401 protein-coding genes, 8 tRNA genes, 3 rRNA genes, 6 pseudogenes and 1 riboswitch (1 of these 419 cut by a window edge) are annotated in these 390,651 nt (G+C 52.1%); of the genes and pseudogenes, 253 read left to right on the forward strand and 165 right to left on the reverse strand.

Annotated elements, in window-relative coordinates; translation table 11 throughout:
* From ACZ41M_RS10200 to ACZ41M_RS10245, 10 genes are all read left to right on the forward strand, one after another.
* Positions 1 to 880 carry the 3' portion of a TPM domain-containing protein gene (locus tag ACZ41M_RS10200; RefSeq protein ID WP_464731271.1) on the forward strand. 98 nt of this gene lie to the left of the window's left edge, so the window shows 880 of its 978 coding nt (coding positions 99-978); its start codon lies beyond the left edge, outside the window; the stop codon is at positions 878 to 880.
* Positions 880 to 1,419 (forward strand): TPM domain-containing protein, encoded by a 540-nt coding sequence (locus ACZ41M_RS10205; RefSeq protein WP_464731270.1) that lies wholly within the window; start codon positions 880 to 882, stop codon positions 1,417 to 1,419. Before ACZ41M_RS10200 ends, ACZ41M_RS10205 begins: the two co-directional genes overlap by 1 nt.
* An 83-nt stretch (positions 1,420 to 1,502) precedes the next feature.
* Positions 1,503 to 1,579: transfer RNA gene (locus tag ACZ41M_RS10210), tRNA-Pro, on the forward strand.
* A 22-nt stretch (positions 1,580 to 1,601) separates the two neighbouring features.
* Positions 1,602 to 1,678, forward strand: a tRNA-Arg gene (locus ACZ41M_RS10215).
* Between the two features lie 25 nt (positions 1,679 to 1,703).
* A tRNA-His gene (locus ACZ41M_RS10220) sits at positions 1,704 to 1,779 on the forward strand.
* Positions 1,780 to 1,996: 217 nt separating this feature from the next.
* Positions 1,997 to 3,007 (forward strand): tRNA dihydrouridine synthase DusB, encoded by a 1,011-nt coding sequence (dusB, locus tag ACZ41M_RS10225; protein ID WP_464731269.1) that lies wholly within the window; start codon positions 1,997 to 1,999, stop codon positions 3,005 to 3,007.
* A gap of 19 nt (positions 3,008 to 3,026) precedes the next feature.
* The gene (locus ACZ41M_RS10230; RefSeq protein WP_464731268.1) at positions 3,027 to 3,371 is read left to right on the forward strand and encodes a helix-turn-helix domain-containing protein; all 345 of its coding nucleotides are present in this window, start codon (positions 3,027 to 3,029) and stop codon (positions 3,369 to 3,371) included.
* A gap of 74 nt (positions 3,372 to 3,445) precedes the next feature.
* Entirely contained in the window at positions 3,446 to 5,041 is a 1,596-nt protein-coding gene (purH, locus tag ACZ41M_RS10235; RefSeq protein WP_464731267.1) for a bifunctional phosphoribosylaminoimidazolecarboxamide formyltransferase/IMP cyclohydrolase, read from the forward strand.
* A gap of 78 nt (positions 5,042 to 5,119) precedes the next feature.
* A complete protein-coding gene (locus tag ACZ41M_RS10240) occupies positions 5,120 to 7,156 on the forward strand; it encodes an HsdM family class I SAM-dependent methyltransferase (RefSeq protein ID WP_464731266.1) in 2,037 nt (678 codons plus the stop codon).
* Between the two features lie 5 nt (positions 7,157 to 7,161).
* Positions 7,162 to 8,277: a restriction endonuclease subunit S gene (locus ACZ41M_RS10245; RefSeq protein WP_464732154.1), complete on the forward strand. Its 1,116-nt coding sequence runs from the start codon at positions 7,162 to 7,164 to the stop codon at positions 8,275 to 8,277.
* Positions 8,278 to 8,328: 51 nt separating this feature from the next.
* Here ACZ41M_RS10245 and ACZ41M_RS10250 read toward each other — a convergent pair.
* A pseudogene (locus tag ACZ41M_RS10250) lies at positions 8,329 to 9,440 on the reverse strand (IS3 family transposase).
* Between the two features lie 215 nt (positions 9,441 to 9,655).
* Here ACZ41M_RS10250 and ACZ41M_RS10255 point away from each other — a divergent pair.
* The 10 genes from ACZ41M_RS10255 to ACZ41M_RS10300 all read left to right on the forward strand — a co-directional run bounded on the left by ACZ41M_RS10255 (position 9,656) and on the right by ACZ41M_RS10300 (position 19,883).
* Positions 9,656 to 10,300 carry an ion channel gene (locus tag ACZ41M_RS10255; protein ID WP_464731265.1) on the forward strand — a complete coding sequence of 215 codons (645 nt, stop codon included), beginning with the start codon at positions 9,656 to 9,658 and terminating at the stop codon, positions 10,298 to 10,300.
* A 17-nt stretch (positions 10,301 to 10,317) separates the two neighbouring features.
* Positions 10,318 to 10,884 (forward strand): crossover junction endodeoxyribonuclease RuvC, encoded by a 567-nt coding sequence (gene ruvC, locus ACZ41M_RS10260; protein WP_464732153.1) that lies wholly within the window; start codon positions 10,318 to 10,320, stop codon positions 10,882 to 10,884.
* Positions 10,881 to 11,405 (forward strand): PIN domain-containing protein, encoded by a 525-nt coding sequence (locus ACZ41M_RS10265; RefSeq protein WP_464731264.1) that lies wholly within the window; start codon positions 10,881 to 10,883, stop codon positions 11,403 to 11,405. The genes ruvC and ACZ41M_RS10265 overlap by 4 nt, the downstream gene beginning before the upstream one ends.
* 52 nt (positions 11,406 to 11,457) lie before the next feature.
* Positions 11,458 to 13,251 (forward strand): phospholipase D-like domain-containing protein, encoded by a 1,794-nt coding sequence (locus tag ACZ41M_RS10270; protein WP_464731263.1) that lies wholly within the window; start codon positions 11,458 to 11,460, stop codon positions 13,249 to 13,251.
* Between the two features lie 466 nt (positions 13,252 to 13,717).
* On the forward strand, positions 13,718 to 14,758 hold the full coding sequence (locus tag ACZ41M_RS10275; RefSeq protein WP_464731262.1) for a rod shape-determining protein: 1,041 nt from the start codon (positions 13,718 to 13,720) through the stop codon (positions 14,756 to 14,758).
* 25 nt (positions 14,759 to 14,783) lie between these two features.
* The gene (mreC, locus tag ACZ41M_RS10280) at positions 14,784 to 15,713 is read left to right on the forward strand and encodes a rod shape-determining protein MreC (protein WP_464731261.1); all 930 of its coding nucleotides are present in this window, start codon (positions 14,784 to 14,786) and stop codon (positions 15,711 to 15,713) included.
* Between the two features lie 11 nt (positions 15,714 to 15,724).
* Positions 15,725 to 16,228 carry a rod shape-determining protein MreD gene (gene mreD, locus ACZ41M_RS10285; RefSeq protein WP_464731260.1) on the forward strand — a complete coding sequence of 168 codons (504 nt, stop codon included), beginning with the start codon at positions 15,725 to 15,727 and terminating at the stop codon, positions 16,226 to 16,228.
* 16 nt (positions 16,229 to 16,244) lie between these two features.
* On the forward strand, positions 16,245 to 18,188 hold the full coding sequence (mrdA, locus tag ACZ41M_RS10290) for a penicillin-binding protein 2 (protein ID WP_464731259.1): 1,944 nt from the start codon (positions 16,245 to 16,247) through the stop codon (positions 18,186 to 18,188).
* Positions 18,189 to 18,190: 2 nt separating this feature from the next.
* Positions 18,191 to 19,291: a rod shape-determining protein RodA gene (gene rodA, locus ACZ41M_RS10295; protein ID WP_464731258.1), complete on the forward strand. Its 1,101-nt coding sequence runs from the start codon at positions 18,191 to 18,193 to the stop codon at positions 19,289 to 19,291.
* Between the two features lie 79 nt (positions 19,292 to 19,370).
* Positions 19,371 to 19,883 (forward strand): septal ring lytic transglycosylase RlpA family protein, encoded by a 513-nt coding sequence (locus ACZ41M_RS10300; RefSeq protein ID WP_464731257.1) that lies wholly within the window; start codon positions 19,371 to 19,373, stop codon positions 19,881 to 19,883.
* A gap of 76 nt (positions 19,884 to 19,959) precedes the next feature.
* Here the strand turns inward: ACZ41M_RS10300 and rsmI are convergent, their stop codons facing one another.
* Positions 19,960 to 20,844: a 16S rRNA (cytidine(1402)-2'-O)-methyltransferase gene (gene rsmI, locus ACZ41M_RS10305; RefSeq protein WP_464731256.1), complete on the reverse strand. Its 885-nt coding sequence runs from the start codon at positions 20,842 to 20,844 to the stop codon at positions 19,960 to 19,962.
* 86 nt (positions 20,845 to 20,930) lie between these two features.
* Here rsmI and ACZ41M_RS10310 point away from each other — a divergent pair, with 86 nt between their 5' ends.
* Both ACZ41M_RS10310 and ACZ41M_RS10315 read left to right on the forward strand, forming a co-directional pair.
* Positions 20,931 to 21,404 (forward strand): YraN family protein, encoded by a 474-nt coding sequence (locus ACZ41M_RS10310; RefSeq protein ID WP_464731255.1) that lies wholly within the window; start codon positions 20,931 to 20,933, stop codon positions 21,402 to 21,404.
* Positions 21,405 to 21,481: 77 nt separating this feature from the next.
* A complete protein-coding gene (locus tag ACZ41M_RS10315) occupies positions 21,482 to 21,997 on the forward strand; it encodes a TlpA disulfide reductase family protein (protein WP_464731254.1) in 516 nt (171 codons plus the stop codon).
* A gap of 82 nt (positions 21,998 to 22,079) precedes the next feature.
* On the opposite strand, the gene ACZ41M_RS10320 is transcribed toward ACZ41M_RS10315, so the two are convergent.
* The 6 genes from ACZ41M_RS10320 to hppD all read right to left on the reverse strand — a co-directional run bounded on the left by ACZ41M_RS10320 (position 22,080) and on the right by hppD (position 27,783).
* Positions 22,080 to 22,388, reverse strand: a complete 309-nt coding sequence (locus ACZ41M_RS10320) for a 4a-hydroxytetrahydrobiopterin dehydratase (protein WP_464731253.1) — start codon at positions 22,386 to 22,388, stop codon at positions 22,080 to 22,082.
* A complete protein-coding gene (phhA, locus tag ACZ41M_RS10325) occupies positions 22,385 to 23,245 on the reverse strand; it encodes a phenylalanine 4-monooxygenase (RefSeq protein ID WP_464731252.1) in 861 nt (286 codons plus the stop codon). The genes ACZ41M_RS10320 and phhA overlap by 4 nt, the downstream gene beginning before the upstream one ends.
* A 34-nt stretch (positions 23,246 to 23,279) precedes the next feature.
* Positions 23,280 to 23,915: a maleylacetoacetate isomerase gene (maiA, locus tag ACZ41M_RS10330; protein WP_464731251.1), complete on the reverse strand. Its 636-nt coding sequence runs from the start codon at positions 23,913 to 23,915 to the stop codon at positions 23,280 to 23,282.
* A 23-nt stretch (positions 23,916 to 23,938) separates the two neighbouring features.
* Positions 23,939 to 25,276, reverse strand: coding sequence for a fumarylacetoacetase (gene fahA, locus ACZ41M_RS10335; protein WP_464732152.1), 1,338 nt, complete (start codon positions 25,274 to 25,276; stop codon positions 23,939 to 23,941).
* Between the two features lie 20 nt (positions 25,277 to 25,296).
* Positions 25,297 to 26,598 carry a homogentisate 1,2-dioxygenase gene (gene hmgA, locus ACZ41M_RS10340; protein WP_464731250.1) on the reverse strand — a complete coding sequence of 434 codons (1,302 nt, stop codon included), beginning with the start codon at positions 26,596 to 26,598 and terminating at the stop codon, positions 25,297 to 25,299.
* A 102-nt stretch (positions 26,599 to 26,700) separates the two neighbouring features.
* Entirely contained in the window at positions 26,701 to 27,783 is a 1,083-nt protein-coding gene (gene hppD, locus ACZ41M_RS10345; protein WP_464731249.1) for a 4-hydroxyphenylpyruvate dioxygenase, read from the reverse strand.
* 154 nt (positions 27,784 to 27,937) lie between these two features.
* On the opposite strand from hppD, the gene ACZ41M_RS10350 reads away from it, so the two are divergent.
* The gene (locus ACZ41M_RS10350) at positions 27,938 to 28,420 is read left to right on the forward strand and encodes an Lrp/AsnC family transcriptional regulator (protein ID WP_464731248.1); all 483 of its coding nucleotides are present in this window, start codon (positions 27,938 to 27,940) and stop codon (positions 28,418 to 28,420) included.
* A gap of 114 nt (positions 28,421 to 28,534) precedes the next feature.
* Here ACZ41M_RS10350 and ACZ41M_RS10355 read toward each other — a convergent pair whose 3' ends face one another.
* From ACZ41M_RS10355 to hemB, 5 genes are all read right to left on the reverse strand, one after another.
* Positions 28,535 to 29,179 carry a CoA transferase subunit B gene (locus tag ACZ41M_RS10355; protein WP_464731247.1) on the reverse strand — a complete coding sequence of 215 codons (645 nt, stop codon included), beginning with the start codon at positions 29,177 to 29,179 and terminating at the stop codon, positions 28,535 to 28,537.
* Positions 29,180 to 29,190: 11 nt separating this feature from the next.
* The gene (locus ACZ41M_RS10360) at positions 29,191 to 29,892 is read right to left on the reverse strand and encodes a CoA transferase subunit A (RefSeq protein ID WP_464731246.1); all 702 of its coding nucleotides are present in this window, start codon (positions 29,890 to 29,892) and stop codon (positions 29,191 to 29,193) included.
* A gap of 124 nt (positions 29,893 to 30,016) precedes the next feature.
* Positions 30,017 to 31,219 carry a magnesium transporter CorA family protein gene (locus ACZ41M_RS10365; protein WP_464731245.1) on the reverse strand — a complete coding sequence of 401 codons (1,203 nt, stop codon included), beginning with the start codon at positions 31,217 to 31,219 and terminating at the stop codon, positions 30,017 to 30,019.
* A gap of 309 nt (positions 31,220 to 31,528) precedes the next feature.
* The gene (locus ACZ41M_RS10370; protein ID WP_464731244.1) at positions 31,529 to 32,935 is read right to left on the reverse strand and encodes an aspartate ammonia-lyase; all 1,407 of its coding nucleotides are present in this window, start codon (positions 32,933 to 32,935) and stop codon (positions 31,529 to 31,531) included.
* 27 nt (positions 32,936 to 32,962) lie between these two features.
* Positions 32,963 to 33,973 (reverse strand): porphobilinogen synthase, encoded by a 1,011-nt coding sequence (gene hemB / locus ACZ41M_RS10375; protein WP_464731243.1) that lies wholly within the window; start codon positions 33,971 to 33,973, stop codon positions 32,963 to 32,965.
* 220 nt (positions 33,974 to 34,193) lie between these two features.
* Here hemB and ACZ41M_RS10380 point away from each other — a divergent pair, with 220 nt between their 5' ends.
* The 4 genes from ACZ41M_RS10380 to ACZ41M_RS10395 all read left to right on the forward strand — a co-directional run bounded on the left by ACZ41M_RS10380 (position 34,194) and on the right by ACZ41M_RS10395 (position 36,560).
* The gene (locus ACZ41M_RS10380; protein ID WP_464731242.1) at positions 34,194 to 34,502 is read left to right on the forward strand and encodes a YkgJ family cysteine cluster protein; all 309 of its coding nucleotides are present in this window, start codon (positions 34,194 to 34,196) and stop codon (positions 34,500 to 34,502) included.
* A gap of 74 nt (positions 34,503 to 34,576) precedes the next feature.
* The gene (locus tag ACZ41M_RS10385; RefSeq protein ID WP_464731241.1) at positions 34,577 to 34,984 is read left to right on the forward strand and encodes a GFA family protein; all 408 of its coding nucleotides are present in this window, start codon (positions 34,577 to 34,579) and stop codon (positions 34,982 to 34,984) included.
* Between the two features lie 50 nt (positions 34,985 to 35,034).
* Positions 35,035 to 36,084: a hypothetical protein gene (locus ACZ41M_RS10390; protein ID WP_464731240.1), complete on the forward strand. Its 1,050-nt coding sequence runs from the start codon at positions 35,035 to 35,037 to the stop codon at positions 36,082 to 36,084.
* 47 nt (positions 36,085 to 36,131) lie between these two features.
* A complete protein-coding gene (locus tag ACZ41M_RS10395) occupies positions 36,132 to 36,560 on the forward strand; it encodes a DUF4019 domain-containing protein (protein ID WP_464731239.1) in 429 nt (142 codons plus the stop codon).
* A gap of 52 nt (positions 36,561 to 36,612) precedes the next feature.
* On the opposite strand, the gene ispE is transcribed toward ACZ41M_RS10395, so the two are convergent.
* Genes ispE through ACZ41M_RS10410 form a run of 3 tightly spaced genes read right to left on the reverse strand, consistent with a single transcriptional unit; the run spans position 36,613 to position 39,266 of the window.
* Positions 36,613 to 37,506: a 4-(cytidine 5'-diphospho)-2-C-methyl-D-erythritol kinase gene (gene ispE, locus ACZ41M_RS10400; protein ID WP_464731238.1), complete on the reverse strand. Its 894-nt coding sequence runs from the start codon at positions 37,504 to 37,506 to the stop codon at positions 36,613 to 36,615.
* A gap of 18 nt (positions 37,507 to 37,524) precedes the next feature.
* The gene (locus ACZ41M_RS10405) at positions 37,525 to 38,223 is read right to left on the reverse strand and encodes a lipoprotein insertase outer membrane protein LolB (protein ID WP_464731237.1); all 699 of its coding nucleotides are present in this window, start codon (positions 38,221 to 38,223) and stop codon (positions 37,525 to 37,527) included.
* A 23-nt stretch (positions 38,224 to 38,246) separates the two neighbouring features.
* Complete coding sequence (locus ACZ41M_RS10410; RefSeq protein ID WP_464731236.1) at positions 38,247 to 39,266, reverse strand: tetratricopeptide repeat protein; 1,020 nt, start codon at positions 39,264 to 39,266, stop codon at positions 38,247 to 38,249.
* 102 nt (positions 39,267 to 39,368) lie between these two features.
* Between ACZ41M_RS10410 and mutM the strand changes: the two genes are divergently transcribed.
* The 4 genes from mutM (at position 39,369) to ACZ41M_RS10430 (ending at position 42,787) form a co-directional block, all read left to right on the forward strand.
* Positions 39,369 to 40,226: a bifunctional DNA-formamidopyrimidine glycosylase/DNA-(apurinic or apyrimidinic site) lyase gene (gene mutM / locus ACZ41M_RS10415; protein WP_464731235.1), complete on the forward strand. Its 858-nt coding sequence runs from the start codon at positions 39,369 to 39,371 to the stop codon at positions 40,224 to 40,226.
* Positions 40,223 to 41,293 (forward strand): A/G-specific adenine glycosylase, encoded by a 1,071-nt coding sequence (gene mutY / locus ACZ41M_RS10420; RefSeq protein WP_464731234.1) that lies wholly within the window; start codon positions 40,223 to 40,225, stop codon positions 41,291 to 41,293. The genes mutM and mutY overlap by 4 nt, the downstream gene beginning before the upstream one ends.
* Positions 41,294 to 41,486: 193 nt before the next feature.
* Positions 41,487 to 42,287, forward strand: a complete 801-nt coding sequence (locus tag ACZ41M_RS10425; protein WP_000846390.1) for an oxacillin-hydrolyzing class D beta-lactamase OXA-10 — start codon at positions 41,487 to 41,489, stop codon at positions 42,285 to 42,287.
* A gap of 122 nt (positions 42,288 to 42,409) precedes the next feature.
* Positions 42,410 to 42,787 (forward strand): hypothetical protein, encoded by a 378-nt coding sequence (locus ACZ41M_RS10430; RefSeq protein WP_464731233.1) that lies wholly within the window; start codon positions 42,410 to 42,412, stop codon positions 42,785 to 42,787.
* Positions 42,788 to 42,980: 193 nt separating this feature from the next.
* Here ACZ41M_RS10430 and ACZ41M_RS10435 read toward each other — a convergent pair whose 3' ends face one another.
* Together ACZ41M_RS10435 and ACZ41M_RS10440 are read right to left on the reverse strand one after the other, a co-directional pair.
* Positions 42,981 to 43,544, reverse strand: a complete 564-nt coding sequence (locus tag ACZ41M_RS10435) for an IMPACT family protein (RefSeq protein WP_464731232.1) — start codon at positions 43,542 to 43,544, stop codon at positions 42,981 to 42,983.
* 9 nt (positions 43,545 to 43,553) lie between these two features.
* On the reverse strand, positions 43,554 to 44,300 hold the full coding sequence (locus ACZ41M_RS10440; protein WP_464731231.1) for a Nif3-like dinuclear metal center hexameric protein: 747 nt from the start codon (positions 44,298 to 44,300) through the stop codon (positions 43,554 to 43,556).
* Between ACZ41M_RS10440 and ACZ41M_RS10445 the strand changes: the two genes are divergently transcribed.
* Complete coding sequence (locus tag ACZ41M_RS10445) at positions 44,299 to 45,423, forward strand: S1C family serine protease (protein ID WP_464731230.1); 1,125 nt, start codon at positions 44,299 to 44,301, stop codon at positions 45,421 to 45,423. The two genes, ACZ41M_RS10440 and ACZ41M_RS10445, sit on opposite strands and share 2 nt — an antisense overlap.
* 248 nt (positions 45,424 to 45,671) lie before the next feature.
* On the opposite strand, the gene ACZ41M_RS10450 is transcribed toward ACZ41M_RS10445, so the two are convergent.
* The 5 genes from ACZ41M_RS10450 to murJ form a co-directional block, all read right to left on the reverse strand.
* Positions 45,672 to 47,108 (reverse strand): TolC family outer membrane protein, encoded by a 1,437-nt coding sequence (locus ACZ41M_RS10450; protein WP_464731229.1) that lies wholly within the window; start codon positions 47,106 to 47,108, stop codon positions 45,672 to 45,674.
* 11 nt (positions 47,109 to 47,119) lie between these two features.
* Entirely contained in the window at positions 47,120 to 47,818 is a 699-nt protein-coding gene (locus ACZ41M_RS10455; RefSeq protein ID WP_464731228.1) for a protein-L-isoaspartate O-methyltransferase family protein, read from the reverse strand.
* Positions 47,819 to 47,895: 77 nt separating this feature from the next.
* A complete protein-coding gene (locus ACZ41M_RS10460) occupies positions 47,896 to 51,021 on the reverse strand; it encodes an efflux RND transporter permease subunit (RefSeq protein WP_464731227.1) in 3,126 nt (1,041 codons plus the stop codon).
* A gap of 15 nt (positions 51,022 to 51,036) precedes the next feature.
* Complete coding sequence (locus ACZ41M_RS10465) at positions 51,037 to 52,311, reverse strand: efflux RND transporter periplasmic adaptor subunit (protein ID WP_464731226.1); 1,275 nt, start codon at positions 52,309 to 52,311, stop codon at positions 51,037 to 51,039.
* A gap of 184 nt (positions 52,312 to 52,495) precedes the next feature.
* Positions 52,496 to 54,055 carry a murein biosynthesis integral membrane protein MurJ gene (gene murJ / locus ACZ41M_RS10470; RefSeq protein ID WP_464731225.1) on the reverse strand — a complete coding sequence of 520 codons (1,560 nt, stop codon included), beginning with the start codon at positions 54,053 to 54,055 and terminating at the stop codon, positions 52,496 to 52,498.
* Positions 54,056 to 54,072: 17 nt separating this feature from the next.
* Between murJ and ACZ41M_RS10475 the strand changes: the two genes are divergently transcribed.
* The 5 genes from ACZ41M_RS10475 to ACZ41M_RS10495 all read left to right on the forward strand — a co-directional run bounded on the left by ACZ41M_RS10475 (position 54,073) and on the right by ACZ41M_RS10495 (position 57,855).
* Complete coding sequence (locus ACZ41M_RS10475) at positions 54,073 to 54,261, forward strand: hypothetical protein (RefSeq protein WP_464731224.1); 189 nt, start codon at positions 54,073 to 54,075, stop codon at positions 54,259 to 54,261.
* Between the two features lie 259 nt (positions 54,262 to 54,520).
* Positions 54,521 to 54,790, forward strand: a complete 270-nt coding sequence (gene rpsT / locus ACZ41M_RS10480) for a 30S ribosomal protein S20 (RefSeq protein WP_464731223.1) — start codon at positions 54,521 to 54,523, stop codon at positions 54,788 to 54,790.
* Positions 54,791 to 55,006: 216 nt separating this feature from the next.
* On the forward strand, positions 55,007 to 55,669 hold the full coding sequence (locus ACZ41M_RS10485) for a hypothetical protein (protein WP_464731222.1): 663 nt from the start codon (positions 55,007 to 55,009) through the stop codon (positions 55,667 to 55,669).
* Positions 55,670 to 55,813: 144 nt separating this feature from the next.
* Positions 55,814 to 56,539 carry a response regulator gene (locus ACZ41M_RS10490; RefSeq protein ID WP_464731221.1) on the forward strand — a complete coding sequence of 242 codons (726 nt, stop codon included), beginning with the start codon at positions 55,814 to 55,816 and terminating at the stop codon, positions 56,537 to 56,539.
* 11 nt (positions 56,540 to 56,550) lie between these two features.
* On the forward strand, positions 56,551 to 57,855 hold the full coding sequence (locus tag ACZ41M_RS10495; RefSeq protein ID WP_464731220.1) for a sensor histidine kinase: 1,305 nt from the start codon (positions 56,551 to 56,553) through the stop codon (positions 57,853 to 57,855).
* Positions 57,856 to 57,951: 96 nt separating this feature from the next.
* Here the strand turns inward: ACZ41M_RS10495 and ACZ41M_RS10500 are convergent, their stop codons facing one another.
* The 3 genes from ACZ41M_RS10500 to ACZ41M_RS10510 all read right to left on the reverse strand — a co-directional run bounded on the left by ACZ41M_RS10500 (position 57,952) and on the right by ACZ41M_RS10510 (position 59,545).
* Positions 57,952 to 58,527, reverse strand: a complete 576-nt coding sequence (locus tag ACZ41M_RS10500; RefSeq protein ID WP_464731219.1) for a copper chaperone PCu(A)C — start codon at positions 58,525 to 58,527, stop codon at positions 57,952 to 57,954.
* Between the two features lie 32 nt (positions 58,528 to 58,559).
* Complete coding sequence (locus ACZ41M_RS10505) at positions 58,560 to 59,018, reverse strand: copper chaperone PCu(A)C (RefSeq protein ID WP_464731218.1); 459 nt, start codon at positions 59,016 to 59,018, stop codon at positions 58,560 to 58,562.
* Positions 59,019 to 59,104: 86 nt separating this feature from the next.
* Complete coding sequence (locus ACZ41M_RS10510) at positions 59,105 to 59,545, reverse strand: DUF2946 family protein (protein WP_464731217.1); 441 nt, start codon at positions 59,543 to 59,545, stop codon at positions 59,105 to 59,107.
* Between the two features lie 174 nt (positions 59,546 to 59,719).
* Between ACZ41M_RS10510 and ACZ41M_RS10515 the strand changes: the two genes are divergently transcribed.
* The gene (locus tag ACZ41M_RS10515; RefSeq protein ID WP_464731216.1) at positions 59,720 to 60,055 is read left to right on the forward strand and encodes a YegP family protein; all 336 of its coding nucleotides are present in this window, start codon (positions 59,720 to 59,722) and stop codon (positions 60,053 to 60,055) included.
* A gap of 86 nt (positions 60,056 to 60,141) precedes the next feature.
* On the opposite strand, the gene metH is transcribed toward ACZ41M_RS10515, so the two are convergent.
* Together metH and msrA are read right to left on the reverse strand one after the other, a co-directional pair.
* Complete coding sequence (gene metH, locus ACZ41M_RS10520; RefSeq protein WP_464731215.1) at positions 60,142 to 62,778, reverse strand: methionine synthase; 2,637 nt, start codon at positions 62,776 to 62,778, stop codon at positions 60,142 to 60,144.
* A gap of 125 nt (positions 62,779 to 62,903) precedes the next feature.
* Positions 62,904 to 63,473 (reverse strand): peptide-methionine (S)-S-oxide reductase MsrA, encoded by a 570-nt coding sequence (gene msrA / locus ACZ41M_RS10525; RefSeq protein ID WP_464731214.1) that lies wholly within the window; start codon positions 63,471 to 63,473, stop codon positions 62,904 to 62,906.
* A 295-nt stretch (positions 63,474 to 63,768) separates the two neighbouring features.
* Here msrA and ACZ41M_RS10530 point away from each other — a divergent pair, with 295 nt between their 5' ends.
* The gene (locus ACZ41M_RS10530; RefSeq protein ID WP_464731213.1) at positions 63,769 to 65,616 is read left to right on the forward strand and encodes a phosphoenolpyruvate carboxykinase (GTP); all 1,848 of its coding nucleotides are present in this window, start codon (positions 63,769 to 63,771) and stop codon (positions 65,614 to 65,616) included.
* Positions 65,617 to 65,692: 76 nt separating this feature from the next.
* Here the strand turns inward: ACZ41M_RS10530 and ACZ41M_RS10535 are convergent, their stop codons facing one another.
* The 4 genes from ACZ41M_RS10535 to ACZ41M_RS10550 all read right to left on the reverse strand — a co-directional run bounded on the left by ACZ41M_RS10535 (position 65,693) and on the right by ACZ41M_RS10550 (position 68,574).
* Positions 65,693 to 66,304 carry a histidine phosphatase family protein gene (locus ACZ41M_RS10535; RefSeq protein WP_464731212.1) on the reverse strand — a complete coding sequence of 204 codons (612 nt, stop codon included), beginning with the start codon at positions 66,302 to 66,304 and terminating at the stop codon, positions 65,693 to 65,695.
* 23 nt (positions 66,305 to 66,327) lie between these two features.
* Positions 66,328 to 66,813 (reverse strand): GyrI-like domain-containing protein, encoded by a 486-nt coding sequence (locus ACZ41M_RS10540; protein WP_464731211.1) that lies wholly within the window; start codon positions 66,811 to 66,813, stop codon positions 66,328 to 66,330.
* A 23-nt stretch (positions 66,814 to 66,836) separates the two neighbouring features.
* Positions 66,837 to 67,850 carry a homocysteine S-methyltransferase family protein gene (locus ACZ41M_RS10545; protein WP_464731210.1) on the reverse strand — a complete coding sequence of 338 codons (1,014 nt, stop codon included), beginning with the start codon at positions 67,848 to 67,850 and terminating at the stop codon, positions 66,837 to 66,839.
* A gap of 97 nt (positions 67,851 to 67,947) precedes the next feature.
* Positions 67,948 to 68,574: a helix-turn-helix transcriptional regulator gene (locus ACZ41M_RS10550; protein ID WP_464731209.1), complete on the reverse strand. Its 627-nt coding sequence runs from the start codon at positions 68,572 to 68,574 to the stop codon at positions 67,948 to 67,950.
* A 166-nt stretch (positions 68,575 to 68,740) separates the two neighbouring features.
* On the opposite strand from ACZ41M_RS10550, the gene ACZ41M_RS10555 reads away from it, so the two are divergent.
* Both ACZ41M_RS10555 and ACZ41M_RS10560 read left to right on the forward strand, forming a co-directional pair.
* The gene (locus ACZ41M_RS10555) at positions 68,741 to 69,358 is read left to right on the forward strand and encodes an alternative oxidase (protein ID WP_464731208.1); all 618 of its coding nucleotides are present in this window, start codon (positions 68,741 to 68,743) and stop codon (positions 69,356 to 69,358) included.
* Positions 69,359 to 69,413: 55 nt separating this feature from the next.
* Complete coding sequence (locus tag ACZ41M_RS10560; protein WP_464731207.1) at positions 69,414 to 69,641, forward strand: hexameric tyrosine-coordinated heme protein; 228 nt, start codon at positions 69,414 to 69,416, stop codon at positions 69,639 to 69,641.
* Between the two features lie 23 nt (positions 69,642 to 69,664).
* Here the strand turns inward: ACZ41M_RS10560 and queG are convergent, their stop codons facing one another.
* Positions 69,665 to 70,750: a tRNA epoxyqueuosine(34) reductase QueG gene (queG, locus tag ACZ41M_RS10565; protein WP_464731206.1), complete on the reverse strand. Its 1,086-nt coding sequence runs from the start codon at positions 70,748 to 70,750 to the stop codon at positions 69,665 to 69,667.
* Positions 70,751 to 70,863: 113 nt separating this feature from the next.
* Here queG and ACZ41M_RS10570 point away from each other — a divergent pair, with 113 nt between their 5' ends.
* The 3 genes from ACZ41M_RS10570 to ACZ41M_RS10580 all read left to right on the forward strand — a co-directional run bounded on the left by ACZ41M_RS10570 (position 70,864) and on the right by ACZ41M_RS10580 (position 72,379).
* Complete coding sequence (locus tag ACZ41M_RS10570) at positions 70,864 to 71,292, forward strand: GNAT family N-acetyltransferase (RefSeq protein WP_464731205.1); 429 nt, start codon at positions 70,864 to 70,866, stop codon at positions 71,290 to 71,292.
* A 273-nt stretch (positions 71,293 to 71,565) separates the two neighbouring features.
* Positions 71,566 to 71,928 (forward strand): cupin domain-containing protein, encoded by a 363-nt coding sequence (locus ACZ41M_RS10575; RefSeq protein ID WP_013722854.1) that lies wholly within the window; start codon positions 71,566 to 71,568, stop codon positions 71,926 to 71,928.
* Positions 71,929 to 72,058: 130 nt separating this feature from the next.
* Positions 72,059 to 72,379 (forward strand): DUF6678 family protein, encoded by a 321-nt coding sequence (locus ACZ41M_RS10580; RefSeq protein ID WP_464731204.1) that lies wholly within the window; start codon positions 72,059 to 72,061, stop codon positions 72,377 to 72,379.
* Between the two features lie 163 nt (positions 72,380 to 72,542).
* On the opposite strand, the gene mutS is transcribed toward ACZ41M_RS10580, so the two are convergent.
* Both mutS and ACZ41M_RS10590 read right to left on the reverse strand, forming a co-directional pair.
* Complete coding sequence (mutS, locus tag ACZ41M_RS10585) at positions 72,543 to 75,221, reverse strand: DNA mismatch repair protein MutS (protein ID WP_464731203.1); 2,679 nt, start codon at positions 75,219 to 75,221, stop codon at positions 72,543 to 72,545.
* A gap of 57 nt (positions 75,222 to 75,278) precedes the next feature.
* Positions 75,279 to 76,073: an inositol monophosphatase family protein gene (locus ACZ41M_RS10590; RefSeq protein ID WP_464731202.1), complete on the reverse strand. Its 795-nt coding sequence runs from the start codon at positions 76,071 to 76,073 to the stop codon at positions 75,279 to 75,281.
* Between the two features lie 164 nt (positions 76,074 to 76,237).
* Between ACZ41M_RS10590 and ACZ41M_RS10595 the strand changes: the two genes are divergently transcribed.
* From ACZ41M_RS10595 to rfbC, 13 genes are all read left to right on the forward strand, one after another.
* Positions 76,238 to 77,116, forward strand: a complete 879-nt coding sequence (locus ACZ41M_RS10595; protein ID WP_464731201.1) for an RNA methyltransferase — start codon at positions 76,238 to 76,240, stop codon at positions 77,114 to 77,116.
* Between the two features lie 72 nt (positions 77,117 to 77,188).
* Entirely contained in the window at positions 77,189 to 77,932 is a 744-nt protein-coding gene (gene cysE / locus ACZ41M_RS10600) for a serine O-acetyltransferase (RefSeq protein ID WP_464731200.1), read from the forward strand.
* Between the two features lie 228 nt (positions 77,933 to 78,160).
* The gene (locus ACZ41M_RS10605; RefSeq protein ID WP_464731199.1) at positions 78,161 to 79,540 is read left to right on the forward strand and encodes a 3-deoxy-D-manno-octulosonic acid transferase; all 1,380 of its coding nucleotides are present in this window, start codon (positions 78,161 to 78,163) and stop codon (positions 79,538 to 79,540) included.
* A 26-nt stretch (positions 79,541 to 79,566) separates the two neighbouring features.
* Positions 79,567 to 80,439 (forward strand): glycosyltransferase family 2 protein, encoded by an 873-nt coding sequence (locus tag ACZ41M_RS10610; protein WP_464731198.1) that lies wholly within the window; start codon positions 79,567 to 79,569, stop codon positions 80,437 to 80,439.
* Positions 80,440 to 81,186: a glycosyltransferase family 25 protein gene (locus tag ACZ41M_RS10615; protein WP_464731197.1), complete on the forward strand. Its 747-nt coding sequence runs from the start codon at positions 80,440 to 80,442 to the stop codon at positions 81,184 to 81,186.
* 34 nt (positions 81,187 to 81,220) lie between these two features.
* Positions 81,221 to 83,071, forward strand: a complete 1,851-nt coding sequence (gene msbA / locus ACZ41M_RS10620; protein WP_464731196.1) for a lipid A export permease/ATP-binding protein MsbA — start codon at positions 81,221 to 81,223, stop codon at positions 83,069 to 83,071.
* 20 nt (positions 83,072 to 83,091) lie between these two features.
* Positions 83,092 to 84,219: a UDP-galactopyranose mutase gene (glf, locus tag ACZ41M_RS10625; RefSeq protein WP_464731195.1), complete on the forward strand. Its 1,128-nt coding sequence runs from the start codon at positions 83,092 to 83,094 to the stop codon at positions 84,217 to 84,219.
* Between the two features lie 106 nt (positions 84,220 to 84,325).
* Positions 84,326 to 87,193, forward strand: a complete 2,868-nt coding sequence (locus ACZ41M_RS10630; protein ID WP_464731194.1) for a glycosyltransferase family 2 protein — start codon at positions 84,326 to 84,328, stop codon at positions 87,191 to 87,193.
* 20 nt (positions 87,194 to 87,213) lie between these two features.
* Complete coding sequence (locus tag ACZ41M_RS10635; RefSeq protein ID WP_464731193.1) at positions 87,214 to 88,170, forward strand: glycosyltransferase; 957 nt, start codon at positions 87,214 to 87,216, stop codon at positions 88,168 to 88,170.
* A gap of 56 nt (positions 88,171 to 88,226) precedes the next feature.
* Positions 88,227 to 89,306 (forward strand): dTDP-glucose 4,6-dehydratase, encoded by a 1,080-nt coding sequence (rfbB, locus tag ACZ41M_RS10640; protein WP_464731192.1) that lies wholly within the window; start codon positions 88,227 to 88,229, stop codon positions 89,304 to 89,306.
* Positions 89,303 to 90,223 carry a dTDP-4-dehydrorhamnose reductase gene (gene rfbD / locus ACZ41M_RS10645; protein WP_464731191.1) on the forward strand — a complete coding sequence of 307 codons (921 nt, stop codon included), beginning with the start codon at positions 89,303 to 89,305 and terminating at the stop codon, positions 90,221 to 90,223. The genes rfbB and rfbD overlap by 4 nt, the downstream gene beginning before the upstream one ends.
* A gap of 1 nt (position 90,224) precedes the next feature.
* Positions 90,225 to 91,130: a glucose-1-phosphate thymidylyltransferase RfbA gene (gene rfbA, locus ACZ41M_RS10650; RefSeq protein WP_464731190.1), complete on the forward strand. Its 906-nt coding sequence runs from the start codon at positions 90,225 to 90,227 to the stop codon at positions 91,128 to 91,130.
* A complete protein-coding gene (gene rfbC, locus ACZ41M_RS10655) occupies positions 91,127 to 91,681 on the forward strand; it encodes a dTDP-4-dehydrorhamnose 3,5-epimerase (RefSeq protein WP_464731189.1) in 555 nt (184 codons plus the stop codon). Before rfbA ends, rfbC begins: the two co-directional genes overlap by 4 nt.
* A 51-nt stretch (positions 91,682 to 91,732) precedes the next feature.
* Here the strand turns inward: rfbC and ACZ41M_RS10660 are convergent, their stop codons facing one another.
* On the reverse strand, positions 91,733 to 92,431 hold the full coding sequence (locus ACZ41M_RS10660) for a glycosyltransferase (RefSeq protein WP_464731188.1): 699 nt from the start codon (positions 92,429 to 92,431) through the stop codon (positions 91,733 to 91,735).
* Positions 92,432 to 92,835: 404 nt separating this feature from the next.
* On the opposite strand from ACZ41M_RS10660, the gene rpsL reads away from it, so the two are divergent.
* The 5 genes from rpsL to rpsJ all read left to right on the forward strand — a co-directional run bounded on the left by rpsL (position 92,836) and on the right by rpsJ (position 97,828).
* Positions 92,836 to 93,213 (forward strand): 30S ribosomal protein S12, encoded by a 378-nt coding sequence (rpsL, locus tag ACZ41M_RS10665; protein WP_464732151.1) that lies wholly within the window; start codon positions 92,836 to 92,838, stop codon positions 93,211 to 93,213.
* A gap of 148 nt (positions 93,214 to 93,361) precedes the next feature.
* Positions 93,362 to 93,832: a 30S ribosomal protein S7 gene (rpsG, locus tag ACZ41M_RS10670; protein WP_464731187.1), complete on the forward strand. Its 471-nt coding sequence runs from the start codon at positions 93,362 to 93,364 to the stop codon at positions 93,830 to 93,832.
* A gap of 219 nt (positions 93,833 to 94,051) precedes the next feature.
* Positions 94,052 to 96,154 (forward strand): elongation factor G, encoded by a 2,103-nt coding sequence (gene fusA / locus ACZ41M_RS10675; protein ID WP_464731186.1) that lies wholly within the window; start codon positions 94,052 to 94,054, stop codon positions 96,152 to 96,154.
* Positions 96,155 to 96,232: 78 nt separating this feature from the next.
* Complete coding sequence (gene tuf, locus ACZ41M_RS10680) at positions 96,233 to 97,423, forward strand: elongation factor Tu (protein WP_464731185.1); 1,191 nt, start codon at positions 96,233 to 96,235, stop codon at positions 97,421 to 97,423.
* Between the two features lie 96 nt (positions 97,424 to 97,519).
* On the forward strand, positions 97,520 to 97,828 hold the full coding sequence (gene rpsJ, locus ACZ41M_RS10685) for a 30S ribosomal protein S10 (RefSeq protein ID WP_464731184.1): 309 nt from the start codon (positions 97,520 to 97,522) through the stop codon (positions 97,826 to 97,828).
* 210 nt (positions 97,829 to 98,038) lie between these two features.
* Here rpsJ and ACZ41M_RS10690 read toward each other — a convergent pair whose 3' ends face one another.
* Positions 98,039 to 98,653 (reverse strand): hypothetical protein, encoded by a 615-nt coding sequence (locus ACZ41M_RS10690; protein WP_464731183.1) that lies wholly within the window; start codon positions 98,651 to 98,653, stop codon positions 98,039 to 98,041.
* A 96-nt stretch (positions 98,654 to 98,749) separates the two neighbouring features.
* Positions 98,750 to 99,130 (reverse strand): hypothetical protein, encoded by a 381-nt coding sequence (locus ACZ41M_RS10695; protein WP_464731182.1) that lies wholly within the window; start codon positions 99,128 to 99,130, stop codon positions 98,750 to 98,752.
* Between the two features lie 495 nt (positions 99,131 to 99,625).
* On the opposite strand from ACZ41M_RS10695, the gene ACZ41M_RS10700 reads away from it, so the two are divergent.
* Together ACZ41M_RS10700 and ACZ41M_RS10705 are read left to right on the forward strand one after the other, a co-directional pair.
* On the forward strand, positions 99,626 to 100,558 hold the full coding sequence (locus ACZ41M_RS10700; RefSeq protein WP_464731181.1) for a DMT family transporter: 933 nt from the start codon (positions 99,626 to 99,628) through the stop codon (positions 100,556 to 100,558).
* Complete coding sequence (locus ACZ41M_RS10705; protein ID WP_464731180.1) at positions 100,555 to 102,438, forward strand: sensor histidine kinase; 1,884 nt, start codon at positions 100,555 to 100,557, stop codon at positions 102,436 to 102,438. Before ACZ41M_RS10700 ends, ACZ41M_RS10705 begins: the two co-directional genes overlap by 4 nt.
* Here ACZ41M_RS10705 and ACZ41M_RS10710 read toward each other — a convergent pair.
* From ACZ41M_RS10710 to ACZ41M_RS10720, 3 genes are all read right to left on the reverse strand, one after another.
* Complete coding sequence (locus tag ACZ41M_RS10710) at positions 102,395 to 102,532, reverse strand: LuxR C-terminal-related transcriptional regulator (protein ID WP_464731179.1); 138 nt, start codon at positions 102,530 to 102,532, stop codon at positions 102,395 to 102,397. The genes ACZ41M_RS10705 and ACZ41M_RS10710 overlap by 44 nt on opposite strands.
* Before the next feature lie 68 nt (positions 102,533 to 102,600).
* A complete protein-coding gene (locus ACZ41M_RS10715; RefSeq protein ID WP_464729930.1) occupies positions 102,601 to 103,677 on the reverse strand; it encodes an IS481 family transposase in 1,077 nt (358 codons plus the stop codon).
* A 49-nt stretch (positions 103,678 to 103,726) separates the two neighbouring features.
* Positions 103,727 to 104,251: a response regulator gene (locus ACZ41M_RS10720; RefSeq protein WP_464731178.1), complete on the reverse strand. Its 525-nt coding sequence runs from the start codon at positions 104,249 to 104,251 to the stop codon at positions 103,727 to 103,729.
* A gap of 396 nt (positions 104,252 to 104,647) precedes the next feature.
* On the opposite strand from ACZ41M_RS10720, the gene rplC reads away from it, so the two are divergent.
* From rplC to ACZ41M_RS10890, 34 genes are all read left to right on the forward strand, one after another.
* Positions 104,648 to 105,307, forward strand: a complete 660-nt coding sequence (rplC, locus tag ACZ41M_RS10725; RefSeq protein ID WP_464731177.1) for a 50S ribosomal protein L3 — start codon at positions 104,648 to 104,650, stop codon at positions 105,305 to 105,307.
* The gene (rplD, locus tag ACZ41M_RS10730) at positions 105,307 to 105,915 is read left to right on the forward strand and encodes a 50S ribosomal protein L4 (protein ID WP_464731176.1); all 609 of its coding nucleotides are present in this window, start codon (positions 105,307 to 105,309) and stop codon (positions 105,913 to 105,915) included. The genes rplC and rplD overlap by 1 nt, the downstream gene beginning before the upstream one ends.
* A complete protein-coding gene (rplW, locus tag ACZ41M_RS10735) occupies positions 105,912 to 106,211 on the forward strand; it encodes a 50S ribosomal protein L23 (RefSeq protein WP_464731175.1) in 300 nt (99 codons plus the stop codon). The genes rplD and rplW overlap by 4 nt, the downstream gene beginning before the upstream one ends.
* 1 nt (position 106,212) lies before the next feature.
* Positions 106,213 to 107,040, forward strand: a complete 828-nt coding sequence (gene rplB / locus ACZ41M_RS10740; RefSeq protein ID WP_464731174.1) for a 50S ribosomal protein L2 — start codon at positions 106,213 to 106,215, stop codon at positions 107,038 to 107,040.
* A 10-nt stretch (positions 107,041 to 107,050) separates the two neighbouring features.
* A complete protein-coding gene (gene rpsS, locus ACZ41M_RS10745; protein WP_464731173.1) occupies positions 107,051 to 107,326 on the forward strand; it encodes a 30S ribosomal protein S19 in 276 nt (91 codons plus the stop codon).
* A gap of 9 nt (positions 107,327 to 107,335) precedes the next feature.
* On the forward strand, positions 107,336 to 107,665 hold the full coding sequence (gene rplV, locus ACZ41M_RS10750; RefSeq protein ID WP_464731172.1) for a 50S ribosomal protein L22: 330 nt from the start codon (positions 107,336 to 107,338) through the stop codon (positions 107,663 to 107,665).
* Between the two features lie 10 nt (positions 107,666 to 107,675).
* On the forward strand, positions 107,676 to 108,470 hold the full coding sequence (gene rpsC / locus ACZ41M_RS10755) for a 30S ribosomal protein S3 (RefSeq protein WP_464731171.1): 795 nt from the start codon (positions 107,676 to 107,678) through the stop codon (positions 108,468 to 108,470).
* 2 nt (positions 108,471 to 108,472) lie between these two features.
* A complete protein-coding gene (rplP, locus tag ACZ41M_RS10760; RefSeq protein WP_464731170.1) occupies positions 108,473 to 108,889 on the forward strand; it encodes a 50S ribosomal protein L16 in 417 nt (138 codons plus the stop codon).
* Positions 108,890 to 108,898: 9 nt separating this feature from the next.
* Positions 108,899 to 109,099, forward strand: coding sequence for a 50S ribosomal protein L29 (gene rpmC, locus ACZ41M_RS10765; protein WP_464731169.1), 201 nt, complete (start codon positions 108,899 to 108,901; stop codon positions 109,097 to 109,099).
* On the forward strand, positions 109,099 to 109,362 hold the full coding sequence (gene rpsQ / locus ACZ41M_RS10770; RefSeq protein WP_464731168.1) for a 30S ribosomal protein S17: 264 nt from the start codon (positions 109,099 to 109,101) through the stop codon (positions 109,360 to 109,362). The genes rpmC and rpsQ overlap by 1 nt, the downstream gene beginning before the upstream one ends.
* Positions 109,363 to 109,716: 354 nt before the next feature.
* Entirely contained in the window at positions 109,717 to 110,085 is a 369-nt protein-coding gene (rplN, locus tag ACZ41M_RS10775; protein ID WP_464731167.1) for a 50S ribosomal protein L14, read from the forward strand.
* 9 nt (positions 110,086 to 110,094) lie between these two features.
* A complete protein-coding gene (rplX, locus tag ACZ41M_RS10780) occupies positions 110,095 to 110,406 on the forward strand; it encodes a 50S ribosomal protein L24 (protein WP_464731166.1) in 312 nt (103 codons plus the stop codon).
* Between the two features lie 10 nt (positions 110,407 to 110,416).
* A complete protein-coding gene (gene rplE, locus ACZ41M_RS10785; RefSeq protein ID WP_464731165.1) occupies positions 110,417 to 110,956 on the forward strand; it encodes a 50S ribosomal protein L5 in 540 nt (179 codons plus the stop codon).
* Between the two features lie 10 nt (positions 110,957 to 110,966).
* Positions 110,967 to 111,272, forward strand: coding sequence for a 30S ribosomal protein S14 (gene rpsN, locus ACZ41M_RS10790; protein WP_464731164.1), 306 nt, complete (start codon positions 110,967 to 110,969; stop codon positions 111,270 to 111,272).
* A gap of 20 nt (positions 111,273 to 111,292) precedes the next feature.
* On the forward strand, positions 111,293 to 111,688 hold the full coding sequence (gene rpsH, locus ACZ41M_RS10795; RefSeq protein WP_464731163.1) for a 30S ribosomal protein S8: 396 nt from the start codon (positions 111,293 to 111,295) through the stop codon (positions 111,686 to 111,688).
* 18 nt (positions 111,689 to 111,706) lie between these two features.
* Complete coding sequence (gene rplF, locus ACZ41M_RS10800; RefSeq protein ID WP_464731162.1) at positions 111,707 to 112,237, forward strand: 50S ribosomal protein L6; 531 nt, start codon at positions 111,707 to 111,709, stop codon at positions 112,235 to 112,237.
* Between the two features lie 78 nt (positions 112,238 to 112,315).
* Positions 112,316 to 112,675 carry a 50S ribosomal protein L18 gene (gene rplR, locus ACZ41M_RS10805; RefSeq protein ID WP_464732150.1) on the forward strand — a complete coding sequence of 120 codons (360 nt, stop codon included), beginning with the start codon at positions 112,316 to 112,318 and terminating at the stop codon, positions 112,673 to 112,675.
* Between the two features lie 34 nt (positions 112,676 to 112,709).
* Positions 112,710 to 113,225 (forward strand): 30S ribosomal protein S5, encoded by a 516-nt coding sequence (gene rpsE / locus ACZ41M_RS10810; RefSeq protein ID WP_464731161.1) that lies wholly within the window; start codon positions 112,710 to 112,712, stop codon positions 113,223 to 113,225.
* Positions 113,226 to 113,235: 10 nt separating this feature from the next.
* Complete coding sequence (gene rpmD / locus ACZ41M_RS10815; protein WP_464731160.1) at positions 113,236 to 113,418, forward strand: 50S ribosomal protein L30; 183 nt, start codon at positions 113,236 to 113,238, stop codon at positions 113,416 to 113,418.
* A 20-nt stretch (positions 113,419 to 113,438) separates the two neighbouring features.
* On the forward strand, positions 113,439 to 113,876 hold the full coding sequence (gene rplO, locus ACZ41M_RS10820) for a 50S ribosomal protein L15 (RefSeq protein WP_464731159.1): 438 nt from the start codon (positions 113,439 to 113,441) through the stop codon (positions 113,874 to 113,876).
* Positions 113,877 to 113,889: 13 nt separating this feature from the next.
* A complete protein-coding gene (gene secY / locus ACZ41M_RS10825; RefSeq protein ID WP_464731158.1) occupies positions 113,890 to 115,239 on the forward strand; it encodes a preprotein translocase subunit SecY in 1,350 nt (449 codons plus the stop codon).
* 9 nt (positions 115,240 to 115,248) lie between these two features.
* Entirely contained in the window at positions 115,249 to 115,467 is a 219-nt protein-coding gene (gene infA, locus ACZ41M_RS10830) for a translation initiation factor IF-1 (RefSeq protein WP_464731157.1), read from the forward strand.
* Between the two features lie 31 nt (positions 115,468 to 115,498).
* On the forward strand, positions 115,499 to 115,615 hold the full coding sequence (gene rpmJ / locus ACZ41M_RS10835; RefSeq protein WP_464731156.1) for a 50S ribosomal protein L36: 117 nt from the start codon (positions 115,499 to 115,501) through the stop codon (positions 115,613 to 115,615).
* A gap of 20 nt (positions 115,616 to 115,635) precedes the next feature.
* Positions 115,636 to 116,001, forward strand: coding sequence for a 30S ribosomal protein S13 (rpsM, locus tag ACZ41M_RS10840; protein WP_464731155.1), 366 nt, complete (start codon positions 115,636 to 115,638; stop codon positions 115,999 to 116,001).
* Positions 116,002 to 116,035: 34 nt separating this feature from the next.
* Entirely contained in the window at positions 116,036 to 116,437 is a 402-nt protein-coding gene (rpsK, locus tag ACZ41M_RS10845) for a 30S ribosomal protein S11 (protein ID WP_464731154.1), read from the forward strand.
* A 285-nt stretch (positions 116,438 to 116,722) separates the two neighbouring features.
* Positions 116,723 to 117,346: a 30S ribosomal protein S4 gene (gene rpsD / locus ACZ41M_RS10850; protein ID WP_464731153.1), complete on the forward strand. Its 624-nt coding sequence runs from the start codon at positions 116,723 to 116,725 to the stop codon at positions 117,344 to 117,346.
* 103 nt (positions 117,347 to 117,449) lie between these two features.
* The gene (locus ACZ41M_RS10855) at positions 117,450 to 118,436 is read left to right on the forward strand and encodes a DNA-directed RNA polymerase subunit alpha (RefSeq protein ID WP_464731152.1); all 987 of its coding nucleotides are present in this window, start codon (positions 117,450 to 117,452) and stop codon (positions 118,434 to 118,436) included.
* Positions 118,437 to 118,650: 214 nt separating this feature from the next.
* Positions 118,651 to 119,019 carry a 50S ribosomal protein L17 gene (gene rplQ / locus ACZ41M_RS10860; protein ID WP_464731151.1) on the forward strand — a complete coding sequence of 123 codons (369 nt, stop codon included), beginning with the start codon at positions 118,651 to 118,653 and terminating at the stop codon, positions 119,017 to 119,019.
* A 140-nt stretch (positions 119,020 to 119,159) separates the two neighbouring features.
* Positions 119,160 to 120,986 carry a protein-disulfide reductase DsbD gene (gene dsbD, locus ACZ41M_RS10865; RefSeq protein WP_464731150.1) on the forward strand — a complete coding sequence of 609 codons (1,827 nt, stop codon included), beginning with the start codon at positions 119,160 to 119,162 and terminating at the stop codon, positions 120,984 to 120,986.
* A 370-nt stretch (positions 120,987 to 121,356) separates the two neighbouring features.
* Positions 121,357 to 123,510, forward strand: a complete 2,154-nt coding sequence (locus tag ACZ41M_RS10870) for a malate synthase G (RefSeq protein ID WP_464731149.1) — start codon at positions 121,357 to 121,359, stop codon at positions 123,508 to 123,510.
* Positions 123,511 to 123,706: 196 nt separating this feature from the next.
* Entirely contained in the window at positions 123,707 to 125,044 is a 1,338-nt protein-coding gene (gene argG / locus ACZ41M_RS10875; RefSeq protein ID WP_464731148.1) for an argininosuccinate synthase, read from the forward strand.
* 61 nt (positions 125,045 to 125,105) lie between these two features.
* Positions 125,106 to 125,660: a GIY-YIG nuclease family protein gene (locus tag ACZ41M_RS10880; protein ID WP_464731147.1), complete on the forward strand. Its 555-nt coding sequence runs from the start codon at positions 125,106 to 125,108 to the stop codon at positions 125,658 to 125,660.
* 49 nt (positions 125,661 to 125,709) lie between these two features.
* Positions 125,710 to 126,786, forward strand: coding sequence for an IS481 family transposase (locus ACZ41M_RS10885; protein WP_464729930.1), 1,077 nt, complete (start codon positions 125,710 to 125,712; stop codon positions 126,784 to 126,786).
* A 173-nt stretch (positions 126,787 to 126,959) separates the two neighbouring features.
* Positions 126,960 to 127,130, forward strand: a complete 171-nt coding sequence (locus ACZ41M_RS10890; protein WP_464731146.1) for a DUF4357 domain-containing protein — start codon at positions 126,960 to 126,962, stop codon at positions 127,128 to 127,130.
* Positions 127,131 to 127,198: 68 nt separating this feature from the next.
* Here ACZ41M_RS10890 and ACZ41M_RS10895 read toward each other — a convergent pair whose 3' ends face one another.
* Positions 127,199 to 127,339 (reverse strand): hypothetical protein, encoded by a 141-nt coding sequence (locus tag ACZ41M_RS10895; RefSeq protein WP_464731145.1) that lies wholly within the window; start codon positions 127,337 to 127,339, stop codon positions 127,199 to 127,201.
* A gap of 30 nt (positions 127,340 to 127,369) precedes the next feature.
* Complete coding sequence (ffh, locus tag ACZ41M_RS10900; RefSeq protein ID WP_464731144.1) at positions 127,370 to 128,770, reverse strand: signal recognition particle protein; 1,401 nt, start codon at positions 128,768 to 128,770, stop codon at positions 127,370 to 127,372.
* Between the two features lie 199 nt (positions 128,771 to 128,969).
* Here ffh and ACZ41M_RS10905 point away from each other — a divergent pair, with 199 nt between their 5' ends.
* From ACZ41M_RS10905 to ACZ41M_RS10955, 11 genes are all read left to right on the forward strand, one after another.
* A complete protein-coding gene (locus tag ACZ41M_RS10905) occupies positions 128,970 to 129,602 on the forward strand; it encodes a cytochrome C assembly family protein (protein WP_464731143.1) in 633 nt (210 codons plus the stop codon).
* 9 nt (positions 129,603 to 129,611) lie between these two features.
* Positions 129,612 to 129,983 carry a hypothetical protein gene (locus tag ACZ41M_RS10910; RefSeq protein WP_464731142.1) on the forward strand — a complete coding sequence of 124 codons (372 nt, stop codon included), beginning with the start codon at positions 129,612 to 129,614 and terminating at the stop codon, positions 129,981 to 129,983.
* Entirely contained in the window at positions 129,980 to 130,567 is a 588-nt protein-coding gene (ampD, locus tag ACZ41M_RS10915) for a 1,6-anhydro-N-acetylmuramyl-L-alanine amidase AmpD (protein ID WP_464731141.1), read from the forward strand. The genes ACZ41M_RS10910 and ampD overlap by 4 nt, the downstream gene beginning before the upstream one ends.
* A 498-nt stretch (positions 130,568 to 131,065) precedes the next feature.
* Positions 131,066 to 132,607 (forward strand): 16S ribosomal RNA (locus ACZ41M_RS10920).
* Between the two features lie 91 nt (positions 132,608 to 132,698).
* A tRNA-Ala gene (locus tag ACZ41M_RS10925) sits at positions 132,699 to 132,774 on the forward strand.
* Positions 132,775 to 132,809: 35 nt separating this feature from the next.
* A tRNA-Ile gene (locus ACZ41M_RS10930) sits at positions 132,810 to 132,886 on the forward strand.
* A 453-nt stretch (positions 132,887 to 133,339) separates the two neighbouring features.
* Positions 133,340 to 136,212, forward strand: a 23S ribosomal RNA gene (locus tag ACZ41M_RS10935).
* Between the two features lie 146 nt (positions 136,213 to 136,358).
* A 5S ribosomal RNA gene (rrf, locus tag ACZ41M_RS10940) occupies positions 136,359 to 136,472 on the forward strand.
* Together the 16S, 23S and 5S rRNA genes with 2 tRNA genes alongside form the textbook arrangement of a ribosomal RNA operon.
* A 235-nt stretch (positions 136,473 to 136,707) precedes the next feature.
* Entirely contained in the window at positions 136,708 to 137,133 is a 426-nt protein-coding gene (locus ACZ41M_RS10945) for an EF-hand domain-containing protein (RefSeq protein ID WP_464731140.1), read from the forward strand.
* A gap of 298 nt (positions 137,134 to 137,431) precedes the next feature.
* Positions 137,432 to 138,937: a glycerol kinase GlpK gene (gene glpK / locus ACZ41M_RS10950; protein WP_464731139.1), complete on the forward strand. Its 1,506-nt coding sequence runs from the start codon at positions 137,432 to 137,434 to the stop codon at positions 138,935 to 138,937.
* Between the two features lie 68 nt (positions 138,938 to 139,005).
* Positions 139,006 to 140,547: a glycerol-3-phosphate dehydrogenase/oxidase gene (locus tag ACZ41M_RS10955; RefSeq protein WP_464731138.1), complete on the forward strand. Its 1,542-nt coding sequence runs from the start codon at positions 139,006 to 139,008 to the stop codon at positions 140,545 to 140,547.
* Positions 140,548 to 140,613: 66 nt separating this feature from the next.
* Here the strand turns inward: ACZ41M_RS10955 and ACZ41M_RS10960 are convergent, their stop codons facing one another.
* The 3 genes from ACZ41M_RS10960 to ACZ41M_RS10970 form a co-directional block, all read right to left on the reverse strand.
* Complete coding sequence (locus ACZ41M_RS10960; RefSeq protein ID WP_464731137.1) at positions 140,614 to 140,964, reverse strand: VOC family protein; 351 nt, start codon at positions 140,962 to 140,964, stop codon at positions 140,614 to 140,616.
* Positions 140,965 to 140,988: 24 nt separating this feature from the next.
* The gene (locus ACZ41M_RS10965) at positions 140,989 to 141,978 is read right to left on the reverse strand and encodes a sugar-binding transcriptional regulator (RefSeq protein WP_464731136.1); all 990 of its coding nucleotides are present in this window, start codon (positions 141,976 to 141,978) and stop codon (positions 140,989 to 140,991) included.
* Positions 141,979 to 142,183: 205 nt separating this feature from the next.
* Positions 142,184 to 142,259 (reverse strand) — tRNA-Lys (locus ACZ41M_RS10970).
* 255 nt (positions 142,260 to 142,514) lie between these two features.
* Here ACZ41M_RS10970 and dnaB point away from each other — a divergent pair.
* Both dnaB and ACZ41M_RS10980 read left to right on the forward strand, forming a co-directional pair.
* Positions 142,515 to 143,927: a replicative DNA helicase gene (gene dnaB / locus ACZ41M_RS10975; protein WP_464731135.1), complete on the forward strand. Its 1,413-nt coding sequence runs from the start codon at positions 142,515 to 142,517 to the stop codon at positions 143,925 to 143,927.
* Positions 143,928 to 143,947: 20 nt separating this feature from the next.
* Positions 143,948 to 145,159, forward strand: coding sequence for a metallophosphoesterase (locus ACZ41M_RS10980; RefSeq protein ID WP_464731134.1), 1,212 nt, complete (start codon positions 143,948 to 143,950; stop codon positions 145,157 to 145,159).
* An 87-nt stretch (positions 145,160 to 145,246) separates the two neighbouring features.
* On the opposite strand, the gene priA is transcribed toward ACZ41M_RS10980, so the two are convergent.
* Both priA and hemE read right to left on the reverse strand, forming a co-directional pair.
* Entirely contained in the window at positions 145,247 to 147,403 is a 2,157-nt protein-coding gene (priA, locus tag ACZ41M_RS10985) for a replication restart helicase PriA (protein ID WP_464731133.1), read from the reverse strand.
* An 823-nt stretch (positions 147,404 to 148,226) separates the two neighbouring features.
* Entirely contained in the window at positions 148,227 to 149,321 is a 1,095-nt protein-coding gene (hemE, locus tag ACZ41M_RS10990) for a uroporphyrinogen decarboxylase (RefSeq protein WP_464731132.1), read from the reverse strand.
* Positions 149,322 to 149,487: 166 nt separating this feature from the next.
* On the opposite strand from hemE, the gene ACZ41M_RS10995 reads away from it, so the two are divergent.
* Positions 149,488 to 150,432, forward strand: coding sequence for an IS30 family transposase (locus tag ACZ41M_RS10995; protein ID WP_464730024.1), 945 nt, complete (start codon positions 149,488 to 149,490; stop codon positions 150,430 to 150,432).
* A 183-nt stretch (positions 150,433 to 150,615) separates the two neighbouring features.
* A complete protein-coding gene (locus ACZ41M_RS11000) occupies positions 150,616 to 150,822 on the forward strand; it encodes a heavy-metal-associated domain-containing protein (RefSeq protein ID WP_464731131.1) in 207 nt (68 codons plus the stop codon).
* 72 nt (positions 150,823 to 150,894) lie between these two features.
* Here ACZ41M_RS11000 and ACZ41M_RS11005 read toward each other — a convergent pair whose 3' ends face one another.
* From ACZ41M_RS11005 to ACZ41M_RS11020, 4 genes are all read right to left on the reverse strand, one after another.
* Entirely contained in the window at positions 150,895 to 152,655 is a 1,761-nt protein-coding gene (locus ACZ41M_RS11005) for a glutamine--tRNA ligase/YqeY domain fusion protein (protein ID WP_464731130.1), read from the reverse strand.
* 55 nt (positions 152,656 to 152,710) lie between these two features.
* Positions 152,711 to 154,504: a phosphoenolpyruvate--protein phosphotransferase gene (gene ptsP, locus ACZ41M_RS11010; protein ID WP_464731129.1), complete on the reverse strand. Its 1,794-nt coding sequence runs from the start codon at positions 154,502 to 154,504 to the stop codon at positions 152,711 to 152,713.
* Between the two features lie 37 nt (positions 154,505 to 154,541).
* Positions 154,542 to 154,811 carry an HPr family phosphocarrier protein gene (locus tag ACZ41M_RS11015; RefSeq protein WP_464731128.1) on the reverse strand — a complete coding sequence of 90 codons (270 nt, stop codon included), beginning with the start codon at positions 154,809 to 154,811 and terminating at the stop codon, positions 154,542 to 154,544.
* Between the two features lie 76 nt (positions 154,812 to 154,887).
* The gene (locus ACZ41M_RS11020) at positions 154,888 to 155,310 is read right to left on the reverse strand and encodes a PTS sugar transporter subunit IIA (RefSeq protein WP_464731127.1); all 423 of its coding nucleotides are present in this window, start codon (positions 155,308 to 155,310) and stop codon (positions 154,888 to 154,890) included.
* Between the two features lie 324 nt (positions 155,311 to 155,634).
* On the opposite strand from ACZ41M_RS11020, the gene trmB reads away from it, so the two are divergent.
* From trmB to ACZ41M_RS11035, 3 genes are all read left to right on the forward strand, one after another.
* The gene (trmB, locus tag ACZ41M_RS11025) at positions 155,635 to 156,372 is read left to right on the forward strand and encodes a tRNA (guanine(46)-N(7))-methyltransferase TrmB (RefSeq protein ID WP_464731126.1); all 738 of its coding nucleotides are present in this window, start codon (positions 155,635 to 155,637) and stop codon (positions 156,370 to 156,372) included.
* Between the two features lie 169 nt (positions 156,373 to 156,541).
* The gene (ubiM, locus tag ACZ41M_RS11030; protein ID WP_464731125.1) at positions 156,542 to 157,732 is read left to right on the forward strand and encodes a 5-demethoxyubiquinol-8 5-hydroxylase UbiM; all 1,191 of its coding nucleotides are present in this window, start codon (positions 156,542 to 156,544) and stop codon (positions 157,730 to 157,732) included.
* A 38-nt stretch (positions 157,733 to 157,770) separates the two neighbouring features.
* The gene (locus ACZ41M_RS11035) at positions 157,771 to 158,838 is read left to right on the forward strand and encodes a hypothetical protein (RefSeq protein ID WP_464731124.1); all 1,068 of its coding nucleotides are present in this window, start codon (positions 157,771 to 157,773) and stop codon (positions 158,836 to 158,838) included.
* 74 nt (positions 158,839 to 158,912) lie between these two features.
* Here ACZ41M_RS11035 and ACZ41M_RS11040 read toward each other — a convergent pair whose 3' ends face one another.
* Both ACZ41M_RS11040 and ACZ41M_RS11045 read right to left on the reverse strand, forming a co-directional pair.
* Entirely contained in the window at positions 158,913 to 159,260 is a 348-nt protein-coding gene (locus tag ACZ41M_RS11040) for a zinc ribbon domain-containing protein YjdM (protein WP_464731123.1), read from the reverse strand.
* Positions 159,261 to 159,285: 25 nt separating this feature from the next.
* Positions 159,286 to 159,942 (reverse strand): FABP family protein, encoded by a 657-nt coding sequence (locus ACZ41M_RS11045; protein ID WP_464731122.1) that lies wholly within the window; start codon positions 159,940 to 159,942, stop codon positions 159,286 to 159,288.
* A 182-nt stretch (positions 159,943 to 160,124) separates the two neighbouring features.
* Here ACZ41M_RS11045 and dnaJ point away from each other — a divergent pair, with 182 nt between their 5' ends.
* The 8 genes from dnaJ to ACZ41M_RS11085 all read left to right on the forward strand — a co-directional run bounded on the left by dnaJ (position 160,125) and on the right by ACZ41M_RS11085 (position 167,899).
* A complete protein-coding gene (gene dnaJ, locus ACZ41M_RS11050) occupies positions 160,125 to 161,258 on the forward strand; it encodes a molecular chaperone DnaJ (RefSeq protein WP_464731121.1) in 1,134 nt (377 codons plus the stop codon).
* A 291-nt stretch (positions 161,259 to 161,549) separates the two neighbouring features.
* Complete coding sequence (istA, locus tag ACZ41M_RS11055; RefSeq protein ID WP_464730362.1) at positions 161,550 to 163,061, forward strand: IS21 family transposase; 1,512 nt, start codon at positions 161,550 to 161,552, stop codon at positions 163,059 to 163,061.
* Entirely contained in the window at positions 163,051 to 163,857 is an 807-nt protein-coding gene (gene istB, locus ACZ41M_RS11060; protein WP_464730363.1) for an IS21-like element helper ATPase IstB, read from the forward strand. Before istA ends, istB (ACZ41M_RS11060) begins: the two co-directional genes overlap by 11 nt.
* 252 nt (positions 163,858 to 164,109) lie before the next feature.
* Positions 164,110 to 165,221, forward strand: a protein-coding gene (locus tag ACZ41M_RS11065; RefSeq protein ID WP_464731120.1) for an IS3 family transposase whose coding sequence is annotated in 2 segments (ribosomal slippage) — positions 164,110 to 164,359 and positions 164,359 to 165,221 — 1,113 coding nt in all. Because the reading frame shifts where the segments join, the coding sequence is not laid out codon by codon here.
* A gap of 2 nt (positions 165,222 to 165,223) precedes the next feature.
* Complete coding sequence (locus ACZ41M_RS11070) at positions 165,224 to 165,772, forward strand: Mu transposase domain-containing protein (protein ID WP_464731119.1); 549 nt, start codon at positions 165,224 to 165,226, stop codon at positions 165,770 to 165,772.
* Positions 165,762 to 166,568: an IS21-like element helper ATPase IstB gene (istB, locus tag ACZ41M_RS11075; protein ID WP_464730363.1), complete on the forward strand. Its 807-nt coding sequence runs from the start codon at positions 165,762 to 165,764 to the stop codon at positions 166,566 to 166,568. The genes ACZ41M_RS11070 and istB (ACZ41M_RS11075) overlap by 11 nt, the downstream gene beginning before the upstream one ends.
* Before the next feature lie 122 nt (positions 166,569 to 166,690).
* The gene (locus ACZ41M_RS11080) at positions 166,691 to 167,509 is read left to right on the forward strand and encodes an integrase core domain-containing protein (RefSeq protein WP_464730411.1); all 819 of its coding nucleotides are present in this window, start codon (positions 166,691 to 166,693) and stop codon (positions 167,507 to 167,509) included.
* A gap of 57 nt (positions 167,510 to 167,566) precedes the next feature.
* The gene (locus tag ACZ41M_RS11085; protein WP_464737506.1) at positions 167,567 to 167,899 is read left to right on the forward strand and encodes a capsular polysaccharide export protein, LipB/KpsS family; all 333 of its coding nucleotides are present in this window, start codon (positions 167,567 to 167,569) and stop codon (positions 167,897 to 167,899) included.
* Positions 167,900 to 167,942: 43 nt separating this feature from the next.
* Here ACZ41M_RS11085 and ACZ41M_RS11090 read toward each other — a convergent pair whose 3' ends face one another.
* The 3 genes from ACZ41M_RS11090 to tsaD form a co-directional block, all read right to left on the reverse strand.
* On the reverse strand, positions 167,943 to 170,639 hold the full coding sequence (locus tag ACZ41M_RS11090; protein ID WP_464731118.1) for a 4-alpha-glucanotransferase: 2,697 nt from the start codon (positions 170,637 to 170,639) through the stop codon (positions 167,943 to 167,945).
* A gap of 84 nt (positions 170,640 to 170,723) precedes the next feature.
* A tRNA-Asn gene (locus ACZ41M_RS11095) sits at positions 170,724 to 170,799 on the reverse strand.
* A 74-nt stretch (positions 170,800 to 170,873) separates the two neighbouring features.
* Complete coding sequence (gene tsaD, locus ACZ41M_RS11100) at positions 170,874 to 171,908, reverse strand: tRNA (adenosine(37)-N6)-threonylcarbamoyltransferase complex transferase subunit TsaD (protein ID WP_464731117.1); 1,035 nt, start codon at positions 171,906 to 171,908, stop codon at positions 170,874 to 170,876.
* A gap of 163 nt (positions 171,909 to 172,071) precedes the next feature.
* Between tsaD and ACZ41M_RS11105 the strand changes: the two genes are divergently transcribed.
* The 6 genes and pseudogenes from ACZ41M_RS11105 (at position 172,072) to ribD (ending at position 178,615) form a co-directional block, all read left to right on the forward strand.
* The gene (locus ACZ41M_RS11105; protein ID WP_464731116.1) at positions 172,072 to 172,965 is read left to right on the forward strand and encodes an NAD(P)-dependent oxidoreductase; all 894 of its coding nucleotides are present in this window, start codon (positions 172,072 to 172,074) and stop codon (positions 172,963 to 172,965) included.
* Positions 172,966 to 173,056: 91 nt separating this feature from the next.
* Positions 173,057 to 174,304, forward strand: a complete 1,248-nt coding sequence (gene glyA / locus ACZ41M_RS11110) for a serine hydroxymethyltransferase (protein ID WP_464731115.1) — start codon at positions 173,057 to 173,059, stop codon at positions 174,302 to 174,304.
* 76 nt (positions 174,305 to 174,380) lie between these two features.
* Positions 174,381 to 174,728, forward strand: coding sequence for a hypothetical protein (locus tag ACZ41M_RS11115; RefSeq protein WP_464731114.1), 348 nt, complete (start codon positions 174,381 to 174,383; stop codon positions 174,726 to 174,728).
* 63 nt (positions 174,729 to 174,791) lie between these two features.
* A pseudogene (locus tag ACZ41M_RS11120) lies at positions 174,792 to 175,903 on the forward strand (IS3 family transposase).
* Between the two features lie 11 nt (positions 175,904 to 175,914).
* Entirely contained in the window at positions 175,915 to 177,444 is a 1,530-nt protein-coding gene (locus ACZ41M_RS11125) for an AIPR family protein (protein ID WP_464731113.1), read from the forward strand.
* 13 nt (positions 177,445 to 177,457) lie between these two features.
* Entirely contained in the window at positions 177,458 to 178,615 is a 1,158-nt protein-coding gene (gene ribD / locus ACZ41M_RS11130) for a bifunctional diaminohydroxyphosphoribosylaminopyrimidine deaminase/5-amino-6-(5-phosphoribosylamino)uracil reductase RibD (protein WP_464731112.1), read from the forward strand.
* 107 nt (positions 178,616 to 178,722) lie between these two features.
* Here the strand turns inward: ribD and ACZ41M_RS11135 are convergent, their stop codons facing one another.
* Together ACZ41M_RS11135 and ACZ41M_RS11140 are read right to left on the reverse strand one after the other, a co-directional pair.
* On the reverse strand, positions 178,723 to 179,157 hold the full coding sequence (locus ACZ41M_RS11135; protein ID WP_464731111.1) for a hypothetical protein: 435 nt from the start codon (positions 179,155 to 179,157) through the stop codon (positions 178,723 to 178,725).
* A 104-nt stretch (positions 179,158 to 179,261) separates the two neighbouring features.
* Positions 179,262 to 180,335: an aldo/keto reductase gene (locus ACZ41M_RS11140; RefSeq protein ID WP_464731110.1), complete on the reverse strand. Its 1,074-nt coding sequence runs from the start codon at positions 180,333 to 180,335 to the stop codon at positions 179,262 to 179,264.
* An 84-nt stretch (positions 180,336 to 180,419) separates the two neighbouring features.
* Here ACZ41M_RS11140 and ACZ41M_RS11145 point away from each other — a divergent pair, with 84 nt between their 5' ends.
* The 12 genes from ACZ41M_RS11145 (at position 180,420) to ACZ41M_RS11200 (ending at position 189,294) form a co-directional block, all read left to right on the forward strand.
* Positions 180,420 to 181,082: a riboflavin synthase gene (locus ACZ41M_RS11145; protein ID WP_464731109.1), complete on the forward strand. Its 663-nt coding sequence runs from the start codon at positions 180,420 to 180,422 to the stop codon at positions 181,080 to 181,082.
* 117 nt (positions 181,083 to 181,199) lie between these two features.
* A complete protein-coding gene (gene ribBA / locus ACZ41M_RS11150; RefSeq protein ID WP_464732148.1) occupies positions 181,200 to 182,300 on the forward strand; it encodes a bifunctional 3,4-dihydroxy-2-butanone-4-phosphate synthase/GTP cyclohydrolase II in 1,101 nt (366 codons plus the stop codon).
* Positions 182,301 to 182,315: 15 nt separating this feature from the next.
* The gene (gene ribH / locus ACZ41M_RS11155) at positions 182,316 to 182,816 is read left to right on the forward strand and encodes a 6,7-dimethyl-8-ribityllumazine synthase (protein ID WP_464731108.1); all 501 of its coding nucleotides are present in this window, start codon (positions 182,316 to 182,318) and stop codon (positions 182,814 to 182,816) included.
* The gene (gene nusB / locus ACZ41M_RS11160) at positions 182,817 to 183,245 is read left to right on the forward strand and encodes a transcription antitermination factor NusB (RefSeq protein WP_464731107.1); all 429 of its coding nucleotides are present in this window, start codon (positions 182,817 to 182,819) and stop codon (positions 183,243 to 183,245) included.
* Between the two features lie 11 nt (positions 183,246 to 183,256).
* Positions 183,257 to 184,273: a thiamine-phosphate kinase gene (gene thiL / locus ACZ41M_RS11165; RefSeq protein ID WP_464731106.1), complete on the forward strand. Its 1,017-nt coding sequence runs from the start codon at positions 183,257 to 183,259 to the stop codon at positions 184,271 to 184,273.
* Positions 184,274 to 184,293: 20 nt separating this feature from the next.
* A complete protein-coding gene (locus tag ACZ41M_RS11170; protein ID WP_464731105.1) occupies positions 184,294 to 184,803 on the forward strand; it encodes a phosphatidylglycerophosphatase A family protein in 510 nt (169 codons plus the stop codon).
* Positions 184,804 to 184,815: 12 nt separating this feature from the next.
* The gene (locus ACZ41M_RS11175) at positions 184,816 to 185,376 is read left to right on the forward strand and encodes a CinA family protein (protein WP_464731104.1); all 561 of its coding nucleotides are present in this window, start codon (positions 184,816 to 184,818) and stop codon (positions 185,374 to 185,376) included.
* Between the two features lie 3 nt (positions 185,377 to 185,379).
* Positions 185,380 to 185,661, forward strand: a complete 282-nt coding sequence (locus ACZ41M_RS11180) for a YkgJ family cysteine cluster protein (RefSeq protein WP_464731103.1) — start codon at positions 185,380 to 185,382, stop codon at positions 185,659 to 185,661.
* An 11-nt stretch (positions 185,662 to 185,672) separates the two neighbouring features.
* The gene (locus ACZ41M_RS11185; RefSeq protein WP_464731102.1) at positions 185,673 to 186,272 is read left to right on the forward strand and encodes a DUF1439 domain-containing protein; all 600 of its coding nucleotides are present in this window, start codon (positions 185,673 to 185,675) and stop codon (positions 186,270 to 186,272) included.
* Positions 186,273 to 186,369: 97 nt separating this feature from the next.
* Positions 186,370 to 187,248, forward strand: coding sequence for a DMT family transporter (locus ACZ41M_RS11190; protein ID WP_464731101.1), 879 nt, complete (start codon positions 186,370 to 186,372; stop codon positions 187,246 to 187,248).
* 47 nt (positions 187,249 to 187,295) lie between these two features.
* Positions 187,296 to 187,489, forward strand: a riboswitch (yybP-ykoY riboswitch).
* Between the two features lie 2 nt (positions 187,490 to 187,491).
* On the forward strand, positions 187,492 to 188,067 hold the full coding sequence (locus ACZ41M_RS11195) for a TMEM165/GDT1 family protein (RefSeq protein ID WP_464731100.1): 576 nt from the start codon (positions 187,492 to 187,494) through the stop codon (positions 188,065 to 188,067).
* Between the two features lie 135 nt (positions 188,068 to 188,202).
* Positions 188,203 to 189,294: a fatty acid desaturase gene (locus ACZ41M_RS11200; RefSeq protein WP_464731099.1), complete on the forward strand. Its 1,092-nt coding sequence runs from the start codon at positions 188,203 to 188,205 to the stop codon at positions 189,292 to 189,294.
* Positions 189,295 to 189,351: 57 nt separating this feature from the next.
* Here ACZ41M_RS11200 and ACZ41M_RS11205 read toward each other — a convergent pair whose 3' ends face one another.
* Together ACZ41M_RS11205 and ACZ41M_RS11210 are read right to left on the reverse strand one after the other, a co-directional pair.
* Complete coding sequence (locus tag ACZ41M_RS11205) at positions 189,352 to 189,729, reverse strand: DUF4870 domain-containing protein (RefSeq protein ID WP_464731098.1); 378 nt, start codon at positions 189,727 to 189,729, stop codon at positions 189,352 to 189,354.
* A 148-nt stretch (positions 189,730 to 189,877) separates the two neighbouring features.
* Positions 189,878 to 190,438 carry an RNA pyrophosphohydrolase gene (locus ACZ41M_RS11210; RefSeq protein WP_464731097.1) on the reverse strand — a complete coding sequence of 187 codons (561 nt, stop codon included), beginning with the start codon at positions 190,436 to 190,438 and terminating at the stop codon, positions 189,878 to 189,880.
* A gap of 166 nt (positions 190,439 to 190,604) precedes the next feature.
* Here ACZ41M_RS11210 and ACZ41M_RS11215 point away from each other — a divergent pair, with 166 nt between their 5' ends.
* From ACZ41M_RS11215 to ACZ41M_RS11225, 3 genes are read left to right on the forward strand one after another with little or no spacing between them, the layout of a single operon-like run.
* Complete coding sequence (locus tag ACZ41M_RS11215; protein WP_464731096.1) at positions 190,605 to 192,368, forward strand: proline--tRNA ligase; 1,764 nt, start codon at positions 190,605 to 190,607, stop codon at positions 192,366 to 192,368.
* Between the two features lie 10 nt (positions 192,369 to 192,378).
* Complete coding sequence (locus tag ACZ41M_RS11220) at positions 192,379 to 193,020, forward strand: transglycosylase SLT domain-containing protein (RefSeq protein ID WP_464731095.1); 642 nt, start codon at positions 192,379 to 192,381, stop codon at positions 193,018 to 193,020.
* A 36-nt stretch (positions 193,021 to 193,056) separates the two neighbouring features.
* A complete protein-coding gene (locus ACZ41M_RS11225) occupies positions 193,057 to 193,659 on the forward strand; it encodes a MarC family protein (RefSeq protein ID WP_464731094.1) in 603 nt (200 codons plus the stop codon).
* Positions 193,660 to 193,743: 84 nt separating this feature from the next.
* Here ACZ41M_RS11225 and betT read toward each other — a convergent pair whose 3' ends face one another.
* The 3 genes and pseudogenes from betT to betB form a co-directional block, all read right to left on the reverse strand.
* Complete coding sequence (betT, locus tag ACZ41M_RS11230; RefSeq protein ID WP_464731093.1) at positions 193,744 to 195,768, reverse strand: choline BCCT transporter BetT; 2,025 nt, start codon at positions 195,766 to 195,768, stop codon at positions 193,744 to 193,746.
* A 22-nt stretch (positions 195,769 to 195,790) separates the two neighbouring features.
* Positions 195,791 to 197,494 (reverse strand): choline dehydrogenase, encoded by a 1,704-nt coding sequence (gene betA, locus ACZ41M_RS11235; RefSeq protein ID WP_464731092.1) that lies wholly within the window; start codon positions 197,492 to 197,494, stop codon positions 195,791 to 195,793.
* Positions 197,495 to 197,533: 39 nt separating this feature from the next.
* Positions 197,534 to 198,993: pseudogene (gene betB / locus ACZ41M_RS11240) on the reverse strand (betaine-aldehyde dehydrogenase).
* Positions 198,994 to 199,300: 307 nt separating this feature from the next.
* Between betB and ACZ41M_RS11245 the strand changes: the two are divergent.
* Both ACZ41M_RS11245 and ACZ41M_RS11250 read left to right on the forward strand, forming a co-directional pair.
* Complete coding sequence (locus ACZ41M_RS11245) at positions 199,301 to 200,281, forward strand: UDP-2,3-diacylglucosamine diphosphatase (protein WP_464732147.1); 981 nt, start codon at positions 199,301 to 199,303, stop codon at positions 200,279 to 200,281.
* A gap of 66 nt (positions 200,282 to 200,347) precedes the next feature.
* Positions 200,348 to 201,388, forward strand: coding sequence for a glycosyltransferase family 4 protein (locus ACZ41M_RS11250; protein WP_464731091.1), 1,041 nt, complete (start codon positions 200,348 to 200,350; stop codon positions 201,386 to 201,388).
* Between the two features lie 78 nt (positions 201,389 to 201,466).
* On the opposite strand, the gene arsC is transcribed toward ACZ41M_RS11250, so the two are convergent.
* Together arsC and ACZ41M_RS11260 are read right to left on the reverse strand one after the other, a co-directional pair.
* Positions 201,467 to 201,877: an arsenate reductase (glutaredoxin) gene (arsC, locus tag ACZ41M_RS11255; protein ID WP_464731090.1), complete on the reverse strand. Its 411-nt coding sequence runs from the start codon at positions 201,875 to 201,877 to the stop codon at positions 201,467 to 201,469.
* Positions 201,878 to 202,067: 190 nt separating this feature from the next.
* On the reverse strand, positions 202,068 to 204,290 hold the full coding sequence (locus ACZ41M_RS11260; protein ID WP_464731089.1) for a PhoX family protein: 2,223 nt from the start codon (positions 204,288 to 204,290) through the stop codon (positions 202,068 to 202,070).
* A 361-nt stretch (positions 204,291 to 204,651) separates the two neighbouring features.
* Here ACZ41M_RS11260 and ACZ41M_RS11265 point away from each other — a divergent pair, with 361 nt between their 5' ends.
* Positions 204,652 to 206,655, forward strand: a complete 2,004-nt coding sequence (locus ACZ41M_RS11265) for a M3 family metallopeptidase (protein WP_464737496.1) — start codon at positions 204,652 to 204,654, stop codon at positions 206,653 to 206,655.
* Between the two features lie 90 nt (positions 206,656 to 206,745).
* On the opposite strand, the gene ACZ41M_RS11270 is transcribed toward ACZ41M_RS11265, so the two are convergent.
* Complete coding sequence (locus ACZ41M_RS11270) at positions 206,746 to 206,994, reverse strand: hypothetical protein (protein WP_464731088.1); 249 nt, start codon at positions 206,992 to 206,994, stop codon at positions 206,746 to 206,748.
* Between the two features lie 241 nt (positions 206,995 to 207,235).
* On the opposite strand from ACZ41M_RS11270, the gene ACZ41M_RS11275 reads away from it, so the two are divergent.
* From ACZ41M_RS11275 to ACZ41M_RS11290, 4 genes are all read left to right on the forward strand, one after another.
* Positions 207,236 to 207,457: a hypothetical protein gene (locus tag ACZ41M_RS11275; RefSeq protein ID WP_464731087.1), complete on the forward strand. Its 222-nt coding sequence runs from the start codon at positions 207,236 to 207,238 to the stop codon at positions 207,455 to 207,457.
* A 170-nt stretch (positions 207,458 to 207,627) separates the two neighbouring features.
* Positions 207,628 to 208,908 carry a hexokinase family protein gene (locus tag ACZ41M_RS11280; protein WP_464731086.1) on the forward strand — a complete coding sequence of 427 codons (1,281 nt, stop codon included), beginning with the start codon at positions 207,628 to 207,630 and terminating at the stop codon, positions 208,906 to 208,908.
* Positions 208,909 to 209,096: 188 nt separating this feature from the next.
* Positions 209,097 to 210,068, forward strand: a complete 972-nt coding sequence (locus tag ACZ41M_RS11285) for an ABC transporter permease (protein ID WP_464731085.1) — start codon at positions 209,097 to 209,099, stop codon at positions 210,066 to 210,068.
* Between the two features lie 41 nt (positions 210,069 to 210,109).
* A complete protein-coding gene (locus ACZ41M_RS11290) occupies positions 210,110 to 211,255 on the forward strand; it encodes a BMP family ABC transporter substrate-binding protein (protein WP_464731084.1) in 1,146 nt (381 codons plus the stop codon).
* A gap of 101 nt (positions 211,256 to 211,356) precedes the next feature.
* Here the strand turns inward: ACZ41M_RS11290 and ACZ41M_RS11295 are convergent, their stop codons facing one another.
* Together ACZ41M_RS11295 and ACZ41M_RS11300 are read right to left on the reverse strand one after the other, a co-directional pair.
* Positions 211,357 to 211,839 (reverse strand): FKBP-type peptidyl-prolyl cis-trans isomerase, encoded by a 483-nt coding sequence (locus ACZ41M_RS11295; RefSeq protein WP_464731083.1) that lies wholly within the window; start codon positions 211,837 to 211,839, stop codon positions 211,357 to 211,359.
* 53 nt (positions 211,840 to 211,892) lie between these two features.
* Entirely contained in the window at positions 211,893 to 212,381 is a 489-nt protein-coding gene (locus ACZ41M_RS11300) for a DMT family transporter (protein WP_464731082.1), read from the reverse strand.
* A gap of 304 nt (positions 212,382 to 212,685) precedes the next feature.
* Here ACZ41M_RS11300 and ACZ41M_RS11305 point away from each other — a divergent pair, with 304 nt between their 5' ends.
* Positions 212,686 to 212,937, forward strand: a complete 252-nt coding sequence (locus tag ACZ41M_RS11305; RefSeq protein ID WP_464731081.1) for a helix-turn-helix domain-containing protein — start codon at positions 212,686 to 212,688, stop codon at positions 212,935 to 212,937.
* Between the two features lie 29 nt (positions 212,938 to 212,966).
* Here ACZ41M_RS11305 and ACZ41M_RS11310 read toward each other — a convergent pair whose 3' ends face one another.
* Positions 212,967 to 214,043, reverse strand: a complete 1,077-nt coding sequence (locus ACZ41M_RS11310; protein ID WP_464729930.1) for an IS481 family transposase — start codon at positions 214,041 to 214,043, stop codon at positions 212,967 to 212,969.
* A gap of 76 nt (positions 214,044 to 214,119) precedes the next feature.
* On the opposite strand from ACZ41M_RS11310, the gene ACZ41M_RS11315 reads away from it, so the two are divergent.
* Complete coding sequence (locus tag ACZ41M_RS11315; protein WP_464731080.1) at positions 214,120 to 214,284, forward strand: hypothetical protein; 165 nt, start codon at positions 214,120 to 214,122, stop codon at positions 214,282 to 214,284.
* Between the two features lie 276 nt (positions 214,285 to 214,560).
* Here ACZ41M_RS11315 and ybgF read toward each other — a convergent pair whose 3' ends face one another.
* From ybgF to ACZ41M_RS11360, 9 genes are all read right to left on the reverse strand, one after another.
* The gene (gene ybgF / locus ACZ41M_RS11320; RefSeq protein ID WP_464731079.1) at positions 214,561 to 215,250 is read right to left on the reverse strand and encodes a tol-pal system protein YbgF; all 690 of its coding nucleotides are present in this window, start codon (positions 215,248 to 215,250) and stop codon (positions 214,561 to 214,563) included.
* 30 nt (positions 215,251 to 215,280) lie between these two features.
* Complete coding sequence (gene pal, locus ACZ41M_RS11325) at positions 215,281 to 215,754, reverse strand: peptidoglycan-associated lipoprotein Pal (protein WP_464732145.1); 474 nt, start codon at positions 215,752 to 215,754, stop codon at positions 215,281 to 215,283.
* A 75-nt stretch (positions 215,755 to 215,829) separates the two neighbouring features.
* Positions 215,830 to 217,155: a Tol-Pal system beta propeller repeat protein TolB gene (gene tolB / locus ACZ41M_RS11330; protein WP_464731078.1), complete on the reverse strand. Its 1,326-nt coding sequence runs from the start codon at positions 217,153 to 217,155 to the stop codon at positions 215,830 to 215,832.
* 18 nt (positions 217,156 to 217,173) lie between these two features.
* On the reverse strand, positions 217,174 to 217,977 hold the full coding sequence (locus ACZ41M_RS11335; protein WP_464731077.1) for a RodZ family helix-turn-helix domain-containing protein: 804 nt from the start codon (positions 217,975 to 217,977) through the stop codon (positions 217,174 to 217,176).
* A gap of 48 nt (positions 217,978 to 218,025) precedes the next feature.
* On the reverse strand, positions 218,026 to 218,463 hold the full coding sequence (gene tolR / locus ACZ41M_RS11340; RefSeq protein WP_464731076.1) for a protein TolR: 438 nt from the start codon (positions 218,461 to 218,463) through the stop codon (positions 218,026 to 218,028).
* Positions 218,464 to 218,481: 18 nt separating this feature from the next.
* The gene (gene tolQ / locus ACZ41M_RS11345) at positions 218,482 to 219,141 is read right to left on the reverse strand and encodes a protein TolQ (protein WP_464731075.1); all 660 of its coding nucleotides are present in this window, start codon (positions 219,139 to 219,141) and stop codon (positions 218,482 to 218,484) included.
* Positions 219,142 to 219,477: 336 nt separating this feature from the next.
* On the reverse strand, positions 219,478 to 219,690 hold the full coding sequence (locus ACZ41M_RS11350) for a DUF2061 domain-containing protein (RefSeq protein WP_464731074.1): 213 nt from the start codon (positions 219,688 to 219,690) through the stop codon (positions 219,478 to 219,480).
* Between the two features lie 205 nt (positions 219,691 to 219,895).
* The gene (locus ACZ41M_RS11355) at positions 219,896 to 220,180 is read right to left on the reverse strand and encodes a DUF2061 domain-containing protein (protein WP_464731073.1); all 285 of its coding nucleotides are present in this window, start codon (positions 220,178 to 220,180) and stop codon (positions 219,896 to 219,898) included.
* A 186-nt stretch (positions 220,181 to 220,366) separates the two neighbouring features.
* Positions 220,367 to 223,333 (reverse strand): valine--tRNA ligase, encoded by a 2,967-nt coding sequence (locus tag ACZ41M_RS11360; protein ID WP_464731072.1) that lies wholly within the window; start codon positions 223,331 to 223,333, stop codon positions 220,367 to 220,369.
* Positions 223,334 to 223,582: 249 nt separating this feature from the next.
* On the opposite strand from ACZ41M_RS11360, the gene ACZ41M_RS11365 reads away from it, so the two are divergent.
* The gene (locus ACZ41M_RS11365) at positions 223,583 to 223,861 is read left to right on the forward strand and encodes a hypothetical protein (protein ID WP_464731071.1); all 279 of its coding nucleotides are present in this window, start codon (positions 223,583 to 223,585) and stop codon (positions 223,859 to 223,861) included.
* Positions 223,862 to 223,954: 93 nt separating this feature from the next.
* On the opposite strand, the gene alr is transcribed toward ACZ41M_RS11365, so the two are convergent.
* Positions 223,955 to 225,202, reverse strand: coding sequence for an alanine racemase (gene alr, locus ACZ41M_RS11370; RefSeq protein ID WP_464731070.1), 1,248 nt, complete (start codon positions 225,200 to 225,202; stop codon positions 223,955 to 223,957).
* Positions 225,203 to 225,526: 324 nt separating this feature from the next.
* On the opposite strand from alr, the gene ACZ41M_RS11375 reads away from it, so the two are divergent.
* Positions 225,527 to 226,468: a SulP family inorganic anion transporter gene (locus tag ACZ41M_RS11375; RefSeq protein ID WP_464731069.1), complete on the forward strand. Its 942-nt coding sequence runs from the start codon at positions 225,527 to 225,529 to the stop codon at positions 226,466 to 226,468.
* Positions 226,469 to 226,564: 96 nt separating this feature from the next.
* Here ACZ41M_RS11375 and ACZ41M_RS11380 read toward each other — a convergent pair whose 3' ends face one another.
* The 14 genes from ACZ41M_RS11380 to ACZ41M_RS11445 all read right to left on the reverse strand — a co-directional run bounded on the left by ACZ41M_RS11380 (position 226,565) and on the right by ACZ41M_RS11445 (position 238,493).
* Positions 226,565 to 227,398 carry a DNA adenine methylase gene (locus ACZ41M_RS11380; protein ID WP_464731068.1) on the reverse strand — a complete coding sequence of 278 codons (834 nt, stop codon included), beginning with the start codon at positions 227,396 to 227,398 and terminating at the stop codon, positions 226,565 to 226,567.
* A gap of 149 nt (positions 227,399 to 227,547) precedes the next feature.
* On the reverse strand, positions 227,548 to 228,375 hold the full coding sequence (locus ACZ41M_RS11385; protein ID WP_464731067.1) for a hypothetical protein: 828 nt from the start codon (positions 228,373 to 228,375) through the stop codon (positions 227,548 to 227,550).
* Positions 228,376 to 228,395: 20 nt separating this feature from the next.
* Positions 228,396 to 230,066 carry a hypothetical protein gene (locus tag ACZ41M_RS11390; protein WP_464731066.1) on the reverse strand — a complete coding sequence of 557 codons (1,671 nt, stop codon included), beginning with the start codon at positions 230,064 to 230,066 and terminating at the stop codon, positions 228,396 to 228,398.
* 9 nt (positions 230,067 to 230,075) lie between these two features.
* Positions 230,076 to 230,687, reverse strand: coding sequence for a phage tail protein (locus tag ACZ41M_RS11395; RefSeq protein ID WP_464731065.1), 612 nt, complete (start codon positions 230,685 to 230,687; stop codon positions 230,076 to 230,078).
* A complete protein-coding gene (locus tag ACZ41M_RS11400) occupies positions 230,680 to 231,768 on the reverse strand; it encodes a baseplate assembly protein (RefSeq protein WP_464731064.1) in 1,089 nt (362 codons plus the stop codon). Before ACZ41M_RS11400 ends, ACZ41M_RS11395 begins: the two co-directional genes overlap by 8 nt.
* Before the next feature lie 95 nt (positions 231,769 to 231,863).
* The gene (locus ACZ41M_RS11405; protein ID WP_464731063.1) at positions 231,864 to 232,301 is read right to left on the reverse strand and encodes a GPW/gp25 family protein; all 438 of its coding nucleotides are present in this window, start codon (positions 232,299 to 232,301) and stop codon (positions 231,864 to 231,866) included.
* Between the two features lie 49 nt (positions 232,302 to 232,350).
* Positions 232,351 to 232,680 carry a hypothetical protein gene (locus ACZ41M_RS11410; RefSeq protein ID WP_464731062.1) on the reverse strand — a complete coding sequence of 110 codons (330 nt, stop codon included), beginning with the start codon at positions 232,678 to 232,680 and terminating at the stop codon, positions 232,351 to 232,353.
* Entirely contained in the window at positions 232,677 to 232,862 is a 186-nt protein-coding gene (locus ACZ41M_RS11415) for a hypothetical protein (RefSeq protein ID WP_464731061.1), read from the reverse strand. The genes ACZ41M_RS11410 and ACZ41M_RS11415 overlap by 4 nt, the downstream gene beginning before the upstream one ends.
* A gap of 12 nt (positions 232,863 to 232,874) precedes the next feature.
* Complete coding sequence (locus tag ACZ41M_RS11420) at positions 232,875 to 233,033, reverse strand: hypothetical protein (protein WP_464731060.1); 159 nt, start codon at positions 233,031 to 233,033, stop codon at positions 232,875 to 232,877.
* A gap of 168 nt (positions 233,034 to 233,201) precedes the next feature.
* On the reverse strand, positions 233,202 to 233,729 hold the full coding sequence (locus tag ACZ41M_RS11425) for a phage baseplate assembly protein V (RefSeq protein ID WP_464731059.1): 528 nt from the start codon (positions 233,727 to 233,729) through the stop codon (positions 233,202 to 233,204).
* 52 nt (positions 233,730 to 233,781) lie between these two features.
* Positions 233,782 to 234,858, reverse strand: a complete 1,077-nt coding sequence (locus ACZ41M_RS11430) for a phage late control D family protein (protein WP_464731058.1) — start codon at positions 234,856 to 234,858, stop codon at positions 233,782 to 233,784.
* On the reverse strand, positions 234,851 to 235,090 hold the full coding sequence (locus ACZ41M_RS11435; RefSeq protein WP_464731057.1) for a tail protein X: 240 nt from the start codon (positions 235,088 to 235,090) through the stop codon (positions 234,851 to 234,853). Before ACZ41M_RS11435 ends, ACZ41M_RS11430 begins: the two co-directional genes overlap by 8 nt.
* Positions 235,087 to 235,755: a phage tail protein gene (locus ACZ41M_RS11440; protein ID WP_464731056.1), complete on the reverse strand. Its 669-nt coding sequence runs from the start codon at positions 235,753 to 235,755 to the stop codon at positions 235,087 to 235,089. The genes ACZ41M_RS11435 and ACZ41M_RS11440 overlap by 4 nt, the downstream gene beginning before the upstream one ends.
* Positions 235,755 to 238,493, reverse strand: a complete 2,739-nt coding sequence (locus tag ACZ41M_RS11445) for a phage tail tape measure protein (protein ID WP_464731055.1) — start codon at positions 238,491 to 238,493, stop codon at positions 235,755 to 235,757. The genes ACZ41M_RS11440 and ACZ41M_RS11445 overlap by 1 nt, the downstream gene beginning before the upstream one ends.
* Before the next feature lie 12 nt (positions 238,494 to 238,505).
* Here ACZ41M_RS11445 and ACZ41M_RS11450 point away from each other — a divergent pair, with 12 nt between their 5' ends.
* Positions 238,506 to 238,751, forward strand: coding sequence for a hypothetical protein (locus tag ACZ41M_RS11450; RefSeq protein ID WP_464731054.1), 246 nt, complete (start codon positions 238,506 to 238,508; stop codon positions 238,749 to 238,751).
* Positions 238,752 to 238,851: 100 nt separating this feature from the next.
* Here the strand turns inward: ACZ41M_RS11450 and ACZ41M_RS11455 are convergent, their stop codons facing one another.
* The 13 genes from ACZ41M_RS11455 to ACZ41M_RS11515 form a co-directional block, all read right to left on the reverse strand.
* A complete protein-coding gene (locus ACZ41M_RS11455; RefSeq protein ID WP_464731053.1) occupies positions 238,852 to 239,160 on the reverse strand; it encodes a phage tail assembly protein in 309 nt (102 codons plus the stop codon).
* 62 nt (positions 239,161 to 239,222) lie between these two features.
* Positions 239,223 to 239,747 carry a phage major tail tube protein gene (locus ACZ41M_RS11460; RefSeq protein ID WP_464731052.1) on the reverse strand — a complete coding sequence of 175 codons (525 nt, stop codon included), beginning with the start codon at positions 239,745 to 239,747 and terminating at the stop codon, positions 239,223 to 239,225.
* 63 nt (positions 239,748 to 239,810) lie between these two features.
* Entirely contained in the window at positions 239,811 to 241,250 is a 1,440-nt protein-coding gene (locus tag ACZ41M_RS11465; protein WP_464731051.1) for a phage tail sheath subtilisin-like domain-containing protein, read from the reverse strand.
* Between the two features lie 46 nt (positions 241,251 to 241,296).
* Positions 241,297 to 241,578 (reverse strand): hypothetical protein, encoded by a 282-nt coding sequence (locus tag ACZ41M_RS11470; RefSeq protein WP_464731050.1) that lies wholly within the window; start codon positions 241,576 to 241,578, stop codon positions 241,297 to 241,299.
* A gap of 8 nt (positions 241,579 to 241,586) precedes the next feature.
* Entirely contained in the window at positions 241,587 to 242,135 is a 549-nt protein-coding gene (locus ACZ41M_RS11475; protein ID WP_464731049.1) for a Gp37 family protein, read from the reverse strand.
* Positions 242,132 to 242,608, reverse strand: coding sequence for a gp436 family protein (locus ACZ41M_RS11480; RefSeq protein WP_464731048.1), 477 nt, complete (start codon positions 242,606 to 242,608; stop codon positions 242,132 to 242,134). The genes ACZ41M_RS11475 and ACZ41M_RS11480 overlap by 4 nt, the downstream gene beginning before the upstream one ends.
* Before the next feature lie 167 nt (positions 242,609 to 242,775).
* Positions 242,776 to 243,048, reverse strand: coding sequence for a hypothetical protein (locus ACZ41M_RS11485; protein ID WP_464731047.1), 273 nt, complete (start codon positions 243,046 to 243,048; stop codon positions 242,776 to 242,778).
* A 66-nt stretch (positions 243,049 to 243,114) separates the two neighbouring features.
* A complete protein-coding gene (locus ACZ41M_RS11490; protein WP_464731046.1) occupies positions 243,115 to 244,020 on the reverse strand; it encodes a Mu-like prophage major head subunit gpT family protein in 906 nt (301 codons plus the stop codon).
* A gap of 93 nt (positions 244,021 to 244,113) precedes the next feature.
* Positions 244,114 to 244,527, reverse strand: a complete 414-nt coding sequence (locus ACZ41M_RS11495; RefSeq protein WP_464731045.1) for a hypothetical protein — start codon at positions 244,525 to 244,527, stop codon at positions 244,114 to 244,116.
* A gap of 25 nt (positions 244,528 to 244,552) precedes the next feature.
* A complete protein-coding gene (locus tag ACZ41M_RS11500) occupies positions 244,553 to 245,656 on the reverse strand; it encodes a phage protease (RefSeq protein ID WP_464731044.1) in 1,104 nt (367 codons plus the stop codon).
* Between the two features lie 194 nt (positions 245,657 to 245,850).
* Positions 245,851 to 246,408: a hypothetical protein gene (locus ACZ41M_RS11505; RefSeq protein ID WP_464731043.1), complete on the reverse strand. Its 558-nt coding sequence runs from the start codon at positions 246,406 to 246,408 to the stop codon at positions 245,851 to 245,853.
* Positions 246,409 to 246,699: 291 nt separating this feature from the next.
* A complete protein-coding gene (locus ACZ41M_RS11510) occupies positions 246,700 to 247,104 on the reverse strand; it encodes a surface-adhesin E family protein (RefSeq protein ID WP_464731042.1) in 405 nt (134 codons plus the stop codon).
* A complete protein-coding gene (locus tag ACZ41M_RS11515; RefSeq protein WP_464731041.1) occupies positions 247,101 to 247,481 on the reverse strand; it encodes a helix-turn-helix domain-containing protein in 381 nt (126 codons plus the stop codon). Before ACZ41M_RS11515 ends, ACZ41M_RS11510 begins: the two co-directional genes overlap by 4 nt.
* Positions 247,482 to 247,551: 70 nt before the next feature.
* Here ACZ41M_RS11515 and ACZ41M_RS11520 point away from each other — a divergent pair, with 70 nt between their 5' ends.
* From ACZ41M_RS11520 to ACZ41M_RS11670, 31 genes are all read left to right on the forward strand, one after another.
* Positions 247,552 to 247,722: a DNA-binding protein gene (locus ACZ41M_RS11520; protein ID WP_464731040.1), complete on the forward strand. Its 171-nt coding sequence runs from the start codon at positions 247,552 to 247,554 to the stop codon at positions 247,720 to 247,722.
* Positions 247,723 to 247,785: 63 nt separating this feature from the next.
* A complete protein-coding gene (locus ACZ41M_RS11525; protein ID WP_464731039.1) occupies positions 247,786 to 248,133 on the forward strand; it encodes a helix-turn-helix domain-containing protein in 348 nt (115 codons plus the stop codon).
* Positions 248,130 to 248,432 carry a helix-turn-helix domain-containing protein gene (locus ACZ41M_RS11530; RefSeq protein WP_464731038.1) on the forward strand — a complete coding sequence of 101 codons (303 nt, stop codon included), beginning with the start codon at positions 248,130 to 248,132 and terminating at the stop codon, positions 248,430 to 248,432. The genes ACZ41M_RS11525 and ACZ41M_RS11530 overlap by 4 nt, the downstream gene beginning before the upstream one ends.
* A gap of 22 nt (positions 248,433 to 248,454) precedes the next feature.
* A complete protein-coding gene (locus ACZ41M_RS11535) occupies positions 248,455 to 249,378 on the forward strand; it encodes a hypothetical protein (protein WP_464731037.1) in 924 nt (307 codons plus the stop codon).
* 17 nt (positions 249,379 to 249,395) lie between these two features.
* Positions 249,396 to 251,243, forward strand: coding sequence for a transposase (locus ACZ41M_RS11540; protein ID WP_464731036.1), 1,848 nt, complete (start codon positions 249,396 to 249,398; stop codon positions 251,241 to 251,243).
* Positions 251,240 to 252,460 (forward strand): ExeA family protein, encoded by a 1,221-nt coding sequence (locus tag ACZ41M_RS11545; RefSeq protein ID WP_464731035.1) that lies wholly within the window; start codon positions 251,240 to 251,242, stop codon positions 252,458 to 252,460. The genes ACZ41M_RS11540 and ACZ41M_RS11545 overlap by 4 nt, the downstream gene beginning before the upstream one ends.
* A 1-nt stretch (position 252,461) precedes the next feature.
* Positions 252,462 to 252,650 (forward strand): hypothetical protein, encoded by a 189-nt coding sequence (locus ACZ41M_RS11550; RefSeq protein ID WP_464731034.1) that lies wholly within the window; start codon positions 252,462 to 252,464, stop codon positions 252,648 to 252,650.
* 1 nt (position 252,651) lies between these two features.
* A complete protein-coding gene (locus ACZ41M_RS11555) occupies positions 252,652 to 252,855 on the forward strand; it encodes a hypothetical protein (protein ID WP_464731033.1) in 204 nt (67 codons plus the stop codon).
* Positions 252,852 to 253,373, forward strand: a complete 522-nt coding sequence (locus tag ACZ41M_RS11560) for a hypothetical protein (RefSeq protein ID WP_464731032.1) — start codon at positions 252,852 to 252,854, stop codon at positions 253,371 to 253,373. Before ACZ41M_RS11555 ends, ACZ41M_RS11560 begins: the two co-directional genes overlap by 4 nt.
* The gene (locus ACZ41M_RS11565; RefSeq protein WP_464731031.1) at positions 253,370 to 253,738 is read left to right on the forward strand and encodes a hypothetical protein; all 369 of its coding nucleotides are present in this window, start codon (positions 253,370 to 253,372) and stop codon (positions 253,736 to 253,738) included. The genes ACZ41M_RS11560 and ACZ41M_RS11565 overlap by 4 nt, the downstream gene beginning before the upstream one ends.
* Positions 253,739 to 253,741: 3 nt before the next feature.
* Positions 253,742 to 253,960: a hypothetical protein gene (locus ACZ41M_RS11570; protein ID WP_464731030.1), complete on the forward strand. Its 219-nt coding sequence runs from the start codon at positions 253,742 to 253,744 to the stop codon at positions 253,958 to 253,960.
* A gap of 9 nt (positions 253,961 to 253,969) precedes the next feature.
* Entirely contained in the window at positions 253,970 to 254,491 is a 522-nt protein-coding gene (locus ACZ41M_RS11575; RefSeq protein ID WP_464731029.1) for a host-nuclease inhibitor Gam family protein, read from the forward strand.
* Positions 254,492 to 254,921: 430 nt separating this feature from the next.
* Positions 254,922 to 255,191 carry an HU family DNA-binding protein gene (locus ACZ41M_RS11580; RefSeq protein WP_464731028.1) on the forward strand — a complete coding sequence of 90 codons (270 nt, stop codon included), beginning with the start codon at positions 254,922 to 254,924 and terminating at the stop codon, positions 255,189 to 255,191.
* Between the two features lie 190 nt (positions 255,192 to 255,381).
* Positions 255,382 to 256,080 carry a DUF2786 domain-containing protein gene (locus ACZ41M_RS11585; RefSeq protein ID WP_464731027.1) on the forward strand — a complete coding sequence of 233 codons (699 nt, stop codon included), beginning with the start codon at positions 255,382 to 255,384 and terminating at the stop codon, positions 256,078 to 256,080.
* On the forward strand, positions 256,077 to 256,730 hold the full coding sequence (locus ACZ41M_RS11590; protein ID WP_464731026.1) for a phage protein GemA/Gp16 family protein: 654 nt from the start codon (positions 256,077 to 256,079) through the stop codon (positions 256,728 to 256,730). The genes ACZ41M_RS11585 and ACZ41M_RS11590 overlap by 4 nt, the downstream gene beginning before the upstream one ends.
* 11 nt (positions 256,731 to 256,741) lie before the next feature.
* A complete protein-coding gene (locus ACZ41M_RS11595) occupies positions 256,742 to 257,092 on the forward strand; it encodes a Mor transcription activator family protein (protein ID WP_464731025.1) in 351 nt (116 codons plus the stop codon).
* Between the two features lie 86 nt (positions 257,093 to 257,178).
* Complete coding sequence (locus ACZ41M_RS11600) at positions 257,179 to 257,631, forward strand: lysozyme (RefSeq protein ID WP_464731024.1); 453 nt, start codon at positions 257,179 to 257,181, stop codon at positions 257,629 to 257,631.
* 7 nt (positions 257,632 to 257,638) lie between these two features.
* Positions 257,639 to 257,902, forward strand: coding sequence for a hypothetical protein (locus ACZ41M_RS11605; RefSeq protein ID WP_464731023.1), 264 nt, complete (start codon positions 257,639 to 257,641; stop codon positions 257,900 to 257,902).
* Positions 257,899 to 258,465, forward strand: coding sequence for a hypothetical protein (locus ACZ41M_RS11610; RefSeq protein WP_464731022.1), 567 nt, complete (start codon positions 257,899 to 257,901; stop codon positions 258,463 to 258,465). Before ACZ41M_RS11605 ends, ACZ41M_RS11610 begins: the two co-directional genes overlap by 4 nt.
* Positions 258,462 to 258,863 carry a DUF1353 domain-containing protein gene (locus ACZ41M_RS11615; RefSeq protein ID WP_464731021.1) on the forward strand — a complete coding sequence of 134 codons (402 nt, stop codon included), beginning with the start codon at positions 258,462 to 258,464 and terminating at the stop codon, positions 258,861 to 258,863. Before ACZ41M_RS11610 ends, ACZ41M_RS11615 begins: the two co-directional genes overlap by 4 nt.
* Entirely contained in the window at positions 258,860 to 259,081 is a 222-nt protein-coding gene (locus ACZ41M_RS11620) for a TraR/DksA C4-type zinc finger protein (RefSeq protein WP_464731020.1), read from the forward strand. Before ACZ41M_RS11615 ends, ACZ41M_RS11620 begins: the two co-directional genes overlap by 4 nt.
* Positions 259,078 to 259,359: a hypothetical protein gene (locus ACZ41M_RS11625; RefSeq protein WP_464731019.1), complete on the forward strand. Its 282-nt coding sequence runs from the start codon at positions 259,078 to 259,080 to the stop codon at positions 259,357 to 259,359. The genes ACZ41M_RS11620 and ACZ41M_RS11625 overlap by 4 nt, the downstream gene beginning before the upstream one ends.
* Positions 259,356 to 259,664, forward strand: a complete 309-nt coding sequence (locus ACZ41M_RS11630) for a hypothetical protein (protein WP_464731018.1) — start codon at positions 259,356 to 259,358, stop codon at positions 259,662 to 259,664. The genes ACZ41M_RS11625 and ACZ41M_RS11630 overlap by 4 nt, the downstream gene beginning before the upstream one ends.
* Before the next feature lie 5 nt (positions 259,665 to 259,669).
* Positions 259,670 to 260,191 (forward strand): DUF3486 family protein, encoded by a 522-nt coding sequence (locus ACZ41M_RS11635; protein ID WP_464731017.1) that lies wholly within the window; start codon positions 259,670 to 259,672, stop codon positions 260,189 to 260,191.
* A complete protein-coding gene (locus ACZ41M_RS11640; RefSeq protein WP_464731016.1) occupies positions 260,188 to 260,352 on the forward strand; it encodes a hypothetical protein in 165 nt (54 codons plus the stop codon). Before ACZ41M_RS11635 ends, ACZ41M_RS11640 begins: the two co-directional genes overlap by 4 nt.
* Positions 260,353 to 260,364: 12 nt before the next feature.
* Entirely contained in the window at positions 260,365 to 260,529 is a 165-nt protein-coding gene (locus tag ACZ41M_RS11645) for a hypothetical protein (protein WP_464731015.1), read from the forward strand.
* Between the two features lie 2 nt (positions 260,530 to 260,531).
* Positions 260,532 to 262,055, forward strand: coding sequence for a terminase large subunit domain-containing protein (locus ACZ41M_RS11650; protein ID WP_464731014.1), 1,524 nt, complete (start codon positions 260,532 to 260,534; stop codon positions 262,053 to 262,055).
* A gap of 3 nt (positions 262,056 to 262,058) precedes the next feature.
* Positions 262,059 to 263,645 (forward strand): DUF935 domain-containing protein, encoded by a 1,587-nt coding sequence (locus tag ACZ41M_RS11655; protein ID WP_464731013.1) that lies wholly within the window; start codon positions 262,059 to 262,061, stop codon positions 263,643 to 263,645.
* On the forward strand, positions 263,642 to 264,430 hold the full coding sequence (locus tag ACZ41M_RS11660) for a phage head morphogenesis protein (RefSeq protein WP_464731012.1): 789 nt from the start codon (positions 263,642 to 263,644) through the stop codon (positions 264,428 to 264,430). The genes ACZ41M_RS11655 and ACZ41M_RS11660 overlap by 4 nt, the downstream gene beginning before the upstream one ends.
* Entirely contained in the window at positions 264,417 to 264,890 is a 474-nt protein-coding gene (locus tag ACZ41M_RS11665; protein WP_464731011.1) for a phage virion morphogenesis protein, read from the forward strand. Before ACZ41M_RS11660 ends, ACZ41M_RS11665 begins: the two co-directional genes overlap by 14 nt.
* Before the next feature lie 109 nt (positions 264,891 to 264,999).
* Positions 265,000 to 265,842, forward strand: coding sequence for a SulP family inorganic anion transporter (locus ACZ41M_RS11670; protein WP_464737507.1), 843 nt, complete (start codon positions 265,000 to 265,002; stop codon positions 265,840 to 265,842).
* 110 nt (positions 265,843 to 265,952) lie between these two features.
* On the opposite strand, the gene ACZ41M_RS11675 is transcribed toward ACZ41M_RS11670, so the two are convergent.
* Positions 265,953 to 266,738: a DsbC family protein gene (locus tag ACZ41M_RS11675; protein ID WP_464731010.1), complete on the reverse strand. Its 786-nt coding sequence runs from the start codon at positions 266,736 to 266,738 to the stop codon at positions 265,953 to 265,955.
* Positions 266,739 to 266,987: 249 nt separating this feature from the next.
* Between ACZ41M_RS11675 and ACZ41M_RS11680 the strand changes: the two genes are divergently transcribed.
* A tRNA-Arg gene (locus ACZ41M_RS11680) sits at positions 266,988 to 267,063 on the forward strand.
* 212 nt (positions 267,064 to 267,275) lie between these two features.
* Here the strand turns inward: ACZ41M_RS11680 and ACZ41M_RS11685 are convergent.
* The gene (locus ACZ41M_RS11685; RefSeq protein WP_464731009.1) at positions 267,276 to 267,881 is read right to left on the reverse strand and encodes a hypothetical protein; all 606 of its coding nucleotides are present in this window, start codon (positions 267,879 to 267,881) and stop codon (positions 267,276 to 267,278) included.
* Positions 267,869 to 268,117 carry a hypothetical protein gene (locus ACZ41M_RS11690; protein WP_464731008.1) on the reverse strand — a complete coding sequence of 83 codons (249 nt, stop codon included), beginning with the start codon at positions 268,115 to 268,117 and terminating at the stop codon, positions 267,869 to 267,871. Before ACZ41M_RS11690 ends, ACZ41M_RS11685 begins: the two co-directional genes overlap by 13 nt.
* Before the next feature lie 18 nt (positions 268,118 to 268,135).
* Between ACZ41M_RS11690 and ACZ41M_RS11695 the strand changes: the two genes are divergently transcribed.
* On the forward strand, positions 268,136 to 268,462 hold the full coding sequence (locus tag ACZ41M_RS11695; RefSeq protein ID WP_464731007.1) for a DUF167 domain-containing protein: 327 nt from the start codon (positions 268,136 to 268,138) through the stop codon (positions 268,460 to 268,462).
* Positions 268,463 to 268,484: 22 nt separating this feature from the next.
* On the opposite strand, the gene ACZ41M_RS11700 is transcribed toward ACZ41M_RS11695, so the two are convergent.
* Entirely contained in the window at positions 268,485 to 268,925 is a 441-nt protein-coding gene (locus tag ACZ41M_RS11700; protein WP_464731006.1) for an OsmC family protein, read from the reverse strand.
* 644 nt (positions 268,926 to 269,569) lie between these two features.
* Between ACZ41M_RS11700 and rplM the strand changes: the two genes are divergently transcribed.
* The 10 genes from rplM (at position 269,570) to ACZ41M_RS11750 (ending at position 278,101) form a co-directional block, all read left to right on the forward strand.
* The gene (gene rplM, locus ACZ41M_RS11705; protein ID WP_464731005.1) at positions 269,570 to 269,998 is read left to right on the forward strand and encodes a 50S ribosomal protein L13; all 429 of its coding nucleotides are present in this window, start codon (positions 269,570 to 269,572) and stop codon (positions 269,996 to 269,998) included.
* Between the two features lie 15 nt (positions 269,999 to 270,013).
* The gene (gene rpsI / locus ACZ41M_RS11710) at positions 270,014 to 270,406 is read left to right on the forward strand and encodes a 30S ribosomal protein S9 (RefSeq protein ID WP_464731004.1); all 393 of its coding nucleotides are present in this window, start codon (positions 270,014 to 270,016) and stop codon (positions 270,404 to 270,406) included.
* Positions 270,407 to 270,545: 139 nt separating this feature from the next.
* Positions 270,546 to 271,592 carry an N-acetyl-gamma-glutamyl-phosphate reductase gene (gene argC / locus ACZ41M_RS11715; RefSeq protein ID WP_464731003.1) on the forward strand — a complete coding sequence of 349 codons (1,047 nt, stop codon included), beginning with the start codon at positions 270,546 to 270,548 and terminating at the stop codon, positions 271,590 to 271,592.
* A 90-nt stretch (positions 271,593 to 271,682) separates the two neighbouring features.
* Positions 271,683 to 272,039, forward strand: a complete 357-nt coding sequence (gene erpA / locus ACZ41M_RS11720) for an iron-sulfur cluster insertion protein ErpA (RefSeq protein ID WP_464732143.1) — start codon at positions 271,683 to 271,685, stop codon at positions 272,037 to 272,039.
* A 279-nt stretch (positions 272,040 to 272,318) separates the two neighbouring features.
* The gene (gene ccoN / locus ACZ41M_RS11725; protein ID WP_464731002.1) at positions 272,319 to 273,755 is read left to right on the forward strand and encodes a cytochrome-c oxidase, cbb3-type subunit I; all 1,437 of its coding nucleotides are present in this window, start codon (positions 272,319 to 272,321) and stop codon (positions 273,753 to 273,755) included.
* Between the two features lie 26 nt (positions 273,756 to 273,781).
* Positions 273,782 to 274,396, forward strand: a complete 615-nt coding sequence (ccoO, locus tag ACZ41M_RS11730) for a cytochrome-c oxidase, cbb3-type subunit II (RefSeq protein WP_464731001.1) — start codon at positions 273,782 to 273,784, stop codon at positions 274,394 to 274,396.
* A gap of 14 nt (positions 274,397 to 274,410) precedes the next feature.
* Positions 274,411 to 274,614 (forward strand): cbb3-type cytochrome oxidase subunit 3, encoded by a 204-nt coding sequence (locus ACZ41M_RS11735; RefSeq protein WP_464731000.1) that lies wholly within the window; start codon positions 274,411 to 274,413, stop codon positions 274,612 to 274,614.
* Between the two features lie 61 nt (positions 274,615 to 274,675).
* On the forward strand, positions 274,676 to 275,872 hold the full coding sequence (ccoP, locus tag ACZ41M_RS11740) for a cytochrome-c oxidase, cbb3-type subunit III (RefSeq protein ID WP_464730999.1): 1,197 nt from the start codon (positions 274,676 to 274,678) through the stop codon (positions 275,870 to 275,872).
* Positions 275,873 to 276,060: 188 nt separating this feature from the next.
* The gene (gene ccoG, locus ACZ41M_RS11745; protein WP_464730998.1) at positions 276,061 to 277,578 is read left to right on the forward strand and encodes a cytochrome c oxidase accessory protein CcoG; all 1,518 of its coding nucleotides are present in this window, start codon (positions 276,061 to 276,063) and stop codon (positions 277,576 to 277,578) included.
* Positions 277,579 to 277,612: 34 nt separating this feature from the next.
* On the forward strand, positions 277,613 to 278,101 hold the full coding sequence (locus ACZ41M_RS11750; protein ID WP_464730997.1) for a FixH family protein: 489 nt from the start codon (positions 277,613 to 277,615) through the stop codon (positions 278,099 to 278,101).
* A gap of 68 nt (positions 278,102 to 278,169) precedes the next feature.
* Here the strand turns inward: ACZ41M_RS11750 and pdxR are convergent, their stop codons facing one another.
* Entirely contained in the window at positions 278,170 to 279,690 is a 1,521-nt protein-coding gene (pdxR, locus tag ACZ41M_RS11755) for a MocR-like pyridoxine biosynthesis transcription factor PdxR (protein WP_464730996.1), read from the reverse strand.
* A gap of 381 nt (positions 279,691 to 280,071) precedes the next feature.
* On the opposite strand from pdxR, the gene ACZ41M_RS11760 reads away from it, so the two are divergent.
* The 11 genes from ACZ41M_RS11760 to fghA all read left to right on the forward strand — a co-directional run bounded on the left by ACZ41M_RS11760 (position 280,072) and on the right by fghA (position 292,719).
* Positions 280,072 to 280,941, forward strand: a complete 870-nt coding sequence (locus tag ACZ41M_RS11760; RefSeq protein WP_464730995.1) for a gamma-glutamyl-gamma-aminobutyrate hydrolase family protein — start codon at positions 280,072 to 280,074, stop codon at positions 280,939 to 280,941.
* A 135-nt stretch (positions 280,942 to 281,076) separates the two neighbouring features.
* Positions 281,077 to 282,444, forward strand: a complete 1,368-nt coding sequence (locus ACZ41M_RS11765) for a glutamine synthetase family protein (protein WP_464730994.1) — start codon at positions 281,077 to 281,079, stop codon at positions 282,442 to 282,444.
* A gap of 107 nt (positions 282,445 to 282,551) precedes the next feature.
* Positions 282,552 to 283,934, forward strand: a complete 1,383-nt coding sequence (locus ACZ41M_RS11770; RefSeq protein WP_464730993.1) for an aspartate aminotransferase family protein — start codon at positions 282,552 to 282,554, stop codon at positions 283,932 to 283,934.
* 199 nt (positions 283,935 to 284,133) lie between these two features.
* Positions 284,134 to 285,312, forward strand: a complete 1,179-nt coding sequence (locus ACZ41M_RS11775) for an extracellular solute-binding protein (RefSeq protein WP_464730992.1) — start codon at positions 284,134 to 284,136, stop codon at positions 285,310 to 285,312.
* 198 nt (positions 285,313 to 285,510) lie between these two features.
* Positions 285,511 to 286,626 (forward strand): ABC transporter ATP-binding protein, encoded by a 1,116-nt coding sequence (locus tag ACZ41M_RS11780; RefSeq protein WP_464730991.1) that lies wholly within the window; start codon positions 285,511 to 285,513, stop codon positions 286,624 to 286,626.
* A 15-nt stretch (positions 286,627 to 286,641) separates the two neighbouring features.
* Positions 286,642 to 287,547 carry an ABC transporter permease gene (locus ACZ41M_RS11785; RefSeq protein WP_464730990.1) on the forward strand — a complete coding sequence of 302 codons (906 nt, stop codon included), beginning with the start codon at positions 286,642 to 286,644 and terminating at the stop codon, positions 287,545 to 287,547.
* Positions 287,544 to 288,368, forward strand: a complete 825-nt coding sequence (locus ACZ41M_RS11790) for an ABC transporter permease (protein WP_464730989.1) — start codon at positions 287,544 to 287,546, stop codon at positions 288,366 to 288,368. The genes ACZ41M_RS11785 and ACZ41M_RS11790 overlap by 4 nt, the downstream gene beginning before the upstream one ends.
* Positions 288,369 to 288,591: 223 nt before the next feature.
* Positions 288,592 to 289,806, forward strand: a complete 1,215-nt coding sequence (gene sstT / locus ACZ41M_RS11795) for a serine/threonine transporter SstT (RefSeq protein WP_464730988.1) — start codon at positions 288,592 to 288,594, stop codon at positions 289,804 to 289,806.
* A 205-nt stretch (positions 289,807 to 290,011) separates the two neighbouring features.
* Positions 290,012 to 291,121 (forward strand): S-(hydroxymethyl)glutathione dehydrogenase/class III alcohol dehydrogenase, encoded by a 1,110-nt coding sequence (locus ACZ41M_RS11800; RefSeq protein WP_464732142.1) that lies wholly within the window; start codon positions 290,012 to 290,014, stop codon positions 291,119 to 291,121.
* 115 nt (positions 291,122 to 291,236) lie between these two features.
* Positions 291,237 to 291,815, forward strand: coding sequence for an S-(hydroxymethyl)glutathione synthase (gene gfa, locus ACZ41M_RS11805; RefSeq protein ID WP_464730987.1), 579 nt, complete (start codon positions 291,237 to 291,239; stop codon positions 291,813 to 291,815).
* Positions 291,816 to 291,882: 67 nt separating this feature from the next.
* Positions 291,883 to 292,719 carry an S-formylglutathione hydrolase gene (gene fghA / locus ACZ41M_RS11810; protein WP_464730986.1) on the forward strand — a complete coding sequence of 279 codons (837 nt, stop codon included), beginning with the start codon at positions 291,883 to 291,885 and terminating at the stop codon, positions 292,717 to 292,719.
* Between the two features lie 64 nt (positions 292,720 to 292,783).
* Here the strand turns inward: fghA and ACZ41M_RS11815 are convergent, their stop codons facing one another.
* From ACZ41M_RS11815 to cstA, 4 genes are all read right to left on the reverse strand, one after another.
* A complete protein-coding gene (locus tag ACZ41M_RS11815; RefSeq protein WP_464730985.1) occupies positions 292,784 to 294,085 on the reverse strand; it encodes an anaerobic C4-dicarboxylate transporter in 1,302 nt (433 codons plus the stop codon).
* A 361-nt stretch (positions 294,086 to 294,446) separates the two neighbouring features.
* Positions 294,447 to 295,523, reverse strand: a complete 1,077-nt coding sequence (locus tag ACZ41M_RS11820; RefSeq protein ID WP_464730984.1) for a CobW family GTP-binding protein — start codon at positions 295,521 to 295,523, stop codon at positions 294,447 to 294,449.
* Positions 295,507 to 295,704 (reverse strand): YbdD/YjiX family protein, encoded by a 198-nt coding sequence (locus ACZ41M_RS11825; protein WP_464730983.1) that lies wholly within the window; start codon positions 295,702 to 295,704, stop codon positions 295,507 to 295,509. The genes ACZ41M_RS11820 and ACZ41M_RS11825 overlap by 17 nt, the downstream gene beginning before the upstream one ends.
* Before the next feature lie 89 nt (positions 295,705 to 295,793).
* Entirely contained in the window at positions 295,794 to 297,917 is a 2,124-nt protein-coding gene (gene cstA, locus ACZ41M_RS11830) for a pyruvate/proton symporter CstA (protein WP_464730982.1), read from the reverse strand.
* 367 nt (positions 297,918 to 298,284) lie between these two features.
* Between cstA and ACZ41M_RS11835 the strand changes: the two genes are divergently transcribed.
* The 3 genes from ACZ41M_RS11835 (at position 298,285) to ACZ41M_RS11845 (ending at position 302,074) form a co-directional block, all read left to right on the forward strand.
* Positions 298,285 to 299,772 carry an aldehyde dehydrogenase gene (locus ACZ41M_RS11835; RefSeq protein WP_464730981.1) on the forward strand — a complete coding sequence of 496 codons (1,488 nt, stop codon included), beginning with the start codon at positions 298,285 to 298,287 and terminating at the stop codon, positions 299,770 to 299,772.
* Between the two features lie 106 nt (positions 299,773 to 299,878).
* The gene (locus tag ACZ41M_RS11840; RefSeq protein ID WP_464730980.1) at positions 299,879 to 301,174 is read left to right on the forward strand and encodes an NAD(P)/FAD-dependent oxidoreductase; all 1,296 of its coding nucleotides are present in this window, start codon (positions 299,879 to 299,881) and stop codon (positions 301,172 to 301,174) included.
* Positions 301,175 to 301,324: 150 nt separating this feature from the next.
* Positions 301,325 to 302,074, forward strand: a complete 750-nt coding sequence (locus tag ACZ41M_RS11845; protein WP_464730979.1) for an SGNH/GDSL hydrolase family protein — start codon at positions 301,325 to 301,327, stop codon at positions 302,072 to 302,074.
* Positions 302,075 to 302,077: 3 nt separating this feature from the next.
* On the opposite strand, the gene ACZ41M_RS11850 is transcribed toward ACZ41M_RS11845, so the two are convergent.
* Positions 302,078 to 302,896 carry an integrase core domain-containing protein gene (locus tag ACZ41M_RS11850; protein ID WP_464730411.1) on the reverse strand — a complete coding sequence of 273 codons (819 nt, stop codon included), beginning with the start codon at positions 302,894 to 302,896 and terminating at the stop codon, positions 302,078 to 302,080.
* Positions 302,897 to 302,972: 76 nt separating this feature from the next.
* On the opposite strand from ACZ41M_RS11850, the gene ACZ41M_RS11855 reads away from it, so the two are divergent.
* The gene (locus ACZ41M_RS11855) at positions 302,973 to 304,028 is read left to right on the forward strand and encodes an autotransporter outer membrane beta-barrel domain-containing protein (RefSeq protein ID WP_464730978.1); all 1,056 of its coding nucleotides are present in this window, start codon (positions 302,973 to 302,975) and stop codon (positions 304,026 to 304,028) included.
* Between the two features lie 56 nt (positions 304,029 to 304,084).
* On the opposite strand, the gene ACZ41M_RS11860 is transcribed toward ACZ41M_RS11855, so the two are convergent.
* From ACZ41M_RS11860 to ACZ41M_RS11870, 3 genes are read right to left on the reverse strand one after another with little or no spacing between them, the layout of a single operon-like run.
* Positions 304,085 to 305,446: an MFS transporter gene (locus ACZ41M_RS11860; RefSeq protein ID WP_464730977.1), complete on the reverse strand. Its 1,362-nt coding sequence runs from the start codon at positions 305,444 to 305,446 to the stop codon at positions 304,085 to 304,087.
* The gene (locus ACZ41M_RS11865; RefSeq protein ID WP_464730976.1) at positions 305,385 to 306,470 is read right to left on the reverse strand and encodes a DUF2804 domain-containing protein; all 1,086 of its coding nucleotides are present in this window, start codon (positions 306,468 to 306,470) and stop codon (positions 305,385 to 305,387) included. Before ACZ41M_RS11865 ends, ACZ41M_RS11860 begins: the two co-directional genes overlap by 62 nt.
* A gap of 12 nt (positions 306,471 to 306,482) precedes the next feature.
* Positions 306,483 to 306,785: a Dabb family protein gene (locus ACZ41M_RS11870; protein WP_464730975.1), complete on the reverse strand. Its 303-nt coding sequence runs from the start codon at positions 306,783 to 306,785 to the stop codon at positions 306,483 to 306,485.
* A 116-nt stretch (positions 306,786 to 306,901) separates the two neighbouring features.
* Here ACZ41M_RS11870 and ACZ41M_RS11875 point away from each other — a divergent pair, with 116 nt between their 5' ends.
* Entirely contained in the window at positions 306,902 to 307,831 is a 930-nt protein-coding gene (locus tag ACZ41M_RS11875; RefSeq protein ID WP_464730974.1) for a pseudouridine synthase, read from the forward strand.
* A gap of 224 nt (positions 307,832 to 308,055) precedes the next feature.
* Here the strand turns inward: ACZ41M_RS11875 and ACZ41M_RS11880 are convergent, their stop codons facing one another.
* The 15 genes from ACZ41M_RS11880 to ACZ41M_RS11950 form a co-directional block, all read right to left on the reverse strand.
* A complete protein-coding gene (locus ACZ41M_RS11880; protein WP_464730973.1) occupies positions 308,056 to 308,856 on the reverse strand; it encodes a hypothetical protein in 801 nt (266 codons plus the stop codon).
* A 4-nt stretch (positions 308,857 to 308,860) separates the two neighbouring features.
* Positions 308,861 to 309,334, reverse strand: a complete 474-nt coding sequence (locus ACZ41M_RS11885) for a hypothetical protein (protein WP_464730972.1) — start codon at positions 309,332 to 309,334, stop codon at positions 308,861 to 308,863.
* Positions 309,335 to 309,459: 125 nt separating this feature from the next.
* Positions 309,460 to 310,005: an REP-associated tyrosine transposase gene (locus ACZ41M_RS11890; protein ID WP_464730971.1), complete on the reverse strand. Its 546-nt coding sequence runs from the start codon at positions 310,003 to 310,005 to the stop codon at positions 309,460 to 309,462.
* 208 nt (positions 310,006 to 310,213) lie between these two features.
* The gene (locus ACZ41M_RS11895) at positions 310,214 to 310,579 is read right to left on the reverse strand and encodes an MmcQ/YjbR family DNA-binding protein (RefSeq protein WP_464730970.1); all 366 of its coding nucleotides are present in this window, start codon (positions 310,577 to 310,579) and stop codon (positions 310,214 to 310,216) included.
* On the reverse strand, positions 310,576 to 310,749 hold the full coding sequence (gene ccoS / locus ACZ41M_RS11900) for a cbb3-type cytochrome oxidase assembly protein CcoS (protein ID WP_464730969.1): 174 nt from the start codon (positions 310,747 to 310,749) through the stop codon (positions 310,576 to 310,578). Before ccoS ends, ACZ41M_RS11895 begins: the two co-directional genes overlap by 4 nt.
* 6 nt (positions 310,750 to 310,755) lie before the next feature.
* A complete protein-coding gene (locus tag ACZ41M_RS11905) occupies positions 310,756 to 313,074 on the reverse strand; it encodes a heavy metal translocating P-type ATPase (RefSeq protein WP_464730968.1) in 2,319 nt (772 codons plus the stop codon).
* Positions 313,075 to 313,190: 116 nt separating this feature from the next.
* Positions 313,191 to 314,777, reverse strand: a complete 1,587-nt coding sequence (locus ACZ41M_RS11910; RefSeq protein ID WP_464730967.1) for a multicopper oxidase family protein — start codon at positions 314,775 to 314,777, stop codon at positions 313,191 to 313,193.
* Between the two features lie 526 nt (positions 314,778 to 315,303).
* On the reverse strand, positions 315,304 to 316,101 hold the full coding sequence (gene rsmA / locus ACZ41M_RS11915; protein WP_464730966.1) for a 16S rRNA (adenine(1518)-N(6)/adenine(1519)-N(6))-dimethyltransferase RsmA: 798 nt from the start codon (positions 316,099 to 316,101) through the stop codon (positions 315,304 to 315,306).
* A complete protein-coding gene (pdxA, locus tag ACZ41M_RS11920) occupies positions 316,098 to 317,192 on the reverse strand; it encodes a 4-hydroxythreonine-4-phosphate dehydrogenase PdxA (protein WP_464730965.1) in 1,095 nt (364 codons plus the stop codon). The genes rsmA and pdxA overlap by 4 nt, the downstream gene beginning before the upstream one ends.
* Positions 317,193 to 317,324: 132 nt before the next feature.
* Positions 317,325 to 318,302 (reverse strand): peptidylprolyl isomerase, encoded by a 978-nt coding sequence (locus tag ACZ41M_RS11925; protein ID WP_464730964.1) that lies wholly within the window; start codon positions 318,300 to 318,302, stop codon positions 317,325 to 317,327.
* Positions 318,303 to 318,470: 168 nt separating this feature from the next.
* On the reverse strand, positions 318,471 to 319,700 hold the full coding sequence (locus tag ACZ41M_RS11930) for a benzoate/H(+) symporter BenE family transporter (protein WP_464730963.1): 1,230 nt from the start codon (positions 319,698 to 319,700) through the stop codon (positions 318,471 to 318,473).
* A gap of 18 nt (positions 319,701 to 319,718) precedes the next feature.
* Positions 319,719 to 320,570, reverse strand: a complete 852-nt coding sequence (locus ACZ41M_RS11935) for a PhzF family phenazine biosynthesis protein (RefSeq protein ID WP_464730962.1) — start codon at positions 320,568 to 320,570, stop codon at positions 319,719 to 319,721.
* A 21-nt stretch (positions 320,571 to 320,591) separates the two neighbouring features.
* On the reverse strand, positions 320,592 to 321,020 hold the full coding sequence (locus ACZ41M_RS11940) for a hypothetical protein (RefSeq protein ID WP_464730961.1): 429 nt from the start codon (positions 321,018 to 321,020) through the stop codon (positions 320,592 to 320,594).
* A 38-nt stretch (positions 321,021 to 321,058) separates the two neighbouring features.
* Positions 321,059 to 322,093 carry a threonine aldolase family protein gene (locus ACZ41M_RS11945; protein ID WP_464730960.1) on the reverse strand — a complete coding sequence of 345 codons (1,035 nt, stop codon included), beginning with the start codon at positions 322,091 to 322,093 and terminating at the stop codon, positions 321,059 to 321,061.
* Positions 322,094 to 322,128: 35 nt separating this feature from the next.
* Positions 322,129 to 323,070 carry a DMT family transporter gene (locus ACZ41M_RS11950; RefSeq protein WP_464737497.1) on the reverse strand — a complete coding sequence of 314 codons (942 nt, stop codon included), beginning with the start codon at positions 323,068 to 323,070 and terminating at the stop codon, positions 322,129 to 322,131.
* Between the two features lie 96 nt (positions 323,071 to 323,166).
* Here ACZ41M_RS11950 and ACZ41M_RS11955 point away from each other — a divergent pair, with 96 nt between their 5' ends.
* The 6 genes from ACZ41M_RS11955 (at position 323,167) to iscX (ending at position 331,012) form a co-directional block, all read left to right on the forward strand.
* The gene (locus ACZ41M_RS11955; protein WP_464730958.1) at positions 323,167 to 324,708 is read left to right on the forward strand and encodes an aminotransferase-like domain-containing protein; all 1,542 of its coding nucleotides are present in this window, start codon (positions 323,167 to 323,169) and stop codon (positions 324,706 to 324,708) included.
* Between the two features lie 46 nt (positions 324,709 to 324,754).
* A complete protein-coding gene (locus ACZ41M_RS11960; RefSeq protein WP_464730957.1) occupies positions 324,755 to 326,146 on the forward strand; it encodes an L-serine ammonia-lyase in 1,392 nt (463 codons plus the stop codon).
* A 175-nt stretch (positions 326,147 to 326,321) separates the two neighbouring features.
* Entirely contained in the window at positions 326,322 to 328,940 is a 2,619-nt protein-coding gene (gene alaS / locus ACZ41M_RS11965; protein WP_464730956.1) for an alanine--tRNA ligase, read from the forward strand.
* Between the two features lie 16 nt (positions 328,941 to 328,956).
* Positions 328,957 to 329,853: a type II restriction endonuclease gene (locus tag ACZ41M_RS11970; RefSeq protein ID WP_464730955.1), complete on the forward strand. Its 897-nt coding sequence runs from the start codon at positions 328,957 to 328,959 to the stop codon at positions 329,851 to 329,853.
* A 5-nt stretch (positions 329,854 to 329,858) separates the two neighbouring features.
* Positions 329,859 to 330,815, forward strand: a complete 957-nt coding sequence (gene dcm, locus ACZ41M_RS11975) for a DNA (cytosine-5-)-methyltransferase (protein WP_464730954.1) — start codon at positions 329,859 to 329,861, stop codon at positions 330,813 to 330,815.
* A 2-nt stretch (positions 330,816 to 330,817) separates the two neighbouring features.
* On the forward strand, positions 330,818 to 331,012 hold the full coding sequence (gene iscX / locus ACZ41M_RS11980) for a Fe-S cluster assembly protein IscX (protein WP_464730953.1): 195 nt from the start codon (positions 330,818 to 330,820) through the stop codon (positions 331,010 to 331,012).
* 131 nt (positions 331,013 to 331,143) lie between these two features.
* On the opposite strand, the pseudogene ACZ41M_RS11985 reads toward iscX, so the two are convergent.
* From ACZ41M_RS11985 to tnpA, 4 genes and pseudogenes are all read right to left on the reverse strand, one after another.
* Positions 331,144 to 331,491 (reverse strand): annotated as a pseudogene (locus ACZ41M_RS11985) (integrase core domain-containing protein); the annotation flags it as partial.
* A gap of 57 nt (positions 331,492 to 331,548) precedes the next feature.
* Positions 331,549 to 332,660, reverse strand: a pseudogene (locus ACZ41M_RS11990) (IS3 family transposase).
* A gap of 53 nt (positions 332,661 to 332,713) precedes the next feature.
* Positions 332,714 to 333,211, reverse strand: a complete 498-nt coding sequence (locus ACZ41M_RS11995; RefSeq protein WP_464730952.1) for a transposase family protein — start codon at positions 333,209 to 333,211, stop codon at positions 332,714 to 332,716.
* A 20-nt stretch (positions 333,212 to 333,231) separates the two neighbouring features.
* A complete protein-coding gene (tnpA, locus tag ACZ41M_RS12000; RefSeq protein ID WP_464730951.1) occupies positions 333,232 to 333,495 on the reverse strand; it encodes an IS66 family insertion sequence element accessory protein TnpA in 264 nt (87 codons plus the stop codon).
* A 41-nt stretch (positions 333,496 to 333,536) separates the two neighbouring features.
* On the opposite strand from tnpA, the gene ACZ41M_RS12005 reads away from it, so the two are divergent.
* Positions 333,537 to 334,181 (forward strand): LysE family translocator, encoded by a 645-nt coding sequence (locus ACZ41M_RS12005; protein ID WP_464730950.1) that lies wholly within the window; start codon positions 333,537 to 333,539, stop codon positions 334,179 to 334,181.
* 28 nt (positions 334,182 to 334,209) lie between these two features.
* Complete coding sequence (locus tag ACZ41M_RS12010) at positions 334,210 to 335,127, forward strand: sterol desaturase family protein (RefSeq protein WP_464730949.1); 918 nt, start codon at positions 334,210 to 334,212, stop codon at positions 335,125 to 335,127.
* A gap of 46 nt (positions 335,128 to 335,173) precedes the next feature.
* On the opposite strand, the gene ACZ41M_RS12015 is transcribed toward ACZ41M_RS12010, so the two are convergent.
* From ACZ41M_RS12015 to glpT, 4 genes are all read right to left on the reverse strand, one after another.
* On the reverse strand, positions 335,174 to 335,719 hold the full coding sequence (locus ACZ41M_RS12015) for a cytochrome b (RefSeq protein ID WP_464730948.1): 546 nt from the start codon (positions 335,717 to 335,719) through the stop codon (positions 335,174 to 335,176).
* 82 nt (positions 335,720 to 335,801) lie between these two features.
* On the reverse strand, positions 335,802 to 338,051 hold the full coding sequence (locus tag ACZ41M_RS12020; protein WP_464730947.1) for a YgiQ family radical SAM protein: 2,250 nt from the start codon (positions 338,049 to 338,051) through the stop codon (positions 335,802 to 335,804).
* An 85-nt stretch (positions 338,052 to 338,136) separates the two neighbouring features.
* Positions 338,137 to 339,516, reverse strand: coding sequence for an MFS transporter (locus ACZ41M_RS12025; RefSeq protein ID WP_464730946.1), 1,380 nt, complete (start codon positions 339,514 to 339,516; stop codon positions 338,137 to 338,139).
* A gap of 150 nt (positions 339,517 to 339,666) precedes the next feature.
* Positions 339,667 to 341,124: a glycerol-3-phosphate transporter gene (gene glpT, locus ACZ41M_RS12030; protein WP_464730945.1), complete on the reverse strand. Its 1,458-nt coding sequence runs from the start codon at positions 341,122 to 341,124 to the stop codon at positions 339,667 to 339,669.
* Between the two features lie 316 nt (positions 341,125 to 341,440).
* On the opposite strand from glpT, the gene ACZ41M_RS12035 reads away from it, so the two are divergent.
* The 4 genes from ACZ41M_RS12035 to yccS all read left to right on the forward strand — a co-directional run bounded on the left by ACZ41M_RS12035 (position 341,441) and on the right by yccS (position 346,152).
* A complete protein-coding gene (locus ACZ41M_RS12035) occupies positions 341,441 to 342,514 on the forward strand; it encodes a serine endopeptidase (RefSeq protein WP_464730944.1) in 1,074 nt (357 codons plus the stop codon).
* A gap of 236 nt (positions 342,515 to 342,750) precedes the next feature.
* A complete protein-coding gene (greA, locus tag ACZ41M_RS12040) occupies positions 342,751 to 343,224 on the forward strand; it encodes a transcription elongation factor GreA (protein WP_464730943.1) in 474 nt (157 codons plus the stop codon).
* Positions 343,225 to 343,239: 15 nt separating this feature from the next.
* Entirely contained in the window at positions 343,240 to 343,710 is a 471-nt protein-coding gene (locus ACZ41M_RS12045; RefSeq protein ID WP_464730942.1) for a DUF4149 domain-containing protein, read from the forward strand.
* A gap of 291 nt (positions 343,711 to 344,001) precedes the next feature.
* Positions 344,002 to 346,152 carry a YccS family putative transporter gene (gene yccS / locus ACZ41M_RS12050; protein WP_464730941.1) on the forward strand — a complete coding sequence of 717 codons (2,151 nt, stop codon included), beginning with the start codon at positions 344,002 to 344,004 and terminating at the stop codon, positions 346,150 to 346,152.
* A gap of 210 nt (positions 346,153 to 346,362) precedes the next feature.
* Here yccS and ACZ41M_RS12055 read toward each other — a convergent pair whose 3' ends face one another.
* The 3 genes from ACZ41M_RS12055 to ruvA form a co-directional block, all read right to left on the reverse strand.
* Positions 346,363 to 347,541, reverse strand: coding sequence for an acyl-CoA desaturase (locus ACZ41M_RS12055; protein WP_464730940.1), 1,179 nt, complete (start codon positions 347,539 to 347,541; stop codon positions 346,363 to 346,365).
* Between the two features lie 190 nt (positions 347,542 to 347,731).
* Entirely contained in the window at positions 347,732 to 348,802 is a 1,071-nt protein-coding gene (ruvB, locus tag ACZ41M_RS12060) for a Holliday junction branch migration DNA helicase RuvB (protein WP_464730939.1), read from the reverse strand.
* Positions 348,803 to 348,834: 32 nt separating this feature from the next.
* On the reverse strand, positions 348,835 to 349,422 hold the full coding sequence (gene ruvA, locus ACZ41M_RS12065; RefSeq protein ID WP_464730938.1) for a Holliday junction branch migration protein RuvA: 588 nt from the start codon (positions 349,420 to 349,422) through the stop codon (positions 348,835 to 348,837).
* 109 nt (positions 349,423 to 349,531) lie between these two features.
* Between ruvA and ACZ41M_RS12070 the strand changes: the two genes are divergently transcribed.
* From ACZ41M_RS12070 to ACZ41M_RS12100, 7 genes are all read left to right on the forward strand, one after another.
* Positions 349,532 to 349,987, forward strand: a complete 456-nt coding sequence (locus tag ACZ41M_RS12070; protein WP_464730937.1) for a signal peptide prediction — start codon at positions 349,532 to 349,534, stop codon at positions 349,985 to 349,987.
* Positions 349,988 to 350,370: 383 nt separating this feature from the next.
* Positions 350,371 to 352,128, forward strand: coding sequence for an acetolactate synthase 3 catalytic subunit (locus ACZ41M_RS12075; protein WP_464730936.1), 1,758 nt, complete (start codon positions 350,371 to 350,373; stop codon positions 352,126 to 352,128).
* A gap of 1 nt (position 352,129) precedes the next feature.
* Entirely contained in the window at positions 352,130 to 352,621 is a 492-nt protein-coding gene (gene ilvN / locus ACZ41M_RS12080; protein WP_464730935.1) for an acetolactate synthase small subunit, read from the forward strand.
* Positions 352,622 to 352,625: 4 nt separating this feature from the next.
* The gene (locus ACZ41M_RS12085) at positions 352,626 to 352,823 is read left to right on the forward strand and encodes a hypothetical protein (protein ID WP_464730934.1); all 198 of its coding nucleotides are present in this window, start codon (positions 352,626 to 352,628) and stop codon (positions 352,821 to 352,823) included.
* A 65-nt stretch (positions 352,824 to 352,888) separates the two neighbouring features.
* Positions 352,889 to 353,905, forward strand: coding sequence for a ketol-acid reductoisomerase (ilvC, locus tag ACZ41M_RS12090; protein WP_464730933.1), 1,017 nt, complete (start codon positions 352,889 to 352,891; stop codon positions 353,903 to 353,905).
* Positions 353,906 to 354,023: 118 nt separating this feature from the next.
* Positions 354,024 to 354,761, forward strand: coding sequence for an SIMPL domain-containing protein (locus tag ACZ41M_RS12095; RefSeq protein ID WP_464730932.1), 738 nt, complete (start codon positions 354,024 to 354,026; stop codon positions 354,759 to 354,761).
* A gap of 107 nt (positions 354,762 to 354,868) precedes the next feature.
* Positions 354,869 to 355,111: a DUF6868 family protein gene (locus ACZ41M_RS12100; RefSeq protein WP_464730931.1), complete on the forward strand. Its 243-nt coding sequence runs from the start codon at positions 354,869 to 354,871 to the stop codon at positions 355,109 to 355,111.
* Positions 355,112 to 355,412: 301 nt separating this feature from the next.
* On the opposite strand, the gene ACZ41M_RS12105 is transcribed toward ACZ41M_RS12100, so the two are convergent.
* Positions 355,413 to 356,513 (reverse strand): NAD(P)-dependent alcohol dehydrogenase, encoded by a 1,101-nt coding sequence (locus tag ACZ41M_RS12105; protein WP_464730930.1) that lies wholly within the window; start codon positions 356,511 to 356,513, stop codon positions 355,413 to 355,415.
* A gap of 179 nt (positions 356,514 to 356,692) precedes the next feature.
* Entirely contained in the window at positions 356,693 to 358,063 is a 1,371-nt protein-coding gene (locus ACZ41M_RS12110; RefSeq protein WP_464730929.1) for a sodium-dependent transporter, read from the reverse strand.
* A gap of 361 nt (positions 358,064 to 358,424) precedes the next feature.
* On the opposite strand from ACZ41M_RS12110, the gene ACZ41M_RS12115 reads away from it, so the two are divergent.
* From ACZ41M_RS12115 to ACZ41M_RS12125, 3 genes are all read left to right on the forward strand, one after another.
* Complete coding sequence (locus ACZ41M_RS12115; protein WP_464730928.1) at positions 358,425 to 359,132, forward strand: phosphatidylserine decarboxylase; 708 nt, start codon at positions 358,425 to 358,427, stop codon at positions 359,130 to 359,132.
* A complete protein-coding gene (gene pssA, locus ACZ41M_RS12120; protein ID WP_464730927.1) occupies positions 359,125 to 359,931 on the forward strand; it encodes a CDP-diacylglycerol--serine O-phosphatidyltransferase in 807 nt (268 codons plus the stop codon). Before ACZ41M_RS12115 ends, pssA begins: the two co-directional genes overlap by 8 nt.
* 79 nt (positions 359,932 to 360,010) lie before the next feature.
* Positions 360,011 to 360,433 carry an HD domain-containing protein gene (locus ACZ41M_RS12125; RefSeq protein WP_464730926.1) on the forward strand — a complete coding sequence of 141 codons (423 nt, stop codon included), beginning with the start codon at positions 360,011 to 360,013 and terminating at the stop codon, positions 360,431 to 360,433.
* 87 nt (positions 360,434 to 360,520) lie between these two features.
* Here ACZ41M_RS12125 and rsxB read toward each other — a convergent pair whose 3' ends face one another.
* The 5 genes from rsxB to ACZ41M_RS12150 form a co-directional block, all read right to left on the reverse strand.
* Positions 360,521 to 361,204 carry an electron transport complex subunit RsxB gene (rsxB, locus tag ACZ41M_RS12130; RefSeq protein WP_464730925.1) on the reverse strand — a complete coding sequence of 228 codons (684 nt, stop codon included), beginning with the start codon at positions 361,202 to 361,204 and terminating at the stop codon, positions 360,521 to 360,523.
* Positions 361,205 to 363,490 (reverse strand): RelA/SpoT family protein, encoded by a 2,286-nt coding sequence (locus tag ACZ41M_RS12135; RefSeq protein ID WP_464730924.1) that lies wholly within the window; start codon positions 363,488 to 363,490, stop codon positions 361,205 to 361,207. It abuts the gene before it with no gap.
* Between the two features lie 105 nt (positions 363,491 to 363,595).
* Positions 363,596 to 363,799, reverse strand: a complete 204-nt coding sequence (gene rpoZ / locus ACZ41M_RS12140; protein WP_464730923.1) for a DNA-directed RNA polymerase subunit omega — start codon at positions 363,797 to 363,799, stop codon at positions 363,596 to 363,598.
* A gap of 66 nt (positions 363,800 to 363,865) precedes the next feature.
* Positions 363,866 to 364,525, reverse strand: coding sequence for a guanylate kinase (gmk, locus tag ACZ41M_RS12145; RefSeq protein ID WP_464730922.1), 660 nt, complete (start codon positions 364,523 to 364,525; stop codon positions 363,866 to 363,868).
* Between the two features lie 33 nt (positions 364,526 to 364,558).
* Entirely contained in the window at positions 364,559 to 365,527 is a 969-nt protein-coding gene (locus tag ACZ41M_RS12150) for a YicC/YloC family endoribonuclease (protein ID WP_464730921.1), read from the reverse strand.
* Between the two features lie 33 nt (positions 365,528 to 365,560).
* On the opposite strand from ACZ41M_RS12150, the gene rph reads away from it, so the two are divergent.
* Entirely contained in the window at positions 365,561 to 366,274 is a 714-nt protein-coding gene (gene rph, locus ACZ41M_RS12155; RefSeq protein ID WP_464730920.1) for a ribonuclease PH, read from the forward strand.
* A gap of 68 nt (positions 366,275 to 366,342) precedes the next feature.
* On the opposite strand, the pseudogene ACZ41M_RS12160 reads toward rph, so the two are convergent.
* Positions 366,343 to 367,248 (reverse strand): annotated as a pseudogene (locus ACZ41M_RS12160) (cation:dicarboxylate symporter family transporter); the annotation flags it as partial.
* Between the two features lie 52 nt (positions 367,249 to 367,300).
* On the opposite strand from ACZ41M_RS12160, the gene ACZ41M_RS12165 reads away from it, so the two are divergent.
* Entirely contained in the window at positions 367,301 to 368,119 is an 819-nt protein-coding gene (locus ACZ41M_RS12165; protein ID WP_464730919.1) for a DDE-type integrase/transposase/recombinase, read from the forward strand.
* 3 nt (positions 368,120 to 368,122) lie between these two features.
* Here ACZ41M_RS12165 and ACZ41M_RS12170 read toward each other — a convergent pair whose 3' ends face one another.
* A complete protein-coding gene (locus ACZ41M_RS12170) occupies positions 368,123 to 368,521 on the reverse strand; it encodes a cation:dicarboxylate symporter family transporter (protein WP_464730918.1) in 399 nt (132 codons plus the stop codon).
* A gap of 155 nt (positions 368,522 to 368,676) precedes the next feature.
* On the opposite strand from ACZ41M_RS12170, the gene ACZ41M_RS12175 reads away from it, so the two are divergent.
* Complete coding sequence (locus ACZ41M_RS12175; RefSeq protein WP_464730917.1) at positions 368,677 to 369,168, forward strand: YbaK/EbsC family protein; 492 nt, start codon at positions 368,677 to 368,679, stop codon at positions 369,166 to 369,168.
* Positions 369,165 to 369,860, forward strand: a complete 696-nt coding sequence (locus ACZ41M_RS12180) for an aspartate/glutamate racemase family protein (RefSeq protein ID WP_464730916.1) — start codon at positions 369,165 to 369,167, stop codon at positions 369,858 to 369,860. Before ACZ41M_RS12175 ends, ACZ41M_RS12180 begins: the two co-directional genes overlap by 4 nt.
* A gap of 59 nt (positions 369,861 to 369,919) precedes the next feature.
* Here ACZ41M_RS12180 and ACZ41M_RS12185 read toward each other — a convergent pair whose 3' ends face one another.
* Positions 369,920 to 371,191: a bifunctional O-acetylhomoserine aminocarboxypropyltransferase/cysteine synthase gene (locus ACZ41M_RS12185; RefSeq protein WP_464730915.1), complete on the reverse strand. Its 1,272-nt coding sequence runs from the start codon at positions 371,189 to 371,191 to the stop codon at positions 369,920 to 369,922.
* A 215-nt stretch (positions 371,192 to 371,406) separates the two neighbouring features.
* Here ACZ41M_RS12185 and ACZ41M_RS12190 point away from each other — a divergent pair, with 215 nt between their 5' ends.
* From ACZ41M_RS12190 to ACZ41M_RS12215, 6 genes are all read left to right on the forward strand, one after another.
* Positions 371,407 to 371,871 carry a hypothetical protein gene (locus ACZ41M_RS12190; protein ID WP_464730914.1) on the forward strand — a complete coding sequence of 155 codons (465 nt, stop codon included), beginning with the start codon at positions 371,407 to 371,409 and terminating at the stop codon, positions 371,869 to 371,871.
* 198 nt (positions 371,872 to 372,069) lie between these two features.
* The gene (locus ACZ41M_RS12195) at positions 372,070 to 372,339 is read left to right on the forward strand and encodes a cupin domain-containing protein (protein WP_464730913.1); all 270 of its coding nucleotides are present in this window, start codon (positions 372,070 to 372,072) and stop codon (positions 372,337 to 372,339) included.
* Positions 372,340 to 372,505: 166 nt separating this feature from the next.
* On the forward strand, positions 372,506 to 373,099 hold the full coding sequence (locus tag ACZ41M_RS12200) for an isochorismatase family protein (protein ID WP_464730912.1): 594 nt from the start codon (positions 372,506 to 372,508) through the stop codon (positions 373,097 to 373,099).
* The gene (locus tag ACZ41M_RS12205) at positions 373,096 to 373,743 is read left to right on the forward strand and encodes a DJ-1/PfpI family protein (RefSeq protein WP_464730911.1); all 648 of its coding nucleotides are present in this window, start codon (positions 373,096 to 373,098) and stop codon (positions 373,741 to 373,743) included. Before ACZ41M_RS12200 ends, ACZ41M_RS12205 begins: the two co-directional genes overlap by 4 nt.
* On the forward strand, positions 373,740 to 374,651 hold the full coding sequence (locus ACZ41M_RS12210) for an EamA family transporter (RefSeq protein ID WP_464730910.1): 912 nt from the start codon (positions 373,740 to 373,742) through the stop codon (positions 374,649 to 374,651). Before ACZ41M_RS12205 ends, ACZ41M_RS12210 begins: the two co-directional genes overlap by 4 nt.
* A 193-nt stretch (positions 374,652 to 374,844) precedes the next feature.
* On the forward strand, positions 374,845 to 375,774 hold the full coding sequence (locus tag ACZ41M_RS12215; protein ID WP_464730909.1) for a GlxA family transcriptional regulator: 930 nt from the start codon (positions 374,845 to 374,847) through the stop codon (positions 375,772 to 375,774).
* 105 nt (positions 375,775 to 375,879) lie between these two features.
* On the opposite strand, the gene ACZ41M_RS12220 is transcribed toward ACZ41M_RS12215, so the two are convergent.
* From ACZ41M_RS12220 to ACZ41M_RS12230, 3 genes are read right to left on the reverse strand one after another with little or no spacing between them, the layout of a single operon-like run.
* Positions 375,880 to 376,281 (reverse strand): GFA family protein, encoded by a 402-nt coding sequence (locus tag ACZ41M_RS12220; RefSeq protein ID WP_464730908.1) that lies wholly within the window; start codon positions 376,279 to 376,281, stop codon positions 375,880 to 375,882.
* 15 nt (positions 376,282 to 376,296) lie between these two features.
* Positions 376,297 to 377,160 carry an alpha/beta fold hydrolase gene (locus ACZ41M_RS12225; protein WP_464730907.1) on the reverse strand — a complete coding sequence of 288 codons (864 nt, stop codon included), beginning with the start codon at positions 377,158 to 377,160 and terminating at the stop codon, positions 376,297 to 376,299.
* An 11-nt stretch (positions 377,161 to 377,171) separates the two neighbouring features.
* Positions 377,172 to 378,068 carry an outer membrane protein assembly factor BamD gene (locus ACZ41M_RS12230; RefSeq protein WP_464730906.1) on the reverse strand — a complete coding sequence of 299 codons (897 nt, stop codon included), beginning with the start codon at positions 378,066 to 378,068 and terminating at the stop codon, positions 377,172 to 377,174.
* On the opposite strand from ACZ41M_RS12230, the gene rluD reads away from it, so the two are divergent.
* The 5 genes from rluD to ACZ41M_RS12255 all read left to right on the forward strand — a co-directional run bounded on the left by rluD (position 378,067) and on the right by ACZ41M_RS12255 (position 383,526).
* Complete coding sequence (gene rluD, locus ACZ41M_RS12235; protein ID WP_464730905.1) at positions 378,067 to 379,197, forward strand: 23S rRNA pseudouridine(1911/1915/1917) synthase RluD; 1,131 nt, start codon at positions 378,067 to 378,069, stop codon at positions 379,195 to 379,197. The genes ACZ41M_RS12230 and rluD overlap by 2 nt on opposite strands.
* Entirely contained in the window at positions 379,190 to 380,023 is an 834-nt protein-coding gene (pgeF, locus tag ACZ41M_RS12240) for a peptidoglycan editing factor PgeF (protein WP_464730904.1), read from the forward strand. The genes rluD and pgeF overlap by 8 nt, the downstream gene beginning before the upstream one ends.
* 100 nt (positions 380,024 to 380,123) lie before the next feature.
* Positions 380,124 to 381,710 carry an apolipoprotein N-acyltransferase gene (gene lnt, locus ACZ41M_RS12245; RefSeq protein ID WP_464730903.1) on the forward strand — a complete coding sequence of 529 codons (1,587 nt, stop codon included), beginning with the start codon at positions 380,124 to 380,126 and terminating at the stop codon, positions 381,708 to 381,710.
* A 1-nt stretch (position 381,711) separates the two neighbouring features.
* Positions 381,712 to 383,040: a DUF445 domain-containing protein gene (locus ACZ41M_RS12250; protein ID WP_464730902.1), complete on the forward strand. Its 1,329-nt coding sequence runs from the start codon at positions 381,712 to 381,714 to the stop codon at positions 383,038 to 383,040.
* A gap of 48 nt (positions 383,041 to 383,088) precedes the next feature.
* A complete protein-coding gene (locus tag ACZ41M_RS12255; RefSeq protein WP_464730901.1) occupies positions 383,089 to 383,526 on the forward strand; it encodes a hypothetical protein in 438 nt (145 codons plus the stop codon).
* A gap of 38 nt (positions 383,527 to 383,564) precedes the next feature.
* On the opposite strand, the gene ACZ41M_RS12260 is transcribed toward ACZ41M_RS12255, so the two are convergent.
* The 6 genes from ACZ41M_RS12260 to mutL form a co-directional block, all read right to left on the reverse strand.
* Complete coding sequence (locus ACZ41M_RS12260) at positions 383,565 to 383,711, reverse strand: DUF2062 domain-containing protein (RefSeq protein ID WP_464730900.1); 147 nt, start codon at positions 383,709 to 383,711, stop codon at positions 383,565 to 383,567.
* Positions 383,693 to 385,060: a glycosyltransferase family 39 protein gene (locus tag ACZ41M_RS12265; protein WP_464730899.1), complete on the reverse strand. Its 1,368-nt coding sequence runs from the start codon at positions 385,058 to 385,060 to the stop codon at positions 383,693 to 383,695. The genes ACZ41M_RS12260 and ACZ41M_RS12265 overlap by 19 nt, the downstream gene beginning before the upstream one ends.
* 224 nt (positions 385,061 to 385,284) lie before the next feature.
* Entirely contained in the window at positions 385,285 to 385,797 is a 513-nt protein-coding gene (locus tag ACZ41M_RS12270) for a DUF2062 domain-containing protein (protein ID WP_464730898.1), read from the reverse strand.
* A 109-nt stretch (positions 385,798 to 385,906) separates the two neighbouring features.
* Positions 385,907 to 387,256 (reverse strand): phosphoglucosamine mutase, encoded by a 1,350-nt coding sequence (gene glmM / locus ACZ41M_RS12275; RefSeq protein WP_464730897.1) that lies wholly within the window; start codon positions 387,254 to 387,256, stop codon positions 385,907 to 385,909.
* Positions 387,257 to 387,399: 143 nt separating this feature from the next.
* A complete protein-coding gene (gene folP / locus ACZ41M_RS12280) occupies positions 387,400 to 388,239 on the reverse strand; it encodes a dihydropteroate synthase (RefSeq protein ID WP_464730896.1) in 840 nt (279 codons plus the stop codon).
* A gap of 153 nt (positions 388,240 to 388,392) precedes the next feature.
* Entirely contained in the window at positions 388,393 to 390,375 is a 1,983-nt protein-coding gene (gene mutL / locus ACZ41M_RS12285) for a DNA mismatch repair endonuclease MutL (protein ID WP_464730895.1), read from the reverse strand.
* Positions 390,376 to 390,651 lie beyond the last annotated feature (276 nt).

The following is a 390,651-nucleotide window of genomic DNA, read 5'->3' on the forward strand; positions in this document are numbered from 1 at the left end:
TGCGCAACAAGGCTTGCAGCCGGTTCCGCCTTTGACCAAGCTGGTGGTCGATCAGGCGAATATCCTCTCACCGACCGAGGAAGAAGCGCTGTGGCAAAAACTGCTCGCGTTTGAAAAGGCCAAAGGCAGTCAAATCGCGGTCATCACCGTGCCCACCACTGCGCCTGAAGATATTTTCAGCTATTCGCAACGTGCCGCCGAGACCTACAAACTCGGTCGAAAAGGCGTGGGTGACGGTGTTTTGATCGTGGTGGCTGCGAATGATCGCAAGGTTTGGATTTACGTCATGCGTCATCTCGAAGGTGCGATTCCCGATGTCCTTGCCAAACGGGTGACCAATGAATACATCACGCCGGCGTTCAAGCAGGGTCAATACGCTGCTGGTTTGGAGGCTGCTACGACTCAGCTGATGAAGCTGATTGAGGGTGAGCAATTGCCTGCGCCCGGGGTTAATGCTGCCAATCAGCAGGTAGAACAAGTAGGGCTGTTGGATATACTGATTCTCATTGGTGCTTTGGCGATCATCGGTTCAGGCATTGCCGGTGCGACCAGCCGTTGGCTCGTTGCGCCACCAGCGGGTGGCGTGGCTGGTTTGATCGCTTATAGCATGACCAGCGTGCTCGGTTTGGGCTTGATGGCGGGGATTGCGGTGTTTATCTTCATCCTGATTTTTGGCGGTCGTTCGTATCAAATGGCGACTCAGCGCTCATCAAATAATCATCGCAACAACGATATTTTCTGGGGCGGTGGCTTTGGTGGTGGTTGGGGTGGCGGCTCCGGCGGCTGGGGCGGTGGCTCCGGTGGTGGTTTTGGCGGCGGCTGGGGTGGTTCTGGCGGCGGCGGTGATGCCGGTGGTGGCGGTGCAGGAGGGAGTTGGTAATGAAGGCATTTACACCGCTGGATCTATCATTGTGGGAGCAAATCAAACGCGTGTTGCGCCATTGGCTGACCTTCTCGTGGCAGGTCAAATCCATGCTCAGCGAAGAGGAGCGCGAGGCGATTGCGCAACGCATTGAAGAGTCTGAAAAACAACACACGGCGGAAATCGCCGTGGCCATTGAATCGCGTTTGCCTTGGTCATACCTGATGCGTCGCGCACGGGCGCGTGAGCGCGCTTGGGGTGTGTTTGGCAAAATGCAGGTCTGGGACACGCCGCAGAACAATGGTGTACTGATTTATTTGCTGTACGCCGACAAGCGCATTGAAATCGTCGCGGATCGTGCGCTGGCTCAGGTCATCGAACAGGCGCAATGGGATGCATGGGTGCACACCTTGTACGAACACGCGCACAATAAAACGTGGGGCGATGGTTTGCTGCATGTGATTGGTGAAATGGACGTTCTGTTGCGCGAGCACTTCCCGCAAACCGATGCGTATAGTGACGATAATCGCGCGAGCAACCGACCTGCGATTTTATAAAAGTGCACAAATGTGTTTGTTTTTGTCCAGAATGAGCAGAAAAACTTGCAAAGCAAAAACAGAACACATATAATCTCACTTCTCGGAGCGTAGCGCAGCCTGGTAGCGCATCTGGTTTGGGACCAGAGGGTCGCGAGTTCGAATCCCGCCGCTCCGACCATATTGACATTGCCTGCAGAAATCTGCCCGTAGCTCAGTTGGATAGAGCAACAGCCTTCTAAGCTGTGGGTCACAGGTTCGATTCCTGTCGGGCAGGCCAAATTTATTTGGTCAACCGTTCGATGGTGGCTGTAGCTCAGTTGGTAGAGTCCAGGATTGTGATTCCTGTTGTCGTGGGTTCGAGCCCCATCAGCCACCCCAAAAATAAAAAACGCCTTGCTTATTGCAGGGCGTTTTTTTATGGTTGTTGCTCCGCTAAAGCATAAATTTTGCTTAATTTTTAAGCAAATTGTTTCGGGTGCACCGCTGGGGTTTGCTACAATAGTGACTGTGGAAAAATTGTGGTGCACGATTTTTGATCAACAGTTTTTTGGATGAAAAGGGAGCGGTTTTTGCAGCCGCTCGTGACGCGTTGGATATGAAAATCGGCCCTTATGAATTACCCAATAATGTGTTTGTCGCACCGATGGCGGGCGTGACGGATCGTCCGTTTCGTCAGTTGTGTAAGCGCATGGGCGCTGGCTATGCGGTCTCTGAAATGGCCGCCTCCAATCCGCAGCTGTGGCATACGGATAAAAGCACGCGACGCTTGAATCACGCGGGTGAGTCGGCGCCAATTGCGGTGCAGATCGCGGGTGCGGATCCGCAGATGTTGGCGCATGCGGCGGCGTTTAATGTCGATAAAGGCGCACAAATCATCGACATCAATATGGGCTGTCCGGCGAAAAAGGTGTGCAGTACGGCGGCGGGTTCTGCGCTGTTGCGCGATGAGCCGTTGGTACAGAAAATCTTGGAGTCGGTTGTGCGTTCGGTCGATGTGCCGGTGACCTTGAAGTTTCGAACCGGTTGGAGCCGTGAGCAAAAAAATGCCTTGACCATTGCTAAAATGGCGCAGGATTGCGGCATTCAAATGCTCACTTTACACGGGCGTACGCGCGCCGACGGTTATAAAGGCGAGGCCGAATACGACACCATTCGCGCGGTCAAGCAGGCGGTGCAAATTCCGGTGGTGGCCAATGGTGATGTGATCAGTCCACAGAAAGCGAAGTTTGTGCTGGAGGCAACGGGTGCGGATGCGGTGATGGTTGGGCGTGCAGCGCAGGGACGGCCATGGATTTTTCGTGAAATTGTGGCGTATCTGCGCGATGGTCGGCTGATCAATCCGCCGACAGTGGCGGAGGCGAAGTCGGTGCTGCTGGCGCATTTGCAACACCATTATGATTTTTATGGCGAGTTCATGGGTGTGCGCACCGCGCGCAAACACATTGGCTGGTATGTGACGCCGTTGCGGGGTGGGGAAGCGTTTCGCCAGCGCATGAATGCATTGGATGAGACGACGATGCAATTGCAGGCAGTGGCGGATTTTTTTGACGAATTGGCCGAGCGGTACGAGTATTTACCGTACGACGCGAGCGGTGATTCAGTATAAGTAAAAAACAGAGTGAACGATGAAAGCAGTCAATATGTTGGCAGAAAAAAAAGAATTGATATCAAATGTGGCGCATGGCGCGGTGGCGCTGGATGTGACGGCGCAATCTCTAAAAACCGAAGGAACAGAAGGCGGCATGGTGGACATCGCTGCGTGCCTGAGTCACCATTTCGAGGTGTATTTTCAGGATCTGGACGGCGCGACGCCGAGCCATCTGCATCAAATGATGCTGTCGGCGTGCGAAAAACCACTGCTCGAATGGGTGATGGCGAAAACCCGCAACAATCAAAGTTTAGCCAGCGAATGGCTGGGCGTGAATCGCGCCACGCTGCGCAAAAAATTACAGCAATACGATTTGCTCTGAAAGCAAACTAAAGCCGGATCAGGCTAACGCAATCACACGAACGATTTTTATCTTTTTAAATTAACGAGGAAATCATGATCAAAACAGCATTGTTGTCCGTCTCGGACAAAACCGGCGTGCTTGAGCTCGCGCAGGCTCTGCACGCGCACGGCGTGAAACTGCTCTCGACTGGCGGCACGGCCAAACTGCTCGCCGACGCGGGTCTGCCGGTAGTAGAAGTCGCCACGCACACCGGATTTCCGGAGATGCTCGACGGCCGCGTCAAAACCCTGCATCCGAAAATCCACGGCGGCTTGCTCGCGCGTCGTGATTTACCCGAGCACATGGCGGCATTGACCGAGCACGGTATTGACACCATCGACATGCTGGTTGTGAACCTCTACCCGTTTGAAGCCACCGTTGCCAAAGCCAACTGCACGCTGGAGGACGCGATTGAAAACATCGACATCGGCGGTCCGGCGATGGTACGCAGCGCAGCGAAAAACTGGCGCGACGTGGTCGTATTGACCGACGCGAATCAATACGCCGAAGTACTGAACGAACTCAAAACCAACAACGCTGTTTCCGACGCGACCAAGTTCAAATGCTCCGTCGCTGCGTTCAACCGCATTGCCCAGTACGATGCAGCGATCAGCAATTACCTTTCCAGCATCGACCCGCAAACCCGTGATGTCGCTGCACGTGCGGAGTATCCGGAGCAACACAACGCCAATATGGTCAAAGTACAAGACCTGCGCTACGGTGAAAACAGCCACCAAACCGCCGCACTCTACCGCGACCTCTACCCCGCGCCTGGCTCGCTCGTCACCGCCCAACAACTGCAAGGCAAAGAACTCTCGTACAACAACATCGCCGACGCCGATGCCGCGTGGGAATGCGTCAAATCATTTGACGTACCCGCCTGCGTCATCATCAAACACGCCAACCCATGCGGTGTAGCGGTTGGTGCGAACAGCTTGGAAGCCTACAGCAAAGCCTTCCAAACCGACCCGACCTCCGCGTTCGGCGGCATTATTGCGTTTAACACCGTGTGCGATGGCAAAACTGCCGAAGCCGTATCCAAACAGTTCGTTGAAGTATTGATTGCACCCGAGTACACGCCTGAAGCCTTGGCCATTTTTGAAGCCAAGAAAAACGTGCGCGTACTGCACATCGACCTGTCGCAAGTCAAAAAAGCCGGCTCGATGTGGGAGCAAGGGCGTAATGCGCAAGACGTCAAACGCATTGGTTCCGGCCTGCTGGTGCAAACGGCCGACAACCACTTCCTCAAACGCGAAGACCTCAAGGTCGTCACCCAACTCGCCCCGACCGAACAACAAATCAATGACCTGCTGTTCGCATGGCAAGTGGCGCAGTACGTTAAATCCAACGCGATTGTCTACTGTGGCAATGGTATGACCCTCGGTGTGGGCGCAGGACAAATGAGCCGTTTGGACTCCGCCAAAATCGCTTCGATCAAAGCCGAAGCCGCAGGGCTGTCACTCAAAGGCTCAGCCGTTGCGTCCGATGCCTTCTTCCCATTTCGCGACGGTTTGGATGTGGTGATTGACTACGGCGCAACCTGTGTCATCCAGCCGGGCGGCTCGATGCGGGATGATGAAGTCATCGCCGCGGCGGATGAGCGTGGCATTGCGATGGTGTTTACCGGCGTGCGGCATTTCCGTCATTAAATAGATGGGTGGACAAGTTTTCACCCTTAAAAAATTTAGTTATATTATTTTTTTACTTTATTCCCCTCTGATAATTTTATGGCTCAATCTATAGAACCCAATATCGCCGACTTAGTGAATGGCTGGTTAAAGTCCTACAAACTAGACTACAAGTTAGAGCAAGAGTCTTTAAATAGTGAAATTGATAAAGCGCTCTCCGACTATTTCACTAAGAACGGTGGGGTAGGAGCCAATCGTCCCGATGCAAAGTTACTGTTGCAGGATAAAAGTCTAAATTTTTATCCCGTACTCATTGAGTACAAGGGGTATAAAGACAAACTGGTTAAACTCGATGCTGATGGTAAGGTCGAGAACCGAACAGCAAAAAACGAGCCGAACTTTAAAAACATTAACTCATTTGCTGTTAATGGAGCAGTGCATTATGCGAATGCAATACTGCATCACACCAGCTATACCGACATCATTGCTATTGGGGTAACTGGCCATAAAGATGAAGCGGGAAAAATTCACCATCAAATTGGGGTGTACTATGTATCCAAATCTAATTTTGGTGTTGGGCAAAAAGTAGGTGAGTTCTCGGACCTATCCTTTTTAGCAGATAAAAACTTTGACGCTTTTATTGAGCGTGTCAATCAGTTGAGTCTGTCGCAAGAGGAGCTTGATAAGATCAAGCATCAGCGAGAGAAAGAAATAGACTCTAGTCTGACTAAGTTAAATAATGATATTTATCAGAATGAAAAAGGCTTGGGCGAAAACGATCGAGTATATCTTGTCGCGGCATCTATCATTGCAACATTAGGTATTCCAGGCAAAGTGTCTCCACTTGAAAAGAATGATTTGAAATCGTCTACAGAAAAGGGTAATACGGACGGTGAGATAGTCGTACGAAAAATCGAAGCTTTTTTAGGTGAAAAAGACCTGCCCAAAGAAAAGAAAGACCTAATTGTCAGAACGCTCACCAATACCTTAACTACCGACAATATTAATAAAGTACACAACGGCGAGTCTCAACTCAAGAGAGTGTTTGTGAAGATTGTCGATGATTTGGGTATTTATTATAAAATTGGTCTGACAACGGACTTCACGGGCAAGCTTTTCAATGAAATGTACTCGTGGCTCGGGTTTACGCAGGATAAGCTCAATGATGTTGTGCTGACGCCTTCGTATGTGGCCACTCTTTTGGTCAAACTTGCGCGCGTTAACAAAGACTCATATGTATGGGACTTTGCTACGGGTTCGGCGGGTCTGCTGGTGGCGGCAATGAACGAAATGCTCAATGATGCGAAAAACACCGTCAACTCGCCACAAGAGTTGGCTCAAAAAGAACTCAAAATTAAAGCCGAACAATTGCTGGGTTTAGAATTACTTTCCAGCGTCTATATGCTGGCGATCTTAAATATGATTTTGATGGGTGATGGCAGCTCAAACATCCTGAATAAAGACTCACTGACTGATTTTGATGGTTACTATGGCTTTGGGGAGACTCAAAACAAATTTCCAGCGGATGCATTCGTACTGAATCCGCCTTACTCAGCCAAAGGTAACGGCATGAGTTTTGTCGAAAAAGCCCTTGGAATGATGAATAAGGGATATGCGGCCATTATTATCCAAAACTCAGCAGGTACGGGCAAAGCAGTTGAATACAATCGCCGTATCTTGCAGAAGCACACATTGTTAGCCAGTATCAAAATGCCAATTGATTTATTTATTGGTAAATCCAGTGTACAAACCCAGATTTACGTCTTTAAGGTCAATGAAAAGCACGAAAAAGACGAAATGGTGAAATTTATTGACTTCTCTAATGATGGCTATACACGAACCAATCGTAAAAAGGCGAGTAATAACCTCAAAGACACAGATCGTGCACGTGAACGCTACGAAGAGCTGGTTAACCTTGTGCGTTTTGGTAAAAGCAAGCTGAATATTTTTACAGCCAAAGAATATTACGAAGCCACCATTGATCCGTCCAATGGCGCGGATTGGAATCAAACAGCCCCTATTAATACCAAGCCGACATTGCAGGATTTTAAAAAAACAGTAAGTGATTACCTCGCCTGGGAAGTATCCAATCTATTAAAACAGCAAAGCAATGGAGATAATGGGCTGGGAAAGTAGATGCCCTGCTCAATGATAAGTTAAAGGCGGTTGAGTGGGGTGAGTATAAACTGGGTGAGTTGTTTGAAATAAAAGGAAATCCGCAACTAAATAAGGATAGTTTTACGTTTAGTGAAAATGGTAAATACCCATATTTCACAAGAACTGTATTTAATAATGGTATTGCAGGTTATGTTGATTATCTAAATGAAGAAAATAAAATTGCAGGTAATTGTTTGGCTGTTGGTATGATAGGAATGCAGTTTTTTTATATGGAAAATGACTTTTATGCTGGTCAATTTACCAAAAGGGCGATACCGAAATCATTTTTACTAACACAGCGAATTGCCCATTATTTCATTACTCTGTTGAATAAAAACCAGCTTGTTTATCAAAATGTCCTAGTTAGGGATTTTGAACAAGTGTTTAATAATACAAAAATTCAGCTTCCTATTAAACATGGTGAAATAGATTTCACCATTATGGAGGAGTTTATAGCAGAGCTAGAAGCTCAGCGTATAGCAGAGCTAGAAGCTTATTTGTCTGCTGCTGGTCTTAAGAACTTTGAGCTGACTTTGGAAGAAGAGCAAGTATTGAGCAATTTTGCAATGATGGAGTTTGAGTCATTCAAAGTAGTAGATGTGTTTCAGGTTAAAAATTCGGGCAACATCTTATCGAGAGATATTGTGGAAAACAGTGGTCAAACGCCGTATTTGTGCGCAAGCAGTGAAAACAATGCGGTTAGTTCGTATATTTCATTTAATGAAGCTCTGATTGATAAAGGTAATTGTGTGTTTATTGGTGGAAAAACTTTTGTTGTCAGTTATCAGGAAAAAGACTTTTATTCCAATGATAGTCATAATCTTATTTTGTATTTGAGAAACGAAAACCAAAGGAACAAACTCAATCATTTGTTTTTGGCGACTTGTGTCGATAAAGGACTGGGGCATAAATATTCTTGGGGAAACAGTATTAGTAATAAAAAGATTCAGACAGATGTTTTCATGCTCCCGACTCAAAATCATGAGCCGAATTTTGCTTTCATGCAGACCTTTATTTCTGCCGTACAAAAATTGGTGATTAAAGATGTAGTGCATTACGCGGATAAAAAAATAGCGGCTACTAATCAAGTGGTTCGGTAATACCCCCTAAAAGGGCGGCATCTAAAAGTAGAATCAACACAAGTCCTGCGTTTAGTGCAGGACGCGTGAGTTTGTTAAAGCCATCATACGCGTTTGCGCTGGAGTGAATCCACCGAGCGACATATGAGGACGGTTGTTATTGTAACACCACAGCCACTGTGTCGCCTCGATTTGAGCGTGTTCGAGTGACTCAAATAATGTCTGATTGAGCAATTCATAGCGCATGGTTCGGTTAAAGCGTTCAATGTAGGCGTTCTGCTGTGGGTTTCCAGGTTGGATGTAGAGCAGTTTAATGTCGTGCTTTTGCGCCCATTGTTGGTAGTGGTGGCTGATGAATTCAGGGCCGTTGTCCGAGCGTATCGCTTGAGGTTTACCACGCCATTCAATGAGTTGGTCGAGATAGCGCGTCAGCGTGGTTGCGGGGATTGAGAAGTTGATTTCTGCCAACAACCCTTCTCGGTTGTGGTCGTCAATGACGTTGCATGAGCGGATGCTGCGCCCATCCTCGAGGTTGTCGTGGGTGAAGTCGATTGACCACGTCACATCCATTGCGTCGGGCACTTCGAGTGGTTGCGGTGTTTCTCGGTCAAGGCGTTTGTTGGGAATCAGGCGCAAGTTGAGCCCGAGTTTGCAGTAAATGCGGTAGATGCGTTTGTGGTTGTATTTCCAGCCCAAGACGTTGCGGATGTGCAGGTAGCATAATCGAAAGCCCCATGTGTTTTGTCCTTTGGTGGTGGTCAACTCGATCAGTTTAGCGGCTATCATGGCGTTGGCTTGCGCGCGCGTTGGGATGTGGCGAAAGCGTTTTTCTGAGATACTCATGAGTTCGCAGGACGCACGGATGCTGATGTTTTTATCGTTGTGCAGTTGTTGCGCCATCTCTTTACGAGATGACGCGCTTACTTTTTTGCAAGGCACTCCTTGAGGATGTCGGTGTGCAGCTGGGATTCGGCATAGAGTTTTTTCAGGCGCGTGTTCTCGGCTTCTAAGGCTTTGAGGCGGCTCATGAGGTTTGCGTCCATGCCTGCGTATTTGCTGCGCCATTTGTAGAAGGTGGCACTGCTGATGCCATGCTCACGACACAGTGCGGGTACGGGTACGCCTGACTCGGCTTGTTTTAGAATGCTGGCGATTTGGCTGTCGCTGAATTTGGATACTTTCATGTAAAACTCCTTTGGGTTAGTTTAAAGGGTTCTACTTTTAGGTGCTGGCTTTTTTAGGGGGTATTACCGTTCAACGGCATTAGCTAGGTTAGGAATGAATGATCCAATACGTTTGATATTGCGTTTTTGTATCTCTTTTTTCTCCGCCGCCCTTTGTGACGCACATCGGGCGGCGTTTGTTTTATACTGCGGCTGTTAATCAATCTGAGGTGTTTATGTTTGCGACTTTGAAGCGTTTGCCGTCGGCGTGGTTGTTGTTGGTGCAGTTGGTGATGTTGATTTCTGCGCCGATTTTGAGCAGTAATACAGGCACGCACGCTTTTTCGTGGGTTTTGAGTGCATTGGCTTTGCTGTTGGTGGGCGTGGTGATTCGCAACAGTCCTATTTTCAATAGCATTGGGTTTGTCTTGGTCGGTGCGGCTTTGGTGCTCTCGGCTCTGGTGGCGCTGGGGCATACCGAGTGGACGTTGTGGGCCAATATTGTTGAAGGTTTGGCGTATTTTTATGCAGCCTTTGGGATGATTTGGTATATGTTGGATGACCATGTGGTGACGCGCGATGAGCTATTTGCCGCAGCAGCGGTGTTTACTTTGTTGGTGTGGGGGTTTGCGTTTTTGTATTCGGCGTGTCAGTTGGTGTATCCGAATAGTTTTACGGCGGCGGTGAATAGTGAGCAACCACGCACGTGGCTGGAACTGTTGTTTTTGAGCTTTACCAGTATGAGCAGCACGGGTTTGGGTGATGTAATTCCGATTTCACCGCCAGCGCGTGTGATTGCCTCGATTCAGATGTTTTCGGGGGTGATGTATGTGGCGTTGATTGTGTCGCGTTTGGTCGGTCTGGTGGGTATGAAGAGATGACGAAGCAGGCGCAAACCATCCGTTTGCTGGGCATTGACCCGGGGCTGCGCTTTACGGGCTTCGGGGTGATTGATGTGTGCGGTCATGAGATGGTGTATGTGGCGAGCGGGGTGATTAAGGTGGCGGGTGAGGCGCTGCCGGAGCGTTTGCGCTCCTTGATCGACGGCGTGCATCAGGTGATTGATGCGTATCATCCGCATGAGTCGGTGTTGGAGAAGGTGTTTGTGAATATCAATCCGCAGTCGACGCTGCTGCTTGGGCAGGCGCGTGGCGCGGCGATGAGTGCGCTGGTGATGAAGGATTTGTCGGTGCATGAGTACACGGCTTTGCAGTTGAAAAAGGCGGTGGTGGGGCATGGCAAGGCGAAAAAGGAGCAGGTGCAGGAGATGGTGGCGCGTTTGCTCGGTTTGCCGGCGAAACCGCAGGCGGATGCGGCGGATGCATTGGCGGCGGCTATTTGTCATGCGCAGAATCGGGCGCAGTTGTTGTTGCTGGCTGAAAATGAGGCTTTGTCGGGTTTGGGTAAGCATGGTTTGGGTAAAAAGGGTGTTCGTATCAAGAATGGTCGGCTGGTGTCGTTATGAATGCGAGTGAGTCTGAGGCGGGGAAGAGTGTGGGTTTGACGGTGCAGCAGTGGATTTTGGATACGAATATTTGGTTGGATTGGTTTGTGTTTGCGCAGGCGGATGATGCGCCGGTGGTGCAATTGAAACGATTGATTGAACAAGGGCTTGATTCGCAGCAGCGCATTGTGATGACGCAGGCGATGTGGGATGAATGGGTGGATGTGTTGGCGCGGCCGCAATTTGCGATTGAGCCTGAGCGACAGGCGCAGATTTTGGCGCAGACGCGTGCGCTGGTGACGTTGCTGGCGGATGTACCGCCGCCGTTTGAGCGGATTCGCTGCACGGATCGGGATGATCAGGTGTTTATTGATGCGGCTTTGGTGCACCGCGTGGATTGGCTGATTTCGAAGGATCGGCATTTATTGCGTCTGCGCAATCGGGCGCGTCAGTGGGGTGTGCGCGTGGTATCGCCGCAGGATTGGCTAAAATCGGTCACCGCAGGCGCCGCCGCGCCGCGTGCGTCTCGTTCGGCGGCCTGAGTGATGGTGGAATGTTATGGCGATGGATGAGTGCCTAAGGCTAATGGGGCGAATGGGGTTGCGCCAGTGGATGCGGTGGCTGATGCTGTTGTTGATGCTCGGTTTGACGGGTTGCGCAAATCAGTTTCCCGCAGGCATGACGCCGAAACCGTTGGCATACGGTGAGAGTTTGCCGCTTCAGCCGTCTGCGCCTTTGGTTCGATTGGTTTACGATGCGCAAAAAAAACATGAGCAATCGTCAGTGTCGCTGGCAAAACCCTCTAAAATAGCACTGAATAGGACGAATTCATCGCTTGAGCCAACCCCGATTTCTGAACAGACACACAATATGGATGCACACACACTCACGCTGCAACAGCCCTCGCCGGAGGATTCGGCGGTGTATCCGTTGTCGAATGGTGTGGAGGCGTTTGCTGCGCGCAGTGCGCTGATCAAGAACGCGCAATACAGCTTGGATTTGCAGTATTACAATATGGAGCGTGGTTTGAGCACGCGGCTGTTGTTGCGCGAGATCGTTTCGGCGGCGGAGCGTGGCGTGCGCGTGCGGGTGCTGCTGGATGATCGTGAACAGTTGGGGCGCGACAAGGATATGTTGATGTTGAACGCGCATCCGAACATCGAGGTGCGGGTGTTCAATCCGATCAAAAAATTTCGCGCGAATCTGCTCACCCGCTGGACGGTATTTTTGTCCAATCTGAGTACCTTGCGTCGGCGCATGCACATCAAAATGTGGCTGGCCGATGGCGTGCTCGGCATCACCGGCGGGCGCAATTTGAGCGATCGATATTTCAATGCGGGCGAAGAGGATAATTTCTCGGATATGGATGTGCTGCTCGCAGGGCACGTGGTGGCCGATATGCAAAAGGGTTTTGATGCGTATTGGAACTCGAAACAGGTCATGGGCGTGGATGATTTCGATGCGAAATACCTCGAACTGCGGCGTGAACAAATCGCCAAAATGTTGTTGAGTACGAATCGTTTGACCCGCAAAGAGCGGGTGCAGCGCCACCCGTATTTGCAGGTGCTCAAGCAAACCGAGGACAGCATGTTGGACGAAGTGGTGAACCGCATGGTGTGGGGCAAAGTTCGCTTTCTGATGGATCCGCCCGATAAAATTACCCGACCACCCGAGCCGCCGATGATTCATTTGCCGAATAAAGATGAAATTCGGCGCGACACGCAAGTGTTTGACGCCTTGATTCAGGCCATGGATCGTGCGCAAAACGAGGTGCTGGTGGTGAGCCCTTACTTTTTGCCCGGTGACGAATTGACCGATTTTTTGATCCAATTGCAGCAGCGCGGCGTGGCGGTGACGGTGTTGACCAATTCGCTGCAATCAAACGATGTGCCAGTGATTCATGGGCATTACGATTATTACCGTGATCGATTGTTGGCGGCGGGTGTTGGTCTGTATGAATTGCGCGGCTATCCCGACGTTGCGCCGGAGCCGGAGTGGCGTCATCCGATTTTCTCGATTCGCGGTTCGCGCACGGCTTTGCATTCCAAGGTGGTGGTGATTGACGGCAAGGAGAGCTTTGTCGGCTCGATGAACCTGGATCACTGCTCGGTCACGGGCAATACCGAGGTCGGGGTTTTGGTTGAGCAGCCGCAGTTGGCTGAAAAATTGCGTCAATTGATTATCACTCAGTTGAACCCGAGGTTCAGTTTCCAGATGCGACAGGACGCGCAAGGCAAGACGTATTGGTATTTGGGTGCGGATCCGGCGACCGATGAGGCCGCAGGCACTGCCGAGCCGAGCGGGACAAAAATAAACCGTGAGCCGGGTAGTTTTTGGCGTCATCTGCAAAAATACGTCGGTTCAATGCTGCCTGAGCACTATATGTAAACGTTGAAATTGGGGACAGGTTGGTCGGTGGGTTTCGGATTGGATGAGTAGAGTATCGGTTTGTGCTGTGTGTGTGGTGTGTGCGGATTGAATGGTGCCGCGCAGGCGATAACCACACATAAGTCAATGTTTTTAAGCAGAAATTATCACAAAATTACCACGAATTTGCGGGTTTTCCTGTATCATTACGCGCTTGCACACTTTGGCGTAGATCGGTGTTTTCTGTGGTTGGGGCAAAGCTCCGTAAAAGTCACACAAAAAGCTGGTTTAATGACGCCGCGCAAAATCCGCCGATTCGATTCTCCAAACAAACCGCCGCTGCGGTCAACAGAAGTTTTACACAAGGCATTGGAATCAATGCGCGAGCAATCGGTGCGGTCAACAGAATTTGAGTGGTCAACGCCTCATTTTAAGGAGGATGTTGACCCGTCACGATTAAAAATGATTGGGTGAACAAAGGGATAACATGTTTAATTTTATACGCAAATATTTTTCAAATGACTTGGCGATTGACTTGGGTACGGCCAATACGCTGATTTATGCCAACGGCAAAGGCATTGTGCTGGATCAGCCATCGGTGGTGGCGATTCAACACGACACCAAAACCGGTCGCCCGATGGTCAAAGCCGTCGGCTCGGAAGCGAAACTGATGCTCGGTAAAGTGCCGGGCAATATCGACGCGATTCGCCCGATGAAAGACGGTGTGATTGCCAATTTCAGCATCACTGAAAAAATGCTCGAATACTTCATCCGCCAAGTACACGAATCCAATTTGTTCAAGCCCAGCCCGCGCATCGTGATTTGCGTGCCGTGCGGCTCGACCCAAGTGGAGCGTCGCGCGATTCGTGAATCCGCCGAAAATGCCGGCGCATCCGAAGCGCACTTGATCGAGGAGCCGATGGCGGCGGCACTGGGCGCGGGTTTGCCGGTATTTGAAGCGCGCGGCTCGATGGTCGTTGATATTGGTGGCGGTACGACCGAAGTCGGTGTGATTTCATTGGGCGGCATGGTGTATAAAAACAGCACGCGCGTCGGTGGCGATAAATTCGACGAATCCATTGTCAACTACATCCGTCGCAACTACGGCATGTTGATCGGTGAGCCGACCGCAGAATTGATCAAAAAAGAAATCGGTATGGCTTTCCCAGGCGCGCAAGTGGCCGAGATGGAAGTCAAAGGCCGCAATTTGGCCGAAGGCGTGCCGCGCAGTTTCACGGTCAACTCCAATGAAATTTTGGAAGCCATTTCCGAGCCGCTCAACGCGATTGTCTCCACGGTGAAAATCGCGCTGGAGCAAACTCCGCCGGAATTGAGTGCGGATATTGCCGAAGCCGGTATCGTATTGACCGGTGGCGGTGCATTGCTCAAAGATTTGGATCGCTTGTTGCAAGAAGAAACCGGCCTGCCGGTATACGTGGCTGATGACCCGCTGTTGTGCGTGGTGCGCGGCTCGGGTATGTCTTTGGAGCACTTGAACCGCTTTAGCTCGCTGTTCGTATACGAATAATCTTTGACGCAGGATCAGGAGCGTCATGGACTCCAGCTACAATTTATTTCGTCGCACGACTCCCGACTGGATGCGCGTGCTCATCGCCAGTGCCATTGCGATTGCCATGCTCGTACTTAACGGGCCACCGATCGTGCGAGATGCGCTGGCGTGGGCGTTCGTGACGCCGGTTCAGCGTGTCGTGCATACTGCGCGGGTTTGGGTCGCCGACTATCTGGTACACGGCTATCAGGTACAAAGTTTGGCTTTGCAAAACCGCGACCTCGTGGCGCAAAACGAGGGCTACGCCATGCGTTTGCACACCTTGGCCAGCGTTGAGGGCGACAATCAAGCCTTGCGCGCGCAGCTCGGGCTCAAGTCCAGCGCTCCCTATCCGCTTATTTCCGCAGAGGCGCTGTATCAAGTGGTTGATCCGTATATGCGCAAATTGGTGCTCAATATGGGTAGCCAAAACGGCGTGCAACTGGGGCAGCCGGTGATGACGCATGAGGGACTGCTCGGACAAATTACCGATGTGCAAATCAACACCGCCGAGGTTACGCTGATCACTGACACCAAAGTGAATGTTCCGGTGATGGTGCAACGCAATCCGTCGGTACGCGGTTTTATCAGCGGCGATAAAAGCGAAGGCTTTCTGGAGCTGCGGATTTTTAACCAAGAGTCCGCTGATTTGCAAAAAGACGATCTGTTGGTCACCTCGGGTTTGGATGGCTTGTATCCGGCCAATATTCCGGTGGCGAAAGTAGCGAATATCGCGCAGGCCGGCCCCGATGGCCGTTCGGAGTTGACCGTTGTGCCGCTGGTGCATGCGCTCAGCGTGCGTTATGTCGGCGTGATTCAGGTACCGAATTTGGCGGAAATGAAAGCCCGAAGCGACGCGCAAATCGAATTGGCACGCGAAAATCCGGTTCCATCCACCTTGGGCGCACGCACGCGTGAGCAGTTTAAAAAGTAACGGGGTAAGTCATGCGCTTTGAACAATGGTTGGCTTTGGTTCGCACGCGGGTCGTCATTTTGACGATGGCGGTGGCGTGGGCCTTGTCGTTCCTAACCTTTAGGCAAGCCATTTGGCTTGACTGTATGGCATTGATCTTGCTGTTTTGGAAGGTTTATCAGCCCGGTCGTATTTCTCTGTTGGTCGCGTTTGTGGTCGGCGTTCTGGTCGATGTACAGCAGTCTTCGCGCATGGGTGAGCACGCGCTGATGTATGTTTGGCTCGTCTATACCATGGGTTTGCTGGCGCCGCGCTTGCAATTTGCCTCCGTGTTCATCCATGCCTTGTATGCCACGGGCATGGTGTTTGCCGTTGAATTTCTGCGCGCGTTGTTTTACATCGTGATTTTGGGCACACATCCGCAGTTGTCCACCATGGTTTGGTTGCTTTTGGCCATCCCGATGTGGTTGCTTTTGGCCATCGTTTTGACCCGTGGCGCCAAGTCACGCAAGGTCGGCGAATGGATGATGCAGTGACGGGGCGATTGACAGTATGAAATTGTCCACACGCGCCAGTCTCGCTCAAGGTCAAGTATTTCGCCAACGCATTTTGGTGGCGTATATTTTGGTTTTGTTGTGCTTTGGTTTGCTGGTTGCGCGTTTTGTCTATTTGCAGGTATTCAAGCACGACGAATTGAGCCAATTGGCACAATCCAATCGCACCGCCCAAGTGCCGATTGAACCGGCACGCGGCTGGATCATGGATCGCCACGAATTTGTTTTGGCGCGCGACAATCCGGGCTTTGCGTTGGAAATCGTACCCAAAGAGCAAGAAGATTTAGAACAAACCATCGCCAAAATTCAGCAAATCGTGCCGGTCTCCGAGGCGGATATCAAGCGCTTTAATCGTCTGCGCGCCGAGAGCGACCCGTATGACAGCATTCCGATTCGCGCCAAATTGAGCGAAGAGGAAGTCGCGCGTTTTTCCGTACAGCAATTTCAATTCAAAGGAGTTTCGGTTGCCAAACGCAGCTTCCGCGAGTATCCGAACGGCGATCTGGCCGTACATGTGATCGGCTACGTGGGTCGCGTCAATCAGCGCGATAAAGAACGCATCAAGAAAAATGGTCTGGAGCAAGATTACCTTGGCACCACGCACATCGGCAAGCTCGGAATTGAACAAAGCTACGAGTCGTTGCTGCACGGTAAAAATGGTTACGAGCGGTTGGAGGTCATGGCTTCGGGGCGTCAAGTCGGCGTTTTGGGCGCGAAAGATCCGGTTCAGGGCAATAATTTGCAGTTGACCATTGATGCGTATTTGCAAGACCAAGTGGAAAAAGCCTTTGCCGGACGGCGCGGCTCCTTGGTCGCGATTGAGCCGAGTACGGGGCAAGTCTTAGCCTTCGTCAGCGCGCCGACGTATGACCCCAATCTATTTGTTGAAGGCATTTCGCAAGAAAAATGGGACGAGCTTAACGGCTCGATTCAAAAACCCTTGTTCAACCGCGCCCTGCGCGGCGCGTATCCGCCCGGCTCCACCTACAAACCGTTTATGGCACTGGCTGCGTTGCACTCAGGTGCGCGTGATCGCAATGCCATTATTCAAGATGGCGGGATTTACACCCTCGGCACGCATCGCTATCGTGACAGTACCGGCGGGCGCGGACATGGCGCGGTCAATATGTTCACCTCGATCGCGGTCTCATCCGACGTGTATTACTACAGTTTGGCGCACCAAATGGGCGTGGATTTGATGCATCAGGAAATCTCACGCTTTGGTTTTGGTGAGAAAACCGGCATCGATCTGGTGGGCGAAGAACCCGGGATTTTGCCGTCGAAAGAGTGGTTTTTCAAACGCACCGGCCGCGAGTGGTCGGAGGGGCAAACCATCAGCTTGGGCATCGGGCAGGGTGAAAATACTTTTACGATTTTGCAACTGGCCAATGCCACCGCGACGATTGCCAATAACGGCGTGCGCATGAAACCGTATTTGCTCAAGGCGAAAATCGACCCGTTGACTGGCCAGCGTACCGAGACGCAGCCGCAAGTGGCCGCTGACTTACAGATTCCGGCGGCGGACATTGATTTGATCAAACGCGCCATGGTGCAGGTGAATATTTCCGGTACGGGGCGTGGGATTTTCAACGGTCTGCCGGGCGGTTTGCCTGCGGGAAAAACCGGTACGGCACAGGTGTTTACGGTGAGTCAAACCTCTACTTACGCGCAAAGTATGCGCGGGGAGTTTATGCGCGATCACTCGCTCTACATCGCTTTTTATCCGGCGGATAAACCGCAAATCGCCATCGCTGCGATTGTTGAGAACGCCGGTTTTGGTGCAACTGCCGCCGCGCCATTGGTGCGACGCACGCTGGATGCCTTTGTCGCCTCACAAAATGGTCAGCGCATGCAACTGCGTGGCCGTAACCCAACATCGGCGCAGACCGGCTCTGCCAACGCCAGCACAGGTAATGCTGCTCATCAGGGACAAGGACAATAATCATGGTGCGTTTGCATAATTCCCGCCGATTTTTGCGCAAATTATTCTCGCCTCTGGATCCCGTGATGGTTGCGATTCTGATTTTGATCAGCATGATCAGCTTGGTCACCATGTACAGCGCATCTACCGATCGTCCCGATCGCTTTGCGCAACACATCCGTAACTTGGTGTTGTGCTGGGGTGTGATTGTCGCATTGGCCTATACGCCGCCGAAAGTATTCATGCGCGCCGCTGTTCCGGTGTATGTCAGCGGTGTGGTTTTATTGGTGGCGGTGGCGCTGTTTGGCGAAGTGCGTTTGGGTGCGCGCCGTTGGATTTTTGGTTTTCAGCCGTCAGAGTTACTCAAAATCGGCGTACCGATGATGATTGCCTTTTATTTTCACAATCTGGGTAATGTTCAGGGTAGACAGCTATGGAAGGCGTTTGGCGTAGCAACGATGCTGTTTGTCATACCTTTTTTGTTGATTGCCCGACAGCCGGACTTGGGTACGGGACTTTTGGTCGCGGCGGCGGGAACGTATGTGGTGTACTATGCTGGGCTGAGTTGGCGGGTGATTGGCGCTTTGATTGGCGTGGCTGTTGTATCTTTACCACTGGTGTATAACTTTTTATTGCACGATTATCAGCGTAGAAGGGTTGATGTTTTGCTCAATCCGATGGAGGATCCGCGCGGTACGGGATTTCATATCCTTCAGGCGCGAACCGCCATCGGCTCTGGCGGTTGGCTCGGTAAGGGATGGATGGATGGCACGCAGGCGCAGTTACAATTCATCCCCGAAAAGTCCACCGATTTTCTGCTCGCGGTCTATGCCGAAGAATTCGGCCTGATCGGTGTTTTACTGCTTCTTGTGCTATACTTAGCGCTTATATCGCGTGCTTTATCGATTGCTCATCAAGGGCAAACGCGATTTGATCGTCTGCTGGCAGGCTCCTTGGCCATGATTATATTCACCTATGTGTTTGTGAATATGGGTATGGTCGGTGGGATTTTGCCGGTGGTAGGTGTGCCACTGCCATTTATGAGTTATGGCGGCACTGCGCTTATTACCTTGGGCGTGGCCTGTGGCATGTTAATGAGTATTCGCCATCATCGAATCAGATAGGCGAGCTCAGTGGGTAAAGACCGCTCCGATACTAATAACTAACTTTGGTCAGAAGCCCGTCTAAATGGAGTAAGACGGAATGATTCGTTTTTTTCAAATTCGCAAGCAAATGCTTGCTACCGGCTTAGGCTTGGTGATGGGGTTATCCTTCATGAGCACGTCGGTTGTAGCAAAAGAGACCACTTCTAAAAAAGTGACTCAGGTTAAAAAAGCAGTACCCGCCACCAATAACGTGGCCAAAAATTCAACGTCGCGCCAAGTGATTAAAACCAGTTACTCACCGAATAACGCGGCAACGAAAATGGCTCAATCGGGAGTGGCGTCGTACTACGGTCCGGGTTTCCACGGCCGACGCACGGCAAATGGTGAGACATTCAATATGCATGCCATGACCGCCGCGCATCGTACCTTGCCGTTTGGGACGCAGGTGAAGGTCACCAATTTGGCCAATGGTAAAAGCACCATTGTCCGAGTGAATGATCGCGGACCTTATGCACATGGTCGTATTATTGATTTATCAGTAGCGGCTGCGAAACAAATCGGTTCAACCAGCTCGGGTACCGCCCGAGTGACTTTGGAAGTATTGAACTAAGGTCAGTTGTTTGAATCTAAAAACGCCATTGGAATCCCAATGGCGTTTTTTTATGCGAATGAGTTTGTGTGTGGGGTTATGACTGATTTTTCAGCGCCAGCGCGTGTGCATACACCTCATTTTTCGCCGCTTGCGTGAGCGTCACCGTGAGCGCGACCGCTTGCTTGAGTGGCAATTCTTTGAGCAAAACCGCCAATGTATTGTGCCACGCCGGATGCGTTTCTGCGCTCTGCGTGGCCGCTTCGTGCAGCACCAGCACATACTCGCCGCGGGGCTCAGACGCGGTTTTTAGCCACGCATCGGCTTCGCTCAAAGCGATTGTTTCGAAGCTTTCGTACAGTTTGGTCAGTTCCCGTGCGATGGTGAGTGTGCGCATCGGGAAGGCTTGCGCCAATGCCGCGACGGTGTCATGCAAGCGGTGTGGCGCTTCGTAGAACACCAAGGATTCGTGGCGCTGTTGCCATTGACTCAGTGTGTGCGCCCGCGCCGCCGATTTGGCCGGTAAAAAGCCGACGAAGCTAAAGCCGTGCTCCACGCCGGTGGCCGACAGTGCCGTCACCACGGCGCTGGCGCCCGGAATCGGCACCACGCGCAAGCCCGCAGCACGTGCGTGTGCCACCACACGCGCACCCGGGTCGGAAATCGCTGGTGTGCCCGCATCGGTGATCAAGGCGATGCGCTCGCCACGCTGCAGGCGCTCGATGATTTGCTGCGCGGCGGCATTTTCGTTGTGCTCATGCGCGGCGATCAACGGCTTTTGAATGCCGTATTGGTTCAGCAAGGTTTTGCTGTGGCGCGTGTCCTCACAGGCGATCGCATCCACTTTGGACAATACCGCCAGCGCGCGGATGCTGATGTCCGCCTGATTGCCAATCGGGGTGGCGACCAGATACAATGCGTGGGTCGGGAACTGTTGTTGCGCGGCGGATTGCCACAGCGCACTTAAAATTTCAGAAGACATAATGAGTAGGGATGAAAACAGATGCGTTACTCTAACATGAAAACCCGAGTCAACCGAAGCCTCCCGTCCATCCACGCCACGAACGCATGAAAAAAGCCATTACCCAACTGCTGAAAATCGTTCAAAAGTCATCGGCCGATCAGTCGCCAACCGCTGCTGAATCGGTCGCCAACGGTACGCAACGTCACTACGCGGCGCGTTCGCCGACGCAATTGATGGGTGAGCGCGGGGAGCTGATTGCGCGTCTATATTTGGAGCAGGCCGGTTTGCGCTATGTGGATGGCAACGTTGCTTCGCCGTTCGGTGAAATTGATCTCATCATGCGGGATGGTGCGGTTTGGGTGTTTGTCGAGGTAAAAATGCGTCGCTCCGAGGCATTCGGAGGCGCAATTGCGGCGATCACGCCGCATAAATTGGCGCGCCTGCGCAAAGCGATTGCGCTGTATATTCAAACGCATCCCGAGTGCGCACGGGCGGATTGCCGCATTGACGCCGTGCTGGTACAAGTGGCCGGTACTGCGCGTCATATCGAGTGGCTGCGCAACATCGATTCGGGTTGAGGTGGGCATTGGCGGATGCTGTTATAATCACGCCCAGACGCCATCAATTTGAGTGAATTTTTTGTTTAGGAATGCCAATGAAACACCACGCCAAATTACGGCTTGCAGCCGCGTTGACCGCCGTATCCATTGCCGCTGTCGGCTTGAGCGCTTGCGGCGGTAGCCAAGGCCAAAGTCCGTATGCTCAGGTGAAAACCGCAACCCTCGATCAAAAACCGGTGGATTTCGGCGCGATGCAACAAGCGGGCAAAGTCGTCATCGTCAATTTCTGGGCAACGACCTGCACCACCTGTAAAAAAGAAATGCCGAAAATGGTGGAAATGTACCAACAATACCACCCGAAAGGCGTGGAATACGTGGCCGTTGCGATGCAGTACGACAATCCAGAGATTGTGAAAAACTACACCGCCGAAAAACAATTACCTTTCCTAAATGTGTGGGACAGCGATGGCAAAATCGCCACAGCCTTCGGCGAGATCATTGGCACACCGACCACCTACATCATTGATAAAAACGGCAAGAGCAAAAAATACATCGGTGAGCCGGATTGGAAACAGTTCTACGCTGATTTAGACAAAGCCTTGGCCAGCTAACTGGTGCAGTTCGGTGCAATAAGAAACGGCAATGATGACAGATCATTGCCGTTTGTTTTGGTGTTTGGTGCGCGTTAGCGTGTTATTCGCTGGAACTAAATACCGCATCCATCCAGCGCGCCATCGCTACATCGCGTTGTGACAGGCCGCCCACATCGTGCGTGGTCAAGGTCACTTCCACGCGGTTCCAGACGTTGAACCATTCGGGATGATGGTTGTGCGCTTCGGCGTACAGTGCAACGCGACTCATGAAACCGAAAGCGGCATTAAAATCTGCAAAGACAAAGGTACGCGAAATCGCAGAACGCTTTTCATCGTACGTCCATGCGCCGATGCTCGGTAGCGCATCGTTGATTTCATTATGGCTCAGTGCGGTGGTGGATGGCTTCATGTGCGGCTCACAATTTGGTCGCCGACCTGAATCTGATCGGCAGAAAAACTCGGTAAAGCTTTGAGCTCATCGTAAATCAGGGTGAAATCGGCGCGGGTTTGGTCAAATAGCTGGGCAAAATCACGAATCACAAAATACGTTTTTTGCACATCGTCAATTTTATACTCGGTACGCAAAATTCGGCGCAAATCAAAACCGACGCGATGCGGTGCATCGGAATCCAGACTATACAGACTTTCGGCCTTGCTCGAAACAATGCCTGCGCCATAAATTCGCAAACCGTCTGCGGTTTGGATCAGGCCAAACTCCACCGTATACCAATACAGCCGCGCCAGCATCGGCAATACCTGCAAACGTTCGGCCTTCAGGCCACCTTCGCCGTATGCCTGCATATAATCCGCGAAGACCGGATTGATGAGCAGCGGCACATGACCGAACACATCGTGAAAGCAGTCCGGCTCCTGCAAGTAATCCATTTGCTCAGGACGACGCATCCACCAAGTACAGGGGAAACGGCGGTTGGCCAGATGATCGAAAAACACCTCGTCGGGGACCAAGCCATTCACCGCGACGATTTGCCAGCCGGTGTGTGCGCGCAAAATATCGTTCAGCTCATTAAAATCCGGTACGCGTTCGTGACTCATGCGCAGTTGTTGCAAGCCGCGTAAATACTCATCGCATGCACGACCGTTGAGCAATTGCGCTTGCCGCGCGTACAGCGTGCGCCAAGTTTGGTGATCCTGCTCGGTGTATAAATGCAGTGGCTGCTGAACGGTGTAATCCGCCGCCTGCGGCAGATCATCGGGGTGACTGGCGGTGTAGTGATCGGTTTTGCGATCGGGTGTGTTCGGTGCCATGCGTTTCTCCTCTGCGTGGCGAAGCGGTTGATCGTTACGATTGGGCTTGAACCGCCTCCGGCGTCGCGCGTGCAAAGGCGTCCAAAGCCAAACAGCGTTGTTCAATGGCCAGCATCGTTGGATAGGCGCTCAAATCGCAGTTAAAGCGTCGCGCGTTGTACACCTGCGGTACCAGCGCCAAATCCGCCAAAGTGACGGTATCGCCGAAGCAATATTGTCCGTGGGTGCTTTGAATCTGTTGCTCAAATGCCTCAAATCCGCTTTGAATCCAATGTTGATACCATGCGTCTTTGCCTGCCTGATCGGCGGCAAATTGCGCTTCCAAGCGGCGCAAGACGCGCAAATTATTCAGCGGGTGAATGTCACAGGCAATGCTCAGCGCCAACGCACGCACGCGGGCGCGACCGATGGCATCGTTGGGCAATAGCGCAGGCTGCGGGTAAGTCTCTTCCAAATATTCGCAAATGGCCAAAGATTGGGTTAAGAGTTGCTCGCCATCGAGCAGCGCCGGAACCAAACCCTGCGGGTTTTTGCTCAGATATTCAGGCGCGCGCTGGGCGTTGTCCAATAAGGACACAGGCACGCTGTCGTAGGCTAAACCTTTGAGGTTGAGCGCAATGCGCACGCGATAGCTGGCGGAAGAGCGAAAATAATCGTATAACACGCGCATGAATATTGCTCCGTTAACAGTGCTTACAGGGAATCAGCGGGCAATACGCGCCCGACGACTTCGCCAAAACCGATGCGCGGGTAGCCATCGCGCGCGCAGAACGCCGTCATTTTGACCGCATCGCCGTCTTGTAAAAACGTGCGTTGTTCGCCATTGCTCAGCGTGATCGGCTCTTTGCCGTTGGTAGTAATTTCAATTAACGCACCCGCTTGAGCCAAGCTCGGGCCGGACAACGTGCCGGTGCCGAGCAGATCGCCTGCGTTCAAATTACAGCCGTTGACCGTGTGATGCGCCACCATGTGCATGAAGCTCCAGTACGCATCGCGGTAATTGCCACGGGTCAAGTGATGCCATTGTGCCTGTGCTTGCATGGCGGCGGTTTGCACATGCACGTCCAGCGTGATGTCAATGCTGCCGTGTGCGCGAACGGTAGGTGAGTCCAAATACGGCAGTGGCTGAGGGTGGTCGCTCGGGCGATCCCATGCGCCCAAAAATGGCGCGAGGGCTTCGAGCGTCACAATCCACGGCGATACGCTGGTGGCAAAGTTTTTCGCCAAAAACGGGCCGAGCGGTTGGTATTCCCATGCTTGGATATCGCGCGCGGACCAATCGTTGAGCAAGCACAGGCCGAAAACGTGCGACGGTGTGTCGTCGAGCGCGATGGTCGCGCCCAAATCATTGCCCACACCGATGTATACGCCCAATTCCAATTCGTAATCCATGCGCTGGCTGGGCGATAGGCGCGGCGCCGGATCATTCGGCGCTTTCACCTGTGATACCGGCCGTTTAAAATCCGTACCCGAAATCACCACCGACGAGGCGCGGCCATGATAGCCGATCGGAATCCATTGATAGTTCGGCATCAAGGGTTGGTCGGGGCGGAACAGTTTGCCCACATTGGTGGCGTGGTAGATCGAGGTGTAAAAATCGGTGTAGTCGCCAATCTGCGCGGGTACGCTGTACACCACATCGGTTTGTGCGATCAGACATTGCGCCCACGCGCTTTGGATGTGTGCTTCGGCGGTGCTGCGCAAGCCACGCGAGAGCGCCAGACGCAAGGCCGACCATGCGTCTCGTCCCATTGCCATGAATTCGTTCAATGTGGGTGCGCTGGCGGCGCAGAGCGCTTGCAAAGCCAAGTCGCTGAATAATTCCGACTGCAATGCGGGGGTGGTTTGTACCAACTGCGCCAAGTCCAACACTTGGTCGCCAATGGCCACGCCGCCGCGAAAGGCCTCATCGCTGTCGCGTCGTTTAAAAACCGCGAACGGTAAATTTTGAATCGGAAAGTCGCTCGTGGCCTCATTGGCGCTGGCGAGCCAGCTGCGCAAATCGGGGTGATGGGTTTCGTTCAGTGTCATCATGGGCTGATTCCGTTCTCTTACATCGATTTAAAATTCGAGGTCAAACCTTGCCACACGTTCATGTAGTCGGGCTGAAAATGGGGTGCGTTCAATGCCGCTGGCGTCGGGTGCATAACCCAGCAGCTCTCGAGCATAAACGCCATGGTATTGCCTTGGTATTCGGGTTTTAGCTCGCTGGTAGACGCTTTGGCAAAGGTCGCGGCGTCAGGGCCGTGCGGCGACATGCAATTGTGCAGGCTCGCGCCGCCGGGAACAAAGCCGTCTGCTTTCGCATCATACACGCCTTCGATCAATCCCATGAATTCGCTCATGATGTTGCGATGGAACCACGGCGGGCGGAAGGTTTTTTCTGCCACCATCCAGCGCGGTGGAAAAATCACGAAATCACAGTTCGCCGTGCCCGCCACGGCGGACGGCGAGGTCAACACCGTGAAAATGGACGGATCGCAGTGGTCGAAACTGACGCTATTGACGGTATTGAAGTGCGCCAGATTGTAGCGATACGGTGCATAATTGCCGTGCCAAGCAACGACGTCCAGCGGTGAATGATCCATCGGTGCAGACCAAAACGCCCCATCGAATTTGGCGACCAATTCAAAGTCGCCTTCGCGCACTTCAAATGCTGCCACGGGGCTTTCAAAATCGCGCGGATTGGCCAAGCCATTGGCGCCGATCGGCCCCAAACCGGGTAACTCAAACGGTGCGCCGTGGTTTTCGCACAGATAGCCGCGTGATTCGGCGGTATCGCCTGTGGTGCGCACTTGAAATTTAACCCCGCGCGGAATGACCGCGATGTACAACGGCGGTACTTCGAGCACACCCATTTCCGTGTGCAAACGCAGCGTGCCTTGCTGCGGAATGAAGAGCATTTCCGCATCGGCGTTGTAGAAAAAACGCTCGCTCATATCGCGGTTGAAGGCGTATTGGTCAATCGTGATGCCCGCTTGTTGGCGAATCGCGCCATTGCCACAGACGGTGAACAGCCCTTCGAGGAAATCGCGCTCGCCATGCACGGTGGGCAAAGCACCCCAGCGCATCGGCGTGGGGTTGGTCGGCGCGGTAGAGGTCGGGTTGGCTGCGGCGACATCCAAATTCAGCGGGCGAAACGCGCCTTGCGCCACCGATGGGCGTGTGCGGTACAGCCATGAGCGCAGATTGTGCGAGCGCGGTGCGGTGAAGGCGCTACCGGTCAACTGCTCGGCGTAGAGGTCGTATGCGCAGCGCTGGGGCGAGTTTTGCCCGATGGGTAGGGTGTTTGGGCGAGCTTCGGTTGAAAAATGGTTGCGAAAACCGCTGAGGTAATGCAGTTGCAGACTCATGAGTGTCTCCGAAAATTCAGTGAACAGGGCTGGTGTGATTTGGGTTTTGCTTTTTATGAGTGTCCCATGCACCACACCCTGCGGTGTGACGCATGTCGGATTTTAGGCATTGAGTACGCCGCGATTGATTTGGTCTTGCTCAATCGAATCAAACAGCGCTTGGAAATTGCCTTCGCCAAAGCCGTCATTGCCTTTGCGTTGGATGATTTCAAAGAAGATCGGACCGATCACCGTTTGCGTGAAAATTTGCAACAATTTGTCCTCTTTGCCCACTTTGTCCATCGGTTCACCGTCGATCAAAATACGCAGGGCGCGCAGACGCTCAAGGTCTTCGCCGTGTCCGGGCAAGCGTTTGTCGATGTTGTCATAGTAGGTGTCGGGCGTAGGCATAAAATCCATACCATTCGCGCGCAATTCGCTCACGGTGCGGTAGATGTCGTTCGAGCCGAGCGCAATGTGCTGAATCCCTTCGCCGTTGTGTTCGCGCAGATATTCCGCGATTTGGCTTTTGTCATCCGCCGATTCATTGATCGGGATGCGAATTTTGCCGCACGGACTGGTCATGGCGCGTGAAAACAGGCCGGTGTGTTTGCCCGCGATGTCAAAGTAGCGGATTTCACGGAAATTGAATAATTTTTCGTAAAAGCCTGCCCATTTGTCCATGTCGCCGCGCTCAACGTTGTGCGTCAAATGATCGATATAGGTCAAACCTGTGCCGACAGGGTGCTGATCCACACCTGGAATGGGTACAAAGTCAATGTCGTAGATGCTGATGCCTTGGCCGTTTTCATCCAAATAGCGATCCACCAAATATACCAAAGAGCCGCCAATGCCTTCAATCGCCGGAATCTGCAATTCCATTGGGCCTGTGCCTGAGGCCACAGGCTTGGCGCCCATCGCCACGAGTTTGGCAAACGCATCGGCTGCGTTTTTGACGCGAAACGCCATCGCATTGGCGCTGGCGCCATGTTGATCGGTAAAGGCTTTGGGTTGGCCGCGGGATTCAGCGTTCAAAATAAAATTGATCTGTCCTTGACGGTACAACGTCACGTTTTTACTGCGGTGACGTGCAATGGCGGTAAAACCGAGCGATTCAAACAACGCGCCCAGTTTTTCCGGCTCGTCGGAGGCGTATTCAACGAATTCAAAACCATCTGTACCGATGGGGTTGTCCCAAGTATGCATGTGTGTCTCCAAAAATAGGTTTAATAAAATGGTTTTAATCAACCTTTGTGCGTGAATTGTACTGATAACATCGTGCAATTTTTGCGCATATATCGCTCAATAAAAATCATTTGTGCGATAAAATATACATAAAATTGAAAAATAGGAGATATTCATGCATTCCGTCGCTTTGGATGAATTTGATGTGCGTTTGCTGCATGCTTTGCAACAGGACAGCCGCCTGACCCACAGTGAGTTGGCCGATCGCGTATTTTTATCGGCATCACAGTGCCAGCGCCGCATCAAACGGCTGGAGGAATTGGGCGTGATTGCGCAATACGCGGTGCGTTTATCGCGCACGCATACCGGCTTTGGTGTGCTGGCGATCATTCATGTATCGATCGAAAAGCATGGCAAATTCCCTGCGCAGGAGTTCCAGCAATGGGCGCAAAACGCGCCACAGGTGCTGGAATGTTACGCAACCATGGGGGATTTTGATTATTTCTTAAAAGTGGTGGCCAGCGACTTGACCGCGCTCAATGAATTTATGATGCAACAATTGCTCAACTCTTCCATCATCCGGCAGATTCGATCGAATATTTTGTTGCAGGAGGTCAAGCTCACGCACGCTTTGCCGGTGCAGAAAAGTTTGGGGTGAGTGGGGCTGCTTGTAAAAAACAAACCCAGCCAACGGCTGGGTTTTGTGCATGTGACTGTTTAATGGACTTAGGAAAACGCGGAAAAAGTAGGGTTTTACTTTTTCCGTATTTCCTTAGCTAATCAATGGCACACCGGTTTTGCTTTGCGCGTATTCGAGGCTGACCTCAGGAGCAAGCTCGACGACGGTGATGCCGCGTTCGGTCACATCAAACACGCCTAAATCGGTGATGATGCGATCAACCACACGCACACCGGTCAGTGGCAGGGTGCATTCGGGCAGAATTTTGAATTCTTCACCGGAGCCGTCTTTTTTCTTGGCGGTGTGCTCCATCAGAATAATCACGCGTTTGACGCCAGCGACCAGATCCATTGCGCCGCCCATGCCCTTGACCCGCGCCCCGGGAATCATCCAGTTGGCCAAATCGCCGTTCGCCGAGACTTGCATCGCGCCCAAAATCGATAGGTCAACGTGACCGCCGCGAATCATGCCGAACGAATCCGCAGACGAAAAAATCGATGAGCCCGGGAGTGTGGTGATGGTTTGTTTGCCGGCGTTGATGAGGTCGGCATCGATTTGCTCTTCTGTGGGAAACGGGCCAATACCGAGCAATCCGTTTTCGGACTGGAGCCACACCTCTTTGTCGCTACCGACATAATTCGCCACCAATGTGGGCAGGCCGATGCCAAGGTTGACGTAAAAGCCGTCTTGCAACTCTTGCGCGGCGCGTTCGGCCATTTGATCTTTGTTCCAAGCCATGCGATTTCCCCTTATGATTCTGTACGTAATGTGCGCTGCTCGATCCGCTTTTCGGGATGCGCGTTGAGTACGATGCGGTCAATGAATATCCCCGGCGTGTGAACTTGGTCGGGATCAAACGTACCATTTTCAACGATTTCTTCGACTTCTACCACGGTGATTTTGCCTGCGGTTGCCGCCATTGGATTGAAATTGCGGGCGGTGCGGCGGTAAATCAGATTGCCCGATTTGTCGGCTTTCCATGCCTTAATTAACGCCACATCCGCAGTGAGCGCGCGTTCCATCAGGTAGGTTTCACCGTCAAAATCACGGGTTTCTTTGCCTTCGGCGACCAGCGTGCCGACACCGGTTTTGGTGAAAAAAGCGGGGATGCCCGCGCCGCCTGCACGCAGTTTCTCGGCCAGCGTGCCTTGTGGCACGAACTCCAATTCCAATTCACCGGCGAGGTACTGGCGTTCGAATTCTTTGTTTTCCCCGACATAAGAGGAAATCATTTTCTTGATCTGGCGCGATTCGAGCAACAGTCCCAGCCCAAAACCATCCACGCCCGCGTTGTTGGAAATGCAGGTCAACTGTTGCACGCCGGTATCGCGCAAAGCCGCGATCAGCGCCTCAGGAATCCCGCACAGACCAAAGCCGCCGACGGCGAGGGTCTGGCCGTCGCGCACGATGTCCGCGAGGGCGGCACTGGCGCTGGGGTAGATTTTGTTCATGCTGTCTCCTTGGTTATTTGCTTGTCGTGCATACGAATCGGCGGCGATTGTAGTCAGCAGCGCCGAATCGGTCAAGCGTTATGCTGCTGATATGGTGATAGTTTGATTGGATTCGGTTTGGGTTCTAAGTCAAGTAATCCGAATCATTTTGTTGTGACAGCAGTTGCGCGATGCTTTTTTTTCCGCGTCCGACGAGGCTTCTGCGGCGGAAATAGTACAGCAGCCCTACCGTGGTCAATACCATTACGCCGAGCATCAGCCAAAAGCCGTTTTTATTGTGCAGTCCGGGCATGATGTCAAAATTCATGCCATAAATCCCGGCCAATAGGGTCAGCGGTGCAAAAACTGCGGTGACGATCGCCAAAAAACGCATGGTTTCGTTGGTTTGGTTGGACGAGGCGGAGAAGTGCAGATCAATCGCCGATTGTAATGAGGCTTGCAGGCGCACGGTGTGGCGCTGCACGCGTTCGGCGTGCTCAAGTAAATCTTTGATGCGCACCAGCATGATGTCACGTCGTTGCCCCTGCGGTTGAATCAGTGGGCGCACGCTTTCGTTCGCATTCTCATCATCCACCTGATCCTCGATGAAGTTGTCGCGCAGCTCTTGCAGTGCGTCGATTTGCTCTTCGCACAGATTTTCCAATTGTTGCAGAGCGACGCTTTCGTTGAGCAATTGCGCCCATTGTGAGAAACGGTGGTTGCCTTGCAACAGTTCGGTTTGCCAGCTTTGGATCTGCTCGGTCAGCGGGGCGCGCATGTCGAGGTATTGGTCAATCAGCGCGTTCAGTAGTTTCAAACACAGGTCGAGCGGCGAAGTGGGTACTCGCTTGGCTTTGGGTATGCTTTCTTTGCTCATGCCTTCGGTGTGGCTTTGCATGAAGGCGTTGAGCCGCTGATGCATCTGCGCAAACACGGGGCTGTGCTCGGTGCGTATGGTGACAATCGCGTGGTCGGTGAGAATGAAGCTGACCGGTGAGGTGTTGATTTTATCGGGCGAAAAGATGTTCTTTTGCTCGGTGTCTTGATGGGCGGTTTGACGCAGTTGTTCCGGCAAAACCAGCTTGCGAAAAATCAGAAAGTCGTAGTCATCCGTTAAATCGAACGAGGACGGATGCTGTAAATTCAAGACGTCGGAGACGTGGTAGTCGTCAATCGGGATGCCGGTGAGTGATTGAACGGCGGCCTGCCAATGCTCCTCATCCAGCGCCACTTCGGAATGGTGGTAGTCCAACCAAACAAAGCCACCGGCTGCGAGCCATTGCTCAGAACGGGTCGTGCTGATTGTGTGTGCGCCATTGGCTTGCGTGTGAAAATAGTAGGCATTCATGTTGGGTCGGGTCGCTGTTTGGCCGCCGTTTGTTCAGCTTGTAGGAGAAGAGGGCGGCGGACAAGGGATGGAATGAAAATGGGCAAAAGGTCTAAAAAGTATACCGTCATAACCGCAAAAAGCGAAGCGCCGTTTCGGTATGGCGGGCATTCAGACTTGTTCATCTCGGGCTAAAAACCCGACTCCCGCTGGCGCGGGAGTCGGGGAAGCTTGATGTCCTATTCCCGCTGATCCGAACACTGTGGGATTGGCGGGAATAAGGTGCGCTGTCGGCATTTTACCGTTTTTTGATGAGTTGTTTACCGTTCATCAATCTTTTTGAAAATTCGGGTGGATGAGATTTTCAAAGCAGAACAGTTCATCCCAGCGCTCTTGCGTGATCAGTTTTTGTTCCTGCACCACGATTTGGTGGATGGATTTGTTTTGCTGATAACCCTCGCGTGCGATTTCCGAGCATTTTTTGTAGCCCAAAATCGGGTTGAGCAAGGTCACGATGCCCAAGCTGGACAAGACCATGTCGCGCGTGCGGTTTGTGTTTGCGGTGATGCCGAGTACACATTTTTCGCGCAGAGCGATCATCGCATTGCCCATCGCTTTGATTGAGCTGAACAGTGCGTAGCCCAGTACCGGCTCCATCACGTTCAGTTGTAATTGACCCGCGGAGGCGGCGAGCGTGACGGTCACGTCGTTACCAATGACGTAGAAAGCCGCTTGGTTCACCACTTCTGGGATCACCGGATTGACCTTGCCCGGCATGATGGACGAGCCCGGTTGCAACTGCGGTAAGTTGATTTCGTTCAGACCAGTGCGTGGACCGCTGGCGAGCAGACGCAAATCGTTACAAATTTTGGATAATTTGACAGCGGTGCGTTTGATGGTCGCGGACAATTGTACATATGCGCCGGTATCCGAGGTCGCTTCGACCAAGTCAGGCGAGAGGTGCAAATCAATGCCAGTCAGCTCAGACAAATGACGCACGACCAATTGCGGATAGCCGGTCGGTGCGTTGACCGATGTGCCGATCGCGGTTGCGCCCATGTTTACTTCGGTGAGCAGGCGCGTAGAGGCGTCAATGCGGTCGATTTCTTCGAGTAGGTTGTTACCAAAGCCTTTAAATTCAGCGCCCATGCTCATGGGCACGGCGTCTTGCAAATGGGTGCGCCCCATTTTCAGCACGTCAGAGAATTCATCGCCTTTGCTGTGGAAGGCATCCACGAGGTTCAGCACGATTTGGCGGTAGTCTTTCATGCGGTGAATCAGTGCCACGCGGAATGCAGTTGGATAGGCGTCGTTGGTGGACTGAGAGCAGTTGATGTGGTCGTTCGGGCTGATGATGTGGTACGCGCCTTTCGGATGCCCCATGATTTCGAGCGCGACGTTCGCCAACACTTCGTTCACATTCATATTGGTCGATGTGCCCGCGCCACCCTGAATCATGTCTGTCGGGAATTGATCGATGTATTGTCCTTCGATCAAGCGGTCACACGCCTTTAAAATCGCCGGATAAATATCGCTCGGCAAAACGCCCAATTCGTGGTTCGCCATTGCCGCGGCTTTTTTCACATAGCCAAAAGCGGCGATGAGGTACGGCTCGTTCGAGACCGGTACGCCGGTGATGTGGAAGTTTTCAATACCGCGCAAGGTTTGCACGCCGTAATACTGCGTGTCGTCCAACTCGCGTTCGCCTAAAAAATCTGTTTCTTTCCGTGTGACCATGATTAACTCCTTTATATTATAAAAATATCAACGGAGCAGTTCAGCGGCCTCCAGCGCAAAATACGTCAAAATGCCATCTGCACCGGCGCGTTTGAACGCCACCAATGATTCCAACATACAACTATCCAAATCCAACCAGCCGTTTTGTGCCGCAGCGCACAGCATTGCGTACTCGCCGCTGACCTGATAAGCCAAGGTTGGCGCTTGAAACGTCTCCTTCACCGCGCGAATCACATCCAAATACGGCATGCCCGGCTTCACCATCACCATGTCGGCGCCCTCGGCCAAATCCATGCCGACTTCGTGCAAGGCCTCGTTCACATTCGCCGGGTCCATTTGATAGGTCTTTTTATCCGCCTTGCCCAAATTGCCGGCCGAGCCAACCGCGTCGCGGAACGGCCCATAGAAATGCGACGCATACTTTGCCGCATACGACATGATTTTGGTCAATTGAAAATCGTGCGCTTCCAATGCTCGGCGAATCTCGCCAATGCGCCCATCCATCATGTCTGATGGCGCGATCACATCCGCACCCGCCTGCGCATTGCACAAAGACTGCTGTACCAGTACTTCGGTGGTCGCATCGTTCAGCACATAACCCTGTTCATCAATCAAGCCATCCTGACCGTGCGAGGTATACGGATCCAGCGCGCCATCGGTGATGATGCCCAGCTCGGGAAAACGTGTTTTCAACTCGCGCACCACGCGCGGGATCAGCCCATCGGGATTGAACGCTTCGCGTCCATCCAAGGTCTTTTTGTGCGCTTCAATCACCGGAAACAGCGCCAGCGCTGGAATGCCCAAAGTCGCCGCACGCTCCGCCACGGGCAGCAACTCATCCAAAGATAAGCGAAACTGATTCGGCATACTCGGAATCGGCGCGCGCAGTTTTTCCCCTTCCGTCACAAACACCGGATAAATCAAATCATGCGCGCTGAGCGTGTTTTCACGCATCAAATGACGCGAAAAAGCATCGCGGCGCATACGGCGCAGACGGGTTTGAGGAAACGAACGATTGGGAAAATTAAATGAACTCATGGGCAAATAACAGTAAAAATAAGGGTGATTACAGAAAAACCGTAGCAGAAATCACCATCTAAATTGTACTCCCTATTTTGGTGCAATGGCAAAAAAAGCGTTGGGAGGAGTCCACGTTCAGCAAGATTGAATCAAGTGAGACAAAACAATGAATGGCGACGCACGTATTGTATAATTTTGCCCGCAAAAAACCCATGAAATTCATGTGACGAGTCAAAAAATGAGCAACCCATGCCAGAACTGCGGCGCGTGCTGCGCCTATTTTCGCGTGTCATTCTATTGGGGGCAAACCACCGCGCATCCGAACGGAACCGTTCCCGAAGCCTTGACCGAACCGCTCAACCACCACTACGTTGCCATGCGTGGCACGAACCAAGCCAATCGCCGCTGCATAGCGCTCAGAGGAGAGATCGGACAGACGGTTGGCTGCACGATTTATGAACAACGCGCCACAACCTGTCGCGAGTTTGAGGCGGGTGACGAGCGCTGCAATCAGGCGCGCAGACATTGGGGTTTGGAAGCCTTATGAACCTGGGCGGATGCGTTGTGTTTGCAAGGTGTCGGGGGTAGAATCACCCCACCACTTAAATGATAAGAGTTCAAATGAATCATCCTCAGTCTATTTCAGGTTGTTGTCACTGCGGTGCTGTTTCATGGACGCATCAAGGCATCCCCGAGTCCGCCACTGCGTGTAATTGCACAGTCTGTCGCCGTTACGGCGTGCTTTGGGCGTATGGTTACGAAGGTGAAAACATCGTCGTGTCGGGGCCGAGCAAAGCGTATGTGTGCGGTGATCAAACTATCGGATTTCATTTTTGCCCCGATTGTGGCGGTGTTTCATTTTGGCGATCCATAGAAGCAGGGCAGGATGGGCGACGACGCATTGCCGTTAATTTACGGCAAACCGAGCCGGAGTGGGTCGCGCACATACCGATCGACCATTTTGACGGGTTGGATTCGTTTGAGGATTTGCCGCGCGATGGGCGCTGTGTCGCGGATTATTGGTTTTAATCGAGGGTGTTTGGGATGGTCTTTTTACAAAGCCCTTTTTAGGAGCGGGTATGCGCATTTATTTGCGTCAAATTCTATGGGTTTTCAGCGTGCTGATGGCTCTGACGCACACGTCGATGGCTTTTGCCGATGAAGCGGGGAGGTTTAAAAAGGCGCAACAGCCGGATATTTCCGGCGTTTATCACAGCCAATCCCATTCGCCGGAAGGCTCGCCCAAACTGGTTGTTTTTAACGACGGTTTTTATGCCATTCCATACTTTGGTGGGATTCAAATCGGTACTTGGCAGATCGACAATGCCACGGTCAGGTTTCAGCCCGATTATGTCAAGGAGCGATTCGCGGTGTATGGTCGGTATGATCCGAAGCTGCGCGGCTCGACGCGGGTCTTTTTCTCGGGGTTTGAGCAAGCCGAAACCTACATCGGCTTGGTTACTGCAGGGCAGAGTAAGCCAAGCTTGTCCCGCGTGTTTAATGCGGATGCCAATTGCACGTCGTGGCCTTTTGTCTCTATGTTTCCCAACACATCCGCACAAACGATGATTGTACAGACGCACTCCAATTGGGATCACGAAGACCAAACGCCGCATACATTTGAATTTGCCATCGATCAAAATCTCAACGACTTTATCGTGCAGCACTATCCTGTTGATCGCGAGAACCAGCCTTTCGAGGCGAAAATACAGGGCGGAACGTTGTTGTTTGATCGGGGTGGTTTTTTATCGCAGGCTGATAAAGAGGCGCTCGATAAACTATCCGATGAGGATCAGCAGTTTTTACGCGCCTTAAAAGCGCGGGTTGGTATAGGCTTACCGAATAAGTTATGGTTCAATTCCAAGTATGCTGAATTTGTCGATGACAAAGAGCCGATGCTTTACGGTGAAGCGGAGCGTATTGATTTGACTCAGTACGATCATGACACAGAAATGAATGCCTACGTTTTAAAATCAGCGGCACGCGCGTCTTTACCGAGCTCGTCGAGTGATGATTTTCGCGACGCAGGGACGATTTATGAGTACACACGAATCACGCAAGAGCGCCCAGTTGACTCCGTGTACAAGCTACAGCAGGAGAGGTCGCTGTTTCATTTTGAATGCGATTGATGGTGGTTTGAGGCTTGTGTTTTCTGAATGCTTTTTTCCGAGGTTTTATGCGTCATTTACTGTTTTTAACCACTTTTTCTTTACTGACTCACACGTCGATGGCTTTTGCCGATGAAGCGGCGGAATTTCAAAAGGCGCAAAATGCCGCGCATACATGGCTGCTTGGTGTGGATCAGGGTGATTATCCGAAGTCTTGGCTAGAGGCGGCGCAGCCGTTTAAAAAAGCCGTGACATCCGCACAATGGCAAACCGCCCTGACCGAAGCACGCGCGCCACTGGGCGCCGTCATTTCACGTCAGCCCGTGTTGGTGCAATACAAACCCCCTGTGCCCAATGCGCCGACGGATGAATATGTGATGATTCAATACCAAACCCGCTTTGCCAATCGCGTGACTGCGATTGAAACGGTGACGCCAATACGTGAGACGGATGGTCTTTGGCGGGTCAGTGGGTATTTTGTTCAACCATCTGAATAATATTGTTGAATGGGCGGCGATGATTGGGGCGCTTTACTGCGCCCCGTTTGCTTTAACCCAAGGTTTTGCACCAGCGGCTGAGCCAATGACTCGGGCAGTCGGTGGTTTGCCACTGCGCCAAAGCAGCGCGCTCGTCCGCTGTGTTCGGGCAGGCGAATACCGTGGCGCCGGAGCCGCTCATGCACACATAGGCCTGTGGTGCGACGGCCTGTAGAGTTTTGTAGACCGCTTCGATTTCGGGTGCGATGATGAATGCAGCCGACTGCATGTCGTTGGAAAACGGTGCGTGTGCGTCCAGTCGCTGCAATTGCCGTTCTAAATCGTGAATCCCTGTTTCCAGCGGCGCATGGTCGCGCACCAGCAGCGGGTGCTGGTACACCAAGCGCGTATCGGCATGAACATTGGGTTTGACCAACAGCAATTCGCGTGGCGCTAACGCCATCGGGGTCAGTTCTTCGCCCACGCCGCGCGCGAATGCAGCCGAATGCGGGCTGATGAAAAACGGTACGTCTGCGCCCAGTGTCAGACAGATGCCTTGTAAGGTGGCATTGTCCAAATGGGCCTGCCACAAATCATTGAGCGCGATCAAGGTGGTCGCAGCATCGCTGCTGCCGCCGCCCAAACCCGCGCCCATCGGGATATTTTTTTTCAGCTCAATGTCGGCACCCAGTTGCGCCACGCGTTCGGCCTGCTCGCTGTTTGGCGCGCGCTGCTGCAAATGGGCTTTCAATGCCAATGCGGCGCGGTAAATCAAGTTATCGCTCACACTGATACTGGCGCTGTCCGACAGGTAAATTCGCCCGTCACGATTCGGTGTGATGTGAATTTCGTCGCACCAGTCGATGCGCTGAAAAACGGTTTCCAAACTGTGGTAGCCGTCCGCACGACGTCCGGTGATGTGCAGGAACCAGTTGATTTTCGCGGGGCTTTGGTAGGTGTGGCGCATAGGAAAAGGGCTGGTTAATTACGGCTTTTTGATGGGTTTTTTCACAGCGGGCTGAGCCGGTGTAATGGTTTTTTCTTGTGCGCCGGGTGGCAGGAGTTTGTCCAAATCAACCTCTTCCTCGATTGGTGCGCTGTCGGTGTCTTTGATGTCCGAGCGGTTGTCGATGCCCAAGGTCAGGGTCATCGGCTCGGGCTGGTTGCGCGATACCTCGATGCGTTTGGCCAGATTGGGGTTGGCAAAGGTGTCGGTCACGACGACATGCCAGCCGTTTTCATCGCGCACTTTGACCAAAGGACGATTCGGCGTGCCGATCCAGTCGCGCAAATTGGCAATCGGCATATCCATGCCAAACAGGCGGTAAAACAGTTCATCTGCGGAGTCCTCGGTTACCACGCTGCCGTCGGAGCCTTTGTAGGTCGCCTGCGTCGGGGTCAAATGCACCAGCGCAATCGCATTGCCAAACGGTGTGGACAGGGTGATGTCGGTCGCGCTGGGGTATTCGTCCCAGCGGATTTTGCCCGAGGAGCCTTTTTCCGGTGAGCGCGGCATGTCAACGGCCATGCGGCCTTCCATATTGAAATAGGGTTTTTCAGTGCGCTCAACGGGTTTGAGCGTGCTGCACGCGGTCAATGTGGTCAATGCGATCACACTCAGCCCGACGCACAGGCGGCGTAGGTAGCGTAGATGATGTGAAAGGATGTGTCGGTTTGAGGTCATAGGATTCATGATGTGTTGGTGGGCTATGGTGCGGTGGCATCCACACCCAGACGTCGCGTGGTTTCATTGAATTGTTTGATCAGCATGGTGTCGTTTGCGTCGATTTCGGTTTTGAGTTGAGTAAACAGGGTTCGCGCTTCGTCACGCTCGCCCGACCCGTTGGACACCCAAAGAATTTCTGCCAGATGCAGTCGCACATCCGGGCTGGGCTGCGCGGCTACGGCGGCACGGCTTAATTGAACCGCTTGCGTGAGTTTGCCTTGGCGATACGCCAGCCATGCGGCAGAGTCAATGATGTGTGGCGCGGTCGGTGATATTTTCAACGCGCGTTTGATCAATTTTTCCGCCTCGTTCAGACGAATATTGTGGTCAGCCAAGTAGTAACCGAGGTTGTTCATCGCTTCGGCATCGTTTGGCGTGAGCGCGTACAGCTGCTCAAAGGCATGCAATTGATCGTCGGTATAGCCCAGTTTTCCGGCCAAATCGCCCAACAGAGTCAGGCCGACTTCGTGCTTGGGATGCTTTTTGAGAAAGGCTTGGGTGTCTTGGTAGGCCGATTGCAGTTGACCGGCTTCGCTTTTCTTCAAAATATTGGCCAAGGCCATTTGTTCGATCAACGAGTCGCCCAGCGTGGCGCTCGGCGCGAGGCTTTTGAGCAACTGCGCGGCGATCAATGCCGACGCGGGGTCGTCTGCCAATGCCGCCACCACATACGCACGCTCGGCGTAGCGCGGATCACGGGTTTTTTGTGCGAGGCGCAGATAGCCTTGGTAGGCCGTTCTCAGCTCGCCACGCGTGAGCGCCATATCGCTGAGAATTTGATAGGCGGTGATTTCGTAGGTGAGCTTTTGTTTGGGTAAAACGTATTCGGTTTTGCTCTCTTGCGACTCGATTTTGTCCGGCAAAACGTCACGGGTTTGCGCCAGTGCGTGCGTCGAAAAAGCGCTCGCCGCCAAACCGAGCATACCCGCTGCAATGGCTGATACAATACGGCGCATGGCAAAGGGTGAGCGGCTGACGGTGGAATGCGAAGTGTGTTTCATTGGGCTGCGATCTGTGTCGAAAATAAAAGGCATTGTAACCAATTTTATGCTGCAAGTTCTGTTTCTAACCCGATCATCGTATCGTTCAATGGTGTATTAAATATGCCCGAATTACCCGAAGTGGAAGTCACCCGCATGGGCGTGGCGCCACACATCGAAGGACAAACCGTCTCGCGCATGGTGGTGCGCCAAAGCGCGCTGCGCTGGCCGATCGACGCGCAGCTGCCCAAGTGGCTGAAAAACGCCCGCATCGAGCGCACCGAGCGGCGCAGTAAATATCTGGCGATCCACATCAGCTGCGCGGACGGACGCTGTGGCACGCTGCTGATTCACCTCGGCATGTCCGGCAGTCTGCGCATCGTGGCGAAAAACACTCCGCCACAGAAACACGATCACGTCGATTGGGAGCTTGGGGAGCAGATTCTGCGCTTTCACGACCCGCGTCGTTTCGGCTCGGTGTTGTGGCACGACGCAGCCGATGGCGACTGGCGTACGCATCCACGTTTGCAGAGTTTGGGCATGGAACCGTTTGATCCGGCCTTTGATGGCGAACACATCTATCGCGCCACCCGCAGCCTCACTCAGGACATTAAAGTCGCGCTGATGAGCGGTAAATGGGTGGTCGGCGTGGGCAATATTTACGCCAGCGAAGTACTGTTTTTGTGCGGCATCCATCCACAAACCCCCGCCAATCAACTCACCCGCACGCAGTGCGACGCACTCGCCGAGCACATTCCGCTGCTATTGGCGCGAGCCATCGCGCAGGGCGGCAGCACGCTCAAAGACTTTGTGAATAGCGACGGAACCAGCGGCTATTTTCAAATGGATTTCAAAATCTATGACCGCTTCGATCAGCCCTGCGTGCGCTGCAAGACACCGGTTGAGCGCATCGTACAGGCGCAGCGCGCCACCTACTTTTGCCCGAAATGCCAAAAACCCAAACGCGGACGCAAATCATGAGTAAAAACGACTCATTGGCGCAGCGACTGGTCGCGTGGCAGTTGCAACACGGAAGGCACGACCTGCCGTGGCAAAACACGCACGATGCCTACCGCATTTGGCTGTCCGAAATCATGCTGCAGCAAACCCAAGTCGTCACCGTGATTGACTACTACGCGCGGTTTTTGGACAAATTCCCAACCGTGCAGGATTTAGCGCGCGCCTCGCAGGACGAAGTGCTCGCGCTGTGGGCGGGATTGGGCTACTACAGCCGCGCGCGCAACTTGCACGCCTGCGCGCAGCGTGTGGTGGACGAGTTCGGTGGCGAGTTTCCGCGCACCCCCGAGCAGTTGCAAACCCTACCCGGCATTGGCGTATCGACCGCAGCGGCGATTGCCGTATTCGCCTATGCCTACCCCGCGCCGATACTCGATGGTAACGTCAAACGAATTTTGAGCCGCGTGTATGGCATACGCGCCGCGCCCAGTGCGGCGACGGATAAAATCCTGTGGGCAAACGCGCATGAAACCCTGTTCACACCACAAGATGCCCAACGCCTCAAAATCCCGTTTGAACGCGGAATACGCGCCTACACGCAAGGCGTGATGGACTTGGGTGCGACCCTCTGTACACGCACCCTGCCGAATTGCCAAGCCTGCCCGTGGTCAACGCAGTGCGTCGCCCTCGCAGAAAACGCCACCGAGCAAATCCCCGCACCCAAAGTCGCCACGGCGGTTAAAGAACTGCATTTTGACTGGTACATCTACCGCTGTGGACAAGGCGTGTGGCTGGAGCAACAACCCGAACGCGGCATTTGGGCCAAACTCTGGACCTTCCCCACGCAAGCGCGATTGGAACACGCCGCCGCACAAAAACTCACCCCACTCAAACACCGCCTGACCCATCGACAGCTACACATCCAGCCGTATTTGATCGAGCTGAACGACACGCAAGCGCAACACATCAGCAACACCGCATCGGGACGTTGGCTGGATTTGAACGAACCAAAATTCAGCCTCGCGCTGCCCAAGCCAGCGGAGCAATTGTTGCGAAGGTTGAGTGAGCGGGATTTATTGGAAAACGGGTAAAAAGAGACTACAATGGAGCGAAATAGGGTTTGATGTTTTATGTGATTGATTAGGTCGCATAACATCCATGTGTGAAAAATTTTATTTGATAAACAATAGGTTGGAGGAGGTTAAAGAATGTTATTGATCAATATGAAAGAATCTTATGCGTCGGTGTTGACGTATAAGTATAGTTAGCCACCAAGAAGGTGCCATGAAAACATTTGCCGCATATGTAATTATCGCGTGTCTTTCGAGTACGGCATTAGCTGGTTCAATTACAGAAAATACGTCTTGGAACAAAGAGTTCTCTGCCGAAGCCGTCAATGGTGTCTTCGTGCTTTGTAAAAGTAGCAGTAAATCCTGCGCTACCAATGACTTAGCTCGTGCATCAAAGGAATATCTTCCAGCATCAACATTTAAGATCCCCAACGCAATTATCGGCCTAGAAACTGGTGTCATAAAGAATGAGCATCAGGTTTTCAAATGGGACGGAAAGCCAAGAGCCATGAAGCAATGGGAAAGAGACTTGACCTTAAGAGGGGCAATACAAGTTTCAGCTGTTCCCGTATTTCAACAAATCGCCAGAGAAGTTGGCGAAGTAAGAATGCAGAAATACCTTAAAAAATTTTCCTATGGCAACCAGAATATCAGTGGTGGCATTGACAAATTCTGGTTGGAAGGCCAGCTTAGAATTTCCGCAGTTAATCAAGTGGAGTTTCTAGAGTCTCTATATTTAAATAAATTGTCAGCATCTAAAGAAAACCAGCTAATAGTAAAAGAGGCTTTGGTAACGGAGGCGGCACCTGAATATCTAGTGCATTCAAAAACTGGTTTTTCTGGTGTGGGAACTGAGTCAAATCCTGGTGTCGCATGGTGGGTTGGGTGGGTTGAGAAGGAGACAGAGGTTTACTTTTTCGCCTTTAACATGGATATAGACAACGAAAGTAAGTTGCCGCTAAGAAAATCCATTCCCACCAAAATCATGGAAAGTGAGGGCATCATTGGTGGCTAACAAGTCGCTCAAGGTCGCTCCCTGCGGTCGCTGGACAGTCCCAGTCGGCGCATGCTTCGCATTTTATGCGCCGCCTGTGCCTGCCCCTTAGCTCCAACGTTAGCCGTCACTCAGAAATCACTATGAAGCATTCCTTTCTCATCTTTGTAGTCGCCACCTTATGTTGGCAATCCGCAATGGCACTCCCATCAGAAAAGTCCATTGCCAATTACCCGTTCGTAGCCTCATCTGAGCGCTCTGCTCAAATTCGTAATGGCTATCTTCAGGTTATTCCCGGCATGTCCTCTAAAGAGGTCGCAGCCATTCTTGGAGAGCCAGATGAAGTTCGTCCCCTCTATGAACCAATCATAAAGCAGCGAAAAGTTATCGGTTACACCCAGTGGTATGTTCTAAAGCGTCGTGTTGCCTCAGGAGGCGTCAATGAAATGCAAGAATCATTAGTCCGAGTTAGCTTTGGCCTCAATCATCGCGTTACCAAAGTAGATGCGTGGGGCCTATGAGGGCGCGCCGGCTGACAGACCGCTTAACTCCAACGTTAGGCAACAATATGAGCATGACGACACTAGCAATTAGGGTGGGCAAATTTTAATTTGCCCACCTTCTTGTTTGTATCGGCTGTTTTTGGTGTGTAAATCGAAAATGATTTGCACACCCTACAAGCTGCTGCTGAATCAATGGGCGAAACGCTAATAATTAAACAGCGTATTTATCGCGCAACGCATCCCACGCACTGACCGGCACGCGCACCCACGCGTGTACCACATCGGCAAATTCGGCATGAATCAATTCACCGCCGAGCTGCGCTAAATCCCGCTTGAATCCGTCGATTTGTTTGTAGTTGAGTGTGAGTTGGTATTCGGCTTGCTCGATGAATTCGCCGATTGAGGCGTTATCCAGTGCCATTTTCGCCGTACCCGCGTAGGCGCGCACCAGTCCGCCCGTGCCCAGATTGATACCACCGTAGTAGCGAATCACGCCAACGCAGATATTGATGAGTTCGCGTCCTTCGAGATGCGGGATGATGGGTTTGCCTGCGGTGCCGGAAGGTTCGCCGTCGTCGGAAAAGCGTAGGATGATGCCGTCGGGCGTTTGGATGCGATAGGCATAGGCGAGGTGGCTGGCGTTGGGGTAGTCGCTAGCGAGTTGGCGTAGCATGGCCGCGACGGACTGTTCACTGTCGGCGTAGGTGGCGCGGGCGATGAAGCGTGATTTTTGGATGGTTTGTTCGGCGAAACCACTGCTGAGGATTTGCTGCATAGATGTTGATTAAACCGGATTGTCTTCGTCGATGAAGCGGTATTCCAGCCCAAACTGCGCCGATAGGTGTTTGCCCAGCGCTTGTATGCCGTAACGTTCGGTGGCGTGGTGGCCGCAGGCGAGGTAGTTGATGCCCAGTTCGCGCGCTTCGTGGTAGGTACGCTCGGAGATTTCGCCGGAGATGTAGGTGTTTGCGCCGAGAAGTGCGGCCTCGTGGATGTAGTCTTGCGCACCGCCGGTGCACCATGCGACACGTCCGAGGTGGGCGTGTGTGTCGCCAATCAATAGTGGTTTGCGTCCGAGTGCGGTCTCGGTCATTTGGCAAAAATGCGCCAGCGTTGGGTTGTCATCGTGCGTGCCGTACCAGACCAGCGGTTCGGTCGGTGATTGCCCACTGACGCTCAAGCCGAGCTTGTGCGCGAGTTGGGCGTTATTACCCAGTGTTGGGTGCGCGTCCAGCGGCAAATGGTAGGCGATGAGGTTGATGTTGGCTTCGATCAGGCGACGCACGCGTTGGTATTTCATGCCGACGATGCTGGCATCTTCGCCGCGCCAAAAATAACCGTGGTGTACAAGCAACGCATCGGCGCCCCAATCGGCGGCGGCATCGATCACGGCCTGACTTGCTGTGACAGCGCAGGCAATTTTCGTTATACTGTCCCTGCCTTGGACTTGCAGTCCATTCGGGGCATAATCTTTGAACTGTGAGGGATTCAGCAACAGTTCGATTTCACTGAGTAATTGGGTACGGTTCATGTTCAAAAAAGTTTGGTTAGGGTTAACACAAATCGTGACGGTATTGGTCTTGCTGGCGTTCATCGTCATCACGCTCAAACCGCAGTGGTTGCCGAACTTGTCTACGTTGGGGCGGGACAGTGTCTCGGTCAAGCGAGCGGATCCGAATGCGAATCTGACCTTCAAGCAAGCGCCAGCCAATCTGGCCGGCCTATCCTACCATGAAGCGGTGGCCAAAGCCATTCCTTCCGTCGTGCGCATCTACACCACCAATAGCGCGACCGCGGGCATTGAAAAGGGCAGCGGCTCGGGCGTGATTATCGACAAGCAAGGTTACATCGTCACCAACCAGCACGTGATTTCCGGCGCGTCGCAGATTCAAGTGGTGCTGGATGACAACCGCGATGCAGCGGCAAAGCTGGTCGGCGTTGATCCGGACAATGATTTGGCCGTGTTAAAAATCGATTTGCCTGATCTCACATCCATCACCATGGGGCGCGAAGATGAGTTGCGCGTAGGCGACGTGGTTTTGGCCATTGGCAATCCGTTCGACGTCGGGCAAAGCGTCTCCATGGGTATCGTCTCGGCGCTGCACCGCACGAAAATGGGTGTGAATACCTTTGAAAACTTCATTCAGACCGACGCGGCGATCAACGAGGGTAACTCGGGCGGCGCGTTGATCGACTCCAATGGCAATCTGGTTGGCATTAATAATTTCATCGTCAATTCCGGTACGGGCAACAACACCGGTAATGCAGGTGTTGGCTTCGCGATTCCGGTCTCAACCCTGCAACAAGTGGCCGAAGAACTCATCAAAACCGGTAAAGTCTCGCGCGGCTACATCGGTGCAAGCAGTCAAAACATCACTCCGCAAATGGCCAAAGCATTCAATCTGCCCAACGCCAACGGTGTGATCATCGCCAGTGTCGCGACCAACGGGCCGGCGGCGCAAGCGGGCGTGCAAGTGGGTGATATTTTGACCAAGATCAATGATACGGAAATCATTGATGTCAACAGCATGGTCAATGTCGTGGCGCAGCTCAAACCGGGTGAAGCGGTGAAATTGGGCATTCAGCGCAACGGCCAAGGTCTGGAATTGAAAACCACGGCCGGAGAGCGACCCGCGGTGGCAACGGCGCCGTGAGATTGAAGTGAATCTATATAGAAACAAAAAGCCGACTGATTTATCAGTCGGCTCAGATTTCTGACAAACCCTCTGTCTCGCAATTTGTCGCAAAATCTAAGAAAAATGCCGTCATTCCCGCGAAAGCGGGTATCCAGAATTCAATAAAAACAACAAGTTAGATTTGTGACTAGATTCCCGCTTTCGCGGGAATGACGGAGCTTTAGTTTATAATAGGGCTTTGTCAACAGCCTCAGCCGACTGATAAATCAGTCGGCTTTTTGTTGCTTTTTAGGTAAGGTTTGCTGTGCGTTGCTGTTGTTGATATCGCTGGTATTCGCGTTGCCCAACAAGGCATTGATGTATTGAACATCATCGTCACCCAATTGCCCGATCGCGGCTTTTAAATTCACATTGCCCAAAATCGTGTTGTACTGCGCTTGCGCGAGGTTGTATTGCGCTTGTGCATAGGCGTTTTGTGCGTTCAATACGTCGATGTTGATGCGCATACCGAGTTGGTAGCCGAGGATGTTTGAGTCGGCGGACTTTCGCGCCGCGCCGCGCGCGCTTTCCAGCGCATTGATGGTGGCCAAACCGCTCACCGCTTGGTTATACGCTGCGCGCGTGCTTTGTGCAACGTTTTGCTGCGTGGCGCGCAGGGTTTGGAAGCTGATGTTTTCCTGCGCTTGCGCTTCGCGCACTTGGCCGCCGATCAGACCGCCATCAAAAATCGGCATGGATAGTTCGAGACCAACGGTGGTCACGGCGGATTGCTCGTCCGGCTCGCGTTGCAAGTTGGTGTTGCCCCAAGTGCGTTTGGCCACGACGTTGATTTGCGGCAGGCGCTTTTGTCCGATGCGCGTGGTGTCCAAGGTATTGAATCGGTAGTTGAGCTGGGCAATTTGTACGTTGTAATTGCTTTGTTTGGCATGTTCTACCCATGAATCGGCGCTGCCCGGTACGGGCATTTTGAGCTTGAGTGGCGCGCGGATGTTGGATAACGGCTCGTTAATCGCACGTCCGGTCAGTAGTTCGAGCGCGGATTTGGCGTTGTCCCACGCGGTGTGCGCGTTGATCAGCGAGGCTTGCGCATTGTGCCAGACGGTTTCAGCTTCCTGCGTGTCGATCACGGTGGTGTTGCCGATCTCGAAGTTTTTCTTGGCCATTTCCAACTGCCGCTCAGCGGCTTTGGCCACATTGTCGGCGACGCGTGCATTGTGTTCGGCCAGCCATGCGCTGAAGTAGGCTTGTACCACGCGGGTGATCAGCTCTTGTTTGGCTTGCGCGATTTTCAGATCAACGATGGCGCTTTGCACGTCCACTTGTTTGAGCGCGGTCAGTTTGTCGAGTGCGAATATCGGCTGGTTCAGACCGACGGTCAGGCTGGCCGGATGCGTGCGGCTATTCACGGCTTTGGTTTCACCCCAAAATTGTTTGCGGGTGTTGTACACGCCGCCCGAGAGGGTGACGGTCGGCAGTACGGCGGCGCGCACTTGGGCTTTTTGGGCGTTCAATACGTCATTCTGCGCCGCACTGGCGAGATACGTCGGGTCGTTTTTCTGTGCGTCCTGATACGCCTGCCATAGGTCGTAGGCGTGTGCGGGCTGGGCGAGCCAGACACTGCTGAAGGCGCACAGCAGCGCCGCGAACCGCAATGAGGTGCGGGTGCGGCGCGTTGATCGAGGGGTCGAACGTGAATGACGCATGCGGGCTTTCATCAGAATGTGAACTGAGAGACTTTGCCCGCTATTGGGGTTGCGCTTTTTTTGCGCTCTTCGTCGGAAAGCGGCGACAGGATGGTTTCAAACAGGGGTTTTTGTGCCCATGATTGCTCATCGGTGCGCGTGACCAGTACGGCGCTCATCGTTGGCGCCGAAGCTTCGCCGATCACAGCGAGCATTTGTCCGCCGACCGCGATTTTATTGAGCAATGCTGGGGTCAGGCGCGCGATGCTGCCTGCCAATACGAGTACGTCGAATTTGTCGGAGCTGGCTTTCAGGCCGTTGCCCAACTCATAATTGACGTTGTGTACATTCGCTTGGTTCAGGTTGTTTTGCGCAAAACGCAGGATTTTTTCGTTGATTTCATAGGCGGTCACGGTGCGCGCGAATTTAGCCAGCAAAGCGGCCAAGTAGCCGTCGCCCAAGCCGACGAGCGCGACGTTTTCCGTGCCTTGCAAGTCCAATTCCTGCACCATGCGTGCGAGCAGGCGCGGTGGCATCAGCTTGGTACCGGTGTTATCGCCATCATTGAGCACCAACGGTAATTCAATGTCCATGTAGGCGAATGGACGCAGTTCGGTCGGCAAGAAATCTTCGCGTGGCAAGCTGCGCAATAAGCGTAATAATTCGCGATTGTGCACGTCCCACGGACGGATTTGCTGGTGCACCATATTGTATAAAGCGGTTCGTTTCATCGTATGCTCCTCTCTAAGACGCATCAATCAACTCAATTTCATCGGGATGAGAAGTCGCCCTGTCCAAATCATATCCGTCATGCGCCATTATGGGTTGCATGACGATTCGCCCACCAGTGTCGCACTTTGCTTGCACCATCGTCAAGGAAGGTGTACACCACCGGCACGACCACCAGTGTTAATAAGGTTGATGTGATCGTACCACCGATCACTGCCTGACCCATCGGCGCGCGCTGTTCGGCGCCTTCGCCCAGCGCCAATGCCAGCGGTAACATGCCGAAAATCATTGCCAAAGTCGTCATCAGAATCGGGCGTAAACGGATATGTGCTGCTTCCAAAATCGCTTCGGTGCGGGTGGCGCCGTGCGCACGCGCTTGGTTAATGAAGTCGATCAACAAAATCGCGTTTTTCGTGACCAAACCCATGAGCAAAATAAAGCCGACGATGGAGAAAATATTTAACGTTGAGTTAAACATCAGCAAGGCCAAAAACACACCGATCAAGGACAAAGGCAGGGTGCTCATGATCGCTATCGGCTGAATGAAACTGTTAAATTGCGACGCCAACACCATGTAAATGAAAATCACCGCCAGGCCCAATGCGGCGGCGGCATGCCCGGCGGACTCCGCCGAGTCCTGTGCATCGCCAGCGACCGAGTAACCATAGCCCGGCTCCCATTTGATGGTTTGCAATACCTGTTCAATGTCGCTCGATACATCGCCGACGCTGCGGTTCATCGGATTGCCGTCGATGCGGATTTGCCGCACCAGATTCTCGCGCACGATTTCGGTGGCCGTTTCGCCATAGCGAATATCGGCCACGTCACCCACGCGAATTTGAATCGGTTCGCCCGTACTGGTGTTGATGCCTGTGGTGATTTTCATATTCACCACATCCTCCGGACGGGTACGCTGATCGGCGGGCAGACGCAGTTCAATGTCGTAGTCGCGGTCATTCGGCGCGCGCCAGCTGCCGGCTTTATAGCCCGTAATCATACCGGCCAAAATCGAAGACACTGCGCTGCTGTTCACACCCAGATCGGCAGCCTTTTGATGATCCATCACGATATCCAACGCGGGTTTTTTCTCTGCAACCGAGGATTCCAAATCCATCAGTCCGGGAACGGATTTGAGCGCGGTCAAAACCTCGGTGCTGTAGGCCTCAAGGCGTTTCAAATCCGGCCCTTGGATGTTGTAAATCAAGCGTTTGTTCGAGCCTGCGGGGCCGCCTTCTTGTCCCGTGACTTTGGACAGGCGAATACCGGCGATTTTGGATAATTCTTCGCGCATCGGGCCTTGCAAGGCGTTGACTTTACGCGAGCGCTCCGAGACGGGCTTGAGTTTGACATACAGGCTGACCACATTGTTGTCATTCGTGCCGCCGCCGATGCGCGCGAAGCTGTAATCCACCTCGGGGAATTTCTCTTTGAGCACGGCTTGCACCTGACGGGTTTTTTCCGTGCTTTGATCCAGCGATGTGCCGACTGGCGTTTTGAATTTCACATTCATTTCCGAATAGTCGCCTTGTGGCACGAACTCGGAGCCGATGATCGGTACGATCATCAGGCTGATGACAAAGGTCGCGGCGGCAATCAGCAGCGTCATGATGCGGTGTTTGAGCGCCAACTTGAGCATTTTTTGATAAGTGTCACTAAAGGCCTCCACTTGTCGTTCAAACCAAACCAATACGCGCGCGCCGGTACGCTGCTCCAGCGGTCGCTCCGAATCGGGATCGTGCCATTTGGACGAGAGCATCGGATCAAGTGTGAAGGATACGAACATCGACAGCAGCACGGCGATTGCCACGGTGATGCCGAATTGGTGGAAAAACTGGCCGATGGTGCCATTCATGTAACCGATCGGGACAAATACCGCGACGATACTGAGTGTCGTGGCCAGTACCGCCAGGCCGATTTCCTGCGTGCCCTCAAGCGCCGCGTTGTAATGGTCTTTTCCCATCTGCATGTGGCGCACGATGTTTTCGCGCACGACGATGGCATCGTCAATCAGCAGCCCGACCGAGAGCGAGAGCGCCATCAAGGTCAGGTTGTTGATGCTGTAACCGAGCACATACATGAAACCAAACGTGCCGATGATCGAAACCGGCAGCGTGATCGCGGTGATGACCGTGCTGCGCCATGAGTGCAGGAATAAGAATACGATCAAAATCGCCAAAAACGCGCCTTCGAAAATCGTATTGCGCACCTCGTTCACGCTGGAACGAATGCTGACGGTTTGGTCTTGGCGGGTGGAAATCTTGATGTCTGCGGGCAGGCTTTTTTGCAATTGTGCCATTTGCGTGCGCACGTTGTCCGCGACTTCCAAGGTATTCGTGCCGCTGGATTTGATGATGGTGATCGAGAGTGTCGGCTGTCCGTCGGTCATGGCGGCGCTTTTCTTCTCGGCAATGCCGTCTTCCACCTGCGCTACTTGCTCCAAATACACCGGCTGACCGCCGCGAGTGCCGATGATCAGGCGGCGAAAATCCTGCTCGTCTTTTAAGCGGCCTTTGACTTGGACGGTGAGTTCTTTTTCCTGATTTTTGACGACGCCTGCGGGAAGCTCTTGGTTCGCATTTTTAATCGCGGTGGCGATTTCGTTGATGCCGATGCCCAAGGCATTCATTTTGTTCGGATCCAGCACGATGTTCATTTGCGGATTTACGCCGCCCAAAACATTGATTTCACCCACACCGCGCGCGGTTTGCAAGCGCGGTTTAATCACGTTTTCGGCAATATCGGTCAATTCGCGCAGCGAGCGATTGTCACTGCCCGAGACCACGAGCGATAAAATCGGTTGGCTGTTCGGGTCGTTTTGCGTCACGATCGGGTCGTCGGCATTGCTCGGCAGCTCGCGCCGCACGCGGTCAATTTTCGCCCGCACGTCTTGCAGCGCGTTGTCCATATTGGTGTTCATCTCGAACTGCGCGATGACTATGGAGATGCCTTGATACGAGCGTGAGGTCAGGGTTTTGATGCCGCCGACCGTATTGATCGCCTCCTCAATTGGCCGCGAGATATCATTCTCCACCGAAGCGGGCGACGCGCCCGAGTAAGTGGTTTGCACCACGATGACCGGAATTTCCACATCGGGAAATTGGTCAACCGCCATTTTTTTGTACCCCATAATGCCCAGTACCACGAGGCCGAACACGACCATCACGGCGAAAACGGGGTTTTTAATACTGACGCGAGTGAACCACATGGCTGATCTGTCGCCTTATTTTTGATTGGGTTTATTGCTCAACCACGCTTTGATTTTGCCCCAAAAGGTTTTGGGCGCTTCGGTCTGTGCAGCGTTGTTTGAGGCGGCCGTGTTGGTCGTGCTGTCGCTCGCTTGGCCGGAATTCTCGACCAATTCTACTTTTTGTTCGGGTTTGATGTCGCCCAGATCCAAACGCACCACCGATTCGCCTTGTTGCAAACCGGAGGTGATTTCGGTCGGCGCATCGGCGGCTTCACTGGCGCGCTCGCCCAGCGTGACTTCGCGTTGCTCGATGCGGTCGTTGTTCAGGACATAGACATAGCGCCGCTCGTTTTTGGTGTGAATGGCGCTGGCAGGCACGCTCAGGACATTCGGTTTGCTGGAGAGCAAAATATCGCCTTGCGCATACATGCCTGCGCGCAGGGCGCCGGTGTTGTTCACGCGTACATAGACGGTGAAACTGCGCGAGCCGGCTTGAGCCGCCGGATTGATGCGTTCGACCGTGCCGGTGAAGGCGTCAATCACGCCGGGCGTGCGCAATTGCACGGTTTGGCCGATGGCGATTTGCCCGACTTGCTCGGCGGAGATCGGCGCGGAGACTTCAAAACTGTCCTCATTTACGATGGAAAACAACACCGAGCCGGTGCCGACGGTTTCGCCCGGATTGATTTTGCGGGCGGCAATCACGCCACTGATGGGCGCATTGATACGGGTTTCGGCTAAGTTGCGTTGTGCGATGACGAGGGTTTGCTGCGCATTGGTCAAGGTGCTGCGTGCGTTTTGCAGGGCGACTTCGAGTCGCTGCAAGGCCATTTTGGCGATAAAGCCGGAACGGTATAGCTCTTCGTTATTTTGGTAGTCTTTTTGTGCCAAATTTAGGCTTTGTTCGGCGGAGGCTACATTGGCGCGGGCTTGGTCGTATTGCGCCTGATAGGTGGTGGCGACCAGTTCGGCCAGAGTTTGCCCTTTGCTGACGGCTTGGCCTTCGCGCACCGCGACGCTTTGCACTTCACCACTGGCGCGTGCGCTGACCAAGGTTTGTTCCAAAGGATTGAGCGAGCCGGAAATCGGTAGGGTTTTGTCCAAAGACACTGCTTGCAATTGGGTGATTTCAGAACGTTTGATTTGAACCACGGTGGTTTCAGCGGTTTTGCTGCGACTGGTTTTGGTCAAGGCTTGGTAAACGCGAACACCGATGAACAGCGTCAATGCGAGGACAATCAAAACGACCAGTTGTTTGCGTCGACTTAATGCAAAAAAACGGGCAAAAAAATTGAGGTTGGATGCCATAAAAATCAGCCGAAAAATGGGTTTAGCGGTGTTGGGTCATCATTTTGTGATGAAACGGTCGCATTATGATCGGTTGAGCAAAACGCAATGTCCGCCGAATACCGCATTCTAAAGGATTTTCATGGACAAAATACGCCTTCCGAGCCGAGTTTACAAAACTTTACACGCATGTTTTTACCCAAAATCATGCGTGGCTCACCAGGCGGAAATCGCGCATGCGAAATCCCATCACAAACAAGGCCGCGAAATAACACACTGCGCTGGCGACAATGATTGCGGTCAACCAAGCGGCGCGTTTGAGCAAAGCAGTGCCGCCGGAAATGGACAGCCAATCGATTTGACGGCTGGCGAAATACGCGACCACACCCATGGCCAACACCGCCAAGATGACCTTGGCAATGAATTGCAACCACGGTTTCCACGTGCCCAGCACACCGCGCCGCCCGAGTAAAAATACCAAAATCGCTGCATTTAAGCACGCGCCCAAACCAATCGACAGCGACAAACCCGCATGTTGCAAATAAGGTACAAACAAAAGGTTCATGAGCTGGGTGGAGACCAGAACCCCGATCCCGATCAGCACAGGCGTTACGATATCCTGTTTCGCGTAATACGCACTGGCCAAAATTTTCACTGAAATCAGTCCGACCAAGCCGAATGAATACATCGACAAGGCTTGTGCGGTTTTTTGGACGTCCACGGCGGTGAAACGGCCATGCTGAAACAGCGTACTGGTCAAAGGAATCGACAAAACGCCCAAACCAACCGCCGCAGGCAAAGCCAATAATAAGGTCAAACGCAAACCCCAGTTCAGCAAGCGTTCATACTCCGCATGGTCATTCGCGCTGTGCGCACGGGTCAAACTCGGTAGCAAAATCGTGCCCAACGCCACGCCGAGCATGCCCGTTGGAAACTCCATCAAGCGGTCGGCGTAGGAAATCCACGATACCGCGCCGTTGCCTAAACTCGCCGCCCAGTTGGTATTGATGATCAGGCTGATTTGCGCCACCGACACCGCCAGCGTTGCGGGCAACATCAGCTTCAAAATTCGGCGCACGTTCGGATCGCGCGCGGCTTCGACGATATTGAACGAAATTTTCGGCAGCATCCCGATGCGCTTGAGCGCGGGAATTTGCCACGCCAATTGCAAAATACCACCGGCAATCACACCCGCAGTCAGCGCGTAAATGGGTGGATTGAAATGCGGCGCGAGGAAAATCGACGCGCTGATCATCGCGATATTGAGCAGTACGGGCGTGAACGCCGGCGTGGAAAAGTTTTTCCATGTATTCAAAATCCCAGAGGAGAGCGCGATCAGCGACATGAAAATGATGTACGGGAACATGATCTGCGTCATGATGCGCGTGTACTCGTAGCGCTCCGAGCCGACCTCCATCGTGCCGGCCATGACCCACATCACGCCCGATACGCCCACAATGCCCAAAATGGTGATCAGCGTCACCACCCAAAACAGCAAAGTCGCGGTGCGATCCACCAATACCTTGGTCTGCGCCTCGCCGTGCGTCGCTTTGCTTTGGCCGAGTACAGGAATGAACGCCTGTGAAAACGCACCCTCAGCGAATAAACGGCGCAATAAATTCGGAATCCGAAACGCCACGAAAAACGCATCCGTGGTCGCGCCCGCACCGAAAATCGAGGCCACCAGCATTTCACGAACCAAGCCGGTGATGCGGGACAACAAGGTAAAACCACTGACCGAGGCCAAAACCCGTAAAAAATTCATGTTATTGGACAAAAGAAATGATTGATGAACTGATGGTCATAATGGATCGCCCCATGGTGGATCGTTTTATGGGTGGATTGTTATGCAGGGTGGTCATCCCGGGTTTCACACAAGCTGATGTGCAAATACGACGCATAAACCCAGTTTGCGCGCAGCGACGCAACACAAACGGCCCGAAACATCAGCAAAATGACGAAAAGCATTGAGCCATCAGTAAAAAAGTGATATATTGTACAGCTATTTTCTTAAATGACCTGTGTTTTTTGTAACAAACGCTGTGTGTCTCACGGCGATTTGAGGTGAAAAACCGATGGTACGACAGTATACGGGTCGCGTGTAAAAATCGCTTTGCGCAAAGTGATTTTTATGACTCAGGAACGCATTAAGAACAGATGAGGCCGCTCGGCAACGGGCAGTACATCGCAATAGAAAATCGATTTTCAATTTGAATTTAAAGGATTAGTCATGGCAAACTCAGCACAAGCGCGCAAACGCGCTCGTCAGGCGGTCAAGCAAAACGCACACAACGCATCATTGCGTTCAGAATACCGCACAGCGGTAAAAAATGTTCGTAAAGCAGTTTTAGCAGGCGACAAAGCGGCGGCTCAAGCAGCTTTCGTTAAAGCAATGCCTGTGATCGACTCGATCGCGGACAAAAAAGTGGTTCACAAGAATAAAGCGGCACGTCATAAGAGCCGTTTGTCTGCCAGCATCAAAGCAATGGCAGCGGCTTAATCAGCCTCTTTCCTGCGAAGGACAAAAAGCGAAACCGACGGGTTTCGCTTTTTTTTGCGCGTTTTCCTGCAAAACAGTCTTTACAAATCTTTACCTGCGCGTAAAACAGCATTTACACCCCTTGGATAAAGTATCACCGTCAAATATGTTCATCGGCAATTAAACGCTTTGCCAACGTATTTGTAAGCGAACACAACCCATTCTAAGGAGTCATTTATGCAAAACCCAAACACCAAGCAATCGGCCATTGACGAAGTCACCGACGCGGTTAAAAATGAAACGGTCGATGAAGTTGTAACCGAAACGGCCAACGAAGCGCAAAAAGCGGCACAAAACGTCGCTGAAGAAGCGGGCAAAACCGCAGAAAAAGCGACAGCCCCAATTATGGAGAAAGCAACGGATCAAGCGACGGAAAAAACCGCAGATGCAGCGACAACAACCGAGCGTGACAACCGCTCGGATGAACGCAAAGATCGCGACGGATATCATGGCGGTCGCGGCAATCGCAATGACTGTGGGGACGGATGCCACCCGCGTCGTTGCCGCTGGGGTAAATGGCTGGCGATGGCCGGTCTGATGCTGGCCTCGGGCATTATCGGCGGTATGATTGGTGGCAAAATTGGTGGTCATGGTCATCACGATCGCTTTGATCGTTTTGAGCGCATGCCGCATGGTGGCATGATGCAGCGTGACGGTATGCGCGGTGGCGGTATGCAGGGCGGCGGCCCGATGGGGCAAGGGATGGGTATGGGGCAAGGTCAGGGAGTTCAAGGCCAAGGCATGATGCAAGCTGATCCAGCGGTTCAGCCGAACCCACCTGCGCCAGCGGCTCAAAATCCTCAAGCCACTCCGCCTGCCGCACCGACACAAAATCGTTGATACTGATCTTAGAGGCTGATCGTCGGGCGGCGCGGATGCGGTATAACACTGTAATCGCACGCCCGACGTGTTGTATGATGTGATGTGTGACCTAAATATACGAATACGCAACGCATAAACAACAGATACGCAACGGATAAAAGCATGAAACAGCATTTGTTACTGATCGAGGATGATGAACGTCTGGGCGCGCTGGTGTCCGAATACTTGACCGACGCGGGCTTTGACATTACCCATGTGCTGAATGCGGGCGATGGTTTGGCCTTGGTACAGGCGCAGACGAGCTCAGAAAAGCCGATTGACGGTATCGTACTGGATTTGATGTTGCCCGATATGGATGGCTTGACCGTGTGTCAAAAGGTGCGTGCGCAGTCGAATGTACCGATTTTGATGCTCACCGCGCGTGGTGACGCGATGGATCGCATTGTCGGTTTGGAAATGGGGGCGGATGATTATTTGCCCAAACCGTTTGAGCCGCGCGAATTGCTGGCGCGACTGCGCGCGATTTTGCGCCGTGGTGCGGGGCAAATGGTAGCGGATGCGGATTCCGATGTGTTGCAATTTGGTAGTTTGACCATCGATCGTGGTGCGCGCGAGGTACGCATCCAGACGCACAGTGGCGAACGGGTGTGCGACATCACCAGTTATCAATACGATTTGCTGTTGGTTTTGGCCGAGCGTGCAGGGCGCGTGCTGTCGCGTGACTTTCTGATTGAGCATTTGAAAAATCAAGCGCTCGAAGCATTCGATCGCTCGATTGACGTACACATCTCACGTGTACGTGCCGAGATTGAGGACGATCCGAAGCAGCCCAAACGCATTGTGACCGTGCGCGGCGCGGGCTATGTCTTTGCCAAGCACCAAGATTAACGGGGACGGATATGGTAAAGCGGCAAAAACTGTATGTCAAAATCTATCTGGCGGTGCTGGCGAGCATCGCCATTTTTGCGGTGGCTACCGCGCTGCTGTGGCACACGCTGGATGATCGCGAGGAGCGCACTGGCGGTCGCTTTGATGCCATGATGCAATTGGTGCAAAACGCCATTCCGGACGCGTCGTTGTCACCCGAGCAGCAACAAATGGCTTTGGAAAAGCTCAATCGCAATTTGCGGCTCAATATCGTTTTGATCGATCCGTCGGGGGCGGTCTTGGCGCAAGTCGGCGATCCAATGTATGTGCAGAGTGGGCGTGGGCATAAAGGCGTTCCGCCGACGATGGAGCTGCGATTGGCCGATGGTCGCGTGGCCTATGTTCGTCCGCCGCGTATTTTGGGGGGCGGGCGTCCGCCCAAACGCGACGGCGATTGGCCGATGGGCGTCGCGTTTATTTCCGGTTTGGGGTTGTTGCTCGGCGCGGTCGCGTTGACCGCGCTGCCGCTGACGCGTCGCTTGACGCGGCGCTTGGAGGTGCTCAATACGGGCGTTGCGCGTTGGGGGCAGGGCGATTTGTCGGTGCGCGTACCGGTGCAGGGTAAGGATGAGGTGGCGAAATTGGCGAGCAGTTTCAACAGCGCAGCCGAAAAAATCGAGGAGCTGGTGCAGACCAACAAGCTGCTGTTGGCCAACGCCTCGCACGAATTACGCACGCCGCTCACACGCATTCGCATGAATGTGGAAATGCTCAAAATCCAAGACGACGCGCGGCAAACGCAGCGCAAAGCCGAGATTGAGCGTGATATCAATGAACTGGATGAAATGATCGAAGGGATTTTGCTTTCCAGCCGTTTGGACGCCTACGCGCAAAACACGCAGGAAATGCCGCTCGAATCGGTGGATGTGTTGGCTTTGGTGGCGGAGGAGAGCGCGCATTATGCCGGCGTACAGGTGGCGGGCGAATCCGTGACGATCAACGCCAACCCGAAACTACTGCAACGTCTGGTGCGCAATGTGGTGGAAAACGCTTTGAAATATGGCGCGGCGCCGATTGATGTATCGGTCGTCAAAACCCTACCCAAAATCGCCACTTCAATGGCGCAAGGCGTGGATATTCATTTCAAAGACCATGGCGCTGGCGTGAGTTTGGATGATCCGAACCAATTGTTCGAGCCGTTTGTGCGCGCACATCCGTCACAAAAGGGTGCGGGTTTGGGGCTGGCGCTGGTGAAAAAAATCGCCGAGCGTCACGGCGGTGGTGTGGAAATCGTATCGAAAAAAGGCGAAGGCTTGCATTTGGTGGTGCATTTGTAAATCGTGAGATGAGCTTGGTGTGCCAATATAAAATGCCGCTAAAAAATGAGCGGCATTTTATTATGTCGACTTAATCGAGCCTGATCGAATCAAATATCAGTGCGACATTTTCATCGGCATGGCCTCACCCAAAGCTTTGACCGGCGCTTGCAGATCGAGGAACTCGGATTTGCCCGCCTTGTTTTTGATCTCCAATTTCAGCGTCACGGTGTCGCCTTCTTTGAGCGGTGCTTTCAGGCTCATGAACATGATGTGCAGGCTGCCCGGCTTTAATTCAACTTTGGTGTTGGCGGGCAATGGAATGCTCGGTACCTGCGCCATCACCATTTTTTCGCCTTCCATTTTCATGGTGTGCAACTCAACTTTTTCCGAAACCGATGAGGTCGCGCCGATCAGCGTCGCGTCTTGATCCGAAGTCAGGTTGACGAATGCGCCGCCCATGTTTTGCCCCGCGACCGTTGCGCGCGCCCATGCGCCTTGTACCTCAATTTTCAGATCGCCCACGGCACGAACTTCGCTCGGCATGTCGCTCATGGCCGGTGGGGTGGCATTTTGGGCTTGGCCTTGCGTCTGTGATGGCATGTGGCTGTCGTGGGTCTTTTTGCCGCAGGCGTTTAAGCCCAGCACGGCGATGGTGCTGATCAAACTGAGCGTCAGGAGTGATTTTTTCATGGTGTTTTCTTTCTTATAATGCGGATCATCGATTAGTGGTGCATGACCGAGTGTGCCAAAGATTTCACTGGCGCTTGGATGGTCAGGGTTTCGACATAGCCGGAGGATAATTGAATTTTCAAGGTGATGGGCACGGTCTGTCCTTCGGCGAGCGGTTGTTTTAACCCCATGAACATGAGGTGCAGGCTGCCCGGTTTCAATTGAACTTGGGTGTTGGCGGGTAATGGGATGCTGGATACCTGCGCCATCAGCATTTTTTCGCCCTCCATTTTCATGGTGTGCAATTCCATTTTTTCCGCAACCGGCGACGTCGCGCCGATTAATTGCGCGTCGCGATCCGAGGTCAGTGTGACGAAGGCGCCGCCCATGTTTTGCCCCGGAACGGTGGCACGCGCCCATGCGCCGTCAGCGGTGGTTTTGGCCAGTACGCTGGCGCTCAGTGTCAGGCCGATACACAGGCCGATGATGTTTTTCAGTGGTAAATGCTTCATGATGTCCTCAATAAACGTTTTTAAATGTCAGAACACGCACCTGCGATGGCAGGTGATTGACAGGGTGGTTTAACAATTGGGGAACATCAAACGGGCGGCGCACGCGGGCTGGCCCAACGCCATTGCGGCGTGGCGATGTCAACGACGCTCGGTTCAAGCGCAGCATGGTGCTGCGTTGGCACGAAAGACAAGGCAGATGCGTGCGCTGGTGGCGCAATATTGGGCAGGTGAATCAGGCAACTGAGGCATTGCTGACTGGCTTTGAGCTTTAAATCAGTGAAGTCGTGGCCTGTCTGAGTATCCGCCTCATTCATCCAGACCGTCATCATGCCCTGCGCGGTGCACAGGGTCACCGCCCGCGCCTGCTGCATACTCATCAAGCCATGCGCCGGCGTGCTGAGCATGGTCAGCGCGGCCAGCACGCTCAGATAAAAACCGAGCGTCTTACGGAGTACAATGGCTGGGCGATAAAACAGGCGCAATGGCCAGGCAGGACGCATAAGATAAGTAAATAAATGAACTGTCATAACCATAGCAGAATTCAGCGGCTGAATAAAGCGCAGATGCAGAAATTACACAATCCGATCATTATTCTACGAAAAAAACCGTGCTACAATCAAATCGCGATAATGAGCGCAAGTCGTCGCGATGCGGATAAAACATGAAGTATTTTTGACAGATTATTTTCTAAGGAGATCAACATGGCCGGTCGTTTTGAATTAAAGCAAGCCAAGGACAGTCAATATATGTTCAACCTCAAAGCAGGCAATGGACAAATTATTTTGACCAGTGAGTTGTATAAAACCAAGGTGGCCGCAGAAAACGGCATCGAATCGGTGCGTAAAAATGCGCCGGATGACGGACGCTACGAGCGCACGGAAAATAAAAACGGCGAACCGTATTTCAAACTCAAAGCCGCCAATGGCCAAGAGATCGGACGCAGTGAGTATTACAGCAGCAAAGCGGCGATGGAAAACGGCATCGAGTCGGTGAAGAAAAATGCACCGGATGCGGAAGTGGTTGAAAAGCAAGCTTAAGCCATCACTCAACCATCATTGGCTCGGTACGAAAAAAGCACATCGATTGATGTGCTTTTTTGCTGTGCATGCAGTCCATATTCAAATTAAACCGTCTGCGTTCCCACGTTGAAATAACGCGACTCGGGGTGTGCGAAATAAAATCCGCTGACCGAGGAGGCCGGCCACATCGCGAGGCTTTCGGTCAGATACATACCGATCGCGTTCGCATTCAACACGCGGAATAAATCGGTTTTGACCTCATGCGCCGGACACGCCGGATAGCCGGGTGCTGGGCGGATGCCACGGTATTCTTCTTTGATCAATTGCAGGTTGGACAATTGTTCATCGGGCGCATAACCCCAATCCTGCTGACGGATTTTTTCGTGCAAATATTCGGCAAAGGCCTCGACCAGACGATCGGCCAGCGCCTTGAACATAATGCTGTTGTAATCATCATGCGCCGCTTCAAATGCAGCGATGCGCGCCTCCATATCCAGACCGGCGGTGACGGCGAACATGCCGACGTAGTCCTTTTTACCCGAGTCACTGCCCGCGACAAAATCTGCCAGCGACAGATTCGGGCGTTTCACGCCGTCAATCACTTGTTTTTCGTTGCGCTGACGTCCCGGATTCCAGCGCAGCAATTCCTGCGTTTTTGCCTCGTCCGCGTACAGCACGATTTCGTCATCATTCACCGTTTGCGCGGGATACAGGCCGTAGACGCCTTTGGCGGTGAGCCATTTTTCCGCGACGATTTGTTGCAACATGGCTTGCGCATCGGCAAACACCTGACGCGCCTGCTGACCGACCACTTCGTCATCAAAAATCTTCGGATACGAGCCGATCAAATCCCACACTTGGAAAAACGGTGACCAGTCGATGTACGGCACCAGCGTGGCCAAATCCATATCCTCGATGATTTGCCGTCCCAATTGCTTCGGCGCAGGCGGCGTGTAGCTCGCCCAGTCAAGGGCGAGTTTATTGGCGCGCGCGTCGGCCTCGCTGATCAGTGTTTGTCCTTTTTTATTAGCGTGTCGCGCACGAATGCGCTCGTACTCGGCGTTGTGTTCGGCAAGGAAGGTTTCTGGGTTGGACAGCAGTTGTTGCAGCACGGTGACGGTGCGCGATGCATCGGGAACCCACACCACCGGGCCGCTGTAATTCGGTGCGATTTTCACCGCCGTGTGCACGCGCGAGGTGGTCGCGCCACCGATGAACAGTGGCGTTTGGCGCTCTTTGAAATACGGATCGCGCTCCATTTCGGCGGCGACGTAGGCCATTTCTTCGAGCGACGGCGTGATCAAACCGGACAGGCCGATCAGGTCGGCATCGACTTCTTTGGCTTTGGCGAGGATTTGCGCGCATGGGATCATCACACCCATGTTTTCCACGTCAAAATTATTACATTGCAGCACCACGGTGACGATGTTTTTACCGATGTCGTGGACGTCGCCTTTGACCGTGGCGATCACGACTTTGGCCTGCGAGCGCGAGGCAGTCGCGTCGCCGCGCGCGATGGCGGCGGCTTTTTCGGCTTCGATGAATGGAATCAAATGCGCTACGGCCTGCTTCATCACGCGGGCGGATTTGACCACCTGCGGCAGGAACATTTTGCCCTCGCCGAACAAATCACCCACCACATTCATGCCGTCCATCAGCGGGCCTTCGATGACTTGGATCGGCTTATCCGCGGCGAGGCGGCATTCTTCGGTGTCTTCGTCGATAAACTGCGTGATGCCGTGTACCAATGAGTGCGTCAGGCGCTGGCGCACAGGCAGCTCGCGCCATGCCAGATTGACCTCGGTTTTTTTGCCGTCGCCTTTGAATTGCTCGGCGATTTCGAGCAGGCGCTCGGTCGCATCCGCACGGCGATTGAGTACCACGTCCTCGACGCGTTCTTTGAGCTCGGGGTCAAGGTCGGCGTATACGCCCAGTTGCCCCGCGTTGACAATCCCCATGTCCATGCCCGCCGCAATCGCGTGGTACAGGAACACGGTGTGAATCGCTTCGCGCACCGGCTCGTTGCCACGGAAGGAGAAGGAGACGTTGGACACGCCGCCGCTGACCATGGCGAAGGGCAGGTTTTCTTTGATCCAGCGCGTCGCGTTGATGAAATCCACCGCGTAGTTGTCGTGTTCGGGGATGCCCGTGGCAATCGCGAAAATATTGGGGTCAAAAATGATGTCGCTGGCAGAAAAGCCAATCTGCTGCGTGAGGATGTCGTAGGAGCGTTTGCAAATTTCGATTTTGCGCTCGAAGGTGTCGGCCTGACCTTGCTCGTCAAACGCCATGACAATCGCCGCCGCGCCATAGCGCATGATTTTGCGCGCGTGTTCGATGAATTGCGCTTCGCCTTCCTTGAGTGAAACCGAGTTCACCACGGGCTTGCCCTGCACGCATTGCAGACCGGCTTCGATCACCTCCCATTTGGATGAATCGAGCATGATCGGTACGCGGGAGATGTCTGGCTCGGATGCGATCAGGTTCAAAAAGCGCACCATCGCGGCTTTTGAGTCCAGCATCGCCTCGTCCATATTGATGTCGATGATTTGCGCGCCGTTCTCAACCTGCTGACGCGCGACGGACAGCGCTTCGTCGAATTGATTGTTCAAAATCATGCGCGCAAAAGCACGCGAGCCGGTGACGTTGGTGCGTTCGCCGACGTTGACAAACAGTGACTGGTCGTCGATGACAAAGGGTTCGAGGCCGGAGAGGCGGAGGTTGCGTTTGAGGGTGGTCATTACTGTGCTGATTCGATTCTAAGGATGGTTCTGTTATAAGGTTTTGTGTCTAAGCGTTTTTGTGCAGGCTTTGCCTATCGAAATACGACTTTGTTTAAAGAGCCTTTAATTTTACCCGCTTTGCTTTATTTGAGTAGTTGGACAAAATTCGCCCGCAGTTTGCTCAACTTGTTGGGGATCATCATTTGGCAATAGCCATTATCGGGGTTGCGCTCAAAATATTCTTGGTGGTATTCCTCGGCGCGGGTGTATTGCGCGGGGTTGAATGCTTCGATCTGCGTGGTGACGGGCTGCTCGATGGCTTGCTCAACCCAGTTTTTCATCGATTGTGCGGTGAGGTTCTGCGCCGCGTGGTGGGTGAAAATGGCGCTGCGGTATTGTGTGCCGATGTCGTTGCCTTGGCGGTTGAGCGTGGTTGGGTCGTGCAGGACGAAGAATATTTGCAGCAGGGTTTCGTAGCTGATGATCTGCGGGTCAAATAGGATGTGGATGACTTCGGCCAATCCGGTGTTGCCGGTGCATACTGCTTCGTAGTTGGCGTTCGCATAGTCGGAGCCGGCGTAGCCGCATTCGACATCGAGTACGCCTTTTAGCTCGGCAAAGGCGGGTTCGAGACACCAGAAGCAGCCGCCGGCCAGCGTGGCCAGTTCGAGTCCTTCGGGTGCGGTTTTTGCGATCGGTTGGGTACGCGACATGATGTGGTTTTTCTGTTGAAATTTTTTGTCCGCATAGACAAAAAGATGGGGTTTTTAAATTCCTCGTATTTTACGTGAATTATAGGTATTTGTATTGTTTTACTCTGGAGGGGGCGGTGTTTTCATGAGGATTTTTGGTTTTTGACAAAATGGTAAAAAGTATGTGCATTCGGATAGGGGAATGTGGTGCGTTTGCGCGTGGCGCAAATTGGACAAAGCGCGCGATTAGGTTTAATATTTCAGTGTTTACTGAAAATTCAATGTTTATTTGTTCTCACCATAAGGAGTCGTCGTAATGAGCTTTACTTTCAATCCTCCCTCATACATCCAAAATCAAAAACTGCTCGACTGGGTCAAAAGCATCGCTGAATTGACGCAACCGGACGCGATTCACTGGTGTGACGGTTCGCAAGAAGAATTCGATACCTTGTGCGAACAGTTGGTTCAAGCCGGCACATTCAAACGCCTGAATCCTGAAAAACGCCCGAATTCCTACTTGGCATGGAGCGACCCATCGGACGTGGCACGTGTGGAAGACCGTACTTATATTTGCTCCAAAAATAAAATCGACGCTGGCCCGACCAATAACTGGATGGAGCCGGAAGAAATGCGTGCGACGCTGAAACCACTGTTCAGCGGTTGTATGCGTGGTCGCACCATGTATGTGATCCCATTCTCAATGGGCCCTTTGGGTTCCGACATCGCGCACATCGGCGTGGAAGTGTCTGACAGCGCGTATGTGGCAGTGAACATGAAACACATGACCCGCATGGGCAAAGCCGTTTACGACGTATTGGGCAAGGACGGCGAATTCGTACCATGCGTACACACCGTGGGCGCGCCTTTGCAAGCGGGCGAAAAAGACAAAACCACTTGGCCGTGCAATCCAGAGGTCAAATACATCGTTCACTACCCTGAAACTCGCGAAATCTGGTCGTATGGTTCAGGCTACGGTGGTAACGCATTGTTGGGTAAAAAATGTTTCGCACTGCGTATCGCATCGAACATGGGTCGTGACCAAGGCTGGTTGGCAGAACACATGCTGATCCTTGGCGTAACCGATCCAAATGGCGTGAAAAAACACGTGGCCGCTGCGTTCCCATCGGCTTGCGGTAAAACCAACTTTGCGATGTTGCAACCACCTGAGTCCGCATACGCCGGCTGGAAAGTAACTACCGTGGGTGACGACATCGCTTGGCTCAAACCGGGCAAAGACGGTCGTCTGTACGCGATCAACCCTGAGTTCGGCTACTTCGGTGTTGCGCCGGGCACGAATAACAAATCCAACAAAAACTGTATGGACTCATTGTTCAAAGACGTGATTTTCACCAACGTTGCATTGACCGATGACGGCGACGTGTGGTGGGAAGGTATGGATGGCGAAGCGCCAGCCCATGCAATCGACTGGAAAGGCAATGATTGGACGCCTGAAATCGGTAAAACCGGCGTGAAAGCCGCACATCCGAACTCACGTTTCACCGTGCCTGCGGCGAATAATCCGGCCTTGGATCCAGAGTACGACAATCCGGCTGGCGTGGCGATTGACGCATTCCTGTTCGGTGGTCGTCGCTCGAATACCATTCCGTTGGTGACCGAAGCGCGCAACTGGAAAGAAGGCGTGTACATGGCCGCGACCATGGGTTCTGAAACCACTGCGGCGGCGTTCGGTGCGCAAGGCGTGGTGCGTCGTGACCCATTCGCGATGTTGCCATTCTGCGGCTACAATATGTCCGACTACTTCGGTCACTGGCTGAATATGGGTGAAAAACTTAAAGCACAGGGCGCGAAATTGCCGAAAATTTACTACGTGAACTGGTTCCGTAAAAATGCGGAAGGCAAATTCTCATGGCCGGGCTTTGGTGACAACATGCGCGTGTTGCAATGGATTTTGGAACGTGTCGAAGGCAAAACCGCGCACGAAACCGAACACTTCTTCGGTATTTCGCCAGCGTACGAAGACCTGAACTGGACTGGCCTGAACTTTACCAAAGAGCAATACGCAGACGTAATGACTATGGGCAAAGCAGAATGGCAAGCCGAAATGAAGCTGCACGAAGAAGAGTTCACCAAACTCAAAGATCGTATGCCGGCTGAACTCGAAGCCTACCGTCAAAAATTGGGACAAGCGGTTGAAGCACTGTAATCCCACGGTAAATCAAATCATTGTTTGATGAAAAATCCCCGATGTGAGTCGGGGATTTTTTATTAATCAATTTTAATTAAGAGCGATGGTTATGGGTATAACCAAAATCCAGCGTTTCAATCGGATTCGGGCGATCCAAGCTATCGAGTTCCACCTTCCAAATTTCACCATTCGCCGCCGTGATCGACGGATACTGCGGTAGCGTGTGCTCGATATTCGCACGCAGCAGACGCATGGCGACTGAATGCGTGACCACCAAAATCTCACCCTGCACGCCCAATAAATCAGTCAAAAATGCTCGCGTGCGTGCCGCCATCATCTCGTATGACTCGCCGCCTCCCGCCGGAGTCCAGTGCCAGCGTGCTGAGCGGTCGGATTGGTAGCTCGGGTCAGCTTCGGCCTCGGCATACGTCATGCCGGAGAATCGCCCCATATTCTGCTCCATGATGCGCGGGTCGAATTCAATTTCTTTTTTCAGAAGATCAGCAAAAGGCTGCGCTGTTTGTCGTGTGCGTAGCAGTGGCGAGCAAATGATGCGCTCAGGTCGATATTGTGCACAAAAGCGCTCGGCGATATGCCGCGCATCAGCAAGTCCTTGTTCGGTGAGCGGATAGTCCTTTTGTCCGGCCAATATTTGGAGCGCATTGGCTTCGCTTTGTGCGTGACGAACGATGTATAAAGTCGGCATATGGTATAGGTGTATTGTAAAAATTAAGAATGGTTTTGGATACCGATGTAAATGCTCAGTTGTCCCGCGCCCAAGTACGCTTCAAAGTCGGTTTGATATGCGCGGCAAATTTCGGGGTGTTGTTCAAAGTACGTCCAAATCGTTTGCCACGTCTGGATGATGTGCTCTACCGCATCACTTTGGGAAGTGAAAATCAAATAGGTTCCACCTACAATTGCAATGGTTTCGACACCTTCATCCTCCACTGTCAGTGCAGCACTGGCCACACTCACGCCAGCGGTCAGGCTGTAGTCGCCATTCGCATCAGAGGCGTAGCGGTGATAGACGCCGTAGATCGGTGAATTAGGGGTTTGGTTGAGGATGTCGTTGGCAACGCCATCGGCGAAAAATACGCTCCAGAGCAGCGGGATTTTTGCGGTTTTTGCATCCATCTCCGCCGCATTATTGGTGCGGGCTGTGATCCCTGCGACGAGAAAAGGCTCGAGTAAAACGCGTTCGGGGTGATTCATCGCATCTCCCTGATGGATTGAATTTATGCGGTTGTGCGCGGTGCAAAATCTTTGACCGCTTGAGCAATCGCAGCGATGTGCTCGGGCGTGGTACCGCAGCAGCCGCCCACCAGATTGACCAGTCCGTCGTGCGCGAAGCCCTGCAAAATATGCGAGGTGATCTCGGGCGTTTCGTCAAAGCCGGTGTCGGACATGGGGTTCGGCAGCCCCGCATTCGGGTAGCACGACACGCCGCAGTCGCACAGTTTGGACAATTCGGCGATGTAGGGGCGCATCAATTCGCCGCCGAGCGCGCAGTTCAGGCCAAAGGTCAGTGGCTTCGCATGGCGCAAACTGTACCAGAAGGCTTCCACCGTTTGTCCCGACAAAATGCGTCCCGATGCGTCGGTCACAGTGCCGGAAATCAATACGGGCAAACGTTCGCCGGTGTCCTCGAATAGCTGTTCAATCGCAAACAGCGCCGCTTTCGCATTCAGCGTATCAAAAATCGTCTCGACGAGGAACACATCCGCGCCACCATCGAGCAAACCTTTGCCCTGCTCGTAGTAGGCCGCGCGCAGTTGTTCGTAGTCAATATTGCGCGCGCCCGGATCGTTCACGTCCGGCGAAATGCTGGCGGTGCGCGGCGTCGGACCGAATGCGCCGGCGACAAAGCGCGGTTTGTCCGGTGTGCTGTATTGGTCGCAGGCTGCGCGTGCGATTTGTGCGGCGACGACGTTCATTTCATACGCCAATTCGGCCATATCGTAGTCTTCTTGCGCCACGCTGGTCGCGCCAAAGGTATTGGTCTCGATCAGATCCGCGCCGGCGGCGAGGTATTGCTCGTGGATTTCGCGAATCACTTCGGGGCGAGTGAGCAGCAGCAATTCATTGTTGCCCTTTACATCCACATGATGCTCGGTAAAACGCGTGCCGCGATAGTCCGCTTCGGTCAGTTTGTAGCGTTGAATCATCGTGCCCATCGCGCCGTCCAGAATGACGATGCGTTGTTTCAAAATCTCGGGTAATTGTTGCGCGCGGGTGTAAGCTTGAGTCATGATGATCCAAAAATTGATAGATAGAGGCTGTATTGTAGCAAACTCGTCAAGTGCATCGATAACGTTTCGATAGCGTTGATTGAGCGAGGTGTGCGGGTTAGTCTTTGTTTGTCGGCATGTCGGGTGGAATCACGCGATATTGGCAAAACATACGTTCTGCGCATTGACATTCTTCATTGACTGTACATCCGCTCGCCTCGGCAAAAAAGGCAGCTATCAGCTGACATAGGTTCGGCTCTCCACGCACGGCGGTGGCTGCCAGACAGGTGCGGTTGGTGATGAGGTAGCTGCCATCCGCTTCGCGCTGCAATTGCGTGGTTGCACCGAGTTCGTTGGCCGCCTGCATGGCGATTTGGATTTTGGTTTGATAATCGTCACTGCTCAGATCAAGCGATGCTTGCGCCATGCGTCGTCCGGCGTTCTCCAGCAGTGATTGGAATGCGTCCGCGTTTAAATCGTTTAGCAATTGTGCCAGCAGTGCGCTCAAGATTGGTTGATACGCTTGTGAGCCCAAATCTTCCGTGCCGATCGCGGCTTCGTACACCACCGATGGTTTGCCGACGCGACCGCTTTGCTCAATGCGCCCTTGAATCAGTCCTTCGGCCAATAGCTGTTTGATCGGTAAGTTGACCGCTGTTCGGGTTAAGTTCAGTCGCTCGCACAATTGCGCGATGGAGAGGGCTTCTTGACGCAATGCGAGCAATATCTGGGTTTTCGTATTCATAATGTGGGTTGAGCTGGAGAAGGGAGGATTATAGGAAAATTACCGCTGAAGCGCAATTACAACAATATCAACAATTAAAACAACAAATATTGACATAATTGGTTTACACCGATACACTGTCATCATCTTTCATCATGTTTGAATGATTAACGGAAAGGGAGTCATCATGGATGCATCTAATACGAGAACACACTACGCCCCGCAGGGGTTTTCTGATCGGTTTGCTTTGGGTTTTACCAAATTTTTACGCTTCTTTGCCGATACTTTTTTTGCCAAACGCTACGGTCACCGCGCGATTATTTTAGAAACCGTGGCAGCGATACCCGGTATGGTCGGTGGGACGTTGCAGCACCTCAAGGCGTTGCGACGGATTCAGTCCGATCAAGGTTGGATTCATCGTTTGCTGGATGAGGCGGAAAACGAGCGTATGCATTTGATGACGTTCATCGAAATTGCGCAGCCTTCGCGCTTTGAGCGCTGGGTGATCTTGATCGCGCAAGGGGTGTTTTACAACCTGTTTTTCCTCATTTACCTGATCTCGCCTCGTACGGCGCATCGCATGGTCGGCTACTTTGAAGAGGAAGCGGTGCTCAGCTACACCTTGTATCTGGCTGAAATCGACAAAGGCGCGGTGGAAAATGTGCCTGCGCCACGAATTGCCATTGATTACTGGCACTTGCCTGAGGATGCGCGTTTGCGCGATGTGGTGCTGGCCGTGCGCAGAGACGAGGAAGAGCATCGTGACGTGAATCATGATTTTGCCAATCAATTACAGACGCAATAAAAATGTCATAAGTATTTGACTGTTTTAAATTAACTAAGTTTTATAGGGGCATACCATGCTGGTGCCGAACAACTCACTGATCACCGCCACGCCAGAAGAAGGGCGCGAATTGGCCATCAAAATGGCGCGATTGATCATTAAAACCACGCAGCCGGACGAGCAGGTGCGGGTGCAATTGCGCGATGTGTATGCCAACGACGCCATGATGTTGATCCAGATCGGGCATGTGGTTGCGGTCGAGTTCGCCACCATCGCCGCCGCGAATCAGTATTGGCGAGGGTGATTCAAGTCGATTCAAATGAATGATTAAAGCGCGATGTCGGGCTGATGTTGGCTCAACGACCACTGCGCTTGCTCGGCCAAAATCGGGTTGTCATGCGTGGCGAACGGCTGCAACGCCGCAACGATGGCGGCGGAGGCTGCGCCATGCGGCACGTTCGGCACATTACCCAGCGCGAGCAAAATATTGCGCTGCCACTGCGCGTGACCGATGCGGCGAATCGCCGAGCCAGCGGTTTTATCGTTAAACGTCGCCTCATCCCACGCGAGTAATTCGAGCAACGACACCTCATCCAGCGAATGCCGCACCGCGAAATCATCCAGCGTTGTGCCCTGTGCAAAACGATTCCACGGGCAGACGAGTTGGCAATCGTCGCAACCGTAAATCCGATTGCCAATCGCACGACGCAACGCGTGCGGAATGCTGCCCGCGTACTCGATGGTCAGGTACGAAATACAGCGGCGCGCATCCAATTGATACGGCGCGATGATCGCCTGCGTCGGGCAAATGTCGATGCAGGCACGGCATGAGCCGCAGTGGTTTTGTTCAGCGGGCGTGGTTGGCAAATCCAGATTGACGAACAACTCGCCGAGAAAAAACATCGAGCCGAACTGTCGATTGATCAGCAAAGTGTGTTTGCCGCGCCAGCCGAGCCGTGTTTGCGCCGCGATCGCCACCTCGGGTACGGGCGCAGAATCCGAAAAAGCGCGGTAAATCAACGGCTGCGGCGCGATTTTCGCCGCCAGTGCATCGGCCAATTTTTGCAGGCGCGCGCGCACCACCTTGTGATAATCGCGCCCATGCGCGTAGCGCGAAATGTAGGCCTGTGTGGGCGTATCCAGCCTACGCCACGACACGGTTTGCCAATCCTCCGCCAACGGCGCAGGCAAATAGGGCATGATCACCGTAATCACCGACACCGTCTCCGGCACCAGCGCGGACGGCTCAAAACGCAGTTCGCCATGCCGCGCCATATAGCCCATCTCGCCGTGGAAGCCTGCTGAAATCCACTGCAGATAGTGCTTGCGCGCCTCGGATAGCTCCGGCTGACTGATAACCAAATCAGCAAAGCCGAGTTCGCGCGCGGTGGTGTGGAGCCAGTTGAGGAGCATGGTGGAGTGGAAAGGGTGGAAAGAGTTGAAATTATAACGGCCTTGGCTCATCATGGCAGGCAGATTGCAGAGAACAATGTCATATCCCCTCTAACATTCACTGTGAGTACCAAATGAATGACCTATACATCAGCACCGACCGATCCGAGCTGGACATCCCGCTCATTCACCAGTTTTTATCTGTCCAATCCACTTGGGCAAAAGGCATTTCGCTCGCGCTGGTTGAGCAGTCCATCGCACATTCACTGTGTTTTGGCGGATTTTTGGATGGCAAACAAGTGGCGTTTGCCCGCGTGATTTCCGACTACACCACGTTTGCCAACTTGGTTGATGTGTTCGTCTTGCCCGAACATCGCGCTAAAGGTTACAGCAAAGCAATGATGGACGCGATCATGGTGCATCCTCATTTGCAAGGGCTGCGACGCTTTACACTCGCCACCGGCGATGCGCACGGTCTGTACGCACAGTATGGGTTCACCGCGCCGCTGTATCCCGCAACGCTGATGGAGCGGTATATGCCCAATCTGTATGCTGCGCCATAATTAACCCGAACAAACCCAATACTATGGATTTTTCAACTGAAATTGCGATAGAATCAGGTAAAGCATTAGGGTGATTGATTTCATTCTGATTTAGGCCGTATAACACACCAAACTTAAATATAAGTTAAATGGAATCAATTGGTTATCATTTTCTTGGTTCGTTATGCGTTTATTTATTTTTCATGTTATGTGTCATGCTGACGCATAAGTATAGTTAGACTTTTGGGCGGCGCGAATCTTGCTGCCCAAAGGCTTGCATTTACGGAGCAAAAAATGAGCACTCACCGCGTGTATAAGTCCCATGAATTCATGCAGCCAGCCGAGAAAGAACCAATACGGTCTGTTGTTGTTGAATCTTCGCATTCAGTTATCGTGGCTTGGCATGTGGAGCCCGGCCAAACTATTGCGCCACATATTCACCCCGACGGACAAGATACATGGACCATCCTTTCAGGGGAAGGTCAATATCAAATTGACGAGCAAGGCAACACCGTTGCAATTGTTCCGGGGGATATCGTAGTTGCAAACAAAGGGCAGGTGCACGGTGTTCTTTGCACCAGCGTTGGCCCACTTCGGTTCATTTCAGTGGTTGCGCCTTTGGATGCTGGTTATGAACCGCTATCAGCAAAAACATAGGGGATATCAAGTGCAACAAGCTGCCTCCGCTCCCCAGCCTAACTGTTTGGTCAAGCTGACGCCAACAGGCTCCGCCTGTTGGTACCCTCCGCTTCGCTCCGGCGCAGCTTACCGCGGGCGTTAGGCCAATATGTCGCAACTCGTCGGTCTCGCAAATAACACAAAGTGGAGGGAACTCCAGCGGTATATGTCTGAGCTAGGCTCACTTGCGCCCTACTGGCGAACACAAGCAACAAATGGCTTCGTCTACCCGACCTCCGGCTGGGACGGCGACTGGATATACCACTTCCGCTTAGGCGAATACAAGAACATCGAGTGGTGCGAACTCACGCCCAGAGAAGGGGTCGAGTGCATAGATTGCGCACAGATTGTGGAAGCATGCAAACGCATTGGGCTCGAACATCAGGCCTTGGGCAACGTCATTCGTGTTATTGGCTACCGGCGCATCTAGCGCGTAGCCTCGATGTCGTAGGTCGCCATGAGCGCAGCGAATCGCGACGCATGAAAGATAAAACCGAGTAGGTTTTGAGGGAGAGCAAGACGAGTTCCAATATCTTTAATCCATGTGATTGCCTGTGTTGGGATTCGCTATGTTCACCGGTAATTTGCTATTTTTACAACTTATCTTTCAACTGATACAAAAAATCCAGTGCCTGCCGTGGGGTGAGCTGATCGGGGTTGAGTTCGGTCAACTCGGTCAGTACGGGGTGCGGCATATATTCCGGCTCGGCGGGCGCGTCGAAAAACACATCGGCCTCGGCGGTCGAGCCTAAGTTGAATAAATCCATTTGCGGTGAGTTGGCTTGCGCGTGCTGGGTTTCCAGTTCGTGCAGGACTTTGCGCGCGGCGTTGACCACGCTGCGTGGCACGCCTGCGAGCTGGGCGACTTGCAGGCCGTAGCTTTTGCTGGCGGCGCCCGCTTGGACTTGGTGCAGAAACACGATGGATTCGCGCTCTTCGATGGCGGATAGATGGACGTTTTTGACCTGCGGCATTTGGCTGGCCAAATCGGTCAATTCGAAATAATGCGTGGCAAATAGGGTCAGGCTTTGCTGCTGGCGGATGAGCGATTGCGCAATGGCGAGCGCCAAGGCAAGGCCGTCAAACGTGGAGGTGCCGCGACCGATTTCGTCCATCAAAACCAAACTGTTCGGTGTGGCGTGCTGCAAAATCTGTGCGGCTTCGGTCATCTCGACCATAAACGTTGATCGTCCGCCTGCCAAATCGTCCGAGGCGCCGATGCGCGTGAAAATCCGATCCATCGGGCCGAGCGTGGCTGCCTGCGCGGGGACGAAGCTGCCGACGTAGGCGAGCAGGGCGATCAGCGCGACTTGACGCATGAAGGTGGATTTACCGCCCATATTCGGGCCGGTGATGATCCACAGTCGTTCGTCGTGCGAGAGATGACAGTCGTTGGCGATGAACGGATTGACCTGTTGCTCGACCACAGGGTGGCGGCCTTGCTGAATGTGGATGCATGGCGTGGCGACGAAGCGCGGCGCTTGCCAATTCAGGCTGCGTGCGCGTTCGGCCAGTGTGCCGAGTACGTCAATCTGTGCGACGGCGGCGGCGATGCGTTGCAGGGTTTGAATGTGGTTTTGCAATTGCTCAAGCAGTTGCTCGTACAGGTATTTTTCGCGCGCCAGCGCCCGCTCTTTGGCGGACAGCGCTTTGTCCTCAAAAGCTTTGAGTTCGGGCGTGATGTAGCGTTCGGCGCCTTTGAGCGTTTGGCGGCGTTGGTATTCGGCGGGTAGCTCGCCCAGTTGCGCCGCTTGCGCGTGGGTCAGCTCGATGTAGTAGCCGTGTACGCGGTTGTATTCGACTTTGAGGCCGGATACGCCGGTGCGCGTGCGTTCGCGCGCTTCGAGCTCGAGCAAAAATTGCCCGCTGTTGCTCTGAATCGCGCGTAATTCGTCCAATTCGGCGTCAAAACCGCTGGCGAATACGCCGCCTTCGCGCACAAAGGTCGCGGGTTCGTCCAAAATGGCCTCATGCAACAGCGCAATCAATGCTTCGGGTATATTCAACGCTTCGCGCAGAATTTGAATCAAACTGTCGTTAACGGTCGCTAAAATCTGCGAAATGGCGCTTAATTGACTCAAGCTGTCGCGTAACGCAGCCAGCTCTTTCGGGCGAACGGTCAGCAGCGCAATGCGCGATGCGATGCGCTCAATATCGTTCACCGCCGATAAATACGGTCGCAGCGCGCTGAAGGTCTGCGTGTGCAGCAATGCGGCGATTGCATTTTGTCGCGTCAGCACGCTCGCCTGATCACGCAGTGGGTGGTGCAGCCAGCGTTTGAGCAGGCGCGAACCCATGCTACTGGCGCAGTGATCAAGCAGGGCGAACAGCGTTGGCGCATCCATGCCCGCGTGTCCGCGCAGATTTTCGGTGATTTCAAGGTTGCGCCGCGTGGCCGCATCGAGCGTAAGGTACTGCTCACTGCGCACGACATTCAGTGTTTTGACGTGGCGCAGGGCTTGGCCTTGCGTGTGCTGCGCGTAGTGCAACAGTCCGCCGAGCGCGGCCAGCGCGCTGTGTAAATGTTCGGCATCCAGATTGGCCAAATGCGGCGCGGATAATTGTTTGAGCAAGGCCGCCGTGCCGTAGGCTACGTCGCAGTATTTGTTTGGAATCGGGCTGAATACGGGTTTGAACGTGCTGTCCGTCGCCTGTATCTGTGTTTGCAACAGTGGTAAAAATTTGTCCGAGGCGATGATTTCCGACGGGCGGATTTGCTCGATCCATGTACTCAAATCACGGCGGCTGATTTCGCTGGCGGACAATTCGCCGTTCGCCATATTCAGCCACGCCAGCCCCAGCGTACCTTGGCTGCCATGATGGTCATGGCTTTTGCTGTTGGCGGGTTGGATACACAGCAGATACGCGTCGGACTTCTCGGCCAGCAGCGCCGCGTCGGTCACGGTGCCGGGCGTGAGGATGCGCGTGACTTTGCGCTCAACCGGGCCTTTGCTCGTGGCGGGATCGCCGATTTGTTCGCAAATCGCGACCGATTCGCCCAGTTGCAACAGTTTGGCCAAATACTGCTCGGCGGCGTGGTAGGGCACGCCCGCCATTTTGATCGGCTCGCCATTGGCCGAGCCGCGCGCAGTCAGTGTGATGCCGAGCAGACGCGCCGCTTTGACCGCATCGTCGAAGAATAATTCGTAAAAATCGCCCATGCGGTAAAACAGCAAAGTCTGCGGGAACTCGGCCTTGATCGCCAGATACTGCGCCATCATCGGCGTGACTTTGGGCGCAGGTTTTGATGTGTGGTTCTCCGGCTGGTTCATGCGCTCGCACCCTGTTTCCTTCCCTGTTTTTATTGTGTGCCGCTGTTTTGAGCGGGCTTAGAGTGCGGTATTGATCGCCGGATCGATTTCGCGCAACAAGGCGGGTAATAATTTCGGCGTCGCCGCGACGATGTCGCCGTTCATGTAGTCGCCTTCACCACGCAAGTCGGTGATCAGGCCGCCTGCTTCTTTAATCAGCAATGCCCCGGCTGCCAAGTCCCATTCTTTCAGACCCGCACCAATGAAGCCGTCCAGATAGCCCGCTGCGACGTAGGCCAAATCCAACGCCGCCGAGCCGGTGTGGCGAAAACCCGCGCTCTCAAAGCGCAGTTTGGTTTGCAACGCGAGCAACTCAGGGCGTGCGCGCAATACGCGCGACGGCATCGCGCTGGCCATCAAGGCTTCGGGAATGCGCACGCGCGAGGACACGCGAATGCGGCGGTTGTTCAAAAACGCGCCGGAGCCGCGCGAGGCGGTGAAAATGTCGTTGGTGGCGGGGTTGTAGATCACGGCGTGTTCGAGTTTACCCTCCAACTCCAGCGCGATACAGATGCAGTAATGCGGCAGACCGTGGATGAAGTTGGTCGTGCCGTCGATTGGATCCACAATCCAGCGTGCCGTGGCTTTTTCCGGGCCAAAAAAACCGCTTTCTTCGCCGACAAATGCGTGCTTCGGATAGGCTTCGAGCAGGCGTTCGCGCAGGATTTGCTCCACGTCTTGGTCGATTTCCGTCACCAAGTCTTGCAGACCTTTTTGGCTGACTTTGATCTGATCCAAATTCAGCGCGGCGCGGTTGATCACCAGTCCGGCGGTGCGTGCGGCGTCTACCGCGGTTTTGAGCATCGGTTGCATTGTTTTTCCAATCTGTATTATTTTCAAGGAGCAAGCCATGCAGGGCGCAAAATCCGTGTTTGCATCCCTGTCGTTCATTTAACCGCTATGCGTGAGCGGTTAAAGATGGCAACGGCGCTATTTTACTGTATATTTGAGGTTTCTTGAAGTTTAGCGTTCGTTCTATGAATTTAAGCAGTGATTTCCCCCAAAAAATACAACAGCGCGTCCATGCATTGGCGAATATTCGCATTGTTTTGGTGCGCACCTCGCATCCGGGCAACGTTGGTCAAGTCGCGCGCGCGATGGCAAATATGGGTTTGCGTGAGTTAGTGATTACTTCGCCGCGATTCCCCGATATGTGCGAACAGCCCGAGGCGATTGCCTTGGCCAGTGGTGCGACCGATGTGTTGGCGCAGGCGCAGATTGTGCCGGACTTGGCGACCGCTTTGCAGGGGGTGAACTGCGCGTATGCGTTCTCGGCGCGACCGCGCGACCTATCCCCGCCGTTGCGTACGGCGGGCGAGGCAGCGGCTGAGGTGATGGCGTCGTTGGACGCGGCTTTTGCGCAAGGTGAGGCGGCACCGAAAATCGCCTTTGTGTTTGGCGCGGAACGCAGCGGTCTGGTCAACGATGAGGTGATGATGTGCCAGCGGCTGTGTCAGATTGAGGCCAATCCGGCATACAACTCGCTCAATTTGGCGCAGGCGGTGCAGGTGATGAGCTATAGCCTGCGGCAGGCGGCGTTACACGAACAGAATGCCGGCGCTGAGTGGTGTGGGGTACAGGGTGGGGCGTATGTGCTCAGTACGCCAAAAATGAGTGCCGAAGTGCCAGCACAGCAGCAGCCTGCGGATGTGGATAAGGTAGAAGGGATGTTGGCGCACTGGGAGCAGATGTTGGTGGCGCTCGAATTGCTCAATCCGCAGATTCCGTCGGAAACCTTGACGCGTCTGCGCGCGATGTTTGCCCGCACGCAGTTGACGAATAATGAGGTCAATTTTCTGCGTGGCATTGCGCGTGCGGTTTTGGCGCGTGCCGATGCTTCGGTATCTGATTCATAGACGTCTGACAATAGCAGTAAATTCAGTTATGATGTTTTATCTATTTGTTTTGTTGTAACCAAGAGGCTGATTATGTTCACACATTTGAAAGAAGACATCCAAACCATCCGTCACAAAGACCCTGCGGCGCGCTCGAATTGGGAGGTGTTGACGTGTTACCCGGGTTTGCATGCGCTGGCGATTCACCGTGTGGCGCATAGCCTGTGGATCAATGGTTTTCGTTGGCTGGCGCGGTTTTTATCGCATATATCGCGCTGGTTGACCGGAATTGAGATTCATCCGGGTGCGAAAATGGGACGGCGCGTGTTCATTGATCACGGCATGGGCATCGTGATTGGTGAAACGGCAGAAGTCGGTGACGATTGCACGATTTATCAAGGCGTGACGCTCGGCGGCACATCGCTTGAGCGCGGCGCGAAACGCCACCCGACGTTGGAAAATGGCGTAATCGTGGGTGGCGGAGCGAAGGTCTTGGGCAGTTTCACGGTCGGCGCGGGCGCGAAAATCGGCTCGAATGCGGTGGTGATTAAACCTGTCCCCGCTGGCGCAACGGCCGTCGGTAATCCGGCGCATATCGTTGGTTCGAAACCTGAGAAAAAATTACCGGAGTTTGCCGCTTATGGCGTGAATGCCAATGACGAAGATCCCGTTGCGCAGACGCTTAAATCCGTTTTGGTGCGTTTGGAACAGTCTGAACAGGCGCAAAAAGCCTTGGCAGAGCGCCTGCAGGCGGCGGGCATCGACTGTACCGATATTGCCGCGCAAGCAACCGCAGCGCAGACGCGTACTGACGAAAACAAGACCGATTTGTCCTAATTTCCACAGCAATGCCTGCATATTCTATCCAGATTTAGCGCGTATGCTTGACCCATGTTGAGACCACCGCAATGCGTTCAGCGATGAACGAATCCCGTCGGTTTCATTGTTTACTGCTGTGGGGAGGTCACTCCCCTTTCTGCCCCTCGCCCTCGTGGCGTGGGGTTTTTTTATGCGCGCAGCACTGCTCAAATTGGATGCGTGCTGCGTGCATGATACAATGCCGCCATGAATTCAGACGTTTTTCAATCCGAACAGCAGCCTCCTTCTCAGCCCTACCATCCGCACCAACCTTATCCGTGGGCGCGGCGTGTGTACGCGGCGTTGTTGTATGTGCTGATTCCGCTGCTGCCAATTTATCTGTTGCTGCGCTCACGCAAACAGCCCGAATACCGCGATCACTGGGCGGAGCGTTTTGCTTGCTATGGTGCGGCACGCATTGCTCCGAAAGGGCGGCGGATTTGGCTGCATGCTGTTTCCTTGGGCGAAACCCGTGCGACAAAGCCTTTGGTGGATGCTTTGTTCGAGCAGCACCATGATGTGCACATCATCCTCACGTGCCACACACCAACCGGACGCGCAGCGGGGCAGGAGTTGTTTCAGCAATATTTATCCGATGGTCGCATGACTCAGGTGTATGTGCCATATGACCTCAATCCGCTGCTGAACCGTTTTTTTACCACCTTCGCCCCGACTGATGTGTGGGTGATGGAGACCGAAGTTTGGCCGAATATGATTGCCCAATGCGTGCGACGAAACATCCCAATCAGCTTGATCAATGGCCGCCTGTCGGATAAAACCCTGCGGCAGACGCAAAAATGGCCCCAACTCATGGGCAATGCGTATGCGGGCTTCACGCGCGTGTGTGCGCAGACCGAAGCCGATGCGCAACGCTATCGGCAGATCGGCGTGGTTAACGAGCAACTGCATGTCACTGGCAATCTCAAATTCGATATGACCATCCCATCCGAGCAAGTGGCGAAAGGCGAGCGCATCAAAGCCCTGCTGGCCGATAAACGTATCGTCATGCTCGCTTCCAGTCGCGAAGGCGAAGAGGCGCTGTGGCTGGAAGCCATTCGCCGCTATGAACAAACGCATCCGCAACAGGCGGCGACGATCCAATGGTGGGTCGTGCCACGCCACCCGCAGCGATTCAATGAAGTGGCACAATTGCTACAAAACAGCGGTAAAAGCGTGCTGCGTACAAGCGAATGGTCGGCGCAACTTTCGGACGAATCGCTCAAACAGGCCGATATCGTGCTCGGCGACACCATGGGCGAAATGTTCACCTACTACGCCATCGCCGATGTGGTACTGATGGGCGGAACGTGGCTGCCCTACGGCGGACAAAATTTCCTCGAACCGATGGCGCTGGGCAAACCCGTGATCGTAGGCGAGAGCATCTATAATTTTGAGCAAATCGGTTTGGATGCGCTGGAAAAAGGGGTATTATGGCAAGCACCCAATATACCAGCAGGATTGGCATTGATGGACGAGAAGATAGTATCCATTGCTAAAGAGAGTGGTGATCTGCGCATCCAAAAAATTAGTTGCTTTGTACAAAGCGAATGCGGTGCGGTTGAGTATTTAAACCGCGTGCTTTTATAAACCTTCATGTGTGTAGGACTTATTTTATGAGTGCGGGATTAAATTCGGATGTAACCGTTATTATAGTGACTTATAACAGTGCACATTGTATCGCGCGCTTGGGTGAGGGTTTGAAACAGCATGAAGCGATTATTTTTGTCGATAATGCCAGTTCTGATGATACGGTGGCGCAGATAAAGCAGTGCTTACCGCAAGCTATGATTATTGAGCAAGAGACAAATAAGGGTTTTGGTGCTGCGAATAATATAGGTTTAGATAGGGTTCAAACTCCTTATGCTTTATTGTTGAACCCTGATTGTGAGATCAATGCAAAGCAGATTGCTCAATTAAGAATGTGTGCGCAGAAATATACAGATGCAGCGATGGTTGTGCCGCAATTATTAGATAGTAAGGGACGAAAGTCGGTTAATTATAGTTGGGTCAAACATTTATGGAAATCCAAAGGTGATGCGGCTGAAGGCGAGTGTTGTGTTGGTTTTGCGACTGGCGCAGCGATGTTTTTATTGATGGAAAATACTCGATTCTTGGGTTATTTTGACGAGATTTTTTTTCTCTATTACGAAGATGATGATCTGTGTAATAAGTATTTTTATGCCAAAAAGAGCATTATCCTTGCACCCCAAGTACACATTCAACATAGTTCTCGCGGATCTGTAAAAACCCAAAATGTTGTGAAGCAGGAGTTTTGGCGCGGTTATCACCATGCGCAGTCGAAGGTGATTGTCGCTCGTAAATATCAAGGGGAGCAGGTTGCACGAAGTGTTCGATATAAAACCTTGGTTTCAGGTATGGTGATGTGTGTGGTGCGTATTTTATCGTTGAATTTTAGATTGGCGGGGCGTATGGCTGGACGAGTGATGGGTATGTTGAATATATCTCCAATGGCCGGAGAGGGATAAATGAATGCGTCGAAGTTACAAAGTGATTTATTGGTTCTGGTTATCAATTTGGATCGATCACCCGAGCGTTTGGCGAGAATGACCGAACGATTGAGTCAACTGCCGTTGACATGGGAGCGCCTACCTGCGATTGATGGTGCATTGATTCCGGTAATTCGTGCAGAGGAGGTTGATGAGGAAAAGTACAAACGGCAGCATGGAAAACCATTGGCACGTGCTGAAATTGGTTGTTATTTGTCGCATGTTCAGGCTATGCGACAATTTTTACGAACAGATAAAAAATATTTATTGCTCTTTGAGGATGACGCAAGTCCTGAGCCTGATTTTATGCGGGTGATTGAGCAGTTGCTAGAAGTTCCTGAACAGTGGGACGTGGTTAAGTTGTCTGGTTTTCATAATCCCTATGTAATTCATTCAAATCACTTGATCAACGGGTATGTGTATGGGGTTCCGACTACTCGACATTGTAATACGGCCGCAGTGTTATATAACCGTAAAGCCGCACAGCAGTTCATCGAATGTATGCTGCCCATGAGCTTGCCGTTTGATCATGCGTTGGAGCAGCCTTGGCTGTACGATGTGAAGCTTCGGGTGGTTAAGCCGAGTCCTGTACAAGCGGGAGATGGAGCTGAATCGACGATTGTAGGAACAAAGACACAAAAATTTAAGTGGTATCGGAGGTTGGGTACTTATGGCTTTCGTATTAAAAATGAATTACAACGTCTCGTCTGGAGTGTTTGGCAATAATCCGGATAATTATGGATAAAAAGGTATTTGTGCAATGATTGAAAAATTAACATTTGGGTTGTTTTCCAAAGAAGATTCGCATAATTTTATGCGATTGATGGAGTATGTGCGCCCTTATAAGTCGCGCATTATCTTCGCACTCATTGCCATTGTGGGTGTTGCCGCGACAGAAAGTTATTTGGCTGCTTTTATCGCGCCATTGGTGAATTTCGGTTTTGCGCCGCCACGGTCTGTACCATTGAATGAAGGTGTACAAGGAGTATTAAATACGGTATTACATCTTAAAGATAGGCTCAATTATATGATTTGGGGGACAGCCAATAAAATTTGGGCTGTTCCCTTATTTTTTATATTGTTGGTGGTGATTAGAGGTACTTGTCGTTATATCAGTTCCTATTTATTGTCATGGGTTGGGGCGGTGGCTTTGAGTCGCTTAAGAAGTGATATGTTTAATAAAATGTTATTTCTACCCTCAAAATATCAGCAGGAAGTTCCTTCGGCCATTATTTCCAGTCGGTTTTTGCTGCAAGCAGATATGGTTATGAACAGTGCCAGCAATGTATTTATCACACTGACGCGAGATACCATGATTGTTATTGGTTTGGTGTTTGTGTTGTTGTATTTAAATTGGCAACTAAGCTTGGTGGTTTTACTGATTTTCCCCGTATTGTCGTGGCTGTCTCGGTATTATCGAGATCGGTTGAAAAAAATACAGGCAGGTGCTCAGGCTGGTGTGGCTGATATGACCAATGTAATCAATGAGGTTCATCAAGGGCATCGTGTAGTAAAGCTGTTTGGCGGCTATGCCAATGCATTAGAACGATTTACTTTTGTTAACAACCGTATTGTTCGTTTTACCAAAAAAATGAACCAAGCATCGTCTGCGCGCTCACCATTCAGTGAGCTCATTGCTTCATTGGCATTGGCGATCGTAATTTTCATTGCTTTGTGGCAAAGCCAGGCGGGGCAAACGACCATTGGTGAATTTATGGCTTTTATCGTGGCCATGCTGCAAATGGTTAGTCCGATTAAAAATTTGTCCAATATCAGTATTCCGATGCAAGCCATGTTTATCGCCTCCGACTCGGTATGCGAATTTTTGGATACACCGAATGAGGACGATCAAGGCACTATCGAAATCGATTCAGTAAAAGGCGCCCTGAAGTTTGATCGTGTGACGGTGCAATATCAAGGTCAAGCCAAAAAAGCATTGGATCAATTCAGTCTCGATATTCGTCCAGGTGAAAAAATTGCGTTGGTGGGGCGTTCGGGTAGTGGGAAAACAACAGCAGTCAACTTACTTCCGCGCTTCGTTTCCCCTACTTCTGGGTACATATTGATCGATGGGATTAATATCCAAGAAGTTAAATTGGACAACTTGCGACGACAGTTTGCATTGGTGTCGCAGGATGTTTTCTTATTTGATGATACCTTGTATCAAAATGTGATTTATAGTCGGCCAAACGCAACGGATGCAGATGTCGAAAATGCCCTAAAAGCTGCTAATTTATGGGAGTTTGTGATGCAAGCTCCGGAAGGTTGGCATCAACGCATTGGTGCGAATGGTAATCAACTATCAGGTGGACAACGTCAGCGCGTATCGATTGCTCGCGCCATTTTGAAAGATGCGCCGATTTTATTGCTGGATGAAGCCACTAGCGCGCTGGACAATGAGTCAGAACGTTTGGTGCAGCAAGCTTTAGAGCGTCTCATGCATGGTAGAACCAGCATTATCGTTGCGCATCGACTGACGACGATTGAACAGGCGGATCGGATTGTCGTGATGGATGAAGGTCATATCATTGAACAAGGAACGCACCAGCAATTGATGCAAGCGGAAGGTTATTACGCCAAACTGAGAACCATGCCGCAATTGAATGCTTAATCAGTGCACACAGGATATTCATGAAAAAAATATTGGTGATTGGTGCGGGGCTTTCTGGAGCAGTGATTGCGCGAGAGCTGGCCGAAGCGGGGCTATTTGTCGAGGTGGTCGATGCGCGCACGCATGTGGCGGGCAATTGCCATACCGAGCGCGATGCGTCAACCGGCGTGATGGTGCATGTATACGGTCCGCATATTTTTCATACGGATAATGAGCGCGTGTGGGAATATGTGCAGCGCTTTGATCGCTTTATGCCGTATGTGAATCGCGTGAAAACGGTGGCTAAAGGCAAGGTGTATTCTTTGCCGGTGAACTTGCACACCATCAATCAATTTTTCGATGTGGCTTTGCGCCCCGATGAGGCGCGCGCGCTGATTCAGGAAAAAGCGGACAACAGCATTGAGGAGCCAAAATCCTTTGAAGAGCAGGCTTTGAAATTCGTGGGTAAAGAGTTATACGAAGCATTTTTCAAAGGATATACGCTGAAACAATGGGGTACGGATCCGAAAAATTTACCCGCCAGTATTTTGCAACGACTGCCTTTGCGTTTTAACTACGATGATAACTATTTCAATCACCGTTTCCAGGGGATGCCGGAGCATGGTTACACCCACATTGTGCAGGCGATGCTGGATCATCCGAATATTTCTGTGACGTTGGGTCAAAAGTTGTCGCGTGACGAGGTATGCGCACGCACGGATGTGGCGCATGTGTTCTACAGTGGCCCGATTGATGCGTGGTTTGATTTTGCTAAGGGGCGTTTGGGCTATCGCACGCTGGATTTTGAACGCCATGAGGCCGAAGGTGATTATCAAGGTGGCGCGGTGGTGAACTATGGCGATCAGGATGTGCCGTTTACGCGTATTTCCGAGCACAAGCATTTTGCACCGTGGGAATCACATGAGCGCACGGTGTATTTCAAAGAGTTCTCGCGCTCCTGCGGTGAGCAGGATATTCCGTACTATCCGATTCGATTGGTGGAGGAAAAAGCCATGCTGAATGAGTACGTCGAGTTGGCTAAAGCTGAACCGAATATGACATTTGTGGGGCGTTTGGGTACCTACCGCTACCTTGATATGGATGTGAGTATAGTAGAAGCGTTGAGTGTTGCGCATCACTTTATCTGCACGGGTGACTTTAAGTGCTAAGTGCAAATTGATTGAATAGAGACGTGGGAAACAAATCCATACCATTTGTAAGGCCTTGCTCTCATTCCGCACTTTAATTTTAAGAGTATATTAAAGAGAGATTCAAATGAAGTTTACAGTTTTATCCATGGTGAAAAATGAAGCAGATATTATTGAATCGTTTGTACGTCATAATCTCCAATTTGCAGATGAGCTATTTGTTTTGGATAATGGTAGCGATGACAATACTTTTTTAATTCTACAAAAATTGCAAGAAGAAGGGTTGCCTCTTCATTTATCACAAGACTCAACTCTTGGTTATCAGCAGCAACAACTTTCTGCTCGTTTATTGACAAGTGCACAAATGCAATCTGATGCAGATGTTTTTATGCTGCTTGATGCAGATGAGTTCATTTGTATTCATCCGGATGCTGCCGTCTATGGACAAATGGAAAAATATAGGGAGTTTTTCCATACTCATTTAAAACAGCTCAAACAACAAGGTGTTGTAGCTCTTCGATGGTTGAATTTCTTACCAATCGATAAAGGCCAATCGTGTGATTACATTAATCATTTCCAAGAGTTTTCAGAGTGTACTCAACCCCCGCTGATCCACCAAAAAGCCATTTACTCAAGGGATATATTGAAAAATGCACACACGGTTGCAGGTAATCATTTTTTAATCAAGAAGCAAACTGGGGAGATGATTGAGCAAACTTTTTTGCAACATATTGCCATCGCTCATTTTCCTATTCGCTCAAAGGAGCAGGCAATTGCTAAAATATTGACTGGTGCGATTGCGCTAAGTAGTAGATCATTAGGAGATGGAGAGTCTTTTCATGTTTTTCAAATGCGGCGGGAAATCGTGTCAAAAAATTACCAGATTAGCATGGAGAAATGCAGAGAAATTGCCAAATCTTATGGTGTTCCTTCTTTTTATACTGGAGGAGTGAGTTTACGCAAAGGACAATTAAATCCTAATACTATCGAGCATAAATATCTGCATTTAAATAATGCCAATTTGGTACGCAGTTTGGATAGAGTAGCGATGCTGTTTGCTCAAAACAGCCAAGTGTTACGAGTGCAATTTGAAACAATACAGCAGGAATTATCGTCCACGCAGCAGGAATTATCGTCCATGCAGCAGGAATTGTGGTCTGTACGGCAGCACATCGAAAAGTTACAGGGAAGCCACCATAAATATAAAAAATTATGGATATTGCGTCTGTTTAAACCGTTGATTAAGACAGAGCAAGCGATTAGCTCAGCAAATCGTTATCGAAAAGGATTTCAAAGGCTAGTTAAAGAACAAGGAAGTGTCGGTAAGGCCTATCAGGCTTGTCGACGCCTGTTTAAAGAGACATCCAGTTTTAAAGTTGTTAAGCGGTTTTTAATTGAAAGCAAGCATAGAGAATTAACATTATCTGAGCGCGGTGATATAGAGAATCCGAAAAATGGTGTTGTTATATTGGCGACGCGACATACATCTTACATCGCACAACTGATCTCGTACAGTCTAAAGAAAATCAACATTGACACCGAAATCATTTTTGATAAGCCGGTTTCTGGGTATGCGAATAAGTGGCATTTTGTAGTTTGTCCTCAAATGTTTGAATCTTTGCCTTCCGCTTATTTTGCTTTTCAAATGGAGCAAAGTGTCTCAAGTCGATGGTTTACACAAGAATACTTTGATCGTTTGAGGAAAGCGGCGTTTGTTTTTGATTATTCATTGACAAATATTGCTTTTTTACAAGACCATGGTATGCCATTCAAAAAGCTATATTATTTACCTGTTGATGTGTTGCCAACGCTAGAAAATACTGAAATCATGGGTTGTGGTGATTTTGAGTATGATGTGGCATTTTATGGGGATGTCAAGAGTGAGAGTCGTCAAATATTTTTAAGCAAACTGCGTGAAAAATTCTCGGTGTTAGTGATTTCGGAGGTGTTTGGCGAAGATCTGTATACTCAGCTCAAAAAAGCAAAAGTGATTGTTAATGTGCATTATTATGAAAACGCCTTGTTAGAAATAACAAGGATCTATGAGTGTTTATCCTTAAATAAAGCTATTGTATCTGAGGTTGGTAGCGATCAATTTGAGCATGGTGACATAGAACACGTAGTGGATTTTGTCGGGATTGATGATGTTGATGCCATGGTCGCGAAGGTTGAGCGTTTGCTTAATGATCAATCATACTTCCAATCGAGAGTTGATGCGATACGACAGCTAAAAGACAGACCCAACAAGTTTGAGTTTTATTTTAACCGTTTCTTACTGTCTCAGGACTTACTGGATTTTGATGAGTTCTACAAGTTATGTTCTGATTATATTAAGCCGCAGAATGACTTCTGGTGTTTGAGCCTTGCTGAAACAACCGATAGAAGAAAGGACTTTGATAAGGATAATGTGCATGATATTTGGGTTTTTCCAGGTTTGCGGCACAATATTGGCTGGGTTGGCTGTGGCTTGAGTTATAAATTGATGATGCGAATGGCAAAAGATTTAGATCTGCCTCAAGTAACGATATGTGAAGATGATGTCTTGCTTGATGAGCGCTTCGAGCGTAGATATTCGCATGTAAAACAAGCTTTGACGAAAGCAGATGAACCTTGGGATGTTTTTTCAGGTTTAATTGCTGATTTGTCTAAAGAAACAGAGATTTTTAACTCGGCAATCCAATCAGATAATGAGGCATTTTATGCGATCAATCGTTTGGTTAGTATGGTGTTTAATATTTATAATAAAACATCGTATCAAAAAATCATTGACTGGGATGACAAAATTCATATGCCAAGCAACACCATAGACCGCTATATTGAGCAGCATGACGGCATTAAGGGGTTGATTGTGAGTCCTTTTTTGGTTGGGCATAAAGAGGATGCGACGTCAACATTGTGGGGATTTCAAAATACTCAATACAAAGATATGATTGAAAAAAGCCAGGCCTTGTTGAATGAAATGATTCGTGACCTTTCTCAAGAAGTATCGAACTAAGAACTTATTAAAAGGATTTTATGAGCTCAAGAAAACATAAGCCCTATAATGTAAGTTTAATTTTAATTGCATACAATCAAGAGCAATTTGTGAGGCAAGCATGCGAGTCGGTCTTGCATCAGCATGGAGGCTCGATTGAAATTATATTGTCAGATGATTGTTCTATCGATGGTACTTACAAGGTGATGCAGGATGTGGTGAGCAGTTATCGCGGGCATCATCGGGTCATTTTGCGTAGGAATGAGCATAACTTGGGGTTGGTTGGGCATATTAATAAGGTTATTGGACTCTGCTCTGGAGAGTTTATTGTTTATGCAGCAGGAGATGATATTAGCGCTCCGGAGCGTGTCGTGCGCACGATGGATTTGTTTGCGAATGGTGATGGTAAGGTTTTAATCGTACATTCAAGTGTGATCGAAATCAACAGTTATGGTAAAGAGATGGGCTATGTTGATCCACCAATAGTCAAAAAAAATTTAGCGGGTAATGCTTTGTTAAGTAAATACTCAATTATTATCGGCGCAACATGTGCTTGGCATCGCTCTTTATGGGACACATTTGGTTTTTTGCGTTATCCTGCGCTGTATGAAGATTTAGTAATGGCGTCTCGTGCACAAATGATGGGCGGAGCGTCTGCCTTCGCTTTCAGTGCTGAACCGTTGGTTCTGTATCGAATTGGATCTGGAATATCGCAGGGCGGTAGGAATAAGCCGACCAATCCGATTGAGCGGCAAGCTTTTGAGTTAAAACGTTTGAGAACTCATGATGATGTTTGTAGTCAGCGATTGGATGATGCAAAGAAACTTGGTCTAGTAAAAGAAATTGAAGTTGTCCAAAAAAGCCAGTTGAAGAATAAAACACTTAGACAGGTGTATGAAAAAAAAGAGAGTTGGTTTACGATAGTTCAATTCTCCATTCGGAATGGAACCCTAATTACATTGCTGCAAGCAACTATTAAGCGATTCCGATTGTTTTAGCGTGGCTTTATAAACAATAAATTGGTTATTTAATTGATAAGAAGTTGAGGATTTAAATGATTTTAGTGACTGGCGGAGCTGGTTTTATCGGTGGTAATTTTGTGTTGGATTGGTTGGGCGGCTCTGATGAGGGTGTGGTGAATGTAGATAAATTAACCTATGCAGGGAATTTACAGACTTTGGCGTCGCTCAAGGACAATCCAAACCATGTGTTTGTGCAGGCGGATATCGGCGACACCACGGTGATTTCGGAGCTGTTGGCAAAATACCAGCCACGTGCGGTGGTGAATTTTGCGGCGGAGTCGCATGTGGATCGTTCGATTCATGGGCCGTCGGATTTCATTCAAACCAATGTGGTGGGGACGTTTAATTTGCTTGAATCTGTACGTGCCTATTGGAATAACTTGTCGGAGCCACAAAAATCCGCGTTCCGTTTTTTGCATGTGTCGACCGATGAGGTGTATGGCACGTTGGCGGCGGATGATCCGCCGTTTGCCGAAACCAATCGTTATGAGCCGAACAGCCCGTACTCGGCGAGTAAAGCAGCCTCCGATCACCTCGTGCGCGCGTGGCATCACACTTATGGTTTGCCGGTGTTGACTACGAATTGCAGCAACAATTATGGCCCGTACCATTTCCCTGAAAAATTGATTCCGTTGGTCATTTTGAACGCACGCGCGGGTAAATCTTTGCCAATTTACGGCGATGGTCAGCAGATTCGCGATTGGCTGTATGTCAAAGATCATTGCAGCGCGATTCGCCGCGTGTTGGAGGCGGGGCAATTGGGCGAAACTTATAACGTCGGCGGTTGGAATGAAAAAGCCAATTTGGATGTGGTTCATACCATTTGTGCCTTGCTTGATGAGTTGTCGCCGCGCGCGGATGGCCAATCGTATGCCGAGCAAATTACCTTTGTGACCGATCGTCCGGGGCATGATCGTCGCTACGCGATTGATGCGCGTAAATTGGAGCGCGAATTGGGCTGGAAGCCGGCAGAGACCTTTGAAACCGGCATTCGCAAAACTGTTCAATGGTATTTGGATAACAACGAATGGACTAATAATGTCACCAGCGGCGCGTATCGCGAGTGGACGGATAAACAATACGGTCACGATCACAGTGGGGCGCAATCATGAGCGCACCTCGTTTACCCAAAATATTAATTACCGGTACGGATGGGCAAGTCGGCTTTGAGTTAACGCGCACGCTCGCACCCTTGGGGGTAATCAAAGCGCTGGTGCGTGCCGATTTGGATTTAGGTGATGCAGACGCGCTACGCGCTTTGTTGGATGCAGAGTGCCCCGACATCATTGTCAATCCGGCCGCCTATACCGCCGTGGACAAGGCGGAGTCTGATGTCGATGCAGCCTATGCGGTGAACGAGCATGCCCCTGCTGTGATGGCGCAATGGGCGGCAGCGCATGGCGCGTTCATGGTGCATTACTCCACCGACTATGTGTTTGAAGGTTCGGGCGAAACGCCGTACGTCGAAGATGATGCCGTTGCGCCGCAATCGGTTTATGGTGCGAGTAAGGAAAAAGGTGAACAAGCGGTACGTTCTGCCTTGCCGGAGCATTTTATATTTCGCACCAGCTGGGTGTTTGGTGCGTATGGTGCGAACTTCCTTAAAACCATGCTGCGTCTGATGCAAGAGCGTGAGACGTTGAACGTGGTGGCCGATCAAATTGGCGCACCGACCTCGGCGGCGCTGCTGGCTGACGTGACGTCACATGTGGTGCGTGATACTTGGCAAAAACGCCAGCTCAATGACTCGGTTGATTACGGCACTTATCATTTGGTCGCTGGTGGAGAGACGTCGTGGCATGGTTATGCTCAATATATCGGACGGCTCGCGCAAGTAGCGGGCTTGTCGTTGAAGGTTGCACCTGAGGCGATTGGTGCGATTCCGAGCAGCGCGTATCCGACGCCGACCAAGCGTCCGCTGAATTCGCGTTTGAATACCGAAAAACTACAGAATACTTTTGGCCTTCGTTTGCCCGATTGGCAAGAGGGTGTTCGTCGCGTTTTTCAATTAATCACTCAGGATTTATAACATGGCTCATACCGAAAAGCTGAATCCACATCAGCGCAAAGGGATCATTTTGGCGGGCGGTTCGGGGACGCGTTTGTACCCGATCACCATGGCGGTCAGTAAACAACTGCTGCCGGTGTACGATAAACCGATGATTTATTATCCGTTGTCGGTGTTGATGCTGGCGGGGATTCAAGAGATTCTCATCATTAGCACACCGCATGATATTGGTCGGTTTGAAGAATTGCTCGGCGATGGTTCGCAATGGGGCTTGTCTTTCTCCTATGAGGTTCAGCCGTCGCCCGATGGCTTGGCGCAGGCATTTTTGCTGGGCGAAGCATTTCTCGATGGGCATCCGGCAGCGCTGGTTTTGGGTGATAACATCTTTTTCGGACATGATCTGTATCAATTGTTGCGAGATGCCAATCATCAGGAGGATGGCGCGACCGTGTTTTCCTATCACGTCCAAGACCCCGAACGCTATGGCGTGGTGGCGTTTGATGAAGATAAAAAAGCCGTCAGCATCGAAGAAAAACCAACTCAACCCCAATCCAATTTTGCAGTGACGGGCTTGTATTTTTATGATGCCGATGTGGTCCAGCATGCCAAAACCATTCAGCCATCGGTGCGTGGCGAGTTGGAAATCACTGATTTGAATAGAATTTATTTGGAAAATGGTACATTACGTGTTCAAACGATGGATCGTGGCTATGCGTGGCTGGATACAGGTACACATGATTCCTTGCGTGATGCGGGCACTTTTGTGGCGATGATTCAAAAGCGCCAAGGGCAACAAATCGCCTGTGTTGAAGAAATCGCCTATCGCATGGGCTATATTGATCGGGATGTGTTGGTGCGTTTGGCACAACCGTTCCTCAAGAGCGATTACGGCCAATATCTCATCAAAATTTCCAAGGAGCATGTATGAAAATCGTCGATACCGCGATTACTGACGTCAAAATCATCGAACCTGCGGTGTTTGGTGATGAGCGAGGCTTCTTTTTTGAAAGCTTCAATCAAGCCAAATTCAATCAAGCTGCGGGTTATGACGTAGCGTTTGTTCAGGACAATCACTCACGTTCGGCCAAAGGTGTTTTACGCGGTCTGCACTATCAACTGCCGCCGCATCCGCAGGGCAAATTGGTGCGTTGTGTGGTGGGCGAAGTCTTTGACGTGGCGGTGGATATCCGCAAAAGCTCGCCAACCTTCGGGCAGTGGGTGGGCGTGTATTTGTCGGCTGAAAATAAGCGACAACTTTGGATTCCGCCCGGATTTGCGCATGGGTTTTTAACGTTGTCCGAGTATGCGGAGTTTTTGTATAAAACCACGGACTATTGGGCGAAAGACTGCGAACAAGCCATCATCTGGAATGATCCGAGCATTGCCATTGACTGGCCGGCGTTTGATGGCCAGCCATTGTTGTCTGAAAAAGATCGACTGGCACCGAAATTGTCGGAGCAGCAGTATTTGTTTGATTGAGTTGGGGATTCAAAAATGGGCAGGTTTTTCTGCCCATTTTTGATTGCTTACTTATTTCCAATAATCCTTAATCCACGCGGCAGGCCGGGCAAACCGATACCATTTGCCGGTTTTACCGATAATCGCTTCATCGGGGTTGGGTCTGCCGTGGAAGATCAATACGCGGGTATTATTGGGCAATTGAGGCGGGACGAATAAAGATTTGGGAAAATAGTGCATACAGTGGCGTTTGAAGCTGCGCACCCAGCCTTCCGGCCAAAATCCCAACGCGCCTTTTTTGCTCAAATAGTCACACAAAAACGCCTGCTCGTGGCGGAAATCCTGCTTGATTTGCTCAAAGTTGTGTGTGAAATAGTCCAATACATCCGGATGAGCGCCGATTTTGAAGCGATATACTGAGGAGTTGCCCAAGCCGTGACGGGGTTTCCACTCGCGAATGATCAATACGTCTCCCTTTTGCGTGAAAAATTCATCCAAACTGCCGGTGACGATGATGTCAATGTCGAGAAACAGGGTGTCGCCGTGCAGGTCGTATAAAGTCGGCGCAAATGTTAACAATTTTTTCCAGCCGCGCTCAGGCCCGTTCAATTCAATTGGCATGGGCGGAATGGGGAAGGTTTCAATGCCTGCGTTCAGCCCTTCGGTGCTGTCGGTCAGACAGACAAAACGATGCGGCAGGGTCAAATGGCGCTGGACCATATTGTGTAGGGTGTTGACGTATTCGGGGCCGTACTTAGTGCCCCATTTCATGCAGATGACATTAACCATGTGTTGTTTCGCGAGGTGGATCGTTGGGCTATTGTGTCCGAATTTGTCGGTAATTGCAAACGCGCACACGGCTTTTTGAGGGCTTCGCTACGACGTTAATCGAATGACGGTCTTCGGACGGCTTGTTGTAATTTCGATAAAACCGGTTGAATTGCGTCTTTTCGAAGATTAAGCCATTGATTTTATTGGCTTGTTGGCGTATGATGGCAAGTTCGTTGAAATAGGCGAGGTGTATTAGTTTGTCAATTTCGATTGAAATACGTGTTTAATCAGTAACTTGGCTGCGATGTATGGTGAACGGTTGGGTGAAAAGTGTGTTGCGTTGTGTTTGGCAGCGTATACGCCGTGATTAAATGAGTGAAATGTTTATTATTGGATTAAAAACAATGCCAACTATTAACCAGTTAGTGCGCAAACCGCGTACTCAAGTGCGTGAAGTGAGCAAAAGTCCTGCTTTGGAAAATTGCCCGCAAAAACGCGGTGTGTGTACCCGTGTGTATACCACAACTCCTAAGAAACCTAACTCTGCGATGCGTAAAGTTGCCAAAGTGCGTTTGACCAACGGCTTTGAGGTGATTTCATACATCGGTGGTGAAGGCCATAACTTGCAAGAGCATAGCGTTGTGTTGATTCGCGGTGGTCGTGTGAAAGACTTGCCGGGTGTTCGTTACCACATCGTACGCGGTTCTTTGGACTTGCAAGGTGTTAAAGATCGTAAGCAATCACGCTCTAAATACGGCGCGAAACGTCCTAAAAAAGCGTAATCTGCGATTGAATTAAGTTTGAAATTTTTGTTTAACAACTACGGTGGGTTTGTAATGTTCAAACTACCGAGTAAGTGACGGCTCGAAGTTGAAGTTTTGATTATGGGTTGTCAAGGTCGTTGTGACCAACTGAAGAAAGGAAGATGAGATGCCTCGTCGTCGTGAAGTCCCTAAACGTGACATTTTGCCAGATCCAAAGTTTGGCAGCGTAGAACTGGCCAAGTTCATGAACGTGATCATGTTATCGGGTAAAAAATCTGTAGCAGAAGGCATTGCTTATGGTGCCTTGGATCAAATTGCCAACAAAACCGGCAAGGATCCGTTGGAAGTGTTTATGACTGCGTTGAACAACGCAAAACCATTGGTTGAAGTGAAAAGCCGCCGTGTCGGTGGTGCGAACTATCAAGTGCCGGTTGAAGTGCGTCCGTCACGCCGTATGGCCTTGTCTATGCGTTGGTTGCGTGAGGCAGCCAAAAAACGCGGTGAAAAAACCATGGCGTTGCGTTTGGCAGGCGAATTGTTGGATGCCTCCGAAGGTCGTGGCGGTGCGATGAAAAAGCGTGATGAAGTGCACCGTATGGCTGAAGCGAATAAAGCGTTCTCGCATTTCCGCTTCTAATTTTTTGCTGTGTTTAAGGAGCGCATGGCTTTGTTATCGCTCCTTGCTGTACTGATTGTACAGCGTGCGTCGCGATGCCGCGGCCTGCGCCCTTAAACGTGCAAAAATTACAATAAAGAATTTAGATTGCTGTTTGAGTTTTATACTGAAAAGGCAGTCGCTGATTAATAACAAACGAAGAGAGTAAACCATTTTTTACTTTTTTCAAAAAGGATAATTATGGCTCGCAAGACCCCTATTGAGCGCTATCGTAATATTGGTATTTCTGCACACATTGATGCGGGTAAAACCACCACGACTGAGCGCGTATTGTTTTACACGGGCGTGAATCACAAGATCGGTGAGGTTCACGACGGCGCGGCAACTATGGACTGGATGGAACAAGAGCAAGAGCGTGGTATTACCATTACCTCTGCGGCGACCACCACGTTTTGGAAAGGTATGGCAGGTAACTACCCAGAGCACCGCATCAACATCATTGACACCCCGGGTCACGTGGACTTTACCATTGAGGTGGAGCGTTCTATGCGTGTATTGGACGGCGCGTGCATGGTGTACTGTGCGGTCGGTGGTGTTCAGCCGCAATCCGAAACCGTTTGGCGTCAGGCCAATAAATACGCGGTGCCCCGTTTGGCATTCGTCAATAAAATGGACCGTACCGGCGCGAACTTCTTCAAAGTGTACGACGGTATGAAAACCCGCTTGCGCGGCAATCCAGTACCGATTCAAATTCCAATCGGCGCGGAAGAAAATTTCCAAGGTGTGGTGGATTTGGTCAAAATGAAAGCCATTTTCTGGGATGAGGCGTCTCAAGGGACGAAATTTGAGTACCGCGATATTCCGGCTGATTTGGAAGCAACTGCGCAAGAATGGCGTGAAAAAATGGTTGAGTCTGCAGCGGAAGCGTCAGAAGACTTGATGAACAAATACCTCGAAGAAGGCGATTTGTCCGAAGAAGACATCAAAGTTGGTTTGCGCACCCGCACATTGGCGTGCGAAATTCAGCCGATGATGTGTGGCACTGCGTTCAAAAACAAAGGCGTACAAGCTATGCTGGACGCGGTTTTGGACTACATGCCATCGCCGGTGGACGTGAAAGCGATCGAGGGTGAAGACGACCGTGGTAACCACGTGACCCGTAAAGCCAGCGACAACGAAAAATTCTCCGCTTTGGCGTTCAAATTGATGACCGACCCATTCGTAGGCCAATTGACCTTCGTGCGCGTGTACTCAGGTATTTTGAAATCTGGCGAAACCGTGTTGAACTCGGTGAAAGACAAAAAAGAACGCGTGGGTCGTATCGTACAGATGCATGCGAACAGTCGCGAACCGATCGAGGAAGTATTGGCGGGTGACATTGCCGCGTGTATCGGCCTGAAAGAAGTCACGACGGGTGAAACCCTGTGTGCGTTGGACGCGCCCATCATCTTGGAACGCATGGTCTTCCCTGAGCCGGTGATTTCGCAAGCGGTTGAGCCGAAAACTAAAGCTGACCAAGAAAAAATGGGTTTGGCCTTGAACCGTTTGGCAGCAGAAGATCCGTCTTTCCGTGTATCAACCGACGAAGAATCCGGTCAAACGATCATCGGCGGTATGGGCGAATTGCACTTGGAAATTATCGTTGACCGTATGAAGCGTGAATTCAACGTAGAAGCCAATGTGGGTAAACCACAAGTGGCCTATCGTGAAACCATCCGCAACGTGGTCGAAAATGCCGAAGCGAAATTTGTCAAGCAGTCGGGCGGTCGTGGTCAATACGGTCACGCGGTATTGAAACTCGAACCGCAAGAGCCGGGTGCAGGCTTCCAATTCGTAGACGAAATCAAAGGTGGTGTGATTCCTCGTGAGTTCATCCCTGCGGTTGCCAAAGGTGTGGAAGAAACATTGAAAGCCGGTGTGGTTGCAGGCTATCCTGTGGTTGACGTGAAAGTAACGGTTCACTTCGGTTCATACCATGACGTTGACTCGAACGAAAATGCGTTCCGCATGGCCGGCTCGATGGCGTTTAAAGAAGGTATGAAAAAAGCCAACCCAGTATTGCTCGAACCTATGATGGCGGTCGAAGTTGAAACCCCTGAAGAATACACCGGTACCGTAATGGGTGATTTGTCTTCACGTCGTGGTATCGTTCAAGGTATGGACGATATGATTGGCGGCGGCAAAATCATCAAAGCGGAAGTGCCGTTGTCTGAAATGTTCGGTTACTCAACTGACCTGCGTTCAGCAACACAAGGTCGCGCAACCTACTCAATGGAATTCAAACATTACTCAGAAGCACCGCGTAATGTCGCTGAAGCCGTAATGAGCGCGCGCGCTAAATAATAGATAAAATGCTCGGGTGCGGAATGAATCTAAGCCCGACAAAAACAACTCAATTCTTTGATATTAAAGGAAACTAAAATGGCAAAAGGCAAGTTTGAACGTACCAAACCGCACGTGAACGTAGGTACGATTGGTCACGTGGATCACGGTAAAACGACATTGACCGCGGCGATCACGACGGTATTGACCAAAAAATTCGGTGGTGAAGCCAAAGGCTACGCGGATATTGACGCGGCACCAGAAGAAAAAGCACGTGGTATTACCATCAACACTGCGCACGTCGAGTACGAAACCGCAGGTCGCCACTACGCCCACGTAGACTGCCCGGGTCACGCCGACTATGTGAAAAACATGATTACCGGTGCGGCGCAAATGGACGGCGCGATTCTGGTGTGCTCGGCCGCTGACGGCCCAATGCCACAAACCCGCGAACACATCCTGTTGGCGCGCCAAGTAGGTGTACCGTACATCATCGTCTACCTGAACAAATGCGACATGGTTGACGACGAAGAATTGTTGGAATTGGTCGAAATGGAAGTTCGCGAACTGCTGTCCAAATACGACTTCCCAGGCGACGACTTGCCTATCGTCAAAGGTTCTGCCAAATTGGCATTGGAAGGTGACCAATCAGACATCGGCGAGCCATCCATCTTGGCTTTGGGCGAAGCATTAGACAGCTACATCCCAACTCCGGAACGCGCGGTTGACGGCACATTCCTGATGCCAATCGAAGACGTATTCTCTATTTCTGGTCGTGGTACCGTCGTAACCGGTCGTATCGAACGTGGTATCGTTAAAGTCGGCGAAGAGATCGAAATCGTTGGTATCAAACCAACCCAAAAAACCACCTGTACCGGTGTAGAAATGTTCCGCAAATTGCTGGATCAAGGTCAGGCCGGTGACAACGTGGGTGTACTGTTGCGTGGTACCAAGCGTGAAGACGTAGAGCGCGGTCAAGTATTGGCCAAACCAGGTTCCATCAACCCACACACCAAATTCGACGCGGAAGTATACGTATTGTCCAAAGAAGAAGGTGGTCGTCACACCCCATTCTTTAACAACTACCGTCCGCAATTCTACTTCCGTACTACTGACGTGACCGGTGCCGTGACTTTGCCAGCAGACAAAGAAATGGTGATGCCGGGTGACAACGTATCTATGTCCGTAGAATTGATCGCGCCAATCGCGATGGAAGAAGGCTTGCGTTTCGCGATTCGCGAAGGCGGCCGTACCGTCGGCGCCGGTGTCGTAGCTAAGATCACGGCGTAATGTGTTGTAGCAGCATGGGATGGTGCGCCATCTCATGCAAGTTATTGTTCTTTATTTAATCGGTGAGCAATCACCTCGTTCTTTGGAAAGCAAAAAATGGCTAAGCAAAAAATTCGTATTCGTTTGAAAGCATTCGACTATCGTTTGATTGATCAATCAGCAGCTGAAATCGTGGAAACAGCAAAGCGCACGGGCGCGATCGTAAAAGGTCCGGTTCCTTTGCCAACACGTATCCAACGCTTTGATATTTTGCGCTCACCGCACGTGAATAAAACCTCGCGTGATCAGTTCGAAATTCGTACGCATCAACGTTTGATGGACATCGTTGATCCGACCGAAAAAACAGTGGATGCTTTGATGAAGCTGGACTTGCCTGCAGGCGTGGATGTTGAAATCAAGGTTTAATTCATTAAACCGACTGATTCAGACGAATCACGTATGAGTTGTAAAAAACGCACCTTTGGGTGCGTTTTTTATTGGGCATTGCGCTGGATTTTGGGCGGTTTTGTTTTTGTACGAATAGAGATTCACGCGCTCAATGTTTGTTTCAAGCAGGGGGCTGGGCGTGGCGCTGGTCGGCGGTATCGGCTGCTCGTTCGGATTAAATATGAAGGATTAGCGTTTACTCTCGCGCTCTGGTCGAGGTGCGCTGGCTGCGGTTGAAGAAGCGCTGTCATGGGGCGTCGCAGCTATTGGCGTGGTATCAACCGCTTTGAGGTCGCGGATCTCGGTCTGAGCATTGGCTTTTGCGTTTGGGCACGCGCGTCCTGTGGCCTCAACGGCGAGTTGATTTTCCGGGTTTTGACACAGCAAAGCAATCGCGACATCGTTCATGCCCATGGCGCGAAATTCCCGCGCATCGAGGCGACGAACGCAGTTTTTATCCGTCCAAGTACTGCCGCCGTTGAATCCGAACCCTGAGAAGGAGGCACCCATGCTGGTGGAACCCATGCAGGTGTCGGTCATGGTGGTGACCAACGGTGGGGCATACAGCGCGGGTGCGCTTTTCATGGTGTAGCTGCCTTTGTATTCCACGGTTTCTTGGTGGGCGCTGTTGGCGGGGCCGCTCGGAAAATTGATGATATTGGTGTTGGTGCCATTGGCATTACCGGTCGCCGTTGAGTTGGCGTTGGAATCCGAGTTGGCGGTGGTCGTGCTGGATTGTGCGTGCGTCCATGGTGCGGAGATTAACAGGCTGCTCAGTACGATGATTTTTAAAACGGTTTTCATTTGATGCTCCTAAAAAAGGGGATACTGGGCTGTTAGGCCGTTCTCCCCTGTCGAACTCGTGTTAAGCACACGATCTTTTAAGTGAATCCTCGCGGATTATGGGAATACCCACAGCAGCGTGTTCATATGGCCGGTCGCGCCTGCACCTGTGGTTGAGCCGGAGGTGCCGACTGCTCCTGCTGCGCCAAAGCCCAAGCCACCTGAGACGCCAGTGTTTTGAGATGTTGAAGCAGTTGTCGACTGTGTGACGATGCTGGAGGGTGTCACGACGGCGCCAGAGACCGCGTTGCCTGCGCTGGTGTTGGTGGTGGTTGCGCCGTGAATGCCTGTGCCGATGGTGAAGGCGCCGGCGATGCCGCTGGAGGTAGAGGCTGAGCTGGAACCAGCGCTACCTGTACCTGCGGTGATGGAGCCTGCATGAGCAACTGCTGTGCACAGGATGGCGGCGGTGATGAGAGCGATTTTGGTGCGTAACATAGTGAATCTCCTATGAGGCAAATGAAAGGGAGGTCGCTTGTCTATGGTTGCCTCTTCAATGGATAAGCGTTTTGCTCGGCAGGGTTTTGGTGACGGTGCTGAGCCAACACGGGGTGATTTTTTGGATGCTGAATCAGTCGTGTTGTTGAGTTCAGATTACGCGTGTAAGCCTGTGTTTTCAAGGATTTCGGAGGAGTACAACACTTGGTGTAATGGGCTCTAACTGGGCTGGGTGATGCGTGCCGCATGGTGTGCGGCGTCGTTTTGACTGATGCTTGGCGGCACTGCGTGTTTGGTTGGTAATGCAAGCATAAAAAGGTTGTGTCGGGGGAGTGTGGCGGTCATGTGTTGCGTTTGAGATGATTTGTCGAGGGTAGTTGGTTGGGCGGGGTGGTTGATGCGGTTTGGAGGTGATTTTTCCTTTACTTTCAAGGGCTTTTGTTTCATATTGGGTATATCAGGTAGGTTTTTTTGACCCATCGTTTTTGGAGGTGTATGAACGGTTCTTTCCGCTTGGCTCATTTGGCATTGTGGTTGTGCGCGATGATTTGGGGTGTGGGGTTCTGGCCTCAAAAATTGGCGATGGTGTATATGGGGCCTTTGTTGTTCAATGCCTTGCGCAGCGCTTTGCCGGCGCTTGTTTTGGCGCTGTTGCTGGGGTTTCAGCGCGAGGCTGGGCAGGGAAAGCGCTGGCGATTGAGTTCGGGTGAATGGCGTGCGGGGGTGATTCTGGGGTTCTGGCTTTGGTTGGCCTTGGGTGCGCAGCAAATCGGCTTGGTGGAGGCTTGGGTGTATCGAGCCAGTTTTATCACGGGTTTGTATATTGTTTTTGTGCCATTTGTTGCTTTTTTGCTGTTTTCGACGCCGATTGCTTCTTGGCAGTTGAGTATGGCGGGTTTGGGGTGTTTGGGCTTGTTTTTGTTGACCACCAGTACGCATGCGTTTGAGATTGGTCGCAGTGATTGGTGGATTTTGCTCGGTTCGTTGCTGTGGGCGGTGCATGTGGGGGCGATGGGGCGTAGTCAAGAGCGGGGGCGGGTTTTGCCTTTGGCTTTTGTTCAGATGGCGACGTGTGCGGTTTTGAGTGGTGTGAGTTCGTGGCTGTTGCGCGAGCCGTGGCGTTGGGCGGCGTTGATTGAGGTGCGCTGGTATTTGCTTTATGCGGGACTGCTCTCTGGGGTGGTGGCGTATACCTTGCAAATTTATGGACAGCGTTGGGTGAGTCCGCCGGTGGCTGCGATTATTTTGAGTCTTGAGGCGTTGTTCGGCGCGGCGGTTGGGTGGTTTGTTTTGAATGAGCCGTTTAGTCTGCGTAATCTGATGGGGGCTGGGTTAATTATGCTGGCCATCATTTTGGTGCAGGTGACGGCGTATGTGCAGCTGCGAGTGGCTAAACGCGCGAAATCGTCGAAAGAGGTGGTGTCATGAGCAGTGTGGCGTTTGAGGGTTTGCAATATGCGCACCGATTGGTTGCTGATCGAGTTCGCTTTTCTTCGGGCTTGCATCTGAATTTTTCGTTGATCAGTATCATCACCGCGGGGTTTATTTTTGGTATTTATGATGGTTATCTTTCCACGCCGTTGTTGTTGGGTTGGTCAATTGGTTTGATCGTGGTGGTTTTGCTGGAAATGGGTTTGTATACCGCTTATCTGTTTTATGAGGATTCTGTGTCTGTAACGACATGGGAGCGTATGGTTTTATTGCTTAATTTGTTGAGTTGTTTGGGCATTGGTTGCGGTATTTGGCTGGTGGCTTGGGGTGGTAGCGATTTGTTTCTGCCCATTAATATTTTGATTTTGGTGTACGCGGTGTTGTTGTATGGCATGCATTTGTTCAATGTGCGGATTTTTGTGGTGTGTTTGTTGGGATTGTTGCTGCCGGCTATTTTGTTTTATGCCTTGAACTCTGGCGCGGAGGGCATTTTTTATATGATGGCGTTTATCTTGGTGGGCTTGATGCTCAGCTCGTGCGCGGTCATTAGTTCGCAGTACTTTCGCTCGTCCGCGCTGAATCATTATCGGGTGGAGGAGTTGTCTAAAAAAATTGCGGCGGAAAAGGAAATCAGTGAAATTGCGCTGGCCTTGGCTGAGGCGGCGAATCGCGATCGAGCGATGTTTTTTGCGGCGGCCAATCATGATTTGCGTCAGCCGCTGCATGCGATTGGTTTGTTGTTAGAGACTTTGCGGCTGGAGCGTAAATTGCCAAGCTCGGCAAAAAGTGTGGTTGAGCAGATGATGGGCAGCGTGAATACGCTGGCGCAAATGTTTAATCACTTTTTGGACATCAATCGCATGGAGACCGGTGGTTTGAGCGTGAGTTTGCAAACGTTTCCGCTGCAGTCGGTGTTCAATGATTTGATGCGCGAATATGGTCTGCAAGCCGCAGAGAAGGGGTTGCAGCTGCGGATGTCTATGACCGATGTGCAGGTGCATACGGATCGCCTGCTGTTGGCGCGGATTTTGGGGAATTTGATTGGTAATGCCATCACTTATACGGATCAAGGGGTGGTGTGGCTGGGTTATCGCAAAGCGCTTCAGTCGATTGAGGTGCGTGACTCTGGGCGAGGGATTGCGGTAGAACATCAGGATGATATTTTTAAGGATTTCTTTCAGGTTCAGCAGGCGACACAGGTGGGGCGACAAGGATACGGGTTGGGGCTGCCGATTGTGCGTCGCTTGGCGAATATATTGCATTTGAGTATTGGGGTGAGCTCTGCGCTGGGGCGAGGTAGTGTGTTTCGCCTTTCGATGCCGGCTGTTGTGGGTGGGGTTGCGGCGGAGCGATTGCCACTTGATCCCCAATCGCATCAGGAGGATATGTTGAACGACGTCCTTCGAGGGAAGCGAATCTTATTGATTGATGGGGACAATGAGTTGTTGCAGCGCATGGCCTATACGCTGAGCGCATGGGGTGTCGAGGTTCGAGCTGCGCTCAATAGTCATGGTGCATTGAGCGCGGTCTCCAGCTTGTTCGCGCCGGAATGGGGTGCGCCCAATGTTTGGCGGCCGGATTTGATCATTACGGATTATCAAGTGGGGCGGCAAATTTGGGTGGAGCTGGTGCTTAATATGCGCAGTCAGCATGGGCGAAGTGTCAGTTCGATGAATATGCTGGAGGCTTGGTATTGTCCGGTGATTTTCTTGGCGGAGGATCCGGCGGTTGTGCCAAGTATTTATATTCGCAAAGGCAGTGTGATTGTGCAAAAACCGGTGAAAGAGCAGGATTTGCGGGAAGCGGCGGTAAAATTGCTGTGCGCCCCTGAGGTTAAAGTGGTGCCTGACACTTTTGTCGTAAAAACAAAGCCGTAGCCTCAGCGCGATTTTTCACGCTCATTTGCTTAAAGAGCAAATTGACATGGGTTTTCACGGTCAAATCGCTGATGCCCAGTTGGCGCGCAATCATTTTGTTTGATAAGCCCTGAGCCAGTAAAATCAATTGTAGTAGCCACGACTTGACCTGACAGACAGTTATTAGGCTGTCGCTAAAACTGACTCGGTTGTCTGAAATGTCCGATTCAGTTGTTTCTCGATAGCGATATGTTTGCTATCTAAAAAAGTTTGCATGGGTGTTTTACCAAAGCAATGCTTCCCTGAGTGGGTTCGTTGCTCGTTGTAATCCAGCACCCATGCGTCCAAGTCGACTTGTAACTCTTCCAAACTGTTGTATATTTTACGCCGAAATGCGGTGGCGTAGAATTCGTTTTGTATGGTTTTGTGGAAACGTTCACAAATGCCATTGGTTTGCGGATGCTTGACCTTGGTACGCGTGTGCTCAATGTCCTCTAAGTCCAAATATAACTGATACTCATGCGTTTCTCGGTTGCCACAGTATTCACTGCCTCGGTCTGTAAGGATGCGTAACAGCGGTATGTCGTGCGCCTCATAGAACGGTATCACACGGTCATTAAGCAAATCAGCCGAAGTAATGGCGTGTTTTTGTTGATACAGTTTGACAATCGCCAGCTTGCAGTAAGTGTCGATGTAGGTTTGTTGATAAATCCGCCCCACGCCTTTAATCGTGCCGACGTAATAGGTGTCTTGCGAACCCAAATAGCCTGGATGTTCGGTTTCGATTTCACCATGCGCTTGTTTCTCTTCGCGAGCACGTTCGAGTGCAAACAGTTGGTCTTCTGTGAGTATGATGCCGTCTTGTGCGATTTTGGCTGATAATGCTTTGAGTCGCTTCTGGAAGGTTTCTAAGTCATGGCGTAACCAAATGGAACGAACGCCACCACCTGAAACAAATACGCCAACTTTGCGTAATTCATTGCTCACTCGGTGCTGTCCATACGCGGGTTTGTCTATGGCGAAGTTGACCACCGCTTCTTCTATTGACGGGTCGATACGGTTCTTGAGTATCGGTTTACGGCGACTGATTTCTTGTAACGCCGCCTCACCTCCGCGCTCATACAAATCTCTAAACCGATAGTAACTGTCTCGACTAAATCCCATCGTCTTGCAGGCTTTTGAGACACTGCCCAAAGTTTGGGCTAAATTGAGCAAACCTAATTTATTTTTGATAATCTTGTGACTTGATTGAGTGTTCATTTCTGACTCCTTTGTTTCCTATATGATAAACAAAACGTCAGATTAAGTCTTAACTAATACAAATCAATACATCTTGCAGTCGGCTGGACAGGCCCCATGGATTCGCGTGGGTGCAGTTTGGGTTGCTTACGCAAGCTTGGGTATGGTCGGGTGCGTCGTCGTTGGATAAGATCAATGCAGGGACGTATTTACCGCCCGTTAAAACCAATTTTAGCGCTTGTAACAGCACAGCGGCTTGGTCGGTTTTGGGTACGAAGCCTCGGATGCTTGCTTGTCTGAACAAAGCATGTACGGTTTCCGGAGAAGTATCGGCAGACACCACGACTACGGGCAACTGCGGATATTTGACGGATAGATCTACAAATCCCGCCAAGCTCGAACCGGGCATATGATAATCCACAATCGCCAGATCCATCGGCGGCCCCGTCTCAAGCGCTGCTGCTAATTGCGGCCAATCCGAGACCAAGTGGCTGGTCAAGTGAGGATGCAGGTGAGCAACCAGCTTTTGCATGGCTTGCAAGATTAACTCATGGTCGTCGGCAATCAACACATTAAATGCGGCTGTACTCTTCATGCGCTGCCTCCTGATGTCGTTATATGGATACATTCATTTTACGCCGCGTCAGTGATTTCGTACACCTGATTGGTTGTGGGGCAAGCACTGTTTTGGAGTGCATCAAATGGAGGGTGGGGTGGCACCGCCGGTCAGGCATGAGAGATTGAGTGTGTGCGAAGCGCGAGTCGGATTTAAGATTGGTTACAGCGCAGCAAACGTCTCTAAAATGCACAAAAGTATTAAAAATTAAGCATTTACTTAATTTTTAGTCTTGCGTATTGAATTAAACTGTACTATCATACAACGCTAACCTTTTTGCTTTGATTAGAGAAGGTTTTTAGAGGCGTTGTTAATCACAATAACGCAAAATGGTAATCTACCTCGGCCAATCGTAGTCGAGAATGGAGTTTAAAAATGATTCACAATGGACTGGGTCTATTGGGACGCAAGGTCGGTATGACCCGCATTTTTACAGAGGATGGCGAGTCTATTCCTGTAACTGTGCTGGATGTATCGAACAATCGCGTTACCCAAATCAAGACGCCTGAAGCAGATGGTTACGCTGCTGTTCAGGTGACCTACGGTACCCGCCGTGCGTCTCGTGTGGCAAAGGCTCAAGCTGGGCATTTGGCTAAAGCGGGCGTGGAAGCAGGTTCTTTCACAAAAGAGTTTCGTATGGATGCTGAGGCATTGTCTCAGTTGTCTGCCGGCTCAAATGTATCGGTTGAAATCTTCGAAGTTGGCCAAAAAGTGGATGTCTCTGGCGTTACCATCGGTAAAGGCTACGCAGGCACGATCAAACGCTACAACTTCTCGTCAGGTCGCGCATCGCACGGTAACTCGCGTTCACATAACGTGCCGGGCTCTATCGGTATGGCGCAAGATCCGGGTCGTGTATTCCCGGGTAAGCGCATGACGGGTCACATGGGTGACGTTAACCGTACAGTACAAAATTTAGAAATCGCTCGTGTGGATGCAGAGCGCGGTTTGTTGTTGGTTAAGGGTGCGGTTCCCGGCTCTAAAAACGGCAACATCATCGTGCGCACGGCGGTGAAAGCGAAAGGGGCGAAATAATGGATATCAAGCTCCTGGGTCAAGCAGGAACCGTTGCGGTTTCTGATGAAATCTTCGGTCGCGAATACAATGAAGCATTGATTCACCAAATCGTCGTGGCGTATCAAGCCAACGCGCGTTCGGGTAATCGTGCTCAGAAAAGCCGCGAAACCGTTAAGCACTCAACCAAAAAACCTTGGCGTCAAAAAGGTACTGGTCGTGCGCGTGCGGGTATGACATCTTCGCCGATCTGGCGTGGAGGTGGACGTGCATTCCCGAATTCACCGGAAGAGAATTTCTCTCAAAAAGTGAATCGTAAAATGCACCGTGCCGCATTGTGCAGCATCTACTCACAATTGGTGCGCGATGACCGTTTGGTAGTGGTAGAGGACTTCGTAGTTGAAGCGCCAAAAACCAAATTGGTTGCTGATAAATTGAAAGCCATGGGTGTGGAATCAGTCATGATCATCACTGACGACTATTCTGAAAACCTGTTCTTGGCATCTCGCAATTTGCCGCACGTATATGTGTGCGAAGCCAAATATGCGGATCCACTGTCATTGTTGTTCTACAAAAAAGTAGTGGTGACTAAGGGTGCTGTGGCGCAAATCGAGGAGATCTTGTCATGAATCAAGAACGTTTAATGCAAGTACTCTTGGCGCCGATCGTTTCAGAAAAAAGCACCATGATCGCGGAAAAAAATGAGCAAGTTGCTTTCCGTGTAATGCCATGTGCGACCAAGCCTGAAATCAAAGCGGCGGTTGAATTGTTGTTTAAAGTTGAAGTGGACGCGGTTCGTGTGATCAATCGCAAAGGCAAATCAAAACGCACGCGCTACGGCATGGGTCGTCGCAACAATGTGCGTATTGCTTACGTTGGTCTGAAAAAAGGTCAAGAAATTCACTTTGACGAGGAGGTGAAGTAATATGGCACTCGTAAAAGTAAAACCAACGACTCCGGGTCGTCGCGGTCTGATCAAGGTTGTTAACCGCGATCTGCACAAAGGTGCGCCGTACGCACCGTTGTTGGAAGCGCAAAAGCAAAACGCCGGTCGTAACAATAATGGTCACATCACCACCCGTCATCGTGGCGGTGGTCATAAGCACCACTATCGTGTAATTGACTTCAAGCGCAATGACAAAGACGGTATTTTGGCCAAAGTAGAGCGTTTGGAATATGATCCGAACCGTTCAGCCAACATCGCCTTGTTGTTGTACGCAGATGGCGAGCGTCGTTACATCATCGCTCCGCGTGGTGTTAAAGCCGGTCACGAATTGGTTAGCGGTTCTGAAGCGCCAATCAAACCGGGTAATACCTTGCCTATTCGCAATATTCCAGTGGGTTCAACCATTCACTGTATCGAAATGAAGCCGGGCAAAGGCGCGCAATTGGCTCGCTCAGCAGGTACTTCGGTTCAATTGTTGGCGCGTGAAGGCGTTTACGCACAGTTGCGTTTGCGCTCAGGCGAAATTCGCAAGGTACACGTGGATTGCCGCGCAACCATCGGTGAAGTGGGTAACGAAGAGCACGGTCTGCGTCAAATCGGTAAAGCCGGTGCGACTCGCTGGCGTGGTGTTCGTCCGACCGTTCGTGGTGTCGTGATGAATCCGGTGGATCACCCGCATGGTGGTGGTGAAGGTCGTACATCAGGTGGTCGTCATCCAGTATCGCCTTGGGGTCAGCCGACTAAGGGTTATCGTACACGCAGTACCAAGCGTACAGATAACATGATTGTTAAACGTCGTTACAAATAAGGAGTAATAAATGGCTCGTTCAGTTAAAAAAGGTCCATTTTGCGACGCTCACTTATTGAAAAAAGTGGAAGCGGCGGTTGCAAATCGTGATAAGAAACCAATTAAAACTTGGTCTCGTCGTTCGACTGTTTTGCCTGATTTCATCGGCTTAACAATCGCTGTACACAATGGTCGCCAACACGTACCCGTCTATATTTCTGAAAATATGGTGGGTCACAAGTTGGGTGAATTTGCGTTGACCCGTACGTTTAAAGGTCACGTCGCTGACAAAAAAGCGAAGAAATAAGGAAGCGTCATGGAAACTACAGCTATTTTACGTGGCGTGCGCTTGTCTGCTCAAAAAGGCCGCTTGGTGGCCGATTTGATTCGCGGTAAACAAGTTGAGCAAGCTTTGAATACGCTCACATTTACACAAAAGAAAGCGGCTGTCATTATCAAGAAAGTATTGGAATCAGCAATTGCCAATGCCGAGCACAACGATGGTGCGGATATTGATGAGTTGCGTGTGACTCGTATCTTTGTTGACAAAGGTACATCACTCAAGCGTATGTCTGCCCGTGCCAAAGGCCGCGGCAATCGTATCGAAAAACAAACCTGTCACATCACAGTGACCGTTGGTCAATAAGGAGCAAGGAATGGGACAAAAGATTAACCCTACAGGCTTCCGTCTACCGGTTACCCGTGATTGGGACTCGCGTTGGTATGCGAGCAACAAAGACTTCGCGCAAACATTGAACGAAGACTTGAAAGTTCGCGAATACCTCAAGAAAAAACTGAAAAACGCATCGGTTGCGCGTATCTTGATCGAGCGCCCAGCCAAAACTGCGCGTATCACGATTTTCTCTGCGCGTCCAGGTGTGGTTATTGGTAAAAAAGGCGAAGACATCGAAGTGTTGCGCAAAGAACTGCAAGCATTGATGAATGTGCCGGTACACGTGAACATCGAAGAAGTGCGCAAGCCTGAAATCGATGCGCAATTGATTGGTGACTCGATCGCTCAACAATTGGAAAAACGCGTGATGTTCCGTCGCGCAATGCGTCGTTCAATGCAAAATGCCATGCGCTTGGGCGTTCAAGGTATCAAAATCATGAGCTCAGGCCGTTTGAATGGTATCGAGATTGCTCGTTCAGAATGGTATCGTGAAGGCCGCGTGCCTCTGCATACCCTGCGTGCAAACATCGACTACGCAACCAGCACCGCGTTGACCGCTTATGGCATCATCGGTATCAAAGTTTGGGTCTACAAAGGCGATACGCTCAGCCGTAAAGCTTTGCCGGGCACAGGCTATGAGCACGATGGTAAAGATGATAAAAAACCAGCACGCCGTGAAGGTCGCCCAGGTGGTGATCGTCGCCGTGATGGTGATGCTCCAGCGCGTCGCCGTACCGCACGCAAAACTGAAGCTAAAACTGAAAGTGCAGGAGAATAATTATGTTGCAACCCGCACGTAGAAAATATCGTAAAGAGCAAAAAGGCCGTAACACCGGCGTGGCGACACGCGGTGCAGAGGTATCGTTTGGTGATTTCGGCTTGAAAGCCGTTGGTCGTGGTCGCATCACTGCGCGTCAGATCGAATCTGCGCGTCGTGCGATGACCCGTCACATCAAACGTGGTGGCCGTATTTGGATTCGTATTTACCCTGACAAGCCGATTTCCAACAAGCCTGCAGAGGTTCGTATGGGTAACGGTAAGGGTAATCCCGAATACTATGTTGCTGAAATTCAACCCGGCAAAATGTTATACGAAATGGACGGCGTACCAGAGGAATTGGCGCGTGAAGCATTTCGTTTGGCACAAGCCAAACTGCCGATCAAGTGCGTGTTTGTGACGCGTACCATTGGTGGTTAAGGAGTGAACATGAGTGCTAAAGAATTGATGACCAAAGACGCCGCGGCGTTACAAGAAGAGTTAAATGCATTGTTGAAAACGCAATTCAATTTGCGTATGCAAAAAGCCATGCAGCAACTCAATGACGTAAATCAGCTGCGCAAAGTGCGTCGTGACATCGCTCGTGTACGCACAGTGATGCACCAAAAGCAACAAAAGGCAGGTGAATAATGAGTGAAACTAAATTAACCCGTACCTTGGTGGGTCGCGTTTCGTCTAATAAAATGGACAAAACCGTTACCGTTTTGGTTGAGCATCGTTTGAAACATCCGCTGTATGGTAAATTCATCGTTAAATCGAAAAAATACCATGCGCATGACGAAGCCAATCAATACAACGAAGGCGATCTGGTCGAAATCGAAGAAACCCGTCCATTGTCAAAAACCAAATCTTGGCAAGTGACGAAGCTCCTCGAAGCGGCTCGCGTTATTTAATCGATATTGATCGAATCTGTGGCAAACAATCTCAACTTTGGGATTGTTTGCTCAGTTTTTTGGTTGGTGGTGTATTAAATAAGCACAATAGCAGTAAAAATAGGCGAAAATTCTCAAGATTTGCTCTGATTGTGAGTGATTACTCAGAAAAGACTTGAGAGAATTCAGAAGATCGAATATAATCTTCGTCTCGTTTGAGAAAATCGAAGTTTGATGGACTCAGATTCAAAATCTCGCAAGAGATTCAACTCCAGTGCTACTTCCGAAGCAAGCAGCAAGTTTGTGGCGGGATGTAGAGAGACCAAAACTGACCGTTACAGCTGATGGCTTGGCGATTAAGTTGGGAAAGATATCATGATTCAGATGCAAAGTAGGTTGGATGTGGCCGACAACACCGGCGCACGTTCCGTAATGTGTATCAAAGTGTTGGGCGGCTCAAAGCGCCGCTATGCTGGCGTTGGTGACATCATCAAGGTTAGTATTAAAGAAGCCGCTCCTCGTGGTCGTGTGAAAAAAGGCGAAGTGTATAACGCTGTGGTGGTTCGTACCGCCAGTGGTGTTCGTCGCGCCGATGGTTCACGCATTAAATTTGACGACAACGCGGCTGTATTGTTGAACAACAAGTTAGAGCCGATTGGCACACGTATTTTTGGACCGGTTACGCGTGAGTTGCGTGGCGAGAAGTTCATGAAGATCGTGTCTTTGGCGCCAGAAGTGCTGTAAGGGGGCGACATGGAAAAAATTCGTAAAGGCGATGTTGTTGTGGTTTTGACAGGCAAAGACAAAGGCAAAACCGGCGTGGTAACGCGTCGCGTGGATGCTGATTATGTAACTGTTGAAGGCGTCAATGTGGCTAAGAAGCATCAACGTCCAAACCCAATGGCAGGTGTCGAGGGTGGCGTTGTGAGCAAAACCATGCCGATTCACGTGTCTAACGTGGCATTGTTTAATGCTAAAACCCAAAAAGCGGATCGCGTTGGGATTAAAGAAGTGGATGGCAAAAAAATCCGCGTATTTAAATCCAACGGCGAAGTCGTAGCGTAAGGGGAAACACATGGCTCGTTTGCAAAATATTTATAAAGAGAAAATCGTTCCACAATTGATGGGTCAATTTGGCTACAAATCAATTATGGAAGTGCCGCGCATCACTAAAATCACCTTGAATATGGGTGTGGGTGAGGCTGTTGCTGATAAAAAAGTGATGGAACACGCGGTTTCTGATTTGACGAAGATCGCAGGTCAAAAACCTGTGGTGACTGTGGCGCGTAAAGCGATTGCAGGGTTCAAGATTCGTGAGGATTATCCAATCGGTTGTATGGTGACCTTGCGTGGTGAAAAAATGTATGAGTTCTTGGATCGCTTGGTAACCGTTGCATTCCCTCGCGTACGTGACTTCCGTGGTGTGAATGGTCGTTCGTTTGATGGTCGTGGTAACTACAACATCGGCGTAAAAGAACAAATTATTTTCCCCGAAATTGAGTACGACAAAATCGACGCGTTGCGTGGTTTGAACATCAGTGTGACCACGACTGCGAAAACCGATGAGGAAGCCAAAGCGTTGTTAGCGGCTTTCAAATTCCCATTCCGTAATTGAGGATAGATCAATGGCTAAATTATCCCTGATCAATCGTGAGAAAAAGCGCGAAGCTTTGGTGGCAAAATTTGCTGGTAAGCGCGCTGAATTGGTGAAGATCATTCAAGATCAATCCAAATCCGAAGACGAACGCTACGAAGCGCGTTTGAAGTTACAACAATTGCCGCGCAATGCAAACCCAACCCGTTTGCGCAACCGCTGCCAATTGACCGGTCGCCCTCGTGGTACATTCCGTCAATTCGGTTTGGGTCGTACAAAATTGCGTGATGCGGCCATGTCTGGTGAAATCCCAGGCTTGGTTAAAGCAAGCTGGTAATTGGCAAAGGAGAAACGAAAATGAGTATGAGTGATCCAATCGCCGATATGTTGACGCGTATTCGCAATGCGCAAATGGTGGAGAAAGCCACTGTTTCCATGCCCTCTTCTAAATTGAAAGTGGCTATTGCGAATGTGCTGAAAGAAGAAGGCTATATTGAAGAGTTTAAAGTGGGTGGCGAAGCTGCCAAACCTGTTTTGGATATCGTGTTGAAATACCATGCTGGTCGTCCAGTGATTGAGCGTATTGAGCGCGTGTCTAAACCTGGTTTGCGTATTTATCGTCACTGCACAGGCATTCCGCGCGTCATGGACGGCTTGGGTGTTGCAATCGTATCGACGTCAAAAGGCGTGATTACTGATCGCAAAGCGCGCTCGCTGGGTGTTGGCGGCGAAGTGTTGTGTGTTGTTGCGTAACGGATAAGGAGAAAAGATATGTCTCGAGTAGGTAAGAATCCAGTTGCGTTAAACGGCGCTGAAGTTAGCATGGCAAATGGTGTTGTGACCGTTAAAGGTGCTTTGGGTGTTTTGGAAGCCGCATTTAGCGACAAGGTAGCGATCGAAAACAAAGATGGTCAACTGATCATTGAGCGTAAAGACGAAAGCCGTGAATCCAATGCGTTGCAAGGCACGACCCGTGCGTTGTTGGCCAATATGGTTCAAGGCGTTACCAAAGGTTTTGAAAAGAAACTGAACTTGATCGGCGTCGGCTACCGTGCGAAAGCGGAAGGCAACATCCTCAAGTTGGAATTGGGTTTTTCGCATGACGTGAACTACGCTTTGCCAGACGGCATCAAAGCGGAAACACCAAGCCAAACTGAAATCATCATCAAAGGCATTGACAAGCAAAAAGTCGGTCAAGTTGCGGCAGAAGTGCGCGGCTACCGTCCGCCAGAGCCATACAAAGGCAAAGGTGTTCGCTATGCAGGCGAAGTGGTGATTATGAAAGAAACCAAGAAAAAATAATCGTTAAGGTTTGCATCTTAGCAAGGTTAATTCCGAGGGGGATGCAAACATGGATTATCGTTCTTAAAAGGAATTATGATGCAAGACAAAAAGCAAGCGCGTTTGCGCCGAGCACGCAAAACCCGTGCCAAAATTGCTGAGTTGAAAGTCAACCGTTTGGTCGTCAATCGTACCAATTTGCATATTTACGCCAGCGTGATTTCTGCCGAAGGCAATAAAGTGTTGGCTACAGCATCTTCTGCTGAAGCTGCTTTGCGTACGCAAATCGGCGGCAACGGTGGTAATGTGGCAGCAGCCAAAGCAGTAGGCGCGGCCATCGCAGAAAAAGCAAAAGCCGCTGGTGTGACTCAAGTCGCTTTTGATCGCTCGGGTTTCCAATTTCATGGTCGTGTGAAAGCTTTGGCTGAAGCGGCTCGTGAAGCTGGTTTGCAGTTTTAAGCCGAATTGATACCACGACAAACAAGGAATATTTATGTCTAAAGTTCAATCTAAAGACCAAAGCCAGGCAGATGACGGTTTACGCGAAAAGATGATCGCAGTGAATCGCGTCACCAAGGTGGTAAAAGGTGGTCGTATTATGGGTTTTGCCGCGTTGACCGTAGTAGGTGATGGCGATGGCCGTATCGGCATGGGCAAAGGTAAAGCACGTGAAGTGCCTGTGGCTGTTCAAAAAGCCATGGAGCAAGCGCGTCGCTCAATGTTCAAAGTGCCTTTGAAAGACGGTACGTTGCAACACTCGGTGACTGGTAAGCACGGCGCAGCCAGCGTATTGATGTCGCCAGCCAAAGACGGTACTGGTGTTAACGCAGGTGGTCCAATGCGTGCGGTATTCGACGTTATGGGTGTGCACAACGTAGTTGCCAAGTCTTTGGGTTCTTCTAACCCATACAACTTGGTTCGTGCAACCTTGGACGGTTTGCGCAAACAATCAACTCCAGCTGATATCGCCGCAAAACGTGGCAAGTCAGTTGAAGACATCACAGGCTAAGGAGCAGATCATGGCAGAATCTACTGTTAAAGTCACCTTGGTAAAAAGCGTGATTGGCACAAAACAATCCCACCGCGATACCGTGTTGGGTTTGGGTTTGAAAAAAATTGGTCAGGTTCGTGAGTTGGAGGATACTCCTGCTGTTCGCGGCATGATTAACAAAGTGGCTTACTTAGTCCGCATCGTTGACTAATTGAGCACGGAGGAAATACTATGTTTTTAAATACCATTGCCCCTGCTGACGGCGCAACACACGCAAAGCGCCGTGTTGGTCGCGGTATCGGTTCAGGTTTGGGTAAAACAGCGGGTCGTGGCCACAAAGGTCAAAAATCGCGCGCAGGTGGTTTTCACCGCGTCGGTTTTGAAGGCGGTCAAATGCCGATGCATCGTCGTATGCCTAAGCGTGGCTTTACTTCATTGACTCGTCGTTTTGTTGGCGAAGTGAATTTGAATGATTTGAACAAATTGCCAGTGGATGAAATCGACTTGTTGGCTTTGAAACAAGCCGGTTTGTTGGGCGAATTGACTTCCAGCGCAAAAGTAGTTGCGACGGGCGAAATTACTCGTAAAGTGACTTTGAAAGGTCTCTTGACGACTAAAGGCGCGCGTGCGGCGATCGAAGCGGCTGGCGGCTCTGTTGCAGACGAGTAATTGAGAGGTATTTGTGGCTACAGCCAAATTATCCAATCAAGTAAAATCGCAAGCGGCTAAAGCGCAAACTTCGCCGGAATTAAAACAGCGTTTGATGTTTTTGATTCTCGCTTTGCTGGTGTATCGCGTGTTGGCGCATGTGCCGGTTCCAGGTGTAAACGCGGCGGCGCTGGCGCAGTCTTTGCAAAACAGTGCCGGTAGTGGTTTGTTCGCGATGATGAACCTGTTCTCGGGTGGGGCGATGTCTCGCGCGTCGATCATTGCCTTGGGGATTACGCCGTACATTTCTGCTTCGATTGTGATGCAGTTGGCCGGCGTGGTGGTTCCGTCTTTGCATGCGTTGCAGAAGGAAGGTGGCGCGGGACGTCGCAAAATGACGCAATACACCCGTTATCTGACTTTGGCTTTGGCGATTGTGCAATCCTATTTCATTGCCTCGCAAATTCAGGGCATGCAAGGGATGGGCGACACGATCGTGCCGAATCCGGGTTGGGGGTTTGTCGGTGTAGCGATGGTTAGCTTGGTGACTGGTACGATGTTCCTAATGTGGTTGGGTGAGCAGATCACCGAACGCGGTTTGGGTAACGGGATCTCGATCATCATTTTTGCGGGTATTGTCGCGAGCTTGCCAACGGGTGTGTACAGTTTGTTCTCAGGTATGGGTTCTGGTCAAATATCGCCACTGCTGGGCTTGGGTATTATTCTTGCGGCAATTGGCGTGGTGTTCTTTGTCGTGTTTGTGGAGCGTGGTCAACGTAAGATTCCGATCAACTACGCAAAACGCCAAGTGGGCAATCGCATGATGGGTGGTCAAAGTTCGTTCTTGCCGCTGAAAGTGAATATGTCCGGCGTGATTCCTGCGATTTTTGGTTCATCAATCTTGCTGCTGCCTGCGACCATTATGAACTTCTTTAGCTCCAGCAATTTGTTGTGGGTGAAAGATTTGACCGCACAGTTGGTTCCGGGACGTCCGTTGTATATGACCTTGTATGCGGCATCCATCATTTTCTTCGCGTTTTTCTACACGGCTTTGGTCTTTAATAGTCGAGAAACTGCGGATAATTTGAAAAAGCAAGGCGCTGTGGTGCCAGGGATTCGTCCAGGCGAACAAACCACGCGTTATATGGACAAAATTCTGACGCGTTTGACCCTGACCGGTGCGTTGTACTTGACTTTGGTGTGTTTGCTGCCTGAGTTTTTCATGATGGCTTTGGGTAGCTCGTCCGGCATGATTTTCGGTGGTACGTCCATCTTGATTATCGTGGTCGTTGCGATGGACTTTATGGCGCAAGTACAAGCATTTATGATGAGTCAGCAGTACGAATCTTTGATGCGCAAAGCGAATTTCAAAGGTTTGAAATAAAGGCGAATCATGGCTAAAGATGATGTAATTCAAATGCAAGGCGAGGTGGTGGAAAATTTACCAAATGCCACCTTCCGAGTAAAGTTAGAAAACGGCCACATGGTCTTGGGGCACATTTCCGGTAAAATGCGAATGCACTATATTCGCATTCTGCCAGGAGACAAAGTGACGGTTGAATTAACGCCGTATGATTTGTCAAAAGCCCGTATCGTATTCCGTTCAAAGTAACGGATAGAAAATTTAGTTGAGGAGTGTTTTAATGAAAGTTCTCGCATCTGTGAAGCGCATTTGCCGCAATTGCAAGATTATTCGTCGCAATGGCGTTGTGCGCGTGATTTGCTCAAGTGACCCACGTCATAAGCAACGTCAAGGTTAATTAAGTAAAAGGAAATATAAATGGCTCGTATTGCTGGTGTTAATATCCCGCCGCACAAACATACCTGTATTGGTTTGACTGCGATTTATGGTATCGGTCGTCCTCGCGCACTGAAAATTTGTGAGGCAACTGGCGTTCCTGCGACAAAAAAAGTCAAAGACTTGGACGATGCTGATTTGGAAAAACTGCGTGACGCGGTTGGTTCCTTCACCATCGAAGGTGACTTGCGTCGTGAAGTGACCATGTCAATCAAACGCTTGATGGACTTGGGCTGCTACCGTGGTTTACGTCATCGTAAAGGCTTGCCTGTGCGCGGCCAACGTACCAAAACCAACGCGCGTACTCGTAAGGGTCCACGTAAAGCAGGTATTGCATTGAAAAAATAATGCATTGAAAAAATAATTGTAAGGAATTATTGATATGGCAAAAGCTGCAAATAGCGCCGCGGCACGCGCGCGCAAGAAAGTGAAAAAGAACGTTGCCGACGGCATTTTGCACGTCCACGCGTCTTTTAACAACACCATCATCACCATCACCGATCGCCAAGGCAATGCTTTGTCATGGGCGACTGCTGGTGGCGCTGGTTTTAAAGGTTCACGTAAATCGACTCCTTTCGCGGCTCAGGTTGCGGCAGAAGCGGCTGGTAAAGTGGCTCAAGAGTACGGTATCAAAAATCTGGAAGTGCGCATCAAAGGCCCAGGTCCAGGTCGTGAATCATCAGTTCGCGCGATGAATGCGTTGGGCATCAAAGTGACATCGATTCAAGATGTGACTCCGGTACCACACAATGGCTGCCGCCCGCCGAAACGCCGTCGTATCTAATTGATTTCATTTGACATTTGCGTAATCGCCGTGTAAAATCTGCGATTACGCTTTTGTTTTGCTTGCGTGTGCAATTATTTCAATCGCGCATGTCGGTAAAATATCTCGCCAAAAGATGTGGTTTGACAATTGTTTGTCGGTATGAATCCGATACTCAATCAGCTCAGATACGCGTTCATTGGCTTCATTGAAGTTCATTTTTTAAGACCACTGTTTTATCAGGTTTTCTGATGAAACGTGCGCATGACCGTGAATGGTTGTGCGTATTAACTTAAGGGAAATATCGTGGCACGTTATATCGGTCCAAAGGCCAAGTTGGCCCGCCGTGAAGGCACAGATTTATTCTTGAAAAGTGCACGTCGCACTTTAGACTCAAAATGCAAAATTGAAACCAAACCGGGTCAGCACGGCGCCAAATCAGGTGCACGTACGTCGGACTATGGTCTCCAGTTGCGTGAAAAGCAAAAACTCAAACGTATGTACGGCGTGTTGGAACGCCAATTCCGCCGCTATTTCGCGGAAGCAGAACGTCTGCGTGGCAACACCGGTGAATTGTTGGTGCGTTTGTTGGAACAACGCTTGGACAACGTGGTTTATCGCATGGGCTTCGGCTCAACTCGCGCGGAAGCACGTCAATTGGTGAGCCACAAAGCCATCACTGTGAATGGTCAAGTTGCGAATATTCCTTCTATCCAAGTGCGTCCGGGCGACGTCATTGGTGTGACTGAAAAGGCGAAAAAGCAAGTGCGTATCGCTGAAGCATTGCAATTGGCTGAGCAAGTGGGTATGCCTTCTTGGGTTTCAGTAGACACTAAGAAAATGGAAGGCGTATTCAAAGCAACGCCGGATCGTTCTGATGTGGCACATGATGTGAACGAACACTTGATCGTTGAGTTGTACTCACGTTAATCAATGCTGTACCTCTGCATGCTGATCACATGCAGAGTTGTTCATATCGCCACCAGCCGCGGGTGTTCAGGACGACACTTGCGGTTTTGTTGAAAGGAATTCCATGTCTAACAATGCATTTTTAAAGCCACGCAACATTCAAGTTGAAGCAACGGGTGAGTACAGCGCAAAAGTCGTGTTAGAGCCTTTTGAACGTGGATATGGTCACACTCTGGGCAATGCGTTGCGCCGAGTGTTGCTCTCGTCTATGACGGGATATGCCGCGACAGAAGTGCAAATTGCGGGTGCCTTGCACGAGTATTCAACTTTGGATGGCGTTCAAGAAGATGTGGTTGATATCTTATTGAATGTTAAAGGCATCGTATTCAAACTGCATGATCGTGACGAAATTACCCTGACTTTGAAAAAATCAGGTGAAGGCGTTGTGACTGCGGCTGATATCCAAGGTTCGCACGAAGTCGAAATCATCAATCCGGATCATGTGATCGCTCACTTGGCCGGCGGTGATTTGGATATGCAAATTAAGATTGAAAAAGGCCGTGGTTACGTTTCGGGTAACGTGCGTGCGTTTGCTGATGACCACAGCAAAAAAATCGGTCACATTTTGTTGGACGCATCATTCTCTCCAATTCGTAAAGTGAGTTACAGCGTGGAATCTGCACGTGTGGAGCAACGCACCGACTTGGATAAAGTGGTGATGCACATCGAAACCAACGGCGTGATTACGCCTGAGGAAGCGGTGCGCCAATCGGCAGCCATCTTGATCGAACAATTGTCTGTGTTTGCCGCTTTGCAAAACACCGTTGATCCAACGGCCTTGGCTGCGTCAAATAATGCGGTACCGCAATTTGATCCGATCTTGTTGCGTCCAGTAGATGAGTTGGAATTGACCGTGCGTTCAGCGAACTGCTTGAAAGCCGAAGCGATTCAATACATTGGCGACTTGGTGCGTCGTACCGAGCAAGATTTGCTCAAAACGCCGAACTTGGGTCGTAAATCCTTGTCCGAAATCAAAGAAGTTTTGGCTGCTCGCGGCTTGACTTTGGGTATGAAATTGGACAATTGGCCACCGGCTAATTTGGAAATGTAAGCAATATTCGGCAAAAGTAGAATTCTACTTTTGCCGTTTTTCAGTTTAAGATTTTGTTGGGCAACCCCTGACAAATTTTTGAAAAAAGCAACAAAGGGAAAATCTCCCTGGTTGTTATTTAATTAACCACATCAACGAACCCGCCCCATTGGCAAGCATTAGTACACTGGGGATAGAAGAGTTACGTTTTAGATTTTGTTTAAAGGAAATTATCATGCGTCATCGTTCAGGTTTGCGTAAATTAAACCGTACTTCCAGCCACCGTTTGGCTATGTTCCGTAATATGTCTGTGTCTTTGATTCAGCACGAAGTGATTAAAACCACTTTGCCTAAATCAAAAGAATTGCGTCGCGTGGTTGAGCCATTGATCACCTTGGCGAAAAACCCAACCGTTGCGAATCGTCGTTTGGCGTTTGCTCGTTTGCGTGACGCTGATGCAGTGAAAAAATTGTTTGATGAAATCGCGCCACGTTATGCAACACGTGCCGGCGGCTACACCCGCATTTTGAAATGTGGCTTCCGCGTGGGTGACAATGCACCTATGGCATTCATTGAATTGGTTGATCGTCCGGAAGCGGAATAAACCTCAGATGATTTCGATGGCATCCATATTTCCATCGAAACTCTCGGTTAAAATGGCGAACCCTTAGTGGTTCGCTTTTTTATTGGATGAAAAACTGAGCGTGTGTTGCGCCAAGCGACGGCGTTTTTGAAAGTAAGTTTATGACGGTTTTGAGATTGATTGGGTTTAAATGGCTGCTGCTGATACTGTTTATGGTGTCCGGCAAGGTATTGGCGGCGGAGTATCTGCCGCCTGAGCAGGCATTTCCTTTTCAAGCGACGATCGTCAATCAGAGCGGTGCGAAGGCGACGATACAAGTCGAGTTCAAAATCGCACCGGGTTACTACATGTACCGCGATGAGTTTGCCTTCACAGTGGTCAGCCCCGACGGACGCGTAACGCAAAATGGCGGCGTAAAAATGCCGCCCGCGCAAGTGAAGTTCGATGAAAATTTCGGTAAAGACGTGGCGTATTATCACAACACACTGCGCTTGAACGTGCCGATCCAATCGACGGGCGAGGGTGAAGCGGCGTTCAAAATCGTGGTGGCCTCGCGTGGCTGCGCCGATCAGGGATTGTGCTATCCGCCACGCAAAAATCAGATGGTTTTGCGCATCACGCCGATGACCGGTTCCGGCGTGGGTGCAGCGCTGCCAAATGCGACGGCTGCCCATACAGCCCCAGCGTCTGCCGAGACGACACACCAGCAGTCAACGGCTGGTGCAAACAGCGCATCTTCTGCTGGCTCATCGACGCAGGGTGCTGCGCACCCATCCGAGCAGCTCAGTCCCGTGGTTGAAATCAAGCCAAGCAACAGCACCGCAGGACTGAATGATGTGACGGCGGATACAGGAGTTCGTATAGAGCCAAGTGTTTCCACCACGGCGGTATCCAAAACCTTGGACAACAGCAGTTTTGCCGGCAATTTGTTTGCGCAGAATCATATTGTTTGGGCGCTGCTGGTGGTGTTTGGCTTGGGTCTACTGCTCTCGCTCACGCCGTGCATGTTTCCGATGTTCCCGATTTTGACGGTGTTGCTCGCAGGGCAACAGCGCGAGCAGTCGCGTTGGCGCGGCTTTGCTTTGGCGCTGGCTTATGTCAGCGGTATGGCGGCGGTGTATGCGCTGATCGGCGTGATCGCGGCGCGCACCGGTTTGGCTTTGCAAAGTTATTTGCAAAATCCGTGGGTGCTGCTCGGTTTTGCGGCGTTGTTGGTGTTGCTCGCGTTGTCTATGTTCGACGTGTTTCAAATCCAAATGTCGGCGCGCTGGCAGTCGTGGTTGCAGGCCAAAACCCAAGGCAAAAATGGATACTGGGGCGCGTACATCATGGGCGCAGCTTCAGCCTTGATCGCATCGCCGTGTGTGACTGCGCCGCTGGTGGGCTTGATCAGCTACATCGCGCAAACGGGGCAGGTAGCGCTTGGTGGGTTGGCGTTGTTGGTTTTGGCCTATGGCATGGGTGTGCCGTTGCTGTTGCTGGGCGCAGGCTTGGGACAATGGTTGCCGAAGTCGGGCGCGTGGATGACGCGCGTGAAAAACCTCATCGGCGTGATGATGCTGGGCGTCGCGGTGTGGGTGGCGCAGCCGGTTTGGGGTAAATATTGGAATGCGCTCACCACTCAGGGCGCGACGCAAACCAGTGCGTTTGAGCGCGTGTACAGTCTGTCGGAGATTCAGGCGCGCGTGGCGAACAGTGACAAGCCGGTGCTGATTGATCTGTATGCCGACTGGTGTCGCTCGTGCATTGAGATGGAGCACAAAACCTTCAGCGATCCGCAGATCGCGCGCAGTATGCAAGATTTTCAACTGTTGCGCGTGGACATGACGCAAAACACCGCGCAGGATACAGAGATTCTCAAGCATTTTGGCCTGTACGGACCGCCGGGCATCATCGTGTTGGAAGCCAAAACGGGTCGTGAAAAAGGGCGCGTGGTTGGCTTTGAATCGCCGACGCAATTTGGCCAAAGTTTGCAACAAATGAAATAAACTGAATCCATGCTATAGCCGCCAATGGCTTTGTGCTTTGCATCTGTATTGAGTTGTGCATGGCGGTACGGAGTAGCGCGCCAACACAAACGGGCGGAACCTTATTCATATGATGATTTTTTAATATTTTTATTAAATACCTCTGTTAAAATTTAAAAATCAGAAAAATATTCGAAAAATTACTTCCCTCTGCTATAATTGACGCATCGCAACACAATGTCGTGCCCAAAAAGTACCGGCATGCGTGAGCCGAACTGGCAAATCCCCTATTTTGGTTGTTACTGCTGATCTTGGCATCGGCCTTTTATGCTTGTATTTTGGTCTTATATAAGACATAATACATAACAAACATTCACTCTCAGGAGCCATCATGACCGTACGCATCAATCGTGGCAGTCTTGCCATTGACAAAATCCTCTTTGACTTCATCGAATCCGCTTTGCCGGGCGTTGGCTTAGACAGCGAGACCTATTGGAAAAATTTCGAGCAAGTGGTACTCGATTTGACTCCGAAAAACAAAGCATTGCTGGCCAAACGCGATGAGTTGCAAGCGAAAATTGATGCGTGGCACAAAGCGAATAAAGGCGCGGATTTCGCCGCCTATAAAGCCTTTTTGATCGAAATTGGCTACATCGTGCCGGATTGCCCGGATTTTCAAGTCACCACCGAAAACGTCGATGCAGAGATCGCCACCATCGCCGGTCCGCAGCTCGTGGTTCCGGTACGGAACGCGCGCTATGCGTTGAACGCGGCCAATGCGCGCTGGGGCAGCCTGTACGATGCCTTGTACGGCACGGACGTGATTTCCTCCGAAGATGGCGCACAAGCGGGCATGGGTTACAACCCGATTCGTGGTGACAAAGTGATTGCCTACGGTCGCGAATTTTTGGACACGCACTTCCCGTTGGCGCAAGGCTCGCATGTGAATGCGCAAAGCTACGCGATTGAAAACGGTGCGGTGGTGGTGACCATTGATGGCGCGAAAGTCGGCCTGAAAAATCCGGCGCAAGGCGTGGGTTTCTTGGGTGATGCTGCCAATCCGACCTCGGTATTGTTGAAAAACAACGACCTGCACGTCGAAATCCAAATTGATCGCAACAGCACCATCGGCAAAGATGACGCGGCCGGTGTGAAAGACATCGTGCTCGAATCGGCTGTGACCGCGATTCAAGACTGCGAAGACTCCGTAGCGGCAGTTGATGCAGAAGAAAAAGTAGAATGCTACCAAAACTGGATGGGTTTGATGAACGGCACGCTGGTTGAGTCGTTTGAAAAAGGCGGCAAAACCCTGACCCGCAAACTGAATGCAGACCGCACCTACAACGCCATCGGTGGCGGTACATTGACCTTGCACGGTCGCGCATTGCTGTTGATCCGTAACGTCGGTCACCTGATGACCAATCCGGCCATCTTGGTCAATGGCGAAGAAATTTTCGAAGGCATCATGGACGCGCTCGTGACCGGTATGCTGTTCAAATACGATGGCAAAGGCGCCTTGCGCAACTCACGCACCGGCAGCATGTACATCGTGAAACCGAAAATGCACGGTCCTGAAGAAGTGGCATTTGCGGTTGAACTGTTTAGCCGCACTGAGCAAGCGGTTGACCTGCCCGCGCGCAGCATGAAAGTCGGCATCATGGACGAAGAGCGCCGTACCACCGTGAATTTGAAACAATGTATCAACGAAGCCAAAGACCGCGTGATCTTCATCAACACCGGCTTCATGGATCGCACCGGCGACGAAATTCACACCAGCATGCACGCGGGCGCGATGGTGCGTAAAGAACTCATGCGTGCAGAGCCGTGGCTCGGCGCGTATGAAAATGCCAACGTGGACATTGGCCTCAAATGCGGCCTGCAAGGCAAAGCACAAATCGGTAAAGGCATGTGGCCGGAACCAGACTCTATGCACGCCATGATGGAGAAAAAAATCAGCCATCCGAATGCCGGCGCGAACTGCGCGTGGGTACCGTCACCGACGGGCGCGACTTTGCACGCCATGCACTACCACATGGTCAACGTGAAATCACGTCAAGACGAACTCAAATCGCGTCCGATGACCAATGTCGATGACATCCTCACCATCCCGTTGTCCACGCACACCGACTGGACGGACGAAGAGAAACAACGCGAATTGAACAACAACGCACAAGGCATTTTGGGCTACGTTGTACGCTGGGTTGACCTCGGCGTGGGTTGCTCGAAAGTACCGGACATTCACGACACCGCGTTGATGGAAGACCGCGCCACATTGCGCATCAGCTCGCAGCACATGGCGAACTGGTTGATGCACGGCGTGGTGACTGAAGCGCAAGTGATGGAAACCTTCAAACGCATGGCCGTGATCGTAGACGGACAAAACGCACACGATCCGCTGTACACGCCGATGGCGCCAAGCTACGACGGCATCGCGTTCAAAGCCGCCTGCGACTTGGTATTCAAAGGCGCGGAGCAACCATCGGGCTACACCGAGCCGCTGTTGCACAAAGCGCGTTTACAGTTGAAAGGCTATAAAGGCGACTGATCGGCGATTGATGATTCAAGCGCTAAAAACAAAGGCCATCGAGGTTTACTCGATGGCTTTTTTATGAGAAAACTTTCGCGGCGCTCAGCGCTTTTCGCCGCGTATTCTATGGACATCCTGAATGAATTTGCCCATAATGTTACGGTTTTGGGTCATTCGCTGACTGTAATAAAGAATTCATGATTAAGGAAATCGTATGTCAAACACCATCTTACAAAACCTGCCCAAAGGGCAAAAAGTCGGTATCGCATTCTCAGGCGGCTTGGATACCAGCGCTGCTTTGCTGTGGATGCGTCAAAAAGGCGCCGTACCGTATGCCTACACCGCCAATTTGGGTCAGCCGGATGAAGATGACTACGATGCGATTCCGCGCAAAGCGATGGAATACGGCGCCGAGCAAGCGCGTCTGATCGATTGTCGCAAGCAACTCGCCGCCGAAGGCATCGCCGCGATCCAGTGCAACGCCTTTCACATCTCCACCGGTGGTGTAACCTATTTCAACACCACGCCGCTTGGCCGTGCCGTGACCGGCACCATGCTCGTAGCCGCGATGAAAGAAGACGACGTCAACATCTGGGGCGACGGCTCGACCTTCAAAGGCAACGACATCGAGCGATTCTACCGCTACGGCCTGTTGACCAACCCGAATTTGCGTATTTACAAGCCGTGGTTGGATAACCAATTCATCGAAGAGCTGGGCGGTCGCGCCGAAATGTCCGCGTTCATGAACGCCAACGGCTTTGACTACAAAATGTCCGCGGAAAAAGCCTATTCGACCGACTCGAATATGCTCGGTGCGACGCACGAAGCCAAAGATCTAGAGTTTCTCAACAGCGGCATTCGCATCGTCAAACCGATTATGGGTGTGGCGTTCTGGCAAGACGGCGTGGACGTCAAAGCCGAAGAAGTCACCGTGCGCTTTGAAGAAGGCATGCCCGTCGCACTCAATGGCAAAACCTACGACGATCCGGTCGCGCTGATCGAAGAGGCCAACCGCATCGGCGGTCGTCACGGTCTCGGCATGTCCGACCAAATCGAAAACCGCATCATCGAAGCCAAATCACGCGGTATTTACGAAGCCCCGGGTATGGCGCTGCTGCACATCGCCTACGAGCGTCTGGTCACCGGCATTCACAACGAAGACACCATCGAACAATACCGCATCAACGGTCTGCGCTTGGGTCGTCTGCTGTATCAAGGCCGCTGGTTTGATCCACAATCACTCATGCTGCGCGAAACCGCACAACGCTGGGTCGCACGCGCCATCACCGGCGAAGTCACGCTCGAATTACGCCGTGGCAACGACTACTCGATCATCAACACCGAATCACCGAACCTGACCTACCATCCGGAACGTCTGTCGATGGAAAAAGTTGAGAACGCACCATTTGATCCGGTCGATCGCATTGGTCAGCTCACCATGCGTAACCTCGATATCGTCGATACGCGCAATAAGTTGGGCATTTATACGCAGACTGGACTGTTGATTGGTGGCAAAGATACTGTGCTGCCGCAGTTGGGGAAATCTGAATAAAGCTTAAGAGGCGATCCGTGAGGATTGCCTTTTTTATTGATGCAGTCAAAAGGATGTGGTCGTGAGGTTTGCAAAAACAATCAAATTATTTCTAATGGATGGCAATCCGAATAGTCGTATTTCATGCGAGCTGTCGAATTGGTCCGGCAAGGCTTATAAAATTCCGCGTATCGAGATTAAAAACTGTTCGGATCGATCAGATTTAATGGGAACGGGCGTTTATCTGCTTTTTGGTAAAAATGAATTAGAAAGGGATCAGGTTTATATCGGAGAAGCCGAGTGTATTCTCAAGCGTCTTAATCAACAATTAGGACAAAAAGAGTTTTGGAGTGAAGCAATTGTATTTATCAGTAAGGATGATAATTTAAACAAGGCGCATATCAAATATTTAGAGAATCGATTACATGAAATTGCGGTTTCTGTTAATCGATATAAAGTTGAAAACTCTGTCATACCAACTCAGTCTTCAATTTCTGAGTCGGATAAAGCGGGGATGGAAGAGTTTATAGAGTACATCAGATTGCTGGTTAACACTTTGGGGCATAAGGTTTTTGATGAGAAGCGGGAAAAACAGTCAAAGAAAAAGCAAGATACTTTTTTAATCTGTATTAGTTAAGACTTAATCTGACGTTTTGTTTATCATATAGGAAACAAAGGAGTCAGAAATGAACACTCAATCAAGTCACAAGATTATCAAAAATAAATTAGGTTTGCTCAATTTAGCCCAAACTTTGGGCAGTGTCTCAAAAGCCTGCAAGACGATGGGATTTAGTCGAGACAGTTACTATCGGTTTAGAGATTTGTATGAGCGCGGAGGTGAGGCGGCGTTACAAGAAATCAGTCGCCGTAAACCGATACTCAAGAACCGTATCGACCCGTCAATAGAAGAAGCGGTGGTCAACTTCGCCATAGACAAACCCGCGTATGGACAGCACCGAGTGAGCAATGAATTACGCAAAGTTGGCGTATTTGTTTCAGGTGGTGGCGTTCGTTCCATTTGGTTACGCCATGACTTAGAAACCTTCCAGAAGCGACTCAAAGCATTATCAGCCAAAATCGCACAAGACGGCATCATACTCACAGAAGACCAACTGTTTGCACTCGAACGTGCTCGCGAAGAGAAACAAGCGCATGGTGAAATCGAAACCGAACATCCAGGCTATTTGGGTTCGCAAGACACCTATTACGTCGGCACGATTAAAGGCGTGGGGCGGATTTATCAACAAACCTACATCGACACTTACTGCAAGCTGGCGATTGTCAAACTGTATCAACAAAAACACGCCATTACTTCGGCTGATTTGCTTAATGACCGTGTGATACCGTTCTATGAGGCGCACGACATACCGCTGTTACGCATCCTTACAGACCGAGGCAGTGAATACTGTGGCAACCGAGAAACGCATGAGTATCAGTTATATTTGGACTTAGAGGACATTGAGCACACGCGTACCAAGGTCAAGCATCCGCAAACCAATGGCATTTGTGAACGTTTCCACAAAACCATACAAAACGAATTCTACGCCACCGCATTTCGGCGTAAAATATACAACAGTTTGGAAGAGTTACAAGTCGACTTGGACGCATGGGTGCTGGATTACAACGAGCAACGAACCCACTCAGGGAAGCATTGCTTTGGTAAAACACCCATGCAAACTTTTTTAGATAGCAAACATATCGCTATCGAGAAACAACTGAATCGGACATTTCAGACAACCGAGTCAGTTTTAGCGACAGCCTAATAACTGTCTGTCAGGTCAAGTCGTGGCTACTACATTTAATCCATGCTGCACGTGGTGCTGAAGCACGAGGAGAGCCAGCGTCAGAAGGGTTTGTTGTTTTCAAAGGTTCTAAAGCAACCTCGTCCGTGGTCAGTTCTATTAGCCCAAACATTGTTTCATTAAGGCGAAAATTGATGGGTGAAGGAGTATTACTTGATCGAAGTGAGTTTTTAGAATTTGCTGACGATTGTGTTTTTAGTAGCCCTTCCACTGCAGCCGCAGTAGTTATGGGGCGAAATGCTAATGGGCTGATTGAGTGGAAAAATCAATTAGGTAAAACGCTTAAGGACTATGAAGTAGAGTAAATTAACCTGTTTCTGTATATAGCTTAAAAACAAAGGCTCTAAATTGAGAGCCTTTGTTTTTAATGAGCTTAATGCCACGTCGCAATAAAATAAAACCATCCGATAGCAATAATCAACCACAAAATAAATAAAATGGTTTTCACGATGCTACGCTTTTTCGGCGTAGCGTCGTTGTTTGGATTCGGTACATTGGGTGGCGTGGTGTTCATGGTGTCTCCTGTTGTTGGTTTTCTACGATTTTAGAACGGCATTCCGCCGCCGCCTTTGCCGCCCATCATGTTTTTCAGGCCGCGCATGCCGCCCATCATTTTCATCATTTTGCCCATGCCGCCGCCGTGGAATTTTTTCATCACGTCGCGCATTTGTTCGTATTGTTTGAGGACTTTGTTGACTTCTTGCACCGGCAGACCGGCACCTTGAGCGATGCGGCGTTTGCGGCTGGCTTTGATGAGGTCGGGCTTGGCGCGTTCCATCGGGGTCATGCTGTTGATGATGCCTTCGGTGCGGCGCAGTTGTTTTTCGGCGGCATCGGTGTCGATGTTGCCTTTGCCTTGGGTTAACTGTGCGGGCAGTTTGTCGATGAGCGAGGATACGCCGCCCATGCTGCGCATTTGGCCGAGTTGTTCTTTGAAATCGTTAAGATCAAAGGCTTTGCCGGATTTGATTTTCTTGGCGAATTTTTCCGCCTTTTCCATATCAACGTTTTTGTGCGCTTCTTCGACCAGTGAGACGATGTCGCCCATGCCGAGGATGCGTTGCGCCATGCGGTCGGGGTGGAAGGGTTCGAGGCCGTGGAGTTTTTCGGACACGCCGACGAATTTGATGGGCTTGCCGGTGACGTGACGCACGGAGAGCGCCGCGCCGCCGCGCGAGTCGCCGTCGAGTTTGGTCAGTACGACGCCGGTGAGCGGCAGGGCGTCGTTGAAGGCTTTGGCGGTGTTGACCGCATCTTGACCGGCCATCGCGTCGATCACGAATAGGGTTTCAATCGGTTTGAGCTGCGTGTGCAGCGCGGAGATTTCGTTCATCATGGCTTCGTCAATACCGAGGCGACCTGCGGTATCGACGAGCAGGACGTCGATGAAGTGCTTTTTGGCGTAGTCAACGGCGGCAAATGCGATGTCGACCGGTTTTTGATCCGGTGATGAGGGGAAAAACTCGGCGCCGGCTTGTGCGGTGACGTTTTGCAGCTGTAAAATTGCTGCCGGACGGTAGACGTCACAGGATACGGTGAGGACTTTTTTCTTCTGCGCAACGAGGTATTTGGCCAGTTTGCCGACGGTGGTGGTTTTGCCCGCACCTTGCAGGCCGGCCATGAGTACGACCGCTGGTGGCTGAATGGCGAGGTTGAGTTCAACGGCTTTGGCGTTGTATTCGCCGCCAATCAGCGCGACCATTTCGTTATGCACGATGCCGACGAGGGCTTGACCGGGGGTCAGGCTGCTGATGACTTCTTCGCCGAGTGCTTTTTCTTTGATTTTAGCGATGAATTCGCGCACGACGGGTAGGGCGACGTCGGCCTCGAGCAGCGCCATGCGCACTTCGCGTAGCATTTCGGCGGTGTTTTCTTCGGTCAGACGCGCTTGGCCGCGCATGGTTTTGAGAATTTGACTAAAACGTGAGCTGAGGTTGTCGAGCATGATGTTCTACCTGTATGGGTTGCGGGCTGAGAATGCGCGCTCAATGCGGCGCGCGTGGTGATTGTGCCAACATAAACTGTTACAATACAAAGTACCTATTTCTATATCGGCTCGCAGTGGCAGTTTTCAATGGCCTTGCGTGCGGGTATGTTCGCTGTCGGCGGTTGTTTGTCGGTCGGCAGAGCCCCTTGAGGATGCCATGAGTCTTTTGCACAACACTTTTTTCTCGAAACAGTCGCTATTGTACCCAATGTCGCTGCGTCAGTCTGCGTTTCTCGCGCGGGCGTGGATCAGTGTCGTTGCGCTTGTGTTGTTATGTAGTACTCCGCTCAGTGCGTTGGCACAAACCGTGCATGGGCAGGGTATGTTGTTTGATATTCATTTGGTCGCTGCCACTTTGACGACGGGGGTGTTTCTCGTGGCGTTGTTGCTGGCGGTGGTGGTTTATGTGCAAGCCAAGCATTTGCACAGCGCGTCGGATTTGATTCATGAGGAAAAGGACAGTTGGATGAGGCGGCTGCCGCCGATGTTGGCTATGGAGCGACTGCTGGTGCGCGTGTTGGTATTGGGTTTTGTATTGCTCAGCGGATTGATTTTGACCGGTATGTTTTTTGGCGAGTCGGTGTGGGGCGCACCATTGAAGTGGAATCACAAGACACTGTTCACGCTGCTGGCGTGGGTGGTGATCGCGGTGCTGCTGCTCGGGCGTAAAGCGTGGGGTTGGCGTGGGTTGATGCTGGTGCGCTCGACAATAATTGGCTTTGTCCTCTTGTTTTTGGCGTATGCGGGCACACATTTTGTTATGGATGTAGTGTTGCATCGCACTTATTGAGATAACCATATGAAACTTATCATTACGCTGCTCGTTTTGAGCTTAATTGCCTTCGCCTTGTATCAAAAATGGCGCAGCATCTCGCCGCAGACCAAACAAATGTGGGCGATGCTGTTCGGCGCGGCTAAAGTTATGAAGCAAGCCAAAAAACAAATGAACGAGCAGGCAAAAGCTGGCGCTACGCAAGCGCAGCGCGCTGGGGGCAATAGTGGTAACGGCGCAACACCGTTCGAGTTCCCCTATGCGCGCAACACCTCGACGGCCTCATCGGGTGCGGTGTATGCTATGCGCGCTTGCGAGAAATGCGGTTTGCATGTCCCTGAAAACGAGGGGGTCGTGGTCAGCGGTCAATTCTACTGTTGTAAAGAACACGCACAATGAGCGTGCGCAGCGAACTCATCATTGACTCAAACGGCTGGTGCGCACAAGCAAAACCGCAGCCGTCGCCAAATTACGACGTCCGCCCAGAAGGTGCCGATGTTACCTTAATCGTCGTGCACAATATCAGCCTGCCGCCCAATGAATTTGGTGGCGAATGGATCACCGATCTGTTTCTCAATCGGCTCAACCCCGAGGCGCATCCCTATTTCGCGACGATACACACCTTTGAAGTATCTGCGCATTTCCTGATTCGCCGTGACGGGCAACTCATACAATACGTCTCCACGCAAGATCGCGCATGGCACGCCGGTGCATCCAATTGGCGTGGGCAAACGCGCTGCAATGATTTTTCTGTGGGCATAGAGTTGGAAGGTTGTGACAGTAAACCCTATACGGCAGCGCAATACGAACAATTAGCGGCGTTGACTCAAGCTTTGCGAGAGCGCTATCCGCGTATCAACAGTGTTGCAGGTCACCACGAAATCGCTCCCGCGCGCAAAACCGACCCCGGGGCGTGCTTTGAATGGGCGCGTTTCGAGTATCAAGCCAAGATCCCCGCTGAGGCGCGGAAAAGTGCTTCGTAAAAACAACACACTTTGTACGCGTGTTTATCTCGTTGATTACAAACAGGAAACCAAAGTTTATGGCTGCGAGTGAAAAATAAAGCAGAAAACACTGTTGACAAAGCGATTCGAAACCATCATAATTTCACTTCTTCGCCGGATGGGTTTGGCGGGGGAGGTTGGGAAGGGTTGGTTGAGTCAAGATTTGTTTTTAAAAAATATTAAAAATAAATTAAAAAAGACTTGACGGAATAGAAAAACTTCTTCATAATCTCGCTTCTCTGATGTTGCGACGGACGAGAAAAAACGAAGCGGCGCCAAGGTGCTGCTGGATAAAAAAGATCTTTAACAAATAACAGCCGATAAGTGTGGGCATATGTAGCGAGTCTGATTGAAGAATTGGACTTAAAAAACAAATGCTCATACTTGACGAAACAAAGCGAATTTAGAAATAAATTCAAATGTCAGTCAATACTTGAGTGCTACTGTAAAAGGTAGCGAATGCGAAAGCAATGAATTAAACTGAAGAGTTTGATCATGGCTCAGATTGAACGCTGGCGGCATGCTTTACACATGCAAGTCGAACGGCAGCGAGAGAGAAGCTTGCTTCTCTTGTCGGCGAGTGGCGAACGGGTGAGTAATACATCGGAACGTACCCTGTAGTGGGGGATAACTACTCGAAAGAGTGGCTAATACCGCATACAACCTGAGGGTAAAAGTGGGGGACCGCAAGGCCTCACGCTATAGGAGCGGCCGATGGAAGATTAGCTAGTTGGTAGGGTAAAGGCCTACCAAGGCGACGATCTTTAGCGGGTCTGAGAGGACGATCCGCCACACTGGGACTGAGACACGGCCCAGACTCCTACGGGAGGCAGCAGTGGGGAATTTTGGACAATGGGCGAAAGCCTGATCCAGCAATGCCGCGTGAGTGAAGAAGGCCTTCGGGTTGTAAAGCTCTTTTGTTTGGGAAGAAATCCTAAAGGCTAATATCCTTTGGGGATGACGGTACCAAAAGAATAAGCACCGGCTAACTACGTGCCAGCAGCCGCGGTAATACGTAGGGTGCAAGCGTTAATCGGAATTACTGGGCGTAAAGCGTGCGCAGGCGGTTTTGTAAGACAGGTGTGAAATCCCCGAGCTCAACTTGGGAACTGCACTTGTGACTGCAAGACTAGAGTGTGTCAGAGGGAGGTAGAATTCCACGTGTAGCAGTGAAATGCGTAGAGATGTGGAGGAATACCGGTGGCGAAGGCGGCCTCCTGGGATAACACTGACGCTCATGTACGAAAGCGTGGGGAGCAAACAGGATTAGATACCCTGGTAGTCCACGCCCTAAACGATGTCAACTGGTTGTTGGGTCTTCATTGACTTAGTAACGAAGCTAACGCGTGAAGTTGACCGCCTGGGGAGTACGGTCGCAAGATTAAAACTCAAATGAATTGACGGGGACCCGCACAAGCGGTGGATGATGTGGATTAATTCGATGCAACGCGAAAAACCTTACCTACCCTTGACATGTAGCGAACTTTCCAGAGATGGATTGGTGCCTTCGGGAACGCTAACACAGGTGCTGCATGGCTGTCGTCAGCTCGTGTCGTGAGATGTTGGGTTAAGTCCCGCAACGAGCGCAACCCTTGTCATTAGTTGCCATCATTAAGTTGGGCACTCTAATGAGACTGCCGGTGACAAACCGGAGGAAGGTGGGGATGACGTCAAGTCCTCATGGCCCTTATGGGTAGGGCTTCACACGTCATACAATGGTCGGTACAGAGGGTTGCCAAGCCGCGAGGTGGAGCCAATCCCAGAAAACCGATCGTAGTCCGGATTGCACTCTGCAACTCGAGTGCATGAAGTCGGAATCGCTAGTAATCGCGGATCAGAATGTCGCGGTGAATACGTTCCCGGGTCTTGTACACACCGCCCGTCAAACCATGGGAGTGGGTCTCACCAGAAGTAGTTAGCCTAACCGCAAGGAGGGCGATTACCACGGTGGGATTCATGACTGGGGTTAAGTCGTAACAAGGTAGCCGTATCGGAAGGTGCGGCTGGATCACCTCCTTTCTAGAGAACGTACTTATCTACGGATAACGTACCAACAATAGAAGCTGCATGTGCTCACGCTTATCGGAATGTTTACAGAAGTAACCCTCACGGGGGATTAGCTCAGCTGGGAGAGCACCTGCTTTGCAAGCAGGGGGTCGTCGGTTCGATCCCGTCATCCTCCACCACTGAATGCAAAAGGCGAATGCTTTGAGCAAAGAATGGGTCTTTAGCTCAGTTGGTTAGAGCACTGTGTTGATAACGCAGGGGTCGATGGTTCGAGTCCATCAAGACCCACCATCAAAGTGGGTCAAACTCAACAAGTGAGATATTAAAACTACACAATGAATTGTGTAATTTTAATCTTTTACGAAAGATTGCGTCAGCAATGACGTCGGCTGTTTCTTTAACAATTAGAAACCTGAGATTATTATTTATTAAAGAGCTTCAGCAATAAAGCAGACTTAATAAATGATATGAAGCAAATTTAACAGTGAGAATTGTTATCGAGAGTTTATATAATGTGTCGATAGAATAATCACGGGTTAGATTGCATCAAAAAGTAGTTCTCAAGAAAAGTAACTTATCTTGAGTGCGGATTTCGGCGAAGCCAAAATCCAAACGAAAGAACAAGTAGTATTTAAGAATACGACTAAACTTGAAATTACGGCAAACAAACCGAGTACTGTTCTCATGTAAAAACAGTACTCACATTAGTAAATTGTCTTATAACCGGAGTCAATAGTGTTATAAGGTCAAGTGACTAAGTGCATGTGGTGGATGCCTTGGCGATTACAGGCGATGAAAGACGTGAAAGCCTGCGAAAAGCTGCGGGGAGGTGGCAAATGACCTTTGATCCGCAGATATCTGAATGGGGAAACCCGGCCCGCAAGGGTCACTGCTGACTGAATACATAGGTCAGTGGAGCGAACCTGGAGAACTGAAACATCTAAGTACCCAGAGGAAAAGAAATCAACCGAGATTCCCAAAGTAGTGGCGAGCGAAATGGGAACAGCCGTGATGTGATAATAATTGCGTTAGTAGAATGGAATGGAAAGTCCAGCTATAGAGGGTGATAGCCCCGTATACGAAAACCCAATTATGGTACTAAGCATCAGACAAGTAGGGCGGGACACGTGAAATCCTGTCTGAAGATGGGGGGACCATCCTCCAAGGCTAAATACTCGTAATCGACCGATAGTGAACCAGTACCGTGAGGGAAAGGCGAAAAGAACCCCGGGAGGGGAGTGAAATAGATCCTGAAACCGCATGCATACAAACAGTAGGAGCAGGCTTGTCCTGTGACTGCGTACCTTTTGTATAATGGGTCAGCGACTTACGTTGTGTTGCGAGCTTAACCGAATAGGGGAGGCGTAGCGAAAGCGAGTCTGATAAGGGCGATAGTAGCACGGCGTAGACCCGAAACCAAGTGATCTATCCATGGCCAGGATGAAGGTTGGGTAACACCAACTGGAGGTCCGAACCCACTAACGTTGAAAAGTTAGGGGATGAGCTGTGGATAGGGGTGAAAGGCTAAACAAACTTGGAGATAGCTGGTTCTCTCCGAAAACTATTTAGGTAGTGCCTCAAGTATTGCCTGCGGGGGTAGAGCACTGTTTTGGCTAGGGGGTCATCGCGACTTACCAAACCAAGGCAAACTCCGAATACCGCAGAGTATGAGCTTGGGAGACAGACATCGGGTGCTAACGTCCGGTGTCAAGAGGGAAACAACCCAGACCGCCAGCTAAGGTCCCCAATATAGACTAAGTGGGAAACGAAGTGGGAAGGCTAAGACAGTCAGGAGGTTGGCTTAGAAGCAGCCACCCTTTAAAGAAAGCGTAATAGCTCACTGATCGAGTCGTCCTGCGCGGAAGATGTAACGGGGCTAAGTCTATAACCGAAGCTGCGGATACGTGCTTGCACGTATGGTAGGAGAGCGTTCTGTAAGCCTGTGAAGGTGCGTTGTAAAGCGTGCTGGAGGTATCAGAAGTGCGAATGCTGACATGAGTAGCGATAAAGGGGGTGAAAAGCCCCCTCGCCGTAAGCCCAAGGTTTCCTACGCAACGTTCATCGGCGTAGGGTTAGTCGGCCCCTAAGGCGAGGCTGAGAAGCGTAGCTGATGGGAAACAGGTTAATATTCCTGTACCGTTGTTAAGTGCGATGTGGGGACGGATGGTTGCAGGTGATCCAGTTATTGGATTCTGGTTTCTGCGATGTAGGCGACTGTTAGGCAAATCCGGCAGTCACACACCGAGGTCGTGGATCGAGTGCTCTAGGGCGCGAAGTCACTGAATGTCATCCCAAGAAAAGCCACTAAGCTCCAGCTTAACAAGACCGTACCGCAAACCGACACAGGTGGGCGAGATGAGTATTCTAAGGCGCTTGAGAGAACTGCGGAGAAGGAACTCGGCAAATTGATACCGTAACTTCGGGAGAAGGTATGCCCTTGTAGCGTGAAGAGAACATCGGAGCGTGAAAGGGTCTCAGAGAATCGGTGGCTGCGACTGTTTAATAAAAACACAGCACTCTGCAAACACGAAAGTGGACGTATAGGGTGTGACGCCTGCCCGGTGCTGGAAGATTAAATGATGGGGTGCAAGCTCTTGATTGAAGTCCCAGTAAACGGCGGCCGTAACTATAACGGTCCTAAGGTAGCGAAATTCCTTGTCGGGTAAGTTCCGACCTGCACGAATGGCGTAACGATGGCCACACTGTCTCCTCCGCAGACTCAGCGAAGTTGAAATGTTTGTGATGATGCAATCTCCCCGCGGCTAGACGGAAAGACCCCATGAACCTTTACTGTAGCTTTGCATGGTATGTTGAATCGTTTTGTGTAGGATAGGTGGGAGACTTTGAAGCCGGTACGCCAGTATCGGTGGAGTCGTCCTTGAAATACCACCCTGAATTATTTGACGTTCTAACCACGGCCCATGAATCTGGGTCTGGGACAGTGCATGGTAGGCAGTTTGACTGGGGCGGTCTCCTCCCAAAGTGTAACGGAGGAGTTCGAAGGTACGCTTAACACGGTCGGACATCGTGTGTAAAGTGCAATGGCAAAAGCGTGCTTAACTGCGAGAGCGACAACTCGAGCAGGTGCGAAAGCAGGACATAGTGATCCGGTGGTTCTGAATGGAAGGGCCATCGCTCAACGGATAAAAGGTACTCTGGGGATAACAGGCTGATACCGCCCAAGAGTTCATATCGACGGCGGTGTTTGGCACCTCGATGTCGGCTCATCTCATCCTGGGGCTGTAGTCGGTCCCAAGGGTATGGCTGTTCGCCATTTAAAGAGGTACGCGAGCTGGGTTTAAAACGTCGTGAGACAGTTTGGTCCCTATCTGCCGTGGGCGCTGGAAATTTGACGGGGGCTGCTCCTAGTACGAGAGGACCGGAGTGGACGTACCGCTGGTGTACCTGTTGTTTCGCCAGAAGCATCGCAGGGTAGCTAAGTACGGAAGAGATAAACGCTGAAAGCATCTAAGCGTGAAACTTGCCTGAAGATTAGATTTCCCGGGAACTTGATTCCCTTGAAGGGTCGTTCGAGACCAGGACGTTGATAGGTTGGGTGTGGAAGCACAGCAATGTGTTAAGCTAACCAATACTAATTGCCCGTAAGGCTTGACCTTATAACTGTATTGATTCAGTTGGTCAATTAACTAATATGTTTGTTAGTGCAATCTAATATGATTTGCGACGCTGACGAGTGTAAAGCTCTTCAGCCTCAGGTTTCTAATTCTGTTTGTTGGCTTTGCCGGCAAACGTACAAGCTTTGCTTGATGACCATAGCAAGTTGGTCCCACTCCTTCCCATCCCGAACAGGACAGTGAAACGACTTAGCGCCGATGATAGTGCAGATTACCTGTGTGAAAGTAGGACATCATCAAGCTTTAATACCAAAACCCCGTCTCCATGAGACGGGGTTTTTTATTATGGGTTTGGCGTTGTCTTGTCCGGTATCGGACTCATTGTTTGATGCGCCAAAGTGTTGCTTGGGTGAAACGCTCAAGACAGGCTGATATGCAAGTTGCTTTGAGTGCGCTTTGATTCGGGTTATACTCGCGAGCACCATGGGCAATGGTGCTGTGGTGTATATCAACCGATTCGATTAAAGGATGTGAGAGATGCGACGTTTGGGTTATGGTTTGGTGGTGTTGGGTTTGTTCGCTGCGCAAGGTGCTTGGGCCAAGGGCACGGATTTGAATGGTGACGGGGTGTTCAGCAAGGATGAGCTGTTGCAGGCGCGCCAGAAGCAATTGGATAAGAAGTTCACGAAAACCGATGCGAATCAGGATGGCCAGATCAGTATGGATGAGCTGCAGGGTAAGCGCGGTGGTATTGCGAAGAAGGCAGACGCGAATAAGGATGGGGTGATCACGCAGGCGGAAGCTCGCGCGCACATGAATCAGAGCTTGGACAAGTATATGCAGAAGAAGGATGTCAATGCCGATGGGGTGCTCGATCAGAATGAGCGTAAACGTAAGCCGAAATCAGCAACACAATCAAACAGTAAGTCCCAAAAGAAGCTCAATAGCACCAACACCAATTGAGCGAGCACGATCAATAAGTACCACCCCTTCTACTTAAACCACGCCCACACAGCGTGGTTTTTTTGTGAACAGGGTGGGAAATGGACCAAAATTTTACACTTCTTCTTGATTTTTCTATAAAATACTATGAACAAATGTTCTTTTATTTATAACGAATGTTCAGGTTTTTGAGTAATGATAGGCTAGATGGAACGGAGTTGCACTGCTTGGTAAAGGTGATTGCGTTGAAGTGTGCTAAATTGACTTAAATTGTGTTTTGTGACGGTTTGACTGAATAATGAATTTAAGGAGTTAGAGAATGAATAGCAATGAGCAATTTGTTTTGGCCTTGGATCAAGGCACTACCAGCAGCCGTGCGATTGTGTTTGACCATTCGGGCAATATCCGTGCGGTCGCGCAAAAGGAATTTACCCAAATTTTTCCGAATTCGGGTTGGGTGGAACACGATGCGAATGAAATTTGGAGTACGCAAAGCGGTGTGATGTTGGAGGCGCTGAGCATTGCGGATATCCGCGCGAGCGATATCGCGGCGATTGGCATCACGAATCAGCGCGAAACGGTGGTGGTGTGGGATCGTAAAACCGGCCAACCGATTCACAATGCGATTGTGTGGCAGGATCGTCGTACGGCGCCGCTGTGCGATCAACTGCGTGAGCAGGGCTTGGCCGACACATTCCAGCAGAAAACCGGTTTGGTGTTGGATGCGTACTTCAGCGGTACCAAAGTGAAATGGATTTTGGACCATATTGTAGGTGCGCGCCAGCGTGCAGAAGCGGGTGAATTGGCCTTCGGCACGATTGATTCGTGGCTGGTGTATAAATTATCCGGCGGCGCGTTGCACATCACCGACGTGAGTAATGCGAGCCGCACGCTGCTGTTCAATATTCATACGGGGCAATGGGACGATGAGCTGCTGGGCATTTTGGATGTGCCGCGCAGTATGCTGCCCGAAGTGCGCGCCAGCAGCGAGGTGTATGGCGAAACGATGGAGGGTTTGCTCGGTAGCCGCGTGAAAATCGCGGGCATTGCCGGTGATCAGCAGGCTGCAACGTTTGGTCAGGCGTGTCATCAACGTGGCATGGCGAAAAATACGTATGGCACGGGCTGCTTCATGTTGCTCAATACGGGCACGGAGGCCGTTCCAAGCAATAATAAATTGCTGACCACAGTGGCGTGGAAAGTGGGCGATCGTATGGAATACGCGCTCGAAGGCAGTGTGTTCATCGGTGGTGCGGTGGTGCAATGGCTGCGTGATGGCTTGGGCATCATCCGCCATAGCGCGGAGGTCGAAACCTTGGCGGCAACGGTGAAAAGCAGCGAAGGCGTATTCCTCGTGCCGGCGTTTGTCGGTCTGGGCGCGCCGTATTGGGACAGCTACGCACGCGGCACGATGGTCGGCATCACACGCGGCACGACTGCGGCGCACATTGCGCGCGCGGCCATGGACAGCATTGCGTTCCAAAGCGCGCAGTTGCTCGAATGTATGCAGCAGGATTCGCACACGCCGTTGCATGAGCTGCGTGTGGACGGCGGAGCGAGTAATAACAATGCGATGATGCAATTCCAAGCGGATATCCTCGGTGTGCCGGTCGTTCGTCCGCGCGTGACTGAAACCACGGCTCTGGGCGCGGCGTATTTGGCCGGATTGGCCGTGGGTTTTTGGCAAGATCAGGCGGAAATCGCCAGCCAGTGGCAAGTGGATCGCCGCTTCGAGCCGAGCATGAGTGCGGACGAGCGGCAGGCGTTGATGGCGACGTGGAAACGTGCCGTGCAGCGCAGTATGGATTGGGAACAGCCGTTATAAGGGCAATGCCGCCGTAGCGAATACTGCGGCGGTGGAAATTTTGTTAATCAATAAAAAAGGAAAGCAATATGAAACGCGCACAAATCATTCAATCGATTAGAGAAACCCCGTCATGGGACATGATTGTGATTGGCGGTGGCGCATCGGGATTGGGCACTGCGTTGGAGGCCGCCAGCCGTGGTTACCGCACCTTGCTGGTTGAAGCGCACGATTACGCCAAAGGCACCAGCAGCCGCAGTACCAAACTGGTGCACGGCGGCGTGCGCTATTTGGCACAGGGCAATGTCCACTTGGTGCGCGAAGCGTTGCACGAGCGCGGTCTATTGAAAAAAAATGCGCCGCATTTGGTGCATGATATGGGTTTTGTGATTGCGGCATACCAATGGTGGGCGGCGCCGTTCTACGGCATCGGCTTGAAAATGTACGACATGCTGGCGGGTAAATTAAACTTGAAATCCAGCCGCTACGTGAGCAAAGACGAGGCCTTGCGCCATGCGCCGACCTTGAAGCAAGAAGGCTTGAAAGGCGGTATTTTGTACTACGACGGACAGTTTGATGACAGCCGATTGGCGATCACCTTGCTGCGCACCTTTGAGCAACACGGCGGCGTAGCCGTGAACTATGCACCGGTAGTTGGCTTGCTCAAAGACGGCGCTAAAATCGCCGGTGTCACGTTGCGCGATAGCGAAACCGGCGAAACCATCGAGGCGCGCGCCTCTGTCGTGGTCAATGCGACCGGCGTGTTTGTCGATGACATTCGCCGTATGGAAAATCCGCAGGCCAAAGCCATGCTCTCGCCGAGCCAAGGCGTCCACGTCATTGTCGATAAAAAATTCCTGCCGGGTGATGCTGCGATCATGATTCCGAAAACCGAAGACGGTCGTGTGCTGTTCGCCGTGCCGTGGCATGAACATGTGGTGATCGGCACGACCGACACCGCAGTGCCGAACGTTGATCTGGAGCCGCGCGCCTTGGGAGAAGAGATTGACTTCATTCTGCGCACCGCTGCGCAATACCTCAATCCGGCGCCGAAACGCCAAGATGTACAAAGCATTTTTGCCGGATTGCGTCCGCTCGTGAAAGCGGCCGAAGGTGGTGAAACCAAAGCCCTGTCACGCGATCACGTCATTCGCATCAGCGAAGGCGGCTTGATCACCCTGACCGGCGGCAAATGGACGACCTACCGCCGCATGGGTGCGGACACCGTGAATCAGGCCGAAGGTCTGGTTAAATGGTCGGGTAAACCGAGCATTACCGAAGGCTTGAAACTGCACGGCTGGACTATGGATAATTTAGAAGAACACTGGAAAGTCTATGGCACGGATGCGCCGCTGATTCAAAAGCTCGATGGCGCGACGCAGATTCTCAATCCAGAATTGCCGTACACCGAGGCTGAAGTTCGCTGGGCGGTGCGCATGGAACAAGCGCGCACGGTCGAAGACGTATTGGCGCGCCGCCTGCGTGCGCTGCTGCTCAATGCCCGCGCCAGTGCGCACATGGCGCCGCGTGTGGCCGCCATCATTGCTGAAGAACTGGGCTACGATGAGTCATGGCAACAGGCGCAGGTGCGTGAATACAGCGAATTGGTTAGCGGCTATATCTTGCAATGATTATTTTGGCCATAAAAAAAGCCCTTGTATTGCCAAGGGCTTTTTGCTTTTGATCTGATCATTCGTCTATTTATCCGACCAAACGGCAAGCTCATTTCCCGCTGGATCTTTGAAATGAAAGCGCCGACCACCCGGAAATGACAAAATCTCACGGGTGATGATACCGCCTAAATCCTTAATAATCGCATACGAGTTTTCCAGATTGTCGGAATAAATTACCGCGAGCGGAGCGCGAATGCTCGTGGCATCAAAACCGCAGGCAATGCCGCTGGAATCGGTGTCTATATAACTGGCTCCCCATTCGTTGAATTTCCACCCAAAAGCATCTGAATAAAAATTCTTGATTTGGGTAATGCTGTTCGAATCTTTACCGGAGAACTCGACATAATCAATGCTGTTATGTTTGTGATCAGACATGAGACACTCCTTTATCAAGATACATTAATCATCAGCGTATAACAACGCATGTGCCGTGATCTCATCCAGCACCAACGTATTCATCAACCGCCCTTCCAGTGCGCCGCGCAGTGCGGATACTTTACCCAAACCGCTGACCACACAGATCGCCGATTTTACCTTGCGCGTGATCGCCAAACTCGGACCGCTGGCGCGTTTATTGAACGGAATATCGGCAAAGCTGCCATCGGCACGGTAAAACACCGTGGCGATATCGCCGATTGCACCGGCGTCGCCCAATTCCTGTAAATCGGGTTCGTCCAAATACGCGGCGACATACACATGGCTCGGAATTTTTGCCGTGACGCTACCGACCGAGTAAATCAGCACATCTGCTTTCTCTTGGATGTCCAAAATATGTCGGATGGTGCGCTCACGCCACATCGCCTTTTTCGTGCGTGGGTCGTCGAAAAAAGTGGGCACAGGAAACAGGTGTGCTTGCGCGCCATAATTCTGTGCAAAACGTGCAATGGTATCGGTCACAAAGCCACTGACCAGATCGAGCGAGTTGGCGCTGCCGTTGAGCTGTACGAACGTTAAGTCGGGGATATTTTTCGGCGTCAATGCCCGCGATACCGCATCCAGCGTGGTTCCCCACGCCAAGCCGACCACTTGTCGCGGGCGCAGATTCGCATTTAATAAATTGGCCGTCGCCACCGCTACGCGCTCCAGCCAGATATCCTCATTGCTACCCATCGGAACGCTGACCACATGCGGCGTGATGAAGGGATAACGTTGTTTGAGCTGAGCCTCCAGACTTTTCGGATGCGCTTGTGGATCATGAATGTGAATTTCCACCAGACCGGTTTGCTTAGCAAAGGTCAAAAGACGACTGACTTTCGGGCGCGACAAACTCAACTCGCGCGCCACTTCGTCGGAAGTCAAACCTTGATGATAATACAAGCGCGCCACTTGGACGGCGAGGGTGTTTTGCTCTTCCAAATGAGCAGCGGAGGACGATTTACGACGTGACATAAAGGGGTTGTGGGCAGGATTAAAATGATGAGCCATTATGCCATATTGTCTGAGAAGACAAAGGATTTCATACGCGTTCGTTGTGCCGGTGCGGGAATATTGATGAATTGGGGTACTTACTAAATAGATCAATAAAAAACGAGCGTATTTACTTTGTGAGCATAAAAAATGGCTTATCGCAAGGATAAGCCATTTTTAGATTTTTTGGTAGGTCGTACAAGATTCGAACTTGTGACCAACGGATTAAAAGTCCGCTGCTCTACCAGCTGAGCTAACGACCCAAAAGAGAATGAAATTATATGGACATTGCCGGATTCTGTCAATGCTATTTGTGTGAATTTCTAAGGTTTTTTTGCTGAGGTGTTGGATGTTGTCAAATAAATTTACGTGAAAACGCTGAATTTTAGGTTTTTTGATTTAACACGTGTTCGGCGAAGCAAGTACAATTCAGTCTGTTGGTTGGCTATGGCATCGTTGATTTTTGGGGAGTCTAATTCCAAAAATGGATGTGCTGACAGTATTGAATGGATTGGGATATGAATAATTTTTCGGGCGATGATTTGTCGTTGTTGCGTACGCCGCCGCATTCGATTGAGGCGGAGCAGTCGGTATTGGGTGGCTTGATGCTGGACAATATGGCGTGGGACAAAATCAGCGATGTGGTGCATGAGGATGATTTTTATCGCTATGATCACCGGCTGATATTTAAAACGATCATGGGTTTGATTGAGAAAACGCATCCGGCGGATGTGTTGACGGTATTTGAGTCTTTGCAAAATCAGGGGCGGCTGGATGATGTCGGCGGTATGGCGTATTTGAACGCATTGGCGACTGGCGTATCGTCGGCGGTGAATATTCGCCGCTATGCGGAGATCATTCGTGATCGCAGTTTGTTGCGCAAATTGATTTCGGCGTCGGACAATATTGCCGAGTCGGCGCTCAGTCCGCAGGGACGCGACACGAATGAGATCATTGATTCGGCGGAGAAGGCGATTTTGCAGGTGTCGCAGGATGGTCAACGCGGTAACAATGAGTTTATCGAATTACCGGTGGTGCTCAAAGATGTGTTGGAAATGATCAATGAGCTGCACGAGCGCGAGCATATGGATGATGTGACCGGCGTGGCGACGGGCTTTGCGACGCTGGATAAAATGACGTCGGGGCTGCAAAAGGGTGATTTGGTAATTATTGCAGGCCGTCCATCGATGGGTAAAACTTCGTTTGCGATGAATATTGCCGAGCACATTGCGATTGAGGAGGGTTTGCCGGTCGCGGTGTTTTCGATGGAGATGGGCGCGGAGCAGTTGGGTTTGCGTGTGCTGGGCTCGGTCGGCCGGATCAATCAAAATCATTTGCGCACGGGTAAGTTGACCGATCAGGATTGGGAACATTTGACCGTGGCGATTGAAAAAACCCGCGACACGCAGTTGTTCATCGATGAAACGCCGGGCTTGAGCGCGCTGGAATTGCGTTCGCGCGCGCGTCGTTTGCACCGCACTTGCGGCGGGTTGGGCATGATTATGGTGGATTATATTCAGTTGATGAGCTCGCCCAATAATACGGAAAATCGTCAGGCGCAGATTTCGGAAATTTCACGCGGTTTGAAATCTTTGGCGCGTGAATTGGATTGCCCGGTAGTTGCTCTGTCGCAGCTCAGTCGTGCGGTGGAGAACCGGCCGGATAAACGTCCGATGATGTCGGATATTCGTGAGTCGGGTGCGATTGAGCAGGATGCGGACATCATTATGTTTGTGTACCGTGAGGAATATTATTTGCAAAAAGATGGCGAAAGTGTCAATCAGCAAAAATTGGACGAGGCGCGCGGCAAAGCGGACATCATCATTGGCAAACACCGTAATGGTCCGACCGGCGTGGTGAAATTGGCCTTCCACGGCGAGTTCACGCGCTTTGATAATCTGGCGTATGCCGATGATTATGCGGACTATTGATCCGTGGCTGTGGTGATGTGATGAATATGACGTATGTGGTTCCGTTAATCCTCAATCTGATTTTATTCGCCTCGGCGTATTATGTCGGGCGACGTTTGATTAACCCGAGTTGGTCGGGCGCAGTGCGTTTTGCGCTGTGGTGCGCGGTGTTTGTCATGGCCTTTAGCTTGCCGGTGTCGTTCGTGTTTCGCCGATTTTGGCTCCCGCTCGGGCATGTAGGTGTGATTCAGGTGCTGCAATACGCGATGGGTTTGTACTCGATTGTGTTGTTTATGACGCTGGCGCGGGATATTTTTTTATTTCTGAGCGGTATGGTGGAGCGCTCAATGGCGCGTCGGCAAAAACGCGCGACACAATTTCAAAGCTATGCGTCGTATGAGTTGCAGAACAAGCGCCGTGATTTTTTACGTGAATCAAGCCGATGGGGTGCATTGGTGCTGACCACCGGCGTGTTTGGTCGAGCGGCGGTGGATGCGAATGATATGCAGCCGACTGTGGTGAATGTCTCGGTGCCGATTCGCAATTTACCCCCCGCGTTGGAAGGCGTGCGCATCGTACAAATTTCGGACGTGCATATCGGGCAGATTCGCCACGAGCGGCGCTTGGTCGATGCGGTGGTGGCGACGGTAAATCAATTAAACGCCGACATCATTGCTCTGACGGGGGATTTGACCGATGGCTCGGTGGCGCAGTTGCGTGATCAGGTGGCACCGCTGGCGCAGATGCGGGCGAATCATGGCCGGTTTTTTGTGACCGGCAATCATGAGTATTACACCGAAAAGGCGGAAAATTGGTTGGCGGAGTGGGCGCGTTTGGGCTTTACCACTTTGCAAAATCAACATGCTGTATTGAATATCAACGGCGCACCGTTGGTAGTCGCCGGTGTGCATGATTTGCGTGCCAGTCAGCGCCATGCTACGCATGTGTGCAGTCCGCAATTGGCTTTGCAGGGCGCGCCCAGTGCGCCAACTATTTTGCTGGCGCATCATCCCGATACCGCTCAATTGACCGAAGGCTTGCCGATTGATTTGCAATTGTCCGGCCACACGCACGCAGGGCAATATTTCCCTGGGACGTGGATTGTGCGCTGGGTGCATGATTTTGCTCAGGGCTTGAGTGCGAATGGGCGGGGTTGGGTGTATGTGAACTCGGGTACGGGCTATTGGGGGCCGGCGCTGCGCTCAACCGATATTGTGAGTGAGGTGACGCTATTGACGCTCACGCGTGCATGAGCGGTCGCTCTGCTTCATGGTTGTTTTCACACAAGCCCGCGCAGATGCGGGCTTTTTGTATTGAGGCCACGCGGGTTTGGCGGCGCATCAAATCTCAGCGGGATCCACTTCGATCAGCCAAGTCAGGCGGGATTTTTGTGCGATCAGTTGCGCTTGCCAGAGTGGTAGAAATGCCTGCAATCGCGCACGCGAGGTGCATTCGACCAGTACTTGGGCGCGTTCGCTGTGCTTGACGCGCATCATGTGCATCGGCACGGCGGCGTTGACCACGATGCTGGCGAATTCGGGCTGTTCGCTGATGAGGGACAGTGCCAACTCGCGCGCGGCCTGTGCGAAGGCGTGTGCTTGCTCGTACGCATCCGCGCCCACCTGCAACAAGGCATGCGCGCCAAACGGCGGTAAATGCAATTGCCGACGCACATCCAGTTCCTCGGCGGCAAATTCGCTGAAGCGATGCGCGAGTAAATGCTGCCAAATCGAATGCTCAACGAAGCGGCTTTGAATCAGCACCTCGCCCGCGTATTGTCCGCGTCCGGCACGGCCAATGACCTGTTGCAACTGTGCGAAGAGCTTTTCGGGCGCGCGGTAATCCTGCGCAAACAGCCCGCTGTCTGCGTCCAATACGCCGACGACGGTCAAATTCGGCCAGTCGTGGCCTTTGGCCAAAATCTGCGTGCCAATCACGATGTCCACTTCACCGGCGGCGATTTGTTGCAATTGCCGCTCCAGTGCGCCTTTGAGACGGGTTGAATCGGCATCCAGACGCATCACGCGCGCGTTGGGCCAACGCAGTTGGATGGTTTCCTCCAAACGTTGCGTGCCTTGGCCAATCGGTACAATTTCGCTGTTGTCGCAGCTTGGGCATTGTTTCGGTACGGCGTGGTGCGCGCCGCAGTGGTGGCAATGCAGTTGACGCGAGCTTTTGTGGTACACCATGTGCGCCGAACACGCGGTGCAGTCGGCGATCCAACCGCAGTGCGTGCAATACACCACCGGCGCATAGCCGCGACGGTTTTGGAACAGCAAGCTCATCTGCCCGCGTGCCAACGCCGCATCCACCGCCTGAATCATCGGCTGGCTCAGGCCATCGTGCGCGTGGCGCTGTTGCGTGTTGATCAAATGCACTTTGGGCAATTGCGCACCGGCGCTGGCGCGTTGATGCAAAACATGCAGGCCATAACGCCCCGATTGCGCGCTTTGCCAGGTTTCAAAAGACGGTGTGGCCGAACCCAAAATAATCGGTATGCCCAATTGATGTGCGCGGTAAATCGCCACGTCGCGCGCCGAATAGCGAATGCCGTCCTGCTGACGATAGGACGGATCGTGCTCCTCATCAACCACGATGGCGCGCAGATTCGGAATCATTGCGAGTATCGATAGGCGCGTGCCCAAAATCACCCGTGCGTGGCCATAGGCGGCACGCCACCATGCGAGTAGGCGCTCGCCATCGTTCAAACCGCTGTGCAAAGACACCACCGCTTGCTCGCCAAAACGCTCGGTCAGTCGCTGCGCGAATTGCGGGGTCAGATTGATTTCGGGAACCAAGATCAACACCTGCGCGCACTCGTCATGCTGCAAAATCTGCGCCAAATAATGCAAATACACCTCGGTTTTGCCGCTGCCGGTGATGCCGAACAGCAATTGCGGTGCGGGCGGCTCGTTCGTGCTCTGCGTTGTGCTTAAAAGCGCATCCAGCACGGACTGCTGCTCCGAATTGAGTTGTAATGGTGCGTGAAATTCGACGGGCGCAGGCAAATCTGCATCCAGTGCGGCGCGTTTGCGCCACTGCTGCCAGGTGCGTTTGCCCTGTTGCAACTGCCAAACGCCTTCGTCATCCTGCACAAAATTCGCGGGCACGCGCAGCTTTTTCGGCAATGCGGGCAAACTCACTTCGCCCAAGCCGCGCTGATAGTAGCGCGCCATGAAATGCATTAATTGCAACCAGGCCGCATCCGCGCGCGGAACGCTCGGTACCGCGCCAATGACCGATTTGAGCTTGTCTGCGGGTACATCTGTCGTATCGGCGGTGTCAAACACCCAACCGACCACGGTGTTGGCTTCACCGCGCTTGTTCGGGCGGCCAAACGGCACAATCACCGCGCGCCCGAGCCATGCGTCGCGGTTGTGCTCATCCAAGCATTCACCGTCCGGTAAAGCGATCGAACGGGGCGCGTAGTCAAACAGCCCGTCCGCCGAAACGGCTACGGGCACATCACACGCCACACGCAAAACCCAAGTTGTCATTTATCGCGATAAACTCAAAAAATTATTAACATTAGACAGCATTTCTTTGATTTTATTAGAGAATTTTAATTGCCCACAAAATCTGTGGATAACTCTGTGGGTAAACCGTGTAAAACCGAGCCAAACCCTGTCAAAATCAGGCTTTCCAACAGACTGAGCAATTTTTACACATTTATGAAAAATCATAAAAAACAATGACTTACGTGAAAATATAAGCTCAATAAATCTCAAAATCAAGCAATGCCGCGTCTGTTCTGAGGCTTAACAATTTTGTGCGTAAGTCAAGCCAAAACAACAGAAAAAACTCAAAAAAAAGACAAAAAATCCCGACGAACTATGTTAGTACCATGACGCCAATATCAGTTGTGCCATGATTGCACCGATTCAGGCATGAAAACGGTGGATAAATTCAGTGAACATTGCCAATAATCACTTGGTTCGGCTCAAAATTTACTGTGAACAAACCCTGCGTCGCATCCGCTTAGCACACTTGGATGGCGCTCACATATTGATAAATTTTGGCGTAGACGAAGCGTCTGAAACAATATCCGGGTCAATCGAATGGTTTAAAAATATTGAATAAAAACAGTATATTAGATCTTAATTTGCATCGCCCGCAAAGCGCCGTACTGTGCGACGGGTTATCCACCCATGTAAGCCGTTACTTTTTGGGTAACTCCTCGACGAACCTCCAAAACGCCTGTCATATCAAGTGTCTACATCCGTGATTCGGCTGTGGATAACTTTGTGTACAACTCGGCTCAAAGCGGCATCCATCTGTTTCACCCTTATTCAATATAGATAGCCGCTTTGATTGCTTTGCTCAGTCTTTTTTGGCTTCGCGCTGACTGCGGCTATAACGATGCACCTCATCGACCAAGACAGTCACTGCGTCTGGGTTGACGAATTGCGAAATGCCGTGTCCCAGATTGAATACATGGCCGACATCCGCGCCGTATTCGTCCAATATTTGGCGTACCGTTTGGCGAATCACCGCTTCGCTGCCGAACAAGATCGACGGGTCAATGTTGCCTTGCAAAGCCACGCGGTCACCCACGCGTGCCTTGGCTTGTGCCAAATTGGTCGTCCAATCCAGGCCGAGCGCATTCGCACCGATGTCGCACATGGCTTCGAGCCATTGGCCGCCGCCCTTGGTGAATACGATCACGGGGATTTTCGCGCCGTCCTCTTTGCCGTCCACTGCGAGGTTCAATTGCGCCACGACCTGACGCATATACGCCAGTGAAAACTCTTGATAACAGCGGTGCGAGAGTGAGCCGCCCCATGTGTCAAACAGCATGACCGCCTGCGCGCCGGCGGCGATTTGTGCGTTCAAATACGACGCAGTGGCGTGCGCATTCACCGACAAAATGTGGTGCAACAGGTCTGGGCGCGAATACATCATGGTTTTGATCGTGCGAAAATCGCTAGAGCTGCCGCCCTCCACCATATAGCAGGCGATGGTATACGGACTGCCGGCAAAACCGATCAGCGGTACGCGGCCATTGAGCGATTTGCGAATTTGCGTCACTGCGTCAAAGACATATTGCAATTTCGCCATGTCAGGTACTTCGAGGCGCTGTACGGCGACTTCATCTTGCAATGGACGGTCGAATTTCGGCCCCTCATTTTCCACGAAGCGCAAACCCAGCCCCATCGCGTCCGGTACGGTCAAAATGTCGGAGAACAAAATCGCCGCGTCCAAGTTGTAGCGGTCAATGGGTTGAAGCGTGACCTCGGTGGCCAGCTCAGGATTCTGCGCCAGTTGCATGAAGCTGCCGGCCTGCGCGCGCGTGGCGCGGTATTCCGGCAAATAGCGTCCCGCTTGACGCATCAGCCAAATCGGCGTGTATTCGGTGGGCTCGCGGCGCAATGCGCGCAAAAACGTATCGTTTTGAAGGGGAGCAAATGTGGTCATGAGGCCAACTTTCTCAAAATAGGATGTCAAACTTGCGCGCATGGATACAACACCCATGGCAATCAGGTAAAGGTACTTAAATTAAAGTACGAAGTGCAACAAAAAAATCGGTAAGAGAAGTCAAGGTGAGTACACTTGACCCTCTCTACGCCAATAGAAAGTTGCCATGACACAGTACACCCACCTCAACCAAACAGAGCGTAACATCATAGCGAACATGAGCGCAAGCGGACACAGACTAAAAGCCATCGCCGAAGCGATAGGGCGAAACAAATCGAGCATTTCGCGAGAATTGCAACGCAATCGCAGCAAGCGTGGCTACCGTCCAAAACGCGCTCAAACCCTGTCCGAACTTCGTGCTCTGAATAGCCGAAATGCGAAGCGCATCAGCTCAGATATATTCAACGTTGCCACCCAATACCTAAACGACGAATGGTCACCAGAGCAAATTGCTGCGGCGTTACCGATTAGTCACACCACCATTTATAGTCGCGTCAGAGCAGACAAGAACCAAGGCGGACAACTTTACAAACAACTGCGCTGTGCCAAAAAGCGGCGTAAAGCCTATGGCAAATCCTACTCAACCCGAGGGCAAATACCCAACCGACGCGACATCAGCGAACGACCTGCCAGCGTTGAGACCCGTGAAGAGCTGGGACACTGGGAAGGTGATACAGTCATTGGCGCACATCACAAACAAGCCATCGTCACATTGGTGGAGCGCATGACTGGCTTGACCCTCATCGCCAAGGTTGAACGCAAAACCGCCGAGTTGGTGCGAAAAGCCTGCATAGAATTGCTCACACCATTCAAGGAACATGTCCATACCATCACATTCGATAATGGCAAAGAGTTTGCAGACCATGCCTTGATTGACCAAGCGATTGGATGCACGACTTACTTTGCTAAACCATACTGTTCTTGGCAACGCGGTTCAAATGAGAATACAAACGGTTTGATTCGGCAATACATTCCCAAAAAGGCTTCGATGGCGCACATCGATGCCGATTTCTTGGATACAATCATGCAGAAATTAAACAACCGACCGCGTAAACGGCATGGGTTTATTTCTCCTGCAAGTCTTTTTAACAGCGTTGCACTTCGTGCTTGAATTCACCGTAACATTGTACCAATGTATCGACATGAAATTCAAAATCTATGGGCTGGACGTACGGCGATCTCGTTTAACGCATGGTTGGGCTTGGCATGGCGCACGCAAGTGCCCTAATTTTGAGTACAATGCGAGGTGAAAAAACCAAAGGGCAACAATTGATTTTCATGAAAGGATGCACAAATGAGCGAACAAACTTATGTGGTCAGCGGGATGACCTGCCAGCACTGCGTGACGCGCGTACAAACCACTTTATCCGCCGTAGCGGGCGTTGACAGTGTTCGGGTTCAACTCATGCCGCCGCGCGCCGTGGTCAGCGGCTCGGCGCAATTGCCTGAGCTTCAAAATGCCTTGGCAGGGACAAATTTTAAAATTGAGGCCATGAATTAAGAGGGCGCTCAATAACGTCGAAAAGAAAGGGTGCTTGTATGAGCACCCTTTTGTTTGGATTGGCGATACGAATTATTTCTTCGCTGTCCAGCCGTCTTTCAAGCTGACAATGCGATTGAATACCAACGCGCCGGGTTGACTGTCTTTTTGGTCGGTGACGAAGTAGCCATGACGCTCGAATTGGAAATGCGTTTCGGGCGCGGTGTTGGCCAGACCGCTTTCCACGAAGCCTTGGCTGGTGTGTTTGGAGTCGGGGTTGAGCGCGGCGAGGAAATCTTTGCCGCCCGCATCGGGGTGCGGATCGTTGAACAGGCGATCGTACACGCGGATTTCGCACGGGATGGACGATGCGTCGGACAGCCAGTGGATGTTGCCTTTGACTTTGTAGTTGTTCGAGCCTTCGGTGCCGCTTTTTGAGTCGGGGAAGTAGTTGGCGTGTACCGCAATCACTTCGCCCGCGTCGTTGGTATCAAAGCCCGTGCATTCGATCACGAAACCGTGACGCAGACGCACTTTGTTGCCGACGAACAGGCGGAAAAAGCCTTTGATCGGTTCGACCATGAAGTCGTCTTGCTCAATCCACAGCTCGCGTGCGAACAGGAACTCGCGTTGTCCCATTTCAGGGTGGTGCGGATGTACGGGCGCGTGGCACAACTCGGTTTGGCCTTCGGCGTAGTTGTCGATGATGAGTTTGAGTGGTTTTAACACAGCCACGGCGCGCGGCGCTTTGGCATCCAGGTCGTCGCGCACGGCTTGCTCCAATACGCCCATTTCAATCCATGAGTCGGCTTTGGATACGCCGATGCGCTCGGCAAACAGGCGCAGGCTTTCGGGTGTGAAGCCACGACGACGCACGCCGACCAACGTCATCATGCGCGGGTCGTCCCAGCCGTCAACGTGGTGGTTTTCAACCAGTTGCAGCAGTTTGCGTTTGCTGGTGATGGCGTAGGTCAGGTTCATTCGGGCAAATTCGGTTTGCTCGGGCAGCGGTTGTTCAAACACGCCGACCTCGACCAGACGCTCCAGCACCCAGTTGTACAGCGGACGGTTGTTTTCAAATTCGAGCGTGCACAGTGAGTGGGTGATTTTTTCCAGCGCATCGGAAATGCAGTGGGTGAAGTCGTACATCGGATAGATGCACCATGTGTCGCCGGTGCGGTGGTGGTGCGCGTAGCGAATGCGGTAAATCACCGGATCGCGCATGACGATGAAGGAGGCGGCCATGTCGATTTTCGCACGCAGCACATGCGCGCCTTCGGGGAATTCGCCCGCGCGCATGCGGCGGAAAATATCGAGGCTCTCGCTTGCCGGACGGTCGCGGTAGGGCGAGTTTTGGCCGGCTTCGTGCAGTTGGCCGCGTTGCGCGCGGATGGTGTCGGCGTCCTGCGAGTCAATGTAGGCGTGACCGGCTTCGATCAGTTTTTCGGCGAATTGATAGAGTTGTTCAAAGTAGTCCGAGGCGTAGTACAGATGTTCTTCACCATATTCGTCGGTCCAGTCAAAGCCGAGCCAGTGCACCATGTCTTTGATCGAATTCACGTATTCGATGGATTCTTTTTCGGGGTTGGTGTCGTCAAAACGCAGGTGGCAGCGCCCGCCGTAGCTTTGCGCCAGACCGAAATTCAGACAAATGCTTTTTGCGTGACCGATGTGCAGATAGCCGTTCGGCTCGGGCGGAAAGCGGGTGATGACGATTGGCAGGGGACGACCGTTGGCATCCGTGCGATTCGCATATTTGCCTGCGGCGGTTTCCGTGTCGATTTTTTGGCGAATGAAGTTGGATGTGACTTCGGTTTCAATCGGATTCATGGCTTTGTTTGCTACGGTGGACATAATGACTTTCTGCTTCGGTGTTATGCGCTGATCGATGGGATGAGCGCGAATGAGATTAGTGTAGGGTGGCTTGTGCGGGTGTCTGCGCTACGCTTTCAGGCTGTTCGGCCTGCATGGGTACTTCATTGAGCGTGCGGATGTGCTGTTTGATCTGCGCGATTTCGTAGCTACTCAGCACCTGATCCAAATACGGCTGCGCTTGTTCGGTGCAGGCGTTGAGGATTTTCGCTTTGACCGGCAGCAGTTGCGCCTGCTGCATGGAAAATTCGTCCAAGCCCATTGCTAACAACAGACGTGTGAGCTTGGCATTGCCCGCCATTTCGCCGCAGATCGAGACTGGTTTGCTGGCCGTTTGTGCGGCGCGAATGGTGAAAATAATCAGTTGCAACACCGCCGGATGCAGTTCTTCGTACAGGTGCGCGACATCCGCGTCACCGCGATCCACGGCGAGGGTGTACTGTGTCAGATCGTTCGTACCGATGGAGACGAAATCGAGCATCGGCAGCAGCGCGTGCAAAATCAAGGCTGCTGATGGAATCTCGATCATGACGCCGATCGGTAGCTGCTCGTCAAACGGGATATCCGCCTCGCGCAGTTGCTGGCGTGCTTTTTCGATCAGGTGCAAGGTTTGTTGCAGTTGCTCCACGCCGCTGACCATCGGAATCAAGAGTTTGATCGAGCCGTAATGCGACGCGCGCAAAATCGCACGGATTTGCGTGAGAAACATTTTCGGGTTGGCCAGACAGTAGCGCACGGCGCGCAGACCGAGCGCCGGATTCATCGGTGTTTCGTAATCGTCGGTGGACAGGGCTTTGTCCGCGCCGATGTCCAGCGTGCGGATGGTGAGCGGTTTGCCCTCCATCGCCACCGCCGCGTTTTTGTAAAACTCGAATTGCTCGGTTTCGTCGGGCAAGTCTTTGCGGTTCATGAACAGGTATTCGGTGCGGAATAATCCCACGCCGTCTGCGCCGACGGCCTTCAGACGCGGGATGTCGGACGGTGATTCGATATTGGCCAGCAGCTTGATGGCTTTGCCATCGAGGGTTACGGCTTCGCGTCCGATCAATTGCGCCAGCAGTTGCTCCTGCGCGATCTGCGCCTGCTGTACCTGTCGGTAGTGTGAGAGAATCAGTTCGTCGGGGTTGACCAGTACCACGCCATTCACGCCATCGACAATCACCCATTCGTTTTGGCGGATGATGGCGCGCGCCTGTCCGGTGGAGACGACGGCGGGTAAACCCAAGCCACGCGCGACAATCGCGGTGTGGCTGTTCGGCCCGCCGGTGTCGGTGATGAAGCCGCCCAGCGAGCGGTCTTTGAATTGCAGCATATCCGCCGGCGCGATGTCGTGCGCGACCAAAATCATTTCGGCGTCAAATGCCTGCGGAATCTCGCACACCAGACGGTTGCGTTCGCGCAGCGCGCGCATGATGCGCGTGCCGACTTGCATCACGTCCTGCTTGCGTTCGCGCAGGTATTCGTCTTCAAACGCGTCAAACTGTGCCATCAGCTCATGCACCTGTTCGGACAGCGCCCACTCGGCGTTGTAGCGTTTTTGTGTGATTAACGCTTGTGTCGCTTGGACGATCAATTCGTCTTGCGCAATCATGCTGTGTACGCTGAGCATCGCGCTCATTTCGACCGGTGCGTCGTCGTCCAGTTGATTGTGTAGGTCGGTAAATTCGTCCTGCACGGTTTTGATCGCGGCTAAAAAGCGTTGCAACTCGTCATCCACTTGATCGGCTGCAATCAGGAAGTGTTGCGCCTCCAAGCTGACGTGCGAGAGCAGATGCGCTCGTCCAATCGCAACTTTTTCGCTGACGCCGATGCCGTGGATGCTGAAGGTCACTGTTGGCTTTCTGAGGTTGATGGGTGTTAACCGGCGCTTATTCGTCTTCGCCGAACTTGTTGGCGATGATGGCCAACACGGCGTCCAGCGCTTCTTGCTCGTCTTCGCCGTCGGCCTCAATCGTCACGGTGGAGCCGATACCGGCGGCGAGCATCATCACGCCCATGATCGATTTGGCATTGACGCGGCGACCGTTGCGCGTGATCCAAACCTCGCTTTTGAACGGTGTGACGGTTTGGGTCAACACGCCCGACGCGCGCGCGTGCAGGCCGAGTTTATTGATAATGGTGGTTTCTGCTTGGACCATGGGTGGTTCCTTATTCAAATAGACTCAAATCAGTTAATGCTTCAGCGCACGAATGACCGCGTTGCGCTGTTGGGTTTTATGGTTTTGCCGGATCGTTTGCCTGCTCATGGCTGCGTTCATAGGCAAACAAGCCGCGCTGACCGCCTTCAATTGCTTTTTGAGCCAATTCGGTCAGCGGCAGATGGCGGTAATTGAGCGCGCGCAACAAGGTCGGCAAACTCACGCCGTAGACCAGCTCGGTGTGCGGCTGCTGTTCGATCAGGCGCACCGCGCAGTTCGCCGGTGTTGCCCCGCACACATCGGTCACCACCAGCACGCCGTCGCCGTCGTTCAATTGATCAACTGCCTGCATGGCGCGCTGTGCCACCGCGTGCACATCCTCATCCGCCACCACGTCCAGCGCGATCACCGCTTCCGGTTCGTGCTTGTGCACGTGCGCCAAGGTCTCTAAAAACGCCTGTCCGAGCGGTGCGTGGGTGATGATTAATATCCCGATCATATCGATAAATCCATTGCGATGATGGCTGTGCCAACCGACTGTTAAGCAAATGGATGGCGTGCCTATGTCTCGCCATCAACAAACACTGCATTTTAGCCTGAATCCGCGCGCGCGTGAACCTTTGCGGATGATATTAGGTTTAGATATAGATAATATGCGGCATCTGTATGAAAAGTTCAAGTGCGGCGCGTGTTGGCAGCCCATATATGTGGCTGATAGGTGCTTGATGAGCCTAATGTCGGTTTGATTCGGACTTTGTTTGTCAGCCTCGGCGCGGATGTGGAATAATTCGGCTCTTATGATGACTCAAATTCCACGGCTTTTATGAATAACTCCTCTTCCAATATGGGCGATTGGTCGGATAACCCGAACATCCGCAGTGCGCAAAGCGATATCCACAGCGATTTGCCGCGTGTGCTGGCGCGTCATCAGGGCACGGCGTTTCAAAAGCCGTATACCGAGTATAACCGTGCGGCATTTGCGCAGTTCATGCAGGCGTGGGCGGAGCGTCAATTTGCGCCGTTGATTGTGGACGCTGGTTGTGGCGTAGGTGAGTCCACACTGCACATTGCGCGCGCGCATCCGCAGGCCTTTGTGGTGGGCGTGGATCAGTCTGAGGATCGTTTGACGACGCATAAAAGTTGGTGGCGCGATCAAATGCCGGATAATTTCATCTGGATACGCGCCGATTTGGTTGATTTTTGGCGACTGTTGCACGATGAGCTGGCGCGGCGTGGCGAGCGGCTGTACAAACATTTCATTCTTTATCCCAATCCGTGGCCGAAAATCGGCCATTTGCAACGACGTTGGCACGGCCATGCGGTGTTTCCCACGATGGTCGCGCTGGGCGGTACGTTGGAATGTCGCAGCAATTGGCCGGTGTATGTGCGTGAGTTTGCATTTGCTGTGCGCCATGTGACGGGTGTTGAGCCGGAAAGCATCGGGCAGTTACCGATTATCGAGCCAATCACGCCGTTTGAGCGCAAGTATCATGCGCGTGGCGAGCCGCTGTTTGTGTGTCGGTTTGAGCTACCGTCAAGGTTGCCCTTGTGTTGCCCTTGAATCAGTCGTCCGTCAGCCTCGTCCGTAGTCTTTAATCAGGCATCGAATCCCGCCCCCGTCTTTAGGATTATTTGCGAAATGGGCATATTCGGCCTACAATGGCGCTGTTTCTTTTTTTACAAAATCAACTGAATAGTGATTATCTGATTATCCATTGGGGGTGTGAGTCATGGCTCATTCAAACGCATACGACGTGATTATCATTGGCGCAGGGCCTGCTGGGTTAAGCTTGGCGCGCTCATTGGCGGGTACGACGCTCAAAGTGGCGATCATCGATCCCGCGAGCGAGCAAACATTGAAAAATCCACCGCCCGATGGCCGTGAAATCGCGTTGACGCATTACTCCAAGGAATTGTTGCAGGAAATGGGGGCGTGGGATGCGGTGCCGGAAGGCGAGATTTTCTTCCTGCGCTCGGCCAAGGTAGTGGATGGTACGTCGCCATTTGAACTGCATTTTGAAACGCCGGATAAAGCGCGCGGCAAACCGGCCGACACGCTGGGCTATTTGATTTCCAATCACCACATCCGCCAATCCGTTTATTCACAGGTTGAGCATCAAGCGAATTTGACTTGGTTCACCGAGCAAAAGGTACAAACCGTCGGTGCGACGCCTGAGCAAGCGCACGTCGTTTTGACCTCCGGTGAAAAATTGACTGCCGCGCTGGTCGTGGCGGCGGATTCGCGTTTCTCCACCACGCGCCAGCAGATGGGCATTCCGGTCGATATGCACGATTTTGGCCGCACCGTGATTGCGCTGCGTTTTGAACACACGGCGAGCAATGAAAACACCGCGTTTGAATGCTTCCACTACGGTCGTACTTTGGCGATTTTGCCCTTGACCGAGAACCTGTCCAGCGCGGTGATTACGATTGACACGCAATTGGCGCATCAGGTTTTGGATTTGGACGATGAGGCGCTGGCGCAAGACATTGCCGAGCGCGTCAACCACAGCTTGGGCGACGTGAAAGTGGTGAGTCCACGCCATCGCTATCCGCTGGTTGGTACGCATGCACGCCGTTTTTACAGCACCCGCTTTGCGCTGATCGGTGACGCGGCAGTCGGTATGCATCCCGTAACCGCACACGGGTTTAACCTCGGCCTGTCAAGCCAAGCCATTTTGAGTGATTTGATCAAATCGGCGCACCGTCAACGGCGCGACATCGGCACACCTACGCTGCTGCAACAATACGATCGCAAACATCAGCTCAAAACCCGCCCGATTTACCACGGCACGAATTTTGTGGTGAAACTGTTCACCAACGAAACGCCACCGGCGAAATTGCTGCGCACGGCGGTTTTGCGCGTCTCGGATGTGCTCATGCCGGTGAAAAAACTCATCAGCCATCAGTTGACGGGTTGATGAACAGCGGTTTGAATAGATTGAATTGGCGTCAATCGGTGAAATCAACACGGATTGGCGCATTTTTATTGGGCGCTTGGGGCGCTTGCAGCATTTGGGGTATTTCGAGTGCTCACGCACAGGCGGCGCCGATGTGCGAGCCGACGCAAGTCGAGCAGATTCGCCACAATACCGACACCACGGATTTGAATTTGAAGTGTTCACTCACTTTATCTGCCGACGCCATCATCGCGCGGCGCGTGGTCATAGCGGGCGAAGAGGCTTCGGGGCTCGTGCTGGACTGCGCGGGCGGCATGATCGTTGCGCCTGAGGCGGAGCCATATTCATTACTCATTCAATCGCGTCGCAACAGCGATGGCTCGTGGTCGGCGCCGCGACACGTGCAGGTGAAAAATTGTACGGTCGTCGGTGGTACACGCATCGTCGGTATGGGCATCAATGGTCAAGCCGAAGCCGTGCGTCAGTCATCATTGACTGCGGGGCATACCGAGCGCGCACAGACTGCGGCTCCAGTCGATACGCAGTTTGACAATGTGGTTTTCCAAGGGCGCGGTACCATCCCGTTGTACATCGCGCCGGGCGTGACGTACACGGCGGTGCGACATTCAAAAGTCACCGGACGTTCGTCATCCACGGCGGTATATTTGGATGCGGAGTCGGCGCATACCGAGTTGAGCGATACGGTGATTGACACCCAGACGCGGCGCGAACTGCTGGCAGTGGATGGCTCGGCGCACAATTTGATTGCGCGGAATCGCTTCGTTTCGCCAGTCAAGGGCGGAATTTATCTGTACCGCAATTGCGGCGAGGGCGGCACGGTGCGGCATCAAGCGCCGCAGTTCAATCGGATCGAGGGCAATACCTTTGATTATCGCGCTGCTTGGGGTTGGCGACCGGCGGTATGGGTCGGCTCGCGCGCGGGTTGGGCGGGATGGCGTTCGTATTGCGCTGCTGACAGCGGTTATTCTTTGGGTAGCAGCGCGGATGATGGCGATTTTGCCGATCGCAATGTGGTTCAGAATAATATTTGGCTCAATCGTTCAATCTGGTGGTCAACGCTGGACTGGGGCGCGGAGAATGTGTGGTCGGGCAATCGGCGTGAATGAGTTTGGGTTTTTGGTTCGAATCAATAAAAAGCGGCCTGCGATTGTGCAGGCCGCTTTTGCTATGGATTGAAACGTTAGGCTTTTTTGACAAACTGTGATTTCAAACCCATTTGTCCAACGCCGTCGATTTTGCAATCAATATCGTGATCGCCGTCCACCAAGCGGATGTTTTTCACCTTCGTGCCGACTTTGACGACCAAGGACGAGCCTTTGACTTTCAGGTCTTTGATGACGGTGACGGTATCGCCGTCTTGTAAAACCTGTCCATTGGCGTCTTTGACCACGCGCGGCGCATCGTCATCGCCAGCGGTATCGGCAGTGAGTGGCCACTCATGCGTGCAATCCGGACAAATGTACTGTTCACCGTCGGAGTAGGTGTTTTCCATGCCGCAAACGGGGCAGGCTGGGATGGTATTCGGCATTGTGTTCCTTTGCTTTATGGACTTATTAAATCGATGCGCCCGCGGTCTGAGCTGCCAATGCCAGCGGATTCGGCGTCGGCTCGCCGACTTTGCGCAGAATATTGCGATCGGTGTGGTGGAATGGTTCGGTTTGTCCTTGAATCAGCATTACCGTGTCTTCGTCATAGCCCCATGTGCCGTCGTCGTTGATAAATACTTTAATGCGGAACTCGATGGTTTTGAACGCGTGTTCCAAGAATGGGTTCGAGTTGATGCCATAGTACGGATCGCCTTGGCGCGCGACCAGCTCGAATTCCTTGGCATCTGGTGCGACCGTGCCGCCGGCCATCAGAGCTTGCCCACGCGGAATGGTCAAAGTGTGAATCACCGTTTGCGTGGCTGGCTCCCACAGCCAATAACCCACTTGATCGTGGTAGGTTTTGACCTGATCGGGCTTGGTGATGTGGACATGGTAGCGCAAACCATAGAATAATTGCGGGCCGTTGGTTTGCGGGTCGATCGGTTGCAGCTCAATGCGTTCAACGTACGCCTGCTTTTTCGGGCCTTCCGCTTTTGGCTTGACGTCCAGACCGCGTTCGCCTTCCCAAATGCCCGCCATCGCGGTCAAAGGTCCCAGATTTTTCAGGGTGTCCACATCCACGGGATAGGGTTCGGTATAAATATCTTTTGGAAAATCGCTCATGAAGTTCTCCTTGGTGGTAATGGTGTTATTTTCGCACGAAACGCGCCTTTGCACAAAAATAAACTGTGTGGAAAAAGTGTTGCTTGCCTCTTGTATTTGGGTAAAACGTCCCCATCATTGCGCTATCATGAATTCAACGCGGCGCTTTGCATGAGCGCCGAATCCAAGGCAAAGACGCAATTATGGCAAAAAAAGATTATTACGAAACCCTTGATGTGGCGCGCAACGCCACGGACGACGAAATTAAAAAAGCATATCGCAAGCTCGCGATGAAATATCATCCGGATCGCAATCAGGACAATCCATCGGCGGAAGAAAAATTCAAAGAGGTGAAAGAAGCCTATGAAATGCTCTCTGACCCCGATAAACGTGCGGCGTATGATCAATACGGCCACGCAGGCGTTGACCCGAATATGGGCGCGGGCGGATTCGGCGGTGGTTTTGGCGGCGGCAGCCCGTTTGGCGATTTCGGCGATATCTTCGGCGATATCTTCGGTGGAATGGGGGGGCGTCAACGCGGGCCGCAGGTTTATCGAGGTTCCGATTTACGTTACACCATGGAAATCAGCTTGGAAGACGCCGCCAATGGCAAAGTGACGCAAATTCGCGTACCGAGTTGGGAAGAGTGTGATGTGTGCCACGGCTCCGGCGCGGAACCGGGAACCAGCGCGGAAACCTGTCCAACCTGTAAAGGACAAGGCCAAGTGCGCATGTCGCAAGGCTTTTTCTCTGTGCAGCAGACCTGTCCAACCTGTCATGGCACGGGCAAACACATCCCATCGCCGTGTAAAAAATGCCAAGGACAAGGCAAAGTCAAAACTCAAAAGACCCTCGAAGTCAATATTCCGGCGGGGATTGAAGACGGCATGCGCATTCGCAACGCCGGCAAAGGCGAGCCGGGCGTGAACGGCGGGCCGGCGGGTGATTTGTTCGTCGAAATTCACATCAAGCGCCATCCGGTGTTTGAACGCGACGGTACAGACTTGCACTGCACCATTCCGCTGGCCTTTACCCAAGCGGCTCTGGGCGGTGAAATTGAAGTCCCAACCCTGCACGGCAAAGCCAGCATGAGTATTCCCGAAGGCACGCAAACCGGCCAAGTGTTCCGTCTGCGTGGTAAAGGTATGCCGCATGTGCGCTCCGCCTCAACGGTCGGCGATCTCTACGTCCACGTAGAACTCGAAGTGCCGGTCAAATTGACTTCGGAGCAAAAAGAACTGGTTCAGCGGCTCGATGAAAGCCTAAAAGCCGGAGGCGAGAAGCACAATCCAAAAGCGAAAAGCTGGTTTGACAAGGTAAAAGGTTTTTTTAATTAATCGGTTTGCGACCATAGAACGCCTGTTTTTTGGTCGCAGTCCGGTATTTTTCGATAAAAACTGCCGTTGTGTTGGGTATGCTGTGAGAGGTAGTTTAAATATTGATGTACGTAGATCGGATCGGGTTTGAATGTTTCTGCGATCTGCCAGAATTCGTCTAAAGATGTGTAAATGACACTTTAAAACTGAGCCACTTACCGCGCAGTATGTTTAAAAAACGCGGAGTAAAAGTGAGCCACTGTTAAGCGCGTTAGACTTTGCTTTTAGAAGAGCAAAGGAAGCGCAATAAGGATGTTTACAGTGGACACATACGCACAAGTCAGACGAGCTGTGCTGATAGAAGGTCGCAGTCGCCGCTCGGTGGCTCAAGAATTAGGATTATCACGCAACACGGTCGCCAAGATGGTCAAACACCATCTGCCACCTGGTTATCGCCGCAAAGCGGCCCCCGTTTCCCCCAAGCTGGATGCATTTACGGGCATCATTGACCAGATACTCGAAGACGACAAATTGGTCATCAAGAAGCAGCGCCACACCGCCAAACGAATCTTGGAACGATTGCGAGACGAGCACGGTTTTACGGGTGGCTATACGATTGTGCGCAGCTATGTCATGAAACAACAGTTACGGATGCGAGAGGTGTTTATGCCTTTGCATCATCCAGCGGGTCAAGCGCAAGCAGACTTTGGCGAGACCGACATCATCTATCGCGGCTGCAAGACGCGCGTGCATTACTTTTGCCTGTCATTACCGCATTCTGATGCATTCTATGTGAAGGTTTACCCAGCCGAGACCACAGAGGCATGGCTCGATGGCCATGTCAGCGCATTTGCTTGGTTGGGCGGCATTCCGCAATCGATTCTGTACGACAACAGCAAGATGTTGGTGTCGAGTATCAACAAACAAACCAAAGAGCGCACGCTCACCGATGCGTTCAAACGTCTACACTGTCATTATCTGTTTGATACGCGCTTCGGACGACCTGCGCGTGGCAATGACAAGGGAAAGGTGGAAGGCATTGTGGGCTATAGTCGCCGTAACTTTCTAGTGCCGATGCCACGTGTGCAATCCCTTGATGAGCTCAATGTGCGTTTACAAGAGGCATGCGAGCGGCGGCTAAAGGCTGTATTGCGTGGACATTCGGGGACGATTGGCGCACGGTTGCAGGCAGACAAAGCACATTTCTTGCCGTTGAGCGACGTGCCGTTCGATGCGTGTGAATCGGTATCCACCAAAGTCAGTTCGCTGTCATTGGTGCGCTATCGCTGCAACGACTATTCGGTTCCGACCGAATATGCCTATCAAACCGTGCAGGTGCGTGGTTATGTGGACAGAGTCGTGATTGGTCACGCAGCCAAGGTGATTGCCGTGCATGAGCGCAATTATGGCAAAGCGCAGTTTGTCTATAACCCTTTGCATTATCTGGCTTTACTCGAAACCAAGCCGAATGCACTCAATCAAGCTGCACCGTTACACGGTTGGGCTTTGCCAGAGGACTTCGAGCGACTGCGCAGGTTGATGGAAGCTCGTTTGGGCAATGGGGGACGGCGTGAGTACATTCAGGTATTGCGATTGCTTGAAGACTTTGGTGAGGAAGAAGTCGCCGTTGCGGTTGAGGAATCTTTGCGTTTGTCCACCATCAGTTATGATGCGGTCAAACATTTGGTATTGGCCAAGCATGAGCGTCGTCAGCCACGTTTGAATCTATCGGCTTATCCACACGTACCACAAGCATCGGTGGGCACGACTGATACCCGTGCTTACATGAGCCTGTTGACACAGGAGGTGCGCCATGTCGCTTAATCAATTGTCAACGATGGAAACCTCTGTGCCGCCAGCCGTATTACTCAACCACCATTTGAAGCAACTGCGTTTGCCCACCTTTGTACGCGAACACGAGAAGGTGGCACTTGAATGCGCTCAAGGCGATGTGGACTATCAGCGTTACTTACTGCGCCTGTGCGAACTCGAACACATCGACCGCGAGCGGCGCAACATCGAGAGGCGAATTCGCCAAGCCAAGTTTCCGCAAGTCAAAGGGCTGGACACGTTTGACTTTAAGGCGATTCCGAGCTTGAACAAATCATTGGTGCTTGAATTGGCACGTTGCGAGTGGATTGAACAGCGTGAGTCGGTGATTGCTTTGGGCAATGCGGGGACGGGTAAAACCCATACCGCTCTGGCATTGGGATTGGCGGCTTGCCAGAAGAATCATTCGGTCTTCTTCAGTACCGCTGCCGCGTTGGTGCATGAGCTGATGGAGGCGCGGGATGAGCGGCGTTTACGGGCTTTGCAAAAACAATTGGCGCGAGTGCAATTGCTGATTGTTGATGAGTTGGGTTATGTGCCGTTTACCGCTGTGGGTGCTGAGTTGTTGTTCGAGGTTTTTAGCCGACGCTATGAGCAAGGGGCAACATTGGTCACCAGTAACTTGCCGTTTGATGAATGGACTTCGGTGTTTGGTTCCGAGCGTTTGACTGGCGCTTTGCTCGACAGACTCACACATCATGCTCATATCCTTGAAATGAATGGTGATAGCTACCGACTTGAGGCGCGTAAACGACGCAAAAATGATAAGGAGGCTAATTTGGACGGTTGATTGAGTTTATGATATCGGGATTTACGATACAATCCTCTACGAGGACTTCGGTCTATTTTTTTAATGCTCAGTGGCTCTACTTTACTCCGTCATCTGGCTCAATTTTACTGTGCGATTTACACGTTTATTTTATATCATTTATCTAGTTAATTGTCAATTTTTTTAACAGTCTTTGTTGTGTAACCCTCCCCAAAAACAATCACATTGATAACTAGAGTTTTCCGGTAAGATTTAAACAAACGGAGAATGAAGATGAAGAAATCACGGTTTACAGAAACGCAGATTGTTAAGATCCTGAAAGAAGTCGAATCAGGTCGACTAGTCAAAGAAGTTTGTCGGGAGTACGGTATATCTGAGGCCACCTACTACAACTGGAAAAGCAAGTACGGCGGTATGCAAGCCTCGGACATCAAACGCTTAAAAGAACTGGAAGACGAGAACCGCCGGCTCAAACAGATGTATGCCGAGCTGTGTTTGGACAACCGCATCCTGAAAGACATTGTCGAAAAAAAGCTCTAACGGCAGGTATTCGGCGTGAACTGGTGGACTATGCTCGCAGTGAGCATGACAGCAGTGTGCGCCGTGCCTGTCGGTTAATGGGTATCAGTCACTCCAGTTATCGTTATCAGCCCATTGCGGGTAAAGACGAAGTGGTGATTGCGGGGATACAAGCTGCGGTTGAGCGTTATCCCGCCTACGGCTTTGGCAAGCTTTTGCATATTCTGCGCCGGCAAGGTCATACATGGAATCACAAACGGGTACATCGGCTCTATTGCCAACTGAATCTAAACCTGCGTCGTCGTGGCAAGAAACGTCTGCCCAGCCGCAATCCAGAAGCGTTGTCCGTTCCCAGCATCATTAACCAAAGTTGGTCGATGGACTTTATGAGCGATTCGCTGCAATGTGGCCGAAGGTTTCGTACATTCAACGTGGTGGATGACTTTAACCGCGAAGCTTTAGCCATTGAGATTGACCTCAATCTACCCGCACCACGGGTGATTCGGGTATTGGAGCGTATCATTGCATGGCGTGGCTATCCGAAGCAGATTCGTATGGACAATGGGCCCGAGTTCATTTCCACCGCATTGGCGGATTGGGCTGAGACACATGGCATCCATTTGGAATTCATCCAACCCGGCAAACCCACCCAGAATTCGTTTGTTGAGCGGTTTAATCGCACCTATCGGGATGAAATTCTGAACATGTATGTGTTCAAGAGCTTGAGTCAGGTACGCGAACTCACCGATGATTGGATACGCGAGTACAACGAAGAACGTCCTCATGAATCCCTTGGAAATTTGACGCCTTGGGAGTATTTGGATACAGTTAACAAACCACAAAACTCTAATTTACAGTGTGACTGAAAGTGGGAGGGTTACACAACGACTATTCGGTTCCGACCGAATATGCCTATCAAACCGTGCAGGTGCGTGGTTATGTGGACAGAGTCGTGATTGGTCACGCAGCCAAGGTGATTGCCGTGCATGAGCGCAATTATGGCAAAGCGCAGTTTGTCTATAACCCTTTGCATTATCTGGCTTTACTCGAAACCAAGCCGAATGCACTCAATCAAGCTGCACCGTTACACGGTTGGGCTTTGCCAGAGGACTTCGAGCGACTGCGCAGGTTGATGGAAGCTCGTTTGGGCAATGGGGGACGGCGTGAGTACATTCAGGTATTGCGATTGCTTGAAGACTTTGGTGAGGAAGAAGTCGCCGTTGCGGTTGAGGAATCTTTGCGTTTGTCCACCATCAGTTATGATGCGGTCAAACATTTGGTATTGGCCAAGCATGAGCGTCGTCAGCCACGTTTGAATCTATCGGCTTATCCACACGTACCACAAGCATCGGTGGGCACGACTGATACCCGTGCTTACATGAGCCTGTTGACACAGGAGGTGCGCCATGTCGCTTAATCAATTGTCAACGATGGAAACCTCTGTGCCGCCAGCCGTATTACTCAACCACCATTTGAAGCAACTGCGTTTGCCCACCTTTGTACGCGAACACGAGAAGGTGGCACTTGAATGCGCTCAAGGCGATGTGGACTATCAGCGTTACTTACTGCGCCTGTGCGAACTCGAACACATCGACCGCGAGCGGCGCAACATCGAGAGGCGAATTCGCCAAGCCAAGTTTCCGCAAGTCAAAGGGCTGGACACGTTTGACTTTAAGGCGATTCCGAGCTTGAACAAATCATTGGTGCTTGAATTGGCACGTTGCGAGTGGATTGAACAGCGTGAGTCGGTGATTGCTTTGGGCAATGCGGGGACGGGTAAAACCCATACCGCTCTGGCATTGGGATTGGCGGCTTGCCAGAAGAATCATTCGGTCTTCTTCAGTACCGCTGCCGCGTTGGTGCATGAGCTGATGGAGGCGCGGGATGAGCGGCGTTTACGGGCTTTGCAAAAACAATTGGCGCGAGTGCAATTGCTGATTGTTGATGAGTTGGGTTATGTGCCGTTTACCGCTGTGGGTGCTGAGTTGTTGTTCGAGGTTTTTAGCCGACGCTATGAGCAAGGGGCAACATTGGTCACCAGTAACTTGCCGTTTGATGAATGGACTTCGGTGTTTGGTTCCGAGCGTTTGACTGGCGCTTTGCTCGACAGACTCACACATCATGCTCATATCCTTGAAATGAATGGTGATAGCTACCGACTTGAGGCGCGTAAACGACGCAAAAATGATAAGGAGGCTAATTTGGACGGTTGATTGAGTTTATGATATCGGGATTTACGATACAATCCTCTACGAGGACTTCGGTCTATTTTTTTTAATGCTCAGTTGTAAAAAATTAACGCGTTGTTTACAGTATTTTCGGAGAAAATACTGAAATGAATATGCACAAACGAGTCCGCCTAACCCCGTTAGACCGAGAGGAAATATGGCGCTTATATCAAGGTCGACAATGGAAGGTGACGCACTTGGCAGAACACTACCGAGTAAGTCGCCCTACCATCTATTCAGCGCTGAAAAAAGCGCGTTTACAACAATTTGCACCGAGCGACAGCACCAATGCTCGCTATCGTTCGATCCAATATGGGCTTAAACGATTGGCTAAAATTGAGTTGAGTATCCAAGCTCGACTCAAGCGTGAAGCTCAAAGGTATAACAAATCCTATCCCGGCGAAATGGTACATGTTGACACCAAACGTCTGCCCCTAATCAAAGGGCAAAACAACACGCAACCTCGCGAATATCTGTTCGTCGCGATAGACGACTACTCGCGCGAACTCTACGCCGCCATCCTGCCCGATAAAACCCAATTCAGTTCTGCGCAGTTCCTGATGGAACATCTGCTGGCTCAATGCCCTTATGAGATAGACTACATTTACTCAGACAACGGCAAGGAGTATAGAGGTACACCCCATCACGCATTTGTTCAAGCCTGCGCACAGCACAACATCGGGCAGCGCTTTACTCGCATCGCCAGACCTCAAACCAATGGCAAAGCTGAGCGAGTCATTCGTACCTTGATGCAAATGTGGCACGAGAAAATTCAATTTAAAGACCCGTTGCACCGACAAATTGAACTTAATCGCTTCATTAACTTTTACAATACCGTTAAACCTCACAAATCATTAAATAACTTAACCCCCTACGAGATACTACAAAATTACTTTTATCAAACAAACTGTAAACAACCCGATTAATTCTTACAGCTCAGTGGCTCTACTTTACTCCGTCATCTGGCTCAATTTTACTGTGCGATTTACAGTGGCAAGCGGGTGGTGGTGTATGGGCGGCCATTTTATGCGGGTTGGGGGCTGACTCAGGATCGTGGCGCGGCGTTTGAGGCGGATCGGCGTAAACGGATATTGAGTTTGGATGAGTTGGTCGCCGGTGCGTTGTTGCATTATCCGATTTATTACGATTGGGAGCTGAAGGGCTATACGACCTGCGAGGCGACGCTCAATACGCTATTGAAAGAGCGTGAGCGTTTGTCCGAATCGGGTGGGCTTGGGCGTTTGCGTGTCGGCTTTGTGCGTCGTCAGTGGCGCAAAGCCATGATTCTGGCGAAAGCGTTTTGGTCCGAGCGCTGAGCGATATCGAGTATCAATGCGCGCGTTTAAACGCGCGCTTCTTTCACGGAACTTGTCGTTCCGATAGCGCAATCCAGTGCGCCACATCCTGGTTGAACTCGTCGGCCTGGAGTAACTCTTCCAATTCAATATGCATGCGATAGGCCCAGCGTTGCGCCGGATCGGCAGGGTTGTTGATGCGTTCGGCATTGGCATTCGCTCGGCGCAGCTGCGCGGAGGTTGCCAGCCAATCTTGCAGCGGGAAAATGGTCAGCATTGCCGGTGATTGCAGGTTTTGGCGCACGATTTGCTCGGCCAACGCAGGCGTCAATTCGCTCGGCGCCGCGCCCGTTCGTTGCAGTTGCTGGTCATAATATTGCTGCGTCAGGCTTGGGTTTTCCGTCCACCATTGCCGCAGGGTACTGCTGTCGTGGCTGGAGGTGGTGGTGACGTTCATATAGCCGATGTTTTTCGGATCGTAAAATGGAATGTGTTCTTTGGGCGAGCGTTGGATTTTCAGCGCAACGATACCCAATTCGTCCAATACCTGCGGTACGCAATCGGGTACCAAGCCCAAATCCTCGGCGCAAATCAGCATGTCCGTGGCGCTTTGCAGCGCAGGTAGTTTTTCCATGCCACTGGCGCGCCAAAGCGCCTCTTGCCGCACGAAGAAATAATCAACATACAGCGCGAACAGCTGATCTCGTTGCGCTTGCGTGCGCGATAAAAAGGCCTGCGTCTTGTCAATGTTAAAGCGCGGGTGATACACGACGCCCGCATCCGTTTGCTCGCGTATAAACAATACTTCGGTATGCAGTGACAGCAGCTTGGACTGTAATTCGGTATTGCCCGTACTGTTGGGCTGCGTTTTGAAGTGGTCAACGATTTTGCGCTGCGTATTGAATTCGGCTTTGAATGCATACCGTGCGTCCACATCTGCAGCCGCGTTGGTTTCGATCTGCAAATACTGTGCAATCACCGCGTCCGTATCGGCACCAAACAAGCTTTCGAGCCACTGCTGACGGATATACGGCGCGCAGTCACGTTGCGGATCAAATTCTATGCCGCGTTCGGCCAGCTCAGTCGTGGTTACGCCCAAGGCCGGATAAAAATAGCCCAATAAACCTTGCGTCGCCTCGCTCGAAATACGCCAAATGCGGAAAAAGCCTAAGACGTGATCGATGCGCATGGCATCAAAATATTGCGACAGCGCGGCCATGCGCTTACGCCACCAGCCGTAGTCATCGGCGCGCATGCGTGCCCATTCGTACGTTGGTAGCTCCCAATTCTGCCCCAAATCCGAAAACATATCCGGCGGCGCACCTGCTTGAAAATCCATGCCGAACCACTGCGGCTCGACCCATGTATCGACGCTGTGACGGCGCACGCCAATCGGCAGATCGCCTTTGAGCGACACGCCAAGCTGATGTAAATAATTCACCGCTGAGACCAGTTGTAAATGCAAATGATATTGCACGAAACAGTGCAGCATCACCTCGTCAAACTGTGGGTGAGCGGGGTTAAACAAGGCATCGCAGCGTGCGGATGAGTAGTGCGCATCCGCGCCCCAATGCGTGAAATCCACCGTGCCATACTGATCGCGCAGCGTGCAAAACACCGCATACGGCTTGAGCCAAAACGCGCGTTCGTCAATGAACTGTGCGAATGCCGCATCGCTCATCATCTGCGCTTGATGGCGTGTAAAAATCGAGCGCAGCAAGCGCCACTTCACCCAAATCATGCGTTCAAAATCGATGGTTTCGCAGGCATTGAGTGCTGCTTGCTCCGCGACAAATTCTGTTTGCTCCTGTGTCGTCAGCGTATACGGCAAATCGCGTATCGACACGTATTGCGGGTGCAGCGCATAGACCGAAATGGCCGAATACGGAAATTGATCGTCCCAAGAGTAGTTCACCGAGCTGTCATTGATCGGCAGCACTTGAATCAGCGACAGGCCGACGCTTTTCGCCCAATCCCCCAGTAATTTCAAATCCGCAAACTCGCCGCTGCCCAAAGCATTGCGGCTGCGCAGTGAAAATATCGGAATCGCTACACCGGCGGCGCGCCACAATTGTTCGGGTAAAAAACGATAACCCAAATCACGCACGATGGTCAGTGCATCGTCTGAATGACTGATGACAATGGAGCGATTTTCCCCTGTTTCAAAGGACACAAATCGCCCCGTGAGCGAATCAAAAATACCATATTTATACGCCAACGTACCGTTGAATGCGCTCAAATCCAGCGCCGTTTGCCACACGCCCGCTGCGACCTGTTGCAAAGGAATGAAACACTCCGTGTCCCAATGGCCCAAAGCCTCATGAGCACCCAGCAAACATACTTGCTGATGCCGCTCGTACAGCGGCACTCTGATTTCGAACAGATGTGTTGCGCTGGATAAGCTCGATGGCGCAAGCGCGGCTACATCCGAGCGGGTGTTCTCCAGCACTTTATTGACCAAAAAATGCTCAGGAAAGTTCGGCATATCCCATGCGTCAATCAAATGCAGCGTCGTCTGATGTGCTACGGGCAAAGACGTCAGCGTTCGCGAATGAAACTCCTCGCGCAAGGTTTGCTCCGAATCATCGCGGATACTGAAGTGGTATTCGAGATTGTGTATCGGCGTGTCTAACTCAATGCGCCAACTCTGCGTATCCACAAACCGCATGGGTATCACGCGTGTCACGCCATTTTGAGAGAGATGAAGGCAGATGTGTTCGCCAAACTGGGTGGCGTAGCGGAGTGTGAAAGTGAGGGTCATTATGCGCGGCTTGTTCAGAAAGAATGAGCGCATTATAGCAAAAGCAAAAAGGCCTATGAACATGGTTCATAGGCCTGAAATTTCTGGCTCCCCGACCTGGACTCGAACCAGGGACCTGCGGATTAACAGTCCGTCGCTCTACCGACTGAGCTATCAGGGAACAGGATTGAAATTATGCTATATATTATATGTGTTGTCAATAGTTTTTGTGCCAAAAAGTGGATGGCGTGCGGTTTATTGTCCACTCAGCGGCAGTCGCGGGCGCACGGTGAATTCGTCGTGCGTTTGCAATAATTCGGGATTTTTACGAATCGCGAGACAGCCCGCGAGCGCAATCATGGCGCCGTTATCGGTGCATAGGTGCAGTTCGGGGTAGTGTACGGTGAAACGGTGTTTATCCGCCATTTGGTTCAGTGTGGCGCGCAGTTGTGCGTTTGCGCCGACACCGCCCGCGACCACCAGTCGCTTGAAGTCGGTTTGTTGGAGCGCTTGCAGTGCTTTTTTGCTCAATACGTCCACGGCGGCCTCGACGAAGGCGCGTGCGATGTCAGCTTTGTCTTGTTCGGTTAGCTGTCCGTCGGGATTGGCTTTTTGCAGGTATTTCGCTTGGGTGAGCACGGCGGTTTTTAGTCCGGCGAAGCTGAAATCGAGATTGCCGGAATGCAGCATCGGGCGCCCGAATTTGAAGCGCCCCGCGACGCCTTGCTCCGCCAATTTGGACACGGCAGGCCCACCCGGATAGCTCAAGCCCAATACTTTCGCGGTTTTGTCGAATGCTTCACCGGCGGCGTCATCGAGTGTCTCACCGAGTAGTTCGTATTGACCCACGTCATCCACGCGCATCAATTGCGTGTGCCCGCCGGATACGAGCAGCGCGATGAAGGGAAACTCGGGCGGATTGTCCGAGAGCAGTGGCGAGAGCAGATGACCTTCCAGGTGGTGCACGCCGACGACGGGTTTGTTCAGCACAAAGCCGATGGCGTGTGCATACGCCGTGCCGACCAGCAGCGCGCCTGCCAATCCGGGGCCGGTGGTGCAGGCAATCGCGTCCACATCGTCCAGCGTACATCCGGCATCGTGCAGCACTTTTTCGGTCAATGGCACGACGCGACGAATATGGTCGCGCGAGGCCAATTCAGGTACCACGCCGCCGTAGGCAACGTGCATGTCGATTTGTGAATGCAGGGCGTGCGCGAGCAGGCCGCGCTGGTCGTCGTACAGCGCCACGCCGGTTTCGTCGCAGGAGGATTCGATGCCCAGTATCAACATGATGGTATTTCCGTAAAAGCACTATTTTAGCGGAAATCCATGGCGCATAGCGCGACAGATCATGTGGCATCCGCGCAACTGTACTGGAAAATTACTATCGCGCTGTATCTGTGCAGGGCAAAATGAGTTGTTTATAGTGATCATAGTAATGATGGGAGTGGTGATGGAAACACTGAATGGAGCGGGCGTGCGCGCCTTGGGGTTTGTTGGTTTGGGCGTGATGGGTGCGCCGATGGCGGGACATTTGCTCAAAAGCGGCTTGCGCGTGTTGGCCTACAACCGCACTGCGGCGAAGGCACAGGCGTGGCGGGCGCGTTTTCCGAACGGCGAAACCTGCGATCGTTTGAGCGAATTGGCGCAGAGCGTTGATGTACTCGCGCTGTGCGTGGGCAATGACAACGACGTGCGTGAAACGGTACACGCGGTGCTGCCGCATTTGAAAAGCGGCGCGGTGATTGTCGATCACACCACCACCTCGTCGGCGTTGGCGCAGGAAATGGCGGCATTGTGCGCTGAACGGGGCGTGCAGTTTCTCGATTGCCCCGTTTCGGGTGGGCAGGCAGGCGCGGAAAATGGCAAGCTGACCATCATGGCGGGCGGCGATTTGGCTGCGTTTGAGCGCGTTCAGCCGATTTTGGCGCTGTATTCGCAGCATCAGCAGCACTTCGGCGCGTCCGGCGCAGGTCAGGGCGCAAAAATGGTCAATCAGATTTTGGTCGTGAGCGTGTTGCAGGGCTTGGCCGAGGGCATCACGCTGGGTAAGGCGCTCAATCTGGACATCCCTGCGCTGGTTGATACGCTCAAGCGCGGCGCGGCCGGATCGTGGCAGCTCGAAAATCGCGGCGTGACCATGAGTGAAGGCAAGTTTGATTTTGGCTTTGCGATTGATTGGGCGATCAAAGATTTGGGCATCGTCACCGACTGCGCGCGCTCGTTAGCGCTCGATTTGCCACTGACGCAGGCCACGCTGGCGCGCTATCGTCAGATTTCCGCTGACGGCCACGGACGCGAGGACACCTCCGCGCTGATTCGCCAATTTGATCAAAAAACGAATTGAAACAATGGTTTGATAAAACCCGCAGTAGTCGATAAAATACCGCTTTTACTATGAATCGAGCGCGACGCGTTCACACCACGAAGGAACCTCTATGTTTACCCGAGCCAACCACACCATTGCCAACATTGACCCTGAGCTCGCCGTCGCGATGGCGCAGGAAGTCCAACGCCAGCAAGACCACATCGAATTGATCGCGTCCGAAAACTACACCAGCCCGGCGGTGATGGAAGCGCAAGGTTCACAGTTGACCAACAAATACGCCGAAGGCTATCCGGGCAAACGCTACTACGGCGGCTGCGAATACGTCGATATCGTTGAACAACTCGCGATTGACCGTGTGAAACAACTGTTTGGCGCGGAAGCGGCCAACGTGCAGCCGAACTCCGGCTCGCAAGCGAACCAAGGCGTATTTTTCGCCATGCTCCAGCCGGGCGACACCATCATGGGTATGAGCTTGGCCGAAGGCGGTCACTTGACCCACGGCATGAAACTGAACATGAGCGGCAAATGGTTTAACGTCGTTTCCTACGGTCTGGACGCGAACGAAGACATCGACTACGACAAAATGGAAGCCCTCGCGCGCGAAACCAAACCCAAACTCATCATCGCCGGTGCGTCCGCTTTTGCATTGCGCATTGACTTTGAACGCTTTGCGAAAATCGCCAAAGAAGTGGGCGCCTACTTCATGGTAGACATGGCGCACTACGCCGGTTTGATCGCTGCGGGCGTGTATCCAAACCCAGTGCCGCACGCCGATTTCGTCACCACGACGACGCACAAATCACTGCGCGGTCCGCGCGGTGGCGTGATCTTGATGAAAGCCGAGTTTGAAAAACAAATCAACTCCGCGATTTTCCCCGGCCTGCAAGGTGGTCCATTGATGCACGTCATCGCGGGTAAAGCCGTGGCGTTCAAAGAAGCGCTGTCGCCGGAGTTCAAAGCCTACCAAGAACAAGTCGTGAAAAACGCCAAAGTTATGGCCGAAACCCTGATCAAGCGTGGCTTGCGCATCGTTTCGGGTCGCACCGAATCGCACGTCATGCTGGTCGATCTGCAGCCAAAAGGATTGACCGGTAAAGAAGCCGAACGCATCCTTGGCGAAGCGCACATGACCTGTAATAAAAACGCCATTCCGAACGATCCGCAAACGCCGTTCGTCACCAGCGGTATTCGCGTTGGCACGCCTGCGTTGACCACGCGCGGCTTTAAAGAAGCGGAAACCGAGCAAATCGCCAACCTGATCGCCGATGTGCTCGACAATCCGACCGATGCAGCGACGATTGAGCGTGTGAAAGCAGATGTCAAGAAATTGGTGGATGCGTTTCCGGTGTATGGTTGATTTGTGATCAATTTAAAGGGCGGCTGCAAGGCCGTCTTTTTTATTGTTTGAATAGTTTTTGAGGGGAATATGCTTTATGAGCAATCAATATCAAACATTGATAACAATTTTGGATCGCCTATGTTCTGAGGCTCCATCAAATTATAAACGCTATCATGTCTTACTTAATAACACAGAAAAAATGAATCAAGCCCGTTCAAGAGCATTAATTCATTTATATCTTAAAGTAAATTTTGGAATTTTGGATTTTAAAAATAGAGAAGATTTAATAACTGATGATCCTCATGACGGAGGAGTTGACGCATATTTTATAGATAAGGAAAGAAAGAAAATTTATCTTATCCAGTCAAAGTTTCGAACTAACTCTAAAAATTATGAGGAAAAAGAAATTAGTCTAGATGAAATTTTGCAGATGGAAGGGTAATACCCCCTAAAAAAGCCAGCACCTAAAAGTAGAACCCTTTAAACTAACCCAAAGGAGTTTTACATGAAAGTATCCAAATTCAGCGACAGCCAAATCGCCAGCATTCTAAAACAAGCCGAGTCAGGCGTACCCGTACCCGCACTGTGTCGTGAGCATGGCATCAGCAGTGCCACCTTCTACAAATGGCGCAGCAAATACGCAGGCATGGACGCAAACCTCATGAGCCGCCTCAAAGCCTTAGAAGCCGAGAACACGCGCCTGAAAAAACTCTATGCCGAATCCCAGCTGCACACCGACATCCTCAAGGAGTGCCTTGCAAAAAAGTAAGCGCGTCATCTCGTAAAGAGATGGCGCAACAACTGCACAACGATAAAAACATCAGCATCCGTGCGTCCTGCGAACTCATGAGTATCTCAGAAAAACGCTTTCGCCACATCCCAACGCGCGCGCAAGCCAACGCCATGATAGCCGCTAAACTGATCGAGTTGACCACCACCAAAGGACAAAACACATGGGGCTTTCGATTATGCTACCTGCACATCCGCAACGTCTTGGGCTGGAAATACAACCACAAACGCATCTACCGCATTTACTGCAAACTCGGGCTCAACTTGCGCCTGATTCCCAACAAACGCCTTGACCGAGAAACACCGCAACCACTCGAAGTGCCCGACGCAATGGATGTGACGTGGTCAATCGACTTCACCCACGACAACCTCGAGGATGGGCGCAGCATCCGCTCATGCAACGTCATTGACGACCACAACCGAGAAGGGTTGTTGGCAGAAATCAACTTCTCAATCCCCGCAACCACGCTGACGCGCTATCTCGACCAACTCATTGAATGGCGTGGTAAACCTCAAGCGATACGCTCGGACAACGGCCCAGAATTCATCAGCCACCACTACCAGCAATGGGCGCAAAAGCACGGCATTAAACTGCTCTACATCCAACCTGGAAACCCACAGCAGAACGCCTACATTGAACGCTTTAACCGAACCATGCGCTATGAATTGCTCAATCAGACATTATTTGAGTCACTCGAACACGCTCAAATCGAGGCGACACAGTGGCTGTGGTGTTACAATAACAACCGTCCTCATATGTCGCTCGGTGGATTCACTCCAGCGCAAACGCGTATGATGGCTTTAGCAAACTCACGCGTCCTGCACTAAACGCAGGACTTGTGCTGATTCTACTTTTAGATACCGCCTTTTTAGGGGGGATTACCGAAGTTGACAGAATTACAGAAGGAAAAACTAATGGCGAGGATGGCTATGAATATAACCAGAAAATAAAGAAATTACAGTGTTGTATAGCTGAAATGGATGATGTGGGACGTTATACCTATGAAATTGTCATATTGGCAAATTTAAAAGATACAACACCAAATAAGTTGAGAAAGTTAACGGGAGGATTTAACGCCTCTGTATTAGACTTTAAAAAAGTTTATTCGGAGCTGTTGTTCCCTGTTGTTACAGGAACATTCTATGATCAGTCAGAACTTTCAATATCCTTGAACTTGTCAAATAAATCGGCCTCTAGTGCCAGAATCAATTATTCGGTTGATACAGAATATGAGGGGTGTGATATCACTGTTGTTTTTGTTCCTACCGAAGAAATAGGAAAAATACTTTATAAGTATAAGAACTCAATACTTAAATATAACCCTAGATGTTATCTTGAGTTGCGAACAAATAGTGTGAATGCGGAAATTTATGGCACTATAGTTAACAAACAGACAAATGAATTTGCATTATTTAATAATGGTATAACTATGTTGTCAGATCAAACCTCTTTTAATGAGAAGGTTGGTCAAGTTGATAGAGCGCAAATTTTTATTATTAATCCGCAGATTATCAATGGTGGTCAGACTGCTTTTACTTTAAGCAGGATATATGAAGAAACTTTGCTAAAAAAAGTTCCAAATGATGTTTTCAATCAGAAGGAAGTGCTATTGAAAATCATCACCTTTAGAGGAGACTCCAAAACTAATTCTAAGAAGAAAGTTCAATTGATTGAGTCTATTTCAAAAGCAACAAATCAACAAAGCCAAGTTTCAGAAGCAGATCGGCGATCAAATGATGCGGTTCAGATAAATATCCAAAATATATTATTTGAGAAATTTGGTATGTATTATGAAAGAAAAAAAGGTGAGTTTTCTGATGGGATCAAGGAGAAATATATTACAAGAAAACAAATAATTAGTAGGGATTTGCTGCTGCGTTTAGCAATGTCATGTAATGGAAGATCCTCACAAGCTCGTAGAAGTAGTGATAGGGTTATCTTTGAAGAACAGCATTTTGCTAACGTTTTAAAAGATTTAGAGGCGAGTGTTGATATGTACTATTACGCATATTTATGCTACCAGTATTTGATTAACTTAGAAAAAGAACATGACAAGGAGCAGAGTGAAAAAAATTTTGGATTTGGCTTAAGATATGGGAAATATGCTGTTGTTTCTGCTGTTATTTATAGTAGATATAAAAATATAAAATCCTTAGAAGATCATGAGAATGATGTTTCAGAGGTTTTAGCAAGCTGGATTGATTTTGAGTCTAAAGTCGTCAAAAATTCACGTAATAATGCTTATTTTCAGGTGATTAATGACTCTGGTATTGAGTCAAGATACTATAATTTCGATGGCTACTATAAAGGTCGAACTCTAAACTCGGATCTCAAAGATTTTTTTAGTCAAAGTTCGAGTATGGAGTAACTCGGTTTTATATATGAATGTTGAATATTTTTATAAGGCCATTAATCTGGCGCACAGAGCCATCGGTCTGTGTTCGCCCAATCCGCGCGTCGGTTGTGTGCTGGTCAAGGACGAGCAAATCATCGGGCAGGGGCATACTCAGACGGTCGGGCAGGCACACGCGGAGGTGATGGCGATACGCGACGCGCAGCAGCGCGAGCTGGATACCGCCGGTGCGACGGCGTATGTGACTTTGGAGCCGTGCAGTCATTACGGGCGCACGCCGCCGTGCGCGCATGCCTTGATTTTGGCGCGCGTGGCGAAGGTTGTGGTGGCGTGTCTGGATCCGAATCCGCAGGTGGCGGGGCAGGGTGTGGAAAAATTGCGCGCCGCAGGCGTCGAGGTGGAGGTATTGCCGCCCGAGCATGAACTGGCACGAGCGGCGTATGATTTGAACATCGGTTTTATGACGCGTATGACGCAGAATCGTCCATTCACGCGGCTGAAGTGGGCGCAGAGTGCGGATGGTAAAACGGCGCTACCGACGGGGCGCAGTCAGTGGATTACGGGCGAAGCGGCGCGGCAGGACGGGCATCTATGGCGCGCGCGCGCGGATGTGGTCGTAACCGGTGTGGGTACGGTGTTACACGACGATCCGCAGTTGAATGTGCGCGGCGTGGCGCTGGTGAATCAGCCGATCAAATGTGTGGTGGATGCGTGGGCGCAAACGCCGGTGAGCGCCAAATTATTCAATGACGGTCCGGTGTGGTTGGCCTGTGCTGAGGTGGCGGAGGATCACCCACAGGCGGGTGCGTTGATGATGCGCTTGGCACTGCTGGAGCAGGAGCATGCGAATCTGACGGTGTTGCGCGTGCCGACGGTTTCAACGGCGGCGGGCGATGTATGCCATGAACGCGTGGATTTGCGTGCGCTGTGGGCGTATTTTGCCGAGCAGTCGTTCAATGAGATTCATGTGGAGGCGGGCGCGACGCTGAATGCGGCGTTGCTGGAGGCTGGTTTGGTCGATGAACTGCTGATGTACTTCGCGCCGCGTGTGGTGGGCGCGGGTTTACCTGCCGCGAATTTTGCGCCGTCGGTGCAGTTGGATGATTTGCAACAGGCGGCGCAATGGCGTTGGCTGGATGTGCTGACTTTGGATGATGACGTGCGGCTGCGTTTGCGCAAAAATTAAGGTTTTGTGCTGCGGCGTATGGTTTGCGTTGAAATCAACGGGGGCGTGATGAATCACGCCCCTGTGTTTTTGATGCGCCCACCGTCAATGAGCACTGCCGACGATCATTACCACGGCGCGCGTTGGTCCGTGGTGCATGCGCCGGAGCCGAATAGTCTTCCGTTGACGGGTTTGAGGCGCAGATTGCCGTTGCGGTCAATGGTGACGTCAATCTTGCCATCGCCTTCGTAGTAGTAGCCCCATGATTGGTCTTGGTAACGAATGATCACGCCCCAAGTCGGCGCGAAGCAGCCAAAGGCTTTGCGATCACCAATGTCGGTGAAGCGAATGTCGCCGCGATCAGGCACGGTGATGGAGAAGGAGCCGTGGTGATTCTTTGCGGTTTTTCCCGGTTGGACGGGAATGTTGTAGGTGATGGTTTGATCGTATTGGTTGTTCAGGTTACGGATGGTGTAGTTTGCTTGCGCGGGCGCGGACAGGGCGAGCAGACCGACCAAAGATAATGCGCTGATGATTTTTAAATGTGTTTTTTGAGTGTGCATGATTGCCTTTTTGTGAACGATGAAAAACGGTGTCTATTGATCCAATGAGTGGCGGCAATAAAGGTTGACTCCATATTGTCCAAACGCTTATTTGAATGGGTTGTTTATTGTGCCGGATCGCGGTATTGCCAACGCAGTGCGTCAATTGCGCTCAGCAGCTCGGGTGAGAGCGTGACGTTGTAGGCATCAAGGCATTCGTCCAATTGCGCCACTGAAGTCACGCCGATGATGGTGCTGGCGACCAGTGGCTTGTGGTAGCAAAAGGCCAGAGCCAATTGCGTCGGTGTCAAGCCGTGTTCGCGCGCGAGTTGGTTGTAGCGGCGGGCGGCGTCGAGCGCCTCCGGTCGTCCCCAACGTTGATTGCGCATGCTTTGATAGCGCGTCATGCGCGCTTGTTCGGGTGCGTCTGCGCCGGTGAAGCCTGAGGCATCGTATTTTCCCGTCAATAGACCAAACGCCAGCGGCGAGTAGGCCAGTAGCGACACGCCGAGCAGGTGCATGGTTTCGTCCAAGCCGTTTTCATACGAGCGGTTCACCAGTGAATATGGATTTTGCACCGTGGCGACGCGTGGCAAGTTGTGCTGCTCAGCCATGCGGATGAATTCGTGTACGCCGAATGGCGTTTCGTTCGACAGACCGACGGCTTTGACTTTGCCAGCGTTGACCAACTGCGCGAGTGCGCCCAGTTGCTCGTGCATTTGCTCGATGATCGGCGCGTAATTTTGTCCCTGTGTTTCGTAGTAAATTTTGCCGAACATGGCGGTCGGACGCGTTGGCCAATGGATTTGATACAGGTCAATCACGTCGGTGTTCAGGCGTTTGAGGCTGGCGTCGCAGGCGTTGAGGATGTCCTGTGCACTGAGCTGATCGCTGCCGCCACGCACCCACGGCATGCCACGTGACGGACCGGCGACTTTGGTGGCGACGATCCACTGATCGCGCATCCCCGGGTTTTGCGCAAACCAGCGGCCAATGATGGTTTCGGTCAGGGTAAAGGTTTCGGCTTTGACCGGAACGGCGTACATTTCGGCGGTGTCGAGGAAATTCACCCCGCGCTCCAGTGAGCGTGCGAGGATGGCGTGTGCATCGGTTTCGTTGACTTGTTCGCCAAAGGTCATGGTACCCAGACAAATAGGGGTGACGTGCAGGTCGCTGTGGCCGAGTTGGACTGCTTTCATGGGGTGCTCTCTTGGTAAAAATGTTAGAATCGTACGTTCATTCGGTAGCGCGTAGTATAAAACCAGATTGGAGTAAAAATAAGTATGTTTACAGGAATTATCGCCGATGTGGCGCAGATTGTCGCGGTGGCGCCGCTGGGCGCGGACAGCAGCTTTTCGGGCGTGCGTGTGACGGTGCAAACCGAGCATTTGGATTTGTCCGATGTGGCGCTCGGTGACTCGATTGCGATCAATGGCGCGTGCATGACGGTGGTGACGCTGGATCAGGATGCGAAAACCTTTGCTGTGGATGTCTCGCATGAGAGTTTGAGCAAAACCAGCGGGCTGGATCGTGTCGGTCATGTGAATTTGGAAAAAGCCATGCGTCTGTCCGATCGTCTGGGCGGGCATTTGGTCTCGGGGCATGTGGACGATGTGGCGCGTATCGTGTCGCTCACGCCGGTGGGCGAGTCGTTCGAGTTGATTTTCGCCGCGCCGGTTAAATGGCGACGTTTTCTCGCGGATAAAGGCTCTGTCACGCTCAACGGTACAAGCTTGACGGTCAATCGCGTGTGGGCGGATGAAACGAATGTCTTCGGCACGATCAATCTGATTCCACACACCATGGCGCATACGGTGTTTCAGTATTTGAAGGCGGGGGATGCGATCAACTTCGAGGTGGATTTATTAGCGCGTTATGTCGCTCAACTGGTCGATCAAATGCCTAATCAATTGCCGAATAGTGACGGCGCAAATCACGTACAATAACGGCTGTTCAAATCAACTAAATCAATCACATAGAGTATTTTTATGTCATCCAATGAGGCAATAGCACAAGTAGACATCATCGATCCGACCATTCCCACGGTCATCGAGCCGCAGGCCATGGCGAGTACCGAGGAAATCATCGCCGAGCTGAAAGCTGGTCGCATGGTGGTGCTGGTCGATGAAGAAGACCGCGAAAACGAGGGCGATCTGGTGCTGGCGGCGGACTTCGTCACGCCCGCAGCGATTAATTTCATGGTCACGCACGCGCGTGGCTTGGTGTGTCTGTGTCTGACCGAAGAGCGCTGCGATGCGCTCGGTTTGCCGATGATGGTCGGCGTGGGAGAGAACGGCACGCAATACGGCACCAATTTCACGGTGTCGATTGAGGCGCGCGAGGGCGTGACCACCGGTATTTCCGCCTCCGACCGTGCACGCACGATTGCGGTGGCGGCGGGCGAGCAGTTTGGCGCGAGCGATATCGTGCAGCCCGGACATATTTTCCCGCTGCGCGCGCGCAACGGTGGCGTGCTGGTGCGCGCGGGTCATACCGAGGCGGGTTGTGATTTGACACGCTTGGCCGGATTGACCTCGGCGGCGGTGATTTGCGAAATCATGAAGCCCGATGGCGAAATGGCGCGTTTGCCGGAGTTAAAAGAATTTGCGCGTGAGCATAATTTGAAAATCGGTACGATTGCCGATTTGATCGAATACCGCAGCGCGCGCGAAAAATTGGTTGAGCGCGTGGGTCAATACACCATGCAGACGGCAGTGGGCGAATTTACCGCCGTACTGTACGAGGAGCCGACTGCGGGACAGACGCATCTGGCGCTGGTGCATGGTGACATCGAAGGCACCGACGTCGTGCCGGTGCGCGTGCATGAGCCGTTTTCCGTGCTGGATTTGCTTGATACGCAGAACACCACGCATTCGCTGTCGCTGAACAGCGCCTTGGCACACATTCATGAGCAGGGCGCGGGCGTGGCGGTGCTGCTCAATTGCCAAGAAGCCCCGAGCCGCCTGATCACGCAGTTTCAACGGCTGGCGCATCCTGAAAGCGCCGCACCGAAAGTACCGAGCGAACTGCGTTTATATGGCATCGGTGCACAAATTTTGAAGGACGTGGGCGTAAAACGCATGAATTTGCTCGGAAGTCCGCGTAAAATGCCGTCTATGGGCGGTTTTGATCTGGAAGTGGTTGGCTTTACCGCCATTGAATAATTAAGGAGAAGTGAAATGGTTGAAGAGTTTAAACCCGAAATCAACGGCGAAGGCTTGCGCATCGGTATCGTCAAAGCGCGTTTTAATGAAAACGTCGGCGAAGGCCTGTTCAACGCCTGCGTGGCCGAATTGATGGCCAAAGGCGTGGCCGAAGAAGACATTCTGTACATCACCGTACCGGGCGCACTGGAAGTGCCATTGGCTTTGCAAATGCTCGCGCAATCCGAAGAGTTTGACGCGCTGATCGCATTGGGTGCGGTGATTCGTGGTGAAACCTACCACTTTGATTTGGTGGCGAACGAATCCGGCGCAGGCATCACCAAGGTTGGCTTGGATCACAATATGCCGATCGCCAACGCGATTTTGACCACCGAAAACGACGAGCAAGCTGAAGTGCGTATGGCGGAAAAAGGTGCGGAAGCAGCGCGCGTGGCGATTGAAATGGCGTGTTTGTACGAGGCATTGGACGATTTTCTGAGCTTTGTCGAGACCGAAGACGCGAAAGAGGAAGATTAAATGAAAAGTGCGCGTAGACGTTCACGCGAATTGGCGGTACAGGCGCTGTATCAATGGCTGATGACCGGCGGCGACGCCGGTGCAGCCGAAGCCTACATCCGCGAAACGCCGGACTTTCACAAAGCCGACGAAGCCTATTTTAAAACCCTGTACAAAGGCGCGACGGCGCAGGCTGAGGATTTGCGCGGTGCGATTGCGCCGTACATCGACCGACCGCTGGCCGAACTCAGTCCCGTCGAACACGGCATTTTGCTGGTGGCGGCGTATGAGTTGCAAACGCAGATGGATGTACCGTACAAAGTCGTGATCAACGAAGCGGTCGAAATTGCCAAAAGCTTCGGCGGTACCGATGGTTTTAAATACGTCAACGGTGTGTTGGACAAACTGGCGGCACAAACTCGTGCGTTGGAAGTCAACGCGGCGGGATGAGTGAATAACCGATGAGTCAGTTGGACGAATTTGCATTGATTGGCGCGTATTTCAAACGCGCCAATTCGCTTTTAGACACCTCTGCGCAGGTGGATTTGGGCATTGGCGACGACGCGGCGCTGTTTCGCGTGCGCGAGGGGCATCAATGCGTGGTCTCCAGTGATATGCTTATCGAAGGACGGCATTTTTTCGCCGATGTCGCACCCAGTGCGCTCGGGCACAAGGCTTTGGCGGTGAATTTGTCCGATTTGGCCGCGATGGGCGCAGATCCGATTGGCTTTACGCTGTCAATTGGCCTGCCGAGCGTGGACGAGGCGTGGTTGGCGGGATTCACCGAGGGCTTGTTCGCTTTGTCCGAGCGGTTTCAGTGTCCGCTCATCGGCGGCGATACCACACGCAGTCCGGTTTTGGTCATCAATGTGACGGTGTTTGGTCAAGTGCCGACGGGTCAGGCGATCACACGCAGCGGCGCACGCGTGGGGGACGGCATTTACGTCACCGGCGAGTTAGGTGCGCCGGCGTATGCGCTGGATGTGTTGCACGAGCAGGCTTCGGCAACTGACTTGGTTGATTTGGCATTGGCGCAGGCGCGTTTGGAGCGGCCGACACCGCGTGTGGCGTTTGGACAAGGCTTGCGCGGCGTGGCGAGCAGCATGCTGGATCTGAGCGATGGGCTGGCCGGTGATTTGCGACATATTTTGACGGCTTCCGGCGTAGCGGCGCGGCTGGATGTGGACGCTTTACCGCTGCATTCGGCGTTGCGCGGTGTGCCGAAAGTGCAGGCGTGGCGCTATGCGCTCAGCGGCGGTGACGAGTATGAACTGTGTTTTACCGCGCCAAAAGATGTGCCTGCGGTGCAATCTGCGTTACAATCTTTAGCCCAAACGCAGGGACTGCGCGTGACTTGCATCGGTAAAGTGCTTGCTTCGCAGGCGCAAACCGAGCCGATGGTGTGGCAATCGCAGGATGTGGCGGCGTTGACAGAATTTTTGAGTGGTGCGCCCGTCTCGGGCTTTCGCCATTTTTGATGGGTAGTAAAGGATTAGTGATGCAACAAACACGTTTTCAATGGATGTTGATTCATCCGGCGCATATGATCGCTCAAGGCATGGGGTCGGGCTTGCTGCATCCGGCCTCGGGTACTTGGGGTACTTTGGTCAGTTGGGTGTTTTTTGTATTTTTAAATCAAACGTTTATCCAGTGGTCGTGGATGTGGTGGTTGATTTTGGCGGTTTCATTCCCGATTGGCGTTTGGGCTTGCGGTGTGACCGGCAAGCAAATGGGCGTGCAGGATGATTCGTCGATTGTGTTCGATGAAATTTGGGCGTTTTGGCTGGTGCTGGCGATGCTTTCGCCAATGCATTTTAGTTTTTTGGAGCAGTCGATTGCGTTTGGTCTGTTTCGCCTGTTTGATATTTGGAAGCCGTATCCGATTCGCCAAGTGGATGCGCTGGTTAAAGGCGGCTTCGGCGTGATGATTGATGATGTATTGGCGGCCTTGTATACCTTGCTGGTGTTTGCGGTCGGCGTGCAACTGTATCAGTGGTTCATTCGATAAATAGGGTGTACGATGAATGCGTCCGTGACCACTTTGGTGCTGCTGTTGGCGGAACGTCTGCGTGCGTTGAACTGGCGCATGGCGACGGCGGAGTCGTGTACGGGCGGCGGCATTGGTTACTACTTGACTGAGTTGGCGGGCGCATCCGATTGGTTCGCCGGTGGGATTTTGGCGTATAGCAATGCGGTCAAGCAGGATGCGCTGGGCGTGTCGGCAGAAACCCTGTTGACGCAGGGCGCGGTCAGTGAAACCACGGTGGCGCAGATGGCCGATGGTGTGTTTCGTTTGATGCGCACCGATTGTGTCGTTGCGGTCAGTGGCATCGCGGGACCGAGCGGCGGCACAGCGGATAAACCGGTGGGTACGGTGTGCTTTGCGTGGGCGTGGCGCGATGAAATCGGCAACACGCATGTGCGCACGCACAGCGCGCAATTCGTCGGCAATCGCAGCGAGGTGCGGATGCAAACGGTGTTGCGTGCGCTCGAAGGGCTGATTGAGTTGTGTGCGCAGGTGCAAAAAAGGCGGCCTGTGCCTGATGATTTGATGGCTCTGCGCGCCACGCATTGGGTGTGAGCGATGAGTCAACCGAGTTGTCGCATGGGTTGTGCGGCGTGCTGCATCGCGCCGTCGATTTCCTCCGCCATACCCGATATGCCGTACGGTAAACCGGCGGGCGTGTCGTGCGTTCAATTGGATGAACGCGGGCTGTGCCGAATTTTTGGTGATCCGCGCCGCCCGAAAGTGTGTGGTAGCTTGCAGCCGAGTGCCGCCATGTGTGGCGAGTTCAACGATGTGGCGGCGACACGCGAGCACGCATTGCGCTATTTGAGCGAATTGGAACAACTGACACGAATTTGATGGAACAAGACATGAAACATATGAATCGTATGATCGCTTGGTTGGCGCAGGCGCGTCGTTGGTGGGCTTTGTTGCTACTCTCTCTGGGCGTGTTGGCGACGGTTTCGGCTTGCGGCTTTTTGTCCTCGCCGAAAACCATTTACGTCAATCAGAGTATTTTGCAGTCCGCGACCAACAAAAAATGGGATGTTATTTCCAAAACCATGCGCGAGAACGGGCTGAATGCGGAGCAACCGCAAATCATTTTGATGCCGGACAAACAACGCATCGGTGCAAAATTTATCGCCACGGTGGACACGGGGCTGGGCATGAACATCAGCGGTGATATGCAGATGTCGGGTGTGCCGGAGTACAGTCGAGAACTGCAAGCGATTGTTTTAAAAGACTTTACGGTGGACTCGTTCAATGCCAAACACGTTCCGGCGATACTGGACAATGTGGTACGTGGCATGGTGCAGCGCACCGTGGGCAAGAAATTCGGCTTGAATCTGCCGATCTACACCCTCACGCCTGAGCAATTGTCCTTTGCGGGCAAAGAGTGGGTGCCTGAAAAAATGGTGATTGAGCAGGAGCGCCTGTCGATCACGCTGCAACCGCATGACAAACCCTAATATTCGATTCGTCAAGAACGCATTGGTCGCTCATTGACCAATCTACCTCCTTCATCCAGCGGCAACTGAGCTTGCCGCATTTTTGTGCAGTGATTGTATGCCAACACCTATTTTAATGGCCTTGTATCTCGCCGCCGCTTGGGGCGGCTCGTTTTTATTCATGCGCGCGAGTGCGCCGGTATTTGGTGCTGTGCCGCTGATTTTTATCCGCGTGGTGTTGGCAGGGCTGATTTTATTGCCGCTGATGTGGGCGCAGGGCGGGATGCGCATTTGGCGGGAAAATTGGTTGCGCATTGCGATCGTAGGCAGCCTAATCACGGCGATTCCCTTTTGTATGCTGTCGTGGGCGACACTCAGTCTGTCGGCGGGTGTGACTTCGGTGTTGAATGCGACCACGCCGCTGATGGCCGCACTGTGGGCGATTGCCCTGATCGGTGAGAAAATGACGTTGCGGCGGGCGCTGGGTTTGGCGCTGGGCTTGGTCGGCGTGTTGATTTTGACGCTGGGGCAGGGCAAGGGTTTTCATGTGCAGGACGCGGTATTGCCGGTGTTGGCGTCGTTGTTCGCGACTGCGTGCTACGGTTGGTCCACGCACATGTCGCGCATTTGGCTGGCGCATGTGCCGCCGCTGGTGATGAGCTGTGCCGGTTTGCTCAGCGGCGCGGTGATTCTCACGCCGCTGGCGTGGTGGTTGTGGCCGAGTCATGCGATTGGGCCTTCGGCGTGGGGGATGGCTTTGGGCTTGGCCGTTTTTAGCACGGCGATTGCGTATTTGGTGTTTTACCGTTTGATTGCGCTATGGGGCGCGACCAAAACCACCTCGGTGACGTATTTGGTTCCGGTGTTCGGTATGCTGTGGGGCTGGTTATTTTTGCGCGAGCCGATTACCCTGACCATGATTTTGGGCGGCTTGGTGATTATCTCGGGGGTGATGGTGCTCAACAGCGGCAAGCGGATTCAGCCAGTCGCACGCTAATGCGCTCCATAAGTGACTTGTGCCTTTGATGGGGGCGTGGTAGAATCCACGCCGTCATTCGGGAGTAGCCTCTCTTTTTCTACGATTTTTCTAAAAAGATACCCATGTCAACATACTTGCGAACACATCGCATGGCATGGGTGATTCTCTGACTCGAATTGGGCAAGACTTATGACCATGTAATCGCTTTTGATCGGAGGCGATTGCGTGGTCATTTATTTTTTGTCCGATCGGAGTTTTCTCATGGAACAGCAAGCTTTTATTGTATCGACCAGCGTGGTGGCTTTGGCCGAAATGGGGGACAAAACGCAGTTGTTGTCGCTGATTTTGGCCGCCCGTTACCGTAAACCCATGCCGATTGTGCTCGGTATTTTGGTGGCGACTTTGCTCAATCATGCGATCGCCGGTGCTTTGGGCGCATGGTTGTCCAGCTTGATGCGCCCCGAGGTGCTGAACTGGGTGATGGCGGCGGCGTTCATCGCAATGGGGTTGTGGATTTTGGTGCCGGACAAATTGGATGAGGATGATGTTGCCGTGCCAAAACAGCAAATGGGTGTGTTTTTTGCCACAGTGGTCGCATTTTTTTTGGCGGAGATGGGCGACAAAACGCAATTTGCAACCATCGCCTTGGCGGCACAATACTCGGACGTACTGTCCGTGGTTTTGGGCACGACCTTGGGTATGATGATGGCCAATGCGCCCGCCGTGTACCTCGGTAATCGCTTTGCACAACGCCTGCCTACGAAAATTATCCACATGATCGCGGCAATTATTTTCATCGCCATCGGGGTGTTGACCGCGGTCAAAGCGTGGCTGTAAATCTGCGCCAATCGCCTTAAATAGCATCGAAACTCGACCCTCAAAAACGAACGTTCATGCGGTTTATTTTTATAAATCAATGACTTATATGTGTTATATTCTTTTCTGTCAAAAATGACAGAAGGAGGATTGAAGATGAGTCAAACGCGAGTGGGTGCGATGTTACCTGCGCAACCTGTGGCAGAGGATGCACCGTTACCGTCGCGCAAGGTGTTGCGTTCTTGGTTGTTGGATTTGGCCGAGAAAACCACGGCACTACCGATTGTTTTGTTGGTGGTGGATTACATTATTTACGGCGTATTGATTGCAGCGGCGATTGCCGCACCGCATTGGTCACTGCGTCTGTTGGCGGGGTTGGTCGCCGGTTTTTGGATTGGCCGCCTGTTCGTGATCGGCCACGATGCTTGCCATCAAGCCTATACACCCGATAAAAAGCTCAATAAATGGCTGGGGCGCATTGCCTTTTTGCCATCATTAAGCCCGTACAGCCTGTGGGACGTGGGGCACAACGTGATGCACCACGGTTATACCAACCTCAAAGGCGTGGATTTCGTTTGGATGCCGTCTTCGGTGGCAGAATATCAGCAAATGAGCGCGGGACGTCGTTTTATGGAACGAGTTTACCGCAGCGGTTGGGGCCCATCGTTGTACTACATGATCGAAATCTGGTGGAACAAGATGTTCTGGCCGAGCAAGAAGGTACAACCATCCCGACGTCCGGCCTTTTTCTGGGACAATGTGTTGGTCAGCGTGTACGCCGTGATTTGGCTTGCGGTGGTGGTGTTGGGCGCATTGGCGGCGAATGTCAGCGTCTGGTCGGCGATTATCACCGCATTTATTGTGCCGTTTGTGTTCTGGAATGGCATGATTGGCGTGGTGGTCTATATGCACCACACGCATGAACGCATCAAATGGTATGACGACAAGGCCGCTTGGCTCGCCTCCCAGCCTTTTGTCACCACGACGGTGCATTTGACCTTCAAATACGGCTTTGGCGGCGCGGTGCACCACATCATGGAGCACACGGCGCATCATTTGGATGCAACCATTCCGCTGTATAAATTGAAAGAAACGCAACAGCGCCTGGAAGATTTACTGCCCAACCGCATTGTGGTTCAGCCGTTCTCGTTCGCTTGGTACTGGCGCACCGCGCGCAACACCAAGCTGTATGACTATGAAAATCAACGCTGGTTGACCTTTGATGGCAAGCCCGCCTTCAATTCATAATCTGAGAGGATGCAAAAAACCCGCTGATGTCCCAGCGGGTTTTTTATTGCGGGTGGTTTATCGGAAAAACTTAAAGCAGAGCGGATAATCCCATAATTCGCCATCACGCGCTTTGAGCGCAGCGATGATTGGGAAGATCACAGCCAAGATGCCCAATACCCAGAGCAAGAAAAAGCCGATTAGCAACAAACACAGCGGCAAGGCAATCGCGCCCCAGATGATGTAGGACACAATCGCATTGGCGACTACTTTGCCATGAGCATCGATGCCGGGCAGTTCGGTTTTTTTCCATTGCCAGATGATTATGGGTACGATAAAGCCCAAAAGCGGTACGACGAAGCCGAGCAAGGTGGATAAATGCAACAACACCGCCCACTGGCGTGTTTCTTCGGTTTTACCCGCTTGTGCAATCGGGTTGGATTCAAGCATGTCCATAAGCACTCCTTGTTAAGTGTGAATACCATGTGGATACGCAAGTCAAACCACGATTCACATGAACTTACCCACTACATGGAGATCGGTGGGCTGATTTCAAGTCCTATGTCAATATCCATAACACACGAGCGTGAATCTGCCTTTGAGCTTATTTCGCATCCTTGCGCGTCAACTCGCCGCGACCGATCAAGGGCGCGGGGTTGCGCGCGCGGTGGTGGTTGTGGCGGAATTGGCGCGGTTGGAACAACAACAGCGATAACTCCTCCAGCGCCTCCTTATACACCGCGCGTTTGAACTCAATCACCTCATCCAGTGGGATCCAATAATCATTCCAACGCCAAGCATCAAATTCAGGATGAGTACTTGCCCGTAGATTCACATGATGGTCGCGCCCGACCAAGCGCAGCAAAAACCAAATCTGCTTTTGACCTCGGTAATGGTTGCGAAAATCCCGTCGTACCCAGCGGTTCGGGACATCGTAGCGCAGCCAATTGCGTGTGCGACCAATAATCTGTACGTGCTCGGGCAGCAGCCCGATTTCCTCATATAACTCACGCAACATGGCTTGCTCGGGATTTTCACCGTGGGCAATGCCGCCTTGCGGAAACTGCCACGCATGCTCACGAACGCGTTTCCCCCAGAATACCTGATTGCGCGAATTGACCAAAATGATGCCGACATTTGGGCGATAACCTTCTTTGTCGAGCATAATTTCCTCAATAAATGATTTACAATACGACAATTATAGCGTGATTCGCTGGCCGATGAGAAAACTTTGCGGCGAGGTAAAAAGCGAACGAACGTAATAATTTCCAAAATTATCTTTGTATTCAACAAACTATTATAGAACCACCGCCCATTTTCCAAAGAAAATCATGAAAGCCAGTCAATTTTTCATCTCCACGCTCAAAGAAGCGCCCGCCGAAGCGGAAATCATCAGCCATCAACTCATGATCCGTTCCGGCATGATCAAACGTGTCGGTAGCGGCATTTACACCCTGATGCCGATGGGGCTGCGCAGCGTGCGCAAAGTCGAGCAAATCGTACGCGAGGAAATGAATCGCGCGGGCGCGATTGAACTGCTCATGCCTGCGGTGCAACCGGCCGAGCTGTGGCAAGAATCCGGTCGCTGGGAGCAATACGGCCCCGAACTGCTGCGTTTCAAAGACCGCCACGAGCGCGATTTCGTGGTCGGCCCAACGCACGAAGAGGTCATCACCGATGTCGCGCGACGTGAAATCAAGTCGTACAAGCAAATGCCGATCAACTGGTATCAAATTCAGGCGAAATTTCGCGACGAAATTCGTCCGCGCTTTGGCGTGATGCGCGGGCGCGAATTCATAATGAAGGACGCGTACTCCTTCGATAAAGACGCGGACAGCTTGAAGCACAGCTATGACAAAATGTTCAACGCCTACATGGCGATTTTCAATCGTTTGGGTTTGAATTTCCGTGCGGTGGCGGCGGACAACGGCTCGATTGGCGGCTCCGGCTCGCACGAATTCCACGTGATCGCCGAGACCGGCGAAGACGACATTGTTTACAACCCGAATTCCGACTACGCGGCGAACATCGAAGCCGCCGAAGCAGTTTGCCTGCTGGCCGAGCGTGCAGCGGCGACGCAAACACTGGTCAAAACCGCCACGCCGAATCAGGCCAAATGCGAGGACGTGGCGAAATTCCTCAATGTGCCGCTGAGTACCACCATCAAATCATTGGTGTTGGCGCAGGATGTTGAGGATGACGCGGGGCAGATCCAAACCACCGTGATTTTGGTGCTGTTGCGTGGCGATCATGAGTTAAACGAAATCAAGGCGGCCAAAGTTTTGGGCGAAACCCGCTTTGCTTCTGAAGACGAAATCAGGGCGCATTTTTCCACCAAGCCGGGCTACATTGGGCCGGTCGCGCCGACTTTACCGGTGCGCGTGGTGGTGGATAAAACTGTGGCGAATATGGCCGACTTTATTTGCGGCGCGAACGACGAAGGTTACCACCACGTTGGCGTGAACTGGGGGCGCGATTTGCCGGAGCCGGATGTGGTGGCGGATTTGCGCAATGTGGTGGCGGGTGACCCTGCGCCGGATGGCAATGGCACCTTGGCCATTTGCCGCGGCATTGAGGTCGGTCATGTATTCCAACTCGGCACGAAGTATTCCGAAGCCATGAACGCGACCTTCCTCGATGAAAACGGCAAACCGCAGCCATTCGTCATGGGCTGCTATGGCATTGGCGTGACGCGCATTCTCGGCGCGGCGATTGAGCAAAACTACGACGCCAAAGGCATCATTTGGTCGGAGGCGATTGCGCCGTTCACCGTGGTGATTTGTCCCGTGGGCGCGGACAAGAGCGAAGCGGTGGCGCAAACCGCGCAGGAGGTATACCAAGCCTTGCTCAACGCGGGTGTGGACGTGATTTTGGACGATCGTGGCGAGCGCCCGGGCGCGATGTTTGCCGACTGGGAATTGATCGGTGTACCGCACCGCATCACCATTGGCGATCGCGGCTTGAAAGAAGGCGTGGTGGAATACCAAGCGCGCCGCCATTCTGCGTCGGGTGAGCCGGCGGCCAAAATCGAGGTGGGGCATATCGTTGCGCACGTCATGTCACAATTGGCACCCTTGGCATCATTAAAATCATAAAAGGCTGATCGTGGCGCAGGTAAGTCGCAGCAGTCGCACAATAGGATGCGGTTTGCGACGCTGGGGCGTTGCGCTGGTGCTGTTGTTCGCCATGCACAGCGCCTGCGCCGGTGCGCAACGCGAAGAAGCATTGGCCGACAGCGTGCGAACCTTGTTGCGTCAATCCATTTCGGCGGGCGTGCCGAGTCAGAGACCTTTTGGCAATTCGGCAGAATATCAGGCATTTAGGGCGTGGCACACGCGGGTTCAGCCGCGTCTGAGTCGGTTTGTCGCGCAGCCGCACGTGCAATCACAATTGCTGTCCATCGTTGACTACGAAGCGCGCCGCGCTGGTTTAGACCCCGATTGGGTTTTGGCGGTGATTGAGGTTGAGAGCCGCTTCAATCCGCGCGCCATCAGCTCGGCCAATGCACGCGGCCTGATGCAGGTCATGCCGTTTTGGACAAAAACGATTGGCGATGGACAAGTGCGTGCGCTGCACGATGCGCGTATCAATATTCGCTATGGCTGCGTGATTTTGCGGCACTACCTTGATCAGGAACAGGGCGATTTGGTGCGGGCGTTGGCGCGCTACAACGGCAGTTTGGGGCAATTGAACTATCCCGCGAAGGTTTTGAATGCGCTGGCGCAATGGCGTGGCGGCGCTCAGTAAGGCGTTTGATTTTTTATTTTTTAGTTATAGGTAGGTATGGAAACCAGTTTTGCCGCTGCGGCGGTTTTGTTGTTTTTGGTCGTTGACCCATTGGGCAATATTCCGCTGTTCAGCGGTATTTTAAATCGTTATTCGATTCGCAAGCGTCGCCGCATCATCGTACGCGAAACCATTATTTCGTTTGCTGTTTTGTTGGTGTTCATGCTCATGGGCAAACGCTTTTTGCAGATCATGCATTTGACCGAATGGGCTTTGCAAATCGGTGGTGCAGTGGTGTTGTTTTTGATCGCGATTCGCATGATTTTCCCGCATCCCGAGGGCATTATGGGCGTGGCCTCCAGCGATCAGGAGCCGTTCATCGTGCCGTTGTCAATCCCCGGTATGGCGGGGCCGTCGTCGATGGCGACGGTGATGCTGCTCGCAGCGCAGGCGCCGAATCATCTGGGGCAAATGGTTGGTGCGCTGTCGGTGGTGATGGCGACGACAGGCGTGATTTTGTATTTTGCCGATGTGGTGCAACGGCGTTTGGGTGATCGCTTTACGGTTGCGATGGAGCGTTTGATGGGGATGATTTTGGTCGCGGTGTCGGTACAGATGTTGCTCACGGGGGTGAATGCGTATTGGCAGAGTTTGCGTTAAATTGCATACTCTGAATCCATCATAAAAAACGCCACCGCTTTAATCTGCGGTGGCGTTTTTTGCGATGCGTTATGCACAGAAGCATCAGCGTTTCAGGTGCAGGAACTGCATGTGCCGCTCGTATTGATTCAGGATGTCGGCGATGATTTGCTCTTTGGTGTAGCCGAGCAAATCGTACTCCTGACTGCCTTCGCTCAGATACACTTCAGCGCGGTAGTATTTGTCCTGCTCATGCAGCGAGGCGATGTTGGTTGATTGCTCCAGAGCAAATACCGGCTTGATCGCCTCCACCAAGTACACTTGGTAGACGAAATCCACTTCCTCGCCGTGCAGCACTTCAAAGCTCAGGTGATCGCCCTGACTGTCGTCCTCATCGTTGCGCACGACCTTGGTTTCGATGCCTTGCTTGTTCAACTCTTGCGCTACGCCGAGCATGGCTGGATGCACTTTGTACTGCATGAATTTTTTCGCTTCGTTCAAGCTGGGGAAATTCACAATGCGTGCCAGACGTTCGCGCCAGAGCAGGCCGTTGCCAATCAGTGCCGGCATATCCACACCGGATGCTTTGCGTTTATGTCCCTCCTGACGCAGGCTCGACCACATGGACAGCATATAAATCAGCAAAATGAACGAAAACGGCAAGCCCGCGATGACTGAGACTGATTGCAACGATGCAAAACCACCGGCGAACAATAAGCCCAGCGTGATCAAGCCGGTTGCCGCCGCCCAAAACAGACGCAACCAAATCGGCGCGTCAGTCTCTGATGACAGGCCTTTCGAGCTTAAGTTGGCCAGAACCAGCGCCCCTGAGTCCGCGGAGGTCACGAAGAAAATCAAGCCGATGACCACCGCGGCCAATGACCAGACCGAGGCATACGGATAATGCTCAAACAGGCGGAACATGCCCATCGCCGGATCCTCCAGAGCCACTTGTCCCAAATCGACCGCGCCGTGGCTGACTAAATCAATCGCGCTGTTGCCAAAAATCGAGAACCACGCGAAGATAAAGCCCAGAGGAATGAACATCACGCCGAAGACAAATTCGCGCAAGGTGCGACCACGCGAGATGCGCGCGATAAACAGCCCGACAAATGGCGCCCAAGCAACCCACCAAGCCCAGAAAAAGATCGTCCAAGAGGCCTTCCACTCCGCGCCGACCGCGCCCTCGTAGGCGTAAACGTCAAAGGTTTTACCGATAATGTTTTGGAAATAATCCCCGACGTTTTGTGAAAACGCATTGAGCAAAAACGCAGTGGGCCCGAACACCAGCAGCGCAATCAACAGCAACGTTGCTGCGCCCATATTGATTTCCGACAAACGTCGCACGCCGCGCTCCACGCCGGTCATGGCGGACAGACCGGCGACCACGATGACGCCGATAATGATCAATGACTGCGCCAATTTGCTCGACTCGATGCCAAACACATGCGTCAGTCCTGCGTTCACCTGCAAAATCCCAATCCCCAAACTGGTGGCAATCCCCAGCAGCGTACAAACCACGCCGAAAGTATCGACGCTGTGGCCGAGCCAGCCCTCGGTGCGCTCCTTGCCAAATACCGGCAGCAACGCGCTGCGCAGCGCCAAAGGCAGACGGTGGCGATAGGCGAAATACGCCAGAGTCATGCCGATCAGCGCGTAAATGCCCCAACCGTGCAGGCCCCAATGCAAAAATGTCTGGGCAATCGCGGCACGCGCGGCCTCGGGCGTGGCTCCTTCGCCCATGCTCGGTGCGAGGTAATGCGCCAACGGCTCGGACACCCCGAAAAACAGCAGGTCAATGCCGATACCGGCGGAGAACAACATCGCCGCCCATGTGATGAACGGAAAATCCGGCTTATCGTGGTCTTGTCCCAATTTGATATTGCTGTAACGAGACAAACCGACATACAGTGCAAACAGACTGTAAGCCGCGACGACCAACATATAGTACCAACCGAAATAGTCGGAAATCCAAGTCATGGCGCGACCCAGCACGTTTTCGCTGGCGCTTGGAAAGGCGATCGTCAGTGCAATCAGGACGATGGAAATCAGGGATGAGGCGGTAAAAACCGTTTTATTCACGGTCAAACTGCTGCTGCCGCCGTTGTCAGGTGTCTGTGGACTGTGCATGCAAGCTCCTTGTTATTATTGCTTATGCTGCGCTGTTCGCGCGCTGCGGGGTAGTACGCGGCGCACGACCGTCGGCTTGAAAATAGCGGACGTCGGCACGTGGCAAAGGCGTTTTTCCACGAATGCGATCGGCGATTTTTTCCGCCAGCATGATGGTGGTGGCGTTCAAATTGCCGGTGATGATGTTCGGCATGATCGACGCATCGACCACGCGCAGGCCGCTCAGACCGTGTACGCGGCCTTGGCCATCCACCACGGCGTCGTTGCCTTCGCCCATCGCGCAGGTGCAGGATGGATGGTAGGCGGTTTCGGCGTGCTGACGCACGTATTCGTCCAACTGCGCGTCGGTGCGAATGTCATCGGTCGGGGTGATGATGCGCCCGCGATAGGCGTCCAGCGCCGGTTGGTTCATGATCTCGCGGGTGATGCGGATGGCGGCGCGAAACTCTTGCCAATCCTGTTCATGTGACATGTAGTTGAACAAAATGCTGGGGTGTTGCTTCGGGTCGCGCGATTTGAGTTTGATCCGTCCTCGGCTGGGTGAGCGCATCGAGCCGACGTGCGCTTGGAAACTGTGTGACTTGCTGGCATTGCGCCCGTCGTAACGCACGGCGATGGGCAGAAAATGGTACTGGATGTTTGGCCATTCAAAACGCTCGTCGCTGCGGATGAAGCCGCCTGCTTCAAAGTGATTGGTCGCGCCCAAGCCGGTTCCGGCGAACAGCCACTGCGCGCCGATGGCCGGTTTATTCCACCATTGTGTCGCCGGCGCGATGGACACGGGCTGCGTGCATTCGTATTGCATGTACAGCTCCAAATGGTCTTGCAGATTATTGCCCACGCCCGGTAAATCCAAAATCTCGCTGATACCCGCGTCGCGCAGCCATGCGCCCGGTCCTACGCCGCTGCGTTGCAAAATCTGCGGTGAGGCGATGGCTCCCGCGCTGAGGATGACCTCGCGTGTGGCGTAGGCGCTGCGCATTTGCCCTTGGTGTTCAAAACGCACGCCGCAGGCGCGCAAGCCGTCAAATAGGATGACGTCGGTCAGTGCGCGGGTGTGGATGGTCAGGTTCGGGCGGCCTTTGGCCATGTCCAGATAACCGCGCGCGGTTGAAGCGCGGCGACCCTTGCGTGTGACGAAACGGTCCATCGGGCCGAAGCCTTCTTGCTGAAAGCCGTTCAAATCCTCGGTGCGTGGATAACCGGCTTGTTCACCGGCGCGTATCATGGCCTCAAACAGTGGGTTGGCGTTTGGCTTGGCGGTGGTGACTTCGATCGGTCCGTCGCCGCCGTGGTAGTCGTTCGCGCCCGCGTCGCGCGCTTCGGATTGTTTGAAATAGGGCAGGCAGTCGGCATACGTCCAATCGGCCAAACCGTCGATTTTCGCCCAGTGATCGAAATCCAGCGCATTGCCACGGATGTAGCACATGCCGTTAATCAGCGACGAGCCGCCCAAACCTTTGCCGCGCCCGCAGTCCATCACGCGGTTGTTCATATACGGCTCCGGGTCGGTTTTGTAGCTCCAGTTGTAGGTGGTGCCTTGCAAAGGCATGGCCAGCGCGGCGGGCATTTGCGTGCGAAAATCCAGTCGGTAGTCGGGCAAGCCCGCTTCCAGCAGCAGCACGCGCGTGTGGGCGTCCTCGGTCAAGCGCGCGGCCAATACATTGCCCGCACTGCCGGCGCCAATGATGATGTAGTCGTATTCCTGAGTGATTTTTGAGTTCATTGTTTTCCTCATGGGTTCGTAAATGCAGGTCACTCGGCGTTAAAACACCGATACGAATTCGCCTAACTCGACTTGAACGGCTTTGGTCTGGGTGTAGTGCAACAGCGTTTGCATGCCATTTTCGCGGCCAATGCCGGATTGTTTGTAGCCGCCGACCGGCATCGGCGCGGGCGATTCGCCCCAAGTATTGATCCAGCAGATACCGGCCTGAAGCTGACCAATGATGCGGTGTGCGGATTTCAAATCGGGTGTGACGACGCCGCGGCGAGACCATACTCAGTCGCGTTGGCGCGTGCGATTACCTCGTTTTCGGAGTCAAAACTCAAAATACTCATCACCGGCCCGAAAATTTCTTCGCGCACAATGCGCATCTCGTCGCGGCAGTCGGTGAATACGGTCGGCGCGACGTAGGCGCCGTTCTGCCATGCGGGTTCTACGGTATCGCCGCCGCACAGCAGGCGCGCGCCGTCTTGCACGCCGCTGCGGATGTAGTTCAATACCTTATCGCGGTGGGCAAAGCCGATCACGGGGCCGAAATTGGTGGCCGCATCGAGCGGATCGCCCATGCGAATGCGCGCGACGCGGGTGACGATGGCGTGCTCGAATGCCGCTTGGAGGGTGTGGTGCACAAACACCCGTGTGCCGTTGGTACACACTTGGCCGCTGCTGTAAAAATTCGCCATCATCGCAATGTCCGCCGCCAGCTCGATGTCCGCGTCGGCACAGACGATGAGCGCCGATTTGCCGCCCAGCTCCATGGTTACGTCTTTCAGGCTCGATTGTGCCGCCTGCGCCATGACGTGTTTGCCGGTTGGCACGCTGCCGGTGAACGAGACTTTGGCAATGTCGGGGTGCGTGCACAGTTGCTGCCCAACACGCGCGTCGCCCAAAACCACGTTGAATACGCCGTCGGGCAAGCCCGCTTCGGTGAAAATTCCCGCCAGTTTCAAGGCCGTGAGCGGCGTTAATTCGCTTGGTTTGAACACCACGGCGTTGCCCGCCGCCAGCGCCGGTGCGGCTTTCCACATGGCGATTTGCATCGGGTAGTTCCATGCGCCGATTGCGGCGATTACGCCGAGCGGCTCTTGGCGGGTGTAGACGAAGCTGCTCTCGCGCAGCGGAATTTGCCGCCCCTCAATCGCCACGGCCAAACCGGCGTAATACTCGATTACGTCCGCGCCGGTGTGAATATCCACGCTGGCGGTTTCGCTGATGGGTTTGCCGGTGTCGAGGGTTTCCAAATGTGCCAATTCATCGTTGCGCGCGCGCAGCAAGTCCACCGCCTTGAGCAGCACTCGGCTGCGCTCCACGGCGGTTTTGGCCGCCCACTGTTTTTGTCCGGCTTGCGCGTAACGCACGGCGGCGTTGACTTCGTCGGCATCGGAGGTTTGAATCTGCGCGATCGGCTCGCCGGTCGCCGGATTGATGCTGTGCTCGGTTTCTGCATCAGCACGGATTGGTACATAACGACCATTGAGGTAGGCGGTGGTTAGCTGCATTTTCGTCCTTTCTTATTAATTTAATTCTTTTTTAATACGTTTTTATTAAAAATCAGAATACTTGATTGTTATTTTTAAAATAATAGTTATTTTTACTTTAAAGTAGTATCGTGTCATTTTTATGGAATTTATTTATTAAGGTATGTTTCTTTTGGTTGTGGTTTTTTGGACAAATGATGGTGTGAATCGGGTTGCTATTTGAGCGCTCACGTGACGCTTTAATCAATCGGTCATAAACGGCTTGTAGCATGGTGGCATCCGCACAAACAGGGGTGAAATCATGCAGATGAACGAGTTTGAACCGCCGATGTCCGAAATCAATGAGATCAACGAGGTTAACGAGGTCAATGAAATCAAGCGTCACCGCACCTTGTGGTTGTCCGACATTCATTTGGGCACGAAGGACTGTCAGGCGCATGCTTTGTTGGATTTTCTCGCGCACAACGAAGCCGAGTGCATTTATCTGGTCGGAGACATCATTGATGGCTGGCAGCTCAAAAAGCGCTGGTACTGGCCGCAGGCGCACAACGATGTGATTCAAAAATTGTTGCGCAAGGCGCGCAAAGGTACGCGCATTGTCTTCATCCCCGGCAACCACGACATGTTTGTGCGCGATTTTCTCAAACACACGCCCAATCTGGCCGTCGGCGGAATTGAGGTGGCGGACGAGGTGATTCACACCACGGCGGACGGGCGACGCATTTGGATACTGCACGGCGATTTGTTCGACGGCGTGGTGCAAAACATGCAGTGGCTGGCCAAGCTCGGCGACGAGCTGTATATGTTCGCGCTCAAAGCCAATCGCTGGCTCAATCTGTGGCGCGCGAAAATGGGGCTGGAGTACTGGTCGCTGTCGCAGTTTCTCAAAGACAAGGTGAAAAACGCAGTCAGCTATATTGACGATTTTGAAAACGCGGTCGCCACCGAAGCGGCGCGCCGCGATTGCCAAGCGGTGCTGTGCGGCCACATCCACAAAGCGAAAATTCGAGACATCAAGGGCGTGACTTATCTGAACAGCGGCGATTGGGTGGAAAGTCTGACGGCTATTTCCGAGGATGCCAGCGGTCATTTGGCCATCGAATATTGGTGCTGCGCGCCGAAAGTTGTCAAAAAAGTGAAAAAGCCGCAAAAACAGAAAAAGCAGAAAATCAAACAGCCGGTCGATGGCTTGGTTTTGCCTGAGCTGATGACGGCATTTGATCCATTGGTGCTGGAGCAGGTGGCGAAAGAGCCGATCACTGCACTGGTTGACACAGATCAAAAACTGGCTGAAACCATTCGCTCATAAAAGATAAGGAACCGCTGAAAAAGTAGGGTTTTACTTTTTTCGTATTTCAATAAGGATAAGATCGTCATGAAAATACTAATCGTCACCGACGCATGGTTGCCGCAGGTCAATGGCGTGGTACGCACCATACAGGCGACCAACCGCGAGCTGGAAAAAATGGGACATGAGGTGGTGATGATCACGCCGCAATTGTTTCGTACCGTAGCGTGCCCGACCTATCCCGAAATTCGGCTGTCGCTGTTTGCGTTCAAACGCGTGGCGCAGATCATTCAGGCCGAGCAAGCCGACGCAATGCATATTGCCACCGAAGGGCCGCTCGGATTGGCTGCGCGTGCGTATGCGATCAAGCATGAAATACCGTTCACCACCGCCTACCACACGCGCTTTCCCGAATACGTGCGGGCGCGATTCGGCGTGCCGTTGAGCTGGACTTATCGGTTTTTGCGCTGGTTTCATGCGCCCGCGCAGGCCATGCTCGCGCCGACCGACGTTGTGGCGCGTGATTTGGCGCAATACGGCTGTCGCAATGTGCAGATGTGGGCACGTGGCGTGGACACCGAGCATTTTTATCCGCGTACCGAGCGCGTACTCCATACGACCGAGCCGATTTTTCTGTATGTCGGGCGCGTGGCGGTGGAGAAAAACATCGAGGCTTTTCTCAAGCTGGATTTGCCCGGCAGCAAATGGGTGGTTGGCGAAGGCCCTGCGCTGGCCAAACTCAAACAGCAGTTTCCCGAGGTTCATTATTTGGGTGTGCTGGATGCCGAACGATTGGCGCAGGTATATTCATCCGCAAATGTGTTTGTCTTTCCGAGTTTGACCGATACCTTTGGTCTGGTGCTGCTGGAGGCGCTCGCCTGCGGCACGCCGGTCGCGGCGTATCCGGTCACAGGGCCGATTGATGTGATCGGTGACAGTGCTGCGGGTGCGTTGGACGAGGATTTGCGCATGGCTTGTTTGCGCGCATTGCATATCGAGCCGGTGGTGGCGCGGGCGCACGCGGAGCGTTTTTCGTGGCGCGTCTGTACCGAGGAATTTGTGCGCCATCACCTGCTGCCGCATCAAACCGAATCGGTCAAGGTCCATGCCAAAGTCGGCGTGGTTTGATGGGTGGGTGTAGTGGTTAAAAAAGATAAGGGCGCATGATGGCGCCCTTTTTTCAATTACATTCGGGTTATTTCGGGATTATTTTGGCTCAATCACCTGACCGTCTTCTTTGACAAACGGTGCTTTTAAACCCTGCGGCAAAATATCCAATACCACTTCAGACGACGGACGGCACAGCTTCGTCCCCAACTCAGTCACGACCACCGGACGATTCATCAAAATCGGGTGGGCGATGATTTGGTCAATCAGTTCGTCATCCGTCCATTTCGGATTGCCTAAGTCCAACTCCGCGTACGGCGTGCCTTTTTCGCGCAGCAGTTCGCGCACAGAGATGCCCATATCGGCGAGCAGTTGCACGAGTTGTTCGCGCGTCGGCGGGTTGTTCAGGTATTCGATGATGGTCGGCTCGATGCCGGTGGCGCGGATCAGTGCGAGGACGTTGCGCGACGTGCCGCATTTGGGATTGTGGTAGATGGTGACGTTGTGCATAAGCCTTCCTTTAAGGTTCGTTTCAGTGGCGAGGTCTTCGGGTATTGATTATATAGGAAACATGCAATAAGCCAAACCAGACGGTAGCGCTTGTTCTGTATTGCCTATAAAAAAGTGCAACCGAAGTTGCACCAAAGGAGATTGTTTTTTTAATACATCGCGTCGTCAAGCCGACGCGCTATTGATCGGTTCAGCTACCGATGACTCCGCCATCATCTTTGGTGATGACGATGGTCGCCGAGCGTGGGCGTTTGCCAGCGCCGTAGCCCGCATTGGCCGGCCAGTGGCTGGTGTATTGCTCGGGCGCGCCGATGTTGGCGAGCGGGGTGTTTTCACCCGGGTGCTGGATGTTGACAAAAATTGCTTTGCCATCCGGTGTTTCGCACAGTCCGGTGATTTCGCAATCTTTCGGCCCGACCAAGAAGCGTTTGAGTTCCGTGCTGGAAGGCGCTTTGCCAACCGGCGTGGTGACAGGTACGGCTTGGCCTTCGGCATTGATGTAGTTCAACTGAATGGTTGGGCCGTCGCCGACGCGCCCCGGAATGGCGGCAAGCATCATACAGTTGGTTTGGTCTGTGTAGGCTGAGTCGTCGGTTTGAATCCAGCAAATGCCGGTGGATGGGCTGAATGCGATGCCGTCTGGGCTGGAGAAATCTTGGTCGTCGGTCAGTCGCGAGAGGTTGATGGTGCTGGCGTCGGCCAGTGCTTCTGCACCAAACAGGTAGATGTCCCATGCAAAGTTGGTTTTGCCGCGCGTCAGATTGTCGCGCAGGCGCAGGATGTGGCCGTTGGGATTGCCGTCTTGCGCCTTGCCGTTTTTCATGTCGGTGTAAACGCGTGGGTTGGCCGCATCCGGTGCGACTTCACCTTTTTTGGGGTTCACACTGCGTTTGCTGTTGTTGGTCAGGGTGAAATACACTTCGCCGGTGACGGGGTGCGAGCCGTTCCACTCAGGGCGATCCATTTTGGTTGCGCCGACGGCATCGGCGGCTAAGCGCGCATTGATGCAAATATCGCCCAAATCTTTGAAGGTGTAGCCTTTGTAATTTTTAATCGCGGGGTTGTTCATTGATAATTCCAACCATTGGCCTGTGCCGTCGGCATTGAATTTGGCGGCGTATAGTGTGCCTCGATCAAGGTATTTGTCGCCCACCGCCAATGGGTTGGCGCTGTTGGCATCTGCCGGATCCCAGAGTTCTGCGCTGACGAATTTGTAGATGTATTCGTTGCGCGCATCATCGCCCATGTAGATGTGCAGCGGTTGGCGTGGTTTGAGTAGATTGAATGAGGCCGACTCGTGCGCAAAACGACCGAGTGCGGTGCGCTTTTTCGCGCGTTTGGTGGCGCTGTACGGGTCGATTTCGACCATGTAACCGAAGGTGTTCATTTCGTTGCGGTAGTCGTCCGAACCGTCTTTGGAGGTGCCGATTTGGCTGTTATTCCAGCGAGCGAAGCGGTCTTGCGTGCCGGAGCTTTCCCAGCCGTGGCGCGAGGCTTCGCCTTGTTTGCGACCGTAGCGGTTGAGTGCGACTACGCTTTGATCGTTGCGCGCGGCGTCATCGTTGGCACTGCGGAAAAAATAGCCCGCCCAGTTTTCTTCACCCGTGAGCAGGGTATTCCACGGGGTTTTGCCTGTGCCGCAGTTGTTTAATGTGCCGCGAGCGCGTTTCCCCGAGACGTCAAATTTGGTTTTCATCAGGGCGTTGCCTGCGGCAGGGCCGGATAATGCGATCGGTGTGTTTGGCGTGAGGCGAGCGTTGAACGGTGAGTTTTGCTCGTAGCGCCATTGGCCGTTGGCTTGGCGCACTTCGACAAAGGAGACGCCGTGCAGCGCGATTTCTTTGTCGGACTCTTGCTCTGGGCGCGGTAGGGTATTCACACCGCCGTCACTGTGTATAAAGTGCGAGGAGAGTTTTTCGTTGGTGGTGGCTTCGTGGTTCATGCCGAGCAGGCCGCGCGTCGTCGCGGTGCGCGAAGGACGCCCTGCGTCGTCTAAACCGAACCATTCCATACCGTCGTGGTGGTCGCCTGCTCGGTGTTCAAATTGGGTGTCGGAGCCATCGTTGCGGTAAGCCGGTACGTCGGCTTTGAGTGGGTCGCCCAATGCGTAGATGATGCTGGCGGTGTAGCCGGCCGGAACGCTGACGGTATCCAAGGTGTTTTTGTCAACGGCTTTGAAATTGAGCTGTTTGGCAGCTTGCGTTGGATTGTCGTTTTTTGCGTGTACTTGCGGGCTGTAGCCAAACATCATCGCGCCTGCCGTGACGGTGCCCAGTGCCGCGCCGGTTTTGAGCACGTCACGGCGGCTCACGCGCTCGCGCAGAATCTGTTCAAAAGAGCGGTTGTCGCTGTCGTTGGAGTTCTCGTCGTTAAAGGCTTGATCGTCAAAACGCATGTGGGGATTTTGGCTCATGGGGTGTCCTTTGTTCAAAACAGTTAATCGTGAATGTTTCAAAGTCACTACACATTGATGGCGTATATAGTGCTTTGTGGTAGCCAAACTGTAGCGAATCTGTATGACAAATGTGTGAATGCAAACAGGGTTGGGTTGCTCCGCGCTTCCTTATGATAGGATTTCGGCTGAGTTTGAGATAATGGTGTCTTGCCGCTGGGTTAGGAATTGGGCAGGATGGGTTTTAACAGGGACTGATCGCATGACAAAGATGACTCATACAACAGATACAATAGATACAACAACTACAACAGATACAACTCAAGTAATCCACAGGGATAATCCTTTGCTGGATTTGAGCGATTTGCCACATTGGGCAGAGATGAGGCCCGAGTATGTCGCCGAGGCGGTACAAGCCGCGCTGTCCGAGGCAAAAAGTGCCGTACAAACGGTGGAACAATTATCGCCCGAGCAGATCACTTGGGATAACTTTGTGGAGTTTCTCAACGACAAAGCCGAGCAGCTCTCGCGTATTTGGGGCGCGGTCACGCACCTGCATCATGTGGTGGACAGTGAGCAATGGCGTGCTGAATACAACCGATTCTTGCCCGAGATCACCGAGTTTTGGACGCAGTTGGGGCAGAACGAAACCATCATGGCGCATTATCAGACACTGGCGCAGGCATCGAATTTCGCTGCGCTCACGCCGACGCGCCAACACATTGTGACCCATGCCTTGCGTGATTTTGCCTTGTCCGGTGCGCTGCTCAAAGGCGAGGCGCGCGCCGAATACGCGCAGTTGGCCAGCGAAGCGGCGCAGTTGCAGGCCAAATTCTCCGAAAACTTGCTCGATGCGACCAATGCTTACGCTTACTACGCGCGCTTGGACGAATTGAGCGGCGTGCCCGAGGATGTATTGAGCGCGATGCGCGAAGCCGCGCAGGCCGATGGCAAAGACGGTTATAAAATTTCGCTGCATTTCCCCAGCTACTTCCCGATTATGCAATACGCCGATGACCGCGCTTTGCGCGCACAGGTGTACCGTGCGAACGTGACGCGCGCGTCGGATTTGGGTGATGCGGCGCTGGACAATACCGCGATCATGCAGCGGCTGTTGGCGATTCGCCAACGCATTGCGGCACTGCTCGATTACCCGAATTACGCCGAAGTCTCGCTCGCGCCGAAAATGGCGGAGTCGGTGACGCAGGTGAATGAGTTTCTGCTCGATTTGGCAGACAAGGCGCGACCGTTCGCTGAGCGCGATATACAGGAGTTGAAAACTTTTGCCGCGCAGGAGTTGGGCTTGAACGATTTGCAGGCGTGGGACATGGCGTATGCGAGTGAAAAACTGCGTGAGCAGCGCTATGCCTTTTCTGAGCAAGAGGTGAAAAATTATTTCCCGCTGAAAAAATCCTTGAGTGGTTTGTTCAAAGTGGTGGAATCGCTGTTCGGCGTGCGCTTGCAGCGTAACGAGGGCGTGCAAACCTGGCACAAGGACGTGCAGTTTTTTGACGTGTTGAACCCAAGCGGTGCGGTCATCGGTGGTGTGTACCTCGATCCGTATGCGCGCGCGGGTAAAAATTCGGGCGCGTGGATGGACGAAGTGCGCGTGCATCGCCTATACAAGGGCGAAATACAAACACCGGTGGCGCACATGGTGTGTAATTTCAGCGCGCCGTTGCAGGGCGAGGCTGACAGCTATTTGTACCACGATGATTTGATTACCCTGTTTCACGAGAGCGGTCACGCACTGCATCATTTGCTCACGCAGGTGGGCGATATGGATGCGTCGGGCATTCGCGGCGTGGAGTGGGATGCGGTCGAGTTGCCCAGTCAGTTTATGGAAAATTTCTGTTGGGACTACGATGTGCTCGCCGACATGAGCGCACATGCGCAAAGCGGTGCGACTTTGCCGCGCGCGTTGTTTGATAAAATGTTGGCGGCTAAAAACTTCCAATCGGGCATGCAGATGCTGCGCCAGATCGAGTTTTCGCTGTACGACATGCGTCTACACGCGGAGTATGTGGACGCGCAGCCGAATATGATTTTCAGCGTGATGAACGAGGTGCGCGATCGCGTGGCGGTGATGCCGGTGCCGGAATTCAATCGCTTTGCGCACAGCTTCAGCCATATTTTCGCGGGTGGTTATTCGGCGGGTTATTTCAGCTACAAATGGGCGGAAGTGCTTTCGGCGGACGTGTTCGCGATGTTTGAGGAGGCTGTGGCGCAGGGTGCGCCGCTGCTCAATCAGGATCTGGGACAACGCTACTGGCGCGAGGTGCTCGCTGTCGGCGGCTCACGTCCGGCGATGACGTCGTTCAAGGCGCTGCGTGGGCGCGAACCGCAAGTCGATGCGCTGCTGCGCCACAGTGGCTTGGCGGCGTGACCGTATGTGCTGAATGATGATTCGTATGCGTTGAGTGAAAAAAGCCAAAGCCTTGTAATTACAAGGCTTTTTTCGTGAAGCTGCTGCTCATTAAGGGCGAACAGGCGTGGATGGTATTGCGTGTTGAGGCGCTTTACGCGGCGTGGGTGTCGCGTTGCGCTTTTTGGCTTTCTTCGGTGCCTTGGGCTTTTGTTGTGCCTTCTTTGTTTGCGCATATTGTGGCGCAGGAGCGGCAGCGGTTGCCGCTGGCGTGTTGGGCGTCGGCTGCGGAGCGGCCATGCTGGAGAAACTGGCCAAACCGAATGTGGCGGTGACCATCAGTGCAATTATTTTTTTCATTAAGATTCCTTTCATGTGTGTGAAAACAAGAGGAGCTGTTTTCATGAGGGTATTTTAGGGGGGCTGTGTTGCTGGATTGTGGGTACACGCGTAAAGTTTTGTAAAGGTAATGGTTGCGTTGGCTGCGGACGGATTTTTCGAGCTGAATCACCGCCAAGCGCTGTCAACGTTTGCCTCGTGTGTTTGTTATCTTTACACGGTCGATAGTTCATCGACATCGTTCATTTTTTATAGGATAAATATGATGAAAACGAAAAAACGGGTTATTCCACCTTCGCGCCCGCGCAATCCGCTGGTTGCTGCGGCGCATGCGCGTCATGCGGGCAGTCATCGTCCGAGCAACAAGGCACTGCGTGCGCAAAACAAACGTCAGGCACAACGCGACATTCAAGCAGATTTGGCGCAGCTGCGTCGTGGCGCGCGTGCCGATGCGGGCGAATATGTGTGGGCTTTTTGCCTATAAAATCCACACCTATTCGCCTGCTGTCATGGATATGCACGGGCGCTGTTAATATTCGCGTGCAGGTACGCGTTTTTTTCACGCCCGAGGTCAAAAAAGTGGCATAATTTCACCGTTGTAATCAGTTTCATTTAGCCCTCCACATACCACTGAGACGACTGAGCAGGCCCATCATGTACACTCCGCACCCCGTTAGCAATCTGGCTTTAAGCTTTGAACAACTCGAACAATTGCGTGACCAACTGGTTGGCGAAATTGCCCAGGGCTTGGCGCAGCCCAATCAGCAGATTAAAGCGCTACCGGCGTTTGTGTGTTTGCCCAAAACCGAATTGAACGGCGACGTCATGGTGCTGGATGCGGGCGGCACCAATGTGCGCGCGGCGAAAGTCGGGTTTAACGGCAAAGAAGTACAGTTCACCAAAAAGAAATACCGCGACGAATTTTTGATGAGCGAAGCGCAGGTGGTTGGCGCGATTGATGCCGATACCTTTTTTCAACGTCAGGCCGACCTGATTCACAAAGTATCCGATGAGCCGGAATTCGATCTCGGCTATTGTTTTTCTTATCCGTCAACCAATACACCCGACAATGATGCGCGACTGGTGACGTGGACCAAAGGCATCAATGTCGAGGGCGTGATCGGCGAGTCCCTGCGCAGCAAAATTTGCCAAGCGATTGCGAATAACGGCCAAACCGCGCATAAAGTGCCAGTGCTGAACGATACCGTGACCACACTGGTGGCGGGTGCTTGGTTGGCTGACTGTGACCAATACATCGGTTTGATTGCCGGCACGGGGCTGAACGCTGCGGCCTACTATCGCGTGGATCAGATCGGCAAACTCAGCGCCGAGGAAAAACAAGGCTGGCGCGACGATGAGGTGATGGCGGTTAATTTGGAAGTGGGCAATTTCCATCCGGCCTTTTTAACTGAATACGATGACGCGCTGAATGAACGTCGCGTGGATGACAATCCGGGCAAGCAGCGCGTTGAAAAGGCCGCTTCCGGTCGCTACATCGCACCGATTTTCGGGCAAATCGTCGGGCGCGATCTGTGCATGAGTTTGAAAGACGGTTTTGCTTTTGATCCCGACGACATTGCCACGCATGCGGGTCAGGTCACGCTGTTGCGCCATTACCCCGATGCCTATATCGCACAAACTGCGCAGGCAATCATTGACCGCAGTGCGGATTTCACGGCAGTGATTTTGGCCGCCATCATCATGGGACAAAATGCGCACCTGCTGTCCGGTGACGCGGCGGACTTACAACCGGTCACGACGGGAATTTTGGTCGAAGGCACGCTGTTTTGGAAAACCGAGGGTTATAAAGAGCGCGTGGCACGCCAACTGGATCGCCTCACGCCGGATCATTTGAGCGCGAAATTCTTGTTCAACGATCGTGACGTTTCGACCAATTTCATCGGCGTGGGCTACGCCACATTGGCGATGAAATAAATATATGGGCGCCGTCGGATTGTTTGGCCTGCGCCATTTTATCTGACGCGTAAAAACCACCGCGATGGACGCATCCAGTGGTTTTTGTACATTTTTCCCCCACATTCAGATTATAATAGCGGCTTATTTTTAAAAGACTTTTTGTCTTTTCGCTTCATATCCTTTTCATCGATTGGTTCAAACACATCATGAGCGCCTTTTGGTCCAGCTTATTAGCCAGCGTGTTGCTGGCCTCCATCCCACTGATTATGGCCGGTATGGGCGAGTTACTCGCCGAAAAGTCTGGCGTTTTGAATTTGGGGGTTGAGGGCATGATGCTGCTCGGCGCGGTCTCGGCCTTTGCGGTGGCGCTCAGTACGGGTAATGCGTGGGCGGGGATGCTCGCGGGTGTGGTTACTGGTGCATTGGCGGCCTTGGTATTCGCGTTTTTGGTATTGCGTTTGTTGACCAATCAGACAGCGACTGGTTTGGCGCTGACCATTTTGGGTACGGGCTTGTCGGCGCTGATGGGCGTGAAATACGTCGGTCTGTCGGTACCGGGCTTTGCGCCGTTGGGTATTCCCGGCCTGTCGCAATTGCCGTTGGTCGGTGAGCTGTTCAATCAAAGCCTGCCTGCGTATTTGGGACTGTTTTTATGCATCGTGTTTGGTGTATTGCTGTTCAAATCCAAAATCGGCCTGATGGTGCGTGCGGTCGGCGAATCGCCCAGCGTCGCGCACTCGATTGGCTACGATGTGCTGAAAATTCGCTACGCGATGACGATTTTGGGGGGCGCGATGGCGGGCTTTGCCGGCGCGTTTGTGGCGCTGGTGCAGTTCAAGGCGTGGCAAGAGGGCATTACCGGCGGCATGGGTTGGATCGCCGTGGCTTTGGTGGTGTTTGCCACATGGCATCCGGCGCGTTTGATTTTCGGCGCCTTATTGTTTGGTTTGATGCGCTCGCTCGGCTTTGCGGTGCAGGCGGCGAATCAGCCGATTCAGGATTGGTTGGCGCATCAATCGGGTTTTGTGAAGGCATTGGCCGCATTCATGACCAATGTGCAGGTGCTCAATGCCTTGCCGTATGTCGCGACGGTGATCGTGCTGTGCTGGATTTCGCGTGATTGGCGCAAGATTCGCATGAATGCGCCGATGTCGCTGTCGCAACCGTTTTTACCGTAGTTTTATTTGTTTGATTTCATTTCTATCACCGGAGTAATCTCATGGCATTTTCGTATTCATTTGGCCGCACAGCAGGTTTTGCGGCATCTTTAATCACAGCGCTGACCTTGATGGCCTGCGGTGGCGGCAAAGACGCCGCTAAACCGGCGGATCAAGCACCTGCGGCAGCTGCACCAACGGCAGCCAAGGAAATCAAGGCGGGCTTTATCTACGTCGGCCCTGTGGGTGACGGCGGCTGGACATTCGCGCATGATAACGGCCGCAAAGCGATGGTCGAAGCCTTGGCCAAAGACGGTGTGACCGTGACCACGCAACAGGTTGAAAGCGTGAAAGAAGGCGCGGATGCAGAACGCGTGATTCGCGATTTGGTGGCCAAAGGCAACAACGTGATTTTCACCACCTCATTCGGCTTTATGGATCCGACGCTGAAAGTGGCGCAAACCAGCCCGAAAACTATGTTCTACCATGCCACCGGCTACAAAAATGCGCCGAATATGGGTACTTACGAAGCGCGCACCTACGAGTCAGCCTATTTGGCTGGCGTGATGGCGGGCAAGATGACCAAATCCAACACGCTCGGCTTTGTTGCTTCGGTCAAAATTCCTGAAGTGATTCGCAACATCAATGCCTACACCTTGGGCGCGCGCAGCGTGAACCCGGCGGTGAAAACCAAAGTCGTGTTCACCGGCTCATGGTTTGACATGAATAAAGAACGTCAAGCGGCTGAAAGCTTGATCGGTCAAGGTGCAGACGTATTGCTGCAAAACACCGACTCTCCAGCGGTATTGAAAACTGCTGAAGAAAAAGGCGTATACGCATTCGGTTGGGACTCCAATATGAAAGCCTACGGCCCGAAAGCACACTTGGCCTCTGCCGTGATCAACTGGGGTGACTTCTACACTCAAGCGGTACGCGACGCATTGGCGGGCAAAGTGCATGTGGACAACCAATGGAAAGGCGTTGCCGACAAATGGGTGGACTTGGTTGACGTGAATCCGGCTGTTCCTGCGGACGTGAAAGCCTTGGTGGAAAGTAAAAAAGCCGAGCTGGTCAAAGGCGGTAAAGTATTCGTAGGCCCGCTGAAAGATCAAAGCGGCGCGGAAAAAGTAGCTAAAGATCAAGCGATGGACGACAAGGCCTTGGGCGGTATGTCTTGGTTGGTCGAAGGTGTTGAGGGTAGTCTGTAACGACTTCTGAATCATCCCTGATACGAAAAATGCCGATGGGTTCAAACCATCGGCATTTTTATGGACTTGGCATCAGAAACTTTGGGCTGATGCGCAGCAGATCAATGGTGGTGACCGTCACCAGGGTGGGCGTGCCCGTGTGCCAATTCGCTTTCGGTCGCCTCGCGCACGCTGTCGATTTTCACCGCGAAGTGCAGGGTTTCACCCGCCAATGGATGATTGGCATCCACCACGACGTTGTCATCGTTGACTTCTTTGACCACCACAGACATTGGGCCTTGTGGTGATTCGCCGTGCAGTTGCATACCGACGGCCAGATCAGGAATTTGCGCGAAGGCTTCGCGTGGCACGGTTTGTACCGCTTCTTCGACACGCAGGCCGTAGGCGTCTTCGGGCGCGATGGTGACGTTCAATTCGTCACCGGCCGATTTGCCGACCAAAGCGTTTTCCAAACCCGGAATGATTTGGTGATGACCGTGTAAATAGGCCAATGGTTCGCGGCCTTCTGAGCTGTCGAGTACATTGCCTGCATCGTTGGTCAAGGTATAGTGAATGTTTACAACTGAGTTATCCGTAATTTGCATGATGTCCTCGATCATTATAGGGGTTGAAAGAACGCTCATTATAAGTGAAATAGTCAGACGCCATCGGCTTTGTTGTTACGCTTGGGCAACGCTTTAGGCTGCTTTTTGAATAAACTCATGGACATGGCGAAAAATATCAGCGCAATGCCCACATTTTGTAACAACGACGGATGAAAACCGGTGATCACGACGTCCAATAGAATCGCCACGGCAGGATCTAAAAAAATCAGCAGCGCCGTGATGTGGGTCGGTAGCTGTTTGATACTGTTAAAGAACAGGTAAAACACCACGCCGGTGTGAATGAGGCCGGTGGCGGCAATGAACGCCCAGTTGCTCCAGCTCAGATGCGCGAAGGCGTTGAGACGGACGAAGGGCAACAAGACGATGACGCCGACCAAGGTTTGTATCCACGTGGTGGCGTAGGTGCTGGTGTGCCGGATATTTTTGCCGCTGATCATCAACAGCGCGTAAAACACCGCCGATAACACGGCGATTAAAAAATGGCGCGACAAAATCGGGCTTAAATCCGTGGACAGCGTCATGCCAGGGTTAACAGGGTTCCGATAAAGCACAATGCAATCGCGACAACCGCGGCTGTGGTGAGGGTTTCTTTAAACACCAGTTCCAGTGCTGGTAGGCCGGTTTGTTGTGAAAAAAGCCAACCGAGCCGAAAATAATCATGGCGCTGGCCACCATTTGCACTATGGCTGTGACGGGTAGGCCGGACGATTTGGCCTTAGATGCGGTGGGCGGCTGGTTTGGCATATGGCTTTATCATGGACGGTTAAGGAAACACGGAACAACCAAAACAGACGGTAGGTCTGTTCCGTGTTTCTTTATGGTTTTATGTTCGAGCGCGGAGAGGGTAACCCGACCATCGATACCTTGTGGAAATTGGCCGGTGCGCTGGGTGTGAGCTGTGCCGAGCTGATCTCCGGCGTGAATGTTTCGCCTGCTTCAGGCGCGGGGGCGAATGAGATTGTGGCGGAATTGATCGACACGCAATTGGGTGCGAAGCGCGTCGAAACCTATATCATGCAATTTCAGCCGCACACGCAGCGCCACGCCGATGCGCATACTGCAGGTGTTCAGGTGTAGTAGCCACGACTTGACCTGACAGACAGTTATTAGGCTGTCGCTAAAACTGACTCGGTTGTCTGAAATGTCCGATTCAGTTGTTTCTCGATAGCGATATGTTTGCTATCTAAAAAAGTTTGCATGGGTGTTTTACCAAAGCAATGCTTCCCTGAGTGGGTTCGTTGCTCGTTGTAATCCAGCACCCATGCGTCCAAGTCGACTTGTAACTCTTCCAAACTGTTGTATATTTTACGCCGAAATGCGGTGGCGTAGAATTCGTTTTGTATGGTTTTGTGGAAACGTTCACAAATGCCATTGGTTTGCGGATGCTTGACCTTGGTACGCGTGTGCTCAATGTCCTCTAAGTCCAAATATAACTGATACTCATGCGTTTCTCGGTTGCCACAGTATTCACTGCCTCGGTCTGTAAGGATGCGTAACAGCGGTATGTCGTGCGCCTCATAGAACGGTATCACACGGTCATTAAGCAAATCAGCCGAAGTAATGGCGTGTTTTTGTTGATACAGTTTGACAATCGCCAGCTTGCAGTAAGTGTCGATGTAGGTTTGTTGATAAATCCGCCCCACGCCTTTAATCGTGCCGACGTAATAGGTGTCTTGCGAACCCAAATAGCCTGGATGTTCGGTTTCGATTTCACCATGCGCTTGTTTCTCTTCGCGAGCACGTTCGAGTGCAAACAGTTGGTCTTCTGTGAGTATGATGCCGTCTTGTGCGATTTTGGCTGATAATGCTTTGAGTCGCTTCTGGAAGGTTTCTAAGTCATGGCGTAACCAAATGGAACGAACGCCACCACCTGAAACAAATACGCCAACTTTGCGTAATTCATTGCTCACTCGGTGCTGTCCATACGCGGGTTTGTCTATGGCGAAGTTGACCACCGCTTCTTCTATTGACGGGTCGATACGGTTCTTGAGTATCGGTTTACGGCGACTGATTTCTTGTAACGCCGCCTCACCTCCGCGCTCATACAAATCTCTAAACCGATAGTAACTGTCTCGACTAAATCCCATCGTCTTGCAGGCTTTTGAGACACTGCCCAAAGTTTGGGCTAAATTGAGCAAACCTAATTTATTTTTGATAATCTTGTGACTTGATTGAGTGTTCATTTCTGACTCCTTTGTTTCCTATATGATAAACAAAACGTCAGATTAAGTCTTAACTAATACAGTTCAGGAGCATATCGTGGTGCTCAGCGGTGCCTTGCGCGTGGGTCGTGCGGATCATGTGGCGCTGATCGAAGTGGGGCAGTCGCATACATTTGCCGCAGACACGGCGCATGTGTATGAAGCATCCGAAGCGGGCGCGCGCATTTTGGTGTGCGTGATGTATCCGAGTGTGAGCGAATGAAGCCCTCGGAATACGTAGAAAAATAAAGGCATTCTAACTGGAATGCCTTTGACAAAATCTTATTATAAACTAAAGCTCCGTCATTCCCGCGAAAGCGGGAATCCAGCCATAAATCTAACTTTTTGTTTTTATTGATATTCTGGATACCCGCTTTCGCGGGTATGACGATATTTTTCTTTGGTTTTGTACTGAATTTAACTACTGAGAAAGTTTGTCAGCAATCTGAGGCATTTCAACTGGAATGCCTTTGTTTTTTCAAGCTGTTAACCTCAGCGCTCACGAGCCTTTGATGACTTTTTCCGCGGTTTGTGCGGCCGCGTGATTCGGATGGTTTTTAATCAGTTGTTGCAGCGTGGCGATACCGGCGGCTTTTTGTCCGCTGGCGATTTGCGCGCTGCCGATGGTCAGCATGGCGTGTGGAATGCGTTCATCCTGCGGGTATTGCTGCATGAAGGTTTGCAGCCGCGTGATGGCGTTGCGGTAGGATTGGGCGCCGTATTGCGCGACGCCGTACCAGTATTGCACATCGGCATTATTGGCTTGATCGGGGTGGGATTTGAGGTGCTGCGCCCACGCACGGTTGGCTTTGGCATAGTCGCCGTTCTGAGTCAGGCTGACGGCGGTATCGAAGCTTTGTTGGATCAGTTGTTCGGTCGGGATCGGTTCGAGCGCGCGCAGACGTTCGTCCAGCGCTTTGTAGCCGTTGGCTTGGTCGGCTTTGAGCTCGCTCACTTGTCGATTGAGTTGTTCAATTTGGCCATTGGCGCGCGCGAGCGCGTCCGATAGCTCGGTGATGCGGTTTTGTTGGGAGAGCACGGTTTGTTGCAGTGCTTCTTGTTTGTTGCGCAGATCGATCACGGATTTGCTGTCGCCAAACAGCGCTGCTTGTGCCGGCTGCGTCAGTTGTGCCAGCAGTAGCCCGATGCCCAGCGATAGGCTGGCAAGACGGATTGGCATACGTGTCATGGTGCTCTCCCAATAATGCTGCTTGAATGATTAGTAAACGAAATCAACGCGGCGATTTTCTGCCCACGCAGCTTCGTTGCTGCCCTGCGCTTTGGGTTTTTCTTTGCCCAAGCTCACCGCTTCGATTTGCGAGGTGTTTACGCCCAATGCACTCATGGCGTTTTTCACTGCTTCGGAGCGGCGTTGACCCAGCGCGAGGTTATATTCCGCCGTACCACGCTCGTCGGTGTTGCCTTGCAGCAGGACGTGTTGATTGCGGTTTTTGTTGAGGAATTCGCTGTGCGCGCGCACGACCGGCTGACCATCGGTACGCACGGTGTAGCGGTCTAAGTCAAAGTAGACGCTGCGTGCTTGTGGTGCGGGTACGCCGTCGGCACCGATGCCGTTGGTCACGTCCACGGTTTTGACGGCGTTGTTGTCGGTGGCGGTTTTATTGCTGGCACAGGCGCTCAATAGGGCGATGGCGGCGATGGCAGCGGTGTAGCGTAGGGTTTTGTTCATGATGTCCTCCGTTGTAAAAAATATTTGGGCAGTATGGAATAACCTTTACCGTCTGGTTCGGGTTGTTCCGTGCTTCCTCTATTTCATGAATGGACCCCAAGCCGGAAAGCGCGTTTGGCTGTTGGGCAAGGGGAGTTCTTGTTGCATCCGTCCGTCGATGGAGCTGGCGGATAGGACGTTGCGGCCATTTTTAAGCGTGCTGTACAGCACCACTTGGCCATTGGCGGCGAAACTGGGTGATTCGTCGCGCAAGGTGTTGGAAATGCTTTGTACGTCACTGTAGCGCAAATCCATGATGTGGGTTTGATAACCGCCCGGTACGCGGCTGATGAAGGCCATTTTCGTGCCGTCCGGTGAAATGCGCGGGCTGGTGTTGTAATTGCTTTGGAAGGTCACGCGCTGCGCCGCACCGGCGTTTTCTCCGCTCGCACTCATTTTGTAAATTTGCGGCTCGCCGCCACGGTCGCTGGTGAAATAAATCTGCGCGCCGTCAGGAGCGTAGGTTGGCTCGGTGTCGATGATGTTGCCCGTGCTTTGCGTCAGACGCGTTTCGCTGCCGCCGTTGGCACTGACTTGGTAAATCTGGGTGTTGCCGTCGCGCGAGAGGGCAAGCGCGAGGTACTGGCCGTCGGGCGACCACGCCGGTGCGCTGTTATTGCCTTTGTAATTGGCGATCATGGTGCGCTGACCGGTCGGCAAGTGGTGCACGAATACGACAGGCTTGCGGTTTTCAAACGAGACGTAGGCCACGCGCGTGCCGTCGGGCGACCATGAGGGTGAAATGATCGGCTGGTTGCTGTTCAACGCGACTGTGGCGTTTTGTCCGTCCGAGTCGGAGATCAATAGCTGGTATTTGCCAGCGGCTTGGTTGACGTAGGACAGGCGGGTGTTGAATGCGCCGCGTTTGCCGGTGAGTTTTTCGTAGATGAAATCGGCCATGCGGTGACCGGCGTTGCGCAAGCCGCTCGCGGGTACGTTCAGTGCGTAGTCGCCGAGGTTTTGCTTATTGCGTAGGTCAAACAGGCGCAGATGCACGCTGTACGTGCCGCCGTTGTTGATGACATTGCCGACCACGAGCGCTTGCGCGCCGCGTGCACGCCAGTCGTTCAGATTGGCGCCGCTTTCCAGCCCCAAATGCGCGCCATCGACGGAGAAATTGACCAATGCGCCGCTGCGCGACAAATTGGCACGAATCACGTCGGTGATGTTGACCGGCGCGGATTCTTCGCCGATGAAATGCGCGGTGGCGACCGGCAAGCCGTTGCTGTCGGTGAAATTCAAGTCGCCTGATAACTGCGCTTGGGCAACATTGCTCAGCAAAACACCACAGAGCAAGCCGATGGCCATCAGGCCGCGCTCAAGCAGGCGACGTATGGGGGTGACTGTGAAAAATAAGGCGTTCATCAATGGTCTCCTGAATGATTAAATCCGTACATTAAAATTCATGCCGCCGCTGAGTGCCGGTGGCGGAATCGCGCCGTTTTCGCGTGGTAGTACCAGTCCTGAAATCACGCGTTTGAGCGTTTCGGCCTTATCGGGTGGCATGCCGCTGACGCTTATGCTGCTGATGCTGCCATTGGGTGCGACGCGGAAACTCACTCTGCCCGTGGTGCCTGATAAACCTTGATTGCGACCACGTGCTTCAATCATAGATTCTACTTTGGCTTTATACTCCTCATAATTAGCATTACCACGACCTGCGGCGGAGCCGCTGCCCGTGCCGGAGCCTGCGCCGGTGGCTGAGCCTTGGCGGATTTGCGCCAATACATCACTGCGTGCCGCAGTGTTGGGTTTTTGCGCGGCATTGTTGGGCGTGGTTTGTGGTTTGTTGGCAGCTGCGTTATTCGGTACCGTCGGTTTTTGTGGCTGAGGTTTTGAGTTCGGCGCGGCAATGTCCGGCTGCACCTGTGCGGGTGGCGGCGTCACGTTCGGCTGTGTGATACTCGGCTGCGTCGGTGCTTGCGTTACGCTCTGTTCTGGCATTGGCGTCGGTGCGACATTTTCGACGGGGGTGGCATCAACGGCGGTATTTTGTGCGGCATTGGCCGAACTGTTGGCACCGCCCAAGCTGCCTGCATCCCACAGCTCCACTTCGGTTGGCTGCGGTGCCGCCCATTTCGCACCCCACCACAGCACGCCGAGCACCAATGCGTGCAGCAGCACCGTTGCCAGCATCGAAGGCTTGTGCAAGGTGTTGGTGGGAGTGGCTGTGCGGCTCAAATACATGGGCAATTTGCTCGTTAGGTTCAGTGTGGCTCAATCACGCGGTCACGTTTATTGAGCGCCTTGGGTTTGTTTTAACAGCAGGCCGACGCGCTCAATCTGGGCGGATTTAAGCGCATCCATCACGCGCATCACCTCGCCGTAGGACACCGCTTTGTCCGCAGCCAGCACGACCGGCTGCGGTTTTTGGCGCAGCGTCTGTTGTAACTGAGCGATCAATTGTGTGGTGTCGGTGAATTGCTGCGCGCCTTTGGCGTCGCTCAGGTGCAACACGCCCTGCGCGTTCATTTCCACAATCAACGGCGGCTCCTGCGCGGCAGTGGCTTTGGCGACCGAGGGGAGGTTCAACACCTTGGTTTGAATCATCGGCGCGACCACCATGAAAATCACCAGCAGCACCAGCATCACGTCGATGTAGGGCACGACGTTCATCTGTGCGTTGGTTCTGCGGGCTCGGCGGCGCGTGGATAAAGGAGAAACTCGGCTCATGATGGCTCCTGTGCCCGATTAGGATTGCGCCTGCAAAGTGTTGGAAAAATCATCAATAAAGCTCTCGTAGCGCAAGGTCAATCGATCCACCTGCGCAGTGAAGCGGTTGTACGCCAGTACCGCCGGAATCGCGGCAAACAGCCCCAATGCGGTGGCGATCAATGCCTCGGCAATGCCCGGCGCGACCGATGCGAGCGTGCTTTGCTCGGCCACTGATAGCCCCATGAACGCGGTCATGATGCCCCAAACCGTACCCAGCAGACCGATGTACGGCGAGACCGAGCCGACCGAGGCGAGGAACGGCAGTTGCGTTTCCAAACCGTCTATTTCGCGTTGAAACGTGGCCTTCATCGAGCGCTGCGCGAACTCCAAGCGCGCATTCGGGTGTTGTCTCGACGCCTGCTCGAACCCCTGCATGCCCGCGATAAAAATACGCTCCAGACTGCCTGCTTGCGCGCGGTTATTCAGTGAGCCTTGAAACAAATGACCGATGTTTTGCGCAGATAAAAATTCACGCTCAAAGCCATCGGATTGGGCTTGCGCACGACGCAATGCCGCCGATTTGCTAAAAATCGCATACCACGACAGCACAGACAAGACCACCAAAATCGCCATGATGATCTGTACCACCACGCTGGCGTTCACAATCAAGTGCAAAGCATTCAGAGTTGAATCCATAACATCCATTCTAAAAAATAAAATATTGATCGCATGCTCATGACAGGGCACGAATCATAACAAGCGCCCACGACACCGATGCGTTGACAAAAGCAGAAATCGGCAAAAATTTCAGCCGATTATAAAGCAGTAGCATGCAGAAAAAGTGACGGCAGCGACAATGACGCACCAAAGGACGACATCCGCTCTCCCGATTTTCTCAACGATTGAATAAAAAAAGCCCGCAAAGGCAGCGCCGATGCGGGCAAAACGACTATGAACGAAGAGGCCATCATGCGCACGAGGACACGCATTTGGGTTGAAGTTCAAGTCATGCAGGTCTTAACTCACAGATGTTTAAGGCAAAAACCGTTGCCAAACCTTCTCATGTGCGAAAAACGCAAAGGCCTGTACGGTCGGTTCGAGTAAACTCAAAGCAATGGCGGTGGTCCAACTGCCGGTCACCGCATACGCCACCGCCAGCGCCACACTGATGTGCATCACATAATAGGTTGCGGTTTTCGCCAGCGTGCGCGAGTTACGACTATAAAATAATTGGATTGCGGTCATGCTGTCCTCCTTTGCCATCATCCGTGCTCAAATGCAGGGCGAAGCTCAAATCGAATGATTGGTTTTCACATGCTTTAAATTTTTACGGTGTTAAAGGCTGGAAAAATCTCAATCATTCGCGTGTTGAAATCATTATAAAACAAAATTTATTAAATGAGAATAATTATCATTAATATTTGTAAAAATAATACAGCGAGTCTGATTTTTAAGCTGCGCGCGCATAACGTGCCAAATATCGCTGTATCGAAAGGCTTTGTTCGCTCTGCTGGATTGAATGGTTCTGGACGCGTTGTTCCCACTGCTGCGTGAGCCACGCCAATACCTGCACCGCGGGCTCGATCATGCTCACCGCCAGCGCAACACCCCAACTGTCGGTGATGGCAAAGCCGATGGCGGCGGCCATCGAGATGTGCAGGCTGTAATAAATGATGGTTTGACGCCAAGTGTTTGTTGGGCGGGCTGCTGGATGGGTGAATGGATTGTGTTTCATCACAAACCTCCTTTGATTGTGTTGCTTGTGTCTGTTGTGTCTGAGTTGCGGATTGTTTGGAGGTAGTTTAGATGAAATGAATGATAGTTAAAAATGATATATTTTCATGATTAGCATAGAAAATAACTATTAATAAAAACCCCTGCCGTGTGGCAGGGGTGTTGAGTGTCATGCGTGATGACGGTTTTATGCTTGCGGTAACGCATTCAACTGCACTTGCAGCTTATCCAAAGTACCGCTGAATTCAGCCACGCGTTTTTTCTCTTGTTCAATCACCGCGGGCGGTGCTTTGGCAACGAAGTTTTCGTTGTTCAGCTTGCCATTGGCTTTGTTGATTTCGCCTTGCAGACGCGCGATTTCTTTGCCCAGACGTTCGCGTTCGGCTTTCACGTCGATTTCGACTTTGAGCATCAGCGAAATATCACCGACCACTTGTACCGGTGCGCCGACCGCATCCGGCAGCGCCGCGCCGATAGTGACTTCGGAGAGTTTCGCCAGTGTTTTGAGATATGGGGCGAATGCACGCAGTTTGGCTTGCTGCTCGGCGCTGGCGGCGATGAACAACGGGGCTTTTTGCGCCGGTGACAGATTCATTTCGCCGCGCAGATTACGCGTCGCGTCGATGAGCTTTTGCAATTCACCCATCCATGCGTCGGCCTCTGGGCGAATTTTGCTTGGCTCGGCTTGCGGATAGGCGGCGAGCATGATGGAATCGGTGCGCTTTTTGTTCGCCAGTGGTGCGACGGTTTGCCAGAGTTCTTCGGTGATGAATGGCATGATCGGGTGCATCAGGCGCAAGGTCGCTTCCAACACGCGCAGCAGCGTGCGGCGGGTGGCGCGTTGCTGTGCCGGTGTGCCGGTTTGCAGGGCGACTTTGGCCAGCTCAACGTACCAGTCACAGTAGCTGTTCCAAACGAATTGGTACAGATGCTGTGCGATCAAATCGAGGCGGTACTCGGGGAAGAGTTTGTTGATTTCGGCTTCGACGCGTTGCAATTCGTTGATGATCCAGCGATCCACTGGCGAGTAGTCGAGGTAGCCGCTGCTGAGGTTTTCAAAGTTGGCCTCATTGACGAATTCGCTGATCTCGGCATTGACCGCTTGATTTTCAGTCGGCTCGATGTCGATGTGTGGTGCGTTTGCACGGCGTGGCGGTTCGGTCACGCCGCAGTCTTGGCCTTCGCAGTTCATGAGTACGAATCGGGTCGCGTTCCACAACTTGTTGCAGAAATTGCGGTAGCCTTCGCAGCGCTTGGAGTCAAAATTAATGCTGCGCCCTTGCGTCGCGAGCGAGGCGAAGGTGAAGCGCAAGGCGTCGGTGCCGTAGGCCGGAATGCCATTCGGGAATTCTTTTTCGGTGGCTTTGCGTACTTGCGGCGCAGTTTCTGGGCGGCGCAGACCGGTGGTGCGCTTGTCCAGCAGCGGCGCCAGCTCAATGCCGTCGATCAGGTCAACTGGATCCAGCACGTTGCCCTCGGATTTGGACATTTTTTTGCCTTCCGCGTCGCGGATCAGACCGTGCACATAAACGGATTTGAACGGGACTTTGCCGGTGAAGTATTTGGTCATCATGACCATGCGCGCGACCCAGAAGAAAATGATGTCGTAGCCGGTCACGAGTACGGAGGAGGGCAGGAAATGGCTCAGGTCTGGCGTTTCTTCCGGCCAGCCGAGCGAGGAGAATGGCACGAGCGCAGAGGAGAACCATGTGTCGAGCACGTCGTCTTCGCGACGCAGTGCGCCGGTGTAACCCGCGGCTTTGGCCTGTGCTTGCGCATCGGCTTCGGTGCGTGCGACGAAGACTTCGCCTTGCTCGCCGTACCACGCCGGAATTTGATGGCCCCACCACAGTTGGCGCGAGATGCACCAATCTTGGATGTTTTCCAGCCAGTGGTTGTAGGTGCTGTTCCAGTTCTCAGGAATTAGTCGGATTTCGCCGCTGTTGACCGCGGACAGAGCTGGCTCGACGATGGCGGCTTTGCCTTTTTGCGTCAAGTCCATGAACCATTGGTCGGTCAGCATCGGTTCGATCACCACGCCGGTGCGGTCGGATTTGGGTTGCATCAATTTGTGTGGCGCGGTTTTAACGAGTAATCCCTGCTGTTTCAAATCCTCAATAATTTGTTTGCGCGCGGCGAAACGATCCATGCCGCGATACGCTTCGGGCGCGTTCGCATTGATGGTCGCGTCCAGATTCATGATGGACAGCAGTTCCAAATCATGACGTTGGCCGACGGCGTAGTCGTTGAAATCATGCGCCGGTGTGATTTTCAGCGCGCCCGTGCCGAACTCAGGATCGGCGTATTCGTCGGCGATGATCGGGATGTTGCGATCGCACAGCGGCAGAACGACTTGTTTGCCGATGAGTTTTTGATAACGCACATCGTCGGGATGCACACAGATCGCCATATCGCCGAGCAGGGTTTCAGGGCGCGTGGTGGCGATGGTGATGCCGGTCCAGGTTTCGGTGTTGCCGTCTTTGTCGGTGATGGTTTGCGCGCCGTCAACGAAGGGGTAATTGATGTGCCACATGTGGCCGTCCACTTCGACGGTTTCGACTTCAAGGTCGGACACCGCTGTGCCGAGCACGGGATCCCAGTTGACCAAGCGTTTGCCACGGTAGATCAGACCGTCTTCGTACAGACGCACGAAGACTTCGGTCACCGCCTTGGACATTTTTTCGTCCATGGTGAAATATTCGCGTGACCAGTCAATGGAGGAGCCCATGCGGCGGATTTGTTGGCTGATGATGTTGCCCGATTGCTCTTTCCATTCCCACACTTTTTGGGTGAACGCTTCGCGACCGAGGTCGTGGCGATTCACGCCTTGCGCGGCGAGTTGGCGTTCGACCACGATTTGCGTCGCGATCCCCGCGTGATCGGTGCCCGGAATCCACGCAGCGTCTTTGCCGCTCATGCGCGCGTGGCGCATGCATGCATCCATCACGGTTTGGTTGAAGGCGTGGCCCATGTGCAGCGTGCCGGTGACGTTCGGCGGCGGCAGGAAGATGCTGTAGGCCTCTTTGTCGGCATGAACGCTGGCTTTGCCGTAGCCGCGCTGTTCCCACAGCGGGCGCCAGTGCGATTCGATCGGGGCGGGTTCAAATAATTTGGCCAATGCGTCGAGTTTCGGTGTGTTTGAGGTGTTGCTCATAATCGATAGGTGCTGAAGTAGTGTTTTTCAATAAAAAACCACGGATACCGCCGTGGATAAGTGCCGATATTATAAGGGTTTTGCGCTCAAAAGGGTTTGAAATCAGTGACCTGTCGTCGAGGAATATATCGTTGACGATGAATCTCCGTTGGCGGGCAAACAAAAAACAGCGGACGCAGCCACACATTACGCAAAAAATGGCATGATGTGTGGGTATGGGTATCATTGATATATGTGAGAGGAGTTGATATGAAGCGTTTGAGTAAGTGGTCTGTGGGCGTGTTTAGCAGTTTATGGCTGGCGACGGCGGCGTTTGCACAAACGGCGCCGCAAGCGAAACCGTCGGTAGAATCAGGTTGCGCACCGGTTGCCGTTCAATGTGGTATGGATCAAAAACCTTCCGCGCAAAAGCCAGTGAAGAAAACTAAACCGGCGAAAAAAGCGCCTCGTGCGCAATCGCAACGTCCGAATACAGCGAAACCGGCATCGGGCGTGTCGGTAAAACCAGCGGTGCCTACTGCACCTTGATGATCTGCGCATAGAGCTTGGGTTCAGGCCGAAACAACGCAACGCCGCCATTGATTATGGCGGCGTTGTTTAGGGTGACGTTTCGTTTGGAGCTTACTTAGATTTGGCTGGCGTTGCGGGTTTGGCAAAACGCGGATTGGAGTTGCCCCAGACGGTGTACAGATCCGCCAGCAGCGCGCCGTTGATGTCCTCGACTTCGCTTTGCGTGATTTGTGCGTCGCCCTGACTGCCGTACAGCACGACTTCATCACCCGCGGTGATGTCCGGATAATCGGTCACGTCGATCATGGTGGTATTCATTGATACTTTGCCCACCACCGGTACGCGATGGCCGCGAATCAAGACGTGTCCTTTGTTGGTAAACACGCGGCGATAACCGTCAGAGTAACCCATCGGCAGATTGGCCAAACGTGAGTCACGCGTCAAGGTAAGGGTGCGGTCATAACCGACGGTGTTGCCTTTCGGGTACGCGTTCACGCTGGCAACACGGGTTTTGAATGCCATGATTTTTTTGTATTCGGTATGATCGGGGATGGTGTCGCCGTACAGCAAGCCGCCCGGACGCACCATGTCCATACGCGCTTCCGGTACGGCTAAAGTGGCGAAGGAGTTGGCTGTGTGCAGGGTTAATTGGCTGCGGTTCAATTTCGCGGCCTGGATCAGCCAAGCGGTTTCGGATTTGAACGCTGCCAAGCCTTTTTCAACATCTGCTTTTTCCTCAACCGGAAAGTGCGTCATGATGCCGGTGATTTTTAAATGCGGCAGTTTGGCAATGGCCAATGCCGCTTGTTTGCCCGCATCGGTGCTTAAATCCAAACCATTGCGGCTCATGCCTGCGGAATTGAGCGCCAAATGATAGTTCAGGGTTTTTCCATGTTTTTGCGCCAGTTGGCTGATGGCGCTGGCTTGATCAGGGTTGCCGATCAACTCGGTCATATTGTATTTCATGGCGTCGCGGATTTCGTCCAAAGTCGCCGTGCGCACGCGAATGATCTGTCCTTTGTAGCCGGAGGCGCGCACGACGCGCGCTTCTGAGTTACTGGCGATGGCGACGCAGGGTACTTTCATCTTGATGACGCTGGGCATGAGCAAGGCAATGCCATTGCCGTAGGCATCGGCTTTCATCACAGCGCAGATTTTTGATTGCCCCTGCAATTGGCTTTGTAAGGTGGCGATGTTTTGCTCAAAAGCTTGGGTGTCAATTTCTAACCAAGCGTTGATTTTTTGCTGGTGCAGTGCGCTGCTGGGTGTCGGGTGGGCATCTAAAACCGGCGCTGAAAATGTCGGCGTGGCGAATGCCGCCGCAATACAAAGAGCCATCCATTTGACCGAGTGCTTCATAGTATTCTCCCAGAAAAGATGATTAAGCCCAACCGATTGGTTGGGGCAAATAAGCGTAGCGGATTTTTGCAGTATCCGTCATATTATTTTGGCGTTGCCTCTAAATGGTGGTAGGCGGTGGCAGCAATTGGTCTAATCGGACGACAATTAGAGGCGAACTCGACGTGAATTCGATGCTAATCCTGACTGTGTTCGAGAAAAGTATTTAACTGTGCGAGGGTGCGGCATATAATCATCCTATTTGAGTATTCCCCATTTTGAGTATTCCCCCATTTGAATCCCAATCGCCGTTTTTGTCAGCGCAGAGAGTGAGTCGTTATCGCTATGAAAGTTACCACCAAGTTTAATCCGAAAATTTACGAAATCATGAGCGGTTATAACACTGAGCGACTGGTCAAAGATTTGGGCGCAGGTATGACCGTGGCGATCGTGGCTTTGCCGTTGGCGATGGCGTTTGCGATTGCGTCGGGGCTGAAACCCGAAACCGGTATTTTTACGGCGATCATTGCGGGTTTTTTGATTTCGCTGTTCAGCGGTTCGCGCGTGCAGATTGGCGGACCGGCGGGTGCGTTCATCGTGATTGTGTATGGGATTGTCGAGCGCTATGGTGTGGGCGGACTGCTGTTGGCCACGTTTATGTCGGGCATCATGCTGTGGGTGATGGGTTTTTTTCGCATGGGGATTTTGATTAAATTCATTCCGGTGACAGTGATTATCGGTTTTACCAATGGGATTGCGGTGCTGATCGGGATTTCGCAGATCAAGGATTTTTTGGGCTTGCAGATTGAGGGTAAAACGCCGGCGGAGTTTTTTGCGCTGTTGCATACTTTGTGGAATGCTTTGCCAACGTGGAATCCGCAAGCGCTGTTTTTGGCGTTGTTGTCTTTGGCGATCATTATTCTGTGGCAGAAAAGTACTCAGCCAAACGGCGGACAAAGCGGCGGACAAAATACGCAGGGCGTGTCGGCCATGTTTCATCGCATTCGCAGCACCACGCCCGGTTCGATCGTTGCGTTGTTGGTGGCGACGATTTTGGCGCAGTTGTTTCATCTGGATGTGGAAACGATCGGCTCGCGCTTCGGTGGTATTCCGCAGGGTTTGCCATCCTTCACTATCCCGCTGCCTTATGCGGCGGATGGTGGCTGGAGTTTGCCGGTGATTTGGGAGGCGATGAAGGGGCTGGTGGCGCCGGCGGCGACGTTGGCGGTGTTGGGTGCGATTGAGTCATTGCTTGAGGCGGCGCGCGATAATCGGCGGGAATTTTGAGTGATAAATCGTTCGTCCGCTTGTTTTGGTATTTGAAAGATATTATCACATAGTGCAAGTAAACCCACCGACCAAGTCGGTGGGTTTTGTTTTGCGCTATTTTTTGCGCTGACATCGGGCGTTGAATTCGTCCATCTGCTCTTCGCTCGGTGTGTAGTTGAGTATGAGCAGTTCGGTGACTGATTTTTTTGCATGCGCGCTGACGGTGTACTTGGTTGGCACTTCAAGGATGGTGAACTGACTGTACAGCTCGCGAATTTCAGGTGTGTCGTTGATGGACATGATGAACTTGCCCTTGACGCTGACCAGAAGGTCACGCAGTCGTGTAAAGTCCTCGCGGCTGAATAGTCCTTTACCGTAGTAACCTTCACAGCCAAAATACGGCGGGTCGATGTAGAACAGCGTGTCCGGTTTGTCAAAGCGCGTGATTACCTGCTCATACGGCCGATTCTCGACGTAGACTTGGTGCAAGCGAATATGAGCATCGGATAGCTCTTCGCCTACACGCACCAGATTAAAACGACTTGGTCGTGATTGTGCAATGCCGAACGTCGGATTGACGATGCGTGCGCCGTAGCCGGTCTTGGCGATGTAGTAGAACCGCACTGCACGCTGGATGTCGGTGAGTGTACTGACCTCTTGCATCATGAATCGGTCAAACTCGTCGCGAGCAACCAGCAGCCACTTTAGATAGCGGATGAACTCTTCGAGATGGTTTTGCACCACTCTATATAGCGTGACCAAATCCGAATTTATGTCGTTTATAATCTCCACTTTGCTCGGCTGTTTGCGAAACAGTAGCCAAGCCGCGCCTGCGAACACTTCGCAGTAGCAGTGATGTTCTGGCATGAGCGGGATGATTTTGTCGGTCAGTTGGCTTTTGCCACCGATCCAAGCGAGGAATGATTTGGGTTTATTTTGATTCAACATTTTGCAAGTCCATTTCAATATACAAAACAATTATGCTAAACTTGCGCCGCTACGTAGCTGGCGGAGCCTTAGCCGAACTTGCAGGTCAACTCTGCGGTTTGGGGCTGGGCGTGGTGTTAGCGCACCACGTCCAGTTGCCCGTTCAATATTTATAATGTAGCAGCGAGCGAGAACAACTCATCAATCTGATCATCGCTCATTTTGAGCATCGCTTTTAAACCAGACTGCTCAACCCATGCACGATGCACTTCTGACGCATATTCCCAATCAATTTTTAAGCCGCGAGGCGTTTCTGGACTCGCTAAAATAGCTTCGACATCATCCAGCAAACCGATCTCTAATAACGCGCGCCGCGCTTGTCGAATCGTTACCACATTTGGCACGGCAGCTTTCTTTGCCGCCAGATCCAATTCCGCCTGTTTGACTGGGTCAAGAACCCAGTCGCTGATTTTGGCATCCCAAGCGTGCGCAACGCTCGGCGCTGGTTTGTCGGTATAGCCCTCGGGGACTGTCCAATCATCGCGACCCAACACCAACGACTGACGCGGGTCGGCGGTGTTAAACACCTGTTTGCCGGTCAGATCGTCGCGCATTGCCCAGCCGTCGGCTTTGGCATCCCAGTAGGTGATTTTGCCCGTCTCTAACGACGGGACTTTGAGCGTCATGTCGTCCGTCAGTTTGTCGCCAAACAGCGGTGGCGTGCATTGCTCCACTCGGCTCTTGGAGTAAACAGCTACGACTGCGTAGTTGTCGATCAGTGTCCATTTTTGTGCGTCTGCCGACCATAGCCAGTCTTTACCAAAAGGCGCGAGGTGCGGCACGAGCACCGGCGTTTGATTCGCGCGCACGTCGTAGACGGCGGTTTTATCACTTGACCCTGCCGTGACAATTGGTGCGACATTGATGTTTTGATATTGACCGCGCGCGTCAAATTCGGCAACGGTGATAAAGCGGGGATGATTCGGATAGTGGTTCATTTGTGTTTTCCTTATGTTAATTACTTAGTTGCTTTAACAATTAAACGCCAGTTGGCTGTTGTGACCGCCCCTGCCGCCCCGTTAGTTTTATTCGTGATGAGCTGCGGCCCGTTTTCACCGATTCGCACATAAATATAATTGCTATTCACCGTGACTCCGGTTCCCTCATTTACACCATTCCCGTCTGACTCACCCGCAATCCGCACCAAGTCGCCAACGGCAAAGCCTTTTTCTGCAACAGCGCAACGCAAATAAAGACTGATATGGGTTGGGGCAACACCCAAATTATGAGCAATCACCATTTCAGCACCGTTGACCATAATCAACTCCGGCGACACATAGCGATGCGATATACCCCAAGCATCCCAGATAACCGCATCATTCGCATCGCGAAACGTTAAATTGCCATCGTTTTGTATGGCCAAACTTTGGCCGGACTCATTCCAAAGCCGAGTTGTATTGGTATTGGCGTTGTACTCTGCGCGCAATTTGCCCTTGACAAAGTCCTGACGCACGCCGTCCGCCGGAAAACGGATCGCCGTATCGCGGTCAATATCGCTGACAATGCCACCGCCTGCACCGCCCTGCACATACAGCGGTGCGGTCATTGCCGTGCTGCCGTCGCGCGCGGCGAATTTATCGTGTAGCCAGCCGTATTGCGCGGTTTGCATTGCGCCGTCGCGGTTGACGCGCAGACCGATTTTTTTCGACACGTTCGACCAAAAGTTAATATCCCAATCATTGTCTGAGTACACATGCCACTGCTGCGCCTCGTTGCTACGGTTGCAAATAATCGCGGTTTGCTTTGCAATCACTTCACGGCCATAGATACTCGCTTGCGATTCAATATTGCCGGTGGCCGTGTATGAGCCGTTGCCGCGCATGATGTGTTTCGCAGTGCTGGTACTGTCGTAGACCACCATATTGCCATCTGTTTGGCTCGCAATATTGTTGCCACCGAACCACGTTTTAACAGTGCCGTCGGGCAATGCCTCGATCGCCACACGCGAATTGCTGCGCAAACGCACGTGGCCGTCGGCAGGAAAGTCCATGCCGCTGTCATTGTCTGCGGCACTGTTAAAACCACCGCCGGACTCTAAAGTACCGGCACAAAAACTGAGCTTGCCGGTCATGACGTCGCCCGCTTTGTTGACTTTTGCGGCTAGTAGATTATTGGATTCGGCTTTGGTGTAACGATCTGCTAGCGCGCCGTCCAAGCCTGCGATTTGAGCGGAGGCGTGGCTGTGATTATCTGCCGCTGCGCCGAGCGTCGTACGCGCCGTGGACGCATCCGCGTCGTCCAGTAATGTACGGATAAATGCCGTGAGCGGTGTCAAAGCAAACTGGTCTGCGCCGGTAGCATAGATCAGTTGATTGGGCGAGGTGTTTAAACCGGCCAGCGCGGTTAGCGTCGCGTCTTTCGCTTGAACAGCGTTACTGAAATTAGCATTACGAAAATAACGCGCGTCTAATGCTTGGAGCAGTTGCGATACTTGATTCGAATTTAATGTGATGCCTTCTGCTGCACACAATCCGGCGATTAGACCGCGCAGCCATTGTGTTCGATTGGCCAATTGTTTAATGGGCAATACTTCAGTGCTGTCCGCTCCACCGTCTAATACGTCGCCGTCTTGCCAAGCATATACAGTGTCCGACCACGCCGCTGATTCGACAATATCCGTTGCACTCATTGATGACTCCTATAAATAGTACGTTCCACGGCTGTACTGACGATCACGTCGGGCAAAGCCGTTGCGAATCAGTTTGGCACGTGGGTCGATGGTTAAACTATGCAAATGACTGCGCGCCGGTGACCATTTTTCTGCCAGTCTAAAGGCTGCTTTGGATTGCTCCACCGTTAAGCGAATGGGAACAATCACGCGGTAAGCACTCCATTGGAATCGGTCGTTGCCACGGGTGTGGAATCGATCTCCGCGCTTTCGTCCTGTACCTCGTCGCCAACCTGCTCGCCCTTGTTCTATGGTCACATCGCCTAACCCAAGCAATTTAAAAACTGTTTTTAATGCCCAAGCTGTACCACGCTTACGGTTCATATTCATGGCAACTTTGAGTAAATCGCGTTTCTGCTGTTCTGTCTTTGCCAAATCCCATTCAATATCGCCAAATAAACCGTACTGCTCGGCGATAAAGGGCAGAACCGAAGCAGGAACATGCTCAACGTCAGCGGTCACCATCGCACTCAAATCTAAATCTTGAACGCGCGCTTGCTGGCTTTCAATAGCACGCATAGAGAGATCACGACGCATCACGGGCACAAGTAAACTTGGCACAAAGTCAGTGCTTTCAGCCATGCGCCACCTCATTCACTTTATTAACGACACGAATCGTTACGCCAGTGCATTGTGCAAATTGCAGGTCACTGACGTAGATGTCTGCTGCAGGCGTGATTAAATTCGATTTATACACACCCGCGACTTGTATTTTGGCAATGATTTGCTCACGAACTACATCATTTCCCAATGAGACGCCCAGCGCGGCGGCGTACTGACTGGCCGATTTTTCAGCCAAAGTGCGCATAGTCTCGGCATCTATTCCCTCATATAACACCAGTTCGGCTTCGATTGAATAGCTCACGGGTGTTGCATCAATGATCTGCACGGTGTCATTCAGCGGAAATCTGTCTTCACCGGTCAAAACATGATTCAATAACTCATTTTTGAGCGTCGCAGGAATAGGGGCAGGCACAACGGCATCTAATTCGCCTGCGTTGTAAAGCGGACAAATAAGCACGAGTCCCTGACCAAAGCCGGTTTCATTAATACGTGGTGCAGTGATTTTGACATCCAATATCCGACTGTTGGCACTCATCACAAAGTATTTATAAGCTGCTCGTGAGCCTGCGACGCTGAACTGAGCATGCGCTAAAAAAATACGCTCACGGTATCGATCATCAGACTCCTCAGCAGCACCGCCCGCGCTGACATCGATGTTTCGGACGTCACTGATATTCAAACCATCAACTGCTTGCAACAAAGTTTTAATCTGGCCAATCGCAAAGCCATTGCCCGCTTCCCCCGCTACAGTGCAGACAGCATCGACAACAATCAATGTTTGTTGCTTCGTAATGGATACATCAGACTGTGTCACGAACAGCACATTGCCCGCTGAGAAACCTGTACCTGCGGGCAAGGTGGTAGCCGCTTGATGTGCTGGATCAAGCGTTATTTGTATGCGCGTAGCGGCGTGGGTTTCAGCCAAGCGGTAACAATCTAAGGGTTCACCCAAATAATCCAGTATGGGTTTTCGGGAAAAGCGCACCAGCGACAATTTACCGGCATCTTGAATGGCTTCGCGCACCAATGATTCACGGTATGCCCCATTATTTATCATGAGTCGCTCGACTTGGGCAGGATAGAGTGTTTTGCCACTCAAATCCTCGTAACCAGCGATCCACTCTTGCGTGACTTTGGTCGGGTTACGCTCGATAAAACTGGGTTCGCCCAAACTGGCGGCATTCACATAATCACTCATGCTGCCACCCTCCGACTTTCAAGTGATAAATTAGTCACATAGGAATCCAGTGCCACATCATCGGCAAAACGCCAGACCACGGACACGGTCAGGTGCGCAATATCGGCCAGCTCCACGAGCACGCGCTCGACTACGATGCGCGGCTCCCACTGGCGTAATGCGTCGGTGATGTCGCGCACGAGGCGCGGGCGGGCAATGTTGATCGGGGCGTCGATGTGCTGATTCGCATCACAGCCGAATGTTGGGCGATGCGGGTCTGAGCCTTTCGGCGTAAAGATAATGAGGTGGATGCACTGATTGATGTCGTCCGCATCCGTGGCCAACAAACCCGACAAATTGTCGTTTAATCCCAAACGCTCGGCGTGCGCCGTCACCGCCATCGTGCTGATGGCCGGTGAGAAAAATTGCGAGGATGTGGGGATGAATGTAGACATGGGTGCATTGTGCGCACCCATAGGTTTTTTAGACAGTAAAGGGCTTTACTTATTGCACTGGGGTAAATCGGACTTCTTGACCTTCAAAATAACGATCTTGCTGGCCGTATTGATCAAACAAAAAACCGTTGCATTGATAAATCAAGCGACCGCAAAAGTTGAATCCGATGTCTTTGTAAAAGTCCTCATCGTTGGGTTTGATTGAGTTCAGTGCTTCAAAAAATTGACGGTCATTCATGCGGGTAGCGGGTAATACGTGAATTTGGTCGCTGATTTCGGCGGCTTTTTTGACACACTCAAATTCGTCTGCGCTGTGGGCGATGGCGTTGTTATCTGGGTCAAAAGCGACGTAATAGGTCTTGTTATATGCTTTGCTCATTTCGCCACCCCCAGCACGCTGTTTAATTTCTCTTGTGCGAATGGCGTGTTCCATTCACATGGCTCTTTTCCTTGAGCTTTTTCAGCGTCCCAGCGAGCGAGAATTTCTTTGTTTGTCCAGCCTTTGGCTTTCAAATAGCGGTAGTCATTCAGTGTATATTGTGGGTGTTTTTTGATGGTCATTTTGCGCTCCGTTTAGGCTACCAACAATTTACTGATGTGAAAAATACCGATTTCGCGGTAAACGTCATCGTTGCGGATTTCCATCAGCGTAACGGTTGTGCCGTTGCTGTCAAATACTTGACCGATGTGACCGTAAATGGTTTTGACGACTTGGCCGTTTTCGATGTTCATTTTCTGGTTCCTTTCGTGTTTTTTGTTAGAACCAGTGTCGCTCTGGTGGCCGTACAAGTCCAGTTGTATCTGCTCTGTTTACGCAAGTTTTTAACGGTGTCGCTGACGTGCGACAGATCGTCCGTTAGCAGGGAGATTGCGGCTCAAGGCCGCAATGACACATGATGTTTAACTGTTTTCGTCGATGCTGCCCGAAGCATTGACATTGCCGTTGACGCGCACATTGCCGTCGATGGTTGCGGTTGCACCACCGCCCCCGCCTGAGCCGGACATGCCGCCTTGATACGTTAATTTTTTCTGCACGGTCATGTTGCCGGTGCAGGTGGTGTCACCATCCAGCTTGATATTTTCTGCTTTGATGATGGCTTGGCCGGAGCCATCAAATTCCAACTGGCTGCCATCGTCAAATGCCATCAAGTAGGTGGCATTGTTGCTGGTCGGCGGTGTGTCGGCTTCGGAGTATCGTGCGCCGAGTATCGTGCCTTCTTCTAAATTCGCGTCCATCAGGCAATTAACCTGAGTGCCGACAGCCAGCGCATAGGCTTCGCGTTTGCCCAGCGTGAAGGCATAGTTAATGGCCAGCCACTGGCTGGTCATATCGTCCAGATCGGGAAATTTGACTTTTGAGTAGCCGATTTTGGATTCGGTCACGATGCCGACGAGAAAGGCACAGCCGATGATGTTTTCATTTTGCATTTTGCAACCTTGTTTCACATGCGGATGCCATCCGCCCCTACATTAAACGGGTTTATTCACGCACCCGTTTGAGTTCGATGGCCGTGGTGTAGCCACTGCCACGGCTGATGCTGTGGCGGGATTTGTTGATCGTATATTTGCCGTCGTATTTGCCGAATCCGCTCAACACCACAGCAATACCGGCGAGCAGAACCGGCGAACCGATGAGCGACAACTCCGCCGAGGTTTGGTCTTCGTTGTGACGCGACTCGGCGGCCTCTGCCTTGAGTTTGGCTTGCTGCGGATTCTCAGCACGCACGTGTACTTTGTGTTCATCCTGACTTGCGCGGTTGGATTTGCCTGTTTTGGCTTTGGCTGTGTGTTTGTGGTTTTTTTTAGTCTTTGGGTCGTGATAAGAGACCGTCGCTGATTTAACAATGTTGTTGGTTTTATCGCGGAAGCGGTAGCTCTCCACGTCCTCGCGCGTAATCACCACCACGCTTTTGGCCTCTTTGAGTTTATCGCGTTTGTAAAAACTCATCACTTTGCCGCGCATACTGAAGGCGTAACCATACTCGGCCGCAACACGCTTTAGAAACGCCAGATCGGTCTCGTAGGCCTGAGTGACGCGCGTGAGCTTGATGTCCTCGATTTCGCCTTTCAGCGTGAGTTTGTGCTTTTTTGCAATGATTTCGGCAATGCCTTTGAGCGTGGTGCTGTCGTATGCTTTGGCTTGCTTGGTGCGCTTGGCACTGGAGACACCTGCGCCCAGTGCCTTGATGACCACTTCATCGCCCGACCCACGCGAACCGCTGAATTCGACCTCATCCACTTCGAAATCGCCGCAGGGCATCAGAACGGCGTTCAGATAGCCGATGGATGCTGTGATTTTGTCACCGTGGTCGGGATACCAAGCATCCGACCATTTTCGCTCCGAGTCCTCCAGCGTGATGTCCAGCGAATCCGACTCGCCCTCCAGCGCGTCGCAATATTCGATCTGTTTCAGGTACGGTGCAATCTCGGCCGAGATGTTTTTGCCCTGATACACCACGACGCTGACTGGCTCAGGAACCGGCACAGTGGCCGCCTGCGCGGGCGCAAAACCGAGCAAGCTGGTGAGTGATGGGATGGATAGATCAACGTTAAACATCGCGTTTCCACGGCGGCAGATCGGCCTGCGCGATGTGCGCAGTCGTTTCGGATTCGGGCAAAACGGGAATCAGCAGTGTCAGTCCGGACGGCAAAGTGTCGGTGATGTCCACGTCCGGATTCGCTTCAATAATGCGGCCATAGGCGGTGGCATCACCGTAGTATTGCCAAGCAATGCTGTCCCAGCGTTCACCCTCGCGGGTGATGTGTTCAATGGCTGTAATGGTGGTCATAGCATCCCCCGATTGATCGCGCGCGGCGTTTTGCGCACCGCAGGCTTGGATTTGGCGCGGGCTTTGGGCGTGTGTTTACCGGCTTTGGCGGGTTTTTTGCCCGATTTTTCGGCGGCTTTAGCGGGCTGGGTTGCGGGTTGCTCGGCCAGTGTCGGCGGTGCGACGAATTCACGCAGTTTCAGCGTCGCCTCGACCCAGATGGCAGAGCCGTCGCGCGTGGTGGCCTTCTTGGTTATTGCCCCCTCAACGGGGACAAATGTGCCACGATAATCGCCATTGGCATACACCAGTGCCATGCCTTTTTTCTCTTTGACCGCTTGGCGTAATTTCAGCATTTCGGACTCAACGTCACAGTAACCGGCGTGCAACACGATCTGCCAATTAATCTCGTCCAGTTTGTCACCGACGGTCTGCAAACGCGGCTTGCCACCGATGAGTCCATGCTCGGCGTATTCGCCCCCGAAGCTCTCGTCCTCGCCATCAAAGTAGGTGATGAGGTCAAACGAAATTTCACCGAGCAGGACGTACTGAAAGCCAACGTTAAAGCCGAGATTCCGAGCAAGTTCGCCGATCAATGACGTCACCGTCCCGCTGAGTTGACGGGTGACGGTCAGGCCGATTTTGTTCAGCATGTCACCGCTGTTAAAAGTAGGCAAAAAACTCATCAGAATGCCTTTCTCAATTTGTCTTCCACGATGCGGTTGATCATGCTCTCCAGCTCGCGCAGAGACCACTGCATGCCTTTTTGTACCTGCTGCTCTATATTCTGGCCAGACGCACCTTGGATGGTGATTTGTGGGCTGAATTGAATATGGATGCCGCCGTTTTTAGCCGATACCGAACCGGTATTGCCCGTGCCGAAAATGCCGGACTTGGCTTTGTCAATCACGGCACGGATGGCCTGAGACGGAGCGGTCGGAACGCGTAAATTCGGCATAAATGCGCCACCGAGATTGTGAGCCAATTGCCCGATTTTACCGACCACTGTTTGTGCTTGGCCGTCTATACCGATGCCCAGACCCTCCATCATCCAGCCGCCAAAACCCTTGAATACTTTGGATGGTGAGGCAATGCCCAGAACTGCCTTGAATTTATTTTTAATGGATTCGCCAAGTGAAGCGATTTTAGCCAGAACGCTGTCGGTCATGCTACCAATACCGTTAATCGCGCCCTGAATTATCATCTTGCCAAAGCCGGTAAAATCGCTCGGCAATTTAACGCCGAACCAGCTCAGGACGGCAGCGAATGCCTTATAAAACAGGCCAATGGGTTGCCAATTGATGATGGTTGCACCGATTTTCGCCAACGCGCGGATGGGGTGGTTTTTGATTTCGTCCCATGCATGCGCGGCAAATTGTCGAAGTTGTCCGACTTTGGCCAGCGTGACGTTTTTGATTTTGTCCCAATTGCGAACGACAAATGTGTATGCCAAACCCAAAGCCGCACCCACCGCCATACCAATCGGCCCGAATGCGGCGCCGATCATTGCGCCGGATAGCGCGCCTTGGCCGTATGAGCGGGCTTTGGTCAAAAATCCTTGGTTCTTTTCACCAGCATTCAGGTCTCGTTTGGTCAAGTCATACAGCCCGTACGCACCGGCGGCCACCCCCAGCCCTTTACCCAGTTTTGTACCGGCAAATTTTTTAATTGCGCCACCTGCTTTGCCGATACTTCCAACTAATTTATCCGCACCGGCGGCGCCCATGCCGAAATAGCGCAGCAACGCTGAAATTTTGGAAATTTCACCCGCATGAACCAGCTTGATTAAACTCCAGCCGATCTTGATTTTTTCGATATTGAGCAACCCGCTACCCAATAAAGACAGACCGTAGCGAGCAGCCAGCATACCAATCCTAAACGTACCCAAACCTGCGACAATCGTCAACAGGCCTTTGGTAAAACTCGGATGGGCTGACAAAAACTGGGTAATGCCCGCAACGATGGGGGTTATTGTCCCAGCCAAAGAAGTGAAAAATGGCAGTACTGCATTGCCCACAACAATGCCCAAATCTTTAAAGGCAATCATCATCGCCTTGCCTTTTTCGCTCGCACCCTCCATTCGACGATCAAAGTCGGTTTTAATCACATCACGACCTTGCTCATTTTTTCCCGTGGTGACCTTGCTTTGAATCTCTTTTAATTTCTCCTGATTTTGCAATTCTGCCAGCAGATACATAACGGCTTGCTGGTCTTGGAATAAATCACCCATACCAGCTCTTTGACCGAGCGATTCGATCATTGATTTGCGTTTTTCCATCAATTGCGCACGTTCCGCTGGGTCTTTGATGCCGGCCAACTCTGCCGATAATTTTTTTAATTGTTCCGCCGCTTGAGGCGCACTTTTCTGCATGTGCGCCATGACTGCACCCACACCAGATGAAATCGGGTCAAGCCCCTTGCGCGCATCCTCTTGCATTTTTCCGATTAAATCGACGCCCGCCTTTTTCTTAAAATCCGCGACCGTATCCGAACTGGTGAGTTTGGCCAGAAAGTTCTTGAAGTTGTTCGCCGCTTCATCGTTGTTGCCGGCCGTCGTCCGCGAAATTTGTAAACGGCTCGCCAAACTGACCACCGCATCATTGCCGGTCACGCCGAGCGACTTCATCATGCCGCCCAGAGAGGGGAACCACTTGGCCATGTCGCGTGTTTCAAAGCTCCCCATTTTGCCTGCAGACGTGGCTTGATTAAAGGCCAAACGCATATTCTGCTCGGCCAGCTGCTTGCCTTTTTCCCCGCCGCCATAGGCATCGGCATTGATGCCCAAATCACTGAAAGCCTGATTCATTCGAGCCGCGTCGGTCATGTTGGTACGGGTGGCGGTGGCGAATTCAGACAGCAATCCCGCCTGTGACTGAGCCTCCATCAGCGTGGCTCCATTGGCAACCAAAACGCCAACACCCTCAGCCACCACATCTGCTTGCTGGTTGTAACGCTTGGCCACTTCGCGGATGGCAGAACCCAGCTCAACCTCCGCCTCTCGCGTGGCGTTGGCCGTGATCGCGATATCCTTGACTCTATCCTCGAATCCAGCCGCTATTTTGCCACTGGCTAAAAAAGGCAAGCCAAAACCGGCCGTCCCCATCATTTGTGAGCGCAATTGTGAGCGATGGTCACGGTTATCTTTTTCCAAATCCGCGATCTCGCCCAAACGGATTTTTTTTGTGCTGATGTCCGTTAATGAGGTTTTGAGTTGCTTGTAGCGTTGGATGAGCGCGGCGGCACTGCCATCGGCTCGTTTAAAACTTTGTTGTATTTCAGACAGTAGGTTTTTCTGCTTTTTATTGATTTCTTCTGAAACAGTGCCTATACTTTGAATTAAGCGTTTCGTATCGGTGAATGTGCCAAAAAAGCCACCCGCAACGGTCGCGCCAATCACTATTGATAAAGTTGCGTTTTGAGCCATCAGGCAAATCCCATGAAAACAGTAATCAGTACTTCAGACCATAAATTAGATGCCAGTGACGCGTATGTGTCGCTGAATTTGCTCGTCTACGGTGCACTGGCTATCGTTGCGGTTGTTATTGGTTATCAATTCAGCGGTATCGCGGGCGGCTTGGTCATGCTGCTGCTGTACCTCATCACGTTGCCGCTGTGGATTGGCTTGCTCACACCGCTGGTGGTTTTAGTGTCTGCGGTGACTGATATTTTTCAAAGCAAGTAGCGATTAACGGTTCTGTGCCATCGCTTCTTGTTCCGCGTCATTCTGCCGTTTACCCTCATTCACCCAATCCACAAAATCGGTTACATCCAGCCCGTCAATCTCACTCGGCTGGAATCGAAACATCCGTGCCAGAAACCCCGACATCAGCATCAAGTGCGGTATTAGGCTCAACCATGTCGCGAAATCGGCTCTGCAATTTGCCGTAATCCGCCGCATCCATTTCGTCCAAATCCTCAGGCACACAGCCGGTCAATGCTGATAACAAGCCAACCTCTTGCTCGGCAGGAGTTGAGCCGTAGCGTGAGGCGTTGCGCAAGTCTTTGACCTTCGGACGGCGCACGGATAATTCAGTGACCGGCTTGCCTGCGATGGAAAACGGGTAATCGAGTTTGATGGTTTCGTTGCTCATTTTTTGCTTTCAAAAGTATTCAGTGGAGGGGCGCGAGGCTCGCGCCCTTGGGTTATGAGTGATTAACCGCCGATGTTGTTGCGGTAAACATCGAGTTGATCCACGCCGCCCACTTTGTAAATATTGGCCAGCACGTCCAGCTCGATGATTTCTTGACCATCGACCATCTGTTTGAAGTGGTAGCAGGTGAAACTGGACGGGAATTCAGCGTTGTCGTTTTGCTTGTACGTGCCGAGCGCATTTTTCTTAAACATCACGTTGAGCTGTGTCACCAGAGCCTTTTGCTGATAACGGCCTTCCTGCGCGTTGTACTCTTCGATGTCCGAGCGAATCATCAGCGTGACCATCTTGAACGGATTGGACACCTGCAACATCACGTCATCGTGATAGCTGTTCCATTTGATTTCGCCTTCCATTTTGTCAAAGCCGGACGGCAATTCGATTTTGCCAACCATGCCGAGGGCTTTGTGTTCGGTCATCAGCGTGCTGATGTCGGGCAATTTGACCTCGTCGGCGCGGCCGAGCAAACAATTGCCGTTGACGTAGACGTTGGCATTGGTCACTCGTTTCAGTTTGATTTGAGACATTATTGACTCCTATTTGCTGTGGGGACGGGCGTGGTCATTGCCACGCCCGATCGGTTACTTTGATTACGCGGCTTGCTTGTACAAATCGGCCAGATAGTTGGTGTTGAGGTTGACGATGTAGGTCACGCGCTCGGTCGCGGTCGGCGGCATGAAGTCGTAGCACAAAGTCAAGTGGCCGTTAGCCAGCTCCTCTTTGGTATTCAAAGTGCGGTCGAACCAGATGCGGCCATTAATGATCGCGCCCATGCCGATGAGTTTGCGAATGAACCCGCTACCGGTTTCGATGATGGAATCAATCGTCGCAGAATCCAGAGGTCGATCAATGAACTGCAAGGTCGCGTACTCCATCGACTCTTCGATAACGTCGGCGGTTCGGCGCACACAGATGAAGGTCGTCGGATCGCTCGATGCTGGGAATGCGGCCGAGCGGTTGCCCCATGTGCGCATGCCTGTGCCGAAGCTGTTGTAAATGGTCATGATGCCCGCCGCGTTGAGCAGATTTGCCTCAGAATTCGCGTCGTTAATCATTGCGTCGATTGGGCGCTCCATGCCAGTCATGCCGAGAATCTCTTGGTTTGAACCTGACCACCAGAAGCCTTTTTCGTGATCCCGACGAGCCTGCGCAAAAGCGGCAATCACCGAGTATGGATACAGGGTTTCTGCATTGGCCACGGTGTCGTACACCTTGAGCTGCGGATAGCACAGAGCGACACGGTCGGACGATGTATTGAAGTTAATCGTACCCAGCGCACCGCGTCCGGTGATAGCCTGCTGTGGTGTGATTCCAGCCGGTGCATCAATGTAAGCGATGGCTTTGATCGACGTAGCGGTGGCAATCAAATCGGTGGCCACGGCGTTGGTCGCAGAAAATACCGGCGCAATAAGCAATTTCGGGAAGAAGCCGAACAAAGCAAACGAGTCACGGAATGCCTTCATACCCGTGCGTTTGCCTGCCGCTGTGATCGTACCAATGATGTCGGCCGGTGTGACTTTGGTCGGGTCAGCATAGGTGTAGGATACTTTGAGCGTGGTGGTGGCGCTCGCAGTGGACGTAGGAATTGCCGAGCTGGTCGCTACGCGTGCGCCCACGCCGGTGCTGGTGTTCAGTGTGTATTCGGTTGCGGTAATGGCTGTACCCGTACTGGATTTGACCGACACTCCCGTGACCGCTGGATTGGCCAGCTTGAACGAGCCATCAATCTGAACCGTCACAACTTCATCTGTGACCGTCGTTTTATGCACAGACGGGTCGAGTACATTAATGACGATACAAACAGTCGCTTTTTGTTTGAAGCCATAGTTCAAAGCGTCGAGAATCGTGGTACCGGCTTTGTCCACACCAAATTGCGCCTGATCTTTCTCAGATGTGACAAGAATCGGCTCGCCGACTTTACCTTCGAGTGCTGTACCAATGATACCGACCACTGCGGTCGGAACAAAATTGACGGGGACTGAGCCTTTTTGCTTCTCAATGGTCTCCGCGCCGTGTAAATAACCTGCCATGATGAACTCCTAATTTTTTAAAAAACCTGCTGTGGGGAGGGTTTGCTTATTTGCTTTTGGGTTTGGTCGTGACTGCCGGAGTCTCGCCTGTGCCTGCCGGAGTCTCGCCTGTGCCTGCCGGAGGCTCGTTCACAACTGTGGCGGTAGGTGGGGCATCGCCGATTGGGATCAAATAGTCCATTTCGATCATGACCACGACGTGTTCATCGTCGTCTGGCAATTCGACCTCTGTATTGCGCCAAAGCATGACGTCACGGGTGGTTGCATCGTCATTTTTAACGGTGATGGCCGAGTTCGGCCCAGTGTATGTGTAGCGTTGATTTGGCATGATTGCTCCTATGGGGTGGTGGTTTTCGGTGGTTCAAAAACAAAATCGGTATGCTTGAGCGGTGGCGCGTTTTGACAATGCACATCTGTCCACGGCCCTATGACTGGGTTGACCGCGATGCGTGGGAAGAACGGCACGCTGGCGCGAATGCTGTATGTCCACACACCTTCGTTGTAGCCTTGAAACCCATCGGTGATGACGCGCATGACATCGGCGGCATATTCCGAACGCCAGCCGTGAATTGCACCGATGATGACGTTGAGCAAGTCGTACATACCCACACCGAGCACACCCTCTGCGACGGCATTCGGCTCGCGCAATGTACGGGCGAGGATGCTCACTTCGTATTCGGCGACGTCATTGCCACTGGTGCTTTGGGCGTATTTCGTGCCTTTGTAGATGACAAGCACTGTGCCGAGCGGGTGGCTTGCACTGAAGTTCGCCGGATTGTCCGGCCACGCCTGCACATCGACTGCGGGATATTGCTGACCCTCAACCGTGAGTGCGGCAGTGATTCGTGCGAGTAGATCGGACTCGTAATTGTGGATGCGGTTCATCGCTTATCCCTCCCGAAAAGGCTCGGCGGCTGGCCAAACATCGGCATGCCTGCACTCGCGTTATCGGACGGTGCGACGTCATCGCGTAACTGGCGGTAGTTCAGCAATACGCGGCCTTCGACCATTTGATTGAGCAGTTTGATGGCGTCCTCGTAGCGTTGACGAGCATCTTTGATGTCATCGGCAGGACGCAAGGTTTGCAGTCGGTAGACGGCGATGTCGCACGCCAATCGGATGAGCGCTGGGTGGTATTCAACCACCACGCTATCGTTGGTGCTTTGCGTGGCCACCAGCGGCAGTACGTAGCGCTGGCCGAGGTAGGTGTCAATCTCGGCAGTCGCGTCGATGAGTGCATTTTCTGCAACCGATACATTGACTGTCTGCGCATTGGCATCGGTCATGAGTCGCAATGCACGCTCTGAGTAGCGCGTCTGCAAGTGTTCGATCGTGGCGTATGAGGTTGGTGTGTTCATGGGCACATTTTGCGTACCCAGCTTGATTTTAGACAGTAAAGCGCTTTACTTATTGAGCTTTAAAATCAGCATATTCGCCAGTAAATTTTGGATAAAAAAACCGCCGAATCAAGGTCAATGAATCGGCGGTAAAGGAGTGATCAAATCACTCTGAAAGGAACGATTGATTATGCGGGAATATCTACATCGCGCACGATGAGCATCGGCTCATTGCGCAACTCGTCAATCTGCTCTTGAGTCAAATCGGACAACTTAACCGAGCGCGGCTCTGCTGCCCATTCGTGACCGGCACGGTAGAATACCGCGTCACGGGCGATGACTTCCAAGCCTTTTACGCTTTTTGCTTTTGTTGGAGCATCAGTAGGATTCTGCGGCGTTGTTGCGCCTGTTGCGTCAGATGCTGGTGGAGTTTTTTGCGGTGCATTTTTGGCTTCAGCCATGATAGGCTCCTATTCAAAGATTATTCATAATACGGTGGGCATCACGCCCACCGGTTCATTCAGATATTACGGCAACCACGTGGTGACGATGGTTTTCATCACGCCGCGCATGGTGTTGGTATTCGTACCCAGCACCGCCGCGTCGGTCACGTCACGCGCCGCTTTTTCGAGGCTCGGCCCGACGACCAACAGATTTGGCACAATGCCCAATGGCTCGCCATTTTCGCCTTTGTACGCCATCATTGCGGCGCGTGCGGCCATGACATTATCCATTGTCAATGCGGCTTTGCTGGCGTAGGCGGTCTGCCACAGGCCATAGCCGACGTTACAGCGACCATCCACGCCAAACACAAACTCATTACGCATAAACACATGGTCGGAGCTGTTCGGGTCAACCAAACTGGTGAAGCGAAAATCTTGGCGATTTTGGTAGATGACGGGTTTGAGTACTTTGGTCGTATCCAACAAAAACCACGTTGTACCCGAGCCGGATTGATAGTTGGATACTAAGTCTGTACCGCCATCTGGACGGCCAACAGGATGATTCGCATCGAAGAAGTATTGACCGTCCAAACCACGTGTACTCATGCCATTGGTCAGCATCGGAAACACCAATTTGTTTGGAAAGGTGCGTGCATTTTGACCCAGCTGTTTGAATGGAATATTAAAACCACCCAGCTTACGGTCAGCTATTTTTGCAGCAGGAACCGCCTGAGTACCTTCGAACGAACGGTTTTTAATCGTGTAGCTCGCTTCTGAAAGGTTTTGCAAGAACCGATCACCAATCCATTCACGAATAACGGACTGGTTTTTCATATAGCCGTATTCTTCGGATTCAGAATCGGAAGAAGTCACCGTTGCAATCATCTTCCAGTCATCTTCCATACCGGAGCCGGTCATCATAAAACCTTCGTCAAATACCGCTTTGAGACCGGTGTATGCGGCGGTGTATTGTTGTTGCGTAATCAGCATTTTTTGCTCCTTGTTGTTGTTTCCTCAAATGCTGTGCGGGTTTCCCGCGCAGCATTTCTATTAACCAAAAAAGTAGGGGTGTACTTTTTTGGATCAAACACTCATATCGACCCAAACCACGGTCACCGTACCAACCACCTCAACCTGCACCACCACACCCGCTTTGGCCGGATTCGAGGCCGGTGCGGTTTTGGTCACGGTCTGATCATCGAGCGCCCAGCAGTCTTTGCCGACATCGGTCACGGTCACATCGGTGGTCGCAAAGCCAAAACACGAACGGCGCACTACGACAATTTGCGCACCGGCCGTACCTGCGCTGTTGTCCACATTCATCATCGCCACTCCCATCGCGCGGCTGGTGGTTGCGTTGGCCGCCGGACGCGCAAAACCGGACGCATCCATCGCCACCATACCACCGGCAAAAATTTTCACACCGGCTGCCACTGGGTAGCCGATTTCCTTGATTTCACGCTCTTTTGTTGAGCGCGGTGCAGTTAAAGCTGCCATGTTGTTCTCCTATGAACGTTGATATTTACACGCGTGCGGCGGCGTAGGCTTCTGGAGTCAAGCCGAGTGATTTGCACACAGCCAGCTCATCTTCGGACAGTTGCACCGCATCCGCAGCACCGCCAGCCGGTGGTTGGCCTTGTGTCTGGTTCGATTTCAGCGCCGCCACCAGCGGTTTTGCGTCGGTCAAAAACGCCTTCAACGCAACCAGCGGCTGCTCGCGCCAGTATTTTTCATTCGGCGGCAAAATGCGACCATCGGCCAGTGCTGCGGTCATCAGCGCACCATGCTCGTCCTTCTCGGCCTGCGCTGTCAATGCGGCAAGCTGGTCAGAGACTGCTTTGTGTTCGGTCAGCGGGATGTGCTGTGCGGGGTCAAATTGATTCGCTTTCAGCGCGTCGTTTTCAGCTTTCAGCGCGACGATTTGCGCGTCCTGCTCGCCAACTTTCGAGGTCAACGCGACCACTGCTTCAACGGCAGATGATTCTGCCGCATCGGGTTTCAGCTTCAGCGCGGCCATTAACTGGGTCATGCTCATGGATTGCTCCTTTTTGGGTTGTGGAAGGGATGATTCAAGGGAAAGATTAAAATGCGCCGATAATGCGGCCATGCCCACTTCTCGGAGTACACCAAGCCCGGGGTCATTGGTCAGCGCAATGTGTAGCAACTGCTTTGGCGTGCCGGTGCGCGGGTCGTAGGTAAAGACCGGAGACAGATAGCGGTACTCCTCGTCGGCGATGTACTGCTTGGCTTTGGCCGTCCATTTCGGCACGCCAATCAGCCCAACATTCGGGTCAAATGCCAAGGCCGCAGGCGATATCCAACCAGCCGCTGGGGCAGGCAAACCATTTTTTTCAGACAGCAAAGTTTGATGCTCATAGTCAATCACGATGTCGGTATTGCCCTTACGCGCCAACGCTTCAGCGATTAGCGCCTGTGCACCCTGCGCGGTCAGATTCCATGATTTGAGCTTGCCACCCGTTTCTTTCGCAGGCCGACCATCACCCGACGCAAATTCGCCCACAGGCAAAATATGCAAAGGCATGGGCGTGCCACTGGCCGCCGTCTCAAAATCCGAGGCGAGCAGATCAAATGTCAGGTATGCGAGAGAGAGGTGCGAAGTAGTCATGGGCGCATTGTGCGCACCCAGACATTTTTTAAACAGTAAAGGGCTTTACTTATTGTGCTTCAATTAAAACATCTGCGAAAAATCCATAAATATGAATTTTTATTCTGACTGAGCAAAAAAATACCCCTGCGAACGATTCGCAGGGGGTTGTGTGCGTTTTTTTGTGCGAGTTGATGGGTTTGCTTAGGGCTTGCTTAAAAACCGCTAAAAACCATTGTTATTTGATAAGTGCTAATTCTCAAATAGTCATGTTTCCAATATATCAGCAGGATAGCAATAAACAAGAAAACATCAATCCAAAGAATCGGACTTTTCTTAATCGTATCCACAGTAGTCATATATTGTTTTTCAACAATAGTAAGCATAGCTTTTGCATCTCTATCTTCTTTCGCATCTTTCCTTAACTGAGTAATTCTTGGTGGGAATTTTCCTGTTTGGTAATGACCTACGAAACAAACAATAAACGATAGTATTGAAAATACTGCTGGCAGCGGCGTACTAATAGCAGCAACAATGAATGCAAATAAAATGACACTAAAAACAGTGTTCAAATACTTATACCATTCTCCCAACTCTCCCTCTATTTCCCGAAGCTCATTAAGAAAAGCAGCTCTTTCTCTTTCCTTTTTTCGTTTGTTACGTTTACTTTCCTCTGTTGAAAATTTAGTAGAAGTCGTTGGTATGTTCTTGTCATCTAATTTCCCAAAGTCATGTACCACCTCTTCATCCAACATTTCCTCTTCCTCACTCACCATCTTTCCTTTCGTCAATCCATCACAATTATGTCATCTGACAAGGTTTTTGCCAGTGTGAGCGGCCTCAAACGGCAGTTGCAATACTCGTAATTGCCTTTGATGTGCTGGTCTATCACATGTTTTAAGTTCTCACCATCCACCCGCCACGCTTTTCCTGAGAGAGCCAAACATTCAGGGGGGTGTACGAGGTGTTTCAGCTACCACCCACAAGGCATAAGGATGGCTCCATTTTGCTTCCAACATGGATTTCCAACGTTGCATAAAAAACTTTTTATGTTCGGCAATCATTTATTCCTCGCACGCCCATTTAGCCAGCGCATAGCCGGCCGTATTGGGAACAGCCGACTCCCACGCATCGTCCTCATCGCTATCCTCGTAAATCACACGCCCGCGCTGGTTGTGTTGGCTGTATGCCGTGCCTTGCATATATCGACGCTGAATAGGCATATTACAGTTGTATTCATAATAGGTGACGAGCGAGTTGTATTTCAGATTACCTGCAGATTGCGTTTTTTTATAGTTGGTCAAAATCCAAGCCTGAACAATTTTTGAATCGTCCGTGTTCATGGTCATCGTTTCATCATCAATATAAAAGCGATCACCTAATGTATTGGTGTAAACCAACGACCACTCGGCGTGCGCCACACCTGTAAATAATGCCAAGCTCATTACTGCCATTTTAAATGTTTTCATTTTGTTTCCTCTTTAATAACCAATTCAAGCAACCTCAAATGCTCTGCCATTTCAAGCAAAATTTTTTGCGAACCTTCACTCAAAGCTTTGTAAATATAAGACATTCGTTCATTGTCGTCCATCTCATCTTTTTGCATTTGTTTTTCAATAGCTTCAAATTCTGCCGAGCGAATACCCATAAAAACAAAATCAGCGTCAATACCTAAGTCAGGCCGCTTGGCGATCAAAGCCAAAACCTCCTTGTCAGGAAACGCATCTCTTTTTTTGCGTTCGGCAAAAGCAGTGGTGGACATACCGAGCAACTCGGCAACCTCTTTATCTTTGCTGACACGTAGCTCATATTTGAGTCGTTTCAGCGCGTCTGAAAAAAAATTCATATTCACCTTGACATATTAAATTTATATGAATTAAAATTCATATAAATGGATTAACACAGGAGCCTGAAAAATGACCCCAACGCAAGTAAAAACCCGATTCGCGCAAAACGGAGAAACCTTTAAAGACTGGGCAACCAAGCACGGTTACAAGGTTCAACACGTTTATTTAGTACTCAATGGACAGTGCAAAGCCAAGCGCGGAAAAGGACACGAAATTGCAGTGAAGCTTGGTTTGAAATAAACGGAAATCCATATTTATGAATTTTATCACCTGAAACATTATTGCACAAATTGAAAGTTCATTATGCTTAACCAGCCAGAATTTCAAGCCCCAAATCTACGACTCAAGCAGCATTTAAATCTAATCACAGACAAAGACGTTGCTTCTTTTCTTGGGTTGTCAGCTCGTGCTTGGTGCGCCAGAAAGAGGAGAAACAGATTTCCGGTTGAAGAACTGATGGTTTTTGCAAGCCGACACCCTGAGTACAAAATTGATATTAATTACATCCTATACGGCACTTCGAGTTTGGCGAAGGGTCTCGATATCAAAGATGTCGAGTTAGCCAGAGATTTGGAAAAACGGTTGAACTTGAGCCTTGAAAATAGCCAGTTCATTGCTTTAGTCCATTTCATGTCTGAGGTGAGCAAATGAGCAAATACATATCCCTACCTCAACAACGTGTCCTACGCACCCTCGATGTGCTGTTCGGCCACGAAGTGCAGGGGCTGTCACTGACGCAAATCTCAAAGCTGGTCGGCACGACGCTCCCGAACTCCACCCGCGACCTCGCCAACCTACGCGAGGCTGGCTATGCCGAGCAGATTGAAGGCACGGGCAACTGGCGCATCACCCCACGCATCGGCCAGCGTGCTTTAGCCATCCTGCACACACTCGATAGAGAAACACGGCGACTGGACGAAATCAAGAACCGCTTTACCCGCACAAACTAAACCAATAAATGAAAGGAAAAAAATGGCACGAACCCCGCACCCCGACGCAACGATTATCGACGCGGATGTCAATCCGACGGCCTTTGCACAAGCATCTCAGACGCTCAACGAGCTGGCGGTATATGACGCAGAACAAGCCGAAAAAGTACAGAGCCTTGCAACTCAATTGCAATATGAGGGGACGCTAACCGTTGGCACACTGGAAGATGAAATTCGCTTCTACGTCCGCCGCACGGTGGAGGAATGCTTAGAGGTGGGCAAACGTTTGATCCTGCTCAAAGAGTTAACGCCGCACGGCGAATTTTCAGGGCGTATCGATTCTTTGGGTCTGAATCTGCGCACGGCTCAAAGGTTCATGATGGCGGCATCGCAAGCCGCCAAAAGCGACAAATTGTCGCTTTTGAGTACGCGGGTTAAAAACGTCAGTGCGTTTTTCGAGCTGGTGATGTGGGACGACGCTGAATTAGAGAGCCTCGACGACATCGATGACATCGACTGCATGAGTGCAACCGAGTTGCGCAAAGCCTTACGCGACAAAAAAGCCGAAGCCGAAGCGACCGATAAAGTTTTGGCCAGCAAAGCCAGAGAAATCACACGATTGCAAAAAGAAGTCGCCAAGGCCACGCCCGCGCAAACAGACTGGCCAGCCCAGCACGAACTCTATATCGCCCAGGCGCAAAAGGCGGGGCGCGCGATCAAAGCCGAACTCGGCGCGCTTGATCTCATCCGCGAGCAAGCGATGAACCTCGAAGCAGAAGACGGCGAAAACGAGACCGCGCTCAATCAAGCCCGCGAAACCCTCGCCAGCGAGCTGGTACACATCCACAACTCATGCGCCGAAATGCTGAGAGCCATCGGCTACACGTTTGACAACACACTGGGCAACTTCACAGAGGCACGGATTGATTTGTTTGCTCTGCCGAGTGGCCAACACACTGCCGAATAACCCTGTCGGACGACATTATGAAACCCCGCCAAACATTATCAGCCGAACTCATCGCCCAGCTACTGAGCCTCAAAGCCCAGCTTGAAACCTGCGCCCACGGCGAGTCATCGGCTCTGGTAGCGGGCTATGCCCAGACCCACGGCTATGCCACGCAAACGGTCTGGCGTTGGTTACGCAACCATGCCGGTTACACAAGCGGTCGTAAAAAGCGTGCGGATGCGGGGCAGACCCGCCTCGCACCGGAGGCACTGCAGTTCATCGCCGCGAGCAAATCGGTGTCGGTGAGGCTGACCGGCAAATCAACCAAACCCACGGCGGTAGCGATGAATGTCGCGGATGCGAATGGTTTTGATGTCAACGTATCCGCCAGCCGGATCAATACGCTGCTGCGTCAGAACCGCATGGATGCCAAGGCACAGGCGAAAGCCCGCAACCACGGCGAACTGCGCAGTCTGTACCCGAATCATGTGCATCAAATTGACCCGTCACTGTGTCTGGTGTTCTATATCTGCGGCAAACAGCGCATCATGACATCGGAGCAGTTCAACAAAAATAAACCCACGTCGATGGACAAGGTCAAGCTGAAAGTCTGGCGTTATGTGCGCTACGACCATGCCAGCGGCACGCTGGATGTGCGCTACTTTGAGGCCGCCGGTGAGAATCAGACCGTACTGTTTGAATTTTTGATGTACACATGGGGCAAACAGCCGCACCGTCAAAGTTATGGCATCCCCGCAATATTGCTCTGGGATAAAGGCTCGGCAAATACCAGCGCGGCGGTGTGTCGTCTGCTCGACGCCCTCGGTGTCAATCATCAGACCCACGCGACGCACCATGCGTGGGTGAAAGGCGGCGTGGAGAATGGTAACAACATCGTTGAGACGCATTTCGAGTCCCGCTTGCGCGATGAACCGGTGGATAACATTGACCAGCTTAACGCCGCCGCACAAAACTGGGTGCGTGATTACAACGCGAACGCGATCAAATTTGTGGACTGCCGCGTGCGTCGGATGGATGGCAAAGCCTATGTGCGCGATGATTTGTGGCAACACATCCAAGCCGGTCAACTGATTACGCTGCCGGAGCGCAAGGTGTGCGCGTGGTTCATGCACGGTCGCGTGGAAACCCGCACGGTGACCAACTGCCGCATCAGTTTCGCTCATCCGCAGTGCGACGGTTCGCAAAACTATGACCTCAAGCAATGGGCTGAGTTTCTGGCCAATGGCGAAAAGGTCAAAGTCACGCCGTTACTGCTCGGCACGTCTTGTGATGTTGTCGGTGCGATCCGCATCGAGATTGAGCGTCTGGCCGATGATCCGCTGATCGTGGAGGTCTCGCCGACGATTGATTTTGACGCGTTCGGACGGCCAGCCAGCGCACCCGTCATTGGCGCAGAGTACCGCTCTGCACCGGACACCGCCGCGACCATCGCCGCCAAGCAGATTGCTCAGACCGCTTACGGCGTGGCCACGCTGGACGAAGCCGAGGCGAAAAAACGCGAGAACGCGCGCCCATTTGCACACCTCAATGGTGGCAAGGGCGCAGTCGCGCACTCGCACCTTGGCAAAGAAGATTTACCGATTCGCATGCCACGCCCTGCGCAAACACTGGATACACCGGCCATCGCCGCCGCGCAAACTGCGCAAGTGGATACGGTGCGCCTCACGCACACACAAGCCGCGATCCAGCTCAAACAAATGCTCGGACGCAACCTCACAACGGATGAGTACACATGGATGCGCCACCGCTACGCCGACGGAATCTATGAAACCGAACTGTCCACGATTGCCAGTCATTATCGCGGTGAAGTGGCTGAGAAGGCCACCGGTACGCATACCGGAACGAAATTTAAGGTGGTGAAATGAACAAACTCAAAAAACTGCTCCAAGTCCTCGGCATCGCGCAAGCTGAAATGGCACGCGCCGTCGGCATCAGCGCAGGCACATTCGCGGACATCCTGAACCACGGAAAATTGCCGAATAACTGGAACGTTTTGCGCAATCGCATCGAACTCGAATTAAAACAAGCAGGCGCAAAACCTGCGGTCATCAAACGGGCATTGACACCGTCCGTACAAAAAAACGCCCAAGGTGACGGCAATCACCAAGGGCGCGGGGTTCATCAAAACCCTTTGAAACATCCTAACAACACGAAAGGACACGAAATGTTACTACAAAAACAGGCACTCACGCCAGCGGCGCGTCAGCACTTTGCGATACCGCGCGACCCGTTCACCGATGACGTACAGGCCGCCGATGACGTATTCCTCACGCCCGACGCGCGCTATGTGCGCGAATCAATGTGGGCGTGCGCCAAGCACGGCGGTATGCTCGCCGTCGTCGGCGAGTCCGGCGCTGGCAAGTCAACTCTGCGCCGCGATTTCATCGACCGAGTGAACCGCGAACAAGCCTCCATCATCGTGATTGAGCCGTATGTGCTGGCGATGGAAGAGAACGACATGAAAGGCAAAACGCTCAAATCCGCGCAGATCGCCGAGGCCATCATTGCCAGCATCAATCCGCTGGAGAAGCCGAAACGCTCATCCGAAGCGCGATTCCGCCAACTGCACAGTCTGCTCAAAGAATCGAACCGCAGTGGCAACCGTCATGTGCTGGTGATCGAAGAAGCACACTGCCTGCCCACCGCCACGCTCAAGCATCTAAAGCGATTTTTTGAACTCGAAGATGGTTTCAAAAAACTGCTGTCCATCATTTTGATTGGCCAGCAAGAGTTGAAGATGAAATTGTCGGACAAAAACACGGAGGTGCGTGAGGTCGTGCAGCGTTGCGAAGTCGCAGAATTACAGCCGCTGGACAACTACTTGCAAGAATACTTGGCTTTCAAATTCAAGCGTGTCGGCATCGACGTGGCCGCGATTTTTGAGTCCGGCGCAGTCGATGCACTGCGTGCCAAGCTGACATTTAACACCCAAGCACCGCGTGCGCAAGGACGCGCCTACGCCGCACAAACCACCAGCTTGCTTTACCCGCTGGCCGTGGCCAACGTGGTCACTGCCGCGCTGAACATGGCCGTCGGCATCGGTGCGCCGGTGGTGTCCGCCGACATCGTGAAGGAGGTGTGAGATGGCAAAAATTATCATCACAATCGAAGACACCAGTGATACAGGGTTTCTGGTCACAGACGAGGGAGACACCATTGCTAATCCAACGCAAGAATCAACATTAGCCCAGATTTTTGCATGGTTTGTAGTCAAAGTGATTCAACGTCAAGTATTCGAAACCGGTGGCAAATTAGTAAGTCTGGAGGATTGAAATGGCACAACTAAGTAACTTAATACATTGCAAAGTGCGCGTCATCACTGAATTGTGCAAAGTCTACGAATACGAGCAGGATAGCCTCAGCACCATGCACGCGCTGGAAGACGCAATAGAACGCTTCGGTGATGAACGCTGCCGCATTCATGTCAAGGCTGACGGTGTCAGTCTGTTTCGCCACCCGCGAGTGCAGGTGTCATGATGCAAATCCGCTGTCCGTCCTGCGGTGCTGAAATGTCGCTCGAAGCCGTGATTGACAACGACGCGGCGGCACAAGCACTCACGCTCGCATTGTCGATCACACCGCTCGGCAAACTGATCGTGCGCTACCTTGCGCTGTTTCGTCCGTCAAAGTCCAAGCTGTCATGGCCACGCGTGGTGACCCTGCTGGGCGAACTGATGCCGATGATTGAGAGCCAACGCATCGAGCGCAATGGCACGCTGTACGAAGCCCCGCATGACGTCTGGTGCGCGGCGATTGAACAGATGCTCGCTACGCGCGACGCAGGCCGACTGCAGACACCGTTGAAAAGCCACGGCTATCTGCTGGAAGTCATCATCAGCACCGCCGCACGCCAGCCTGTAGGGGCGCATGATTCCGCCCAATTGGTAGCCGGTACAGGGTTGGTCAACGGGTCATCGACCCACGCGCATAAACCCCAGTCCGGCACGGCTGCGGCGATCACCGCACTGGAGCAACGCAAGCGAGGCGAAAGATGAATGCACCGGCATGGCTCGAAAACAGTGTAATCGAAGGACTGCAACGCCTGCTCATCCTGCGCCTGCGCAATGCACCTGCGAACGATACTGTAGACGCACTGCTGAATGTATGGCTGGAAGTCATGATGTCGGCACAGGCTTGGGATGAGCGCCGAGATGTGCCGCGCCTACGCACCGCATTCATGAGCGTGGCCAGCACAACGGACACATGGCCGTCACCGGCGCAAATCATCAAAGCCATGCCAAAGCCTGAGCCACAGCCGTATTTGCCGCCACCGCTGCCCAAAGTTGATCCTGCGCATGTGGCCAAATGCCAAGCCAAAATTGCCGAGTTTCAACGGCAGATTTTTAAAAAAGTGAGATGAACAATGACCCCAAAAATCAAAGCTGAAATTATCGAGTTTGCCGCCGGTCAGCTACTCGAAAAAATCGAGCAATTGGAGCAACTGATGCCACCGTGCATGCTCAAAGAATATCGCCCCAGCGTCGGCCAGCCGTATCAAGCCTGCCCAGACTTTGCAGCTGTCCGACAAGCGGTGCGCAATATGACCCAGAACCATCAAACCCACCAACCCAATCAACCATAGGAGTACTCAATGGCAACCAAAAAATTGAAAACCAAAGCACTGGTCACGCAAGCCCCGCAATCGCGCGATCAAGTGGTTGAACACATCCGCACCATTGGTGATTTGACCCGCCAACGCACACGACTGGCAGCGACCATGAACGACGGCATTGCCGCATTGCAAGAGCAGTACGCGCAAGAAGCCGACCCGATCAACGAGCGCATTGAGGCATTGCAAGCAGGCGTACACGTCTGGTGCGAGGCCAATCGTGCCGCGATCACCGACAACGGCAAAGTCAAATACGCCGACTTTGTGACCGGCACGGTGAAATGGCGTGCGGGAAGAGAAAGCGTTGGTCTGCGCAAAGTCGAAGCCATCATCGAAGCGCTTAAACGCCACGGTCTGCACCGTTTTGTTCGCGTCAAGGAAGAGGTCAACAAAGACGCCATCCTTGCTGACAAAAAGGCTGTTTCGGGCATCGCAGGCATCACGATCAATGGCGGCGATGAAGAGTTTGTGATTGAGCCGCATGATCAGGAATTGCAATCATGAACTTTGGAGTTTGGCAAATCATATTTTTGTTTTGGATAGCGTTGGGCTTACTTGTAGGCGCCAATGCGCATGGCAAGCCAAGGACGGGAGATCACAGCTTTTGGATCACGTTCACCTCCTACGCAATAATTTTTACCATTGTCTATATGGGTGGATTTTTTAAATAAACCAAAGGAGCAATCATGCGCAATAAAACTCAAGCACGCCACTACCGTTTAACCCAAAGCGCGAGCTACACCAAACGCGGCACAGGCCGTCGTCATCTGCAGGGTAAGACGCGCCCAAAGGATTAATTGCACGCCCAGTCCAGTACATACGCGGACGTGCGATCAGAACAATGACTTTTGATGAAATTTATATCAATGGCATTGCATACCCGCTACGCGGGACATTTCAACTGCCTGAATTGGCATAACCATAGGAGCAACACATGAACAAGCAAGACCTTATTAACTACGTATCCGCCGACACCGGCTTGTCAAAAGTCGATGCAAAGAAAGCGGTCGAATCGGTATTTGATAACATCAAAACCGCTTTGAGCAAGGCCGATACTGCTCAATTCATCGGCTTTGGTACATTCAAAGTCGAACACCGAGAAGCTCGCGAAGGCCGCAACCCACAGACCGGTGAGCCGATGCAAATCTCTGCTAAAAACGTTGTGAAATTCAAAGCGGGTAAAGAGCTGGCCGACGCGGTGTAGTCGCTGACTCCAGCCGCTTGACCGTAAGCAGGCGGCTGGGGTGAGCAGATTACACTCAGGCGGCCTTTCTCCCATCGCGAAGCGCCAAGCGACGACATAAGTACGTTCGATATCCGGTAGACGATCCGCCGAATAACACATCAACACCGGAGCGGCAAACGTACGGGCGCAATTGATAAAGGACAATGAAATGGAACACGAAAAAATCATCGACAAGATTAAAAAATGTCTGGCGCTGTCAAACTCGGACAATCCGCACGAAGCCGCCGCCGCACTGCGCCAAGCGCAGAAGCTCATGGAGATGCACAATTTGACTGAACTGGATATCAGCCTTTCGGACGTGCAAGAGTGTTCGGCCAAAGCGCCCAGCGTGGACATGGTGCGCTGGGAAGCCGCACTCGCGGACTTGGTAGCCAGAGCGTTTGGTTGCACGGTGTTCAGCTCGCAAAGCGCACGCTGGCTCAATATGCGCACGCGGCGAATCCATCACTACGTGTTTATCGGCGTTGAACCAGCGGCGCAGATCGCACAGTATGCGTTTGAAGTTTTGTCCGAGCAATGCGCCAAAGCGCGCCGCCGCTATATCAGCGCACAGCGAAAAAACTGCAAAGCCAGTACAAAAACCGCGCGAGGCGATGCCTTCGCCGAAGGCTATGTCCTCGGTTTGCAAAATTTGGTTCGGCGATTTGCGAATCCAGAGGGTAGTCAAAAGCTAATCGAACACTACCTCAGCCAAAAACATCCGAATCTCGGAACAAAGGATGCCAAAGATCGGGTGACGGGTAAAAATATCACCCACAATGACCGATTTAACGGCCGCATGGAGGCACGAAACGCGCAACTGCATCAGGGTGTCGGCGGCAAAAAACCACAAGGACTACTGTCATGAGCAACCGCACGCACGCGCAAATCCGCACGTCTGAACTGGCGCAGATTCACATTGCAAAAAAGCAACTCGGTTTGTCTGAGGATGACTACCGCGCTGCCGTCCAGTTGGCAAGCGGTGGCACGACGGACTCAGCGGGTGAACTAACGTCAAAACAACGCGCAACATTGATCGCGCATTTCAAACGCTCAGGATTCAAAGTGCGCCACGCGCGCAAAGACAGCACGGGTAAGCGACGCACGCCGAGTCGTCCAGTCGCTGACCGCTCAGAACAAGTCAAAATGATGCGCGCGCTGTGGCTGCGTCTGCACGAATCGGGCGCAATTGAAAATGCGGACGAACAGGGGCTGGTGACGTTTGCGACCAAGCACACAGGCATCAAAGCACTGGAGTGGCTGAGTGTGGAGCAAGGGCAGAAGTTGATTGAGATGTTGAAAAATTGGCTGGCTCGTGTACGCATCAAACCGTTTCGCGCGGATTGGGCTGAGTTGCACCGACTCGGTGCGGTTGGTTCAAAATCAGACAGTTTCATTCGCCACGCGCTTCTCAAAATGTTAAAAGTAGACGTCGTGGAATGCGAACTATTGCAACATCAGCAGTGTTTGGATAAAGTCCGAGCATGGACTTTAGACGTGATAAACAAACAGCAGTGAGTGAGGCCAAAATGAATGCACACGTTAAATTTCCCGATGGATACCCTGAGTTGCTTGAGCAAATGGGGCATGTGGTCGCGCGCAGACTGGCGAGCCACGGCGTACCTGCCAATGAATTGCAAGAGTTGACAATGGCTATCATGGAAGAGATTCGCTTTGAGGTCGGTGGACACGGTCAATACATCCCGAAAGGTCATTTGTTTGAGCTTTCATTGCGCGACGAGGAAATTTACAATCAGTTCAAAGGCAATAATTACTATGAACTGGCGCGCAAATACGGACTGACTGAAATGCAAATCCGTACCATCACAAAACGAGGACGTCTGCGGGATTTGGAGCGCCGTCAGGGTTCGTTAATCTGATACCGCGTGATTAAGTAAAGCGCTTTACTTTCGATTTTAATGACACCGCCGGACAATGGCGGTGTCTTTTTTTATCGGAGCGCATTGTGAAAACCAGTTCAGCGGGCTTGGCCATCATTAAAAAATGGGAATCATTCCGGAGTAAGCCGTATCTGTGCCCTGCCCGTGTTCCGACTATTGGCTATGGTTCGACACTGTACCCCGATGGCCGTGCAGTCAGACTGAGCGATCCCGCGATTACCGAGACACAGGCGGTTGAAATTCTGGCGGCGACATTGGTCAAATACGAGGATGCAGTACGACGCTACACCGCTAACGCCAGAAAACCGCTCAATCAAAACCAATTCGACGCTTTGGTCTCGTTTACGTACAACGTCGGCATCGGCAATTTGCAAACGTCGTCTTTGTTGCGTTTGGTCAATGCCGGTAACTTCGCCGGTGCGAGCCGCGAATTCGGCAAGTGGATTTTTTCCAAGGGCAAAAAACTACAAGGCTTGGCGAATCGCCGCGCCGATGAAGCCCGTCTTTTCATGAGCTGAGGTCGTCATGCAAAACGTATTTCGCGAGCTGGTTCAGTCCGGCGGCTCTGGCAAAGCATCACACACCAAGTTTTGGGCAAATGTCGCCTACGCCGCCGCGACCGTGTGTTTTGTGCGTTTTGAGTGGTTTGCCACCGACCCACACATTGAACTGTGGCTGGTCTATCTCGGCACGGTCGCAGGTGTGGCCAGCGTAAGCAAGCTGCTGTCTCTGCGCTACAACGCCAATTACACGGGTATGCAGGATTCAGACAACGGAGGTCAAGCATGATTCCTGAAATCGCTACGGCTGCCGCAGGCATCAAACTACGCGCTGGCGTAATTGTGGTCACGGCGTTGGCCACCATCGCCGTACTGCTCGGCGTTGGCTATCTTGGCTGGCACTTTGGCTCATCTTCCGTGCAAGCCGACTGGGATGCGGAAAAATCCGCACAAAAAGCCGCTGTGCGCGATTTGGAAACCAAGCAAGCCGATGTGTCTACCCAGTCCGAACAAGCGCACACCGCCGCGAATAACCGCATCGAAACGGTATTCAAAGACCGCTACGTTTACATCACCCAAAAAACCACGGAGGCTAAAAATGCGCCTGAAAAAAATTCTGCTTGTGTTATTCCCGCTCATTTTGTGCGCGTGTGGGACAGCGCAAATCGTGCCGAGCCGATTCCCGAAGCCTCCGGCCAGTCTGATGATTCCGCCAGTGGAATTACGCTCGATGACATTGCAGCCCAGCATGACCGAGAAGCCGAGCAATTCCACATCAACGCACAGCGACTGATTGACCTCCAGAATTGGGTAAATGAGCAGGATCGTGTGAGCGCAGAGGTGACGCGATGAGCCAATTCACGACACCCGCAAAACTCGAAATGCTCGATCATTATAAGTGGCGATTAGTTGAGCCGTTTACCTATTACACCGAGGAAATATGCACCTATCTACCTATGGTGGCCGACATAGATGACTCAATGTACCTATGCCATATTATCAACGTACCTAAAGGATACGTCACCGACCTAACCACTGTTCCACGCTTGCTCTGGTCTGTATTTCCGCCGCATGGCCGTTATGCAAAGGCCGCCATCGTCCATGATTATTTGTACGCTAATGCCATCGGAACAAAACGCTGGGCAGATACAGTATTCAAAGAAGCAATGGGTATTCTGGGCGTACCGCGTTGGCGGCGCACGGTGATGTACTGGGCAGTTCGTTTATTTGGCAAAGGAAAATACAAATGAACGGAGATATTGCAGACCGCGCCGAGCAGCAGATCGAGGATTTTCGAGATGATGCCATCAATGAGATTCGCAATGCGCAGGCAGAGCAAGCAACGCGCGATTCGGCGTACTTTTGCGAGGATTGTGACCAGTTGATTCCCGAAGCGCGACGCGCCGTAATTAAAGGGGTGACGCGTTGCATCAAGTGTCAAACGATTTTTGAAAGACAGCACAAATGACGATACAGGTAGATTTTTGGCACTTAGTAGGAATGTTGCTCAGTTTTATCGGGGTTCTTGCCAGCTTTGGAAAAATTTTATTAGGTCAGATTGACCATCGTATTGATGCGCAAAGTGACCGTTTTTTGCAACTCGAAAAAGACTTTATTGAACATAAAACCAAAATGCCACTGGAGTACCAACGGCGAGAAGATGCGATTCGCTTTGAAACGGTGCTCAATGCCAAGCTGGACAATATTTTCAATCGTGTGGATCAAATCAGGGATAAACAACCATGACACCAGACATCGCCAAAGCCCGCCGCGAGAACCTGCGCTGGGTGATTTTACAAGCACTCAACTCTGCCCGTCCCATCGGCGCGTCAGAGTTAGTGATTTACTCGGCGGTGCAACCCGTCGTGCCGGACGTGACGCAATTGGAGCTGCGCCGCGAACTGGACTATCTGGCTGAGCGCAATTTGATTGAGCTGACCGAGCAGGACAGCCCTGCGTGGTTCGCCAAACTCGCACGCTACGGCGTCGATGTGGTTGAGTACACAGTGACGTGTGAGGCTGGTATTGCCCGTCCTAAAAAATATTGGTGACCATTATGCCTCCACGCTCAAAAGTGGCGGCATTGCCGCCTGAAGTCAAAGAATGGTTAGACAAGGCGCTGGTCGAAAATAATTTCGGCGGCTATGAGTTGCTGGCCGAAGAACTCAAAGGCAAGGGCTACGAAATCAGCAAGACCGGTTTGCATCGCTACGGCCAACAGTTTGAAGACCGTCTGAATGCGTTAAAAATCGCCACGGAGCAAGCCCGCGCCGTCGTGCAGGCCAGCCCAGACGATGACGACGCAATGAATCAGGCTCTGATTCGTGTGACGCAAGAGAAGCTGTTTAACGTGATGATGGATTTGCACATTGATCCGAAAGAAATTGATATTGCCAAGCTGACGCGCTCCATCGCCGACCTTTCACGCTCATCCACAGCGGCCAAAGACTATGCGGCGAAAGTGCGCGAAAAAGCGCGTGCGGTGGCTGCTGAGGTGTCCGAGTCGGTGAAGTCCGCCGGTTTGACAGACGATACGGTCGAAGCGATCAAAAAGAAAATTCTGGGGATTGCATCATGAGTTACTGGGAAATTACTTTGATCTGGCTGGCGATGATTGCGCTGTTTTGCGTACTGCTGGTACCGGCTATTGCGATTGTTGGTGTGTGTTTTATCACGGCAAAAGTGGAATACTGGCGCGGTCGAAATAAGCCCGCTGAATTTGAGGGTTGGATGGTCTGATAGGAGTCTATTATGCAAAAAAACGAATTTTCACAACTGCCACCCGACACGCAAACGCGTGTCGTTGATGCGCTTTTAGAGCAAGCTGCAAATCCGGAAAACGGGGATGACCGTGGCTATTTTGTCAATGCGGCCAACGCACTTGATGCCATCAAGAATTCTGGTACCGAGCAGTAAAAATGACATCTGCCGTCTTACTCCCCTATCAACAGGCGTGGGTCGCCGATACTTCACAAGTCAAAGTTTGTGAAAAATCTCGGCGCGTAGGTTTGAGTTGGGGCGAGGCGGGCAATTCTGCGCTGGAAGCCGCGCGTGCTGTAGGCGGTCAGGACACTTGGTACATCGGTTACAACAAGGATATGGCCGAGGAATTCATCCTCGACTCAGCGTTCTGGGCAAAAAATTATCAACTGGTCGCGGATGAAATTGAAGAAGAAGTCATTAAAGATGAGCGGGGCGATATTTTGACATTCAAAATGCGCTTCGCATCGGGCAACCGCATCACCGCTCTTTCATCCAGTCCCAGCAATCTTCGCGGTAAACAAGGTCGCGTCATCATCGACGAGGCGGCATTCCATCCGAACTTGAAAGAGTTGCTCAAAGCGGCGTTCGCATTGCTCATCTGGGGCGGCTCGGTCTCAATCATCAGTACGCACAACGGCGTGGACAATCCATTTAACGAGCTGATCGAGGACATCCGCGCCGGTAAAAAGCCGTATTCATTGCACCGGATTGATTTCAAAGAAGCCATCGCGCAAGGCCTATACAAGCGCATTTGCCAAGTAACCGGCAAAATCTGGACAGCCGATGGTGAAGCGGCATGGGAAGATGAAATCCGATCGATTTATCGTCCGAATGATGCCGAAGAGTTGGATGTCATCCCATCACAATCGGGCGGTCAGTACATTTCGCGTGCCGTCATCGAGTCGCGTATGAGCGCGAATACGCCGATTTTGCGCTATGAATGTACGCATGAATTTGCCGAGAAACCGGACTATGTGCGAGAGTCCGATACTCAGGACTGGATTGATTTTCATCTCAAGCCGGTGCTGGAAAAATTCCCAGCGCATTATCGCCTCGCTCGCAGCAGCACGGGCATGGACTTTGGGCGCAGCGGTGACTTGTCCGTGTTCACGCCGCTTTTAGAGTTGCAAGCATTACAGCGCGTCGTTCCATTCATGCTGGAAATGCGCAATGTACCGTTCAAACAGCAAGAGCAAATCGCATTTTGGATCATTGACCGATTACCACGCTTCAATCATGGTGCATTTGATGCACGTGGCAATGGTCAGTATTTGGCCGAGGTTGCGATGCAACGCTATGGCAGCAACAGCATCAGTCAAGTGATGCTCAGTAATAAATGGTATTTGGAAAATATGCCACGCCTCAAAGCGGCTCTGGAAGACGACAATTTGTCGCAACTGCCGCTTGATCAAGACGTGCTCGATGACCTGCGCACCATCGAAGTCATCGGCGGCATTCCGAAGCTGCCCGACAATGCTCGAAAAAAGAAAGATGGCAAGCAGCGACACGGCGATGCGGCGATTTCTGTCGCGCTGGCATGGTTCTCAGCGTCGCAAGACGGTGGCGTGATTGAGTACATGCCTGTGCCAAAAAATGGCATTCCTGAACACAACAACCCGATGCGACCGAATGAATATGCTGATTTGCAAACATTCAGCATCGAAAAACAATGGCGGTAAATTATGGCTATCCTCGACCAACACGGCAACCCGATTCAAACTAAAACACTGGACGAACCGCAAACGGCGCGACTGCTGCATTTACAAAAATCCACCATCGGCCACCCGACCCGTGGCATCACGCCCGCGAAGTTGAACCAGATTTTAGAAGATGCGGAAAAAGGCAATCTGGTTGCGCAGCACGAGCTGTTTGAGGACATGGAGGAGCGTGATGCACACATGTTCAGCGAGATGTCCAAACGCAAACGCAGTGTGATTAAACTGAACTGGGATGTAGCCCCACCGAGAAATGCCTCGCGCGAAGAAAAGATGAATACAGAGTATGTCAAAGAGCTATTACTGGACATGACGGATTTTGAAGATACGCAGTTTGATGCGCTGGATGGCATTGGCCACGGCTTCTCACCGATTGAGTATACATGGCAACGCATCGGCTCGGACTGGACAATCGGCAAGTTTGAGCATCGGCCGCAGTCGTGGTTCAAAATGGATGAGGCACGCACAGGCTTATTACTGCGTGGTGACAGTGGCAGTGATGGCATCCCGCTTCAACCATTCAGCTGGATGATTCACACCCACCGTGCCAAGAGTGGTTATTTAGCACGCAGTGGCTTGTACCGCGTGTTGGTCGGCCCGTATCTGTATAAGTTTTTCAGTGCCGGTGATTTGGCCGAGTTGCTCGACATCTACGGCATCCCGTTGCGCATTGGCAAGTACCCGAATACAGCGACCAATGCCGAAAAAATGACGCTGTGGCAAGCGGTCGCGGGCATTGGTCACAATGCCGCTGCAGTCATTCCTCAGTCTATGCAGATCGAATTTCAACAGGCCGTCGCAGGCTCGGAAAAGCCGTTCGAATATATGATCGGCTGGTGCGAGCGGTCGCAATCCAAGGCAATTCTGGGCAGTACGCTCACGAGCGACGCCGGTGCTACGGGTCTGGGTTCTGGGTTGGCCGAGATTCATAATGAAGTACGCTTGGACATCCGCGATTCAGACTGCAAGCAGCTCGCTGGAACGATTACTCGCGATCTGATTTACCCACTGCTGGCCATTAACAAAGGTGTGCAAGATGTGCGTCGCTGTCCTCATTTTGTGTTTGACACGCAGGAAGCCGAAGACTTGCAAATGTATGCAGACAGCCTGCCAAAATTGGCCGCTATCAACATGCAGATTCCGGCGAGCTGGGCGCACGACAAACTGCGCATCCCGCAAGCGCAGGAGAATGAGCCGGTGTTGCAGATACCATCGGCCACATCCGCCGAACCCGCTAAAAACGACACAAATTCGCCTTCGCCACTGCGCGCGGCACTCAAAGCAGAAGCCAACGGCGCGGATGAGTTCGCGGATCAGCAGGCGGTGGATGATGCGCTGGACGGCATTGCCGAGGATATTCGCTTGTTGGCCACACAGTGGTTGGAGCCTGCTGTGGTTGCGCTCAAACAGACTGATTCGGCGGAGCAGGCGTTTAACGTTTTGACTGCCGCACATCCCAAAATCCGCACGGAGGTGCTGGCGGAGGCGTTGGCTCGCGCGATGTTTGTCTGTGACTTGATGGGCGCGGACAGTGCCGCGAAGGATTTGCTGTGAGTGTCGGTGCGGCCGAACTGATCGCTGCTTTTCGCATGCCGCCGGAATTGGCGGTAGCGTATTTGCGCGCCAAAGGTCTCAAAGTATCTGGCAACTGGCGTGAGGTTTGGCAAAAAGCCCACGCAAAGGCATTCACCGTGGCGCAATCGGCGGGTTATGACGTGCTGGGCGACATTCGGGACGCGCTCGAAACGGCGATGAACGAAGGTCAGAGTTATCAGCAGTTCATTGCAGGTTTAGAGCCGACACTGCGCAAAAAAGGCTGGTGGGGACTCAAAACCGACTTTTCAACAGGTGAAATTGAGTTACACAAAGGTATGGATCGCCCCGTGGAGCTTGGGACACCGCGTCGTTTGCAATTGATTTACGAACAAAACATTCAAACGGCGTTCATGGCCGGTCGTTATCGAACAATGAAGGATGCCGTGATCACGCATCCGTATTGGGAGTATGTGGCTGTCATGGACAACCGCACGCGGCCGGAGCACGCGCGGCTCAATGGCATGCTGTTTCGTCACGACGACCCGATCTGGTCAGTCATCTATCCGCCGAATGGCTTCCGTTGTCGCTGTCGTGTGCGTCCGGCTTCTGGTGCTACTGTTGAGCGGCGCGGTCTGATAGTTCATTCAAGCGATGGTTATATTAGCGAGTATCAATATCAGCGACGCGATGGCACGGTGATTCCGGTCAAGCAAGTGCAGTTGCCACACATGGACAAACCATTCAGGCCGGATGTGGGTTTTGACTACAATCCGGCCGAGGAGTATTACCGTGGCGCTGCTTGAGGTTAAAATTGATACACGGCAAGTCGATGCGGTGATTGCACAAGCAATGGCTCGCTTACAAAATCCGCGTCCGCTCATGGCCAGCATTTCAGCCGAGTTATTATCATTGACCGACGAGTCGTTTTCTAAACAAGGTCAGGTCGGTGGGCAAAGCTGGACGTCACTGGCGGCGGCTACTATTGCAAAGCGCTCGAAGGATGGTACTTGGCCGGGGAAAATGCTGGTCATTTCACCGGCGGGTTTGGCCGCTTCGATTCAGTCGTTTTATTCAGACTCCGAGGCGGGTATTTCATCATCCAAACCATACGCCGCCATTCAACAATTCGGTGGTCAAGCAGGACGCGGTCGTAAAGTGACAATTCCCGCTCGCCCGTATATGCCGATCACTGCGGACAAAGAATTAACACCGGTGGCAAAAGATTCTATAATGCGCATCGCGGAACAGTATTTTTCGTTCTAATTTTCGGGCGGTTTTTTGTTTCACATATTGCAATGTTATTTCAATCCCATCCCGATACTTCCCGCTTAATCCTAAAACTTCCCGCATTTATCTCACTCTATTAACGGGTATTTATCACACTCTCGTTCAATTGCTGTGCGCGCGCGTGGCAGACAATATGATTAAAGATAAACACGACTCGAATCAGGAGTTGCTCGCACAAGGTTTTGCGAATATGGTGGTGCCGTTTTTCGGGGGAATGCCGGCGACGGGTACGATCGCGCGTACGGTAACGAATATTAAAAATGGCGCGACCAGTCCGGTGTCGGGCATCATTCATGCGTTGGTGTTATTGATCGTGGTGTTGGTCGCTGCGCCTTTGGCACAGTACATTCCTTTGGCGGCGTTATCGGCTATTTTGATGTTCGTTGCCTACAATATGGGCGAGTGGCATGAGTTTGCGCGTCTGAGAAGTTACCGCATCACGTATCGGTTTATTTTGTTGGCGGTGTTTATTTTGACGGTGGTTGTGGATTTGACTGCGGCGGTACAATTTGGGATATTGGCTGCATGTTTTACTTTGATTTATCGCGTGTCGTATTTATCCACTGAGGAGCAGATTGATCTGTCTGGGTGGGGTGAGCAGGCCGAAGGCGTGAAGGCGCGTCGCTTGGTGGGTACTCTATTTTTTGGTGCAGTGAAGTTGATTGATCAATTGCAATTGGATATTCCGAAACGTGCACTGGTGCTGGATTTTTCAAGCATGATTTATGTCGATTCGTCGGGAGTGGAGTCGCTCAACGAGCTGCTGGAGATGTATCAGGAGAAAAACGTGCCGATTTATATTTACGGTTTGCGCGAACAGCCACAGGAAATGCTTTCGCGTACCGGTTGGCTCAAGGATTTGGGACAAGCGTATGTGTGCGCGAATTTGGATGAGGCGAGAGAGAAAATCGCTGCACAGGGCGCGTAGTAGTCTTAGTGCGTTGAATCAGTTCGCTCAGAAAAACAAAAAGGCAGTTGCGTATGGATGATGCAACTGCTTTTTTAGGGCGTTCAATTGGGCACTCTGTGAGTGCCGAATTATTTTTTGACTGCGGCCAACATCTCTTCTAAGCTGGCTTTGTCAGGGGCGCCAGGAATACGCTTGCCGTTTTCAAAAATAATGGTCGGTGTGCCGGTCACACCCAGTTGCTGCGCCAAGGCTTTATTTTTATCCAGAACCGAGGTGTCGCAATCACCCGAGCTGTCGGGTAGTTGCTTGCGCAGCATCCAGTTATCCCATGCAGCGCCTTGATCTTTGGCACAGAGCAATTGTTTGGAGATTGCGGTGGAATTCGGTCCGAGAATGTCAACGACGAAAGTATGAATCGTTACGTTATCGACCTTTTCCAAAGTGTGACGAAAGGCCTTACAGTAACCGCAGTTTGGATCCTCGAAGACTGCGATCTGGCGAGAGCCGTCGCCTTTCACTTGCTTGAAACTCTGCGCGAATGGCAAGGCTTTGAAATCCACTACTGACAGCTCATCGATGCGCGCTTGAGTCATGTCCGACATGTCCGCATTGTTGATCATGTGACCGATCAAGGTGAACTCAGTCTTGGCATTGGTGTACACGATTTCGTTATTGGCCAACACCACTTCGAACAAATCGCTGTAGGGTAACTGGCGAACCGATTTGACCTCTAATTTTTCGATTTTCAGTTCGAGATCGGCTTTGATTTTTTTCTCTTGCTCGGAGCTCGGAGCTGAGGTCGTGTTTGCTTTTTGTGTATCTCCATTTTTTGCCGAAACATTGCAACCGGCAAGCAGACCCACAGCCAAAATGACACCGGTCATCACATAATTTTTCCACGTCGACGCATTCATAAATAACCTTTAAATTAATATTCAATCGCGCGAATCGCGATAGCGGCAATCCACTCAACAGCATTACTGTGCATTATAAATGCAGAGTTATTATGAGTTTGAATTTATGGTGCGACCATCTGTGAAATTGAGCATACCGAGCGATTAACCGTTCGCAGACATGGCATAATTTGTGAAAAATAGGTATGATTGCGACCTTGACTTACACTGCCGCACGCAAAAAATAAATATAAAACAGCGGTACTGTTTGCGCCCGTAGCTCAGTGGATAGAGTGTTGGCCTCCGAAGCCAAAGGTCGCGCGTTCGATTCGCGCCGGGCGCGCCATAAAAAAATTTGTGGTTTTTTTGGTAAAGCACTTGAAAACGCATAAAAAATGTGATTAAAAATATACTCTTGCTACATCAAAAGCGTTATTATTGCAACTGAATTAAGAATAATTTATGACGTATGGTTTTAATCGTCGTTTTAACGCAAATCAGCGATGATTGGATCGATTCTTAATTAATGTATCTTTTTTTAACGGAGCAACAATTCATTCAAATAAAGGAGTGGTAGATGGCCGAAGCTAAAAAAACTGCAACCAAAGCGCCTGCGAAAAAAACAACTGCAAAGCCAGCGGTAAAGCCTGCAGCCAAAGAGGCGGCTAAAGCGCCGGTGAAGGCACCTGCAAAAGCAGCAGCGAAACCCGCAGCCAAAGCGGCAGTAAAAGCGCCTGCAAAAGCGGCAGCAAAACCTGCAGCTAAAACAGCGGTGAAAGCACCTGCGAAAGCAGCAGCCAAACCAAAAGCAGCTGCGAAACCTGCAGCCAAAGCAGCAGTAAAAGCGCCTGCAAAAGCGGCAGCAAAACCAGCGGCCAAAGCTCCAGCGAAAGCAGCAGCTAAGCCAAAAGCAGCTGCGAAGCCCGCAGCCAAAGCGGCTAAAGCGCCGGTGAAAGCACCTGCAAAAGCGGCAGCAAAGCCAGCGGCCAAAGCTCCAGCGAAAGCAGCAGCTAAGCCAAAAGCAGCAGCGAAACCCGCAGCCAAAGCGGCTAAAGCACCGGTGAAGGCACCTGCAAAAGCGGCAGCAAAGCCAGCGGCCAAAGCTCCAGCCAAAGCAGCGGCTAAGCCAAAAGCAGCTGCGAAGCCCGCAGCTAAAGCAGCCAAGCCGGCTGCAAAAGCACCTGCGAAACCAGCTGCAAAGAAAGCCGCAACAGCAGCAAAAAAGTAATAAGCACAGCAGGAAAAGAGGCTGAGTCTGAGAAGTCGAAGACCGCCTCTGCAGTTGAACCGGAGGTGAAGCCACCGCCGGCAAAACCAGCAGAAGTATGGCCGTTTCCTGTGTACCGTCGTCCTTGATGTGTTGAATCATTAAGGCGCGGTAAAAATAGAACCCCGTCCATGACGGGGTTTTTTATTCTTTGTCAGGATTAAAAGCGATGGATTGCCTTCATATAAAAAACAACGATGTGTGGTTAAGCGTGCATGTTCAACCGGGTGCAAAGCACACGCAATGGGCAGGTCTATATGGCGATGCGGTGAAAATCAGATTGTCCGCACCACCCGTTGACGGCAAGGCCAATGAAGCGTTATGCCTATTTTTAGCGCGCGCTTTTGCTTGCGCGCCACGAGAGGTAAGCGTGATTCGTGGGCAAACCTCGCGACAAAAAATCATATGTTTTCACGGGCAGGCAAATGACTTCTCTACGATGCAATTGACATTGCAGGCATTTTTGACAGAAAAATAAAGCGTTTATGTATAGAGCTGCTTTATGCGGGCTGCTGCGCCGTATCAATAATTTCAACGCTGTGGGTGATTTGCGCCACTTGTCCCAGCATGATGCTCGCCGAGCAATATTTGTCATGCGATAACTTCACAGCGCGTTCGACTGCCGATTCGGACAAACCTTGTCCGCTGACGACGAAATGGAAATGAATGTCTGTGAATACTTTCGGGTCGGTTTCGGCACGGGTGGCGCGTAATTGAACTTGGCAGTCGGAGACTTTTTGACGTGCTTTTTGTAAAATCAGCACCACATCAAATGCGGAGCAGCCGCCAGTACCCATCAACAACATCTCCATTGGGCGTGGACCCAGATTGCGTCCGCCTGCTTCGGGTGCGCCGTCCATGACCACTGCGTGGCCGCTGCCTGACTCGCCGATAAATGACATACCGGCGTTGGCGCCGACCCAGCGTACTGTGCATTCCATATTGACTGATCCTGTTCGTTTAAATAATGGTTTGATTTGTCTTAAGCAACCTATTTCATGATTTAGGCATTATAACGGATGCGGAAAAAACATTTGAATGTGAGAAAAGCCATAAATTTCTGTTTAAACAGAAAGCAATGTTGCATCTGTGCAACTGTTTCTATAAATTTTTAAAAAGATTTTTTGGTTAAAGTTTTTATAAAATTGATGTATTTATAATAATTTCACAAAAATACCTATCTCATAGAAAAAAATTCTGTATTTAAGGATTTGCTACAAAAAATCACATTTTCCGCGCCTTGTCTGGCATTGAAAATCCCGTATAATGGCAACCGTTGACTGTTATGCAGTCTCAAGTTGTCTCCTCCACCCTTCTTTGGTGGATTTATAACCCAAGCTTTATGGCTTGGGTTTTTTTTCGCCCAGCGTGATTAAGCTGAATGCTTTTGTGTGTCGTAATTGCCATAAAAAGCAGCGGAAAATCAGATGTTTACGCCAATAGTTGCGCTGATTTATTGACTTTTATTCTTGAATCATCGATAATTTAAAGCTCAGCCCATAAAAGAGCGCATCGGGAGAGGTTGCGGGCATAAGCAATGATAGCGAGCTGTATGGTTGTTTAATTTAATTTATTGGAAATAGTAATGAAGACTTTTTCAGCAAAACAACACGAAGTCGTACGTGACTGGTATGTCATCGACGCGACGGATAAAGTGTTGGGTCGTGTGGCCAGTGAAGTCGCACGTCGTTTGCGTGGCAAGCATAAACCAGAGTTTACGCCGCACGTTGACACGGGTGATTTTATCGTAATCGTTAATGCCGACAAATTGCGCATTACCGGTGCGAAATTCGAAGACAAAAAATACTACCGTCACTCTGGCTATCCGGGCGGTATTTACGAAACCAATTTCCGCAAAATGCAAGAGCGCTTCCCAGGTCGTGCTTTGGAAAAAGCGGTTAAAGGTATGTTGCCTAAAGGTCCTTTGGGTTACGCCATGATCAAGAAAATGAAAGTGTATGCCGGTTCTGAGCATCCACATTCTGCTCAACAACCTAAAGTGTTGGACATTTAAGGATAGGATATCAATATGAACGGCAATTACAACTACGGCACAGGTCGTCGCAAAAGCGCGGTGGCACGTGTGTTTTTGAAAGCGGGTTCCGGCAATATCGTGGTCAATGGTAAGCCTGCGAACGAATACTTCGGTCGTGAAACCTCATTGATGGTGGTGCGTCAGCCATTGGTTTTGACTGAATTCACTGAAAAATTTGACATTTTGGTCAATGTTTCAGGTGGTGGCGAATCAGGTCAAGCGGGCGCGGTGCGTCACGGTATCACCCGTGCGTTGATCGACTATGATGCGAACCTGAAATCAGGCTTGTCTCAAGCGGGCTTGGTGACTCGTGATGCGCGTGAAGTGGAACGTAAAAAAGTGGGCTTCCGCAAAGCACGTCGTCGCAAACAGTTCTCAAAACGTTAATCGAATTTATTCGATTACTCGTTGGAACAACGAAAAAAGACCGCTTTGTGCGGTCTTTTTTGTTATTCTCTCATTTTGTTTGGTGGTTTGGTAGCGCTTGGGGATGTGGGGCGTGCTTGTATTAATGGATGGAAAAATCATGCAGAAAATTAAAGTCGGTATCGTGGGTGGAACGGGGTATACGGGGGTGGAGTTGCTCAGGATTTTAAGCCAACACCCCAATGTGCAGTTGATGGCCATTACTTCGCGCTCGGAGGCAGGTTTGCCGGTGGCACAGATGTTCCCAAGTTTGCGCGGTGTGGTTGATTTGTGTTTTAGCGATCCGAATAGTGGCTTGCTCGAAACCTGTGATGTGGTGTTTTTTGCCACACCGCATGGTGTTGCTATGGCGCAGGCGCCTGAGTTGTTGGCGGCCGGAGTGCGCGTGATTGATTTGGGCGCGGATTTTCGCATCAAGGATGCGCAGGTGTTCGAGCAGTGGTACAAAATTCCGCATACCTGCGAGGATGTATTAAAAGAAGCCGTTTATGGCTTGACGGAATTGAATCGTGATGCGGTCAAGAGGGCGCGTGTCGTGGCCAATCCGGGCTGCTACCCAACCACGATGCAGTTGGGCTTGTATCCTTTGTTAAAAGAGCGCTTGATCGCGCTGGATCCGATTGTCGCCGATTGCAAATCGGGTGTGTCCGGCGCGGGGCGAAAGGCGGAGGTGGGTACTTTATTTTCGGAAGCTTCAGATTCGATGAAGGCTTATGGTGTTGCTGGGCATCGTCATACACCAGAGACGGTGGCGCAATTGAGTCAATTTGCGACTGCGTCCGTGAATTTGATTTTTACACCCCATCTCATACCGATGATTCGCGGAATGCATTCGACTTTGTATGCGCGGCTCAATGAGGTGGGCAATGCTTGGAGTAATGAGCGCATTCAATCGCTATTTGAGCAAACTTATGCGCAAGAGCCTTTTGTTGATGTGATGCCGTGGGGTTCTCATCCTGAAACGCGCTCCGTTCGTGGCTCGAATATGTTGCGCATGGCGTTACAGCGACACGGTGATTTGCTCATCATTTTGGTGGTGCAAGATAATTTGGTCAAAGGCGCATCCGGTCAAGCGGTTCAAAACATGAATGTGATGTTTGGCTTGCCTGAGACTGAGGGCTTGGGCATGGTGGCGTTGTTGCCATAAATCATGGTTGGCGGTAGCTATTTTGGTTAATGATGCGCTGTTGACAGTTCAGGTATAATGAAGCAAATGAATGATTTGAAAGGAATGAAAATGAATGCAATCGTGGAAAATGTGAGTTTGGCGCCGTTTGTATTTAGTGACAGCGCTGTTGGCAAAGTGAAATCCTTAATCGAAGAAGAAGGCAATCCTGATCTGAAGTTGCGCGTGTTTGTGCAAGGGGGCGGTTGCTCAGGTTTTCAATATGGATTCACTTTTGACGAGATCGTGAATGAAGATGACACTAAAATTGAAAAAGATGGCGTAACACTGTTAGTCGATTCAATGAGCTATCAGTATCTGGTGGGCGCTGAAATTGACTATAAAGAAGATATTGAGGGTGCGCAGTTTGTCATTCGTAACCCAAATGCAACAACCACCTGTGGTTGCGGTTCGTCTTTTTCAGTATAAAAAGAAACATCTAAAATATCTTTATTGAGCCTAAAACCCTGTGTAAATTAAGGCCTTTTGGTGCAGCCATCCGGTTTTCGGGTGGCTTTTTGCTTTTTGCCCATCCCTTTTTTGTTACAAAATAAGGCTAAAAACCATTTTAAAAAACTGGGTTTTTGGCTGAAATAAGGTTACAATGTGGAAACGAGGCGCTTTGGGCGGCATAGGAATTTGTGTTTTTTGCGGATTTTTGTGCGTCGGAGTGGGTTCAACAGTATTTTTTTATCAATGGAGCATGCTATGTCATCAGCACAAGCCGCAACCTATGATTACCGTGTCACGCGCTGGTTCGCGATCATGGCGGTAGTCTATGGTATTGTAGGGATGTTGGTCGGGGTTATTGTGGCCGCGCAGTTGGCCTTCCCTGAACTCAACTTTGGGGTACCTTGGTTATCATTTGGGCGTTTGCGTCCGTTACATACTAATGCGGTGATTTTCGCATTTGGTGGTTCTGCGTTGTTTGCGACGTCGTTCTATTCTGTCCAACGAACTTGTCATACGCGTCTATTTGGTGGTCGCTTGGCTGATTTCGTTTTCTGGACTTTTAACTTGGTGATTGTTGGCGCGGTGATTACCTACCCTTTGGGTATCAACACCTCTAAAGAGTATGCCGAGTTGGAATGGCCTTTGGATATTTTGCTGACCGTTTCTTGGGTCGCTTATGCGGTGGTGTTCTTTGGTACGATTGCTACGCGTAAAGTCAAACATATCTATGTATCCAACTGGTTCTTTGGTTCATATATTATCGCTGTAGCTTTACTGCATTTGGTTAATAGCGCTGCTATTCCTGCGGGCATGTGGAAATCATATTCTGCCTATGCGGGCGCACAAGACGCTATGATCCAATGGTGGTATGGTCACAATGCGGTAGGTTTTTTCTTGACTGCGGCGTTCTTGGGTATGATGTACTATTTCGTACCAAAACAAGCACAACGTCCGGTTTACTCTTATCGTTTGTCAGTCGTTCACTTCTGGGGTTTAATCTTCACTTACATGTGGGCAGGTCCTCACCATCTACACTACACGGCTTTGCCTGACTGGACGCAATCTTTGGGTATGGTTTTCTCATTGATTCTGTTGGCGCCAAGCTGGGGTGGCATGATCAACGGTATTATGACTTTGTCTGGCGCATGGGAAAAATTGCGCGATGATCCAATCTTGAAGTTCTTGATCGTATCTTTGTCTTTCTACGGTATGTCTACCTTCGAAGGTCCAATGATGGCGATCAAAGAAGTGAATGCATTGTCTCACTACACTGACTGGACTGTAGGTCACGTACACAGTGGTGCTTTGGGTTGGGTTGGTTTCGTGTCCATGGGCTCTTTGTACTACCTCATCCCGCGTTTGTTCAATCGTACCTCTATGTATAGCACTCGTTTGATCAATACACACTTCTGGATTGCAACGATTGGCGTAGTTTTGTACATCGCTTCTATGTGGATTTCTGGTGTAATGCAAGGCATGATGTGGCGTGCGGTTAACCCAGACGGTACTTTGATGTATACGCATATTCAGTCAATCGCCGCTTCTTGGCCTCTGTACGTGATCCGTTTGTTGGGTGGTATCTTGTACCTCAGTGGTATGGTTATCATGGCCTATAACGTATTTAGAACAATTGCCGTAGGTCGCGCCGTTAACAATGCGCCGATCCCTGTACCTGTTGATGTACATCACTAATTGATCTACGGTTTGGAGAAAATACCATGAGTTTTATTTCACAAGAAAAGATGGAGAGTAAAGTCGGTTGGTTGATCGTATTTACTTTCTTGGCATTGGTTTTCGGGGGGCTGGTGGAAATATTGCCATTGTTCTTCCAAAAATCGACAACGCAACCGATTGAGGGTGTTAAACCTTACACTGCGTTGCAATTGGCTGGTCGTGATGTGTACCAACGTGAGGGCTGCTACAACTGTCACTCACAAATGATTCGCCCATTCCGTGCAGAAACCTTGCGTTATGGTCACTATTCTGTTGCTGGAGAGTCTGTATACGATCATCCATTCCAATGGGGTTCTAAACGTACAGGTCCAGACTTGGCTCGTGAAGGTGGTCGTAATACCGATGACTGGCACGTTAAGCATTTGATTGATCCACGCTCAGTCGTACCTCAATCAAATATGCCAGCATATCCTTGGTTGGCAACCAATAAAGTAGATCACACCACTATTTCTGATCATATGCGTGCGTTGAGCCGTGTGGGCGTGCCTTACACTGCAGAACAAATTGCCGCTGCGCCTAAAGAAGTACAAGGCAAAACAGAAATGGAAGCTGTGATTGCATACTTACAAAGCTTAGGCTTGGCATTGGCTAACAAATAAGGTGTTGGTTACAAATGGATAAAATTACATTTGCTCGTGTTGCTGTTACTGTAATTTGTTTTCTGTGTTTCTTGGCGTTGACTTACTGGGCATTCAGTCGCAGGAATTCCCATATGATGGAAGAGTTAGGCCGTTCCGTCATAGAGCAAGAAGACCATTTAGAAACAGAAGATGATCATAATAACCGCATGTCAACGATGGATGTGAAGCGTTCATAAAAAAGAGCAGTAAATCCATGTGTTATTCAACATGAGAGTAGTACCTTAAAAGGAAATAATCATGAATCAATTTGACCAATCACTATGGTCCCAACTCAAAGTCGGTGTTACCGGAGCTGGTGATGTAACATTGAAAAATGTCGGTGAGAGCGATTTCACCAGTCCGTTTTGGTCTTGGTTTATTGTCGCCATTACGGTTTTTGGGTTTATCTTTTGTATTATTATTCTGATTACCCAACTCAAAGCGCGTACCAATAAACCGGGTGAAGAGCATGTTCAACCGCATGTTTGGGATGAAACGCTACAAGAGTATAACAATCCATTGCCGCGCTGGTGGGTGTGGATGTTTGTCATCACTATGGTTTTCGGTGCGGCTTATCTGTGGTTGTACCCAGGTCTGGGTGGCTATAAAGGTAATATGGGTTTAGTTGACCCTGCTTACAAGGGCGGCTGGACTGAGCAGAAACAGTACGAAATCGAAAAAGCCAAAATTGAAGCAACGGCTAAGCCTTTGTATGACAAATTCTCAACGATGAACTTTGCAGACTTGTCTAAAGACAAAGAAGCGATTAAAGTTGGTGAGCGTTTGTTCTTGAATAACTGTGCGCAATGTCACGGCTCGGACGCACGCGGTGGTAATGGCTATCCGAACTTGACAGACAGTGATTGGTTGTATGGTGGCTTCCCTGAAGCGATTACCCAATCCATTACCACGGGTCGTCATGGCATCATGACCCCACAAGCAGACGCTTTGGGTGGTGCAGAAGGCGTGAATGATGTGGCCAACTATGTATTGTCTTTATCAAACAGCCCGCACGATGCCGTTGCCGCAGCTCGTGGTAAAGATAAATTTGCCCTGTGTGCGGCGTGTCATACCGCTTCAGGCAAAGGCTCTTTGTCAGATGAAACAGGTGCTTTGTATCATACTGGCGCGCCGAACTTGACCGATAAAATCTGGTTGTACGGTGGCGATATGAAAACCATCACTGAAACCATCAGCAAAGGTCGTGATAAAAACGTGATGCCTTCGTGGGATTGTTTGTTGGGTCAAGGTCGTATTCACGTATTGGCTGCCTATGTATGGCAATTGAATCGTGACGACAATGACAAAGTGAAAAATCCGGACGCGCCGCCAGCATACTTGGCACAAGCCGTTGCGACGGATAAAGCAGCCTTGGATCAAGCGCGTGCTGATGCGAAAGCCAAAGGCGAAAGCGAATGTTTGGCTGTATCTGCAGTAAAAAACGTTAATAAATAACATTGTTTCAAGGGTTGTACCTTCGTTGTGGAGGTACAACAGCGATGCGAAACAGCGATATCAGAAGCGCGCAGGTATAGACTGTGCGCTTCTTTTTAGGGTATTATTTCAGTATTGAATGAAATAATTGTAATTGGAATAAGAAAATTACAAAAAATTATTAAGAACTGTCTGATGAAGAGGAAACAATGAATCGACCGGTATTTTACGCAAAGGTTGAAGAGGGCGATAGCTCTGCTCAACATGGCTCTTCGCAACGCAAAGCCGATCAGCCAACATCGCCCAACAGCAATAAGGATGGACAAGGTCTATTTGCCGCGCATAAGAAAATTTTCATGCGTGAGGTATCGGGTAAATTCAACAATCTGCGTTGGTTATTTGTGTGGCTGACTCAGTTGTTGTATTTTGTAATTCCGTGGCTGAAATGGAATGACCGTCCTGCCGTCTGGTTTGATTTGGAAAAGCGTTTCTTCTATATCTTCGGTTGGACATTCTCACCGACAGACGTGATTTACATGACCATCGTGTTGATTATCTGCGCATTGGCCTTGTTCCTGTTCACGGCAGTGGCTGGGCGTTTGTGGTGCGGCTACACCTGCCCGCAGACGGTCTACACGGAAATTTTCATGTGGATTGAGCGCAAAATTGAAGGTAATCGCGCCGCGCAATTACGCTTACACAAAGCCCCGTGGAGTGTCAGCAAAGTCGTTAAAAAAGTGATCAAGCATGGCTTGTGGATTGCGTTTTCATTGGCAGCGAGTTTTACGCTGGTGGCGTACTTTACCGGCGCACAAGGCTCTACCAATGGCATGCAGTTGATTCGGGAAATTTTGAATCATGAAACCAGCGGCGCGCAAATTTTCTGGATTGGTTTTTATGGCTTCATGATGTACTTGTTTGCCGGTCATATGCGCGAACAGGTATGTAAATATATGTGTCCATACGCGCGTTTCCAAGGCGTGATGTTCGACCCGGATACCCTGATCGTGACGTATGATGAGGCGCGTGGTGAATCGCGCGGCCCGCGTAAGAAAAATGTTGATCCCAAAACCATAGGCAAAGGCGATTGTATCGATTGCGGTGTCTGTGTAGACGTTTGTCCGACGGGGATTGATATTCGCAATGGCTTGCAATACGAGTGTATTGGCTGCGGTGCGTGTATTGACGGTTGTAACGAAATCATGGACAAAATGGGCTATGAGCGCGGTTTGATTCGCTATGACACGGAAAATGGTGTGAAAAACAAATACACCACGAATCAGTTGCTCAAACGCGCCGTGCGTCCTCGCGTTTTGTTGTACAGCGCTATTTTGCTGGTTCTGATTGGCGGCTTATTCTATAGCATCACGCAGCGTACCGTGATTCGCATGGTGGTGGAGCGCGATGCACGCACGATTGCCCGCACGAATGAAGATGGCATGATTGAAAACGTGTTTAAACTGCAATTGTCCAATACCGGTGAAGTGCCGCATAAGGTACAATTGAGCGTATCCGGTGTGAGCGGTTTAAAATTGGCGGGCAAGCCGGAAGTTGAGTTGGATCCGGCGTCCACCGATGTTAAAGTGATTCGCGTGCAGCTCGATCCTGAAAAGGCTAAATTGGCCGGTGTGACGGATTTAGGCGTACCGATCACCATCCGCGCCGTGTCCGCTGAGACGGGTGATGAGATTGAGCGCGAATCAATCTATTATGGTTTGAAAAAATAAGTTTTAGGGTTAAATGATGCAGACAGGAAATACAGTGACACCGTGGTATAAACAGTTTTGGCCGTGGGTTTTGATCGGCCTGCCGACTTCGGTGGTGATTGCCTCGGTGGTCACGTATTTCCTTGCGATCAACGGCATGGACAGCGTGATTTCCAAAGATTATTACAAGGAAGGTCTGGCGGTGAACGCGGATTTGGAGCGCGATAAAAAAGCCGCCGATTTGGGCTTGTCCGCCGATATCACGATTGACGGACAAAACGTCACCATGAAATTGAGCGCCAAGGATCCTGAGACGATCCATAGCTTGGCGGGTCAGCCGATTTTGTTGGAAATAGAAAATCTGAGTTTTCAGGATAAAGATTTGAGTGCGTCTTTGGTGCCAAAAGGCGATGGTATTTGGCAAGGTAAAATTCCTGCCAATATGTCTCAAGCCACTTGGCTCGCGCGGCTCATTGGTCCGGATTGGCGCATTTCACACCGTCTGGAAAACACCACGCCAACGCATATCGTACTCAAGCCCTAATCGGCGTGCTGCATGTTGGATTATAAAAAGGCTGTTCATGTTCAATGACAGCCTTTTTGTATGGGGCATCACAAATACTCGTTCAACACCTGCCCGAGCATTTTGCCGCAGGTCACCAAATCGCTGGCGTCCACATAGGCAAAACCAACGACCAGACCGCGCACCTCGGTCGCGCCAATGTAGTAGCGCGAGAGCGGACGCACCGACAGCCCTTGCGTATGACAGCGATTGGCGATTTGGACATCGTCCGTGTGTGCAGGCAGTTTGACCACCAGGTGCAAGCCCGCGTCGTCAATCATTTGCTCCACCGGTCCGTTCAGGGTTTTGTTGAGGACGGCCAATAAAATGGTGCGTCGTTGCGCGTACGCCTGACGCAGGCGGCGAATATGCGTGGTGAAATGTCCTTGTTCGATGAACTCGGCCAAGCTGGCCTGCAAATGCAATTGTCCTGGGCGATATAAATCGTACAAGGCGGTTTGAAATGAGGGAATCAACGCTTTGGGCAAGACCAAATACGACAGCTTGATACCGGGGAACATCACTTTGGAAAAAGTGCCCATGTACAACACGCGGCTGATGCCCGACTCATGCGCCAGTCCTTGCAAAGAGGCGATCGGCCGGCCAGAGTAGCGAAATTCGCTGTCATAGTCATCCTCCAATAGCCATGCGCCGGACTGCTGCGCATAGTCGATCAACTGACGGCGACGCGGCAAGGACATCACCGCGCCGGTTGGATACTGGTGCGACGGCGTGATGTAGATGAATTTGGGCGGTGCGCTGCTCAAATCGGCTGCGCTCGGATTCATGCCCTCGCTGTCCACGGCAATCGCACGAATATTCAAGTCATTGGCGTAGAATGAACTCCACGCACCCCAATAGCACGGATTTTCCACCCATGCCACGTCGTTTTGATCGGCCAGCATACGACTGATCAGATCCAGCGACTGTTGTGTGCCTGAAGTGATCAACACCTGCTCCGGCTCCAGTACCACGCCGCGCGAAATGCGCAGATAGTCGGCAACCGCCTTTTTCAGCGGCGCATAGCCGCCGCGACTGTCGTAGTCGTATAGAGCGACATCTTCGCGTCGCCACACTTGATTTTGCACGCGCTGCCAAGTTTTGATCGGAAAGTTGAGCAAATCCATTTTGCCGGACAAAGCCAGCGGCTGCACCTCGTAAGCGTTGTAACCCTGCTCGCGCGTCAGGCGCGAACCGCGTTGCGACAGGGTGATAAGCGCATCCTGCTCAGAGTTTGCGTTGGGTTCGCTGCTGTTGCTCGCTTCGCTCATATAGCCTTCGGACAAACCGTCGGGCAATACATCGGTGACGTAGGTACCGCTGCCGGTCTGGCTGCTGACGTAGCCTTCGGCCTGAAGCTGATCGTAGGCGGCGACAATCATATTGCGCGAGGCGGAAAGCTCGCGCGCTAAATCACGGGAGCTGGGCAGCTTGCTGCCCGCAGGCAGGCGGCGATTGACGATGGCGCTGCGGATGGCTTCGTACACCCGTTTGTATCCGGGCAGGCGCGGGTGAAAATCTTGTCGTTCGAGCTCGTTTTGCAATAGCTCGGCTAATGGTGTGCGGCGCATAGTGGTCTCCTGTGCAGGATTGCCCATGATTGAATAGAATGCGTGGACAAATGGCCTGCTTGATCTTTATATTTTATGGATAAATTCTAACCAAATTGGTTGCGCTTGTGTGCAAATTTTGCTGTACTTGGGTGACAATTGTATTTTTCCGGTGCGTTGCAAAAAGAGGTGGTCTGCATCAAAATGAGGGATAATGAGCATATTGAATGGTTAAGGGCTTGATCATTGGCTCGGAACTTGGGTGATAAGTGGCGCTATTGAGTGTTCAAGCGCTACTCTATACTGGCCTACCGTCGCTGTTCATCATGACCGATGTGACGCCCAATGGTCGGTGGTTCTTGAATGATTTTTGACTGATTTTTGATATAAGGATCGTATTTTATGAGCGGTTTTTCGCTTGCTTCGCAGTCATCATCCGAGTCGTTGTCCAAAGCAATTCCGACGGGGCATCGACGTTCGGCGATTGTGTTGATTCCGGCGTGCAGCAATCAGGTGGGTGTTCATGCGGCGCATACGGTGCAGCGCAAATATGCCGATGCGGTGTTTTATGGCGGGCAGTGCACCACCTTGTTTATCCCGGCGATGGGCAAGGAGTTGGACATTGATGTGCTGCTCGATACCGCCGACGGGGTGTTTCTGTCCGGCTCGCCGTCTAATGTGAATGCAGAGTTGTATGGCGAAACCATCAGCCAGCCGCATTTGCCGCAGGACGTGTTTCGTGACGAGGTGACGATTCCGTTGATTCGACAGGCTTTGACACGCGGGATTCCGATTTTTGGTGTGTGTCGCGGTTTTCAGGAAATAAATGTGGCCTTTGGCGGCTCATTGCATCAGGCGGTACACGATGTGGCCGGACTGAACGATCACCGCGAGGACAAGACCGCGCCGCTGGAGGTGCAATACGCCGTGGCGCATCCGGTGCGTTTGGAAGCCGACAGTGCGATTGCTGCGATCACGGGCAAAACCGAATTGATGGTCAATTCGGTGCATGGTCAGGGCATCAAACGTTTGGGTAATGGTTTGGTGGCTGAGGCGTTTGCGCCGGATGGCTTGGTGGAGGCGTTTCGGATTGCCGCTCATCCGAGTTTCGGTTTGGCGGTGCAATGGCATCCCGAATGGAATATGCTGGATAATCCGGATTCGCTGGCCTTGTTCGGCGCTTTTGGGGATGCATGCCGCGCCTACCGTGAGCAAAAGGATTATCGACGGGCGCGTTTGCGTTCAGAATTGGACTCGTTGGGCGATGAGTGAGCCTATGCCGAGTGTAACTGTGTACAGGCGAACATGATTTTTGACTCGGTTCACGCACCATTGACATAGAAAGAGTATAAAAACGATATTGAAACAGCATTACTATTAACAGAACAATTATTTAAAGGAGTACCTATGACTTTCCAAAAATTCACCACGTTTCACGAAATGGAGCGTTGGCTTGATGAAAACCGCGTGACGGAAATTGAATGCTTGGTTCCCGACTTGACCGGTGTGGCGCGCGGAAAAATTTTGCCGCGCAATAAATTTTCCGAGGAAAAAGGCATGCGCCTGCCTGAAGCAATTTTCGGTGCAACCGTGACCGGTGAATATCCAGAATCCGATGTGTTCAATTCCATCATTGCACCGACGGACAACGATATGGAATTGCGCCCCGACCCGACCACCGTGCGCTTGGTGCCGTGGGCGCAGGATGCGACCGCGCAGGTATTGCACGACTGCTTTAACCACGACGGTTCATTGGTGCAGTTCGCGCCGCGCTCGGTGCTGCGCCGCGTGGAAAACCTGTATGCCAAAGAGGGCTGGTCGCCGGTAGTTGCACCGGAATTGGAGTTCTATTTGGTGAGTAAAAACACCGATCCGAATCAATTGTTGATTCCGCCGGTCGGACGCAATGGCCGCCGCGAAGCCGGTCGCCAGCCGTACAGCATTGACGCGGTGAACGAATTTGACCCGCTGTTTGAGGACATTTACGACTACACCGAGGCGATGGATTTGGACGTAGACACGCTGATTCACGAGGTGGGTGCGGGTCAGATGGAAATTAACTTCTTGCATGGCAAACCCTTGGATTTGGCGGACAAAGTGTTCTTCTTCAAGCGCACTCTGCGCGAAGCGGCGATTCGCCACGATATGTTTGCCACGTTCATGGCCAAACCGATGCAGGGCGAACCCGGCTCGGCCATGCACATCCACCAGTCGGTGATCGATTTGGACACCGGCAATAATATTTTCAGCCGCGCCGATGGCAGCATGTCGGATCAGTTTTTACACTACATCGGCGGTTTGCAAAAATACATGCCGCTGGCGATGGCGCTGGTGGCGCCGTATGTGAACTCGTACCGTCGCATCACGCGCAACGCTTCTGCGCCGATCAATGTGCAATGGGGGCGCGACAACCGCACGGTAGGTTTCCGCGTACCGTTTTCATCGCCTGCGGCGCGGCGGGTCGAAAACCGCATTGCCGGTTCGGATGCGAATCCTTATGTGGCTTTGGCCGTCACCTTGGCGTGCGGCTATTTGGGCATTAAAAACCAAATCGAGCCAACGGCGGAAACCGTCGGCGCGATCAATGGTTTGGATTTTGAATTGCCACGCAGTTTAGGCGAAGCCCTGCACGCGCTGGACGAATGCCCTGAGCTGCACGAAGTATTGGGCGAAGACTTTGTGAATCTGTACATTTCGGTGAAAGACGCCGAGTACGAAGAATTCATGAAAGTGATCAGCCCGTGGGAGCGTGAAAATCTGTTGTTGACCGTTTAAACATCATACGGAAAAAGTAACAACCGACTTTTTCCGTGGTCTGAAATCAACATGTTTGTCGGTTCAGCGTGACAGATATGACATAAAGCCATAAAAAAGGAGCCAATATGACCGTCGTCAATACCCAAGAATTGCAAGCGAAAGATTCCGCACACTTCATCCACCCGTTCACCGACACCAAATCGCTGGCGGCGCGCGGCGCGCGCATCATCACGCACGGAGAAGGCGTGTACGTATACGACTCGAACAACGAAAAAATCCTCGATGCGATGAGTGGCCTGTGGTGCGTCAATATGGGCTATGGCCAGCAGTCGATTATTGATGCGGCGACCGAACAACTCAAAGTGCTGCCGTTCTACAACAGCTTTTTCAATACCACCACGCCGCCATCGGTTGAGTTGGCGAGCCTATTGGCGCAGGTCGCACCTGAAGGCTTTAGCCACGTGTTTTACAGCAGCTCCGGTTCCGAGTCGAATGACACCAATCTGCGCATGGTTCGTCGCTACTGGGACATCAAAGGGCAAAAACAGCGCAAAACCGTCATCAGTCGTAAAAATGCCTACCACGGCTCGACCGTCGCCGGCGCGTCGCTCGGCGGTATGACCGGCATGCACGAACAAGGCGATTTGCCGATCCCGGGCATCGTCCACATTGAACAGCCTTACTACCGTGAAAACGGCATGAAACTGGGCGTATCCGAAGACGAATTCGGCATCATCGCCGCCGGCTGGCTCGAAGAAAAAATCCTCGAAGTTGGGTCGGACAAAGTGGCCGCCTTCATCGGCGAACCGGTGCAAGGTGCGGGTGGCGTCATCATTCCACCGAAAACTTACTGGCCGGAAATCCAACGCATTTGTGATAAATACGGTGTGCTGATTATTTCCGACGAAGTGATTTGCGGCTTCGGTCGCCTCGGCACATGGTTCGGCTGCGAAACCATGGGATTCAAACCCGATTTGATTACCTTTGCCAAAGGCGTGACCTCAGGCTACATCCCGCTCGGTGGCGTATTGGTCGGTGATCGCGTCGCCAAAGTGCTGATCGAAGAAGGTGGCGAATTCAACCACGGTTACACCTACTCCGGTCATCCGGTCGCATGTGCGGTGGCGATGGCGAACATCAAACTGATGCAGGAACACGATATCGTCAACCAAGTCAAAAACGATACTGCGCCGTATTTGAAAGAAAAATTTGAATCATTGAACGATCACCCGCTGGTCGCTGATGCGCGTACTCTGGGCTTGGTCGGTGGCTTTGAACTGCTCAAAAACAAAGAAACCGGCGAACGTTTTGACGAAAGTATTGCCGTCGGCATGATTTGCCGTGGTCATTGCTTTGGCAACGGCTTGGTGATGCGCGCCGTGGGCGATCGCATGATTATTGCGCCGCCATTGGTCATTAGCCATGCGGAAATTGATGAGTTGGTCGATTTGGCGCGCAAAGCATTGGATGCGACTTTGGCCGACTTGAAAGAGAGAGATCTGTACTAATATTTCCGCACTTCCTTGAGTTGATGCGGTAAAAATGGTATAAATAACCTCCTTTTATACCCAATTGGTGCAAAATACACCATTCTTGAATCGATATGACGAACGATGGTGCATCATGAATACGAGATGATGGTTATCATGGTGCATCGCTTCATCATCTATTTTGTTGATTGACCTGCCTTTAAAATAGGAGTCCTTTATGAGTATGAATACATTAAACCGCTTTGGCATGACTGTGCTGGCATCATTCACCATTGCCGCATTGTCAGCCTGTGGTGGCGGTAGCAAAGAGGCCGCAAAACCGGCAGATAAACCGGCGGACGCACCAGCAGCAGCCGCACCAGCGGCCAAATTGACGGGTCAAGTGAACGTGTTTAACTGGGTAGAATACATTCCGGAAAAATACACGGCCAATTTCACAGAAGAAGTCGGCCCGAAAGTGAACTACGATACATTTGAAACCGACGAGGCATTGAATGCCAAATTGATCGCTGGTAATTCAGGCTACGACGTGGTGATTCCGGGCGCGGCGTATGCCGAAGTACAAATCAAGCAAGGTAAGTTCATGAAGTTGGATAAATCCAAACTGCCGAACTACAAAAACCTGGATCCGGCTTTGATGGCGCAAATCGCCAAAATGGATCCGAATAACGACTATTTGGTGCCTTGGGCATGGGGTTTCACCGGCGTTGGGATTAACGAAGCCAAAGTGAAGAAAGCTTTGGGCGATATGCCGATGCCTGAAAACCCATTTGACTTGGTGTTTAAGCCTGAATACACCAGCAAATTGAAATCCTGCGGTATTTACATGATTGACTCGCCGTCTGAAATTTTGCCTGCGGCGCTGCAATACTTGGGTAAAGACGCGTCCAGCAACAATCCGGCGGATTATCAAGTGGCTTTGGATATGCTGAAAAAAGTGCGTGGCGACATTCGTAAATTTGGTGACTCCAGCGTGGTCAATGAAATCGCTGATGGCAATTTGTGTGCCTTCTTGGCGTGGTCGGGCGACGTGAATATGGCGGCTGAGCGCTCTGGCAATCCGGATATTAAAGTCTTGCTCGGTCACGGCGGCATTGTGTTCTTCGACACCATGGCGATCACTGCGGATGCGAAAAATGTGGATCAAGCTTATGCATGGATTAACTACTCATTGGATCCGAAAAACTCCGCTGGTATTACCAATGAGTTAGGCTATGCGATTCCGAACAAAGCCGCACTGGATCAAGGTTTGGTTGATAAGAAATTTGCTGATAATAAAACCATTTTCTTGAGTGCAGAAAATCTGGCCACTATGGCGCCGCGTCGTTTGCCATCCGATCAGGCGGCATTGCGCGCGATGAATGATGCGTTCCGTCAATTCAAAACCGGTAAATAATTCAATGCGATGATGAATCGAAAAACCCTTGTCTGTTTGAGACAAGGGTTTTTTGAGAAAATACGGCACGCACAGTGCCAAAACCAGCACCAAAGCAGTATTCGGTTTATAAAAAAGTACTTCTATCAATTCGTACAGGTATGTAATATAGGTGGTGTTTGGATTGATAGAAGTACCTACAATGAGAAGGAGCAGACAATGACTCAATCAGGTAATAAAGGCCAGCCTTTTTTAAGCATACAAAACATCGTCAAGAAATTTGGCGACCACGCCGCCGTGAACAATGTCTCGATTGACATTGAAAAAGGTGAAATTTTTGCCTTGTTGGGTAGCTCCGGCTGTGGCAAATCCACCTTGCTGCGTATGTTGGCAGGCTTTGAAACCCCAACCTCGGGCAAAATTTTGCTCGCAGGTGACGATATTTCCAAAATTCCACCGTATGATCGTCCGATCAATATGATGTTCCAATCGTACGCCTTGTTCCCGCATTTGAATGTCTGGGACAACATTGCGTTCGGCTTGCGTCGCGAGGGCGTGGCGAAGGGTGAAATCGCACAGCGCGTGGATGATGTACTCAAACTGACGCAACTGACCAAGTTTGCCAAACGCAAACCGCACCAATTGTCCGGTGGTCAGCAGCAGCGTGTCGCCTTGGCGCGCAGCCTGGTCAAGCAGCCTCAACTGTTGCTGCTGGACGAGCCATTGGGCGCGTTGGACAAAAAGCTGCGTGAAGCGACGCAAATCGAGTTGGTCAATATTATTGAAAAAGTCGGCGTGACCTGCGTGATGGTAACGCACGATCAAGAGGAAGCGATGACCATGGCTTCGCGCATTGCGGTGATGTCTGAAGGCTCATTGCTGCAAGTCGGAACACCAACCGAGGTGTATGAAACGCCACGCACTGAATTTGTGGCCGACTTTATCGGTAACGTGAACTTGTTCAAAAATGGTCAGATCGTGGTGGATGACGATCAACACGTGGAAATTCAGACCGATGAAGCCTTGCATGTGATGGATTACCCAATTCCGGGTGAAAAGGGTACGGTTTTGTCGGTGGCGATTCGTCCGGAAAAAATGGATTTGTCGCGTACACCGCCGGCACATCGCGGCAATCAGTGCTATGGCGAGGTGGTCGAGGTGGTTTATTTCGGCTCCGACACCCTGTATCACGTACGCTTGGAAGGCAGTAAGCGCGTGATCAAAGTGCAATATGAAAACACGGAACGCTACGCCGGTGACAAATTCACTTGGGGCGATAAAGTGTATGTTTCTTGGCCGGCGGGCGCGATTGTGCCAGTCATGCCGTCCTATTAATTTGAGGAGCATGCGATGAGAAACAGTTTATTGCGCTCAAAATGGGGGCGTTGGTTGGTGATTGGTGGCCCGTACACATGGCTGCTGTTGATGCTGATGATTCCGTTTTTGTACCTGCTCAATGTGAGTGTGTCGGAAATGGTGCAAGGCGGTGGTTATTTGCCGATTTACCGGGATGGCGGCTGGCATTTTAAAAATAACTATGCGCCGATTTTAACCGACCTGATTCAGGGTGGCCCTTATCGTTCAGCCTATTTGTCTTCGGTGTTTTATGCCGGTTTGACGGCGATTTTGTGTTTGCTGATCGGTTATCCGTTCGCCTATTTTATGGCGCGTGCTCCGCAGGACAAACAGCCGACGATGTTGTTGTTCGTGATGTTGCCGTTCTGGGTATCCATGTTGATCCGTATTTACGCGATCAAGGTGTTGTTCGGTGATTCCGGCGTGATTGTGACCACACTCAATGGCGCTTTGCATGGCCTGGGTTTGATCAGTGAAGATTTGAAAATGATGAATAACTCGTTTTCATTGCTGTTCGGTATGGTTTATGTGTACATCCCGTTCATGATTTTGCCGTTGTACTCAACCCTGTCAAAAATTGATTCACGTTATTGGGAAGCGGCGGCGGATTTGGGTTCGACTCCGCTCAAAACGTTCTTCTTGGTCACCGTGCCTTTGTCTAAAGCGGGGATTATCGCCGGTCTGTTGCTGGTGTTCATCCCGTGTGTGGGCGAATACGTGATTCCGCAGTTGCTTGGCGGTGCGGATACGTTGATGATCGGTCGTGTGTTGGCGGGTGAATACTTCCAGAACAATGATTGGCCGCTGGCGTCTGCCTTGGCTATCTCGATTATCGTTTTGGTGGTGGTGCCGATGATGATTCTGAATAAATATCAGGAAGAAGCAGGAGAGGTCAAATGAAAGATTATAAATGGTTCTCTCGTATGTGGATGGCGATGGTTTATCTGTTTTTGTACTTGCCCATTGTCGTTCTGGTTATCTTCTCATTCAACAAGGGGCGGCCAACGCGCTGGAATGGTTTTACTTTAGACAATTATGCTGATTTATTTAAAAATCAGCAGGTGATTGATGGTCTGCTCGCTTCCTTGCGGGTGGCCACCATCACTGCCTTGTTGTCGGTGGTGCTGGGCACGTTGATAGCGTTTGTGTTGGTTCGCTATCGCAAATTCAACGGTAAAACCTTGTTCTCAGGCATGGCGAATACACCGCTGGTGATGCCGGAGGTGGTACTCGGTTTGTCCTTGCTGATTGTGTTCAAAGATTTGTTCCATGTACAAGGCGGTGCGTACTGGACGATTATCTTGGGTCACAGTTTGCTGGGCGCGGCGTATGCCACGGTGGTCATCAAGGCGCGTCTGTCCGAGCTGTCGTTGACGTATGAAGAGGCTGCTCTGGATTTGGGCGCCAAACCCTTGCAAGTGTTTTTCCTTGTGACTTTGCCGATGATCGCGCAATCCTTGGTTTCGGCATGGTTGTTGGTGTTCACCATTTCATTCGATGATGTGGTGATCTCCGAGTTCCTGAAAGGGCCGGGCGTACAAACCTTGCCAAACGTGATCATGAACTACTCGCGCCAAGGTACGCGACCGGTGGTGGTGGCTTTGGGTGCAATGATTGTGTTCGTCGTATCCGTCGTCCTGATTAGTGGCAGCATCTGGATGCAAAAACGTGAAAAACGCCGTCAGGCGGAGATCGCGGCGGCATTCCGTGATGCGACCTAATATCTTTGCTTGATAGAAAAACAGCGCAGAATATCTGCGCTGTTTTTATTTTGATGGCACTCATTAGCTCAAATCAATGAAAATTCAGTAAAGAATTTTGTTTTAGAGGCATTGTTAGATTTTAGTTTTGTAGTTTTCAAAATTGATCAAATAAATTCATATTTTATTTCATATTACTTATAATTGTTGCTTCATTCATAATGAAATAAAAAGGTTGGGCACTATGTTAAAAAATTTATTGGCAAAACTGGCCAAAGGCAGTTTGGTTCAGCAGATTCTAATTGGCTTGGTTTTGGGTGTTGCTTTGGCGGTGATTGCGCCATCGGCGGCCAAAGCGACTGAAATTTTAGGCGCGTTTTTTGTCGGTGGCTTGAAAGCTGTTGCGCCGATCTTGGTTCTGGTTTTGGTGACCAATGCGATTGCGCAGCATAAGAGTGGTACTCAGGTGTATATCAAGCCGGTTTTGGTGTTGTATGTGCTGGGTACTTTTGCGGCGGCGTTGGTCGCGGTATTGGCGAGTTTCTTGTTCCCAACCAATTTGACCTTGGTCACGGGTGATGTGACGCAAACGCCGCCATCGGGCATCATCGAGGTGCTGAAAACCTTGGTGTTGAATGTGGCGGATAATCCGGTCAAAGCTTTGTTTAACGCGAATTACATCGGTATTTTGACTTGGGCGATTTTGTTGGGCATTACCTTGCGTCATGCCAGCGATAATGCCAAACTCTTGCTCAATGAGGGCGCAGAGTCGATTTCAAAAATTGTACGCTGGGTGATTCGTCTGGCGCCGATTGGTGTGTTTGGCTTGGTGGCGTCCACCATTGCCACGACAGGCTTGGGCGAGCTGCTCAAATATGCGCAATTGCTGATGGTGTTGGTTGGTTCCATGCTGTTTGTTGCTCTGGTGCTCAATCCTTTGATCGTGTGGTGGAAAATCCGCCGCAATCCGTATCCCTTGGTATGGCAATGTTTGACCGAAAGCGGCATCACTGCATTTTTTACCCGCAGTTCGGCGGCGAATATTCCAGTGAATATGGCGTTGTGTAAAAAGATGGGCTTGCATGAGGATACGTACTCCGTATCGATCCCGTTGGGGGCGACTATCAATATGGCAGGTGCTGCCGTGACCATCTCGGTGTTGACGCTGGCGGCGGTGCATACTTTGGGCATTCCAGTGGATATTCCGACGGCGTTGTTGCTCAGTGTTTTGGCGGCGATTGGCGCGTGTGGCGCCTCGGGCGTTCCGGGCGGCTCGTTGCTCTTGATTCCGATGGCGTGTAGTTTATTTGGTATCAGCAATGATATTTCCACGCAGGTCGTGGCGGTTGGTTTCATCATCGGTGTGGTACAGGACTCGTGCGAAACGGCGTTGAATTCATCCACTGATGTACTGTTTACGGCGGCGGCAGATATTGCTGAACGCAGGAAAGCGGCTTAAGGTATTGAGCCTTTATATCTCTTTGAACGGCACAGAGTTTTCTGTGCCGTTTTTTGTATGGATTGCCGATAAAGATTTTATGAAAGTATTGCAAGCAATTGGATTGACTTCGTTTTGATATCAGGCTTATACTGCCCCTATGTTTATACTGGTTGATAGTATTTTTTGAGATTTAGACTTCGATTCCATGAATAAGGAGAAAATGATGAAATCACGTGCGGCTGTGGCTTTTGAAGCAGGCAAACCCCTGCAAATCGTTGAGATCGATGTGGAACCGCCGCGTAAGGGCGAGGTATTGGTAAAAATCACGCATACCGGCGTGTGTCACACCGATGCGTTTACCCTCTCGGGCGATGATCCCGAGGGGATTTTCCCTGCGGTGCTCGGTCATGAGGGCGCGGGTGTGGTGGTTGAAGTGGGTGAAGGCGTGACCACGCTCAAGCCGGGTGATCATGTGATTCCGCTGTACACCGCGGAATGCCGCGAGTGTAAATTCTGCTTATCAGGCAAAACCAATTTGTGCCAAAAAGTGCGTGCGACGCAAGGCAAAGGCTTGATGCCCGATGGCACGACGCGTTTTTCCTACAATGGCCAACCGATTTATCACTACATGGGTTGCTCCACCTTCAGCGAATACACCGTGGTGAATGAAATTTCATTGGCAAAAATCAACCCAGAGGCGAATCACGAGCAGGTGTGTTTGCTCGGTTGCGGCGTCACCACCGGTATCGGCGCGGTACACAATACGGCAAAGGTCAAGGAGGGCGACACCGTTGCGGTCTTTGGTCTGGGCGGTATTGGGTTGGCGGTGGTTCAAGGTGCGCGTCAGGCCAAAGCTGGTCGTATCATCGGCGTGGACACCAATCCGAGTAAATTTGAATTGGCGCGCAGCATGGGCGCGACCGACTGTGTGAATCCGAAAGACTACGACAAACCGATTCAAGACGTATTGGTGGACATGACCGATGGCGGCGTGGACTTTTCATTTGAATGTATTGGCAATGTCAACGTGATGCGTTCCGCTTTGGAATGCTGCCACAAAGGCTGGGGCGAGAGCGTCATCATCGGTGTGGCCGGAGCGGGGCAGGAAATCTCTACTCGCCCGTTCCAATTGGTCACCGGTCGCGTGTGGCGCGGCTCGGCATTTGGCGGGGTCAAAGGTCGCACGCAATTGCCGGGTATGGTTGAGGACGCCATGCAGGGCAAAATCGATTTGGCACCGTTTGTGACCCATACCATGCCGTTGGAGCGCATCAACGAAGCATTTGACTTGATGCACGAAGGCAAATCGATTCGTACGGTGATTCATTACTGAATGTGATTTTGAACACTGTGGCGGCGGCACGCGGCTGATCCGCGTATACATCTGCCCAAATACCTTGGCGGCGTATCGTGTCTATCAGGTGTATCAGGGCATAAAGGAGACGATGATGAGCAGCTTTTCACTTCACCCATCGGTGGATCATGGTATCGCCAAAGGTGCGGAAGGTTTTAACGGTGGTACTTTGCAGTGCCTGTGCGCGAGCGACCCAGTGCAGGTTCAGGTGGGCGCGCAAGTCGCGTTTAACCACGCTTGCGGTTGCAGCAAATGTTGGAAACCCGCCGGTGCTTTGTTCTCCGTGGTCGGCGTGGTGCCGCGTGACAAAGTTCAGGTCACGGCGCATCCTGAAAAACTGAAAGTCGTTGACGAGTCCGCACCGATTCAGCGTCATGCCTGCACCGGCTGTGGTACGCATCTGTTCGGCCGTATTGAAAACCACAATCACCCGTTTTATGGTTTGGATTTCATCCACACCGAACTGTCGCCACAAACCGGCTGGGATGGTCCGGGATTTGCCGCATTTGTTTCCTCCATCATCGAGACCGGCACGCCGTCGGCACAGATGGCGGCGATTCGCCAAGCATTGACCGACAAAGGTTTGCCCACGTATGATTGCCTCAGTCCTGCGTTGATGGATTTGATTGCGACACACACGGCCAAGGCCAAAGGCACATACCGAGAGAGCTAATATCCAATAACTTACAATCGGATGGGTGCCATCCGATTGTTTTTTTACCTTATGAGGAAATATCGTCATGGAACGAATTGAACAGCACGCCGGTTTCGGCGGTAGTCAACAAGTCTGGAAACACCGCAGCGAGGTGCTTGATTGCGACATGAATGTGGGCGTGTACCTGCCGCCGGCGGCATTGGCCGGTGAAAAATGCCCGGTGCTGTACTGGCTTTCGGGCTTGACCTGTACCGAACAAAATTTCATCACCAAAGCGGGTGCGCAACAATACGCCGCCCAGCACCAGATCATCATCGTAGCGCCAGATACCAGCCCGCGCGGTGAGGGCGTGGCCAATGACGATGCCTACGATTTGGGACAAGGTGCGGGCTTTTACCTCAATGCGACACAAGCGCCGTGGTCAGCGCATTTTCGTATGGAAGACTATGTGGTCACAGAACTGCCGAGCCTGATTGAACAGCACTTCCCCGTCACAGACGCGCGTGGTATTTTCGGTCACAGCATGGGCGGGCATGGCGCATTGACCTTGGCTTTGCGTCATCCGAAAACGTACCGCAGCGTGTCGGCGTTCTCGCCGATTGTGGCACCGAGCCAAGTGCCTTGGGGTGAAAAAGCGTTTACCGCCTATTTGGGCGAAGATCGCCTGGCGTGGGAAGCGCATGACACGGTGGCGCTGATCGCTCATGCGTCCGAGCGTTTACCGCTGTTGGTCGATCAAGGTCAAGCCGATGAATTTTTGGCCAAACAACTCAAACCGGAATTGCTCCAAGCCGCGTGTGAGGCCGCCGGACACCCGCTGACTTTGCGCCTGCACCCGGGATATGATCACAGCTACTATTTCATCGCCAGTTTTATCGGCGAACACATAGCGCACCATGCGCGAGCATTGCATGGCGGATGATGGGTTTACCACCAAAAGAAACAGCGCAGATCAAGTCTGCGCTGTTTTTCATTGAGCGTGCCGTTTACAGCACAACACCTGCCCAGATAAACCCGAGTGCAACCGAGAGCGAAATTGCGATTACGCCCGGTAATAGGAACGGGTGGTTGAACACGAATTTACCGATGCGGGTTGAGCCGGTATCGTCCATTTCCACCGCTGCGAGCAGCGTTGGATAGGTCGGCAAAACGAACAGCGCAGACACAGCGGCAAACGAGGCCACTGCCGCAATCGGTGATACGCCCAAGGCCAACGCAGCCGGATACAGCGCTTTGGCGGTAGCCGCTTGCGAATACAGCAAAGTCGCAGCGATGAACAAGACCACGGCGAGCATCCACGGATAGTTATTGAGCAAACCGGATGAAGCGGCTTTGATGCCCTCAATGTGCGCACCAACGAAGGTGTTACCCAACCAAGCCACACCCATGACACAAATCGCGGCGGACATACCGGATTTGAAGGTCGCTGCGTTGGTGATTTTTGAGGTGTCGATTTTGCAGAGCATCACGATCAATGCGGCGGTACCGAGCATGAAAGAGATGATGGCGTTATCACGACTCAAAATCGGGTCTTTAATAATGCCAATATTGTTACTGATCAAGGTCGCGTAGGTCATTACGGCGATGATCGCAGCCAAGAAAATCAGCACAGAGCGTTTGGCATGTGGTTTGATTTCCAGTTGCAGTTCGCCGCGTTTGTGGATCAAGCCTTTGGCCAAGCGGTCTTGGTATACCTCGTCTTTATCCAAATCTTTGCCCATGAAATTACAGAAAAACGCGGTAATCATGCAGGCGATAAAGGTGGTCGGAATCCAAATCGCCAGCAATTGCAGATAACCGATGCCGAATTTTTTCTCCAATTCACCGGCCAAAAATACCACGGCGGCAGAAATGGGCGATGCGGTGATCGCAATTTGCGAAGCCACGGTTGCAATCGACAGCGGGCGTGATGGGCGGATGCCTTGTTCTTTGGCGACTTCGGCAATGACCGGCAGCGTAGAGAATGCGGTGTGCCCCGTACCGGCGAACAGTGTCATCCAGTACGTCACGGCAGGCGCAAGGTAGGTAATGTGTTTCGGATGGCTGCGCAGGATTTTTTCCGCCAGTTTCACCAGATAATCCATCCCACCGGCCACCTGCATGGCGGCAATCGCCATAATGACCGACATGATGATCGAAATCACGTCAAACGGGATCGGACCGGGTTTTAAACCCATCAAGGCCAATACGACGACACCCAGACCACCGGCAAAGCCGATGCCGATGCCGCCCAGCCTCGTACCCAAATAAATGAAGAATAAAACAATAAGAAGATGTACCCAGATCATGATCACTGTCCTTTTTTGGCTCTGTATGAATCAATATTATTAAAATCATCATTGAGCGAAACGATGAAACTCGTGGACTCAATGGGTCGAGGTCTTTTGATTCAGTTGAAAGACAAAGGGTGTCTGTGTACGCAGTCGAGTCAGAAAAGTGCCGAACAAACACCCTTTAACGACTCAATATAACTGTATGCCTGTTTCCATTTTGGTGCAACGAAAATGTGGATTTTTCACCACGATTTGTGCAAACACTGGGGTAAACACCTGTTAAGTGTATGGTTACTCAGAAGATTGTTTGGGTATTGGTGTGGTTTGAATCACACACCGCGCATACCGTCACAACGGGTTTGGATTTTTTGGGTGTTTAGGCTTGCGTTTGGATAAACGCCTGTTTCAATGCATCATAAGGCAAATAACGGCCAATGATGACCAGCAGTGATTGGCGCGTACCTCTAAACTCTGCGCCATAATCAAAGCCGACCACTTTGTGCACGCCTTGTACAATCAAGGTACGCGGCTCGCCCGCTATTGCCAAAACCCCTTTGTAGCGCAGCATGTCATTGCCGTGGGTTTCCACCAGATGTTCCATCAGCGCACCGATTTTTTTGAGGTCCAACTCACCCGCCGTAAACGCATAGGACTGAATGTCGTCATTCCATGACTGCTCTGACTGGCTCAGGGTAGAAGAGGTAAAAGGGGTGAAGTTGAACCAGTTTGCGCTTGAGTCGGCGGCTTGAGGTGCAAGCGGGCGGTTGGCTGTGGCTTGATACACGCCTTGGCTTAATTGTAATGCGTCATCCAGTTCAAAAGCACCGATGTTCAGCCACGATTCTTTGGGCAGTGCGCCGTGTGTGGCCTCGATCATGGTTGCTTTGCTGTTAATGCGGTGAATTCGTGACAGCACGTGGGTTTTTTCTGATGCGTCGATCAAGTCGGTTTTGCTCAGAATAATTCGGTCGGCAAAGCCAATTTGTGCCGAGGCGACTCGATGCTCGTCCAATTGTCGGGTAATGTGGTGCGCGTCAACCAAAGTAATCACCGCATCCAGCATCAGGCGTTCGCGCAGAACCTCGTCCACAAAAAAAGTTTGGATGATCGGCCCCGGATCGGCCAAGCCGGTGGTCTCTAAAATCAGCCGGTCAATGTGCAGCGCTCCGCCATCGATTTTCGCCAAAATATCTTGTAAGGCCGCGCTTAATTCGCCGCGAATGCTGCAACAGACGCAACCGTTGCTCAATTCGATGACTTCCACATTGGCCTGCGGGTGAATCAAGGCGCCGTCAATATTGACCGAGCCGAACTCATTTTCGATGATGGCGATGCGTTCGTCTTGATCTTGGCGCAGCAAATGATTGATCAGCGTGGTTTTGCCCGAACCCAAAAAACCCGTCAAGATGGTGACGGGTAAGGGCGATTTCGGTGAATTAACAGCAGCGTGCATTGCCCTTGCCTCCGTAACGTGCTTCCACCCGATCGTTGTAAAACGCTTCGTAGGTCATAGGGGTTTGCTCGGGGTGGTTGAGCCGCATGTGTTGAACATAGGTGTCGTAGTCGGGAATGCCAACCATCAGGCGCGCGGCTTGCCCCAAATATTTACCGGCTTTGCCAAGGGTTTCAAACATGTCCTGTCCTTTGTGGGATAGTCTGGGCGGGATGGTTTATGTCCATCCCGCCGCAGTTAAGTACTTACTTTAAAGCCTGATTCAGTGCATCAATGCGCTGCGCCTCTGATGATTTCATCGGCGTTCGCAGGCAATGGCGCATACGGAATTTCCTGCGCGGTCGGACGATCGGATTGAAGCGCTTTGCGGCATGCTTGTACGGTAAACAGCACCATCGCCAGTACCACGACCATGAATCCGGCCATCAAGAAACCGTCCAATTGATTGTTGAAAATCACTTGTTCGACCTGTTGTGCGGATTTGAATACCGCATTCGGTTTGAATTCACCGCCCGCAAGCAAGGCTTTGAGCTGATTGGCTTTGGCAAAAAAGCCCACAGCCGGATCGCTGCTGAATACCTTGAGCCAGCCCGCATACATGGTACACACCACCAGCCATGTGGTTGGCAGAATCGTTACCCAAGCGTACTGTTGGCGCTTCATCTTGAACAGAACCACGGTACAGAGCATCAGGGCAATCGCCGCCAACATCTGATTGGTAATACCGAACAATGGCCAGAGCATATTGATGCCGCCCAGCGGATCGTTCACGCCCATGTACAGGAAGTAACCCCACGAGGAGACCACAATACCGGTTGCCAACAAGTTCGCAGGCAAAGAGTGGGTTTGTTTCAAGCTTGGGTTAATCAAACCGAGCAAGTCTTGCAACATAAACCGTGCCGCACGCGTACCCGCATCCACCGCAGTCAAAATGAACAGGGCTTCAAACAAAATCGCAAAGTGGTACCAGAACGACATCGAACCCAAGCCACCCAGCGCTTGGTGAATGATGTGTGCCATGCCCACCGCGAGGGTTGGAGCGCCACCTGCACGCGAGATGATGCTTTTCTCACCCACATCGGCAGCGATTTGATTGAGTACTTCAGGCGTGATCACAAAGCCCCATTGGCTCACCGTTTGCGAAGCCGCCAGCGCGACATCCTGCAAGCCGTTTGGATTGAGCGCACCCATCGGGCTGTTCATCGCAAAATACACACCCGGGTCAATGATCGAGGCAGAAATCAAAGCCATGATTGCCACGAATGATTCCATCAGCATACCACCATAGCCGATCATGCGCGCTTCAGTCTCTTTGGCCAACATTTTCGGCGTAGTGCCCGAAGAAATCAACGCATGGAAACCCGATACCGCACCACAGGCAATGGTAATAAAGAGGAATGGGAACAGGCTACCCGCCCAAACCGGACCTTTGCCGTTGAACGCGAATTTCGTTACCGCAGGCATTTGCATTTCCGGCATCAGCACCACAATCCCCAAGGCCAAGCCGACAATCGCACCGATTTTCAAGAAAGTGGACAGATAGTCACGCGGTGCGAGCAGCAACCAAACCGGCAAAACGGCGGCGACAAAGCCATAAATCACCAACGCCCAAGTCAAGGCATTACCGCTTAAGTCAAACCACGGCGCCCAAGTGGCACTTTCTGCTACGCGACCACCGATGATGATTGCAAAAATCAAACCCGCAACGCCCATGATGGACGCTTCGAGAATTTTCCCCGGGCGAATATAGCGCAGGTAAATCCCCATGAAAAACGCCAGCGGAATGGTAAAGGCCACGGTGAACGTACCCCAAGGGCTGTGCGTCAAAGCTTTGACCACAATCATTGCCAACACCGCCAAAATGATGATCATAATCATAAAGCAGGCAATCAGCGCGATCACACCCGGTACTGTCCCCATTTCAGACTTGATCAACTCGCCCAGCGAACGACCATCGCGGCGCGTGGACACAAACAGCACCATATAGTCCTGCACCGCACCGGCCAGCACCACGCCGACCAAAATCCAAATCATGCTCGGCAAATAACCCATTTGCGCGGCCAACACCGGACCGACCAAAGGGCCGGCGCCGGCAATCGCGGCGAAATGGTGACCAAACAGCACGACTTTATTGGTCGGCACATAGTCCAGACCATCGTTGTGCCGAAACGCAGGAGTCATGCGCGTGCCGTCCACTTGCAAGACTCTATCGGCAATATACAAACTATAAAAACGATAGGCAATCAAATACACACAGACTGCCGCGGTCAGCACCCACATCGCATTGATGGTCTCGCCGCGATTGAGCGCCGTGTAGGCAAAGGCCACGGTGCCAATGATGGCGACCAAGCCCCAGATGAGTTTATGAGTGATGCTTGAGTGATTGGATGACATGTATTCCTCCGTGAATAATGGTCAACTTATTTTCAGGATGGTTTATAAAAATGGTAGAAAACAAGTAGGGATAAGTTTAGCCCTTTTTGTTGGTAGATGCATACTTTTTCCGAGAAAAAAGTAAAAATAATGCATGGGTGGCATGGCAGGGTTCGCGGTATGATGCTTGTATCCCGAAGGGGAAGTGGCCTGATTTGCCATCAGTTTTACAATCAATTCAGGAGCCATTTTCGGGGCGAATGCGCGTCCACTTCAATCACCGCTTAACGCACGTCAGATCGGGATTTATAATGAGCGCATCAAATCAATGAAGCCGTGCTTCCCGCCATGTATTTGGAAGCACAAGCGAACAAGTAAAGGAGATGAAATGAGTGTGACGAATTGGAAAGAGCGCGCTGCGCAATTAAAACTGAATGGTCAGGCGTTCATCAATGGTCGACGCGTGGATGCCGTTTCCGGAGCGACGTTTGACTGTATCAGTCCGTGCAACGGGCAAAAGCTAACCGACGTTGCGCGCTGTGACAAAGCCGACGTGGACATCGCGGTTAAAGCCGCGCGCGAAGCGTTTGAGGACGGTCGCTGGTCGCACCTGTCGCCGCGCAAGCGCAAAGAAATCCTGATTCGTTTTGCCGATCTGATCGTCGAATGCAAAAACGAATTGGCGCTGACCGAGACGCTGGATATGGGCAAACCGATCAGTAATGCGCTGGCCGTGGACGTGGCGAGTGCGCAAAATACCGTCCGCTGGTTTGGCGAAGCGATTGACAAGGTATACGACGAAGTCGCACCGACGCCGCGCGACTCGCTCGCCTTGATTACGCGCGAGCCGGTCGGCGTGGTTGCAGCGATCGTGCCGTGGAATTATCCGCTGCTCATGACTGCGTGGAAAATTGCACCAGCCCTGGCCGTGGGTAACTCTGTGGTGCTCAAACCTTCTGAAAAATCACCGCTGACCGGTTTGCGCTTGGCCGAGTTGGCCTTGGAGGCAGGCATTCCGGCGGGCGTGTTTAACGTCGTTACCGGCTTTGGTCACGAAGCGGGCGCGGCCTTGGCCGAGCATATGGACGTGGATTGCGTCGCATTTACCGGCTCCACCGCCGTGGGCAAACGCATCATGGCGGCCGCTGCCAACAGCAATCTGAAGCGAGCGTGGATGGAATTGGGCGGCAAATCGCCGAACATCGTATTTGCCGATTGCCCTGATATGGATGCGGCGGCAGCGGCAGCAGCAGGCAATGTATTTTATAACCAAGGCGAGAGCTGCAATGCGCCGACCCGTCTGTATGTGCAAGCGAGCATCAAAGACGAATTCATGAAAAAAGTTGCGGCGCACGTGGCCGGATTTAAGCCGGGCGATCCGTTGGATCCTGAGACGACCATGGGTGCGATTGTCGATGATATTCAGTTGAACAGTGTCATGAAATACATTGAATCGGGCAAAACCGAAGGCGCGGAACTACTCGCCGGTGGCAATCGCTGCCGTGAGGAGTCCGGTGGCTATTTCATCGAGCCGACGATTTTCGTGACCGACAAAAATCACACCATCGCGCGCGAAGAAATTTTTGGCCCGGTGTTATCCGCCATGAGTTTTGAGACCGAAGAGGAAGTTATTGCGCTGGCGAATGATTCGATCTACGGTTTGCAAGCAGGCTTGTGGACTGCCGACATTTCACGCGCACATCGCGTCGCGCGTGCGCTCAAGGCGGGCACGGTGCACGTGAATCAGTACAACGATGACGACATCACCGTACCGTTTGGCGGCTACAAACAATCGGGCAATGGCCGCGATAAATCTCTGCACAGCATGGATAAATATTGCGAATTGAAAACTACTTGGATCAAGATTGATTATTGATTCAAATTACTTTTAATGGTTCCTTGATTTAGTCCCTTGAAGTCATAAAAATCCGCACGTTTGCACATGCGGCAGGGACTTTTTAACCTTTTTATAGAGGACACGTATGACACACACCGCATTGGAAAAAACCTATTACGCCGCCACGGCCAACCCTTCGCCGGAGCGTCCGGCATTGCAAGGCGACGTACACGCAGACGTCTGCGTGATTGGCGCGGGTTATACCGGTTTGTCCACCGCGTTGTTTTTGGCCGAGGCGGGCATGCAGGTGGTGGTTTTGGAAGCCGTTAAGGTGGGCTTCGGCGCATCGGGTCGTAACGGCGGCCAGTTGGTCAATAGCTACAGCCGCGACATTGACACCGTGGCCAAACAGGTCGATGCGAAGGCTGCGAAACTGATCGGCGACATGGCGTTCGAAGGCAATCGCATCATTCGCGAACGCATTGAGCGTTACAACATCCAATGTGATTTGAAAAACGGCGGCGTGTTCGCCGCGTTTAACGCCAAACAAATGCACCACCTCGAATCGCAGCAAAAACTCTGGGCGAGCTATGGCTACGATAAAGTCGAAATGCTCGATAAAGAACAATTGCGTGCCATCGTCAATACCGACAGCTACATCGGCGGCTCGATTGACCACGGCGGCGGTCACATGCACTCGCTCAACCTCGCGCTGGGCGAAGCGGCGGCGATCGAGTCACATGGTGGCAAAATTTATGAGCATTCAGCAGTGGTTAAAATTGAGCGTACAGCCGGACAAGGTGGATCACCGATTGTGCACACCACACAAGGCCGTGTTTTGGCGAAAAAAGTCGTGGTCGCGGGCAATGCCTATCTGGGCAATCTTGTACCCGAATTGGCGGCGAAAGCCATGCCATGCGGCTCGCAAGTGGTGACCACTGAGGTACTGTCCGACGAGATGGTGCAGGATTTGATTCCGCACGGCCAATGCGTGGAAGACTGCAATTACCTGCTCGACTACTATCGCATCACTGGTGACAATCGCCTGTTGTACGGCGGCGGCGTGGTCTACGGCGCGCGCGATCCGGACAATGTCGAAGCGATCATTCGCCCGAAAATGCTCAAAACCTTCCCACAGCTCAAAGATGTGAAAATTGACTTCGCGTGGACGGGTAACTTCCTGCTGACGCTCTCGCGCCTGCCGCAGGTCGGGATTTTGAACGACAACATTTACTATTCGCAAGGCTGCTCCGGCCACGGCATCACCTACACCCATTTGGCGGGCAAAGTGCTGTCCGAGGCGTTGCTCGGTCGCCCTGAGCGCATGCGGGCGTTTGCCCAACTGCCGCATTACCCGTTCCCGGGTGGGCGTACGTTCAGCGTGCCATTTTCGGCCATTGGCGCGGCTTGGTACAGTTTGCGCGATCGTTTGGGCGTGTGAATGTGATATTGCGGGCGTTGATCAAGTGAAACGGTGAGCCATGCTCGCCGTTTTTTTGCAGTGCAATATCGAAAAATAGGAACGACCGTTAGAAAAATGTTAAGGTGGCGAACCTTATACCTACAAACAAAGATACATCAAGGAGACATAATGATACGCAATACGGCAGTCCGCTTTTCCCAATCCCTGAAACCGATCAGCATCGCCACGATGTTCGCCTGTGCTGCCATGAGCGCGCAGGCGGCGGACGGTGTGGTGATTATTGGCGACAGTCTGTCCGATGGTGGCTACTACGCCGCGATTGGCGGACAGCGTTTCACCACCAATCCGGGCAAGACGGCGGCGGAATACATTGCCGAGGATTTGGGCTTTACCACGACACCGTCCAATCAAGGCGGCAGCAACTATGCGCAAGGGGGCGCGAAGGTCAATTCAGATTCATTGTCCACTCCGCCGGGCTTCGCACAGCGTCCGATTTCCACGCAGGTGACCGAATTTTTAAGCGCAAACGCGGGTCAAGCGAGCAATAAAATCATTTTGATTCAAGGCGGTGCGAATGATGCGTTTCAAAATTTAGCCATGTATTCCGGCGGCTACATCACGCAAGCACAATTGGCCGGTTTGACCCAACAATCCGTGGTGGATTTTGTCACGCAGATAGCGAAGTTGTCGTACCTATCGGGCAGCGAGCAGATCATTGTGCAAAATATGCCCAATCTCGGTGTGGCTCCGGCTTTTCAAAGCTTGGGTGCAACGGCAGCGGCAGGCGCAAGCCAATTGGCACAAGGGTTTAACGCAGGCGTGAGTCAAGGCTTGGCACAAACCGGCTTGAGCGTGGTTTTGCTCGACAACTACAGCCTGATTTCCGAAGTGGTCGCCAACCCAACGGCTTATGTGTAAGAATTAATCGGGTTGTTTACAGTTTGTTTGATAAAAGTAATTTTGTAGTATCTCGTAGGGGGTTAAGTTATTTAATGATTTGTGAGGTTTAACGGTATTGTAAAAGTTAATGAAGCGATTAAGTTCAATTTGTCGGTGCAACGGGTCTTTAAATTGAATTTTCTCGTGCCACATTTGCATCAAGGTACGAATGACTCGCTCAGCTTTGCCATTGGTTTGAGGTCTGGCGATGCGAGTAAAGCGCTGCCCGATGTTGTGCTGTGCGCAGGCTTGAACAAATGCGTGATGGGGTGTACCTCTATACTCCTTGCCGTTGTCTGAGTAAATGTAGTCTATCTCATAAGGGCATTGAGCCAGCAGATGTTCCATCAGGAACTGCGCAGAACTGAATTGGGTTTTATCGGGCAGGATGGCGGCGTAGAGTTCGCGCGAGTAGTCGTCTATCGCGACGAACAGATATTCGCGAGGTTGCGTGTTGTTTTGCCCTTTGATTAGGGGCAGACGTTTGGTGTCAACATGTACCATTTCGCCGGGATAGGATTTGTTATACCTTTGAGCTTCACGCTTGAGTCGAGCTTGGATACTCAACTCAATTTTAGCCAATCGTTTAAGCCCATATTGGATCGAACGATAGCGAGCATTGGTGCTGTCGCTCGGTGCAAATTGTTGTAAACGCGCTTTTTTCAGCGCTGAATAGATGGTAGGGCGACTTACTCGGTAGTGTTCTGCCAAGTGCGTCACCTTCCATTGTCGACCTTGATATAAGCGCCATATTTCCTCTCGGTCTAACGGGGTTAGGCGGACTCGTTTGTGCATATTCATTTCAGTATTTTCTCCGAAAATACTGTAAACAACGCGTTAATTTTTTACAGCTTATGGCTTTACCAATGCAACCGGCGTGGCCTGTACGGTCAGCTCGTCCTTGTTCTGTAGCGCCAATACATTGGTTAGCCCCGACGCCGCCAACACCTATGTGTTCGCCGATGGCGTGCATCCAACCACTGCGGCGCAAAAACTCAGCGCGCAGTATGCTTTATCCGTACTCAAAGCGCCCGCGCAAGTGGGTGTGGTCGGTGCGGCCGCGATGACCGCAGGACAACGCTACGCGCAGCGATTGATGACCTACGCGCCGAATGTCGGTGATCAGGCATGGCATGCCTTCGCCGATGCTGGCTACAGCAAAACCGATTTTGGCAAGGCCGATAGCAAAAATAAATATTTGCTGGTGGGCGCGGATCGCCGCATCAGCGCGGGCAATGCACATGCCGGATTGACCTTGGGCTACGATCGCGCGTCGGGTGATTTGGGCGCAGCGGCGGGCGAATTCAATCTGAAAGAAACCAGTGTGGGCGCATATGTGGGCAAAAAAGCCGATCAGGGCGCCATCATGGGCTATGTGCGCTATGGCCGATTGAGTGCAGACATTGATCGCAACATTGCGCTTGGCGCGGCCAATCGCACGGAGTCTGGCTCCAGCAAGGGTGCGCATTACACCATCGGCGTACAAGGCAATTTGGTCTTGGGCACATTCGCCAATGGCAAAGTGAAGCATGGTCCGGTGGGCGGATTCGCGTATGAAAAAATGCGTTTGGATGGCTATGATGAGGCAGGCAATACCAGCACCTCGATGAGTTTCGGCGCGCAAAAACGCGAAGGCATGGTCGCCAGCTTGGGCTACCAGTTGCGTGGCGAATTTGGCAAGGTGAAACCCTATGCGAGTCTGAGCTACGAAGTAGATGGTACCGATGCGGACAACATCAAAGCACGCCTGAAATCCGCGCCGACCAGCTTTAGTACAGAGGCGCCCAAATCGGATAACGGTGTGCGTTTAAAACTGGGAGCGCAGATTGATTTGGCCAAAAATGTGAACTTGGTCGTGGGAGCCGAGCGCACGTTTGGCAAAGATTCGGGGCAGCAAACAGTGTTTAATCTCGGAGTGGATGCGCGTTTTTAATCCGTGAAGTGTTCAAAAAACCCTCGTCGTATTGACGAGGGTTTTTTATGTTTGCGTCATCTGGATACCTTGAGGTGCTGTATTTTCAACGTCCCGTAGGCAAACCACGCGTAGCCGAGCAAGTGACACAACGCAATCAGGCCAAATACCGCGCGATACGCGTTTGGCTCCATCCAGCCCGCCGATTTCAAGCCATCAATCAGCAGCCCCATACCCCATTGCCAGAAAAACGCACCGGCAAACAGCAGCAGGTTAAACGCCGTCATCGCGCGCCCCGCTTGATGCGGAGGTACGGTCAGGCCCAACGCGGGCTGAGCCAGTGAAATCACCGTGGCCAAACCGCAAAACAGCGCAATCGCCCACCAACCGGCGCTTGAACCGAGCAGAGCAATGCCGAACAACACCACAAAACTGGCGGGTAAACCCCACAAAATCAAATGGTCGGCGGAAATCCGCCGCCGCGTCAGTATCGGATTAACCACGCCCCACAGCCAAAAAACGACGAGCGTGGTTAGATTGATCCAAAACAGCCCTGTCGCCGCCTGAGACGGCGTATCGCCCGCGACCCGTGTCATCCATGGCCCCGCCCACAGCGTTTGGATGGCGAGAACGCCGCCGTAGTTCACAAACGCCAAGGGCGCGAGCCGCCAAAAATACGCATGATGCCAGATGAAGCGATAATCCTCGGCGAATGAGCTTTTCGGTGTATTCGCCGTTTGATGATGCCAAACCGGCACACGTCGCCACACGCCGATCAGCGCTACGGCAAATAGTACCGCCAAAAGCACAAATACCTTGCGCCAGCCAATCAGCGGCAAAGCCCATTGCACCGGCACGGTTGCGAACAACAGGCCGAAGGAGCCTGCCATCAGCATCCACGCATTGCTGCGCAGTTGTGTCTGCGGCTCAAACCACGTGCGATAGCCGGTCAGCGGCGCCATCAGGCACGCACTCACGCCGATGCCACCCAAAAAGCGTGCAAACAGCAAACTCCAAAAACCCTGTGCAAAAGCAAATGCCAGACAACTCGCCGCCGCCAGCGCCAACAGCACCATCAGCACATCACGCGGCCCGATGCGATCCAGCCAGCGTCCGAGCGGCAACTGCATGCCCGCAAAACCAAAAAAATACACGCCCGCGAGCAGTCCCAATTGTCCCGCGCTCAGTGACAATTCCTGCGTCAATACCGGCGCGAGCGTGCCGGTGACGCCGCGCATCATGGTGGAGAGAAAATAGCCAAAGGCCAAAATGGCGAAAATCACAATCGCACGGCTTTGCGGCATTTTAGTTGCTGAATGGGCTGTTGAGCTGGTCGCTGAATGACCCGCTGAAACGGAGGACGAAGTATTCATAAATTTACCAAAGTGCCCGATGACGCTCCACCACGCCGATACCGGTGAGCGTGTGCTCACTGCCATCGTCATCGCGCCAAACGCCGCGAAATGCGCCAAATGGCTGGGTGAAGTCGCTGGCTAAAAGCCCGAGGTTAATGCGCTCGCTCCGCGCACCTTCGGGCGTGAACTGCATGCGCAGACGATCGTCTGCGGTGCGAATTTGCCACGTCTGCGCCGTATCCGTTGGCAGATCATCAAAAATGGCTTGTGGCAGGGCGATTACGTGGGTTTGAGCGCCATCCTTTGAGCCTTCTCTTGTGCCCTCGGCAGCACCAATCCACACCGCGTTTTCCAAACCATTCATGGTCTGCGCGACCAGATTGCCCGACAGCGTGCGCCCGTCGTCGAGTTGGCCGATCCAGCTCGCCCATTGCCACAGCGTCGCGCGCGGCGGATAACCGAGCGTGAAATCAAATACGCCGCGCACATCGGTCAGCTCGTGTGTCTCATTGTGCATACGCAGACGCAAATTCGCCACAGCGCCGGTTAATTTGTGCGTGTAGTGAAACGGGCGCGATGGCTGCCCGCGATGTGATGCGCTCGGCGCATTGTTCAGCGCGCTGATGCTGGTGCGATTATCGTGTAGTTCAAACGACACATCCCAATCAGGGTGTGTGAACTGAAAATGCCAGCCGGATTGATCGGTCAACGGCTGAATGCGCCATGATTTATCCCCCTGCTTGAGCGCCCAAACGCCGTTCGGTGACGGCTGAAAATCCGCAGCGAACGCCAGCGGACGTAGGCTGTTGTATTCCATCATGCGGCGACTTTGTCGGTCAAACACATAGACAAAAGCGCTGCCGAGTAAGCCCGCATCCGCAATCGCGCAACCGACAATCCAGCGCTCGCTAAATACCGCGCCGTAGAGCCAGCCCTTGCGTTGCAGGCGACGCGGTGAGCGCAGGCCGCAATTCGCATCCCAATGCGCGGTGGACAGATCGCCAATCGGCGCGTCAAAACGACCGGCGGGTATGGCATGTGTGATACTATTTTTCGTGGTGGTGAGCGACGCAGGCGCAGCAGAAAAACCGTGATAGTGAATGGGCATGATGGCGATGGTTTAAATTTCGTAATCAACCAAATGCCGTGCGCTCACCACCTCCTTGATGAACGCCACGACCGCCTGATGTGCCGGGTGTGCCTGATACGCCGCCAAGGCCGCGCGGTCGGTGAATTCGGAGTATAGCACCACATCCGCGCTCGCCTCGGTGGCGGAAAAATCAATACCGACTTCGATCGCCAGCACGCCATCGATTTGTCCGCGCAGGGCTTCGAGTTTGGATTTCATCAGTTGCGCGTTGGTCATTTTGTCATTGCCTTCGGCGTGGTCCTTGAGTCGCCACATGACGATGTGTTTGATCATTTTTTATCCTTGCTTGAGTTATGTGTGAGGGGTGACTATAGGATAATTGCTGGGAAAAGTAAATCGCCGATGGTCGCTATAGCTGTGATGAATGCGATCCAGTACAATATCACGCCATGAGTATCCATTCAAAAAATGCCCCATTACCGCTGCGCGACGGTGTGAAGCCGAGCTATCTGTGCCTGCCCCATGATGTGCGCTACATCGGTCAGCCGCTGTTACGCTTTTTGTGTGAACGCTTTTCCTTTGTCGATGAAGTGGGCTGGCGCGCGCGGCTGAACAGCGGGTTTGTGGTCGCGGCGGATGGTGCGGTATTGTCCGAAAGCGCATCATACCGCGCGGGTGAGACGATTTACTACTATCGTGAAGTCAGCCGTGAGGATGAGCCGCGCATACCGTTTGACGAAGTGATTTTGCATGTGGATGAGCACCTCATCGTGGTGGATAAACCGCATTTTCTACCCGTGATTCCGAGCGGACGCTTTTTGCGCGAAACGCTGCTCACGCGTCTGCGTCTGCGCCCCGAATTACAACATTTAAACGTCGCCGACATCACGCCGATTCATCGCCTTGACAAAGATACTGCGGGCGTGATGCTGCTCTCGCACAACCGCACGACACGCGGCGCATACCAAAGCCTGTTTCAATCGCGCGCTGTAACCAAAGTCTACGAAGCCATCGCGCCAACGCGCACCGATTTAAACTACCCGCTGCGCGTCGCCTCGCGGATGGTGCGTGGCGAGGATTTTTTCCTGACACAGGAAGTTGATGGCGAACCGAATGCCTTCACCACCATTGAGCTGATCGAAAATCGCGGTGCATACAGCCGATACCGCCTGCATCCCGAAACCGGTAAAAAACACCAACTGCGCGTGCATATGATGCGCCTCGGTATGCCGCTGCTCAACGATGGTCTGTATCCTGTGCCTACACCGATGGATGTGGTGGACTATGACAAACCACTGAAACTACTCGCGCGGTCGATTGAGTTTGTTGATCCGATCACCTTTGAAAAGCGAGGTTTTGAAAGCCAGTTGGAATTATGATGCGCAATCAGTGGTGCGTCTTTTTTGATGGAGTGTATTATTTATTGAATGATACGCGTGGGTAACAAGTTACCCACCCTACTTGGCTTGCACCAAATGGATGCGACGGCGCATGGAATGGAGCGAAATGCGCATCAAAAGCCTGAAAACAGACAATCCGCAACTGGGATTCTTTGCCTAAACCATGAAAAACCCCGCTTTCGGGCGGGGTGTTATTTTCATAACTAGATAATGGATTTTGCTTTCTGTATGTTGCGTTGGCTTTTCCTTTGTGCTTGATCTAATCGTTCCAATATAACGTAAAATGGCTTATTTACCTCCAGATGGGTGGTCATTTTAATGTGCTCATTACCTACTATCCATTCTGTAAAATAAAGACGTAGATTCTCATCAAAATATAAAGGTCTGGTTGGTTGTCCGTATTTTTCGCGCAATGCCGATTCAATGGTACTTCGAGATGAAAAATCAAAGGAAATTTGAACGACTTCAACTGTATCATCGTCAAAAATGACAGAAGGATATATCTCTTTACCATCAATTTCAGGTTGAGGGCCAGATAGTTCGCATTTTGTTCCTAGGCATCTAAAAAACGTAACATGCTCAACCTCATCAGGATTCATCCCTAAGCGTATATTAAATAAAGATAACCGACTGTTTGGCTTGTAAGATCCACAGTTCTCAAACCTCAAATTGTATTGTGATCTATGGTGAACCCCTGATATATGCAACGTACCGCTATCCAAGCGTATATTTATTTTCGACTTTCCCCCCATGTTTCGACCTTCATCCCAATACTCTTCATTACCATACAATGTAAAACTTCCGTCATTGTTATTGATAATTTTAGTTAATTTAGCCATTCCTGTTTCTGAGTCTGGGTTGAAATAATTTGGCTCGAATATAGCGCTAGTGGTGTCAGTTGAATCACAATTAACCTTCCATTCACCAAGATATTCAGAAGGTATTGAAGCGGCGAAGGTAATACTTGAATACATGAGTGCTAATATTGCAATAGTTTTTTTCATAATTTCACTTTAATTTTTTGGTCAAGCGTTTAGACACCAATATCCCCATTGCTCTGTATATATTCTCAGAGTATTCGCCTGAGTTTTCGTCGTAGATTCCTGTGCGTTTGTATGCTGCGATTAGCCTGTCGCTGATGTTTTGATTCAAAAAGAAAGGATTTTGATCGCCAGTAAGTCGAAATCCCAAGTTGTCATCGAGCCATTTTCCACCCAAGTCAAGGTAGGTGCAAAAATACAATGAGTCTGACTCGGCATAGCATTTACTTATTGTGCCAATAACAGAAGTAATTCCACCTTGTTTATATGTTTTGTAAATAACGGATGAGGCAGTAGAGAGTTCTGCGGCTATATCCCTTCCATCACGACCGTAGGCGTTGCTTACGCCAAGAGTTGCACAAATGAAAAACAAAACAATTTTTTTCACAATATCCCTTTGAAAATAATTGATTAAAATCACTTGCATTGTATGTGTATTCATGTATAAACATCAACGAGAATTTGAACGCCGCTGGTTTACGAGAGAATCCTGCCTGATGGCGGTAGAGGTCAGCCAAGTAGGGTGGGTAACTTGTTACCCACGCGTATTAAGCCCCTTTCATGCAATCACTCTCCATAACTACCCGCATTGTTAAATTGTTCACCACCCCAATCAATGGGGTAATCTCCCGATTGAACATATCTATGGAATGTTGAATATGGCCAATCTTGGACTCGCGAAACCAAACGATGCTTCACAGGATTGTAATGGCAATAATCCATGTGGGTTTGGTAATCGGTTTCGCCGCGTATTTGGTGTTCCCAATAGCGGCGTTGCCATAGGGTGGATTCGCCATGTTTGGCTTTGGATTCGGCCATCCATGCCGGTTGATGTAGCCAATTACGACATTGTTGTGTGACATACCGTTTGATGAGGCGCCACCTCAATGAGAAATTGGCATCGTGTTCGGGTAATGTCCAAATGGTATGTAGATGATCGGGCAATAATACCCATGCGTTAATTTCAAAAGGGTATTGTCTTCTGGTTTTTTCAATGGCAGTTCTTAATGCCAATCGCACAGGTTCTTCACACAGAAATGCTTGTCGTCGATAGGTGACAACAGTAAAAAAATAGGTGGCATTGGGTGTGTTTGCACGGCGATAGTGTGACATGGTTTGATTGTAGATTGAATTCGTTTGGGTGGCCAGTCAATTTGTCTCGTAACTACTCGCACGGTCGATTGAGTTTGTGGATCCATTGACCGGTGAGCAACGTTGTTTTGCAAGTCGGTTGGAATTATGATGCGCAATTAGTGGTGCGTCTTTTTTGATGGAGTGTATTATTTATTGAATGAGACGCGTGGGTAACAAGTTACCCACCCTACGGATTGGGGCTTTCCAACTGAGTTCTTACCCTTTTCGGCAAGCCGTTATAAATCAAATCATACGAATCGGTGATCCATTTTTTAACCAGTTCTTCGTCCAACGCGTCGTCTAAACGCACCGTATTCCAATGCCGTTTGTTCATGTGGTAGCCCGCAGTGACGAACTCGGGATAGGTGTCGCGTAGGGATAGGGCTTGGTTGGGTTCGCATTTGAGATTCAGGCACATGGGTTCTTCGGTCCATGCGAGCAGGGCGAAGATTTTACCTACCAGCCGATAGGTGAGCACTTCGGGGCCAAACGGTGCGTCTTCGGTCGCGGCGGGAAAGCTCATTAGGTAGCTGCGCCAATCATCCAGCGTCATTTTGGTTTCTCGCTGCTGTCGAGATGAACGCTGTCGTCGTCGTGCAGGATTTCGTCGCCGTATCGTTCGACGTCTTCAAATTGACCTCGATCCACCGCCCACCAAATGAAGTAGATGATGGCAAACACGAGCAGGAGACTGAGCGGGATGAGCAGAAATAGGATGTCCATAGGCGCCTAAGGATTTTTGGAAATGGGGGAAATTTTGGGTAGCTGCGGTCGGTAGCGCAAAATGCGCAGTGAGTTGCCCACCACGATCATGGATGAGGCGAGCATACCGAGGGTGGCGATGATCGGCGTGACCATGCCCAATGCGGCCAATGGGATGGCTATGACGTTGTACAGCACTGACCAGAGCAGGTTTTCTTTGATGAGCGTTTGCGTGCGGCGTGCGATCATGTGTGCGGCGTAGACGTCGTTCAGATCGCTGGATTGCACCACCATGTCGGCTTGGATTTGCGCGAGTGAGGCGCCTTGTCCCATGGCGATGGCGACGTCAGCTTGTTGCAATACGGGTGCGTCGTTCAGGCCGTCGCCGGTCATGGCAATGCGGTAGCCTTGCTTTTGTCGTGCGGTGACCCAGTTGAGTTTGTCTTGCGGTTGGGCGTTGGCAATGACGTTTTGCTCGGGCAGCCCGACACTGTGGGCGAACCCTTGCACCACGTCGGTTTTATCACCGCTGATCAGGGTGATGTCGGCGGTTTTGTGCAGCTCGCGGATCAGTTCGGCTGCGCCCGCACGGGTGCGATCGGACAGGGCGAACCATGCCAATGCGTGCCATTGGCCATCCGCGCTTTGCTCGCTGAGGACGGCGATGCTGTTGCCTTGTTCGATGGTGGGCGTTGAGTTGGCGTTGAGGTCGTGTTTGGGTGTGTCATTTTCAAGGGCGAACGAGGGTTTGCCAATGCGGTAGTGGGTTTGATGGAGGCTGCCCTGCACGCCTTGGCCGACGATCAGTTCCATCGCGGTGACGTCGTTCATGCGCTCGGGTGCGTTGCGCTCTTGTAGCGCTTTGCGCAACGCCAGCGCGATCGGGTGACGCGATGCGGCTTCCAGCGTGGCGGCGATTTGCAACACCTGCGTTTCGCCCAATTGTCGGGCGTGTGCGGCCTCAGTCAGGTGGATTTGGTTGAGCGTTTGTACATCTTCGGTCAGTGTGCCGGTTTTATCAAAGACGTATTGATTGACTTTAGCCAATTTTTCGATGGCTTCAGGCTGAATGACGAGTACGTGGCGCTCGGCCAGCGCGCTTTGCGCGGCGGTCATCACGGTGGGCACCGCCAGTGCCAAAGCGCATGGGCAGGTAATGATCAATACCGCCACGACGATTTCAACCACACGATCGGGGTCGTGCAAGCCCCAGTACACTGCGGTCAACGCACTGACGATCAGCAGACCGTAGAGGAACACGCGCGCGGCTTTCTCAGCCAATAGTGCCAAGGCGGGTTTGTGCAAGGCGGCTTTGTGCGCCAGTCGTTCAATCGCGGCCAGCTCGCTCGATTCGCCCGACTGACGGATGCGGGCGTAGATGCCTTGCTCAATATTCATCGAGCCGGCGAGTAGGGTGTCGCCGACGCGTTTGGTGATCGGCACACTCTCGCCGGTGAGTAGGGCTTGCGAGCACGCGGTTTGGCCTTCGATCAGCTCGGCGTCGTGCGGTACCACTTCACCCGAGGCGATGAAAATCACGTCGCCGGTTTTGAGTTCGTCCGCTGGAATGAGGCTGGTGTTTTTCTGTGCGGGATAGTCTTGCACACGTTCGGCAAACAGCCGTTGATGTTGCAACACGTTGTTCAAATACAAGCCCGCTTTGCTCAAAGCGCGGTTTTGCACATAGCGCACAGAGAGCAGCAGGCCGACGAACATGGTCACGGAGTCAAAGTATAAATGCCCTTCGCCAGTGAACACCGCGATCGTGCTGCTGATGAACGCGACCCATATGGCAATCGTGACCGGCGTATCCATGCCAATTTTGCGCAGTCGCCACTCAGCCCATGCACCGCGAAAAATCGGAATCGCGCAGTAAAACATCGCGGGCAAGGTTAACAATAAATTGGCCCAGCGCATCAAGGTATCGGTGTTCATGTCCATATCCGCGTTATCGAAATAGTACGGATACATGAACATCATGCTTTGCATCATCAAGAATACGGCAACCAGCATGCGGAATAATTCTTTGCGCTGGTTTTTTTTCTCCGCCTCGCCCATGTCGTTGGCCGATTCGGCGTAGGCATGGTAGCCGAGTTTTTCGATGCGCTCAATGACCTGTTCGACGCTGGTGCGCGCAGGGTCAATTTGCAAAAACGCACGGCGCAAGGTGTAGTTCGCAGTCGGATTGACTACACCCTCGGCGCCTTGTAAATCGCGTTCGATCAAATCGGTACAGGCGACGCAGGCGATGCCGCCCAGACGCAGTTGGACGTCGGTGAGTTTGCTCAAAGCGCCGGTTTTTTGTGCACTTGAGTGCGTCTCTGAGGTGGGGGTAGGTGATGACATGGCAAATCCAAAGACACAAGGCTCACTCATTAAGCCTCATTGGGTTATGAATATCTCTATTTTAAGGGAAAAGCGCCGGTGAGGCGGCAATGATTGCCGCCACCTCTTGGTTTGTGTCAAATAACGTTCAATTGAGCCATCATGCCCAGTGACTCATGTTCCAAAATATGGCAGTGAAACATGCGTATCCCTTTGTGGTGTTGCACGGTTTTAATCCGAATTTGCTCATTAGGACGCAAATTCACCGTGTCTTTGAAGGATTTATAGACGGCAGTTTCGGTTTTTCCATTGAGGGTGCGATCCAGTAGGATGAATTGTGTGCCGTGTAAGTGGAATGGGTGATCCATATGGGAGTTATTAGTAATTGTCCATTCTTCTACCGCACCCACTTGGCTGGTCAGATCCATGCGTTTCATGTCAAAAACTTGATCGTTCACCAAAAACATACCATTCATCATCTTCTGCGCATGGTTCATCGACGCACCCCCTGAACCATGCATAGTTCCATGATTCATACCCTGCATATTACCCCCCATTGAGGACATCATGGCACTCATGGGTTTTTCGCTGAAGCTGACTCGCTTGCGTGCTACCGGAGCGCCTAAGTCAGGTATGCTGCGCAGTTGTGTTGGAAGTGCGATTTCATTCGCTTGGATCGATATGTTTGCCAAAATCGAAGTTTCGGCTTGATAAGCCACCATCATTTTTTGACGGTCATATGGCAGGTTATTCAATGGATAGGTGCCGCTTTTTTGAGCGCGAACGATGATTTCATAGCGTTCGGCGGGTGCGATCAACAGCGATGAGACCGCTGGCGCGGGTTTTTCTAATAAGCCACCATCTGTACCCACCACAATCAGCTCGCAGTTAGGAATGGCGAGATTCAGATAACGTGCACTGCACGCATTCCAAATACGGATACGTTCGTTGCCCTTGATACTCATCTGCGGCTGTCTTTGACCATTGATGAGAACAAACTGTCCTTCACGACCATTCATCCAGTCCATCATGTTGTTCTCGGGTATTTGGGCGTTGTTGTCCAAGCGTAAATCTGAAAAAAACCAGTGTTGCTCAGGCAACTGAGCCAGTGGATCATTTTTTGCACGCACAATGAAAGATCCAGCCAAACCCCGAAAGGCCTGTTCTGCTGCCAATTCATGCGCGTGAGTATGATACCAATACGTACCCGCTGAACCAATCGGTAGGGTAAATTGATAGGTGTGGGTTTGCCCCGGCAGTACGGGATCGTGCGGATTGCCGTCTTGTTCAGGGGTTACGGGCAAACCATGCCAATGGATGGTGGTCGGTTGAGATAACTGATTTTTAAAATGAATTTGTATGGTATCGCCCTCATATACCGCAATCTGTGGTCCGGGTATTTGATCGTTATAAGTCCAAAATCGAGTTGGCTTTCCTGCAACCAGTTCGATCGAAGTTTCCTTCGCCGTTAAATAAGCTTTAAAGGTGTTGGCCTCGGTGGATTCATTTTTCAATAAGGGCAATGCGGCTAAAGGCAAACCAGCAGGGAGTGCGGTAACCGGCAATAAATCCGTGTTTGCTGTCATTGGGGTCATAGCTCCCATATTATGACCCGCGCCATGTGTGGTTGATGGTTCGGGTGATCCGAATACTTTATTGCAAGCAGATAATACGGCGAGCGTGCTGGCCGATAAGCCCCACGCCAAAAAAGTGCGTCGATTCATTCAAAACTCCTGATAATGGATATGAACCACTGGAGCTGTGTACACAAATACACGATACGCCAATGGACCTAATAAGAAGAGAATTTAAACGCGCTTGGGTGGCGGGGGTGTTGGCGCTAAATGCCATGAGGGAATCGCAACATCCACGGAGGGAGGAAAGCGTACAGGGAAAAAGAGTTGGCTTGCCAGCTCAAATTTAGGCGGGATAACGCCTACGCAATGCAGCGCACAGACTGCTTGACAGAGAGCTTTGGACGGTGAGTAAGCGGATGAATTATCGTCGCAATGGGTGTGGTCTACCTGTGCTGCAGGGTGCGCAACATGGCTCGCATGTACCACCGCTGTATACGAATGTTGATCCTTGATTACGGTCTGCGGTTGAATATTCGCCCATGCCATCACCACAACGATCAGCAGACAGAGCGTTATCCAGAGTTGGCGAAGAGAAAGGATGGGCATATTCATAGGCAGATTGTATCAGAGGCGAATGAATGAATTGTGTAGTGATAGGGTTGGTTCAGTGATGTTATGGTTTTTCGGTATGATGGATCAGGTAGTTTGATAGGCCGACAAACTGCGCCACCGACAGCTCCTCGGCACGAGCCGTCGGCGCGATGCCGCAGGCTTCGAGTTGGGATTGCGTGACCATCTCGCTCAATGTGTTGCGTAGCATTTTGCGCCGTTGGCTGAAGGCTTGCGCCACCAGTTTGGATAAATGCGCTTCGTCGCGAGCCAATAATTGCTCGGGTTTGCGCGGGTACATGCGGACGACGGCGGAGGTGACTTTGGGTGCGGGGATAAAGGCATGAGGTGGTACGTCAAACAAATGTTCCATCTCGTAGCGGTATTGCAGCATGACCGAGAGGCGACCATAGGCTTTGTCCGATGGTTGCGCGACCATGCGTTCGATCACTTCTTTTTGCAGCATGAATACTTGCACGTCAATGTGTGGCGCGAACTGCGCGAGGTGAAACAGCAGCGGGCTGGAGATGTTGTACGGCAAATTGCCCACGACTTTACGTTGTGTCTTGCCCGTGGCATCAATGCTGAGAAAATCAAACTCCAACGCATCGGCACTGTGGATGGTCAGACGCTCGGGCGCAAAACGCTTTTGCAAACGTGCGACCAAATCTCGATCCAGTTCCACCACGTGCATGTGATCTACGCGTTCGAGTAGCGGCTCAGTCAGCGCGGCCAAGCCGGGGCCGATTTCGGTCAGGCAGTCGTTATTGCTCGGGTCGATGGCGCGCACGATGTTGGCGATGACGTTTTGGTCTTGCAAAAAATTTTGGCCGAAGCGTTTGCGGGCGATGTGTGTGCTCATGAGTGGTGTGTATTTTCTATTTCTACATGGGTTTGCGGGTGGTACACGGCGCGTACTGCGGTTTCGGCGCAATGAATCGCGGCGCTCATGCTGCCCGCATCCACTGCGCCGCTCTGTGCGCGATCCAGTGCGGTGCCGTGATCGACCGAGGTGCGGATGAAGGGCAAACCGAGCGTGATGTTCACGCCGTGGCCGAAGGTGGCGTATTTCAGTACCGGCAGACCTTGATCGTGGTACATCGCCAAAACCGCATCGGCATTTTGCAAATAATGCGGTTGGAACAGGGTATCGGCAGGGTATGGGCCTTGCACATTCAAACCACGCGACTGCGCGGCCAAAATCGCCGGCGTGATCACGTCGATTTCTTCACGCCCCATGTGGCCGCCTTCGCCCGCGTGCGGGTTCAGGCCGGTCACCAAAATACGCGGTTGCGCGATGCCAAATTTGTTTTGTAAATCCTGCGCCAGAATGTCGATGGTGCGGCTCAAGCCGTCCATTGTGATGTGTGCAGACACCTGCGCCAGTGGCAGATGTGTGGTTGCCAGCGCAACGCGCAGCGGATTTTCGATGTCAGCGCGACCATCGGCGAGCATCATCACGACGCGCTCGGTTTGGCTGTGTTCGGCCAAATACTCGGTGTGGCCGGTGAAGGCAATACCGGCCTCGTTGATGATGCCTTTGTGTACCGGCGCGGTGACCATAGCGCTGAAGACGTTGTTTTTCAAGCCGTGCAGTGCGATGTCCAAGGTATTGAGCACATAGGTGGCGTTGGCAACGTTCAGCTTGCCCAAATTCACCGGCGAAAACAGCGGGCAATGCCACACCACCAGCGTTTGCTGGCGCTCATCGGAGATCATGTCATCCAAACGCTGGATTTCGGTCGAGGGTATCAGATGCACGCCCAGATTGAAGCGCCGCGCAATCTCGCGTAGGTGAAACAGATCGCCGATGAGTACGACCGTCGGCTCGGCGGACAGTTCGCTGGCATGGCTGATTTGCCATTGTTTGAGTGCCAACAGGCTGATCAGCGAGCCGATGCCGGCTGGCTCGCCGGTGGTTACTGCGATGGGAGGCGGATTGAAGAGGTTCATTGGACTATTTTAACATTGCCACTGCGGGTTGTCTGTAATCCTTGTGATGAGGCATAAAAAACCGCACAGATGCACTGTGCGGTTGTACGGTTTGCTCGCTATTCGCTCAAAGGGTTGAGCAATGCGGCCAAATTAGTTTTTGATTTCAACCAATGAGGCTTTGCTGTCGTCCAACTCTTTGTAGAACGCGGCCATGGCGTCTTTTTGACGTTGTGCCAGCAAAGCGTCTTTCGCCCATGCTTTTTTATCTTCGGCGCTCGGCGCGATGGTGGTGCGTTGCGCGACTTTGAAGATGTGATAGCCGTTGGCGGTTTTCACCGGTTCGCTGATTTTGTTGGCCTCAATGCTGTTGACCACTTTCAAAACGGCCGGATCAGCGCTTTGGTCTTTGAGGAAGATATACGGTACAGCACCGCCGTTTTGCGCGGTTTGTTTGTTGTCCGATACTTCGCGTGCCACGGCAGCGAAATCTTCGCCTTTATCCAAGCGGGCTTTGACGGCCTTGGCTTTTTTCAACGCGGCTGCGTTGGTGCCTTCAATATAGATGTGCTGAGTCACAGCGACATCTTGCGGTGACATTGGGCCGTCGGCAATCGCACTCACGCGGGCGACTTCGTTGTCAATTTCTTTAGCTGTCGGTTGTTTGACCTTGCTCAACACTTGTTTGTCGATCATTTCGGTGATGGACAACTCATTGCGCACATCGCGTATGAGCGTGTCCCATGCGTCGGAACCGCCAACTTTGTTCACGTGCTGTTGGAATTGATCCATGCTCATGCCGTTGCCTTGAGCCATTGCGTTCAATGCTTCGTCAACTTTGGCTTGGCTCGCGGTAATGCGCGCGTTTTTTGCTTTGTTCAGCAACAGGCGCTCGTTGATCAATTCGTCACGCGAATATTCGGCCAACTGTGCTTCGGTCGCTTTTTGACCGGCACGTTTGGCCACTTCGGCGTTGATCTTGATGCGTTCATTCAGTTCGGATTGTGAAATAGGCTCACCGGCTACCACAGCCACGACTTTACCTGTGCCGACTTGGGCAAAGGATACGGCCGGAGCGATAGAGCCTGTCAGCAAGGCGGTAAGTAATGCGAATTTAATGCGTTTGTTCATAATCATCCTTTTTCAAGTCAATGGGTAAAACCAAGTGGCGTTAGTCGAATGTCTCGTCCAATACTCATTATAAGACAGTTGGCTTATAGATAACGGGCTTATTCCATCTCGGTTGACACGCGCAGTATTCATGCAATGTATGGGTTTTTTATGGATGTGAAAGATCTACTATTTACTCAAATGCGCCGCACTGCGCCAGTGAAACAGCACATACGCGGTGCAACCGAGCACGATGCCCCAAAAGGCGCTGCCCATTTGAAACAGGGTCACGCCCGAGGCGCAGGTCATGAAGGTAATCAATGCCGCTTCGCGATCAATCATGCGGTGTTCGCTGCTAAAGGCGTTGCCGATATTGCTCAAAATCGCGCCCATCAAGGCTAAACCGGCCAGTACGGTGATCAGCGCCTTGGGCAAACCGAGGAAAAACACCACCAATACGCCCGCAAAGACCGCGATGATGAGATTCATCACGCCATACCACAGTCCCGCGACGTAGCGTTTGTTCGGCTCGGGATGGCAGGCGTGTTCGGTGCAAATCGCTGCCGTGATTGCCGCCAGATTGATCCCAAAGTTACCAAACGGCGCGGTGATGGTTGAGAGAAAAGCCGTCAGACCGACCAGAGGCTTCGCCGGTGCTTGATTGGCGTCATAGCCTGAGGCGCGCAGCACCGCAATGCCGGTGATTTGCTGGCCGGTCAGGGTGATTAAACTGAGCGGCAGACCGATGTTCAGCAACGCATTCCAGGTAAAATGCGGCGTCGTCCACACCACGCTGGACACATGCAAAGGCACCTGAGGCACGGACGCGTGTTGCCAGCCAAACACATACAGACAGCCTGCCAGCAGCACAAACAGTGTGGCGTAGCGCGGCAAAAAGCGTTTGAACAGCACATAAGTCAATAGCATCACCAGCACCAAGCCCGCTTCCGAACCGAGCATGGCAAAACTATTCACGCCAAAGCGGAACAAAATTCCCGCCAACAGCGCGGCGGCGATGCTTTTCGGCAATTTATTCATCACCGTATCAAACATCCCCGAATACGCGATCAGGAAAATAATCCCGTTGGCGATGATAAAGCCGGCAATCGCCTCCGCATACGTGACCGTCGGCAGTGCCGTCAATAAAAACGCCGCGCCGGGCGTACTCCACGCCGTGATGATCGGCGTGCGCGTGAGGTAGGACAGTGCGATGCTGGCGATGCCCACCATCAGTGCGATCACGCACAGCATCGAGGTAATTTGCTCGGCCGACGCATGGCCGGCCTGTGCTGCACCAATGACGATGGCCAGCGGTCCGCCATAGCCCGCCAAATTGGCAATCAAAGGCGCGACGAAGGTCGATAGGGCGCTGTCTTGGCGGATTTCGCGCAGCGTGGGCGGATGGTATTTGCGAAACATATAATCAATACGGTTAAATTAAAAAGCGCGCAATTCGCCGTGCGCAAACGGCATGACACGCCCGCCGACTTGAATGGTGCCTTCCTCGGATACATTCAAATACAAATGGTTTGGACGTTCAATTGCTTCGGCTTGCGTGATTTTCCATGAAACGGGTGCGAAGCCCGCTTCATGCGCCCACGCACCCAGATTCGCGCAGGCCGAGCCGGTGCCGGGATCTTCGCTGAAGGTTTGGCCGTTCAAACTGAAAAAATAGCGTGAAGTTACCGCGCCATTATTCTCGTGCCACAGATAGGCGTTGATGTGTGAGGCCTGCACGCCGTCGTCAAACAAGGCACGGGCGTTGACTGGTTTCGCACGCATCACCGCTTCGCGCGAAGTCAGCGGTACGATCAACTGCCATGTGCCGGTGTTCATCCATTGATAACCATGCGCGACGTCGCCCAAGTCCAAACCCAATGCCTGTGCCAAATGCGCGCGGGAGAATGAGCACGGCGCGGACTCATAACCCGACAGGGCAAAACGATGCACGCCGTTTTCATGTGTGATGGTGGCGGTTTTTGCCGGCGTGGTCAACGTAAACGTGTCGGACAGGTTCAAATGACTGTGCAGCCATTGCGCCGCGCCGATGGTCGGATGACCGGCAAACGGCATTTCGTGCTCAGGTGTGAAAATCCGCAGATGCGCCGCGTGGTTCGGCGCTGTTGGCGGCGTGATGAACACGGTTTCGGATAGGTTGAATTGGCGCGCGATGCGCTGCATGGTCGCAGTGTCGAGCGATTGGCCGTTAAGCAATGGCACTATCGCCAATGGATTGCCGCCCCAAGCGGATTCGGCAAAAACGTTGCTGATGTAAAAAGGCAGGTTCATGGCATTATGCTCACGATGCGGTTAATCTTTGACCAAAAAATACAATCCGATGAGCGTTGTGACGATGCCAATGACTTTGTCGAGCGAGAGCGATTCGCGGAAAACAAATATCGCCACCGGAATCAGCATGAGTGCCGCCGCGCCGTTGACCGCCACACCAGACCACTGTAGCGAACCGCCGCTGCGATAGGCGAGCAAAAAGCCGATTTCAATCAGCAGTACGCCCAATGCGACCAGCCAAATTTGCCACACACTTAGTAATTGCACGACCGATAATGTTTCAGCGTCTTTAAAAAACGGCAGCAGCGCTGCGCAAGAAGCAAAGGCGATGGCGTAAATCACCATCAGCAACATCATCGGATTGGCATTTTGTGGCAAGGCTTTTTGACCGATGTGGTAGGAAAAATTACCGAGCGCGGCAATAAATAGGAACCATAAAGTGGATTTCATAAATGCCTTTTGAGATTGTTTGATAGAGAGGGGTTGCGTTACATCCATTGCCGAACATCGGTCAAAAACTGCTCGACTTGATCCATCGGTGTCGCCCACGAAGTCACCAGACGAATGGCGGACGTATCGTTGTTCAACGTTTCCCAAACGTAAAAGCCATAATGCTGCTGCAATTGCGCGATCAAAGCATTCGGCAGGATCGGGAAAATTTGATTGGTCGGCGAATCGGTCTGAAACACAAAGCCCAGCTCGCTCAGCCCGTGGCGCAAACGCTGCGCGCAGGCATTCGCATGGCGCGCCAGCTCAAAATACAAACCGTTTTCAAACAAGGCGACGAATTGGCTGGCGATCACGCGTCCTTTGGCGAGCAAGGCACCGCGCTGTTTGAGCGCGTAGCGAAAGTCGCTTTGCAGCGCGGGATTAACGAGGACAATCGCCTCGCCAAGCAGTGCGCCGTTTTTCGTGCCGCCGATGTAGAACGCATCAGCGATGTTGGCTAAATCGGCGAGCGTCACATCGCTGTCGTCGCTTGCCAAAGCCATGCCCAAACGCGCGCCGTCAATGTACAGATACAGATTGTGCGCGTCACACAGCGCGCGCAGCGTTTGCAATTCGGCCTTGCTATATACCGTGCCGAATTCGGTTGATTGCGAGATGAACAGCATGCGCGGTTTGACCGAATGCTCGTTCGGGTGTGTTGTGAGCGCGCGTGCGATCGCTTCGGGCGTGAGTTTGCCATTGGCGTGCGGGACATGAATGATCTTGTGCCCCGTCGCCTCAATCGCGCCGGTTTCATGGGTGGCAATATGCCCCGATTCGACCGCAATCACCGCCTCGTGTGGGCGCAGCATCGAACCAATCACGGTCAAATTCGCTTGCGTGCCGCCGCTGCAAAAGTGAATTTCCGCCGCAGGTGCGTGAATCTGCGCTTGAATCAAATCACGTGCGCGGGCGCTGATTTCGTCCAGACCGTAGCCGATTTGCTGTTGTTCCGATTTATGTGCGACAGCCTGTAAACAGGCCGGATGCGCGGTTTCTGAGTAATCGTTGAAAAATTGGTGCTTCAATAGCATAAAAACCTCAAATCTAAAGTCAAACCGATGATGGCTTATCCAGACAATTTACCATGAGTTGCTTTGGTTTGAATTGGAACTTTTTTACCCATATACGCCGTCCATACCACTGCGGCGGCAAAGACCACGGTTAGCCATTCAAAGCGTTCGCCCAATAAAGGCACGGAGAACATAATCGTCAAAAAGGGTTGGATGATTTGTACTTGGCTGACGCGTACTGCGCCGCCGATGTGCAGCGCGTGATACCAGATCATCATGCCCGCCCACATGGACAGCACGGCGACGTAGGCAAAGCCCAGCCATGCGCTCAGCGGGATGGCGTGTTTCGGTAGTGTGAGGAATGAGGCGGGCGCGGTGAGCGGCAGAAACAGTACCAACATCCAGCACAACACCTGCGCGGCGGGCAGCTCACGGCTGAGTTTTGCGCCGTAGGCATAGCCATAACCGCACAGCAGCACCGCGATAAAAATCAATACGTCGGCGTAGTGCAATGTCAGCGCGCCGTCATGTTGATACGCGCGCCACAGCGCAAATATCATTACCAAGATCGCGCCCAATAAGGCCCAGAACCAAAACCGCAGCGGTGCGTGTTGGCGAAACAGCAAGGCCGCGATGGCCGCAGTGGCCAGCGGCAGCAGGCCGTTGAACACCGCGGCGTGCGAGGAAGGCACGTACAGTAAACCAATGCTTTGCAAAATCGGAAAGCCCAGCGCATTGCCCAAACCGATGTAGAGCAAATAGCGCCATTGCCGTCCTTTGGGCCATACCGCGCGGGTGTGGTACAAATAAGCGATTGCCAGCACGCCCGCCACCGCCGCGCGGCCAAAGGCGATGAACCACGGTGACAAATAGGGCGTGGCGGCACTGCCGATCGCCAGCTTGCTCATCGGTAAGGTCAAGGCGAACAGCGTGACGGCCAGTAGTCCGAGCAGGAGAGCATGTTGGGCGCGTTGGGGGTCGTTGGAATGGTCATGCATGGTTTTGATGTCTATCTTCACAATGTTGACACAATACGCATATTTTGCGGTACAGTAACGGTACACTTTGATAAACAATTTATAAACTGTACCGATATGGAACACAATACAATTTCCGGCCAGTTGTCCGAATCCGCTTCAGACCCCACCAACGAATCTGCTTCCGAGCGCGCCAGCACAAATGCCTCCGTGAGCGGTGTACACAGCATGACGCCGAATGCGCTTGATCCGCGTTATAACAAAGTCGATGCCGTCGTCGCGTGGTTGACCGAGCGCATCGATATGCGTTTTTACGCGCCCGGCGCGCGCGTGCCGTCGGTGCGGCAGTTGGCCGATAAACTCGCGGTATCGCGTTTCACCGTGGTCAATGCGTACGAAAAAATGGTCGCCTCGGGTGCACTGATTTCGCGCGCCGGTTCGGGCTTTTATGTGGCGCAGGCGATTCATGTGACGAAGTCCGAGCCGGACTCGGCGCAGAAAAATCTACTCGCCTTTCAGGAAACCAGCGTGGTGGATGCGAAATGGCTGTTGCGCCATTTGTTCTCTGACTTGCCGGATGAACGCACGCCGGGCAGCGGGCTGTTGTCGCGCTCGTGGCTGGAAAACGAGCGCATGGGCGTGGCGGTGCGTGCAGTGACACGCAGCACCGATACACATATTTACGACTATGGTCATGTCAATGGCTACGCGCCGCTGCGCGAGCAAATCGTGGTGCAGTTGCATCCGCTCGGTATACATGCGCAGCCCGATCAGGTCATCACGACCAATGGCGTGTCGATGGCGATTGATCTGGTGGCACGCTATTTTCTCAATCCGGGTGACGCGGTGCTGGTGGATGATCCGTGTTGGTTTTGGCTGTACGGCTGCTTGCAGGCGCAGGGTTTGCGCGTGATCCCCGTGCCGCGCGAACCGGACGGGCCGAATATCGAGGTGCTGACGCAGATCATGCAGACCGAGCGCCCCAAACTGTATGTGACCAACAGCGTACTGCACAATCCGACTTCCTACGGCATCACGCCCGCGCGTGCCTATCAGGTGTTGCGCCTGCTGGAGGAATACGACGCTTATATGCTGGAGGACGATATTTATGGCGATTTGCACAGCGGTTTGAGTAAAGGCGCGCCCGCCTTGCGCTACGCCGCGCTCGATCAGCTCAAGCGGGTGTTTTATGTGGCGAGTTTTTCAAAAACCTTAGGTGCAGATTTACGCGTCGGTCTGCTCTGCTGTCCGCAGGAGCATGTGCAGGGCATCATCATGCGCAAAATGCTCTCGGCGATGGTTTGCTCGGAGATGAACGAGCGCATCGTGCATCGTCTGCTGGTGGATGGGCAACAACGCCGCCATTTGGAAAAATTGCGTCAGCGCTTGGCTGCGGCGCATGAGCAAATGCGGGTGCAATTGCCGAAAATCGGTCTAAACTACCCCGAACATGCGCAGGAAGGCATTTTTCTGTGGGTGGACACCGGCGTGGATACGAATGCGCTGGCGTTGGCCGCGAAAAATGACGGTTGGCTGGTCGCACCGGGCAGCTTGTTCTCGCCCAAATTGGGCGCATCCACCATGATGCGGCTCAATGTCACACGCACCAGCGAAGCGTTTTTGAATTGGCTTGGGGCGTATTTGCAGGCGCATCGTTAATGGATCATCCATAATAATCACAATCACACAAAGCATAGGAGACGACATGGCTGTTTCAGTATTTGACTTATTTAAAATCGGCATCGGGCCGTCCAGCTCACACACCGTCGGGCCGATGCGCGCGGCGAAAATGTTCGTTGAGCTGCTGGAAAAACAAGGCTTGTTGGGTAAAACCACGCGTCTGTGCGCGCAGATGTATGGTTCGCTCGGCTTGACCGGTGTGGGACACGGCACCGACAAAGGCGTCTTGCTCGGACTGATGGGCTACACGCCCGAGGACGTTCCGATGGACGTAATTCAGGACAGGCTGGACGAAGTGGCCTTGGATCAACGCTTGCGCCTGCTGGATAAACACGAAGTCGCGTTCCAATTCAAACGCGACCTCATTATGCACCGCCGTCAGGCGCTCGCCGAACATCCGAACGGCATGAAATTCACCGCCTATGACGCCAATGATGAGCTATTGATTGAAAAAAAATACCTCTCGGTCGGCGGTGGTTTTGTCGCCAGCGTGGACATGGATCCCACGCCAGTGTTGGGTGCGTTTAAAGAAGTGCGTTACCCGTTCCATTCGGGCAAAGAACTGCTCGAACAATGCCAAACGCATCAGATCACCATCGCTCAACTCATGTATGCCAATGAGCAAACCTGGCGCAGCGAGGCCGAGATCAACGCGCAACTGGACCGTATTTGGCAAGTCATGCAGGATTGCGTGCGGCGCGGTTGTGGTATCGACAACCCCGATGCATTTGGCTACCTCGCAGGCGGATTGAATGTCAAACGACGCGCGGGCGAAATGCACCAACAACTGACCAAAAACGCCGAGCGCGGGCTGTCCGACCCGCTTACCGTGATGGACTGGGTCAACCTCTACGCCGTCGCGGTCAACGAAGAAAACGCTGCGGGCGGGCGCGTCGTCACTGCGCCGACCAACGGTGCGGCGGGTATTGTTCCCGCTGTGTTGCACTACTACGACCGATTCGTCCCGAATGCCAATCTGCAAGGCGTGCGAGACTTTCTACTCACCGCCGGTGCAATTGGCATTCTCTACAAACTCAATGCCTCCATTTCCGGCGCCGAAGTCGGCTGTCAGGGCGAAGTCGGCGTCGCCTGCTCGATGGCTGCGGGGGGCTTGGTCGCAGCGCTCGGCGGGACGTGCGAGCAGATCGAAAACGCCGCCGAAATCGGCATGGAACACAACCTCGGTCTCACCTGCGACCCGATTGGCGGCCTCGTGCAAATCCCCTGCATCGAACGCAACGCCATGGGCGCGGTCAAAGCGGTCAATGCCGCCCGCATGGCACTGCGCGGCGATGGCACGCACCACGTTTCGCTCGATATGGTTATCAAAACCATGCGCGACACTGGTGCGGATATGAAAAACAAATACAAAGAAACCTCCAAAGGCGGGCTGGCGGTCAATATGATTGAGTGTTGATATCAATTAAGTGAGGCTATAGTTGCATTCATTGCGAAGTGGGGTGGGCAAATGCGTGGTATTTGCGCTACCCTACGAACTCCCGATCCCAAAATCCATAACCCCTTCGCCAATTCGCCCGAATCCTATATAATGCGTGGGTTTATAACCCATTCCCCGTATTTTTAGGATCATCATGCAAGTCGCACAAATTCGCTCCGAATTCCTCAATTTTTATGCCGAACGCGGCCACACCATCGTGCCGTCATCTTCGCTGGTTCCAGCCAACGATCCAACGTTGATGTTCACGAACTCCGGTATGGTTCAGTTTAAGGACGTATTCCTCGGTATCGACAAACGCCCGTACAACCGCGCGACCTCGGTACAGGCGTGTTTGCGTGCGGGTGGCAAGCACAATGATTTGGAAAACGTGGGCTACACCGCGCGTCATCACACCTTTTTTGAAATGTTGGGTAATTGGTCGTTCGGTGATTATTTCAAAAAAGAGAGCATTGAATGGGGCTGGGAGCTGTTGACCAAAGTCTATGGCCTTGCGCCGGAGCGCCTGCTGGCGACGGTGTACATCGACGATGATGAAGCCTACGACATCTGGACGCAGGTCATCGGTCTGCCGCCGGAGCGCGTGATTCGCATTGGCGATAACAAAGGTGGCAAATACAAATCGGACAATTTCTGGATGATGGCCGACACCGGTCCATGTGGTCCGTGCAGTGAGATTTTCTACGATCACGGTCCGCACATCGCAGGCGGCCCTCCGGGTTCGCCGGACGAGGATGGCGACCGCTTCATCGAAATTTGGAACCACGTATTCATGCAGTTTGATATGAAAGAGGATGGCTCGGTGGTGAAACTGCCTGCGCCGTGCGTGGATACCGGCATGGGTTTGGAGCGTCTGGCTGCGATTTTGCAGGGCGTGCATTCGAACTATGAGATTGACCTGTTTGCCAATTTGATCAACGCCGCTTCGCGCGAAACCGGCTGCACCGATACGCACAACCCATCGTTGCGCGTGATTGCCGACCACATCCGTGCGTGCTCGTTCCTCATCAGCGACGGCGTGATTCCGAGCAACGAAGGCCGTGGCTATGTCCTGCGCCGCATCATTCGCCGCGCGATTCGTCATGGTTACAAACTCGGCGTGCGCGCACCGTTTTTCCACAAGCTGGTCGCACCGTTGGTCAAGGAAATGGGCGAGGCCTACCCGAATTTGGCCGCCAAAGAGAGCGCGATCACGCAGGCTTTGCAGTTGGAAGAAGAGCGATTCTTCGAGACCATTGCCAATGGTATGGACATTCTCGACACCGAGTTGGCGGCTTTGCCTGCGGGCGGTACGCTGTCGGGTGAAATTGCGTTCAAACTGCATGACACCTTTGGTTTCCCGCTCGATTTGACGGGTGATGTTTGCCGCGAACGCGGTTACAACGTGGACAGCGCGGGCTTTGACGCCGCGATGAATGCGCAAAAAGAAACCGCACGCGCCGCCGGTAAATTCAAAATGGACAAAGCCATCCAATACGACGGTGCCAAAACCGAATTTCAAGGCTACGAACACCTGCACATCGGTGATACGCGCGTGCTGGCGCTGTATCACGAGGGCGCACCGGTGAACCAACTGACCTCGGGGCAAGAAGGCATCGTGATTCTCGATCAAACACCGTTCTACGCCGAGAGCGGCGGGCAAGTCGGTGATGCGGGCATACTCAGCAACTCCAGCGCGAAACTCATCGTACACGACACCACCAAAGTTCTGCCCGATGTGTTCGGCCACCATGTTCGCGTTGAAAACAGTCAGGTCAAAGTCGGCGATCTGCTCAATGCGCAGGTCGATGGCGCGCGTCGAGCCGCCACCGTGCGCAACCACTCCGCCACCCACCTCATGCATTCGGCTTTGCGTCGCGTGCTCGGCGAGCACGTTCAGCAAAAAGGCTCATTGGTCGATGCAGACAAAACCCGTTTTGACTTCACGCATAACGCCGCCGTAACTGCGGACGAAATCGCCCAGATCGAACAATGGGTTAACCAACAAATCCTCGGTAACAGCACCACCGGCGCGCAGCTCATGGCCATTGACGACGCTAAAAACAGCGGCGCGATGATGCTGTTTGGCGAAAAATACGGCGACGAAGTACGCGTACTCACCATCGGCGAGTCCAAAGAACTCTGTGGCGGTACACACGTACACGCCACCGGCGACATTGGGCTGTTTAAAATCGTGTCTGAGGGCGGCGTTGCCGCAGGCGTGCGCCGCATCGAAGCCATCACCGGCATGAACGCGCTCGCCTACACACAAAACCTCGCCAACCAAGTTGCCCAAGCCGCCAGCGCGCTCAAAGCCGCACCCAGTGAATTGGTCGAACGCATCCAAGGCGCGCAAGAGCAAATCAAAGCCCTCGAAAAAGAACTCAACGCCGCCAAAGGCAAACTCGCAGCCTCACAAGGCGGCGACCTCGCAGCGCAAGCGATTGACGTCAATGGCGTCAAGTTACTCACCGCCACGCTCGACGGCGCCGACATTGACATGCTGCGCAACACCATGGACAGCCTGAAAGACAAACTCGGCACCGCCGTCATCGTCCTTGCCAGCGTCGTGGCCGCCGATAAAGTCACCCTGCTCGCCGGCGTGACCAAAGATCTCACCGGCAAAATCAAAGCCGGTGACGTCGTCAACCATGTCGCCCAACAAATCGGCGGCAAAGGCGGTGGTCGCCCAGACCTCGCGCAGGCTGGTGGTACGGATGTGGCTGGGTTGGCTGGGGCGTTAGATTCTGTCAGCGTATTTTTACAGCATAAGTGATTTAAAGGGGGGAAACATGCTTGAAAATTTTGAACCTCTAATTAAGCTATCGGACTCAGAAGATAAAGCTTTTAGTACATTTATCCGTCAAAAAAGGAGGGAATTAATTCTCCCGCCGAAAGAAACAGCTATACGCGCAACCAAAAATAATCAAGGTTTGGTAGAAGGTTTATTAAAAGCGGGTAAGTTATCGGAAGCTATTAAAACATTACGCCAGTTGTCTTACGATGAGTTTTTGAAAGAGGAAGCGAAATTCAATGGTGTAGTGTTGGCAGAAATAGGTAAAAAATTTGATGCTCCCAAAAGAATTTTAGAAAGTGTCAGTGACTCTTTATATGAATTAAGCTGCGTTTCAAAAGAGGAGTTTCAGGAGAAGACTCGATTATTCTTCGGTGAATATGCGGGTGCTATTAGCCCCTATATTTATTCTCTATGTTTAAGTAATACACAATCACGTCGATCGAGAGCAGGAAAAACATTTGAGGGAATTATCTATTTTTTGTATGAATACTTTGATTTTCCCTATGAATCTCAATCTTCTATTGGTAAAAAGGCATTTTCAAGTTTGCGTTTAGGAAAGGTTGTTGATTCTATTCTTCCTAGTAGACAGGCCTTCACAGATCGTCGTACAAAAACGATAGTTGGTTCAATGAAAACCACTTTGAGAGAACGCTGGCAAGAAGTTGTTGAGGAAATTTCCCGCTCTAATTTGCCAAATATCCATTTGTTGACGGTTGATGATGATATTTCAGACAATAAAGCAGAACAAATGTCTCAACATAATATTGTTTTGGTCGTTCTTAGCGAAGTTAAAAATCAAGAAAAGTTGAGAGATAAACACAGTATTATTGATTTTGAAACCTATTTTCAAGAAGAAATTCCTGCAATTATGAAGCATTGGAAAAAGGAGTAATTTCCATGTTGAAAATCATTGATTTATTTGCTGGTATCGGTGGTATACGCATGGGCTTTGAGCAAGCTTTCGGTGCGGTTGAATGCGTTTTTTCATCAGAAATTGATAAATTTGCTGTGCAAACATATGCCACAAACTATGGGGAAGAGCGTATTTATGGTGATATAACTCAAGTAAATGAAAACAGTATTCCCGATCATGATGTTTTACTTGCTGGTTTTCCTTGCCAACCATTTTCTCAGGCAGGATTGAAAAAAGGTTTTTCTGATACTCGTGGAACACTTTTTTTTGATATTGAACGCATTCTTCTTACAAAAAAACCAAAAGCTTTTCTATTAGAAAATGTGAAACAACTTAAAGGTCACGATCAGGGTAGAACTCTAAAAATTATATTAGAACATTTAACTAATGCAGGGTACGAACTTCATGTTCAAGTATTGAGTGCGAAAGATTTTGGGATTCCTCAGAACCGAGAGCGGATTTATATAGTTGGTTTTTTGGAGCATGGTTTGGGTTTCTCTTTCCCAAGTGGTAATGGTAAGTCTGTAAAAGTAGGTGATATTTTAGAAAAGGATGTGGATGAAAAATATACGATTTCTGATCGGTTATGGCAAGGTCACCAACGACGTAAGGTTGAGAATAAATTAAATGGAAAAGGTTTTGGGTATGGTTTATTTAGTGCGTTTTCACCATACACAAATACTATTTCAGCGCGCTACTACAAAGACGGTAGTGAAATCTTGATTGAGCAAGAAGGTAAAAATCCAAGAAAAATCACTCCTAGAGAGGCGGCGAGATTACAGGGGTTTCCTGAGTCTTTCAAAATTCCTGTTTCAGATGCTCAAGCATACCGGCAATTTGGTAATAGTGTTTGTGTTTCCGTTATTCGTGAAATTGCAATAAAAATGAAAGAAGCGCTTAATGGCGAAGTAATCGAACAAAGATATTTGGAGGTAGGCTAAAAATGAAATGGACCGACGTATTAGAAATCGCGATTCAATTGACAGACACGCATCCAGAGGTGGATCCAAAAACCGTGCGGTTTACGGATTTGCACAATTGGGTGGTGGCCTTGCCTGAGTTTGATGACGATACCAGTCGTGGCGGGGAGAAGGTGCTGGAGGCGATTCAGCAGGCTTGGATGGATGAGGTGGATTGATCTGGCTTGGTGTTGAACAGTAGCGGCGCACTGCTTCGGGAGTGCGTTGTGTTTTATGAGGGCTGATGATGTTTGGGTAATACCCCCTAAAAGGGCGGCATCTAAAAGTAGAATCAACACAAGTCCTGCGTTTAGTGCAGGACGCGTGAGTTTGTTAAAGCCATCATACGCGTTTGCGCTGGAGTGAATCCACCGAGCGACATATGAGGACGGTTGTTATTGTAACACCACAGCCACTGTGTCGCCTCGATTTGAGCGTGTTCGAGTGACTCAAATAATGTCTGATTGAGCAATTCATAGCGCATGGTTCGGTTAAAGCGTTCAATGTAGGCGTTCTGCTGTGGGTTTCCAGGTTGGATGTAGAGCAGTTTAATGTCGTGCTTTTGCGCCCATTGTTGGTAGTGGTGGCTGATGAATTCAGGGCCGTTGTCCGAGCGTATCGCTTGAGGTTTACCACGCCATTCAATGAGTTGGTCGAGAGGTAATACCCCCTAAAAGGGCGGCATCTAAAAGTAGAATCAACACAAGTCCTGCGTTTAGTGCAGGACGCGTGAGTTTGTTAAAGCCATCATACGCGTTTGCGCTGGAGTGAATCCACCGAGCGACATATGAGGACGGTTGTTATTGTAACACCACAGCCACTGTGTCGCCTCGATTTGAGCGTGTTCGAGTGACTCAAATAATGTCTGATTGAGCAATTCATAGCGCATGGTTCGGTTAAAGCGTTCAATGTAGGCGTTCTGCTGTGGGTTTCCAGGTTGGATGTAGAGCAGTTTAATGTCGTGCTTTTGCGCCCATTGTTGGTAGTGGTGGCTGATGAATTCAGGGCCGTTGTCCGAGCGTATCGCTTGAGGTTTACCACGCCATTCAATGAGTTGGTCGAGATAGCGCGTCAGCGTGGTTGCGGGGATTGAGAAGTTGATTTCTGCCAACAACCCTTCTCGGTTGTGGTCGTCAATGACGTTGCATGAGCGGATGCTGCGCCCATCCTCGAGGTTGTCGTGGGTGAAGTCGATTGACCACGTCACATCCATTGCGTCGGGCACTTCGAGTGGTTGCGGTGTTTCTCGGTCAAGGCGTTTGTTGGGAATCAGGCGCAAGTTGAGCCCGAGTTTGCAGTAAATGCGGTAGATGCGTTTGTGGTTGTATTTCCAGCCCAAGACGTTGCGGATGTGCAGGTAGCATAATCGAAAGCCCCATGTGTTTTGTCCTTTGGTGGTGGTCAACTCGATCAGTTTAGCGGCTATCATGGCGTTGGCTTGCGCGCGCGTTGGGATGTGGCGAAAGCGTTTTTCTGAGATACTCATGAGTTCGCAGGACGCACGGATGCTGATGTTTTTATCGTTGTGCAGTTGTTGCGCCATCTCTTTACGAGATGACGCGCTTACTTTTTTGCAAGGCACTCCTTGAGGATGTCGGTGTGCAGCTGGGATTCGGCATAGAGTTTTTTCAGGCGCGTGTTCTCGGCTTCTAAGGCTTTGAGGCGGCTCATGAGGTTTGCGTCCATGCCTGCGTATTTGCTGCGCCATTTGTAGAAGGTGGCACTGCTGATGCCATGCTCACGACACAGTGCGGGTACGGGTACGCCTGACTCGGCTTGTTTTAGAATGCTGGCGATTTGGCTGTCGCTGAATTTGGATACTTTCATGTAAAACTCCTTTGGGTTAGTTTAAAGGGTTCTACTTTTAGGTGCTGGCTTTTTTAGGGGGTATTACCGAGATAGCGCGTCAGCGTGGTTGCGGGGATTGAGAAGTTGATTTCTGCCAACAACCCTTCTCGGTTGTGGTCGTCAATGACGTTGCATGAGCGGATGCTGCGCCCATCCTCGAGGTTGTCGTGGGTGAAGTCGATTGACCACGTCACATCCATTGCGTCGGGCACTTCGAGTGGTTGCGGTGTTTCTCGGTCAAGGCGTTTGTTGGGAATCAGGCGCAAGTTGAGCCCGAGTTTGCAGTAAATGCGGTAGATGCGTTTGTGGTTGTATTTCCAGCCCAAGACGTTGCGGATGTGCAGGTAGCATAATCGAAAGCCCCATGTGTTTTGTCCTTTGGTGGTGGTCAACTCGATCAGTTTAGCGGCTATCATGGCGTTGGCTTGCGCGCGCGTTGGGATGTGGCGAAAGCGTTTTTCTGAGATACTCATGAGTTCGCAGGACGCACGGATGCTGATGTTTTTATCGTTGTGCAGTTGTTGCGCCATCTCTTTACGAGATGACGCGCTTACTTTTTTGCAAGGCACTCCTTGAGGATGTCGGTGTGCAGCTGGGATTCGGCATAGAGTTTTTTCAGGCGCGTGTTCTCGGCTTCTAAGGCTTTGAGGCGGCTCATGAGGTTTGCGTCCATGCCTGCGTATTTGCTGCGCCATTTGTAGAAGGTGGCACTGCTGATGCCATGCTCACGACACAGTGCGGGTACGGGTACGCCTGACTCGGCTTGTTTTAGAATGCTGGCGATTTGGCTGTCGCTGAATTTGGATACTTTCATGTAAAACTCCTTTGGGTTAGTTTAAAGGGTTCTACTTTTAGGTGCTGGCTTTTTTAGGGGGTATTACCTTTGGAATTGAGCATTATGCGTCGTTTGTCTCGGCGATTGTGTTGTTTCAGTTGATTCCGGGCGCGGGGACGCTGGCGATTTTGGATGCGACGGCGCGGCGCGGTATGGGCGCGGGTACATCGGCGGTCATCGGTACCTTGGTCGGTGACGCGGTGTGGATGATTGGTGCGGCGCTGGGTTTGGCGGCGGTGATGCAGGCGAATCCGACGGTGTTCACGGCTTTGCAGTGGTTTGGTGTGGCGTATCTGCTGTGGATGGCATGGGGTTTGTTGCGCTCGGGGCGCAGCGTGGCGTCTGCGGATACGGCATTGGTGAGGTCGTTGTGGCAGTATGCGCGTCGTGCGGCACTGGTGAGTTTGACCAATCCGAAGGTGATGTTGTTTTTTGTGGCGTTTTTCCCGTTGTTTTTAACGCCGTCGGCCAGTCCGTGGACGTTGGTGGTGATGATGCTGCATGTGACGGTGATTAGCCTGTTGTATCAGTTGGGCTTGGTGCTGTTGGGCAACTGGGTGGCGCTGCGTTTGAGGGGTATTGCATCGGCGCAGGTGTGGGCGAAGCGTTTGGCGGGTGTGGCATTGATCGGTTTTGCGGCGAAATTGGCGGCGAATAACCGATAGGGTTGATGATTTTGATGTGTGGTGTGGTATGCCGAATTGGTTGAATCAAGAGATTATTTATACGTATAGTGTGCCGTTGTTTGTGTTGGTGATTGTGCTGGAGTTGGCGTACTCGAATCTGCGCGGTTTGCGTTTGTATGCGCTCAAGGACAGCTTGACCAGTGCGACGTTTGCCTTGTCGAACCTCGGTTTGGATATGCTGTTTAAAGGGGTATCGTTCGCAGTGCTGGGCTGGTGTTTTGTGCATCGTGCGGTGGATTGGTCGGCACAAGGTGTGTGGTATTGGTTATTGCTGGTGATTTTGCAGGATTTGGCGTATTGGACGCAGCATACGGTGGATCACAGTTCGCGCCTGTTTTGGGCGATGCACAGCACGCACCATAATTCCAATGAGTATAACTTGACCACGGGTTTTCGCTCGTCGGTGTTGCAGCCTTTATACCGCTATGTGTATTTCATGCCGTTGGCATGGCTGGGTTTTCACCCGCTGCACATTATGTTTGTCTATGCGGTGACGCAGATTTACGGTAATCTGGTACACACGCAGGCGATCGGTCAATTGGGTTGGATCGAGAAGATTTTGGTCACGCCATCGCATCACCGCGTGCATCATGCGAGCAATACGCCGTATTTGGACAAAAATATGGGGATGCTGTTCATCACGTGGGATAAGCTGTTTGGCACGTTTGAAGTGGAAGGGCGCGATCCCGAACCGATTCGCTATGGCACGGTGTCTGCGCCTCAGAGCCGTTCTCCGTGGGCGCTGTTTACCTATGAGCTGAAGAATATTTGGCACGATGTGCGCCTGCCTAATTTAACGATGTGGCAGCGGCTGTGTTATGTGTTCGCACCGCCTGGTTGGAGTCACGATGGCCGCACGCAGACGGCGAAACAGATGCAGCGGGAGTGGAATGCGGCGCATCCGAATGCCGTCGTCAGGAAGTGATAAAAATAAAAAAGGCAGTTTTCACTGCCTTTTTTGATGTGCCGTGTTATGGCAACATGCGTTTGATCATATTGTTGCGTTTGACAAAGTGGTGATACAACGCGGCGAGGGTATGTAGACCGATGGCGTAGTAACCGATAGTGCCGATGATTTCATGAATTTCTTTGATGGTTTTGGAAAACTCTTTGTCTGGTGCGACCAAAGCCGGTAAATTCAGCCCAAAGAATGGGATTGGTTTGCCTTCGGCGCTCAACAGTATCCAGCCCAAAATCGGCATCACGATCATGAAAATGTATAAAAACGCATGCATGCTGTGCGCCATGATTTTATCCACCATTGACGGTGCCGGAACCACTTCGGGAGCAGGCGTTTTGAAAATGCTCCAAATACGTGGGAAGATTAAAATCAACACCAGCAGTCCGAGCCAGTAGTGAATGTCTTTGAAAATATCACGCATGGGCTCGCCTTTGGGAAATAGAACGCGTAGCTCGATAAATGCGTACGTCCCTATCATCAAGAGAACCACAAGCCAGTGCATCATAATGCTGGATTTACTGTATTTTTCAGTTGCTGCATATATTGTTTTTTTCATAAAAAACTCCTTTTTGATAGAGGTTTCATTATAACAGACCAGCGAGATAAATACGAATTACCCTGTGAAAAGTGTGGTTTATTTACTTAAATTGCGCGAGTTTGTTCAACGGCTTTTTCCGTGCTTTGGGTTTGGCGGCCAGATGCGTGCGTGATGCTGTTGGTGCTGCATCTTGGAATCGCTTGCTCGGGTGATGTGCTGTGCGTGCGTTTGGTTTGCCCATGTTTTGCGTCGCTTGCGTCATATTCGCTGGTTGGCGTGGCGGGATGAGGTGGGCTTTGGAGTAGCCGATCAGGTCGCTGCGTCCCATGGCGTGCAGGGCGTCGCGGATCATCGGCCAGTTGTTCGGGTCGTGGTAGCGCAGGAATGCTTTGTGCAGGCGACGGCGTTTTTCTTCTTTGACGATGTCGACTTTTTCACCGGAGCGTGAGATTTTTTCCAGCGGGTTGCGCTGTGTGTGCCACATGGTGGTGGCCATGGCCATCGGTGTGGGCAGGAAGGTCTGCACTTGGTCGAGGCGGAAGTTGTTTTTCTTGAGCCACAGCGCGAGGTTCATCATGTCTTCGTCGCTGGTGCCGGGATGGGCGGCGATGAAGTAGGGGATGAGGTATTGTTCTTTGCCCGCTTCTTTGGAGGCTTGCTCGAACATTTGTTTGAATCGGTTGTAGGCGCGCAATTCGGGCTTCATCATTTTGGACAATGGCCCGGATTCGGTGTGCTCCGGTGCGATTTTGAGGTAGCCGCCGACGTGGTGTTTGACCAGTTCGCGCACGTATTCGGGCGACTCGACCGCGAGGTCGTAGCGCAAGCCCGATTGGATATTGATTTTCTTCACGCCTTTGATTGCGCGCGCTTTGCGGTACAGTTCAATCAGGCTGTCGTGGTTGGTGTTCAGGTTTTTGCAAATGTCGGGGTAGACGCAGGAGAGTTTGCGACAGCTCGCTTCGGTCACTTCGTCTTTGCAGCCGAGGCGGTACATATTGGCGGTCGGGCCGCCGAGGTCGGAAATCTGGCCGGTGAAACCATCGGTTTTGTCGCGGATTTCTTCGATCTCGTGCAGGATAGATTCGTGCGAGCGGCTTTGGATGATGCGGCCTTCGTGCTCGGTGATGGAGCAGAAGGTGCAGCCGCCGAAACAGCCACGCATGATGTTGACCGAGTATTTGATCATTTCCCACGCGGGGATTTTCGCGTCGCCGTACGACGGGTGCGGATTGCGCGCGTAGGGCAGTCCGTACACAAAGTCCATTTCCTCGGTGGTGAGCGGGATGGGTTGAACGTTGAGCCAGACGTCTCGTTCGCCATGCTGCTGCACCAGTGCGCGGGCGTTGCCCGGGTTGGATTCGAGGTGCAACACGCGTGAGGCGTGCGCGTAGAGCACGGGATCGTGCGCCACGGCTTCGTATGCGGGAATGCGGATCACGCTGTGCAGGCGCTCGTGGTCGCGTTTGGCCATGCGCTCCAACCGCAGCTCGGCTTTGCTCAGCAGCTTGATCGGTTGCTCTTTTGGCGTGTCGTTTTTCGCGCAGTTTTCGCCCTCAGTAGTGGGCTGCGTGGTGTCCAAATACGGGTCGGTGGTGGTGAATTGTGCATCCGAATTTTTCGGCGTATCCACGGTGGATGAGTCGATTTCGGCCCATTCCTCGGAAGGTTTCCAGCCGAGCGGAGCAATAAATGCGGTGCCGCGCACGTCACGGATTTCGCTCAATTTTTCACCGCGTGCGACGCGGTGCGCGATTTCAACGAGGGCGCGTTCGGCATTGCCAAACAATAGAATATCGGCTTTGGAGCTAATCAGTACCGACGGACGCACTTTGTTCGACCAGTAGTCAAAATGCGCGATGCGGCGCAGGCTGGCCTCGATGCTGCCGATCATCACGCCAACGCCCGGATAGGCTTCGCGGCAACGCTGCGCATACACGCTCACGGCGCGGTCGGGGCGTTTGTTCGGCTCGGCATTCGGCGTGTATGCGTCGTCCGAGCGCGGTTTGCGATCCGAGGTGTAGCGGTTGACCATCGAGTCCATATTGCCAGCGGTGACGCCGAAAAACAGATTCGGTGCGCCGAGTTTTTGAAAATCGTGTTTGCTGTGCCAGTCTGGCTGGCTGATGATGCCGACGCGAAAGCCTTGCGCTTCCAGCAGGCGCCCGACCAGCGCCATACCGAAACTCGGATGGTCGATGTAGGCATCGCCCGTGATCAGAATGATGTCGCACGAGTCCCAGCCAAGTGCGTCCATTTCCGCGCGCGTGGTCGGTAAAAATGGCGCGACGCCAAACCGCTTCGCCCAATACGGGCGATATTTATGAATGGGTTTGGCAATGGAGGGCATGGTGGACTTTCTTTAAAAAATTCAAGGGCTTGGCATTATAAAGGAATTTGCCTTGAGCCGTGCATTCGCAAAAATTGGTATTACTTTAACGCGGTTTGCTCAAGGCGCGCCGTTCATGTACTTTTAAGCGGCTCAAACAGATTAACCCCACCACGAAAAAGGCAGCCAATGCGAGCGAGGAGGCATGTGTCGTACCGGTTTTGTTGATGAGATAGCCATGCACGCCCGTGCCGACGATGATGGCGATTTTTTCCAGTATGTCGTAAAAGCTGAAAAACGTCGCAGAGTCGTGCGAGGTCGGCAGCAGTTTGCTGTAGGTTGAGCGCGACATCGACTGCAAACCGCCCATGACCAATCCGACCAGTCCGGCGATGCCGAAAAAGCGATTTTGCCCGTCGGACTCTTGGGCGGAGAGTGTGTAAATCAGCAGGCATACGATGATCCAGATGCTGACGCCGCTCATCAGTACCCAAATATTGCCAATGCGTTTGCTCAGCCACGAAAATAGCGTTGCGCCGATGATGGCAACTACCTGGAGCAGCATGATCGTGATGATCATTTTCGATTGCGACAGGTTTAATTCGGTACCGATGAAGGTGGCGATCAGAAAAATCGTTTGCATGCCGACGCTGTAAAAGAAAAACGAGGTCAGGAACCACTTGATTTGCTTGCTTTTCACCAAATCGCGCACGGTATGTTGCAGCTCCTCAAAGCTGTCGGTAAATAGGTCAAAATAGGATTGCCGCGCCAATGCACGCTCTCTCTGCTCATGGCGAGTGATGGCACGATTTTTCGGCAAACGCGCAAAGCTGTACTGCGCAAAACCCAGCCACCAACAACCAGTGAGGAAAAAGCACAGCCGCGTGTAAAAGCCGCGGTTGGATTCATCGGCGACGACCTGAATCAAGACCAAAGAAATAATCAGGATCAATAATGAGCCGACATAGCCAAGCGAAAAGCCGCGTGCGGAGAGCATATCCTGTTGGGCGGGGCTGGCGATTTCAGGCAGATAGGCGTTGTAAAACACCAGCGAGCCGTAAAAACCAATGCTTGCGGTGATATTGAACAGCAGCGCCCAGAGCACTTGATCGGCGCTTTTGAAGAAAAACAAGCCCATGCACGAGAGCGCGCCTAAGGTGCAGAAAAATTTGAGGAAGGAGAGTTTGTTGCCGCGACTGCCCGCGATGGACGAGAGCACGGGTGAGAGCAGTACCAAGATCAAAAAAGACAGGCTGAGTGAATAGCTATAAGCTGCATTGGCGCTGATTTCGTAGCCGAATAGGTTCAATACCTGCGGCGCGTCGCTCATCACACTTTGAAAATACAGCGGAAACAGCGCGGTATTGATCACCAGCGCGTAGGACGAGTTCGCCCAGTCGTAGAACGCCCATGCGCGCATGGTGCGCGGATCGTCCACTTTCGCTGTGGGCGTGGTGCGGGCATTGTTTTTAGTGGCAGCAGGCATGACGACTCGTTTGAAAAAGTTGGTGTGATGGGCGGATGATAAAGGAAAAAGTCGCTGGCGTGTGCGTTGCGTTTCGGTGTTGAGCAGCAAAAAGCCGAAAGGAGCGCATGTGCGCTCCTTTCAGGTTTGCTTGTGTGATTGATTTAGTAATTATTTAACCAAACGATCTTCTTCTGCGATACGGGCTTTGTGTTTGCCTTCTTCAACCATCGTGACCAACATCAGGACACAGGCCAAGATACCGCCGACGATCATGACGTAGAAACCGCCGTCCCAACCGTAGTGTTCAGCCGCCCAGCCAACCACCGCGCTGGCGGAAACCGTACCACCGAGGTAACCGAACAAACCGGTGAAACCTGCGGACGTACCGGCCGCTTTTTTCGGTGCCAATTCCAAGGCGTGCAGACCAATCAACATCACCGGACCATAAATCAGGAAACCAATTGTGGTCATCATGATGAAGTCAAACAGTTTGTATGGGTTATCGTACCAAGGCAGGGTCGCGTAGTGTGCCAATTCTGCTTCCGGCGTGGCCGGGTTCATCCAGAATGCGATCACCGCGATGGTGGTCAAAACCATGAACACGAAGCCGGTCAGACCGCGTTTGCCTTTGAACACTTTGTCCGACATCCAGCCGCACAGCAGTGTGCCCGGGATAGCGGCCAATTCGTATACCGAATACGCCCACGCAGTTGATTTGATGTCAAAGTGTTTCACTTCACCCAAATACACTGGCGACCATTTCAAAATACCGTAGCGAATCAGGTAGACGAATACGTTGGCAATGGCGATGTACCACAGCAGACGGTTATTAAACACGTATTTGAAGAAAATATCTTTGGCGCTGATATTGTTCTCATAGGTTTTTTCGTCGTAATCCTCTGGATAGTCGTTTTTGTATTTTTCAATCGGCGGCAAACCACAAGACTGCGGTGTGTCCTTGAGTGCGAAATACAACGGTACAGACAAAACCATCGCCAAAATACCCGGGTAGTACAAGGCCTGTTGCCACACATGTTTGGCGGTGACTTTGGCAATGTCGGGATGATTCGTAGCAAAGATCACCGTAGCGAGCACCACCAACAGACCGGGCATTGTGCCGCCCAAATTATGAGCGGTATTCCATACGGAAACGATACCGCCGCGTTCTTTTTTCGACCACCAGTGCACCATAGTGCGACCTGCCGGTGGCCAACCCATACCTTGGAACCAACCGTTCAGGAAAATCATGATAAACATGATCGCGATGCTGGAGGTTGCCCACGGCATCAAGCCCATCAAGGTCATACACAGACCGGATAACAGCAGACCCAGCGGCATGAATTTTTTCGGATTGGAGCGATCCGACCACGCAGCCATCAGAAATTTGGACAAACCATAGGCTAAACCAGCACCGGTACCGATGATACCGAGCTGCGCCTTGTTATACATACCCGCTTCAATCAAGCCTTTTTGTGCGAGGTCAAAGTTACTGCGCACCAAGTAATACGCGGCGTAACCGAAGAAAATCCCCATGAATACTTGCCAGCGAAGCCGCTTATATGTGGGATCGATTTGATCGGGAGGAAGCTCCGGCTTGTACGGAGCGGGTTTTAAGAAATTAAACATATGTTCACCTTTTTATTGCTTTGTTAGCTATCGTTTTATGGAGGCTTGTCACATGCACTCATGCACTGACTGAGTGCAATGACAGGGTAACACAAATTTCATATTTGAACAAAATAATTTTACTATTGAACATAATTTCATCATAAAAGTAACAATCGTGACATTCATCCGCTTGGTTTTGCCTTTGGCTCGGGCATGGATGCATCAATCGGATTGGCTCATATCCTATGAAAAAGGCCGCAAAAACGCCAACTGCGGATAAACTCAGTTATGATGTGGGTGTATCCATTTTTGTAGTCTGTCATGCGAGGACGCCATGTTTAAAATGAATAAAAACAAACGCTTACCCGAGCAAATTTTTACCGTGGTGATGTGGTGTATCGCCGTGCTGTTCGCCGCATTTTTGACCGGATTGGGTGGCAAAATAATTGGTGATTTGCCCAAGGTGGGCAATGAGCCGGAGTTGGCGCAGTATGAGCCGGTCGAGTTAAAAAATATCCAGACGCAGCGAGAAGCGGTTGAGCAAAAAAATAAACAGGTACGGCGTGAGTTGGAGCAAGCGTATTTGACGCTGGAAACCGAACAAAAGCGCTACGACGAAGAAAAAAATAAATTCGACAACTGGATTCAGACGCGCACCGCGACTGGAAACACCGCGCAAGATGCACAAGTCCTTGAGCGTACGCGCGCTTTGGATCAATTGCAAGCGCGGGTCAGCGCGGCACAAAAGTCGGTCGAGCAACTCAATCAGGCCGTTTTGGACAACGAGCGCACGGTAGACACGACGCGCGAACAAGAATTGCGCGATCAGGCGTATAAAAACTATGAAAGCGCACGCAATGCCTATGATTTAAAAGTCTTCTTGTGGCGTTTATTGATTGCCTTGCCTGCGTTGGCGCTCGGCGCATGGCTGTTCGCCAAAAAGCGTCAAAGCCGCTACTGGCCGTTTGTTTGGGGCTTTATCTTCTTCGCGCTGATCGTGTTTTTCATCGAGTTGGTGCCGTACTTACCCAGCTACGGCGGCTATGTGCGCTACATCGTCGGTATTGTGTTGACGATGGTCGGCGGCTACTACGGCATTATGAACATGCAAAAATACCTGCGGCGTAAACAGGAAGAAGAGCTGAAAATGAGCCAAAGCTCGCAGGAAGAACGGCGCAAAGAATTCAACTACGAACAAGCGCTCGGTCATCTGGCCAAAAACGTCTGTCCGAGCTGCGAACGTCCGCTCAATACCGGCGCATCGGGCGTGCCGGCGGACTACTGCGTGCATTGTGGCTTGTGTGTTTTCAAAGCCTGCGCACGCTGCGGCACGCGATGCAGCACCTTTTTTAAATTCTGCTCCAGTTGCGGTAATACCTTGGACGAGCATCAGAGCGAGCCAAAATGAGTGAGCCAACCCAGCGCATAAGGACAGGTGCATAAGCATGCACACCATCAACACAGCGCCACAATTCTCGCCACAATGGCGCGTGTTGTGTGTACAATAACGCTCATTAAGGTCGATCATGACCCGCGCCACCGCAGTGCACAACCGTGCGAGGACTGCGGTGATTTTTTTACACTCAAAATAACTCGGATGCGCGAAAAACGCATTCGAAACCCCTTTGCTGTTGGAGAGGAAGTATGAAAACCCCGATTACCAAAATTGGCGAACAACTCTTGCGTGACGAATTACAACACCTCAAACACGTTGAGCGTCCCGCCGTCATCACCGCGATTTCCGAGGCGCGCGCGCAAGGCGACTTGTCGGAAAATGCCGAGTATGACGCTGCTAAGGAAAAGCAAGGCTTTGTAGAAGGTCGCATTATTGAACTCGAAGCCAAATTGGCCAATGCACAAGTCATCGATCCCACCACGTTGGATGCCGAAGGTCGTGTCGTGTTTGGCGCAACCGTGGTGCTGGAAGACTTGGAAAACAACCAAGAAGTTCGCTACCAAATCGTTGGTGACGACGAGGCGGACATCAAAGAATCCAAAATCTCCATCAGCTCGCCGATTGCACGCGCGCTGATCGGCAAATACGCGGGTGATGTCGCGCAAGTGCAGGCTCCTTCGGGCGTGCGCGAGTACGAAGTCATCGAAGTGCTGTATATTTAATCGGATCGATCGGTCATGCGCCCAGAGACAATGACTGAAACCGCACAAAAACCGCGTTGGCACGCTTGGCTGGCGCGGTTGTCTTTTTTGGCCTTGATGATCTGGGCGGTCACCACATGGATTACCGGCTATGTCTTTGCGCCGCTGATGTTCGCCAAATGGCCGAAAATTGAAGCGGGGTTGATCACCGGCGAATTGCTCCAAGCGACCTACCTCATCAGCCTCATCTGTGCGCTACTTGTGCTGATCGACTACCGCGTGCGCCATGCACAAAAACTATTGCACAACAAAAATCTGTGGCTGACGCTGATTGCTCTGTTCATCGTCATCATTCAATACGCCGTCATTACCCCTAAAATGCAGGCGCTCAAAGCCAATATGCTCAGCAACGCCGGTGCATTTATGCAGTTGCACGGCGTGTCGCAAGTGCTCTATCTCATTACCAGCTTGGTTTTGGCGGTATTGGTGTGGCGACGATTCAAGTGATGCGGTCGTAGTACCGTTAGTCAAGCGCGATTGGCGATACAATCGCGTCATCGCACGAATGGGTTGAACATTGGAGCATGATTCCAGCGTGCATACGAATCGTTTAACACTCCTTCTTGAAATCATCCAGATGGCAATCAAACCGCCAATTAATGGCTGTTGCGCACCCTTTTGGGGCAAATGCTGGCTGTGTCGTCGGCGTGCTGTTTGCGCTCTGCGTTACAATAGCACTCGCGCATGTTTGTGTCATGAGACAAAAACGGCGCATCTCCATTCCTCTATCGCAATACCATGAAAATAAGCTCGTTCCATCCGAAAATTATCAATACGATTCCCGTCTTCATCAGTGTGCTGATCGCTGCGGTGTTTGTGTGGTATGTTGACGCGCCATCTTTGTCGATGCCGCTGGTGTTGGGGATTATTGCAGGCGGTTTGGTGGATTTGGATCATCGCCTGACAGGGCGGCTGAAAAACATGCTGTTTACCCTGTGCGCCTTTGCCTTTGCCTCCGTCGGCTCGCAAATCATGTTGGGCAAAGGCATGTGGTTTGTGCTGTGGATGACCGCGATCACGTTTGGCTTTACTTGGCTCGGCGCGATTGGTTTGCGTTACCGTACGATTGCATTTGGTACTCTGGCGGTGGCGACGTATACCACATTGACGCATAAGCCGGATGGCATGTGGCTGGTGAATCCCTTGATGATTTTGCTCGGTACGTCGCTGTATGGTGGCGTGACGCTGCTGTTCCACATGATTTTTCCGCATCGGACGGTGCAGCAAACGGTTGGACGTGCCTATGCGGCATTGGGGGCGTATTTTGATGCCAAATCGGCGTTTTTTGACCCGGATGATGCGGATTTGCTCGACAGTCGGCAAGTTGAATTGGCGATGAAAAATGCGCGGGTGATTGCGGCGTTTAATGAGTGTCGCAGTGCGCTGTTTTATCGCATGCGTGGGCAAAACCGCCATCCGCGCACGGTGCGGATGTTGCGTTTTTATTTCACGGCGCAGGATATTCATGAGCGCATCAGTTCGGCGCACTTTGAATATCGTGCATTGGCGGAAAAGCTCAAAAATACCGATTTGATTTTTCGCATCCAGCGGCTATTGGAGCTACAAGCACAGGCGTGCCGTGATATTGCCGAGAGTTTGCGCAGCAATGAGCCGTATGCGTATAGCAGCCGTTTGACCCGCGCCATTGAGGGCAGCAGGCAGTCGCTCAATCACTACGCAGACACGCACGGTGGTATGGATGTGTATGCGCTGCAACGCCTGTTGGATAATTTGAGCAGCATTGATTATCAGCTTGCTCATCTGAATACTCAGGATGCGACGGATTTGGAGACGGATTCGGATGCGAGCCGAATTGCGGCATTGGAGCAAAGCGGTTTGAAGCACGCGTGGCGCACGATGCGCAGCCAAATGACGTTCGAGTCGGTGGTGTTTCGCCACGCGGTGCGTTTGGCCATCGTGGTGTTTGTTGCCTGTATGATGGTCGAGCTGCTGGATTTGAAACTCGGCTATTGGATTTTGCTGACCGCGCTATTTGTGTGCCAGCCCAATTATTCCAGCACCAAAAGCCGCGTCAATCAACGCATCATCGGTACTATTTTGGGGGTGCTGGTCAGCGCGCTGATTCCGTATTTCACGCCATCCATCGAGACCAAATTGTGGATTGTGGTTGCGGCCACGACGCTGTTTTTCTTCTTTCGCAACAATGATTATCGCTTCTCAACATTCTTCATTACCATTCAGGCGATGACCAGTTTTTCACTGGCGGGTTTGGATATGTATGCCGCCATGCCCTTGCGCATTGTGGATACACTCATCGGCTCGGCGATTGCGTGGGTGGCGGTATCGTATCTGTGGCCGGATTGGCGTTATCTCACCTTGGATCACACCGCTCGTCGCGCGATTACCTATAACGGTAACTATCTCCGGGTGATTTTGGATCAATTGCAACACGGTGGCATGGATGATGTGGACTATCGCAGCGTGCGGCGCCAAGCGCATGAGCGCGCGGTGGCGCTGAGCAATACCTTGTCCAATATGAGCAGGGAGCCGGAAAAATACGCCGATCACCTGCCAAATGGATTTAAGCTGCTGCGGCTCAACTATAATTTGATTGGTTATATTTCCGCGTTGGGCGCGTATCGGCAGCATTTACAGCCTCAATCGGAGCACGACAATACTGTCGTTACCGAGCCGTTTTATCGACTGGCTTACCGCGTGGCCGATGCATTGGATGCGATCGCCACGTTGCAGCCGAGTGCGTTTGACGCGATTTACAGTGGTTTGAGTGCCGAGTTGGCCGCCATGCGTCCCGCGAGTGATACCGCCGATCGGCAGCATGTGATTCTGTGGCAACAATTGAGTATGATTGTCCATCAACTGCCTGCTTGCTTTCGTGCGTTGCGCAATGAGCAGGAAGCAGTTGTTTAGACGCATTGCTGTCATTTGAATAGGCATGGCTGCGGAAGCATGACATCCACTGAGCGCTCGTCGATTCGATTGATTGGGTCGTGCGCATATGCTGGTGTTGGGGAGATACGAACAAATAAATGGGGTGGGCACTGAATGTACCCACCCCATTTTTATAACAATCAACAATTTTCTGTGTCTTTGATCCGGTTTCGTATCTGAACGGGATTATTAAGCCTTCGCCGCCGCCAATTGTTTGTTGAGGTTTTTCAGCAAAGCCTGCATGCGTTCCGAGTGCGCGGTCATTTTTTGCTCGATTTGCTTGTATTCGGCTCGGAGTTTTTTGTCCGCCGTTTTGAAACTTTGGCTGACTTGCTCTTTTTTAGCGTTAAATTCCCGCTCTTTGAGCTGCGTCCAAGCGTTGGCTGTTTGTTTGTACAGCTCGTATTCGTGGCTGATTTTGTCTTTCAGGGTTTTGATGTCTTGTTTGAATTCCAAACCATAAACTTCCAAAGACTGTTCGGCACGTTTGAACTTCATTTCCACTTCGGCTTTGACGATGGTAAAGCGCGGGATTCGACGTAAATTGCGGGTCAAACCCACGCGCGAGAGACCGTAAATCAGCCATTTGGTCGGGTCATATTGCCACCATTTGACGCCATTGCGGTAGTCGTATTGAAAGATGTGGTGGAAGTTGTGGTAACCCTCGCCCCAAGTAAATAAAGCCAAAATCGGATTGTCGCGCGCGGTGTTGGTATCGGTGTAGGGTTGTTTGCCGCTGACGTGCGCCCATGAGTTGATGAAAAAGGTGAAATGGTGGCTCACGACCAAACGCAATAAACCGGCCAACAATACCACGCCCGCTACGTCGCCAACCAAATAGCCAAGTCCGATGGGAATGCCAAAGTTGATGGCCAACGCGAGTGGCACATAATACTTATGTTGGAACATCACCATTTTGTCTTTGAGCAGATCGGGTGCATTTTTATAATCCAATTGACCGCTTGGATAGTCGCGCAGCATCCAGCCGATGTGTGAGAACCAAAAGCCGCGTTTGGCTGAATACGGGTCTAAATCCAAATCATCGACATGGCGGTGATGGTTGCGGTGTCCGGAGCACCAATTCAGGATCGAGTTTTGCGTGGCCATCGTGCCAAAAATCATCAGAACGAAACGCACCGGCCAACTGGCCTCGTACGCGCGATGCGACCACAGGCGATGATAGCCCGCTGTTATGCTCAAGCCATTGAGCGCCAAAATGACGACAAAAGAAATCCAAGCCGCCATGCTGAAATCATGCGACCACGCGTACCAAGGAATTAAAATCAGCGCAGCCAACGGGGTCAAAGTGAGAACGATCAAAGCGGGCCAATTGATGGGCGCTTTGACGGCGGAGGTATTTGAACTCATAAAATGTCTTTCCTTCGGCCAGAATGAGTGGGTTGGTGTGGTGGCAATGCAGATAACGACGCCACACAGAAACGCGACTTAAACAACGCAGATGTCTCGTATCAGTCCTTTGCTATGATACGCGAATCATTCAGTACACGGTGTCATTTAGCCCTATTTATTTGGCTTTTTGGCGGTTTGGTCACAGTCGTCACAGCAAACTGCCTTCGCTTGCCGGAGGCGTCAAGCCAAAATGCTGATAGGTCATGGCGCTGGCGATGCGTCCGCGCGGGGTGCGTTGCAGATAGCCTTGTTGGATCAAATACGGCTCGATGATGTCTTCGATGGTGTCTTTGGCCTCGCCGATCGAGGCAGCGAGGTTGTCCAGGCCGACGGGACCGCCGTTGAAACGGTACAAAATCGCTTCGAGCAGTTTTTTGTCCATCACGTCGAGTCCCGCCGAGTCCACATCAAGCATTTTCAGGGCGGCATCGGCGACTTTTTGTGTAATCACGCCGTTGCTTTTCACTTGCGCGTAATCGCGCACGCGGCGCAGCAGGCGATTGGCCACGCGCGGCGTGCCGCGTGAGCGACGGGCGATTTCGATGGCGCCTTCGGTTTCAATCTGGCAGCCAAGCAGTCCGGCGGAACGCGTGACGATGTGGGTCAACTCGGGGATGGTGTAGAATTCGAGCCGCCCGACAATGCCGAATCGGTCGCGCAGCGGATTGGTCAGCATCCCCGCCCGGGTGGTCGCGCCGATTAGAGTGAATGGCTTGAGGTCCAGTTTGACCGAGCGTGCAGCGGGGCCTTCGCCAATCATGATGTCGATTTGATAGTCTTCCAGCGCCGGATAGAGGATTTCCTCCACCACGGGTGAGAGGCGATGGATTTCGTCGATGAACAGGACGTCGTTGGTCTCCAAGTTGGTCAATAATGCAGCCAAATCGCCCGCGCGCTCCAGCACGGGGCCGGAGGTTTGTTTGAGATTGACACCCATTTCGCGCGCGATGATGTGTGCGAGCGTGGTTTTACCCAAACCCGGCGGGCCAAACAGCAGGGTGTGGTCGAGCGCTTCTTGGCGTGTGCGTGCCGCGCCGATAAAAATATCAAGCTGTTCACGAATTTTGATTTGCCCAACGTATTCGTCCAAGAGTTTCGGGCGCAGGGCGCGCTCGGATTGCTCCTCGTGCGGGTTCAGCGGCTCGGCTTCGATCAGGCGCTCTTGCGCGGTTTGATTCGGTAAGTGGGCGGAAAAGTCGTCGGTGATGATTTGGCTCATGGTGCGGTTTTGTCCAGATTATGGTGTCCAGATTACTTAGAAAATTGTTGTAGCGCCCAGCGGATGCCGTTGTTGACGTCCAAATCGTTCGGGAAGTGTTTCAGCACGTGGTTGATCTCTTTTTCCGCGTAGCCCAGCGCCATCAGCGCGGCGTAGACGTCCACGCGCGCCGAGGTGTCCACTGCTTTTTCGCTCGGTTTGTGGTCAAACGAGAGGTTGGCAACTTTGTCTTTCAGTTCCAACACCAGTCGTTCGGCGGTTTTTTTGCCAATGCCGGGAATGCTGGTCAGACGCGAGACGTCTTGCTGCGCAATCGCTTGTTGCAAATCGTCCGATGACAGGCCGGAGAGTATGCCCAGCGCGGTGCGCGCGCCGATGCCGGTGATTTTGATGAGTTGGCGAAAACTGGCGCGTTCGGCGGCGGAGGCAAAACCATACAGCACATGCGCGTCCTCGCGGATTGCCAAATGTAGGAATAAGCTGACTTTTTGCCCGAGTTCGGGGAGCGTGTACAATGTGCTCATCGGTACGTCGATTTCGTAGGCTAAACCCGATGGGGTGTCAATGACCACGGTCGGTGGTTTTTTGTCGATCAGGATGCCGGTGATGCGTGCGAACATAGGTGTGCCGTTAAAATAATGATGTAGGATGAAATGGGGATAATAAGGTTGAACGAATTATCGCACATCCTTTTGCGGGTGCGGGTTTGAATTGGGATGGTTTGACAAAATGGGACGTCGTATTTTTGGCTGGCTGGGCGTGTTGTGGGCATTGCCTGTGAGTTTGCTGGCTTTTGTGTTGGTATTGCTGTTACGTCCAAAATGGCTGGGCGGCGGCGTGCGCTGGGCGCGCGTGCGCTACGGCGAGACCACGGCGCTGGCGGTCTGGGGCGGGGCGTTGGACGGACTGTTGCGACGCATGCCTCTGGGGACAGTGGATGGCGTGACGCTCGGGCATGTGGTGCTGTTTCGACAGGCGTGGAAAATGCGGGCGATTGGCGCGCACGAGTTCGCGCATGTGCGTCAGTACATGCTCTGGGGCTTTTTGTTTCCGCTGGCGTATGGGCTGGAAAGCGTGTGGCAATGGCTGCGTGGGCGGCATTATTATTGGGACAATCGTTTTGAGGTAGAGGCGTATCGTTTGGGGCGTGAACGCTTTGATCGTCCCGCGAAAAGGCTTGAATAGCTTTAACAGACCTAACCAAGTATGCAAATATGTGGTTTTTGTGTCGAGGATGGGTGGTTTTTCAGGGCGGTTTGATATAAATACTTGACCAAAAGAGCCAAATTCAGTATTGTCGCAGGTTCATGAGTGTGCGAATTGCTTTATCCAAGGGTTTGGCTACTCATTCTTGTTTGTGGGCGGGCGACACAATCGCTTCGTTCGCAGCCAATCAATTTCAAAGCACCTTGCTTTTGGTTTGATGTGGCAGATTTGTTGGGGTGGCGGAAAGACGACGTGCGGACGTGATATAGGACGAAAGCATGCGATTGATCCGGCAACAAAGCAAATGCTGGCATTAAATTGTGGAGCAAAGGATTTAGGTTTGACCTTGAAGGGACTCTATCATGTCACATGAACTCACAGGTTCAGAAATATTAGTTCGTTGTTTACAAGCAGAAGGTGTGAAACACATCTTTGGTTATCCGGGTGGTTCGGTCTTGTATATCTACGATGCACTGTATCAACAATCGAGTATTGAACACATTTTGGTGCGCCATGAGCAGGCAGCGGTTCATGCTGCGGATGCGTATTCGCGTTCGAGCAATGAAGTCGGCGTGTGCTTGGTGACCAGCGGTCCTGGCTTGACCAATGCGGTTACTGGGATTGCCACGGCGTATTACGATTCGATTCCTTTGGTCGTCATTTCGGGGCAAGTGCCCACGGCCTTGATCGGCGAAGATGCGTTTCAAGAATGCGACGCCGTCGGCGTGACGCGCCCGATTGTCAAACACAATTTTTTGGTCAAAGACGTGCGCCAGCTGGCGACGACGGTGAAAAAGGCGTTTCATATCGCTAAAACCGGTCGTCCGGGGCCGGTTTTGATCGATATTCCAAAAGACATTTCAAACAATAAATGCAAGTTTGACGGCTATCCTGAAACAGTGCATATGCGCTCGTACAATCCGGTGGTCAAAGGTCATTCCGGTCAGATTCGCAAGGCCTTGAATTTGCTGATTCATGCGGAACGTCCGGTGATTTATACCGGCGGCGGTGTGATTTTGGCCAATGCGGCGCCCGAGTTGAATCAATTGGTCGATACCGTCGGTATGCCGTGTGTGAACACACTGATGGGACTGGGCGGCTATCGCGCGTCTTCACCGAACTATATCGGTATGCCCGGCATGCACGGCTGCTACGAAGCGAATATGGCGATGCAGCACGCCGATGTGATTTTGGCGGTGGGTGCGCGCTTTGATGATCGCGTGGTGGGCAACCCGAAACATTTTGGCCAAGTGGCGCGCAAAATCATTCATATTGACGTTGATCCGTCATCCATTTCCAAGCGTGTGCGCGCAGACGTGCCGATTGTCGGCGATGTGAAAGACGTGTTGACCGATATGTTGGCGCAGTTGCGCGAAATGAATTTTCAAGCCAATCCGGCGAAAATTGAAAAATGGTGGGCGCAGATCAATGATTGGCGTGCGGTCAACAGCTTGAATTACGATCGCGGGAGCCAATTAGTCAAACCGCAAAAAGTCATCGAAACTTTGCACCGCTTGACCAATGGTGATGCATTCATTACCTCGGATGTGGGGCAACATCAGATGTTTGCCGCGCAATACTATCCGTTTGACAAACCGCGTCGTTGGATTAATTCGGGTGGTTTGGGTACGATGGGTGTGGGTATTCCGTATGCGATGGGCGTGAAAAAGCTTCATCCTGATGCGGATGTGTGTTGCATCACGGGCGAAGGTTCTGTGCAGATGTGTATCCAAGAGCTGTCCACCTGTAAAGAATATGAGCTACCGATCAAGATTTTTAGCTTGAATAACGGCTACTTGGGTATGGTGCGTCAATGGCAGGAATTGCAGTATGACGAGCGCTACTCGCAAACCTACTTTAAGGGCTTGCCCGATTTTGTGAAGCTCGCGGAAGCCTATGGCCACGTCGGTATGCGTATCGAGCGTGATGCCGATGTCGAAGGAGCGTTGAAAGAAGCCTTGGCGATGAAAGATCGTTTGGTATTCATTGACTTCCAAGTAGATCCTGCGGAAAACGTCTTCCCTATGGTTCAGGCGGGTAAAGGTCTGTCTGAGATGCTTTTGCGTCCAACCCCAGAAGTCTTGCAATCAGCCGCACCGATTTTGAAGCGAGGAGAATAATATGAGACACGTTATTTCTGTATTGCTCGAAAACGAAGCGGGCGCATTGTCCCGCGTGGTCGGATTGTTCGCCTCTCGCGGTTACAATATTGAAAGTCTGATCGTCGCACCAACCGAAGACCCCACCTTGTCGCGCATGACTATCACTTCGTCCGGCTCGGATGAGGTGTTGGAACAAATCACCAAACACCTGAATCGTCTGATTGAGGTGTACAAGGTACAAGATTTGACCGACGGCCCGTTTGTCGAACGTGAATTGCTCATGGTCAAAGTACGCGCGGTCGGTAAAGACCGCGAGGAATTGAAGCGTCTGGCGGACATCTTCCGTGGTCGCATCCTTGACGTAACCGATAAAGCCTTTACAATAGAGGTCACGGGTAATTTGGCGAAAAACGACTCGTTTTTACAAGCGATTGATCGTGGTTTGATCCTCGAAACCGTGCGCACCGGCCCATCGGGTATTGGTCGTGGCGAGCGCGGGTTGCGGGTTTAAGGTAATGGAACGAGGCATTAAGAAATCCAATTGGGGTGCTGACGAAAAATCAGTTACCCAGCTTGTACAAGAACTTAAAACCTTTGATGATCAGGACTTAATTGTCATGGTTTCAGCAGATGGAGGCGCGACGTTTAGGCCGGTCAAATTGTTGGGTAAAGGTTTTGATGGGGATAAAGTGTACTGTACGTTGTTTATTTAAATTAATTGGTTTCAGAAAAATCAAACAATTATTGATTTGTATTTATTTTTACAAAAGGGAACAAAATGAAAGTTTTTTACGATAAAGATTGTGATTTATCATTGGTTAAAGGCAAACAAGTAACTATCATCGGTTACGGCTCACAAGGCCACGCACACGCATTGAACCTGACCGAAAGCGGCGTGAAAGTGACCGTGGGTCTGCGCAAAGGCGGCGCATCTTGGGCAAAAGCGGAAAACGCCGGTCTGCCGGTGAAAGAAGTGGCCGAAGCGGTTAAAGGCGCGGACATCGTCATGATGCTCTTGCCAGATGAGCAAATCGCCAGCGTGTACAACACGGAAGTGGCTCCGAACATCAAGCAAGGCGCGGCATTGGCCTTCGCCCACGGTTTTAACATCATTTACAACCAAGTCGTGCCACGCGCCGATTTGGACGTCATCATGGTTGCGCCAAAAGCACCGGGTCACACCGTGCGCGGTACGTACAGCCAAGGCGGCGGCGTGCCGCACTTGATCGCGGTTGAGCAAGACAAATCCGGCGCAGCGCGTGACATCGCTTTGTCCTACGCCTCTGCCAATGGCGGCGGTCGCGCGGGCATCATCGAAACCACCTTCCGCGAAGAAACCGAAACCGACTTGTTCGGTGAGCAAGCCGTATTGTGCGGTGGCGCGGTTGAGCTGGTGAAAATGGGCTTTGAAACCTTGGTTGAAGCGGGTTATGCACCGGAAATGGCCTATTTCGAATGCTTGCACGAATTGAAACTGATCGTGGATCTGATCTACGAAGGCGGTATTGCCAACATGAACTACTCGATCTCCAACAACGCTGAGTACGGCGAATACGTGACCGGTCCGCAAGTGATCAACGAAGAGTCGCGCAAAGCCATGCGCCAAGCGTTGAAAAACATCCAAACCGGCGAATACGCGAAAAGCTTCATCCTCGAATACAAAGCCGGTGCACCAACCATGGTGTCACGCCGTCATTTGACCGAGCAGCACCAAATCGAGCAAGTCGGTGGCAAACTGCGCGCGATGATGCCGTGGATTGGTAAAAACAAATTGGTTGATCAAAGCAAAAACTAAATCTCGGACTTATTGAGCGTTGGCGCAAAAATACGTCAACGCCAATACAATGAGCGCATTAGAATGGGGGTGCAGTCAGCGGATTGCATCCCTATTTTTATGCAAAAGGATGATTCAAATGAATAAAGCAAAATGGTTGGCAGCGGTCGGTTTGAGCGGCTTGTCATTGACCTGCGCGGTGGCGCAGGCCGAAACCGTGGCGATTAATCAAAACGGCTCTTTGGTAGAAATGTGCGCCAGTGCGGAGAAAATGGTCGCGCATGATGCCGCGATGATGCACGTGGATTTTTCGGTGCAAAATCGTGACAAAGTGCAGGCGGCGGACACCGTGAATCGTACCATGTCGCAAGCCATGCAATTGATTAAACAATATCGCAGCGTGACGGTTGAGAATCAAAGCTACAACACCTCACAAGAGCGCGACAAAGATGGACAGGTGACCAATAAATGGCTGGTGCAACAGTCTTTTTCCCTGACCGGTAAAGATTTGAACGACATGGCTGAGCTGGCCTCGAAATTACAGGCGATGGGCGTCAATGTCGGCAGCATGAGTTCCTATTTGAGTCCCGAAGGTCGCCGTGCGGCTGAGCAAAAGCTCAATGATGAAGCCTTTGCCGATGTTAAAGCACGCATTGCAACCGTGGCCAAAGCCTTTGGACAGCCGGTTGGCGCATGGCGTATCGCACACATGAATATCATGCCGAATAATCCGTGCGGTGGCTATGGCGGACGTATGTATGCCGCAGCGGCAGCGCCCATGATGCGTGAAAAAACAGCGGATGTTGCTGAGCCGGAACTGGTACAGGGGCGCGAGCAAATGCAGGTGAATTTTTACATCGCGGTGCGTGCGAAATAAGCGAGATACGATCCGCGATGTTTGATTGAGCCATACGGATACGGACATCATTCGCCTGCGTTGATGATGTCCGCTATGTCCGCCATGACCGCCTAAAGGGGGATGGTATGACGATCGCTTGGGTAAGAGAATTTCTGCTCTCGAATCTATTGTTCAATTACGCCATTCTATTGCTATGGTTTGGCGTATTTCGCTGGCGGCATGATTGGTTATTGGGAGTGCACCGTCGCTGGTTTCGTTTGAGTCAAGCGCAGTTTGATGCGATTCATTACGCGGCGATGGCGGTGTATAAAATTGGTGTTTTATTGTTTAATCTGGTTCCGTTGTTGGCTCTATGGTTGATTGGTTGATTGATGTACGACTGATATTGATGGTTTCTCAATCACCCCTCATGGCTGGAGGTCATGAGTCGTGGTTATGAAGAATGGGTCACGGAAAGAATCGTAATTGATTCTTCATTAAAAAATATAGAGCGTTGTGTTCAAGAATTAAAAGCAAGTATGGGAAAATGATTTGGCCTGCGGTCACGGCGAGGAGCGCCCCTGCATCCGTTGGAATTGTTTGGCGAGGATTGGTTGACGTGGGAGCCGTTGGAATGAGACATAAAAAGGGTGCTGAACAGCACCCTTGATTCTTTTAATACGGACTCAATTAAGGCTTAATCGCAATTTTGAGTACGCCATCGCGTTGATTGGCAAAAAGCTCATAGGCCTCAACGATGTTGTCCAGTTTATATTCGTGCGTGACCAATGCGCCCAAATCAACCCGACCGGACTCGACCACGCTCAGCAGACGACGCATTCGTTCTTTACCGCCCGGACACAGTGCAGTGTTGATCTTGTGATCACCCAGACCCGAAGCAAATGCACTGATCGGAATGGTTAAATCCTCCGAATACACGCCGAGGCTGGAAAGTGTCCCGCCCGGTTTGAGTACACGCAGCGCTTGCTCGAAGGTTAGTTGCGTGCCCAATGCCTCGATGCTTGCATCCGCACCACGCCCGTTGGTGATTTTCATGACTTCATCAACGACATCAACATTGCGGAAGTTGAGCGTGACGTCGGCCCCCATTTTTTTGGAAATCGCCAGACGCTGATCATTGCCATCCACAGTGATGATGAGGCTGGCGCCCTTGAGTTTCGCGCCTGCGGTGGCGCACAGACCAATCGGTCCTTGGGCAAAAATCACGACGATATCGCCGATTTGAATATTGGCGTTTTCTGCACCCTTAAAGCCAGTGGACATGATGTCCGGGCACATGAGCACTTGTTCGTCGGTCAAACCGTCAGGAATGGGGGCGAGGTTGGCCTGCGCATCCGGCACGAGCACATATTCGGCTTGAGTACCGTCGATGATGTTGCCAAAACGCCAGCCTGCCGTGGCTTTGTAACCGTGGCAGGAGCATTTGCCATCCTCATCCAGCAGATACGAGCCGTCTTGTGACGGATAGCCGTCTTGACAGGCGTAGGAAGTGAAGCTCGGGCAAATCGCACCGGCGATCACACGTTGGCCTTCGTGATAGCCTTTGACATTGCTCCCCAGTTTTTCGATGATACCGACCGGTTCATGACCGATGGTCAAGCCTTCCTTGACTGGATATTCTCCTTTTAAAATATGCACGTCCGTACCGCAAATGGTTGTGGTGGTGATGCGCACCAAGGCATCGTTCGGGCCGACATCAGGGATTTTTTTCTCGACAATTTCAATCCGACCTTTGCCCAAGAATACGGCAGCTTTCATCATATTCGCCATTTTAAGTCTCCTTTCGTTCATTATTGAATACGCCAGGATCACTTCTGGTCAATTCAGTATAGCGATGAAATGAGGAAGTAAATAGCACGTTTTAGACAGATTGCTTATGTAAGCGGTACCAAAAAAAGAGATGGTTCATTAACCATCTCTTTTTTAAAATCAATTACTTAGATTAGATGCTATTTTTGAGGCAACAAACCATAAATCAAAATCACCGCGATCAGTACCGGTGACACTTTGGTCACGACGAAATACAGTTTTGCGAGTAAAGCTTGATTCTTGAGAGTGCCGTTATTGCTGATGGCGCGGATGAAATCGGCTTTGCGCCAGTTCAGGGCGACAAAAATACAGGTCGCCAGACCACACAGCGGCATCATCAATTTACTGGCCAAAAAGTCAAAGGCATCAAAAATGTTTTTATCAAACACGGTCACGTTCGCCAGTGTGCTGTTGGATAACGCGCACAGACCACCCAGTACCAATAAAATAGCCATGACGATGACAATGGCGCGTTTGCGTGTCCAATTTAAGCGCTCGTGCAACACGGCCACAGGGACCTCGACGATTGAGAGCATCGCACCGATAGCCGCCATCGCGGTCAACACGAAAAACACCGCGCCGAGGATTTGACCGAGTGGCATGTGGACGAATACCGCCGGAATGGTTTTGAACAGCAAGCTCGGGCCGCCAGCCGGATTAAAGCCAAAGGCGAACACTGCTGGGAAAATCGCCAAGCCCGCCAGCAATGACACGGTCAAATCCGCCAGCATCACGGTCAAAGCGGTTTTCGGGATATTTTGTTCCGAGCGGAAATAGCTGCCATAAATCATCATCGAGCCGATACCGAGCGAGAGTTTGAAAAATGCCAATCCCAATGCGGTAAAAATCACCGTGGCATTGATTTTGCTCCAATCGGGCAGAAACAAAAACTTCACACCCGCCATCGCGTTGGGTAAACTCAAACTGGTCAGCGCCACGATGATCAACAGAATGAACAGCAAAGGCATCAGTTTTTTGGTCACGGCTTCAATGCCTTTGGTCACACCCATCAGCAAAATCCCGCCGACCACCAGCAGAACCAGCCATTGCATCAGCAACGATCCCGTTGGATTACCCACCATGCCGCCAAACGACTCAGCCAAATAGTTTTTGTCATCGGACAGCAGCGAGCCGGTCAAACCTTTGCCAACATAGGTGAACACCCAGCCGACCACCACCGAATAAAACGACATAATCAGCAGGGCGGCGACCATGCCTGCGAAACCGATCAGCCACCAGTGGCCTTTCGGCGCAATCGTGCGGTAGACATTCACCGGATCGGTGCGTGTGGTGCGCCCGAGGCTGATTTCGGTGATCATCAGCGGCAGGCCGACCAGCAAGGTGGCGAGTAAATAAATCAACAGAAACCCCGCGCCGCCGCTCGCGCCGGTCTGATAGGGGAACATCCAAATATTGCCCAGACCGACTGCCGAGCCTAAAGTCGCGGCCAAAACGCCGAAACCGGAAGAAAAACCGCTGCGTTGAGTCGAATTTTGTGGTGTTTGATTCATGATAAATTGATTAGGAATGTAAAAAACGGACTAAAAAATACGTCCGCACGGTTGGATATAGAAAAAATTTAATCGAAATAATCCTGAACATAAGAAAATTTAACTCAGCATTTTAGCACCGTTGCGGTGTATTTTTGCACTATTCTGCGCATTCGCTGGCATTCCATCAACTGACTCGATGGAGTCGCTTGAGCGTCGCGCACCCCATAACCGCACTTTTTTAGGAGTACAGGGCAAAATCAAGTAAAATGATGGTTGATGGACGTCGTTTTGCCCGCGCATTGCGTATTGGAACAATAGGTTCAAGGCGAAACATCTGCGGCGTCTGGTTTCATTCACGATTTTACGTAAGAGAGTTTTTATGTCAGCATCTAATTATCCGCATCCGATTTTCGCCAAAGAAGGTTGGGTATTCATCGGTATCGCGGTTGTTCTGGCCTTGTTCATTCACTTTTTGGGTGGCTTTGGCTGGGCGTGGCCGTTCTACATCATCGCCGCGTTTGTGATTCAATTTTTCCGCGATCCGGCGCGTGATATCCCGAGCACACCGAATGCCGTGCTGTCTCCTGCAGACGGGCGCGTGATCGTGGTGGACAAGGTGTACGATGTCTACGCCGAACGCGAAGCTTTGAAAATCAGCGTATTCATGAACGTGTTTAACGTTCACTCCAACCGCATGCCGGTCGATGGTACGGTGGTCAAGGCGCAGTATTTCCCCGGCCAGTTTTTCAACGCCGATCTGTCCAAAGCCTCCGAGCAAAACGAGCGCAATGCGCTGGTGCTGCACACCGCAGACGGTCAGGTCGTGACTGCCGTGCAAGTGGCCGGATTGATCGCCCGTCGTATTTTGTGCTATGTCGGCGTCGGACATCAGGCGGCGCGTGGTGAGCGCTACGGCTTTATCCGTTTTGGTTCGCGCGTGGACGTGTACCTGCCGGTGGATGCCATGCCGCGTGTGAGCATCGGTGACAAAGTATCCGCTACCACCACGATTTTGGCCACATTGGCCGATCATTCGGCTGTACCGACACCGGTCACAGCCGCTCCGACCGAGGAACACAATGACTGAGCAACATTCTGATATCAAGGTGATTGACGAATTTGGCCGCGAGGCGGGGCATATCCCCGCTCGTCACCGTGCGATTTACCTGCTGCCGAATGCCTTCACCACGGCGGCTCTGTTCGCAGGCTTTTTCGCCATCGTCAAGGCCATGAACCACGAGTTCAATGTGGCAGCGGTTTCGATTTTCTGCGCCATGGTGCTCGATGGTATGGACGGACGCGTGGCGCGATTGACCAAAACCCAAAGTGCATTTGGCGAGCAGTACGACAGTTTGGCCGATATGGTTTCATTTGGCGTCGCCCCTGCCTTGGTCGTATATGAATGGCAGTTGCACGGGTTGGGAACGGGGCGTTTGGGGCTGATCGTTGCCTTTATTTACACCGTGTGCGCGGCATTGCGCTTGGCGCGGTTCAATATCAACACCGACGTCATCGACAAGCGTTATTTCCAAGGGCTGCCCAGCCCATCGGCGGCGGCACTCACGGCGGGGATGGTTTGGCTGGTTGAGGAAAAAGATCTTTCCATTCCGGCGGAGATCATTCCCTACATTGCCATCGTCGTCACTCTGTTTGCGGGTCTGTCTATGATTACCAATATCCGCTATTCGAGCGGAAAAGCTATGGATTTGCAGCACTCCGTGCCGTTCGTCAAGCTGCTGATGTTCGTTGGTATCATGCTCTGTATCATCGCATGGCCACCGTTTGCATTGTTTGGCTTGTTCGTTGCCTACGCGCTGTCGGGCTATATCATGTGGCTGTGGCGTTGGTCCAAAGGCGAGTCGCTGAAAAAGCAACGCAAAAGCTGATTTCACAACGTACGCCCAAAACGCTTGCGTGCGACGCAGGCGTTTTTTATACCCAAAAATAATGAATTCTGAGAAAAACATGCCATCATTTGAAGACGCACTCGCACTCGCCGCACGCGCGCATAAAGGTCAATACGACCTCGCAGGCGCGCCCTATATCTGCCACCCGATGCGCGTCGCTTTGGCGCAAACCGATGAACGCGCGCGCATCGTCGCCATCCTGCACGACGTGGTCGAAGACACGCCGATCACCTACGATGATTTGGCCCAAGCGGGCTTCGATGCCGACATCATTGCCGCTGTTGAGGCGCTGACCAAACGTCCGGGGGAAAAACGCATGGACGCTGCCGTGCGTGCTAAAGCCAATCCGCTGGCGTTACAAGTCAAGCTCGCTGATGTCGCTGACAATATGAACCTTGCGCGGATTGGTCATCCAACGGTGGAGGATTATGCGCGGTTGAGGGAGTATGAAGGGGTTTTGGCGTATTTGAAACAAGAGTAGTGCGAATCAAGCCCGATCAAGAGAATCGTAAAAAGATGTAGGGGCGGGTTTTTAACCCGCCCCTACTGTCTTTGTGCACCATAAGTATTACGATGAGTTGCTTGTTCCCCGCCGTGCGCGCGCTCGTGCTAGTGCGGCTTCGATGCTGGCGCGTTTGCGTTCGATGTCATCGCTTTCAAACTGCGCAGGTGGATGCTCGGCGGTGAAGTCGGCGTGTTTGTGTTCGAGTTTTTGGTGGCGGCGTTGTTCGCGCTCGGTTTTTTCGCGTTTGAGGCGTTGTTCACGGAATTGGTATTGTTCACGTGCGGCATGCGCTCGCTCACGTGTCCAGTCTGGATTGGCGGCCACTGGCATTTGGATGCAGTCTACGGGGCATGGCGGTACGCACAGCTCGCAGCCGGTGCATCGATCGGCGATGACGGTGTGCATGAGTTTGGCTGCGCCGACGATGGCGTCAACGGGGCAGGCTTGGATGCATTTGGTGCAGCCGATGCATTCGTCTTCGACGATATAGGCAACGCGTAGGGGTTGTTCAATGCCATTGGCTGGGTTGAGTGCAATAACGGGCTGGCGGGTGATTCGGGCTAATTCGGCGATACCGGTTGCGCCGCCAGGTGGGCATTGGTTGATCGGGGCGTGCTCGAATGCGATGGCGTGTGCGTAGGGCGCGCAGCCGTTGTAGCCGCATTGGGTGCATTGGGTTTGCGGCAAGGCGTCGTTGATGCGTTGTTCGAGTGCCTCGGGATTCGAGGCGTGGACTGGGTGATTCATTTAGTTTTTGCTGGCTTTGCTGAACCGGCGGCTGATTTTTTTCACTTGGCGCAGGGTGCGCACGGCTTTGAATACCTGTGCGAGGTGCGATCGGTCGGTGACATCGATGATGATGCGGATGTCGGCGTCGCCGCTATGGGTTTCGAGTGAGACGTCGGCGATATTAGCGCCTGCATCGGCGATGCGGCTGGCGACTTTGGCCAGCAGGCCTTTTTCATTGACGGCGATGACGGATAGCGCAACGGGGAAGTTGATGTCTAAATCGGTCTGCGTATCCCATTCGAGGTCAATCCAGCGCAGGTTGTCGATGTTGCGTTGTGCGCGTGCAATCGGACACTCGCTGGTATGTACGATGAGCCCTTGTTTTTTCTGGAGGTAGCCGATGATGCTGTCACCGCGAATCGGACGGCAGCATTTGGATAGGGTGACGGTATTGGATTCGTCGCCGCGAATGACCAAACGCTCGGTGTCACTTTTAACGAGGGCTTCTTCGGAGGCTTCGAGTATGGCTTTTTGCGATGCGCTGGCGTCGCGCGTTTGGTTGAGAAACAGCCAGCGTTGCGCGGTAATGTTGGCATAGCGGATGCCGAGGCCGATTTCGGACAGGAGTTCTTCTTGCGATTTGCTGCCAACGTCGCCGATGAGCCGTTCCCAGCCGTCTTTGACCTCGTCGGGGTAGGGCAGATTGATGTGCTCGATGGATTGACGCAGCAGTTGTTCGCCCAGCAGCGCGGATTCCGCGAGTCGTTGGGTTTTGAAGTAGTGGCGCAGCTCCATGCGTGCTTTGCTGGTTTTAACCCATTTGAGCCAAATCGGTGCAGGGTGAGCGTCGGCGTCGGTGATGATTTGTACACGGTCGCCGTTATGCAGCTCTTGACTGATCGGGCTGTCGATGCCGTTGATAATGGCGCCGACGGCACGGTTGCCAATATCGGTGTGAATGGCGTAGGCAAAGTCGAGCGCGCTCGCTTGGCGCGGCAGGCTGAGAATTTTGGATTTCGGGGTGAATACGTAAACCGCATCCGGTGATAAATCGACTTTGATGTGTTCGAGAAACTCGATGGAGTCGTTGGTTTTTTGCTGAATGTGTAGCAGCGATTGCAGGGTTAGGTGCGATTGCTTTTGCACATCGGAGAAGCTGACGTCGGTTTCTTTGTACAGCCAGTGGGTGGCAATACCGGACTCGGCGATGCGCTCCATCTCGTGCGTGCGGATTTGGAATTCCATCGGTTTGCCGACGTGGTTCAGGACGACGGTGTGCAGGGACTGGTAGCCGTTTTTCTTCGGAATGGCGATGTAGTCTTTGAACCGCCCCGGTACGGGGTTGAACAGGCCGTGCAAAATGCCGAGACTCAGATAGCAGTCGCTGCGCGTGTTGACCAGTACGCGAAAGCCGTACACATCCATGACTTTGGACAGTGACAGCTTTTTGTTTTTCATCTTATGGTAGGTACTGGCGAGGTTTTTCTCGCGGCCAAAAATGTCGGCCTGAATCTGCGCGCTGGCAAAACTCTCACGAATCTGGTGAATCACTTTGCCAAACAGTTCGCGTTTGACTTGGCGCGAATCTTTCAGTGCTTCGCGCAGTACGCGCGCGCGCCACGGGTGAATTTGCTCAAAGCATAAATTTTCGAGTTGGCGATAAATGTCGTCCAATCCGAGTCGATGCGCGATTGGCGCGTAGATTTCGAGGGTTTCCTGTGCGATGCGTTTGCGCTTATCCGCGCGCATCGTCTCCATGGTCGAGAGGTTGTGCAGTCGATCTGCCAGTTTGATGAGGATAACGCGCACATCGTCGGCCATGGCGAGCAGCATTTTACGAAAGCTTTCGGCCTGCTGCGCCTCTTTGCTGTCAAAATGCAGCTTGTCCAGTTTGGACAGACCATCGACCAAATTGGCCACCGGCGCGCCGAATTGATTGGCCAGCGTGATTTTGTCAATGCCGCTATCTTCCAAAACGTCGTGTAGCAGCGCGGCTTTGATCGATTGCGAATCGAGTTTCCAAGTCGCGCACAGCGTTGCCACGGCAATCGGGTGGGTGATGTAGGGTTCACCAGTCTGACGATATTGCCCCAGATGCGCCGCATCGGCTACGGCGAAGGCCGCGCGAATACGAGCGCATTCTTGCTCCGACAAATAACTGCTCAATTGGCCGAACAAACCGTCCAAGCCGGTCTTGATCAGCTCGGCGTGTTGCTTTTTGTGCTCGCTGGAAACCTCATGCGTGCTGCTGGTCGCATGAAATTCCTGCTCGGTGGTTCGTTCGGGTTGATGTTGTTCGGGCATAAAGCGGGGTATCGTCCTATGGATTGAGTGCGGTTCAGGTCATTTGTGTGATACGGCTAAAAAAAGCCATTGTGACAATGGCTTTTTCTGTTGAGCTGAGCTGAATCAGCTCGGTACTTTGAGCAACATCTCGGTGCCCACTTCACCTGCGGCGATTTCGCGCAGGGCGGTCACGGTCGGTTTGTCGTTGCTGGCGATTTTCGGGCTGTGACCCTGCGCCAATTGACGTGCGCGATAGGTCGCAGACAGCGTCATGTCAAAGCGATTCGGGATGTTTTTCAAGCAATCTTCTACGGTAATACGTGCCATGGTTTTACTCTTTCAATCAAGTTCAAAGATCATCGGTAACCGGTTTAATCTCAATGCACAAGGTGTTTATGCGCAAGGCTTGGCATCACTCGGCGTCATCAAATCTTTAAAAATATCGGGATAACGTGCCTTTTGCGAGGCAAACCGCAATCGTGACGCGCCAACAATCTGCTGCAATTGCGCCAAAGCGGTGGAAAATAGGTGGTTAATGATAACATATTCACACTCACCTGCGTGCGCCATTTCATTTTTGGCCGCCGCCAGTCGTCGGGCGATCACCTCTTCGGTGTCCGTACCGCGTTTGTGCAGGCGCTCGTTCAATGCTTCCATCGACGGCGGTAGGATGAAAATGCCGATCATGTCGGGAAAATGCGTGCGCACCTGCTGCGCGCCCTGCCAGTCAATCTCCAGCAGAACGTCTTTGCCCGAAGTCAGTGCCGAGACAATCCAATCCTTCGAAGTACCGTAATAATTACCATGAACCTCGGCGGATTCGATGAAGCCGCCCGCATCGCGTTTGGCCAAAAAATCGTCCACCGTGGTGAAATGGTAGGCCACACCGTCCACTTCGCCGACGCGCGGCGCGCGCGTGGTGTGCGAGACGGATAACAGGATGTTGTCATCACTTTTGAGCAGCTCGTTGACGAGCGATGATTTGCCTGCGCCGCTCGGAGCGACGACGACAAACAGACTGCCGATGTGGGCGTTGGAAAGAGGGCTGTTCATATCATTCCTACTGTGTTTGGGTTTTTATTCGGATTATTCCAAATTTTGCACTTGCTCGCGCATTTGTTCAATGATGAGTTTGAGTTCGAGCGATGCTTGGGTTTGTGTCAGGCTGGCGGATTTTGAGCCGAGCGTATTGGCCTCGCGGTTGAATTCCTGCATCAAAAAATCGAGCTTTTTGCCGACATTGCCGCCCTCGGATAGGTTTTGGCGCGCATTGCGCAGATGGCCGTCGAGGCGATCCAGCTCTTCGGCGACATCAATCCGAATGGCGGTCAGGCTGACTTCTTGCTTGATGCGTTCGAGCAGCTCTTCGCGCGGAATGGCGCAGGTGGCGATGGCGACGTCGTTTTTGCCCGCGTCCAAGGCTTTGAGCAAACGTTCGGTGAGTTTTTGCTCCTGATGCGCGAGCAGTTCGGGAAGCTGGATGCGCAAATCGGCGACGATGGTTTGAATCGCATCCAGTCGCTCTACAATGGTTTGCTTTAGGTGCGAGCCTTCGTGCGCACGGCTGGCTAAAAACTGTGCCAATGCGGCTTGGGTCAGCTCGCTAATTTGTTCGGCTGTGACTGCGCCCAATACGTCCGCTGCGCCTGCACTGCTCGGTACGACACCCGGCCAATTAAGCAGTGTGTTGACGCTGAGCGGTGCGGCGTTCGGCGCCTGCGCCAGCAGTGCGCTTTGCAGGGCGAGGGCTTGTTGCAGCGCATCGTGGTTGATGAGCTGCGCCGAGCTGCTTTCATCGGAGGGCAAGAGGGTTTGCCAGCTGATTTTGCATTCGAGTTTGCCGCGCTTGACTGCGCGCGTGAGCGTTTCGCGGATTTGTCCTTCGAATGGCGCCAGCTCCTCGGGCAGTTTGATGCTCAAATCGAGAAATCGGCTGTTGACGCTTTTCAATTGCATGGAGAGGCGGCACAGTTGCGACGCAACCTGCGCTTGGCCAAAGCCGGTCATGCTGTAAATTTGAACATTATCGGTGGGCTGGGTAGAATGCGAACTCATACGTAGTGATTTTAACCAAAGAGAGAAAACATAATGATACACCGACACGACAACCGCGCGCCCGACAGTTTGCGCCCTGTAACCATCACTCGGGGCTATACCAAGCACGCGGAAGGCTCGGTTTTGATCGAGTTTGGCGATACCAAGGTGCTGTGCACCGCCAGTGTGCTGGACAAAGTACCGCCGCATAAAAAAGGCAGCGGCGAAGGCTGGGTGACGGCGGAATACGGCATGCTACCGCGCTCGACGCATACGCGCAGTGACCGTGAGGCCGCGCGGGGCAAGCAATCCGGCCGCACGCAGGAGATTCAGCGCCTCATCGGTCGCGCGCTGCGTTCGGTGGTGGATTTGAGCAAATTGGGTGAGCGCACCATTCAAATCGACTGTGACGTGATTCAGGCCGATGGCGGCACGCGCACGGCGAGCATTACTGGCGCATACGTCGCGCTGGCCGATGCGGTGGCGTGGTTACATGCGCAGGGCAAAATCACGCAAAGCCCGATTATTGACTCGGTCGCGGCGATTTCGGTTGGCGTGGTCGGTGGCGTGCCGATGCTCGATTTGGATTACAACGAGGATTCCAATTGCGACACCGACATGAATGTGGTGATGACGGGCAAGGGTGGTTTCGTCGAGATTCAGGGCACCGCCGAGGGCGTGCCGTTTAGCTCCGAGGAGTTGAATGCTTTGTTGGCGTTGGCGCAAAAAGGCATTGCGCAGTTGGGGCAATTGCAGTCGGCGCAGTAATATTAATAACCAACTCAAAAAACAAAACGCCAGAGCAAAGACTCTGGCGTTTGTTTTTGCCGCGTGACTTATTTCAATGCTTTGTGCATGGCTTCTTCGTCCAAGGCTTTTTCCCACTTCGATACGGCGACGGTGGCCACGCCATTGCCAATGAAATTGGTCAAGGCGCGTACTTCGCTCATGAAGCGGTCAATCCCCAAAATCAGCGCCATACCTGCGACAGGAATGTCCGGCACGACCATCAAAGTACCGGCCAAGGTGACAAAGCCCGCGCCGGTCACGCCGGTCGCGCCTTTTGAAGTCAACATCGCTACGGCGAAAATCGTGAGCTGTTGCCACAGAGTCAGATCAATATTCAAAGCCTGTGCGATGAACAATACCGCCAAGGTCATGTAAATATTGGTGCCATCCAGATTAAACGAGTAACCCGTTGGTACAACCAAACCGACCACCGATTTTTTGCAGCCCATTTTTTCCAGTTTGTTCATCAGATGTGGCAGGGCGGATTCAGAGGAGCTTGTGCCCAGCACCAGCAGCAATTCTTCCTTGATGTAGCGCAGAAATTTGAAAATGCTGAAACCGGTCATGCGTGCAATGAGGCCCAACACGATGACGACAAACAAAAATGCGGTGAAATAGAACGTTGCGATCAAACCGAGTAAATTGGTCAGTGAGCCGATACCGAACTTACCAATAGTGAAAGCCATCGCACCGAAGGCACCGATCGGTGCGAGTTTGGTGATGATGCCAACCATGCCGAAAAACACTTCGGACATGCCTTCGATGAAGCTGATCAGTGGGCGGGCGCGCTCTTCGGGCACACGGGTCAACACCACACCGAACAAAATCGCAATCAGCAACACTTGCAAAATATTACCCTCGACAAACGGACTGAAGACGGTTTTGGGAATCAAATCCATGAAAAAATCGACCATGGTATGACTTTGTGAGGTGGCGGCAAACTCATTGACCTTAGCTGTAAAAAATTAACGCGTTGTTTACAGTATTTTCGGAGAAAATACTGTAATGAACATGCACAAACGAACCCGCCTCACGCCATTAGACCGAGAGGAAATATGGCGTTTATACCAAACCCGACAATGGAAAGTGACGCACTTGGCAGAACACTACCGAGTGAGTCGCCCGACCATCTATTCGGCACTCAAAAAAGCCCGCTTGCAACAATTTGCGCCGAGTGACAGCACCAATGCTCGCTATCGTTCGCTCCAATATGGGCTTAAACGATTGGCTAAAGTTGAAGCAAGCATCCAAGCTCGACTCAAGCGAGAAGCTCAACGGTACAACAAATCCTATCCTGGCGAAATGGTGCATGTTGACACCAAACGCCTGCCGCTGATTAAAGGGCAAAACAACACCCAACCTCGCGAATATCTGTTCGTCGCGATAGACGACTACTCACGCGAACTGTACGCCGCCATCATGCCTGATAAAACCCAATTCAGTTCTACGCAATTCCTGACTGAGCACCTACTGGCTCAGTGCCCTTACGAGATAGACTACATCTACTCAGACAATGGCAAAGAGTATAAAGGTACGCCCAATCACGCGTTTGTTCAAACTTGCGCGCAACACAACATCGGTCAACGCTTCACGCGGATTGCTCGACCTCAGACCAATGGAAAGGCAGAGCGCGTCATTCGTACTATTATGCAAATGTGGCACGAGCGCATTCAATTTAAAGACTCTTTGCACCGACACATTGAACTTAATCGCTTTATCAATTTCTACAACACCGTTAAACCCCATAAGTCGTTGAACAACTCAACTCCTTATGAGATACTTCAAATGTACTTTTATCAAACAAACTGTAAACAACCCGACTAATTCTTACACCTTAGCCACGTCTTTGGAAGCAAAGCTGCTGATGCTGGCATTGATGCCCACACCCGGTTTGGCGATGTGGCCGACCAGAAAACCTGCGGCCAACGCGAGGGTTGAAACCACTTCAAAGTAAATCAAGGCTTTCAAACCGACGCGACCCATTTGTCCCAAATCACGCATATTGGCAATGCCCGCGACGATGGTACAAAAGATGATCGGCGTGATCACCATTTTCACCAAATTAATGAATGCTTTGCCCAACGGCTCTAAGCTCACGCCAAACTTAGGATAAAAGTGACCGATCAAAATACCCAAGACAATGGCGATTAACACCTGAACATACAATACTTTGTACCACGGTTGAATGACTTTATCTTCGTCCATGTTGTAATCAGTTTTTAACATGATGACTCCTTTTTGTTTTTATTGAAAACGATTTCACAGTACAGCGGGGGCGAGTATAGAGCAATTGTGGAGGTTTTGTGGCAAAATTCTTCATAAATTTTTTTTACCATGCTTCATTTTTCAATTTATTTTTCTAAAGGCATACTGCATCAACCATGAGTTTAGACACCGTTACCGAAGATTTAGCGCGCCGCGCGCCGCATTTGAAGATTGTTCAAGCCACTGAACCGACGCCGACCGTCGCGACTGCTGCTGCGGTACATGGCGTGGAGCCCGGTCAGATTGCCAAAACCCTTGCTTTTTGGATTGGCGATCGTACACAAAACAAGGCGGTGCTGATCGTCGCCGGTGGCATGGCACGAATCGACAACAAAAAATTCAAAGAATGTTTCGGCTCGAAAGGTAAAATGCTCAATGCTGAGGAAGTGCTTGCGCTGACCTCGCATCCGGTCGGCGGCGTGTGTCCGTTTGGCTTGCCTGCGCCGCTGCCGATTTATTTGGAACAGAGTTTGCGTCGGTTTGATGCGGTAATGCCTGCGGCAGGCTGCACGCACAGTATGGTGCTGCTCGATTTGGCAGAGCTGGAGCGGCTCACCGACGGCGTTTGGGTGGATTTGGCGAAAGACGAACAAGAGGAAGAAGCATGAAAACCATCGGCCTGATCGGCGGCATGAGCTGGGAGTCCACGATTCCGTACTATCGCACGATTAATGAAACGGTAAAACAGCGTTTGGGTGGTCTGCATTCGGCGAAAATCGTGCTGTACAGCGTGGATTTTCACGAGATTGAGCAATTGCAACGCAGCGGCGACTGGCAGCGCGCAGGTGAACTATTGGCGCAAGCGGCGCAGGCCTTGGCGCGCGCGGGTGCGAACTGCATCGTGTTGTGCACCAACACCATGCACAAGGTTGCGCCACAGATCGAGGCGGCAGTGGGGATTCCGTTGCTGCATATTGCTGATGCGACGGGGCAAGCTATTCGCCGTGCGGGATTGAACAAAGTGGCTTTGCTCGGCACACGCTTCACGATGGAGCAGGATTTTTACAAACAGCGCTTGAGTGAGCGGCATGCAATTGACGTGGTTGTACCCAATGAGATGGAGCGCGAGGTGGTGCATCGGGTGATTTACCAAGAGTTATGCTTGGGGCAAATCCAGCTCGAGTCGCGCGCCGCCTATCGCCGCATCATGCAGCGGCTGGTGGAGCAGGAAGCTGCGCAGGCGATCATTTTGGGTTGCACCGAGATTTCATTGCTGGTTGATCAAAGTGATGCGTCTGTACCCTTATTTGATACCACGGCGATTCATGCGCAGGCGGCGGCCGAGTTTGCGCTCAGCTAAGTGGATGAACTAAAAAAAGCGGCGCTGAATGTAGCGCCGCTTTTGCTTGGTGTGGGGATTTACGCTTGATCCAAAGCCTGCGCCAAATCCGCGATGATGTCGTCCACATGCTCAATCCCGACCGACAGGCGCACCATATCGACCGAAACGCCCGCTTTGGCCAGCTCTTCTTCGTTCAATTGGCGGTGCGTGGTGGAGGCCGGATGGCAGGCGAGGCTTTTCGCGTCGCCGATATTGACCAGGCGCGTGACCAATTGCAAGGCGTCAATGAATCGCGCGCCCGCTTCTGCGCCGCCTTCGACCCCGAAGGATAGAATCCCCGAGGCTTTGCCGCCGAGGTATTTTTGCACCAAGCCGTTTTGCGGATGTGTGCTTAATCCGGCGTAGTTGACCCATTTGACTTTCGGGTGGTTTTCTAAATATTGCGCCACGGCCAACGCGTTGTCCGAGTGGCGTTCTATGCGCAGTGGTAAGGTTTCCAAGCCCTGTAAAATCAAAAATGCGTTCATCGGGCTGATGGCCGCGCCAGTGTTGCGCAGCGGTACGACGCGCGCACGGGCGATGAATGCTGCTGCGCCGAGGGCTTCGACGTAGTTCACACCGTGGTAGCTTGGGTCTGGCGTGTTCAGCAGAGGGAAACGCTCGGCATGCTCGCCCCACGGGAATTTGCCACTGTCGATGATCGCGCCGCCGATGCTGGTACCATGGCCGCCGATGTATTTGGTCAAGGAGTGTACGACGATGTCGGCGCCGTGTTCAAACGGGCGCATCAATGCGGGCGTGGCGACGGTGTTATCCACCACCACGGGTACGCCGTGGCGGTGCGCGATGGCGCTGATGGCTTCGAGATCAACGACGTTGCCCAGCGGATTGCCGATGGTTTCGGCGAACACCAGTTTGGTTTTGTCGTCAATCAGCTTTTCCAAAGACGCTGGGTCGCGGTAGTCGAAAAAGCGCACTTCGATGCCTTGTTTGGGCAAGGTATGCGCGAATAAATTGTAGGTACCGCCGTAGAGTGTGGAGACCGATACGATGTTGTCGCCTGCTTGTGCGATGGTTTGAATCGCGTAGGTGATCGCTGCCATGCCGGAGGCGAGTGCGAGTCCGCCGATGCCGCCTTCGAGTTGCGCCACGCGTTCTTCCAGCACCGCTGTGGTGGGATTCATGATGCGGGTATAGATATTGCCCTGAACCTTGAGGTCGAACAAATCCGCGCCATGCTGCGTGTTGTCAAATGCATACGAGGTGGTTTGGTAAATCGGCACGGCGACCGCTTTGGTGGTTGGATCTGGGCTGTAACCGGCGTGAATGGCGAGGGTTTCGAGTTTCATAGGTCTCCTTCGTTGCGTTAAATTAAATTCCAATAAGGAATTATAAATGGGCTAAATTATATTCAAAACAAATTTAATTGAATAATCTTATCAGGGATCAGTGGTTTTGGCTATGGGTTTAAAAAGGATGGAAATAAGTTCGCGCGGTTGGTACGCAGGCATAATAAGTACATGGTTTGGTTTCATTATGTGTATTTTAAAAAAGAGGAGTGACTATGCGAGTGACGACTTCCTACAAAAACTGGGCGATGGCTATGGTGGCGATTTTGGGGGTGGTTTCAACATCAGCGTTGGCTCAATCATCCGAGCGACGCACTCCGCGTAGCGCCGTCGCTATTCCAACGATTTATCAAACCATACCGGTGAAAGCGGCTGTGTGCACCGATGATGTAGTCACTTGCGGTCGCAATATTCTCTATGCGCTGCCTGCGCCCCATACACCGAGCGAGCTGAGTGACGAGCTGGACACAGTGGGACAAGATGAGGTATTTCACTTTAGAAACGGTGTGGTGGTGTATCTGCTGACCATTCATGGTGTGCAAGACGACGCGATTCGCGCGGAACGCTACCGCGTGTCGTTCCGACAAGGTGAGGACGGTTTGCACTTGGTGCAAGTCGGGCGTCAACAGCAATGCGCGCGCGGCCATGTCCGCGGCTGGACGATGCGGTCGTGCCCGTAATGCCAAATTAACGTCAAACGAATGCTCTATTGTCGTTGAGCTAAAGTCGTTGAACTAAAAGTCCCTGCGGTAAACCGTAGGGATTTTTGTATGTGTGTCAGGTGGCGTGGTTTGTCCGTTGATGAGTCCATTTGGGCGTTTTTTGGACTATGAACGGCGTTGCGTGTGTGTTTCCATCCTTGCTTTTAGGAGACCCGTATGACGCCGATTCATTTATCACATTTCTTTGAACAAGCGCTCGCCCAACCGTGGCAGGAAGTCCCGATTGCGCAAGTGGATCATTACCAATGGCGCATGATTTATGCGTTGGGTGAGTATCCGTGGCATCAGCATGATGAGCGCGACGATTGTTTTTGGGTGCTTAAGGGATGCTTGGGTGTGGCATTGCCTGATGGTGTGGTTCAAGTAGGTTCAGGAGAAATATTCGTTGTGCCGCGTGGCGTTCGACACCAGACCCTTTTCAGTTGAGGGGGCGTATGTGTTGTTGTTTGAGCCAATCGCTTGAATGTTAGACCTTGTCCTTTTTTACACCTATTTGGTCTGTAATGCCTCTGATTATGGGGTATAAAGTAACGTATCGTATAGTCTGTTATTGAAGTGCCATCATTGAAGCGCCATCAACATAGGAGCCGTCATGACCGAATCTCAAATGCCCCGCGCGAAACATGCCCTGCTGGTGATTGACGTGCAGGATTCCTTTTATCACACGTCGTTTTGGTCGGATGCGGGCTTTGCGACGTATCAGGCGAACCAATTGGCGCTAATTTTGGCGGCGCGGCGTGCGGCTGTGCCGGTGATTGGCGTACTGCATGCGAATCCGAACAGTGATACGCCCGCTTTTCGTCCTGAATCGGGACGGGTGCGGTTTATGGACTGGCTGCCGCCGATGGATACGGTGTTTCGCAAAACAGTACACAATGCGTTTACCGACAGCGGGCTGCTCGCGTATCTGCATGAGCAGGACATCACTAATCTGACCATCAGTGGGATTCGCACCGAGCAGTGTTGCGAGACGACAGCGCGCGTGGCTGCGGATTTGGGCTTTGCGGTCTCTTTGGTGACTGAGGCGACCTTGACTTTTGGTATGACGCATGCCGACGGCACGCGGTTTTCTGCTGAGGAGATTAAAAAACGCACCGAGTTGGTATTGGACGGACGTTTTGCGCAGATCAAAAGCGTGGCGCAGGTGAGCGCGGACTGGTTGGCACAATCGGCAGACGTATCATGAATAGCACGACCCGTGACATCATTCACGTCGGTATGGTGGCTTTTGATGAGATGGAGCTACTCGATTTTGCCGGCCCCTACGAGGTTTTTACCACCGCCTCGCGCGTGTGCGAAAAATTCGGTTCGCCCATGCGTTTTGTGGTGAAAACGGTGGCACAACAGCGGCGGATGCTTCATGCACGCGCGGGTCTGGGTATCATGCCGGACGTGGGATTGGTGGAATCCGAGCGCGCGCAGCCATGCGATGTGCTGATCGTCCCGGGCGGCGTGGTGACGGATGCACTCCGACAAACGGATTTGCTCGACTGGTTACGGACGACGCACGCTCAGACACGTTATACCGCTTCGATTTGCACCGGTGCGTTTTTACTGGCGCAAGCGGGTATTTTGCGGCAGACGGCGACGACGCACTGGGAAGATATCGCCGATCTGCGCGCGGCATATCCACAGTTGACGGTGCGCGAGGATGTGCGTTGGGTGCAGGATGGCGCTGATGCGCGCGTATACAGCTCGGCTGGTATTTCGGCGGGAATTGATTTATCGTTGCATCTGGTGGCGCGACTCATTGGCAGCGAATGGGCGCAGAAAACGGCACGGCAGATGGATTATCGGGGTAGCTGGCAATCGAATAAGGAATCATCATGAGTGTATCGCATGTATTGCAAGCCTTGCTGGTGGTGCTGATCTGGGGTGTGAACTTTGTGGTGATTCGGTGGGGATTGAACGAGGTACCGCCGTTTTTATTGGCCGCCGCGCGTTTTTCGCTGGTGGTTTTTCCGGCGATCTTTTTCATTAAAAAACCCAATGTGCCGTGGCGTTGGTTAATCGCGTATGGCTTATTCAATAGCTTCGGGCAGTTCGCCTTTTTATTCTGGGCGATGAAGGTCGGGATGCCAGCGGGTTTAGCCTCGGTGGTGCATCAGGCGCAGGTGTTTTTCACGCTGATTTTTTCGGTGCTGATTTTGCAGCAGCGCACGCAAGTCACGCAATGGTTGGGGCTAATGATTGCGGTATTGGGTTTGGCTTTGATTGCGTATGGTAAAAACGTCGGCTCGGCGGCGGGAATGCAGATGACTACCGTCGGTTTGTTGCTCAATCTTTTGGGCGCGGCCTCTTGGGCGATGGGCAATGTGGTGGTCAGCGCGATGCGCCGCGCAGGCATTCAACCGGAGCCGTTTGGTTTGGTGATTTGGTCAAGTTTGATCCCGATTCTGCCGTTTTTGCTGATTTCTGGGTTGTTTGAACGCCATGTCTATCCCGATTGGCAGGCCATCAGTTGGCACAGCATTGTGTCTGCCTTGTACTTGGCATGGGCTGCAACATTATTGGGTTATGGTCTGTGGAGTCGTTTGCTCAGTCAATATGAACCGAATCGGGTGGCGCCGTTTACCTTGCTCGTGCCGGTGGTTGGTTTGCTCACGGCGTGGCTGGTGTTGGGCGAGCGACTTAATCAATGGCAGTTATGGGGCAGTGCGTGCTTGTTGATCGGGTTGGCGGTCAATGTTTTGGGGCTGCGCGCATGGCGTGCATGGCTCGCATGGCGTCATCGTTAAGGAAATACGGAAAAAGTAAACGCCTACTTTTTCCGTGCTTAGTATTGGAAATTTTGTCAGGGGAATCCTGACAAAATTTGAACAAAATCAAAATATTAAAATTGTGAATGCTTTCAAGTATGCTTGCCTATAAATGCTTGAGCTGAAAAACATACTTATTCCGCGTTTTCTTAAATAGAGAAGGGATGGCTTGATGAATGTGTATGTGGTTTTGCTGCCCAGCGTATTGCTCACCGATTTGGCCGCACCGTTGGATGCATTGCGCTATGCGCGGCGATTTGGTGCGGAACTGGAGGTGCGCCTGATTTCACCATCGGCTCAGGTCGAGAGTTTGTTTGGCTTGCGTTTATCGGGTATGGAGGCCTTGCCCGAACAGTTACAGACCGGTGATTTAGTGGTACTGCCCGGTGCGATGGATGAGCATTTGGCCTATCGTGGCGCGGCGGGTGTCGCTTTGTCCGATTGGCTCAGAGAACGCTTTGATCCGCAGGTGCATCAGGCGTTGTGCATTTGTTCGGGCGTGTTTTTATTGGCTCAGGCGGGTTTGCTGGAGCAGGTGAAATGCACCACGCATCATGAGCTGACCGATGAGTTGCGGCAGTGGAGCCCGTCCGCTGACGTGCTGGAAAATCGGGTGTTTGTCGATGACGGGGCAATTTTGAGCAGTGCGGGCATCACGGCGGGATTTGATCTGATTTTGTATTGGCTGGCGCAACGCTTTGGGCACGAATTGGCGCTGAAAGTCGCGCGGCACATGAATGTCTATTTTCGCCGCATGCCGCATGATTCGGCATTGTCACCGTGGTTGATCGGTCGCTCGCACATGCAGATGGCGGTGCATCGGGTACAGGATGCGATTGCTGCCGACCCGAGCGCGAACCACGATGTGGCGAGTTTGGCGCAGATTGCGTATGTCAGTCCAAGGCATTTGACGCGGATTTTCAAGCAAACCACGGGTATGACGGTGCATGCGTATCAATTGGCGCTCAAACACGCGTTGTTTGAGCAATGGCGCGCGAGTGGCTTGAGCCAAGAGAAAGCTGCGCTGGCGGCGGGCTTTTCGTCGGCGAACAGTTGGCGGCGCTCGAAACAGGCCGCTCTTGATCCGCCACTGTATGAATGAGCTAAATTGATTTGCTCATCACTTCCATTCGGTTTCCTTTAACCGTAATCGCCTGAAAATTTGGTATGACTGTCAAAAAACCAGAATGCAACCAGATGCTTTGATTCAATCCGATTCAATCGGCAGATGGCTGTCAATTTGCATCCAATCCACTCGGCTGTCATGGTGAATGTGTGCTTCGGGCGTGCGGTCAATTGGTGTGTTGAACAGTGCGCGCGCGATGTGTAATTCGCCTGCTTCGCGTTCGGATTGGAAAAACATCGGGCTACCGCAGTGGCTGCAAAAGCCGCGTTGACTGGCGTATTGCGGGGTGCGAAACCAGCGCAAGGCGTGCTGCGCATCGTTGATCTGTACCTGCGCTTCATCAAACCCCACCCAAGTGACAAAGGCTGCGCCGTGCGCGCGTTGGCAACGCGTGCAGTGACAATGCACCACCCATTTTGAGGGTAATTGAGCGGAAAAACGCACGGCGCCGCACAGGCAGCTTCCGTGTGCGGTGTTTGGCATGGGGATTTCCTTGGTTTACGCCTGAATCAGGCGAACGATGTCGTCGAATACCTGCGCACGGTTGGCCTCGTTCAGGATTTCGTGACGCAGTTGGGGGTATTCAATTTGCGCGGTGGCCAGACCGAGTTTTTGCAGGCGTGGCAGCAGTGCGCGTGGACCTTTGCCCATCTGGGTGACGGGGTCGTCGGCGCCCCAGACCATGAGTATGGCGGTGTTTTTGTCGATTTTCGCCAATTCTTGGGTGCGAAACACGTGGCGCATGAAGTCGAACATCTCGACATAGTAACGTGGCGCGATGGGTTGGCCGCACATTGGGTCGTCGATGTAGTGTGCGATGTTGCCTTCGTCCAAACTGAGCCAGTCAAACTCGGTGCGATTGGGTTTGAATTCGCGGTTGAACTGTTTGAATGTGGTCATGAAGACGGATGGTTTGGTCGGGCGCAGACGCGCTTCCAGTTTCGCCAGACGATAGCCGGTGCTGAGCAGCCACGGTGGATTGGTCGGGATGGCGGAGAGGATGATCTGGCGCAGACCGCTGTGTGTCTGGGCGTAGCGCAGGGCGACGGTTGAGCCCATGCTGTGCCCAAACAGGATGTTTGGCAGATTGTTGTCAAATGAGGCGAATAACTGCTCGATGTCTGTGAATATTTGCGCTGCGCCACCGTCAATCGGATCGCCAAAATCGCCCAGTTGTCCGGCTTTGAGGTGCTGGCCGTGGCCACGCAGATCGAAGGTGATGACGTTACCGCCGTGCTGCGCCAGATGGCGGGCAAAGTCATGGTAGCGCCCGCCGTGCTCCATCATGCCATGTACCAGCACGATATTAAACCGTGCGGTACCGTCAACTGTGGTGGCCGGGAAGCGGTCGTGTGCGATCATATGGGGATGGTTTATTCAGGTTTTGGTACGTCAACCGGAGCCAATTCTTTGGCCGCAGGAGCGCTTGGTGCCGGTGCTTTGTCGGATTTTTTCCAGAATTTCCAGCTCGATTGGCGCGCGGCGTCCAGTTTGCCGGTGGAGTTCGGGAAGTTGGCGTGCAGCACTTTGAGTGTGTCGTCACGCATTTCCGGCATTTTCAAGGCATCGTAAGAGTTGGCAATGATAATCAGTGCCGGTTCTACCGCCGGTGTGCCGTCGAAGTTTTGCAATACGCTTTGTGCACGGTTGATCGCGGCCAAGTACGCATCGCGGTCGTAGTAGTAACGCGCCACGGCTAATTCTTGACGCGCCAAGGTGTCCACCACTTCAATCATGCGTTTGCGCGCGTCCGGTGCATAGCGGCTGCCGGGGAATTTGGTCACCAAGGTTTTGAAGGACTCAAAGGCTTCGGTGGCGGCTTTCGGGTCGCGCGCGCCGCTGACATCTTTGGTAATCAAGGCTTTGAGAAAACCGGTGTTTTGGTTGTAATTGATGATGCCTTTGAGGTAATACATATAGTCCAGCTTCGGATGCGAGCCGTTCAAGGTGATGAAACGATCCGCCGCAGCGAGTGCTTTGGTCTTGTTTTCATCTTTCCAGTACACATACGGCAGCTCCAATTGCGCTTGGGTCGCCTGTGCCGAGAATGGATATTGTGCAATCGTTGCTTCTAAGACTTGCGCGGCACGGGTATAATCACCCGCAATCATTTGGTCGCGCCCCTCTGCATAGAGTCGATCCACGCTCCAGCCGGCGAATTCGTTTTTCTCCTTGGTGGCGCAACCGGTCAACAGGCTAAAGGCGAGTGCAAACAAAGCCAACAGGCGCGTAAATGACCACATCGAATTTTTTTGGATAGTTAAGATCATGACAAAACCTTCTGTAGGTAAACTGGTAGACACGCAGTATAACGAGTTGAACAACGACTTGGGAGACGATTATAGCGCATGGGATGAGGATGTGGCATTAAATCCCGCCATTTCTCTCAATTTGGATCCTATCACCCTCACCGTAGACGATTCGGCCAGCGGCAAGCGTTTGGACGCCGCATTGGCGCTGATGTTGCCCGAGTTTTCCCGCTCGCGCCTGCAAAAATGGCTCAAAGACGGGCAAGTGAGCTGCAATGGCGCGGTGGAATTGTCTCCGCGGCGGATTGTATACACACATGATGTACTGAATGTGCAACCGCAGGCCTCGGATGAGATGAAAGCCTACACCGCGCAGGAAATCCCGCTGGATGTGGTGTATGAGGACGACGATATCTTGGTCATCAATAAACCCGCAGGACTGGTGGTGCATCCGGGTAGCGGCAATTGGGAAGGCACTTTGCTCAACGGTCTGCTGTTCGCTTACCCAAACATCTCACAAGTACCGCGCGCGGGCATCGTGCATCGTTTGGACAAAGAAACCTCCGGCCTGATGGTCGTGGCGAAAACCGTGCAAGCGCAGACCGAACTCGTGCGCCAGTTGCAAGAGCGTACAGTGAAGCGTCGCTATCTCGCCATTGTGCAGGGTGAACTGGATGCATTCGGTACAGTGGACGCGGGCATCGGTCGCAATCCGCAAGATCGGCTGAAAATGGCCGTGCTGGTCGGACAAAGCGGTAAACCCGCGCGCACGCATTACCAAAGCCTCGGTTTTTGGCAATACCTGCAAAAATCCTACTCCATCGTGGTGTGTCAACTCGACACCGGACGCACGCACCAAATCCGCGTACATATGCAGCACATCGGCCATCCGTTGGTCGGCGACCCGTTGTACGGTGAAAAGCGTGGCGCACGCAGCAGTATTCTCAAAGGTGCGGCGGGCGAATTGGACTTTAAACGCCAAGCACTGCACGCCTATCAGCTCGGGCTGATTCACCCGCGCAGCGGCGAATACATGAGCTGGCAATGCCCGCTGGCCGAGGACATGGTGGATTTGCTCGCCGCGATGGGCGTGGCGCATCTGCCACTGCCCGAGCCGGACATGGAGATGGAGGTTTTGAACGATGAATAGTTGGCACACGCGTGTGCGCCATGCGCTGTTACCCGATTGGGCGGCTCCGGCAAACGTTCATGCGCTGATGACCACGCGCGTGAACGCTATTGACGGGAGCATGGGTGCGAGTAGGGGCGTTTATGGTGACGTGCAGGGGCAAAAAGGCTTCAATCTCGCCACGCACGTCGGTGATGCACCCGATGCCGTGGCGCACAATCGTCAACTGCTGCGGCAGATTTTGCCGAGCGAGCCGCTGTGGTTGAATCAAACGCATGGCGTGGCGATTGCACGGCACAGCGATGCGGAGGTTTGTCCCGAAGCGGACGCCGTGCTGTTGACCGAGCGCAATCAGGTCGGCGTGATTATGACCGCCGATTGTTTACCCGTGCTGTTCACCACGCGCGCGGGCACGATGGTCGCGGGCGCGCACGCCGGTTGGCGCAGTTTGGTCAGTGGCATTTTGGAAAAAACCGTCGCGGCGATGGCGCAGGCCGGGGCGGAACGCACAGATATTTTGGTATGGTTAGGCCCAGCAATTGGGCCGATGCAGTTTGAAGTCGGCGCCGAGGTGCGCGAGGCGTTCATCGAAGCGGGACGCGCGCTGGGTATCTCTGCTGAGCAAACCGACGCGTGCTTTGTCGCACGGAGCAACGATGGCAATGCCTCTCAAAAATACCTCGCCGACATCTACGCACTGGCGCGCCAGCGGCTACAATGTGCCGGATTACACGCAACGCAAATCAGCGGCGGCGGACTGTGTACGGTCAGCGACGCACAGCGGTTTTATTCGTATCGTCGCGATGGTACGACGGGGCGTATGGCCAGTTTGATTTGGTGGGAATGAATGGTAGGGGCGCGTGGTCGTCCCGATTGAATAGACTGTGAATGATGGGCGCAATCATGCGCCCCTACGATGTAGGCCGCCGCATAGGCAAAAGGATGGTATGAAACAACGTTGGTTATTGTATCTATTGATGATGTGTCTGGGCGTGGCGCATGCGCAGACGTTCACGCTGTGGCCGTCGGGCGGATTGCAAATTTTGATTTTGAGTTTGGCGTGGGCGGTGGTGGCGACGGCGAAGCCAGAACAGCGTCCCGTGCGGCAGATGTTTGTTTTTGCGTTGGCGTGGATGGTGTCGGGGCTGTACTGGGTGCATTTCAGTATGCATGACATTGGTGGTTTGCCAACGGTGTTGTCGGCGTTGGCCATCGTTGGTTTGTCGTGCTATTTGGCGAGCTATTACGCGCTGGCGGCGTGGTTGTGGCGGCGGTTTTTTACGCAGCGTAACGTGTCGGATTATGGGGTTGCTCTGCCGATGCTGTGGTTGGCGGCGGAGCTGGCGCGTGGTTATGTCTTTGGCGGTTTTCCGTGGCTGATGACGGGTTATGCGCAGGTGGATAATGTCTTGCTCAAGGGCTTTTTCCCTGTGGTGGGTGCGTATGGCGTGAGTGCGCTGGCGGCGCTGTTGTCGGGTGTATTAACGTTGCTGTGGGTGAATGTGCGCGCGAAGCAGGGGCAGTTTTCGATGCGCTCGTGGGCGTTCGCTGGCGTGAGCGCGGCGTCGGTTGCGGTGTTGGGGTTGATTGCGCAGGGGGTGAATTGGGGTAAGCCGGTTCAGTCACCGGTGTCGGTGCGGGTGTTTCAGCCGAATGTGGCGCAGACGATCAAGTTTGACCGCGAGGAAATCGCGCGCACCACGCGCAATACGCTGATGGGCGCGATCAACAGCACCGCGCAGTTGACGGTGTTTCCCGAGACGGTGATGCCGTATCCGTGGAATCAGGCACCGGAGCAGGGTTTAGTGGCGCTGCGTGATGCGCTGAATCAGTCCAAAGCGGCGGGGCAAAACCGTGCGGTTTTGCTCGGCGGTGTGGGCATTGAGGGCGCGCAGTATTTCAACAGCGGCTTGTGGTTGGACGCGAATCAGGATGTGTTCAATCCGGCGCGCTATGACAAAATCCATTTGTTGCCGTTCGGCGAGATGGTTCCGTGGGGCTTTCAGTGGTTTGTCGATGCGATGAATATTCCGCTCGGTGGCTACGGCTATGGTCAGTCGCGCCAGCCGTTTGATTTGATCACGCCCAATGGTGCGGTCAAAGTGGCGACGAATATTTGCTATGAAAATGTGTTCGGCGAGGAGCTGGCGGCGTTTCATGTGGATGGTCAAGCCCCGAATATTTGGGTGAATCAGACCAATCTGGGTTGGTTTGGTGACGCGCGCACCAGTCCGGCGCATGTGCAGTTTTTGGCGATGTCGCAGGCGCGTGCGATGGAGTTGGCGCGGCCGATGATCGTTGTGACCAACACGGGAATTTCCGCTCACATCACGCCGGATGGTGTGGTTGCGGCGGATTTGCCTGCACAAAAAGAAGCAGTGGGCAACTGGTCGGTGCAGCCGTATGAGGGGCAAACGCCGTTCATCGCATGGCGCAATGTGCCGCTGTTTCTGCTGTTGATCGTGTTCGGCGGTTGGTTGTATTGGGATAAACTGCGCCAGCGTCGGCGCGAAGCGAATTTTCGTTTGAAATGATATGAGCAAAGAACTGGCGTCGATCAGCGACGCGCTTCCAAAAAAACGGCCGGTGCGCCAATGGGCGCTCGGTTTGCTCGTTCTGAGCATCCTTGTTTGGCTCAGCACCTTGTATTTGCAACGACTTCACCCTGATTGGGCGTGGCTCGGTTATGTCAAAGCCTTTGCCGAGGCGGCGTGTATCGGCGGCATGGCCGACTGGTTCGCCGTGGTCGCGTTGTTCCGCCATCCGATGGGCGTGCCGTTGCCGCACACCGCGATTTTACCGGCCAAGCAAGCACAGCTCGCGCGCGGCGTGGCGGATTTTATCGGCACACATTTTCTTGAACCGCGGATGATTGCGGAGCAGGCATTAAAGCTCCAAGTAGGTCAACGTGTCGCCGACTATACGCAAAAGAACCTCACCGTCGATGCGATTGCCGAGCGTTTGCCTGCCGCGTTGAGCGCCATTGTCGCCAAACTGCCCGAAACCGCGCCCGAGGCGTGGCTGCATGCAGGGCAAAAATCCCTGAAAGAGTACGCCACGGGCGAACGGCTCGGGCGTGGCGCGGCGAAAATCGTGGGCTGGGCACAATCCGAGCGCGCCGATCAATGGCTGATCAATCGCTTTGCACAAGCGACACTGCAATTTTGCACCGCCGAGGATGCGGTCGAACGCATTCGTCCGTGGCTGCAACAAATGGCCAAACAAGCCGCCGCAGAAAACGCGACGTGGTGGGATAAATTCAAAACCCAAGTGACCGGTCAGGCGATGGATTTGGTCGATGACTGGCTGATCGAAAAAATCCTCAACGCTGGTGCGACGCTGGCACAAAAGGTGCTGGATGAGCCGGATCACCCGATTCATCTGTGGTTTGCGTCGCAATGTCTGAATTGGCAATATCAACTGAACGAAAATCCCAAAGCGCACGACTGGCTACAACGCCACGCGCAAAACGGGCTGGATAACGCCATGTTTACCGAATGGCTCGGGCGCATGTGGACGCGCGTGCATGCGTGGCTCACCGATATGAGCGCCGGACGTACGCCGCAGATCGAGTATCTCGCGCAAATGTTGTACGACGCCATCAGCCACCAACTGGCGCAACCCGAGCGCCAAACCCAGCTGTCTGAAGCCGCCGCGAATATCAGCGCACGTGTACTCGATAGTCAGCAGGACAATATTCGCAACTGGATGACCGCGCAGCTCAATGCATGGAGCAAAGAGCGACTGAATGAGGCGCTCGAAAATGCGATTGGCAACGATCTGCAATACATCCGCATCAACGGCACGCTGATTGGTGGCTTGATCGGCTTGATTTTGTATGTGGTGAGCGGGTGGTTGGGGTGAATAGAAGTTAATTTTTTGGTTGGCTGATTTTTTTGAAAGAGGCTAAATATGTTCAAAAGACTGTTTATCGCTGTAATTTTATTGGGTTCTATGAGCGCAAATGCCGCTAACCCTATCTCAGAATTGGATTTCGGTACCTACGAATTGGTCCGTGTTGATGGTCAGTTGACTGGAATGCAAATGCGGTTGTCAAAAGCTAATGGCACTTGGCTTATGGAGGGAAGAGAGGGTGGTTCGTGGGAAAATATCAGTTGTGATAGGGGGTGTGATTACAGACTATCCACAACAAAAGAGTCAGCGATGTATTTAAACTCGTTTCCAGTCGAAGTACAAACTCAATTTAACATTGCTTGTATTCAAAATGTAGCGAATGCTTTTTGTCGACTCAATCAAAAAACTGAATCATCAAAAGGATTTTACGCTTTGGTCACTTTGGTAGCAGGAAGACCGATCCCTATCTTATTGAAAAAGATAGCTAAACCATAAACGAGTTTACGCTTTGCCATAAAAAACCAGGGGCTTGATTATTGAGGGTGTTTCTCCTTATGCCGCCGCCAAAAAAATTGCACGCCGATGTAGCCGATCACGGCAAATACCGAACCCATGAGTAAAACTCCGAGCGCCAGTGGCGTACTGAATTGTCGTTCAACAATTACCGAAATGAGCGACAATCAGTCGGCACATACGCACGCCAATGAACAATCAGGGGTTCGCGTTCCGGATTTTGAGGCCATGCAAACTGCCAAATGCCTTCTGCTGTAGCCAATGCCGCGATATTTGGTTGATCTAGATATGGTATTTCATCATGTTCGCCGTCACGCCAAACCTGCAGGAGGCCACGCGATTCAATCCGCTGGGCATTCATCCACGGCGAAAAAGCAGCGTTGGGTGCAATCAATATGGATGGCTGACTTTTTGCGTCGGTGGTGATTAATCCCGCGAGCCAATATTGGCCGCCGACAGCATCGAGAGGGCAATGCGACAGGGATTGCCAGGTTTGTTGTGCCTGCAGGGATATAGCGACTTGCGGCCAGTGCATGCGGCCGGGCTTGCCGGTCAAACGTGCACCTGAGGCGGTATACAAGATCATGACGAGGGTAATCAGTATTAAAAACACACACAACCCGGTATAGAGACGTTTGCTCAATACCACCATGTCCGCATCATCGATGAACAGCAATAAAACGATGCCTGAATAATTCCACATCGGTGTGCCCCACATATCACGCAAACCGATACCGAAGAGCAAGCCCAAACTTGTGGTCAGCAAGGCAGGGCCAAATGCCATGACTACCAGCATTTTTTCATCATGGCTCAATGAAATGGGACGACGCAAATAGCGGTATACCCCGCAGATCAGGATCATGATCATTAATATGAGATGATTGACCGCTTGAGTACCGAGAAATTTAAATGCATTTAAACGCCCGCCCGAGCTTTCCGCTTCGCCTGAGCGTCCCATGGCGTAGGTAAATGGCAGCCAGTCATGTGTAGCCAACCAGATAAGGTGTGGAAGAAAAATGAGCGTCATGAGAGTGATGGCTAACCACGGATTGAGCGTCAGCCAGCGTGAGCGCTGTTTTGAGACCAGCGAATACAGCAGCAGGGTGATTAACAGCAAGGTGACCGAATATTTGGTCAACAAGCCCAGTCCCGCACAAATGCCGAAGCCAATCCAAGCGGAGCGGCGATCATCATCCCATGCGTGATAAAAAGTCAAACAAATACCTGCCCAAATCGGTAGCTGGGCAATATTGTGATTAAACTCCAATGTCGGCCAGGTGTAATAAAACACCGCCATCAGTAACAAACTGCCGGTTAAAGCCTTTCGTGGCGAAACAATGTGTCGTCCCAATTGATAGACCATGACCAACGTAGCGATGATGCACAACTGACTGAGCAAATAAGGGCCGATATGTCCCAATATTTGAAAAGATAGAACCAATAGCCATGAGGGCAAGGGGGGGTGTTTGTAGTAACCCAATTGCCATTCCCTTCCCCAGTTGATACCTTCGATCACATCCAGAGGAAAACTCGGCGCCAAGAGTGTGGGTAAAGTACTCCACAAGAAAAAATACAGTGTGAGTAAACTACCGAGAATGAGATTTTGCCGACGCATATGCCGTCCTTTTATGTTGTGTGTATGATCAGAGTCAGCAGGTATTATTTTCTGAGTGATTCAGATCATTAATGGTATGCTGCTAATTGAATGACTGAATACTGATCGCGCGTCATTCACGAACACTATTTATTACCGTATTTCGCCTTATGCCGCCGCCAAAAAAATTGCACGCCGATGTAGCCGATCACGGAAAATACCGAACCCATGAGTAAAACTCCGAGCGCCAGCGGCGTACCGAATGCAGCAGCCCAGCGGCCAAAGTCGTGCCAGAATTGTTCATTGCCAAATTGCGGCATGATCAAATCGGCGTGGTTTTCCGAGCCATGCAGAAGCCAAAAGCCAATTTCATAAGCGAGGATGTACAGCGGCACGAGTGTCAACGGATTGGTATACAGTGTTGAAAACAAGGACACTGGCAAATGCACGCGCAGCAGATACGCGCAGATGAATGCGAACACAAACTGCGTGGGCGTCGGCATCATGCCACAAAATAGCCCGACCGCAACCGCGCGCGCGATGGATTCACGCTCAAACGCCCAAAAATGCTCATCGTCGAACCAACGCGCAAAGGGCTTGAACAGACGCGATTCAAAGATTTTTTCGCGAGTGGGGAGTTTGTGTTTCCAACGATTCATATAAAAAATGGTGTGGCGAACAGCATCGCCAGATCATTGTATGCTTTAGGGAATGGGGTTGGCTTGGTTCAGCAACCAACCACAAAATAGAGCCAGTAGTCGAGCGAGATTAGCTTTTCAGGCTATCCGCCATCAACTGCGCTTGTTCACGTGCCATCGTCGCGTCTTGCGCCTCAACCATCACGCGTACCAGCGGTTCGGTACCCGAGGCGCGAATCAGGATGCGGCCGGTATCGCCCAAAACCTGCTCGGCGTGCGCACGCGCGGCTTGTAGCGGTGCGTGGTTTTCCCAGTCAAAGCCTTTGACAATTTTGACATTGATCATGGTTTGCGGGTACATCTGCACGGGGCTGACCAGTTCGGCGAGCGTTTGACCGCTGCGGCGCGTGGCTGAGAGTACTTGCAGCGCGCTGACCATGCCGTCGCCAGTGCTGTGCTTGTCCAGACAGAGGATATGGCCGGAGCTTTCGCCGCCGTACAGCCAGCCGCGTTCTTTGAGCTGCTCGAGTACGTAGCGGTCGCCGACTTTGGCGCGTGCGAACGGAATGCCGAGTTTTTCAAAGGCTTTTTCCAGTCCGAGATTGCTCATCAGGGTGCCGACCACGCCCGCAACCGGTGTGGTTCGGTGCTGGGTGGCGGCAACGGCGTACAGCAGTTGGTCGCCGTCGTATTCAAGTCCGCGCGCATCAACCATAACCAGTCGGTCGGCGTCGCCATCCAGCGCAATGCCCAGGTCAGCGTGGTGTTCGATCACCGCAGCACGCAACGCGCGGGGCGCGGTCGCACCGACTTCTTCATTGATATTAAAGCCGTTCGGGTGATTGCCCATCGGAATCACATCGGCGCCCAGCTCATGCAATACATGTTCGGCAATGTGGTAGGCCGCGCCGTTGGCGGTATCGACCACGATTTTCAGACCGCGTAGGTCTAAATCAGACGGGAAGGTGGATTTGCAAAATTCAATGTAGCGACCCGGTGCGTCGTCCAGACGTTTGGCGCGTCCCAGATGTTTGGAATCCACGCAGCCCATCGGCTCGTCGAGCAGGGCTTCGATTTCACGCTCTTTGTCATCGGGCAGCTTGTCGCCGCTGGCGGAGAAAAATTTAATACCGTTGTCGTGATACGGGTTATGCGATGCGGAGATCACCACGCCTGCTTGTAAACGCCATGCGCGTGTGAGGTAGGCAATTGCGGGGGTGGGCATGGGTCCGGTGAGCAGCACGTCCACACCGGCCGCGGTGAAGCCTGCCAGCAGCGCTGCCTCCAGCATATAGCCGGAAATGCGGGTATCTTTGCCGATCAATACGCGTGGCTTCACACCTTGGCTGGGTTTGACGGCTTCGTCATGTGCCAATACCAGTCCCGCCGCGTAGCCCAGTCGCATAACGAAATCGGGGGTGATCGGTGCAACACCGACTTGGCCGCGGACGCCGTCGGTACCAAAGTATTTACGTGACATGATGGATCCTATGGTTGTTGTGTTTTTTAGAGCAACGCGGATGGGTATGACAGGGCATGAGTGCCGCGCAGGTATTGCGACATTATTTCACAAGCAATGGGTACCTGTCACGCGCGCCGGGCGTTTGTATTGATTTTTGGCGATCACGCGGATTCGAAAAACTGCCATGTGCGAATGGCATCCACCGTTTGCGCCACATCATGCACACGCACAATGTGCGCGCCGTGTTGTAGCGCCCACAGCGCGGCGGCGACGCTGCCGGACACGCGGTCGGCGGCTGATTCACGTCCGGTGATGGTGCCGATCATGCGTTTGCGCGAAACGCCGACCAGCAGCGGCAAAGTGTGTTTGCCAGTCAATTGGGGTAAATGGCGCATCAGTGTCTGATTGTGCGCCAAGGTTTTGCCAAAGCCAAACCCCGGGTCAAGACACAGGCGCTCACGCGCCACGCCTGCTGTTATCAGGCGCTGAACTTGTTTGCCTAAAAATTGGGCGACTTCGGCGACCACATCCGCGTAGTGAGGGTCGGCCTGCATGTTTTGCGGTGTGCCTTGCATATGCATGATGCACAGTCCTGCATTACTGTCGGCGACCGCATCAATGGCGACGGGACTGTTAAAACCATTGATGTCGTTGATGATGTCCACGCCAAGGCTGAGTACTTCGCGCATGACGTAGGGTTTTTGCGTGTCAATGGACAAGGGTACGCCGCAGTCGATCAGCGCTTCGATCGCAGGTAAAATACGCCGCAATTCGTCGCAGGTACAGACTTTGGGCGCATTGGGGCGGGTTGATTCGCCGCCAATGTCAATGATGTCTGCGCCTTCGGCGATCATCTGATGCGCACGGTCAATCGCCAACTGCGGATCGAGATATTGTCCGCCGTCCGAAAACGAATCCGGCGTCATGTTCAAAACGCCCATGACATAGGGACGAGAGAGTTCCAAAGCATAGCGGCCGCATTGCCAGATGGGTGCTTTCATGGTTGTACTCAAATCGTTGGCTGAAGTGGGCGTATCGTTCTGCATCGTCGTTCTGCGTTGTCGCTCGTGGTTAAAATCGATGGCGCGGATTATAGCGTGCTTTGAAAAACGTCGCCGACGGCGGCTTTTTTGTCTATTTGAGGATTGCGATGATTACTGTCCGCGCATGAATAAGCCGTCCAATTGCTTCATCGACAGTTGCACCCACGTTGGACGGCCATGATTGCATTGATTGGCGCGTTCGGTCGCTTCCATATCGCGCAGCAATTGGTTCATCTCCGGTAATGTCAGTTGACGGTTTGCGCGCACGGCACCGTGACAGGCGAGCGTGCCGAGCAGCTCGTTGCGCCGCTCGGTCAGCACTTGGCTGGCGCCCAATTCAGCAATGTCGGCCAATACCGCACGCGCCAGTTCGATGGCGTCGGCTTGTTTGATCAGCGCGGGGACACTGCGAATGGCGATTTCTTGCGCGCCCAATGGCGACATATTCAGGCCGATTTGGCTCAATACCGCCGCTGTTTCCGGCTCGCCCAAGGTCGCCATTTCCACCGGACTGGCGGAAAAACTCAGCGGAATCAGCAGCTCTTGCTTGGCCAAAGCTTGCTCGTCCAGCGCGCATTTGAGTCGCTCGTACATAATGCGCTCATGCGCCGCGTGCATGTCAACCAGCACGGCGCCGTGGCTGTTTTGCGCCAAAATATACACGCCGTGAATCTGCGCCAAAGCGAAGCCCAGCGGATGGTCGGTTGGCTGCTCATGGTGTGTGTCGGCATTATTGGGTGCTGTTGGTGCTGTTGGTGCTGTTGGTGCGGTTGGTGCGGTTGGTGCGGTTGGTGCGGTTGGCGCGGTTGATATACCGTGCGCCATTGGTGCGTGAATGTCATTCAGTGGTGCGGGATTGAGCGGTTCAGACTGGCGCAGCAACTCCAAATAACTGCGCACGTTTTGCGACAGGGGCAAATTTTGCTGGGTTTGCGGGCGGAAAGGTTGCGCCGGTGCATGCTGGGGTGATGGGCTGGATGGAGCGGTATGTGCGTTGTCATTGGGTGACGCAGGCACTGAGTTGTTGGCGCTGAATGCGTGCAGGGAATCATGCTCGGTGGGTGCGGCAAAATGCGCCGTGCGCTGCGCCGCCGTTTGCGCCAAGGCTTTTTTCAAGCTATGCGAAATGAATTGATGCACCGCACCGCTGTCGCGAAAGCGCACCTCAGTTTTTGCCGGATGCACGTTCACATCCACGCTGTGTGCGGGAATGTCGAGAAACAGCACAAATGCGGGATGACGCTGATGATGCAAAATATCGGCGTAGGCGGCGCGAATCGCGTGATTGACCACCTTGTCGCGCACAAAGCGCTGATTCACATAGGCGTACTGCGTATCGGCGCGGGCGCGGGCCGCATCGGCGGGAAATACCAGTCCGGTGATATTCAGTTCGCCACTGGATTGCGACAGCCAAATGAGGTTTTCGGGCAACTGGTTCGCCAACACATCCTGAATGCGGTTTTGCCAATCGGTCGCCGGATAGTGCGCGTTGACCTTGCCCTGATGATGCAGTTTGAAGGTGCAATGCGGGTTCGCCAGCGCGATGCGGGTAAACACTTCGGCGCAATGCGAGTACTCCGTCGCATCGGTTTTGAGAAATTTGCGCCGTGCGGGTGTATTGAAATACAAATTCGCCACCTCTATCCGCGTACCGATCCCACCCGCTGTCGCCGAAACCTGCCATGCGCCGCTGTGGTTCTCAATGCAACTGGCGTGTGCCGACGCATCGGTGCGCGAGGAAACGCGCATACTCGATACCGAGGCGATCGAGGCCAGCGCCTCACCGCGAAACCCCATGGATTCGACGTGCTCCAACTCGTCCAATGAGCGGATTTTGCTCGTCGCGTGACGCGTCACGGCCAAGGGCAACTGCTCGGCTGATATGCCGCAACCATTGTCCGAGAGTTCGATCAGCGTTTTGCCACCGTCGACCAAGCGCAAAGTGATGTCGGTCGCGCCTGCATCCAGCGCATTTTCCAGCAACTCCTTGACCACTGAGGCAGGCCGCTCGACCACTTCGCCGGCGGCAATTTGGCTGATGAGCTGGTCGGGTAGCTGGATGATGTCGCGTTGTGGGGCGAGGCGGATTTTCATAAGTATTCGTTTGTAAAATGATTGAGCTGGGATTTTAACCCGTGCGGGCATTTCTGTGGGACTTGCCTGTGAAATATGACAGGGAATCAGATGCGTATTGCTTCGCTTCGAATCCTACGTTTTTGCGGTTGAGTCTTGTATAATGTGCCAAAACCCATTTCAGCAATAGGATAGAGACATAATGGTGACACAGGCTTCAACGACGCAAACCGGCACCCCAAGCAGCGCACAATCCAAACATGACCCATTGGCGGCGATTCGCCCCGATATGAATCA

The sequence above is a fragment of the Puribacter membranae genome (genome assembly GCF_055380425.1).

Excerpts from the sequence above, each read along its gene's own strand:
- ACZ41M_RS10205 (WP_464731270.1), top strand. The coding sequence starts at position 880 with ATGAAGGCATTTACACCGCTGGATCTATCATTGTGGGAGCAAATCAAA.
- dusB (WP_464731269.1), top strand. The coding sequence starts at position 1,997 with ATGAAAATCGGCCCTTATGAATTACCCAATAATGTGTTTGTCGCACCG.
- ACZ41M_RS10230 (WP_464731268.1), top strand. The coding sequence starts at position 3,027 with ATGAAAGCAGTCAATATGTTGGCAGAAAAAAAAGAATTGATATCAAAT.
- purH (WP_464731267.1), top strand. The coding sequence starts at position 3,446 with ATGATCAAAACAGCATTGTTGTCCGTCTCGGACAAAACCGGCGTGCTT.
- ACZ41M_RS10240 (WP_464731266.1), top strand. The coding sequence starts at position 5,120 with ATGGCTCAATCTATAGAACCCAATATCGCCGACTTAGTGAATGGCTGG.
- ACZ41M_RS10255 (WP_464731265.1), top strand. The coding sequence starts at position 9,656 with ATGTTTGCGACTTTGAAGCGTTTGCCGTCGGCGTGGTTGTTGTTGGTG.
- ACZ41M_RS10265 (WP_464731264.1), top strand. The coding sequence starts at position 10,881 with ATGAATGCGAGTGAGTCTGAGGCGGGGAAGAGTGTGGGTTTGACGGTG.
- ACZ41M_RS10270 (WP_464731263.1), top strand. The coding sequence starts at position 11,458 with ATGGGGTTGCGCCAGTGGATGCGGTGGCTGATGCTGTTGTTGATGCTC.
- ACZ41M_RS10275 (WP_464731262.1), top strand. The coding sequence starts at position 13,718 with ATGTTTAATTTTATACGCAAATATTTTTCAAATGACTTGGCGATTGAC.
- mreC (WP_464731261.1), top strand. The coding sequence starts at position 14,784 with ATGGACTCCAGCTACAATTTATTTCGTCGCACGACTCCCGACTGGATG.
- mreD (WP_464731260.1), top strand. The coding sequence starts at position 15,725 with ATGCGCTTTGAACAATGGTTGGCTTTGGTTCGCACGCGGGTCGTCATT.
- mrdA (WP_464731259.1), top strand. The coding sequence starts at position 16,245 with ATGAAATTGTCCACACGCGCCAGTCTCGCTCAAGGTCAAGTATTTCGC.
- rodA (WP_464731258.1), top strand. The coding sequence starts at position 18,191 with ATGGTGCGTTTGCATAATTCCCGCCGATTTTTGCGCAAATTATTCTCG.
- ACZ41M_RS10300 (WP_464731257.1), top strand. The coding sequence starts at position 19,371 with ATGATTCGTTTTTTTCAAATTCGCAAGCAAATGCTTGCTACCGGCTTA.
- rsmI (WP_464731256.1), bottom strand. The coding sequence starts at position 20,844 with ATGTCTTCTGAAATTTTAAGTGCGCTGTGGCAATCCGCCGCGCAACAA.
- ACZ41M_RS10310 (WP_464731255.1), top strand. The coding sequence starts at position 20,931 with ATGAAAAAAGCCATTACCCAACTGCTGAAAATCGTTCAAAAGTCATCG.
- ACZ41M_RS10315 (WP_464731254.1), top strand. The coding sequence starts at position 21,482 with ATGAAACACCACGCCAAATTACGGCTTGCAGCCGCGTTGACCGCCGTA.
- ACZ41M_RS10320 (WP_464731253.1), bottom strand. The coding sequence starts at position 22,388 with ATGAAGCCATCCACCACCGCACTGAGCCATAATGAAATCAACGATGCG.
- phhA (WP_464731252.1), bottom strand. The coding sequence starts at position 23,245 with ATGGCACCGAACACACCCGATCGCAAAACCGATCACTACACCGCCAGT.
- maiA (WP_464731251.1), bottom strand. The coding sequence starts at position 23,915 with ATGCGCGTGTTATACGATTATTTTCGCTCTTCCGCCAGCTATCGCGTG.
- fahA (WP_464732152.1), bottom strand. The coding sequence starts at position 25,276 with ATGACACTGAACGAAACCCATCACCCCGATTTGCGCAGCTGGCTCGCC.
- hmgA (WP_464731250.1), bottom strand. The coding sequence starts at position 26,598 with ATGAGTCTGCAACTGCATTACCTCAGCGGTTTTCGCAACCATTTTTCA.
- hppD (WP_464731249.1), bottom strand. The coding sequence starts at position 27,783 with ATGCATACTTGGGACAACCCCATCGGTACAGATGGTTTTGAATTCGTT.
- ACZ41M_RS10350 (WP_464731248.1), top strand. The coding sequence starts at position 27,938 with ATGCATTCCGTCGCTTTGGATGAATTTGATGTGCGTTTGCTGCATGCT.
- ACZ41M_RS10355 (WP_464731247.1), bottom strand. The coding sequence starts at position 29,179 with ATGGCTTGGAACAAAGATCAAATGGCCGAACGCGCCGCGCAAGAGTTG.
- ACZ41M_RS10360 (WP_464731246.1), bottom strand. The coding sequence starts at position 29,892 with ATGAACAAAATCTACCCCAGCGCCAGTGCCGCCCTCGCGGACATCGTG.
- ACZ41M_RS10365 (WP_464731245.1), bottom strand. The coding sequence starts at position 31,219 with ATGAATGCCTACTATTTTCACACGCAAGCCAATGGCGCACACACAATC.
- ACZ41M_RS10370 (WP_464731244.1), bottom strand. The coding sequence starts at position 32,935 with ATGGTCACACGGAAAGAAACAGATTTTTTAGGCGAACGCGAGTTGGAC.
- hemB (WP_464731243.1), bottom strand. The coding sequence starts at position 33,973 with ATGAGTTCATTTAATTTTCCCAATCGTTCGTTTCCTCAAACCCGTCTG.
- ACZ41M_RS10380 (WP_464731242.1), top strand. The coding sequence starts at position 34,194 with ATGAGCAACCCATGCCAGAACTGCGGCGCGTGCTGCGCCTATTTTCGC.
- ACZ41M_RS10385 (WP_464731241.1), top strand. The coding sequence starts at position 34,577 with ATGAATCATCCTCAGTCTATTTCAGGTTGTTGTCACTGCGGTGCTGTT.
- ACZ41M_RS10390 (WP_464731240.1), top strand. The coding sequence starts at position 35,035 with ATGCGCATTTATTTGCGTCAAATTCTATGGGTTTTCAGCGTGCTGATG.
- ACZ41M_RS10395 (WP_464731239.1), top strand. The coding sequence starts at position 36,132 with ATGCGTCATTTACTGTTTTTAACCACTTTTTCTTTACTGACTCACACG.
- ispE (WP_464731238.1), bottom strand. The coding sequence starts at position 37,506 with ATGCGCCACACCTACCAAAGCCCCGCGAAAATCAACTGGTTCCTGCAC.
- ACZ41M_RS10405 (WP_464731237.1), bottom strand. The coding sequence starts at position 38,223 with ATGACCTCAAACCGACACATCCTTTCACATCATCTACGCTACCTACGC.
- ACZ41M_RS10410 (WP_464731236.1), bottom strand. The coding sequence starts at position 39,266 with ATGAAACACACTTCGCATTCCACCGTCAGCCGCTCACCCTTTGCCATG.
- mutM (WP_464731235.1), top strand. The coding sequence starts at position 39,369 with ATGCCCGAATTACCCGAAGTGGAAGTCACCCGCATGGGCGTGGCGCCA.
- mutY (WP_464731234.1), top strand. The coding sequence starts at position 40,223 with ATGAGTAAAAACGACTCATTGGCGCAGCGACTGGTCGCGTGGCAGTTG.
- ACZ41M_RS10425 (WP_000846390.1), top strand. The coding sequence starts at position 41,487 with ATGAAAACATTTGCCGCATATGTAATTATCGCGTGTCTTTCGAGTACG.
- ACZ41M_RS10430 (WP_464731233.1), top strand. The coding sequence starts at position 42,410 with ATGAAGCATTCCTTTCTCATCTTTGTAGTCGCCACCTTATGTTGGCAA.
- ACZ41M_RS10435 (WP_464731232.1), bottom strand. The coding sequence starts at position 43,544 with ATGCAGCAAATCCTCAGCAGTGGTTTCGCCGAACAAACCATCCAAAAA.
- ACZ41M_RS10445 (WP_464731230.1), top strand. The coding sequence starts at position 44,299 with ATGTTCAAAAAAGTTTGGTTAGGGTTAACACAAATCGTGACGGTATTG.
- ACZ41M_RS10440 (WP_464731231.1), bottom strand. The coding sequence starts at position 44,300 with ATGAACCGTACCCAATTACTCAGTGAAATCGAACTGTTGCTGAATCCC.
- ACZ41M_RS10450 (WP_464731229.1), bottom strand. The coding sequence starts at position 47,108 with ATGCGTCATTCACGTTCGACCCCTCGATCAACGCGCCGCACCCGCACC.
- ACZ41M_RS10455 (WP_464731228.1), bottom strand. The coding sequence starts at position 47,818 with ATGAAACGAACCGCTTTATACAATATGGTGCACCAGCAAATCCGTCCG.
- ACZ41M_RS10460 (WP_464731227.1), bottom strand. The coding sequence starts at position 51,021 with ATGTGGTTCACTCGCGTCAGTATTAAAAACCCCGTTTTCGCCGTGATG.
- ACZ41M_RS10465 (WP_464731226.1), bottom strand. The coding sequence starts at position 52,311 with ATGGCATCCAACCTCAATTTTTTTGCCCGTTTTTTTGCATTAAGTCGA.
- murJ (WP_464731225.1), bottom strand. The coding sequence starts at position 54,055 with ATGAATTTTTTACGGGTTTTGGCCTCGGTCAGTGGTTTTACCTTGTTG.
- ACZ41M_RS10475 (WP_464731224.1), top strand. The coding sequence starts at position 54,073 with ATGATTGATGAACTGATGGTCATAATGGATCGCCCCATGGTGGATCGT.
- rpsT (WP_464731223.1), top strand. The coding sequence starts at position 54,521 with ATGGCAAACTCAGCACAAGCGCGCAAACGCGCTCGTCAGGCGGTCAAG.
- ACZ41M_RS10485 (WP_464731222.1), top strand. The coding sequence starts at position 55,007 with ATGCAAAACCCAAACACCAAGCAATCGGCCATTGACGAAGTCACCGAC.
- ACZ41M_RS10490 (WP_464731221.1), top strand. The coding sequence starts at position 55,814 with ATGAAACAGCATTTGTTACTGATCGAGGATGATGAACGTCTGGGCGCG.
- ACZ41M_RS10495 (WP_464731220.1), top strand. The coding sequence starts at position 56,551 with ATGGTAAAGCGGCAAAAACTGTATGTCAAAATCTATCTGGCGGTGCTG.
- ACZ41M_RS10500 (WP_464731219.1), bottom strand. The coding sequence starts at position 58,527 with ATGAAAAAATCACTCCTGACGCTCAGTTTGATCAGCACCATCGCCGTG.
- ACZ41M_RS10505 (WP_464731218.1), bottom strand. The coding sequence starts at position 59,018 with ATGAAGCATTTACCACTGAAAAACATCATCGGCCTGTGTATCGGCCTG.
- ACZ41M_RS10510 (WP_464731217.1), bottom strand. The coding sequence starts at position 59,545 with ATGACAGTTCATTTATTTACTTATCTTATGCGTCCTGCCTGGCCATTG.
- ACZ41M_RS10515 (WP_464731216.1), top strand. The coding sequence starts at position 59,720 with ATGGCCGGTCGTTTTGAATTAAAGCAAGCCAAGGACAGTCAATATATG.
- metH (WP_464731215.1), bottom strand. The coding sequence starts at position 62,778 with ATGACCACCCTCAAACGCAACCTCCGCCTCTCCGGCCTCGAACCCTTT.
- msrA (WP_464731214.1), bottom strand. The coding sequence starts at position 63,473 with ATGTCGCGTACCCAACCGATCGCAAAAACCGCACCCGAAGGACTCGAA.
- ACZ41M_RS10530 (WP_464731213.1), top strand. The coding sequence starts at position 63,769 with ATGAGCTTTACTTTCAATCCTCCCTCATACATCCAAAATCAAAAACTG.
- ACZ41M_RS10535 (WP_464731212.1), bottom strand. The coding sequence starts at position 66,304 with ATGCCGACTTTATACATCGTTCGTCACGCACAAAGCGAAGCCAATGCG.
- ACZ41M_RS10540 (WP_464731211.1), bottom strand. The coding sequence starts at position 66,813 with ATGAATCACCCCGAACGCGTTTTACTCGAGCCTTTTCTCGTCGCAGGG.
- ACZ41M_RS10545 (WP_464731210.1), bottom strand. The coding sequence starts at position 67,850 with ATGACTCAAGCTTACACCCGCGCGCAACAATTACCCGAGATTTTGAAA.
- ACZ41M_RS10550 (WP_464731209.1), bottom strand. The coding sequence starts at position 68,574 with ATGAATACGAAAACCCAGATATTGCTCGCATTGCGTCAAGAAGCCCTC.
- ACZ41M_RS10555 (WP_464731208.1), top strand. The coding sequence starts at position 68,741 with ATGGATGCATCTAATACGAGAACACACTACGCCCCGCAGGGGTTTTCT.
- ACZ41M_RS10560 (WP_464731207.1), top strand. The coding sequence starts at position 69,414 with ATGCTGGTGCCGAACAACTCACTGATCACCGCCACGCCAGAAGAAGGG.
- queG (WP_464731206.1), bottom strand. The coding sequence starts at position 70,750 with ATGCTCCTCAACTGGCTCCACACCACCGCGCGCGAACTCGGCTTTGCT.
- ACZ41M_RS10570 (WP_464731205.1), top strand. The coding sequence starts at position 70,864 with ATGAATGACCTATACATCAGCACCGACCGATCCGAGCTGGACATCCCG.
- ACZ41M_RS10575 (WP_013722854.1), top strand. The coding sequence starts at position 71,566 with ATGAGCACTCACCGCGTGTATAAGTCCCATGAATTCATGCAGCCAGCC.
- ACZ41M_RS10580 (WP_464731204.1), top strand. The coding sequence starts at position 72,059 with ATGTCGCAACTCGTCGGTCTCGCAAATAACACAAAGTGGAGGGAACTC.
- mutS (WP_464731203.1), bottom strand. The coding sequence starts at position 75,221 with ATGAACCAGCCGGAGAACCACACATCAAAACCTGCGCCCAAAGTCACG.
- ACZ41M_RS10590 (WP_464731202.1), bottom strand. The coding sequence starts at position 76,073 with ATGCAACCGATGCTCAAAACCGCGGTAGACGCCGCACGCACCGCCGGA.
- ACZ41M_RS10595 (WP_464731201.1), top strand. The coding sequence starts at position 76,238 with ATGAATTTAAGCAGTGATTTCCCCCAAAAAATACAACAGCGCGTCCAT.
- cysE (WP_464731200.1), top strand. The coding sequence starts at position 77,189 with ATGTTCACACATTTGAAAGAAGACATCCAAACCATCCGTCACAAAGAC.
- ACZ41M_RS10605 (WP_464731199.1), top strand. The coding sequence starts at position 78,161 with ATGAATTCAGACGTTTTTCAATCCGAACAGCAGCCTCCTTCTCAGCCC.
- ACZ41M_RS10610 (WP_464731198.1), top strand. The coding sequence starts at position 79,567 with ATGAGTGCGGGATTAAATTCGGATGTAACCGTTATTATAGTGACTTAT.
- ACZ41M_RS10615 (WP_464731197.1), top strand. The coding sequence starts at position 80,440 with ATGAATGCGTCGAAGTTACAAAGTGATTTATTGGTTCTGGTTATCAAT.
- msbA (WP_464731196.1), top strand. The coding sequence starts at position 81,221 with ATGATTGAAAAATTAACATTTGGGTTGTTTTCCAAAGAAGATTCGCAT.
- glf (WP_464731195.1), top strand. The coding sequence starts at position 83,092 with ATGAAAAAAATATTGGTGATTGGTGCGGGGCTTTCTGGAGCAGTGATT.
- ACZ41M_RS10630 (WP_464731194.1), top strand. The coding sequence starts at position 84,326 with ATGAAGTTTACAGTTTTATCCATGGTGAAAAATGAAGCAGATATTATT.
- ACZ41M_RS10635 (WP_464731193.1), top strand. The coding sequence starts at position 87,214 with ATGAGCTCAAGAAAACATAAGCCCTATAATGTAAGTTTAATTTTAATT.
- rfbB (WP_464731192.1), top strand. The coding sequence starts at position 88,227 with ATGATTTTAGTGACTGGCGGAGCTGGTTTTATCGGTGGTAATTTTGTG.
- rfbD (WP_464731191.1), top strand. The coding sequence starts at position 89,303 with ATGAGCGCACCTCGTTTACCCAAAATATTAATTACCGGTACGGATGGG.
- rfbA (WP_464731190.1), top strand. The coding sequence starts at position 90,225 with ATGGCTCATACCGAAAAGCTGAATCCACATCAGCGCAAAGGGATCATT.
- rfbC (WP_464731189.1), top strand. The coding sequence starts at position 91,127 with ATGAAAATCGTCGATACCGCGATTACTGACGTCAAAATCATCGAACCT.
- ACZ41M_RS10660 (WP_464731188.1), bottom strand. The coding sequence starts at position 92,431 with ATGAAATGGGGCACTAAGTACGGCCCCGAATACGTCAACACCCTACAC.
- rpsL (WP_464732151.1), top strand. The coding sequence starts at position 92,836 with ATGCCAACTATTAACCAGTTAGTGCGCAAACCGCGTACTCAAGTGCGT.
- rpsG (WP_464731187.1), top strand. The coding sequence starts at position 93,362 with ATGCCTCGTCGTCGTGAAGTCCCTAAACGTGACATTTTGCCAGATCCA.
- fusA (WP_464731186.1), top strand. The coding sequence starts at position 94,052 with ATGGCTCGCAAGACCCCTATTGAGCGCTATCGTAATATTGGTATTTCT.
- tuf (WP_464731185.1), top strand. The coding sequence starts at position 96,233 with ATGGCAAAAGGCAAGTTTGAACGTACCAAACCGCACGTGAACGTAGGT.
- rpsJ (WP_464731184.1), top strand. The coding sequence starts at position 97,520 with ATGGCTAAGCAAAAAATTCGTATTCGTTTGAAAGCATTCGACTATCGT.
- ACZ41M_RS10690 (WP_464731183.1), bottom strand. The coding sequence starts at position 98,653 with ATGAAAACCGTTTTAAAAATCATCGTACTGAGCAGCCTGTTAATCTCC.
- ACZ41M_RS10695 (WP_464731182.1), bottom strand. The coding sequence starts at position 99,130 with ATGTTACGCACCAAAATCGCTCTCATCACCGCCGCCATCCTGTGCACA.
- ACZ41M_RS10700 (WP_464731181.1), top strand. The coding sequence starts at position 99,626 with ATGAACGGTTCTTTCCGCTTGGCTCATTTGGCATTGTGGTTGTGCGCG.
- ACZ41M_RS10705 (WP_464731180.1), top strand. The coding sequence starts at position 100,555 with ATGAGCAGTGTGGCGTTTGAGGGTTTGCAATATGCGCACCGATTGGTT.
- ACZ41M_RS10710 (WP_464731179.1), bottom strand. The coding sequence starts at position 102,532 with ATGATTGCGCGCCAACTGGGCATCAGCGATTTGACCGTGAAAACCCAT.
- ACZ41M_RS10715 (WP_464729930.1), bottom strand. The coding sequence starts at position 103,677 with ATGAACACTCAATCAAGTCACAAGATTATCAAAAATAAATTAGGTTTG.
- ACZ41M_RS10720 (WP_464731178.1), bottom strand. The coding sequence starts at position 104,251 with ATGAAGAGTACAGCCGCATTTAATGTGTTGATTGCCGACGACCATGAG.
- rplC (WP_464731177.1), top strand. The coding sequence starts at position 104,648 with ATGATTCACAATGGACTGGGTCTATTGGGACGCAAGGTCGGTATGACC.
- rplD (WP_464731176.1), top strand. The coding sequence starts at position 105,307 with ATGGATATCAAGCTCCTGGGTCAAGCAGGAACCGTTGCGGTTTCTGAT.
- rplW (WP_464731175.1), top strand. The coding sequence starts at position 105,912 with ATGAATCAAGAACGTTTAATGCAAGTACTCTTGGCGCCGATCGTTTCA.
- rplB (WP_464731174.1), top strand. The coding sequence starts at position 106,213 with ATGGCACTCGTAAAAGTAAAACCAACGACTCCGGGTCGTCGCGGTCTG.
- rpsS (WP_464731173.1), top strand. The coding sequence starts at position 107,051 with ATGGCTCGTTCAGTTAAAAAAGGTCCATTTTGCGACGCTCACTTATTG.
- rplV (WP_464731172.1), top strand. The coding sequence starts at position 107,336 with ATGGAAACTACAGCTATTTTACGTGGCGTGCGCTTGTCTGCTCAAAAA.
- rpsC (WP_464731171.1), top strand. The coding sequence starts at position 107,676 with ATGGGACAAAAGATTAACCCTACAGGCTTCCGTCTACCGGTTACCCGT.
- rplP (WP_464731170.1), top strand. The coding sequence starts at position 108,473 with ATGTTGCAACCCGCACGTAGAAAATATCGTAAAGAGCAAAAAGGCCGT.
- rpmC (WP_464731169.1), top strand. The coding sequence starts at position 108,899 with ATGAGTGCTAAAGAATTGATGACCAAAGACGCCGCGGCGTTACAAGAA.
- rpsQ (WP_464731168.1), top strand. The coding sequence starts at position 109,099 with ATGAGTGAAACTAAATTAACCCGTACCTTGGTGGGTCGCGTTTCGTCT.
- rplN (WP_464731167.1), top strand. The coding sequence starts at position 109,717 with ATGATTCAGATGCAAAGTAGGTTGGATGTGGCCGACAACACCGGCGCA.
- rplX (WP_464731166.1), top strand. The coding sequence starts at position 110,095 with ATGGAAAAAATTCGTAAAGGCGATGTTGTTGTGGTTTTGACAGGCAAA.
- rplE (WP_464731165.1), top strand. The coding sequence starts at position 110,417 with ATGGCTCGTTTGCAAAATATTTATAAAGAGAAAATCGTTCCACAATTG.
- rpsN (WP_464731164.1), top strand. The coding sequence starts at position 110,967 with ATGGCTAAATTATCCCTGATCAATCGTGAGAAAAAGCGCGAAGCTTTG.
- rpsH (WP_464731163.1), top strand. The coding sequence starts at position 111,293 with ATGAGTATGAGTGATCCAATCGCCGATATGTTGACGCGTATTCGCAAT.
- rplF (WP_464731162.1), top strand. The coding sequence starts at position 111,707 with ATGTCTCGAGTAGGTAAGAATCCAGTTGCGTTAAACGGCGCTGAAGTT.
- rplR (WP_464732150.1), top strand. The coding sequence starts at position 112,316 with ATGCAAGACAAAAAGCAAGCGCGTTTGCGCCGAGCACGCAAAACCCGT.
- rpsE (WP_464731161.1), top strand. The coding sequence starts at position 112,710 with ATGTCTAAAGTTCAATCTAAAGACCAAAGCCAGGCAGATGACGGTTTA.
- rpmD (WP_464731160.1), top strand. The coding sequence starts at position 113,236 with ATGGCAGAATCTACTGTTAAAGTCACCTTGGTAAAAAGCGTGATTGGC.
- rplO (WP_464731159.1), top strand. The coding sequence starts at position 113,439 with ATGTTTTTAAATACCATTGCCCCTGCTGACGGCGCAACACACGCAAAG.
- infA (WP_464731157.1), top strand. The coding sequence starts at position 115,249 with ATGGCTAAAGATGATGTAATTCAAATGCAAGGCGAGGTGGTGGAAAAT.
- rpmJ (WP_464731156.1), top strand. The coding sequence starts at position 115,499 with ATGAAAGTTCTCGCATCTGTGAAGCGCATTTGCCGCAATTGCAAGATT.
- rpsM (WP_464731155.1), top strand. The coding sequence starts at position 115,636 with ATGGCTCGTATTGCTGGTGTTAATATCCCGCCGCACAAACATACCTGT.
- rpsK (WP_464731154.1), top strand. The coding sequence starts at position 116,036 with ATGGCAAAAGCTGCAAATAGCGCCGCGGCACGCGCGCGCAAGAAAGTG.
- ACZ41M_RS10855 (WP_464731152.1), top strand. The coding sequence starts at position 117,450 with ATGTCTAACAATGCATTTTTAAAGCCACGCAACATTCAAGTTGAAGCA.
- rplQ (WP_464731151.1), top strand. The coding sequence starts at position 118,651 with ATGCGTCATCGTTCAGGTTTGCGTAAATTAAACCGTACTTCCAGCCAC.
- dsbD (WP_464731150.1), top strand. The coding sequence starts at position 119,160 with ATGACGGTTTTGAGATTGATTGGGTTTAAATGGCTGCTGCTGATACTG.
- ACZ41M_RS10870 (WP_464731149.1), top strand. The coding sequence starts at position 121,357 with ATGACCGTACGCATCAATCGTGGCAGTCTTGCCATTGACAAAATCCTC.
- argG (WP_464731148.1), top strand. The coding sequence starts at position 123,707 with ATGTCAAACACCATCTTACAAAACCTGCCCAAAGGGCAAAAAGTCGGT.
- ACZ41M_RS10885 (WP_464729930.1), top strand. The coding sequence starts at position 125,710 with ATGAACACTCAATCAAGTCACAAGATTATCAAAAATAAATTAGGTTTG.
- ACZ41M_RS10890 (WP_464731146.1), top strand. The coding sequence starts at position 126,960 with ATGGGTGAAGGAGTATTACTTGATCGAAGTGAGTTTTTAGAATTTGCT.
- ACZ41M_RS10895 (WP_464731145.1), bottom strand. The coding sequence starts at position 127,339 with ATGAACACCACGCCACCCAATGTACCGAATCCAAACAACGACGCTACG.
- ffh (WP_464731144.1), bottom strand. The coding sequence starts at position 128,770 with ATGCTCGACAACCTCAGCTCACGTTTTAGTCAAATTCTCAAAACCATG.
- ACZ41M_RS10905 (WP_464731143.1), top strand. The coding sequence starts at position 128,970 with ATGAGTCTTTTGCACAACACTTTTTTCTCGAAACAGTCGCTATTGTAC.
- ACZ41M_RS10910 (WP_464731142.1), top strand. The coding sequence starts at position 129,612 with ATGAAACTTATCATTACGCTGCTCGTTTTGAGCTTAATTGCCTTCGCC.
- ampD (WP_464731141.1), top strand. The coding sequence starts at position 129,980 with ATGAGCGTGCGCAGCGAACTCATCATTGACTCAAACGGCTGGTGCGCA.
- ACZ41M_RS10945 (WP_464731140.1), top strand. The coding sequence starts at position 136,708 with ATGCGACGTTTGGGTTATGGTTTGGTGGTGTTGGGTTTGTTCGCTGCG.
- glpK (WP_464731139.1), top strand. The coding sequence starts at position 137,432 with ATGAATAGCAATGAGCAATTTGTTTTGGCCTTGGATCAAGGCACTACC.
- ACZ41M_RS10955 (WP_464731138.1), top strand. The coding sequence starts at position 139,006 with ATGAAACGCGCACAAATCATTCAATCGATTAGAGAAACCCCGTCATGG.
- ACZ41M_RS10960 (WP_464731137.1), bottom strand. The coding sequence starts at position 140,964 with ATGTCTGATCACAAACATAACAGCATTGATTATGTCGAGTTCTCCGGT.
- ACZ41M_RS10965 (WP_464731136.1), bottom strand. The coding sequence starts at position 141,978 with ATGTCACGTCGTAAATCGTCCTCCGCTGCTCATTTGGAAGAGCAAAAC.
- dnaB (WP_464731135.1), top strand. The coding sequence starts at position 142,515 with ATGAATAATTTTTCGGGCGATGATTTGTCGTTGTTGCGTACGCCGCCG.
- ACZ41M_RS10980 (WP_464731134.1), top strand. The coding sequence starts at position 143,948 with ATGAATATGACGTATGTGGTTCCGTTAATCCTCAATCTGATTTTATTC.
- priA (WP_464731133.1), bottom strand. The coding sequence starts at position 147,403 with ATGACAACTTGGGTTTTGCGTGTGGCGTGTGATGTGCCCGTAGCCGTT.
- hemE (WP_464731132.1), bottom strand. The coding sequence starts at position 149,321 with ATGACCACATTTGCTCCCCTTCAAAACGATACGTTTTTGCGCGCATTG.
- ACZ41M_RS10995 (WP_464730024.1), top strand. The coding sequence starts at position 149,488 with ATGACACAGTACACCCACCTCAACCAAACAGAGCGTAACATCATAGCG.
- ACZ41M_RS11000 (WP_464731131.1), top strand. The coding sequence starts at position 150,616 with ATGAGCGAACAAACTTATGTGGTCAGCGGGATGACCTGCCAGCACTGC.
- ACZ41M_RS11005 (WP_464731130.1), bottom strand. The coding sequence starts at position 152,655 with ATGTCCACCGTAGCAAACAAAGCCATGAATCCGATTGAAACCGAAGTC.
- ACZ41M_RS11015 (WP_464731128.1), bottom strand. The coding sequence starts at position 154,811 with ATGGTCCAAGCAGAAACCACCATTATCAATAAACTCGGCCTGCACGCG.
- ACZ41M_RS11020 (WP_464731127.1), bottom strand. The coding sequence starts at position 155,310 with ATGATCGGGATATTAATCATCACCCACGCACCGCTCGGACAGGCGTTT.
- trmB (WP_464731126.1), top strand. The coding sequence starts at position 155,635 with ATGAATAACTCCTCTTCCAATATGGGCGATTGGTCGGATAACCCGAAC.
- ubiM (WP_464731125.1), top strand. The coding sequence starts at position 156,542 with ATGGCTCATTCAAACGCATACGACGTGATTATCATTGGCGCAGGGCCT.
- ACZ41M_RS11040 (WP_464731123.1), bottom strand. The coding sequence starts at position 159,260 with ATGCCGAATACCATCCCAGCCTGCCCCGTTTGCGGCATGGAAAACACC.
- ACZ41M_RS11045 (WP_464731122.1), bottom strand. The coding sequence starts at position 159,942 with ATGAGCGATTTTCCAAAAGATATTTATACCGAACCCTATCCCGTGGAT.
- dnaJ (WP_464731121.1), top strand. The coding sequence starts at position 160,125 with ATGGCAAAAAAAGATTATTACGAAACCCTTGATGTGGCGCGCAACGCC.
- istA (WP_464730362.1), top strand. The coding sequence starts at position 161,550 with ATGTTTACAGTGGACACATACGCACAAGTCAGACGAGCTGTGCTGATA.
- istB (WP_464730363.1), top strand. The coding sequence starts at position 163,051 with ATGTCGCTTAATCAATTGTCAACGATGGAAACCTCTGTGCCGCCAGCC.
- istB (WP_464730363.1), top strand. The coding sequence starts at position 165,762 with ATGTCGCTTAATCAATTGTCAACGATGGAAACCTCTGTGCCGCCAGCC.
- ACZ41M_RS11080 (WP_464730411.1), top strand. The coding sequence starts at position 166,691 with ATGAATATGCACAAACGAGTCCGCCTAACCCCGTTAGACCGAGAGGAA.
- ACZ41M_RS11090 (WP_464731118.1), bottom strand. The coding sequence starts at position 170,639 with ATGACCCTCACTTTCACACTCCGCTACGCCACCCAGTTTGGCGAACAC.
- tsaD (WP_464731117.1), bottom strand. The coding sequence starts at position 171,908 with ATGTTGATACTGGGCATCGAATCCTCCTGCGACGAAACCGGCGTGGCG.
- ACZ41M_RS11105 (WP_464731116.1), top strand. The coding sequence starts at position 172,072 with ATGGAAACACTGAATGGAGCGGGCGTGCGCGCCTTGGGGTTTGTTGGT.
- glyA (WP_464731115.1), top strand. The coding sequence starts at position 173,057 with ATGTTTACCCGAGCCAACCACACCATTGCCAACATTGACCCTGAGCTC.
- ACZ41M_RS11115 (WP_464731114.1), top strand. The coding sequence starts at position 174,381 with ATGAGCAATCAATATCAAACATTGATAACAATTTTGGATCGCCTATGT.
- ribD (WP_464731112.1), top strand. The coding sequence starts at position 177,458 with ATGAATGTTGAATATTTTTATAAGGCCATTAATCTGGCGCACAGAGCC.
- ACZ41M_RS11135 (WP_464731111.1), bottom strand. The coding sequence starts at position 179,157 with ATGCACACTCAAAAAACACATTTAAAAATCATCAGCGCATTATCTTTG.
- ACZ41M_RS11140 (WP_464731110.1), bottom strand. The coding sequence starts at position 180,335 with ATGAAAGCAGTCCAACTCGGCCACAGCGACCTGCACGTCACCCCTATT.
- ACZ41M_RS11145 (WP_464731109.1), top strand. The coding sequence starts at position 180,420 with ATGTTTACAGGAATTATCGCCGATGTGGCGCAGATTGTCGCGGTGGCG.
- ribBA (WP_464732148.1), top strand. The coding sequence starts at position 181,200 with ATGGCGAGTACCGAGGAAATCATCGCCGAGCTGAAAGCTGGTCGCATG.
- ribH (WP_464731108.1), top strand. The coding sequence starts at position 182,316 with ATGGTTGAAGAGTTTAAACCCGAAATCAACGGCGAAGGCTTGCGCATC.
- nusB (WP_464731107.1), top strand. The coding sequence starts at position 182,817 with ATGAAAAGTGCGCGTAGACGTTCACGCGAATTGGCGGTACAGGCGCTG.
- thiL (WP_464731106.1), top strand. The coding sequence starts at position 183,257 with ATGAGTCAGTTGGACGAATTTGCATTGATTGGCGCGTATTTCAAACGC.
- ACZ41M_RS11170 (WP_464731105.1), top strand. The coding sequence starts at position 184,294 with ATGCAACAAACACGTTTTCAATGGATGTTGATTCATCCGGCGCATATG.
- ACZ41M_RS11175 (WP_464731104.1), top strand. The coding sequence starts at position 184,816 with ATGAATGCGTCCGTGACCACTTTGGTGCTGCTGTTGGCGGAACGTCTG.
- ACZ41M_RS11180 (WP_464731103.1), top strand. The coding sequence starts at position 185,380 with ATGAGTCAACCGAGTTGTCGCATGGGTTGTGCGGCGTGCTGCATCGCG.
- ACZ41M_RS11185 (WP_464731102.1), top strand. The coding sequence starts at position 185,673 with ATGAAACATATGAATCGTATGATCGCTTGGTTGGCGCAGGCGCGTCGT.
- ACZ41M_RS11190 (WP_464731101.1), top strand. The coding sequence starts at position 186,370 with ATGCCAACACCTATTTTAATGGCCTTGTATCTCGCCGCCGCTTGGGGC.
- ACZ41M_RS11195 (WP_464731100.1), top strand. The coding sequence starts at position 187,492 with ATGGAACAGCAAGCTTTTATTGTATCGACCAGCGTGGTGGCTTTGGCC.
- ACZ41M_RS11200 (WP_464731099.1), top strand. The coding sequence starts at position 188,203 with ATGAGTCAAACGCGAGTGGGTGCGATGTTACCTGCGCAACCTGTGGCA.
- ACZ41M_RS11205 (WP_464731098.1), bottom strand. The coding sequence starts at position 189,729 with ATGGACATGCTTGAATCCAACCCGATTGCACAAGCGGGTAAAACCGAA.
- ACZ41M_RS11210 (WP_464731097.1), bottom strand. The coding sequence starts at position 190,438 with ATGCTCGACAAAGAAGGTTATCGCCCAAATGTCGGCATCATTTTGGTC.
- ACZ41M_RS11215 (WP_464731096.1), top strand. The coding sequence starts at position 190,605 with ATGAAAGCCAGTCAATTTTTCATCTCCACGCTCAAAGAAGCGCCCGCC.
- ACZ41M_RS11225 (WP_464731094.1), top strand. The coding sequence starts at position 193,057 with ATGGAAACCAGTTTTGCCGCTGCGGCGGTTTTGTTGTTTTTGGTCGTT.
- betT (WP_464731093.1), bottom strand. The coding sequence starts at position 195,768 with ATGCACAGTCCACAGACACCTGACAACGGCGGCAGCAGCAGTTTGACC.
- betA (WP_464731092.1), bottom strand. The coding sequence starts at position 197,494 with ATGAACTCAAAAATCACTCAGGAATACGACTACATCATCATTGGCGCC.
- ACZ41M_RS11245 (WP_464732147.1), top strand. The coding sequence starts at position 199,301 with ATGTCCGAAATCAATGAGATCAACGAGGTTAACGAGGTCAATGAAATC.
- ACZ41M_RS11250 (WP_464731091.1), top strand. The coding sequence starts at position 200,348 with ATGAAAATACTAATCGTCACCGACGCATGGTTGCCGCAGGTCAATGGC.
- arsC (WP_464731090.1), bottom strand. The coding sequence starts at position 201,877 with ATGCACAACGTCACCATCTACCACAATCCCAAATGCGGCACGTCGCGC.
- ACZ41M_RS11260 (WP_464731089.1), bottom strand. The coding sequence starts at position 204,290 with ATGAGCCAAAATCCCCACATGCGTTTTGACGATCAAGCCTTTAACGAC.
- ACZ41M_RS11265 (WP_464737496.1), top strand. The coding sequence starts at position 204,652 with ATGAGGCCCGAGTATGTCGCCGAGGCGGTACAAGCCGCGCTGTCCGAG.
- ACZ41M_RS11270 (WP_464731088.1), bottom strand. The coding sequence starts at position 206,994 with ATGAAAAAAATAATTGCACTGATGGTCACCGCCACATTCGGTTTGGCC.
- ACZ41M_RS11275 (WP_464731087.1), top strand. The coding sequence starts at position 207,236 with ATGATGAAAACGAAAAAACGGGTTATTCCACCTTCGCGCCCGCGCAAT.
- ACZ41M_RS11280 (WP_464731086.1), top strand. The coding sequence starts at position 207,628 with ATGTACACTCCGCACCCCGTTAGCAATCTGGCTTTAAGCTTTGAACAA.
- ACZ41M_RS11285 (WP_464731085.1), top strand. The coding sequence starts at position 209,097 with ATGAGCGCCTTTTGGTCCAGCTTATTAGCCAGCGTGTTGCTGGCCTCC.
- ACZ41M_RS11290 (WP_464731084.1), top strand. The coding sequence starts at position 210,110 with ATGGCATTTTCGTATTCATTTGGCCGCACAGCAGGTTTTGCGGCATCT.
- ACZ41M_RS11295 (WP_464731083.1), bottom strand. The coding sequence starts at position 211,839 with ATGCAAATTACGGATAACTCAGTTGTAAACATTCACTATACCTTGACC.
- ACZ41M_RS11300 (WP_464731082.1), bottom strand. The coding sequence starts at position 212,381 with ATGACGCTGTCCACGGATTTAAGCCCGATTTTGTCGCGCCATTTTTTA.
- ACZ41M_RS11305 (WP_464731081.1), top strand. The coding sequence starts at position 212,686 with ATGTTCGAGCGCGGAGAGGGTAACCCGACCATCGATACCTTGTGGAAA.
- ACZ41M_RS11310 (WP_464729930.1), bottom strand. The coding sequence starts at position 214,043 with ATGAACACTCAATCAAGTCACAAGATTATCAAAAATAAATTAGGTTTG.
- ybgF (WP_464731079.1), bottom strand. The coding sequence starts at position 215,250 with ATGACACGTATGCCAATCCGTCTTGCCAGCCTATCGCTGGGCATCGGG.
- tolB (WP_464731078.1), bottom strand. The coding sequence starts at position 217,155 with ATGAACGCCTTATTTTTCACAGTCACCCCCATACGTCGCCTGCTTGAG.
- ACZ41M_RS11335 (WP_464731077.1), bottom strand. The coding sequence starts at position 217,977 with ATGTATTTGAGCCGCACAGCCACTCCCACCAACACCTTGCACAAGCCT.
- tolR (WP_464731076.1), bottom strand. The coding sequence starts at position 218,463 with ATGAGCCGAGTTTCTCCTTTATCCACGCGCCGCCGAGCCCGCAGAACC.
- tolQ (WP_464731075.1), bottom strand. The coding sequence starts at position 219,141 with ATGGATTCAACTCTGAATGCTTTGCACTTGATTGTGAACGCCAGCGTG.
- ACZ41M_RS11350 (WP_464731074.1), bottom strand. The coding sequence starts at position 219,690 with ATGACCGCAATCCAATTATTTTATAGTCGTAACTCGCGCACGCTGGCG.
- ACZ41M_RS11355 (WP_464731073.1), bottom strand. The coding sequence starts at position 220,180 with ATGAAACACAATCCATTCACCCATCCAGCAGCCCGCCCAACAAACACT.
- ACZ41M_RS11360 (WP_464731072.1), bottom strand. The coding sequence starts at position 223,333 with ATGAGCAACACCTCAAACACACCGAAACTCGACGCATTGGCCAAATTA.
- ACZ41M_RS11365 (WP_464731071.1), top strand. The coding sequence starts at position 223,583 with ATGAAGCGTTTGAGTAAGTGGTCTGTGGGCGTGTTTAGCAGTTTATGG.
- alr (WP_464731070.1), bottom strand. The coding sequence starts at position 225,202 with ATGAAGCACTCGGTCAAATGGATGGCTCTTTGTATTGCGGCGGCATTC.
- ACZ41M_RS11375 (WP_464731069.1), top strand. The coding sequence starts at position 225,527 with ATGAAAGTTACCACCAAGTTTAATCCGAAAATTTACGAAATCATGAGC.
- ACZ41M_RS11380 (WP_464731068.1), bottom strand. The coding sequence starts at position 227,398 with ATGTTGAATCAAAATAAACCCAAATCATTCCTCGCTTGGATCGGTGGC.
- ACZ41M_RS11385 (WP_464731067.1), bottom strand. The coding sequence starts at position 228,375 with ATGAACCACTATCCGAATCATCCCCGCTTTATCACCGTTGCCGAATTT.
- ACZ41M_RS11390 (WP_464731066.1), bottom strand. The coding sequence starts at position 230,066 with ATGAGTGCAACGGATATTGTCGAATCAGCGGCGTGGTCGGACACTGTA.
- ACZ41M_RS11395 (WP_464731065.1), bottom strand. The coding sequence starts at position 230,687 with ATGGCTGAAAGCACTGACTTTGTGCCAAGTTTACTTGTGCCCGTGATG.
- ACZ41M_RS11405 (WP_464731063.1), bottom strand. The coding sequence starts at position 232,301 with ATGTCTACATTCATCCCCACATCCTCGCAATTTTTCTCACCGGCCATC.
- ACZ41M_RS11410 (WP_464731062.1), bottom strand. The coding sequence starts at position 232,680 with ATGAGCAAAGCATATAACAAGACCTATTACGTCGCTTTTGACCCAGAT.
- ACZ41M_RS11415 (WP_464731061.1), bottom strand. The coding sequence starts at position 232,862 with ATGACCATCAAAAAACACCCACAATATACACTGAATGACTACCGCTAT.
- ACZ41M_RS11420 (WP_464731060.1), bottom strand. The coding sequence starts at position 233,033 with ATGAACATCGAAAACGGCCAAGTCGTCAAAACCATTTACGGTCACATC.
- ACZ41M_RS11425 (WP_464731059.1), bottom strand. The coding sequence starts at position 233,729 with ATGCAAAATGAAAACATCATCGGCTGTGCCTTTCTCGTCGGCATCGTG.
- ACZ41M_RS11430 (WP_464731058.1), bottom strand. The coding sequence starts at position 234,858 with ATGTTTAACGTTGATCTATCCATCCCATCACTCACCAGCTTGCTCGGT.
- ACZ41M_RS11435 (WP_464731057.1), bottom strand. The coding sequence starts at position 235,090 with ATGACCACCATTACAGCCATTGAACACATCACCCGCGAGGGTGAACGC.
- ACZ41M_RS11440 (WP_464731056.1), bottom strand. The coding sequence starts at position 235,755 with ATGAGTTTTTTGCCTACTTTTAACAGCGGTGACATGCTGAACAAAATC.
- ACZ41M_RS11445 (WP_464731055.1), bottom strand. The coding sequence starts at position 238,493 with ATGGCTCAAAACGCAACTTTATCAATAGTGATTGGCGCGACCGTTGCG.
- ACZ41M_RS11450 (WP_464731054.1), top strand. The coding sequence starts at position 238,506 with ATGAAAACAGTAATCAGTACTTCAGACCATAAATTAGATGCCAGTGAC.
- ACZ41M_RS11455 (WP_464731053.1), bottom strand. The coding sequence starts at position 239,160 with ATGAGCAACGAAACCATCAAACTCGATTACCCGTTTTCCATCGCAGGC.
- ACZ41M_RS11460 (WP_464731052.1), bottom strand. The coding sequence starts at position 239,747 with ATGTCTCAAATCAAACTGAAACGAGTGACCAATGCCAACGTCTACGTC.
- ACZ41M_RS11465 (WP_464731051.1), bottom strand. The coding sequence starts at position 241,250 with ATGGCAGGTTATTTACACGGCGCGGAGACCATTGAGAAGCAAAAAGGC.
- ACZ41M_RS11470 (WP_464731050.1), bottom strand. The coding sequence starts at position 241,578 with ATGCCAAATCAACGCTACACATACACTGGGCCGAACTCGGCCATCACC.
- ACZ41M_RS11475 (WP_464731049.1), bottom strand. The coding sequence starts at position 242,135 with ATGAACCGCATCCACAATTACGAGTCCGATCTACTCGCACGAATCACT.
- ACZ41M_RS11480 (WP_464731048.1), bottom strand. The coding sequence starts at position 242,608 with ATGAACACACCAACCTCATACGCCACGATCGAACACTTGCAGACGCGC.
- ACZ41M_RS11485 (WP_464731047.1), bottom strand. The coding sequence starts at position 243,048 with ATGGCTGAAGCCAAAAATGCACCGCAAAAAACTCCACCAGCATCTGAC.
- ACZ41M_RS11490 (WP_464731046.1), bottom strand. The coding sequence starts at position 244,020 with ATGCTGATTACGCAACAACAATACACCGCCGCATACACCGGTCTCAAA.
- ACZ41M_RS11495 (WP_464731045.1), bottom strand. The coding sequence starts at position 244,527 with ATGGCAGCTTTAACTGCACCGCGCTCAACAAAAGAGCGTGAAATCAAG.
- ACZ41M_RS11500 (WP_464731044.1), bottom strand. The coding sequence starts at position 245,656 with ATGACTACTTCGCACCTCTCTCTCGCATACCTGACATTTGATCTGCTC.
- ACZ41M_RS11510 (WP_464731042.1), bottom strand. The coding sequence starts at position 247,104 with ATGAAAACATTTAAAATGGCAGTAATGAGCTTGGCATTATTTACAGGT.
- ACZ41M_RS11515 (WP_464731041.1), bottom strand. The coding sequence starts at position 247,481 with ATGAATTTTTTTTCAGACGCGCTGAAACGACTCAAATATGAGCTACGT.
- ACZ41M_RS11520 (WP_464731040.1), top strand. The coding sequence starts at position 247,552 with ATGACCCCAACGCAAGTAAAAACCCGATTCGCGCAAAACGGAGAAACC.
- ACZ41M_RS11525 (WP_464731039.1), top strand. The coding sequence starts at position 247,786 with ATGCTTAACCAGCCAGAATTTCAAGCCCCAAATCTACGACTCAAGCAG.
- ACZ41M_RS11530 (WP_464731038.1), top strand. The coding sequence starts at position 248,130 with ATGAGCAAATACATATCCCTACCTCAACAACGTGTCCTACGCACCCTC.
- ACZ41M_RS11535 (WP_464731037.1), top strand. The coding sequence starts at position 248,455 with ATGGCACGAACCCCGCACCCCGACGCAACGATTATCGACGCGGATGTC.
- ACZ41M_RS11540 (WP_464731036.1), top strand. The coding sequence starts at position 249,396 with ATGAAACCCCGCCAAACATTATCAGCCGAACTCATCGCCCAGCTACTG.
- ACZ41M_RS11545 (WP_464731035.1), top strand. The coding sequence starts at position 251,240 with ATGAACAAACTCAAAAAACTGCTCCAAGTCCTCGGCATCGCGCAAGCT.
- ACZ41M_RS11550 (WP_464731034.1), top strand. The coding sequence starts at position 252,462 with ATGGCAAAAATTATCATCACAATCGAAGACACCAGTGATACAGGGTTT.
- ACZ41M_RS11555 (WP_464731033.1), top strand. The coding sequence starts at position 252,652 with ATGGCACAACTAAGTAACTTAATACATTGCAAAGTGCGCGTCATCACT.
- ACZ41M_RS11560 (WP_464731032.1), top strand. The coding sequence starts at position 252,852 with ATGATGCAAATCCGCTGTCCGTCCTGCGGTGCTGAAATGTCGCTCGAA.
- ACZ41M_RS11565 (WP_464731031.1), top strand. The coding sequence starts at position 253,370 with ATGAATGCACCGGCATGGCTCGAAAACAGTGTAATCGAAGGACTGCAA.
- ACZ41M_RS11570 (WP_464731030.1), top strand. The coding sequence starts at position 253,742 with ATGACCCCAAAAATCAAAGCTGAAATTATCGAGTTTGCCGCCGGTCAG.
- ACZ41M_RS11575 (WP_464731029.1), top strand. The coding sequence starts at position 253,970 with ATGGCAACCAAAAAATTGAAAACCAAAGCACTGGTCACGCAAGCCCCG.
- ACZ41M_RS11580 (WP_464731028.1), top strand. The coding sequence starts at position 254,922 with ATGAACAAGCAAGACCTTATTAACTACGTATCCGCCGACACCGGCTTG.
- ACZ41M_RS11585 (WP_464731027.1), top strand. The coding sequence starts at position 255,382 with ATGGAACACGAAAAAATCATCGACAAGATTAAAAAATGTCTGGCGCTG.
- ACZ41M_RS11590 (WP_464731026.1), top strand. The coding sequence starts at position 256,077 with ATGAGCAACCGCACGCACGCGCAAATCCGCACGTCTGAACTGGCGCAG.
- ACZ41M_RS11595 (WP_464731025.1), top strand. The coding sequence starts at position 256,742 with ATGAATGCACACGTTAAATTTCCCGATGGATACCCTGAGTTGCTTGAG.
- ACZ41M_RS11605 (WP_464731023.1), top strand. The coding sequence starts at position 257,639 with ATGCAAAACGTATTTCGCGAGCTGGTTCAGTCCGGCGGCTCTGGCAAA.
- ACZ41M_RS11610 (WP_464731022.1), top strand. The coding sequence starts at position 257,899 with ATGATTCCTGAAATCGCTACGGCTGCCGCAGGCATCAAACTACGCGCT.
- ACZ41M_RS11615 (WP_464731021.1), top strand. The coding sequence starts at position 258,462 with ATGAGCCAATTCACGACACCCGCAAAACTCGAAATGCTCGATCATTAT.
- ACZ41M_RS11620 (WP_464731020.1), top strand. The coding sequence starts at position 258,860 with ATGAACGGAGATATTGCAGACCGCGCCGAGCAGCAGATCGAGGATTTT.
- ACZ41M_RS11625 (WP_464731019.1), top strand. The coding sequence starts at position 259,078 with ATGACGATACAGGTAGATTTTTGGCACTTAGTAGGAATGTTGCTCAGT.
- ACZ41M_RS11630 (WP_464731018.1), top strand. The coding sequence starts at position 259,356 with ATGACACCAGACATCGCCAAAGCCCGCCGCGAGAACCTGCGCTGGGTG.
- ACZ41M_RS11635 (WP_464731017.1), top strand. The coding sequence starts at position 259,670 with ATGCCTCCACGCTCAAAAGTGGCGGCATTGCCGCCTGAAGTCAAAGAA.
- ACZ41M_RS11640 (WP_464731016.1), top strand. The coding sequence starts at position 260,188 with ATGAGTTACTGGGAAATTACTTTGATCTGGCTGGCGATGATTGCGCTG.
- ACZ41M_RS11645 (WP_464731015.1), top strand. The coding sequence starts at position 260,365 with ATGCAAAAAAACGAATTTTCACAACTGCCACCCGACACGCAAACGCGT.
- ACZ41M_RS11650 (WP_464731014.1), top strand. The coding sequence starts at position 260,532 with ATGACATCTGCCGTCTTACTCCCCTATCAACAGGCGTGGGTCGCCGAT.
- ACZ41M_RS11655 (WP_464731013.1), top strand. The coding sequence starts at position 262,059 with ATGGCTATCCTCGACCAACACGGCAACCCGATTCAAACTAAAACACTG.
- ACZ41M_RS11675 (WP_464731010.1), bottom strand. The coding sequence starts at position 266,738 with ATGAATGCGTCGACGTGGAAAAATTATGTGATGACCGGTGTCATTTTG.
- ACZ41M_RS11690 (WP_464731008.1), bottom strand. The coding sequence starts at position 268,117 with ATGGACGGGGTTCTATTTTTACCGCGCCTTAATGATTCAACACATCAA.
- ACZ41M_RS11700 (WP_464731006.1), bottom strand. The coding sequence starts at position 268,925 with ATGGAATGCACAGTACGCTGGGTCGGCGCCAACGCCGGTATGTCATTT.
- rplM (WP_464731005.1), top strand. The coding sequence starts at position 269,570 with ATGAAGACTTTTTCAGCAAAACAACACGAAGTCGTACGTGACTGGTAT.
- rpsI (WP_464731004.1), top strand. The coding sequence starts at position 270,014 with ATGAACGGCAATTACAACTACGGCACAGGTCGTCGCAAAAGCGCGGTG.
- argC (WP_464731003.1), top strand. The coding sequence starts at position 270,546 with ATGCAGAAAATTAAAGTCGGTATCGTGGGTGGAACGGGGTATACGGGG.
- erpA (WP_464732143.1), top strand. The coding sequence starts at position 271,683 with ATGAATGCAATCGTGGAAAATGTGAGTTTGGCGCCGTTTGTATTTAGT.
- ccoN (WP_464731002.1), top strand. The coding sequence starts at position 272,319 with ATGTCATCAGCACAAGCCGCAACCTATGATTACCGTGTCACGCGCTGG.
- ccoO (WP_464731001.1), top strand. The coding sequence starts at position 273,782 with ATGAGTTTTATTTCACAAGAAAAGATGGAGAGTAAAGTCGGTTGGTTG.
- ACZ41M_RS11735 (WP_464731000.1), top strand. The coding sequence starts at position 274,411 with ATGGATAAAATTACATTTGCTCGTGTTGCTGTTACTGTAATTTGTTTT.
- ccoP (WP_464730999.1), top strand. The coding sequence starts at position 274,676 with ATGAATCAATTTGACCAATCACTATGGTCCCAACTCAAAGTCGGTGTT.
- ccoG (WP_464730998.1), top strand. The coding sequence starts at position 276,061 with ATGAATCGACCGGTATTTTACGCAAAGGTTGAAGAGGGCGATAGCTCT.
- pdxR (WP_464730996.1), bottom strand. The coding sequence starts at position 279,690 with ATGCGCCGCACACCATTAGCCGAGCTATTGCAAAACGAGCTCGAACGA.
- ACZ41M_RS11760 (WP_464730995.1), top strand. The coding sequence starts at position 280,072 with ATGAGCGGTTTTTCGCTTGCTTCGCAGTCATCATCCGAGTCGTTGTCC.
- ACZ41M_RS11765 (WP_464730994.1), top strand. The coding sequence starts at position 281,077 with ATGACTTTCCAAAAATTCACCACGTTTCACGAAATGGAGCGTTGGCTT.
- ACZ41M_RS11770 (WP_464730993.1), top strand. The coding sequence starts at position 282,552 with ATGACCGTCGTCAATACCCAAGAATTGCAAGCGAAAGATTCCGCACAC.
- ACZ41M_RS11775 (WP_464730992.1), top strand. The coding sequence starts at position 284,134 with ATGAGTATGAATACATTAAACCGCTTTGGCATGACTGTGCTGGCATCA.
- ACZ41M_RS11780 (WP_464730991.1), top strand. The coding sequence starts at position 285,511 with ATGACTCAATCAGGTAATAAAGGCCAGCCTTTTTTAAGCATACAAAAC.
- ACZ41M_RS11785 (WP_464730990.1), top strand. The coding sequence starts at position 286,642 with ATGAGAAACAGTTTATTGCGCTCAAAATGGGGGCGTTGGTTGGTGATT.
- ACZ41M_RS11790 (WP_464730989.1), top strand. The coding sequence starts at position 287,544 with ATGAAAGATTATAAATGGTTCTCTCGTATGTGGATGGCGATGGTTTAT.
- sstT (WP_464730988.1), top strand. The coding sequence starts at position 288,592 with ATGTTAAAAAATTTATTGGCAAAACTGGCCAAAGGCAGTTTGGTTCAG.
- ACZ41M_RS11800 (WP_464732142.1), top strand. The coding sequence starts at position 290,012 with ATGAAATCACGTGCGGCTGTGGCTTTTGAAGCAGGCAAACCCCTGCAA.
- gfa (WP_464730987.1), top strand. The coding sequence starts at position 291,237 with ATGAGCAGCTTTTCACTTCACCCATCGGTGGATCATGGTATCGCCAAA.
- fghA (WP_464730986.1), top strand. The coding sequence starts at position 291,883 with ATGGAACGAATTGAACAGCACGCCGGTTTCGGCGGTAGTCAACAAGTC.
- ACZ41M_RS11815 (WP_464730985.1), bottom strand. The coding sequence starts at position 294,085 with ATGATCTGGGTACATCTTCTTATTGTTTTATTCTTCATTTATTTGGGT.
- ACZ41M_RS11820 (WP_464730984.1), bottom strand. The coding sequence starts at position 295,523 with ATGCACGCTGCTGTTAATTCACCGAAATCGCCCTTACCCGTCACCATC.
- ACZ41M_RS11825 (WP_464730983.1), bottom strand. The coding sequence starts at position 295,704 with ATGTTTGAAACCCTTGGCAAAGCCGGTAAATATTTGGGGCAAGCCGCG.
- cstA (WP_464730982.1), bottom strand. The coding sequence starts at position 297,917 with ATGTCATCCAATCACTCAAGCATCACTCATAAACTCATCTGGGGCTTG.
- ACZ41M_RS11835 (WP_464730981.1), top strand. The coding sequence starts at position 298,285 with ATGAGTGTGACGAATTGGAAAGAGCGCGCTGCGCAATTAAAACTGAAT.
- ACZ41M_RS11840 (WP_464730980.1), top strand. The coding sequence starts at position 299,879 with ATGACACACACCGCATTGGAAAAAACCTATTACGCCGCCACGGCCAAC.
- ACZ41M_RS11845 (WP_464730979.1), top strand. The coding sequence starts at position 301,325 with ATGATACGCAATACGGCAGTCCGCTTTTCCCAATCCCTGAAACCGATC.
- ACZ41M_RS11850 (WP_464730411.1), bottom strand. The coding sequence starts at position 302,896 with ATGAATATGCACAAACGAGTCCGCCTAACCCCGTTAGACCGAGAGGAA.
- ACZ41M_RS11860 (WP_464730977.1), bottom strand. The coding sequence starts at position 305,446 with ATGGCAGTGAGCACACGCTCACCGGTATCGGCGTGGTGGAGCGTCATC.
- ACZ41M_RS11865 (WP_464730976.1), bottom strand. The coding sequence starts at position 306,470 with ATGCCCATTCACTATCACGGTTTTTCTGCTGCGCCTGCGTCGCTCACC.
- ACZ41M_RS11870 (WP_464730975.1), bottom strand. The coding sequence starts at position 306,785 with ATGATCAAACACATCGTCATGTGGCGACTCAAGGACCACGCCGAAGGC.
- ACZ41M_RS11875 (WP_464730974.1), top strand. The coding sequence starts at position 306,902 with ATGAGTATCCATTCAAAAAATGCCCCATTACCGCTGCGCGACGGTGTG.
- ACZ41M_RS11880 (WP_464730973.1), bottom strand. The coding sequence starts at position 308,856 with ATGAAAAAAACTATTGCAATATTAGCACTCATGTATTCAAGTATTACC.
- ACZ41M_RS11885 (WP_464730972.1), bottom strand. The coding sequence starts at position 309,334 with ATGAATACACATACAATGCAAGTGATTTTAATCAATTATTTTCAAAGG.
- ACZ41M_RS11890 (WP_464730971.1), bottom strand. The coding sequence starts at position 310,005 with ATGTCACACTATCGCCGTGCAAACACACCCAATGCCACCTATTTTTTT.
- ACZ41M_RS11895 (WP_464730970.1), bottom strand. The coding sequence starts at position 310,579 with ATGACGCTGGATGATTGGCGCAGCTACCTAATGAGCTTTCCCGCCGCG.
- ccoS (WP_464730969.1), bottom strand. The coding sequence starts at position 310,749 with ATGGACATCCTATTTCTGCTCATCCCGCTCAGTCTCCTGCTCGTGTTT.
- ACZ41M_RS11905 (WP_464730968.1), bottom strand. The coding sequence starts at position 313,074 with ATGTCATCACCTACCCCCACCTCAGAGACGCACTCAAGTGCACAAAAA.
- ACZ41M_RS11910 (WP_464730967.1), bottom strand. The coding sequence starts at position 314,777 with ATGAATCGACGCACTTTTTTGGCGTGGGGCTTATCGGCCAGCACGCTC.
- rsmA (WP_464730966.1), bottom strand. The coding sequence starts at position 316,101 with ATGAGCACACACATCGCCCGCAAACGCTTCGGCCAAAATTTTTTGCAA.
- pdxA (WP_464730965.1), bottom strand. The coding sequence starts at position 317,192 with ATGAACCTCTTCAATCCGCCTCCCATCGCAGTAACCACCGGCGAGCCA.
- ACZ41M_RS11925 (WP_464730964.1), bottom strand. The coding sequence starts at position 318,302 with ATGAACAAACGCATTAAATTCGCATTACTTACCGCCTTGCTGACAGGC.
- ACZ41M_RS11930 (WP_464730963.1), bottom strand. The coding sequence starts at position 319,700 with ATGTTTCGCAAATACCATCCGCCCACGCTGCGCGAAATCCGCCAAGAC.
- ACZ41M_RS11935 (WP_464730962.1), bottom strand. The coding sequence starts at position 320,570 with ATGAACCTGCCTTTTTACATCAGCAACGTTTTTGCCGAATCCGCTTGG.
- ACZ41M_RS11940 (WP_464730961.1), bottom strand. The coding sequence starts at position 321,020 with ATGAAATCCACTTTATGGTTCCTATTTATTGCCGCGCTCGGTAATTTT.
- ACZ41M_RS11945 (WP_464730960.1), bottom strand. The coding sequence starts at position 322,093 with ATGCTATTGAAGCACCAATTTTTCAACGATTACTCAGAAACCGCGCAT.
- ACZ41M_RS11950 (WP_464737497.1), bottom strand. The coding sequence starts at position 323,070 with ATGCATGACCATTCCAACGACCCCCAACGCGCCCAACATGCTCTCCTG.
- ACZ41M_RS11955 (WP_464730958.1), top strand. The coding sequence starts at position 323,167 with ATGGAACACAATACAATTTCCGGCCAGTTGTCCGAATCCGCTTCAGAC.
- ACZ41M_RS11960 (WP_464730957.1), top strand. The coding sequence starts at position 324,755 with ATGGCTGTTTCAGTATTTGACTTATTTAAAATCGGCATCGGGCCGTCC.
- alaS (WP_464730956.1), top strand. The coding sequence starts at position 326,322 with ATGCAAGTCGCACAAATTCGCTCCGAATTCCTCAATTTTTATGCCGAA.
- ACZ41M_RS11970 (WP_464730955.1), top strand. The coding sequence starts at position 328,957 with ATGCTTGAAAATTTTGAACCTCTAATTAAGCTATCGGACTCAGAAGAT.
- dcm (WP_464730954.1), top strand. The coding sequence starts at position 329,859 with ATGTTGAAAATCATTGATTTATTTGCTGGTATCGGTGGTATACGCATG.
- iscX (WP_464730953.1), top strand. The coding sequence starts at position 330,818 with ATGAAATGGACCGACGTATTAGAAATCGCGATTCAATTGACAGACACG.
- ACZ41M_RS11995 (WP_464730952.1), bottom strand. The coding sequence starts at position 333,211 with ATGGCGCAACAACTGCACAACGATAAAAACATCAGCATCCGTGCGTCC.
- tnpA (WP_464730951.1), bottom strand. The coding sequence starts at position 333,495 with ATGAAAGTATCCAAATTCAGCGACAGCCAAATCGCCAGCATTCTAAAA.
- ACZ41M_RS12010 (WP_464730949.1), top strand. The coding sequence starts at position 334,210 with ATGCCGAATTGGTTGAATCAAGAGATTATTTATACGTATAGTGTGCCG.
- ACZ41M_RS12015 (WP_464730948.1), bottom strand. The coding sequence starts at position 335,719 with ATGAAAAAAACAATATATGCAGCAACTGAAAAATACAGTAAATCCAGC.
- ACZ41M_RS12020 (WP_464730947.1), bottom strand. The coding sequence starts at position 338,051 with ATGCCCTCCATTGCCAAACCCATTCATAAATATCGCCCGTATTGGGCG.
- ACZ41M_RS12025 (WP_464730946.1), bottom strand. The coding sequence starts at position 339,516 with ATGCCTGCTGCCACTAAAAACAATGCCCGCACCACGCCCACAGCGAAA.
- glpT (WP_464730945.1), bottom strand. The coding sequence starts at position 341,124 with ATGTTTAATTTCTTAAAACCCGCTCCGTACAAGCCGGAGCTTCCTCCC.
- ACZ41M_RS12035 (WP_464730944.1), top strand. The coding sequence starts at position 341,441 with ATGTTTAAAATGAATAAAAACAAACGCTTACCCGAGCAAATTTTTACC.
- greA (WP_464730943.1), top strand. The coding sequence starts at position 342,751 with ATGAAAACCCCGATTACCAAAATTGGCGAACAACTCTTGCGTGACGAA.
- ACZ41M_RS12045 (WP_464730942.1), top strand. The coding sequence starts at position 343,240 with ATGCGCCCAGAGACAATGACTGAAACCGCACAAAAACCGCGTTGGCAC.
- yccS (WP_464730941.1), top strand. The coding sequence starts at position 344,002 with ATGAAAATAAGCTCGTTCCATCCGAAAATTATCAATACGATTCCCGTC.
- ACZ41M_RS12055 (WP_464730940.1), bottom strand. The coding sequence starts at position 347,541 with ATGAGTTCAAATACCTCCGCCGTCAAAGCGCCCATCAATTGGCCCGCT.
- ruvB (WP_464730939.1), bottom strand. The coding sequence starts at position 348,802 with ATGAGCCAAATCATCACCGACGACTTTTCCGCCCACTTACCGAATCAA.
- ruvA (WP_464730938.1), bottom strand. The coding sequence starts at position 349,422 with ATGTTCGCACGCATCACCGGCATCCTGATCGACAAAAAACCACCGACC.
- ACZ41M_RS12070 (WP_464730937.1), top strand. The coding sequence starts at position 349,532 with ATGGGACGTCGTATTTTTGGCTGGCTGGGCGTGTTGTGGGCATTGCCT.
- ACZ41M_RS12075 (WP_464730936.1), top strand. The coding sequence starts at position 350,371 with ATGTCACATGAACTCACAGGTTCAGAAATATTAGTTCGTTGTTTACAA.
- ilvN (WP_464730935.1), top strand. The coding sequence starts at position 352,130 with ATGAGACACGTTATTTCTGTATTGCTCGAAAACGAAGCGGGCGCATTG.
- ACZ41M_RS12085 (WP_464730934.1), top strand. The coding sequence starts at position 352,626 with ATGGAACGAGGCATTAAGAAATCCAATTGGGGTGCTGACGAAAAATCA.
- ilvC (WP_464730933.1), top strand. The coding sequence starts at position 352,889 with ATGAAAGTTTTTTACGATAAAGATTGTGATTTATCATTGGTTAAAGGC.
- ACZ41M_RS12095 (WP_464730932.1), top strand. The coding sequence starts at position 354,024 with ATGAATAAAGCAAAATGGTTGGCAGCGGTCGGTTTGAGCGGCTTGTCA.
- ACZ41M_RS12100 (WP_464730931.1), top strand. The coding sequence starts at position 354,869 with ATGACGATCGCTTGGGTAAGAGAATTTCTGCTCTCGAATCTATTGTTC.
- ACZ41M_RS12105 (WP_464730930.1), bottom strand. The coding sequence starts at position 356,513 with ATGGCGAATATGATGAAAGCTGCCGTATTCTTGGGCAAAGGTCGGATT.
- ACZ41M_RS12110 (WP_464730929.1), bottom strand. The coding sequence starts at position 358,063 with ATGAATCAAACACCACAAAATTCGACTCAACGCAGCGGTTTTTCTTCC.
- ACZ41M_RS12115 (WP_464730928.1), top strand. The coding sequence starts at position 358,425 with ATGTCAGCATCTAATTATCCGCATCCGATTTTCGCCAAAGAAGGTTGG.
- pssA (WP_464730927.1), top strand. The coding sequence starts at position 359,125 with ATGACTGAGCAACATTCTGATATCAAGGTGATTGACGAATTTGGCCGC.
- ACZ41M_RS12125 (WP_464730926.1), top strand. The coding sequence starts at position 360,011 with ATGCCATCATTTGAAGACGCACTCGCACTCGCCGCACGCGCGCATAAA.
- rsxB (WP_464730925.1), bottom strand. The coding sequence starts at position 361,204 with ATGAATCACCCAGTCCACGCCTCGAATCCCGAGGCACTCGAACAACGC.
- ACZ41M_RS12135 (WP_464730924.1), bottom strand. The coding sequence starts at position 363,490 with ATGCCCGAACAACATCAACCCGAACGAACCACCGAGCAGGAATTTCAT.
- rpoZ (WP_464730923.1), bottom strand. The coding sequence starts at position 363,799 with ATGGCACGTATTACCGTAGAAGATTGCTTGAAAAACATCCCGAATCGC.
- gmk (WP_464730922.1), bottom strand. The coding sequence starts at position 364,525 with ATGAACAGCCCTCTTTCCAACGCCCACATCGGCAGTCTGTTTGTCGTC.
- ACZ41M_RS12150 (WP_464730921.1), bottom strand. The coding sequence starts at position 365,527 with ATGAGTTCGCATTCTACCCAGCCCACCGATAATGTTCAAATTTACAGC.
- rph (WP_464730920.1), top strand. The coding sequence starts at position 365,561 with ATGATACACCGACACGACAACCGCGCGCCCGACAGTTTGCGCCCTGTA.
- ACZ41M_RS12165 (WP_464730919.1), top strand. The coding sequence starts at position 367,301 with ATGAACATGCACAAACGAACCCGCCTCACGCCATTAGACCGAGAGGAA.
- ACZ41M_RS12170 (WP_464730918.1), bottom strand. The coding sequence starts at position 368,521 with ATGTTAAAAACTGATTACAACATGGACGAAGATAAAGTCATTCAACCG.
- ACZ41M_RS12175 (WP_464730917.1), top strand. The coding sequence starts at position 368,677 with ATGAGTTTAGACACCGTTACCGAAGATTTAGCGCGCCGCGCGCCGCAT.
- ACZ41M_RS12180 (WP_464730916.1), top strand. The coding sequence starts at position 369,165 with ATGAAAACCATCGGCCTGATCGGCGGCATGAGCTGGGAGTCCACGATT.
- ACZ41M_RS12185 (WP_464730915.1), bottom strand. The coding sequence starts at position 371,191 with ATGAAACTCGAAACCCTCGCCATTCACGCCGGTTACAGCCCAGATCCA.
- ACZ41M_RS12190 (WP_464730914.1), top strand. The coding sequence starts at position 371,407 with ATGCGAGTGACGACTTCCTACAAAAACTGGGCGATGGCTATGGTGGCG.
- ACZ41M_RS12195 (WP_464730913.1), top strand. The coding sequence starts at position 372,070 with ATGACGCCGATTCATTTATCACATTTCTTTGAACAAGCGCTCGCCCAA.
- ACZ41M_RS12200 (WP_464730912.1), top strand. The coding sequence starts at position 372,506 with ATGACCGAATCTCAAATGCCCCGCGCGAAACATGCCCTGCTGGTGATT.
- ACZ41M_RS12205 (WP_464730911.1), top strand. The coding sequence starts at position 373,096 with ATGAATAGCACGACCCGTGACATCATTCACGTCGGTATGGTGGCTTTT.
- ACZ41M_RS12210 (WP_464730910.1), top strand. The coding sequence starts at position 373,740 with ATGAGTGTATCGCATGTATTGCAAGCCTTGCTGGTGGTGCTGATCTGG.
- ACZ41M_RS12215 (WP_464730909.1), top strand. The coding sequence starts at position 374,845 with ATGAATGTGTATGTGGTTTTGCTGCCCAGCGTATTGCTCACCGATTTG.
- ACZ41M_RS12220 (WP_464730908.1), bottom strand. The coding sequence starts at position 376,281 with ATGCCAAACACCGCACACGGAAGCTGCCTGTGCGGCGCCGTGCGTTTT.
- ACZ41M_RS12225 (WP_464730907.1), bottom strand. The coding sequence starts at position 377,160 with ATGATCGCACACGACCGCTTCCCGGCCACCACAGTTGACGGTACCGCA.
- rluD (WP_464730905.1), top strand. The coding sequence starts at position 378,067 with ATGACAAAACCTTCTGTAGGTAAACTGGTAGACACGCAGTATAACGAG.
- ACZ41M_RS12230 (WP_464730906.1), bottom strand. The coding sequence starts at position 378,068 with ATGATCTTAACTATCCAAAAAAATTCGATGTGGTCATTTACGCGCCTG.
- pgeF (WP_464730904.1), top strand. The coding sequence starts at position 379,190 with ATGAATAGTTGGCACACGCGTGTGCGCCATGCGCTGTTACCCGATTGG.
- lnt (WP_464730903.1), top strand. The coding sequence starts at position 380,124 with ATGAAACAACGTTGGTTATTGTATCTATTGATGATGTGTCTGGGCGTG.
- ACZ41M_RS12250 (WP_464730902.1), top strand. The coding sequence starts at position 381,712 with ATGAGCAAAGAACTGGCGTCGATCAGCGACGCGCTTCCAAAAAAACGG.
- ACZ41M_RS12255 (WP_464730901.1), top strand. The coding sequence starts at position 383,089 with ATGTTCAAAAGACTGTTTATCGCTGTAATTTTATTGGGTTCTATGAGC.
- ACZ41M_RS12270 (WP_464730898.1), bottom strand. The coding sequence starts at position 385,797 with ATGAATCGTTGGAAACACAAACTCCCCACTCGCGAAAAAATCTTTGAA.
- glmM (WP_464730897.1), bottom strand. The coding sequence starts at position 387,256 with ATGTCACGTAAATACTTTGGTACCGACGGCGTCCGCGGCCAAGTCGGT.
- folP (WP_464730896.1), bottom strand. The coding sequence starts at position 388,239 with ATGAAAGCACCCATCTGGCAATGCGGCCGCTATGCTTTGGAACTCTCT.
- mutL (WP_464730895.1), bottom strand. The coding sequence starts at position 390,375 with ATGAAAATCCGCCTCGCCCCACAACGCGACATCATCCAGCTACCCGAC.